This is a genomic window from Nitrosopumilus piranensis (genome assembly GCF_000875775.1).
Lineage (GTDB): Archaea > Thermoproteota > Nitrososphaeria > Nitrososphaerales > Nitrosopumilaceae > Nitrosopumilus > Nitrosopumilus piranensis.
The window spans coordinates 115,343-559,835 of record NZ_CP010868.1; the positions used below are offsets into that span (position 1 = coordinate 115,343).

Here is a 444,493-nt window from a genome sequence, read left to right on the forward strand (position 1 = left end):
GCTATTCGTCTAGACTGGAACCAACAGATCTGCTACCATTTATTATTAAAATCAAATTTACAAGATCATGGAAGGAATTATTTCATTTGGCAATAAAAGAAGTTATGAGGAGTTTAAGAAACAAATTCCAACTCAGGTCTTGCCGCTTTTTGATTCAATTAGAGTATTTTGTTTATCCTTAGGAGAAAATGCGATAGAAGATGTCAGAATGCATAGAGTTGTTTTTTGTAAGTCAATGACATTTCGATGGTTTGCAGATGTTGAACCACAAAAAGAAGGAGTCGTTATAAAAATTCAAAAAAATAGAAAAGAGCCTACAATAATCATCAATATCCATAAAGACCAAAAAATTTCAGAATTTGAAGATTTGATTAAAGAAGCATATAAAGAAATTCACTAATACAAAACATCAAACTTTGAAAATTCACCAGTATATTTTTCGTTTCTAATTTCCACATCTTCAACGATTGCATTTGCAGGACCACCATGAGCCCATTCAATCAAACGACTAACATTTTCTTCATCACCTTCTAAAACAGCCTCAACACGTCCATCTTTGAGATTTTTTACCCATCCAAAAACATCATTTTGAATTGCTCTTGTTTTCAATGTCTGACGAAAAAAAACACCTTGAACTCTACCAGTTACAAAAATCCTAATTCGTTGATTTGACATTTAACAGAGAGTTCTCGGAGCTATTAATCAATTTTAGGTTAAAGAGAAAACTACTTTCTTTCTTTTATTCTAGCTCTACCAGTCTTTCTTGCAGCAATGCTTCCGACTTTAGCTCCTGGAGGAGCATCTCTTGAGACAGTAGAACTTTGTCCAACGTGTTGATGACGACCACCACCATGAGGGTGAACATAAGCTGCTTGAGCAACACCTCGAACTATTGGGTATTTCTTTCCTTTAGCTTTGAAGTTTCTCCATTTTCCACCTGCACTCATAAATGGTCTTTCACTAGAACCGCCTCCAGCTAGAGTTCCAATCATAGCTCTATTTTTTGGGTTTAGAGTAGTGAATTTTCCAGAAGGAAGTTTAACAGTAACACCCTCATCACCATGAGAGAAAACAGTTGCATCAGTTCCTGCAGATTTAACAATTGCACCACCATCACCAAAGTGCTTTTCAATATTACATACAATAGTTCCATCAGGAATATTTTGAATGCTAATTACATTTCCTTTCTCAATTTTTGATTTTAATCCAAATTGTAAAGTAGTGCCTACTTTTGCCCCAAGAACTGCTGGAACAAACGATACAGACCCATCTTCAAATCTAACTTTAGCTAAAGGTGCTTCTCTACCACGCTCGTGAACAAGGTCAATAATCTCACCTGCATGTTGTTCAGATAGCGGAAAACGAGGATAGTTTGCTTTGGTTCCTACTTTGCCAGTAGAAGTAGATCTAAATTGATTTCCTCCACGGCCACGTCTTCTTACTAATGGTCTCTTACCCAAGCTGATCGTTTCCTACCTAAAGAGGATTTTAAGCTTGTGATTTTTACCTGTCATTTGAGAAAATTACCACAAAGGTATAAAAATTAGACAGAGGGCATTTGAGTATGAGCCAAAATGCCCTATCTCTAAAAGTTTTGGAAGCATACACTAGAGATGTTGGAAGAGGAGTAGCAAGAATTGATTATGATTCTATGGATACGTTAAATGCCTCAACAGGCGATGTTATAGAAATTAAAGGTAAGAGAAGAACAGTTGCAAAATGTCTTCCACTGTATCCATCTGATGAAGGAAAAGGGATTATCAGAATTGATGGACTTGGAAGAAATAATTCGGGTATTGCAATTGGAGACACAATTTCAGTTAGAAAAATCAAAGCAGTAGCTGCAGAAAAGGTAGTAGTTGCCCCATTAGAGGCAATTCCACCAATTGATGAAAGATACCTTGCAGATGCTTTAGAGAGTGTTCCTTTAATTAAAGGAGACAATGTAATGGTTCCATATTTTGGTGGACGTTTAACTTTTCAAGTAATCGGGGTCACACCAGCTGCTGATGCAGTTTTGATTACACAAAAGACAGTTTTCCATATTGCAGAAAAAGGAGAAACATTACGTGGAGTTCCACAAGTAACCTATGAAGACATTGGTGGTTTGACTGATGAGATAAAGAAAGTAAGAGAGATGATTGAACTTCCATTAAGACATCCAGAAATCTTTGAAAAATTAGGAATTGAAGCACCAAAAGGCGTATTATTGTATGGACCTCCAGGAACTGGTAAAACATTACTTGCTAAAGCTGTTGCAAATGAAAGTAATGCACATTTTATCAGCATTTCAGGTCCAGAAATCATGAGCAAGTTTTATGGTGAAAGTGAAGCAAGATTAAGAGAAATTTTCAAAGAGGCAAGAGAAAAAGCTCCATCAATTATTTTTGTTGATGAAATAGATTCAATTGCACCAAAAAGAGAAGAAGTTACTGGAGAAGTTGAAAGAAGAGTTGTTTCACAAATGTTATCCTTAATGGATGGGTTGGAGGCAAGAGGTAAAGTAATTGTAATTTCTGCCACAAACAGACCAAATGCAATTGATCCTGCACTTAGAAGACCAGGTAGATTTGACAGAGAAATTGAGATCAAAGTTCCAGATAAAAAAGGAAGAAAAGACATTCTTGCAATTCACAGTAGAAACATGCCATTATCTGATGATGTAAATATTGACAAGATCTCATCAGTTAGCCATGGATATGTTGGAGCAGATTTGGAATATCTATGTAAAGAGGCTGCGATGAAATGCTTGAGAAGATTATTGCCTATTCTAAATCTTGAGGAAGAAAAAATTCCACCTGAAACATTAGACAAACTAATTGTGAATCATGAAGACTTCCAAAAGGCATTGATTGAGGTAACACCATCTGGAATGAGAGAAGTATTCATTGAAAATCCAGATGTAAAGTGGGATGAAGTAGGTGGTTTAGAAGATGTAAAACGAGAATTACAGGAAGCAGTTGAATGGCCAATGAAGTATCCAGGTCTTTATGATAAATTAGGACATACCATGCCAAGAGGCATATTACTTCATGGTCCAAGTGGCACAGGTAAAACATTACTTGCTAAAGCTGTTGCAACACAAAGTGAAGCAAACTTTGTTTCTGTTAGAGGTCCAGAATTATTATCTAAATGGGTTGGGGAATCAGAAAGAGGAATTAGAGAGATTTTCAAAAGAGCAAGACAGTCTGCCCCATGTGTAATTTTCTTTGATGAAATAGATTCTATTGCGCCAATTAGAGGAGCAGGTGGTGAAACTGCAGTTACTGAAAGAGTTGTCAGTCAATTACTTACAGAGTTAGACGGAATGGAAAACATGCATGGAGTTGTTGTCTTGGCTGCAACAAATAGAGCAGATATGATCGATCCAGCTTTACTAAGACCAGGCAGATTTGACAAAATCATTCAAGTACCAAATCCAGATAAAGATAGCAGAAAACGTATCTTAGAAATTAATGCTGAAAAGATACCTATGGGAGATGATGTAGACATAGATAAGATTGCTGAAATTACAGATGGAATGAGTGGAGCTGACACTTCATCTATTGCAAATACTGCAGTTTCATTAGTTATTCATGAATACCTAGACAAACACCCAGACGTCAAAGACGTTGAAAAAAATAGTATTGATGCCAAGGTAACTATGAAACATTTTGAAGAGGCAGTAAAGAAAGTAAGAGAACAAAAAGACCTCAAGATGGGAGAAAAATTAGTTGCTTCCTATTACAGGTAGTTTTAATTAAATAACAAATCTAATTCTCATAAATGTCAGAATACAGAGGGTATGAAGCAAACTCGTTAGAATTTCTTAAAAAAAGTCAAGTCAAAGTAGGAGATTCAGTAAAAATTCTCACAGATATAACGTATTCAGGCATAATTATGCCAAGATACGAACATAGTGATGACAAGCATATTGTTTTGAAACTAAAGAGCGGATATAATGTGGGGTTAGAGATTGCAAAAATTAAGAAAGTTGAGAAAATTCAATCCTCAGAAAAAATTATTGATAAACCTGAAAAAATAAGCAAAATAGAAGGATTACCAAAAGTTTTGTTACTCTCAACAGGTGGAACAATTGCAAGTAAAGTAGACTATAGAACAGGAGCAGTTACTCCAATATTGACTGCTGAAGAATTAAACTCATCAGTTCCCGAACTTTCAAAAATTGCAAATATCGATACAGAAGTTTTGTTATCAGAATACTCTGAAAATATAATGCCAGAAAACTGGTTAGAAATTGCAAAAAAAATTAGTACTTATTCAAATTCAGATTATTCAGGAATTATTATTGCTCATGGAACTGATACAATGCATTACACGTCATCATTTCTTTCATTTGCACTAGCAGGATTTCCAATACCAATTGTTTTAGTTGGCTCACAAAGATCTTCAGATAGAGCATCATCTGATGCAGCATTAAATTTGATAGGCGCAGTAAAATTCATCACAGAATGTAAAACAAAAGGTGTTTACATCATCATGCATAATGATGAAAATGACAATACTGTTGCATGCCATATTGGAACACGAGTTAGGAAAAATCATACTAGTAAACGAGGCGCATTTCAAACAATAGGAGATAATCCTGCATTCATAATTGCAGAAGAAAAAATTCAAAAAAATATGTCTAAAGAGTTCTATAAGACTCAGGAATTTCAACCAAAAATTAATCTAGATACAAAGATTGCGTTGGTAAAATATTATCCAGGATATGATCCAAAATTAATTGAACACATAATAGATAACGGATACAAAGGAATAATCTTTGAAGGAACAGGATTAGGACATGTTGGAAGAGTGATGTATGATTCTGTGAAAAAAGCCAACGAAAAGGGAATGTTTCTAGGCATGACATCACAGTGTATTGATGGAAGAATAAGAATGACAGTATATGAGAGTGGAAGAGATCTTCTAAATTTAGGCATAATTCCTTTAGAAAATATGCTTCCAGAGGTAGCACTAGTAAAAGCAATGTGGGCCCTTGGAAACACTCAGAATATTGAAGATGTAAAAGAAATTATGCTTGATAACATTGCATCTGAAATATCAATTTAGGAGAAAAAATGGCAGAATTTTCAATAGATGGATTGGGAGTTAAAGTAGGACTAGAGATTCATCAACAACTTGACACAAATAAAAAATTATTTTGTAATTGTACACCTATTGATACAGAGGAATATTCTATCAAATTTCAAAGGAAATTACGTGCTGCCAAAAGTGAATTAGGCGAATATGATCCTGCAGCACTATTTGAAAAATCAAAATCAAAAACTATAATGTATTTTGCAAATACAGAAAGTAGTTGTTTAGTTGAACAAGATGAAGAACCACCACATGAATTAGATGATGATGCAAAGAGAACTGCATTAATTATTGCATCATCTCTAAGTTCACAAGTATTTAGTGAAATATATCCAATGAGAAAAACTGTAGTAGATGGTTCAAACACTACAGGATTTCAACGTACAATGTTAATTTCACAAGGAGGTTCTTTCAATGTAGATGGAAAAAAAATTGGAATTCAATCTATTTGTCTTGAAGAAGATGCTGCAAAAATTTTAGGAGAAGAGGGTTCAATCAAGAAATATGGCTTAGAGCGTTTAGGAATTCCTCTAGTCGAGATTGCCACTGAACCATTTGAAGTAAAACCACATGAAATTAAAAAAATTGCATTGGCACTAGGAAGAATTCTGAGAAGCACTAAAAAAGTGATAAGAGGTTTGGGTTCAATTCGACAAGATGTAAATGTTTCAATTAAGGATGGGGGTGTTGTAATAGAAGTAAAGGGAGTTCAACAGCTTGATCAATTAGAAAAAGTGGTGGAATATGAGGCTAAAAGGCAACACGGATTATTAAAAATCTCAAAAAAATTACAAGAAATTGATTGTATTCACAACAATAATGATAGAAAAGACATTACAGAATTATTCAAAAAATGTAGTTCAAAAATTATTCAAAATGCCATAAAGAAAAATCAGAAAATATTTGGTATTGCATTTAGAGACATGGCAGGTATGTTTGGATATTCACCATACGAAGGAATTAGATTAGGAAAAGAAGTAGCAGAACTAGTACGATTTTTTGGAATAGGTGGAGTTTTTCATTCTGATGAGTTACCAAATTACGGTGTTGAAAATGAAGACATTGATGATTTGAAAAGAATTTTAGAAATCAATGATAATGATGGGTTTCTGATTTTGGCAGCTCCAGAAGAGAAAATGGAGATAGTCACAGATCAGATAATTTTGAGAATCGAATACATTAGAAATGAAGGAATTCCAATCGATACAAGATTAGCAACTCAAAGTGGAGAAACTAAATTTCTGAGACCAAGACCAGGTGCAGCAAGAATGTATCCTGAAACAGATATTCCTCCAATAATAATTTCAAAAGCAGAATTAGATAATGCAATAGAGAATATTCCCAAATCATGGGATGATTCAATCAAAGATCTACAAACAAAATATCAACTAAATCTTCAATTATCAGAACAACTTTTTGATTCAAACTATTTTGAATTATTTGAAAGTATAATTGGGAAAACCAAAGTAAGCCCAACATTTGTAGCATCAATATTATGTTCAACTATAACAAATTTAGAAAGAAGTGGATTAGATTCAAAATTATTAAAAAACAAAGAAATAGAAAAAACATTTCAATTTTTGGAAGAAGGAATAATTACTAAAGAATCAGTTGAAATTATTTTTGAAAACATTATGAACGGAAAGTCTCAGACAATAGAAGAGGCAATGAAAAATGCTTCAATTGAAACTGTGGATGAGTCAGAATTAGAGGTATTTTGTCATCAAATTGTTGAAAATAATCAGGAAATTATAAAAAATCAAAAAGAAAGGGCAATTGGACCTCTAATGGGAATTGCAATGAAGGAATTAAGAGGTAAAGCATCTGGAGAAACAATCAACAAACTTCTTTTAAAAAATATCAAAAACAAATTAGAAAATAACTAATTATGCGGGAGATGGGATTTGAACCCACGAACTCCTAAAAGATAAGGATCTGAACCTTACGCCGTTGGCCAAGCTGGGCGACTCCCGCATTGTGAATTTTTGAAATCTAGAATAAGTTTCTTTATTATACTGAAAGTATAACATCTATCAATCCAAAATGGGAATAGAATTCAAAGAAGTTTATTGTATAAATTGTAAAAAAATACTAGGACGTTATAACGTTAAATTTTATGACGATGATAAAATTTCAGAGTTGTTAAAGACAACTCATTCTACTCATGTCAGAAAAGGGCATCAGATAAATATCAAAAAATTTGTAAAAGATTAATTTAATTTTTTAATTGCTTCAGAAAGATTTGAAATTCTGTGAACAGTATTTTCAGCAATATGTTGATTCCATGGTTGAGAATAAAGAATTACATTTTTGTTATTTTCTAGAAATTTTAATGCATTTAATGGCGAATCATCAATAAAAACATCATAATCTAAATTAGCTTTCATGGGACCATCAACTACTGAAATATAGTTATCATAAGAGATGTTGTGATGTTCTAACCAATTCTTCACAAAAGAATCAGTCGAACGTTCTCTTGCAGTTACAATATCTACTTGACCAATATCAGAGAGATTTTTTGTAACTGTTGCCAAATTTTCTTCAGTAGGTGGGATTGAAGTCCAATTTTCCCAACAGGAGTTTAATTCAGAATAAAAGTCATAACGATCAATTTCAAATTTTTTCCAAAAATCCCAATCAGTAATCTGGTGCTTTAAAATCTCTTGTCTGACTGAATTGTTGTGATTTAACCATGACTGGATAACATCAGCAAGTACACCATCTACATCTAATGCGATTTTCATATTATTTAGTCAATAGTTTGTTTAAATTCATCAAGGAGATTTTTTTGATGTTTACTAAGTTTTTTAGGAATGTTTACAATAATTCTAACATACTGATCTCCTCTACCTCTAGAATTGATATGAGGCACGCCTTTTCCTTTTAGTTTGATAATTGTGTTTGGTTGACTTCCAGAATCAACCTTAATTTTTTCTGTTCCTTCTAAGGTTGGAACAACTACTTCGCATCCTAACGCTGCATCAACCATTGAAATATCTTGATCATAGAAGATATCTTTTCCATCTCTATTGAATTTTGGATGAGGTTGTACTCTCACTCTAACAATTAGATCACCATTAGAACCTCCAGGCACTTCATTTCCTTCATTAGGTACAGTATAATCACCTGAATCAATTCCAGGTGGAATATCAAATGTAACTTTTTTTGAACCTTTTTTCTTTCCTTGACCTTTACAATCACCACATGGTGTTTCAATAAGTGAGCCTTGGCCTCTACAGGTAGAACAGGGTGCCGCAGTAACAAATGAAGCAAATCCCATATTACGAGTTTGTCTTACTTGACCTTGTCCATTACATGAGGAACATGTCTTTTTATCGGTACCAGGTTTACAACCCGAGCCACTACAGGTGTCACATTGAATTTGTTTTTGTAATTCAATTTCCATTTGTTTGCCATGTAAAACATCTTCTAGTGTGACGGATGTTTGATATAGAATATCAGAACCTCGTTCTTGACCAAATCCAAATCCACCACCTCCACGACCAAAGATTGATTCAAAAATAGAATCGAATCCGCCACCTCCACGACCAAAGATATCGCTAAAGTCTCCACGTGCACCTTGAAATATATCTTCACTAGAATATCTTCCATCTACACCTGCATGTCCGTGTTGATCGTATAGTTGTTTTTTTTCAGGATCAGAAAGGACTGCATATGCTTCAGATATTTCCTTAAAATGTTCTGCAGCTTCAGAAGATTGATTTCTATCAGGATGGAATTTTAATGCTAATTTTCTATATTGTTTTTTAATTTCATCATTTGAAGATGATTTAGATACTCCTAAAACTTCATAATAATCTCTTTTTGCAGACATGAATCATTCCTTTATTCTAATTGATGTATAAATGGTTGAGTTATGAAAATTAGTTAGTTTTTGTTTCATCATTTGAAGATGAGTTAGTTGTTTGTCCATCAGCACCTTGTTGTCCATCAGCACCTTGTTGTCCATCAGCACCTTGTTGTCCATCAGCACCTTGTTGTCCATCAGCACCAGGTGGTGGGGCTGCATTTTTGTATAGTTCTGTAGTCACTTCATTTACTAGAGATTGTAAGGCTTCAAGTTTTGGTTTTAATTCTTCAGGTTCTTTATCTAAAACTTCTTTTACTTCTTTGACAGCATCAGTAATTTTAATTCCTTGTTCTTGAGAAATTTTGTCTTTTAGATCATGATTAACTAATTTTTCAGTAGTGTAAATGTAACTTTCTGCTTCATTTTTAAGATCAATCTTTTCTTTCTTCTTTTTATCTTCCTCAGAGAATTTTTCAGCATCTTCCTTTAATTTTTCAATTTCTTCTTCAGAAAGCTTTGTTTTTGTTTCAATAGTAATTTTTGCTTCTTTTTGGGTTCCAAGATCTTTTGCAGTAACATTTATGATTCCATTTGCATCAATATCAAATTTTACTTCAATTTGAGGTACTCCTCTTGGAGCAGGAGGCAAATCTGTAAGATTAAAGCTGCCTAATGATACATTATCTGTGGCCATAGGTCTTTCACCTTGTACGACATGAATAGTTACGGCTGTCTGATTATCAGCTGCAGTTGTAAACACTTTACTTTTTGATGTAGGAATGGTAGTGTTTCTTTCAATTAATGGTTCTCGAACACCACCTAGAGTTTCAATTCCCAAAGTTAATGGGGTTACATCTAGTAGAACTATATCACTAGTAACATCTCCAGCAATAATTCCTGCTTGGATAGCAGCACCCATTGCAACTGCTTCCATAGGATCAACACCAGATTCAACTTCTTTTCCTATAACGTCACTAACAAATTTTTTAACTAGTGGAATTCTTGTAGGTCCGCCAATCATGACTATTTTATCAATATCAGAAGTTGAGAGCTTTGCATCTTCAAGTGATTTTTGTATTGAAGGTTTACATCGATCAACTATAGGTCTGATTAATTCATCTAATTTAGATCTGGTTAATCTTAATTCAAGATTCTTTGCACCAGATGATGGATCATGTGCGATAAATGGTAAATTAATATCAGTTTCCATAACAGTAGATAATTCAATTTTTGCTTTTTCTGCAGCTTCTCTTATTCTTGTCATTGCAGTTGTGTCTTGAGAAAGATCAACTCCTTCTTTTTTCTTGAATTCATCAACAACATAATCAATCAAAACTTTATCCATATCAGTTCCACCTAGTTGAGTATCTCCAGAGGTACTCATTACTTCAAAAACACCACCTCCCATTTCCATGATGGTAACATCTAATGTTCCACCACCAAAATCAAATACAAGAATCTTCATGTCTTCTTTTGCTTTATCTAGTCCAAATGCTAAGGATGCTGCAGTTGGTTCATTAATTATTCTAACAACATCAAGCCCAGCAATTGTTCCTGCATCTTTGGTTGCTTGACGTTGATTATCATCAAAATATGCTGGAACTGTGATAACTGCTTTTTCTACAGATTCACCAACAAATGCTTCAGCATCTTTTTTTATTTTTTGTAGAATGAATGAAGAGATTTGTTGAGGTTTGTATTCTTTATCTTGAATTTTAAATGTGTAATCAGAACCCATTTTTCGTTTTGCTGCAACAATAGTATTATCAGGATTCGTAACAGCTTGCCTACGAGCAGGCTCACCTACTAAAAGATCACCTTCTTTTGAAAAAGCTACTACTGATGGAAATGCTTTTCCAGCTGCAGTTTGACCTTCAGCAGCAGGAATTATTGTTGGTTTTCCACCCATCATTACTGCAGCAGCAGAGTTACTCGTTCCTAAATCGATACCTATTACTTTAGTCATTTTTAATCATCATCCTTTTTTTGAAATTTCTACTAATGTTGGTCTTATAACCCTCTTTTGAGAAATATATCCCTTCCTGATCTCTTTGATAATGGTATTATCATCTAAATCAGGATCAGTAATAATTGAAATTGCTTCATGAAGATTTGGATCAAAAATTTCCCCTAATGCATCAATTGGAGCTACTTCATATTTTTTCAATAAAGAGTCCATATTTTTTAAAATTGAATCAAGTCCTTCAGTATTAATTTTATTTTCAGAAAAGACATCTCTTGCACGAATAAAATCATCATAGATTTTTAGAAAATCCAATAGAAATTCATCGACTCTAGCATTAACACCATTTTCAATATCAGATTGTGTTTTTCTAGAAAGGTTTTGAAAATCTGCTAAAATATGTTTTAATTTTTCTTCACATTCAGAAGTTTTTTGTTTTTCTGCATCTAACAACTCTGATAAATTTTCTTTCACAGGTTCTGAAAATTCTGATTCCTCAACAGGTTCATCAGTTTCATTCTCAGAAACAACATTTACAGTGATTTCATCAGATTCATCATCATTAGACAATTCAAACAAAATACTAGTTTAGCTAATTTATACTATTATTGAATTGTTTCGCATAAAGGATTTGCTTTGACAATAATCAAATCAGTATCTTGTTTAGTTTTTTCAATCCTTGTAAAATCAGATTTTGAACAAGCCACAACAATTGTTGTCTTATCACTGTGAAATAGATCAAAGTTTGGATCTTCATATGCCTCAACATCACCAATATAATCACGTAGTCTTGAAGTCAAATTTTGAAGCATTTCAATTTTATCTCCACGCATTGAATGTTGATCAAGTGTCCAAGATAATGCAATCTTAGTTCTACTAGCTTTAAGATCATTTTTCTTTAATGTTGCACGTATTTCATCAATCAATCGTTTAATGTAACCATCAATTCCCTTTACACTTCCATTAATTAGATACATGAGTGTGTTGGCACCCTCAAAAGATGAACCTAAGGATTTAAGATCTAATAAACCACCAACCATATCATCAAGGAATATTTCTTGAAAATCGTCTGAAGACAGATCATTTTTAGTGATTTCATCTTGTGCATATTTACAAACTTCTAATACACTACACAAACTTGAAAATCTTGAGAGGATATTTATTGCATGAAAATGCTCAGAAGATGAAATTGCAACAAAGTTTTTTTCTTTTTTTCCAATAGTTAACAAATCAGATAGTACTGAGTCTTTTTTACCATTGAAAGAACCAACGATTTTTGGTTGTTGATCAGTACTTTCTAAAGGATAATAAAAATATGAAATATCTTTTCCGACTTGAAGCCCTGTAACATGCTCAAGTAAAGAAATATTTTCATTATTTCCACCAAATCCTGTTGGCAAAGTAAAAACAACAGAACTTTTTTTCTTTAAAGACGCAGTAGCATCCTTGAATTTTGAATGAATTTCAGTTTTGATATCTTGACCAGTTTTTCTGATTCGGGGAGTAAAAAAACAGATATTGAGCTTTTGATATTGCTACATCAATTGGCTCCATAGCTAGTAATGGTTCATCTTCTTTTAGAGACGAAACATTAGGATAAGTTTTAGCAATTTCTGCTTTTAGCGAAATTGCAGATGGTGTTGATTCATCAATAATGTAAACATCAGCTCCTTTAATGGCCATTTGGGATGCAATAGCATACCCTTCTGTACTAAGCCCATAAACAACAACTTTTGTTCCCCCCATTACACTAAAGCTTAGGATTAGACTAAGAAAAACTTATTGAACTAACTTCAGCTATGGAAATTACTTGAAAATATGGATAGATATTCTAACTCCAAAGCAATTATTGTTTTCAGAAGCAATTATTGAAAAATTAGGGAAAAAACACCAAATTCTTTGTACTTCTAGAGAATATGAAGAAGTTACAAAATTGGCCAAAATACGTGATTTTAGGCTTGTTTTAGTTGGGAAACATGGTGGAGGAGAAAAGGAAACTAAACTTAAAGCAAGTATTGAAAGAATAGAAAAATTATCTAGTAAAATAAAGTCATTTTCACCAGATCTTGTAATTAGTTTTTGTTCGCCTGAGGCAGCAAGGATTTCATTTGGATTAGGGATTAAACATATTGCATTTTGTGATTCCCCACATGCCAATGCAGTAATGAGATTAACATTACCACTGATTCAAAAATTGTTAATTCCAAAAATCATTCCAAAAAATGAATTTTCTAAATACGGAATTGATCAAAAAAATATCATTCAATATAACGCAATAGATGCATATGTTACAATAAAAAGAAAAATAGCAGAAGAATCGGCATCACCATTTACAAAAAAGAATAGAAAAAATATTTTGATAAGAATAGAAGAAGAAGAAGCATCATATGTAACAAAATCAAATAAAGTCATTCCCATAATAAAAAAAATTCTAAAAGAATTTGAGAATGAAAATGTTGTAGTTTTAGGCAGATATCCAAAACAAATTAAAAATATTCAAAAAAATATAGGTAACAAAATAAAAATTGTAAAAATGACATTTGATGGAAAGCAATTATTGAGAAATACAGATGTATTCATAGGTTCTGGAGGTACCATGACTGCAGAATCTGCTTTGATGGGAATTCCAACAATAGCATATAATGCAGTTCCAAATTTAATAGAGAATTTTTTAGTAAGAAAAAATTTGATAAAAAGAGAAACAGATCCAAATAAAATTTCTAATAATATAAAAAAAATTTTCAAATCAACAAATACAATTCATCAAAAAAGGGCAAAAAGGATTTCAGAAAAAATGGAAGACCCTATTGAAAAATTAATAGAAAGTATTAGAAATTAACCTGTCATATTCAATTAAAAAGTTCATTAAGGGAGTGAGCGTGTTCGATTTAGCAGCCCGATAGTGTAGAGGTCAAGCATATGGGCCTTTGGAGCCCGTGACGGCAGTTCGAATCTGCCTCGGGCTATTTTATTTAAAAAAATGATGAAATTATAACAAGAATATAACATGGAATGTTTTTCTCAAAATAAGAACAATGCCAGATATAGTATTAGGAATGGGAGAAGTTGGTGAAACCCTATTTGGATTACTTGACGAAAGAGGTTTTGATTGTGTTGGGATTGATATAGAATCTTCAAAATGCAAAAACTATTCAGAAAACGACATAATTAAAAATCCAGAATATCTTCATGTTTGCCTACCAGGAGAGTTAACTGAATTTATAGAAATTACTTTAGGTTGGATTCCAAAGTTAAAAGATCTAAAAGCAATAGTTGTTCATTCTACTGTTAGGCCGGGCACTACAAAAAAAATTCAAGAAAAATCTAGTATTCCAATTTTATTTTCGCCAGTTCGTGGTGTTCATAGAAGATTCTTAGATGACATTAAAAAATATACAAAATTTATCGCTTCTGACAATAATCAGATCAATCCTGAAATTAAATCAGATTTAGAAAAAAGATTTCAAAAGGTTGATTGGATGTCGACTACAAAAACAGGCGAGCTTGCAAAAATCTTAGTCGATACATCATATTATGGATGGTTGATTAATTATGCACAGATAACAAAAATGATTTGTGAAAAAGAAGGCATAGACTTTGATGAAATGTGGAAATTTGCGGATGAGATACATGAAAACTTAGGAAACAGGCCAAAGATGTATCCAGGGATTATTGGAGGACATTGTGTGATACCAAATTTGAGTTTAATTGAATATGAAGATCTAGACATAATTAAAAAAATTAATGAAATGTATGAGAAATTTAAAAAATGATTTTATTTTCTAAAAATCCAATTTGGTTAGAAGTTTTGATGCAATAACAAAAAGTACTGAAGCAATTCCAACAAGTACAAACATTTCAATAATTACAAAATCAGTAATGTTTCCAAAAATTCCTGCTCGAATTACATCTACTAGATAAGTTAAGGGATTTAGATAAAAGGCAGTACGTAATGGTTCTGGAACATTTTCTGCAGGATAAAATGCTGAACTAACAAATGCAAAAAACAGAAAAACGGTATTAATTATTACATTAAACCCTTCACTAGAGCGCAATCTAGTTGAGATTATAGATGCTAATGATCCAAATAAAACAGAGCCAGTAATAGCACCAAAAACAATCACAGGAATGGTAATTATTGAAAATTCTATAGATTCAAAAAATACAGGATAGCCTACTAAAGCGATCAAAGAAGCACTAACTAAACCAATTATGCCTATAGTGCAGATATTACTGAGAATGTAATGACTTCTTGTAAATGGACCGGACATGATTTGTTCAAACATTCCATGTCTCCTATCATTCCAGATTATGATTCCTGAGACAAGCGTACTGTTCATTATGTTAAATCCAATCATACCAGATGCAAGAAATGCTGGATAGTCAAGGTCCTTTCCACCAAATGGTACATGTTGAATTAACGGAGCATATGCAAAACCTGCTACAAAAATATAGATCAAGGGAAAAATTACCTGCCAAATTAAAAATCCAGGATTTAGAGAAATTGTAATGTTTCTGTTTACAAGTCTAATTATTGGATGCATTTTCTCTCACCATTTTTAAGAATATTTCTTCAAGATTTGTAGGAACTGCAGATAAATCTTCTATCTCAATTTCATTATCATTTAATATTTTCAAAACTTTTAACAAAACTAATTCAGATTGTTCAGAATGGATAACAATATTTGTTCCAGATTCAAAATTTATTTTACAATCAGAAATTCCATTTAATAAATTAGAAATTTTAGGATTTTTTTCTAATAAATGAATTTTAATAGTTTTTTCTTTTCCAAATTTGTTTTTTAGTGCTTCGGGAGAATCAACAGTAATAATTTTTCCTTTATCAAGAATTGCGATCTCATCACAAAGATATTCAGCCTCTGTTAAAATATGAGTTGTATAAAATATTGTCAAACCAGTTTTGACTTTATTTTTTAAATAATCTAACAACTTTCGTCTAGCACTAGGATCCAATCCTACTGTAGGTTCATCTAAAAATAACAAATCCATGTCATGCATGAATTCTCGTGCAACCTGTACTCTTCTTCGTTGACCAATAGAAAGATCTTCATTTCTTTTCTTTCTAATTTCAACTAGATCAAAATCTTGTAAAAGTTGTTCCATTCTTTTTTTACGTTCAGTTTTTGTAACATTCCACATCATCCCATATTTGTCGAGTGATTTTTCAACTGACAGAGTGGGTTCGTAACTTGGTTGTTGTAAGACTACTCCAATTTTGTGGCGTATTTCTAATGGGTTTTTTATTGCATCAATCCCCAATATTGTGAGGGAGCCATTTGATGGAGGAATTAAAGTAGTGAGTAATTTGATGGTAGTTGATTTTCCTGCTCCATTTGGGCCTAAAAATCCAAAAACCTGTCCAGGTTTTACTGATAAAACTATATCATCTACAGCTTTGATTGAACCATATAATTTGGACAAATGGCTAACATCAATACAGGACATATTGAAACTGCGATCATCCTACTAATTTAGTTAATCAGTTGTTTCATCATAGATTTTGTTGTAGTTTGACAAATTAAGAGACAATATATTCAAAACAAAAAAAATTTAGAATTATTGATGTGTAATTGACAATAAAGCGATCTAATTTGGTAAAGATTCAATACAATAAGATAATGAAATTTTTATTAATAGAATAAAGATAGAAATTATAAATTGTCTGAATTTGATAGTCTTATTGAAAAATTAATTGAGCAAAAACCAGAACTAACTAGAGAAATTATTGAAGAGCAAATAAAACTAAAAAAAGAGAAAATCGGTGCAGGGTATCTAACTGATCAAGGAGCTTTATTCTTAATTGCATCAGATTATGGTGTAACATTATCTGGACCACTAAAAGTTGAAATGAGTTTGAAGGATCTCTATGCTGGAGCAAAAGAAATATCATTAGAAACTAGAGTTTTGAATTTATCACCTGCAAAACAATTTTCAAGAAAAGATGGTTCTCCATTTTACCTTAGAACTATGACAGTATACGATGATGCAAACTCTACAGCAAGTGTGAAATTATGGGATGAAAAAGCCAACCTTCCTGGAATTGAAAATCTAAAACCAGGGGACTTGATTAAGATCATCAAGGCTTATGTCAAGTCAGATCTTGATGGCTCACCAACAATCAACATTGGTTCAGGTTCAAATGTAGAAACTACTGATTCTGCAAGTGATATTCCAACAATTGATACAATCACAAAAGATGTAAGTGAGTTGGAAGAAGGTCAAAAAGATCTGGTTGTTTTAGGAGAAATTGATGGGATCATTAGCGGTATGGAATTTACAAATTCAAGAGGCATACCTGGAAAAGCGTTAAGAATGAGACTAAAAGGTAAAGATGGAAGTGGAATGAGAGTGGTTCTTTGGGGAAAAGATGAATCATCAATTCCAAATATGATTTCACAATCAGCTAAAGTAAGATTACTTGGTGTCAAGGTTAAATCTGGAAACCAAGGATTAGAAATTCATGGAAACGATGCAACAATAATTGAGATCGAGGGAGGAAAAGAGGCAGAACCAGTAATTGCAAGAATTCTTTCAATGTCATCAACAGAAAATGGGAGAACCATGATTTTAGCTGTAGATAATAAAAGGAATCTATACAACATTAGTGATTCATCAAATTCAACTAGCATTTGCGTAGAAGGAGATGTTATCGAATGCATGCCATCTAAAGCATATGGAAATTCAATTACACTTGATGAAAATTCCTTTGTAAGAAAACTAGAGAATGATGAAAATATTCCATCATTATCTCAAATTAGAACAAAAATTAATGATGTTAAAGTTGATGGTAATTATTGCATAGAAGCTATAATTTTGAAAGTTCCAGAAAGACGTGAAGTTCAAACAAAAACTGGAGAATCAATTGCACTTTCAGAAATGTTTGTAGAAGATGATACTGGACAAATTTGGGTAAAAGGATGGAGAAATCAAGCTAGACTAATTGATAAATGTGAATTAGGAGAAATTGTTTCAATAACAGGCCTTAATGCAAAAGCTGGACTAGAGGGAAGAATAGAAATGTTCTTAACAGCATTTTCTAAAATTACTAAAAAGAATTAAGAATCCCAAAAGCCTCTAGTAACTACATACTGTCTTTCTGCTTCATAGATCTGCTTTAGTAAATGTTCTTCATCAACCATATTTCGAAGAATTCGAGCAGCAGTATCTGCACCTACACCATAACCAGACATGACAATAATTGCAATCTTACCAAAATTTTCAACCAGAGACGACACTTTCCAGGCACGGTCTACCTTGTGTTTTTCTTCACGGGTCAATTTTTTGCCCTCATGTTTTTTTCTGATAATTTTAGGAAGATCATAATCAGAGTAAAACGTTGCAGTAATTTGGCGTCCTTTACAATAAGGACAAATCAGTATGTTTTTTACTTCGTTTGTTTCTACAACACGTTCCCATTTTCCACACCTAGCACAAATTAAACGGTGTTTTGTTTTATCTAATCTAGCTTTCACAAGATCTAAAATTCCTTTATCAAGATTAGTAGGAGAAGAATAGTACTTGGAGGTATGATCTAAGATAGGTTCTGCTAATTTTGAGAATTGATCAACTTCTAGCCATTTTACATGAATTTGATCTTCACGAATTTCTTTTAAGATTTTATCAGTATTTTTGAGATCGTATTTGTCATGGAATAATTCACGTAATGCCTCTTGAACAAGTGCAGTTTTTGAATATCTTTCATACAAAAATCGTGCAGATTTTCTTTCATAAATTGCACCACGTCCTACAATTCCAAACTTTTTTGCAACACACCAGGTTCTCCAATTAACATTATGAGTACCAGTAAGAGATGCAGTAACCATAGAAAATAAATCATAATCATCTTTTAAAACTTCAAGAAACAATTTTTCTGATATTCTTGATCTAGAGGATAATACTATCCTATAACCATCTGAACGAGAATCCACAATAGATCCCAACATAGATGACAACATGGAAGAAAGTAATGTAGAAAGTGTAGAGTTAATTTTTGTACCAAAACAAGAGTGAAGTACAATTGAACCTTGAGATCTACTAGACTCAATTACTATGTTATTCTCATCAGAAATTTCATTAAAATTTAATTTTTCAATTGTTTTGTTTGTTAGCTGAAGTGAACCTGAACGCACTTTACTCCTAAAATTACCCACTTTTCTGGCGGTTTTGTAATCAATAGGAATGTTTTCACCCTCCCAATATGGAACTGTTATTCCCCCACCTCGAAATGGCTCAACATTTACTGTAAAGGATTTTTCATCAATATTTAGAATTCTCCATTGTGAACCTTTTAGAACAAAAATATTTCCAGAGTCACCAAAATCACCTACAAATCGCTGATCCAAACTTCCAATGATTTTTTTTCCTACACTGTCAAACACTTTGAATTTGAGAATATCAGGAATTGTAGAAAGATTTTCAAAATAATATTTGAAAGAACGGCCTTTCTTCCAAAAAGTCATCTTTGTTTTATCAAAAAAGATCAAATAATTTGAATCAAGTAAATCTAGAACATCTATAAGTTCTTTTAATTTTAAATTTCTAAATGGATAAGCTCTAGTTACCAAATCAAATGCTTTGTCAATTGAAATTTCTCCAATTTGCATTGTTAATCCAACAAGATGATGAGCTAGAACATCAAGTGAGCCATCATGAATTTTTTGCTCTTCAATAGAACCCTCTTTAATTCTTTGAAGTATGGCCTGTGCTTCGTATTCATCGTCAGAATTATTTGTAATAATTAATCCTTTAGCAGATGCATTACGATTATGTCTGCTTCTTCCTATTCTTTGAACTAATTTAGACACTTGTCTAGGTGAACCGTAATGAATTACTAATTCAACAGAACCAATATCCAATCCCAATTCAAGAGAAGATGTACAAACAACAATTCCTCGTTTTCCTTCACGTAAATTTTGTTCAGTCTCTTCTCTGACTTCCTTTGAGAGAGAACCATGATGCAATTCAATTGGAATAGTAGATTTTTCTTTGAGTATTGAGGCTAAAAATTCAGATTCACCTCTGGTATTTGTAAACAAGAGGATAGGAGAATCCAAATCCAATTCAGACACATGTTCAACAATTTTTTCTGCTACATCAGAAATTGTTCCATTTACATATTTTATCTCCACATCATATTTTCTTACAGAGATATCTCTAATTATCTCACATTTTCTTTTGGTACCTACAATAAATTTTCCAGCTTCTTCAAAATTACCAACTGTAGCAGACAAACCTATTTTTGTAAGTGGAAATTTAGAATTAAGTTCCAATCGCTCAATACTTAGAGAGAGTTGAGTACCTCTTTCACTAGATAATAATTCATGTACCTCATCAACTACAATCCATTCTAAATCAGATAACGCATCAAGGTATTTGACTTGAGTTAAAAGAATAACTAAAGTTTCAGGAGTTGTGATCAGAACATCGGGAGGATTTTCAGTGATTTTTTTTCTATCTTTTTGTGTTGTATCACCATGCCTGATTTCAATACTTAATTCACTTTGATGAGCATATTTTGTAATTCTTCGAAAAACATCTCGGTTTAATGCACGTAAAGGAGTAATGTAAAGAGCTTTAATTTTTCCTGTTTTCTTAGAATTTTTCAATAAAGAAAAAATTGGGATTACAGAGCATTCTGTTTTTCCAGAACCAGTAGGAGCAATAACTAAACAATCTTTTTTTTGTAGAATTATTGGTGAAGCCTTTTTTTGAATTTCAGTTAAATTGGAAAAACCAAAATTCTCAAATAATGATTCATGAATCGGAGTCATCTGGTGTTTTAGATCTTGATCTTTCATAAACAATTACACCAACTAACCCAAGTGTAAATAACACTACAGTAATAATCGGGATAGAGTCAAAAATTCCTGCCATTAGTAAAATTTCTCATTGACCGTTAAATATCTTCAGAAGAAGATAATCCTGATTGGTTAATCGTATAAGAAAATGAATTTTCTATAAATGCTGAGTAAATTTTTCCATTAAATTTTGAAGAATTTTTTGTTAGATGTATTTTGATATGAGTGAATGGGTCAATTGCATTTTTCATATTTTCAATTTCTTTTCCTTCCAAATTCCTTATCATATTAGTAATAACAACAGGAACTTTGTTAGATATTGCAAAATTAGCCAAATCATGCATGTATTTCATAAACAAAGAATTTTTCACAAAAATAGATTCATCATTTTTATATTCATAAGAAAACAAATCAGTTACATTATCAATCAAAATTAATGAAAAATTTTTGTCGATATTTTTGATTGAATTAATTTGTTCAGAAGTGTTAGTTAATCTTGAAACAGTAACTTGGTTAAGAAAACCTAATTGGGATTCAGAGATTTTTTGAATATCTAATATTCTTTCAGGTCTAAATCCTCCTGTTGTATCAAAATACAGGACATGACCTCCGTTCCTTATAGAATTTATTGCCAATTGTAATAGTAATTGAGTTTTTCCTGTTCCATTTTTTCCAAAAATATCTACAATTACACCATCTGGAATTCCCCCAGATAGAGATTTGTCTAATTTTTGTAAACCAGTTAAGATCATCGTGTTATTATTAGAAAAGTAAGAAAAAATTTAAGGAATTTCAATTTTCACAAAGGAGGTAAGGCTTTTATTCTAGAGAACAAAGTTGCAAATCAAGTGAACAATTAGTGTCTCAATCAAATAGCGCAAAAAGACCTCTAACAACTCTTCAGAAAAGTACAAAGAAGAAAGTTACTGTAAGACTGAAAAATGAAGTCGAATACAAAGGTAAAATGGATAATGTTGATTCATACATGAATTTGATAATGACAGATGCTGAAGAACTGCATGAAGGTAAAACTATCGCAAACTACGGTAGAGTTATTGTAAGAGGTAACAACGTATTATTCATTAAACTAGAAAATGAACTCTAGTAGGTAGTTAGTTTTATGACAAATAATTTTCTATTTACATCTGAATCAGTAACGGAAGGACATCCAGACAAAGTTTGTGATAATATTTCAGATGCATTTTTAGATGAATTCCTTAGACAAGATCCTGATTCAAGAGTTGCAGTTGAAACAATGGTAACAACTGATTTTGTTGCTGTTTCAGGAGAAGTAACATCAAAAGCTAATTTGGATAAAAAAGCACAAGAGGAATTAGTTAGAAAAACAATCAGAGAAATAGGATATGATAACAAAGATTTGATGTTTGATGCAGATACTTGCCAAGTAATTTTAAGATTACATTCTCAAAGTCCTGACATAAGTCAAGGGGTAACAGCGACTGAAGAAAAAGAGCAAGGTGCTGGTGATCAAGGGTTAATGTTTGGATATGCAACAAATGAAACTGAGGAATTAATGCCTATGCCTATTTTGTTAGCACACAAACTTATTGAGAAATTATCTCAAGTAAGAAGAGACAAAACATTACCATGGGTAAGACCGGATGGAAAATCTCAGGTCTCTGTAAGATACCAAGATAACAAACCAACTAAAATTGAAACAGTGGTTGTATCTACTCAACATGCACCAGAAATATCTCAAGAAGAGATTGAAAAAGAAATCATTGACAAGGTTATCAAACCAGTATTAGGAGATCTATGGAATGATGACATTAAAATTCACATTAACCCAACTGGAAAATTTGTAATTGGTGGTCCACATGGAGATGCAGGCCTTACTGGAAGAAAAATCATTGTAGACACATATGGTGGTTTTGGAAGACATGGTGGAGGAGCATTCTCTGGTAAAGATCCATCAAAAGTAGACAGATCAGCTTGTTACATGTGTAGATATATTGCAAAGAATTTGGTTGCAGCAGGTCTTGCAGATAGATGCGAAGTCCAACTTGCATATGCAATTGGAGTTGCAGAACCAGTATCACTATACGTTAACACATTTGGAACAAACAAGATTCCTGAAAATAAAATCGAAGATTTAGTTAGAAAGAATTTTGATATGAAACCATCTGGAATCATTTCTCAATTAGATTTGAAAAGACCAATTTACAAAAAGACAGCATCATATGGTCATTTTGGAAGAAACGAGTCAGAGTTTGGTTGGGAAAAAACAAACAAAGTTGATGCTCTAAAACAAGGCGCCGGTCTTTAGTAATTCTTTAACTGATTGAAAATCCATTTTTGATAAATTTCTGAGTTTTTTGTAATCTCCAACAAAATTTCCTACTAGAATATTAAGATCATCTACGCTATAATCAAAGTTTGAATCATTTATTGCGAAATGATATGCTTTTTCAATATCCATGTAACATAGTTTGGTTTTTCTCTTTTGAAGAAATAGTTGAATGTATTTTTCAAATGAAATTATTTCAGGACCAACAAGATCCAAGATTTTGTTGTTAAATTTTTTATCAACAATAGACTGTAAAATTAATTTCGTAACATCATTTATCGAAATTGGTTGTATAGAGTATTTTCCAGAGCCTGGAATAATGATTTTATTTTTTTTAATAGATATTTTTAGATATTTAGTGAAAAGATCGTCTTTTCCTACAATATATGAAGGTCGAAAAATTGTATAGTTGATTTTTGAATCAATAATAGATTTTTCAGCCTTGAATTTTGATAAAAAATATCCTATTGAAGTATCAGAAGATACACCAAGTCCACTTACGTAGACAAATTTTTTGATGTTTGCTTTTTTAGATAAATTAATAATTTTTTGTGTTAATTGAAAATTTATTGATTCGTAATCAATTTTTGTAGATTGTTTTCCAATTCCTATAAGATGAATTAAAGCATCAGAGTTTTTTATATTAGAAAGAAGTGATTTTGGGTCATAGTTTTTTGAGATGATTTTGGTTTCATTTTTGAATGATTTAAAATTTTTTCGGGAGATAGAAATTAGATGGATATTTTTTTCAGATAAATATTTTCTAAGATTTTTTGCTACAAATCCACTGGCACCTGTAATCACAATTTGAAGCGGTTTATCCATAAGATTTCAAGTAATTTTTATTTTAAATCTATTTGGAAAATAAAAAATCCTAAACAAGAGTTAATACAGTAAAATGGATACACCCGATTGTGGCAGAAGAAAAAAAGCTAAGAACTGGGTATACAACAGGAAGTTCTGCTACTGCAGCATCAAAAGCAGCATTACTATCAATTATCAAACAACAAAAGATTGAAGAAATTGAAATTACCTTACCGAAAAAAACAACCATTAAGATTCCTGTAAATTTATGTCAATTTGAAAAAAATAAGGCAAAATGTTCTGTAATAAAGGATGGTGGAGATGATCCAGATGTCACACATGGTGCTGAAATTATTGTAGAGTTAAAATTCAATGATAACAAAAATCAGATTGAAATTGATGGTGGAGAAGGAGTAGGCATAGTAACCAAACCCGGTTTGGGTTTGGAAATCAATAAACCCGCAATTAATCCAGTTCCAAAAAAAATGATTAGAGAAAATCTTCAAGAGATAGGAAAAGATATTCTAAAAGAAAAAGGAATTAGAGTTGTAATATCAGTTCCAAAAGGAAAAGAATTAGGACCAAAAACAGACAATCCCAGAATAGGTATCAAAAATGGAATTTCAATTTTGGGTACAAGTGGCATAGTGATTCCATTTTCAACTGCGTCATATGCTGCATCAATTAGACAGAATTTGGATGTTTCAATTGCTATGGGAAATGACACAGTAGTGTTAACAACTGGAGGAAGAAGTGAAGATTTTGCAAAAAAGATCGTAGATCTTCCAGAGCATTGTTTTGTACAAATGGGAGATTTTTCTGGATATACTATTCAACAATGTGGTAAGAAAAATATCAAAAAAGCATATGTTGTTGGATTTATTGGAAAACTTGCAAAGATGGCAGCAGGAGTAAAACAAACTCATGTTAAAGGTTCTAAAGTAGATATGAATTTTCTAGCAGAATTAGCAAAAAAAGTAAATGCTGATGAAAAAATTATTGAGAGTATCAAAAAAGCAAACACAGCAAGACATGTATCAGAAATCATCCAAGAAAATAATGTAAATGGATTTTTTGAATTAATTTGTAGTGAAGTGTATAGACATATGCGAAAACACAGTGAAGAAAAAGTTCCAATTGATGTCATATTATTTGATTTTGAGGGAAATATTTTGGCAAGAGAACCAAAAGGGTAAGGTATTTTATTAAATCAACAAAGTTTTGAATATGGAGAAAATTTCAGTTCTTGCCATTACCAAAAATGGCATCAATATTGGTCAAAATCTTAAAGAGTTTTTTCCAAAATGGAGTGTTTTTGCACCATCCAAATTATCTAACCAAAATGACTCAATTACATGGTATTCAGGACCTACATCTGAGAAAATTGTTGAGCTTTTCAAAAATAATGATGCATTAATCTGTCTATTTTCTCTAGGTGCAGTAATTCGATTAATTGCACCTCATCTAAAAGACAAAAAAACAGATCCTGCAGTTATTGTAATTGATGACAAAACAAATTTTGTAATTAGTGTATTATCTGGACATATAGGTGGAGCAAATGAACTTACTGAAATAATTGCAAAAAAATTACAAGCACAACCAGTAGTCACTACAGCTGCTGATGTAAACAAAACTATTGCTGTGGATTTAGTTGGAAGAGATTTTGGTTGGAAAATAGAGGATGACTCAAATGTTACTAGAATTAGTGCACATATGGTAAATGAAGAGCAAATTGGTGTTTTTCAAGATGTTGGAAAAAGAAATTGGTATAAACAATTGCCAAAAAATGTTTCATTATATAACACCATAGAAGAATTGAAAAATTCAAAATCTAAAGCAAATTTAATAATTTCTGATAAAGTAATTGAAGATGATTTAGCATCTGAATCAGTTATTTACAGACCCCCAAGTTTAGTAATTGGAATAGGTTTACACTGGGATACATCAAAAGAAACTATCAAGGATGGTATCAATGATTGTCTAGATAAATTCAAACTTAGTTCAAAATCAATAGCAAAACTAGTTTCTATCAAAAAACCTGAAGATGTACAAGGACTAATAGATGTTGGAAAAGAGATGAAAATTCCAGTAGAATATGTTGAAAGAGAAGATTTGGCTAAGGTTACAGCCCCCAATCCTTCAGATACTGTAAAAGCTTTTGAGGGAACACCTAGTGTTTCAGAGGCAGCAGCAATCCTAGTGTCAAATGGCAAATTAATTGTAGAAAAACAGAAATTCCCACCAAATTTGACTATAGCCATAGCGAGGATTGAGAATTGAAACGAGGATTATTAATTATTGATAGAGGAAGTAGAGAAAGAGAAGCATCTGAAGAATTAGAGACTATTTGTGCAGGAATTAAGGCTAAAGGAAACTATGTTTTTACTGATTATTGCTTTTTGGAGGTAGAACCACCATTTATTGAAGATGGTATTTCAAAATGTCTCAATGAAGATATTGATTCACTAACTATAGTACCATATTTTCTGTATCCAGGAAAAAAGGTAAAACTCGCAGTAACTGATACAATGAAATTACAAAAAGACACACAAGTAAAATTTCTAATAACTAAACCGATGAGCATGCACAAAACTTTGGTAGATATTGTTGAAAATAGAATTGAAACTACTCTAAAAGAAAATAATGTTACATTATCTAACAAAGATGTTGATGTAATGATAATTGGTCATGGTAGTAAGGATCCTAATGCACAAATGTCCTTAAACTATATTGTAGATGAACTAAAAGGTTCTTACAGAAATGTTAGTCGTTGTTGGTTAGAAATTGAACAACCAGATATTTTTGAAGGAGTTAAAAAATGTGAGAAAGATCAACCAAAAATATTAGTAATTGTATTTTATTTCTTACACGAAGGTGCACATGTTAAAACTGACATTAATAATGATTTGATTCCAGCTCTAAAAGATTCAAATCTCGAAAATACTTTTATCACAAAACATATTGGAACTGATGAGAAAATTATTGATTTGATTATTGAAAGAGCAAAAGAGGTAGAAGATGCAAACTAAAAAAGGTCAATCAATTGAAGATGCAAGTATGCAGATGATTGAAAATGAGATTGGTTTTCATTCTTACAATGAAAAAGAATGGCCTATTGTAAGAAGAATCATTCACTCTACAGCAGATTTTGATTTTGCAGATAAGAATAGGATAATTTTTCACAAAGATGCAATTGAAAGTGGAATGAAAGCATTGAAGAGTGGTTGTAGTATTGTAGTTGATGTTAACGGAGTAATTGGAGGTCTCAATAAGCAAAATCCTAAAGATTTTGGAAATGATATTGTTTGTAATATCTCAAAACCTGAAATTATGGAATTGGCAAAAAAAGAAGGAAAAACACGATCTCAGGTATCAATGAGGATTGCAAAATCAGATATTGATGGAGGAATTGTAGCCATAGGAAATGCACCTACAGCCTTACAAGAGGTGATAAAAATGGTAAAAGAAGGAATTGTCAAACCTGCCCTAATCATAGGTATCCCAGTTGGTTTCATTTGTGCTGCAGAATCAAAAGAGGAATTATCAAAGTTAGAAGAGACGCCATTTATCACAAATTTGGGTAGAAAAGGAGGCAGTTCTTCAGCATCTGCTATAATTAATGCAATTTTCAAGTTAATTCAAGCAGAGTCAGCTTCTTGAGTATTTTATGCAGTTTTTAACAAAATTTTCGGCATAATTAGAACTATCAAAATATAGATGCCCATACGATGCAAGAGAATTGTAATGAATCATGCCATCTTTGTGATTCTTGATACCATCACCAATATCTAATTCATAAACAAACTTTGAATCTGAAGATATTGAATCTAGTTTTGAATAGTGAAATTCATGACCTTGAATATTATGCGGTCTTTCAGAAATTATTGAACTCTTAATTTTTCCTTTAGTATAATTAAGTTTCATTTTTTTTGTCATAAGAGTTTCTGCATCAAAAAGACCAACCATTTTAAATTTTTTATTTTCTGATGAAATAGATTTTGTTAGATACATCAAACCACCACATTCTGCATATATTGGAAGATCATCTTCAGCAAGATTTTTGATTAGTTTTTTCATAATTTGATTTTTTGCTAGTTTAGATCCTAAAATTTCAGGGAATCCTCCACCAATGTATAATCCATCACATTTTGGAATTTTTTTATCATTAATAGGACTAAAAAATTTTAATAATGCACCTTCTCTCCTAAGGGCTTCTAAATTATCTTGATAATAGAAATTAAATGATGTATCTAATGCTACTGCAATTGTTGTTTTTGATTTTTTATGAACAGGTTTAGAGATTTTTGATAAGTCAGAAGTATTTTTTAGAATTTTTATAATTTGATCGATATCTAAATTTTTTGAAATTATTTTTGATATTTTTTGGATCTTTTTATATAATGTTTTATTATCTAAAGTAGAAAATAACCCGAGATGTCTTGATTCCAAATTAAGGAGTGGATCTTTTGGGATTATACCAATTATTGGAAGTTGAGTTTTTAGCAAAGCTTGTCTACAAAGATTTTCATGTTTTTTACTGCCTATTTTATTAAGAATAATACCTGATATTCTAGAATTTCTATGAAATTTTTGAAATCCTAATGCTGTAGCTGCAATAGATCGAGCAGTTTTACTTGCATCAAGAATTAAAATTACTGGAGATTTTGTTATTGTAGCAACATGATGAGTACTAGCATAATTAGTGTCACCACTAAACCCATCATAAAATCCCATTACACCTTCAATGACAGATATATTTGATTTTGAATTTGAGATAAAGCTAGATAGTAAATTATTTTTTCCCATCAACCAAACATCCAAGTTGAATGATTGATTATTTGAAATACTAGAAAGATAACTTGGATCAATATAATCAGGACCGACTTTGAAGGGTTGAATAGAATATCCTCGTTTTTTAAGTGCATAAATTATTGAACAAGTAATGGATGTTTTTCCAACTCCACTACTAGCACCTGCTAATACAATTCTAGGAATTTTCAATTGCATGAATAATATTATTTTTTTATTTAAATCGATGTATTTGTGAAATACTCAATGTTTTTAGTTAGATATTGAAATTAGACATTATGAGTAATGGTTTAACTATTGTATATACGGGAAAAGGTAAAGGAAAAACTACTGCCGCATTAGGGTTAGCATTAAGAGCTACAGGTTATGAAAAGAAGATTTGCATGATTCAATTTATCAAAGGTTCATGGCATTATGGTGAGATGGATTCTTCAAAAAAACTAGAACCCAAATTTGAAATGGTTGCAGTTGGCAAAGGTTTTGTTGGAATAATTGATGATAAGAGTCCAAAAGAAGTCCACGAAAAAGTTGCAAAAGATGCAATAAAGATTAGTAATGAAAAAATTCAATCAGGAAAATATGATATTGTCATTTTAGATGAGATTAATTACGCAGTAAATTTGAATTTAATTTCGGTAGATGAAGTACTAGAGATGATAAAATCAAAACCTAATGATGTAGATTTAGTTTTAACAGGAAATTATGCTAGAGAAGAAGTGATAGAGATTGCTGATTTAGTCACAGAAATGAAAGAAATTAAACATCCATTTCAAAAAGGAATTAAAGCTAAAAAAGGGATTGATTTCTAGCCAGCAACATTAATTTACACAGTTAGGAGTTTTAGAAGAAATGTCTACAGAAGTTCAAGAGATGCCAGAACAGGGAGAGATTGTTCTTGCTACGGTTACTAAGGTTATGGATCATGGTGCATATGTCACATTAGATGAATATGATAATCTACAGGGGTTTTTACATATTTCAGAGATTGCTCCAGGATGGATAAGATCAGTAAATAGATTTGTCAAAGATGGAGAGAAAAAAGTCCTTCTTGTAAAAAAAGTAAATCCCCAAAGAGGCGATATTGATCTTTCATTAAAACAAGTATCAAAAGATCAGAAAAAACAAAAACTAAAAGAAGTTAAGAAATTTGAAAAAGGAAAAACATTACTACAAAATGTTCAAGAAAAAGCAAAATTATCAGATAAGGATATTGAAAGGTTAGAAGATAGCATTTATTCAAAATATGATTCAATATATGATGCATTTATTCAAATTGGAAGAAATGGAATTGATTCAGTAAAAGAATTAAAAATTCCAAAAAAAACTGCAAGTGTTATTGAAGAAATTTGTTCAAAGATTAAACTTCCATCAGTTGAAATTAGAGGAATAATGGAAATTACTAATTCAAAATCAGATGGAATTGAAATTATTAGAAAAACTCTCTTAGATGAATTAAAAAAGGATTCTACAATAGACATTACGTATTTAGGAGCACCAAAATACAGACTATCGATAACATCAGAAGATTTCAAATCTGCTGAAAAGTCTTTAAAACCAATAATTGCAGATATTCAATCCAACATAGAAAAAAAGAAAGGAACTTTCAAATTTACCAGAGAAGAATCAAAGAAAACAAGAGAAAATTAAAATGAGATTTCAATTAAGAAAATGCACAAAATGTTTTCAATATACACTAAAAGAAAAATGCTCTAATTGTAATGACCAGACAATTTCTGCACATCCAGCAAAATTTTCACCAGATGATAAATACATGAGATATAGATTAGCTGAAAGATATAATTAAAAATTAATTTAGTGGGATGTACTCTTTGTTGATTTCATAAACTAGTACTCCTGTAACAGGTCCACTATTTTCTATGTCAAGACTTGGTGAAGAGTAGATTAATCTGAAAGGACCGTTTTCATCTTTTGGAAATTTGATATTTTTTACATAAATTCCTGTATAACCTTGTTGATATTCTAGAGATTGTTGGTTAGTATGAAAATCAACATATGAAACTAAACTAAATGGCAACATATTACCTAACATAGTATCATTCCAAAAATGATTTGTTCCGCTTATACCATCTGAATGAAGGTAATCATACAATGGTTTATCTGCAATTCTCATAAACCATTGTTTTTTTGATTCATCACCACCACCACCTAAGAAAAAGAAGGGCTCATCATTATTCCCATTAACAGACAATCTTTCTGCAGCAACGAAAATTACGAAATAATCAGCACCTAACTCTTGAAGAGATTTCCAGCTTTCAACAGGGTTATCTAAAAGAATTTTAGCAATATTTTGTATTTTTGCTGAATCGATTGTTGAATTATCAGCTAAAGTTGCTCTTTCAGCTTTAGTTTGTATCCAATATCCGTAATCCCACCAAGAAGCAATAACAGAATCTTTAGGTGTGTTATTTTTTATCCATTCCAAAGAATCATTCCAATCATTATTAACTATTTGAAATTGTGTACCACCATTTAGTATTGTAGGCGGAGCATCAGTTAATGCAAAAATGGTTGAATTTGCAGGAAATATCAAAGGAATCATCAATAATATAACTAGTCCAATTCCAAAAGATAATTTTATGGAAAAAGTTTTTAGTTTATTATTTTCAGTTTTTCTTGAAAACAATTCTTTTATCAAAATAGAAATTCCTAAAGAAGATAGAATAATTATTGCAATAGATGCAAAAACTTCTAATCTAATAAATGCTGAACTGATGTAAACACCAGAAATACCAAAAATTAAAGAAAAAGAAATCATATCATTTTTTATTGGATAAGATTTTTTAATATTTTTTAAAAGTAACCAAATTCCAATTCCAGCAAAAATCATTAGAACCGAATGGAAAAGAAATGATTGCTGAATTGAAGTTGTTGCATGTTCAGCGACAGAATCAACAAGTGGATCTGTTGTTGTTAAAAATGGATTTATTGCATTTAGATATCTATAAGAAGGAAGTGGAATTACATTTGAATCGCTACCTAATATAAGAAATATTGAACCAATTATTAGAACAGCAATTAAAAAAAACAATCCATTTCGAGTTTTAGATTTTTCACTGCTTTTGGTTTGAATTATTATGCAACAAACAAGAAAAATTGTAGGGATGATTAAAGATATGCCTCCTAACCCCATAACAAAATTGATTCCCAATCTTTCAAATCCAAGAGAAACAACTAGAGTAGTAATTGTAAAAATGGGGATGGTCCAAATTAAAAATTTATGATCTGCCCTCAAAAAAGGCAATGTAAAAAAGAAGATTCCTAAGGGTATAATGAAGAATTGATCTCCTCCCCAAGCAGACATTCCAAATACTATAAAAATACCAGCACCAACAAGTTTGGATATTACAATTTTTTTATTTTTTGAGTAAAGTCCACTCAAAAACAAATAGACACCTAAAATCCCAAAAAATATCCCTAATGGTTCTGATTTGAACCAACCTATTTGCCCACGAATAATTATTGGAAAAGAAATTGAAAAAAATAATGCAGATAACAGTCCTGCTGTGGTGCCACCAATTACTCTAACTAATGCAAAAATAACTATGCAAGTTAAGGAACCAAAGATAACTGGAAACAAAATTGTAAAATCATAAAGATCTCCACCTCCACCAAAAATCCAATAAGTTATAGCTGCTGTTAGGTGTAACATAACTTGAGAAGTATCAGAGACATTTCTTCCAGTAGGATACCAACTTAAGTCATCATTCCATTGAAAATATTCATCAATTCCGTTTTCAATAATATATTGTGTTGCTCTATAATTAAAAAAAGGATCAAATTCGTGTAATTCCCAACCAAAATCTGCGGGTTGAGATCGTATTAGAAAAGAAACTGAAAATGACAATACAAGAATTCCAATTATTAGAAGATGAATGAGTTTTAAGTCAAATTTTCCAATAGAACATAAAGATTGATTAGAATTCAATGTTTTTTTACAATAGTCTGTACTTATTACACTTTATGTAAAATTTAATTTTTAAAAATTTGTATTTATTGTGGAGCATATTTGCCAATCAATTTTGCTTCATCAATAATATGATCTTTCATAGAATTTTCAAGATCTTTTTTAGTTGAGCCTTTACCTAGAGCAAGTGTAGTATCAAGTGCATACAACTTGAAGATATAAGTATGCTCTTTGTCAGGTGGGGCAGGTCCACCATAACCAATTTCTCCAAAGTCAGTTTCTCCTTCAATTGAATTTTCAGGTATAGAATTTTCATCAATTTTTCCTACATCCTTGGAGATATTCCATAAAACCCAATGAACCCAAACTTTGCCAACAGCTCCCATTGCATCAGGATCATCCATAATTAAAGCCAGAGATTTTGTTGATTTTGGAACATCGCTAATAATTAATGAAGGACTTTCATTTCCATTTTTGTAACCAAATTTTTTTGGTATTGTATCACCATTTTTAAAAGATGAACTTTCTAACTTCATATATTTAGTAAATTAAAGCTAAAGTTAAATTTTTCTAAGATTCTAAAATTATTTTATCATTAGAAAAAGACAATATAGAACCACCAACATTTTTTATTTGTTTTTTTAATTCTTTATCCATTGTACCAATAATAGATTTATTGGATTTTGCATATTCTAATAATTCTTTATCTGCAAAAGAACCCGACAATTGGATTGTTTTCAAATTTTTGATAAAATCTAATGTTTTTTCAATATCATATTTTTTTTCGGATATCGTATTTAATTTCAGCAATTCTGTTTTTACAACTTCTGGAACAACAAAAGAAATTGTACCTATTTCTACAGCAAGATTATCAATATTTTTTATTCTTTTAGTAGCAAGATTGATCAAAAAACTGGTATCACATATTACTTCAACCAACTATTCCTGCACCAATTAGTCTCCATCTTTCATCAATTCTTCTACTTAGTGCTACGTTTCCACCTTCAAAAATACAGGCAGGCCTCCTTAATTCAATCTCAACATTTCTGGATTTTACTTTAGATACTTTTCCTAATAATGGTGCAGTTCCAATATTTACTCTGAGTAACTCGCCTGTTTGTATTGGTTGAACTTTAATATCTTCAGTAGTTCCAACTGCTGAATCAAATAATGTCACATCTAGTATTAATTTTGTAGAATTTTCAGGGAGCGTTCCTGGTTTTCCAATAACTGAACCAATAAATGAATCACTACGAGTCATTGAAGGATCTAGCTTAGTACCAATAGCAACCAATCCACCAGGTTTTACTGATTCAACAATTCCTGCAGCAGTTCCTAAAGAAGTTATTTCTGTCACTAATGGTTCATAGATTTTTTTCTTTTCATTCAATATTCCAGGCTTAATTTCAATTTCATCACCAATATTAAAAATGCCTTGAGTTAAGCTTCCACCAATCACACCACCCTTGATATTTTTTAGTTTAGTACCAGGCTTGTTTACATCAAATGAACGTAAAACATGCATAACTGTATCTTGTTTCTCATCTCTGTCAGGAGTTTTGATACTAGATTCTATTGATCCAATTAGTGCATCAACGTTTAGACCAGACTGAGCTGAAATTGGAATAATAGGTGCTTTTGCGGCATGTGTTCCTTTGACAAATTTTGTAATATCTTGATAATTTGCAAGGGCTTCCTTGTAAGATAATAAATCAACTTTATTTTGAACAACGACAATCTGTTGAATTCCAAGGGTTTGAAGTGCTAAAAGATGCTCTTTTGTTTGGGGTTTTGGAACTTTCTCATTTGCTGCTACTAATAATAATGCTCCATCCATTAATGCAGACCCAGATAACATATTTGCCATCAAACTTTCATGGCCTGGACTATCAACAAAACTAACAACTCTAGATAATTCACTTTCTCCACCACAGTTATTACATTTTGGTGTTGTAGAATATCCTAAAGGTTCTTCACAATTTTTACATTTGTAAAATGCTGCATCAGAGTAACCAACACGAATTGTAATTCCACGTTTTAGTTCTTGACTATGAACACTTGTCCATGAACCAGTTAATGCTTGAATAAGAGTAGTTTTTCCATGATCTACATGACCTGCAGTTCCAATGTTGACACATGGTTGGTATCCATACTTTTTGACATACCAATCAGGAAGTGTATCTCTCCAATGCATGAGTCAAAATGTAGAACTGGTATATGTTAAGTTATTCTTTTTTGTCTTCAGGTTTTTCTTCTGTAGACTCTGCATTATCTTCTGTAGGAGATTCAACAGGTAATTCACCATCAAATTTACAATTAATTTGATAGATTTCTTCAGAAACAGTATTTCCACGCATTAATTTTCTTACTCTTTGTCCTTTCTCTGCATCTTGTAAACCTACACCTTTAGAAAGTAGAACATATTTTCTTGCAGCTCCATGAATATCATTTCTCATTGGAACACCAGATTTATCACTGCCTCCAGTAAGTTTTAGTTTTCCAGTTAAACCAACAACAGAAGCATCAGTTTCATGTCCTAATTCAAGACCTAATAGAGGATTAGCATCACTATCTTTGAGTTCTTTAGACATGGATTTTCCTTTAATATCTGAAATGGTGATCTTGAAGTTTGCCAAGTATTCGAAAAAAATCTAAAACGACTAATTAACCTTTGGACATTATTTTTAAATTAATAACGGCATAGAAGAATATGGCTGAAGACATACGATGTCCTAAATGTGATAACAAGATGGTGGACATGCAAGCCTGCCATATGTTTTGTCCAAATTGTGGATCACATCTAGATTGTTCAGATAAAGGAAATTATTGGTAGATTACAGTCCAGGCCTATCAGGAATATATTCAGAGGACATGTTAATTGCATGATCTTTCATGATTTCTAGATACGTGTCATAATCTGCTTCAAAATTACAATGAGGGCATCTTACATTTGTTACATTATCATCCAAAACTGCAACTTTTTCGCATTCAGGACATCTTGCATCCATATTCTAATTTGTTGATTAAGATATTTAATCATAGTTAATGAATATGGCTTAAGCGGAGTTAGTTTAGTCTGGTATGACGTCAGCTTCCCAAGCTGAAGGCCGCGGGTTCAAATCCCGCACTCCGCATCATATTTCACGAATTGCTTGTTCTATAATTCCTCTATCAGGAGCTTTTGGAAAATATTTCAAATAACTTTTGAGATCATCTTTTGCATCATTGTTTTTATTTTGTTTTTCTCTAATATATGCACGATTTTTATAGATTTTAGCAGAACGCTTTGGATTAATTTCAATTGCTTTTGTGTAACAATTTTCTGCTTTTTCAAAATTATTTGTTTTAAGATAAAAATTTCCAAGGCCATTATAGGTCAAATAAGATCTGTTATTGATTTCCAAGCATTTTTCATAAAATTTAATGCATTCAGAAGATTTTTGTTCGTTCATTATAGTACCCAAAAGATGAAGTGCAGTAGAATTATTTGGATTCAATTCAATTGCTTGATTTAGTGAGTTTAATGCTTCAGAATAATTTTTTAGTATATTCTGTCGTTCAGATTCAAAACATAATCGATTTGATTTATCAAAAGAATCATTTTCAAGTTTTATAGAAGATAAAATATCTTGAGGTGCAATTATTATCAATAATTTACCTTCTTCAGACCATTCTTGTTGGAAAATATCTTCAGGAATAGCACCCTCTTGCATTTCTCCTTCTTGATTTCCGGTTTGAATATAATGCAAAATTGTTTTTTCTTCATCATTGTAACCAGTAATAATTGATGCGTGTTGAGTAACCTCAGGTATTCCTGGAAGAATAACTATTGGAGGAATTCCAGAATCAATAATTTTTTTTAGTTCATTTAAAGAAGAATGAACAATTTTACACATTAATCCATGTCTTTCTGCAGATTCAATTCCTTCAATTAGTATACTTCCATTAAATCCTGCATATTTTTTTGCAGTTTCAATAGCTTCAGCCATGGGTAGTTCAACATTCCAATATTTTGAGACAACATTAACAGGTAATGGAAGACAAATATTTTCTTCCTCAACTAAAGGTAAAAGTAACTCATGATCTTCTTGTTCCATAAATCAATTAAATTTTAGAGTAATTAAAATCATTCAGAGCATACAAAATTTTTCAATTAAATTATTTCCATCGTTACTCATTTCAGGATGGAATTGAGTTCCAAAAATAGGCTTGTTTACATGTTTAATAATTTCATACTTACAATTAATTGATTCTCCAATAGAAACTAAATCTTGAGGTAATTTTGAGATCTCAAAATTATGGCTTTCAAAAACTAATAATGAATCATCTTTGATTAGATCATTTTCAAAGATCTTTATAGTTTCATTCCCTTTTTGAAAAGAATTACTTTTTTTAATTGTACCACCCAAGGTCAGGGCCAAAATTTCTGCACCATAGCAAATACCAAGTAATTTAGAATTATTTTTGATAGAATAATTTACAATTTTAGAGTTTATTTCATTAATCTTTTTTTCATTTTTTCTTCTTCCAGATAAAATAAAAGAATCATAATTAGATAATGAATCTAGATCAAAAGCATTTGGGGTTTGTATTTCAAATGAAATATTTTTCTGAAAAAGAAAGTTTGTTAGATTTTTTGTGTAAATAGAACCATTATTAACAACTAGAAGCAATTAATTGCCTACCTCAATTGAGACATAATGGATTTCAGATATTCCATCTTTAACAAATATTGTTCCAATGTTAAGATTATTTTCTTCTTGCCACATGAATACTCTATCACTCATTGGTTTTACAAAGTCATCAATGAATTGTGACAAGAACTCTATAGTTTCCTCACGATCGTTTTCAGTAAAGAAGAATATCTCTCCTTCATTAAATGATAATGGAATTTGTATAGATGTTGGTTCGGCAACAGTAATTTTATTTTCTCTAAATACGGATTTGATGATTTCAATTCTATCATCTCTATCTAATTCAATATAATCAACATCAGCAACGGTCACAGTTCCTGCAACACCTGAAACCTTCTTCAAATATGCTTCAAATGCCTTTTCTTGAGTATCACCAAGTCCAACAAAATATTCACCATTAAATGCAGCACCAACAGCTGCAATTGTTCCTAATTGTGCAACTACACCACCAGCACCAGCAGTATAAACAGGAATAAAGTAAACATCATGGGCACCTACACGATACAAAATATTATCACCAATTCTTGGATTTCTCAATAATGTCTTTAATTGAGCAAATTCAGGATCTCTGTCAAGCGCTTCTCTAACCGCAGTAGGACCAATTAATTTAGTTGTAGAATTTAATGGAACCTCATAGAACTGCAAATTTCCTAAATTAGTAAGATCATTCTCAACTACCATATATCCAGCAAGATTTCTACCCTGTGAGCCACGTAGTTCTAGAGACAGTAATCCTAGGAATTCTGTTTTATCAAATCCAGGGGGCTTTGCTTGAACATAATAAGTATCTAGACCACGAGGAATTTCATAAAATTCGTTTGCTTGAATAAAAGTTTCAACATTGGTTACATGATAGATGTTATACATTTCAGTTTTCCAATTAAACAATTCAACAGGATATCTAATTTGTTCTTCTAACCATGCTGGCATTGGTTGGAATTGTTCAGCATATTGACTTGCAAACATTTCTGTAAAGAAATCATCTCCTGTTTTTAGTAATTGGATATCACCATTGTAAGAATCAACTAAAGCATAGCCTACCAAACGCAAGTATGGATTTCCAACAGACCATGGAACATCTCTAGTATCAAATCCAATAATTAATGGGATTAACCAATACGAATTTTCTCCATCAGTTACAGGAAGTGAATCTAATTCTTTACCAAACAAATCATAGAGGAAATAAGGATACAATATTTCCATTCGGTCATGAACATCTTTGTATCTCATAATATGAACAGATTCAGCTGGAAATGAAAGCAAAAAGTTTGGCTCAAATATCCAACTTAATGGAGGTGAAACATCCAATCCGCCTAGTCCCGAATAGGATACTCCACCAAGTTCTGCACTAGTAGAACCTCTAGAATTTGGATAACCAGACCACGTTTGCTCAAATAATCCACCTTCGCCATAATAAATTTCTCTTTGTTTGAAAAATTTTCCACTGTCAACAATTTGGCCATCAGTAGCTTCCAAAGTAAGGAATCCTTCTGGAACATGTGTGTATACAAGATGCTCATTATACCATCTATTTTCAAGGCTAACAGATGTTGGAAGGATAGGTTTCATTGAAGCTGTCCAATACAACGTATTGTTAAATCTAAGAATATCATTATCTTCAAAGTCTACATATGGAATAAGACCAATTTCAGGCTTTAATTTGGCAAAAGCTGCCTCCCAGTCCCAAACTCGAATTACATCAAGAATATCACTGTTTTGTGAAACATAATTTTTAATATTATTTGGAGAAACAGAAGTTAACTTAACATCATGAATGTTTTCTTGAACATTGTTTAGTTCTCCAAGATATCGATTAACTCCAATTTGTTGAGCAGTGTAAGGTCCAAGAAATTCAATTTTCTTTGCATCTGCAATACTATTATTTACAGAAACAACTCCCGCAACAATAATTGCAATTGCAATAATTGTAAGTATTCTAATGTATACATCTCGCTTAAACATATGAGTTAGAACACGTGCCCTAATTCTATCAACTATTGAAAATGCAATTAATGCAAAACCAATTACAAGCGTTCCACCAATAACATATCTCGTATTGTAATCAATTTGATCAGTGAAAAATAGATTAAAGCCTGCCCAAATAATTCCAATACCGATTATTCCTTCAATAGTTGAAACATAATTTAGATATCTTGGTTTTCCTTCATTAGAGTCTTGAAGAAATGAAGTAATTACATTAATTATTCTATGGAGTCCAACATACAAAACTAAACGCAATCCAATGGCTGCAAGTATAGGAGGAATCAAAATTACTAGTGCAGGTATCATAGGAACAACATTTTCTGCAGCATAGTTTGGATCAGTGTCAGGAGTAACAAACGGTAATGAAAATAATTTTGGTAGATTTTCTATTCCAAGATAATTTCCATCAATAAAGGACATTGCAGCAAATCCAAACATTATATTTGCAAAGAATGCACCAAAAAGGAAGATTTTGGTAATTTGCCATATTACAAATTGTGATGAGTTTAATTTGTAATCTCTAAAACTTGGGACTACATTAGATATTGGTTGTTGTCCACTTTTGCCTAAAAATCCAATGGCAGTATTAATGGCATACCAAAAAATCGAAGATCTGCCTGAAATATTTATACGAACTAATGCTATTGCAGATAAAATTATGGTAGATACCAATGTGTAATAGAGAGGTTTTGTAAATTGATCGCCAAATTCGGTGAAATTCATCGATAAAATAACTGCTTGATTACCTACTATGGCAAAAATTACTATACCAATTATTGCAATGATGCCTAATCGGATATACTTTCCAGCATCTGGTGGAGGTGTCTGCTTATCAGTAGAGGCGCTATACAAAATCAAATTTTGTTGTGACTCGGTAAATTAATGTCTTACCAGTAAAATCAAGCAATTGTAGCTAGTTTTTTGCAAATCATATAGACGGCAGTAAACGTTGGTACACTTACTTTTTCATTATTGTATGGTCCAAATCTTTTATTTTTTAATTTAAACTCAATTGGACAATTTGCTAGCACTTCTACAATATCTTCACTAAGAAAGGATGAATCAGCATATGCATCAAATTTTTTCAAGTCTTTGCAATATATTTTTGTAAGACCACTTTTACTATTAATGGAACCAGGTAAACGAAAGATTCTGTGTATATCCATTGTAACATTAGGATCAATTTTTGTACCAATATTTTTAGAAACATCATCTAAAGTTTTTTGAAATGATGAATATCCATTTGAAATTAATTCTGAAATAATTTTTGATCTCTTTGATTTTGAACCAAATACATATTTGGAAAATCTGCCTCTCCATCCAGATCCACCAAAATCTGGAAAAGAGTTTCTATTAGGCTTAAATTTTTTCATTCCAAACTTTTCAGGGATTGCACCGTTAAACATGACATAATCTACAAGCTCAGATCTTTCTCTAGAGCCAATTTGTTGAAGTTGTGAATTATATACATAGATATGAAATCCTTCATTACCAGAGAAATATACATGAATGTCATCCTTATTTATTGAAAAATCATTTATTAAAATTTCAGTTAGTTTCAAAACTTCGGTTTTTGAAGAATCTATACAATTCTTGCAGGGTAAAGATTTTTTTTCTAATTTTGTAGAATTACATTTTAAACATTTTTCAGAATTGTTTGAAATTTCATTACATACATTACAAATTGAAATTGTATGGTTTACTCTACAGGATAAATTTAGATCCTTTGCATCAATATCAAAAATAAGATCAGCCTCTTTCCAATCTTTTTCATTCATGGGTAAGTTTGGAAATGTATAATATGCATTTGAACAGTATACATCAGATGGGATGTTTTGCATTAGTAACAAATGTAGTTCTTTGTCATCTTTAACTGAAATATGACGTGTCATTCCAGAATTAAATTTTTGATAACCAAATTCTCTTTCTGATGTTCGTTCAGGTACTCGAATTAGATCAAAATGTTCAAAATAATATTTTTTGAACACGTTTTCTAAAAATTTTATGTCAATTTCATTCATTATTTTCTCTTCTTTCCAAATTGTAATGGAGAAATTATGTTATCACACTCCGATGTTGCAAAACAAAGACTTTGCGTTTTTAATTTTTCACATGAAGGACAAGAATATTGGGTTCCACTACCTGAAGTTCCAGATAGATGATTAAGTTGGTAGAGAGTAACACGCTCATTATAGTCAGGTGCATTTTTGAACAATGGTGCAATTTGTTGAATCGATTGCCCTTTTGAAAGAAGGAAAGTTGCTAACATGAATCTGCCAGAATGAGGAAGATTTTCACCTTTTTCAAGCACATCAATTGCATGTTTGATGCAAGGTGGATATTCTCCAGTGGTTACTGTAAAAGTTGAGAATTTTTTTGATAGCATAACAAGTTTGTTTACAGAATCTTCAAAACCAGGTATCATTGTAGGTGCTTTTGCATTTACTATTTTTGAATTAATGTATGTACCTAACTCTTTTCTGATTAATCTAACTGTTTCATGAGGAGTAAGAAATACTTGTCCATTTTCTATATGTCTATTGATTAATTTCCATTCTCTTTCATGAAAATTTATTGAATGTTTTAGATAGTCTGATACTGGAATTATAAAATAATCATCTAATTTTTCTATTTGAACAGAAAATAAATCATCGATTATTTTAATTGCCAATTGCTTTTTTGATTCATCAGAAATATTTGCCAAATCTTTCTCAAGATATTTTTCAGCCCTTCTTGCTTCGGCAAGTGAAAATCTCTTGATTAGAGTATGCATGCCACTGAGTTTTAACAAAACTATGGCTAAGAGGAACGAGAAAACCTCTCTTGGAAGTGCAGCCTCTTTTGAAACTTGATCCTCAATAAGATCAGATTTGTAGATTTTTCCATCTGCTGCAACTCGAATTCTCTCATATGCCTTGTCTATCAGTTCTTTTAGATCTGGATCAGTCCCAAACTGTTCCAGAGTAAATCCCTTATCCTTAAGATATTGGCCAGCATCAGCTAAAAAGGGATATTTCGCAATTTCATCTTGTCCTAATGCAAGCATAATAGTAATTTGTTTAGTTTACTTAAAAATCTGGTTTCAGTATTTTTATGCTGGTTTAAATTATGTTTGAAAAAAATGGAAAAGTATGCAAATTGGCTGTCATGTATCAATTTCAGGTTCAATTGACAAAGCAATAGATAATGCAATTGAGAGAGAGTGTTCTGCCTTTCAAATCTTTACTAGAAATCCACGCGGATGGAATGCAAAAGATCTTACTAAAGAGGATGTTACTAAATTCAAATCAAAATTAAAAGAAAGTAAAATTGATAGATTTGCAACTTGTGCACATATGCCATATTTACCAAATTTAGCTACTCCAAAAGATGATGGGTTTAAAAAATCAGTAAAAATTCTGATAGATGAGGTTAACAGATGTGCACAATTAGGAATTCCATACTTGGTGACACATCTTGGTAGTCATTTGGGAACAGGTGAAGAAGCTGGAATAAAGAGATTGGTTGAGGGATTAACAATGGCAGGAAAAACAAACAATGATGTAATGATTTTGTTAGAAAATACAGCTGGACAAAAGAATTCTGTTGGTTCAGATTTCAAACAACTCGGCGAGATATTCAAAAAGTTGAAACCTAAAAAAAAATTTGGGGTATGTTTAGATTCATGCCATGCATTTGTTTCAGGATATGATTTGAGAACTGAACAAGCAGTCAAAAAGACTTTTGTAGAATTTGATAAATATGTAGGAATAGATAATTTAAAAATTCTTCATTTAAACGATGCAAAAGGAGACATTGGATGTAACCTCGATAGACATTATCACTTAGGATTAGGAGGAATTGGTGAGAAAGGAATTTCAGCTATTGTAAAGTTTGCAAATAAGAAAAAAATTCCAATTGTTTTAGAAACTCCCATAGATGATGATAGAGATGATTTTGAGAATATTAGAAAGGCAAAAGAATTTGCGTAGAAATTTATTCAATGGGTTTAGTGACTAGATATGGACTATGAAACAGTGATGAAATTAGCACTTGAACGTGGATTTTATTTTCCTAGTTGTGAGGTTTATGCCGATGCACAAGCTGGGTTTTGGGAATACGGGCCAACAGGTGTTGGTTTGAAAAATAAATTTTTAGAGTTGTGGAGACGAGAATTGATCAGAAGAGATGGAATGCTTGAGATTGATGGTTCTCAGATAATGTCAAAATCAGTTTTTGAAGCTTCAGGGCATTTAGGAAATTTTGCCGATCCAATAATAAAATGTACAAAATGCAATTCCACATTTAGAGCTGATAGAACTATTGCAGAAATTACTCAAATTGAAATACCTGAAAGTGCAAATTTGGAAGAATTCGATAATGCAATTAATCAAAATAATATAAAATGTCCAAAATGTAAAGGAAATTTTGAAAAGACAAAAAATTTCAATATGATGTTTAAAGTAGGAATTGGGCCTGAAGAGGAAGAAGCATATCTCAGGCCAGAGACGTGTCAATCAATCTTTGTTGATTTTCCTAGATTATACAAAACTATGAGAGGAAAACTTCCACTAGGAATTGCACAAGTTGGTAAAAGTTTTAGGAATGAAATTGCTCCAAGACAAAGTCTTTTACGATTAAGAGAATTTTATCAGGCAGAAATTGAAGTATTTTGTAATCCTTCTAAACTAGAAGAGGTCAAAAAATTTACAGAAATTCAAGATACGATAATCAGAATCCAAACAGATTCAAAACCAGTTGCTATGACATGTAAAGATGCAATTGATTCGGGAATCATCCCCAACAAATTTGTGGCATATTATTTAGGAATACTGACTGAATTTTATGAAAAAACTGGAATTGATATATCAAAAAGTAGATTCAGAAAATTAGGAGATAAAGAAAAAGCATTCTATGCTGAAGTTGCTTTTGACTTTGAGGTCGAAACAACAATAGGATGGTTAGAATTAGTTGCATGTAATTATAGATCAGATTATGATTTATCCAGTCACGCAAATAAAAGTAAGGAAAAATTTGAAGTTATGGATAATGATGATAAAGTCTTACCACATGTATTCGAAATTTCAATGGGTATTGATAGAAGTCTTTACACAATATTAGAACATTCGTTAAAAGATGATAAAGAACATGAAAGAGTGGTTTTATCACTAAAGCCATATCTTTCACCAATACATGTAGGAATTTTATCATTAGTGAAAAAAGATGGATTAAAAGAGAAAACAGATGAGATTTACCTATCCGTAAAAAGAAAATTTGATGCATTTCTAGATCACTCAGGAGCAATCGGTAGAAGATATCGAAGGCTAGATGAGATCGGAGCTCCATTTGCAGTCACAGTTGATCATCAAACGTTAGATGACGATACAGTCACAATTAGAAAAAGAGATTCTATGGAACAAACTAGAATAAAAATTTCTGAATTAGATTCAATTCTTATAGAATCTGTTGCATATCCATAAAAATTTTAACTAATCTTTGAGCCTATCTTTTGTAAAAATTATAAAACTAATTCCAAATGCTATGAGCATTCCAATTCCAGGAATGTACGCATAATTGAATCCAACTCCAGGATGATTTTCTTGATGATAATTATTAATCAAAAATGTCAGAGCCAACAAGACAACTCCAATTATTGTGAGCTTTCTGTGAGTTTCCAATATTGATAATGTTGATGATCACTATATGAATTTAGAAAAATTACAATAACGGAGTCGTAATAAATCCTACAATACTACCAACTAGAAATAAAAATATTCCCTTTGTCATACCGATTCCCAATTTAATATAATATAATTATGATATAAGTTTTGAACTGATTTTCAGATTATGGACTAGGTTTCATTTCAGCTAATTTTTGAATAACTTGTTCAAGTTCTGCTTTGTTGTCATTAATTACTCGCTTTACAACTTCAATTTCTTTATTAATTTGCCCTATCTGCTCATTATCAGAATTTTTTATTTGATTCTCCAGATCTTCTAATACTTGTAAATTGTATTGATTAATTTTTTCTAATTCATTTTTGTATTTTTCTAATTTGTCATATTGATTAGATATTTCAGGAATCTCCATGATCTCTTGATTTGTCACAAAACCTGAAATTGCAACAATACCACCTATTGCCAAAGCTGCAATGATAGCAACAATACTTGATCTCATTTTGAATTGACCTTAATTCTCCAGATAATTATTAAAAATTTAATCGCTGGCCTCGTTTGCTGATTTCTTACGCCTGCGCATTATGTAGATTCCCACACCAATTGCAATTGCTATAGGAATAATAATCATTGTAGAGTCTGGACCTGATTCGCCATTATTTGTAGGCTCATTTACAAAGATTGTTGTATCTTTAGTAACAAAGAGTTCATCTCTAATGCCATCCTTGTATCTAACGGTAATTGTAATGTCATGTTCCCCGTATTTTGGCTCGCCATCAAATTCAATTGGAATGTTAAATGGTACGGGTGCATCAACTTCAATCTCGTCTATGAATTGAGTGTTTGATTTGATGTTAGAATCACCACGAGGCTCAACAGATACAAAACCAAACAAGCCATCTTCATTGCCTTCATTAATAATTTCTCCAATAATCATTTGTGTTCCAGACAATTCAATTACATCAACATTGAAAATAGTAAGATCAATCAATCCTTTAATGTAAAAATCAACAATTTTTGAAATTACATGTTGATCACCATGAGCATTATAATATGAAATAGACAGAGGGATTCTCAATGTATCACCTTTTAGTCCTTCTGGCACGTACACTGTTGCAGTAAGATGTCTAGCAGATTTTGGATCAATGTTTCCGACATCCCAATTTGATTCCAAGATCACAACATTTTCCACATTAGTAGTAGAGGCTGTAGTCGATGCACGTTCTGTTTGTGTATTTGATGCAACAATATCAACACTAGATAACGGAGCAGTTCCATCATTTGAAATTTCAATTATTACGTTGTTTGTTCGCAAAGATGTAAGGAATGGATCTAATGCTTTCACATTGATCACACTATCACCAGTTACCTTAAACGAAAAATCTTCAAATGCCGTTCTAACACCTGATTCTCTTAATCTTGAATAATCAACTTTTACTGTTCCAGGATATTGTTGAATATTCACATTCTTATCGATATTTACAAAGAATGTAAGATGAAAGTTTTCACCTGCCAATGAATTTGAATCGCTGTCAGCTCTAATTATTGAACCTGGCCCATCAGATGCAGAAAATCCAAAAGGCAATGACAATTGTCCTTTAATTCCTGTAATATCTTGAGTTCCAACATTTGCAAATACAACAGTAAATGGAACATTACTATCTCCAGCCTCAACTTCTATTTTCTGATTTAGTGTACCAAAGTATGCATCTAGGAATTTGACATCACCAAAATCTCGCTCAAAAGGTGAATCTCCAAAGCCACCAGATTGGATTTGGGCAAAAGAATTTCCTACAAAAAGTGGTACCATCAAAATTGCAAATAACAAGAAGAATGGTTTATGATTCATTATACTAAAACCTCCATTTCAGATGGCATATCGCCTTCAAAGGCCTTACCATCTTTTATTGTAATGACTTTGTCTACATCACCAAAGTGTTGACGATCGTGTGTTACAATCACAAATGTTTGATTAAGTTTTTTTGCCATAGATTTCATCAATTGTACTATTGTGTCAGATGTAACAGAGTCCAAGTTTCCTGTTGGCTCATCTGCCAAAACAATTGAGGGTTTATTGATTAATCCTCGTGCAATAGCTGCTCTTTGAGCTTGACCGCCTGAAATTTTGTTTGCTCGTTTATAGATCTGATCCTCAAGGCCAACTGCTTTTAGTAGATCTTTTGCATCTTTTTCAGCAGTAACATTTGTTCCTCCAATTTGTCTTGGAAGCAATACATTTTCCAAAACGGTTAGATCAGAAAGCAAATTTGAGAATTGAAAGATAAATCCTAATTTTTTATTTCTAAATGAAGAAATCTTATCATCATTAAGAGTAGTAGTATCGACTCCATCAATTAGGATCTTTCCAGTTGTAGGACGATCAAGTAAACCAATCATGTTAAGCAATGTAGATTTTCCCGAACCAGAACTTCCAACAATTAAAACAATTTCACCTTGTTGAACTGAAAGAGTTGCATTATCAAGTGCCTTGACTTTATTTTCACCTTCTCCGTAGATTTTTGTCAAATTACTAATCTCTAATACCTTAGACAGTTCTCATCGCCTCCACAGGTAATAGCTTAGTTGCCCTATACGACGGATAGAGTGACGCAATAATTGCCAAAATAAACGAAGTCAAGGCTGTTTGAATAATCTTTTCCCAGTTGTAGCTAACTTCAAGTGGCAAACTATTGTTAAATGACATCTTTGTAACATCAGCATAAAATGTATAGCCCAATCCTGCAGCAGTTCCTACACAAGCACCAATTGCTCCAATAATCATTCCTTGGAAAATAAAGATGACTAGAATATCTTTTCTTTTAGCTCCAATAGATCTCATTACACCAATCTCACGAGTTTTTCCATTTACTAGCATCATCTGAATTGTTACAATCGCAAAAGCCGAAGACATCATCCCAAAATAACCAATCATGTTGATCATTGCAATACCAGATCTGAATCCAGCAAGTTGTTCTTCAGCTGATTCCTCTATTGTTTCAGCTCTAAAATCATCATTAGGAAATGAACGCAGGAAAAATTCTTTTACTTCAAATGCTTTTGTAGGATCATTTAGTTTTACCATAAAAGAACCTGTATCACCTTGTCGATTCATCATATCACGTAAAGTATCAATATGAACAACTGCAGTATAATCAAAGCCCTGACCACCAGGTGACTTTGCAATTCCTGAAACGGTAAATCTTCGAATTTGATCTTCACCCCATCTATCAACTACCAGAACTTTAACACTGTCACCAACTTGAGCTCCACCAAGATCTCTTGCAACATTAGAACCTAACACAATAGAGTTTCTTGAAAAAACATAGTTTCCTTCTGAAATAGTTTCATGTACAGTTGACGCTCTAACATCTCTAAATGGATCAATTCCAACTATGGGGATTCGTGTTTCTTCAATTAATTTTCCATTTTTTGTCATATTCATTTCGGCAGTTGATGAAAGCCGCGGTGTCGCTGCTTCAACATATGGAATTCTTTCAAACCAATTTACAATAGACAAATCTGATTTATCGATATAGTCTGCTTCATCAGTTACAAGTACATCACCATTTCTGTAATCGCTAATGTCTCTAACAATTGCATCAAACAATCCCTGAAAAATTACAAAATTTACATGAATTACTAAAATTCCAATTGTAACAGCTAAAACAGCACCAATCAAACTCCCCTTTTTGTTAAACAACATTCTTTTTGCTAGTCTTAATCGATATTCCACGGTTCCAATAAAATAGTCTAATATTTAATGTATATGATATCTAGTGCTAACAGTATAGACAATTTTATATGATATTGGTTATTAATGAATTGCAGAATAACATTGGAGATAACATAATGGACAATTTAGATATGAAAATTTTGAGCAAATTACTTAACAATTGCAGAGAATCGGACAGGCAGATAGGAAAGGAATTAGGAATTTCTGGAGGTGCAGTACGTGTCAGAATAAAAAAGATGGAAGAAAAAGGAGTTATTGAAAAATTCTTTATCAAAGTAGAGCCTCCAATTTTAGGCAATGGTATACTGTATTTTGTAGTATCAGGGGAAAATATTCAAGAAATTTTAGAGCAGGTCAGTCTAGTTGGCGAACCATTTTTGGTAGTTCCATGTGTTGGTGGAATTACAGTATGTAGTATTGTGATTAAAGAAGATTTGGAGCAAAAAATTGAGCTTGCAAAAAAATTAATGAAAGATATTAGAGTTTTATCAATTTTTGAGGCAGAAAATCCAGGATTTAATTCCAATCTAACAAAAACAGATTTAGAAATTTTAGGAGAATTGATAAAAGATCCAAGACAAAAAAGTGAACAACTTGCAAAGAAAACAGATCTGTCAACTAAAACAATAACAAGATGTCTAGAAAAATTACATGACAATGATGGAATTCAATTCACTTTAATTTATGATCCTACAAAGATTGAGGAATTTATTCCCCATGCAGTACTTACTTGGATTAATGGAGATTTGAAAGAAACTTTGGAAAATCTAAATAATAATTTTTCAGAATCATATTTACAAATTCCTTTTATTGCAAAAAATCAAATTGTCTTATTTATGTACAGCAATAGTATTTTTAAAATGGACGAATTAACACAAAAAGTCAGAACCATAAAAAATGTAAAATCTACAGACTTGTTTATTCCAAAAAAGATTTTGTTTTACACAAATTGGATTCAAAGAGCAATTAAAGAGTCTAAAAAATCCCCCAAACTACACCTCACATATCAAACAAATTAAATAATAACACTTTGATGAAAATATATGAAGAAGAAAAAGATCTATGAAGGAAAAATTTTAGGTCTTAGTGTTTATGATGGAAAAATAGAAGGAAGAAAAGTTAAACGAGAAATGATAGAGCATAGAGGAGCTGCAGCTATGCTTGCTTTTGATGAAGACAAGAAAGTTATTCTTGTAAAGCAACATAGATTCCCACATGGATATGTTCTAGAGATTCCTGCAGGAACATTGGAAAAAAGAGAAAAACCCATCAAATGTGCATTCAGAGAATTAGAAGAAGAGACAGGATATAGAGCAAAGAAGATGACGCCTCTAATCACATACTATCCATCAATTGGGTACAATTCAGAGGTAATTCACTGCTTTGTAGCCTCAGGATTGAAGAAAATTGCTGATTTGAGACTTGATGATGATGAGATTCTATCAGTAGTAAAAATAGATATGAAAAAATTACTCAATATGATAAAAACTGGAAAGATTCAGGACTCAAAAACAATATGTGCAGTTTTGACATATGCTGCAAAAAAGAAACTATACTAATTATTCATTATAGATTGGTTGAACGAGATCTGCCACATCAGCCCAAGATTGAGTTATTCTTTCAAACATAAAGACCATATCAAGAAAATCTATTGGAATCTCTTTTTTATTTCCTAATGTAGTTCTGAGTTTACCAAGTTTTTCTTCAAATTTTTTATGTAATGATATTGCTTCTATTGCTAAAAGCCTATCTGGCTTTGTAAATGCATCAATTGATTTTTCTGCTAATTTACTAAAGTCTTTTACAACATCATAGATCTTTTTGGATTGTTCTTTTGATAATGAGGAGTTATAAATAAAATCAGAGAGCTCTACAATTGAGTCACCAGCATTCTCAAGTAGATTTGCTGCAACCCGATAATCAAGAACATCAATGTTTTCTAGATTAAATGCATTAGCTAATCTCTTGTCAACAAGAGTACTGCGAATTAATCTAACTAGTAAGAAATATTGTCTATTTACTTCTGCATCACGTTTTGATAATGTTTGCAAGTTTGATTTATCATCAGAAATTAATCCCTTTGATGCATCATCATACATTCCAAGAGCAATTGAACTCATACGTTTGAGAATTTTTTCAGGATTAAGTGTTGTAGCATCTAAAAGAAATTGCATGTTTATGTGTGATGCATCTTCTTCAATTATTTCCATTCCAACAAGTCGTCTCATAGAATTACGGATCTTTTCTCTATCTTCACCTGGAATAGTAGAATCAGAAGTGATTTCAATAATGTCATACCCTAACAGATAAGCACCTGTAATGTCAGCTACAATATTTTCTTCTTTTGGAAGTGGATAAGAGATTACAAGTTCTTTTGTAGGACGCGTCTCTCTATTTGCAGAAATTGAAATGCTATCTTGACCAGTATCAAGTTCGACTTGACTACTTTTGTCTAGTTTGTTTGCATCTACCCATTCTTTTGGAAGTGATACCAGAATGCTACTTCCTATTCTTTGCAGGCGTCGAATGAATTTAGTCAATTTATACTAATTTAATTAATTTAAGCCATATTCTTATATTTTATGCAAAATTTAAACTCAGATCATGGAGGGAGTAGCATTTTGTCCTGCACACATTACAGGTTTCTTCAAGGCTCATTTAGATAATAAGCAAAAAGATTTAGAAAATCTAGGCTCAATGGGAGCAGGTTTCTCAATAAAACAAGGAGTTACAACTAGAGTAAAGATTGATGAGAAAAATAATCATAATTCAAACTTTAGAATTACAACAAAAGGTTATCAATCTGATAAGACAGACGTTTCAGAATTTGTACTAAATGAATTTCTAAAAACTGGAAATTTTGAAGACAAGTTTTTTAATATTGAACATGAGATTTCAATTCCAGTAGGATACGGTCTAGGTTCTAGCAGTGCTGTTGCATTATCATTATCATTTGCATTAGATCAAGCTCTTGATACAAAGTTAGATAAAAACACAATTGGAAAAATTGCGCATAATGCAGAAGTTAATTGTAAAACTGGATTAGGTGATGTCTTAGCATCATTTCATGGAGGATTTGAAATTCGTGTAAAGCCAGGTGCACCAGGAATTGGAACAGTTAAAAAAATTTCTACAGAAAAAATTTCAATCATTATGATTTGCTTTTCACCAATATCAACAAACAAATTCATCAAAGAGAGATTATCTCAAATTAATGGTCTAGGCGGAAAAATGGTTAACAGATTACTAGAATCAAAAGATTATGAACATTTTCAAGATATGTCTTTAGAATTTGCAGAATATGTAGATGTAATGACACCTAGAATGCAAAAAATAGTTGATGAATTAACTCAAAACAATATCAAATGTGGAATTGCACTTTTTGGTGAGACAGTTTTTTCAATGATTCCACAAAAAGATGAAAATAAAGTTTTAGAAATTTTACAAGAATATTCTGATGGAGTAATAATAAAATCAGAATTAGATGATATTGGAGCAAGAGTTCTTAATAATTAATTGAGTTTTCATGACTTTAATTCCAAAATCGCATCCAAGAGCAAAGTCACTTTTAATTCGTGAAAAGTTAGTTAGCGGTTTTGACAAGGGCCTAGTTGCAAAAGAAGGTCTTTTGGCACAAGGTAGAGGAGAAGCGTTTGATTATTTGCTTGGTGAGAAAACAACCAAGGCCGCAAAACATGCCATAAAGGCAGCAGCAGCACAACTTCTCCAGGCTCAAAGACCAGTAATCTCAATTAATGGAAATATTGCAGCCCTGTGCCCAAAGGAGGTCATCAAATTATCAAAACAAATCAAGGCAAAACTTGAGGTAAATCTATTTTATTCAAATGAGAAGAGAAAGCAAGCCATCATCAAAACACTAAAGAAAAATGGAGCAAAGGAGATTCTTGGTACAAATTCTGCAAATTCAACAAGACTACCAGGAATTGATTCTGCTAGAAGGGTAGTAGATAAAAATGGAATTTTTGTAGCTGATGTTGTAGTTGTTCCTTTAGAGGACGGAGATAGAACTATGGCACTTAGAAATGCAGGAAAAACAGTAATTACATTTGATCTAAATCCACTTTCAAGAACTTCACAAACTGCCAACATTACAATTGTAGACAATGTAACACGAGCAATAGAATTGCTAATTGCAGAATCTAAAAGATTGGCAAAAAAGAAAGAAAAAAGTCTTGAAAAAATAATTACAAATTTTGATAATAAAAAAAATCTAACAGAGAATGTAATTCAAATTAAAAATAATCTTACAAGGAGAGCACGAATTGCATAAATCAGTACAAGATATCATAAATATGAAAAAAGAGAAAAAGAAAGTATCAGTAATTACAGGTTATGATTACACTTTAGCATCATTATGTGACAAAGCTGGAATTGATGTATTGTTAGTTGGGGATAGTGCAGGGATGGTAATGCTTGGTTATGAAAACACAATCCCTGTAACAATGGATCAAATGTGTATGTTTACTGAAGCAGTTAGTAGAGCAAGAAATAACGCATTACTTGTAGCTGATTTGCCATTTATGTCATATCAAGCAAGTATCGAAGATGCAATTAACAATTCAGGCAAACTAGTCAAAGCAGGAGCTGATGCAGTCAAACTTGAAGGTGGTTCAATAATGGCTGAAACAATTAGTGCTATTGTTGATGTTGGAATTCCTGTAATGGGACATATTGGATTACAACCCCAAACTACAATGCTTTCAGAAGGTTACAAAGTGCAAGGAAGAACAAAAGATACAGCAATAAAATTAATTCAAGATGCAAAGGAGATAGAAGAGGCAGGAGTGTTTAGCATAGCATTAGAGATGGTTAGCCATGAAGTTGCACAAATTATTTCTGAAACTGTAAGCATTCCTACGATTGGAATTGGATCTGGAGCAAATTGTGATGGGCAGGTACTAGTTGTTCAAGATTTGCTTGGAATGTATGACAAGATAAAACCAAAATTTGCAAAAAGATACATGAATCTATCCGAGGATATTGTAAAATCACTTGAAGATTACAAGAGTGATGTAGAATCAGGTACATTTCCTGCAGAAGAAAATTGGTTTTCAATGAATCCTGATGAATTGAAAAAATTGCGTGAACAAATTGGTAGTTAAAAAGAAAGTAAATGACCACCCGTCATTAGATATTGTATCATCTCACGGTGTAGAGTTGACAGGTAAGAAAATTGTATTATGTGTTGCAGGTAGTGTTGCAGCATACAAAGCAATAGAGCTAGCAAGGTTGCTCATGAGACACGGCGCAAATGTAACATGTGTAGCTAGTGGTGCAGCAACAAAGCTGATTCAACCAGATTATTTCAAATGGGCTACAGGAAACAATGTAATTACAAAACTTACTGGTAAATTAGAGCACATAAAATTAGCTGATTATAATCAATCAGATTTAGTAATTGTCTATCCTGCAACTGCAAATACCTTGGGTAAACTTGCAAATGGTATTGATGATACGCCGATTTCAACAGTTCTAACAGTTGGATTTGGCTCAAAGATTCCAATTTTGATGTGTTTAGCAATGCACGAATCAATGTATAACAATTTAGCAGTAAAAAAGAATATTGAGTTTCTAAAAAATAAGATCCAATTTCTTAAGCCTAAAATGATTGAAGGAAAAGCAAAGGCACCAGAACCTGAAGATATTTTAGAATTTGTACTAAAGAAATTTGGTTTCTCATCTACATTACAAAATAAAAAAGTGCTAATGACTGCAGGACCAACAATAGAATACATTGATCCAGTTAGAGTGATAACAAATCTTAGTTCTGGGAAAACAGGAGTGTCATTAGCTTCAGAATTAATTTCAGCTGGAGCCAAAATCACTTTAATTTATGGTCCAGGAAATGAAAACCCACCAAGAGGTGCCAAAGTAATCAATGTTGCAACAAACAAAGAGATGCTTGATGCTACAAAAAAAGAACTGAAGAAAAAATACGATATTGTGATAATGGCAGCAGCTGTATCAGATTATACTCCTGAAAATACATCAAAATCAAAGATAAAGAGCAACAAAAAATCACTTACAATCAGGCTCAAAAAAGCACCAAAAATAATTGATCAAGTAAAAAAAATCCAAAAAAATACCATGCTAGTTGGATTCAAGGCAGAAATTAATCTATCAAAAAGTGCTCTAATCAAATCAGCTAAAACAAAATTAAAAGAATCTGATGCCGATCTAATTATTGCAAATGATATTGGAACAAAGTATCAAAAGAATCCAAACAACAATCAAATCATAATTGTAGATAATCAAAAAACAATAACATCAGGATGGAAGAAAAAAGAGAAGATTGTAAAATTAATTAGAAAAGAAATTGAAAAGAAAATAAAATGAAAAATTCTGAATTAAAAAAACTGATTTCACAATACAAAGAAATTTCAAACAAACAAAAAAAGAAACATACAGATAATTTCGAACTAACTAAAAAGCTAAAAGAGATAGAGCATAAATATTTTCATGAGACAGGAAGAACATTAAAATCAGATCTAGAAGAGTTTAAAGAAAATTGAAAGTAAAACATTTTGATTATAAAAAACAAAATATGTCAGTTTGGAATGAAGTTGCACCAAGGTATCACAAAAGATGGGCAACATCTAAAAAAGGACCATTTCAAAGTACAAAAAAATTAGTTGAATTAATTGATGTGAAGAAAGGAGATCGTATTCTTGATGTTGCAAGTGGAACAGGTGTTGTTACAAAATTATTAAATCAAAAAGTAGGAAAATTAGGATTTGTGGTTGGTGCAGATACATCAACTACTGCAATTAAAGTTGCAAAAAAATGGAATAAAAAGTCTTCAAATATTTTATTTGTAAATACTGATGCTGAAAATTTTTCATTTAAAGAGAAATTTGATATTATTACATGTCAATATGCATTGTTTTTTTTCCCAAATGCCCAAAAGGCTCTAAAAAATATGAAAAATAGCCTCAAGGAATCAGGCAAATTAGGAATATCTGTACATGGGCATCCTAATAGAGTTCCATATTTTGATAGTATTTTTGAGGCTGTAACACAATTTATCCCAAATTATGTTCCACCTGGAACTCCTGATTTTGATAGGTTTGGTACAAAAAAATCACTCAGAGATGAGATAAAGAAAGCAGGTTTTAGAAAAATAACAGTAAAAGATTACAACTTTCCACATAGCCCAGGTACCTTTGAACAATACTGGGGTAATTATCTCAGATATGTGGCAAAGCCAATAAAAGAAAAACTAAATTCATTGGATAGATCTCAAAAAAAAGAGCTCAAAGAGATGGTAAAAGAAAACACAAAGCCCTACACAAAAAAGAATGGAATAATTCAATTTCCTTGGGAAGTTTTAATTTTAACAGCAAAACACTAGAAAATTAGGAAAAGAAAATGGCCAAAGACAAAAAAAAGAAAGAAGAAGAGAAACCAAAGAAATCAGGCTTACAAGCATTTCTCAAAAAAAGAGCACCATTTTATCTTGCAGCCGTTGCATTAATTGTAATTTCAGCTCAGAGTGTATTATCAGAGAAGAATTTTGAAAACAGTCTACCAGAATTATCAGGAGAAGAGCAAATGGTTCTAGATACTTTGCTAAATTATAATGCTGGAGTAGAATCTAAGCTCTCAGTAAAAGAAGTGATAAAAAATCAAATAGATGAAGAGTATCCAGATGAAAATATCTATAGACACAAGAAGACTGTTCTTGATTTGTCTGCAATAAATGTAAATTTAGATGAATATAATGTAATTTTGAATTTTAAATCATACAAGGGAGAAATGAATTTTGATTGGAATGTTAATGTTGAAACTAATACAATTACACCAAACAATCCTGAATCAAAACATGTAATTGATGTCGTTACATTTTCTTAGGCTCAAATTGTGACTAAATCTTTAGTAAATTTGTGCATAACAATAGGATTTTTCTTAACAATCAAAGAATCTTCGATTCTAATTCCAAATTTATTTTCAATATAGATTCCAGGTTCTACTGTAATTGCCATGTTTTCTTTAAGTTTTGTTTCACTTTTGTATGAAACAGTTGGAAGCTCATGCACTTCTAATCCAATTCCATGTCCAGTTGAATGAATAAAGTATTGACCATAGTTTTTGTCATCAATGTATTTTCTGCATGCAAAATCAACGTCTTTACAATTTACATTTGGTTTAACAGCTTTGAGTCCAAGTTTTTGAGATTCTTTAACGATTTCATATGCTTCATTTGCTTGAGGTGAAATTTTTCCTATTGCAAATGTTCTAGTCGCATCAGAAACATATCCCTTATATCTTAATGTAAGATCAGTTACAACAAGATCACCTTTTTTGAATTTTCTTTGTGTTACTTGAGCATGAGGTAAAGCTCCATTTGGTCCTCCTGCAATAATCAAGGGATTAAGAGTAGATTTGTATCCAGTATCAAACATTTGTTGTTCCATGGCATAAGTCATCAAAATTGTTTGCAATTCTGACTCTTTTTGACCTACTTTGATCTTTTTTAAGCATATTTCGAACATTTCATCTATGATTTTAGATGCTTTTTTGAGAACCTTGATTTCATTGTCATCTTTGATGATACGAGAATTGTAAAATGGCTCTGTGGAGGATTTTATTTTTGGGATAGATTTTTTCAATGAGGTCATAACGGAATAATTTTGGCAATCAGTACAAACACGGTTTTTCTTTATTTTATTTACAAGTGAAGATACAAGACCAGTTCCTCGTTCTGCTGTAATAACATCACAGTCTTCAGATTCATCTTTGGCTCTTCCCACCTCAAGTTCTGGGGCAATTATGGTTGTTTTTCCATTTTTTTCCAGTAAGCCTATTGCCTCACCCCAAAATCCAGTCATGTAAAAGAGGTTTTCAGGCTCAAAAGTGACCAAAGTATCACAACCGATCTTTTGAGCATGCTTTAGTAGATTCTTTCTACGTTGTTTCACACACAAAAAACACTCGTTTCTCAATTTATGTATGATGCAAAGTTTGTATATGGAAATTCAGTCTAGAACGCTGTGACTGAAGAAAAAGAGAAGAAAAAAGTGGTTGCATTATTGTCAGGAGGACTAGACAGTCAACTTGCTGTTAGAATGATGCAAGAACAAGGATTTGATGTTTCTGCAGTTGCAATAAAGACTCCATTTTGTGACTTTGATTGTGGAAGAGGATGCGGTTTTGAGATTAGAGAAAGAGCAGACGATCTTAATGTGAATTTAAAGACAGTGTATCTAGGTGATGAATATATCGAGATGCTAAAGAATCCAAAGCATGGAATTGGTGCAGGATTCAATCCATGTATTGATTGTAGAGCCATGATGTTTGATGCTGCAAAAAAACACATGGAAGAGATTGGTGCAGAGTTTATCGTGTCAGGAGAAGTGTTAGGCCAACGTCCAATGAGTCAACATGGACCAGCATTACGAACTATAGAAAAGGAATCAGATCTTGTAGGAAAAATTGTAAGACCGTTATCTGCTGCACTATTACCTGAAACAATTCCTGAAAAAGAAGGTTTGATCAAAAGAGAAAACTTAGGGATGATTAGAGGTAGAACTAGAAGAAATCAATTAGACATGGCAAAAAAATATGGAATTGAGAATCCACCGAATGCAGGTGGGGGGTGTTTATTAACTGAACCACAGTTTGGAATTAAAGCTAAAGATCTTTTTTCACATGTAGAGACTCCAACAATTAATGATATTGATTTGTTAAAAATTGGAAGACATTTTAGATTAGATGAGGAAACAAAATTAGTTGTTGGGAGAAATAAAGATGAAAATGAAATGATCAAAGCAATTGCATTACGAGATGATATTTTGCTTGAAGCAAAAGAACATGTTGGGCCAACATCGATTCTACGGGGTAAAACTGCAAAAGAACATACAAAATTTGCATCATCTGTTACATTAAGATATTCAGACGCTCCAAAAAATCAATTAGAGATTGTTTCAATAAAAAGCGGAGATACCACTGAAGAAATTAAGGCTGAAAGTATAGAAGAAGAAGATTACATTAAATTTAGAATTTAGGCGTGAATTTTTTAAAAAATTAGTCAAAACTAAGGAAGAGTTTTTGAGGGAGTAGATTGCATTTTTAGTTAGAATGCAAAAACAAGAAAATACGACATTTCTAAAGGCTATCACAATTAGAGATATCAGTGATGTTCATTCGATTCAAGAAGATATCAAAAAAGATATGATTTTGATTCTAAGAGTAACACCACTAGCTCAAAAAGATGTGGATCAGCTTAGAAAGGTTGTTGAAGAATTGTATTCTATTGCAAAAAGTGCTGGTGCAGATATTGCAAGGTTGGGAGAAGAAAGAATTATTGTCGCTCCATCTAACATAAAGATCTGGAAACCAGAATACGATCTAAAATAATTTTATTGCTTCTTGAATTTGAGGATAATGGGCAGGAACTCTGTGCATTCTTCTAATATTCATAGCAAGATTTTCTGATTTCTTTCTTTCACCATGATTAACCAAAACTCTTCGTAGTTTTGGCCTTAGTCTTTGTACAAACGACATTAGTTGGTTGTAGTCGCTGTGTCCACTAAATCCATCTAATTTTTCTACACCGCAATTGATCGTTACAACTTCAACTTTGCCTTCTTTTCCCAACATTGTTGCCTGTTTTGATCCATCAAGGACTCTTCTTCCCAAAGTTCCATTTACTTGATAAGACACAAACAATACCTTACTCTTTTTATCAGGCGCAATATTTTTGAAGTATTCTAAGACAGGTCCACCTTCCAACATTCCTGATGTTGCTAAAATTATGCAGGGTGAATTTTCTCTCATAGGTTCTTCTCTAGCATCTGCATGCTCAATATTTGTGAAATATTCAGAATCAAACGGATTATCATCAGTTTCTAGAATTTTTTGCTTGAGTTCACGCGCAAGGTATTCAGGATATGATTCATGAATTGCTGATGCCTCTGAAATCATTCCTTCAGTAAATACTGGAGCCTCAATCATCTCTCCAGATTTCATGTAATGATCGATTACCATCATGATTTCTTGTGCACGGCCAACTGCTGGAATTGGAATTAGAACTTTACCGCCATCTGCAAGAGTATTATTTACTGCGTTAATGAATGCAGATTCTACTTCTTGTCTGCTTGGTTGAATGTCTTCTTTAAGACCATAGGTACTTTCTATGAGTAGAGTTTCAACTCTTGGGAAATTCCAACTAGCAGCTTCAAACAATATACTTTTTCCAAATTTAATATCACCAGAATAAACAAAGTTGTGATCACCATTTCCAATATGGAAATGACATAACGCAGAACCAAGAATATGACCTGCATTTGCAAGAACTAATTTAATGTCAGGAGAAATATCAGTTACAGTTCCATATGGTAAAGTAATTGTCTGTCTCATGATCTGTTTTACATCACGTTCAGAATAGATTGGGGTTCTTCCTTGGGCGGCAGCAACTTTGATTGCATCTAATTGAATTAGATTCATCATAGGTAATGTTGGTTCAGTACAGTAGATTGGTCCCTTGTATCCATATTTACACAGTGTAGGTAAAAATCCAGTATGATCCAAATGTGCATGACCAATAACTACTGCATCAAGTTCATCTAGTGTTATATTCAAAGAGTCTAGTCTAGGAAATGCATCCATTGGGGAACGGGCTCCAGGATTTATTCCACAATCAATGAGTATCTTACTTTCAGGAGTAGATAATAATAATGAAGAACGGCCAACTTGACCAAATCCACCAAGAGTATAAAGTGAAACTTCTGTTCTTTGAGTTAGTCTCGGTCTGAAAATTTCATCTCCAACTTGCTTTAGTTGCTTACTTCTTTCAGCAGAAGCTTGTTTGAGAGTTGCATTAATTGTTTGAATAGTACGAGATGGTATAGTAGTAGCCTTTCTTATACGTATTTTCCAGCCTGTCTTCTCAGTTACTTCAGCATGATTGAATTCCTTTGCATTTCTCTGCAACAGCCATGGTCGTTTTGCCTCAATTGAGACTTCTCCAGTCGCAGTATCAAATAGTGTGGCTTGTAATTTTGCATCATCAGGTACCAGTCCTCCAATAATTTTCCTAGCTTCGTCTTCAGGTTTCCTAATTGATTCATCAGTTCTAACTACAATTCGTTTTTTGATAACACTTACAAGATTTGAAATTGTTTGATTATTTTCCATCAGATAACGAGGAGAGTTTGTATAAAGTGCAATTCTAGGTCCTTCGTATTCAATTTTTGTAACATTTGCTTCTTTGGGTATACTTTGCAGTATGGTGGCCATTATATTCTGGCTGCTAGGAGGTAATTCTTTTTGTTGTTGTTTTCTTTGCATTAAATCACTAAAGCTCAATGACTGCTTTCTTTTGTTCTTCAGTCAAAAGACGGAATCCATCTTTATCCATTATTGCGATGTTAATTCCATCGCCTGTACCAATGTTTCTAACTATTGCGGCTTTTACAGCTCTTAAAGCAATTTTTTTTGCTTCGTCAACTGTAAGATCTTCTTTGTATTCTTCCTCAAGTAAACCATAAGCTACTGGTGAACCGCTACCAGTTGTGACATATGATTTTTTTTCAACTGAACCAAACATATCGATGTTAAACAATGCAGGGCCTTCTGCATCAAAACCACCAACCAAAATATCGGCCATAAATGGATAACCCCTATTTTGATGGAAGATCAATGAGCAAAGTCTTGCAAGTGAATGAATTGAAATTGGTCCATGTTTTTCAACTCTATGAAGATTAGAATGATAACGTAAAATATCAACAATGTTTTGTGCGTCTGCAACACCACCTGCAAGTGTCAATCCTGCATGCTCATCAATTTTTTGAATTTTCATGGTGTTATTGTTTGCAATAAAATATCCTGCACTAGCCCTCATATCTGCACACAAAACTACACCATCCTTTGCTTGTATACCTACAGTGGTAGTCCCGTGCAGAATTTTTTCTTCGACATTATTTGACAAAAAATACACCTATTAAGATAAAGTAAATGGCATTTCACCCTTTTAAATAACTTTTTGATCTCTGGAAATCATAAATAATGACAAAAAATCAAGATCGCATGAAATCGCATACAATGGAATTACCTAGACAGATTGTGGTAGGCGAAAAAAATATCAATGAATTTGGAGAATTTTTACATAATTTAACAAAACCAAAAAAAATTTCTCTGATTTCAGGAATTCATGTTAAAAAAATTCTTAGACAAAGAATTGAAAAATCGCTGAAAATAAAAAAAATCAAGTTTGTATGGCATACATCAAAAGATAATCAAATTAGCACTCTAAATAAAATCCAAAAAGATGTAAAAAGAGATCATAGCGATATGATTGCAGGAATTGGCGGTGGACGTTCTGTTGATACTGCAAAATTAATCTCTTTTAATTTAGGAATACCATTTGTTAGTGTACCAACTGCTGCATCACATGACGGAGTATCAAGTCCTTTTGTTTCAGTCAAAAGTGACAAACCACATTCTATTGTTGCAACTGCACCACTAGGAGTTTTTGTAGATATAGATATTATTAAAAAGGCACCATCAAGATTGCTTGCCAGTGGTTGTGGGGATTTAGTAGCAAATATTATTGCAGTCAAGGATTGGCAATTGGGTCATCAAAAAACTGGAGAATATTATGGAACTTATTCAGCAGAATTAGCTATGATGAGTGCTATGATGGTAATAGATAATTCAAGCAAATATGCAAAAAACGGATTAGATGCAAGGGTAATTGTTGAAGCATTGATTAGTGCAGGGGTTGCTTCATGTATTGCAGGAAGCAGTAGACCGTGTTCAGGAGCTGAACATCTTTTCTCGCATGCTTTAGATAAAATTGCACCAGGAAAGGGATTACATGGAGAAAAATGTGGAATTGGTTCTATAATGATTGCAAAACTACAGGGGCAAGATTGGAAAAAAATTATAAAAACATTGAAAAATGTAGGAGCACCAACTACAGCAAAACAAATTGGACTAACTGAGGATCAAATTATAGATGCGTTAGTTATTGCACAAGATTTGAGACCTGAGAGATACACAATTTTAAAAGAAATAGAGATGACAGAAAGAAAAGCAAAAAGTCTTGCAAAGAGTACTAAAGTAATTTAATTTAAGCAGTCTTTTGCTCAGGTGCTTTTTCTTTTGATTCAGGTTTTTTTTCCTGAGTTTGTTTGTTGACATGTGTCTCAACAAAGTTTACTTTCTCCAAAGTAGGAACAAATTTGAAGATATCTAATTGAATAAAGTGTTTCATAATTTGTAAGCCATCAGCACGAAGAATTTCTTCTGGGACAGTAATGTTTACTTCTTTATCTTTTAGATCAAATGAAATTTTTGAATCCTCTACTGGAAGTCTGTTTTTTAGAATGCCATCAATTTTGTCATTTGGGGAATCAAGTGATTTGAGAACATTAACATCAAATAGAATTGTTTTTCCTGCATATCTGTGATTATAATCAATCTGAACTCTTCCTGAGCCAATAAAACGAATAATTCCTCGTTTATTATCAATTTCAATTGTATCACCAACTGAAACTTTTTCTGCGTCTTCACCCAATTTTCTAATTGGAATCATTCTGACTTTGCCAGAATCTCTTTCACCAAATCCTTTGTCAGGTGTAACCTCAACTGTAAGCTTATCACCAACAGCTGTTTTTGCAAGTGCCTCATCAAGTCCTTTAAGAACTGGATACGAAACTTCGCCTATTGAAACTAGTTTTGGTTGATACTTGACATTTTGTTCATGAATAGAATATTTTTTTGCATCCTCTTCAATTGTTGTATCAAACACTTCTTCACTATCTTTGACCTTTGCCGTATAATCAACTAAAATTAGTGAACCTTTATTGAAAGTCAATGTGATCGGTCTCGAATTTCCTTATATTAAGTTAACAGGGTTTTAGAGAGACTTGAGTTTCTCTTCAGCAGTTTTTAGTCCTGCTTGAGCATCTACTTCATATCCCATCATTGCTAATGTTGATGAAATTGCAGAGATTGTTCTCATAACATGATATGGATTAACTTCGCCCATACATCCAACTCTGAAGACTTTGCCTTTAAGATTTCCAAATCCTCCTGCAACAAGAACTTTGAATTTGTTTGCAAGAGTATTTCTAAATGTTTTATCTTCAAGACCATCAAGATAGTTTAATGCAACAATAGAGATTGAACGATCTTCTTCTTTTGCAAATGGAGACAATCCCATAGCACTTAGTCCAGAATATAATGCATCTGAACAAACTTTGTGTCTATTGAAGACGTTTTGGAGTCCTTCTTCAAGTAAAATTGCTAATGCTTCTCTATATGCATAAAGTAAAGGTAATGCGGGTGTGAAAGGAGTATGTTTTTCCTCATCATAATATTTGAAGTATCTTGCTAGATTAAAGTACATTGTAGCAGGTGGGTTTTCTTGCATGTATTTTTTAGCTCTAGGACTAACAGATATTGGAGAGATTCCTGGTGGTGCCGCAATTGCTTTTTGTGCTCCTGTCATACATACATCAATATTCCATTTGTCAACTGGAAGTGGTGCACCTCCTAATAGAGACACAGAGTCTACTACGTAGAATGCATCATTTCTAGAGGTTAAATCAGATACTTTATCGAGATAATTTACCATTGTTCCTGTTGAGGTTTCATTATGTACAACATAGAATGCCTTTACATCTTTGTTATTGTCAAATGCCTCTTTGACTTGATCAAATGTTGCATTTTGTCCAGGAGGAGTTTCAAGTTTAACTACATTGGCTCCTTGGCCTTCAATTAATTGAGATAGTCTATTACTAAATTCACCATTAACTGGAATGATTACTTTATCACCTTTCTTTACTAGATTAACAACTCCTGCTTCAACAGCACCAGTTCCAGATGCAGATAATGCAACAATATCGTTTTTAGTTTCAAAGACTTGTTGAGTTTTGTCAACTACATCAGTGTATAATTCAACAAAATCATCGCTTCTATGGTTAATGATTGGTGCCAACATTGCTCTCATAACACGATTAGGTACATTTGTTGGTCCTGGAAGCATTGAAAGATATTCCATATGTTATCTACCACTCAGTACCATACGGGGTTTATTTATAATTAGAGATTTTTTAGACGTTCCTTGGCATTATTATTTATCAAAAAATTTTCTGTGCCTTTGGGAACCAAATCATTCCAATTTTGATCGCTGATAATCAGATCTCGAATATTTGTTCCAGATAATTCATGTCTTTTTAAAAAAGGAATTGGAATTACTTTGACATCTCGTTTTGAATAAAGATGATTTGTTAAATCATCATTTGAGAAAACTATATCGAATTTTGGAACTATGGTATCAATTTTGTCAATCCACTTTACGTGATTATCTAAATCTGGAATAAAGTAGATTGAGATTTTTTCTTTCATAGAATCATCAATTGATGATAGAATCATTTCTTTGCGTTCCTCTGCTGAAAAAGGATTATTTTTCTCAGGAGATCTGTTTGAGCTTCCTAAACCTACCCACAATTTATCAACTTTTGATAAAGCAAATCGTAATGCTTCAAGATGTCCCAAATGAAAGGGTTGGAATCTGCCTATTAACAAACCATTCATACTGAAAGATAGAAAATTTCTTTTTAAAAAACTATCATAAAGAGTGATAGAAAGAAAAAGTTGTGGATTTTTTAAAAATTAATGGAGAGTTTGGTGAAGGAGGAGGTCAAATAATTCGTTCTGCCATCAGTCTTGCATGCATTACAAAACAACCAATCCATATTGAGAATATTAGAAAGAATAGAAAAGTACCTGGATTAAAACCACAACATCTTACTGCAATTAAAATTTTAAAAAAAATTTCAAATAGTGAGGTTATTGGTGATAAAATTGGTTCTGCTGAATTAAAATTTATTCCAGGACAAGTTGAAAATTCAAAATTGTTTGAAGATGTAGGAACTGCAGGAAGTATTTCATTAATTTTACAAGTTTTAATTCCCGTAGTAGCAATTTCACAAAAGAAACTGGAACTTACTATCAAAGGTGGCACAGATGTAAAATGGAGTCCTACAATAGATTATACTAAACACATTCTAAAAGAAGCATATTCAAGAATGGGAATAAAATTTTCACTTGAATTAAAAAAAAGAGGTTATTATCCAAAGGGAGGTGGTGAGATAAATTTAGAAGTTTATCCATCAAAAATAAAATCTATTTCATTATTAAAGAGAAAAACAAATCAAGCAAAAGTTATCTGCACATATTCAAAAATTCCATCAAAAAAAATTGAAAATGAAATTAACAAGATTAAAGATAAATTATCTAAGGCAAATTTTGTTGTTGAAACAGAAATTAAAGAACAAAATGCTATAGATTCAGGAGCATCTTTACTAATTTACAACATAGATGAGAATTCAATAATAGGAATCGATTCATTGTTTGATAAAAAAATACAAAGTTTTGATATAGATTGTAATGGATTTTTAGAAAATCAATTAGCAGTAGACAAAAATTTAGCAGACATGCTTGTAGTTCCAGCAAGTCTGGCTAGCGGTAAAACTAGATTTCAAGTAAAAGAAATTACAAAACATTTGGAGACAAACTTGTTTGTAACATCAAAAATTACAGGTTGTAAGTATGGAGTAGGAAAACTACCTAGTGGATTTGAGGTAATTATTGAAGGAATATCATACTCCAGCATCAAGTAAGGCTGCAAAAAATAGTATTGCAACTGATAAAACTACGGTAATTTCTCCAAGAATGATAATTTTTTTTCTTAGTGTTTGAATTTGTGGCTCGGGTATTTGATTTGACATTATTTTTTCCTCAACATCTTTTCTAATTACTCGGACATGCACAGCATATGTAATAATTAATGCAATGACAAGAAGTATTTTGATTATTAGAAATGTTCCATAACTTGTTGCAGTAAGAAGATCTGGTTTACTTAACAATGCATGTGAGCTATACAATCCAGTTGCCATCAATATAATTAGTGAAGGAACAGCTACTTTGTTAAATCGTCTTCCAACACGAATCATGATTTGCATTCTTTCTTCAATTGAATTTGTCATAGTTTTAAGAAGTGGAGAAAAAACTATTCCAATGAATAATGAACCACCTACCCATATTGCAGCTGCAACAAGATGAATCCAAGTTATGATTGCTTGTTCTAATGCTGTCATGGTTAATCATATTTTCAATGAAATATTATGTATTTGGATCTTGACAACCTTTTTTAGTTGTACGTAATTTGATACATTGAAATGGCATTACAGAGTAAAATGACAGTCTATGTTGCAATAGCAGGTGTTCTTGCTTTGATGGGAGGAATTGTTTTCTATGCTAGTTTAGATAATGCTCAATTAGAACAAGCAGAAATTGAATTATTTAGTGTTGAATTAAGAGGTGTAGATAATCTAAAGAATGAAGCAAAGTTTGATGTTACATTTCTTATAAAAAATCCAAGTGAAAAAGCATTCACAGTTGGAATTATTGATTATCAACTTTTTACTAATGGAATTGAATTGGGTTCAGGGCAATATTCTGCAATGGATGTTGCATTACCAGGAAGAGCAGTATTTTCTTCAGGTGATCAAATACCTTTGAAGAGTACATTTGTTTTAATAAAATCTGAAATAAACCCTGAAATTTACGAGGACATGATAAATGGAAAAATCAACAATTTTACTGCTGAAGGAGTTCTTACCACTCAGACTTCGTGGAGTACTATTGATAAAGAGTTCAGTACTGGTTTTTAATTAAAAAGTGGGCCGAGAGAGATTCGAACTCACGATCACCGCCGTGTCGAGGCGGTATCCTAACCAGCTAGACTACCGGCCCATTGAAATACAAAACTAAATGGTGGCATTATTAACGTTTAACAAAAGAAACGATGAATAAAAAGAGGAAAGGCGTGAATTAGTTGAAAGATAATTTTACTGAAGATGAGAAAAGAGGATTCTACAAGGCAATTTATTCAAGAAGGGATGTTAGATCTCATTTTACATCAAAACCTATAGAAGATGAAGTTCTTTCAAAAATTCTTCATGCTGCACACCACGCACCATCTGTAGGATTCTCACAGCCATGGAATTTCATTTTGATAAAAGATATTGGAACAAAAAAGAAAATCAAAAAATCCTTTGAAGATGAGAAAAAGCGATCATCACAATTAGTAGAAGAACCAAAGAGATCAAAATATCTTTCATTCAAACTGGAAGGAATTTTAGAGTCGCCGGTGAATTTGTGTGTGACATATGATCCTTCAAAATTTGGCCCATTTGTAATTGGTAGATCTAGTATTCCTGAGGCAGGATTGTATAGTGTGTGTTGTGCAATTCAAAATTTGTGGTTATCAGCAAGAACAGAAGGGATTGGTCTAGGATGGGTAAGTATTCTATCAAATGAAACACTAAAAGAAAATTTAGAGCTACCAGAACATGTTGTTCCTGTAGCGTATTTGTGTTTAGGATATGTAGATGATTTTGCAGAAAAACCAGATCTTGAAACTGCAGGTTGGCTCCCAAGACTTGAACTAAAAGATGTGGTGTATTTTGAAAAATGGAATGAACATGAAAATGAAAATTGGAAGAGCGTTCAAAATATGATCAAAGAAAATCTTAATTACGCTTAAATAATTAAGAATGTTTTTTTTGCTGGGCTTGTGGCGCAGAGTCAATTTGACGCGAAACATGGATAGCGTGGTAGCCTCCTAAGTTACAGGTCGAGGGATCGAAGCCCTCCAAGCCCGTTTAGTTTTTTGTTATGGAAATTTAAATAGAAAGACAAATGGCTGAAGATATGAGAGTTGTAGTTATTTCTGGTAGTCCAAGAAAAAATGCAAACACACAGATTTTAATGAAATATGTTTATGAATATACTAAATTAAAAAATCAAGATACAAAATTCATTAATCTATCTGAAGGCCAGATTGAGTGTTACAAAGGACCAGAAGAAGATTATAACGATACAACAAAAAATGCGGCAAAAGACATCACAAATGCGGATGTTTGGCTAATTGGATCACCAATTTACAATTCATTCTTTAGTTCAGCACTAAAAAATTTGTTTGAATACATCAATTACAAAGAGACTGGTGGAAAAGTTGCAGGTATGGCAATTTTGGCTGCAGGAAATATTGGTTTTATTGATGTTCAGACACTAATTACCCAGTTATTATCATATTTTAGAGTAATTACAAATCCAAAGGCTGTTTTTTTAACTACAGAATCTATTGATAAAAATAATATTTTGAATGAAGATGCCAAAAATAGACTAGAGGGAATGGTGGATGAAACTTTGGAAATGGCAACAAAATTACAAAAATAATCCAAACCTATTTTGTATAACACACTTATCATTTAATGGCAGATAGTTTGAATTGTTTTCAAAAAGTTTTCTAAATCATCACATAGAATTGAAAAAATATCATTTGAATAATTTTGAAATTATTTCTTTAGTTGAAAATTTTCTTTAAATCTAATAACTAAAGTTTTTTTCAAATTAGTTAGAAAGATAGAAAATCGCATATTAGAAATTTTTGAGATATTTTATTCATGTTAAACATGTAAAAGTCAAATACTAACAAGACATACAAAAGAGGTAATTGAATGACAAAAAAGATCCAACAGAATTGTGTTCATGTAAATGTCATTTTGGAGGAGCAGTTAGCTGCCCTGATTGCAAGAGTAATCATGGCGTAGTTAGTTGTCACTGTGAGGATTAGTTTAGTTTATTTTTTCTTAGATGCTAACATTTTCAGGTTTGCTAATTCAGTTTTTAGTGATTCAATTTGTACAAGTGTTTGAAGATTAGAAATTTCTTGATTTAGTCTTTCAATTTCACTGTCTTTTATTTTTACAGTTTCTTTTAGACTGTTTAATTCAGAAGACAATTCATTTTGAACTTGTTTAATTTCTGACAGACTAACTTGGGTACCAGTAGTTGTAGTTTGAATTGTTTGTGTGTTACTCAAGCTTTTTTTTTCGCTATGATGTGCATGTTTATGCATGTAATCTGCACTTTTTTGCGATATCCAACAAGTAAATGCTAAGAACCAGGTAATTGGGACTGCCATAATGAATATGAAATTCAATAAAGGTGCAAAGTCTACAAAGTATGGCCAAAGTCCAGTTAACACGGCTGCAAAAACAGCAGTTACAACTGTAGCTAAATGGTTTCCCAAGTATCCCATAATTGATTTGAAAAATTCATTGTTTATAATAGTAATGGTAAAATTCACAAAATAATAATAATTAAAAAGAAAAAAGAGCCGATTTTATTCGTCTTCTTCGGAAGCAGTTGTTGCCTTAGGCATGTCAGATTGCAGAATTTGTATTTTTTGTAATAATTCGGTTCTCAGATCTCGTGCAACTCTTCTGACAGTTGGTCTTGGAACACCAAGCTCATCAACTACTTTTGTATAGATGTCTTGCTTGTCAGTTACCCCTTTGTCAAGATAAGAATTAATTGCTTCTTTAATGATCGTACTCTGGTTTGTGCGATTCAACGAATTCTAAATTTTAATTGTTCTATATAAGACTATAACTTTTGAAATTTCCAAAATCTAATTTATAACAAATTCATATTTTCTATTACAAAAAATCAAAGTATTCAAGAGGTTTAAACATCAACGAAAAACGTACTGATAGTTATAGATTTTTCAAGATAGTTATTCAAACCATAAGAATTATCATAAGTGTTTTCGCAAAAGACTCTTATGATAATAGTACAGAGTGTTTTTTATGATTACAGCAAATATTGAAACAAATTTTGGCAAGATTTCATTTAAACTTCTACCTGACTTGGCTCCTGAAACAGTTAGAAACTTTGAAAAATTAGCTAAAGATGGGTTTTATGATGGGACACTTTTTCATAGAGTAATTCCAGGATTCATGATTCAAGGAGGAGATCCTAATACAAAAACAGATAACAAAAGTTCATGGGGGATGGGCGGTCCAGGATATAATGTTAAAGCAGAATTTAGTTCTAGATCTCATTTGAGAGGGATTGTTTCAATGGCAAGAGCACAAGATCCAGATAGTGCAGGCTCACAATTCTTCATAGTAACAACTGATAGTACATTCCTAGATAGACAATATACCGTATTTGGTGAAGTTACTGAGGGTATGGAAGTAGCAGACAAAATCGTAAATCTTCAAAGAGATGGCAACGATTGCCCTTTAGAAAAAGCACAAATGACTCGTGTAACTGTGGAATAAATGAAAACACAAATTATTTCAATTTTTGTTGTAATGTCATTAATTTTTGTGATACCATTAGCTAATGCACAAATTTCTCTTGGAGAAAAAGCTGAACAAGAATCTGTAGAAGTGTTCATAAGTTCAAATGGCAATGTTGAGGTAAAACACGTAGTAAAACCATCAAATTTACCTGTAGATCTTGAATTAATTAATGGTACAATATCAAATCTTTCAGTAACAAATGAGCATGGTGAGAATTTAGAGTTTTCAACTAATGATAAAAACGTAGTATTAATTCAACCAGCAATAGAAAATTCAATTGTTAAATACAATATTTCTGATGTACTTTATCTAAAGGAAAGAGTTTGGACATGGGATTTCAGATATCTTGAAACAACTTCATTCATTTTTCCTGAGAAAGTAGATTTTGTATTCAGTAATGAACGACCTGTTTTTCTTGGAGATAAGAAAGGAATAGCATGTCATGGGTGTCAAATGCTTTTGGAGTATTCAACAGATGAATTCAAAAGTTTTGAAAAAATAAAATGGGAGGATAAGGAATTCATAGTTGCAATAATAAGTAATTCGAAGGTGAATGAATTTGTTTTTGACCAACCAACAAAAAGCATTACTTATGATGTATCTGAAAAAAATAGATTTGTAAATACAATTATTCCATTAGAATTATTGTGGGGACCGTATTCAGTTTTCCTAGATGATGAAAAAACATTTTTTCATGAATATATCAATAATGGGACTCATGTTTGGGTTAGCGTAATTCCTGAAACATCAGGAGAAGTTACAATCATAGGGACTACTGTGATTCCTGAATTTCCAATAATTGCACCTCTAGCGATAGGATTTTTGATGATTCTTGTATTGCCATTTATGAAAAAATTTAATCTCCGCTAGACCCACATGAACAAAACCCATATTCATCAATCCTAACATCACAAACGGGGCATTTTTCACCATAATCTACTTCCCAGGGTTCTTTTCCAAACAATTTGAAGTGATCATCAATTTCAATTGGGATTTCCCGTTTCTTTTCCAATAATTTGTATAGATGCTTTTAGTATACATACATTGTCGGAGAAAAATAATGAAAATTGAATGTGGGTGTCATTGTATCAAATGTAAAAGCACAAATCTTGAATCCAACAAGATTGGAGAAGTAGAAAAAGATGGGTATTTTGACATACATCATACATGTAATGAATGCAATACACATTTTGATCATCTAGATGGAGAAACTTTTTCTAATTGTCAAAAATGTAGTTTTTCTAGTTAGGTACTAAGGTTTCAACAAAATAATGAGCTCTATTCTCATGAGAGTTTTTCAAAATTTCTTTGTTTGATGCCATTTTTGCTAATGCTTTTGATACATCTAATGGACTTGCAGCCCAACCATACTCACGTAGTTGTTCAACAGTTTCTGTCACTGTACGAGGAGAATCAAAAAATCTACTAGTTTCCAAAATACGTAGTTTTGATTTTACTTCATTTGGTGCAATATGTGTTGGTTCATTAAATTCAGGTTCAAATGTTTCTGCATCTTCTAAAGATTCCAATCCAAACTGGGTAGGATTTTCAACAGGTTTTGGTGCAGATTCAGGCTCATAAACAATTTTTGCATGATTTTCAGGTAAATGATTTGATATTTTTTCAATAATTTCCCCTAATGTTTGATTATCAACATAAAAATCTCTAGAGTCAACCTCAATTTCGTTCTCTCCTAACTTGAGTTTAATTCTAGCCATCAGCAAATAATCATATAATTTTGATTTATTTTGTTAGCTCTAAGGAGCTTAAAGAGTAGATCAAATCTTTTACACAATTTATTGGGATTTTTTCCCTTTTGCGTTAAAATATAATTTTCTCAAAATTAGTCATGAATTCATCGAAAAAGGGTGGTTTGGTTGTTCTTTTCATTCTAGGAATGATTATTTTTGGATATTCGCAGTATGCTTCAGCATCTCAAATAGAAGTAAACATTACTCAGAGTGAATTATTAAATGAAGATGAAAAAGGATCAAACTACAATATAGAATTACAATTTGTAAATCCATCGTTACTGATACTGACTTCAGGTACAACTGAATTCTTTGTTATTGCAGATGATCAAATGATAGGCAAAGGTCAGTTAGAACCATTCACATTACAACCATTAGATAGTAGTTATGTAAAAGGAACTTTTCATACAGATTCAGATAATGAAGAGTCTCAATCTGTAAAAATTACAGGACTGACAAAATATGACATGTTCTTTACATCTATTGAAATTCCATTTGTTTACTATCCAACAGAAGAGCAAGCAAGAGAATTTATACATCAAGGATAATTTCTTCACAAATGCTTACTGTTTTTGGTTCAACAGCACTAGATACAATTAGGACACCAAAAAAAACACTAAAGAATGTTTTAGGAGGGGCAGCAACTTTTGCTGCAATTTCTGCAAGCAATTTTGTAGATACAGGACTAATTGCAGTTGTTGGAAAAGATTTTCCAAAACAACATCACAAAACTCTATCAAAATATCTTGATTTAGAGGGATTATCCATCAAAGATGGAAAAACATTTCGTTATGACGGAAAATATGACAACACACTAAGTACTAGATCAACATTAAAGACAGAACTAAATGTTCTTGCAGATTTTAAACCAACAGTTCCTGAGGCATATAGAAAATCTCAATTTGTATATCTTGCAAACAATGATCCCGAACAAAATACTTCTTTAATTAAAAAGTTTGATAAAGTAAAATTTTCAATGTGTGATACTATTGATTTTTGGATTTCTACAAAAAGGGATGCTGTAATAAAGATGATAAGATCTGTAGATGCAGTTGTAATTAATGATGAAGAGGCTAAACTCCTTACAAAAGAATTCAATTTGATAAAATGTGCAAAAAAGATGATGCAGTGGGGGGCAAAATATGTAATTATTAAAAAAGGAGAGCATGGTTCACTCATGTTTTATGATGATGTAATTTTTCCAACAGCTGGTTTTTCATTAGAGGATGTAGTAGATCCTACAGGTGCAGGGGATTCTTTTGCAGGTGCCATGATAGGATATTTGGCAAGTAAAAAATCAACTAGTCTGTCTGAGATTAAAAAAGCAGTAGTCTATGGAAATGTTTTGGGTTCATTTGCAGTTGAAAGATATGGATTAGATGGTTTGCTAAAGATCAAAAATGGCGACATTAAAAAAAGAGTCAAGATATATGAAAAAATGATCAGATTCTAAAAAAGACTTAAGTTCAATAATTTTTCAAATTAATTTATCGTTGTCACAAGAAGTAACTGAAGACAGATTAGATACCATTTTCAAACTTCAAAAAGGATTATCAGAGATGATGAAACTTGATAGATATCCAAAAGATTCGGAGGGAAGAGTATCAGCATTATGTACTGCTATAATGCATGAAGCAGTAGAATTGCAAAGAACAACTAATTGGAAATGGTGGAAAACTCCAAGTAAATTTAATGAGGAAGAAGCAAGAGAAGAATTAATAGATATTTGGCACTTTGTAGTTCAAGCATCACTTGAATTAAATCTCACACCAGATGATATTGTAGCTGAATACAAAAAGAAAAATGAGATCAATAGAGAAAGACAGAGAAACGGATATTAAGAAATTTAGATATTTTTAGAAATTTTTTCAAGATTGGTTTCATTTATCAAATCAATTATTGTGATATTTTTTTGAAAGTACTCTATTGCATCTTTAGAAACTGTAAGATATGGCTCAGGGCTAGTAGAATTAATTATTCTAAAATTTTCATCAACTCCATTTTTGTGTAATTGTAATAAAGAATGACCTGATTTGTGTCCCCAAACCTCTTTTCCACAAAGAATAATTTTTTTAATATTCTTATTTTGATAGATATATTGTATTATACTATCAATTCCTTTATTTTCTGAAAATAATCTGCCAATAATTGCTACATTAGATAATGCCCCATGATCCTTAAGATCATCAATCAAAGATACGCTCGATAGTGTACATATAGCAATTTGTGAATTGACATTTCCAATGTAAAATTCTTCTTTGATAGGTAGAACAACCTTACATATCTCTCCAATTAGATTTCCAAGGCTATTCATGTACTAAATCACGCACAGTTTTTGCAATATATTCAATGTTTTTGGTAGATACATTTGGATGAATAGGTAATGACAAAACGTGTTTTGATGCCCAATCAGTATTTGTTAATTTTGATTTTGTGTTATAAATAGGGATTTTATGTACAGGCACTGGATAATAAACTGCAGCTCCAATTCCTTTTGAATTTAATTTTTTTAGAACAGAATTTCTATTTTTTGTGGTAATAGTGTACAATGCCCAATTGAATTTTTCATTTTTTCTTTCTAAAGGAGTTTTAATTTTTGTTTTAGATAACAAGTCTGACAATAGTTTTGCATTACGTCTTCTTTGTTGAATAAATTTTGGTAGTTTCTTAATTTGAATTTTAGCTATAGCAGCACTAATTTCAGGAAGTCTTAGATTTAATCCAAATATTTTAGAATCATATCCTTTAATCATTCCATGATTTCTAATCATCAATAATTTTTCGTAAAGTTTTTTGTTATTAGTAACTGCAACTCCCCCCTCTCCAGAAGTTATTACTTTTCCAGGATAGAAACTATAACATCCGAGTTCAAAAAATGTGCCAGTTTGTTTTCCTTTAAAAGTCGAGCCAAGAGATTGTGCTGCATCTTCTATTACTGATAGATTATGCTTTTTTGTTATCTCTTTGATTCTATCAAGTGATGAAATATGGCCATACAAATGTACAGGCATTATTGCTTTAGTTTTCCTAGTAATTTTTTTTACAATTGATTCTGGATCAATTGTAAAATTTTCTTTTAATATATCTGCAAAAACAGGTTTTGCTCCTGTAGATGCTATGGCATTTGCACTAGCAACAAATGTAAAAGAAGGTACGATTACTTCATCACCTTGTTTAATATCAAGTGCATAAAGTGCTGCTTGCAGTGCAGCAGTACCAGAATTAACTGAAACAGCGTATTTTATTTTTACAAAATCTTTAACGAGTTTTTCAAATTCTTGTACATTCTTTCCACCATTTTTAGAGGCAGAGGTAAGTCCTCCTGATTTTACTACAGAAGTTACTGCTGAAAGTTCTTCTTTACCTAAAATAGGCGTGTTAATTGGAATTTTCACAAATTTTGTCCTTACTACTAATGTATAAAGACCATCAGTACGCATGAATTTTTATATTTCAAAATTTGGCAATGGCATAATGAAACCACGTCATCTAGAAAGAACAGACAAAGGGTACAAAGTTTTTCTGTATATTTTCTATGTTTGTGGATTTATCATGGCATCATCTTTAGTGTATGGAGTATATGTCACAACTATTGAGTGGATGGAAAGTGGCACGTATGTAATGGGTGAGGCCATACACAATACAACTATTCCATTTGAAAATTTTGCAAGAGTATCAACATGGATATTTTTTTCTACAATAATTGGATGGTATTGTGTTTCTAGAATTGGATGGAAAAGAACAGCAGGAAATAAAATTGTTGGAACAAAAATGGCATTGCTTCAACTGATGTTATTGGGATTTGCAATTATTACATTATTTGAGGTGCTCTATAACTTTTCAATATTAACAGCACAAATTTCTGCAGGTATTACAGATGGGGTTCTTCCAGATATTGATAGACTGTCAATTGCATATCCAGATCCAGAACGTCCGTGGAATACAATTTTTGCAATCAAAATGTTTCTTGCATCATTTATCATCAGTACACATGCATTCTATCTAAGTACAAAACCTAGAAAACCATTAGATGAATCAGAGACTTAGCATACTTAGTAAATTTTTTGTAAAAACTATTTCTTCTAGTATAACCAAAAAATATCATGGGATTATTTGGTGGAAATAAAAATGAGTTAAAATGTAAAAAATGCGGAACAATTCTTTCAGATTCAGAGAGATTAAAAAGACATCAAGAAGTAGCACATAACAAGAAAAAAGAAAAATGTAGAGTTTGTGGAACAGAGTTTAACACGCAAGAAGATTTGCGAAAACATAAAAAAAATTGCAAGTAGTTTTTAGATTATTCAGAAAGACCTGATTCATATTTTGGAGGTCGTTTTAGGGCTTTTTCTATAGATACCAAGTTTTTTATTTCATTTTTTGAATTCATAGTCAAAGTTTTGACCATTTCCGTACCTAATTGTACTGATTGTTCAGGTAGTGTCTCTAAAAATTTTTCAAGACCTTTTTTGTAATTTTCAATTAATTCCAATCCTTCTTCAAGAGTCATAATTATGATCAAATGATCTTCTATTCAAAGGTTCTAAATTTTTCAAAAACTCTTTGAATAACTTTATACGTTTACTAGTCAAAAGTTGATTTGATTTGGATATAACTAAAAAAGTTGATTTAATTGAAAAGCCTCCAACTGAGGAAGTTGTAACACGTGATGAATTAATTGAATTATTCAAAATAAATTCATCTCCAAAACATTACATTGGTTTAGAAATTTCTGGTTTTTTACATCTTGGTAGTCTAATCAGTACAGGATTCAAGATTAATGATTTTGCAAAGGCCGGTGTAAAGTGTACAGTATTTCTTGCAGATTGGCACACATTAATCAACGATAAACTAGGGGGAGACTGGGAAACAATCTCTAAAGTTTCAAGATATTATCAAGATGCATTCAAATTAGTTTGTCCTGATGCAGAAATTATTTTAGGATCAAAACTTTATGAAGAAAAAACAGAATACTGGTCAGAACTTGTGAAATTTACAAAACATATGTCATTAGCCAGGACGATGAGAACTTTGACAATAATGGGTCGTTCTGAAAATGAAGAAAAAATAGATGTTGCAAAGTTACTTTATCCAGCAATGCAAGCAGTTGATATCCATTCTATGAATGTAGATATTGCACATGCTGGAATGGATCAGAGAAAAATCCACATGTTAGTCAGAGAAATATTTCCTAAAATGAAATGGAAAGTACCAGTAGCTGTTCACCATAAATTATTGCCAGGACTTTCCAAGCCTGCAGATACTAGTGATTCACAAATTTTAGGAAAAATGAGCAAATCTGATCCAAATTCTGGAGTTTTTATTCACAATACAGATGATGAAATCAAGAAAAAGATGAACAAAGCCTGGTGTGAAGAGACAAATGTAGAGAATAATCCGCTATTAGAAATTACAAAGACAGTGATTTTTCATGAATTCGATGAGATGAATGTAGAAAGACCTGAAAAATTTGGTGGAAATGTATCATATCAAAATTATAATCAACTTGAAACAGATTTTGCTGGAAAAAAATTACATCCAGGAGATTTGAAACAAACAGTTGGAAATTATTTGGTAAAAATAATATCTCCAATTAGAGACAAGCTAAATCTAACTGAAGAATTACATGAGGCCATTAAGAAAAGTTACTGAACCTTAAGATCAGGATTAGTTTGTTCTTCTAGATTGTATTTTGATTTGTATCCTCTTGGATTTATCATTAAATCCTTGTAAGAGTATGTAGATGAATTTCCAATAATTACAGTACTGATCATTCCTAGTTTGTCTGAATGATTTGGCAGATTTTCTAAATCAGTCATAACTATTGTTTCAGATTCTCTAAATGCGCCCTTGATAATTGCAACAGGTGTTGTAGGTTTTCTGTATTGCAAGAGAATCTTTCTAGTGTCTTGTAACTGATGGATTCTCTTCTTGCTAGCAGGATTGTAAATTACAATAACAAAATCACCTTTAGCTGCAGACTCTACTCTCTTTTCAATAATTTCCCATGGGACCAGTAGATCACTCATACTAACAACTGCAAAATCTGTCATAAGTGGTGAACCAACAATAGATGCACAAGAATTAAGTGCAGATACGCCTGGAACTATTTCTACCTCAAGTCCATCTTTAGGATCCCAACCGCTTTCAGCAAGAGTTTCATAAATTAATCCGGCCATTCCGTAAATTCCTGGATCGCCACTTGAGACAAGGGATACAATTTTTCCTGATTTTGCAAGATCAATGCATTGATGAGCCCTTTCAACTTCTTGTGTCATTGCATAACGATGAACTGTTTTTTCTTCAATAAGATCTGAAACTAGATTCACATATGTTTCATAACCAACAATGGTATCACTCTCACCAATCACTTCCTTTGCTCTAAAGGTCATATGATCATGGTGTCCAGGACCAACACCTACAATGTACAGTTTTCCAGTCAATTTTAAAACAAATCGTCTTCCAAGTAATTTATCCTTTTAGTGAATTATTGGAAGGGATCAATGAATGGACAATTAACTATATGATCACTGTTTGTTGGTCGGGCTATACTAACAGTAATCAAATCATCTCCTCGAAACGAATCAATATCAGATTTTGTTTCAAGAATTTTTGCATCCCCAGAATCATTCCATTCAATTAGATAAATTCTCCACATTGGGCTATAATTTTCATCACCTAATGCAGCGCTGGCAATCCCAGCTTGAAATCCCAGCGGTCCTGACCCTTTAATTCCATTTTTGAATTGAAAAAGATCAACTGCTCCAGAATGTGCAATTAGATTTGCAGAAGTTGGTGATGAAACAACTCCCATCATCTTAGCAGGACCAGAAGGAGTCGCATCAGTTACAATGTAATAGATTGTTCTTCCATCAGGACCCCATCCTCTATGTGCAACAAATGTTACAGTCATCTCATCTTCATTAATTTCAGTAATTTGTCCTCCCCCATATTCCATATCATCAGTGATTTCCTTGTCAGAGCGAACTTGCATCTGCCCATCAGGCCAAATAATTTGCGGAGTATTAAGAACAATTCCTGTTTCCTTGAATTCAATTCTTCCACCTTCCTTAGCTGCAATTACAGCATCTGCAGACTTAAAGACAATTTCTTTTTGACCTGTTTTCCAAGTTACTTCAATCACAGATGATAATGCACTATACTCTGATTCCTGTTGAGGAGTACTAGAGAATACTTCGTCTTGGAATCCATAAAATCCATCTCCTTTAACTCCATTTTTAAAAATGAATATTTTTTGAAGAGTATCTTCTGGAACATCAGCTAATGCAGGTGCAAGTTCTACATTCCATTTTTGTTTCTCTGATAGATTTTTTGCATATTCTTCATCACTACCATCTGTAATGATATACAAGACCTTCTCTCCACCATAGATTCCTTTATGCATTGGAATTGTGGCTGGCACATTTGCTCTTGAGAGTAATGATTTAGGATCTTCTTTTTCTAGTTGAATTTTTTGCATAATAACTTCAGTTGGCTGGCCTCTAATCCACCCATCAACACTTACAGTTGATGTAAATGGTTTTGAGTTTGATGAGTGTAATCCAAGTGCTGCACCTGTAAATTCAAAAGAGCCAGATTTTTCTTGCAAGTCTATTAAAGATAATCCATAAACAGTATCTCCATCAATGCTCCATGTAGGTTGACCTTTTGCATCATTTGGATTAATTTCATGTAAAACAACAATTTGTACAGGCTCACTAGAGGTAAATGTCATAGAGCCATCATAGATTGTTCCCTCATTAGGTGACAAAATTAAGGATAATTGGTGATTTTCATGCCCCTGACCAGGATCTTGAGTTGAAGAGAAGGTTTGTGTAAAATGAATTTTTTTTCTAGAGCCTGCATCAACAAACTGATCAGATATTGAAGAAATAGAAACAATACTTGTTGCAAAAATTACAATAATCAATATAGCAATTAGTTTTCTCAATAAAATCCATTGAGATTATTCCCTTAAATGATTTTGTCTTAATTGACTTTGTTTAATGCAAATGCATTATGTAATGCACGAACAGCTGCATTTGTATCAGAATTTTTAACAACAAATGCAAGATTTAGTTCAGATGAACCTTGAGTAATCATTGATACGTTTACTTTGTTTTTCTCAATTGCACCAAAAACTTTAGAGGCGACTCCTACAGTTCCACGCATTCCTGAACCAATTAATGCAATTATTGCTACATTTGTTGTCACTTCTAATTTTTTAATAATTTTTCCCAAAAGTTCCATTTCTAGTGAGCTCACAGCTTTATCAAGATCTGCATTCTTTACCACAATGGTTATACTAGACTCAGAAGGATTTTGAGATATCATCATAACATTAATTCCAGCTTTTGCTAATGTCGCAAAAATTTTTGCAGCAGTGCCAGGTGTTCCAACCATACTTCCACCTCGAATATCGATTAACCCATTGTTTCTAACATTACTAACACACTTTACAGTGTTTTTTACAGATGATGAGGGGGAAGCTGTTACTAGAGTTCCTTCATTTTTTAAATTAAATGAGCTTCTGATCTTCATTGGAATTTTCTTTGATAATAGAGGCTCAAATGTGCGTGGATGTATCTGCTTTGCACCAAATAATGCCATCTCGATTGCTTCAATATAGGAAACCTCTTTGAGTAATTTTGCATTCTTGACTATTTTTGGATCTGCAGTCATTAGACCATCTACATCACTCATTAACCAAATTTCATCTGCCTTTATGCAAGTGCCAATAATGGTTGCAGAATAATCAGAACCGCCCCTTCCAAAAGTAGTAATGTGTCCATGTTGATCTGCTCCAACAAAACCTCCAACTACAGGTACTATTTTTTTGGCAAATAGATTATCAACTGTTTTTGAGACTCTTAATCTAGTTGTATCAATTAGGGGTTTAGACTCACCAAAGTTAGAATCAGTAACAATTCCCACTTCTTTTCCAGTCAGAGGTACTGATTTCTTACCTGAATCACTAATTGTCATTGAAACTAATTTTATGGACAATCTTTCTCCAAATGAGAAAAGATAATCCATTGTTCTAGGTGTTACTTCTCCTAGTAACACCATACCATCAATTAATGCCATTAGTTCTGTAAAATCCTCATCAAAATTTTTTAATAATTTCTTTCGTAAATCAGATTTTTTAATTGTCTGTTTTGCTAGTTGTTTGTGACGATTAGTTATTTTTGATGCAAGTTGTTCAGCTTTTGATTTATTTTCTTTTTTTATTGATTCTGATATGTCTATTAGATCATCTGTTGTTCCACTTGTTGCAGAACACACAACTACAATCTCATTTTTCTTTGATAAAGTGTTTATATGATTAGCTACTGCCCTGATATCTTTTGCAGATGAAATGGATGTTCCACCATATTTTATTACAAGTCTCAATTCAAAATACCTGAATTAGTTAATCTTTAAATGCTTTAACTTTCCACACGTGGAGCTAAGTAAAAGTGAATTCTACCGATATTGGCTACTTTGAATTCAATTCTAAGGGGTTTTGCGCTTGAAAACTCACATGTAATAACGCCTGCAGTATTTCCTACTGCTTTGACTACAGGATTTAGATATTCTAGACTGTATGTTCCAACACTATCTTCTTTAGAAGAAATCTCTTCAATATCTTCATCGTCTTTATCCAAATCAATAACAACTTCGCCAGAGTCTCCTTTTCCTGAAAAATCTCCTTTAGAGTCAGATGTGTGTATTGTCAAATAATCAGATACAACTTGAACATCACCTAAAATCTTATCAAACTTTGATGAAGATAACATGATTTTAGAATCATAAGGAATTTTTGGAAGTGGTGTATCTGTTGCAGAGCTTTCAATTAGTCGCATTTTGTATTTTTTATTTTTTCCAACAGTAACAAGTAACATGTTTTGCTCAGAAATACTAATTTCTATACTATCTTTTTTGTCTGCTCTTTTGATAAGTTTTGAGAATTCATCTATTCTTACTCCAAATTTTATGTCACTATCACACTCATATTTTTCAAATGCAGAATTTGGCCATGAAATATCTATTAAAGCAACATGAGATGGATCCATTCCTCTAAAAGAAATTCCTTCAGCTGTTGCAACAAATGTTGCTTCTTCAACAAGTGTTGAAATTGCAGAAATGATTGCCTTGAGATCATCAGAACCATTTGTTTTTGCTCCAAAAGTCAAATCAATTTTGTTGACTTTATGTTCCAGTTAAACGTTATGCGTAATTACGCCAAGTATTCTTACATTTTATACAACGATAGAATTGTGTTGTTGGTTCATCTGCACTTCTTGTCTGAAGCATCCACCAAACTGCTTCATCATGTCCACATTTTTCGCATTCAATTTTAATTGTTGGATGAGATTCTTCTCCTTCATTTCCTTCAAAAGCTAAAATAGCTTCTTCATGTTCCTGGTTTTCAATAATTTTTTTGGTCTGTTTTTCTTCTTGTCCTTCTGTGTAACCACATTTTGAGCATTGAAGGCCGGAAGTACCTTTTTTTAATTTGACCTCACATTTGGGGCAAAACTTCAATTCTAATTTACCTTAAGTTTTGAATTAAATAATTGCTTGAACTCATCTGCCATTTTTATTGCTGAATCTGTAGCTTTCTTTATTTCACCTAGTGGTTTTGAACTAGAATTAATTCTCATCCAACATTCGTTAGTAAGTGGATGTTTTACAATGACACCTGCAAAATCAATATTTGATTCTTTTAGAAGCTCATGTTGAATTAGATATAAAATTCCTATATCGGTTTCAGTGATTGAAAGGTTGATTTCTTTGGCTTCTGAACTGATCACTTGTGCGTTCATGTATTCAGAAAAAGCACTTATTGCGGATATAAATCATTATGAGAGTAGAAATGGGCGAAAGTAGGATTTCAGACATAGAATTGGTAAAAACCAAGGATGAATACTCTTCAGATGAAAATATTGAGATAAATGTTCAATTTTCAGTTGAAGGTGGCTTAAGAGACGCATTTAATGAGACAAATTGGACCAAAGCATACAACAACAATGATGTTTCATTCAAAATGAAATATGGTGTTAAATTGACTACAGGTGGGTTTAGGAAAAAAGAACTGGGTAGAACAATTGATACCTATAGAAAGGCATCCATATTTTGGACAAGAAATCCTAAACTTGTCAATCCTATGAAAGATAGAAGAATTTGGGTTCAAGTAGCCAAAAATTTTGAGCCATTCATTAGACTCTCAGAAGAAGAAGTAAGACAGGAATTATTTGACTTTGATGAAAAATTTGTTTTCAAGGCTGAAGATTTGGGAAAAGGCACACACAAAATTAGTGCTGAGGCATTTGCATCATGGCAAAAACATGATTATACAGAACCAGGAAGTGTCAAGAATAATTCCAGAGATATTGAAATCAAAATCAATTAGGGATATAAGGAACTTTTTGATGGAATTAACATGGCAAAATATGATGGTCTGTTAGGACAACCAATTCTTGAAGTTGAAGATCCTGATAAGGAAGGAGGAATTACCTTTATCTTTAAAGACAACAGATTCCTGTTCATCAAAGCAAATGACGGGAAAATCGAGACCGTATCAATTCCAGAATAGGTGAATATGAATGGGAAAATATGATGCAATCAAAATGTTAGAACTTGTAAAGGTAGAAGATCCTGATTCAGATGGTGGACTTACCATGATTTTTCAAGAAAATAAAACTTTGAAAATCAAAATTGTCGATGGAAAATTAGTTGCAGACTTTGTTTAAACTAATTTTTTACATGTTTTTCATAAAAACCAATAGCTAATTCTTGTACTTCAGATTGAATAGAACCGGGTCTTTCTGTACGAATTTTTTGAATAGCTTCTTTGGCTGAGAATTTTTTGTATTTGACAAAATAACATGCAAGTATAGTTCCTGCTCTTCCCATTCCAGCTGCACAATGAACCATAACTGATTGATCATTTGTAATTTGTTCATGAATAAAATCAACTACAGAATCTATTTTTTCCATATCAGGAGCTGTAAAATCAGGAGTTGGCACATGAAGATAATCTATGTTTTGTATCCAGTTTTGTGGGAGAGCATTTTCAGTCATTGTTACAATTGATTTTACACCTTGATTTACAATCCAATCAAATTCATCAAAACTTGTAGGCATGCCTGAACCTGCTAATTTTTCTTCAATCAACCATGAAAAGTTTGTAGGTTTTTTTGTAATTTTTCCATGAACTTTCCTCCAAAGATTACCAGGTTTACTCATGATAGATATCACTACCTACCATATTTTTAGCATTACGAAATGACATAATTTAAAATGCTATTGCCCTTACAGGTGAGCCTGTTGCATCTTTTAGTTTCAGCGGAAGAATTGTAAAGTTAAATTCATTTGATGAAATTTTATTCAAGTTTGCCAAGTTTTCTACTATCAATATATTATTTTTAGATAAGATATGATGAACACTAAATGATTCATCTTGTCCAAGATCTATACTAGGCGAATCAATTCCAACAAGGTTTATTTTTTTTTGTGCAAGATATTTAGCAGCTGACGATTCTAATCCAGGATTTTCTGTAAAGTAGTTATTTTTTTTGAGATTTTTCTGCCAACCAGTAAAAAAGAAAACAGATGATTTGTCAGGGATCTTTCCATTTTTTTTCTCAGATTGGAGAATTTCAGATTTTGTGATAGGAGAATTTTTTGGTTTTTTTAGTCTGATCAGTATAGCTTTGCTCATTAATCTATAAAGGGGAATTTGGTCGATTTTGATGCCATTTTTAACAAAATGAAATGGTGCATCAAGATGGGTTCCAGTATGGGAGCTAAGGAATAAAAGCTCAAGATTATACCCATCTTCTTTTAGACTAGACCAAAAAATGAACTGTGGTTTTGGGGAACCAGGAAAACTTGGAATAGATTTTGATATTGTAAGTGTGAGATCTATAGGTTTCACATTAATAATATCAAGTGCTGATTAATCAATTTTTGAATTATGAAAAGTTAAATACTGTTTGATTAAAAATTTCGTGTGACCACTGCGTACGTTCTACTAAATTCTGATTTAGGATCAGATGAATCAATCATCAATGAAGTAAAGCAAATTCTTACAGAAGAAGATGTGACTTATGAAGTTCAGGGGGTATACGGGGTATACGACATCGTCTTAAAATTATCCTCAGATGATGCTGAAAAACTGCGTTCAATTATTACCAATAGGGTTAGAAAAATTACAAAAGTTCAATCTACATTAACTATGATGGTTATAGAAGAACAAGAGAATCTATAGATTCTTTATCGCATCAATTACTGATAGAATTTCCGATTCAGTGTTAAAGAAATGGGGTGATGCTCGTACAATCTTTTGTTCCATGATTTCTCTTACAGCCAAGATTATGTTTTGTTTTTCAAGTCTATCAACTAGTTCTTCTGAATCAATTCCATTGATGTTAAAAGATACAATACTGGTTCTAGAATCAGGATCTTCAGGACCATATAAAATAATTTTTGGTAGTTTAGATAGTTCTTCTCTAAGAAGATTTGACAGGTATTGATTTTTTTTACGAATATTTTCTAGTCCAAAGTTTAGCAAGTAATTTACAGATGATTCTAATCCAACAATTCCAACATAATTTCTAAATCCAGTTTGGAATTTATCAGGAAGTTCTTTGAATGCAAGATTTGTATCATCATAGATAATTGCAGATTCTCCACCTATAGTTTTTGGTTCTAGTAGATCACTTGATTTTCTATTACAATAAAACAAGCCAGTACCCATAGGACCACATAACCATTTTGAACCATTGAAAGACATGAAATTGCAATTCATTTTAGAAACATCAACATCAATGCACCCTACAGTTTGTGCGCTATCAACAAAAAGAGGTACTTTATCATCTAGAATTTTTATTATTTTGTCCATTGGTAAAATTGAACCAGTATTGTATAATGCATGACTTAGCGCAACCAATTTTGTATGATCATCAACAAATGATTCCAAATCTTCAAGTTTGAAAAGACCATCTTTGTCAATAGGGAGATTTTTTATAGAAATTTTTTCTTTTAATTTTAGCCATGGATAGAAATTTGAATGGTGTTCATGTGTCATTCCTCGAATAATTATATTTGATTTTTCATCAAATGAAAGGCCATTTGCAACAATGTTGATTCCATCAGTTGTGCTCTGAGTTAAAACAACTTCATCAGGTTGGCATGAAATAATTTTTGCTATTATTTTTCTCATATTCCTTAGTTTTTCAGTAACAAATGGTTCTGATTCCTTTGAATCAGGACCTATGGAATTGTATGAAATTAGAAATTCTCTCATTGCTTCAATACTTTGAGCAGGCATTAAAGAAACAGATGCATTGTTTAGGTAGATTTTACCTGAATTTGGAAAATCATCTGAAATATCTTTTGAGACTAAATTCATTATTATATCTGTAAAATGCTAAATGATTGTTGGATAAAAATCCTGACCAGATTCTAGATAGCAAATTAATTCACATTCAAAATGAATTTCGAGAAAAAATTCCTAGCATAGTACTTTGTTCAGAACCTTTTCACAAAGCAGAATTTCTCAAAAAGTTAATTGATTCTATTGAAAGTCCAATAATTTTTGTAGATATGGATTTACTTTATACTGGATATGTCGAGTCAGGAATTATTCAGAAAAGAAATAATGTAACAATTTTTCATCCAACAAAAGAAAATTGGAAGAAAAATTAGCAGAAATAATTTCAAAAATATCAAAAGAAAAATTTTTTGTAATTATTGATTCATTTAACGGAGTCTACAATATGTTTGATGATTTAGAATCTGCAATATTCATTAATTCATGTGTAATGTTGCTCTCCTCATTAGGAAAAAGAGTAGAGTCATCTGTTCTAATTACTGGCATGGCAAGGAAAAAAGAAAATGAAGGTTGGATTCTTACGCCAGGAGGCAAACAAATCCTAAGATCTGCAAAAACAGGAGTTTATTTTCTAAAGAAGATTAAAAATAACTTGGTTATTCATTCTATAAACAAAGAAAATGAAGATTCAAAAATTTTCAAATTCTAGAACAAATACTAGATTTTGTATAAAGTGCGATCAAAAATTCAAACGGTGTTATAAAATTTCAAACGCCGTTATAACATGATATTTTTAGGCAAATTATATTAATGCCAAATCAAGATTCTATTTTGTTATGCCAGTAGGAATTATTCCAGACATAAGCGAACAAATGTGTATCGGATGCGCACTATGTGTAGAAATCTGTACAACACTTGGTCCAGATGTCCTTAGAGTAAAACCAGTTGAAGGCTGGAAGAGAGGTAAAGCATTTGTCTTCTACCCAGAAAGATGTATTTCTGATGGTGCATGCATCGGTGTATGCCCAACAAAAGCAATCTTTTGGATGAGACCAATGGACTTTACTGTTGGACAACCAGTTCCACTCCACAAAGATTCAGTCTTCGTCAAAGGTTGGACCGAATTAATCGATTAGATTAGTTCAACTTTTAATTTCTTTTTCTTATTTTAGACTTTAACAGCACCAGACTTGGTTTTTGACACATCTGGTTTCTTCTTTAACCAAAATAGTGCAACAATAAACATTACAGCTGGAACAAGTATAATGAAAATCATCAATTCATAATATGTGGTCAATCTTTGTGCAGGTTTGATATGATATGTTTCATGAGATGTTTTTTCAGGATTAGCATAAACTGCAGCAGTAAAATCTACTGATCTTTGTTCTTTACTTTGTACATCACCAAATACAGTTACGCTTTCTTCAGCTAAAAGTGAAGGGGTTTGAATACCTTCAATTCTAACAATAATTGAACCAGGATCGGTAAAAACAAAATTTCTGTAATCTCCACCTATCTGACTTAGCCCTTCATCTCGAAAAATTTCGTGTCCATTTTGGAAAATCACAAAATTATACTTCATCTCTGCAAGATTAGAGTTTGTTTGAGGATCATAGAATTGGTATACAAATTGAATTTTTTCATGTGTTTTAATTACTGGAGGATCCCATGCCAGATTAACTTCAATAGCTCCATCTGGAGTATATTGTAAGAGAGGAAATTTGATTTCTTTTCCTGTTGCATCATGAGGGTAATCAGGAATTTTTTCTTCAACAATTATCATTCCATCCATCCACGGATGAATTGTACAAAAATATGAAAAGTTTCCTGATTCTTCAAATTGATATGACCAAGATTCTCCTGGAAGAAATCTACCACTATCAAATATCCCATCAGGTTTTCCAAGATCTCTATTATCCATCCAACCAAATCTTCCTGGTCCATCACCACTAGTTACAGTATGGGCTTCTCTATCATCATTATACCAGGTTATAGTATCTCCAACTATCACATTGATTAATGGTGGATCATACCAAACTTCTGCCGGTGTATTTAGTTCAGGATTGTATGCTCCAAAGGGAATATCAATAATGTATTCCTCAGCATAAGCAGAAGATGTTGAGCCTAAAATAGCAAGAATTGAAAGCAGTATTAGAAATTTCATATTTAAAAAAAGTGTAAAATTCATAATTAAATGCTGAAGGTTATTTTCATTCATAGTAGTAATTATCAACTTGAAGAATTACTTGTAAACGTAATATACTTAGAAATACTAGAAGCCTTGATATTTACATAAAATTAACATAGAACGAAATTGTCAATCTCATTTAATCTAGATAAAAAACTCATTTTGTTGGTAATGATTGTGTCCGTAATTGGATTAACAATTACAGGATTTTTTAGTTTTAATTATGCTGATCAAATTCTAAAACAGAGAACAGGAGATCAATTATTTGGTGAATCCACAGTACGTGGGGAAACTCTGAGATTGCTTTTTGAATCAAGAATTGAACAAAATCAAATTCTAGCAAATGATCCTATGATTCAATTTTTGATTACTGAGATGAATAACGTTCCAGAAATACAACTTAAAGCTGTTAAAGAGGAAAAACGTAGGGATTTTCTAATTCAGGTGCAGGCATTTCAGAAACTTATCGGATTTTCAATTGGATTTGAAGACGTCAAGATAATTGGCAAAAATGGGAGTATCTTTTTCTCACTTTCAGGAATATCTAATCAAGATTATTCTCAAGATGAGTATTTTCAAAGAGGACTAAAGGAATCTTTTGTTGATTTTGAACCCTCAGAATCTGGTAAAAAAATGATTGTTGTATCTCCTGTTTATGTATCAGATAGTAAGATTGGAGATGAACCAATAGGAGTCATTATCTCTAGAATGAGAACTGCTGCAATTGATAATATTTTGCTTAATAGAAGTGGATTAGGCGAAACAGGTGAAGTATACATTGTCAATGATGACTTTGTAATGCTATCTGAATCCCGATTTTTTGAAAATGCTGTATTTCAGCAAAGAGTGGATACTTTAGCTGTGCAAAAATGCTTCAATCAAGGAGAAGAAAATCTAGGATTTTATCCTGATTATAGAGGAATTCCCATTTACGGTTCATCTTATTGTGCTAAAGATTTAGGAATTGTTTTGCTTGCAGAAATTGATGAAGGTGAAGTAGAAAAACCAATAGAAATTCTTCAAGATAGAATAATGCTAACAGGTATAGCCATAACTGCTGTAATGGGAATTGTAGCTTTTGTTATGTCAAAATCATTATCAAGACCACTAATCAAATTGAAAAGTGCTGCAAATAAAATTGCTGATGGTAATTTTGATGTCAGAACCAATATCAGAACAAGAGATGAGATAGGAGAACTGTCTAATGCATTTGATTCAATGGCACAAAAACTACAGGAATCATTAATTGAAATTAAAGAAAAAGAGGAAGTCATCAAACAGCTTGAGGGAGACACGTTGTTAAAATTTTCACAGCATGTAGAAAATGATTGTGTAGGAGTAATTGACATGGCAGATTCTACTAGAATATCATCAAAACTATCAGATGAGGATATTACAAAACTATATGAGATATTTTTAAATTTTATGGCAAAAATTGTTCTTAAACACAAAGGTGAAGTCATTAAAAATATTGGAGATGCATTGATGTTTAGATTTGCAAATGTTGATACTAATGATTCTACATCAGTACAAAATATTTTAGAATGTTGTTTATCTATGGTTGAATCTTATGGAAGATTACAAGAACAATTACAAAAAGAGGATTTACCTAGATTAGATTACAAGATTAGTTTAACGTATGGTCCTGTGAAGGTAGCTGAAAGTATTACCTCTAAAATTAGCGATATTTTTGGTCCCACAGTAAATCGATGTTTTAAAATTAATTCATTATGCCCCAAAAACAGCTTGGTAGTTGATCAAAACATCTATAATATTTTTAAAGATTTTTCAGAATACGAGTTTACAGAATTATGTATAATTGAATTAAAACAGAAATATGGTTACAATATTTTTGAGGTTAGAAGAAAAAAATTAGATGATTTTGGGACAGAATCTAGCTAAATTTTGTAATATTGCAGGTAATCTGATTAGTTTTTAAATCCAAATCTTGATGCCCAACCTGATTTCTGTTTTTTTGTTGGTTTTTTTGAGAGATTATCTAGCATTTCATATGTGATGGTAAATCCATGACCAACCATGGTTGCATCACTTGCATAATTTTCTTTGTTAGATACAAATTCGTCAGCTAAATCTTTGATTTTTTTAGTTTTAAGATCAAATAATCTGATTTTCTTACCATTTTCTAATTCAATTTTTGCATCACCGCTTAATCCTTGAATGGAAAAATTTTCAAAAAATCGAATTGAACCACCTTCTTTTAGTTTTATAATTGAATCATAGGTAAATTTGTCTCCATAAAATAGAATTTCACGTGCAGAGATTATTACATCATCTTCTATATTTAGAACAATTACTGTGTCAGCATTTAGCGATACAGTATTAACTACATTTTCAGCAACAATTTTACCATTTGGAGCAGAAACTTCAGTTCTGTGTTCTAGAATTTTATATACACCAACTTTTCCCTCAGGATCCTCAACTCTAAATTTTCTACCAAAAATATTTCCTACTACAACATTTCCATTATCAACAGTAATTTTTGCTCCGTTTTCAATTTTGTATTTGTTTTCTATGGGATCAACAAATTTGAAATCTCCTTTTCTAAGATGAATATTTGTTTGATATTCCTTAGTCCAGGATGGACTGGTAATACTTCCCTGCATAGTAATTGGGCCATCATATGTTAAACTACCAGCCATGAAATTTCCTTTAATTGACAAGGCACCATTAGCTTTTCTTTCCAATTCAATTTCACCAAGAGTTTTTGATCCAAACAGTCTTGAAGCAGTTGAATTTGCTCTGTTATGTGCTGCTGCCCATTCTTCAGCGGCTTTCATTTCTTTAGACAATTGTTGTCCTAGAATCTGATTTTTCCTTCTTACATCAGCCTCAGATTCATCAGAATATACTCTTGAGTTTTTTATTTTTTCAATGTCTGTTTCAGGATATTTTTTACCAATTTTTAGATCTTCATATGCTTGTTTAATTTTTATAAATTGCTCGTTTTCTCCACCACGATCAGAATGATATTGTAAAGCTAATCTTCTAAATGCATCACGAATTTCTTTTTCACTAGTTCCTTCAACAATTCCTAAAATATCATAATTACTTTCAACCATATCTTACATTATCCAAATAATTTTTCATGATTCCTATACTTTTAGGTTATTACATTTACAGGATATCAAGTATGTGAAAATAAAAAATGGTAAAAAATACTATTTCACAACTAAGACAGGAATCTTGGTTTTGTGCATAACATAATTTGATGTGCTACCAAGAAATGCTTCTTTTGCACCACCCATGCCCCTTGCACCAATTACAATCATGTCAAATTTTCCTTTTTGAGCATATTTGACAATCTCAGTTCCAGTATGGCCACCGCCAGTATGATACTTGAATTTGGCACCAGCATTTTGGGTTTTTTTCATTGCAGGACCAATGGCTTTTACAGCCTTTTTTTGAGCCTCGTCTTTCATTTTTTGTGTGTATTTGATTCCTGCAGCAAGAGGCAAGTGAAATACATAGAAGCCAGTAATTTCGGCACCACTTCCTTTTGCAATCTCAATTGCTCTGTCTAAGCCACGAGTAGCGTTTGCAGAACCATCAAGTGGAACAAGAATTTTTGCAAACTTTGCCATGTCTGAATGTTTCATCCATAGAATATAAAAATAGGCAATATTTCCAAAGTTGAGATTAGAAATTATAATCAGAATTGGAAATTATCTCCGTAGTTTTTATACAAAAAATCTTGTAAGTTAAAAATTGACAATTGCTTCAATTTCAAATAAACCGATCTCAATTATTAAAAATTCTACAATTTCTGATGCAATCAAAATGTTGCTAGACACAAAAATTAGCAGATTAATTGTTAATGATGGTGGAAAACATATTGGCATAATTACTGAAAAAGACATAGGGCTGTTTTTGTTTTCAGAAACAACAAGGAGAGGATTAGAAGAAATTCCAGTTACAGAGATTATGAATCCAATTGAATTTGTTGAACAAGATATTATTCCTGAAAATGCTGCAAAGATAATGATTGAAAAAGGTATTAGCTCATTAGCGATAGGAGAAAAACAAGAAGTAAAAGCAATTGTAACAAAAAGTGATCTTGTAAGATATTTTGTTGAAAAATTATCTGGAAAAAACAAAGTTGTTGATTTTATGACTCATGATTATGAATATACCCATACTGCCGCACCATTGTATAAGGTTGTAAGGAAGATGTTAGAAAAAAAGATCTCAAGGATTATTGTAAAAAATCAACAAGAAGAACCAGTAGGGGTAATTTCATTTAGAGATTTATTTAGAATATCAATTGAGCTTGGTAGTGAAGATGATTTTTCAGGCACAAATTTTGATAATGTTAGACGTGGATTTCTATCCGAAGAAGGATTTGGGGATATTTCATTAGCTAGAGATGTGATGAGTAAGGGACTAATCACTATCAAATTTAATGAAGATTTAGGAAAAGCTTGTAATGTATTATTAGAGAATAACGTTAGTGGTTTAGTTGTTCTTGATGGAAACAACAGTATTGCAGGAATAATTAGTAAAAGTGATGTAACTAAAGCAATAATAACATAACATGAAGTGGCATTTTGATGATTTTGTTTATGGCTCTATTGATGGGGCAGTTACGACTTTTGCAATAGTTGCAAGTGTTGTAGGAGCTGGATTATCTCCCGGAATTATTTTGATTTTAGGATTTGCAAATTTGTTTGCAGATGGATTTTCAATGGCAGCAGCAAATTATCAGGCATCAAAAGCCAGAAATGAGTTTATTCAAATGAAAAGAAAACAAGAGGAATGGGAAATTGACAATTTAGAAGAGCAGGAAAGAGATGAGATCAGAGACATTTACAGAGAAAAAGGATTCAAAGATGAATTGTTAGAAGAAGTTGTAAGAATTATCACATCTAGAAGAAAAGTTTGGTTGGATACCATGATGAAGGAGGAGTTAGGGTTAATTGAAGACAAAAAGAATCCTTTAGATAGTTCTTTTAGTACATTTTTTGGGTTTAATGTAATTGGATTAATTCCATTAATACCATTTATGATCTTCATTATTGTCGGAGTTGAAGCAAATTCGGAGGCATTTGTATATTCCATCATTTCAGTAAGTATCGCATTTTTTATGGTAGGGATGATAAAAGGAAAAATTGTAAAAAGATCAAAAGTTCGTTCAGGAACCTATACGTTAATCATAGGTGGAACAGCAGCATTTGTTGCTTATTTGGTAGGATACGGATTAAATTCTCTGATAAATTAGGAAAGCGATGTCTGAACTAAAGCGACACATGGGACTTTTTCACCTTACCATGTATGGTGTAGGATTAATTCTAGGTGCAGGAATCTATGTCTTAATTGGAGAAGCTGCAGGATTTGCAGGTAATTCAATGTGGGTTTCTTTTTTGTTAGGTGCAGTTGTTGCAATTTTTGCAGGATTAAGTTATGCAGAGTTATCAGCTTTATACCCAAAAGCTGCTGCAGAATATACATTTGTAAAAAATGCATTCAAGAATAATTTTTTTGGTTTTATTATAGGATGGTTAACAGCAATTACATCAATTATAGTTGCTGCTACTGTTTCACTAGGATTTGGCGGATATCTAACTCAGTTTATTGATTTACCAATTACAATTGGAGCGATTTTTCTAATCATAATTTTATCGGTTGTAAATTTTATAGGAATAAAAGAATCTGCATGGGCAAATACTATTTTTGCATTGGTTACTGCAGCAGGACTTGTTCTTATTATTTTTCTTGGTTTTTCAATAGAACCAGTTGAAACAATTAATTATTTTGAAACACCAAGTGGCATGACAGGTATAATTCTAGCATTTGTTTTGATTTTCTTTGCATTTATTGGGTTTGAAGATATGGCAAATGTTGCAGAAGAGGTTCGGAGACCCCAAAAGACAATTCCGAGGGCTATAGTTTTATCAGTTGTAATTACTGGAATAATCTACGTACTAGTTTCCTTATCAGCAGTACGAATTCTAAATTGGGAAGAGTTAGCATTATCATCTGCACCATTAGCTGATGTAGCTCATGCTGCTTTGGGCCCAAATGGTAGTTTTACTTTATCTCTAATTGCTCTTTTTGCAACTGCAAGTACTGTTCTAATTACACTAGTTGCAGGTGCCAGAATCCTGTATGGAATGGCAAAAAGTAACTCATTGCCACGATTTTTTGCCAGAATTCATCCCAAAACAAATACACCATGGATTGCAGTAATAGGAATTTTAGTCACATCAATTGGTTTTGCCTTTGTTGGAGATATTGTAATTATAGCAAATATTGTAGTTTTTGCAGTAGTCATTACATTTGCAGCAATTAATTTGGCAGTAATTGTTCTACGATATACAGAACCAGTACTAAAAAGACCATTCAAAGTTCCAGTCAATATTGGTAAATTTCCAATTTTACCATTATTTGGATTTGTAACTACTGTTTACATGGCATTACAATTTGAAATTGAGGTTGTTCTTGTAGGATTAGCCATTATAGGAATTGGAGCAATTTTGTATTTTGTTTTAAAAAGAAGAAATAGTTTTGTAGAGTCAGATTAGTTGTTTTTAGATTTTGTAAGCGCAATAATTGCAATTACTATTGCTATTATACCAACACCAATTCCTGCATAACCTACATCCATTTGTTGTCTTGTTTCTTCTAGATTACTGACAGAGTCCTTTAGATTTCCAATATTTTCAATGAGCGCAGTATGTCCATCAATCATTTGTTGTACAGTAATATCAGAAGGTTCAGGAAATTCAATGTATGCTCGTTCTGCAACTTTTGGTGGATGCATTGATAAACTAATTGGAGTGTCTTCAATGGCGCCCAACACATTTGCTTGATAAAATCCTGATACAGTTGGGTTAACAAATGCATAATATTTTCCAGGAATGTCATGATCAGGTGAAAGTGGTAGTGTAATCATTTCATCTTTGTAAATTAATTGCATCTTTAGAGTTTTTTTTAATCCTTCAATTCCATTTTGAAATTGTTGCGATTCTGCACATTTTCTTGGTTCTGAAATTTCAGGACATGGTATTAGAGGACTAGCATAGAATTCAATGGCATTAGTATCACCAGAAACAACTGGTTCATTCATCCAGCCAATCTCTACCCGATATTCCCCCACAGCATCAATAGTGTGCCCATATGCGACACTAATCATACCTGGAATAACTAGCAATAGAAGTAAAATGCTTAGTTTCATACTAAAAAAATCTAATTTGATATTAAAAATGTTATATCATATTTCTTAAAATGAATTTTAATCATAAATTCGATATTTGTACCAATCAGGCATCAGCATACATTGAAACTTCCCATGCAGTAGGAGTTTGGGCAAATGCAACATATTCTTTGTATTTTAATTCAGAATAGACATCAAGAAAATCTTTTGTGAAAACATCTTCAAGGAATTTTGAATCAGATGACAAAGAATCAAGAGCTCCCTTTAATGAGACAGGTAATGAACCAATTTTGTATTCTCTTTTCTTTTCTGGAGAGAGTTTGTAGACATTTTCTTCAATTGGATCACCAGGATCAATTTTATTTTTAATTCCATCCAAGCCTGCAAGCAATAATGCAGCTTCTAGAAGATAGATGTTTGCAGTAGGATCAGGAACTCTGTATTCAAGCCTCTTACTTTTTTCTTGGTTTCGATTATACATTGGAACCCTTATTGCAGCTGATCTATTACCCAATCCCCAACAAACATTGACTGGTGCCTCAAATCCAGGAACTAGACGTTTGTATGAATTTGTTGTAGGATTTGAAATTGCACATAATGCTGATGCATGACTCAAAATTCCTCCAATGTAATATCTTCCAGTCTGACTCATTTGTGCTTGTTCATCATCTTTATCATACATTACATTTGATTTGCCATTCCACAAGCTTTGGTGAGTATGCATAGCTGATGCATTATCACCAAAAATTGGTTTTGGCATAAATGTTGCAACCTTATTTTTTCGTTTAGCTTTTACTTTAACTAAATTTTTCACTCCAATCACATGATCAGCCATCTGAATCATTTCATCATATTCAAGATTAATTTCACATTGACCAGAAGTTGCAACTTCATGATGTTCAGCCTCTATCCTAATTCCAAAATAGTTATACAAATCATCACATACATCTTTTCTAAATCCCTCAAGAGTATCCTTAGGTTGAGATGGATAGTATCCTTCTTTGATATCTATAGCAGTACTTACATTTCCTTTAGCCCATGGAGATTCTTTAGATTCAATAGAATAACCAGAGCCTCCATACGAATGTGTTGCAGCATATGGAGATGGGTAAACATTGATAGTATCGAATACAAAAAATTCTATTTCTGGACCCCAATTTGTATGGGTAAATCCAAACTCTTTGAGTTTCTTTGATGCCTTGTATGCAATACCTCTTGAATCCCTATTGTATCTTGAGCTTTCATCTGTACTTCCATCATACAAATCACAAAATATTCTAGCATTTTTTCTATTTCCAGGATCATAATCAGATGGAAGAATTTTAAATGAAGTGGGATCAGGCATTAAAATCATATCAGAATTATTTACAGATTTGAATCCAACAATTGAGCTTGCATCTAATTTTTCAAGACCGTTTACAAAGCTATTTTTATCAATTGCATAGCTCGGCATTCCAACATTATGCAGTTCACCAAAAATATCAACAAACCAAAAATCAATAAATGAAATTTTTTCATCTTTGATAGTTTGTAATACTTGATCTGCGTTCAACGATATTTTTAGAAAATCAATTTACTAATGTTATCAAGTAAGATAGATTTGTCAAGATGGTCAGGTAAATTATAAAATTAACTGCTTTTTGATGCTTTGATGGCATTTAATTCATCTTCAAAGAAGAATTTTTCACCAAATGCAGGTTTTAGATCATCTAACCAAATTGCATTTTCATCATATTTTGCAAAAAATGACTCTTTAACCCAATCTGGGTTTCGTCCTTGTAAAAATCTCAAAACCAGTAATTTTTGACCATTAAATTCCGTAGTTCCAACAACTTGAACTTTTCCAGGAGTTGCTGACATGCTAGGTCCACGAACAGTTCTTCCTAGTCCACTAACAGAAGAATATGCTTGACTGAAAATTTCATATGCTCTAACAAGTGGAATTCCAAAGTAATGTTGAGCTCCTGTATCTCTTACTACAAACATGTAGTATGGTATACAGCCTAACTGAACTTGTTTAGTCCACATTTTTGCCCACATTTTTGCATCATCATTGATATGAGCTAAAAGTGGAGATTGTGTTCTGATCTGAGCGCCTGTGTCTCTTACCGCTTTAATTGCAGATTTTACAGCATCAGTTGATAGTTCGTTTAGATGATTAAAGTGTGCCATAAATGCAAGATGTAATCCACTATCAGTAATCTTTCTAAAAACATCTAACATTTCTTCAGAATCAGAATCAGTCAAGAATTTGTAAGGCCAATAAGAAAGAGCTTTTGTTCCAATTCTAATTGTTTTAAGATTTGGTAGTTTTGATTCGATTAAAGCATCCACATATTTTGAAAACATCTTTGCTTTCATAATCATTGGATCACCACCAGTAAAGAGAACATCTGAAATCTCTGGATGCTCTGAAACATATTGAACAAGTTGCTCTCCTTCTTGCATAGCAAATTTCATTTCATCCATACCAACAAATTGTGGCCATCTAAAACAAAAACTACAGTACGCATGACAAGTTTGACTTTGACTTGGGAAGAACAAACAAGTTTCTTTGTATTTATGTTGCATACCATACAACTTTGTTCCATCTTTTAGAGTTGGAACATTTAGTTCCATTTGTCCTGCAGGATGAGGATTAAGTTGTAAACGAATTTCGTTAGCGATATTTGCAATTTCTTTTTTATCAGAATTATTTTTTAATGCATTTTCCATTTTTGAATAATGTTCAGGTTTTAGCATACCTTTTTGAGGAAATGTTAGTACATACATTGGATCAGTAGGAACATTATCCCAATCAATTAATTGCTCAACAACATAGTTGTTTGCCTTAAATGGTAAAACATTTCCTACTACTTCCATTTCAAATCGAGTTTCTTCAGAAAGTTTTTCAATTTGTGGGAGAGTACGAAAATTAGATAGTGTGTATGATTTTAGCGAGGGCGATTCATCCCAAACAGATTCTTGATAGGTCACTTAGTAAGTAATACACATTCCATTGTTAAAGGTTACACGTCAATTACGCACAAAATTTTCAAATTTGGTGAAAAATCAATCAAATTTTTATCAAAAATGATAATATGGGTTAAACTTTCTATTCTACGAATAGGAGATTAAGAGATACATGGCTGAAGAGATTATTGATGCAGTTGCAGGGCAAACTAATGAATTTCAGAGTGTAACTGAATTAATTGCGTCTTCTGAGGCTCTTCAAGCAGCATTTTTTGTGTTAATTGTTGGAATTATAGCAATTGTTTCAGTTTATCGCGTTTTTTCAAAATGGGTAAGATCTCAAAAATTTTACTATGTCAGACCACATCTTTCTAGATTTATTCAAGTAGGAGTATTACCATTTTTTGCTATAATTCTAATTACAACTATGAATTTCTATATACAGTCTTTTGATATTTTTGAAGAAGCAAAGATAGAGTTAGAAGAGGTTATCCAAGATGCAGAAGAATCAATAGAAAGTATTGATAGATTAAGTCCTGCAGAGACATTTGCGAAAATACTTAACAGCATTAACATTTTGGTAATAGGCTATTCAATAGCTCATCTGATTCCAATAGCACTTAACAAACGACAAAAATCAACTGAAGAAAAAGAAGATTTTGAAGCATGGAAAGAGATGAGAGGATTCAAAGATGATGATGGAGATTTATTTCATAAACTTTTCAGATGGGTTCCACCTGTAAATACTCCTGAAGATATTTCTGAAGAAGATTTTAAAAAACACTTAGAAACTGATGAGGGGAGAAAATTTCTTGAAGAGTTTAGGACAACTAAAGGATTGCCTATTGGGAGTTATGAAGAACTTGTAAAAAATCCATTTGAAGAATGGAAAGAAGCTGAAAGAAAAAAATATCAAGATTACTTTAAGAAATGCGTTTCAGGACATAATCAATCAGGGAAAAAACTAAAAACTGGACAAGAAGATGAAGAAATTTATCCTATAGACACATGGAGAGAAGAAAAAAGACTAAACGGATATGATCCAATTATTCCAGGTGGAAGACCTCCTGGATATGCAACAAGAAAGAGAAAAAATCTTCCAAAATCAATTTCACAGATTTTACCTCTAGGGATTTTTGTTGCCGTAATTGTTGGCATTATTAGTTGGTGGGGAGTAGATCTTATTGTACTTGCTACTGCCACAGGAGGACTAGCAATTGGAATTGGTTTAGCATTGCAAGAAACAATGCAGAACTATTTTGCATATATTTTGATTCGCAAAGATAAGATATTTTCTGAAGGAGAGAGAATATTGTTAGATACAGGATATAATGGGTATGTCCACAAAATTACGCCTAGAGTAACCTATATCAGAAATGCACTAAACGAATCTTTTGCAGTAATTCCCACAAGACAATTAGTAAATTCTCAGATTATCAACTATTCAAAAGAGATCAAGATGGTACCTGCAATAGTAGAAGTAGGTGTTTCATATCTTAATGATCCTAAACAAGTTGCAGCAATTCTTGTTAAAGTTGGAAAGCGCGGGATGAAAGAGATAGTAGATGATAAACAAAGACACCTCGTTGTACAATTAAGATGTCCATATCTCGATGAAAACAAACCAAGTTGTGGATGTGATAAGGATATTCATGTAGATATAGCTCAGCCAGTTGTAAGATTTAATCAATTCAATGATTCATCATTAGATTTTTCATTATGGCTTTATGTAAGAGATTATGGGGCTCAATTCAAGGCTAAAACTGAAATGAGAATGATCATGTATGAAGAATTCAAAAAATATGATATTAGAATTCCATGGCCAATTAGAACTGTATATCAAGGAGATGAAAAACGTGAACAAGAGGAAATTGATAGGCTTACAGAACAAAGAAAGGGAGTTATTGATGAATATGGTGTTGGTGATATTGGTCGCGGCAGTGGAGAAGACTAATCTTCTCAAAACTTAAGAATCCCTACAGATCACAATTTCTTGTTGACAAAATTATCAGTAATATGTGGAAAAGCATCAGAAGATTTGGGGGGAAAATTAGCAAAAAAAGTAAATGCAAATCTAGTGAAATCAGACGTAAGAGTTTTTCCTGATGGAGAGAGCAAGATCACATTGAAAGGAAACATATCAAAAATAAAATCAGTTGTAGTACAATCATTTTATCCACCCGTTGATACCAATCTAATTCAAGCATTATCAATGATTTCAAAAGTTAAAGAAACATCATCTGAAGTGATTGCTGTGATTCCATATATGGGATATGCAAGACAAGATAGAGAATTTTTGCCAGGTGAAGTAATCACAATGAAGGTTTTAGCAAAATTATTCAAAGGTGCAGGAGCATCAAAAATTATTGCAGTAGACATTCACAGTCTAATTGGGCTTAAACATTTTACGATAAAAACAAAAAATATCTCAGCAATTCCAGATTTAGCCATATATTTTAAGAAATTGAGCCTAAAAAATCCATTAATTGTTTCGCCTGATCAAGGTGGAAAAGAGAGAGCAAAAGAATTTGCAAAACAGATGGAAATAGACTACATTGCTCTAGATAAAAAGAGAGATAGAAAAACAGGAAAAGTAGAGATTAAAACTAAAAAGGTAGATGTAGTTGGAAGAGATCTAATTTTAGTTGATGACATGATAAGTACAGGTGGCAGTATAATTAATGCAACAAAATTTCTGAAAAAAGAAAAGTGTGGCAGAGTATTTGTTGCATGTACTCATGCTCTTTTAATGAATGATGCTGGAAAAAAAATAAAAAAATCAGGAGTCACTAAGATTGTAAGTACAAATACAATTCCTGGAAAAACATCAATAGTTGATGTATCAAATACAATTGCAAAGGCAATAGTATAATGCCAGAAAGTTTTTTTGTATTATCTAAAGATCAATTAGAAATTGCAATAGATGAAATTATTGCAATAGCTAAAACTTTTGATAGATTTTCTAAAGTTAAAGTTATTTCTAATTTAGTAGTAATTCAATCAAAAACTAACTGGTATGAAATTTCAAAACGAGCATCATTTGTTAAAGTATCAGGGCAAATATTACGAAAAATGTCAGGACTATTCTTAGATGAAGAAAATTTTGAAATATTAAAAAATGCCAAAACTTTTGTTTGTAGAATTATTAACCTGTCTTCAAATCAGTTCAATATTCCAGAATTAGAGAATTCTATGGGAGATATGATATCAAAATTCTCTAACGCTAAAGTCAAACTTGAAAATCCAGATATTACAGTATACCTAATTTTTACTAAAAAAGAGAACTTTTTTGGATTCTCAAAAAGATTCAAAGAAAAAAAGAGGCCAAGAAAAGCAATAACTCAACCACATGAATTAGACTGGAAATTGACAAGGGCAATGATTAATCTAATTGGGTTAAAAGAAGGAGAAACTGTATGTGATCCGTTTTGTGGAACAGGTACAACGCTTTTAGAAGCAGAATCGATGGGAATTCATGCAATTGGATTAGATTTTGATAAGAAGATGGTAGAAATTACTAAAAAAAATCTTAAAGAAAATGGATACAAATCACAAGTAATTCATTCAGATTTTCAAGAAATCAAGAACATATCTGAAAAATTTGATGGTGTTGTTACTGATTTTCCATACGGAAAAACATCAAAAACATCAGAAAAACCTGAAGAAATTATAAAGAAATTTGTGGCTATAATGCCAAAAAGAAAGAAGATGGCTATTATGTACAAAAAAGAATTTGGAGACAATCTGAAACTAAGAGGATTAAAAAAATATCAGATCTATAGGCATAAAAGCTTGACAAGGACAATTTTGATTAAATGAAACTTGTATTTCTGGGAACATCAGCTGCTCAACCCACGGAAAATAGAGGTTTGTCATGTATTTGTCTTGAAAGAGAAGGAGAGATTCTTATGTTTGATGCCGGTGAAGCTGCACAAATTTCCTATATGAAATCAGGATTAGGATGGAATAAAAAAATGAAAATTTTTGTAACACATCTTCATGGAGATCATTGTGTAGGAATTCTAGGGTTATTACAAACAATGTCTATGCAAAATAGAACTGAAACATTAGAAATTTTTGGACCAAGTGGAATCGAAGAATTCATTGCTGCAAATATCAAAGTATTAAATTTTGGATTATCATTTCCAGTTTTAATAAATACAATAAAAGATGAAAAAATTTTTGAAAATGAGAAATTTTCAATACGAGCATGTAAAGCAAATCATTCAATTGTTGCATACTCATATTTATTTGAAGAAAAAGACAAACCAGGAAGGTTTAATGTTAAAAAAGCTAAGGAATTAGGCATACCTGAAGGAGATTTATGGAATAAATTACAAAATGGAAAGGAGATCATAATTAATGAAAAGACAATAAAGCCAGAACAAGTTTTAGGTGAAAAACGTCGTGGTAAAAAAATAGGCATTTCAGGAGATACAATGCCTACACAAGAATTAGAAAAATTTTTTGAAGAGTGTGATTATCTTGTTTTTGATTCTACATTTCTTGATACAGAAAAACAGAAAGCTCAGGACACATGTCATTCAACTGCAAAACAGGCAGCAACATTAGGAAAGAATGCAAACGTGAGGAATCTTATTCTCACACATTTTTCTGCCAGATACAAAGATGAGGTTGAACATTTGAATGAAGCAAAAGAAATTCATAATTCTGTTATAACTGCTAGAGATCTTCTAGAAATTGAAATTAAATGATGTTTGATTCAATAAAAGACCAAATTAGAGATGTAAAGAAAATTGTTTTTGTTACCGGTGCAGGAATTTCACAAGAAAGTGGAATTCCAACATTTAGGGGTAAGGATGGGTTATGGAGAAATTATGATGCTATGAAATTAGCCACGATTAATGCATTTTATGATAATCCAAAACTAGTTTGGGAGTGGTATAATGAAAGAAGAAAGAATATTTTTTCAGCACATCCAAATGAAGGTCATAAAGCAATAGCAGACCTAGAAAAATATGTTGATGTTGTAATTTTAACACAAAATATTGATGGACTGCATCAAAAGGCTGGAAGTACTCAAGTACTAGAGTTACATGGCAGTATTGTAAAAATAAAGTGTACTGTTTGTGATTTCAAGGATGAGATAATGACTGATTTTTCTGATAGTCCTCCATTATGCAAGTGTGGAAATATTCTCAGGCCAGATGTTGTTTGGTTTGGAGAATCCCTGCCACAAGATGTTTGGCAAGAAGCAATAATTCATGCAAATCAATGTGACTTGATGGTAATTGCCGGCACATCACTTGTAGTGTCTCCTGCAAATACACTGCCAATATATGCAAAACAAAATAATGCATTGTTAATAGAAGTTAATCCAGAAGATACTGAAATGTCATTGGAGATGGATCTTGCTATAAGAAATACTAGTGCAAATACATTACCAAAACTAATCTCATTGTTTAGAGAAAATTAGGTTAGGATTGTGAAAATATTCCATTAATTTGTAAATCAGAAGAATCACCAGGATTAAACACGGATGATGTAACAGTACCATACTCTTCATGTTCTACTATCATATCTACATAATATGGAATACTCGAAATATCATGTACAATTGTTTCAAAATAGGAAGTGAAAAATGTTCCAGAAAAAATCTCTTTTTCGTTAGTTCTAATAACTACATCAACATTTTGTGTTTTTCCACTTGAATCAGAATATTGAAGAAGAATTTGATCATTTGATTGCTGTGTTGTGGATAACGATAATGTTTCATAAATTAATGGAAATTGATTTTGTGTGATTTTATTTTCTGATTGATAAGATGACTCTAATATAGATTTTGTTGCAGTATTGTCTGAAAAAATATTTTTAATAGATTCAAGAGGATTTAGATTAGAAATTTTTTCACTAAGGATTTTTTGGGAAGATTCTCTAGTTTCGGAAATTTCATCACTGATTTTTTCTCCAGCTTCACTAATTTCTTCAGATACGACATTGTTTGTGTTATCAACAATTTTATCAACTGATTCATCAATTCTCTTTTCTACGGAATCAGAAGCTTTGGCACCAAAATTTGATACATCATCCTTTAGAGAATTAACTACTGTAGCAGATGTAGATGGGAATAATGTATCAATTTCATTTGAGAAGATCATCCCTCCAAGAACAACTATCCCTATGATTATGCCTAATTTTATGAACATTTTCTAATAATTCAAAAAAACAGATTTTAGATTCATACTAAAAAAAATAGTCAAAAATGATTGAATTTTCTTAGCTAATTTATTCTCCATACACAAACCAATCAATAATTTCATCAATTTTTGGAGAAGAAAGAATTACTTTAATTGGCCCTAATGGAGATTCTTCGGCTTCATCACAAATAACAATTTTTTCAACAAAAGCGGCTTGCTTGTTTAGATAAAACCAAGTTGAATCATTGTATAGATTTTTTTGAAGATTTCTTCGATAGGTTTTTTGAGATTGCTTTGAATGAACTGCTTCGTGGATTTTTTCTAAAGAATTGAGATCTTTGGATTCTGCTGAAATTGAAAAATTTTCAATTTTAATTGTAGAATATGGAAATATGTTTGATATTGATTTTTTTGTTTTTTCTGGATCTTCTGAAGGATTTATTGAACAAAACATCTCAATTTTACAATTGATTTTTGGAATTTTCATTCCGTCCAACTTTGGATAATTTGATATGCTGACTCTATTAATTCATCTTTTGTTAAACCAATGTTTGATATTGCATAATCAGATAATGCAATTGAATTACTAATTCCAACACCTAATTCACGGTTATCCCTTTCTTCAAAATGTTTCTTGGTTTGAGGATCATCTGATCTTCCTCTTTTTTGTAAAAAGTCAAATCTAGTATCAGTTGATGCATGAATAGCTAATAATTTTACATTCCCAAATTTTTTAAGAACTTCAATTTCATCATTTGAACGAACACCATCAATTAGAATTACGTTAGAAGTTGATGATTCAATTTGGGGTTTTACTAGTTCAGCTACTGCACCAGGTCCATTTTTATCTCTAAGCTCAAGCATTAACTTTCCAAGATTGGATCTTGAAGGTTCCAAATTTCTTTTCTTGGCCTCCTCACGTACAGCATTTCCCATATTGATAATATCATATCCTCTTGGTTTGAGTCCCTCAGCAATTGTGGATTTGCCAGCACCAGGCATGCCAGTCAAGCATACAATTAATTTTGTCATGTATATCAAAAAGTAAACTCGTCTATGAAGCTACCGGAAATTATTATAAAGATACATCAAAGAATGTTGTAATGCGAACTTTTGTAGCAGTTGAGATTTCAAATAGTGATGTAATAAATTCTGTAAAAAAATTTCAAAACAATCTAAAAATTAATGCAAAACCAATTGTCCCAGAACAATTACATTTTACATTACAATTTTTAGGCGATATATCTGAAGATGTAAAAGAAAAGGTTAGTGAAGCTATTCAAGCAATAAAATTTTCTGAATTTAGTATAAACTTGAGGGGTATAGGGGCATTTCCCAGGCCTAATTTTCCACGAGTGATTTGGATTGGAACTGATGAACAAGGTGGGAAAAATCTAGTAGAATTAGCAAAAAAGGTGGAAAATGCATTAAAACCACTAGGACTGATTTCTGACAAGCCATTCAAACCACATATTACAATATTTAGGATTAAAAAGAAGATTGGAGACATAACAAAAGAATTGAATGAACAAAAAAATATGGATTTTGGAATACAGAAAATTTCCAGCATTAAATTGAAAAAAAGTGAACTTACAACTAGTGGGCCAATTTATTCTGATATTATGGAGGTAATTGCTGAAAAATGAAGAAAGTTATTTCCAGTGTGATGAAAAGTGTTATTCCAACAAAGGCAACAGAAAAATCAAAAAAACAAATTGCAGAATTAGCATTACAACTAGTCAAAAAAGAGACTGAAAAGTTTTCTGAAATTATTGATTTGGAGTTTGGAGGATCATTTGCAAAAGGTACATGGCTATCAAAAGATGCAGACGTAGATATTTTTGTGAGATTCAAAAAATCAACATCAGAAGAGAAATTTGAAAAAATTTCTAAAAAAATTGGTTTTGACTCATTAAAAAAATATTCTCCATATGTAAGGTACTCTGAACACCCATATGTTGAGGCTAAAATAAAAGATACCAAGATAAATGTAGTTCCATTTTATGATGTAAAAATTGGAGAATGGAAAAGTGCCGCAGACAGATCAACATTTCATACAAAATTCATGTCAAAATCATTAACACCAAAAATGCAAAATGAAGTTAGAATTTTGAAAGCATTTCTAAAATCAAATGGAATTTATGGTGCAGAAATTGCAAAACAAGGATTCAGTGGATATGTTTCAGAAGTTTTAGTTTTACACTTTGGAAGTTTTGAAAATATTATAAAATCAATTTCTAAAATTGAAGAAAATCAGGTTATTGGAAAAACTACAAAGAAATTTGATACATCTTTAACAATAATAGATCCAGTAGATAGTAATAGGAATTTAGCTGCAGCAATTTCTAATGAAAATATTGGAAAATTCATTCTTGTTTGCAGGGCCTTTAAAGAAAATCCAAATTTGAGATTTTTTAAGGAAGAAAGTCCAAAGATTTCAAAGAAGTATTGGGAAAATTTGTTATCAATAAAATTTAGTTTTAAAGTTAGGAGTCCAGATATAATTTGGGGACAGATCAAGAGAGCTACTTCATCATTGAGTACACAATTAGAAATAGCTGGTTTTACAGTATTAAGAAGTAGAGCCTATACAGATCAACAAAAAGATGCTTACCTCTTTTTCTTTTTAGGAACAACAAAGATTCCTGATGTTTATGCAAAAACTGGGCCGGAGGTTTTTAGAGAAGGTAGTTCCAAGAGTTTTATTTCTAAAAATCTCTCAACTGCGGAATTAATCTGGGTTGGAAATAATAAAAAAATTATTTCTTTAGAGAAGAGAAAACATGTTGATGCCGTTAAATTCATGACTGAATTCTTGAGAAATAACCTTCAAACAGGCATACCAAAAGGTCTGCAAACAGACTTTAAACGAGGTTTTAAAATTTCAGTTGGAGAAAAGGGATTAAGCAAATCAATTAAAGAGGTCGCAAGTGAGTTGATCTCAACAGATGGCACACTCCTTCATTTCAATTAAGAAATTTACTGATGAGCCATACTCAAAAATTCTCGGATATCCCAAAGCAACACGACGCCAGATAAAATCTCGAATAAATGAATTAGAAAAATTAAGGATTAAATCAATTTCATTAACTGGTCCCATGACACTTGGAAAATTAAATATTCTTGGAAAAGGATATGTGGGCGTAGTTGTTCTTGCAAAAAAAGGTAGTAAAGAAGTTGCATTAAAAATTAGAAGAACCGATTCGCAAAGAAAAGAAATGAGAAGTGAAGCTGATTTGCTAAAGATAGTAAATTCAGTAAAAGTAGGTCCAAAGATGCTTGATGTGAGCAAAAATTTTTTGATAATGGAGTACATTGACGGGATAAAAATTATCGATTGGATAAATTCATTAAAAGGAATAGGCAGTGCAAAAAAATTAAAAACTGTAATAAGAAAAATTCTTGAAGATTGTTACAACTTGGATCAAATAGGTTTTGATCATGGTGAATTAAGTAATATCTCAAAACATATTATTGTTGGAAAAACTAAATCTACCCTAATAGATTTTGAAAGTTCTAGTGTTAAGAGAAGGCCATCAAACGTTACATCAATTACTCAGGCAATTTTTATTGGTTCAGGAATTGCAAAAAAAGTACAAAAAATTTACAAAAATCCACCTAAAGAAAAAATTATTGGGGCTCTAAAGCAATACAAGCAACAAAAATCTCTTGAAAATTTTGAAAATCTCTCGAAAATTTTGAAATTGTAATGGGACCGGCAGGATTTGAACCTGCGACCACTAGTCCCCCAGACTAGTATCATACCAAGCTAGACGACGATCCCTTGTTTCAGAGGCACAAAATGAAATTATTAAATCGTCGTATTAACAAACAAAAGTTATGAAGATTTGTAATATTTGCCACAAAATTTCTGCAACTGGACAAGATCATACAGATTGCATTCAGAAAAGAAGTATAGAGTTAGAAGCTGAAGATTTCAAAAACAGTATTCCTGAAAAACTAAATCTTTCTAAAAACGATCAAGATTTGGGTGTGGAAGTTAGGGCTGTTTTAGAGCACCTAACAAGAGAAAAAGATAATTCTGATTGATTAAAACCACTTTGATAATCTTTCTTTTTCAAATTCATGTTTGTTTGAAAGATTTTCAGAAGTTTGTTCAGAAATACTAGTAGAGGGTTCTGGATGTGAAAACATGTCAACTTCAATGATTGAAGCTGTATCTCGACCTGATTCAATAAAACAGCCTCCTTTTCCATCAAATAATTCACATTCTTCTTTTGATTGAAGTTTTGACAAAATGTTTTTTGCAACAACAATACCTTCGCCTTCAGCAAAAATGCCTGCTTTTGGTACTGCCTTATTTTCTGTAACTACTAAACTGGTAACATCACCAATTGCAAACACATTTTCAAAAGGAGTTTTGCAGTCTCTATCTATCGGAATAAATCCGGGTTCTTTAGCTAGTCCCGAATCATAAATTATTTTTGGAGCAATGTGTGGTGGAATAGCTAAAAGTAAATCAAAATCAGCTTCAGCATTTTCAAAAATTAATTTGTTTGGCTCAACAGATTTTATTTTAGATGAATTATGAAAAACAATTTTTTCAGAGTTTACTAATTCGAGAATTTCTTTACTAACTTCTGGACCAGCTGCAGGTAAAGTAATTGGGGCAGGACTGTAAAAGTCAATTTGAATGGAATCACGCACACCACGTTTTCTAAGCATAGAATCTATCAACAAACTAGCCTCAAATGGTGCTGGAGGGCATTTGTATGGCATTCCCATTATAGAGATCGCAATTTTTCCAGATTCAATATTTTCAAGTTTGTTATGAATATCTGAAAGCTGGTTGTGATCATACAAATTAAATCCATTTTCAACTAATCCAGGAATTTTTTGTGGAGCTAAAACTGCACCTAATGAAATTACAAGAAAATCATATGAGACATCTTTTTGTTTGGTTTTAACATTTTTGTTTTGAAGATCAATTGACAAGATTTCATCTTGTATGAAATTGATTTCCTTTTTTTCTAATTCATGTAAATTGCCAATAGAGTTTTCAAATGTTCTTGTGCCATTAATTATCCACAATTTTGCAAATCCTACCATAAACCAATCTTTTTTGTCAATAATGGTGATTTTCATCTGGGAGGAGGGTAAGGAATTTCTTAGTTCATTGGCAGTTGAAAGTCCACCAAAGCCTCCACCTAAAATGACAATGTGCGGAATGTCTGTCAAATCAACGTTCTTGAGTTGTAGGCCTTATCAAAATTTCATTAACATTAACGTAAGATGGAGAATCTACTGCAAACAAAATTGCATTTGCTATATCTACAGCTTGTAATGCTTCCATCTTTTTTGTATTTTCAACAAATCCCTTCAATGATTCATCAGTAATTGTGTTGTTAAGTTCTGTATCTACAACTCCTGGTTCAATACTTGTTACTCTAATGTTTGAGCGAACACTGAATTCTTGTCTTAATCCTTCGCTAAATGCAGCAACTGCATGTTTTGTTGCACAGTAAACACTACCAGCTGGAAATACAATTCTTCCTGCTACAGATGAGAGATTAACAATATGGCCTGATTTTTTTTCTTTCATGTGAGTAATTACAGCTGCAGTAGAATACAATACACCTTTAATATTCACATCAACCATTTGATCCCATTCGTCTACCTTTAGGTTTTTGAAGAAACTCAATGGCATTAGTCCTGCGTTATTTACTAGAATATCAATAGAGTTCCATTTCTCTAATACTGCTTTTGCAAAATTATCACATTCTGATTTTTTTGTAACATCTAATTTTTGGTAAAATACTTCTCCTCCATTTTCAGTTATTGTTTTTGCAAGTTCTTCTAGTTTGTCTACTCTTCTGGCACCAATTGCCACTTTAGCACCTGCTTTTGATAATGCTAAAGCAGTTGCAAATCCAATACCACTACTAGCTCCAGTAATTATTGCTACCTTATCTTTAATCAATTAATTGTATTGATTTTTGACATCGTAAAAATGTTTAGACATGTAAAATGGTTCCTGTAAAATACTGGCAACATTATTAAAAGAAAAATCGTGAATTAAATTATGAAGTCAGAAAAATGTGCATATTGTGGAGATTTAACAGATTTGCCATTTCAATGCAATTATTGTAAGGATCCGTTTTGTTCTGAACACAGACTTCCTGAAGAACACAGATGTGTTAAACTAAGTCAAATTAGAGCAAAACGATTTGGTGAAAAAAAAGTTATCAGAGATGGTGGAAGAAATAAGCCAAATATTTTTAGAAGAATTTTTGGTCGTTTTTAATTAGTATGGGCTTTTTTCAGGAGATATCTTTGCACGTCTTCCTTGATAAATCAGTGCAATAGCAAGTGCAAACATCACCAATGCAGTTAATGGGAAATTTTGAGGCGCTGGTAAAATAAACCAGTAATAGACTCCAAAACCAATTGACACAGCAGCTTGAGTCCATAATTTTATCCATTTAGGAGCTTTTACTACTCTACTAATTCCTTCAACAATGAAAATTCCAATTACTGGATAAATTGTATAAAATAGAAAATCAATTACATCAACACCTGTATGAGACATATAATTAGAAAATGGATTAGGTATAATTTCTATCTAATCTTCTAACCTAACTTTTGTTGCAGCATTTTTAGCAATTAGTGCCTGTGCATTCTCGTATGGAATAGTGGCAATATCCTCAGTCTTGAATGGACCATACTTTTCAAGGTCAGCCCCTACAATTTCATCAACTTCTTGCAAAAATCTTACAGCAATTCTCTTTGTTTTATGGTTTTGTGATAAAGACTCTAAAAATTTGGATTTTCCATTAATTGTTGCTGATAGAATCATTTCTTTTCTATCATTTTCTTCTTCTTGTGAATCAAGAATGAATTTTTCTTCATCAAGAAGAAAACCAATTTCCAAGTCTTTCAATTTTGAAATTTTTTCTAATCTAATATTTATCAGCAAAGATGCTAGCTCGGTGGCCATTTCTACCATGGTATCTTTTATTTCATTTTCAACACCATCAAATTCTTGTTTTTTTAAATTTCCTATAAAGTCAGATAGATTTCTGTAAAAATTTGGATCAATTTCTTGTAAAGAATCATCTTCAGTTTCTCGTAATACTGTATGATGAAGGGAGTTGATATCAATTTGATTTGTTTCGGACATTTCTTACCTAATCCTTAAATGCTGGATGTATTTGTGTTTGATTGAAGTATAAAATTGCCCTATAAAGTCAGTCACGGAAAAGCAATCCAAGTAACGTATTCGCCTGACGAAGTTTTCTCAAGAATTCAACATGAAGGAATTCAATTTATCGATCTACAGTTTACTGGTCTTACTGGTCATTTTCATCATACCACAATTTCAGCAGACACATTTACTCCTGAACAAATGAGAGATGGGCTACCAAAATTGGATGGCTCATCTATTATCGGTTTTACTAGTATTGATGACTCTGACTTACTTCTAAAACCTGATCCAAATACATTTGCAATAATTCCATGGATGACAGAAAACAAAACAGCTAGACTACTTTGTGATGTCTATTGGGGAGAAAACCGAGGTAGACTATCAAGAGATCCTAGAGGAATTGCTCAGAAAGCTGAAGAGTATATCAAAACACAAGGATTTGATTTTAGTACGTGGGGTCCAGAGGTAGAGTTTTTTGTTTTTGATAAAGTACATTGGGATGTTCTAACACCATACAAAGGACAATCATATTCAATTGAATCTAAAGAGGCACCATGGAGTCAAGAAGGTAATGGCTATCCAATGGGATTACAAGAGGGGTATTACCCAAGTACACCATCAGATACTCTTACACCATATAGAAATGAATGTGTAAACATTCTCAAGAACAATTTTGGGATTTTGTGTGATAACCACCATCATGAAGTTGCAACTGCTGGTCAGTGTGAAATAGATATCAAATATGATCACATGACAAATGCAGCTGATGCAGCACAGTCTTACAAATATGTAATTAGAAATGTTGCACAGAAATATGGAAAAGTTGCAACAATGATGCCAAAACCAATTGCAATGGATTCAGGTTCAGGAATGCATGTAAATGTAAGTTTGTGGAAAGGAAAAGAAAATACCTTCTTTGATCCAGATGATGAAGATGAATTAAGTCAAACTGCAAGATACTTTTGTGGTGGGATAATTAATCATGCAAAAGCGTTATCAGCAATTTGTAATCCAACTACTAACTCATATCATAGATTAGTACCTGGTTATGAGGCTCCTGCATATATTGCATGGAGTTCTGGAAACCGTTCAGCTATTGTTAGAGTCCCAAAACATCTCAGAGGGAAACAATATTCAAATCTAAAGAGATTAGAGTTTAGAGCACCCGATCCCTCTTCTAATCCATATCTCGTATTTGCTGCAGTTACTGCAGCTGGAATGGATGGACTCAAAAAGAAGATGGATCCGGGTGATCAGGTTCGTGATGATATTTTTAAAATGACAAAATCAGACAGGGCAAAGAGAGGTATTGGCGTGCTTCCAAAGAGCCTAGGAGAAGCACTAGACGAGTTAGAAAGTGATAGAAAATTCCTTAATCCAATTTATACAAATGATGTAATTGATAAAATCATAGAATTAGAAAGAAGGGATCAGCGTGAGATTTCCATCAGACCACATCCTCATGAATTTTATCTCTACTTTGATGTTTAGAATCTTCCAGTAAGCTGGAAAATATAGTACAATGAAATTGCCATTAGTGCAAATCCTCCTCCAAGAAATATTTCTCTTCTTTTCTCGGATGTTGCAGATTTGTACAATAACACACCACCTGCTAAACCTACAAACAACACCAAAACTCCTACAACAACACTATCAAAACTAGTGTTAGTAATTAGAGGATGGAAAAATCCCGCCAATAATGCAAAAAACACAACCAAGTAAACATACTTGAAGCCAGTAAGAAATCTTGATGATGTTTTACTCAATGTTGTTCGTAAAATTGGTTATGAAATAAACTTTTGAAATTTTCTAAAAGAATTTACATCATTCCGCCCATGTCAGGCATTCCACCCATTCCAGGTGGCATTCCACCCATTCCAGGTGGCATTCCACCCATTCCAGGTGGCATTCCGCCTTCACCACCACCAGGTGGTCCACCAGCAGATTTTTGGGTAGCAATTACATCATCAATTCTTAGAATCATACAAGCAGCTTCAGCAGATGCAGAAACAATTTGAAGCTTTACTGCAAGAGGTTCAATAATATCACTAGATTTCATATTAGCAATTTTTCCTTTCATTACATCAATACCAGTCCATTTTTCACCCTTTTGTTGTTTTGAACGCAATAGTGTAAGAGTGTCAATTGGATCCATTCCAGCATTTTCTGCAAGTGTTAATGGAATAGATTCTAAAGCATCTGCGAATTTTTCTGCAGCTAATTGTTCTCTACCTTCTAATGATTTAGCCCAGTTTCGCAGTTTTGTAGCAGCATATGTTTCAGGAGCTCCACCACCTGCTACAATCTCTGGTTTCTCAATTACGTCTTTTACTACCATTAATGCATCATGAACAGAGCGTTCTACTTCATCAACAACTCTTTGTGAACCGCCACGAAGAAGTAAGGTCACAGATTTTGGATGTTTGCATCCTTCAACAAATACCCATTTGTCCTCCTCAATCTTTCTCTCCTCAACAAGATCAGCAATACCAAGATCTTTTTCAAAAAGATCATCTAGATTTGTAACTATTCTTGCACCTGTTGCTTTTGCAAGTTTTGTCAAGTCACTTTCTTTAATTCTTCTAACTGCAATAATTCCTGCCTTTGCAAGATAATGTTGTGCCATATCATCAATTCCTTTTTGACACAAAACTACATTTGCACCAGAACCAATGACTTTGTCAACCATTGTCTTTAGCATTCTATTTTCTTCATCTAGAAATGATTTCAATTGTTGTGGGTTTGAAATGTTAATTTTAGCATCAGTTTCAGTTTTGCTGATTTCTAATGCAGTATTAATTAAAGCGATTTTAGCCTCATTGATTTTTCTTGGCATGCCTCCATGAACAATTTCTTTATCCAGAACAATGCCTTGAACAATCATAGAGTCTTTGATAGAACCTCCAGCCTTCTTTTCAACTTTAATATCATCAATGTCAACATTATATTTTTCAGAGTCCTTTTCTGCAACAGCAAGAACTGATTTTACAATAATATCAGCAAGTTGATCAGAATCTTTTCTGACGAGTTTAGTTTGCATAGAAGTTTTTGCAATTTTATTAAGAATATTTTTATCATTTGCAGAAATTGTGTCTGAAATGCTTTCAAGGAATTGTTTGGCTTTTCTTGCAGCCTTTCTATATCCATCTACAATAATTGTTGGATGAACGTCTTGATCAATTAATGATTCTGCATTTTCAAGTAAAGCTCCTGCCAAAACTACAGCAGAAGTTGTTCCATCTCCAACTTCATTATCAGTTGTTTTAGAAATCTCAACAAGCATTTTTGCAGCTGGGTGTTGAACATCAATTTCTTTGAGAATTGTTGCTCCATCATTTGTGATAGTAACATCACCTAATGAATCAACTAACATCTTATCCATGCCTCTAGGGCCTAAACTAGTATGAACAATTTCAGCGACTATCTTTGATGCAGCAATATTGTTTTTTTGTGCATCTCTGCCTTTAGTTTCTGAACCGCCTTCTTTGAGCAATACGACTGGCATGTTTCCTTTTGAAGTAGCTTGCATACCCATTGATGCAAAAACTCCAGATTCCCCTTTTATACCTTCCAGATCAAGAATAGTAGATTTGGAGTAGCCATCGGTGTTTTTAAATTGGGAAAATCAAGTTGCAAAATATGGCTAAATCACAAAATAAAGAATCTTACAATAAAATTTTTACAAAATTAAAGGAGCATCATAAATGGTTTGAAAATTCAATTCCATTAATTGCCAGTGAGAATATTCCAAGTCCTGCAGTCAGGGAAGCCATAATTTCAGATTTTGGTAACAGATATGCCGAAGGTTGGCCTGGAGAAAGGGTCTATGCTGGGTGCATCTACATTGATGAGGTAGAGTTTGAATGTATGAAATTAGCTAAAAAACTCTACAAGGCAAAATTTGCAGATGTTAGACCAATTTCAGGAGTTGTTGCAAATCTTGCTGTATATTCTGCTTATTCAAATCCAGGGGATGTTATGTTAGCCCCATCTATTCCAGCTGGAGGCCATATCTCGCATGGTAAAAAAGAACATTCTGGAACTGCAGGATTGGTTCATGGTTTAGAAATTGAATTCTATCCATTTGATGCACAAGAGATGACTATTGATGTGGATAAGACAAAACAGAAAGTAAAAGAGCTTGAGAAGAATAAACGACTCCCAAAAATAGCAATGTTTGGAGGATCGTTATTCTTGTTCCCACACCCTGTCAAAGAACTTTCAGACTTTCTAAAGAGTTATGATATGCACATCAATTACGATGCAGCTCATGTTGCAGGATTGATTGCAGGTGGAAAGTTCCAAGATCCACTTCGTGAAGGAGCAGATACAATAACAATGAGTACTCATAAGACTTTGTTTGGACCTCAAGGAGGATTAGTTCTAGGTTCTGAAAAACATGAAGAACCAATCAAAAAAGCTACATTCCCAGGTCTTACAAGCAGTCACCACATCAACAATATGGCAGGAAAAGCGGTAGCATTTGCAGAAGCTTTAGAGTTTGGAAAAGACTATGCTTTACAAGTTATAAAAAATGCAAAATCACTTGCAGATGCATTAAGTGATGCTGGATTCAAAGTATTAGGTGAAAGCAGAGGGTTTACACAATCACATCAGATTGCTGTCAATGTTTTAGATTATTCTGATGGTGGAAAAGTTGAAGCCGACTTGGAAAAAGCCAACATAATTGTAAACCGCCAATTGATTCCAGGAGACATTAAGGCTGGAAGGAATTACTTCCATCCAGGTGGTATTAGATTAGGGGTTTCAGAGATTACCAGACTTGGAATGAAAAAGAGTGAGATGCAAGAGATTGCATCTTTCATCAAACAAGTAGTAATAGAGAAGAAAGATCCAAAGAAATTGCTTTCCAAAGTAAAATCATTTAGAAAGAATTACCAAAAGGTAAAATTCTGTTTTGATAACAAGTTGGGCGCATATGAATACGTCAAATTACGATAACTCAAGCATAGTCAGTTAGAAGTGATTGATCACCAGGGCTCTTTCCAAATACTAATTCAATTTCATCAGAAAGTGCATGAATTCTTCCTCTCTGATATTCACTAACATCATATTTGTCAACAAGTCTTTTTGCAAGTTTCAGATATTTTTCTACAGAACCACGAGTTATTGTAGGAATTAGTTTGTGCCCACACACGCAGGTTTGGATTAAGGGCATTCGGCGGTAAGATTTGCCACAACCAGTACACCTAAAATTTTGTCTAGCATATGCTCTTAGATTGCCCATAATATCTGGAACAAGGTGAGTTGAAATGACATCTGAAACAATTTCTGAGGTATTTACAGCATCAATCAATTCAGCATTTTTAACTTGCATATCAAATTTATCCAACATTGAACCAAGAGTAGAATATGCACTGCGAGATTTTGAAGTGGTAAGAGATGATGTTGAATGTGTAAAATAATAATCATAAAATTGTCTTTCTGTCTCAAGTCGAGATTTGATAATTTCAACAGAAGAGATGTCAGGTGCTTTGACTTGTTGAATCGTTGATTCAAAAAATTCTAGAGGAAGTGATTTTGTAACCTCAAGATTGTGTGCTTGAGGTTGAGACTCGTGTGGTAAAACAAGAGGTTGAATAAGCAGTGGAGCATCCATCAATCCGCCTATAGCATCTGAAAGGAATTGCCTTGAAAAATTCAAAAGACTATCCATCAACAACATAATCGAGTCAGCATCTCCATCTGCGTCTCTTCTTTTTGCAGAATGCCAGTTAGGGGTTGCAAAACAGACATGGGTTTCAGAATATCCAATAATTCTACCAACAATTCCAACAGACGTATGAGGAGCCAAACCGATTATTAGATGCCCAATCAATTCCTCAGAATTTTTTACATTGTAAAATGGAGTCTTGCCGTAGAATTTTTCTAAAAGTGTGTCAATGTATTTACAAATAGAGACAAGATACCTGCCACTTTCATAGGGAATTACTACATCCTGCATACGGAGTTCAACTATCTGTTCAGGATTTTCAAGTGGGTCACCATTAATATCATGTGAATATCCTAATTCTTTGAGCTTCTCAATTGAGGTTCCGATCCAAGATGGTTTGAATTGAGTTAGAGGCGAGTTAGTTGCATCAAATCGAACAGTTCCATCCTTGAATACTGTAAGACCAAAATTTTGTCTTACAAGTCCCTTTTCCAAAGGCTCGGCAATCTTATCTTGACTGATTAGTTCCTTTACTCCTTTGAATGGTTCTTGTGCACGTAAACGAATCTTTTCTTGTGCTTCAAGGAGTTTTGATTTTAATGGGAATTCCTTATGTGAGTAAGCTAAAGCATTTCGTTTACATTTGTTACAAAAAGATTCTTCAAGCGTATCTCTGCAATGAGGACATCTATAGGTAACAGTTGTTTTTATACCACATTTTGAGCATTTTATTCCAATTGATGGTTGGTTACATTGAGTACAATGCCTGTTGTAGATACTTGTGAAAAAGTGCTCATTTTTAGATGCTTTTAGAAGATCTCTTGTTGGTCCCCCTTTATCACTAATAGGAAATAATACATGTGTTGGTGGCTTCATCTGTCTTGGGGCAGCTTTTTCTGGTCTTCCAATTCTTACCCCAACTGAGGTAGAAAATTTGTTTTTAATTTTGATTCCAGAGGATTTTGAAATTATCTGAGGGATTGACGATTCGTCAATTTCTGGTTTTTCTCTAAATAACAAATTAAAGAAAATTTTTGCCTCAAGATTTTCAAGTATGATGTTGTCATTTTCAACTACATGTGGAACTCCTAATTTTTCAAGAATTTTTTTTATTTGTATATGGTATTCGATTGATGTTTCATTGATTTTTTTAGGTTCTAAAAGTAGATTGAGTTCTTCAGAGGAAATTTTATCCCAAAAATACAGATAGCGTGGATGAAGAGCCATATCAAAATCAAGGGAGATTTTTAATGCCTCATCTATGGTGGGAACTTTGTTGAGAAATTGAGTTAGATACTGATCTTCAGGCTCGTATTTCTGAATTTTTTGTTTTAATTCTTCTATCCAAAATTCTTCCACATATGCTGATGGTACAAGTTGAGCATTGTTTTCTAGAAAATCTCCAAAGGATATCAGAATATCTCCAAGATGAAGTATTTTTTCAATATCATTCTTAATTTCAATTCCATGTTTCACATCCCGAATCTTTACAACATTTCCATTTTTCAGGCGGACAGTGGGAGTTTCAATTGAATCAACAAACGCAACAGTAGAGCCTTTTCCTGGAATATCAATTTTGATTTGAGTTCCAACTGCAATGGTATGATCAAGAATTTCTGCTATTACGGGATGAATCCCAACTGCTGCAAAGCCGGTGTTGCATGCTCTTCCGTATCTTAATCGAAATCCACCCAGTTTGTTAGGCATGGATAAGACTGATCTTCCTGTAATTACTTCATGCATTCTTTTAGTAGCTGCGTCTTCTTGTTTTTCACCTGTTTGAACAGCTCCTTTAAGGTCATTGAGCCATTCCCAACCATCAAGATTGTACATTTCAATTCTTTTTAGTAGTTTTTTGGATCTTCCAATTAGACCATCATTTAGGACACGTAAGGCACCTCCACGTACCCGATCAGTCTTAATTCGTACCATAGATTTGTGATTTACAACCTCATAAGGATCTGTATCTACGCCGTCTAACTCTACTGGTAGATTTGAAATCACATGTTCAATATCTTCATCTAATATATGGAATTGAAAGCTACTAGCCTCCCTTTCATAGATTCTTAATTCCTCTACAAATCGACCTGTTTCATCATCAAATGAGTTGGCTTGAAATTTTGACAGTCCTGCAGTCTTTCTAACATGATCAGCTATCAACATTGTAACTGCAGATTCTGTCCCTCCAGCTGAACGCATTGGGCCTGCAATAGAAACTGAGAGATAATCAGAACCATCCTTGTTTTTCTTTATTTTTACTTCACTTATTCCTTGTAAAGGAGCTATGGTGACACCCTCTGTTACAATTGCCAATCCAACCCGAACTGCCAGATCAAGTTTTTCTTCCAAAGTAGAATCAGGTAAAGAATATTTTCCCTGTGCAATCTCTTTTGAGAGAATCAGTGCTGAAAGTTCTTTTCCATTAATTTTTAGAAGTTCACGTAAGGGTTCGGCAATGTCAATTTCATGCATTTTAGCCACACGATCTGCTAGATCAAATGCGATTTTCGGCTCAATTATACCTGATGAGTCCACTAGACTTGATTTAGCAGATGCTGCAGCTTCAAAAATTGAGTACGTTTCTGCAGATAAATTCGAGTAATAATCAAGATAATAATCAGGCATTTTTATGCCACTTATACGAGAAATTGCGTCGTTTTCAGACATAATAGAGTTCTATTACTTGCTTCTTTGAATTGCTTTTGCTATTTCCTGTAGTTTTTTGAGACTTCCACCTTTTTCAAGAAATGTGCCTATTACCAAAGCATCAGCACCTGCTTTGACCAAGTTTTGAGCAGTTTTGACATCCTTAATCCCCCCACCTACAATCAAAAATCCATTAAATGTGTGTCTTACAGTTTTGACCATCTCTGGAGTAACGCTAGATTTTGCACCAGAGCCTGCTTCAAGATACACAAATCTCATTCCAAGAAATTGAGCTGCCAATGCATATGCTGCAGCAATTTTGGGTTTCTCAAATGGAATTCCTCTTGCAGAACCAACAAACCATGCAGAGGTTCCATCTCCAATCACCAAATATGCCGTAGGAAGAGGTTCTAAACCAAATTTCAGGACACTTGGAGCACCCAAGGCTTGTGCTTGTGATATGAAATATGGGTTCTCGGAATTCATTAATGAACTAAAGAGTATTGCATCAGCCTCAGGCACTACTCCTGTGACATTACCAGGAAACAAGATTATTGGGATTTTGATGCCTTTTTTGATTCCTTTAACAACTTTTGCCATTTCTATTTGGTCTGTTGCAGAAGAACCTCCAACCAATATTGCAGATGCACCTATTTTTTCAACATCCTTAGCAAGTTTGCTTGACGCCTCTAGTTTTGATACTTCTGAATCTATTAAAACAAACAATAATGCATTTTTCTTTTTTAATTCTGATTTTAGAAATGTCTCAACTTTATCTCCAGCCATAGAAGTGATTCGTGTGTGGCTCTTTAAAGTTTAATTGGAATGCCATTATACATATTTGTATAGCTTTGACAAAGTTTGAAGAATCTAATTTTAACAATATTATTAGGAAAATCATCAAAAAATCTTTGTTTACAGAGAGACAAATTGAAATTATTCTAAATCAGAAGAATCTTCTAGAATCAGAATTTTCTATCTCTAAAGGTGCGTATTACAGACAAGTTGGGCAATCAAGAGAGAAATTAGTTGCATTATTTTATTCAATCATACTTTTGCGTGGTTTAGGCATAATTCTGCCTGATGATATAGATGTGATATCCAAACTTTCTGAGCAGATTAGTGTGATAAATGAGAGTGACATATTCCCAGAAAGAGAAGATGAAGTGATTAGTGTGATAGATAGGCTCGTTAGACAGACATGTAGTATGTGATGTTTGTGATGATTATGGTTCTGTATGAGTTAAGTTGGTTGTGATTATGTATGTGAGTTTGTTAATCTAAAGTGTGAAATAATGTTGTTCTATCACGATAAATCACGATATAGGCATAAAATGTGTGATGTTAATTGAAATTCCTGATCCAGAAGTGATTTTAGGTGTGATTTTAGCCTTCATTGTAGGTTTAGGAGGTTTGTATGGATACTATAAGATTCGTCCATTCATCAAATCAAAGAGTGAAATGGTAGATGCATCACAATCAGAGCGTTTAGAATACTATGAAAGACAGTTAATTGATATGAAAATACGCCTAGATGCACTAGAAATCCAAGGAATTGAGCAAAAAACAGAGGATCCAAATTTGGAATTGAAGCAATTTTTAGAGAAATTAGCAAATAATCAAGTACAAGAGAAGAAAGTTAAGACATCACAAGTATCACAAAAAACTCCTGAAAAGCCAGCTTCCACGCCTAAAATTCCTAATATTGAGCACACAAACCCTACCAATTATGTGTTGCATCTTATCACAAACAAATCCATGACATCACGTGACATACAAATCACATTAAAGAAGAGTAGAGAACACACTTCAAGATTGATGAAAAAATTATTTGAAGAAGGTCTTGTACAAAGAAACACTGAAACAAAACCATACACCTATTCAATTACTGAAAAGGGAATGGCAAAGATTGGGGAAGTTGAGGCAAGCCCAGCAGTTGTTTAAGAATTTTTTCGAGTATTTTGGTAGTTATTTTGTGTTGTTTTTAGGCAAAATAACAGGTTTTTATTATTAATTAATAATTATATAATCTATTAAATTATATATATTATTATTTTATAATGATAATGTGTCAGTTCAAGAGAATGAAGTTTTGGTAAAGATTACTTCTGCTGGAACAATTTCCATCCCAAAACAGTTTAGAAAGTATATGGATATTCAAAAAGGCGAATATGTAAAATTAATTCTTGGAAAAGATCGTCTTATTGTTAGAAAAATCAATATTACTTGAATAATTTATTGTTGTTTTTGGGTAATTTTTATGGTCTGATAGATCCATTCTCTACCATTTCTGGTCCTATCCACCCTGCCTTTTGATGAAAATCTCGAGAGATAGGTAGAGATTATACTAAGTTTAATAGGTTCGTTGAACTCATCTTCATATTTTTCCAAAATATTAGTTGATGTGAATTTTCCCATGGGGAAGAATTTATCTATAATATACCAAATTTTTGAACCTACAGAATCTATGTTTGTTGTTTCTTGTTCTTCTTCAATATTCATCAAATCCATCATTTCAAATATTTTCAAGACTTTTTCCCTGGTCACATTACCTTCTAATTTAATATCATAGCGTGCACCATCAGTATCTTCCATATCAATACGAATACGTTTTTTGGCCATGTTAGGATCTAATCGATCTAATGTTAACAGTTCAAAGGATCCACGAAATTTTGTTAACTAAGTTGTTTGTTAACGTTGACTGCCTGAGTCACGCCTGTCCATCATTTTATTATTAACAAATCATAATGATTAAACCCCTTAAAATTAGTGTTTTTCATGCCTGGAGTGGAAATAAAGGGGTAGATTTTAGATATTCACAATGTTAACGTCAATCTTAACGCCTGGAGTGGAAATAAAGGGGTTAAAATGAGGTTTTTTAGTGATTTTTTAACACCAAATTAACAATTTGTTAACCTATAAGAACCCACACACCAATATTTCCACTCTTCTTTTTTCTAATTTTTTTTTTTTTTGAAAAAACAAAAACTAACTAAAAATAATTAATTACAAACTAAACTACAATTACTATTCTATTCTATACTCTCTTAATTTAGATATGGTTATGAGATTATTGATAGGAAATAGAGGTGTGTGAGTATATGTCGGATCCAATTGATAGGTTGTTAGATGCAGCTGAGACTGGAAAATCAATAATTAAAAATAGAGAGATTCTCCATTTTACCTATATTCCAAAAACTATCCAACATAGGAACAATGAACAAGAACAAGTAACACAATCATTACTTCCTATTCTAAAACAATCAAGACCATCGAACCTTTTAGTTTATGGAAAACCTGGAACTGGAAAAACTCTAGTTGTTAAAAAAGTAATCTCAAAAATACAAGAAAGGGTTGAAAAGTCAAATTTCCCAATAAAATTAATCTACTCAAACTCAAAAAAAGAGACTACCCTTTACGGATTATTGGTTAGTTTTGGGCGTCAATTAGGTTTAATTGATAAGGATCTACCCTCAACTGGTTTGGCCATTAGTGAGGTGTTCAAACGAATTCTAAACAATATTGAACAAAAAGAAATCAATGTTGTTTTTGTAATTGATGAGATAGATTATCTTGCTGAGTTAGTCTCAAAGACTGGAAAAGATATACTTTACCAACTAACAAGGGCCAATGAAAGCCTCAATAATGGCTCATTAACTTTGATTGGAATTTCAAATGACTTGACCTTCAAAGAGAAACTAGATCCTAGGGTTATCAGTAGTCTTGGAGAAGAAGAGATTGTCTTTACAAACTATAATGTTGAACAAATAAAAAAAATCTTAGAGGAGAGAATATCTGAAGCATTTGAGGCTAATTCTGTAGATGAATCTGCCCTGAATCTATGTGCTGCTCTAGCAGGTGGTGAACACGGTGATGCCAGAAGAGCAATCGATCTAATTCGAGTTGCAGGTGAGTTGGCTGAAAGACAACAATCTGATAAAGTCACTGAAAACCATGTTCGTGACGCATCCCTAAAAATTGAAGAAAATAAAGAGGAAACATCTCTGAAATCATATCCACTTCATGAAAAACTAGTCATACTTGCTATAATGAAGGCTAACGGCTCATCTACTGGTGAAATTTACTCTTCATACAAAAATCTCTGTAAGGTGGTTGGACGAGATGAATTAACACAAAGAAGAATTACACAAATGTTAAGTGAGATTGAACTTTCTGGAATTATCTCTGGGAGACTGGTACATCAAGGAATTCATGGCAGAACCAAAAAATACAAACTTACAGTATCATCTGAAATGATAAAAAAGACCTTCAAAGATGATCTAACTTTGCAAGATATTGTCTAAATTAGAATTGTAATTTTGATGGAAAACCTGGAAAGTCTTCAAATTAACCAGCAACGCAATGCCTGGATTTGGGGTCATTCCCACACTGGCTTGAAAAGGTGTCTGTTTTTGCCAAGATCCTGAATTTACCAATAACATTCCTTTGTACATATCTAACTGAGCCTTGTGGACATGCCCTACATGAAAGATATCTGGAACATCCTCAATAACCATAAGATCTTGCATTTCTGGTGCAATTGGGGTCTGACTGCCATAAATTGGACTTAGGTGTCTTGCTCTTAACAAATGCTTCATTACATTTGTTGGCTTGTCATAACTTAGACCCGGTGTAGTCTTTACAATATCATCAATACTTTGTCCATGAAACATCATCACCTTAACACCATTTAGCGATACAACAGCCGGATTTCCAACCATAATGACATTTTCCCTATCCCACAATCCTGAGTTGTATTTTTTTGGAATTGCTGGTTGGGGGAGAGCCCTTCTTCCAGGATCGTGATTTCCAGGCATTATGATTATCTTAATGTTTTTTGGGATCTTTTCAATCAACTCTTCAACCTTTTTGAGCTGCGCTTCAATGGTCTGGCATACCAATTCCTTGTTTTGGTTTGGATAGATCCCAACCCCATCAACCACATCTCCTCCAATCAAAATAAATCGAATTTTTCTTGCAGTAGGATCAGAACTGGATATCCATGAAAAAAAATCTGTTAATTCCTCCTCCATGAAGTATTTACTCCCAATATGCAAATCAGATAAAAACACTGCATATGCCTCAGACTCGGACTTGTTGGTAGCCTGATCAGGAATATCTGGCAAAATCAAATCCTTTATGATGAATCCAGAGTTTTTTCCTACACTAACTCTAGCCATAACAAATTGGTCTAACAAAAGGGTGTCTGCAGTCTTTTGTAACTCATTATCAAAAATAATCCCATCAAATGAGCCTGATGGGTCCTCTAAAACCAATTTTGTTACATTTCTCTCACTATTTCTTGCAGTTACCAATCCACAAACATACATGTCATCTTTGGATCTTTCATTTTTTACAAAAGTCAGAGACTTTAACATCCTAGCTTCTGGCCTATCTGAAATTATTCGTTTTAATTTGTTAAATCTGCTAGAAAATAACGCATTGTAACCCTTTACCCCCTCCCCAGTGGTTATTTTGTCTGTGGGGTCTAACAATACCTGCACTTCACTTTCTAATGATGGGTCATCTTTGATTCCAAGATACGTCTCTAAATCATCTTGGCTTATCTGAAACAATTTCTGTTTTGTTTTCTCTCTAACAATTTCTTTGATTACTCTCTCTAGTTTTTTTACATCAACATTTTCTAATATTTTAAAAGCGTCAGGATGAATCTGGAATCCCTTATTTAGTGCATAGTTTAAGGCAAAGGACAATTCCTTTTTCATATTAAAAAATATGATTTGGTTTAATTAAATCTGCGCTTACGCCGAACCCTCAAATATCATTCTAATTGTATTGTATTGTGAATAAATTTCGAATTTTATTATTTTTCATATTTATGGGATTTTTTACAGGTGCGTATCAAACTGGTTCAATGTCTACAGTAAGCCAAGAAGAGGCAAACACCTTCATGTCTGAATTTGAAGAGCTGATCCTAGATATTGATGCATTTGGAATATTTACTCATAACACGACAATTGCACTTCCAATGTTTATTCCAGGATTTGGTATTGGTTGGGGACTCTTTTCAGCTTGGTCTACCGGATTTGCATTTGCAGCTATTACCACAACAGCTCCGATTTTAGAAAATGTCCCTCCATTGGCCATCTTATTTTTATCCCCCTTTGGATTGATGGAGTTGACAGCATATTCTTTGGGAATCTCTAGAAGTTTTATCCTAATTAGAGCAGTTTTCAAAAAACATGATCTCAAACAATTCATCAAGCCCACTATAATCGAGATTGGAATTGTAATTGGATTGCTTTTGGCAGGAGGATATCTAGAATTTTACATGATTGAACTTGCTCAAGAAGAAGGTCTTCAAATGCCTGGATTTGACCTCTAATTCCTTCAGTAATTGCCTATTAAGTCTAAAATAATCTATATTTAGTATATAATATATATAATTTATATAACTTTAAATACATCTATTCTTTCTTAGATTCTTCATTCTTATCTGACTCAAACACTTTCTCAACTTTTTCAAATAATTTGACTGCCCATTCCCATTTGTATCCCGCATATGCAGCAATAGGTATCATAGCAAACACATTCTCCGTAGTGTTCTGGCTGGAAATACTGACTAATCCTCCATAAATCAAAATGTAGACAACAGCTCCCAAAATTCCTCCTAAAAATGGGGCACTGATATAATGTAGTCTCCAACCTTTTCTATAATGACTTCTAGCAACATTGAATCTTAATCCCCATAAACACCGTAAGATACTTCCAATTATTCCCCATACTACTACGTCTATTGCCAGTTTGTGTTCCTCTGATAGAATTTCTGATTTGATATAGTCATCCAAAGATAAATAATAAAAAACGAATATTGAAATCAAAACTCCTACTAAAAATATCCAAAGATGACCTGCGTATAGTCCTGAAAATCTCCAAACAGAGCCTGCCTTGTTTACTGCTTCAAAATACATATCCAAAGCTCTCTCTTGAAGATTTTCTGCCTCATCCAAATTAACAGATAATTCATTTCTTGCTTGCTTGATTAATTCTTGAATTTTTCCCCATGTTATATTGTTAGATTCGATTCCTTTTTGTTCAAACAATCCATTTTCAATCCCTGCCTGTAATCTTACTGAAACATTATCAATTAATTTTCTAATCTCTTTTTGTCGTTCAGGATCTATTGGATCATCTGACGAGTTGTCTGGAGGTTTGTTTGGTGGATTGTTTGAATTTGGTAGATTATTTCGTGGTATCGCCCCCTGTCTTTTTCTATATTTTGTATCTGTTTTTTCAAAACTTTCATCTCTACCTTCACTCATAGCTCCCATATACACTCGACCTTCTTTTTTCATAATTATGCTAACTTATAAGAAAGTATGAACATACTTAATTATGTTGGATAGAGACCCTAGTCAAAACGATGAACCTATGGCCGAAGGCGGAGACGGTTCTTAGTTTTATTTGAAAACAAAATTAATTTTAAAAAGACATGATGGTTACATAATTTCATAAACATTGGCAGATGAAAATTCATTCCTAATTGAAATCATTATTTCTATAGCAGTGTCAATTGGTGGAGGCACATTTCTTGGGTATGTCCTATCAGAAAGAAGTAGAGCCAAACAAGAAAAAGAAGACATAAAAAAAATTCGGAATCTAATCAAAACTGACTTTACAAGAATATACAAAGACACTGTAACTTGTACTGCTGGCTGTAACAAATTAGATGCCTATGCAGACGTAGCAATAGAAAATCTACTATCACGAAAGTATACGACCACCGATCTTTTTCTTCCAGCACACATAGAACTCAAATTTGCTTTTTGGGATACTATATTTACAAGTGGCTCTCTTATTCACTTTCCAGAGAAAGAACTTGAAGAACTTCAAACCACTGTAAACTTTCTTAAAAACATAGATTCGAGACTACAGACTGAAGAAAAAATCCATATGAAAGAAGCATACAAACTTCTAAAACAATATGAAAATTTGAAAAATGATGAAAATTTGAAAAAAAACCAAAATTTAGAAAAAAAAGAATTTGAAAAATTTATCCAATCTTATGCAGTTGGACGTAGTAATACTTGTGATAGTCTAAGAAAATGGTTTAAACTAATGAAACACAAAACTATTCAACCCAAATTTCCTGAAATTGAAGATTATTGGTCATACAGACAAAAAAATACTGAAACAAAATCAGCATAATCTCTATTAGACAGAAATTAAATAAATTGGCTTAATTTTCTAGAGATACTATTTTTTGATTAACAGAACGTAATTCTGGAATTAATCTTCCCACATTCTGAATCCATAAATCTAACCATTCTCTCTCAAAACTATATTGTACATCATCAAACTGCTTATGATTTAATAATAATCGATTAGTCTGAATAATTCCTAGAATCTCCTGATAAAGATCTGGATTTTTTATTTGTAAAAAGAAAATGTCTTTTTCAGTCCTATCTGAATATTCTAGAAAGCCACTAGTTCGTATTTTTAACAAGACATGCACCTTTTCAACCATTTTCTTGATTTCAGTCTGACTTTCTATCATTTCTACACATTCAAGATATCCTTTTATCATATCATCCAAATATTCATGACTCTTTGTCAGAATTGGAAAAATTATTGCTCTATTTTCGTCATTTTGTTTTTTTAAGCTTGAAACCCTTTCAAAAAAAGGAGATGATCCCAATATTGTTGCAATACCAATTGCAATATATCCAAACCCATCAGAACGTAATTTCTGTTCTTCTAATGAAAATTTTAATTCTGAAATTTGTTTATTTTCCGGTTCTGTTGCTAGAGAATTATAATCAATTTTTTCTTCATTTATGTACATTACAAACATTCCAATTGTAAGAAAACAAATTCCAATTACTAACAGAAACATGGCAACCCCAAATCTCCAATCTCTTGCCCAACTATCCCTTTCTTGAATACTCAAACTATTATCTTCATAAGAGATGAGAATTTAAAATGATTCTATGTTAAAATATTTTAGAACTATTGATTTCTTATGAAACTAATTGGATTAACCATTTAAAATTCAAAAGAACTTTTGAATGAATATCTTCATCTAATAAAGCAATTTATCCAAAAATTTGAATCTTAAATCAACAATTTAGCCTCAAAAATGGTGTTTAGATATACTATATGATACATCTAAAATAATTTAGTAGCAAATTATAAACCAAATTAGAAGACAAATCTATTGTGAAGTTAGCTGTATCGTTACTAACACTACTCATAGCTTTCTCAGGATATCTTTTCAATGAATCATTTGCAGAAATTTCTGAAAATCAACCCTTTCTTTTAGAGGGTTCTGGCTTTGCTGTAACTGAAGAACAAATTAAACTTACAGAAATTGATCTAGGATTGTCCACTCAAATGCAACGTGGAAGCTCAATCAACTTTGTAATCGATGATGGATTTGTTACACTTAATGATGAGGAATTTATAATCACAGAATTAGAAGGAAAATTTTTGCGCGAAGGCCGTTATATTAGAATTAATGGAAACATAGAAAGCTCTACTGGATTTGATACTACAATAAGCTTCTTTGGAAGATTGGTTGCAGAAAGTAAAGACGCAGCAGTTTATGGTTTTACTGGTAGAATTACAACACCTGATGAAACTCACAAGATAATTTATACTACAAAACTTTCTTCATTATCTAAAATTGATGTAGTAAAAACACCTGAGGAATCAAAAGAAATTACAATTCGTATTATCAAAGGAGCCTCTTTACAAGGTGGTTCTGATAGTTATATTGGATTATCTACTACCGGTTCAAATGCACAACGATTAGGGTATTTTTCATCTGAAAGAATATCAATTGGACCTGATACAACAATTAAAATTGTAAATGATGATGTAGTACCTCATAGTTTAGTTAGTGGTATTATAGTAGGCTCAGAAAGAAATCTTAATAACGGAAATATTTGTCGAGATGTTGATACATCTCTCGCTAAAGGATTTAGTACTTTTGGCGAACGTTCAGAAGTTTACAATTGTGATTTTGTTGTTGATGAACGAGTAGATACTGGTATGATCGCACCAGGAAAATCAGTCAACATAACATTTAGTGAAACAGGATTCTATAGATTAATTGATCCAGATTATGGTTGGATGAGAATTATAGCATATGTATTTCCCGATTCAGATAATTTACTTCTTAGACAAGGTCAGAATCTAGGAAATTAGTTTTCCCATTGCCATCTATAATTAATGTATGAATCTAGACTTGTTTGATTAAATACCATTACTGACAAATCCGAAAATTCTTTTCCTTCTAAATCTTTTACAGTCCCCTCAAAATTAGTTTCGTTTTCGGTGGTTATGGCTTCAAAAACATGGACCTTTATTTTTGCAGTATCAAAGCCATTTTCACGAAGGTAGACTGCAATTTCTGAAGGCATGAAATGTTTGTCTGGTTGTTTTGGCCAAGGCCTTGGAACTAAAACAACACTAAATCCATCAATCAATGCCTTTTGCAGCTCTAGTTTTTTATCTTCAATTGGGGTTGTTACATGCATTGTAATTACTTTGGATTTATCAAGTGGTACTTGTGCCCTTGATGCTGCTACTTGGATTGAACTGATTCCTGGAACAATCTCCACCTTACCAAAAATTTCAATCAATCTATCAACAACTTCAGATTCTGAAAAATTTACGTCACCAGTAAATGGTATTACCAAAGTTTTACCTCCTAATTTTGGAAGAATATTTTGATATGATTTTTCCTGATCACTCATAGTAATTTCATGAACCTCTTTGCCTTGAAGAAGATGCTCAATTGTTTTTAGGGTATATTTGTAACCAATTACAATGTCACATTTTTGAATAATCTCTTTGACAATTTCAGTTACATATTTCGGTGAGCCTGGGCCTACACCTAAAGCGAAAACTTTTCCCAATTTTACTTTGTAAACTTCTGCCTGTCTTTAATATATTGCACAAATGGTGCCCAGTCTACCTTCATGTATTTTGTAGGCTCTTTTGCAGGATATTTTACCCAATCTTGTGCAATTGAATACTGAAATTTTTCTTTTTTCCCATTTTTTTCATATTCTAACTGTAAAACACTACCCCAAGTTTTTTCCTCAAAACTAATACTGGAAATATCATCGAACACTAACTCTACATTTCTTTCGTCCTCTACATCATTCATCAACTCTTCTTCATCATATCCATCATGACGAATCATTGTATTTTTTGATTTGATAAAATTGATTACTTGTCTTTGAGTAATTGCCTTCCACCATTTCATCTTAGCTTCAGTTTTATGAATAAACATTAGATGTCTATCCGTTAGAACTAACATCCCTTCTTTGCCCCCAACCGAGAAAAATTTCCTTGATTCTCTCCACACTGAGACAATATGTGCCTGAATCTTTTCATCAGGTTGCATATCGTCTAATCTATCTGACTTTGTTAAAAACTAATACAATTGGCTTTTAAGTAAGGCACCTAGACAAAAAATATTGAATAAGATATTTCTTACAATAACTATTTCATTATTTTTTATTGGATTTGGAACTCAAGGTTGGGCTCAAATCGAACTTAATCATATACAAATAATGGATCCAGTAGTAGTTATTGAAACTGAACTTGGAAAAATTGTAATAGGATTTTTCCCAAACGATGCTCCGAATCATGTACAAAATTTCATTAAATTAGCTCAAGGAGGATTTTATGACAATACACTTTTTCATAGAATAATTCCAGGATTTATGATTCAAGGTGGTGATCCAAATACTATTGATGGTGATCCAAGTACATGGGGAACTGGCGGTCCAGAAGAAAGATTGGATGCTGAATTTAACACAATAAAACATAATCGTGGAATTGTTTCTATGGCAAGATCTGCTGATCCAAATAGTGGAGGCTCACAGTTTTTTATAGTTCATCAAGATTCTAATTTTCTTGATGAACAATATAGTGTATTTGGAAGAATTGTAACTGAGGAAAGCTTTGAAACACTTGATAAAATTGCATCTGTTCCTACTGGGGATAAAGACATTCCTCTAAATCCAGAACAAGTTAGAATTACCAAAGTTTCAGTTGTGCCACGTTCTGAAATTCCTGATATACTTGAATTAACAGAGCCTGAGCGAATACAAACTAGTGTTTTACCACCTACTGGAAACCAACAATTTGAAAGTGAAGAGTATGATATTACGTTTAATATGCCTGAAGGCTGGCTCTTACAACAACCAGAAAAAACACAAGAAAACTCACCTGATTTTGTTGCAGTAGGGCCTAAAATTGGAGAAATGAACCCTGTCTTTTCTCTTACAATTATCCCTACTAATCAAAAAAGTATGGATGATCTAATTTCTGAAAAAATTGAACAATTAACCCAAGTTATTGAAACGGGACAATTGAATCTAATCTCAAAGGAACAAACTACAATTAATGGAAATGATGCATATGTAATTAATGCAGAAGGGATCTTTTCTGCTAACAATCAAACTTACAATGTAAAATTTAAGGAAGTGATGATTTATGATTCAGATGATTATTACACTTTTTCATATAGTAATGGAATAGATGATTTTGATTCTCAACTTGAAAGATTTGATGAAACAATAAATTCTTTTAAAAAATTATCTGAGGAATCCCCAACTAATGGATCTGATGAAAATGGTGGGTGTCTAATTGCAACTGCTACATTTGGTTCTGAAATGGCGCCACAGGTTCAAAAACTAAGAGAACTTAGAGATAACACTATTCTTGCAACAGAGTCAGGAACTACATTTATGAGTGGATTTAACCAACTGTACTATTCATTTTCTCCTATGATATCTGATTTAGAGCGTGAATCCCCACTATTCAAAGAAATTGTAAAATTATCAATCACTCCGATGTTGTCTACTCTTTCACTACTAAATTATGTTGAAATTAATTCTGAACAAGAAATGATCTCTTATGGTGTAAGCATTATTCTAATGAATATTGGAATGTATTTTGCTGCACCTGCAATAATCATCTATAAAATTAGAAAATTAAACTAACTACCAAACATCATCGACTTCATCAAGTACTTTGTATTCTTTTTCTGGCTCACGTCTCATGAATTTTAGTCTAGAAATATCTCTATCAAAAATTGCATCAGCTGTCCAGTCTAAAAATACTCTAAATCGTTTATCCCATGTTGGAATTTTGGAGAGGTAAATGTTTCTCCAAAGGAACCATGCAAAGATACCGTGAATATTCATCCCTAAAAATGATGCAATACCTGTTCTCTTTCCAATAATTGCCATCTGGCCTTTTGATTTATACAAGAATTCTGTTTTTTCCTTATTTCTTATCAGGGCATAAAGATTTTTTGCTGCAATCTTTGCCTGAGCTTCTGCAATTTGTGCAGTTGGTGCAAATGGTCTTTGAGTGTTAGGGTCCATAAATAATGCACAATCCCCAATTGCAAAAACACCTGGAAAATCATTTACTTCCAAATTCTTATCAATGATAATTTTTCCTTTGTCTGTTTTGAATAATGATCTTTTGATAGTATTAACCGGTGTAACACCTGCAGTCCATATTACAGTCTTTGATTGAATTGAACTTACGATCGAATCATCTACTGCATCTTTATCAACATCTAACCTCTTTATCATGACTTCATCACCATTAAAACTAGTAACAGCTGTTTGCAACTTTATTTCAATTCCATGTTCTGTTAGTTTTTCTTGTGCAAATTTTGCAAGGCTTTCAGAAAAACCAGGTAAAATGTTTGGTAATGCCTCTAACACAACAACTCGAATATCTTCTTTTTTGATATTTGGGTAATATTTTCTAACATCTAACAAAAGATCCATTATTTCTCCTGCTGTCTCTATCCCTGCAAACCCCCCTCCAACAACAACAAATGTTAGAAGACTATGTTTTAGAATTGGATTAGTTTCATTTTCTGCCTGCTCCAACATGTCTATCATTCTATTTCTAACCATGACTGCATCATTGAGCGTCTTCATCTGGTAGGCATTTTTCTCAAGATCACTCATTCCAAAAAAGTTGGTTTCACTTCCTAATGCTACAACAAGAAAATCATAATGAAGTGAAATGCCTCTCTTATTTCCACTTCCCCACAAATTTACAATCTTCCCATAGGGATCAATATTTTTGACTCTGCCTTCATAGAAAATTGCTTTTTTTGTAATTGTTCTAATTGGCATTACAATATGTCTAGTTTCAATCATTCCAGATGCTACTTGGGGCAGCATTGGAGTAAACAAAAGAAAATTATCTTCACTTACTAAAACAATCTCAATTTCTGACTCATTTTTGAAATATTCCTCTAATTGCCTAGTACATTGCAAGCCTGCAAAACCCCCTCCTAGAATAACAATTTTCTTCTTATTTCGGGCCATTTGCTTTACCCATAAAAATACTGAATATATCCTATGAGTTTATTTCTCATAAAATATGAGTGCGTACCTGTTATTAGGCCCTCATAATATCTGAATGTAAAATCTCATATGCCCTTGATGCGTCTTTTTCATTCAGAATAATTATGATGTTATCCTGGCTGAAAAAAGCATTAACTAGTTCGATGCCATTTGCATGTAAAACTTCTGCGACATAAGAAACCACATCTGACTGATTCTGTGAATTTGGTATTGTGATCTTAATTTTTGCAAGACCTGTACTGAACACATTTTCTCTATCTGAAACATTATCAAAAATTTGCCTAATGTCTTCCATATCTTCTGTGAGAAACCTAAAGGAGTCAGACATTCTAAAAAATTCATAATTATTAGTAATCTTTGAGAATTTATCCAAAATCACCATTGGATCCATTTGATTAGAATCTTTAATTGAAAATTTAATATCCATTATTCCATCAGTTAATGCCAATCTAGCATTCTTCAAAACCGACTCTTCCTTTACCTCTTCTTTAACTTCAAATGAATCTGCATATCTCTTAATTGCTACAACAATTGTATTGAGGTTAACACGATTTCCAAGAATTCTTTCTATCTCTGGTTGGATCTTTACTGCTAATGCTGTGTAATTTATCAAATCCATCTTCATACAATCATAAATTGAACGATTTCTAGTGATTATCTCTCTGACTACTTCAGGCACAGACATACTGGCAACTCTCATTAAGATTATTATATAATGTCAGTTATAATAGCATTATGTAAGAAATCAAAGAAATATCAATAATCTTTATATAATGTCATATACATTACATATTATAGGTGAATATGACAATGTTCTTTGATAGCGAAATTGATAGAATCTTCAAAAAAATGTCAAGATCTTTTTTTGATACGGATGACATTTTTGAGGAATTCAATAGAAATGGTTCTGAATCGGGTCCATTTTACTATGGTTACACCATGACCGTAGGTCCAGATGGGAAACCAATTGTAAAGGAATATGGAAATGTCAAACCAGGCCAACTTCCAACTTCTGATGCACGAGAACCAATCGTTGACACAATTGTTGATGAAAAAGACAAAGTCGTAAAACTCATAGCTGAGATGCCAGGAGTTGAAAAGACTGATGTCAAAATTGTTGTTGACAACAAGGTTGTAGATCTTTCTGCAGAACATGGTGATAAGAAATATCATGCAAAAGTTCCACTACAACACAAAGTTGATGAGAATTCTGCAAAGGCTTCCTACAAAAACGGAATTCTACAACTAGTCTTCAAATTAGTTGAAGAAAAACCTACGGGTAAAAAGGTGGAGGTTGAATAAACCCCCCAAAAATTTTTGAGGTGAGAAAATGAGTGAAATTATTTTAAAAGTTGATGAAATTCCACAACAACATGTTGGTAGAGGAAGAGCCATAGTTGATCCGAAAATTATTGAAGATCAAAATTGGAATACTGGACAAATCTTAGAATTAACATATAATAAAAAAACACATGTAAAACTTTGGCCAGGAAATCCTGAAGATTATGGAACTGGAATTATCAAAATTGATGGAATGACAAGGCAAAATATTGGTGCAGGTATTGGTGATAAAATCTCATTAAAATCAGTTTCAGCTGCAAATGCAGAACAAATTGTTTTATCTCCTACTGAAAAAATTTCAGCCGAAGGACTACAAGAGTATATGACTTATAATTATCTTAATCACGTTTTTACAACTGGAGATACACTATCTCTTAATACGCAGATGGGTGGACGAGTTCAATTTATTGTAACTAGCACAAAGCCATCAAAACCAGTAATTGTTACTGAAAGCACTGCATTCAAGCTTGGAACAATGACAAAGGCAGTTGATGCATCTGTTCCAAGAATAACCTATGATGAATTAGGTGGTCTCAAAAATGAAGTACAAAAAATTCGTGAGATGATTGAACTACCTATGAGACATCCTGAACTATTTGATAAAATAGGTGTAGAAGCGCCAAAAGGAGTCCTACTATATGGTCCACCTGGTACTGGAAAAACCCTTCTTGCAAAAGCAGTAGCAGGAGAAACTAATGCCCACTTTATCTCTCTAAGTGGTCCTGAAATCATGGGCAAATATTATGGAGAAAGTGAAGAAAAAATTAGAGAAATTTTCAAGCAAGCTGAAGAAAATTCTCCAAGTATTGTATTCATTGATGAAATAGACTCTATTGCCCCAAAACGAGATGAAGTCTCTGGAGAAGTTGAAAAGAGAATTGTTTCTCAATTATTGACACTGATGGATGGAATGAAATCTAGAGGTAAAGTGGTGGTGATTGCAGCTACAAACAGACCAGACTCTATTGATCCAGCTCTTAGAAGGCCAGGTAGATTTGATAGAGAAATTGAAATTGGAATTCCTGATGATGAAGGAAGATTTGAAATTCTATCCATACATACACGTGGAATGCCAATTGATGAAAAAGTTGATCTAAAACAAATTTCAAAGACGACACATGGATTTGTTGGAGCTGATTTAGAAGTATTATCCAAAGAAGCTGCCATGAGATCACTTCGCAGAATTCTTCCTGAAATTGATCTTGATGAAGAAAAAATCTCATCAGAACTTCTTCAAAAGATTCAGATTACAAGTGAGGACTTTAGGGACGCACTAAAAGAGGTAAGACCTAGTGCACTACGCGAAGTCCAAGTGCAAATTCCTGATGTTGGTTGGGATGATGTTGGTGGTCTTGATGAACTAAAAGAAGAATTGCGTGAAGCAATTGAATGGCCAATTAAACACAAAGAAGCATTTGACTATGTTGATGTTGAAACACCAAAAGGAATCTTACTCCATGGTCCACCTGGAACTGGTAAGACATTGATTGCAAAAGCACTTGCAAAAATGACCGAGTCTAACTTTATCAGCATAAAGGGACCTGAATTGCTTTCAAAATGGGTAGGTGAATCCGAAAAAGGAGTCAGAGAGATTTTCAGAAAAGCACGACAAGCTGCACCATGTATAATTTTCTTAGATGAAGTTGATGCACTTGTACCACGAAGAGGTAGCGGCGGTTCTGAATCACATGTAACAGAAAGTGTGGTGTCTCAAATTCTAACTGAGATTGATGGTCTTGAAGAACTACATAACGTATTGATAATTGGTGCAACAAATCGGTTAGATATTGTAGATGAAGCCCTACTTAGACCTGGAAGATTTGACAGAATCATTGAAGTTCCAAATCCTGATTCTAAAGGAAGACGACATATCTTTGAAATTCATACCAAAAAGAAGCCTCTTGCAAGTGATGTAAACATTGCAAAACTTGTAGAGTTGACAGATGGATTCAGTGGTGCAGAGATTGCAGCAGTTGCAAATAGAGCAGCAATTACAGCACTTAAGAAATATGTTAGCGGAAACACACAAAATGTAAAAGATATCAAGATATCTCAGCAAGAACTAATTGACGCAATCGATAAAGTAAAGCCTCAAAAGAAAGAGGCTCACCCACTACTTCCATAAAATAGTCTAAATACTAAAGAAAATGAGAAAAAACATGAAACTGTATCTTGATTTTGACCCATGCCAAGAATGTAATACCATGATGGCAGAGCTAAGCAGTCCCGAGATGTTATTTGCTGATGAAAAAACTAGGGCAGATGAATCTGCAAAATTTCTTAGACACTTAACATACAATCACAACGAAGTGGTTCAAGCCGTAATGGATGATCTCCCAAAACAAAAAAGAGATCAAGAGCCTGATTTCTACAAGTAACCTTCTTTTTCATTATTAACAATGAATAATCATATTCATATACAAAATTACTTTAATCTTTTTGGGATAAAAAATGAAAATTAGTTTTGTGTTTGGATTATCTGTTATAGTAATGTCATTTGGCATGCAACCACTGTTTGCAGCTGAAACTGAGCAAGAACCAGAACCTCCAGAAATTCCTGGACCTTCACCAGAACCCAAACCAATACCGCTACCAGAACCAGAACCTGCCCCTAATCCATTTCCTGAAGAAACTGAATCAGAAAAAATTCAAAGGCTAACTGAAGAAAATGAAAAACTCAAACAACAAAACAAGAATCTTCAAGGCCAGATCTCTACTCTAAAGAATGAAAAATCGGGTTTGCAAGCCCAAATATCTGAATTACAAGAAAAGATAAAGAGTCTAAAAGAAATTACAATGGAACAACTTCGTGTAATCATGGATTTAGTAAATCAACTAAAAGAAGTATTTTATGAAAAAATAATTTCTCCTACAATTAACATGTAGGATATTTTGGACTTTTTACTCATCAAGCTTTAATGTTTTCTTAATCAACATAGCTCTGTTTCGTATTGTAACATCACTTACTCCTGCCTCTAATGAGAATTTTTTCTGACTGATTTTCTCACCATTAATTATACATGAGATGTATAATGATGCAGCAGCCTGTGCAACTGGATGCTTTCCAGCAGTGATCTTTTTTTCCTCACAGCGCTTTAGTATTTCAAACGCTCCTCGTTTGGTCTTTTCTTTCAAATTCATGTTGTTTGAAATTTTTGAGATAAATGAGGATGTGTCATACTGATTAAGATTCAATCCAAGCCTTTTGATTATGGTTCTCAAATCTCGGGAAAGTATTCTTCTTTCTACATTACCAGCATCTGCAATGTCGTCTAATGTTCGTGGAATATTGTTTTCTCTACATGCTGCATACAAAGAGGCTGAAATCAATGATGTCATTGTTCTACCTCGTGTTAATTTTGCACTAACTGTTTTTCTGTAAATATAGGCAGCACTCTCCACAACATTGTCTGGTATTCCCAACTTTGTCTTCATTGAATGAAGCAAAGTAAATGCCTTGCTCAAAGTAGCAGTTTTTCTTGATTTGCTCCTTTGATCCCATGTTCGGAGTCTATTGAATTCATATTTTGTTTTACTTGATAATGCATTTCCTGAAGAATCTTTGTTGTTTCCAATTATAGTTGATAGTCCTTTATCAAACATCGTTAGTGATGTTGCAGGACCTGTTCTCGTTTGCTTCATAAAGTCTTCCTGAGTGTAACCGTTGTTTTCATATGATGCGTCAGCTAAGTTTTGCACTAGGATAAGACCGCAACCCCCACAAACAATTTCTCCTCTTTCAGAATCTGTTATTGCAGGGTAGGTTTTGCAAGCGTCTAGTTTACACTTGACATCATAATCATTTGAATAATTTTCTACCACTGTTGCCTATTATTGGTCAACATAAAATAAAAACAAAGTGTTATAGGAAAATTTGTAATCAAAACTAAACTTTGCAAACCAAAAATTCCTAATCTTTTTAGAAAAATAACTTCCTGAAAGTTATACATCATACATTGTATTAAATGTTAAAAATGAAAAAGAAATTATTTTAAAAATTATTTTCTAATTGATTCTAAAGAATGGCCACGATTTTGAATCATTTGTGTAACTGCTTCTACAGTATAATCGATTCCGTGTTCTTCTTCAAAATGATTTCTTAGTTTCTCAATTGTGCTGACAGATTTTTCTTCATCAATTTCATATTGACATTCAAAACCATAGTCTTCGCATCTTAGTTTGAGGGTCATTCAGTCTGGGACAAATATTGAACCTATAAAAACTATAGACATGTATTCCACACCAAAACGAAATTAGGCGTTTTGAACCTAAAATGTCTCAAATAGCACTAATAATGTCTGGTATTTTGATTCAGATATGAAGGATTAGAGTTTATCTTCCTTGCAGCAGGTTCTGTTCTTGGCGCATTTCTAAGATACAAAATTACAGAATCTCCTTTGATTTTCAATACATTACCACTAAACGTTTTGATAGTAAATGTGATTGGCGCATTTATTCTTGGTGCGTTTATTGTTGTTTCACAACAATGGAATCTTGATGGAAGATATTCTCTTTTTGCGGCAATAGGATTTTGTGGTTCTCTTACAACAATGTCCTCATTTGCGCTTGATTCTACTAATTTATTAGAAAATAATCAGTATGGAACACTTGCAGCCAATATTGTTGCCAATATTGGATTATCTATTGGAGCACTAATTGGAGGAAAATCATTAATGAGTGCAATAATCTCTAATTGATTAGTAATGGTTTACTCATATCAAGTCGTAAAATTTCAAACAATTTCATTTGTTCAAGGTACTCATTGGTCACAATCACTAGGCGATAAAGGTATACTGTACAAATCACTCAAAGATCCATTTTCAAAATTAATTGTCCAATCCAATGGTTCAAAAAAACTATTTCATGTCCCAAAAGATCGAACTGTAATTGTTACAAATGATACTGTTCATTTTCTAGGCGAATTGTCATAGTTATGCAAAAAAATGATCAATTTGATCTCTATACTTTAATGCAATCTTTCCAAAATCTGAAAAATCTTCTACAGTTGGATTTTTCATTCTCATTGCATATTGATTGACAAATACAGACAAAGCACTTCCAATGATTAAATTGTATACTCCATCTGCAATATTATTTGAGTATGGAAATGCAACTTTGATAAATGGCAAATATGACTCTGTCTGAGATATCATTAACTTGATGTGCTTTTCAACAAATTCTTCTATATCTGAAGGTATTGCCATAATTTTACTAGTATTGATTTCTTATAAGTAGATCTTAGTGATGGGGTTTTAGATATAACACTACCAAAATCTAAATCCACAAAAAAAGAAAACAATCTCAATTCAGTAGTTGTTTTTTTAAAACAATTTGAGATAGATACTTTTCTTTTCCTTTTCTACTTCTAGGTAAACACCTTAATTGTCTATTGCAACATGGACACGCCAATCCATCATATTCTACAAACACTTCACAATAATTACATCTTTTTTGCCCTGCAGCATATCTTCCAATTTGAGATGGTTTTAGGGCTTTGTACTCTTTGCATTTACCAATACAATATGTCATCAATGAAATCTAAAATTATTCAAAAATAAAAGGTTTGATTGCACTGCAACACAGTTTTTGAATTTCTTTCAAATTAAATTTATAATACTAGTAATCCATTTTTGGCTGTTGCATTATTTAGATGAAAAAGTATTTGGAAGTATCACAACAAAAGAAATCATTGGTGCTGAACCACCTGCAATCCCTGATACACAAAAAAATTTAGAAAATGAACTTGCAACCTTACAATCTAAACTAGAATCACAATCAAAAGAAAATCTTGAAAAACTACTAGAGCAACAAAAAGCTGCAGAGGCCCATGTAAATAGCAGACCTGGCGCTATGGCTTTATCACAACTTAAAATTCAATTATTTACAAAATATAGTCAAAAATATATTCAATTAATAAAAGAAAAACTAGAGTCTTAGACTTTTTTCTTTCTTGAACGTTTTTTTGGTGATGTCCTTCTTCTTACTAATAGTGATAGGATAGTGCCTGCCGGAATTCCTATAATTGTTCCAAGACTAACATAGGGCGCAATAAAAAAATCTCCAATCCATATACCACCATCAGTTGTCAATTCCATAAATGTTCTAGGCCGTAGAACTATTGAAACAGTTTGTGAATCTTCTTTTTGTTCTCCAACATCATCTGTATATTGCACAATAATTTCAAACGGAATCTTGTATTCCGTGTTTACTTCTTCAGTTGGTGTGATAATTCGTGATGTTATTCCTATAGGTGTATTTTTTTGTATTTTAGAAAAGGAATGTAATGTTTCTCCTCTAAACTCGATATCTTTGGGTGGAATAATTTTGATTTTTACATTTGTAATATCAATATCTTCAGATATTACTTCGACATCAATAGGAAATTCTGCATTTGCAAAAATTGATTCAGGAGTCTTTGTATGAATTTTTACATTTGGATCTTCTTTTATTATAATTGGAATTGCAATGTCATGAAAGAATGGTTTTTGTGGTGTTTCATTATTTGAAACAAGAACTTGAGAATATTTTATATTAAGAAAATGAATTCCTGGACTAGCATCATTTGTTATTTTTAGATTGACATTTTCTCCATATGATCCACCCTCAGCTAATTTATCAATTCTAACATTTTTTGGATCTACTCCCAATCCTGGAATCTCTGATACCAAGAACTGAAATGAAATATCTTGTTTTTCTTCCCATCCGTTATTTTTTACTAAAATAGAGATAATCCCTTCTCGTCCTAACACAATTTCATCAGGATGTGTAATCTCAATATCCATCCCACCTTCGAGATTTTGAACTAGAGTTTCTGCATGAACATTTGGAATTAGCACAAAGACTCCAATTAGTAGAGGGATAGCCCAAATTGTCTTCATTTCCTACCTAAAATAACTCCATAATCCCTATTCTGTGTTATTATTAGGCTCAAAATTTTTGCAAAAAACTTGTTGATTCATAAATACCAACCAACGGAGGATTCTAGAAATAATCATGGTAAGTAAAACAAAAGAACTCTGTCCACGATGTGCACAGGGAAAACTAGTTACTGATAATGAATCCGGAGAGATGTTTTGCTCTAAATGTGGATTTGTAATCACTGAGAAATTACAAGAAGCAGGTCCTGAATGGAGATCCTTTACACAAGATGAACATGGTGATAGAGCAAGAGCAGGAGCTCCTACCTCATTGACTATGCATGACATGGGTCTTGCTACAATAATTAATCCAGTAAACAAAGATGCTTCTGGAAGACCACTTACAGCATCTATGAAAAGTACCATTGAGCGATTAAGAACTTGGGATAGTAGAAGTCAGGTTCATGAACCCGTTGATAGAAACTTTAGACAGGCATTTAGCGAATTAAACAGGCTAAAAGACAAATTAGCAATTTCAGATGCTGTAATTGAAAAGGCAGCTTATATTTACAGAAAAGCACTAGACAAAGGACTAGTTAGGGGACGTTCGATTTCAGCTTTGATGGCATCAGCACTATATGCTGCATGTCGTGATACAGAAACACCAAGAAATCTAAAAGATGTTGAACAAGCAGCAAACATCAAAAGAAAAGATATTGCAAGATGCTATAGATTGCTTGTTAAAGAACTTGACTTGAAAATGCCAGTAACTGATTCAATTCAATGTGTTGCAAGAATTGCAAGTAGAATTGGAATTGCAGAAAAAACAAAAAGATATGCAGTCAAAGTACTCAAAAAAGCTCAAGAAAACGAAGTTTCAGCAGGAAAAGATCCAATGGGATTAGCAGCTGCCGCATTATACTTGTCTTGTGTCAAAAATGGCGAGGATAAAACTCAAAGAGATATTGCAGAGGCTGCAAACGTGACTGAAGTTACTATCAGAAACAGGTACAAGGGTCTCAAAGAATCATTAGAACTATAATTTCTAAAACTGATAGTTCTGCATAGTTATTCTTGAGAATTAGATTTTTTTACAAATCCGCCTTCATTTGATTCATCCCCCAAATCTTCAATCTTTGCTGATTCATCTAAAGATACACCCTCATCAGAATCTTCAGGTGGCTTTACAAATCCCCCTTCTTTAGATTCTGGAGGGGGGATGTTTTTTGCTCTTCCCATTCCAATTGTTGTAATAATTACAGATGATAAAATGATAAAGAAAATAATCTGTGGGTATGCTTCTGCATTTGAGAGACCCATAGTTATTGGGTATGTGGCAAGTACTGCTGCAGCCAATCCTCTTGGAATCATAGAATTTGTAACAGCTCTATCCAATCTGGAGAATCTTTTTGTTAATGTCACTTTTGCAACAATTGCTCTTCCAAAGAAAACTACAATTGTAATTAATATTCCAAACACAACATATTCTATTTGTCCAAAACTAGCCATTAATCCAACAAATACAAAGAAAAATGCTCTTACCAAAAACGTGAGTTGGTTGTGAGTTGGATCATCCATCTCAATTCTTGGTAGCTTAAACTTCAGTATTCGTGAAAGGTGATTCTTATTTCCAAGCATTAATCCAAATACTAGTGCAGTCAAAGCACCTGATTCACCAAATGAGTTTGCCAAAAAGAACAAGACAAACAAAATTCCCAATGTGAGCATGTATGCGTGTTGAGCATTTCCAAGCTTTGTTGATACATACATCCAAGGAATTCCAACACCAAATCCTAGAATTAGACCTACAACAACTGCTCTTCCAATAGTCTCTTGTAATGTTTGAAGATCAAAGGTTCCTGCAAGTACTGCTTCAAATAAAATGAATGCAATAATTGTAGCCAAAATATCAGTCAGAGCCGACTCAAAACTTAGCATTGATTTTGCTTCTTCAGATATCTTGACATTTCTAACTAATCCAAAAACAATTGCAGAACTACTTCCACCTACAATTGAACCCAACAAAATACTTTCCAACCATAACCACCCTAATGCATAATGAGCTGCAATTGCTATTACTGCAACAGATAAAATAAATCCGAGAATAGCTAGAGTAGATGAAAAATGAGCAGTCTTTATGACATGTTTGATATCTAAATTCAAACCACCATCAAACATGATAATTATCAATGCAAGTGCTGCAAAGTATGGCACCACTTGAATTACGGCCTCAGGTTGAATCAAACCTAAAACTGGTCCTATTATTACTCCTAGAATCATTAAGAATGCAACATCGGGAATTCCGGTTTTCTTAAAAAATGCCTCACCTGCAACTCCAAGAAATATGACAACACCTGCGGCAAGCAAAATTACATGAGCTGGAGCAATAATTCCATCATCTTGAATAGATATTATTTCAACCGAACTTTGTAATTCTGTAAATTTTTCTAAAATAAAACTTGAATCCAAATTAGCCAATGGATTTTCTCCAAATTGTCCTCTAATCAAATTTAAGATAGATAATACTATGGGATTCAATTCTGATTGCATCTCGATATCTTGGGATAAAAATTAAACTAGATTGGGTTTATCATTTTAGGCTTTGTAGTGATTTTAGATACACATTAAATCAACCTAAACAATCTTTTCTTGAATGAGTGCTACAAATGAACTTAGAGCAGATCATGTACAGGTACGACGTCTTGAAAAAATTGTTTTCAAATGTGCTGAAGAATTAAAAGATGGAGCTGATATTCCGCTTTCTGATCTTACAAAGATTACTATCATCATATCTGAATTTGTAGATACAATTCACCACTCTAGAGAAGAGGACTCCTATTTTCCATGTGTTGCAAGCTATGATTCTCTAAAAGATGAAATTCATAAATTTCTAGTTGAACATGAGTTTGGAAGAAATGTTGCAAGAAAAATTCATCATCATCTAAAACGATGGAAAGCAGGACAAGATGCAAGAGAACCTGTTTCTAGATATCTTAAAACATATGCAATATTTCTAAACGATCATCTAAATAAAGAAAATAAATTTTTTGATGATGCAGAAGCTAATGTATTATCAAAAGAAGAAGAAACAGACATGTATGAGCAATACAGATCAATATTTGCAGTTGTCAAGAAGGTTGAGGATATGATTAAAGAAATTGATTTTTTGGAGAATCAACCTTGGTTCAAAAACTAACGTAAGCTCTTTATGGGCTACTTGAAGTTTTTCTCTCATGAAGCCTTTTGTACTTTGGATGACTGGTCTTCCATGTTCTGGAAAGACTACCATCGTAAAAGACTTGCAAAAAGATATTCCAAATTTGGCAATGCTTGACGGAGATGAATTAAGAGAATGGTTTTCTCCAAAAGATTTTTCAAAAGCAGGGCGTGATGAGCACAACAAAAAAGTTGCTCACTTGGCAAAACTATTGTTAAAACATGGTGTTCCAAGTGCAGTATCTTTAGTTTCACCATATCTTGAAAACAGAGAAAATGCCAGAAAGATTATTGATGCAGGTGATCAGTTTGCAGAATGCTATGTCAAATGTTCATTAGAAAAGTGTGAAGAAAGAGACGTCAAAGGCATGTATGCTAAAGCACGAAAAGGAGAAATCAAAGGATTTACAGGAATTGACGATCCTTATGAAGCTCCTGAAAAAGCTGATCTCATAGTTGATACAGAAAATGAATCACTTGCTGATAGCGCAAACAAAGTAAAGGAATTTCTTAAATCAAGAAATCTACTCTAATTTTTTAAATTCATCAACTATTGTTTGATGAATAATTCCATTTGTAACTAGAATTCCATTTTGATGATGTACTTCTTTGTTGTTGTATGTGATGTCGTTTCCTAACATGTCTGTCATTTTTCCACCTGCCTCTGAAATTATACAATATGATGCTGCTGAATCCCATTCTTTCATTTTATCTGTAGTTGTGATGTATGCTTCAGCCTCACCTGATGCAATTTTTCCAACTTTTAATGAGCTACCTATGCTAGTAAAATCATCAATTCCTAATTTTTTGATAAATGCCTTTTCTTTGTCTGATAAATGATGTCTTGAACCTATAGTTCTGCATTTTGGGATTTCCTCTATCGAAGTTACTGAGATTTTTTTCCATTCTCCATTTGAATATCGAAATGCACCATTTCCTTGTTGTGCCACAAATAATGTTTTTTCAGTGGGCCAACCTATTACACCAAGAATTGGTTTTTTATTTTTTACAAGTGCAATCATTACAGTAAATTCACCTGTTTTATCAATAAAATCTGAAGTACCATCCAATGGATCCACTATCCAAATTATTTCTTCAGATAATCTACTCTGATCATCATTGTCCTCTTCAGATAAAATTTTATGCTTTGTTTGAGAAAGAATTTTTTTGATGATCTCATTGCTCTTTAGGTCTGCCTCTGTAATTGGAGAATCATCTTTTTTGATGAATTCTTCAAATTCACCTTTGTAAATCTCCAAAATTGCATCTCCTGCCTCTTGAGCTGCCTTGATTGCAATATCTAATTCAGGAATCTTTTCTGAGATTGGAATATCGTTCAAAATCTATACCTAGGTTGTAAGTTCTGGTTTTAGTGTCCATACTACTCCAAGTGCAATAAATGGAATAGAAACAATACCGATAATTCCAAGAATTGTGAAAAACTGAGATTCTGAAACTAGTGGATTATTTACAATCCATGGAAGTGGTAAGGAAACAATTACCCAAATAACTCCTAACAATATAATCAGTTTTGCTTTTGCTTTTCTACTCTTCATCATAATTCATCTTCTTTGGGTGATATTAAATTCATGTGAATTTATTTTGTAGATTCCCCTCCATCTACTGCAAGAATTGCTCCTGTAGTCCAAGATGCATCATCTGAGGCAAAATAGAGTACAGCTTTTGCCACTTCTTCAGGTTTTCCCATTCTGCCTAGTGGATGCTCTGCATCCATGAAATCTCTATCTTTTTGGGTTTTTACAAACGGTTTTGTCATATCAGTATCTACCACTCCTGGACAGATACAGTTTACTCTAATCTTATCTTTTGAATATTCAAGGGCCCAACATTTTGTAAGTACAATTAATGCAGCCTTTGTTGCAGAATATGCATCAGCATTAAATCCTTGATATGCCTTTAAGCCTGCATCTGATGAGATATTGATTATTGAACCTGATGTTTTTTGTAAATGAGGAATTGCCTCTTTTGTGACTCTGAACTGTCCTGTAAGATTTACATCTAAAACTTCATCCCATTCATCTTCTTCAATCTCATGTAGTTGTTTTATTCTTGGAAAAATTCCTGCATTATTTACAAGAATATCTAGTCTACCAAATTTTTCAATAGTTTTTTCTATTGCATTTTTTACCTGATCTGAATTCCTTATATCCGCAACAATTGCAAATGAATTAGAAATCTTAGTAGCTGACTCTTCTAATCGGTCTGGATCTTTTCCTGTAATTGCTACACTAGCTCCATTATCTGATAAAATTTTAGCAGTAGCAAATCCAATTCCTCTACTACCACCTGTTACTAGGGCAACCTTTCCTGATAAGCTCAATAGTTTTAGAATAAAAATTCGTAATTTATAGATCGATTTTTAATAAATAGGAATAAAATTTTTCAAAAAATAAAGAATTATTTATAATTTATAAGATTAAGTATTAAATACTTGAAGTTCCTATAATAAATAATGCCGAAGGATATAATTCCTATCGACTAAAATCGCGTAACCCCGCAGAACTACATAGGCAATCAAACGCAATAGCCGTTTGACATAGAGAGGGAATCTCTCATTGTTCTGCAATGAAGGGGATTACGCCTCTTCTAATTTTGTAAAATATCAACTGATACTGAACCCATCACATTTCCATTTGGATTAATAGTGATTATAATCTGCTGATTCTCTGAAATAGAAATTTCTTTTTGCCCAATATACTCCCATGTAAAATACTGTGAAATCCCTGTCTCATGTAACGTGCTCTGTAATTTGAAATCTTCTGAAAAATCTATCTTTTCACCATTTAGTGAAATGGATAAAATTTCTGGGCTACTGCCATTTGGAACAAATCTAAATGAATATTCCCCACTAGCAATCTCAAATGTATCTGAATAAACTCCATCAATATACAAATTAGGATCTGCCAATGTTACATGAAAAACAACATTATTTTTCTCATCAGATTCTTCTGATAAAAAATTCATTATAAAAATTCCAATAATTATAACTATGGGAATGATTACTATTTTTTTATTCACTAAAATAAAGCCTACATTCCATTATAAAAATAAATTTCTAATTTTCTCTTATCTTTTTTGTTAGCATTTCTAATTTTTCAAGATGTTCTAAAATCCATGGATCATTTATCAAATCCATAATTTCTTGCATCTTGAATAATCTTGGAGTAGTTGTTCCTTCTTCAAAATCATATAGCTTGATAATTCTGTTTTTTACATTTTCAGGTTCTACATTTTTGTTATGTGCAAAATTATGTGCAAAATCATTTCTAATCTCTCTAATTTCATTTAGCTTTTGTTGAATCTTTACTCTTGTTTTCTCATCAATCTCTTTTTTGAAATCTTCGTGGTTTTTCATGATTCTTGAAATCCAAACTATCTTTGTTCCAAATGATGCTGTTCTATCTTCATCAAAAACAGTTTTTGCCCATAAGGCAAAATCATTTTTGTCTCTTAGAAACAGATCTGAAATAATCACTGTAAGAGTTGAATCCAATACTGAAACATAGCTAAGAAAATTACCTCTTATTCGATTTACTAGATTCACATATTCCTTGTCTGTAAGTTCCTTGGAATTATTGGGCAAATCAAAACCAAAAGACGCACTCATGATTTATGCCACGAAAAACAGTAAATAGATTTTTGGGCTAGTTTTTTTACCTTTGTTAGTGAAGTTACACATGCTGTGAATCATTCTTAACACTTGAAATTAAGTACGTTTTTCTAAAGCAAAACCATGGCTAATTTGAGTAAAAAGTGGACCAAACCTCCAACTCCTAGCATTGGTGAAAAAATCAATGATGTTGTAAAGCCAAAAGGTGCACTAAAACCAAGAGTTCAAGAAGGAGTCAAAAAATTACGATTACAAATTCAAAAATTAGATACTATGCTTTCTAGCTTACAAGAGCGCGATGGAAAACTATTTGCAAGAATTGTAGAGGCAACACAAAAACATGATACTCAGACAAGCAAAGTTTTAGGAAATGAGCTTGCAGAAATTAGAAAAGTTATCAAAATTATGAGCGGTGCAAGAATTGCATTAGAGCAAATTGAATTAAGATTAACAACATTTAGTGATCTTGGAGATACTGTAGTTGCTATCATGCCAACTATGGGTCTAATGAAGAATCTCAAATCCTCACTTGGAAAAGTAATGCCAGGTGCAGAGGCTGAAATTGGTCAGATGGCTGAAATGCTAGGCGGATTTATGACTGAGAGTTTCTCAGGTGATGCTGCCTTTGGAATGGATGAGACCACAAACGCTGAATCTGAAAATATTCTCAAAGAAGCTGCAGCAGTAGCAGAAAGTTCTGCAGGACAAATGTTCCCATCAGTTCCATCTGATGCAAGTACATCCACTGCTACAACCTCTAAATTTTACTAGAAATTAATTTTTGAAAAAAACTGTTTGATATGTTATAATACTTACTACTGATCACATTCTTTTTCTTATATTCAATTTTACTATCTCTATCTCTAGAGAGGCATGGGAATAAAAAAACTCTATTTCGTTTGACAAGAAAATAATTTTTATATTTGCATTTACAGTATTTGTTATCGGAGTATCTTCAAATTCTTTTGCATATGCAGAAGAGATTGGATTAGATTGAAGAGGAGAAAGCTCAAAGAGAAGCTGAAAAAGCTCAGAAGGAATCTGATAAATTATCTAAATTAGAATCAAAGTGTTGTGGGTCAAAATCCAAATGATCTGAATTAGAAAATTTTTTAAAATTTTAATAAAACTATTCTGCTGACTCTCGAGATTCTTTTATCTTTCTTACTCGGCTACCTTCATCATCAATAACTCTGTCAACACCTGATAACTTCTCTCGTAAATTGTTGATTATGGAGCCTACTTCATCTGCTTCAGATTCTACTTGCTTTCTTTTTTCAGCAAGTTGTGAAATTCCTCTGTTTTCTTCTTCAATATATTCACTGACCTTTTGTAATTTCTCTTTGAGATTCTTGATATCTACTGATTCTTCCTCAATATCTTTCTCAAGCATAGTTCGTTTATCTTTGAGATTTTTAATCATTAAACCGACATAATCAATTGCTTCTTCAAGCTGGGCACGTTTTCCCATCAATTCTCCAATTCCAATCTGACTTGAAGTCTCAGTAACAGTAGATTCTGGAGCCTCTTCTGTAGTATTTTCTTCAGGTCTTTCTTCTACCATCTCTCCACCCTCTTCTTTCTTGAATTTATCAAACATTTTATGATTTACTTTTCAAAATGAGAATAAAAAGTTACTATGGATCTCAAAGCTGACAAGGTGAATGATTTTTACTCAAAAAAAGGAAAATTTGGTGAATTATCTCACCGAAATTGTGTTTTTGAACTCTTGGTTAAAATCAACTGATTTTCCAAAATTGGTAGCACCAATCTGAAGAAATCTGATATTTTGACCCATCTCAGGATTTGCTGCAGAATTAAAGAAAACTTCAAAGATATTCTCGTTTTCTGAAACTTTTCCAGAAAATACGACTTTGTAGTTGAGATCCTCATCTGAGGTAGTTCCATGCATGACTGCATGAGAACCATTGGATTTTCCACTTAATTCTAGGTCAAACTCTTTTTCTTCAAGACTTAGGATTCCATTAGTTGAAATCTCCCACAAGTCTTGCCCGACCTTAATTGCCTTTCCATCAAAGAGAGTAATTCCTGCATTATACGTCTTGTAATTGACATATGCCCATTCTGATGATTCAGTAGATAGCATTCTCTGCATATCGTCTTTTGAAGTATCATCTGGCAAGACATAGCGCTGAACAAGGAGTTTTCCATCAACCACTTTTTCAGTTAGAATTACTTCTAGTCCGTCTTTTTTGGAACTTGCTTTTGGCTCATAAACTCCAGTACTATCTGCAAACGAATAGGTTACAGTTATTGGGGATGCCCCAAGCATCAAAAGAACAGCAATAACACCAATAGTTCTATTTTGGGGTTTTACCATAAGAAGTACACATCAAATTGATAGATTAGGAACGAACAGGAAACATTCTGTTCTTTATATACCAAATTCCTTGAAAATCTTGTAAATTAAGACATTTTTCTCCAATTTTTCAAAAAACCAAACTTTTACAAGAAAATGACAATTTTTCAAACAAAAAAATACACACAAAATTTCTAGGAATTTTCTTTCCCGCAACGATTTTGTCAAAAATTAGCCATTTTTCCAAGTCAAATCGGCGTTCCGCTTTGCGTTCCGCTATGGTGTTTCAAAATGTTCCTCAATAACTAATTAATTGTATACTATACCATGTCAAAACAACAATACAGGTCCGAAATGGGCATCATGGGTGATATCCTAAACGTTACTGCTGATGGCGGTCGTGATGGAATCATTGTATCTGCAATATCTCGCAAAGCCAACCTATCTCACTATGCAGTACTAGATAAGTGTGAGAAACTGGTAGAAGCAGGCTTAGTCGAGTCTGTCAAAAACGACAGAAATAGAGTCTTTCAAATCACTGAAAAAGGACTTCAGTTTTTCCAGGAGTTCAAGAGATTTCAGGGACTTGTGGAGAGCATGAACCTAAGGTATTAGCCAATGAACCCACAAATCGTACCAATTCATAGGACAGAGTTTCGAGAAGATGGAATGCTTTTTGTAAGGACTGATAGTATCATCGATACAATGGTTAATGCACCCCTGATCGTTGCAGGACTTCTAGTTGTAGCACTAACGATACCTTTGCAGACCTCATTTGCCACTACTCGAACTCTTGACCTAATCATCAATACTGATGGTTCTACTCATATCTCATCTCAAATTGATGTGAATTCTTCAAACTATGAACTTAGTCTTTTTGGTCCCTCAATTGATAATTTCTTTGCAATTGCAGAAGATGGAACTACATTATCTGGAAATGTAATTGAAGACAAGGCGGTGATTCAAACAAGTGATTATTCCTCTATTACCGTTAACTATGATATTCATGACTTAATTTCTAAAGAAGGTAGAGTATGGACATTTTCATTTGATTCTCCTACAAACTACTCTTTACTAATGCCAGAAAATTCCGTTATTGTGGGAATGAATATCTTGCCTGAAAACATGGAGCAACTAGATTCCCAAATTAAATTAGAAATTCCTACCGGCCCTGCACAAATTGACTATATTTTTAGTACACCAGCAGATGTTCCTGCAACTCCATCTGAATTCTCATTTGATTCTGTTACTATTGGTTTGATAGTTGGTTCAATTGCAGCAGCTGCAATTGCTTCCGTGATTGTAGCAAAAAAGAGACAATCAAAACCTCAATTACAAACAAATACAATCCAAACTACAAAACCAACAAAACTAGATTCACTAAATCCTGAAACAATTTTCAAACTTAGACCAGACATGAGAGAAGACGACAAAGAGATTGTCAAATTTATCTCTGAAAATGATGGCCAAGTCTTTGAAAGTGATCTAAGAAAAAAGTTCCTTCAACCAAGAACCACAATGTGGAGAGCAGTGAAAAGACTAGAAAGACTAGGCGTAGTTGAAATTTACAAAAAAGATCTTCTAAATATGGTCAAATTACGAAACGATTTGGAGGAAGAGAATTGAAGAGTTTAGCATTACTAGCACTATTGGTATTAGTAATAGGTGTCATTTCTACAAACGAAGCATTTGCCGAACCCCTAGATACTGTTAGAACATCTGTTTCAAACTACAATGGCGATTCAGCAACTGTAGAGATAACTTGGAATCATGATAGTTCAGCTAAAAACTACAAAATAGGTTGTGTTAGTTGCACACCAAATGTTGTCAAATTTACAACCGATGATAGTATAACCATCAATAACGTTACACCATTTCCAAATGGTTCATATGCATTACTCTATGTAATTAGCTATGATTCTCAAAACAACATCATTACTGCAAAACAACTCGTAGTTAATATCCGTCAATAATTTTCAAATCCACAAAAATCATCATAAACTTATTATACATTTTCCAAACAGGATTGAGCATGGTATCTAAAGCAATTACAGTTGGAGTGGGAATTCCAATGATTGTAGTTGGTGCCTTGATGGCCTTGTTATGGGCTCCAATGGAAGGAGATTTCCAAAATCAAATAGAACTTGTTGGAAGTACTATTGGAATTCTAGGAATAGTATTTTTCATCTCTGGATTATTCTACTCAAAAGAACCAGTAATGCATTAGAAACTCATTGAATAAATAATGAAAAAAATTACTATTATTACTTGAAAGTAAGACTATTTGAGATATTTACGTCAGTTGAAGGTGAAGGAATTCTTTACGGTACCAAGACACTTTTCATAAGACTTGCAGGATGCCCCTTTACTTGTTTTTATTGTGATACCAAGGAATCTCTTCCACTTGACTCTGGAACAGAATATTCCATTGAAGAAGCAAATCAACTAATTGACTCTAATTTGAAAAATCAAACATACAAAGTAAATTTCACAGGTGGTGATCCACTCATTCAACATCAAGCAGTAGCATTTCTTGCAAAGCATATTCAAGACAAAAAAATACCTACCTATCTTGAATCCTCATGCTTTGATATTGATAGATTCAATCACGTTTTGCCATTTATTGACATTATAAAGATTGAATTCAAAACAAAAGACTCAGACTTTGTCGACTCGCAACATTATGAAAAATTAATTGGACATACTATGAAATGTCTAAAATCCTCTGTAGATGCAAAAAAAACAACTTACATCAAAATAGTTGTAAGCTCCAAAACTAAACCTGATGATTTTCAAGAACTAGTAAATCAAATCTTTGATATAATATCAAAAGACGACATTGATGGATTTATTATTCAACCAACATATGGTGTTGCAGAGCCAACCCTTGATCTCTTACTGAGTTTGTATGATATTGTTTATCCACATTACATTGATGTCAAGGTTGTTCCTCAATTGCATAAATTTATTGGGGCACCATAGTTATCACCTGCCTGAAAATCAGATTAGGTTCAAATACTAGGAAAAGCGTCTGAAATCATCAAAATGGATAAAGAACGCGTAAAGAAACTTGTCAGAGAATTAATCATTGAAGTTGGAGAAGACCCAACCCGTGAAGGTTTACGTGAAACCCCTGAAAGAATTGCAAACATGTACAAAGAAATTTTTTTGGGATATGACTCTGATTCAGAACTAACCGTACAATTCTCAGAAGACTCTGATGTAGTTGTTGCACGCGATATCCAATTTTATTCAATGTGTGAGCATCATATGCTTCCATTCTTTGGAAAAATTCACATTGCATATTCCCCAAATGGAAGGGTTTTTGGAATTTCAAAATTAGTAAGATTAGTAGAAAAATATGCAAAAAGACTCCAAATCCAAGAACGATTAACAAAAAATATTGCAGATGAACTCTATTCTCAGGGAGTAAAAGGAGTAGTGGTTTTAGCTGATGCAGAGCACCTCTGTATGAAAATGCGCGGTGTTAGAAATGATGCAACACTTTCCTCATCAGCATTTAGAGGAATTTATGAAAATAAAGAGGAAAAAGAAGGTATTATGACTATGATTAGAAAACGTGCCTCTGATTCTTCCTTCTGATATCTGAAAAATTAAATAGCGATTCTATTTCAAAAAAATTATGGATGATGGAAGAAAGATTGCTCACATTCCAAAAGAATCTTGGCCAAGCTTTACTTGGTATGCAATTGAATTTGCAATAGTTCTTGCAATCTGTATGCTTGTAGCAAGAGAAGTTGTTGGAACTCTCACAGAACTTTCACCTGAAATTCAAAACTATATCTGGTGGGGAATTACTGGACTGATCTTCTTAGCCTGGTATATTGGAATAAGAGGATTCATTCTAAAAAAGAAGATTCTTAGAAATAGATACTGAAAATTATTTTAGATATTTTGTTTTGTCTATAATGCCTGCTTTTTCAAATGCAGCTTTTCTGTTATTACATGATTCGCAAACTCCACAATGAAGTTTCTTATTTGAATAACAACTCCAAGTTTTAAAGATAGAATTACCCAACAATTTTTCTCCTTCCTTTAACAAATCACTTTTTGATAATCCTTGTTTGTATGGGGACCAAATCTCTATCTTTTTTCTTAATTTTGAATTAATTCCATCTATCTCACCTTGATTAAATGCAGATTCCAATTTCTTTGCAAAAGTTGGCCTACAATCAGGATAATGTTTGTCTCCAGTATGGGCACCATATACTACTAGGGATGCATTAAGAGTATATGCCCAGGCTGATGCAACTGAGAGAAACACTGCATTTCTAATTGGAACTACAATGGAGTAATCAAACTTGCTTGGAATCTTTCTCTTGGAGCTAGTTAAAACGTTAGAATCACCGTAAAGTTCTTTCATAAAACCAATATCAATAATTTTGTGCTGTTTTAGTCCCAATTTTTTTGCAAAAGATTTTGCAGCAGAAATTTCCATATTTGCCTTTTGTCCATATGAAAAGGTAATTCCATACAACTCATACTTTGACTTTAGAAATGATACTGCACAAACAGAGTCAACCCCGCCACTAAAAACAACAACTGATTTTTTCATAATTCCACCAAATTATTTTCTTTTGTCTGCTGCACCTTTACTTGGCTTGCAGATTACTGTCTGACATTTTGTGTTTGCTGCTGCAAATCCCCTTGACATTGCTGAGCTGATCTTTTTCAAATCTGCAGAACTCTTTGAAAAGGCAATTACAGATGGTCCTGCACCGCTAATTGTAACGCCTAATGCACCTGCTTTTAGGGCATTTTGCTTAACTTTGGAGAATCCTGGAATCATATGTTTTCTCGCAGGTTCCACTATCACATCTTTAATTGAATTGCCAATCAAATCTGAATCTTTTTTCATAAATCCTACAACAATTGCTGATGCATTTGATAAATTCAAAACACTGTCAGTTAGTTTAATTTTCTTTGGAATAACTCCTCTTGAAACCTTGGTTTTCTTTTTTGGGACATCAAGTTTTGGAACAGCTACACACATTCTAAGATTTGTTGGAGGATCTATTCTAATTACTTGTAATGGATCTGTTTTGACAATTACAAATCCGCCTAAAACAGAAGCTGCTACATTATCATAATGCACAGAACCTGCACTAGCCTTCTCACCTGATCCTGCAAACTTCACTAGTGAATTTCCATCCAGTTTTAATCCAAACAATTTGTCAAATGCTACTGCAGTAGCTGCAGCTGAAGCTGCACTACTTCCCATTCCAAATCCTGCCGGAACACCTTTTTTGATTTTTATCTCAACTCCACTTTTTATCTTGAATTTTTTCTTCATATTTTTTACAACTAGTCCTGCAGTGTTATTTTGTGGATTTGTTGGAATGTTGTCATCTGTAACTATCCTAATCCCACTTTTGGTTTTAGTTAGAGTTACTATGTCGTAAAACGCATCTACTGCCAAACCAAACACATCAAATCCTGGACCTAAATTTGCAGTAGATGAAGGTGCCTTTACTGTAATTTTTGATACCACTAGTCTTCTACCTCCTCGCCCAAGTTAAGAATTCTGCTAAGGGCTCCTTCAAGATTAACAAACCCATCTCCTGTAACATTTGAAATTGGAATCAATCCTTGTGCAAACCCACTAAGATTCAAGCCTCTCAAAATATTTGTAGTCAAAGCATAGGTATCACCATCTGCATCTTTTGCAATGGCATTTTCTAATGTACTTAAACTAGTTGACCATTGCAAAATATTTTTGAGATTTGCTCCAATAAGATCAGTCTTTGTTAATACATTGACTGTAGGTAAATTCAGACGTAATCTAATTGACGTAGCAAGAAGTGCAATTGAAACAAAATTTACTGGCGTTGTAATTAAAGCACCATCAAAAAGAAAGATATTTGTTTTTTCTTCTGATGTTATGTTGTCTATAAGGAAACGTCCACTAGAACGATATGCAAATAACTCAATTTGACCTGGTGTGTCAACTATTAGATAATCAGGATTTACTCTGTTTACTTCGTTTTGAATCTCATCTATTTTTGATGCGATCAAATCAGCTGCCATGACTAATGCTCCATTAGGACCTAGATCGTATTGTTGCATGATAGATACAATATCTACAAAATCTCTTACATCTATATCGCAACTATATGGTAAATTTTCTACTCCGGGATCTAAATTCAAAATGGATGTGAATGCTCCATTCTTTGTGTAGTAATCATATAATTTTGATGACAGTAATGATTTTCCAGAACCTGCAGTTCCAGAAACAAAAATAGTTTTCAATTCAGTCTGGTTCTAAATTTGCTCATATTTCAAACTAGCTTGATTATGATTATGAAAATATCAAATTAGCACTAAAAATCACAATTAAATTCCGTCTGATCTTTAACTAACAAAATTCTTCATTATTTGTGAAGCAAAACGTACTTGAAAAGGAAATGCATCTAAAAGAACTGGTTGTAAAATTATTAAAAGAAAACAATCTCTCAGACTATGAATTACTAGATTCATCATTTAATGAAATTAAAGAAGAACTTCAAAACCACCATAGAAATTCAATTTAGAACAAAACCTGTGCCTAATTCTAGGCGTAAAAAATTCTCTGCAACTGGCTTTCTCAACTTTCATATTTGATTCTTCAAAAAAATTATTAGATGAACTGGAGACTTGCAGCTATTCCTGCCACACTTATTCCAATTTTCATTATAGCTATTCAATTTGATATTAAATTAGAGGATGTGTTAGCAATTGGTTTTTTCCCATTTGTTGGAGCAGTTGTAGCAATGCTAATCAAATTAGGTCTTCAGGGAGTCAAGTTTGCATATATTACCAGAAAGTATCTTGGCAATTTTGACTCTTTTTTGAAATTAACTGGAGTTCGTGTAGGTAGTGAATTTATCAAATTTACTACTCCAATGTTTATTGGCGCAGAGTTTATTGTAATCTATTATTTACACAAAAAGGGAGTAAAACCCTCAAAATCAACATGGATTGCTATCATGGATATAGTCACTGAGGTATTTGCAGGCGGTTTGTTATCTATAATGGCAGGAATAATTGCACTACTCCATGGTGCATATGTAGTTGCAGCAGTAGTTTTGGGGACTAGCATTACTGTGACTGCCTTGTGGATGATTCTTTTCTTCTTGTCTTCCAAGCACACATTCCAAGTTCCCAAAGTCTTTGGAAATCTTGCTAAAAAGTTTGGAAAAGAAAAGGGTGTCAAGTATATTGAGCAGACAAATTCCTGGATGGAAGAAGTATGTACTATGAGCAGAAAGAATCTAAGAACTTCTGAATCAAAAAAGGTCTTTACAGTATCATTTTTGTTTTCACTTGCATCTTGGTCATTTTATGGAATTTCGTTTATGATAATTGCAATGGGAACTGGATATGTGATTAGTGCATTTGATTCTATTATGGCAGTAATGGGGGCAAATGCAATTGGAAATCTTCCAATTACTATAGGTGGTTCTGGTCTTGCTGAATTTGGAATTGTTGCATATCTGAACAATCTAAATCCATTTGATTTTGATATCTCTGAGGGTGGCCTAGCTTGGGATGCAGTGATTGGTTGGAGAATTGCAACATACTACGTCCCAATTGTAGTTACTTGGTTGCTTTTAGTAAAGCTGGCTTTGAGTAGGATCTCAAAACCACAAGCAACATAGAAATAATATTTCCCGATTTTGGGAAATTTGATCTTCATATATTAATGAAATATTATGTAAATATACTATTGAAAAGTCAAATTTTGTTTGCATTTGTTGCATTCACAATTACATGATTGATAACCCTTGGATTCTACCTTGACGTTTTTGCTTCCCCTGAAGATAATAATGATGCTGATTATGCATGTCCAACTTTGAAACCAATCAATATCTTAAATGGGTAACCAGATCATGATGGAGATTTTGGTATTGATTCCGTAGAAATTGCTAATGGCACAGATCCCTGTGTAATCTAATATTTTTTTATAGAAACCACTTTATCTCTAAATGATCTTTTCAAATTGTGGATTTTAAAAACACTAATGTTCTAATAACTGGTGCATCGTCTGGAATTGGACAACAAACAGCAATTGAATTTGCAAAATTGGGTGCCAATATAATTTTAGTTGCAAGAAGAAAAGAAAAACTAGATAAAGTTGCAAATGAATTAGAAAAATTCAAAGTGTCAACACTTGTTTGTCCGTGTGATGTATCAAATAAAGTTCAAGTAAAAGAAATGTCAAATACTGTTTTAGAAAAATTCCCTTCAGTTGATATACTAGTGAATAATGCAGGTTTTGCAATATATGGTTCTGTCAAAGATATATCAATTGATGAGATTGAATCTCAAATGGAAACAAATTATTTTGGAATGGTGTATTGCATAAAAAATTTCCTTCCATCAATGCTAAATAAAAAGTCTGGTCATATTATCAATGTTGCTTCAGTTGCTGCAAGTTTTGGTCTTCCAGGAATTGCATCTTATTGTGCATCAAAATTTGCAATCTTAGGATTCTCTGAAGGCTTAAAACATGAACTAATAGATACTGGGGTAGGAATTACTGTTGTAAGTCCAATTATGGTTAGAACAGACTTCTTTGATCATCCCTCATTTGAAAAGATGCCAAAATATTCTCCAACATCACTTAGTTCTAAAACTGTTGCAAAAGCAATTCTAAAAGCAGCAAATTCTTCCAGACTAGAAATTATTGTTCCTTCTGTAGTAAGAAGTGCTGTTTGGCTAAAGCATACATTTCCTTATTTCATAAACCCTATTCTTGGAAAGTCGTTCAAAAAGCAATTAGATTCTGTAGAGTGATTCCAAGTTCATTCTTCAGCATCATCTTCGGCTTCACTAGAGCCTACATCTAACAATTCAAGTGACTTTAAATCAAATTGATAAATTGCATTCATTTCTATCTCTTTTTCTTTTATCAAGTATTCTGAGACTTTTTTGCTAAGTGGTGCTTTGTGTTGGTCAAAAACAAATTCGTAAACTTCTCCTTTTAACAAATTATCCATTTTGATACTTTTTGGAACATCCATAGTTACTATATGTCGTCCATCCTCTACAGCATCATACAATTGAACATCAATTTTGTTATCTTCATAATAAAACTCTAAAATATATCCAGATTTTTTTAATTCTTCAGGTTTTTTGAATTTTGCATTCTGAATTTCATCTGTAACCCATTCAGGAATTTCATCTTCTTTCTTCTTTTTTACCATAGTAAAATCACTCTAGTTTTCAGCTTTTTCTTTCTTGCTTTTTGACCACCATTCTAAATAGTCATCATGTTTGTCATCACGGGTTCTTTCTTTTTGATTTAATCTGAATCTAATATCTGATATCTCTTCTCTTGTAGCATAAAGGCCACATCGCTTGCAGATGAAATGTCTTCGATTCTTTTCATCCATTTTCATTGGAATATCAATTTCATCAAATAATTTGAACAATGCATCTCTGCTCCTGTCTTCTTCTGGAAAATCTTCGATATACTTGGCTTCAATCTTCTTTTTCTCTCTTGATGTACATTCTGGACAGTTAGGCACTGATGATTTGGCTTAATTTTTTCCATAAAAGCGTTCCCACATTGTTAATTGATCGATATACATCTGACACGCGGATTTTTTCATCATCCCTTTCGGTCCGTTCGCCCATCGAAATCCCGCGTGCCAGATGAAGCCAAATTCTAAAAATAATGTATTATCTCTTTTCTTCTAAGGTTTGAGCCGCAATCTTTGCTGAATTTTCTGCTCCGTTAGGAACAAAATTCTTTGAAAATTCCTTCAAATTCCCTTCAAATTCCTCATAATCTTCTTTAATTTTGAAAATCCCTTCAATAACCTGCTTTGTTTTTGTAGCTAGTATTCCTAGGTTCTTTTCTTGAGCCCATCTTATATTATTTGTATGCTCATCATAAATTGGGATTCCAATAATTGGTTTTGATCTTCCACCCATAATTTCACCCATTACAGTGTGGGAGCCATTAACTACTGCATATTTACAAAAATCTAATACTGTATACTTTTCTTGCTCTGAAAGAAATCCAACATCAATTTGAATCCAATCTATTTTTTTATCTAATGCATCTGATATGGAATATTCATTTCTATCCTCTCCAATCACTCTATCAATTTTAGGATCATTTCTTGCATGCGAAATTATTCTTTTTTCTTTTTTCATCTCGTCTTGATCAAATACTTCCTCATATCTCTGACCAGTTCCATCATTTGTTGATTTATTTCCTGTTCTCATCCAATAACCATATTCATTATTTTCAATTAATTTTTCAAGATCAGATTTTTTAACTTTGTTAATTTTTTTGGTATTTGTAAAGTGCCCTACATAGGTTACCTTATCTTCAGCTTCTTTTATGAAATTTAAATTGTATTCACACATTGTATAAGGGGGTGGTGAATCCGCTACAAGAATTTTTGACGCTTTTAAAATTTGTTTTGCAACAAAAATTAGGGAAGGATACAGATATGATCTAGAACTGTATAGTCTGGGTCTAAATTGATTTGTTATGAATAAACTCGGTATGTTTCTATTTTTTGCTAATATGTTAGAGCCCATATCACCATCATTTATCACTAAATCAAATTTTTCTTTGTTGTAGAGCTTTCTTTCTTCTTTAAGATAATTTGCAATTTGTCTAACAAGTGGTGGATTTTTTGAAATTGGTAATAGTAAATTCATCAACGACATTGAAACACTTGGTCCAAACTTTCCATCAATTGGAGTCGGCATTAAAATTTCATGAATTTTTTCTCTTTCATTTGGAAATTTTTTTAGTAATTTTTCATAAACATGATCTTTACTTGAAAAATGAACTTCAAAATCTTCTTTAATGTGATCACCGAGTACCTCATTTAGCCTCATCATTCTAGAATAATGACCACTTCCCCATGGGTAGATGAATTCTCCTATTTTGAGCACAATATTGGAATCAAATATGCCGTTTAAATTCTCAGTGATTTTCTTCTAATGAATCTAAAATGTCATGAACATTGTTTGGTCCTGCCTGAATCGAAATCAATTTTTTTGTTTTTAGGGCATTTTCTACCTCTTTTTTTGCAAAAGATGGAATTTCATTAGAACCAATTGTAACAATTTTTTCTAATTTCTTGATGCTTCTCTCTAATCCAATTTCTTTTGCTTCATCAAACAAACTTGTATCTACTCCAGACAATGGAATTAATGGAATTTTTTTCTTTGAAAATACTAGTCTTATTGAATTATCTAGAAAATCTGATGAAAATACTAGTGGTGATAAAGCCAATGATATTCGTTTATTTGGAAATTGTAACATTATTTCTAAAATTGAATTTATGTATGTCAAATAATTTTTGACACCATTAGGATTTATTTTCAGATGAAAAAATTCTAATTCAATTTTTTCTTGTACTAATCGTGGAATGATTTGGTTAAGGACTTTGATTAGATTCATCAATTCTGATTTTTGTCGATAACATACAATTATTTTTGTATCATAACCTTGCTTTATTGTTTCATAACAAGAGACTGCAGACAATTCATCATATATTGCACAAATTGTTTTATGACTTTGTGATTGATATGGAATTCCATCCTTTCCTTTATCTGAAAAGATACAGATGTATGCATGATTTTTTGTAAGATATGTATACAATAACTTGTCATAATTTTGATCAGTTCCTGGGTGGGCTCCTAGTTTTGATTTTTTTTCTATAATGTTTGATGTTGCAGCAATCTCTACATCTTTTGCAAGAAATCCTCTTGATGATCCCTCCACTCTAACTAAAAATTTCTCTCCTCTTAATAGTAAATTGCCTCCTATAGAAGTAATTTCTGAAACAATATCTTGATAATTATTTTTTATTTTTCTTGCTATTGCAATCTCTTTTATTCCAAAAAGCATATTGATTGCGGATGATGCAAAAACAGGATCATTGGCATCAACTAGAATAATTTCTCCATCACGTTTTACAGACTTGAATTGTTGATTTTTTATCTTGAGGATTTTTTTAATATTTGAAATTAATTGCGGAATTTTATTTTTTGAAAATATGGTTGGGAAAACTACTACATAAGATGTTTCATCCATCTTTTCTATTTGAAAATCTACTTGTTTATAATTTAGGATTAAACTTCGGGTAATCAATATAAAACAAATGCTTCAAATGAATATGTGACTAGATTTACGCAAGAACAAGTAGATGAACTCAATTCAAAGATAAAGACTGCTCAAGAGGCTCTTCAATGGACATCAGATAATCTTCATCCTAAAGTCGCAAAAGCTTCCAGCTTTGGTGCTGAAGATGCAGTTGTAATGGATATGATGTTAAAGATTAATCCAGAATTTAGATTCTTTACATTAGATACAGGACGATTGCCTCAAGAGACATATGATATTATGGATGTTTTGAGAAAAAAATACAATATTACAATAGAAGTACTATTTCCTGATACTAAAGAAGTTGAAGACATGGTAAAAGAAAAAGGACTAAATTTATTCTATGAAAGTGTTGAAAACAGAAAGCTTTGTTGTGAAATACGTAAAGTACACCCAATGAACAAAATGTTGAATACTCTTGATGGTTGGATTACTGGATTAAGGCAAGAACAAACTAAGATTAGAAAAGATGTAACAATGTTTCAACTAGATCATGGACATGATGGCATCCTCAAGATTAACCCAATAATTGATTGGACATGGGATCAGATTCAAGAACATATAAAAAAATATGATCTACCATACAACAGCCTTCTTGACAAAGGCTATCCTAGTATCGGGTGTGAACCATGTACCAGACCAATCAAGTCTGGAGAAGATATTAGAGCAGGAAGATGGTGGTGGGAACAAGGAGAACACAAAGAGTGTGGCCTTCATATAGAGCGTAAAAGAGCGGATTAGTATGTCAGAAAGTAATTCAATCAAACCACACGGCGGAGTACTAATTAATAGAATTTCAGATGTTGATCCCACTGGATTATTCTCAATTACAATTTCAGAAGATTTAGCAAATGATGTTGAAAATATTGCAGATGGAATTTTTAGCCCCTTGGAAGGATTTTTGGGTCAGCAAGACTTTGAGAGTGTTGTATCACGAGGAAGATTGGCAAATGATCTAGCATGGACTATTCCTATCGTACTAGATGTTGATGAACAAACAGGCTCTAAAATGAAAGATTCAGGCAAGGTTCTACTACAAAACCCTCAAGGAGTAGGAGTTGCAGTGCTAAATGTAGACGAAGTCTATACTTTTGATAAAGAAAAAACATCTCAAGGAATCTACGGAACAATTGATTCTTCTCATCCAGGCGTTGCAAAAACAATGTCAATGAAAGATTATCTTGTTTCAGGAAAGATTGATTATATTCAGAGACCTGAAGACTCTGAGATTAGAAAATACAGACTAACACCAAAACAAACAAGAGAAGCATTTGCACAAGCTGGATGGAAAACTATCTGTGCATTTCAAACAAGAAATCCTCCACACGTTGCACATGAGATGTTACAAAAAACATCAATTACAACAAGAGATGGAGTTTTTGTAAATCCTATTATTGGAAAGAAAAAGTCTGGTGACTTTGTTGATGAAGTTATTGTAAAATGTTATGAAACCATGATAAAACTATACTATCCAGAAAATAGATGTCGTCTTGGAACCCTACATACTGAGATGAAATATGCTGGACCAAAAGAAGCAATTCATCATGCAATCATGAGACAAAACTATGGATGCACTCACATTATTATTGGTAGAGATCATGCTGGCGTTGGAAAATTCTATGAACCATTTGCAGCTCAAGAGATCTTTTCAGATTATCCTGAACTAGATATTGCTCCAGTATTCTTCCCACCATTCTTCTACTGTAGAAAATGTCTTACATACACAACACCAAAGGCATGTCCACATGACAATGATGACAAAGAGCAAATCAGTGGAACTGCATTAAGAGAGATGATTCAAAACGGGCAAGCGCCTTCTGAATTCATTTTAAGACCAGAAGTTGCTCAATTAATCCTAAATCATCCAAAACCTTTTGTTGATTAACTATTTATTCAATCAGACTTGGACTAGCTCAATGAGATATCTATTTGTAATAATTTTACTTTCTGTAATTTTTGCTACTCCTGCATTTGCACAGGAAGTTAATCCTTCATTAATTATTGATACGATAGAGATCCCTGCCCAAGAATTTAACCGCATTTTACGTGATGCGCCTATTGTTCAACTAGATGATGTTCATGCAGTAAGCTGGCAAGTAACAATTGATAACAATCTAATTTATGCAAATCCTAATGGAAATGCAGTTTTTAGACTCTATGATGCTAACTCTGAAGATGAATTCATCGAAGTAGGAATGGGTTCAATTCCTGATAACAAGTTCTGGGTTGCAGTACAGACTCCAAAAGAAGGATACATTGTTGTTCATAGTGACTTGGAAAGAGGTTGGTATCCACAAGCAAAATCAATCATATCATTTACTGATAGAGCTGGACTTACTGTAAATAATGGAGCAAGAATCGTAGTTACTAATCTAGACATTGGAGAATTTGCAATTGGTTCTTACTCTGTACATGGAATGGAAGGTTCTACTGATCCTCCTGCAGTTAATTCAGGAAGTCTAGTTTTAGAGTTTTTATCTGGTGATCCATCAAAGAATGCATTTGCAATGTTTCCATTTTATGTTGCAGCAGGCATTGGAGTAATAGTTGGTGTGTTGTTTCTAACTAAGAAACGTTCTTAGATTTGTAAAATTTACAACTTTTTTTAATCTTACATACATCACACATTGGTGAAATTGGCTTACAGATATTTTGGCCATACATTACAAAAGTATCGTTAATATCAATCCAAAATTTTTTATCTACTTTTTTCATTAACTCTTGTTCTGTTTCTTCAGGATTCTTTGTTTCAACTAGTCCAAGTCTATTTGAAATTCTATGAACATGAATATCAACTGGAATTGCTGGTTTTTCAAATGCATAAACTAGGACACAGTTTGCAGTCTTTCTTCCTACTCCTGGTAATTGTACCAAAATATCTAATTCCTCAGGCACTTTACCATTGTATTTTGAATCAATTATCTTTGCAACTTCAATAATTCTTTTAGATTTTACATGATAGAAACCAATTGGTTTTATTATTTTCTCAATGTCTTTTAGTTTAGCATTTGCAAGTTGCTTTGGATTTTTGTATTTTGAGAATAATACTTTGACTACTTTGGTTGTACTCTCATCTTTTGTTCTTGCTGAAAGAATCGTTCCTATCAATATACTAAATGGACCCGTTTCAGCATCATGAAGATCCCTAAGTGCAGTTATTCTTGGTGTTTTTATAGAATTCATTGTATCCATCATTTTGCTTAGAATTTTTTCCATTTTCATATGAAAAACTACGTACAAGTATTATAACTGTAAATCCAAATCATTCTCATTGGAATTAACTAGAGAAGAAGAATCTGCACTAAAAGGTGAACAAGGTGAGATTATGGAAATGGCATATAGAATTCTTGTTGCAACCGGAGAGGCAACAGATGCTGAAAAACTAATCCCAATCGAATGGACTCATCTTTCAGGAGTAAATTATAACACAATTGGTGATGCAGGAGAGGAATTTCTTTCTAGTATTAGCAAAGATGCTAGAGTCAAAGTAAAAACCACTCTGAATCCAATGGGATTTGATATTGATAATGTGTCTAATTATGGATTAGATGAGAATTTTATCTCAAAACAACTTTCTATTAGAAATTCATATGAGACAATGGGCGTGATCCCATCTTTTTCATGTATTCCTTACGAAATCTTTGATATTCCAAAAGTTGGAACTCAAGTTGCTTTTGCAGAAAGTAATGCTGCAATACACGCAAATTCTTATGATAACTTGAAAACAAACAAAGAAAGTGCATTTAGTGCTTTAGCTAGTGCACTAACTGGAAAAAGTCCATACTCTTCATTACGAAAAGAAGACTCACCAAATGTATCAATTAGAATGAATGTAGACAATCCAAATGAGCTTACATATGGGATGCTAGGATATTTTGCAGGCAAAGTTGGGGATATCTCTGTAAATATTTCTGGTCTAGGTGAGATGGATAACCGTCAATGCAAGGCAATGTGTGGTGGAATGGGAACATCTGGAACATGTGCCAAATTTATTTTTGGAGAGGATGATTCTGATTCTGAAAAAATAGATTTTGATGAAAAAGCCATGCAAAATGTTCATGATGAACTAAATACATCAGAAAAAGGCGATATCATTACACTTGGAAGTCCACAATTAGGATTAGAAGAAATTTCAGAACTTGCTGGAAAATTAAAGGGACGCTCTTTTGAGAAGCGATGTATGATATTTACTCCCAGAACCATAAAAGAAAAAGCACAAAAAATTGGTTACACAAATGAATTAGAACGGGCTGGTTGTGAAATTCTATCTGACTGCTGTACTTGTCTTACTCCTTTGATTAACAAAAATGATGTTGATGCTGTTACAACAAATAGCATCAAGGGCGCATTTTATCTAAAAAATTCTAATGGTGTTGATGTAAATTTAAAATCACTATCTCGAATCATAGAAGATGAGACAAGATGAAGGTTCTAGTTTCAGGAAAAGTTGAAGGAGTTGTTCTAAAATCAAAAAATGCTATTAATTTTCTAGGTACTGTTGATAAGAAAACTGGAATTATCAGTGACAAAAATCATGATCTATATCAAAAATCAATTAAAGATACAATCCTAGCTTTTCCTTCAGGTGTTGGAAGTAGTGTTGGTGCATATACAATTTACTCTATAAAATCAAATAATACAGCACCTCTTGCAATGATTTGTATGAAAGCAGATCTTACAGTAGCTACTGGATGTGCACTGGCAAATATTCCACTAGTAATTTTATCTGATGAAGAATTTTCATCAATTAATGATGGAATGAAATTATCACTTGATACTGATTCTGTTAATCCAATTCAGTATCAATGAAATTTTGAATATCTGCTTCCCCTCTGCCGACATCTTTTACTTGACTCTTTCCGGCAGGCATAACACGTACAAATTCATCAATACTAATCTTCTTTGTAATCTCTTCGTGAATCTTTGTGAATTCTATTCTAATTTTCTTTGCAGCATCTACCATTTCAATTCCTTGAGGCTCAATAATTGCATAACAGATTGAATTTTTCTTAATTGTTTCAGGAGGGCCACATGTTAACGCATAACCCTCTTCTTGTGGGATTATTCCTACAGCTAGTTTGAGATTTCCACTTTTAATGAAATTTCTTTGTCCTTCAATTGTAAATGATCCTTTTGGAAGGAATTCTCCACTAGGGGCAGATTTTTTTACTTGATCAGGATTAACCCAATATGCACTAACACCATACATTCCTTCTCTCCAAGCCCGACTAAAACAAACTGTGGCATGTGCAACTTCGTTCATACTAGTATCAGGTGCATTTTGTGCATCTTTAATAATAAAAAACGGTGACCCAAAAATATCACCATGAAAAATTTTGTCATTTTTTTCCAAATGTTTTCTTACAACAGCCGAGTTTGATGCAGCATCTCTGCCACCAATTACCAAGAAACCATCAGTTGTATGGAACCATCTATATCTTTCATACCAATTTTTCTTTCTTATTTCTGAAACTAGAATTGAATCTTTCTCAGACTCTGTTTTATTTTGTAATTTTTCTAATTTTTTCAAAGTTTTAGACTTGATTTCTTCAATTGAATTAATTGCACCTGATTGTTTTTTTGCTTCATTAAATAACGTAGATGCAATTGATTGAAGAGATGCTTTAGTGTTTATCTTTATTTTTTCATCTTGAATAACAACTAATGAAATTCCTTTTTCGCTGATCAATTTTGAGTTATTCTTTGCCAAAATTTCTTGTGCAACTGCATTTTCAATTGATGTAATTCCTTTTGAAATCATTTCAAATAGAGAATTTGCAACATTGGTAATGCTCTTTGATCTCTCTTTTACCGTCTGAATTGCCTTTTCCTGTTCAGAAATTTGAGTTTGAAGTTCTTTTATCTTCTTATCAGAACCACTTGATTGAATTGATTTTCCTTTTTCTACAATGTTTTGTGTAAAAACAGTATCAAGCCCCTCAATGAAGCTATTTACTTTAGTAATTTCTGCTTTAACTTTTCCAAGCTGAATTGGAAGAACTTCTGTTTTTTCATTTCTAACAATTACTGGATTATGATTTTCTGAAACTATGTCTGAAACAACTTTTCTTGTAGTTCCAAATATTTTTTTAATTTCTTCATTTGTTAAAAGATTTCCTATTTTTTTTGGATCAATATTTGTCATTTCAAAAATCCCCTCAACGTATTTTTTTGGTAAACCTAGCGTACGTCCAAACCATTTTGCTGCAACTAGATCTGTTGTTTTAATTTCTTCAAAATCATTTTCTGATAAATTGAAAATATCTAATCCACTTTGAGGGGGTTGAACATATTCTAATCCTACACTTAACTTTCTATGTCTTACATCAATTGAATGTTGTAGTGCAAGAATCTTCATTTCATTATTACAAAGTAAAATATTCCCATCTCCAAAAAATTCACCAACCAAAACAAATTCTTTTCCAAATCCTTCAAAAGTAAAATATGCTATTCTCTCAGCACCAATTTGTTCTATTTTCTTTAATTTTAATCGAAGAAGATCACTACGCAATCTTTTGAGTAGCTTGTTTGGTTCTACCTGATCTATTTTTACTTTAGTTAACCAAATCCCATAAGTTGAGATCATCATGAAGAGATCACTCTTTTCGGTATGGTGTAGTTTGAAGAGTATACTGTCTTTTGTTATTCCATAGATATTACTAACATAGTAATCTTCAACTTGTTTTGAAATTTTATCTACCAAATATCGTAGTTCAATTCCAGATAATGTCATGTCTATCATATTTTACATCTAAAATTATACCCTTGCTATGACGTGCTCAATTTTTGACCAAAGATATTAAACATGGTTTGCTTGAGACACGCTAGAAATTTAATTGGCCAAATTCAAAAAGAAAAAATCAAAACCCACACCTGAGCCTGAAGACTCTAAAAAAGAGTCTAAAGAAGAACCAGTTGATATTCCTGAAACAGAAAAATCTGAATCTACCTCAGAACCATCAAAAGAGCCTTCAATAAATGAAGCTGAGAAAAGTGAGAAAGATAGAAAATTAAATAAATTGTTTTGGATGCGTATTGCTCTTGCAATTATTGCAGGTACTGCAGCAACCTTCATCTTTGAAGACATCGAAGGTGAAGAAAGAAGATGGGCATCTATTGCATTTATGATTATAGTATTCTTTGGAACAATAATTGTAGCTAAAGGAATGAAGATGCAATTACCATCATCAGACAGGAAAAAAGTTGTTACACAAGCAATTGGCAGTTATGTTTTCTTGTACTTGTTTACATGGATTGTGACTTATACACTAGTTCATTCTGGAAGTGTTTCTACTGGAATTAATATATAATAGAATACTGCAAACGGTGACAATCTAAATGTGGAACTATAAAACCCCTGGAATTCCTGATGAAGAATTTGAAAGGACAGAAAAAGTTCCCATTACAAAAGAAGAAGTAAGATCTGTTCAAATTTGCAAAGCAAGACTACAACCAGGTCAAATTGTTTATGATGTTGGTTGTGGAAGTGGTTCTATTTCTGTAGAAGCAGCACTACAAGTTGAATCCTCTGGAAAAATTTTAGCAATAGATTATGATCAAAATGCAGTAGACCTAACAAAAAAAAACTTACAAAAATTCAATTTATCAAATGTTTCTGTAATATTTGGAAACGCTAAAGAAAAAATTTTAGAACTTGAAGAAGCTGATGCAATATTTGTTGGAGGCACTGGTGGTGATACTAAAGAAATTGTTGAATTGGCAGAAAATAAACTAAAGAAAGACGGAAGAATTGTAATTGGAATAATCCTTATTGAAACATTATATTCTGTATTGCAGGTTATGGGCAAATTACGGTTTAAGGATGTAGATATAACTCAAGTTACCATATCTAAGAGTAGAAAAACTACTACGGGAACTATGATGCTGGCAAGAAATCCTGTAACTATAATTTCTGCAACTAGAGTCTAATCTAGCTTTTAATTGGGATAAGAATCAGTCATTTCATGCCTGGATTAATAGGAATTGGAGTGGGTCCTGGAGATCCTGAACTTCTTACAGTAAAGGCTGTAAAGGCAATTCAAAATGCTGATATCATCATGTGTCCTGCCTCAAAGGAAGACAGACCTAGTATTGCATTCTCTGTAGTTGATTCTATTATTGATAAATCAAAGAATCAGGAAATTGTTAAGCTAATCTTTCCTATGACTAAAGACAAAGATGTTCTTGAAGAAACTTGGAAAAAAAATGCAAAGATTATGGCACAAACAGTACAATCAGGCAAAAATGTTGTTTATCTAACAGTAGGTGATCCATTTCTATACAGTACTTGGATATACATGCACAAGGATTTAACAGAAAAATATCCTGAAATGAAGATTGAAGTTATTCCCGGAATAGTTTCAATGTTTACATTTGCATCAAAGGTCGGTGTAAGTATTGCAGAAGGTGCCGAGAAAGTTGCAATCATCCCATCTTGTTATGATCTAAGTAGTGTTAAAGAAATAGCAAAAAATTCTGAATCCATGATATTTTTAAAAGATGGCAGATATTTTGATCAAGTAATTGATGTTTTAAAAGAATCAGGATTTCCTGATAATTCCATTTTTGCAATAGGACAAGATTTGGGAACAGAAAATGAAATAATTAGAAAGATGACTCTAGGTGAAGTAAATGATGACACATTGACTACAAAATATTTCTCTATTCTGGTGGTAAAACGTGTCTGATGTATTCTTTGTTGGTTGTGGACCAGGTGATCCAGAACTAATAACAATCAAAGCAAAAAAATTAATTCAAAAAGCAGACGTTGTTGTCTATTCTGGATCTCTGATTCCTGAGCCCATTTTGAAATTATGTAAAAAAGGAAAACTCTATGATGCAGCTGGAATGATCAGAGAAGAAATTTTTGATGTATTGTACAAAAACGCAAAAAAGGATAAACTTGTTGTAAGGTTACATGATGGTGATCCATCAATCTATGGTGCTATCAAAGAACAGATTGATAATCTTACCAAAAAAGGAATAAACTCTATAGTAGTACCCGGAATTACTGCATTCTTAGCCTCAGCAGCTGCTCTTGGAACACAACTAACTCTTCCAGGAGTAACTCAAACAATTATTGTTACAAGAGCAGAATCTAGAACTAAAGTTCCAAAAAGAGAAAAAATTTCAGAACTTGCAAAACATAAAGCAACTTTAATTTTCTATCTTAGTGTTCATTTAATTTCAAATTTGGTTAAAGAAGCAATTGCAGGTGGATACAAAAAGAAAACACCTGTTGCTATAGTGTATAGGGCAAGCTGGAAAGATCAAAAAATCATTAAAGGAACACTTGGCAATATTGCAAAAAAACTCAAAGAAGAAAAAATTACTAGAACTGCCATTGTAATAATTAGTGATGTGATTGATCCTGAAACATATGAATATTCTAAATTATATGATAAAAAATTTAGTCATGGTTATCGAAAAGCTAAAAAGACAAAAAATTAACTTTATTTTTAATCCCAATTTTTAATAATTTTGATTGAAAGTTTTTTGTATTTCCAGAAGTAAAAATTTTCAAAGAATTATTTTTTGATTGCATATTTTTTGTTTTTGAAAATATTTTTTGTACTACAATGCTTCCTGAATCTATAAACTGTACATTTGGAAATTCTTTTTCTAGATATTTTTTTAAAAATGGTAAATGCGTGCTTGATAAAGTAACAACATCAATTAAATTCTGATCAAGTATTTGTAATTCTTTTTTGATAATTTTTTTACAATAATTTTTTTCTGTTAGAAATTTTCCTGATTCAACTAAATCTACAAGTTTTGAACCATTTATCTTAAAAATTTTAAAAGATTTTGGAATATTTTGTCTAATGTACTGTGATAACCCTTTACTCTTTATGGCAGACTCTGTTGCAAGTATTCCAATTTGCTTTGATTTTGTAATTTTTCTTGCTTCTTTTAATGGTGGCCTTACATCAAAAATTCTTGGTGTTGATAAATTTAACATGAGACTTGGTGTATTTGATGCAACAACTATGAAATTTGGTGAAAACTCTTCTAACAATTTGATTGATTGCTGGATAATCTTTTCTAGTTGAGCCCGAGATTTTTTACCATATGGATAACTTTGCTGGTCAGCAAAATAGATGATTTCTGATTTGAATGCTCTTTGTATTTGACAAATAATGGATAATGAGCCTAATCCTGAATCAAAAACTGCAATTTTGGCCACAACATTATCACAAGAATCTCAGAATAATAGTTTGTTAGCTAATTTTACCCAAAAACTGATCTAAATTTACACCTTGCATTAAGACTAAATTTCTAAATCCAAATTATGCCAAACTTCGATAAGACTTGGGCTCGACAAGAGACCCAAAGCGTAACTGGCAAACTCCGAGAAGCAGTAAAGCCTCAAGGTGCATTAAAACCACGAATTCAAACTGCAGTAAACAAACTACAGATCCAAATCTCAAAAATGGACTCTATGTTAGGCAAACTGCACGAAAGAGATGCGCAACTCTTTCAGAGAGTCGTGACTGCAATGCAGCAACATGATACTAGCACAAGTAGAGTTTTGTCTAACGAATTAGCTGAAATTCGTAAAGTTACAAAGATGCTCGGCAATGCAAGAATGTCATTAGAACAAGTCCAACTAAGACTCACAACTATTCATGATCTTGGTGATGCTATGGTGGCAATTGGACCAGCAATGTCTACAATGAAGGGATTGAAGTCATCGCTGGGAAGATTTATGCCAGAAGCAGACTCAGAATTGAATTCCATGACACAGACACTCAATGGACTTATGATGGATTCACTTGCAGGAGACTCATTTAACATGGAGTCTGATGTTTCTAGTGAAGAAACAGACAAGATCCTACAAGAAGCATCTGCAGTAGCTGAGCAACAGATTGGTGATAAATTCCCATCTGTCCCATCTTCAACTGGACTTTCGTCAGGAACCTCTACTTCTACCTTTGAGTAGTTGGGAAAAGACGTAAGTTATTCTTTTTATTTTAATTTCTTTAAAAATCAGTTTAGTAGTTTTTCTTTAAATGTAAATTTTTTGTTTAATACAAAATTTCCAAATGCTGCAGTAATCACTGCTAAAATTAATGCCAATGGGTATGAAATTTCTGCATTGTCTACTAGAGTAAATACCATCCCTAGTTGAACTAAAGCGCCCAATGAACTAAACATTGCAAACTTTCCATATTGAGAAACTGTCTTCTTAATTCTAAAGTTTCTATCTCCAAATGTCCATGCTTTGTTTAAAATAAAATTAGTTGTAATTGATGCAATTATTCCAATCACATTTGCATGCAGATACCACATATCAGAAATTCCACCTGCAAACAGTAATGAAATCATGTAATTTACTATGAATCCTGAGGCACCAACTGTGTAAAATCTAGCTGCTTTTGATAGAAATTTTACTGAGGAACGTTTTTCTTGTTTCTCTACTGGTTTCCCATATCTATATAATTTCCAAACCGACTTGTAATAATCCAATATAGTTTTCATTCCTAATTTACTGGAACCAAATTCTCTATCTTGAAATGTATATGGAACCTCTTTGATGTTTACTCCTTTTGTTTTTACTAATATTTCTAAAAGAAACTTGTAACCTATGGCATCAAAATTTAATCCTTTAATGATATTTCTTTTAAATGCAAAGAATCCAGACATTGGATCTTTGGTATCTATTCCTAATCCTTTTTTTGCAATCAATGTTGCAAATTTACTAATAATTTTTCTCTTAAACGACCAACCTTGAATCTTTCCACCATTAATGTACCTTGAAGCAACTGCAATATCATATTGATATTTCTTTATTGACTCGATTAATTTTGGAATAATTTGTGGAGGGTGAGAAAAATCACTATCCATTATTACAATGGTATCTCCTTTTGCTTGTTGAATTCCATTAAGAATTGCTGAACCTAATCCTTTCTTTGCTTTTCTATGGATAACTTCTATTGTATAATCCGCCATTTTTTTGACATTTTTTAAGTAATCTTCAACAATTTTTCCGGTTCCGTCAGGTGAATTGTCATCTACTATTATGGTTTGAGTAACAAAATTTTTTGGTAAATTATCTTTAATTGATTTTAAAATTTGTACAATATTTTGAGATTCATTATAAGTTGGAATTATTATTGAAATCTGAGCATTATTTTCTTGTATATTCTCACTTGATTGCATTTACTCGCCTCAAAATTAAATTGCTATTAAATTTTTAACTTGTTTTTTTGTGCCTAAACTCTGTTTTTTCTTCACTAATGACACTATCTTGATTTTTGCCATTTGATATTCTTCATAATGACATCTTTTCTCTCTCCAATTCTATCTTTGTAATGTAAAAGATCCTCTATTCTGATCTTGATTTCATCATCAATTTCTCTTGTTCTCTTAAATCCTAATTTTTTTAATTTGTCATGATCAGCATTACAGTAATGTTTTTCAGACTCTGGTCTTGGGTTTTCTTTACTTTTTATCTCAACATTTAGTTCTTTTTCATTAGCATTTCTTTGAACCTTTTTTGCAATATCCATTACAGGCTATCAAAGATTTGACTGTCAAAGTAAAACAAAAGATTCACTCTGAAATAATTACAGTTTATTCTAAATAGGCTTGACATTATACCGTAAGATTATAAGCAATTACTAGATCTTGCGATCATGCCAAGGGATGAGATTGAAGTCCCAAAGGAATTACGTGAATTCATGCTAGATGGAGCTGAAGAAACTATCCTTGGACAAAAAAATGGTGCACTAAAACAATATCGTTATGGAAATTTACACATTAGAGAATATGATGATAAATTTCTAGTACATACTGATAAAATTGATCCAAGAAAAGATCCTGTGGGTCATCTTGTATATGATGCACCAGAAATTTTGATTGGTTTAGCTTGTGCAATATTTAGTGGAAGTAAAATCACAAAATCTGTATTTAATAATTCAAAAAAACTTTCTATAACATCGGGATTGATATCATCAATTCTTTCAGGATACATTGGATACGTTGCATCAAAAAAGGTCAAAACTTATTTGGAGTAAGTTATGTCTGCTGGAAGAACAATTCATGTATTAATCAAACTCCTACCCTCTATTCTTGCTCTACGTAAAGACAGAAAAAAATGGGTACAACAAGAAAAAAATACAATAGATTCTGAGCAATTTAGAAAAAATGCAAGAAAGGCTCTTGATACTTTTATTTCCTTGGGACCTGTATACATCAAGCTAGGTCAATGGTTGTCATCACGAGCAGATATCTTGCCTCAACCATATCTTGAAGAATTATCAAAATTACAAGATAGTGTTCCCTCTGCACCATTTGAACAAGTAAAACCAATTATTGAAAAAGATTTGGGACCAATTGATGATACATTTGATGATATTGATACCAACTCCATATCTGGTGCATCTTTAGGTCAAGTTTATCGAGGCACTATTTCTGGACAGCAGATTGTCATCAAGGTAAAAAGACCAGGTATTGAGAAAATTGTACGAGAAGATCTCAGGGTCTTAAAGAAAATTTTACCGTTGGCTTTGAGATTTGTTGATCCCAATCTAAGATATTCAGCAAAAGCGATGCTTGCCCAATTCATCGAAACTATTCGTGAGGAGATGGATTACACAAATGAATCTGAGAATCTCAAAAAAATCAAACAAGACATGGAAAATAACGACAAAGTAATTGTTCCTTCAGTTTATGATGATTATTCTTCAAAAAATGTTCTGACTATGGAGTACCTGCCTGGAATCAAAGTTACAAACGTGCAGGCACTTGATGAGAAAGGAGTTGACAGAGAGCAACTCGTAATTGATGTTCATAAGGTCTTTTTTACAATGCTTCTCAAACACTCTCTTTTTCATGCAGACCCCCACCCAGGAAACATTTCAGTTACTGATGATGGGAAATTGATCCTATATGATTATGGAATGGTAGGGCGAATAAATAATGAAACCCGATACAAACTCATCAGGCTATATCTTGCTCTAGTTGAAAAAAATCCACCTAGAGTAGTTAACGCAATGGCAGAACTGGGAATGCTTACACCTGGATATAATAGACAAGTTATCGAAAAAGGAATTGAACTATCAATTCGTGCAATGTATGGAAACAAACCTGATGAGATGGAAGTTCAAAGTCTGATGGAGCTTGCAAATCAAACCATGAGTAAATTTCCTTTTGTTTTACCAAAGAATCTTGCCCTTTACATGAGGATGGCATCAATTATCGAAGGAATTTACAAAACACATGATGTTGATTTCAAGTTTGTCAAAGTTCTAAGAAATATTCTGCAAGAAGAAAATATGATCCCAAAGGCTTACGTTGAGGAATTAAAGATCTCATTTGAAAAATTCTCAAAATCAATTGAATCTGCATTACGATTAGGACCTGAAATGGAAAAATTTATGGCCGAATCTGAAATCTTTATGCAGAAAAGAAAACCTATAGTATTTCTTAGTGCAAGTATTTTTGCATCTGCAGTTTTTATTGGCTCAGTAGTTATGTATCAAACAAATGAAACTCTTGGGATTACTGGAATGATTACATCTGGTTTGATAATGATAGGCTCTTCAATCTTTAGGAAATACTAGTACCTATTCTATTGAGATATCTTTTCCTTTCTTAGTTACTGGAATCACCAGTGTCAAAACACCGTCTTCATATTTTGCTGAACTAATTTTTTCTTCACCTTGTCTGATATCGATTGGAAGTCGTATTTTTTTATCAATAATGTTTGGTCTCTGTTTTGAAATTAGTGATTTAGACTCTTTCTTATCTATTTCCTTGCATGCTTGAATTGAAAGTATATCTCCACACAATGTCAGCTTGATGTCTTTTTTTGCAAATCCCGGGATGTCGATGATGACTTTGAGATTATCAGAACTAAGATACATGTCAATTGGTGGTAAAACAAACTCGTAGAACTCTCGTGATTTATTTCCAATCTCTTTGATCACTTCTTTTACTAATCCCATTTCGTGTTATGTGGTAAATTTTTAGTTATAAATCTTAATAGAAATATTGGTAAAAAACAAAAAAGTTTAGGATGATTTTGAGCCTTCTAAAACTCCTGAATCGCCATGAATTCTGTCAATATGCTTTGAAAGATCATCTTTACTCTCAAAAACTGATTCACAATAAGGACATGAGATTTCTTCAGCCATAGACTTAATTCCTTTTAGCAGATATTAAACAATTCGTAAATTCTCACAAAAACTGCTTTGATAGATTTTTAATCAATTACTTTCTCTGTTTTGATAACTTATGATAATTGTAATTGAGGGTGGAGATCAAGCAGGAAAGCTAACACAGTCAACTATGCTAGAAAAGGCACTTAAAAAAAGGAAAATTAAAACTAAATTGTTTCATTTTCCAGACTACAAAACACCTGTTGGAAAAGAGATTAGAAAATATCTTGATGGAAAAAGAAAGTTTCCTCCCCAAGTCATTCACTGTCTTTTAGCTGCAAACAGATGGGAAAAGCTAGATCAAATCTTAGATGCACAAGAAAAAAACTCTGTTCTAATAATGAATCGATACTATCAGTCAAATCTTGTATATGGATTGGCAAATGGAATGAAGCAAAAATGGCTAGAAACTTTGGATGAAGGACTACCAAAGGCAGATCTTGTAATTTTGCTTGATGTGACTCAGAAAGAATCCTTTAGCAGACAAAAAACTAACAGAGACAAATTTGAAAAAAATGAAGAATTTCTTAGAAAAATTTCTAAAATCTATAAAACAACCGCAAAGAAAAAACGCTGGAAAGTAATTGACGCATCAAAATCTAAAGAAGAAGTACACAAAGAAATCATGAAAACATTTTCAAAGAAAATAGGATTATGAAAAAAAATTATCTAGACATAATAGATCCCATTCATGATTTTATCAGAGTATATGACCATGAACTATCAATAATTGACAATTCGATTTTTCAGAGACTAAGAAGGATAAGACAGCTATCTGGAGCTCATCTGACATATCCGGCAGCTCAGCATACAAGATTTGAGCACTCCCTTGGAGTTATGCACATTGCAAGTCAGGCAGGTCATGCATTAAATGAAAAAGGATTTCTCAAATCCGATGACATTGAAATTCTTAGATTAGCCGGTCTCTTACATGATATTGGTCATGGTCCTTTCTCGCATCTATTTGAAGAGATAATTCAAGAAAAGAAAATCTCTCATGAGGACTTTGGAAAAGAGATTATTTTAAAATCTGAGATTGGTGATATCTTGACAAAAAATGGGTTTGATAAAAAACTCATAACAAAAATTGCGTTTGGTGATTCAAAATTTCAATACCTCAATGAGATTGTATCCGGTGCTCTCAGTGCAGATATGATGGATTACTTACTTCGAGATGGTTATTTCACAGGAGCAGAGCACGCAAAAATTGATCATAAGAGAATTACACAATCCCTTGATGTTCATCAAAAGAAACTTGCTTTGGAGCGCTCTGCATTATACTCCTTTGAATCAATGATGCATTCAAGATATCAAATGTTCAAGGCAGTCTATTTTCACAAGACTGTAAGGGCAGCAGAAGTTATGTTACTTGAAGCATTAAGATCTTCAGATGATGAATTTGGTTTTTCCACTTTTAATCTAGATGAATTCATTCAACTAACAGATGAATACATTCTTTCAAGTCTAGTTTCATCAAAATCTTCTAAATTAAAACGGGCAAGAAAGTTTGCACAAGACTATCAAAACAGGAAATTACTCAAATGTGTGTTTGAGAGTATTCTGACAAGCAGAAAAAATCTAAAGAAAATAAAAACTACTGATCTTAGAGATGCCATTTCTAAAAAATCCAAAGTAGCAGAAAACGAGATCTTCGTTGATAGCTCAGTCACCCCCTCAATTCCACTTGCACCCTCAAAAAATGAGTCAAAATCTATTATTTTGATTACAAGTGATAATGGAAAATCATCCGCAAAAGAGATGCCTATATCAGAGATACCTGTGGTTTCAGCGATTTCGGGATTTATGAATATTCTTAGAATATACACCTATCAGAAGAACAGAAAAAAAGTTGAAATTGCCGCAAAATCCATCATTGGTGAACTAGAATGAAAAAGAGAATCGTAATCAAATTATCTGGCCGAGTTTTTGCCATGGATAATGTCAAACTCTTAAAAGATTGGGCACAATTTCTAGTAAAAATTAGCAAGGTCTGCCAGCCAATAATCATTACTGGTGGTGGAAACATAGCTAGACACTACATTAATCATGCAAGATCTTCAGGAGCTGATGAATCAACTCTTGATGAATTGGGAATTGAGATTTCCAGACTAAATGCAAAACTGTTGATTTATGCTCTCAAAAACAAGGCATATTCTCATCCTCCAACTACCTTACAAGAAGTTAGACATGCAGTAGATGATGGATTAATTGTTGTAACAGGAGGATTGCATCCTGGTCAAAGTACCAATGGAACCGCAGCATTGATTGCTGAAAAAGTAAAAGCTGAACAATTTCTTAATGCCACTGATGTTGATGGAGTCTATGACATGGATCCAAACAAATTCAAAAAAGCAAAAAAATTCAAACGAATCGAACTAAAAAATCTCAAAAATATGTTAATTCATGAAGACTCAGTTGCAGGAGGATATGATCTGATGGATATAGTTGCTCTAAAAATTATTGAGCGCTCAAAAATCAAAACAAGAATTCTCAAAGCCAACCCAAAAATTATTGAAAAAGCCATTAAAGGCGGTAATATGGGAACTGAGATAATTATTCCCTCAAAATAATTTTAGGATTCATTTTGAATTGTAGGTCTAGTCTGAGACCAAATCTGAATCTCTTTTCCTTTGTACTCATCCATTCCTGATTCTCTGAGTTTTTTGTAAATTGATAGGGCTTCTTCCTTGTCTACTGCCTTTGATTGAGCCTTGGTATATCCATCCTTGTCTACAATTATGGCAACATACCCTTCTTCTGAATTGATTACAGCAGTAAAATCTTCATCTCCAACAGGTTGAAAATTACCATCAACTTTCTTTGTAGTCAAAGTTAGCATCCCAAATCCTGCTGCTTCAAACATCTTCATTTGAGATTTTCCTGCTCTTTGTTTTCCTTGTTGTACTGCTTGAAAGTACTGCATAATTTTTTCTCCCTCCAATGGTATAATAACTATCTCAACATTTAAGATATCTAGAGAGTTTATAAAATTATGAACCCAAAGATTTTTGTTGGAATTGCAATTGCAGCACTTGCTGCTATTTTGGGTGGAATACTACTTGTGGGGCCTTCAATAGATCTAGAATCCCCAGAACAAATTTCTAATACTAACATTCCACAAGTTCAACCAATTCAAATCGAATTAGAGGAAATTAATGTCTCAAAAATCTCAGAGCGTTCTGCTACAATTGATATTGCATTTAAAATTTCAAATCCTAATACTCGTTCTATGATTGTCACAACCATGGACTATCAATTATTTGAAACAGGGTATTCTGAATCTGAACAAATTGGTGGAGGTCAAATTGGACACAGAGCTGAAGGGATGGTGGAGTTTGGTTCAAATTACTATACTCTACTTGGTGAAAATTCAATAGTTCTGCGAGATGAAATTGTGTTGAAAAATTCTGGTAATACTCCTGAACTGTGGTCTGCTTTGGAATCTAATACCAATACATGGAGAGTTTCAGGTAATGTGTTTTACAATTTGAGTTCTATGACAAGCGGACAAGAAAACGAACTTCGCTTTGAATTTACTCAGTAAATTCCAATAGTATCATAAAATTATAAAATTATGATAATTTGTTTTTAGTGACAAAATATTGGCAAAGTTATAAAAGCTATATCATTGGGATTTTATCAAATGGCAGAAGCAGGAATGGCCGCATATGGCGCAGCAGCAGGAGTCGCAATTGCACTAGCAGTAGTGTGTTTCGCTCTTCGTGGTAAAGGACACCCTGAACCACTAGAATAATTAAAGGAATTTTTCCTTTACAATATTTTTCATTTATCTAAACTAATCTTTCTTACTCAAACCTAGCATTTCTGAGAGAGACGTCTGCTTGGTGTTCTTCTTTTTTGTAAAACATCTCTCATAATATTGGCATTCATTGCACTCAGTGGATGGCTCTAAGATTGGTGTCTTTTGCTCTTTGAGTAAGTTGTTGAGAACTCTAACTCTACGTATAGTATCTTCAAACATCTTTTTGTTACGTGTTAATGAAAATGTTGTCTCTTTTCTATCTCCTGTGATGTATATAACAATCCCGTCTTCTTTGTCATATATCCACATGCATGCATTAAGATACAAAACATCACTTGCATGAGGATTTTCTAATTCCTCAGTAGCAGATCTGAATAAGAGGATTGCATCATCCACAATCATATCTGCCTGCCCTCGAAGTTTGATATCGTTAATATCAAAATCCTTTGGGTCACTTCCATATTGTAATTTTCTTAATAATCCTGAAAGAAGTTCATTGAATCCCCTTCTTTCGATTTCCTGAGGTTCTATTCTGTCATAGTATGAGCGCCTCATACACCTAACCACTTCTGGAAGGTGGATAGTTTGAATGTCTTTAGAATCTATATCGATCTCTAACTCATTTCCAATTGATTTTAAGGCGTTTTGAATAGTAGTTCTATAGTCTCTGTCTCCCATCATAATGCATTACCTTCTCTCATCATCTCTTAAGGTTTAGCTCATAATCTTAGTGATTGCCTTTGAAATCCTACCTGAAAAAGCAAGCGTAACAAAGTGTACTCCAAAGCCAATAACTGCTCCAATTACTAGTTCTCCTGTCATAAAGTAGATCCCTAAGAATAATCCCAATGGAGGCAATGTGAAAATCATTGCCAAAAATGAACTTACCCAGATTGTATTTACTAAAACTTCAGCAGAAACATCGGTTTTTTTCTTTGAAGGATTAAACATCTCAGAATTCCTATTCTTCTTCTAGGATTAATTTTGACATTGTTGTCTCAGTTGGAATCTTTTGCTCAACTGCAAAAGCAATTGCTGCCAGGTTCCTTACCTCAAATGCTGTTAATTTGGTAATCCCTACAATTGTTGCAAAGCTAAACATCTTTGTAAATGATCTAAGTGATGCTTTGTAAATTTGCATCTCAAATGCTCTTTCAAATTCTGCAATTGCATCTAACTCGTTTTCAACTTGTGGGACAAGTTCTTTGTATTTTGTACTAGATAGTTCATTGAATGCATCTCTTACCGTTCCAGCTGCCATCATTCTTCCAAGCAATTCTCTTGCAGGTGGACTAGTAGAAATTATCAAGTCTTGAATCTGGTCTTCTTGTAACCCCCAGAACTTTCCTCTAATGACACTAAGAATATTGTAAAAGTCGATATCCATTGCAACTAATTTTGTTGCCTCTTTATCAGAATAATTTTTCATCGCGCCAGCCAAATATTGATATAAAATTTTATCAAAATATGTGTCAATAATCTGGACATTCTTTTTCTCATTGTATAGTGCTGCAGCCTTTGCAATCTCTTCTCCAAATTGAGCAGAGTTCAAACTTGCAACTGCCTCCTCAAAATCTTTGGCAACTAAAGCCTTGACAACAATATCTCTTTGTTTGATTAATTCTTCTGCGTGAAGATTAACATGAGTCTCAATCTCTTCTTGTGATTTTCCAAGTACCTTGCCTTTGAGAATTAGTTTCAGATTTGAAACAATAAATTTCATGTAATATGCATCAAGAACTCCAGAGTTTCCTGAAGTTTTTGCAATAGAATAATGGATATCTGCTAGTTTGCTTCTTAGGGCATTTTCAATGCTTTGAGAAGTAAATGGTTTTTGAACATCGGCTACTGCCTCTCCATAAACGGTATTTTTGATTCTAGTCATCAACTCTTCCAAGTCCCTAGATTCTGCTAATGTTTGAAAATCTGCTTTTGTCAGTAATTTGCCTCTTTTGCTGTAGGCCTTAACAGAAGCATAGACATTCTTAGAACCGCCCATTTCGATCAATCTCAATAGGCAACTGATTTTAATGTTTGGCGATCTAGTCTAGGAACAAATTCTAAGTAATTTTATCAAGGAATTTGATGGCATCCTCTTTTTCCTGTTTTGATAGTTTGACAAAGGCAGATAGAATCTCCTTTTGAATAATCAATGATTCATCTGAAATATCTCTTAGTTCTGAGAGATCAAATGGAAGAAGTTCCTTTATCTTGTTATCGCAAAATGCCTTGACATACTTCTTGAAAATTGAATATGTGAAATTTGGACTGGTCGCCAAAAGACTAGATAGGATTTTTTCAAACTCTTTTTCTTTAGGTTCAGACTTTGCAAAAAATTCTGCTAGCAAATTCTCCCGATTTTTAATGTCATTTATTGAAAGAGCAATCAAAATGCCTTTTTTTGTTAGGTGATAATATGGAATACCTTTTTCCTGAAGGGCTTTAGGTCCTCTTTGAAGAGGCAATCTCCCATCTTCTTCGGCAATTCCCATTGGAAGAAGAATCTCATCTAGATCGCGAAAAATACCTGAATAGATATTCTTCCACGCAATTCCTTGTTTCTCTGCCATTTTTTGAGATAGCCCTGTTCTGGTTCTTTCAGCAGGATTAGCATTGCTTGCAAGAATTCCGATGATCGCTCTTTGTCTTTGTGCTTCCCCTGTCAAGTCCTCTCCTTTGGTCTTGAAAGTATCAAAAATTGCTAGTTTAGTATTTGATTTTCCCATATTCGTATTCCCTTAGCATAATTTTCATATTTTATGTTACTATCAGAATATACTAAAATATAATAATTTACTTTATTGAATATTTTGGAGTTTCCAACCCTTAAATAAAATCCAATTTCGATAAATTCAATGAATTCTAGGAACTACAAGTATGCTCTATTACTTGTAGCCGCAGTATCCATCACAGCAGCAGGTGCTATGTCACAGGCATATGCACAAAGTGTTGAAGATGGTATGGACGGATATGTCAAAGGAACCAGTGGAATTTACACTGGCAATCCTAACGAGTGTTGGTTTGATGATGGCGAAGGTGGCATGCTACCTTGTATGATTGATACAGGTGATACAGCATGGATGCTTACAGCAACATCAATGGTACTCTTCATGTCTCCAGGTGTCGGTTTCTTTTATGGCGGTTTAGCCAGATCAAAGAATATCGTCAACGTACTTGGTATGACTCTCATTGTTATGGGTCTCATGTCAGTACAATGGGTTCTATGGGGATACTCACTAGCATTTGGTAGTATTGACAATGACGCAAACCTATTCATGGGTAACTTAGATTATGTTGGATTCAACATGGTATCTGCTTGGGCACCGTTAGGTGAAGTAGGTCCTTGTCACGATACATGGTCTGCAGCTTATCAGATGAATGAGTTTAAGGAAGGCGATTACTGTAGTCAAGGTTGGCCAGGTACTGTACCTCACCAACTATTTGCAATGTTCCAAGCAACATTTGCAATTATCACACCAGTTCTAATTATTGGTGGATTGATTGACAGAATCAAATTCAGCGCATTGATAATATTCGTACTCTTATGGGGAACCTTCGTTTATGATCCAATAGCACATTGGGTCTGGGGAGGAGGATACATAGGAGGAGGTTCGTTAGACCTTGATCCAAATCTATCACCATCGTATGCATTAGACTTTGCAGGTGGTACTGTAGTACACATTTCTTCCGGATTCGCTGCATTGGCAGGAGCCTTAGTCCTTGGCAGAAGACTTGGATATGGCAAAGTGCCAATGGAACCACACAACATCCCAATGGTTGTCCTCGGAGCAGGTATACTGTGGTTTGGATGGTTTGGTTTCAATGCAGGAAGTGAAGTAATGGTAGACGGCATTACCGTCAGCGCATGGACTGTTACAAATACAGCAACTGGTATGGCAGCAATTACATGGGTCCTTATGTCATGGGCACATACAGGAAAACCAAGTATTGTTGGTGCTGCATCAGGTGTAGTAGCAGGATTGGTAGCAATCACTCCAGCCTCTGGTTGGGTAGGTCCAATGGCCGCAATTATAATTGGTATTGCAGCTGGTGCAATTTGTTATGCAAGTGTATCACTTAAGAACGCACGCAAGTGGGATGACGCATTAGATGTATGGGGAGTACATGGAATGGGTGGTCTTACAGGTGCAATTTTGACTGGTACATTAGCAAGTCCACATGTATGGGATACTGGAGACGGTATTGGTGCATGGACTGGCACTGCAGAAGGAATGGAACAGCAAGCAATCAGCATTATTGCAGCAGCAATGTCAATTGCTTATGCATTTGGTGTAACCATTGTAATTCTCAAGGTAATGGATGCCGTATGGCCTGGCGGAATCAGAGTCACTCCTAAAGAAGAGGAGATTGGTCTCGATTTGGCTCAGCACGGAGAAAGAGCATACGTAAACGAATAGAAAAAACCCTTTTCTTTTCTTCTTTTTATTATTCACTCTCTAATCAATGATTTAATGCATTTTGTCATAAATCAAAGAAATTAATTTGATTGTTCAAAGTCTATTGTATGTTAATTTCTACATCTGAACTAAATTCAATTCTAAATAATACTAATGTCATAATAGCTGACACTCGCTCTTTCAAGGAATACTTTGAAGGCCATATTCCAGGAGCAGTTCATTTAGACTTGTTTGCATTTCATTGGATTGATACTACAAAACAAGGAATTGAAAATTTCAACAACCAGTCAAAATCTTTGTTGTCTTTTCTTGGAGTAACTCCTGAAAAAAAAGTTATCTTTTATGATTCAGTTTCTGGAATGCTTTCAGCTAGAGGTGTTTGGATGTTGATGTATTTTTCTCATCCAAGCGTTATGATGCTTGATGGCGGAATAACAAAATGGCAAAAAGAAAATCTTCCACTTGAAACAAAACCAAATGGTTTCAAGCCATCTGAATTTTCAGGAAAAACTAATCCTGAGATAATTTCAGGATTTGAACATATTCGGGATAATCTTGAAAATGCGAAAATACTAGATGCTCGTTCTGCTGGAGAATATGATGGTAGTACTGTCCGTGCTGCCCAATCTGGACACATCCCAAATGCAATCAACATTGATTGGAATCAGAATCTCAAAGAAGATGGGACTTTCAAAAGCGATGAGGAATTATCCAAAATATATGATTTTCCAAGAGACACTGAAATCATAACTTATTGTCAGGGGGCATACAGAGCTGCCAATACATTTTTGGTCTTGAAAAAACTTGGATTTGAAAATGTCAAAGTCTATTTGGGTTCGTGGGGAGAATGGGGAAATAAAATGGAACTTCCTGTAGAAAAATAAAATCATGTTTAAAATTTTTAGATCCTTTATCTAAAATCACCTCAAGTATTCTTTATGGGATTTTTAAAGAAACTCAAAGATACTACTGAAAAAGGCATTGAGAAAGGAACTGATCTTGGCAAGAAAGGCGAACTTGGAACCAAGGGATTTGAGGAAACCAAAGATGCTGCCTAAAAAAGATTCTATAAAGCTAAAGGAGACTATTTTTCTAGATTTTATTTTCTTTTCCAAATGAATTGATTGTAAATCAACTCTGGTCTAATTTGTCTAAATGGTTGTGAGCCACCTACATACCACTTTGTGAAGAATTCATACAAGTGCAACCTGAGAGACTGAATGTATACGATTAATCCTTCAATCATCATAATTCCTAAATTACCTCCAATTATCATTGCCATTGCAGCACCTGATGATGCTCCACCAAGTGAGGTGAATGCATTGTTTACTGTCAGCAGCAGCGCTGCATGTACCAATAACATAATTCCAAGTCTAGCATAACTAATTGTATGAGCTAAACTTTCTACTGTCTTTCCAAGTAAGACTTCCATGATGACACTTGCTGGATCTGCTCCATCTTCTGGATGCTTTTTTGCGTGCATCACACCACCGACCATCATGATTACCATTGATGCAATTACTGTGATTACTGCAATTCTAGTTACAATCCAAACTTGTGCCCATTCGCCTAAGAACATTGTAACCCATGGAACTGGTTCTGTGTGAACTTTGGAATACATGTTCATTACATCATATTGAGAACCAATTGCACACATCATGATAACTACAATTCCACCATAAAGTGTAATGTTTGGAATTGCTTCAGTAAACATTACCATCTTGTGTCCTTCTTTAGCTAATCTGATAATTCTCAAAACCATTGCCCAAACAAGATGTACAATTCCTAAGAATAATGAAACTTTGAGGATATCAATTACTTGCTCAAATGTTAACTCTGCAACACTTAGGATTCCTACTAACCAGCTAACAGAATGTAATGCTCCACCTTCTTCTAACAATCCTTCAAATGGACCCATATGATCAATGTGATAACCAAACGCTTCTCCTGCACCAACACCAGCTATTGCTGCTGCTGCACCAGAGATTGCAATGAGCATTCCCCATCTTGAAAGTTCACCTTGTCCCTTTACTTTGAATAAAAGTCCCATTCCCATGAGTAACAATCCGTGACCCATATCTGCAAACATCAATCCGTAGAAGATTGGCCACATAAGTGCAATCATTGGTGTTGGGTCTGGCTCACCATGCTTTGGGATTCCCTGACTTTTTGTAATTACTTCAAATGTTCTAACGAATCTCTTATTGTCAAATAATGTTGGGATTTGCTCCTTTAGTCTTGGGTCAGTAATGTCTTCTACAACTGATGTCCATTGTTTGGTTGAGTCTTTGAATTTTGATTCCATCTTTGCTGGAATGAATCCCTGAATTACTGCAAAATTTTTGGTCCCACCTGGTTTTCTCAGAGTCTCAAGAACATCTTTTGCAACCATTGCTTTTTCATGAATAGATAAAATATCGCGTCTACTTTTCTTTGTTAATTTTGCTAACTGTTTTTTGATTTTTGCTTGTTTTTCAGTTAGTTCCTTTATTTTTGATTCAGCAAGTGCATATGCCTCACTAGGAACTTGTGGAAATCCCTCTGGAATTTTAAATGAATTGGAATTGAAACTTCTTAGGACTTTGAGAACTTTTTCAGAATCTTTGGTATCAGAAATTACCAAAATTGCAGATTTTTCCTTGCTATCCAAATCATATTTGTAAATTGTAATGTCTTCAAGAGAGCGACTAATCTCTTCATAGTCTGCAGTATCAATCACAAAGAGATTTGTGAAAAAGTACTTCATTAAACCAAATCCAGAAATATCCATGTTTAACTTCTTGATGATTTCTAAAGTCTCTTTGAGTGAAGTGTATTCCTCAATTGATGTTCTTGTGTTTGCAGCATCTTCAAGTAATTTTCTTGGTTCCTCAATAATGGATGGTGCCTCTTTTTCCAAGTCTGCAACCATCTCTTCAATTTCATTAATCTCATAGTCTTTTTTCTTGATTACAGTTCCTTTGAACATAATCTCCATAATTCCTACTGTTGGTGGAATTCCCATTCCTTTGACTACATCGTCAATTGACTGAAATGTTTGTTGTGCTTTTAACAGAAGATCGTCAATTTCAGGTGTTACCAAATCATTTGCAGAATCAACTTTATGATACCACTCAAATTCAGTTAATCTCGAAATTGCTTTTGGAGATTCACTTCTTGGCAAAATTACGCTTCCAAGTTTCAGATCGGCTGTTCCCAAGACAAATTTTGGGTATTTTCATTGAGTTTAATATCTTTCTGATGGCATCTTTCCCAAACATTAAAATCTATTATGGATGAACGGCACCCATTGGCATCTAATTCTTTAGAAGTTACAATTGATAAAATTCTAAAAAATACCGAAAATGATGTCCTTTCAAATATCAAGTCTGCTCTTGATGAGTCACAACAAAATCTTGATGATTCTATTCCTAAATTAGAAAGTGAGTATGATAAAATCCTCTCAGATGGCAAAAAGGAAGCCGAAAAAATTGAAAAGCAGATTATCGGAAGTGCCGATATTGAGGCTAGAAACAAGCAATTAATGGCATTAGAGGAGGCAGTTGACAAGGTATTTTCTAAAGCACTCGATCAAATTGCAAATGCTGATCGCAGTGGTGATTATTCTAATCTGATTAAAACTATGATTGAAGAAGCAACTCAAATTTTGGGAACTTCAGAAATTACAGTTTCTACAAATGCAAAAGACAAAGACGTAGTTCAATCAACTTTATCACAATTCTCAGGAGCTGAAATGTCTTCTGAAACAATTGATTGTCTTGGTGGAATTGTTGTAAAATCAAAAGATGGTGCAATGACATTTGATAATACCATTGATGCAAGAATTGAACGTCTGAAGCCTTTAATAAGGAAAGAGATTGCATCCAAATTCGGGGTAGGAGAATAGAATGGTAGCTCAAGGTAGAATTGTTTGGGTAAGTGGTCCTGCAGTTAGGGCCGATGGTATGTCTGAAGCAAAGATGTACGAAACTGTAACTGTTGGAAATTCAAAATTAGTTGGCGAAGTAATTAGATTAACTGGAGATGTAGCATTTATCCAAGTTTATGAATCAACAAGTGGATTAAAGCCAGGTGAACCTGTAGTTGGTACTGGAAACCCACTAAGTGTTTTGTTAGGTCCTGGAATTATTGGACAACTTTATGACGGAATTCAAAGACCACTAAGAGAATTATCAAAAGCATCTGGTTCCTTTATCGGAAGAGGTATTACAACTACTCCAGTTGACATGACCAAAAAGTATCACTTTGTCCCATCCGTTAGTAATGGTGATGAAGTTGCAGCAGGAAATGTAATTGGAATTGTACAAGAGACTGATCTTATTGAGCACTCTATTATGGTTCCACCAGACCACAAAGGTGGAAAAATTTCAAACTTGGTATCAGAAGGAGATTATGATTTAGAAACTGTATTGGCAACAACTGAGAAAGACGGTCAAACTGTTGAACTCAAAATGTATCACAGATGGCCTGTAAGAAAACCACGTCCATACAAGAACAGATATGATCCTACAGTTCCATTACTTACTGGTCAACGTGTAATTGATACATTCTTCCCAATTGCAAAGGGTGGAACCGGCTCAATTCCAGGAGCATTTGGAACAGGTAAGACTGTAACACTACACCAAATTGCAAAATGGGCAGATTCCCAAGTTGTAGTTTACATCGGTTGCGGTGAAAGAGGAAACGAAATGACAGAAGTACTTGTAGAATTCCCACACCTCAAAGATCCACGTAGTGGAAAACCACTCATGGATCGAACTGTACTTGTTGCAAATACTAGTAACATGCCAGTAGCAGCAAGAGAGGCAAGTATCTACACTGGTGTAACAATTGCAGAATATTATAGAGATATGGGTAAAGACGTTGTACTTGTAGCAGATTCAACAAGTAGATGGGCAGAAGCACTCAGAGAGATGAGTGGTAGATTAGAAGAGATGCCAGCAGAAGAAGGTTATCCATCATATCTTGCATCACGATTAGCAGAATTTTATGAAAGAGCAGGACGTGTTAGAGCATCTGGAAGTCCAGACCGTGATGGTTCTGTAACTTTGATTGGTGCTGTGTCACCATCTGGTGGTGACTTTACAGAACCAGTTACAACTCACACCATGAGATTTATCAAAACATTCTGGGCCTTGGATGCAAAATTAGCATATTCTAGACACTACCCATCAATTAATTGGATGAACAGTTATTCTGGTTATCTTGCAGACATTGCAAAGTGGTGGGGTGAGAACATCAACGAAGATTGGTTGAATCTCAGAAGTGAAGTCTATGGTGTCTTGCAAAGAGAAGATACACTAAAAGAAATTGTTAGACTATTAGGACCTGAAGCACTTCCAGATGAAGAAAAATTAATTCTAGAAGTTGCAAGAATGGTCAAGATTGGTCTCTTACAGCAAAACTCATTTGATGATGTTGACACTTATTGTAGTCCAGAAAAACAATACAAACTAATGAAATTACTAGTTGACTTTTACAAGAAAGGTCAGCAAGCAATCAAAGAAGGAACTCCTCTTGCTGATATTCGTGCAATGAAAAGTATTACTTCAATTCTTAAAGCAAGAATGGATATCAAAGATGATGAGATGCCAAAACTTGATAAATTAGATGCAGATATGCAAGCAGAATTTAAATCAATTACAGGAGTGAAAGTAACAAATTGACAGTAGAAGGCGGAGTTCAATACAGTAAGATTGCAGAAATCAAAGGTCCTCTAGTTATTGTAGATGACGTTGAGAATGCAGCATTTGATGAGTTAGTTGAAATTGAAACTAAAGATGGTGAAAGAAGATTAGGCAAAGTTCTCGAAGTTGGAAATGGTAAAGCCATTGTCCAAGTTTTTGAGGGAACAACTGGATTATCTATCTCTGGAACCAATGCAAAATTTGTTGGCAAAGTTATGGAAATGCCAGTATCAAGAGAAGTACTTGGTAGAGTCTTTGATGGTTTAGGCAGACCAAAAGATGGACTTCCAGATCCAATTGCTGATTCATTTATTGATATTAACGGCGAACCAATGAACCCAGAACAACGTGAATATCCAAAAGATTTCATTCAAACTGGTGTATCTGTAATTGACGGAATGATTACTCTAGTTAGAGGACAAAAACTTCCAATCTTCTCAGGTTCTGGTATGTCTCACAACCTTTTAGCAGCACAAATTGCAAGACAAGCAAGTGTAATTGGTACACAAGATGACTTTGCAGTAGTCTTTGCAGCAATTGGTGTGCAGTACAGTGAAGCAGAATATTTCAGAAGAAGCCTTGAAGAATCTGGTGCTCTTAAGAGAAGTGTTCTATTTCTAAACACAGCAGACGATCCTGCAATTGAGAGAATTATTACTCCTCGTGTAGCATTAACTGTTGCTGAATATTTGGCATTTGAACTAGGAATGCATGTTCTGGTAATTCTTACAGATATGACAAACTATGCAGAGGCACTAAGAGAGATTAGTGCAGCAAGAGAAGAAGTACCTGGAAGAAAAGGTTATCCTGGTTATCTTTACACTGACCTTTCAACAATTTATGAAAGAGCAGGAAAATTAAATGGAAAGAAAGGAAGTGTCACACAAGTTCCAATCTTGTCAATGCCTTCAGATGATATTACTCACCCTATCCCTGACCTTACTGGTTACATTACTGAAGGACAAATTGTACTTGGTAGAGATTTGTTCAGACAAGGAGTATATCCACCAGTAAACATCTTGATGAGCCTTTCAAGATTGATGAAAGACGGTATTGGTGAAGGAAGTACCAGAGCAGACCATGGTGAAATTTCTAATCAAGTTTATGACGCATATTCTAGAGCACAGGAAGTTAGAGCACTTGCAGGTATTGTAGGTAAAGCAGGACTTACTGAAATTGATTTGAAATACATGGATGTTGGTGATGTCTTTGAAAATGAATTCCTCTCACAGGCAACTGATGAGAATAGAACCATTGAAGAGACACTTGGTGTATTATGGAAGATTGTATCTAAACTACCAAAGAACGAAATTACAAAAATCAAAGATAAATACGTAGATCAATATTACAAGGAAGAGTAGCAAAATGTCGTTTGGACAAAATGTTGCTGCCACAAAAATTGAACTTTTCAAATACAAAAAATCTAGCCAAGTAGCCGTAATGGTTCAGAAAATTTTAGATGATAAACGTAAAGTTCTTCTAAAAAACATTGAGGAGATGATTGAGGAAGCCTCAAAAGCAAGAGGTGGAATCTGGGAACCACTCCAAGACATCTATAGTTCTGTTAACGAGGCATATCTTGCATTAGGAACTTCAACTGTAGACTCTGTTTCTGAATCTACCCCTGCTGTCATGGAAGTAGATGTTAATGTTCGAAGAGTAGTTGATGTAAAAATTCCTGCACTAACTGTAACTGAAAAAGATACAAAATCAATGCCATATGGATTTGCCGATACAAACTCCTCTATTGATAGAGCAGCAAAACAGATCAAAGAACTATTGCCAAAAATATGCAAAGCTGCAGAATATGAAAACTCTATCTTCAGTCTTGCAAAAGCATTAGAAAAGACTCAGAAATTACTTAACGCCCTTGAAAATGTAATTATTCCTCAATATCAACAAAAGGTGAGATTCATTATTGCTACCCTTGAGGAAAGAGAAAGAGAGGAATTCGCAAAGTTAAAAAAAGTCAAGGCTAAGATGGAGAGCAGGTAAAATGGCAAAAGAAGAAATTAAAAAACTAGTTGAAAATTCAAAGAAGACATTAGATGCAGATTATGATAATTTTGTAAAATCTGTTAATGATGATTTGACTTCTTTCAAAAAGAAAACTTTAGATCGAATTTGAGAAAATTATCCCAACATGATTTAAATATGGACCCAGTGGAGCCACATCGTAAATGAAAACTATCGTCATGTTACTTTTGGCAGCATCAGCAATTTCAATTCTAGGTTCAACTGGAGTTGCATTTGCAGCAGAAGATGGTGCATCTAGTGGCGACTCGATGAAACTCCTTGGTGCTGGTTTGGCCTTTGGTATTGCAGCAGGTGGAGCAGGCATTGGTCTTGGTCAAGTAGGTGCAGCAGGTCTTGCAGTCATTAGTGAAAACCCAGCTTTACAATCTAAGGTATTCATCTTCGTAGGTATGGTCGAATCAATCGCAATCTACGGTATAGTTATGATGTTTATCATCTTAGGACAATAGTCCTACTACACACATTTTTCAATTTTTAAAATTTTTTAATTATATTTTAGTTGGTTTACATCCAGTACTCTTGCACAATATCTGCACTTGAGAACAGTTCCTTCTTTGTCAATTACATCCATGATTGACTCTATGTGCTCAGTACTGTTTGTAATACAGTCTGGATTTGAGCATCGAAATATCTTATCAATCTCATTTGGTAGTGATACTCTTCTCTTCTCAACTAACTTGTAGTCCTTGATCATGTTGATGGTTGCCTTTGGTGCAATTACTGCAATCTTGTTGGTATCATCATCTTTTAGAAACTTGTTTTCTACTTTGATGATATCTTTTTTCTTAAACTTGCCACTTGGGACATTCAAGGCAATGGTGATTAAACTACCATCTTTACCGTCTATTCTCAATGCATTGAGCACTTGAAGACCCTTACCCTCATCTATATGGTCAATTACAGTGCCTTCTTTGATTCGTCGAACCATAAGTTCGGACTGTTCCATCAGAATACTTTGTATACCCACCTGTATATATCATTGAGAGCATGAACGAGTTCTACCAAAAAGACATAATCTCAATTAAGGACTTTGGCAAGGATCAACTCGAAAAAATCTTTGCATCTACTGATAAAATAATGCAGCTGAGTCCCTCTGATAGAAGAGAGATTTGCAAGGGAAAGACATTGGCATATTTATTCTATGAACCAAGTACTAGAACTCGTCTAAGTTTTGACTCTGCAATGGCATCAGTTGGTGGAAATTCTTTAGGAATATCTGATACAAATTCTTCATCAACCCAGAAAGGTGAAAGCCTAGCTGATACCGTTAGAATAATGTCGATTTACTCTGATGTACTGGTCTTACGACATACCCTTGATGGCTCTAGTAGATTTGCAGCTGAAGTTTCAGACAAACCTGTAATCAATGCTGGTAGTGGTACAGAAGAGCACCCAACTCAGGCAATTCAAGACTTGTTTACAATTAAAAAAGAAAAGAAAAAGATTGATGGACTAAAGATTGGAATTGTAGGTGACCTAAAGTATGGAAGAACAGTTTACTCTTTGCTATATGGACTTGGAAACTATGATGTTGATGTACACCTGATTTCTCCAGAATCATTAAGAATAAGATCTGATTCTACTTATGAAATCAAACAGAGATTAGACTATAAAGAATCTACAAACATTGAAGAGCACATAGATGAATTAGATGTTCTTTATGTTACAAGAATTCAAAAGGAGAGGTTCCCTGATGAAGAAGAATATCTCAAGGTAAAGGGAAGTTATGTTGTGGGATTAGATTTGCTAAAACAAATGAAAGAAGACAGTATAATTTTACATCCACTTCCAAGAATTGATGAAATCTCACCAGACATTGATAAGACAAAAAATGCAAAATACTTTGAGCAGGCCGAATATGGAAAACATACTCGTGCTGCTTTGTTAGGCTTGACATTAAATGAGAACGGTTTTTAATTTTTAGAACATCCGTATTCCATATATCTAGAGACGTTTCAATATGATTATTGACAGAAACTAAAACTATTCCGATATTTCCTCTTGATTTAGTCTTGTTTCCTAGACAAGAGTTGCCACTGCGAATATTTGAGCCTAGATACAAACAGTTAGTTGATGATTGCATGCTAGGCGATGGTCAGTTTGGTGTATGTCTAATTGATGAACAAAATTCTGTAAATGGCTGGAATGCTCCAAAGCAGATAGGAACAATTGCAAAAATCACAAAATGTGAAGATGTGGAAATTGATGGCTTACAACTGCACATTGAAACATTAGGACGAAATTCATTTAAAATTAAAAAAATTATTCCTCCAACAATTCCTCAACCTGAAAACTATGATCCACTCTCTGTTGAGGGTCATCAACAAATTTCTGAAATGCATGAAAAAATTGGAACTGAGGAAAAAATGTACATTCAAGCAGAAGTTGAAATGATTCCAGAAATCGATGAGAATATTTCTCTTGAACAGTGGGAGAAGCTTGTAGAGTTGTGGAAAAAGAAGATTGTAAAACAGGCATTGCCGCAGGTAGTTGAACCGCACTCACTTGATCATGTTTTAGAACAGTACTATCTTACAACTGATACACCTACTATTGATTACATTTACTCGCTTTCTGCACTTGGAGCAAAGGATCCCAATGAATTACAGCCAATTTTGGAGTCAACAACAATGGATGAATTGATTCAAAAGGTTGAAGAATTGCTGACAATAAAATAACCCTTAGGTAGAATTTGATATGATGTCACTTACAAAATTCGCAATCTTAGCATTAGCAGCATGTTTGCTATTTCCAGCCAACAGTGTTTACGGACATGGGTTGGGAATTGATACCATATCTTCAGTAAATGTTGCTGGCAAAAACATCTCAATATCAGTAGAGATGCCAATGTATTTTGAAAATGAACAAGAACAAATCACAATTACTGCAACAGAAACTAAAACAGGTGACCCTGCAAAAAATGTCACATTTCTCATTGGATTATTCCATAGTAATGAAATGATTTTTAGAAATTACTTTTTTACAGAAAATGGTGTTTTACCAATTAAGATTGCATCACAACCAGAACTTGATGATTTTGTAATTAATGGAGAACAAGATTCACTTCTTGGAGCATATCATGGAACAGAATCATCTCCAATTGAAATCGTTGGTCCAATTTTTGATTCAGGTGGATTATACACTTTTGAAATTGAAGTTAGAACTATTGATGAGCCCACTAACATCATAGAAAACTCTGGTGTGCATCGCGCTGATTTGAGTATTATTGAGACTAGTTCTCATCCTCAAAAAGATGCTGAAGGAAATGATGTGGAGTTTCGTCTAAAATCATATTTTGATCAAATCTCAAATTTTGAGTATGATCCTGTGGCCAAACAAGTAACATTTGAGATGCCTTTTGACTGGAGTGAAAGTCACATGTCTCATGTTTCAGTTGTACATGAAGAGGTACATTTTCCAAAAGATTTTGTTGAATTTTTGGCTCCAAGCTATTCAGGATATGCAAATGGAATAGAGTTATTCAAATCTTCAGTATCTGTTGATGACTATACTGAAGATCATGAAAGAATAGTTCATTTTGTTTTGTTACAGGATCATCTGAGATTTTTAAAAAATGAAATGAGAAAATCTGATGAACCACTACCTGACAACATTGTATTTACTCTAGCTACTAGTGACAAACCCGCTTTTCCATTAGAGGCATACACAAAAAGTGAAGATTTCAAAGTTAATCTATCGTGGGATCCTGCAAATTTAGAACCAGGTGTTGATACTAATTTTGTTTTTACTATTAGAGATGGTAGAACAAATGATCCTCTTAGAAATTCTGATTACACATTTGTAATAATTCAAAGTGGAGAAGAGATTCATCGCGTATCAGGAACAGCACAAGTTGGTGGCGAATTTGAAAAATATACATTTGCAGAAGACCAAACAGGTCCTACAATAATTAAATTTGAAAACATAAGAAACACAGGTCAGGAAACTGAATTTGGTATGGTAGTTGCACCAGAATTTGGTACCATTGCAATTATGATTCTTGTAGTTGCGTTAATTGGAATAATTGGTGTCAGTCGAAAGTATGCGACATTTTCTTTCACAAGGGTCTAATTTCTCTTAAAACCGTTTCAATCTAGGCACAAAAATCTATCTAGTAATTATATATGAGTTTCTAGTGGAACTTTTGTGGACAAAAAAGAACTAGCAAAAATTGTAGGCGATGTACGTGCACAAAATTCCATATTCTCAGACAAGTCATTTCTTGACAATTTAGCTGTTCCAAACTCCATTATTGGAAGGGAATCTGAATCAAAGAAACTCGTTAAATTTTTACTATCTTACGAAAAGGGTCTAGTTGTTCCCCTTGTCTCCATTTATGGAAGAAGCGGTTCAGGAAAATCAACTATAGTACAATTTGTCTGCAAAAACTTGGATGTGGACTTTTGTTATGTTAATCTAAGAAAGGCAAAGACAGTTTTTGGATGCATAAATCTGATATTATCTGAACTGGGACATGAAAATCTCAAAAATGCTCAGGGAGTCAGTAATGCTTTTGTTATTCTTGAGAAATTAATTTTACAGACATTAGAAAAATCAAACAACTCTCTTTTTGTGTTGTGTCTTGATGAATTTGATACACTATTTTATGATAAACGAGGCAAGCCCTCAGACTTTGTTTACAAGCTTGTTGTACTTGTTGAAAAACTTCGCGCACTAAAAAAACACATGTGCATTGTAACAATATCAAACAAAGTGTTATCTGAATTTAATTTGGATGATCGAGTCATATCTAGAGTTGGAACTTCGGAGATTTACTTTGATTCTTATTCTCAAAGTGATGTGCTAAAGATAATTCGTAATAGGGCAAAAAAATCATTTTTAAAAAAAATAGATGATGATGTTTTGCAGCATTGTGCTTATATTAGCTCTGAAGAGCACGGTGATGCAAGACGTGCAATTGATCTTCTTAGGACTAGTGGCGAAATAGCTGGAATTGAAAACAAGAACATCTCAAAGAAGCATGTTGATGAAGCAGTTTCCCAACTACAAAAAAATCAGATAACTACCATAATCTCTGGTGGCTCGTATCATTTCAGGCTTGCATGTGCTGCACTATCCTGGCTCACATATGTCAACGATGAGGGATGGCATAGCACATCTGAACTATTCAAACAGTATCAAAAAATTATCTCATCTGATACTAGGCAGATATCTTACAGACGATTCTCCGAAATGCTAGTTGAATTGGTAAACTCTGGCATTGCAGTATCTAAAACGGAATCCAAGGGACGACATGGATATGGCAGCCAATTCAAGCTTTCAGTTGATCCTGACTTGATTGGAAACTCTTGTTTTCCTGACTGGTGGCCTAGTGTTGTAGAATCAAAAAAGAGAAAAGATGATGCACTTCGAAGTATGAAAGCACTCAAGTCACTTTCTTTTGGAAGACGCCGTTCCCGATTTGGTAATCTATATCGTAATCTTGGATTGTGAAATGTACAATCCTAAATTAGGAAAAAGATGTAAATGTTAAAGTATGAACTAAAAAAAATTTCTTTTTAGAAAATACATCTCAAATATGGACTTTAGTATATTTTAAATAAAACCATTCTTAACTATTTTTTAGTAAAACATGGCTATGACATTAGCCAAGGATTAAACCTGAACTGCTTCGTGCTAATAATGTCTACAGAACATTGGAAGTATGTAGACATGATAAAGATAATTGAACTAATATTTTTGGCAATTGGAGGAGCAGCAGGCGCAATATTACGTTTTAAGTTGATTGAATCTGAATTGATGTTTGGTTTTTTACCAATCAGTATCTTAGTTGCAAATATTGTGGGTTCATTTGTTTTAGGGGCATTTATGATAATTTCTAATCAATGGCATTTGGATAGTCGATATACATTTTTAGTTGCATTTGGTTTTTGTGGCTCCTTAACAACAATGTCTGCATTTGCTCTAGATTCTACTACTATGCTACAACAATCCCACATAGGATTTGCAATGATCAATATTTTGCTTAATGTAAGTCTGTCTCTAGGCTCAATCTTTGCTGGAAAAACCATCTTTTCCATGATTATTGAATCATAAATCAATTCAATGCATAACAAATTTCTAATATTTTTTTAATTTACATAAATTTAGATCATCATTGTGAATAATTGGTGGAACTTTGTGATGCTAACAAAGAGTAAGTTTTTTGAGTAAAATAACTGGTTGGTTTCTATGGATTTAGATCTTTTCTTCTTTATTGTTAAATATGAAATAATTTACTTTCAATTAAGTTGCAAATTTTGCTTTCACTCTAATTCTGAAACAAACTCTTTTACTTTTTGTTCAATTTGGTCACGAATCTCACGTACTTTCTCAATTGGTTTGTCTTTTGGATCCTCAATATTCCATTCTATCATTTTTGGAACCATTGATGTTGGACACATTCCTTTGTCCATACATCCCATGTTTACTGCTTTTTTGCTGGTTCTGATCATCTCTTCAGTTATTGCCTTTGCCTCATGCTTTGACATGTCAATTCCAACTTCGTTCATTGCCTGAATTGCAAGCGGATTGACATATCCTTTGGGCTCTGTACCTCCACTGACTGCCTCGTATTCTTTTGGGGCATATTTTCTAAAAAAGGCTTCAGCCATCTGGCTTCTGCCCGAATTTTCAACACATGCAAACATTATCCTTGTTTTAGGTTTTGATTTTCCAAATAAACCCATTTCTATCACTTTGTTGCCTTGATTACAAGACTAGTAATCTTTCTACCATTGATTTTTTCTCCTTCCATGTATGCTCTTTCTTCTAAGACTTGAATTTTTTCAAATCCTGCTTGTCTCATACATGAAAGATAGTTTTCTTTTGTCAGTGCACCATCAATGCATTCACACCATTGATCTGAATTAACTTCCCCTGAAGGTAACTCCACATCTGTGATTAAATCTGAAATCACCATTCTTCCATTGCTTCTTAAAATTCTAAAGACTTCTTTGAATGCATTTGTTTTGTTTGTTGTAAGATTGATTACGCAATTGCTAATTACTGCGTCAACTGAGTTGTGATCCAACGGAATTGACTCTTCAATGTCTCCTTTTTTAAATTCAACATTAGAGTAATTTCCCTTTAGTGCATTTTCTCTGGCTTTCTCAAGCATTTGGTCTGTCATGTCAATTCCTATTGCTTTTCCAGAGTCCAATACTTTTTTTGCAGCTAAAAATATATCAATTCCAGCTCCTGAACCCAAATCAACTACAATCTCACCTTCTTTTAGTTCTGCGTGATTAATTGGAGCACCACATCCAACACCTAAAATTGCTTCTTGTGGTATTGACTCGAGATCCTTTTGATCATAACCAATCAATTTTGTTGCGTCAACAAGAGAATCTCCAGTGGTACATTCTCCCGGCATACAACAACAGTCATCATTTCCAGACATTACTATCTTGGAATATCTTTTTTTGATATCTTCTTTAATTGAATTTTCCATGCTATGGTTTACTAGGTAAACTATTAAAGTTGTCAAGTTCAATCCAATACCGTTAGTGTAATTATGGAAACTAAAGGAAAAAAACTGCCAATAATCCAAAACAAATGTGAGTTTACAGGCTATGACGCAACAAAACTATTGAAAGAGACAGCAACCATCAGGGATCTTATTACAAAAAGGGCAACACTTGAGATTCTTTTTCCACTCTGTTGTACAACAGAACCAGTACGACACAAACAGTTCAAAGAATCACTCAAGGGAATTAGTAGCAAGACACTATCCACAAGGTTATCTGAACTTGTGTCTGAAGGAATATTGGAAAGAGAAACGTTTGCAGAAGTTCCACCACGTGTAGAATACAAACTAACCAAAAAAGGTCAAGAACTGATTGAATCAATTACTGATTTACTTGAATGGATGAAAAAATGGTCAAAGAAATGACTTATTTTGGAAAACAATAATTGATTTTAAATTATTTCTTGTAATTTACACAGGAATAGATTCCATCTGCAATATCAGACAATATGTCGTCTCCTTGCTTGAGAAGCTTGACAACTCGCTTGTCTCCTATACTGTAAAACCTATTTTTGCCGTCTTTTCTAATCTTCACAAGCCCACATTCTAGTAAACATGATAGATGATTTGACACGTTTGATTGGCTTTGCTTTACTTTTTGAGAAATATCTGTGACTGTTTTTTCTTCATCTATGATGGATTCTAGTATGGATAGTCTTGTCATATCTCCAAAACCTCGAAACAGTTTTGCTTTTAATTCAAGTTTGTCTGTCTCTTGTTTTAACATATTATTAATTAATGATATGTTATTATTTAACTCTAATTGAATTTGAGAGGTAAAGTTAATGCCAGACGATGATGATTTACCAAAAGATCTAGCACATATCACACCTGCATACAAACGCGCATTATGGGTTGTCGTTTTAATCAATGTATGTTACGGGATTGTTGAAATGATTGGAGGATTCTTGCAGATTCTCAAGCACTCAAAGCTGACGCACTTGATTTTCTTGGTGATGGCTCAATCACATTCTTAGGACTACTTGCAATAGGATGGGGTTTGAAATTACGTGCTCGCTCAGCTCTTCTACAGGGAATCTTTCTCGGTGCAATGGGAATAGCAGTACTTGGCTATACAATATATCGCACACAAGTTTTGCATGTTCCAGAAGCTGGAATGATGGGAGTCTTTGGCTTTGGTGCACTTTTGATAAACGTACTTGCAGTAATCATATTACTCCCACATAGAAAAGGTGACGCCAACGTACGTGCAGTATGGCTCTTTAGTCGCAACGACGCACTAGGTAACATTTTGGTAATAGTTGGTGCAGGTTTTGTATTTTTGACAGGAACATCATACCCAGACCTTATAGTAGCTGGAATAATTGCGAGTCTCTTTTTGCAATCCTCGTTCTCAATCATTAAGGACGCTAGAAATGATCTAAAACAATCTGAATCAACGTAATCTGAATACTGTCTAAATTTTATTCCATTATATGAGAATCATCTATGAAAAACGATGTGTACTTTAAATTTAATAAAAACACTCAAAAAAATATGAAAAGTGCATTATTCTCTGTAATCTTAATTTTTGCTGTTGCTACAATTACCTTATCCTTACTTTCTGAACAAGTCATGGCTCAAACCATGATGACTCCTAGACAACAGATGATGATGGGAACAAATCCAAACCAAATCGTATGTGTTGATGGTAAGGTTCTCATGATAAAAAACATGGGAATGCCTGCATGTGTTAATCCTAATAGCTATCTGAGATTGGCAGATAGAGGCTGGGGTAATTGGGATATGAACATGATGACAAACGACCCACAACAAATGCAACGTGTAATGAATAGCATGCTAAGTAATCAACAAACTGGAAAACTTTGGTATGATACTATGGCAAATGATCCTCAACATTTGCAGACAATGACTGATCAAATGAAAACAACTATGATGAACAATCCTCAGATGATGAGTCCTATGATGAACACAATGATGGATAATCCAGAACTTCGTCAACAAATGATGGATATGATGGCACAACATCAACCAATGATGCAGACAATGCGAGGAAACAGTACAATGATGGATATGATGATGGGCGGTTCTATGAATCATGGAATGATGGGAATGATGAATGATCCAGAACTAAGACAACAGATGATAGATATGATGATGAACAATCCTCAGATGATGCAAGACATGATGAACAATGGAATGATGATGAATATGATGAATGGTAAAATGATGAACAGTAATTGGACTATGAATAATCCACAAATGATGAACAATAACATGATGGGAAACAACATGATGAACAATAACATGATGGGAAACAACATGATGAACAATAACATGATGGGAAACAACATGATGAACAATAACATGATGGGAAACAACATGATGAACAATAACATGATGGGCGGTTCTATGATGGGCAACATGATGGGAATGAATCATGGAATGATGTCAAATATGAATAACATGAGTGCTATGGGAACTGCAATGAATGATCCTGAACTAAGACAACAGATGATGTATGACATAATGAATCATCCACAAATGATGTATGATATGATGAACAATAATCAAATGATGAACATGATGAATATGGAAACTATGATGAACAGTAATTGGACTATGAATAATCCACAAATGATGAACAATATGATGAATCAAATGATGAATGATCCTCAAATAATGCAGAATATGCATGATATGATGTTAAACAATCCTTGGCACATGCAAGGAATGATGGGCAACATGATGAGTCCAATGATGAATGCCATGATGGATGATCCTAAATTACGTCAACAGATGATGGACAACATGATGATGCACCCTCAGATGATGCAGAACATGATGAACAATCAACAATTTATGCAGACTCTAAATACGCCTTAGAAATAATTCATCTAGGAAAATAAAACATTACAGCAACTCCAATCAAAACTATTACTGAACCTACTATCTCTGGTTTGTCTGGTTTTTTCTTGTCAATCCAAAATCCCCAAATTATTGAGGATACCACAAAGATTCCTCCATACGTTGCATACACTTTACCAAAATCTGCTGGTTGTAGAGTCATAACAATTCCATAAGAAAACAGAATCAACCCTCCAATCAAACCCAAAATTTTTCCCTTATGATCATGCAACCACTTCCATACAAGATACCCCCCACCAATCTCTAGCAGTGCAGCAAAAAAGAAAATGCCGATAGTTGATGTTACTTCGACCAAACCTTCTCTCCTTTTCTTGGATAGTAGAAAATTATCAAGACTCCAATTATTGCAATTATTGTTCCAATAATGTCATAGTTATCAGGAACCACTCCATCAATTAACCATCCCCAAAATACTGACATTACAATAAAGACTCCCCCATAAGCTGCATAGACTCTATGAAAGTGAGTTTTCTGAAATGTTGGAACTATTCCATACAAAAATAACACAAATCCTCCGACTGCCCCTAACACAAAACCAAAGTCTTCACGTAGCCAAAGCCAAACTAGGTACCCACCACCAATCTCACAAAGCCCAGCTAGAAAGAATAACAAAATTGAAGTGAAAAAATTCTTTGGTTGTTCATTCATTTAGTATCAAAATGGAATAAAGATTCTATATTATAACTAATTAAGATAAGTTAGTTGGAATCAAAGAAAAAGCAGTTTTGTGGTTATTGTCCTGAAGACAAGTGTTTGTTAGATTGTAAAATATGTAATCCAAAGTTTGGTAAAGGATACAAGTGTGATTGTTAAATTCAAGACCTTATGGATTCAGATTAATAGTTATTTTTTTCAGGACTGATTTTTGTACGTTTTGCTTGATAAAATATTGCTATTCCTAATGCGATCAACACTATTGCAGTGAGTGGAAATTTTGTATCTCCTGGAAAAGTCAAGTATGTTACTGCAAATCCTATGGATGTAAATCCTTGAACCATTAATTTGATCCATTTTGGAATTTTGAATAATCTGCTAATCACCTCTATTGTAAATAATGCAATTACTGGATAGATTGTAAATAACAGAAAATCAATGACATCTACTCCTGTATGTGACAATTCAATCACTCATTCTAGATCATGTTGTTGGGTTCATCAGTGCTCGTCTTTCTTTGATTTTTGCATCATAAGTTCCGATAATAAATTCTCCTGGTTCTGCATCACATGGTCCAATATTTACAGAAAAACCATCAGATGATTCAGCAATGCAACCATCGGGAGTATTTGCAATCATTTTGACTCTTTCAGTCACTTCATCAGGTGCAACATACCAATTAAGATAAGCAAAAAGACCTCCTGCAATTACTATGATTGTAATTGTTATCTGAATAGTTGTTTTGTTATTTTTTGTAAGATTTGACAATGATTATTTTCCCCAAATCATCCATAATACCTATGTGATTGTTTGATAGTTATACCAATATTTTTTATTATTATGAATACAAATCAGATTATGCAGCAAATACATCTTGACAATAAAGGAAAATTCAAGATTCTTACAATAATTACAGGCATTTTAGTTGTAATAAGTGTCCCATTATTTTTACCTCATATTGAACATGGTCATGGCATTCACACTTTGATTCATGTGTCTGGAATAATTCTTGGAACGTTTCTTTCTGTTGTTGGGGCAATAACATATCTAGAATACAAAACTCCTAGATTATTACTAGTGTTCTTAGCTTTTTTGGCAATAACAATAGGTGAGATATTGTCTGCTACAAACATGTTGTTTGTTTTCTGGCCTTCGTATTCTAGTATAGATTCTATGATTACCCATGGACTAATTCTAATGATGTTGACCTTCTTTTCATTTGGAATCTTTAGGAGAGATTAACATGTTACGTGGAGTAAAAAAGAAACAAGCTATTCTAAGAGTGATTGAATCGAATCCAGGTACGGGATTTGTAGATATTCATAAACTAACTGGATTTGGTCACGGTGTTGTTAGTCATCACTTGAGTGTATTAGAAAAAGAAGGCTCTATTAGAATAAATCGTGAAAAACGAAATATCTGGGTATTTCAGTCATCATTAGATCCTAACAATGATAGAATCATAATTGCATTAAGAAAAGAAACATGCAAAAACATTCTTGCATTCCTCTTAGATGTACATTCTGCAAATTTTGTACAAATACATAACACAATTAAAAAAAGCCCTGGAACCACTTCTGTCACTCTAAAAAAATTAGTTGAACTTGATGTAATCAAAATTATTCATGGATTCCCAAAAAAATATACTCTAAAAGATGAAATAAAAACCCGAAAATTATTTGATGCACTGATTGTGTCTTACACTGATGAACTCAAGGATAGATTTGCAGATACCTTCTCTTATCTCTAGTTTTGAATTGGTATAATCATCAAACAAAAATTAGTATAACTATCAAACAATAATACCCATTCATTAGTATCGAATTTCATTTTATTTATCAGATGAAATCTGAGAATCATTTTGATTATTGTAATGAAATATTATTGAATATACAAAAATTCCCAAAATCTGCCAAAGAAATATCTGCTGAAACCAAAATCCCAATAACTACTGTTTACAAAATGATACGTCTTCTTGAAAGCCATGAATTGATTATGGCTTCGGGTATACTTCATAGATACGGAAAACGTCGTCTTTTTCAGTGTAATGGGGATTTCAAGTCTGCACATATCAAACTTCATAGAATTTTTCAAATTGAATTTGCTTGAATCTTTCAATAATTAGCCAAGCAAAGTTTGGGTATGTTTCAGCAGTATTGGCTGCTTTGTTGTTTGGTTCAGTATCTGCTGTTGCAAAACCATCACTAGTTACAATCCATCCAATACTTCTTGCATCACTTGTCTATTTGTTAGCATCCCTAGTTGCAACTCCTCTAATTTCAAAAAAGTCTTCATCAATTTCTTTTAAAGACAAATGGTTGTTGTTATCTATTGCACTTTCAGGTGCAGTAATTGGGCCAATATTATTTTTCATGGGGTTAGAAGAATCAAGTGCTTCTGATTCTGCATTGCTGCTTAATGGAGAAATAATTTTTTCAGTATTTCTTGCAATCTTGCTGTTTAGAGAAAAGATTTCAACAATTGGCTATCTTGCAGTTGCAATAGTGATTACAGGAGTAATCATAGTAACTACAGATTTGGAACTTTCTTATTCTGTATTTGACATTCAAAATCAAGGAAATCTTTTCATTCTTGGATCAACATTGTTTTGGGCTTTAGATAATAATCTGAGTAAAATTCTAAGTACAAGATTAGATGTTGCAAGAATTGTTCAATTAAAATCATTGATTGGAGGCTCTATTCTTTTGTTTTTTGTTTTTTTGTTACCAATTCCAATTAATGTAGAGTTAGAACATGTTCCAAACATTCTGCTCTTAGGGATTGCAGGTTTTGGTGCATCCATCTTTCTTTTCTTACACAGCTTAAAGAGAATTGGAACGGTAAAAACAATAATGATTTTTTCTACTTCTTCAGGTTTTGGTTTAATCTTTGCAGCAATATTTTTGCAAGAAGAGATTAGTTATTATCAAATAGTTGCAATGGGAATAATCTTATCAGGAATTTACCTTTTATACAAAAAACAATAATTTCAGCCTATTTGCTACCATTTGGGGTTTAAAATGTTAGCAAAGAACAAAAATAAAACTGGTTTGATAGTGAGCATTAATTATATTATTTTACAAATGTAAAATTCTGTAGTTATTTACCACTCAATTAATATTTAATATGTGCTAGCAAAAAATTTTGTAAAAAATAACTTCCTCCTTATTATCACATCAATAATGCTGATTGTATTTTTTCTAGAATATTTGGTTGGTGTAGAAGTTGGACAAGATAATATTAGAAAACAAGAGCTAGAAACTTTAGAACAAAGTCTAGATGATCTAAAAACTCCTGAAATTAGTCTCTTCTTTCAGATCTTAAAAGATGATGATCCTGTGTTAGGTGATCTTGATGCTTCTATATCCATTATTGAATTCTCAAACTTTCAATGCAAGTTTTGTCTTAGATTTTATTCTGATACCCTGCCATTACTAAAAACACAGTATATTGACACAGGAAAGGTAAATCTAGTCTATCGTGACTTTCCACTACCGCAAATTTATGCAAATTCAATGCCTGCAGCACTAGCTTCGGAATGTGCTAATGAACAGGGTAAATTTTGGGAATATCATGATATGTTATTTGAAGATCAAAACTCCTGGAGACAAAATGATCCTGGTTTAGCTATTTCTACCTTCAAGCAGTTTGCAACAACACTTAATCTTGATCAAGAAAAATTTGACTCCTGCTTGGATTTAGGTAAATATTCTGATGAGATAAATTCTGATGTTGATGATGGTCTTGACTATGTTGTCTCAGGAACCCCTACATTTTTTATTGGTAATGAAAAAATAGGATATTCCTCACTATTTGGAACCCAATCATTTTCAGATTTTCAAACTATAATTGATGAAAAATTATCCGATGACATGTAAGATAATTCCTTAGACATGTTCTATTTGCAATTAAATTTGATTGATTTATTCTATGTAAATGGAGTATCAATGACGCCTCTTGCAACTAGAATCATTAGTATTACAGGTATTCCCACTCCCACCAAAATTCCTGCAAAAACAAGATGATCTTTATCCATATTGTATAGAAATATCTTTTATCAGTTATTACTTTACATATTTACAATTGTAAAATTTTGAAATAAATTTAACAAAATTTTTACTTTTTAAATTTCGCTAAGTACATTAAACTAATTTTAACATTATAATTATGAAACTAATTTGGATAATCTTTCCATTAATTTTACTTCTAACAATTCCAACTGAAAAATCATTTGCAGAAGATTCCTCCAATCATGAAAAATGCATCAATACAAATAACACAAAAAATATAATATGTGATGAAACATTTAGGATCCAATCTGTAAATCTTTTTAGTGTTGTTGACAGCTCTGTTGGGATTTTTGAGGATCCTATTACCAAATTAACAATTGTGGATTTGGGAACATTTTATGGATTGGGGGGAAATGGAACAATTCCTGATGAAATCAAAGTGTATAGAGATAATGTTCTATGGAAGACAACTACTAAAGAAACAGGTATTGCCCCTTCTACTTCTCACAGTGAATGGCAACTTCCACAGACGTTCTTTTTTAATGAACTTCCAGGTAAGTACAAAATTGTTTTACTTACAAACAATATTGAAACACTAGTCTTTGAATTTTTAGTAATGCAAATTACTAGTGAATCACAAAAAAACAACGACTTGTTTAACTTGCCTCCTCTAAAACAAGTAAAAGATTATGCTATTGATCCTGGTCTTGTAAAATGTAACTTTGGATTGGATTTAATTTTCAAAAAAATTAATGGCTTACCTGCTTGTGTTTTTCCTAAAACTGTTGAAAAATTAATTGAACGCGGATGGGCAACTGTCATCTAAAAGAAATTTCCCTAACTCTAAAATTTCTTTACATTTGTAAAGACCTGATATTATATTTCTTGAGAAATTATCTGTTGTGTGGAAGATTTTGAATTCATTGAGGATAAAAAACTAGATAAACAAATTTCTGTAAACAAATCAACATTTAATCGACTCATTATTACAATTATCACAGTAGCTATTGTTTCTGCATTTTTAGGAGGTTATGTGATTGGTGGGGAAACTGCAGAACCAAAAGAAGTCATTGTAAGAGAAACTATTCAGAATCAAGCAATACAAACATCTCCACAACAAATTGGACCACAAATTATTAGAAATATCTCGCTTGATGATGACCCTATGAAAGGAAATCCTGATGCACCAATTACTATAATTGAATTCTCTGATTTTCAATGTCCGTTTTGTGCAAAATTTCATGAGACAACACTTCCTCAGCTAGAACAAAACTATATCCAAACAGGCAAGGTAAATTTTGTTTACAGGGATTTCCCAATTCAAGGAATTCATCCTAATGCTGCTCCTGCAGCACTAGCCTCTGAATGTGCAGATGATCAAGGAAGATTTTGGGAGATGCATGATATGATATTTGAAGGCCAACAAGTTTGGAAGGATCTACCAATTTCTCAGTCAGTTGCACTATACAAGCAATATGCTTTAGAACTTGGCCTTGACTCTAGTGAATTTGACTCATGTCTGGAATCGGGCAAACACATTGAAGAAATTCAAAATGATCTCAACGACGGTCGTATGTATGGTGTTTCTGGAACCCCTGGATTTTTTGTGGGAAACACAGATATTGGTTTCACTCCAATTACTGGAGCTCAACCATACTCTACATTTCAGAGAGTAATTGACAGTCAGTTAAACAGGTAATAAAATGAAATTTCTAAATTCTCTTGGAGGAAAAATTATTCTTGGCATAGCTTTTTTGTTTGTTTTATCTTTTTCAATAAACTATGCTTTTCCAACGCAAGACATTCAAACTCAAACATTGGTAACTAATGTAAAAAATATTCAAACTACGGGAGATATAATCGATCCAATAAACTATGGCAATTTGTTTAATTATAATCCTGCAGTAACTCAAAATGAACACTCCTCGTTTACTGACGTGGTAACTATGTCTCAGGGTGATCGAGGAATAATTGAATTTGAGTACGACAATCCTGGAAAATACCTATTTCATGCCCATAAAACAGAATTATCAGAAAAGGGTGGGTAGGCTCATTCGTGGTCAATGATTATTGTTTCTTATGATTTTACAATTGTAAAGTTGGGTTCATAAATATGCAAAGTCTGTATCATATTTCATGCCTCATGAATTAGATGATGTTGATATTGGAATAGTGCAATCTCTTCAAGAAGATGGACGCAAGTCATTTAGACAAATAGCCAGAGAGCTTGATATCAGTACCCCCACAGTTCAAGCAAGATATCAAAGACTGGTAAATATTGGACTGATAAAATCAATTTCACCAATTATTGATTCATCAAATCTTGATCGTGAACATAAAGATAAAATTGAAACATGCGGTTGTCATTCTAATGGCTCTCATGATGTCTCTTTAGAATCTGGAATGTCTGTAAAACTAAAATGTGATTTATGTGAAGGTCCAGTTGGAGATAAACCACATGTTTACAAATTTGCAAACTTTGAGAGATTTTTTTGTTGCAATACATGTAAAACTCAATACAAAGAAAAAAACAAAGGACGAATTCAATCTATTATAGAAAAAACAAGAGAAGAAAATTAATTTTACAATTGTAAGATACTATTGTTATTTATCTCATAATTTATCTTCTACTTGTATTAGGTGTATTTTTTGCTCAGAAATAATTCAAAAGTTTTGCTTGGAGGAGTAGTTTTTAGTGTTGTTTTGTTGTTAGGAGTGTCTGTTGCGTTTCTGTCCCCTGTTTTGGCACAAAACAATTCCTACTCCTCTGAGAACCTTCAGAATGATTTTGAATCCGCAAAAAACTTTTCACTTGTTGAAATTTTTGAACGTTCAGAATTTGGTGTAGTTAGCATTGCCGTTGCAAAAACATCCCCTCATGGTGATTCTAATGGTGTTGGTTCTGGATTTGTTTTTGACAAGGAAGGCCATATCATTACAAACAATCATGTAGTAAGAGATGCTAAAAAAATTGATATAACTTTTACTGATGGAACTTCATATAGAGCAAAAGTTGTAGGTACTGATCCATATGCTGATATTGCAGTACTCAAAATTAATGTGAATTCTGAAAAACTTTATCCTTTACCAATAGGGAATTCCTCAAAACTCAAAGTTGGAGAACCGATAACAGCCATTGGTAATCCGTTTGGATTATCAGGCTCTATGACCTCAGGTATTGTTAGTCAATTAGGAAGATTGCTTCCATCAGGGGTTGGATTTTCGATTCCTGACGTAATTCAAACAGATACTGCAATCAATCCTGGAAACTCTGGAGGACCATTGCTTAACATGATGGGAGAAGTAGTTGGAGTGAACACTGCAATTTACTCAAGTGATGGCAGTTTTTCAGGGGTTGGATTTTCGATTCCCTCAAATGTGATTTTAAAAATTGTTCCTGTTTTGATCAAAGATGGTGAGTTCCATCATCCTTGGGTTGGAATTTCTAGTGCGAACATCACACCTGATCTTGCAGAATTGTTGAATCTTAAAGATGCAAAAGGTGTTCAAATAATGACTGTTGTAAAAGATAGCCCTGCTAACAAAGCAGGTCTTAAAGGCTCATCTGAAACTGCAGTGTATGATGAGGTTGAGTATACTGTAGGTGGAGATATCATTTTGTCAGTTGATGGTAAGGAAGTAAGAAAAATTGATGATATTTTGACTCATCTACAACGTGAAAAAAATGTTGGTGATACATTGAATCTGGGAATTCTTAGGGATGGTAAAGCAATTAATGTTATCTTAACTCTTGAGCCAAGACCTGAATCATAATTATAAGATTTTTTCAAGCAGTTCGTGCTTTTTTGGAATTCCTGTGAATTCTAATTTGTCATCAATAACTATTCCAGGTGCGGTAAATATTGGGTATTTTTCCAAGTATTCTGGTTTTTCTGTTACGTCTATTATTTGATAAGAGACATTCATGTCGTCTAACATTGCTTCTACCACTTTGCAATTTCCACAAGATGGTGTTGTTAGAATTTCTATCTTATGATTCATTTTCAAATTGCTCTGGATTACTTTCAAATGCCCATTTACAGCTGGCACAACAGAAACGATAATCTTTTCCATTATAAGACAACACTTCACCTTTTTCTCCAACTTCCATTCCGCATACAGGATCTTTCATGCATTCATCCCCCTGATTTTTCTAATTGAACGTATAAACAATGGACTCAATATCAGCACTGCTAACAAAGCAGTGTAAAATGTTTTGAAATCTGTTCCTTCATCATGTCTATGATCGTGCATATGTTCATCCATCTCAAATTCTGATGGGATTGGAGTCATCTCTATGAATTGGTTCCACCCTTGATGGATAAATGTCTCTTCATACCATTCATGTCCTTCTGGCAACCCATTGATTATCAAAAATGCTCCAATTATTATTAACAACCATCCAGATGCCCGTTCAATTGATTCTCTTTTTAGAGTAAGACTCTTTGTTGCATTGATTCCAATTACTGCAAGAACTGACATCAAAATTAATGGAATTGCTCTTCCTACTCCGTGAACTACTCCTAATGAGGCTCCCACTTCAATACTTCCTGTTCCTGCAATATAGATGAGGAGCCAATAAAATAGCGGATTGGGACATCCAACTCCTGCATTTCCTAGTAACAACCCCATGAAAAATGATTTTGTATACTCTCCTCTGTTTTGGATGAACTTTGGTGTTCCTGAATATGATGGAAGTTTTAATGAAATAATTTTTAATTGTGATAATCCAAAAATAAATGCAGCAATTCCAGCAATTAAAAACATTATGGTTGATGCTTGATCTAGAGACGCACTTTGTCCTACTGCTGCAATTGCAATTCCATAAGATGCTATTGTAATAGTTAACCCTAAACCAAAAAGCAATGCCATTGACAATCCTTTCTTGTATCCCTGTCCCATGCTTAATGGAACTATGATGAATACTAGTGGTAATGTACATGGCAAAACAATCATAGACAGTCCAGCAACATATGCAATTATAATCCATGAGAGATATGTTGTGTGCTCTTTTCCGTCAATCGTAAAATTTGTTCCAAGTGAAAAAATTATCCCAAGAAAAATTAATGAAAATAATCCAAATGAAATTATGACCATTGATTTTTTTGCAATTACTACCGAAGACATGCGATTCTACACTTAATTTTGATACTTAACAAGTAGGCTTTACAAATGTAAGATAGTTTTTTCTTACCGTCATTAGAATTCTTTCTGTTATATCATTGACTCAATTATTTTCTCAAACACTGGATATGGTTGTGGCCCAACTATTTTTTCCTGTTCTCCATTTGGTCCTATGATGAAAAATGTAGGTGTGCCTGTAACCCCGTTTCTTTGTGCCTCGTTTGTGTTGAATTGGACTCTTTTTGAGTATTTTTCAGAATCAAGACAACTCACAAACATCTCCATATTTAGTCCAAGATTGTTTGCATATCCTTTCAAACTATCTGAATTGGCCCATCCATTATCAATTGATAGTTGATTTGAATACAAAAATCCATGATAGTCCCAATATCTGCCTTGATCTTCGGCACAATAAGTTGCAATTGATGCAGGACCTGAATCTTTTCCCAAGAATGCTATGTCTACAAATACTAAGTTGACTTTGCCTGTATCTATGTAGTTAGTCACAATGTCTGGTTTTGTATTTAGAAACCATTTCTTACAGTTTGAACACTGGTAATCTCCAAATTCTATTATCGTAATGGGCGCATCAGATGTTCCCAACATTGGAGAACCTAATGATGTGTCAACAGTACCAATCTTTCTATTTATGTCTAGATTAATTGATTCTGAATCAATTGATATTTGAGAAAAAATTATTCCTAATGATATTACTCCTGCAGTCATCACTATCAAAGAAAAATATTTTGTTTTCAATTGACTACTCCTGATTTTGAAATTCTATAAAACAATATTTTTTACAAATAACTGACATACTTAATCCCTATACTTTACAAATGACAGTTTTTAGAATCGACTCTTCTCTACAGAAATTTTTCCTGTCATCCAAGGATGTGGTTGACAATGATAAGGGACTTCTTGCTCTTCTGTAAATAAGAACTCATATGTGTCACCAGGTTTTAGAACTCCCACAGATCCAAATTCACCACTATATCCATCAGTCTGTCTATGATCAGGAGTCACAGTATGTGCAGTGTCATCATTATTTTTCCAAATTACTTTGTTGTTTATTGTAAGTAATGCTGTTGCCTTATTTGGAACATAGTTTTCATTTCCTTCTATTACTGCTCCAGGAACAATTTCAATAACTAATTCTTTTTCAGGGTTCAGTATGTGTTCAGAAACAGATGGTTTTGCTAATGATTCAGGAAGATAAAATGAAGTGTAAAAAACTACTGTGGCTGACATGCCGACAATTAATGCAATTAATCCAATTCCATAAGCATGACTAGATGTTGGAGTGCTCAATGTTTGAATTGTTGAAAATAGATATTTAATGAATATACTTTACAAATGTAAGATTATGAAATACATTTTTTGCCTTACAAGTGTAAGCTATATTTGTTAAGTATCTACTTTGTTTATAGAATTCGTGCTTGTAGTTTGTTTCCGATCCAACACTATAGAGCAATATTTTGAAGGGGATAGGCCTCTCTAAATCTCCTTCAAAATAATTTTTTTCACTTATTGTAGTTTTAGTACTTTACAATTGTAAAGTGCTCTTTTTTAATACACAACATCCTGATTAAATGTAGGATGGCTAGCCAAACTTTGTGGATAGGAATTACTGTTGGAGTATTTTTTGTAGGATTACTTATAGGATTTACTGCATTTACAGGTTCGATGACTTTTGATAATATGTCAATGCAGAATCAAATGATGAATGATAATCAAGCCATGAATCAATGGATAAACTCTATGACAAATGATCCACAAATGCAGCAACAGATAATGAATATGATGATGCAAAATCCACAACAGATGCAACAAATGATTATGGATACAATGGATGATTCTGATCAAATGACAATGATGGAAGATATGATGGATGATATGATGCAAAGAATGAAAACTGATCCTGAATTAGAAAAAGCAATGATGAAACATATGGCAAACATGAAAGCATCTAGAGATGCTATGATGGGAACGAATATGATGATGAATCAAGAAATGATGATACAATTGATGGACGATTCTGAAACTAGGGAAACAATGATTCAGATGATGTCAAAACATGTATCTGACATACAAGAATTATTGTCTTCTGATTTGACTGATGATGAATTTAATATGAAAATGACTGAACTAATGCACAAACATGTATCGGAAATGCAAGATTTTATGTCACATCAAACAACGATGCAATCTATGAACTAGCGTTATGAAAAAAATAAAAAAATCTGTATTATTATAATGTCAATTGTAATTATAGTTTTAATAGCCGCCTCCTTCTCTTTACAGAATTTTGACTCTGTCACCACTTTAGAAAATACACCTGACATTATTCTAACAAATGTTGATTATTTTGAAAGAATTCCTTCAGATTTACCAATAGTTGGAATCTCTGATGCTCCTGTAACAATTTTTGCATTTAATGATTATCAATGCCTATCTTGTAAATTTTGGTATGAAAAAGAATATCCCAAAATCTCAGAAAATCTCATCAAAACAAACAAAGCTAATATGGTATTTTTAGATGCACCTACATTTGGAAATGACTCAATTTTAATCTCCCAAGCTACATTTTGTGCAGATGAACAAGGGAAATACTCCGAATATCAAAAAACATTATTTTCAAAACAACAAGAGATTGATAGCTGGGCAAAATTACAACAACTAAAGGATTTTGCAATGGATTTGAATTTGAATATGGAAAAGTTTGCAAACTGTCTGGATTCAGGAAAATATGAAAAAGATGTACAAGCTAATATTGATTACACGACTAGTATGGGTGTTGAAAAAATTCCCTTGTTTAAAATCATCAATTTTGAAGGCAAAGAATTTGTACTAAAGGGTAGCATTCCAAGTACTTTGTTTGAAGAAACTGTCAATAGATTTCAAAATTAATACCAAACACAATTTCTCTTTATTTGGATCTCTTTTCTAGCCTTGTTTCCTCTTGGTGTGACTCTTAGTTTAACACTGCAACAAGGACATCTTGTACCTGCATATGACAAGAATTCTGAACAGACTGGACATCTCTTTTGTCCCTTTACATACCTGTGCTTCCCTTCGTAACCTTTAGCTTTGAATCTTACACATATGCCTTTACATATTGTTGCCATCTTGATGTTGTGTGATTTTGTTGATACTTAACTTGTTGATATTACAATTGTAAAGTGACTTAAATTAATACAACTTGTTCTAGCTGTAATCATGAAACTCAATAAAAAAACACAAATGTATATTTTACTTGCAGTAATCTGGTTTGTCATTTCATTACCATTGCCTTGGATAATTAACAATCCTCTGGTTTCAGAGTCGTCATTTTTTACTATCTTGGGAATTATTGGAATAATGTCTATTCCATTTGTAATGTTAGGTGTGGCATGGAGCATAAAGCCTGAGCTTACTAGTTGATTAATTTACAATTGTAAACTAATATTATTAAGTATGTATTTGCATTTTTTCTAGTATGAGAATTTCAAACATTGTTTGAAATGTATGTTGAGTTGATTCAAAATGAATAAATTAAAAATTAAAAATAATATTGTAACTAGACATTTACTTGTATTTTCAATTGCACTATCGTTAACTTTTGTTTTTTGGTTGGCTCATTTTGAATGGGAAGATGAAATGCGATTATGGAGGGCATTTGGTGATTCTGGATATACTTTGCTGTTTGTAACTTTGATTATTGGACCATTAAGTAAACTGTGGGGGCGTTCAACCTTTTTGCTTACATGGAGACGAGAGTTTGGAATTTGGTTTGCTGTAATGGCAGTCACTCATGGAATTCTGATTGCAAATGGATGGGCAAATTGGGATGTTGCCAAATTTTTTGGGTACGAATTTATTCCTCAATTGGGAAGAATGGTTAGGTTGGAGCCTGGATTTGGGCTTGCAAATACTCTGGGATTTGTAGCATTCTTATGGATTACAATTTTGGCCATAACTTCTTCTGATAGAGCAATGAAGTGGTTGGGGGCATCTCCTTGGAAGTGGATTCACACTGGCTCTCACATTGTTTTCTATCTTGTAGCCATTCATACTTCATATTTTCTTTTTATTCATTATACAGAATCCTTTCACAAAACAGTACCTCCAGAAAGTACTTTCATAGTTCCATTTATTATGATGAGTGTGATGGTTCTCACCTTGCAAATATTGTCTTACATCAAAGTAGTAAGATCAAAAAACAAACGCATTGCTCAAAAGTAAAACATTCTTAAATTCTTTGGATTCTAAGATGCTTTTCTTTTAGTTTTGAATATCTAGATGAAACTCTAATTCTCATGTTGCAGCAGGGGCAAAACAATCCATCCCAATTCATAAACACCCCACAAATATTGCATCTCTTTTGTCCTGCTTCGTATCTACTTGTGCTTTTAGGTTTTTTTGCTTTGTATCTTTGGCATACTCCATTACAACTCATGAAAGTAATCTCATTTTCAATAATTGAAATACCTTTTGAAAATTATTGTCAATATTTTACAATTGTAAAACTATACAATTATCTATCATAAATTTTTAACATGAAGTTCGTTTGAAATTACAATCTAACAGTAAATTTTCTTTATTGATAATAATTGGTGGAATAATATCTTATTTTTTACTTGTAAATATTATAAAATAATCTCTTTATATTTAATACAAGTTTACAAATCTAAATAGGATTAATACGGTTAATGAAATTAATTTTTTGTATTAATTTAATATTCTTCATAATGAAAAATTTTGAAACTTAGTGTTGCAAGTTTTCTTCCCTATATTCTTTATTTACTGATATGTGGTGATCTGCAAATACTGTTACAGATTCCATTTTGTTGTCATTTGGAGGTGTAAGAATTATTCTATTCCTAACATCAAGTGTACCAAGTTCCATTTTTTTGCCTTCCCCAAAATCTATTTTGATATCTGTCAGTGGTTTTGAACCTGTATTTTGTATTAGCACCTGTCCTATGGTACTATTTTTTTGATTATCAATTATTGCTTCAACATGAAGATCATACTCTTGTAGACCCACAAACATTTTTGCCATGGGAAATCCCATTATCCCACCAATTACAACTACGATTAATATGCCAAAAACAATCATGATGTTGTATATTTTCAAAATCATCAAAAGTTGTTATGACAATGATATTAACTATTAACATTAGAATCTTAATTACAAAATTTTACATCTAAAAATTAGTTTATCATAATTAAACTAGTATCTTTACAAGTGTAAATATTTGTATTTTGTATAATTGGAAAACATTTGATTATTATATTAAAAACAATTAAAAAAAATACATTTGAAACTTTATGCACTTTTAATTTTGTTTATTATTTTTTCCGGTAGTATTTTTCTGAATGGTATTGAAACCGCAGATGCAATAAAAGCTAAAGGTACTAAATCTCCAAAAAGTTTTGGAAAAGCAACTAGTGATATTGTCTGTGGAGATAAACTGTGCAGTGAAATATCTAAAAGTATTATTTCAGAGTATGGAGCAAAATTAATTTCAACTGTACCTTCTGTATCTCTTTCAGATGGCGAATCGTTTAATCTTACAGCAAGTCAAATCACAAAAAATGTTGACGGCAAAACACTTCAAATGTTTGGCTATAATGGCCAGACTCCTGGTCCTTTATTACTTGTTTCACAAGGTAACGAAATAATTGTAAATTTTACTAACAATCTTGATTTTCCTACTACTGTTCATTGGCATGGATTAAGGCTTGATTATACTAGTGATGGCGTACCTGAAATTTCACAAGATCCAGTTCTTCCTGGAGAAACCTTTCAATATTTTTTAAAATTTCCTGATACTGGAATTTTCATTTATCACCCTCATGTGAGAACTGAAATGCAAATGGAACTTGGATTATATGGAAATATTCTAGTTGAACCAAAAAATTCTGATATTATTCCGGTAGATTACCAAATTCCATTAATCATAGATGATATCTCTCTTACAGAAGATGGATTACAAGAGTTTGATCCTGAAATTGTAACTTATACTCTGATGGGGAGGTTTGGAAATACTATGTTGATTAATGGAGAAACTGATTTCTCACTTGAACTAAATCAAGGTGATATTGTAAGATTTTATCTTACCAATACTGCAAATACAAGAACATTTGATTTTGGAATTGAACAACAAAAAATCAAATTAATTGCAGATGATGCAAGTAATTATGAAAGACAAGAATTAGTAGATTCTGTGATTTTGGCGTCTTCTGAGCGAAGAACTGTTGATGTATTATTTGAGCAATCAGGGCAGTATGATATCACACATTCAACGCCTGATGAAACATATGTTTTGGGAACAATATCTGTAACTCCTTCACCCAAACAACTTGATCCTGATTTTTATTCTCTAATGCAAAATGATGGTGTAATTCAAGAGATTGAATCTTTTAAAAAATTCTTTTCTGATACTCCTGATCTAGAAATTGAATTTGATGTTAAAATAATATCTATGGAAAGCAACAATTCAATGAATATGGAAATACACGAAAAAGTAATTGAAGAAATTGAATGGGAAGATGAAATGCCAAAAATGAATGCCATGTCTAATGAAGAAAATACAAAATGGATTCTACGTGATATGAATTCTGGAAAAGAAGGATTTGATATCAATTATCAAGTAAATGTTGGTGATGTTAAAAAAATTAGATTGTATAACAATCCTGAATCTGCCCATTCTATGCAACATCCAATACATATTCATGGCCAACGATTCTTGGTATTGTCTGAAGATGGCATCCCAAATGAAAATCTATCTTGGAAAGATTCTGTTTTAATTCCTACTGGAAAAACAGTAGACATACTAGTTGAATTCTCAAATCCTGGTAACTGGGCAATGCATTGTCATATTCTAGAACATGCTGAAGCAGGAATGATTACTGAATTTGTGGTCAATTAATATACAGAGATTCTAAAACAATGAAATTCTCTCATTATCTTGATATGGAGTTTTGGCTAATGGGTTGCAAGTCACAATGAGTACTGTATCTTATTCAAAATTGTCTCAAACTATGTTGTGGAAACTAAAAATTCTCACATTTACTTCTGGTGCTATTGTCATGGCTTTGGAAATTGCTACAAGTAGAATTCTAACTCCTGTTTTTGGTAGCACAATTTACACTTGGGGAAGTTTGATTGGTGTAATCTTAAGCGGTTTGAGTTTAGGTTATTTTTTGGGTGGACGTATAGCAGATAGTCATCCAAAATTTGACAAGATTTGTGGAATTGTTTTCTCAGTAGGATTATTCATTGTAGGAATTCCATTTTTTGCATCTTCTGTTATTGACTTTTCTCTTGCAATTATGCCAATTTCTCAATATACACCATTGCTTGCAACTTTTTTGTTGTTGATGCTTCCATCTGTGTTGCTTGGATTTGTATCTCCATATGCAATCAAACTTGGTGCCCATTCATTGCAAAAAGTTGGAAACATCTCAGGAAATCTTTATTCTATTGCCACTGTAGGTAGTATTTTTGGAACCTTTCTCACTGTTTTTGTTTTAATTCCAAATGTTACAGTACATCAGATAATTTTTGGTTTGGGAATTGCACTAATTGGAAGTTCACTAGTAGGTCTCAAAGCTTCCCCCCAACTTATTGCTATTGCAATTGTCATAATTTTGGTTGTTCCGTGGTCTACTTTTTCTGTAAATACCATATCTCATAATGGACAATTAATTTTTGAAAAAGAAACCATGTTTAGCCACTTAGACATTATAGAATTTGGGGATAATCGAAGTCTGTATCTTGATGGTCTGAGGCATAGTTCTATGAACATGCGCGATCCCCTGGATTTGGTGATAGATTATACAGAATACTTTCATTTGGGGATGATGTTTAATCCTGCAGCTAAAGATATTTTGTTTGTTGGAGGGGGCGGTTTTTCAGGACCAAAAAACTTTCTAGCCTTATATCCTGATGTCAAAATTGATGTGATAGAAATTGATTCTGATGTAATTGACGCTGCTAAGAATTATTTTAATCTAGAATCAAATCCTAGATTACAGATATTCAATGATGATGCAAGAAAACATCTCTCAATGTTTGATAAGAAATATGATTTGATAATATTGGATGCATATGCCACAAATTATGTTCCTTATCATTTGATGACTCATGAGTTTTTTCAAACACTTGAAAAAAGACTTGAACCAAATGGAGTTGTTGTATCTAATCTACTAGGCTCAATTGAAGGAAATAATTCCCCTTTAGTAAGATCTATCTATAAAACAATGAAAGAGACATTTCCTGTTTCATACATTTTTCCAACTGAGAGCGAACCTATATTTCTTCAAAATATCATGATTGTTTCATCAAACCAACCTTATGAGTTTGATAGATTGCAACTATTGGAAATTTCAAAAAACAGTCCTGCTGACTATTTGGTAGATGAATTAAGTAAACACGAGCATCTTTACACTGGAATAGTTGAAACATCTGATGTGCCATTTTTGACTGATCAATACAACCCTTCTGAAGTCTTGATAAACCCTATTACAAAAAAACCATACATGCAGGATCTTCAAGAAAAACAAATTGAAGAAAAACAACATCTTGAATATTCTATGAATCTGATATTGGGATTTGCTTTGGTTGCAGTATCTGCAATTTGGATATTCTATTTTAAAAAGAGAATTTGGAATTTTAATTAAATTTTGTCCTAGTGAAAACTATGTTGAATTTTAGATCTTGTTATCAAAATTAATGTGATCATTGAAATCCCTAAAATCATAATTGCTAAAATTCCAAATTCTGGAATGATTGTATTGTGATATTTTTCAGTAATTGCACTAAAACTAAAACCTGGAGCCACTCCTCCGCCAATGAGATATATGCTGTTCCCTACAGTTGATGATGCCAAACCATGCCTTGGAATTGGCATTGGTTGTTGTATTAACCACCCTTCGCCTGGAATGTATGCTTCATTCTCTTCAAATGTTTTCAACGAATTTTCACCACCAAAAACAAAAATTGCTCCATTAAGAGTTGATGCAGTTAATCCACTTCTTGCTGTTGGAAGTGGCTCTAACACTTCCCACGTATCTGTGGCATGATCATACATTTCGTTTGCATCTGAATTTATCTGTCCTGCTCTCCCTCCAACAACATACAATTTTCCATCTAATACTGCTGATGTAAGATGTTCTCTGGCTGTAGGCATTGGAGATTTTGGCTCCCATGAATTTGTTATAGGATCATAAACTTCATTTTCAGTACGAGAATTCTCATTAAATCCACCAATTGCGTATAGTTTACCCTCTACAAATTCTGTAGTCAATGCACCACGAGCAGTTGGCATATCTGAACCTTGACTCCAAATGTCTCTGTAAGAATCATAAATTAGTAATGCACTTGATGGATTCCATCCTTTCGTGTATCCTCCAACAACATACAGTTTTCCATCATTAGATGCAGTTCCTGTATGATGTAATTCTAAAGGCATAGGTGTTCCCATACTCCATGATTCCTCTTTAGTGTCAAAAATAAAAACAGAATCTGAAATACGATTTGTATTGGTTATGCCTCCAACAACATAGATTTTCTCATCAATTATATCTGACTCCATCTCTGATCTTGCTTCTGGCATATCTATCAGTCTCTCCCATCTTTCTGAATCTCCTTCTGCAAAAATATTTTGAAAAGGAAACAACAATAAAATTAATAAAAATAATATTTTCTTCATCTAATCTCTATTCTTTTAATTTCATTAAAGAATTACTTTTGACACAAATCTTACTTTACAATTGTAAATACATTTCATAATCTATATGGAATTTAAAAGTTAAAATGTAATTGAGAAAGAAAAAACTCATGAATTATTTGACAATCTTTGGATTTTTGTTTCTTATGGCATTTGTTATAGGATTTATTTCTCCAGCTGAAGCTCACCCACATGCAACCCTCGAACTAATGGAGTCCCATTCACATATTTTTGCAGAAGAGAAATTTCATGATAATTTTATAATTCATACATTTGATCAGGTTATTTTTTCAATAACTGATTTTCTCAACAATCTTTTGTCTTGATAAATTTGTACCTAAATAGATCTAAATTAGAATCTAAAATGGATGTTCAGTTGGTTTTTGCAATGTTTAATTTTGAATTAATTCGATTTTAAATTGTTTGGAATAATGGTAAAACAATACCATCATTAATTAATATAATATGACATTTTTTCATTGATGATAATTCTTGAGAATGTCCCTAGAATTTATTCAAGAATAATCATCATTGGAATATTTGCTTTAGTTGTGCTTTTTAATATTGATCAATCTTATGCTGAAGAATATACAATTAGTATACCTTATGGAGCATTTAATCCAGAACTAAACACTCCTGCTGAAGTTTGGTATGATCCTCCTGAATTAATTGTTCAAGTTGGTGATACTGTGACATGGACTAATGATGACAGAGAAGGACATACTGTTACTAGTGGAGATGGTGCAGGAAGATTTGATTGGATGGGTTCTAAAAATTTGGGGGAGTCTGATGGGATTTTTGATAGCAAAAGATTCATGCCTGAGGAGTCTTGGTCATATACTTTTGAGGAAGCAGGATCATTCAATTACTTTTGTGTAATTCATCCTTGGATGGAAGGAATTGTCTTTGTTGAACCATCAATTCCTGATTATCCTCATGATGCTACAGGAAAACCAGTAGAATTCCCAATACTATTGATAACTCCCGATAACTCTGTTGAGATAAATTTCTCTTGGGAACCTAAAATAATTAAAACACATGAAAAAGTGAATTTCATCTATAGATTTTATGATGCTACAACTGATCAACCCTTAAGAAAATTACAATATGATATTGCAATTATTCAAAACGGCATTGAATTGTATCGAGACAAAAATGCTGTATCACAAGCAGGTGGTGATTATAGACAATGGATTTTTGAAGAACCAGGTTCAGTACTTATAAAATTTAGAGATATAAGGTCATTTGGAAAAGTTGCAGAAACTAATATTGATCTTTCTGGAAGCTCTGTAGCTAGACTCGGCGATTTTAGTGCAGTAGTTTATGAAAATACTGAGAAAATTAAAACTGTAGATGAAATTGTGCAGCCAAGGCAAACTGTTCAATTCTATTATGAAATTGCAGTTGCAATAATTGTGGTTCCAGCAATCATGTTACTCATAGTTGTAATATTTATGAAAAATAAAGGACCTCAAACACCAATCAATCAAGGAGGAAGGAAGTCAAGTCCTATCTAAACATGGAACTAAAAAAAGAACAACAAGTATTCGATTGGCAAGGGTTAATTCATATGAAATAGTAACCTATGACTCTGATGGCGCAATAATTCCATTAGATGGTCTGAGAATTAGCTTCAGAAACAATGATTTTGGATGGTGTTTCATGAAAGAATACAAGAGTTTGTATCCGTTTTATGATTTTGGTTTGGTATCAATTGGAAATGCACAAGTAAACCTATAATGATAAAATACTTGTAAGTTTTCTAATAAAACGTGTCAAAAACCACATCTGAAAAAAATACAAAACGATTGGAATCAATCAAGAAGGCACACAGCCAAAAAAATTCATTTACGACTAGAATGGAGGATTATCTTGAGGTAATCTCTGAGCTCGTAGAACTCAAAGGATATGCTTCCCCAACTGACATTTCAAATTACATGCATGTTAGTCCTCCTAGTGTAACTAAGATGCTTCGAAAACTTGATTCTGATGAATATCTGGAATATACAAAATATCGTGGGTTAAAGTTGACCTCAAGAGGCAAAACCATTGCAAATGACATTCGTCAAAAACACAGTGTTTTGTTAGAGTTTTTTCAACTAATTGGCATTGAATCTGATGTGGCAAATAAAGACGTAGAAGGTATTGAACATCATTTAAACCCAAAAACTATGAAACAATTGAGAAAATTCACAACTTTTCTAAAATCTAGTCCTGACCATCTCCAATCATTTAATCCTAAGAATAACTGACTGCATTATTCCTAATTATTTTATTTAGAAAAGTTGCATTACACTAACAAAGTTAGCCTAGGCTAACTTTATATTGCCCAAACTTTTGTGTATGGTATTCATTATGAAATCACGTTCTGGAATTATGTTGATATTTTTGGTTGCAATTGCAACAGTTTCTGTTTTCTACACAGCACTTCCTGAAGGAATTAATGCACAACAGGAAGAAAAAACATTTGTCACTCATACTGGTGCTGTGGTAACAACAACTGGTGAAGTATTAGATCCACTATACACTAGTGCAACAGTGGAATTTGATCCAATGGAATACTTGCGTGATTTCAATTATGGTCGTGTTTCACAATTGTCTGATGGAACAACTGTACGTGAATTTACAATTATTGCTAATGATGATGAAATAATGGAGGTATCTCCTGGAATATTTTTCAATGTATGGACATTTAATGGAACAGTTCCAGGACCAACAATTAGGGCAACCGAAGGAGATATTGTACGAGTCAAGTTCATCAACAATGGTGAAAAAGAACACACAATGCACTTTCATGGGATTCATCCTGCAGGAATGGATGGAGTCTTTGAACCTGTAGGTGGTAACGGCGGACAATTTGTTTATGAATTTGAAGCTGGTCCTGTAGGTGTTCATCCATACCACTGTCATGTTATGCCACTTGAAGAACATATTGTACGTGGTCTGTATGGTGTTTTCATAGTTGATCCAAAAGAAGAACGTCCACCAGCTGATGAAATGGTTATGGTGTTAAACGGCTTGGATATGGACTTTGATGGAGAAAATAATTTCTATGCTGCAAACACGATTCCATTTTATTATCAACACCATCCAATTCAAATTAACACCGACGAATTGATTCGAGTTTATGTTGTAAATATGGTGGAATTTGATCCAATAAACAACCTTCACTTACATGGCAATTTGTACAATTACTATCCAACTGGAACTGATATTGTTCCTTCAGCTTATACTGATATGATTACCCTTTCTCAAACCGAGCGAGGCATAATGGAGTTTGAATATGAGTATCCTGGAAAATATCTTTTCCATGCACACAAGGTAGAGTTTTCTGAAAAAGGCTGGGTAGGAATATTCCTAGTAAATGAAAATGAAAATGCTGTAGAGTCAAAAGAATATGGAACTTAGTAACAAATCATCAAAAGGAAAAATGATTGCAAGTGGTATCATTCCATTTGTATTTTTAGTAATTATGATGGCATACATTTTTGGTCCTGGTGCAGATCTTCTTGATTTAGGAATTCCATTACCTGAAATTACGATGGAAAAAGTAGACTTTGTAGATTCTGAAATCCAAGTCATTGTAAGGAACACTGGACCTATACCAGTTGAAGTTGCAATGGCAGACATTAACGATAGAATTCAACCTGCTGCAGTAGAACCTGATAGATATTTGAACCGGTATGAAACAGCTTTAGTAAGAATTCCATTTGAATGGAATGAAGCAGAACCATACATAATTGGAATCACAATTGAAGATGGAACACGTTTTGAAAAAGAAATAGAAGCTGCAGCTCCTGCATTAGAACCTACACTTGAACTTGCAGCATTCTTTGCTATTATCGGCACTTATGTGGGAATCATACCTGTGATGATTGGCTTGCTTTGGTTACCCTTTATCAAAAAAATTAGTAAACAAAAATACCATTTCTTTTTGGCATTAACTGCAGGATTGTTATTATTTTTGGGAATTGATTCTATTGAAGAAGCAATAGAAGTTTCTGAAGAAAATCTTGCTGGAAGTTTTAATGGAGTATTGCTTGTTGCCACTGTTATCACATTTTCATTTCTTGGATTGTATTACACTGGCGAAAAATTAGTTAGCAAAGCAGGGTCTTCTAGATTTACAAAACCCGTGGCCATAGCTTTGATGATTGCAATTGGTATCGGATTGCATAATTTTGGAGAAGGATTGGCTATTGGTGCTGCGGTAGGTCTTGGTTCTATTGCATTTAGCACATTTTTAATCGTAGGATTTGCTCTGCATAATACTACAGAAGGAATAGCTATAGCTGCACCGATGTCTAGAGGAAAAACAATGATTGGAAAACTTGCTGCTTTGGGATTGATTGCAGGTGCGCCTGCTATTTTTGGTGGTTGGGTCGGTGGTTTTGTGTATTCTCCATTTACTTCTGTAATCTTTCTATCCATTGGGGCAGGTGCAATATTTCAAGTAATCATCACTATCCTAAAATGGATTCGAGAGGAAGGTGACAAAAATCTCTCAAGTGCTGCAGTAGCCTCTGGGTTCGCTATTGGTATGCTAGTCATGTATCTTACCAGCATTTTTGTATAACAACAAATTTCCTAACCTTTTAATTTTTTTATATTTTTCTACTTGATCAATATTTGGATGTCTTTTCTGCTATACCGTATTTCTCCATGTAGTAATCAAAATCATTGTCATATTGTGGTAATGATATACATGATTCACAAAAACTTGAATGTATAATCGACTGACAAAGATAGTTCTATTTTTGTAATCTCATCTTTTGCTCAAATAGTTCTTTAAACAACTAATTTTCTAATACTTATTACCTCTCAAAATATTGTAAATCTATGATACACTCTGATGATGATGTACAAATGCATATGGTCAAAGAATATGTGAATAATGCCAAGAAATTCTATGATCATCTAGAAACTTGTGAAAATTGTAGAAAAAAATGGCAGACATCATGAAACACGTTTACATTTCGTAATTCATGTATTAATTTTGTACCTAAATGGGGCTAAAATAAAGATACAAATGATTGATTGTTAGTAAACTCGTTAAGTTTAGATTGCAACAAGTCTAACGGTATCCATGTTCTTGTTTGTCTGAAAATCTTTTGTCATGGTAGAAACTTTTTCAGCATCTCCATCAATTACAAAAAGCTCCATACATTTTTCTTTGTCAATTTTACTGTGAAGATGTGTTGTAATCAAGTCCTCAAAGTTATGAGTAATTCCTGATACAACATGATCAAACTCATCATTGTGTACTACCAAAAGAATTGCATGAATATTACCTGACAAATCTGACTTTTGTTTTTCTTCAGAAACAAATGCTCTAATTCCTGCCCTGATGGCCTCAGACCTACCTGAAAATCCCATGCTTGATTGTAATTTGTCTAATTCAGATAGTATTTCATCATTTAGTGAGATTGAAACTATTGGCATACGCCTAATGTTATTAATTATCTTATAAGTTTAGCAATTAATCTTATTAAGATTTTATAGATTTATTAATAAAATTTAGTGAACCGTTGCATGAATACTCAAACTAAGACGGCAATAATTGCAATTGTAATAGTAATTCCTTTTACATCATACTATGTTTGGCAAGATGATTCTACAAATGATTTTCAAACTTTAGCAACTAGTGAAAAACTTGCTGTCGTGACATCATTTTATCCAATGTATGAATTTACAAAAGAAATTGGAGGAGACAAAGTATCTCTCTCTCTTTTGATTCCTCCTGGAATGGAACCTCATGATTGGGAACCTACAGTAAAAGACATCCAACAAATACAACAATCAGACATGATTGTTATCAATGGATTAGGGTTTGAGCGATGGGTTGATGATATAGACAATATTAATTCTGAGATACAAATAGTTGATACTAGTTTTGGTATAACTCCAATTAGAAATAATGATGAACATAAAGAATATGTCATGGGGGACATAGACTATGATCCTCACATATGGCTTAATCCAAATACAATAAAAATTCAAGTTCAAAATATTGCTGGAAATTTAAAGGAGCATGACCCTGAAAATGCAGAATACTATACAAGAAATACACAAGAATATTTACAAAAAATAGAATTACTTGATAAAAAAATAAGAAATGATATATCTGAATGCTCGAAAAGAGATTTCATTGCTTTTCATGATGCATTTAGTTATTTTGCAAAAGAGTATGAATTAAATCAGCATACTGTATTAAAGACATCAGCAGTGTATGAAGAGGCAACTGCACAATCACTTGAAAATATCATCAATCTAGCACGAGAATTAGATATTAAAATTATTTTTACAGAAGAATTTTCCAATTCAAAACTAACTCAAGTGATTGCAAATGAATTAGGTGGTAAAGTTCTAGTATTAGATCCATTAGAAATAGAAAAAAAAGGATACACATTTCTTGACAGGTTAGAGACTAATGTAGAAAATCTAAAGGAGGCATTATGTTGAAGGCCGTTGAAATTAGTAACCTAACAGTTCATTATCCTGATGTAAAGGCTCTTGATGATGTGAGTTTTGTGGTAAATGAGGGTGATTTTTTAGGTATAATTGGTCCAAATGGTGCTGGAAAATCTACTCTTTTTGATTGCATGCTTGGACTCAATACAAAATACAAAGGAACAATCAATTTTTTTGGTAAAGACATTAGGCAATCAAAAAATTTCCTTAAAGAAATTGGATATGTCCCTCAAAAACCAATTTTTGAAAAAAATTTTCCGGCAACTGTTAGTGATGTTGTCAGAATGGGACTGCGAAATGAGTCTGATGAAAATAAAATCAATGAAATCTTACAACAATTATGGATTCATGAACTTCAAAATAGAAGAATAGGTGAATTATCCGGCGGACAATTACAACGAGTCTTTATTGCAAAAGCTTTGGTAAATAACCCTAAAGTTTTGATTTTAGATGAGCCAGTCACTGGAATTGATCAGCAAAGCATAGAATTGTTCTATAGTATTTTGCGTGAATTAAACTCTAAACAAAAAATCACAATTATTTGGTCATCTCATGATCTAGATGCAGTAAATCAATTGGCAAATCATGTTGCTTGTCTGAATAGAACTTTATTTTTCCATGGGGAATCTGAAAAATTCTTTTCTGATGATGAACTTGTTAAACAATACTCTGAGGCATCGATGCAGGAGCATATGCATCACCATTAGCCATGTCTTTTGAAATTCTAACTTACAGTTTTATGCATAGAGCACTAATCTCTGGAATTGCCATTGCAATTCTTTGCTCTGTTGTAGGATTGTTTTTGGTTCTTAGACGATACTCTTTGTTTGGCGATGCAATAGCACATTCATCTTTTGGTGGTATTGCTATAGGTCTTTTGGCAGGAGTCTATCCATTATGGACTGCTTATGGTGTATCAATAGTTAGTGCATTAATCATTACAAGAATAAAAGATAGATTCAATATTTCTGGAGATGCCTCAATTGCAGTACTTTTATCCTCAGGCATAGCAGTTGGACTCGTAATTATTGGATTATCCGGCGGATTTACCATTGATATCTTTAGTTTTCTCTTTGGAAGTATTCTTCTAGTCAGCGTTGATGATACAGTTTTGATACTTAGCCTTACTGGCACAATTCTAATTGTGATACTGGTATTGTATAGGCAGATTCTCTATTCTACATTTAATGAGGAGCAAGCTAAAGTTAGTGGCATTCCTGTAGAAAAAATAAACTATCTAATAGTGTTTATGGCTGGAATTACAGTTGTCACCTCAATACAACTTGTTGGTGTCTTGTTAATTTCTGCCTTATTTGTAATTCCTAATGTGTCTGCAATAATGTATGGTAAGGGATTCAAACACACCGCAATTATTTCTATGAGCTTTTCAATTTTTTCAGTTGTAACTGGAATCTTAATTTCTTACGTCTTTGATATTACTCCTGCAGGAACAATTGTTTTAATTTCAATTGGGTTACTTGCAGGAACAATGGGAATAAAATCTGCGGGTATGCTTTCTAAGAACTGATTAAATCATTTAGTCTTCTTTTATCATGAATACTCTTTACATAAAATAGAGATGTTGCAATAATTCCTAATGCAATTAATGGTGATGCAAGTTCTGTATACTTTAACTCAAATTCATTTGATGATTGATCTTGTGGGGCAATAACAGGAATTTCAGTTATCTTTACTGTTCCAATTTTGTTTGCTTGCTGTTCAACAAACCAAACATTATCATCTCCATCTGATGTCATGAATTGTATAAAAGATGTCTCAGAAGGAACAGGAACTTCAATCAAATTATTGTTGTCAGGATCATATGCTCCAATATTATCTATGGTATGCTGTGCAAACCAAATATTTCCATATCTATCAAACGTCATTCCAAATGGTAATGCCTCATCATTAGGCACAGAAATTCTCTCAAATGTCTCAAAGATTAAATTAAATTTTGTAATTGCCAGGCCTGTATGCTCTGCAATCCAGAGATCTCCCTCATCATCAAACAGTAATGCTTCAGGTCCTTGTAGTGGTGGTTCACTTGAAAATTGAGTTATGTGATTGTCTTTTGGATCAATAAACCCAATATTGCCTGCACCTGTTGTAGTAAACCAGATTTTTCCCTCTTCATCAATTTCTAATGCAAATGGTAAATTCTCTTTTCCTGGCAAAATAATTTCTTCAAATTTATTATCTTCAGGTATGTATTTTACAATTCTATCTTTATTGATAATTGTAATCCAAATATTTCCTTCAAAATCTGCTTTTATGAAAAGAGGTGTATTGTCTGAAATAACAGGATCAAATTTTGGAATTGTTTTTGTTGTAATCTCTTTTGTTTGAGGGTCTATGAATCCAATTTGATTTCTGGGCGTATCTGTAAACCAAATATTTCCATCTCTATCTTGAGTTAGAAATGTTGTAGTTTGTCCATCAAATGAATATGGTGTGAACTCTTGTGTTTGAAGCGAAAACTCCCACAAACGCGGAGCAGACGCATCACTTATCCAAAGTGAATTTCGTCCATCATATAATGGGAATAATGGCTTTGCATCTTCTGGTAATTCATATTCTATAACTTCTGTTTGAATATCTTTTAGTTTTGGTTTTACTAGTAAATTCAAAAGCTTGGATTCATTTGCATTCTCAGTTCTTTGTGCTTCAACTTCAACTAACCACTCCCCTGAAAATCCAAATGTTAATTCACCTTGAAACTCTATTGGTTTATTTTCTTCTTGTTTGATTATCTCCATTGGGATTTCAATTGGTGAAATGCTCTTTGATGGATTTGATATTTTGACTTTGAGCTGGTTTGAATCATAAAGTGGATTTCCCTCAAAGTCACTAACCTTGACTAGAATTGTGTTTGAACCACTAGCAAATGGTGAAATATCAATATCAAATTTTGTGTTCTCTGTAAATTCTATAGTTTTAAAACCATAAACAATTTCTTGTGCATCAATTTTTTGTATTTCACCTGCAGGCAGTGTTCCGTTAATCAAGAGTGAAACAACTCCTAAAAGCATTATTCCTAACACTGCATCAACTTTGAGTGATTTTTTTAATTTTTTATGTATTGAAATTTTTCCTGATTGAAGCTCTTTTTCTGCATTCTTTTGTAATTTTAATTGGAAAAATCCTCCAAATCCAATTATTACTGATGCAATGGCAATCTTTAGAATAATTAGTTGACCGTAAATTGATTCAGTAATTAATCCAATGTCGCTTTCTAGGAACCACATCAATGTTGGGCCTGTAATTATAACAACTCCTACAGAAATTATGAATGCAATTGAGAATCGTGGGATCATCACCAAACTCATCTTTTCTCGCTGTGATTCTTTTAATTGTGAGAATGTTGGCAATAAAGTGAAAACAAAATAAATAATTCCACCAATCCAAACTCCTGAAACTAAGTTGTGAATATAATCAAGTATTAATGCTGGCGTATGACCACTAGCTGCTCCGTGACCAATCAAACTTGATGTTGCAATTAATGCAAGCATTGCTCCTAACATTGGAATTTGATTCTTTTTTGATAGAGACCTGCTTCTATCAAGCCAAAACCAAATACCTAGTAAGATTATCGTAATACTCATTCTCATTACCCATGTTATTCCAAAATCCGTTTGAATTGCATCAAGTGGAGAAACCCCGAGTCGTACACTTTGTACTGCAATCATCAAAATGTTTGAGATGAAAATTAATACTAGTCCAATCCCTGTAATTGACATAAACTTTCCATGATGGAACTTTTCTATTTTATCTAGTTCTTCTCTAATCAATTGTTTGTTTTGTGTTCCCCAAATTATCAATGATGCAATTACTGCTCCTAAGACAATTGTTTGACCAACTAGTCCTGGAAATCTTGCACCAGCTTCAGGTAAAAATACTAACTCTGAGGGTTGTTTTACATCTAACAAAGATGGATCAATTACAACATCTCCTACTGCAAACAAGAATGCATCTGGAACAAGATGTCCATCAACTTTAGAGAGAACTTTTGTTGATGCTGTATAAACTCCATCTTCTAATGGAGGTGTTGTAACAATAAGAGATAATTCCCCTTCATAGTAACTAGTATCTTTATTGTCTATTTGATTTCCATTGGTATCAAATACTCTGAGTTCACTAAAGTTAATGTCAATAGGTTCTGAAAAGTATACAATTACTTCTGTGGTACCTGCAGGTGCATTAGATGTTAAACTTGGAATAGTTTCTTCAGTAAATGGATGTGCTGCTGCAAATGGAACTGAAAAAAATGATATTATCAATATGGCAATGAGAAACTTTTGCATTTACTCTTAAGATCATTATTGATAATTTAAACAGTTTTTATGAATTCGATCTTTGTACCAATTCACGTAAAGATAATAACATGTAATTGTGAAATGATCACAATGAAAATCGTAGTTTTTGGTATTATTGGCTTATTATTTTCGATTGGAATGATTGCACCTTCATTTGCACATACAACTGTTCATGTTGAGCAATATGAAATTGAAGCAGGTTGGGGAATTGAACCTCCAGTTGTAGGAATTAGAAATGAATTCATGCTAAAAATTATTGAACGTGGAGAAAAAGAGGGTACTTTTTCAGGAGTTACAAGTGCTTTCAAAAATGTTGATGTAACTGCTATGTTTGGTGGTGCAACAAAGAAAATTGATATTAATTCTGATCCTAGACCAGGATACTACTTTTCACCAGTTATTCCTACTAAAACTGGAACATACATGATAGAACTAAAAGGAGAAATCCGTGGAGTTCCAGTTGATATTAAAATCCCAATTGAGGATGTAGAACCTACTGCAGTCTTAGATTTTCCTCCTTCAAAAGGTGAGGGAGCTGCAGATGTGGCCTCTTTAAAAACCGCAGTTTCATCATTACAACAAGATGTTTCTAAACTAAAGTCTGGTGAAACTGAAGTTGCATCTGATGGTGGAGCAGCTTATGACTTTGCAATATTTGGATTATCAATTGCTGCAGCCGCAATAATCTTGTCAATAATTGCCTTAGTAAAAAGAAAATAAAGAAAGAGGATTCCTAAAATCTTGGAATAACTCTAGATTTTGCAGTAACTGCTACAATGCTTATGATTGCAACAGCTAATACCATCATTGCAATTGTACCAAATTCTGGAACAACTTTAGCAGTTGCAACTACACCTGTTGGTCCAGTCCAATCTGCTTCAGCACCTGGTGCTCCAACTCCTAGAGAAACTATTTCAACATCTATTGGATTGTCATCAGAACCAACTGCATCGATTTGATGAGTTGCTGTAGATTCCATTGCATGTTGTCCTGTTTCTTGTAGGACTATTTCGCCACCTTGTGTTGCAGTAATGTCATAGTTGACGTGTAATTCGCTGAATGTAAGTTCAATTTGAGTTCCACCCATTACTTGTGAATCTGCAATTGATACCATTAATTCACCACTATCACCGCCAGCTCCTTCAGCTTCTGCTATTATCGTACCTTGCATCCAAGGATGTACCATACAGAAGTAAGGATATTCACCTGCTTCAGTTGGACTCCATTCAAATGAACTTCCAGCCATTAATAGACTAGTGTCAAAGACACCATCAGGTCCATCATCTGGAGTTCCAGAAGTGTATGTGTGTGCTGCAGTGTCAGTGTTTGACATTATTACAGTACCTCCAACGGCAACTGTTGCAGTACTTGGAATGTAACATCCGTCTACAGTTTCTTCACAACCTGGTGCACCAGAACCTGCTGCTGGCACGATTGTGACTTCTGGATGATCTGCAAAAGCAGCTGGTGTTGTTGCAACTAATCCAGCTACCATGGCAAATAGTACGAAGAAAGAGCAAATTGCTATAGTCTTCATTAAACAATTTACCTGTCCAGATACATAAAAACCTCACTAGAATTTCCAGAAGTTGAATCTCTAGTTTTTTCTAAACTGGTACAATTTTAGAATTCCAAACAAAGGAATTCCAATATACATTCCAACATTTAGTAGTACTATGGAGATACCATACCCTAACATCTCTTGCTCTGAATCAATATCTGCATAATCTAGCAGTGATAATGATGATAGCATTGGAGTGAGTGTTACCTTCATAATTTCTTTGAATAATGGCTGCTCTCTTTCAAAGTCTGCAACAACTGGTGAAAATGAATAATAGAATTGATTAAAAGTTGTCATAAATGCCATTCCTGAATTTGTTTTTAGAATTGTATTGTCTCTAAGCTCTCTTAGTTGTTGAACTTGTGGTGCAAGTTCTGAACCAAATGTTGCAGTTGCAATAAGACATCCACCATTTTCTCCGTCTGGTTTTTCATCATCAGGTGTTGGAATTGGTTGTGCATTTGCCTCGCCTACTAGAATGTCAAAAGAGACTGTTTCTTTTGGAATTGGTTGAAATAATATTCCTTCAACTTCAAAGTCCATAGAGTATATTCCTTCACCAAGATTGAACTCTATTGGAATTTTTACAGAGCCAACAGATGTATGTGTGAGTGGAATTGGGCCAAATACTGTTTCACCATCTTTTGATACAGCTACAGTATAGTCAATGTGTTCTTGAACTTTTTGAGTTTGAGGATTGATAAAATCTATGTTAATTTTAGTTTGCACACCTGGTTCAATTGTATCGTATGTTAATTTAACATCCAAAGTGTTCTTATCAGTTGGTAATGTCTGAGTTTCAGCAAAAGCTGGAAACATCATTAATGGTACAAGTAATAATACAAAAAGAACTTTCATACTTTATTTCTAAAAATGATAAATAAAAATCGTACTACAAATTCTCAAAAAATATCACGCATAGAAATGCTATGCCAGCTTTAAATATGGAATTAACATAATTTCATCATTGCACAACAAGTTTGCATTATTCATTACGATAATTGGAATTTTCACAATACCTGCATTAATCCCTGATGTCTTTGGACATGGTTTGGGTGGAGATCAAGCAGAACCATTATCATTTGGTGGTATGGAAGTAACTGTTAGAACAGAACTAACCCCGTCAGACATCACAGTAGGTGAAGTAGATTCTGCTAATATGCAAATACGATTCTTTGATACATTAACTGACACTAATCTGGATAAAGTCACATACAGAGTTGAAGTTTGGCAAAGTGGTGAACTTTTAGCTAGGAATATGTTTTATGATTTAGATGGAAGATTGGATGTTGAAATCAAACCAAAACCTGGATGTGAAAAAGATAATCTTTGGCAATGTACCGTTTATGGTGGCTCTGAGCACGTTAGTGCACCTGAAGCATTATTTGTTCATGGAGAAGCCTGTAATGATAATAATTTAGATACTTGTGCCAGACCCACAATTACTGGTCCAATCTTTACAAAAGGTGGATTGTATAATGTTAAAGTAGACATTGAAGGTGCCACAAGTCCTAGAACTGTGGTTGCAGATCGTTTAACTTATGATACTTTCATCAGCGTTGCACAGGAGCAAAACTTTTTCATTCAAACTGCAAATGCTGAAGAAATTCCAGTTATTGTGAAAACGTACTATGATGATGTAGATAATTTCAAGTTTGATAAATCAGACAATTCTATCTCATTTGATATGCCATTTGATTGGAGTCCAGACTATGTTGATTTAGTTCAAGTGGTCCATGAAGAGGTTCGAGTTCCAAAAACATTTTCTCCTTATTCAGAGGGTAAGCAATTCAAAGGATATGTTAATGGTGTAGAAATTGATCAAAGAGCATTACTCAACGATCCTTATTCATACGATGACACCAACATTGTTCACTTTTTAATTACAAATGCTGAATTAAAGAAAATCAATGAAGCATTAGGTCCAAGTAATTATGATAATAAAAAAATGGATTTGAAATTAGTGCCACTAGATGAAATCACAAAGAGTTCCACTGAATTCTATCTTGTCGATACTACAAACTATGAACCAGTTCCAACAACTGTAAACATTTCATGGGATGGAAATTATGGTGCAGGAGATTATGTGCCTTTTGAGATTGCCTTCTTTGATGAAAACAGGGAACTTATCCGTGATATGAGGTATGTTGTATCTTTTATTGATTCAAATGATAAAGTCATAGAGACATTTTTGGGTGATGATCCACAAATGCCTGGAATCATATCTACTGAAGGAATTGACGTTCAAAAAATCTACATACCATCTCAAGGAACTTACAGGATTGATGTTAGAGCATTAGGTACTGGATTAACCTATGATGAAACTTATGCAGGAATTGGTTCAGGAATTATTGAATTAGGTCCAAGTCTGATAAAATCTACATCAGAGGCAAAACAACCTACGGCAATTCCAGCTTGGATTAAGAACAACGCAGAGTGGTGGGCAGCAGGACAAATCGATGATGGATCATTTGTTCAAGGAATTCAATATCTGGTTAAAGAAAATATTCTAAAGATTCCACCAACATCACAGGGACAAGGTACAGGTTCTAATGAAATTCCAGCATGGATTAAGAACAATGCTGGTTGGTGGGCAGAAGGTGCAATTGATGATGACTCTTTCATTCAAGGAATTCAATTCCTAATTAAAGAAGGAATCATAAGAGTTCAATCATAGGTTTTTAAATAAATTCAGTAAAGTGACTAGTGTAATGAAAGACATCAATGATATCATGCCAAAAATTCCCAACATGAAATGGGGTGCGTTGATGAACAAACCACCTACTAATGATAAAGTTGAAGAGATGAACAAAATTTTTCCAAGTAATGGTAAATGGCATACTATCTTTGAAGAAAAAGATTCAGTTACAATTGATGGAAAAGAAATACGAAAAAAAGATCCAACCAAGTGGACGTAACTTGAAAAATCTATTCCTATTACTTTTACTCCCACTGTTGTTTGTGTTTAGTTTTGATAGTGCTTTTGGTCATGGAGTTGGTAGTGAAACATTCCCACCTGTAGATCTTAATGAAAGACAAGTTACACTGGAAGTCTCTTCATCACAAAGTGATCCTACAAAAAGTGATGATCAACAAATATCAATTTCCCTTATTGACTTTGAGTCTAAAATTACATTACGTGATGTCACTTTTCAAATAAAATCTGAAAAAGGAGATCAATTTCTTTTTGAACAAGAATTCAAAGCTGATAATGGATTTTTAGTATTTAATTTTGTTTCAGATGATACAGATTCAATAATTTTGGAAGAAGAAACTGGAAATAATCTTTTTGGCTCATTACTAGGCTTGGATAGCAGACTAATTCATGTAAAGGGGCCTAAACTTAGTGAAGGAGGATTATACAAATTTGATATTAGTATACCTGCTGCTGAAGGATATTCAAATACACTTGATGAACCGCTAGTATTCAATGCAGGAATATCAATTGCTCAGACATCTAAACATGATTTTGTTGATCCAAATTTTGGTAAACAAAATATTCATGTAGTTACTTACTATGACGAAATTTCTGATTTTGAATATGATCCTGATTTAAAAGAAATTAAATTTTCTATGCCTTTTGAATGGAGTTATTCAAACATAAATCAAACATCTGTAGTGCATGAAGAATTAATTATTCCAAAAACATTTGGTGACTTGCTTGTATCTGGTTTTACCATGTATGTTAATGGTGTAAAACTTTCTGAAGATGTGGCAACAATAGATGACTTTTTTTCTGATGGACGTATAGTTCATTTTATTATTTATCAAAAGGAGTTACTCAAGGTTCTTGAAAATGGTTCAAATGATAATGGAATGAATTTTGTGATTAAACCAGACAGAAATTATACACATCTGAGTTCAGTTACTGAAAATGGACAATTTAGAATTCTTGTATCTTGGGAACCAGAAAATCTGAAATCTAATTCCAACGCAAAAATAATCTTTGATGTAACTGATGTATTCTTAAAAAATAAACCTGTGTCAACGAATTATGAATTTTCTGTCACACAAAATAACAGAATAATTTTTGAACAAAATGGAATTAGTACAGATTCAAGAGAAGAACACAATATAGCAGAATTTATGATTCCACAAGATGTAACAGGAATTATAAATCTAAATTTTAAAAATTTAGATAATAATGATCTTGCTAGAACAACTATTCCGATTATTATTGATAGGGTAACCAATCAAAAAGAAATCACAATTCCTGATTGGATTAGAAACAATGCATTATGGTGGTCAGAAGAGCAAATTGATGATAACACGTTTGTTCAAGGAATTGAATATCTGATCAAAAATCAAATCCTTGTTATACCTTCAACTCAAGAAACTTCCAAATCTCAAGAGATTCCATCATGGATAAGAAACAATGCTGCGTGGTGGGCAACAGGACAAATTGATGATAATACGTTTGTACAGGGGTTAGAATTCTTAATTCAAAGAGGAATCATTAGTGTTTGATCGATACTAATTCGAGGGATGAACCAGTCGCTTTAAATGAATAATTAAGAAAATTACATTTACCTTGTTTAGACCTGAACGAATAGTTGAAAGAAAGTCTACACTATTTTCTATTGTAGTTACTGGTATTGTTGCAATTCTTGCTTTGCCAATTATAGTTCCTCATCTCTTTCATGGTTACCATTTAGCACACATCTTTTTGCATGTTGGAGGAATTTCTTTGGCTGTATTCATTACAGTTCTTGCAGTATTTGCTTATCATAAATTAAAAACAAAACGACTTTTACTTAGTGCAATAGCATTTGCAAATTTTATTGGGGCAGAAATTATTCTACTAGTTGATGCAACATGGCCTACTGTTTATGATTTTGATATAATGTCTATTGCAGAGATAGGACATTTATTGACCTTTGTCACATTAGGACTGTTAGCTTTAGGAGTGTTTAGAAATGACTGAAAGAGATTCACAAATTCAAAAAATCATTGAAAAGAATCCTGGAATTCAATTTCGTGAAATAATGCGTTTTTCTGGATTAAAAAATGGTGTATTAAGTCACTATTTAGATAAATTAGAAAGAAATGGAATTATCAAAGCTAATCGTGGACCACGTCAAGTTAGATTTTACTCTCCACAAATCACAGAAGATGAATCAATTGTTATCAAAGCACTAAGAAAACAAACCCCGCGTGATCTTTTACTTGCACTAATCAAAGAAGATGGATTAGAATTCTCTCAATTAGTTAAAGAAGTTAAAAAATCATCCTCAACTGTCTCATTATATCTATCTCAACTAGTTGATGATGGACTGGTAGAAATAAAATTTGTTCAACTCAAAAAAAGATATCATATTAAAGTCAGAGATCTTGTAAATAAATTAATTGAAGATTATAGACCAAGCTTACTTGAAAAACCAACATCTGGATTCGAAGACATCATCAACTCTTTCTAGAGTGTTTCAGGCACGAATTCTCATATTCGGATTATTACTTGTTACAATATTTGGTTCACAACTAGCATTTGCGGATGTATTTGTCCCGCTTCATGAATATCTGGGATATTTTGATTCAAATGGAGTATATACTGTTGTAGGAAATGTCAAAAATGAAAATAATTTTGCAGTAATTCCCACCATTACTGTATCAGTAATTGATGACTCAAAAACAATTTCAAAAACAATTGAACATGTCCCAATAGCTTCTGTAAAAGAAATTCCATTTAAGATAAAATTTCCTGAAATAAAATCAAATATCCCTGTTCTAATTAATCCTGAATTAACATTTGAAAAAACAATTACTAATGAAGTTCCAATTCAAATAATTTATGATAAAACCCTAGTCAAGCATGATGACGGTCATATTTCAGGAAGAATTCAAAATACTGGAAATGAAACAGTATACTTTCCAAAAATTTTTGCAGTTGTTCATGGTTATGAAAATGTTCTAGATATTACTCAAAATGTAGAATATATTGAAAAAATTGAACCCGGAGAAATTCTAGATTTTACAATGTATCCTGATCCTTCAATAACTGAAGACGTGTTTTACTATAGTTGTTTTGCACCAGTTGATACTACTGTAATTCCTGTAACTGCAAAGAAAAATGGTGGTGATTTTGATTTTAGATATGATTCAGGCGCATGGTATTCAGCTGCAAAGTTTGATGAATCTGGTACAACAATGACTATGAGAGGTTACAACAGTTATCCATTAGAGACATATGCAAACTTTGAGTTTGCTCCAATCTCTGGAAATGAAAAATTTTCTGTTACCATTAATGATAAACCTATAGAGTTTATCCAAAGCATTGATGAGATGGGATTTTGGCACGTTGCATTTACAGTTGGACCTCAATCTCAAGGTATTTTGAAAATTTCAGGCTTTGAGAAAGGATTACCACCTGAATTACCCACAATTCCTGTATGGATAAAACAAAATGCAGACTGGTGGTCAACTAAACAAATTACAGATTCAGAATTTCTTGAAGGGATTGATTTTCTTTTTGAAAAACAAATTTTGTCTGTTCCAACACGTGATGTAATTTCTGAATCACAATGGAGAATTCCTTCATGGGTACAAACTCCTGCAAGTTGGTGGTATGAGGAAAAAATTTCAGATGAACAATTCTTGAATATAATTGAGAATTTAGTTAAACGAGAAATCATTTTGGTATAACTGGTATATTCGATAAATGAGCCAGATTTGTTTAATAGAAAAATACAATATTTTTTTTATGAAACAAAGTAACACTGTCTTTGGACTATCTATTGGAGCAATTTTTGCAATTAGTGTAATTACAATATCTGTAATGCCAACAGCTATGGCAAAATCAGATGCAACTGGTCAACCAGATTTGATTGCAATTTTAACTGCCATTGATGGTTCTAGTAGTGATCCAAAAGGAAAAGCAATGTTTTGGTTTGATGATGATTCAAATCCTACATCTATTAGATATCAAATTGTTCTAAACAAAATTGATGTCAGTGGTAATGATGGTAAGGGACTAACTGAATCATTAGAAAAAGTCCATGTTCATTATGCTCCAGAAGGAGTACATAATGCAATGCATCTTTACAACGTTTTAGGTCCTGCAGATGACATTAATGATGGAAAAACTGCTGGGAATACTCTCTCAGGAGTATGGGATGAGGCTGATGTTTGGCCAAACTGGGATGAGCATGGAATGCCGATGCACCATTCATCAAAACCATTAACTGCAGTAAATCCTAATGGAAACACAATTCTTAAAAATTTGTGTACTGGAAACACTGATGTAAATGTCCATCTTCATGGTGATGTTCCATACATTAGAGGAATTATTGAAACAAACTCTGATGCATGCACAAATCTTGGATAATAAATCCATTTTTTCTTTTATTTCTGAGAATTCAATAATGACTGTTCAAAATTGAAAAATCTTATTATAGAAATTTTATTCAAGCTAAACGACTAATGCTACCATTAAGAGATGAAAATCCACATCCGCCAGGATTCAAACCAAAAATTACAATTGGATTGATTATTCTTAATGTTGCAGTATTCATATATGAAATAGCTTTTACTGGCCAATTTTGGGAGTTTTCTAACTCTAGAGCTGCTTTGATGTTCTTTGAGTGGGGTGCAGTTCCTAGCTGTGTTACTGGTTTTTCATCAATGATTCAACCAGGAATTTCATGTCCTGATACTCCATACTTTTCATTATTTAGTTCAATGTTCATGCATGGTGGTCTGATGCACTTGGGTGGTAACATGTTATTCTTGTGGATATTTGGTGACAACATTGAACTAAAGTTTGGCAAAGCAAAATTCCTCTTAATCTATCTTGCATGGGGAGTTGGTGCAGGTCTAGCTCACATTGTAATTGATCCTACAAGTTCTATTCCTGCAGTTGGTGCATCAGGAGCCATATCTGGTATACTTGGTGCATACTTGGCAATGTTCCCTAGAGTTAGAATTACTACTTTTCTTATGTTGGGATTTTTCTGGAGAATGATGCACATTCAAGCAAAATGGTTCTTGCCATTTTGGTTAGTCTTTCAGAATCTCTTACCATTTTTCATAGGTGGTTTTGGTGTTGCAGGTGGTGGTGTTGCATATATGGCACACATTGGAGGATTTGCAATTGGATTTGCAACTGGATATCTCTACAAAAAAACACACAGCTCTGAGTATACTTATGGTACAAGATACGGATACAGACCAGATTATTGAAAGCATAAATTCCAGAATCTAGTTTAAGTCTTCATGCCGTTGATTACAGTATCAATGTATCCTGGACGTTCTCAGGAACAAAAAGATGAGTACGCAAAAGCAATCACAAAATCAGCTGTAGAGATTCTAAAAACAAAAGAGAATCATGTTATTGTTGTTTTTGAAGACAATCCCAAAGAAAATTGGTTTTTGGCAGGAAAGCAATTGTAACTGGTACATTTCTAAAATGAACCAGTACATTTGTCAGATGAACCAATTCCTTTTTCACATTTTTTGAATTTTTGAAATATAATGACAAGAAGAAACATCTTAATGGTTCTGCCCATCATGTTTGGCATTTTGTTAATTCCAAGTATTGGAATGTCTTTTGCATCTCATGGTGATGATGAATCAAGCAGTGGTGGTGGTTGTGACGGTGATTGTACTCATCCAACATTAGGGAAAGATAGTTCTGGTATAGTTTTTGTTGAAGGTGGTTTTACAATCAATGGAAAAACATATGATGTAGAAAACTTTGAACAAACTATTCCTACACAGATAATAAAAACTGGTGAACCTGTAGAAATATCTCTTAAAATATTTGATAACAGTGGACCACAATATCTTAAACATGTAGAATTAGTACTTGGGAATGAACACGTTTTTGATTCATATGTATGGAGACAAATGCCTATTGCTGACATTGCATGGTCCCAAACATTTGATGGAATTGAGTCAGTTGAAATAACAAATACTGAAAATCTAATTACTGATGTCAGTGTTGAGGCTAAAATAGATGGAGCGTTTAACGTTCTAAAATTCCAATTTACTCCTACAACAACATTTGATACAAGTCATATCATGGTAAAAATGTGGGATCAAAATAGAAGTTATTGGTTAAATAATTTCTATGATGCCTTGGAAATTAGTACAAATCCATTTGTTGGAGATTATGCTAAAGAAGAAATTCTTTCAACAGAGTCTGAAATTCATCAAATAACATCTGAAGAATTAGATGAAGAATCAGTTCATGAAGATGAACATAAATCTCATGACGACCACACAGAAGATCTACATTGTAGTGATGGCTATACAGCTATTTTAGATAATAGATTTGGAAGTGCTTATTGTACTCTTGATAACTTTGCAATTGCATTGATTGAATCTGGACTAGCAACTACCATCTAATTTTTTCTTTTTTTTAAATTAAAAAAGACTGGAATGACTCCTGTCCAGTCACAGGTATGACATACACACTATGGTCGGTTTAATTTCTATTAAAACAACTTTGGATAATAACAAAATGGTACATTTTGCGATTGTACCAACCGTTTATCCTTTTATTGTCATATTACTAATGATTCTCAATGAAAGTTGCAGTTGTACAATTCAAAGCATCAACTAACAAAGAAACCAATCTAAAAAAAATTATCTCCTACATCAAAAAGGCAGCTTCAAAAAATGCAACTCTTTGTGCGTTTCCAGAATTTATGATGTTTTACACAAATTCTACTCAAACACCAAAGCAACTTGCTAGTTTAGCTGAAACCATTAATGGAAACTTTGTAAAAACTATTGCAAAGGCTGCAAAAGAAAACCAAATCCAAGTTGTTGGTTCGTTTTATGAAAAGAGCAGAAAAAAAGACAAAGTCTACGACACTTCGTTTGTAATTGATAAATCTTGCAAGGTGATCTCTATTTATCGAAAGATTCACCTCTATGATGCATTAGGTTTTAGAGAATCAGACAAGATGGCATCAGGCTCAAAGATTGCAAAGCCTGTAAAGACTACATTGGGAAAAGTTGGAATGATGATATGCTATGACTTACGTTTTCCAGAAATGTCACGTTCACTTGCAGCAGCTGGCTCTGAGATATTGATTGCCCCATCAGCTTGGGTCAAAGGTAATATGAAAGAAGAACATTGGATTACAATTAACAAAACACGTGCAATTGAAAATGGATGCTATGTTATTGCACCTGATCAAGTTGGCAATATCTATTGTGGAAGAAGTCTGGTTGTAGATCCATATGGAAAAGTTTTGCTTGACATGAAAAAGAAACAAGGAATAGGTTATGTCAATATAGATCTCAAAAAGGTAAAACAAACACGCAAAGTACTACCGTTATTAAAAAACAGAAGAACAGATGTTTATCCTACTTTGAAGGCCTGACTCTACTTTTACAATTAAAATTTGAACATTGTTTTGTCCACTTTTGTTTTCTAGAGTAACGAAAAATTATCATTGGCCATTTGCATACATCACAAGGACTCTTTATTGCTCTAAGCTTTGCCTTTTGTAGTAAGGGTGATGATGCTTTACATCCTCCATAAAAGTTAGAACAACCCATGAAGCGCTTTCTTGTTGTTCTAGAACGAATTACCATTAATTCCCCAAGTTTGCATTGAGGACATGGAACTAGTCCGTTTTTTGGAGAATTTGTTCCAAGAATCATGTATTTCTTGTCTTTTGAGGACCAAGAAAGATACCCGTTACTATCTAGATATTGAATTATTTCTTTTTTGAAGATGCTAGTTTTTGACTTTGTAGTTTTGACTGAATGTCTAATAACAGTCTTTTTGATCTGAATTGTCTGAAGTTTCTTTGGTGGCATGTTTTATGATTAATTTACTAAAACGATTTTTATAGGGACTTGGGTCAGTGACATTTGTGGAAAAGGTTTGTGTTCTTGGCGCAGGCAGCACTAAATATGGAAAATTAGCCGATAGTATTGCAGATATCACTACTCAGGCATCAGTTTCAGCCATAGAGAGTGCAGGAATTTCACCTAAAGATATCAAAGCATCCTATATCTCAAATGTATTTGGCGTTGCAGACAAGCAGGTACACATTGGCCCTGTCTTGATGAGTAGATTAGGAATACCAGATAAGCCATCATTAACAATAGAGTCTGCCTGTGGCAGTGGCTCTGTATCATTTAGAGAAGCCTATGCAAATGTTGCAGCAGGATTCTATGATTGTCTTTTAGTTACTGGTGTTGAAAAAGTAACACATACAGGAACTGAATGGACTACAACTTACTTTGCATATTGTTCAGACTTTTTCTATGAAGGCCAAGCTGGTGCATCATTTCCAGGATTGTTTGCATCAATGGCAAGAGCTTACATGACAGAGTTCAATACAACTGAAGAAGACTTTGCAAGAGTTGCAGTAAAGAATCATGATAATGGTGTGTTAAATCCAAAAGCTCACATGCAGAAAAAAATTACCATTGAAGATGTAATGAACTCTGCAGTAGTTGCAAGTCCCCTAAAACTTTATGATTGCTGTCCATTCTCTGATGGCGCAAGTTCTGTAATTTTATGTTCTGAAAAGTTTGCAAAAGAACACGGCGGTGATTATATTGAAGTAATTGGTTCAGGCCGTGGTGGTTCACCAGCTGCATTACAAGGACGTGAACACATGACAACAATTCCTAGTACAAAACTTGCAGCAGCTGATGCATACAAGATGGCAGGCATTACTGCAAAAGATGTAGACTTTGCAGAAGTACATGATTGCTTTACAATTGCAGAAGTTGTTGATACTGAAGACTTGGGTTTCTTTGAAAAAGGACAAGGTGTTCAAGCAGTTCGTGAAGGTAGAACCTCACTAAATTCTGATATTTCTATTAATCCATCAGGTGGTCTTAAATCAAAAGGACATCCAATTGGTGCTACTGGTGTTGGACAAGTAGTTGAAGTATATGATCAATTAACTGGAAGAGCTGGTGCAAGAACCGTTAAAGATGCAAAGATTGGATTAACTCATAACTTTGGTGCAACTGGTGCAAGTTGTGCTGTTCATGTATTCCAGAGTGTGTAAAATGTCAGTTGAAGAACAAGTAATTGAAAATGCAAAAAATGGCAAACTTTTAACTCACAAATGTACTGATTGTGGATTCCTTCATCTATCTACTGCATATTTTTGTCTAAAATGTGGAAGTAAGGGCTTTGAGGATGTGCTCTTGGAGGGTACAGGCCAGGTTGCAACTTATACCATAATTACCGTGGCTCCTGCAGGCTTTGAGAAATATACCCCATATGCCTTTGTTGTGCTTAAATTAGACAATTCAGATTTGAGGATTTCAGGATTTATGGCAGGAATTGCCAACCCTGCTGATCTGCCCGTTGGAACCAGAGCAAGAATCACTGGTTTTGATGAAAGAGGAATTATCATCGAAAAGCAGTAAAAATATTTGTTTGAATTATTAAAAAAAATCAAAATCGATTCTTAATTATTTTGCATCACTGATCGTTATCATGTCAGTAGAAGTTACATGTGGAAAATGTGGTGAAAAGATCACAAACATGAAGATGTTAAAATCTCTAAAAGATGTAATGAATCCTTATAGTGGAAAATGTCCGTCATGTGGACAAAAACTCTCTACATCCGAGTTTTCATTAGATGTTCAAGAAAAATGATCTAATCATATTTGATCTTTTTTTACAATTTTTAAAAATTAGATCTCAAATCTTTGTATACATTTAGAAAAATGATCAAAAATGATCCAAAGTCATACTGTCATAAGTCTTAATTAGTGCGTTTTTTTAGAAAAGTACATGAAAATGAGTGATGAGGAATTAGAATTAGATCTTGAGGGTGATCTAGATGTTGAAGATAATGATCTAGATGTCGACTTAGATGACGATTCAGATTCATCAAAACGAGGAGGCATTTTACAATCTACCTCAAAACGTGTCAGAATGATCTTCTCTGTAATGGCAAGCCCTAACAGAATCGACATTCTCAGAATCTTAAACTCAAAAGGACCTTTAACTTATTCAGAATTAAAATCACTAGCTGGTTTCAAATCCAAAAAAGAAAGTGGCAAATTTGCATATCACTTGAGAAAATTACTTAGACAATCACTTGTTGCATTAAACAAATCTGAAAGACGTTACACAATCACAAATCTTGGAAAATTGGTCTTAAGCTTAGCAAGACAGATTGAAGAAAGATCAATTATTGAAAGTGGAAAGATGTATGTCAGAACATCACATGAGTCCATTGAAGAATTTAATTCTCATAAAATTATTCAATCACTTGTTCGTGAGGGTAGCCTCCCACTGGAACTTGCCCAAAAAATTACTGAAGAAGTTGAAAATAGAATTTACAAGTATCAAACTACCTATCTTACAGGCTCGCTTATCAGAGAAATGGTAAATTCTGTGCTCTTAGAGCATGGCCATGAAGAATATCGTAACAAACTAGCACGTCTAGGCTTGCCAGTTTATGATGTTCAAGAGATGATTACTAATTTAGACAATGTAGATAATGGTGCTGAAGGTCTTTTGTTTAGAACAGGACAAAGAGTTTTTGCTGAACATCTTCTTACAAACATTTTACCAAAAGATGTAGCTGACTCTCATCTTTCTGGTGATCTACATATTGCAAATCCTGGAATTTGGTCAATGATTCCTGATACAATATTTGTTAATGTTAAAGAATTAATTGAAGATGGAATTGATCTTGGTGGAAAATATCTTGATGTTTCAAGAATTCCTGCATCAAAACAATTAGATGAAATTACAAGTGCATTGTCTGTTGTAATCTCTCTTCTTTCAAAAGAAGCTTCACAAGAAATTGTACTTGATGGATTTGTTCAATTGTTCTCAAAACATTCCAAGTCACTTTCAGAGCTAGAACAAAAATTAACTGCAGCATTTGCAACTGCATCTACAACTTCTAAATACAACAAATCAAGTACCAATGTTTCAATTAGACTACAGTTAGGTTCTGATACAAAAATAATTAATTCAATAATTTCTGCATACAAAAACTATACAAAGATTACACCAATTCCAAAAATTGGTCTAATAATTGACAATGACAAAGGAAAGATCACTGATGTATCTGCAGATGTTGCAGAAATAATTTCTATTGGTGGCAAAGTAATGTTTGCTAAAGGACAAACATCAAGTTCTGGAGTTACAAATGGATCAACTAAAAATTCTGGTCCACTATCAATTATGCTCCAATCAGTATCAATTAATCTACCAAGGTTAGCATTTGAATCAAACAAAGATGAAACTTACTTTAGAGCAAGATTAGCATTGTTGATGAAGCCAGCTTTATCATCTATGGCTCTAAGAAAGAAAGACATCTCTGATTTGACTAGACGTGGATTGAATCCAATCTTAGCCAAGAATACTCAATACATGCAGCGAAGTACTGTTTCACTAGTTGTTAATTTAGTGGGCCTCAAAGAGGCAGTCTTTAACATCCTTGGATTCCAGGATAATAAGGAAGGGCGTGAAATCCTTCATAAGGTAATTGAGACTGCAGTTGATGTAGGTGCCAAAAAAGGTAAGGAATTAGGCGATCCTGTGGCTATTTGCATGACTGAAACTGAGAGTTCCACCCGCTTTGCAACCCTAGATGGTGAGAAATATGGTAAAAATTCATCTCTAAACTCCATGGAAGGGGATTCCTACTCTGAAGGAATCAAAATTGACGCATCTGTAATATCTGATTATACCAATAAGAGTGAGTCAATCTCTGAATGCAACAAACTCTCAAAGTTACTCAACGGAGGTCTGTTTGTTACGCTGAACATTGATAAAAACGCAAAGCCTGCAGAAATCAAAAAAGCAATTGAGAAGACAGCAGACCTTACAACTTCTTTCAAGCCTGTTCAAGATATTGCAATATGTGGTGAGTGTGGATTTAAGGACGAGCCATTTGAAGACAAGTGTCCAAAGTGTAAGTCTCCATATGTTGTCTGAAATTCATAAATGAAAAACTAGTTACGATCATTTTTGAAAACTTTTTGATCTGTTTCAGACAGCGATTTTCGTTAACTAATTGTAGTAATTATGCCAGTATGAAGTTCATAGTAGTGGTGTCAATATTTTTGAACTGAACTTGAAGAAAAAATTGCAGAATCATTTATACCCATATTGATCATAACCCTTGCGGGGAGATTATAATGGATAATTCACAAATAGAAAATACGATCAATGAGATCCGTAAGCGCAGTGGTGCAGTAACGGCTTTCAATAAAGATAAAATTTCAAATGCCATATTCAGGGCATTGGCTGCCACCTCTAAAGCCGACCGTGGTCTAGCCGATCAGTTAGCAGATAATGTTGTTAACAAATTAGTAGAACAAGGATTTACTAGCTCTAGAACTCCGACAGTTGAGGATATTCAAGATATTGTAGAATCTACTTTAATTGATAGTGGTAATAGCGATATTGCAAAAGCCTACATTGTTTACAGACATGAGAGAAGAAAACTAAGAGACGAAAAAATGAAGGTCTTGAATATAAAGGCCTTGGATCCAGTTTCCAAAAAGTTTGACTTGAATTGTCTAAGAGTCTTGGCATCAAGATATCTCTTTAGAAATGGAAAAAATGAGATTATTGAATCTCCAACTCAAATGTTTGAGCGAGTTGCAATTCTAGTTGGAATTGGTGATATGTTATATGATGCACAAGTCTTTGACAAATCTGGAAACACTACTCAGGATGTAGAGGAAGCAAAATCTTATCTTGAAAAATTGGATGCCTTTGATTATAAATTCAAAGTTGGAGATTACTTTTTCAACAAATGGCATTTCAGATCCCTGATCAATCACTATGTAACTCTTGCAAGCAAAGGTCAGATGAAGGTAAGCTTCAAAGAACTTTTGACACTACTTGCAGCAAAAAAACTAGATAGTTATGCAGACAAAATTACAGAATACTTTGATCTGATGGTTGCACAAGACTTTTTGCCAAATTCACCAACAATGATGAATGCAGGTGGAAGACTAGGCCAGCTTTCTGCATGCTTTGTCCTTGGAATGAATGATGGTATGGAAGAAATCATGAAATCAACTTCTGATGCTGCATTAATCTTCAAATCAGGTGGCGGAGTTGGAATCAACTACTCTGATCTTCGTGAAGAAGGTGATATTGTAGCCTCAACATCAGGCGTTGCATCAGGTCCAGTGTCTTTTATGAACATCATTAACACTGTAACTGAAGTTGTAAAACAAGGTGGAAAGAGACGTGGTGCTAATATGGGAATTATTGAAGCATGGCATCCAGATGTTGAAAAATTTATCACAAACAAAACAGAACCTGGAGTTTTAGAAAACTTTAACGTCAGTGTAGGTATTTGGGAAGACTTTTGGCATGCACTTGTAAACACAAGTGACGGAAACTATGTCTTACGTAGTCCACGTGACAAAAAACCAGTTAAAGAAATCAATGCACATCAATTAATTGATTTGATTGCACTATCTGCATGGAAGAGTGCAGAACCTGGGTTGATCTTCTTTGATCAAATTAACAAATACAATGTATTTGCAAAAGCAAGACAAGCACCATTACGTGCAACAAATCCATGTGGTGAACAAAGTCTTTACCCATACGAATCATGCAATCTAGGTTCAATCAATTTGGTAAATCTTGTAAAGAGACAAGCAGATGGAACCTATGAATTTGATTGGCAAAGATATGAGGAAACAATCAGAAAAACTACTAGATTCCTTGATAACATCATAGATGTTAATCACTATCCAGTTCCAGAGATTAATGTAGCATCAAAAGAATCTCGAAGAATTGGTTTAGGTGTAATGGGAGTAGCTGATCTCTTGTACAAACTAAGAATTCCATACAACTCTAAAGAGGGATATGAACTACAATCCAAACTATCTGAAGCTTTGACATATTATTCCATGGAAGAAAGTGTTGCACTTGCAAAATCTCGCGGTGAATTCCCACTATGCTCCAAGACTGAATATCCTGAAGGAAAGATTCCTGTTGCAGGATACTATGAAAAACCAAAAGAATCTCACTCCTATGAATGGGGTGCCCTAATTGAGAAGATAAAGCAATACGGAATTAGAAACGTCTTGACAACAACAGTAGCCCCAACAGGTACTCTGTCAATGATTGCAGACTGTTCAAATGGAATGGAACCTGCATTTGCATTGGTATTTGAAAAACGAGTTACTGTAGGAAGATTCTTCTACACAAACAAAATTGTTGAACAAGTCCTAAAAGAAAATAATCTGTACACAGACGAAATTCTTGCAAAGATTGCAGACAACTATGGTTCACTAAAAGGAATTGAAGAGATTCCTCAATGGATGCAAGATGTCTTTGTAACTGCAATGGATATTCACTGGGCTGATCACTTGATGGCCCAAGGTGTATGGCAAGACTGGATTGGAAACGCAATTGCAAAAACAATCAACATGCCATATGATGTTACCGCTGAAGATGTAAAGTCTGCATATCTATTGGCACACGAAATTGGACTCAAGGGCATTACAGTTTACCGTGATGGCTCTAGACATAAACAAGTTCTTCACATGACAAGTGATAATGCAGAAAAAATATTTGATGTTACTCCAAGTGAGCATGTAACAGAATATGTTACAAAAAACATCACAAATCCATACATCAAATCACAAGTTAATGCAGCACTTGCATTAAAAGTACATGATGAAGAAATAAAAGCTGAACCAATCCAACAAGAGGAAGTTTCAGAAGATCGTCTATGTCCAACATGTAAGAACAACCTTGTATTTGTGGAAGGTTGTAGTATCTGTATTGAATGTGGATTTAGTGGTTGTACTTCTGGATAGATAACAGAATCACAACTTTTTTACTTTCTTTTCTTTTTGGGTTAGTATGAATAAGAAGATTCTAGGCGTAGGTATAGGCATAGCTGTAATTATAGCAATATCAGCTGGAGTCTTGAGTATTCCTAGTTCTGAAGTCACTCCTCAAAAGACTAATGAAAAAATTGGATTAGTAATTAATTCCCCTAATCAGGCTACAACATTACAAGAGTTAGATGAGATTTATTCTACTGCATCTGAATCTGGAATTGGAAGAAGTAATGTCTATCTTTTTTGGAATCTGATTGAACCAGAACGTGGAGAATTCAATTGGCAGTACTCAGATGCACTAATGAGCTTTAACAAAAAAAATAATCTTAAAGTTACACTTTACTTTTCAATAATTAATGGGGAGACTTTAGGTCCTTTCCCAAACTGGATTGGAAAACCCCCAATCCAATCTCTTGGAGAAGATAGAGTGGTAAGTGTACTTGATGCAATTTTATCACGATACAACATTATTGATACTGTAATTCTTGCAGGACAAACAGAATCCCAATTTCGATATCATGAGCAAAATATCCCTGCTTACAAAGAATTATTCACAGGAGTATATGATGAAATTAAAGAAAAACATCCTGATGTAAAAATTGGAAATTCATTTGCCTTGCATCAGGTTTTAAATAAAAATTTGAAATATATCGTAACTGATTTGGCCATAGGTGATTTTGTGGCATTTTCTTATTTTCCTGTTGATACTTTATATGAAATGGTAAAGACTCCCCAACAAGCAAAAGACGAACTAACAGAAATTTTTGATTTGGCAGGAGATAAGAAAGCTGGAATTTTTGAGATCAGTTGGAGCACGTCTGACTTTGTTGGTGGAAATCAAGACTCTCAGCTTGAATTTTTAGAAAAATCTTTTGAATTTTATACAGAAAATGAATCAGAATTAGAGTTTTTCACCTGGTACAGGCAAAATGACAAGCCTGAAGGAACCTGCACATTTGAAGTACAAGATATTGGAGAAAGTAAACTTGAGGTTGAGGGTTCTGGTTTTGGAAGTAGTGAACATGTAATTGAGAGATTAAATCATTATGTTTGTAGTGCTGGCTTGTTTGATGAGAATGGTAATCCTAAACCAAGTTGGAGTGAATTTAAAAATCAAATTCAAATGATAAACTAAAATGATTTCTTTAATTTTAGCTGAATCGGCATTAGAGCTTATCCCCTCTGAATTAAAACACCATCCATCAGTAATTTCACATGCACAAAAATTAGGAAAACTCTCATCTGAAATTCTATTAGATAATTCATGGCACTTTGCAGCTATGAAAGGAATTGATAATGAGTTAAAAAGAGGACGCCCAGATCTTGTACATTTTTCAATACTTGAAGCTACAACCATTCCACTTTATACCAAAAACAAACTCAAATTTTATGTTCATACAGTTGATGATAAGGTAATTTCCTTTGGTCCAAATGTACATGTGGCAAAGTCTTATCATAGATTTGCAGGATTGATTGAAAAATTATACAAAGAAAAACAGATAACTGCAAATAACGAAGTTCTTCTTGAAATCAAAGACAAGACATTTTCAGAACTAGTTGATGAAATTAATCCATCCAAAGTACTTGGATTTTCAACTAAAGGTAACCTGAATTCATATGAAAAAATTGCCACAGAGATTTCAAATGATTCTTGTCTAGTATTTGGAGGATTTCAAAAGGGACACTTTTCAGACATGATTGAAAAAAAATTCACTACAATGTATTCTGTTGGTGATGAATCCTTTGAAGGTCATACTGTGGTTGCCAGAATGCTCTATGAGTATGAAAAAACCATTTTTATGTAGGCACAAAAATTTGCACTCTGTTGCAGTCATAGTATAGCCTGGTTAGTATTCGGGGTTTCCAACCCTGTGACGCGGGTTCGAATCCCGCTGACTGCATTTCTTTGATTCTAATAAGAAGTAATTTTTAGGTGTAACTTTGGAAATTATTGTGAAACCTGCAGTAAGAAAACTTGCAATGGAGAGAATGCACATTCTAATTAAAAATGCAATCAGTAATGCAAAAACAGATCCCAAATTATCTCAGCACCAAGCACTACTTGCTCGTAGGATTAGTACTAGACATAAAATTCGAATGCCTTATGAACTTAGAATGGTTTTTTGCAAAAAATGTAAATCGTTTATTGCTCCTGGAGTAAATTCTAGAATCCGTTTGGGCAGATCATCTGTCAAGGCAGTTAGAATATCTTGCTACTTGTGTGGACATACTTATCGCAAAATAATATCTAACTAGTCCTTTAATCTCTTTGAATTGTATCTTGTCTTAACTATTTGAGATAAAGTTTTCAGATAATGCCGTCTTACTATGGATTTTGTATAATTATATTTAGAGGTGCACCTGTTTTGCCTGCAAATACATTCAAACTTGCTGAAGCATCTGCATCAATTGAAGTGATTTTACCTTGTGGTATTTGGGTATACAATCATTCTATCACCTGGGTTGAGTGCAACTGGTGCTGAAGCTTGCATAAGACATAATGTTTCTTTTGTTCCTACATCACCAAAATCAATCTCTAATGTTGTGTTATCTGGAGTTGTACATGATATTGTTACAGAATCACCTGTATCCAGAGTATCTTTCATTAATGTACCTGCTCCACTTGTTCCAGTATGTTCATACAAACCCTGGAAGTTAATTACAGATACTCTAGTTTGATCCTTATCAAAATACCAATTTGATAACGGTACTGTAACACCTCTAACTTGAATGGTCTCTATTGAAACAATTTTTTTACCATTGTTTCTGACTCCAGCTGTTCCCCATGCATCACCCAATGAATCAGTAGCATTTACCCACAAATTCATTCCTAAGACTACTATGCTGTCTTGTTGTACTGAAGTCTGAAACAGACTAGTTCCATACAAACCCGAGCTAGCACCTAGTACGACAGATGCAACCAAAATAATTACAGTTGTAAGTACTGTACTAATTGCCCTTCGTCTATTCAGAACGCAGTTTCTCATACTAACAAAAGTTCTAAAAATTACATCTCATCTAGTATGTAATTTTTTAAAATTACTCTAAACCACACATGAATTCATGAATGCAAAAAACTCCAATTTTCATTATTTGACAAAATCAGCGATCTGAGAAATTTACGCTGAAGTTTGTTTAGAAACCAGACACAATATCTCAATGATTTATAAGACGATTCTCAATTTTTTGTCTTCATGGCAAAGGTGTACGACGTACCAGCAGATGTATTGATAGGAAAATTAGCTGATGTTCTAAAAAATGAGGATATTCCAGCACCTTCTTGGATTCCATTTGTAAAAACTGGAGCTCATGCAGACAAGCCCCCACAAAACCGTGATTGGTGGCATACTAGATGTGCTTCAATTATGAGAAAGATTTACCTTCATGGACCAATCGGAATTAATGAATTAAGAAAAGATTATGGTGGTGGTAAACCATCTGGCTATGGAGCAGCTCATCACAAAGACGCTGGTGGCGCAATTATTAGGAATGCCATACATGGATTAGAAAAATTAGGCTATCTTGAAAAAGTTGAGAAGAAAGGTCGTGTAATTTCTAAACAAGGAATGCAAAAACTTGATAGACTGTCAACAGAAATTCTAAAAGAGATGATTGTTGAGAATCCTCAATTGAAAGTATACACTTAGATTCAAAATGAGCTTCCCTGAATCAAACGATCAACCTCAAGACAATACAAATCATGAACTAGCTGCACAAAAAGAACAAATTCTTAAACAGATTCTTGTACCTGAAGCAAGAATGAGATTAAACAATATTAAAATGGTAAAGCCAGAGTTGGCCGATCTTGTGGAACAATATTTGATAGGAATGGCAACGCAGGGAAAGATACCTGGTCAAATTTCTGACGATCAATTAAAGCAAATTTTGCTTTCTACCCAACAACCAAAACGAGATTTTAAGTTCAATCGCGTCTGATCTCAGATAAAATATAATTATGGGCAAGTAGCGGGTTATTTCATGAAAGCCGTTGTATACAATGAATATGCACCAGATGATAATTACGCTAAGATCCTTAAAGTCCAGGATATAGACGAACCAAAACCAAAACCAGATGAGGTTATTTTTACAAATAAAGCATCTGCCCTAAATTATAATGATATTTGGGGAATGAGAGGAGTGCCAGTTGCAGTTCCTCTTCCACATGTTTCTGGTTCTGATGTAGCTGGAGATGTTATCGCCGTAGGCGAAGATGTACAAAATTTCAAAGTAGGTGATAGAGTTGTCTCTCATTCTAATTTAGCATGCAGAGTTTGTAAAGCATGTACTGATGGAAGAGAATTTGATTGTACCAAAAGACAAGTTTGGGGTTTCCAGACTGGACCTCTTTGGGGTGCATACTCTGAACAAATTCATTTACCAGAAGTTAATGTTTCAAAAATCCCTGACAGTGTTTCATATGAAGATGCAGCAGCAGCTTCAATGACCCTTCTAACTTCATGGCACATGTTAGTTGGTAGAGCAAACATTACTCCAGGACAAACAGTACTTGTAATGGGTGGTGGTTCTGGTGTTGGAAGCTTTGCAATCCAAATTGCAAAATTATACAACTGTGATGTAATTGCAACTGCTAGTCCAGACAAATTAGATAAATGTCTAGAACTTGGTGCAGATCATGCAGTAGATCATAGAAAAGACGACTGGCAAAAAGAAGTCTTTAAGATATCAAAAGAACTAGCAAAAACCAAAGGTGAAGCACCCGGAATTGATATTGCATTTGATCATATTGGTCAAACTCACTTCAACAAACAACTAACCTTACTCAAGTATGGTGCAACTCTTGTCTCTTGTGGTGCAACAACAGGTTATGATGCACAAATAGATCTTAGACACATATTCTTCAAAGGAATTAACGTCCTAGGTTCAACACAAGGAACAAAAGCTGAACTTGATCAAGGATTGTATTGGATGGGTCAAGGAAAACTAAAGTCTATTGTTGACTCTGTTTACACATTTGAGCAAGCCGCAGAGGCTCACACAAAAATGTTACAGGGTAAATTCTTTGGCAAAATCTTAATGAAGCCTGAAGGCGCTTAGTCATTTAATGACTCAGCTCTTCAGAAGTCTTATTTTTGTTCCTGGCAACAACCCTAGGTTTCTTGAAAAAGCAAAAAAACTACAGGCTGATATTGTTTGCTTTGATTTAGAGGACTCTGTACCAGATAATGAAAAAGTAAATGCAAGAAAATTAATCAAATCTGCACTTAAATCTAGAAAATCATACGAGTCTTCAATTTTTGTTCGTACAAATTCTCCTTTGTCTAGCAAAATTCCGTCTGATCTTAAAGAGATTGTTCAAAAAGGAATCGATGGAATTGTTATTCCTAAAGTCAATAATAAACAAGAATTGAAAAAAATTGAAAATATAATTTCAGGATTGGAGAAAACGCGAAAACTAAAACCAATACAACTAATTCCTTCAATAGAATCTGCTGAAGGTGTTGTTAATACATATCAAATTGCTTCTAGTAGTAAAAGAATCGTTGCAGTAGTTTTTGGTGTATTTGATCTTCTTAATGATCTTGGTGTGGAGTACACTAAAGATTCTGAAGGAGCAAAATACTCTAGACGAAAAATCCCTGTAGATGCACATGCTGCAGGTGTTGTAGCAATAGATGCCATTTGGCAAGATCTCAAAGACTCGAAGGGATTAGAAAAAGATTGTAAAGTTGGAAAAAGTTTAGGTTATTCAGGAAAAAGTATCATTCATCCAGATCATATTTCTGTAACTCATAAATTATTTCATCCAAACAAAAGTGAAATTTTGTGGGCAGAAAAAGTTTGTAAAACCTATCTTGCATCAACAAAAAAAGGAAAAGGTGCTACTACCGTTGATGGAAAAATGATTGATGAAGTTCATTTTAAACAAGCAAAGGCACTCCTTGATCTTGTTAAATAGGCTATTCTAGATTTTTAATAATTGATTTCATTACAGTGCTATTTTCAAATATTTTTTTACTTACAATTGCACTTACTGTAAATTTCTCCTTTTTGACATCAATTAAAATTTCTTGGAAAACGCATTGAATTTTTGATATTTTCTTACTTTCACTTTTTAAAAGACTAGGAATAATTTTCCTAATTTCGTCATTTCCAAATACATCAAAAATAAAGTGAACTAGTTTTGAATCAATAATAGTAATTTGATAATTTTCTTTTATTTTTTTTTACTTGGAATATTTCTTCTAAACATTCTTTTTCTAGTTTATTGATATCTAATTTAGAATTTTCTTTGATAACTTTTAACGATATTTGAAAATGTTCTGTTGAAAGCTTGCCTATCGGTTCTAGAGTTTATGCAATTAAGTAAATTCGAGAGAATGAACCTAAAGTACGAATCATTGCAGTTACAGCTGATACAAGTAGTCAAACTGAAGAAAAATTAAACGTACCTGTAATTCAAAAACCATTTAATATTGAACACGTTATTTCACGCATAAATGATTAATTCCCATTTTTGGGATATTTCATATAGTTATATATTATAATTATCATAAATTAGTATAAGATGGCTAAACGAGTAACCATAATGATTGATGACGACATAGACAAGAAACTACGACTTCGTCAAGCAAAATTGATTCAACAAGAACAAGCATCTTACAGTTATTCCAAAGTCTTAAACGATACCATTCGTAAGGTCTTAAAATAACTAAAAATATTTTCCTCTTTTAGAATAGGTTAAAGATAATGAATTTTTATTCTAATTATTAGAAATGGTAAATCTGTTAGATCCCAGTAATGTAATTACTAGAATGTTTAATGCAGGAAAATACGAGGAGATGTGTAACTATTGTAAAGGTCTACTTGAAAAAATCCCTAATGATATGGTTGCACTACAAAATCTCTGTCTGGCTTTGATTCATTTAAAAAAGTATCAGGAGGCCATAACATATTGTGACAAAGTTCTTGAAATCAAAGAATTTGATACATATGCATTAAAAAATAAAATTTATGCTCTAGAAAGCCTGAATCAATATGAACAAGTTTTAAAATTATGTGATCAAATTCTATCCTCCAACCCACATGATACTTGGGCACTTAACAGTAAGGGATTGTCCTTGAATGAATTAAATCGACATGAGCATGCCCTTGAATATTATGATAAAGTACTAGCGATAGATCCAAACGATGTCACAGCCTTGATGAATAAGGCTATATCTCATAGCCATTTGGGAAATTATGAAACTGCCATAGACTTTTACGATCAAGCACAACTAGTTGATTCTGGACTAAAAGAGATACCACCTGCTAAATCTAAATTATTTGAAAAATTGGGTCAGAGTGATAATGCATTTTTGGCAGCACAAGGAATTCTTAACAAAGATATGGAAAAAATTAAGATGGATGCAAAAGAAAACAAATGTTCTCTTTTCCATCAAGTTTGTGAAAATGAATTTAAGAAATTAGATAAAAAATAAACTTAAATTAAAATTATCTAAATCATTTTATACATGAATTTGTAGATAGTTTTATTGTTTACAGGTATTATTGAAGGAATAGGCAAGATCGAAAAAATTTCTAAAAATACAAAAAATAGAAGTGCAATTCAAATGACTGTGAATTTAGGAAAGCATGCCAAGGGGTTAAAAATTGGTCAAAGTGTTGCATTAAACGGTGTTTGCCTAACGGCAACAAAATTATCAAAATCTAATTGTATGTTTGAAATGATTGAAGAGACAACAAAAAAAACTGATCTTGGAAATCTTAAAGTTGGTGGGATTGTAAACATTGAACGCAGCTTAAAATCTGGAGATAGATTAGAAGGTCATTTTGTTTTAGGTCATGTTGATGGAGTAGGAGTAGTCAAAAAAATTTCAAAAAAACCTAAAGAAGTTCAAGTTTGGTTTGAAATACCTAAGAAATTAGCAAAATATGTTGTCAAAAAAGGCTCTATTGCAGTTGATGGAATTAGTTTGACTGTAGTTGATATTAAAAATAATCTTGCATCTGTTTCATTAATCCCTCATACAATTGAAGTTACAAATTTTCAAACCAAGAAAGTAGGCGACAAAGTTAATATTGAAACTGACATTCTTGGGAAATACATTCTAAAATAAACATAATAATCTACCATTTTAGTAGTAATTACCAATTTTTTAGTAAACTTTATAATCAGTTTGAAGATTTTTTTGTTTATGTCTCTTGAATCTGCATTACAATCTCTAAAAAGAGGTGAGTTTGTACTTTTGTTTGATTCTGCTGGAAGGGAAAATGAGATTGATATGGTAGTAGCTGCAGAATTTGTAACCTCAGAACATGTTGCTAGAATGCGTCAGCATGCTGGTGGATTGCTTTGTATTGCAATAGATAATAATTTTGCAAAATCACTTGAATTAAAATACATGCATGAAATTCTATCTGATTCCTCAATACCAAACAAGGAAATGATTATGGGATTAGCTCCTTATGGTGATCACCCCACCTTTTCATTATCTGTAAATCACTATCAGACGTATACTGGAATTACTGATAATGACAGATCTTTAACAATACGTGAAATGGCAAATATCTACAATGTTGAAAATAAACAGAAAAAATTTGCATCGTCTTTTAAAACTCCAGGACATGTTCCCTTGCTGATCGCATCAAAAGGCTTGTTGGCTGCACGTCAAGGGCATACAGAAATGTCTGTATATCTTGCACAAATTGCTGGTTTGACTCCAGTAACTGCAATATGTGAAATGATGGATGCTGAAACATATACTGCATTATCAGTTGATAAAGCAGAAAAATTTGGAAAACAAAATGGAATTCCATTAATTGATGGAAAAGAACTATTAGAATACGCTAAGGTGCATTAATTTTGAATATTGCGATAGTGATCTCGGAATTCAATGACAAAGTGACATCTAGAATGCTTTTGGTGGCACAAGAAAAAGCAGATTCTTTAAAATTAAAAATAATTCATACCTGTTCTGTACCTGGTGCCTATGACATGCCTATTATTGTTGATGCCCTTTTGCAGAAAAATGATGTTGATGCTGTAGTCACTTTGGGTGCAATTATCAAGGGACAAACAAAACATGATGAGGTTATCTCTCATGCAGCTGCTCAAGCACTTACTGATTTATCTATAAAATACAAAAAACCTGTATCTTTAGGAATTTCTGGTCCTGGAATGCAAGAAAGACATGCACATGCCAGGATAAGACCAGTAGCTGAACGTGCAGTAGAAGCAGTATTGAAAATCTCCTCAGAACTAAAAAGGATTCAAAAATGATTCAACTAAGTATTTTGAAAATAACTGGTTATGGTCCATGGACATTAACTCTGGGTAGTGACAGAGAACATGAACTACAAATGCTTCAGGCTTCTCTATACAAACAAGTACAAAAATTATTTTCTGAAAAAAATTGCCTTGTTTTTCTTAATAGGTCTGATGAATTTTTTGCTGTTTCAAATGGCCTTGGATTAGAAGATCATATCCAAATTCAAAAAATACTAGAAAAATCCTTTGATATACGCCTTACCATTTCAATTGGATTTGCTGAGTCTCCCTTTGATGCAAATTTGAAGGCATATGAGGGAAAGAAAAATGAAATTGTTTTAGATAAACAATACAACATTTTTGGTTTTGTAAATGAGACAACTGATTCTACTGTTACTATAATGCATTTGGATGTAGATGATCTTACTTCTAAAAGAACAACAAATTCACCATATGAAATTTCATCAATAATTTTTCAACTTTACTCCAAAATGTCAACATATTTTCTACAAAAAAATTCACTTACATTTTTCATGGGTGGTGATAATTTTATGGTGGTTGCAAGTAATGATGCAAAAAACTCTGTGCAAGATTTTATTAATATGATAAAAAATGACGATAAAATTTCTTTGAATTGTGGAATTGGTAATGCAAAAACATGTAGAGATGCTGTAAAATTAGCCACAAAATCATTAGATACAATTCGTGAAATTCGAGATTCAGGGAAAGAAAAACCTGAAGTTTATGAATTATCATGTTAATCAAAAACATCAGTACTCTTTTAGGAAAAGAATTAGACTATATTTCTGAAACAAATATTCAAATCCAAAATGGAAAATTTAAACAAATTCAACCCAACATTAAACCTAATGTTAAAGAAGAGTTTATTGATTGTCAAGGGCTTTTACTAATTCCTGGATTCATTAATGCACATACTCATATTGGTGATTCTATTGGAAAAGATGTTACACTAGATAGTTCAGTAGACAAAAAAATACATCCAGTTTTTGGGGCTAAATCAAAAATTCTAAAAAATACTCCTCCTGAGAATCTTACTGATTTTATGAAAAATACTTGTCACTCCATGATTAGAAAAGGAATCACCACTTTTGTTGATTTTAGGGAAGGTGGCTTAGATGGTGTTCTTTTATTAAAAAAAACATTATCTGAAATTCCTATACGTTCAATTATTTTGGGGCGAGTAGATTTTTATCAAAACCCAACTGAAATCAAAAAAAATCTACCTATTTCTAAAGAAAAATCTAAGGAATTACCACTAATCCTTCAGAAATGTGATGGAATTGGAATCAGTGGCGCAAATGAGAATAGTAACTCAGTTCTAAATCACTATTCAAAAACATCAAAGATTAGAGCAATTCATTCTTCTGAAACCAAACAAAGTGTTTCTAGATCCAAAAAAATGACTGGAAAATCTGAAACAATTAGGGCATTATCCCTCAAGCCTCATTTTCTTGTTCACATGACTCATGCATCAAAAAATGACCTTCATGTTGCAGCAAAAAAAATTAGAGGAATTGTCATTTGTCCAAGGGCTAATTCTTCGTTGGCTGAAGGAATTCCTGACATTACTTTAATGCAAAATGCTGGTTGTACTCTAGCATTAGGCACAGATAATGTCATGATAAACTCACCTGATATGTTTAGAGAAATGGATTATATTTGGAAAGTAACAATGGGCATTCATAAAAAAAGAATCAACCCTAAAGATATTCTAAAAATGTCTACCGTAAATGGTGGAAAAATATTGAAAAAAGATATCGGAATTATTGAAACAGGAAAAATTGCAGATTGTATATTTCTTAACAAACATGCATTAGACTTGGAACCAATGCATGATCCATACGCATCAATTGTTCATAGAGCATCTGAATCTACAATAAAAGCAGTAATGATTGGAGGGAAAATTGTACATGGAAAACTCTAGACCTCGCATAATTCTTAGTACAGCAATATCCATTGATGGAAAGATTGCAACTAAAACAAATGATTCAAAACTTTCATCAAAAGAAGATATTAAAAGACTACATAAATTACGTTCTAAAGTAGACGCAATTCTTGTTGGAAAAAATACTGTCTCTCGTGATGATCCAATTTTAACTGTTCGATATGCTAAAGGAAAAAATCCAATTAGAATTATTTTAGATTCTCAAGGAACTATTTCAAAAAAATCAAAAATTTTACAATCATGTGATAAAATTCCAACTATAATTGCAGTATCAAAAAAAATTCCACAAAAAAATCTTGAAAAGTTACAGAAATTTCCTATTGAGATAATTATTACTGGAAAAGATTATGTTAATCTAAAATTATTATTAAAAAAACTATCAAAAAAGAAAATCAAAACAATACTAGTTGAAGGTGGGGGAACTGTAAATTGGGAATTTGTTAAACACAAACTTTTTGATGAAATGATAGTGACTCTATCTCCATTCTTAGTTGGCGGTGAAGATGCTATTTCCTATGTAGGTGGTTCAGGATTTAGTAAAATTTCCAATTCCCCAAATCTTAGACTTAAATCTGTAAAGAGGCTCAAAAATCATCTAGTTTTACATTACGAAAAGCTCTAAGTTCTTATACTTTATTTGAAATACAACTACAAGAAATTGGCGGTAAAAAAGAAAACAACCAAAAGAAAAACTACCACAAAAAAGAAGGCAGCACCAAAAAAGAAATCTACTAAATCAAAAGCAAAGAAACCAGCATTTGGCGGATATGCTATTAGTTTTGCAGGTCGCAAAGAAACTGCTGAACAAATATTTGGTAAAAAACCAATTGCCCCTAGTGAAATGACCAAAAAGATTTGGGCATTTGTAAAATCAAAAAGCCTTTCTAATCGTTAAACCCATTTGTTAACGAATTATCGTTAACTAATTTCTATATTTTAATTATTTTTAAAAAAATAAGATATAGATACTGGAATTAATTTGAATTTATTATGTCAACTACATCATTAAGACGTGATCATGATTTAATTGAAAAAGTTATCAAAGCAATGGACGCAACCATTCAATTATTAAATGAAAATAAAAAAATTCCTGAATCTATTCTATTACCTGTTATTGATTTTTCAAAAAACTTTACAGATGTATGTCATCATAGTAAAGAAGAAAATTCTTTATTTCCTGCCCTAGAACAAGCTGGAATGCCAAAAAACATGGGTCCAATTGCAATGATGTTGATGGATCATGAACGTTCTAGAGAAATTGGAGCAAACATGGAAGCATCTGCAAAAGAATATCTTTCTTCAGGCGATTCTTCAAAATTAGTTAGTGATATGCAGCAGTATGTTGAACATATTACAGAACATCTCTGGAAAGAAAATAATCGCTTGTTCATGATGGCAGAAGCTCGCTTGCAATATGTTGCACAAAAAGTCGATGGTCAATTAAACGAGATTGAAGCAGAAAAACTCAAAGACTTGGGAAAATCCCGCAAACACTATGAAGAACTTGCTGAAAATCTCACCCGAGATGTTGCTGCTCAAGGAAACTAGGCTTGACTCATAGTATATTTGGTCAAGTAATTGCTGTAAGAAAATTTGCCAATGGAGATATTGAGGTAGATTTCTATCATGATGATCAGGTTACAGAGTATAGATATTCATCTGATACTGGCCGCTTGGGAAATTTTCCAAAAGAATTGGTCGAATCTTTAGCATCTACATTGGCCACTGATATTTGTATTGAAATCTTCTTTGCTGATGATGGAACCCCAACTCATGTAGAATTAGAAGAATGTGAAGATGATGAAGAGTATGACGAGGACCTTGTCCCAGAGGAATCATGAACCCTGGATGTATTTCAAAGCTCAAGGCGTTCCCAAAGATCTCTTTGATCTTCACTCAACAATACACGTCATCGAGTGTCCTCGTCAGTATATAGTGCGCTAAAATTATACTTAAAGGGTACTCATAATTTCAATTATAGAAAATTATTCTACGTAATGATGATGTGTTAAGTTGTCATAGAATCTAACTGATTTTAGATTTACAAATTCCAGCATTCCATATCTGGATAGCTCTCTTCCAAAACCACTATGTTTTATTCCGCCGAATGGAATTCTTGGATCTGAAATAACTACATTATTTACACTAACAATTCCAGATTCAATTCTTCTTGACATTTTATCTGCTTTTGCAAGATCTTTTGTCCAAATACTTGCACCCAATCCAAATTCACTATCATTTGCTAATTTGATTGCCTCGCTTTCGTTTTCAACAATTGTTATTGGTGCAACTGGTCCAAATGTTTCCTCTTTTGCAATTCTCATATCGGGTTTAATGTTTGTAAGAATTGTTGGTTGGTAGAAATATCCATTACCTTCAATCTTGTCTCCTCCTAGTAACACTTTAGCACCCTTTGCCTTTGCATCTTCAACAATTCCAGAAATTGTCTCTAACCCGCCTTTACTGGATATTGGACCGACATCTGTATCCATTGACATTGGATCTCCTACTTTGAGTTGAGATGCTTTTTTGATAAATAATTCAATAAAGTCTTTAGCTATATTCTTGCCTACAAAAAATCTTTTAGATGCTACGCAACTTTGCCCACAATTGATAAACCTGCCTTTGACTGCCCCTTCAGCAGCTTTTTCGATAATTGCATCATCTAAAACTATGAATGGATCACTTCCCCCTAATTCTAAAACACATTTCTTTAGATTCATGGCGGCCCTTTCCCCCACTTTTGCTCCTGCATTAGTACTACCAGTAAATGTTACAGCATTAACATCTGAATCAATAAGATGATTTGCAGAATCTACACTTCCTACTACGGTTGAAAACACTCCTTCTGGTATCCCTGCTTCTGTGAATGCTTTTTCAATTTCGATTCCTGATTGCATAGTAATTCTTGATGGTTTCATCACAATTACATTTCCTGCCATCAAACATGGAGCTGCAAATCTCAGAGCTTGCCAATATGGAAAATTCCATGGCATAATAGAACCAATTACCCCTAATGGCTCAAAAGTCAGAAAACTCTTTCTTGCATCTGTGTTTAATACTTCATCAGAAAGGAAGCTATCTCCATGATCTGCATAAAATTCCAATGCCCAAGCACATTTTTCAACTTCACCAATTGATTCTTTGAGCGCTTTTCCCATTTCACTAGTTGCAATTTTTGCTAACTCTGTTTTGTTTTTCTTTAGATATTCAACTAAATTGTAAATGTAACTTCTACGCTTTTCATAATCTTTTTTCCACTCAGGAAATGCTCTTTTTGCTTTTCTAACTAATTCAAAAACCTGATCTCTACCCATTGGTGAAAATGTATTGATATTCTCACCTGTTGCAGGATTGACTGTAGTGATCTGACTCAAGGTTTTTTGAGAATGATTTCTCCTATTTAATTTGTAACTTAATCTTCAAAGTTAGTACTAAAATTTGAAAGTGATTTTGAGTATGAATCCATCATAATATGCACAAATTGATCATATGATTTCATGCCTGAAATTCTCATTTGAGAGTACCATTTCAGATAATTATCATAATTATCAATCTGCTTTATCCAAAAATCTGTTAGACTATCAGAAAATGACTTTATATTTTTCATAGAGTTTTTGTCAGTATTCATTTTTTCAAAAAATTCTTTTTCAGAAATTATACATGTTCCAAATATGTCATCTAATAGATGTAGATATTCTTTATACATGTCTGAATATATTTGAAAATGAGACGGAATTTGCATTTCTAATTTATTGATTATTTTAGATGAATTATCTTTGAAAATATTACAAACTGATGATTCTGAATCTTGAGACATAAAAAAACTACCCTAACTTTCTATTTAACTTATTTCCAAAAATGCTTAGAAAATCTGCTGCATATCTTTTTTGATTTCATCAATTTTCTTTTGATATGCCTTTTTAGACTTATCGTTCTTTTTTAGATTTAGAACATTTCCGCATGATGGACATTTGAACATACCTTCAAGTGCATCTTCAAAGGTTACTCTTGGACAATCTTCATTTCCACAATGATAAAAATCAGATGCATTTTCATAATCTAATCTTTGTTGTAATCTCTCTTCAATTTTCTTTTTCTGATTTTCAATAAAATGTTCAACTTCTTCTCTTCTTGTTCTCCATCTGTAAACAAACCACCCCTTTCTCTCATCTTTTACTCTAATCCCTGTGATTAGGGATTTTCCAAAAAGATCATACAATACTTTTCTTACCATATTGATTCTAAGCCCTGTTGAACTTGCAATTTCTTCATCAGTTGCATCTTCTGCTTTTAGTAATGAACGAGCTACTTTGAGATATTCATCTCCTCCAATCATTGAGGCTATTCTAACAAAAGGATCTTCGTATTTGTCTACCAACTCTAATCTTTTCCCAATTTTCTATTATTAATCCCTTGTTTCCTTTACTTGTACATTTTTACCTACTTTTGTGGGTATAATCTTCCGTTTTGCATCTGGAAATTCTTTCTCAAATTGTTGACCTTCTTGAATTCGATCTAAAAGTATGGCAAGAGCACTTATTTCAGAATGAGGCTGACTCCCAATTCCTATGTTATAATCTGCCATCTCATAAATTTCTCTGGGTACTTTTTCTGCCCCTACCACCACTAACAATTTTTTTTCTTTTCGAATTTTTTCTTGAGCATCATTAATTTTTTCACCATACATTGAAAGATGAATTATCTTGAAATTTTCCTCTTTTTTCTTTTTAATAATTGGTTTCCATTTTTCAATAAATTCAACTGAGAAATTCCCTCCCCATGTTTCATTGATTTTTCTCAAAGTATCTTTTATCTCTGGATTAATTTCTGTCATGAAGATTTTTTTGGCTCCAAATGCTCTTGATACTAATGCCACATGTGTTGTAACTCTATCATCTCTTACTAGTCTTTGACCAATTCGGACTACTTCAATTTCCATATGTTTTTTCAGCCCCTAACCTATTTTCAAATACGTGTGAATCATAACTTTCCAAAATATCTTTAATCAATTCTTTTAGTTGTTTTACATTTTTACCAGTTTTTGCAGAAACTGGAATCCATTTTTTATTATCTACTAAATTTAATGTCTCTATTTTTTCTTCAATTTCATTTTCTTTTAGTAAATCTGATTTATTTAATGCGTAAATCATTCTGTCTTTTTCAACCCCTAGTTCACTTAATGTTCTCATACAACTAGAAAATTTCTTTTTTAATTCAAATAATGGATCACTGATATCAATTATTACAATGATGATATCTGTATGACCTAATTCCTCTAATGTAGATTTGAATGCATCAATCATGTAAGCTGGTAATTTACTGATAAAACCAACTGTATCTGAAATTAAAAATGGTACTTGGTTAATCGTAACTCGTCTTGTAGTAGTTGAAAGTGTTGTAAACAATTCACTACTTTGATCTCTTGTTTCTCCTGTCATCTTGTTAAACAAGGTTGTTTTTCCTGCTGAAGTATAACCTGCAAGTGAAATTGTTTTGAATCCCATTCTTTTTCGTCCTTGTCTGTGTAACTCTCTTTGCTTTCCAGCTTTTTCTAGCTTAGATCTAATTGTCTGCATTCTATGTTTAATGTCATTATAGTAAACATCAACTTCAAATTTTCCTATTCCCATAAACCCTGGTTGCTCTCCCATACTTGAAAGTCGAACTTTTTCTTTTGCTCTGGCCATCTCATACCTTAATTGAGCTAACTTTACTTGCAATTTTGATTCTGCACTTGATGCCCTACTTTCAAAAATTTCAAGAATCAGTGCTTCTCTATCTAAAATTTCTCTGTGTAAAACTGATGCTAAGTTATAATTTTGACTTGGTTTTAAAACCTCATCAAACACAATCACATCTGGTCTAATTTTTTCTGAAATCTCTTCCAGATTCTCTAAAATTCCACCGCTTATGCCATACTTTGGCTTTTTCAAAAATTTCTGCTTAATTGTATGGACTACCTGTAATCCTGCTGCATCACAAAGCCCTTTTGCTTCATTAATTATGTCATCTTTATCATATGTGATTAAAATAGCCGATTTCATTTTGATTCTATGGTTCTACTATAATTTGGGTTAAAGATTCTACCTGTTTTGAAAATCTATACTGCTTTCTTGATTGTTTTTTCGATATTCATATTCAGGACTATTTCTGCAATATCGCTGGCATATTCTGAAACTCTTCTTATATTTTCAGTCATTCTTCTAACTCTATAAATCTCCTCGTCGTCTTTGAGTGATTTTGAGGCATCTCTGACTTTTTTCTCATATTTTGCAATATTGTTTGTTTTTTCAATGGTTTTTTCAGCCTGTAAATAATCTTCTTTAAACAATGCAAGGCAAGCATCATCTAGTACTGATAAACAAAATTCATTCATGTCTTGTAATTTATCTAAAATCTCCTTTTTCACTGATTTCTTGAATTCCAGAAGATCTTTTGCAATAAATGCTGCATGATCTCCTGCTCTTTCAATATTTTTTACAACTAATCTATATCCCAAACAATTTCTCGGATTTCTAAAACCCATTTCTTTTAACATGTGTTCATTTTGAATTGCGATTTTTAATTGACGAATAATATAAAAGCCAAATCTGTCTACCTCGTCATCTGTGTTGATTACCTCTTGTGCCAAATCTAGATTGTTTTCTTTTACAGCTAAGATTGCATCACTAGACATTGATTTTGCCAAATGGATCATTCTTTTGAATGCCCCGTCTACTGATAACTCTAATAAATTAACTAGAACTTGTACTGTAATGCCTACACTGGAATCAGAAATAATTTCTGATCCCATCAACATTCGTTTAACGGCCTCTTTTACTGTATTTCTCTGAACAGGACTTAACCTTCCATCTTTTGGTTTTACATTAATTGTCTTAAACCCTAAAAAATAAAGTGAAACTAATTTTCTAACAATTGAGGATGCCTTTTCTTCTGGATTAATTTCAATTATCGCTTCTTCTTTTTTCGGATTTCGTGATTCAAATTTTGGAGGATATAGTTCTAGTGTTGATGAACCTTTTCTTACCATTCTAATTTGATCCCCTTGTTTTAAGCCTAAATCCATAATCCATTGTTTTGGTAATGAAACTATGTATGATGATTTACCTGTAAACTGGATTTTCCTTGTTTCCTCCCTTTCTTCCATAAACTAAAGAGAAAAAGCCATTCTATATAGTTTTAATATTTTGATATGTATAATCATTGAACTAATATTTAGAATCAATTGAAGGCAAAATATGGACCATGTTTTAAAACTCCGTAATTCTATTGATGCCTTGTTTGGAAGTGGTGTTTCTAAATTCCTGCCTAAAGATATTGAAATGACTTTTTCAAGGAAAACTGGCAGAATTAGAACTGTTCTACATGAAGGAAAACTATTATGCACATTAAGAATTGATGGTGGTTTGGCAATTAGTCCTTATCTTGCACAAATACTCTTGAAGAGTAAAACGTTTAGAGAGAATTGTGTAGAGATAAACAAAGATGCAGCGTCTTTTGTACAAGAAGGAAGATCTGTATTTTGTAAACATGTTGTAAAATGTGGAAAAAATGTTAGAATCTCAGGTGACACCCCTGTTTTATTCAAAAATAAAGTAATTGCAGTAGGTAGGGCTGTTTTATCATATGAAATGATTTCTGATTTTGATCGAGGTGTGGCTGTAAAGGTTAGAGATAGTTTAAAAAGTCGTAAAGAGGAAAAAGAATTATGATGCGCGGAGGCAATCGCGAAATGCGAAGGATGATGGATAAGATGGGTCTTGATATGAATGAACTTTCTAATGTCCAGGAAGTTATCATAAAGACTGATAAAAAAGAGATTATTATTTCGAAACCTTCTGTTACTGAAATGAAAGCTAAAGATAATTCAATTTTTACTGTAACTGCTGATAGTTATGAGGAGAGAGAATTAGAGGTTCCTATCTTCTCTGAAGAAGATATTCAACTTGTCAGTCAGCAAGCAGGTGTTGATGAAGAAAAGGCTAAAAATGCATTAGAAGAAGCAAAAGGCGATCTTGCTAGGGCAATTTTGCTATTGACTACTGGATGACCTTTTATTTTGTGCCTAAAATTGACCTAAAAATGAATGATTTAATTAATGGAATTGCTGAAATTCGAGTGTAATGAGTATGGCAGAATCCAAAGTCACTGGAATTATCAAATCTCTAAATGTCTTAGAAGATAAAATTGATTCCTTAAACAGTAAAGTTGGAGATATGAAAAAACAACTTTCAGTAAAGGCTCAAAACGAAATAGATTTTCTCATGGAAAAAACCAGAGAGATGGCAACCAAAGAAGCCGAAGTTTTGATAAATGCTTCAAAAGAAAAAGCAACTGCTGAATCTGCAAAAATTGCTCAAGAAGGTGAGGCTAAATTATCTGAAATCCAATCAAAAATTGATGCAAATTTTGATGAAGCAGTGAAACATGTCGTGTCAACTGTTTTGAAGGCATAACCCTAAATCCTATATTTCATTTTGTCAAATATCGATCCCTTACTTAATTCTCGTATTGGAATTGCCACTTCTTACGGTAAACCGTACTATAGATTTTCAACATATCTGAAGGCACTTAAACTATCATTTGATTCAATTTTACCTGAAGAAATACAAAACTATTCAGGTCATCTTGTTCTAACAACTCGTAAGGAATCCCCAAAAACTTGTGAAACCCCACTTCTTCACGAGGATATTTTTGAGCATCATCCTACTGTCATTAGGGGACTAATGATGCAAAAACTAAATCTTGATTTTGAGGAAGATGATCTGATTCTAGGAATTGATCCTGGAGAAAGAACTGGTTTATCTATATTTTACTATGGGAAAGAAATTGAGAGCTCATTTCATCCATCTGCAGAGAAATTAGTTATTCATATTATTCGGGTTCTAGGTGGTCTTAGGGCTAAAAGAAAAATCGTTAAGATTGGAAATGGTAATATGGGAATTGCAAAACAAATTGTAGCTATGCTAAATATACAATTTTGTTCATCTTTTGAATTAGAATTTGTTGATGAAAGGAAGACCAGTATGAAAATCAAGAATTTTAATCAAAGAGGAAAACGAGATATGTTATCTGCAAAATACATCTCTCAACGAGATGGTTACCGCCATTCCATTTTGCCTTTGTCTATTACTGGTTAGTTATCTACCCTTGGTTTCGAATTTTTAGTAATACTATATGAATTTCTTCTATTTTTTAAGAAAAACTGAAATTTTTTATCAAACAACTATATTGATACATATCATTTTTTCAAAAAAACCGAAATTCAAACAAGCTATACATATTTATTGATGATTTCTTGTTTTTCCTTGAAACTAATTCTACTGATCGTAAAATTATGTAAAATTATTACAACTTTCTGATACTTTTTTTCTAAATTTTATCGATCCATCCTTATATACTTATGAATTCTATATTAAATTACCAAGATGACTTGTAAAGGAATTTGTGTAAGATATAAGGCTCAAAAGCCTGTTGGAACTGGAAGATATGCTTCTGGACAACGTCGATGTCAAATTTGTGAAATATTCATCAAATGGGAAGGACTATGGTGTCCATGCTGTGGCTATAGATTAAGAACTAAACCACGTAATTTGAAATACAAAGCCAAACTACGTGCAAGAGTTGAGGCTGATTCTATTGAAGCAAAATCAGTTACAGAAGTTCAACCAGAAGTTGAAGAAATTGCAGTAAAAGCAAAATCCAAAGCAAAAACTGCAAAAACTAAAACAACAAAGTCTAAGGAAAAAACTCCATGCAAATACTGTGAAAAATTATTTGTCTATCCAGACAAACATGAAAAGAACTGCAAGAAAAATCCTACTTTGCTTGATGCTTCCCAAGAAAGTGAATCAATAGCAATAAAAGCATAAGACTTGTTCATAGCTTATTGAACTCTCCAAATGGATTTTTCCAAAAATTGGTAAATTTGGAGGGCCGAAATTTTTCTTTAAACATTCAAAAATTTGAAAATGGATATTTTATTTCTATATCTGAGGGTTCTAATAAAATAGGCTCTATGGTGGCTTCAATGGCCACTGGTCCTACTCCTGTTACAACTACCATAATTCCTTCTAGAACCGAATCTCTTTTTCTGAAACTTGTTGCTGAACGAATTAGTACTAGAATGCGAGGAATTGCATTAGTTTCTGCATTTATACAAAAAGAATTAGAACCTAATACTGCAAAAGACTTAATGTCTGAAATTATGGAGATGATTGAGAATGAGTGACTTAAGAAATTATATTTCTAAAATTAAGAAAAATAAGGAACTTAAAATTGTAAAAACCAAAGTTTCAACAAAATATGAAATTGCTGGAATCATTGCTAAAGTAGACGGTTCGCATGCAGTGTTATTTGAAAATATCAAAGAAAGTAATTTCCATTTAATTGCTAATCTAGTTGGAACTAGAAAGAGATTTGCTCTTGCAGTTGGTGGAACAGAAAATAACATTCATGAGAAAGTAATTTCAGCTATAAACAAAGCAAGACCCCCTAAAATTATTTCATCAGGGAAATTCCAAGAAAACAAATCAAAAAATCTCTTTTCTATGCCTATTGTTACTCATTTTGAGAAGGAATCAGGCCCATTTATCACATCTTCAATTGCATATGTCAAGAATCCCGAAACTGGAAAACAAAATTCATCGTTTCATAGAATGATGCCAATTGACAAAAACCATTTTTCAATAAGAATGGTTGAAGGTCGTCATTTACATCGATGTTTTGTTGATGCTAAAGAACATGGGGAAGATCTAAAAATTGCGATTACTGTTGGTGTTCACCCTGCAATTTCTATTGCTGGTGCATATCAAGCACAATGGGGCAAAGATGAGATTGCTATTGCCAATTCATTATTGGGTGGAAAATTAACTTTGACAAAACTTCCGTATACTGGACTAAATGTGCCATCTGGTTCAGAAATTGTTATGGAAGGAAAAATTCTTCAGGATAAAACTCATCCTGAATGGATGGTTGAAATGCTCCAAACCTATGATCATAAAAGATCTCAACCTATTTTTGAACTTGAAAATTTGTATTTTAGAAATAACCCAATTTTTCATGATGTATTATCTGGTTATTCAGAACATCGATTGTTAATGGGAATGCCAATTGAATCAAAATTAAATGGGGATTTGAAAAAAGCATTCAAACAAACACAACAAGTTTCCATGACCAATGGTGGGTGTAATTGGTTGCATGCAGTTGTTCAAATAAAAAAGAAAAATGAATCTGATGCAAAAAAAATAATTAAAAAAACATTTGAATCGCATCGTTCATTAAAACAAGTTACAGTAGTTGATGATGATATTGATCCTAATGATGCAGAATCTGTGGAATATGCAATGGCTACAAGATTCCAAGCAGATAAAGATCTTGTAATTCTCAAAAATGTACGTGGTTCTAGCCTTGATCCATCAAGTAATCAAAAGAAATTACAAACTGCAAAAATGGGTATTGATGCAACCAGATCTCTATCAAAACGTCCTGAAGGATTTGAATTGGCAAAAATTCCAAAAATCAATAAAATTAAACTTGAAAAATATTTGAAATAATCAAAATCAACTGATTAAATTAAATTTGGATAAATTAGAATTATTCTAGGTAAAATGTCGTCTGAATCTAATCTTAGAGAAAAGAACCCATCTGAATCCCATGCTGAAGTAATTGTTAGAATGTTTCCTTCTGATGCAAATCCAGCTGGAAATGTATTTGGTGGTGAAATTTTAAAACATATTGACATGGTTGCTGGAATTGTTGCTCAAAGACATTCACAGTCAAATGCTGTTACTGTATCTATGGATAGTGTAAATTTTCTAAAACCTGTTTTTGTTGGAAATGTTCTTTCATTAAATGCTAGAATAAACTATGTTCATAATTCTTCTATGGAAATAGAAGTTAGAGCGGAGGCTGAAGATATTGTTACTGGAATTAGAACTGTAACTGGAACTGCTTTTGTAACCTTTGTAGCCTTGGATAAAAATGGAAAGCCTATGCATGTTCCAAAGCTTTCTTTAAAAACAGATGAAGATCGAGTCAAATTTGAAGAAGGAAAAATCCGAATGGAAAAAAGATTAAAAAATCGACAAAAATAATTTTTTTAATTCTTAGGGAACCATTTAAGAATAATGAATACCATCTTCAGTTAATGTCTGAACAAGAAAAAAATAATGAGTGGGATTCATTATGGCAAGAATATACAAAATCTCTTGAAAATTGGAAATCTCTTTTTGAGCAAATTCAAACTGCCAGTAATGAAATGCAATCTAAATTTAATGAAGTTTGGGAAAAAGCTAGTATTGAATCTAGTAATGAAACCATGAAATTATTTGTAGAGAACTGGCAAAAAGCAATGACCGATGCTGGAATGAATTCTTTCAAAGAATTTAGTGAGAATTGGCAAAAAGCTCTCAATGACAGTAACATGTCAACTTTCAAACAATTTGTTGAAAATTGGCAAAAGAGTCTAAGTTCATCTGGATTGGAACAGATGAATGCATATGGTGAAATGATGAAAAAATTCACTGAAACATGGGGCTCAATGTGGCCAAAATCCACATAAATCTTGAAAGAATAAAAATATCAACTATTCTTAATTTTTTATGACCATTTCTCAAAATGAATGCTTTGTTGAATTAGCTAGTTTTGATGATTTGGCACGATATGCTTGTGCTTTTAGAGAATATCCACAACGAGTTTATTCACAGGAATTTGGTGGGGAAAGAGTTGTTTCATGTAGTGTGATTCTTGCTAATACTCTGTTGATTTTTTATACTCCTCTAAAAAAATCTGGACGATACATATCTTATCAGATAACAGGCAGAAAAGAAATTTGTGAAATTGTAGAGTCGACAAAAAATATTTCTCATTATGCTCCTATTGTGCATATGGAATCAGAAATTTCTCCCTTGCCTGAAAAAGAAGAAAAAATCATAGATCAGTTTCATCCCATTCATGTAAAAGATCTAGGTAGTCTAGCTAGGCTAACATATGATCCTGAATTTCCAGATGAACAAAATTTGACATTATTTGCATTACCTAGAAAAAAATCTTGGGTACTTGGTTACATTACTTCTTTAGACATGGATGAAGTTTATTATAATTTCAATTATGTTGAATTAGACTCAGAACCCACAAAAAATTTCTTAAAGTATCAAGGTAATCAAGGAAAAAATCCTGAATTCTCAGATACTATTGATCATGGTTTTTCATATTTTCCAATAATTAAAATAAAAAATGAACATCCCATTTTTGGTTTTTTAGATTAATTTAATCCCAATTTGTTAATTCTTTAATTTTTTTCCTTGACTCTTCAACTATTCGTTCTAATACTGGAATGTAAATTTCTGCTGCATATGCAATTTCAAAAACATCTTCAACACCAATAAATGCTGAAGTGATTACTTGATTTTCACCTACGCTAGGCTCACTTTTTTCTTTTCTTTTGTGATTAATTACCTCTAAAAATAATGGTAATTGTCTTTTCATCTCAATTTTCAATTCCTCTTTTGAACGTAATTTCTCATGACTTAATCCAACCATGATTTGTTGATTAATATCATCCTCATATCGATCTTGAGCTCTCATCATAATTTTTATTTCAGGCAATGTGTTATGATATTTTTTTAAGTCACAAATTTTTTTTATCATTTTTGGAAGTTTACTACTATGTTCTTGATTAAATTTATCTTTATACCATTCTGAAAATCTAACTGCTTTAACATCGTTCTTTGTTTTTGCTTTTTGATGAAATCCTTCATACGATATTTTTTCTGTTATGAATAGCCCAAAATCTCTGTTTGCTTCTTCAAAAATACCTTCTAAAATTATATTTACAGAATCTATGAATTTATTGAAAAAATGCTTAACGTAAAATGGATCAGGATCATATTGTTTTATCTGATTTAGATAAATTTTACAATCATCAAGTGCCTTTTCAATATTCATTGATTATTGCCAGATTCAAGATTTTTAAATTTTGATTGTGATTTTAAACTAATTGCCAATTCTTTGAAAATTTTGTTTACACTTACATCCACTAAATTTATTGTAGCATTTTCTTTGACTATTTGTTTTTCAAATTTTTCTTTTATTGCAAATGATACTGATGACCAATGTAGTATTCCTTTTAGTTGCTCTTCAACTGTAGCATTTGTTGTTGGAAAATTTGCAGGTGAGAAGACGATTCCATTTGTCCATTGCATTGTAGGAATTGCACCCCCCGATGATCTACTGCTAAATGCTATTTGCTTTACCCAATCATCAAATTTGTATTCAATTACTTCATGAATTATTAGTTTTTTCCATGGTTCTACAGAAATCTCCATTTGAATATTGTTTTGTAAAACCAATTATAATCTTATTTTTTAGGTCCAAACACTGATTATTTTGATTTAGACTCGCTTATTTACTAGAAAATAATCACTATTTTTTATAATGGATAAATGGGCTGACTATCTAATTTCTGAGGTCAGTTATGATACACAACACTTGATTTCGATTGCTATTAGACATAGAGATACAGATCAAGGCATAACTAAAGGAAAACCTATTGATCGACTTGCTATTTCATCTGATATAAAAAATGGTATTTCTTATGTAACAATTTACAGTACAAAAAACTCTTGGAAAAAAGGACACAAAATTCAAACCTTTTCAATAGATGGTGAACCATTTTTACGAATTGATGGAAACAAAGTCAAATTAGATTATTTAGGCGATCTACCTAATGTGTCTAATCTGGGATTGCTTGAACCAGAATTAGCACCAGAACCTGTTGTTGAACAAGAAAAAATTCCAGAACCACCTCCACCAAGTCCTAGAGGTTCATTACCAAAAGAATCTGTAGAAGAGCTTCCTCAGGAACTTGATTTAGCACCAGAACCTGTTGTTGAACAAGAAAAAATTCCAGAACCACCTCCACCAAGTCCTAGAGGTTCATTACCAAAAGAATCTGTAGAAGAGCTTCCTCAGGAACTTGATTTAGCACCAGAACCTGTTGTTGAACAAGAAAAAATTCCAGAGATAAAAGAGGAAGAAGCTACTCCTGAACAACTAGCTAGATTCGAACAATTAGAAAAACAAATTCAAGAATTAGAATCACGACCCAAACCTGAACCTGAAGAAGAAGCTACTCCTGAACAACTAGCTAGATTCGAACAATTAGAAAAACAAATTCAAGAATTAGAATCACGACCCAAACCTGAACCTGAAGAAGAAGCTACTCCTGAACAACTAGCTAGATTCGAACAATTAGAAAAACAAATTCAAGAATTAGAATCACAGCCACCTCCACCAAATCCTAGAGGTTCATTACCAAAAGAATCTGCAAAAGAAGTTTTTGAAGAAATAGAACATGCTACAGAAGCAATTTATGAACCTGAAGAAGCTACTCCTAAACAATTTGCACAATTAGATGAACTTCAGAAACAAATTGATGAATTAGAAACAAAACTATCTAACAAGCCAATCCCTAAAATCAAATCTGAACCCAAAGAGGAACCTGAATCTGAACAAATTTCTGAAATTGATGATCTACAAGATCAAATTGATGAATTGGAAAATGAATTATTTTCAAAATTGCATCCTCCATCTGATGAACCTACACAAGAACAGATTTCAAAAGTACATGAATTAGAAAAAGAAATTGAAAAATTGGAATCTGCAGATATTGAACATGAAATCATTCAAACATTACAAAAACAAAATAAAAAATTAGATGACATTGAGAAAAGGCTTGATAGTCATTCCAACAAAGTTTCTCTAAACTCCAATTCTCTTGAGGCTTATTGTGTTAAATGTAGAGCAAAGAGAAAAATCAAAAACCCTGAAGAAACAACTATGAAAAATGGAAGACCTGCCATGAAAGGATTTTGTTCTATTTGTAATTGCAAAGTATTTCGTATTGTAAAAATGAAAAAGTCATAATTTTTAAAACTACATTTGACCTGATTGCCATGCTTGGTTGAATTTCTTTATGGCTTCTTGATATGCCGTGATTGAATCATCTCCTGAGGTTTTAAGGAATTTTTCCCACTGATCATTAAATTTTTTGATTGATTCAATGTTGGTTTCTTTGAATATGTTTTCAATCATTTTTGTTTGCTGTTTGATATATTCAGGACCAATTTCTTCCCAAGTACTTTCCCAACTTGAACTAACTTTTTTCAAAAGTTCTGCATCTGACTCAACTGCTTTTTGACATGCATCATGATATGTCATTAAAGTCTCATTGGTGGCTTTTTGCCATTGTGCTAGAGATTCTTTCCATCCATTTAATGCAGAATTATATTCTTTCCAGGCTTTTTCAAACTCTGGTTTTTTTGAAGAAGATTTTGTTGTAGTTTTAGATTTTGTAGTTTTTGGTTTGGAAATTGTTTTTTTGACTGGCTTCTTTTTTGTTTTGGTTTTTTTCTTAATAGCCATATGTTAGTTTAAAAATAGTAGATGTTAAATCTTTCAATAATTTTAAAATTTGAAAATATTCAGATTGAATTCATTTGAGTTCTGAGGCCTTAGTAAAAAATGTCATGTGTTCTTTATCCTTATTTTGAAACAATTTCAAGTGTTCTTTGCAAAGATTTCTAGTTTCTCTAAAACTAATCTTTACTGTCTGAATTGCTTTTGATTTACATTCTGAAATACTACACTGCATGATAATCAAATAATTGATAATTTCTTAATAAAACTTTGAAATTATATAATTACCTACTACAGATTTTTATCATTGAATTATGTGACAAAAATCATGAATGACGATGAGAAAGGAAAACGATTCTTAGAATTAATTGATGAGCAAAATAATGTTCAATGGAACATTGTTGCAAAACTGTCTGCGTTAATTTCATCAAAATGGAATTCAACTGAATTACAAAATGAACTTGAGGAATTAGTTAACAAACACACTACAATCACAAAAGAGCTTAATAGTTTAGATGAAAATAGTAGTATCTTATAATGCAGAATCAACCATTAATGCAATAAACAATACTGCCAAATATGGACTAGAAAATTTAAACAAAGTCCATGATGCCTTTTCCATAGGTTTTACAATTACCCATATTGATAATGCAATCATCAAAGCACCTGATGCAATTGCAGTCCATAGATAAACTCCTCCTACCATCTCCTCTCCACTTTGAGTGGTTATGAAAAATGGTGCAATTGAAAATAATACCATAACTACTGTTGATCCAGCTATTGCTCTTGCAGATGTTTTTTCTGATTGTACTGCTGTCAGCATTGGAACATTTACTTTATTGTAATCATCTTTGAAATGTAATGTTAGTGCCCAAATATGCATTGGAATCCAAATGAAAACTAATCCTGCCATTGCAAGTCCCATAGTCCACAAGTCTGACATTGTTACTGCAACCCATCCAATCATTGGTGGTGAACCACCACATAATCCTCCTAAAATTATGTTAGTCCTTGAATTTCGTTTTAATGCATAAGAGTAAACAAGAACATTGTTTAGTAATCCAAATGCTATGAATGCAGTTGCCCATGTTCCTTGTTCTAATGTGGTTGTAAATGAAATTCCAAATGCTAATACCAGTGAAATTCCAGCTAATGCTAATCCAAAATTTCGTGCTTTGACTGCAGGATAAATCCTTTTTGATGGAAGTGGTCTACCTTTTGTTCTTTCCATAATTGCATCGATATCTCTATCGTGATAATTTGTCAAAGTATTAGCTGCAGCAGAACCTGCAGCAACTGAAAATAACATTAGTGCCCATGTTGATGGGGCAATTTCAATCCCGTAAATATTAGATGCTGTTAAAGCAGCTCCAAATGCAGTAAATACCAACAAGTACCAAATTTTGGGCTTTGTTAACTCATAGTATACTGCAACCCTGGATTCTGACTTTTGTTTCTGCAACATTAATCACTATCCTTTGATGGCATATATGGCATTGCTTTGGCACGTGATTTCATCTCAATAAACGACTCTGAAGACTGAATGCCTTCAATCCTTCCAATTCTCTCTGAGACCATTTTATGCATCTGATCCAATGATTTTGAATACATTGTAACAAGAATATCAAATCTTCCAGTAACTTCTGCCACTTCTCTTACTCCGTCAATCTTGAATAATTCTGAAATTATATGATCACGTTTTTTTGTGTCCATATTGATTCCAGTTAATGCTTTAACATTGTATCCCAACTCAGCATCATTTACAACAATTGTAAATCGTTCAATTAATTTTCTTTTTACTAATCTTTTGATTCTTGAATATACTACTGATGAGTTTACATTGATTTTTTTTGATAAACGTGGAACTGAAATAGATGCATCGTTAGATAATTCTGATAAAATCTGAAGATCTAGATCGTCTACTTTTGCCGTCTAAAACACCTGAGTCGTTCTAGATTTCTGGTTCTTATAAAGTTATTATTGAAAAAATTGCAAAAAAAATCTAAATCTTGCCCTTTTTGTATAACATTTCAGCTAATAACACTGCGCCTTTTGCTGAACCCATTTTTTTGTTATGTGAAAACAGCATGTATTTTAGTCCCTTGTCAAACAATTCTTCTTTTTCAACTCTACCAATCGTTGTGGTCATTCCATCACCAACTTCTCTTTCCATTCTTGGTTGAGGTCTTGTTGGATCTTCATGGAATGCATAGTATTCTTTTGGAGCTGAAGGTAACCCTTCTACTGATATTTCTTTATTGTAATTATTGTAAAGCTCTTTTGCTTTTGCTGGGTCAATATATTCAGTAGTTTCAACAAAGACTGATTCTGTATGTCCATCAATTACTGGAACTCTAGTACATGTGCAGCTAACTCTAATGTCTGCATCTTCAATTTTACCGTCTTTGAGTTTTCCAAGAATTTTTCTTGTTTCTAACCTTACTTTGCCTTCCTCTTTTGGAATGTAAGGCAAGATATTATCTGTAATTCCCATTGCAGAAACCCCTGACTTTCCACCACCTGAAATTGCTTGCATTGAAGTCATCATGACTTTTTTTGCACCATATTTTTCAAGTAATGGTTTTAGTGTAATTGCTAAACCTGTAGTTGTACAGTTTGGTAGTGGTGCTACAAATCCTTTCCAGTTACGGTTTTTCTTTTGAGTCTCAAGCAGTTCAGCCTGCTCATCGTTTACACCTGGAATAAGAATTGGAACATCTTCTTCGTATCTGTATGCAGAACTAGTTGAAACTACCGGTAATTCTGCTGCCATTTTGGTTTCAATGTCTCTTGCAGCTTGAGATTCAACTGCTGAAAATATTAGATCTAACTGTGATGTATCAAGCTCGTCAATTCTTTTAACAGTCATTTCTTTGATATAATCTGGGATCTCGCCGCCAACATCCCACATGATAATTCCACCTTCGTTTCTGATAGCATCAAGATACTTTTTGCCTGCAGAACGCTCAGAAGCTGCAATTTGGGTTACCTCAAACCATGGGTGGTTATTCAAAGACTGTACGAATTCTTGTCCTACAGAACCTGTGACTCCTATTATTGCAACTCTTTTCTTCTCCATGAATTAACTACTGATCGGTTTCAATTAATAATCGTTATTCAAATTACCAAAAGATACTATATCGCCTGTTCCTATTTTGTAATGTGAAAATTCGGACAAAAACAAGCATTACTGAACATCACCCAATATCTCATGGAGGTAGATTTTCTGGAGGAAATCGCCATATTGATGTCTTAGATTTTAGCTCAAATACTAGTCCTGCCGGTATGCCCTCTTCTGTAAAATCTGCTATGAAAAAAAGACTGGATGAAATGGGACATTACCCTGATACAGATTCCATCAATTTACTCTCTAGCCTCAAAAAATACACTAGATTATCAGACTCTCACATAGTTGTTGGCAATGGCGCAATTGAGATACTCTATAATTTTTGCAATACCTTTTTGTCTAAAAAACGTGTTTTAATTCCAACTCCGACTTTTAGTGAATACGAATCTGCATCAAAACTTGCTGATTGTAAATTTACTTTTTTTAAAACAATGGATCTTTCTAAAAACCTAGATTCATTTATTTTACAAATCCCTACTAATGGATGTGTCTTTGTATGCAATCCAAATAATCCTACTGGAACTATACTACCAAAAAAACAATTAATAAAAATAATTTCATCTGCAAAAAATAAATCTTGTCTTGTGTTTGTTGATGAATGCTTTATTGAATTAGTTCCTGAATCAAATCAATCTATAATAAATTTAGTAAAAAAATATGATAATCTCTTTGTTCTAAGATCACTAACAAAATCATATGGATTGGCAGGAATTAGAATTGGATATGGTATAGGTTCGAAAACAATTATTGAAATTCTAAAAAAATAAAAATTCCTTGGAGTGTAAATGCATTAGCTCAAGAAGCAGGAATTATGGCAATTAAAAATAAATCTCATCTAATAAAATCAAAATCAATTATTAAGAAAGAATCAAATTTTCTAAAAAAGAAAATCGCTGAAATTCCTGGTTTTGAATGCTATAATTCAGCAACAAATTTTGTTTTAATAAAAACAAAACAAGATTCAACAAAAATTCAAAAAAAATTACTAAAACATAAAATATTGATTCGTGATTGTAAAAATTTCCGTGGATTAAACAATCACTATATTAGAATTGCAATAAAGTCTCATAAAGATAATCTAAAACTTGTAAATGCAATAGAGGCAATTGCATGAAGTCTTTAATGATTCAGGGTACATCATCAGGTGCTGGAAAAACAACATTGGTTGCAGCACTGTGTAGGATCTTTGAACAAAAAGGATACCTTGTGGCTCCGTTCAAATCTCAAAACATGTCGAATTTTGGTTATGCCACGCCTGATTTTGAGATTTCTCGTGCCCAAGCAATCCAAGCCATTGCTGCAAGATGCCCAATCGAGCCTGATTTGAACCCAATTATGCTTAAACCACTGGGAAATTACTATAGTGCAGTCTACCTTAATGGAAAATATTACATGAAAATGCATGCAAAAGATTACTATGCAAAATTTGTAAAATCAAAAGGCATCAAAGCAGCTACTACTTCATTATCAAAACTGCAAAAAAATTATGAGCTAGTAATTTTAGAAGGTGCAGGTTCTCCCGCTGAAATCAACTTACAAAAATATGACATTGCAAATATGCAAATTGCTCAAAAAGCAAATGCATCTGTGTTATTGGTTTCAGATATTGATAAAGGTGGATCATTTGCAAGTTTGATAGGGACCATGGACTTAATTGAAAAAAAATATCAAAAATTGGTAAAGGGATTCATATTAAATAAATTCAGAGGAGACATTGATGTTCTAAAGCCAGGTTTTAGAAAAATAAAACAGCTTACCAAAATTCCTGTAATTGGAACCATTCCTATGATGAAAATGAATCTACCTGAAGAAGATTCACTTAATGCTAAAGCAAAACAAATTGCATGGACCAAAAACAATATTTCAAAAATTGATAAAGAATTAGATAAACTTGCAAAAGTTGTAAAAAATAACTTAGATATCAAAGTAATTGAGAGGATGATAAAATGATTTTAGAATCTTTGATAGTTGTAGGATTTGCATTGATACTTGATCTCGTATTTGGTGATCCCAAGAATAAATATCATCCAACTGCTTGGATAGGTGAACTTGTTGCCAAATTAACCCCACTTGGACAAAATCCAAATCAAAAAATTGAAAGACTAGGTGGAATATTTGTAGTTAGTATTCCTATAGGAATTACTGTTACATTACTATTGATATTAGATTTTGGTATTTCATTTCTTACAACTGATTGGATAACGTTGATAGTTTCAGTTTTGATTGGTATCTTGCTACTAAAGACTACTATTGCAATAAAAGGGATGGAACACTATGCAATGGCCGTAGTTGAATCTCTTGAGATGGATAATCTAGATTCTGCCAGAACAAATCTCTCTATGATTGTTAAACGAAAAACTTCCAATTTAGATAAAAATCACATAATTTCAGGCGTACTTGAAAGCGTAAGTGAAAATACAGTAGATGGGATTACTGGTCCTCTGTTTTATTATGCAATTTTTGGACTTCCTGGAGCATTTGTGTATAGAATAATTAATACTGCTGACTCTATGATAGGATATAAAACAGATATTTTCAAAAATTTGGGCTGGTTTGCAGCTACATGTGATACTGTATTAAATTACATTCCATCAAGACTTACTGGATTTGTAATGATCATTTCGGCTGCTGTTTTACAACATAATTGGAAAGCGTCTTACAAGATAATGATTCGTGATGGGAAAAAAACCGAGAGCCCTAATGCAGGATATCCTATGGCTGCATTAGCAGGAGCACTTGGTACAAAATTTGAAAAAATAAATCATTACAAATTAGGTAATGGGGAAATTACTCTCACAAAAGAACATGTTATCTCTGCAATATCTATGATGAAATTAACTTCAATTCTTTTCTTTGGAATTGTAATTATTCCAATCATTTCTGTTTTAACATTAATTGGATGGTGGATTCATGCTTAAGGAAATAGGTTCTGTTTTTTCTTTCTTGACAATATTTCCATCATCAAATGCAACTTTGGAAAATATTGCAAAATACATGTATATTTTTCCTATAGTTGGAATTGCAATTGGACTTTTAGTTGGCTCTTTTGGATTTGGATTATCTTTCTTTTTTGATCCACTGCTTGTTAGTCTCTTAGTTGTTGCATCTATTGCAATTGTTACTGGCATACATCATGCCGATGGATTGGCAGATTTTGCAGACGGACTTATGGTAAAGGGGACAAAAGAAAAAAAACTCAAAGCAATGAAAGATCTTTCTACTGGTTCAGCAGGAATTGTTGGACTTGTTTTGTATCTTGTTGGTTTGATAATTACGATCTCACTTACTAGTGGGTTTGATTTGTTTAAAGCAATTTTGATTAGTGAAATTCTAGCTAAATTCTCAATGGTGCTTTTGGCAAGCTTGGGAAAATCTGCTACACTAGGCTCAAATTCACCTTTCGTGCATGTCATGAAAGACAAGAAAAAATTAGCAGCAGCTTTTATCATCATGCTCATCCCTGTAACTTTGATAGGCGAGACTACTGGATTGATAATGCTAGGAGTTACTATCGCTTTGACACTATTCCTATTGGGAGTATCTACTCGTAGTTTTGGTGGAATAACTGGTGATGTAATTGGTGCTACCAATGAACTTACAAGATTAGCCTCTTTGATGGTGTTTGTATCAATATGATTGGTATTGTTATGGCTGGTGGCAAAGGTTCTCGTATGAATTTAGATGATGAAAAATTACTATTACAATACAAAAAGCCGATTATTCTACACGTAATTGATTCATTAAAAAATTCAAATTATTTTTCTAAAATTATTGCAATAACTAGTCCAAACTCCCCTAAAACAAAAACACTATTAGAAGAAAATAATATTGAAATTTTTGATACTTCTGGAATAGGATATGTAGAAGATCTAAATTCTGTATTACAGAAATTCAATGATTCAATTTTAGTTGCATCTGGTGATATGCCTTTATTGGATAATGAAATTATTCAAACAATTGTAAACCACTATGACTCTCAAAAAACCTGGACAAGTATTCTTGTCACCGATAGACTGCTAACGTCTATTGGAATTAAGTCTGATTATTCTATTATTCATAATCAACAAAAATGTCATTTTACAGGAATTTCATTAATTAATTCCCAAAAAATTAACTCACTTGAAAATGTAGAAGAAAATTATGTTGTAATTGATGATAAGAGAATTGCACTTAATCTAAATACTAAACAAGATTATGATTTACTCAGCACTACCTGAGATTTTCCCATTAATTTTTGCTTTAGAGCCTGTTGCCTCTGCAATTGTGTTTCCACATGAATTGCATGCAATTTGTGTTGATGCATGTGAATAAACAATTTGTAGTTCACCACATTCATTGCAATTAACTTTTTGAAATTTACTTGATGGTTTTGGAATCTCAACGTGATCTTTTTTCATGCTGCCACCAACTCAAATTTCTTAATTCTAACCCCTAGTTTATTGTATTTCTTTTTACACACGGTACATGTCATAATTGGAGTAACTTTTTTTGTTACTTTGGCTGGTTTTGCTAATTTTGGGAATTTTTGTCCACCATAACCATGTTTACGTTCAGCATGTCTTCGTTCACCCCTTGCAGAACCACGCCTTTTTCCAGCCTTGTAAATGGAGACCTTTTGTTCAGTATGTGTCTTACATTTTGCACAATACTTGCGGATCACCTTTGGTATGTTCATATCAACAAAACCTTCTCAACCGTAATTTAAGCATTGAATCTATAATAGGCGCAAAATCTAATTTAAAATCGTGACTTCGAGCCTAGCAAATTCGATCTCTTCCTTGAATTCAGTAGCTATGGGTGAAAAAAAAGCAGATCTAATTTTGAAAAATTGTAATTTACTTTCTGTTTATACTCGTGAAATCATTCCAAAAACTCAGATTGCAATAATTGGTGATAGAATTGCATATGTTGGTCCAGATGCAACACATGCACAAGGTCCTAAAACCAAAATTGTTGATGTAAAAAACAATTATGTTGGTCCTGGTTTTGCAGATCCTCATTTACATATTGATCAATTTGTTCTTCCTTCAGAATTTGCAAAACAAGCACTTCTTTGCGGCGTAACTTCTCTTTTCTCTGATCCTATTGATGTTGTTAGTGTAGGTGGGTACAAGGGATTTCAAGAATTTTTAAAATTAGGAGAAGATCTTCCAGTAAGAATTTTTCAAGTTGTACCTGGTGGACTACCTGTTGATGCAAAATTTAGTAACAGTAAAACTCTTACTTTGTATCAAGAAAAATCTGCAGTAAAACATCCTCATGTTCTTGGATTGGGTGAGGTTTTCTCTTGGACAAAGGTTACTCTTCGTGAACCAAAAACAATGAAATCTCTTTCAACAATGCTAGAATGTGATTGCATTATCAATGGACACACTGCTGGCGCAAGTGAAAAAAAATTGAATGCCTATGTTTCTTCTGGAATTCTTTCTTGTCATGAACCAATCAATTTTGATCAAGTATTGGAGAGATTACGTCTTGGAATGTGGATTATGATTAGAGAAGGCTCTATAAGACGTGATTTGAAAGAAATTATTCCAAGAGTTTTGTCTCATGGCACATATCTCAACCGATTAATGTTTTGCTCAGATGGTCTTGATCCAAAGGATATCTCAAAATTTGGTCATATTGATCATTGTATTCGTGAATCAATCAAACTTGGCTTAGAGCCAATTGATGCAGTAACTATGGCATCAAAAAATAATTTTGATTACTATAACATGGGAAAAGATCTTGGTGGAATTGCACCTGGTAAATTAGCTGATATTCTAATTTTTAATGATTTGAAATCATTTAAACCTAAAACTGTGTTTGTAGGAGGAAAACTTGCAGTATCTAATGGAAAAATTGTTTTTCCAATAAAGAAAAAAACAATATCTCCTTGGATCAAAAATACTGTCAAACTACAAAAATTCTCAAAAGATGATTTTCAAGTAAAGTCTAAAAAGAAAGATGTTGTGGCAAATACTATTTTTATGCAAACAGAAATAATTACAAAGATAGGTTCAGCTCAACTTCAGTCAAAAAATGATCTTGTTTCTGCATCTTTGGATTCAGATGTATGGAAAGTTGCTGCTTTTGATAGAACCCATGGAACGAATAGGCATGCTATAGGATTTCTTGAAAATTTTGGTGCAGATATTGGGGCATTTGCTTCTACGTGGAGTTTTCATGAAAACGATATGATAGTTATTGGTTCAAATGACTCTGATATGGCGTTTGCATCAAATCACTTAATCAAAAATCAGGGTGGACTTGTTGTAGTAAAATCTGGCGAAGTTCTTGCTTCTTTACCTCTACAGTTTGCAGGGATCGTTTCAACAGATTCATTTGACAAAGTATCATCTAATTTTGAAAAAATCAATAACTCAATTGTTGATTCTGGATGTAAATTTTCCAGACCTCATCTAATTCCTTTGTTTTTGCCTTTTTTGGCTTTACCTTCTGTTAGAATCCTTTCAGGTGGTATTGTTGATGTAAAAAAACGGAGTTACATCTCACCGATCAACTAAGTAATGTTAAAAAGGGGGATTCAAGGGATTGAAGCTGAATCTAAATGGCATCAATTCAACAAGGACCAAATGGACCTGTTTTAGTACTCAAAGAGAGTGCGTTACAACAAAAAGGTAAAGACGCTCAACAAAATAACATTGCAGCAGCAAAATTAGTTGCAGAATTAGTAAAAACCAGTCTCGGACCAAGAGGTCTTGATAAAATGTTAGTTGATTCTTTAGGTGACGTTACTATTACGAACGATGGAGCAACAATTCTCAAAGAAATTGATGTCCAACATCCAGCAGCCAAAATGATGGTTGAGATTTCTAAAACTGTAGATAATGAAGTTGGGGATGGTACAACTTCTTCTGTAGTTTTTGGAGGTACACTATTAGCAAAAGCAGAAGAGCTTCTCAAAAAGGATGTTCATTCTTCTACAATTGTTGATGGCTATCAAATTGCAGCAGAAAAAACTCTTGAAATTTACTCTGAATTATCAAAGAAAATCAAACCTGATGATAAAGAATCACTCATAAAAATCGCTACAACAAGTATGCAATCAAAATTAATCTCAGAAGATAGTGGCATATTGTCAAAAGTTGTGGTTGATGCTATTCTTAGTATTGTTACTAAGAAGGGCGAAGACTATTTTGTTGACCTTGAAAATATCAAGGTTGAAAAGAAAGCTGGTGCATCAATCCAAGATACTCAAATTGTTAAAGGAATTGTTTTAGATAAAGAAATTGTTCATAGTGGAATGCCTACAAAAATAGATGGAGCCCATATTGCTTTGCTTAATTCAGCACTTGAAATTGAAAAAACTGAAATGAGTTCTGAAATAAGAATTTCAGATCCAACTCAAATGCAGATGTTCTTAGAAGAAGAAAATAGAATGCTAAAGACAATGGTTGATAAATTACATGATATTGGAGTCAATGTCCTAATCTGCCAAAAAGGAATTGATGATATTGCACAACACTATCTTGCAAAAAATGGAATCATGGCAGTACGTCGTGTAAAAGAAAGTGATATGATTAAACTAGCAAAGGCTACTGGAGGTCGCGTAATTACTAACCTAGATGATCTATCTGAAAAAGATCTTGGTTCTGCTAATTTAGTTCACCAAAAGAAAGTTGAATCTGATAAATGGGTATTCATTGAAGGATGTAAAAATCCACAATCCGTTACAATGTTAATTCGTGGTGGCTCTCAGAGAGTAATTGATGAAGTTGACCGTTCCATTCATGACTCCCTTATGGTAGTAAAAGATGTAATTGAAAAGCCTGAAATTGTTGCAGGTGGAGGTGCGCCAGAAGCTTATGCAGCCTCACAACTCAAAGATTGGGCTGATAATTTTGATGGACGAGAACAACTTGCAATTAAGAAATATGCTGAAGCATTAGAGGTAATTCCATTAACAATTGCAGAAAATGCAGGAATGGATCCAATTGATACCATGGCAAATCTACGAGCAAAACAAAATCAAGGTCGTAAATGGACTGGTATTGATGCTAGAAATACAAAGATTGCAGACATGCTTTCAATTGATGTTGTAGAACCTGTTGCTGTTAAAGAACAAATTATTAAATCTGCGACAGAAGCTGCATGTATGATTCTTAGAATTGATGATGTAATTGCTGTCTCTGGTGGTCCAGGTGGTACCGGCGGTGGCATGCCTCCAATGGGATAATTAATTAAAACTTAAGCATTCTACTTTTCATACGTTATTGTTGTACAAGCTAGGTATTGATTTAGGTGGAACAAAAACTGAAGCAATTCTATTGGATGATTCGTTAAACGTTTTAGAAAGAAAGAGAGTTGCCACTCCAAAAGAAAATTATTCTAAAATAGTTGATACAATTTCAAACCTAGTCTCAGAAATTTCACGAGATGTTTCGGATTTTTCTGTGGGAGTTTGTACACCTGGTACAATTTCAAAACAAACTGGTCTGATAAAAAATAGCAATACTCAATGTCTTATTGGAAAACCATTAAAAGAAGATCTAGAAGAAAAATTACATAAAAAAATCTCTATAGAAAATGATGCAAATTGTTTTGTAATGGCTGAATCAAAACTGGGCGCTACAAAAGAATTTGATTTTGTTTTTGGTGTAATTATGGGAACTGGCGTTGGTGGAGGGATTGTTATCAATGGAAAACTACATTCAGGAAGAACTAACATTGCAGGAGAATGGGGACATCATATGTTATATCGTAATGGAAATCTATGTTATTGTGGAAAAACTGGTTGTGTTGAGACCTATATTAGCGGTCCTGCATTAGAGAAAAAATGGACATTGCTTACGGGACAAACAAAATCCATGCCTGAGATTCTCTCTGAAATTAATAGTGATGCTGGGAAAAAATGGAAAAACGAATTTTTAGAGAATTTTGGATTTGGTTTGGCAAATGTAATTGATATCTTAGATCCTGATGCAATTGTTCTTGGCGGTGGCCTGTCAAATATTAATTTCTTGTATTCAGAAGGAAAAAAATCAGTTTATGATAAAGTGTTTTCAGATTTAGTTGGTACGCCTATCTTAAAAAACGAATTAGGTGATTCTGCTGGTGTTTATGGTGCTGCTTTACTAAATTAATTACTCAGGGCATCCTTCCATCTTTGAAATGAAATAACCATTAGTCATTATCTCAATTTCCATATCTTCTGGAACTGATTGAGTATGACAGAATTTACATTCTTCAGTTGTTACTTTGGAATCTCCTTCTCCAATTGTATTGAGCCACTCCTTTGCATAGGAAATTGCTTTTTGTACATCACTGTTATCAGTGACTACATCAAAATGCATTGTATGGCCATCTTTTGCTTTAACATATGTGTCAAAAACATGAAAATCCATATTCATCACAAATAATTACGAGTATTTATTTTTGATTTTCAAAACTTTTTCTACTATTTCATTAACATCTGCATCTAGTTCTGTACTGATCAAAATTAATCCAGCACCACCGATTGGAATGGTCACTCTATAGATTTTTTCATATTTTGCTAGTGCAAAAATTGGCTTTCCAATTTTATTTGATGTCTTTTTGCGTGTAGACCAACGATAAACTGCTTGAGATAATGATAATTCTGTTTCTTCCCTTGATAGATAATTTTCTGCGTCAGCACGCATTTTATCATATAATTCTCCGTAATCATATACTCCAACATATCTAATTTTTTTATCGCTTTCTAAAACTTCATTACAAATTTTTTCATATTCCAAATTTCTCACCTATTGGGGCTCAATTGTTGCTGGAGGCTTGCTTGAAATTGTATATGTGACCCAAGTGACATCTTCAATTTCATTTGTTATTCTATTGCTCATCTTTTCTAAAATCCCATGTGGTAATCTTGTCCAGTCAGCAGTCATTGCATCAATTGAATCTACAACTCTAATCATCACTATATTTCCGTATCTGCGTTCATCCCCTACAACTCCAACTGCTCTATCATCTCCCACTGCTGCATAAGCCTGCCATACTTTTCCATATAGTCCAGCTTCTACTAATTCATCTTCCACAATTTTACTTGCAACTTTTGCAATCTGTAGCTTTGTTGGTGTAACTTCGCCGATAATTCTAACAGCTAATCCCGGACCTGGAAATGGATGTCTCATGAAAAGTTTTTCTGGAACTTTGAGAATTTTTGCAATCATTCTAACTTCATCTTTGTATAATTCTCTTAATGGCTCTAAAATTTCTAAATTAAGCCAGTCAGGTAATCCTCCTACATTATGATGTGATTTTATAACATCTGCAGGTCCTTTTGAAACACCGCTCTCAATTACATCTGGATAAAGAGTTCCTTGTGCCAACCATTTGAATGGACCATTTTTTTCAGCAAATTCTGTAAATACATTGATGAATTCCTCACCTACAATCATTCGTTTTTTCTCAGGATCTTCTACTCCCTTGAGTTTTCCAAGAAACTTGTCTACTGCATTAATTGATGTAAAATTTACATTGAAATTTTCTTTGAACATAGTCTCAATTTCTGTTTCTTCATTTAATCTCAATAGTCCATTATTTACAAAAACACATTTGAGTCGGTCTCCAATAGCTTTGTGAATCAATAATGCGGCAACAGTAGAATCTATGCCTCCACTGACACCACAAAGCACATTTCCATCAATTTTTGAGATTTTTTCAACTGCTGAATCAATAAAACCCTCCATAGTCCAATCTTGCTTTGCTCCACAAACCTTCAAAACAAAATTCTTGAGTATTTCTGTACCTTGTTCAGTATGAACTACTTCTGGATGAAATTGAATTCCATATACTGACTTTTCATGTGAAGCTATTGCTGCTGCTTTTGCACTCTCAGTATGTCCTATGATTTGAAAACCAGGAGGAATTTCTTCTGCTTCATCTCCATGACTCATCCATGCTCTTACTGATTCACCTACACCACTTAACAAATCTTTATCATTGTCAATTGTTAGTAGTGATGAACCATATTCTTTATTTGCCCTTTTTACCTTACCTCCATACTTGTTAACAATTAACTGATGGCCATAACAAATTCCAAGCAATGGTAAATTCATCTCAAAAATTTTATTTTCTGGAACTGGCGCATCTGAATTATACACACTAGATGGACCTCCTGAAAAAATAATCCCTTTAGGATTATGTTTTTGTAATTCTTCATAACTAATATCAAATGGAACCAATTCTGCATATACTGAAAATTCTCTGATTCTTCTACAAATCAAATGGCTGTACTGCGACCCAAAATCTAAAACTACAATTTTATCCATGTTATCACTTGTTGATATTTTCTAGCATTCTTGATAATGACCATCCTGCTGTATTGATTAGCTCATTAACTCTTTCTTTTTGCCTATAGTTTTTGATGATAATTTCTCTAATATCGGAACCGTTTTTATTAATTATATAATCAATTATTGATTCTCTTTGTATTTTTCCATTTTCTACGTCTGCTGAATCTTTCTTTTTCATTTCTCCAATAATTCTATCTAGAAAAAATGATTTGAAAGGTGGTGTATCGGCATTAATCTCAACATTGTCGTCTAATACTATTGAGACTTGTTCAGGCGTAACAAATGCCTTGGCAATGATCTTTCCATCTTTTCCTTGTTTAATTGGAATTGAATTTTTTACTTCTTTGATTGTCTCTGTAGCTTCTTGAGGTTCAATTTTTTTTGATGGTGTTAATTGTGATGCCTTGGTAAAACTAGATTCTTTTAAGAACAGATCCAAAATTGTAATATCTTTTTCTAAATTCTCTATTGATTCATGATGCTTATCTATTTGCTCGATTAAACTTTCTCTCAAAGTAACAATCCCCTTCATCTGTTCCTCTGAAAATTTCATAATTTGATAAATGAGGAATGGGTATTAAATGCATTCTAGGTAATTATAATATCCAGGTCTTTGTATGCTATTTTTTTAAATCCCTTGATTTGCATTGAAGTTGTAAATAATTCAGATTTTGTTTTAGTGGCTAACCATTCTAAGAGTGATTTTCCTTTTTTTAATTTCATCAACTTTATTTTTCTTTCTGACTTTTTTGTATTTGAGAACTTGCCTATTCTATTTCCAAAATCCATTCCAAATAGAATGATTTTCTTTGCACCATAATGACTTGCTAGAAACACACCTCTATCACCATCAGTAAACCCTCCAAAGTTTTGTATTTTGTTAAATGGTTTTGTTTGTGTAGTTCCAATACAATTTTTAAATTCTTTTATCATATTCAATTTTTCAATGTTGTCTCCATGTGCATGAACAACAAAGATAGCTTTTTTTGAAATTTTTTTAAATGAATCTTTGTCCCCATCTAAATCAGTTACAACAATTTCTGGAACAATTCCATTTTCTAATAATGGTTTAAGTGAACTGTCTGCTGCAATTTTGATTCCTTTTAGTTTCTTTATTTTTGGGATTGCAAATGACAGTGAGGGTCCAGAACCTATTACAAATACTGTTTTATCATGAACTAAACTATGAATTTTTTTATCAACACTGGATTTTTTTAGAATCGAGTTTAACAATATGGCTGATTTTTTGTCTTTATTCTCATTATAGTTGAATTCTTTTAAAATATCCGAATACTTGATTTTCCAACCTGAAATCATCATATGACTCAAATTGTATTAGTTTTTGATAAACCATGTGACTAAAATTGCAAATGTTGGTGTAGGTGGGAAAAATCCTGTTCGAATCATGGGTATTTTGAATACTAGTCCTGAATCCTTTTACAAAAAATCTATTCGCACTACCAAAACTCAGATAAAGAACTCTATAAAAGAAATGGAAAATGATGGCGCTGATTTTATTGATGTAGGTGGCATGTCTACTGCACCCTACTTATCTACTGTCATATCTGAAAAAACTGAATCAAAAAGAATTCTTGAAGCAGTAAAAATTATTCAAAGCGTATCTAATATTCCAATATCTGTTGATACTTGTAGAGCAAAACCTGCTAAAGATGCTTTAGAGCACGGTGTTGAAATCATTAATGACATTTCTGGATTAAAATATGATAAAAAAATGAAAGATGTTGTTGCAGAGTTTTTACCATCTCTAATTTTATGTGCTTTTGACTCAAAAACTGTGATTGGTAACACAGTAACGGTAACAAAAAAATTACTTCAAGACAGTTTGAAAATTGCAAAAAAATCACATGTCTTGCCCAACAAAATTGTATTAGATCCCTCTATTGGATTTTTTAGAAAAGATGGAAAAGGACCATTTTTTACAAAAATCAAATCTGATTGGATAAAAAGAGATCTGACAATTATCCAAAATTTGAATTCTATAAAGGGAAATTATCCTGTTTTGATCTCAGTTTCAAACAAGTCTTTTCTTGGGAATCTTTTACAACAAAAAGATCCGTCTGATCGACTATATGGTTCAATTGCAACTGAGGCAATTTGTGTGATTAATGGTGTTGATATTATACGCACTCATAATGTAAAGGCTACAAAAGATGTAGTGACTATTGCATCAAATCTGAAAAAATAACACAAAGGCTTATAATCAATATTCAACTTTCTTAACAAGGTTTCATTGGAATTCAAAGAAGGATTAACTTTTGATGACGTTCTTCTTGTACCCAAATATTCAGATATTACAAGTAGAAGTCAGACCGATCTTAGCACAAAATTATCTCGAAATATCACAATTAACATCCCTTTTGTTAGTGCGAATATGGATACTGTAACTGAGTCATCTATGGCAGTAGCAATGGCTCGTGCTGGAGGTATAGGAATTATTCACAGATTCTTGACCATTCAAGAGCAGGCAAATGAGGTGCTAAAGGTGAAACGTTCAGGTAGTGTTATGATAGAGAACCCGTATTCTATTCCATCAGATAAATCCATTCAAGATGCTTTGGATTATGCTGAAGATAAAGAAATTTCTGGCTTGTTAGTTGTTGATTCAAACTCTAAATTGGTAGGAATTGTTACTGAAAGAGATTTACTTTTTGCTAATCCGAATGGAAAAATTTCTGATGTAATGACAAAAGATGTTGTTACTGCAAAACCTGGAGTTACTTTGGATGAAGCAAAAGAAATTTTGCATAAACATAGAATTGAAAAACTCCCAATTGTTGATGACTCTGGAATTATCAAAGGATTGATTACAAGTAAAGACATTACAAATAATACTGATTATCCAAATGCATCAAAAGATAAAAAAGGCAGACCTTTGGTTGGTGCTGCAGTTGGCGTCAAAGGTGACTTTTTAGAGAGAAGTGAATCTCTATTGGATGCAGGAACTGATGTTCTTGTTGTTGATATTGCACATGGTCATAGTGAAAATGCAATCAGTACTGTTCGTAATATTAAAAAAGCATTTCCTGATTGTGAATTAATTGCAGGTAACATTGCAACTGCTCAAGGTGCTGAAGATTTGATTAAAGCTGGTGTTGATGCAGTTAAAGTTGGTGTAGGTTCTGGCTCGATTTGTATCACTAGAGTGATTACAGGTTCTGGTGTTCCACAGCTGACTGCAGTGATGGATTGTGCAAAAATTGGCAATGATCATGGAGTTCCAATTATTTCTGATGGTGGAACAAGAACCTCTGGTGATGCAACAAAAGCATTAGCTGCTGGTGCTTCATCTGTAATGGTAGGAAGTATGCTTGGTGGAACTGATGAATCCCCTGGAACAGTTTTGACAAAAAATGGTAAACGATTCAAAGTTTATCGTGGTATGGCTTCTCTTGCTGCTTCTATTGGAAGAAAATCAAAAGAAACGGGTTCAATTTCGCTTGATGATGATTTGAATGATTATGTTGCAGAAGGAGTTGAGGCTATGGTTCCTTACAAGGGGACAGTTGTTGACATTCTAAAACAACTTTCAGGTGGCGTACGCTCAGGTTTGAGTTATTGTGGGGCCCACACAATTACACAAATGCAAGAAAATGCAGAATTTATCAAAATGTCAAGAGCTGGGTTTGCAGAAAGTCAGCCTCATGACGTTTCTCTAATGTAGATAATTTTTTAAGCAGTATCAGAATTGATTGAATCATGTTATCAAAGCGAACTATAATTGGACTAGTCGTTGGTAGCATAATTATTGGAATAGGTGGATATTCATTAATCACTCATATTGGAACAATAACAATAAACGAAAATTATATTGTTGATGTTGGAGATTCTACCGTGTATACAATTCCTGCACCTGATGGAACTCCACAAATGATGAAAATTATTGGTGATTCTTTTGATTTAGAAATGACCAGTCCTGCAGATGGATTACAAATTCCTAAAACATCATACAAAAAGGAATTAGCCATAGATTGGATTCATTTAGCAGATGGTGAAACAAGAATCAAAATTCAAAATACTGGAAATACTGAATTAGAAATTACAGGTACCTTGATTAGGAGTTCTGATCCGATTTGGTTTACTTTTGATCTCATGGTAATTATCTCTGGTATGGTAATTATTGGATTTAGTATGGGTTTTACATTAAGAAAACCTAAAGGCTTTTAGCTTAGTTTTGCTGAAGGATACGATCCCAAAACTTTCAAAAATAATGTATCTTGCTTAATTTTTTCTAACATTTCTGAAATTTTAGAATCTTTTTGATGTCCTTCAAAATCTACATAGAAATTATACTCCCAAGTGTTTGTTCTAGTAGGTCTAGATTCAATCTTTGTTAGATTTACCTCGTTTTTATGAAAATTCTCTATTATTCTGTACAATGATCCAGGTTCATGTTTTATTGAAAAAATTATTGAAGTCTTATCATTTCCTGTACTTGGTGATTCATTCTTTGATAATATCAAAAATCTTGTGTAATTATTCAAGTTATTTGCAATGTTTTCTTCAATTATAGGCACTTGGTAAATTGTTGAGGCTGTTTTGCTTGCAATGCAGGCACAATTTTTCTTGTTCAATTCCTTGATTATTTTTACACTACCTGCAGTATCATATGCAGGAATTGTTTTCATTTTATGTTGTTCAATAAATTTTCTACATTGACCCAGAGCCTGTGGATGTGAATAAATTGTATCTACTTCATCAATTTTACCAATTCCAATTAGGCAATGCTCTATCCTGTGATATATTTCACCTGTTGCATTTAGAGATGTTGAATACAATAAATCATAACTTTCCCCAACACTTCCTTCTAATGAATTCTCTACAGGCAAAACTGAGTATTCTGTTTTATCTTTAGATGTATTTTCTAAAACTTCGGCAAATGTTGCAAATGGTACTGTTTCAATGTTTTCATCAAAAAACGATCTTGCTGCTGCCTCACTATATGCGCCTCGTTCACCTTGGAACGATACATTAATCATTTTTATTCTCTCAGTTTAACAAAATCACTTTTGCCAAAGTCTGTAGATAGTTTTCTCTCATCGATCCATGAACATTCTGTACATTTTATAGCATCTCGCATTGGAACCACTTTTTCACCACACTTTCGGCATTTTGTAAAGAGTATTCCTAAATTTGGCTCATTAATTGTTGCATGAATAGTACCATTGAGATGATTTAAAATTTTTAATTTCGCTATATCATTTACAAGTGCAATATTTCTTTTTCTGATATTCCTTGTTGAACACACACATTCCACTTTTGATGTGGTAGGGTTACCATTTATGTAATCAATTGAGACTGCAATCATAGATGACATTACTGCTGCAACAGTTCCAATCACAATATCTCCTACTTTTGGTATGGATAGATCTTTTGGATGCTTGATGTTGGCAGTTCTAGTAGTTTTATCAATGTCTTTTTTGCCAATAGTTGCTGCTCTGACCATGTCTCCATCATCAAAAGCATTGTATCCAGCTTCATATTCTTCAATAGCTGCTATTTTTTCACCTGGAAATGTAGCATTCTCAGACATGCTAAAATTTTTGTTTTTATGATTATAATTGTTTGTGGTAAAAACGATCTTGATAAATCATATATCTCCTCAAATATGAAAAAAATCATGAAAGCCTTGGTTTATGATGAATATACTACAGATGATGATTTTTCAAAAATTTTAAAAATCAAAGATATTCCAATCCCTGAGCCTAAATCAAATGAAGTAGTTTTCAAAGTAAAGGCTGCATCTCTAAATTATGATGATATTTGGGGAATGAGGGGCAAACCTTTGGCTATTCCTCTGCCTCATATTTCTGGAACTGATGCGGCAGGTGAAGTAACTGCAATTGGAAGTGATGTAAAAAATATCAAAGTAGGTGATAGAGTAGTTTCTCATGGAAACATGTCTTGTAGAGTTTGTAAAGTATGTACTGATGGCAGAGAATATGATTGTAAAAAACGAACCATTTGGGGATTTGAAACAGGTCCTCTTTGGGGTGGATATTGTGAATACACGCATCTTCCAGAAGTAAACGTTGTAAAAATTCCTGACAGTGTTTCATACAATGAGGCAGCAGCTGCATCAATGACTATGTTAACGTCATGGCATATGTTGGTTGGTAGAGCAAAAATTCAACCAGGACAATTAGTTTTGATAATGGGTGGGAGCTCAGGTGTTGGGAACTATGGAATTCAAATTGCAAAACTTTTTGGTTGCACAGTAATTGCAACTGCTAGTCCTGAAAAATTAGACCAATTATTGGAACTTGGTGCTGATTATGCAATTGATCACAGAAAAGATGATTGGCATAAAGAAGTAAGATCAATTGCAAAAAAAATACCAAAACAACATGGAGACATTCCTGGAGTTGATGTTATTTTTGAACACATTGGAGGTTCACATTGGAACAAAGAACTAACTCTTCTAAATTATGGTGGAACTATTGTTACTACCGGTGCTACAACAGGATATGATGCCAAAACTGATCTGCGACACATTTTCTTTAAAGGAGTCAACATTTTAGGCTCAACTCAAGGAACAAGAGCCGAACTTGAACAAGGATTCTATTGGATGTCTCAAGGAAAAATAAAATCTATAATAGATTCAGTTTTTCCACTTGAGAGAGCAGCAGAAGCACATACTAAAATGCTAAAAGGTAAAGGACTTTTTGGAAAAATCATAATGAAGCCAAGTTGACTAAAACAGATGATCCTAAAATAAATTCTATTTTAGATGAAGGAAATAGATTATTCTTAAAAGGAAAATTCAAAGAAGCGATTTTATATTATGATCAAATTCTTGATGAAAATCCAACACATCTTAGTTCCCTTAATAATAAAGGATATGCTTTAAGTAAACTAAAGGATTTTGCTAATGCCTTAAAATGCTATGATGCTGCCCTTGAAAATCATCCTGAAGATCTTTCTGTATTAATAAACAAAATTTCTTCTTTTCGAAAACTTGGTAAATTTGATGAGGGATTATCATTATGTAATAAAATTTTAGAGCAAAATCCAAAATATAACATTGCATTATATCATAAAGAAAGAATATTATTTTCTATGAGTCAATATGTTGATTCTATACTATGTTGTGATGAAATTTTAAAAGATTATCCTAACAATGGTGATGTTTTATTTGATAAATCCTGTAACCTTGCAATGCTTTCGAAAATTAATGACTCCTTACTTGTACTTGCAAAGGCAATTTCTCAGGGAGCTCAATACAAAATTAAAGCAAAAACATCTAAATCTTTTGAAAATTTTTCTAATGATCCTCTATTCCAAAAATTGATATCATAGCCAATGTGGAATTTCTAAATATCCTTCAATACTTTCATTTCGAAGAATTTTTAGTAATGCATTTGCCTGAGGTGAAGACAGAACAGGCTTGTCAAATTGATTATCTGTAGAAATTCGTGGGCATGCTACTTGAATAAAGGCATCAATTCCTTTTAGATTCCTTAATCTGTCATTTGTAATGTCAGTAAGTGCAAATAATTGAACTTCTTTTCCTTCTGCTTCTAATTCTTCTTTAATTTTTAATGCAAACACCTTTGATAGCTGACCTTCCTTTAATCCAACTATTACTCCAAAGCTTTTTGCTTCAGCTGCTTTGTAGATTGCAAGAGTTGCCTTCTTTTTTAATTTCTGCGCAAAGTCTGTTACCTCCCTTACCTCATTAAAGTAAGGATCCAAAACATATGTTGGTAAATTAGTAGATAATGCAATTCCAGAAGCATGGAAGTTACTTTGTCCTAGGAAGACATATGCATCAACTTCCCTCTTGAGATCTGTTGCAGGATAAAATTCACAGCCAAATACTTGTCCGTCATTTAATTGTCCCTTACCTTTCCCGATCTTTACTGTAATTCCATTTTCTGTTAGAATCTTTTCAACTTTGTCTACTTGATGTAAATGCTGACTGTCTGTAACCAACGAAATTATTTTTCCTTTTAGTATGTTGATACATTTTTTTGCAACACTGTCAAATTCTACATCATCATATGCATCAATGAGAATCAAATTCTTTTCATATGTCTCAGTATTTATTGTATGACCAATATTGAATTGAATTTCTGCTCCAAGTACTTTGGAACCATTTGAGTTCAAATCACATGTTCCCCAAGTGGTATCAGCTAAAACATATGCGGGAATCCCGAATTTTTTAGTTATATTTTTTGCAGCTTCTTGCACTTGTGGCAAAATACCATCTGGACCATTTAATGAAACTGATGCAGGATTTTTTGCTTTAATTTCCTGAAAAATTCTTTCCTCATCTATAACTATCAATTTAGCTTGAAATATTATTTTATTAATTTAAACCAACTGCATTTACAACAACTAAAAATGTCTGAATTAATTAAAGAAATTATGACACAAAAAACTGTTCTTAATATCGGTTTTGATGATACTGATTCTCCAAAAGGGATGTGTACTACTTTTTTAGCATACAAAGTAGTTAATTTGCTTAAAAAACAAAAAATAGAATTTCTTGATTTTCCAAAATTAATACGATTTAATCCAAATATCCCATGGAAAACTCGGGGAAATGGTGCTGTCTCTATTAGAATTAAGACTAGTAATCCATCAAAAATAAAACACCAAATCAAAAATCTTGTCTCAAAATACTCTGATACTAAAAATGGTGCAAATCCTGGATTGGTTTTTTTTGAAAGTGAGTCTATTCCTTTTGAATTTACAAAATTTAGCAATTTAGCTTTATGGCAATTGATTAATCGAGATAGTGCAAAAAAATTTGCTCAAAAAAATAATCTTGAGTATTTTTACAAAGGAAATGGACAAGGACTTGTTGGCGCAATTGGTGCAATAGGATATTCTTTTCATGATCATACACTAGAATTATTGAGTTATCGTAAGAAACAAAAATTTGGAAAAGAAAGAAAGATTTCAATTAACAGTGTCAAGGAGATGCAAGAAAAAACATATCCTGATACATTCAACAGTTTTGATACAAAAAAAGGACGAGTTTTGATTACTCCTCATGGTCCTGATCCTGTTTTTTTTGGTATCCGTGGAGAGAATGTAGATTCACTAGTTTATGCTTCTAAGCTTTTGAAAAGTAAAGAAAAATTAGATGGTTATATGATCTTCAAGTCAAATCAAGGTACGGGTGATCATTTGAAAAATGAACTCACTGCTGAAACTATGAAGCCATATGCATCTGGAAAACTAACTGGCATTGTATCAAATTCTCCTAAAATTGTTAAGGGAGGTCATGTTTTTTTCAAAATACTTTCAAACAATAATGAATTTTGGTGTGCAGTTTACAAACCAACAGGCATGTCTGTTGTTGCATCTAATTTGATCCGAGGCGATAAAATCTCTGTGGGAGGAGGAGTGAGAAGGGCTACAAAAAATTTTCCTAGAGTCATAAATCTTGAATTTATTGAAATCATTTCTCTTAAAAATCAAATTAAAACATCAAATCCAATATGTAAAAAATGTAATAAAAAAATGAAATCTAAAGGTAAAGGACAGAGATTTCAATGTATACGTTGTGGAAAAAAATCCTTGAAAAAAATTACTGAGAAAATCTCTAGACCCCTTCACCGGCAATTTTATCTGCCAAAAGTTTCTGCTCATAGACACCTCACACGCCCTCAACAAAGATTTGGTATTACAAATAAATCAAATAATTTTAAAAATTCACGACCTTGGTTTTGTGTTTATGATAACTAGTAAATTCTTTTAATCTCATTTTGCTTATTTTTTTGCACATTGATGTGCCATTAGTTTTTAAAAAGCTATTTTTGAGATTATCTATGACTGAAAATTTGATCGATTCATCACTTAGAACTGTTGAATGGAAAAATAACAAAGTTGTAATGATTGATCAAACAAAACTTCCAAATGAACTTGTATTTGTAGAATATGATGATTTTAATCAAATTGCAAATGCCATCAAAACCCTGATTGTTAGAGGAGCTCCTGCAATAGGAGTTTCTGGAGCTTTTGGTTTGGCATTGGCTGTTTTACAAAGTAAAGCCACTACAAAGGATGAACTTATTTCTGATCTTGAAGAAGCAAGAAAAATTCTTTTTGCTACTAGACCTACTGCCGTAAATCTTGGTTGGGGATTAGAAAAAATAATGACTATTGCAAAAACAGGAGATTCAATTGAACAAATTAAGGAATTGGTAATTTCTACTGCCAAAAAAATGGCAGATGAAGATATCGAAATAAACAAAGCTATGGGAAAAAATGGTTCTGCTCTTTTTGATGATAATGATACTATAATGACTCATTGTAATGCTGGTGCCTTAGCAACTGTTGCATATGGAACAGCACTTGGTGTAATTAGAGCAACAAGAGAGAGTGGAAAAAATGTCAAAGTTATAGCGACTGAAACTAGACCTATTCAACAAGGTTCAAGACTAACTGCATTTGAATTAAAACATGATGGATTTGATGTCAGTTTAGTTCCTGATACTGCTGTAGGTTACTCCATGGCAAATGGTCTAGTCAACAAAGTTGTAGTTGGTGCAGATCGAATTGTAAAAACAGGTCATGTTTTCAACAAAATTGGTACTTATCAAGTAGCTACGATGGCAAAACAACATGGAATCCCATTTTATGTTGCAGCACCATTATCTACAATTGACTTGGAAACAAAAGCTGAAGATGTAATAATTGAGATGCGTAAAGGTAGTGAAGTTACTGGAATAGGTGATAAAAAAACTGCTCCTGATGATATAGGAGTAATCAATCCTGCATTTGATATGACTCCTCCAGAACTAATTTCTGGAATAATTACTGAAAAAGGCGTGGCTACTGCACCATATGAGGAATCTATTCCAAAATTATTTGAAGCTAATTAATAGAAAGTTTTTATTGTTTTTCAAATTGCTTTTAACAATATGAGTACAATTTCTCCACAGGCAATTGAAGATTCTTTGAAACAATGTATGGATCCTGAAGTTCCTCTAAATATTGTAGAAATGGGTTTAATCTATGGAATTGATGTGGCTGAAAATAATGATGTAAATATTAAAATGACAATGACTACACAAGGTTGCCCACTACATGAAACTCTAGTTTCTGATGCAACAAGATTTGTCAAAAAAGTTCCTGGAGTAAATAATGTAAATATCGATATTGTATGGGACCCCCCTTGGTCTATGGATAAAATGTCTGAGGAGGCAAAAATCAAAATCAAAAATATGGGGGCTGGTATGAATACCCCTGCACCAATCAATTATGAAACAGCATTACCTCAAGGAGTTGGAAAACTAGTTCAACAAGAAGATGGTTCAATGGTGTTGGCAAATGAACATGATCAAGGATTTATGGTAAATCAAGCAATTGTTGATTTTTGGAAATCATGTAATGGACAACGTAAAGTTACAGACTTGGTAGAAATTTTTGCACAACAAACAGGGCTACAACGAAATCAAGTAGAAAAAGAAGTAATGCAATTGTTACAACAACTGCGTGATGGTGGCCTAATTGCAATTGCAGGTCAACCTGATACCCCAAATGTTGAATTTAAAAAATAGTTTTAGAAAATATAATTCGAATTTGCACCATCAAAGTTTATTGTGACACCTGACAAATACTTTATCTTATTTTGAATAATTGACTTTACAAAATTCCCTATCTCTTCTGGTTCTCCTAGTCTTTTCATAGGTAGTGATTTTTTGAATTCTTCAACATTTTCTATTAGTTCTTGAGTTCTATCAGTGTTTATTGGTCCTGGTGCAATATTGATACAACTAATTTGATTTTCAGCAAATTCTTTACTTAATACTTTGAATACTTCTGCAAACGCTGCACGATATGCTGATGAAATTATCAATTTTGAATTTGGCTCTTTGATTACATTTGAACTGATAAGAAAGATGTACCCGTTGTCATTTATTTTGATATTTTGTAATATTGTGCAAAATCCTAAGAATAATTGATTGTGATATAATTTCCAATCTTCTTCTGTAATTGTTTTAAATGGTTTTGGGGCAGGTCCTCCTGTATTTAGCACCAAAATATCTACTTGATTATGATCTTTTACAAATTCTCTTACACTAGACAAATCTGATGTATCTACATCATTTTTTGATGCTGCAAAAACATCAATTTCTAATGTTTTTAGTGATTCTGAGATTGCCTTTCCTATTCCTCTTGAACCGCCTAGAACAATTGCACTAGTCATATCATTTTAAAATAAGATTGATAATTAAATTTCTTTAGCTACCCTTTTTGTTCTTATTAAATTAAAAATAATACTCTATACAACTTGAAAACTCTCCAAAAGAACCTCAGAAAGACTCTCACAAGGGATGAATTCATTGAAAAGTTCTACAACAAATCCAAGTCTTCAGGTTCTAGAACAGTTTTACTTGCTGTGCTGAAGAAATTTGACAGTTTTTGTACTGAAGTATATGGTCAGGATTCAGAGTCACTAATTGTGGAGCTTAGAGGCGATCTGAGTGATGCATTGTACAACTTTCTACAGGATTTTGTAAATTATATGGAAAACAAGGAGCTAAATCCCAAGACAATCGCATCATACTTCAGCACATTACGTACATTTCTTCGAAGTCAGGGAATCAAGATTAGCTCAGATGACATAAAGGACTTGATTCGATTACCTGAAATAATTCAGGAACTTCGAGAACCACTAACCAAAGATCAACTGAAGTTATTGTTGGATTACTCAAAACCAGACAGAAAAGCTCTGTATCTGACATTACTAAGCTCAGGCATGAGAATTGGTGAAGCGTTATCACTACGAAAAAAGGACTTTGATTTAGCCTCAAAAACCATTCAAATCACCATTCCTGGTAGATTCACAAAGACAAAGCAGACCCGCCAAACCTACATTTCTAGTGAGGCAAAAGAAGCAGTACTGAGAATTTTAGAAGAAAAACAAGATGATGATCTGGTATTTGGAAAATCTGAAAATTTGATAATGGCAAAACTATCTGAAGAAAGAACATTTGACAATCTTCGAAAGAGATGTGGTTTGACTGAAAAATATTCAGACAGCAACAGACACAAAGTTAACATCCACTCTATGAGAGCATTCTTTCACACCCAAGCTTCAATTGTTCATGATGAGCAGTATGCAAACGCTATGGATGGACATCAAGGGTATCTGATGCAGTATTATCGTCTTTCCCCAGACAAAAGATTAGAATTGTATCTGGAATTGGAACCAAGCTTGCTGATTTATCAACATACAGATTATCATAAATCACAAAAAGCATTACAGACTAAGGTCCAGGAACTTGAAGAAAGAAACAAGGAATTGATGAATCTAAAGGATGATCTTGATAAGATTAAACAAAAGTTGTCTATTTCTGAAAAATATCAAAAGGATTAATCCGCTTAAATAGTTATTTTGTAATAATATGTTGTATGAATAATTTAGAAAATGGAACTATTCTAAAAGTTCAAAAATTGAACTTTACAGAGACGGAACTATTTTCAAAGTTATCAGTGATAAGTTTTCAAAAGAGGAACTATTCTGAAAGCTCTATGATAGAGCTTTTACAAAGAAGAACTATGTTGAAAAGTACGGTCACCGCACTTTTCAACATCTAAAAAAATTCTAAATTTTCCAAATAGTTCCTTTAAACAACTTAATCTGTTTAATCTTCATGAATTCAAAATCATACCATATCGTTGTATCAGAATTCAACTATGAGAAACTCAAAAAATTAGGCTCTAAAGGTGATTCATTTGATGATATAGTAACTAGGCTCTTGGAGGCTCAAAAATAATGGATTTTATGCCTGTTTTTCACTGTAAATGTAAAAAGTCCAAGACAAATCGTCTAATTCTAGATGGTGGCTCTGAAGGGAATTACATCCTTGAACTATGTCCAAAATGCTACAAAAATCAAGATTGTAAGTTTGTAATAAAAAAAGAAATCATTACTGAATCTATTGATCCGGGAAGGTCACATTCAAACTCAGTAACGGGGTTGATTACAACTGGTTAATGTTGAGATACCAATAAAAGATTCCAAAATTTCTTTCTTACTTTGTAATATATGTAAAGAAAACAAGGGTCGTTCAAGAAAGTTTCATTCTAAACATGCATTGAAATGGCATTTGACTCATGAACATGGAGATGAAGTTGTACGATGAGCTTGGTAATGTCATTTCGTTGTGTAATCTGTATGTTGTTTTACAATGACAAGACAATTCATGCAAGTAGAAATCAAGCTGCATCTCACATCTATTATGATCATGATTATCATGACAAGCTTAGAACTGGAAGAATTGTTGGAATCATAAAAGAACATGAAAAAAGAAGTGCTTGGTGGCTATCTGAAAATCTAGCTGAACTATCTTTCAAACAGGAGTAATGGAAATTGAATCACACAAATCTCCTTTCCTTAAATAAATTATCTCTCTCACCCACACAGCTAGGAGAATATTATGTCTAAGCTTACTTCAAAGAAAAAGGCAGTTTATCTCCAGATAATTATTAGTCGTGATGGTTTCAAATGTTTTTACTGCAAGCAATCATTTGTAAAAAATAACTGGATTTACGAACACTTAGACAATAATCCTAATCATTCTGAAGTAGAAAACATAGTACTTGCTCATCAATCCTGCAACTTAAAGAAAAGAAATGACTGTGATATGCAAATTATGGCTATGGAAAAACTCAAGCTAAATCACCAAGTGAACTTATCGTGTGAGAGAGAAAGTGTAGAACTCGAAGGGCCCACTTTGAGTCCAGAAATGGATACAAACATGCAAAATTTTGAGATAACTGAGCAATATATCACCGAAATAATCCAAACTGATACCTCAATTGAGGCTAAAAATGCCATAAATGCTGCAGCCATGCTTTGTCATAAAAAAACAGGCAGTGGAAGTACTGTGGCCATAAGACGATATATTGACATGCTAACTTCAAGTGAAGGCCCATTTATGTTTGCCAAAAATGATGAAGGGAAAAAGATTATTATAAAAAGGAGTGGAAAATAAAATTTGAAACTACCAAAACTTTCTTTGGGAAAGAAGAAATGATTTCATTCATGCATAAACTATGCGGAGTACAGTCATGAACAATGCATTACAAATTGAGTGTTTTTCATTACATCTAAGAGATTATTCTCAAGCTGAAATAGCAAAGAAACTCAACATAGATCAATCTACTGTGTCTAGAGCTCTTAACAAAGTAAAAAAATCAAGTGAATATGAACTTGGAACTGTATCCATTACAACATTTTTGGATACTTTTAAAAAAGCAGAACAGTATTGGAAAGAATCAAACAAAGAATATCGGGAACTAATTGAACAATTACAACAATTGCCAGATGAATCAGATCTTGATGGAAATGGAGAACGTCTACATAAATCAAAATATGATAAAACTGTAGGTAAGGTTGATCTCATCTCCAAACTAAAACAACAACAAGACAAGAACATGGAGAGAATTCTCACTCTAGCTCAGCAGGGAGAAGTAGTTCTTGCACTAAAGACAGCTAGAAACATTATTTCAAAACATGTTCCTCAAGAACCAATTATCTTAGAATAAATTTTATTTTTATTTGAATTGATTTTTAGTTGACAATTACTTTGTGTGTTTCCAATAATGATCTTTATTCATTCAATTTTCTAATCTAATTTGCGTAAACATGTCAAAGGAGACGTAAACTCTCTTTGTACTAAACTTTCTTTGGGTGGTATCTACAATACTTGTATGATGCGTGGCAGAGGCTCAACAAGAAAAATTGTAGAAGTTAGTAATCAAACTCAATCTGCTCATTCTTCAGCTCAAAATAAACACAGACTTTCTAGTGGCGGACAATATGAAAATGAAGACGGATTATCTGATGGATTAGGCTCAAAATCAACACAATATCCTCAGAAATATCCAGCTCTCCCTTTGGGAGATTTGGATGGCTCTCATGACATTGACATTGATTTAACAAGAGCAAGAGCTCACGTTACAAAATTCAGACTCACTGGAAATTTAACAATCACAATATCTAATCCTCCTCCAATTATCGAAGGCATGTTAATTTTTGTTGAAATTACTCAAGATGAAATTGGTTTTCATACAATAATTTGGCCTTCCTCTGTCAAGGGAAATCCACAACCTGATTCTACACCCAATTCAAAATCTTTGATTGCATTATTTACTACTGATCAAGGTCAGGTGTTCCATACCCAAATTATGGGATCTTCTGGAGGAGGTCAAAATAGTGGGGATGATTTAGGAAATCATATTCAAATTCAACATCTAAACGCAGCAGAATTTGATCACAATAACCTGAATAAAATACATTTCAAATCTGTTATTGATTCTTTACAGATTGCAAGAGGTGGGGGAAATGGGTTTGATAAATTAGATTATGAATCTGTTGAAGGACATCAATTCTATGTTAAAAAAACTGTAAATCCAAATCCTAGATTTATTATTTTGGAAAATTCTGTAGAATCTAACATTCCACTTGTACTGAATGATGAAGAGATTGATAAAGTTCTTCGAATAAAATTTGGAGCTAATGGAAATGAAGGTACGATTGATTCTGATTCTACTGGTATTGCAATTAATGCAAATGTAAATGATTCAATCAAACTAAAATCTGGTGGTAAAACAAAAATGAAGATAGATGATGCTACTGGTGATCTTGTTATTACTGGATTGGATACTACTATTGAAGGAGGAAGAATTTTCACAGTAAGAGATAGTACTAATAGTAAAAGCCTTCAAGTTTTTCATTTGTTTGGAGAACAGGTAATCAACGTTAGTGACTCATTACATCTACAAAGAGGTGGAACTGACTTGATGGAACTTGATACTAGGATTAGAGGTAAAGTGGATTATGACGCAGGAGATAATGATTTTTTGAATATTAAAACACTTCAAGTCAAAGAACTCTTCCATGCTGGATTTGCCCCTTCCGGAATCACTGATAATGCTGTATTGTTTTGTAGACCTGATAGTTCTGGAAAAACAGAATTACGTGTAAAATTTGTTAGTGGAAATTCTGTTTTGTTAGCAAAAGAACCCTGATCGCTTCATTAATTATCAGAAGCTTTTATGTGAATCTCATACTCTTGATTGTTATTGGATAAGTTTCTCTTTGTTTTCTTTTCATTATTTGCATTAACCCTAGTCACTCCTGTTTATGCAGATTTTTCTATATCTATTGAAACAGATAAAATTCAATATGATTTTGGAGATACAGTTGTAGTTTCTGGTAATATTGATGGTTCAACTGAGAATGAATTCATTGAATTTATGATCATTGGACCTTCTGGAAGTTTAGTTGAGATTGGTAGAGCAAACATTTTTGATAATGGTAATTTTGACTATTCTTTTGTTACAGGTGGACCTTCAATAAACTCTGAAGGAAAATATGTTATCAAAGCTGGATTTTCTGAAGACAATCTGTTTGAAACAAAATTCTTCATTGGGGAAATTATGGATGATGTTCCTGTTGAAACAGAAGTTGATGAATCTAATTTGTATCAATGTGAATCCGAAATGTGCGTAGAAGAATGTGAACAAGATCCTAATTGTACTGTGTTTGAAGAACTTGAATCTCAAGTCATATTCCCATTATCTTTTGTGGATCCTATTATAGATCCTCAATTCTATGTAGATAGATACAACAATGAATTAGAATACAAAGAATGGTTCGATAGAAACTATCCTGATTTTACAATCTATCAAGCTGTTGGATTGTCTGAACCTATTCCTGAATGGGTACGTGGTGTTTTTGCATTCTGGGCTGACGGACAAATATCTGATGAAGATTTGAAAAATGCAATCAAGTTTTTGGTTGATTCAGGCATAATTATATTGGATTGAATATTATGGATTTGGACTCAAACTCTGAATTTATGATATATCCACTAGGTCCTCCAACACTTCAAAGATGTTGTTCTAATTGTGATAATCCTGACTATCAGAAATTGATATTGCTTAGAACATTCAAGGTTGCTGACTCTCAATCTATTTGGAAAGTTTGTTCTGATCACAAGGATGATCCTGATTTTAGTGGAACATCTAATGTAGTAAAATCTTCTTTAATACGGGAATCGATTTGTACTGATGAACGCCAATGAATACTTTGTTGTAATTTGAAACCTTTGAGAATTTTTCTGGATTCAAGAGATTGGATTATTCTTGCTAGAGTCCATCTTGGGAAAGAAAAGTCAAGTCTAATGATATGGTTGATATTAATCATCTATCTGGTGCTATACCTTATTGCGATATTGTGGTAGTTGAAAAAATGTTTGCAAATTTAAGTAAGAAACAGAAATTAGATAAAAAATACAATTGTATTATTTGCAATTCTCTTCAGGAACTTGATCAGGTTATGTCTTAAACAATTATCTTTTCTTATGAGAATTATAAAATAATAGATTATCTTCTGAATTATGAATGATTGGAAAAAATATTCTTGATATTTCCTTTGATGATATTGAATTTCTTTTAAAAAATAGGATTGATGAAAGTGATGTTCTAGACTATAAGGAAAAATTGGTAAAAGAACAAGATTTAGTCAAACATGTATGTGCATTTGCAAATACTCGTGGAGGTCATATTGTTTTTGGAATTAAAGAATCTGGCCAAGGCGGATATCCAGTAGAAATAACTGGATTGCTCACATCTGATCTGAATAAAGAAAAACTTGAACAAATTGTTTTATCAAATATTGTTCCTAGATTAGATGTAAAAATAAAATCTATAATCATTCCAGATTCTGATAAGTCTATTTTAGTTGTACAAATACCTGATAGTTCTCAAAAACCTCATCAAAGTAATCATTCTAAAAAATTCTACAAACGTTTTCAATTTGAATCTGCTGAAATGACCGAAAATGAGGTTTCAGATTGTTATAGAAGACGTTTCTTCAACTACAAGCAAGTTAATCAATACATCAATGAAACATTAGTTGATGTTAAAGAAGACACGGTAACTTTGAATGTCCTTGTTGTTCCATCTAACATGCAATATAGAATGATAGACACATCAAATTATGAAGAAATTGAAAAAATTCAATCTATAAAGTATCCTCTTTATTTTCCACAGAACAGTCTCCCAAATTATCCTTTACACCCATTTGCTCATGGATTGACTTCCAAATACCCTTTCAATAATAGGCCTGAAGAATTACAAATTCATCGTAATGGCTCTGTTCTTTATGTTGGGTATTATGATCATAAAAACGAAAATTCTGAAATAAACATTCCATATGAGAAAGTAGCTACAAAAATAATGCAAACTCTTATTTTTTCACATACTCTCTTATCCAATCATAACTATTTTGGCGATGTAATGATTGTTGTAACTACAAAATGTTTGTCCCAAAGTGTATTGCCAAATAAAAATGGCTATCTTTCTGATTATCCTCACTTGGATACTCTAAACGCAATAATTGAAAGAGAACATTCAATGCCTTATGTAGAAACAAAATATGAAGAAATTACATCATCTATGATGAATGAAATTTTTAATCATTATGGAGAATTCAGATGTCCATTATTTGATGAGCAAGGAAATTATAATGGATATGGTGGACGTAAAAGAAGACAGCAGCAATCAAAATAATTCTGTTTTAGAATAAATTTTAATTCATGTGTCACCAATGTTAAAAGACATGATTATGCCTTGTTTACATGTCAAAACATCTGGGTGGTCTCGCAGGATCTGCCTTTCTTGAAGGATTATTCCTGGCGATCCAAACAAAAACTGGTCAAGATGTATCGCCAACTGGATTGATTTTACTCATTTTTGATTCCTTAGATTCCATTATTGTACCGGAAATACGTCCTCAAGTTGAGATTTTCAAGATTGTAATCATCATAATTCCCTTTGTTTACACTTTCTTTGGAATAATTATTGTAGGATGGAAGCTTGGACTTGCAATCTTTGTTCCCATTTTGATCGGAAGCTATATTCTTTTTATTTCCATATGATAACAAACAATATTGTCTGAAGATATTGCCAACAAGTCTGACAAACATCATTGTCGTTGTTTTAGAATAAATCCTTCTGACATTGAAATTTGCAAAACTCGTCTTGAGGAATGGGGATTTGAACTTCAGCCTGGAGGTGAAGAAGATCACGGACAAGTGTTCGGATTAAGGCGTAAGTTGATGGAATTGTTGCAAATACATTTCAAAGTCATGCCTAATGGAATAATAGAATCTGAATTAGAACCTCCTCCAGAATATCCTGGTGCACATCTAAATCAAAAACACAGTTACCCTCCACATGATGGAATTCCAATCTTACTGGATAAAATTGGGATAGGTTATTCCATAATTCCGCCAATACCTGATACATGCAATCTTCCTAAAATTATCAAGCCTGATGGACCTTTGAAATGGTGGGAGATGCTATTGATTGGTGTAGCTGCAGTAGGGATAGGATACTTAATACTTCAGATATTCAAAAAATAAAAAATTTTATTTTTTCATATTTTTTTGATTTTTAAGCCTATTTTGAATATGTTAAATTAAATTCTAAGTGACAAATTATTTTATTCAAAACATATTTTATTCAATTAATTTAATATCTATAAAATAATTTTACTAGTATTGAAAATTACTGAAAAAAATAGACTATATGTTTGGCTTAGTATTCTTTTTGGAACTAGTTTCATAGCTGGAATAATTTTGCATTTTGGAATTTTCCCTAATTTTGATATTAAAATAGAGAATGATTTTCCTAATTGGTCTACATTACTAGTCGAAATAATTGTTGGTATTGGAATAGCACTAATTATTTATGATCATACTAAAAAAATTGAATCTCGTGAAGCTGAAGATCTTAAACTTGCAATACGTGGAACTTACTATTCAATATGGAATCTTTACCATGCTATTCTTCCTTATTCTAAATCTGAAGAAATTCGTTCAGATAGATTAACAGGTCTCCAAATTCTTACTATCTTGCAAACCATTAGAACTACTCTTTCAAAGTGTGCACAAAGCATAGATGGAACACAAATTGAAACAATTCAAGTTGATCTTTTGGAAATACAAGAAATTGTGCGTTCATCCACTGATCCTCGTGCAGATATAGAAAAATTATGGACTAGTAATAGTTCTAGATTTATTACTGCTATGGTTGAAATTAAGGATATTACAAAAAATAATTTTGAACCATTAATACCTAAAACTAGCAGAGCAAAATGGTTATGATATTAAAATATCATATTCATAATTAAAAGTAGAGTTAAAAACTAGACTTGGATGTAATTATTTGTGTCTGAAATTACTGAGTGTCCATTTTGCGGTCATGATGATGTTTCATCATTTACTTCTTATCACGACTTGTTGGAAAATGGTAAAAACAAATTTCCAGAAATTGACACACCTGATGGACCAATTGTCATTTCATCAAACCCTAGACCAAAAAACTTCCATAAATGCTGTAATTGCATAATGGAATTTTCATTTATTGAAATTGATATTGAAGAATTGATCAAAAATACTCGTGGAGAAATTGAAATTGCTGTATTATTAAAACACCATTATCCAAGAGGACCACCTATGGCAACATTGATTAGAAATCACCGTACTGCTGTATTGAAAAAACCTAGGCATGCATCATCATACTTATCAGACGATGAGGTAAATCGTATGATAATAATACCCTTTATTTATCAAGGAATTCGAACCTATGGTACCTTTATGCAAGAAAAAGCATCAAATACCTACAAAATAAATGGATTAGTGAGGTTAAAGATCAATGAGTGAAAAAACATTTTCTCTAGAAGAATTAGATAATCTTAGAGAGTCTCAGGATGCTGATTTCAAATATACTTTATCCGATGTAATTTTGTTTTTACTCTATGCAGAAAAAGATTATCCAATCAAAGGAAAAATCAAACAAATGAAAGAAGTATTTCTAACGTTGCAACAAGTTTTTAAAAATGAGAATGTTCAACCTGTGTTTTTTAGGAAATATCGATTTGGACCGTATAGTGAAGAAGTTGAAAATACAATTGATCAACTTGCATTTCTTAATCTAATTAGTCTTCGTGGTAAAAAGACTTCAAATAATTTTGCCATTGAAATTAACGATAAAGGACAAAAACTAATTCATGAAGAATTTGTTAAGTTACCAGAAAATATTAGAAACCTGTTACAAGCTAAACGTCTTAGTTGGGACACACATATTCCACAAGGAATGCTTAAACTAGTTTATCGTGATTATGAACATTTCTTGGAAAACTCTGTCTTTAAACAAAGATATCAAACATTAGACTGGAATGATGAAACGCAGAGGCCATTAGAATATGATTCTTGAAGATGTAAGATTACGTGATACTGTTCAAGATAATGATAACAGTCCTTATTTTTATCGTAGTAGAATTGTAGATATTACAACTGATAAAGGAACATTTTCCACCCCGAATCGTGTGTTGGCTCGTTCAGAATATTTAGCACGTTCTGGAGCAGTTCTTGCAAAACCATTACAAACTGAACTTACTATTGATTTCAGAAATCTAAGTGATTCACAAGTATCAGGATTACTGAATAAAAATAAAGTTGGAGAAAAGATGGTTGGAGTAACTAAACAATATAATGATATTACACAACGTGCATTATTCAAAATATCTGTTTTTCAGCCTCCACTTTCAACTCTCCGCGATATGCCTCTTACTCAGAAAAAAGAATTTGCTGATGCACAAGCAGATTATTTACAACGCCGATTGGGCACAAATTTAATTACTTATCCATACTTAGAATTAAACTCAACTGATTATATTGATTTTATTGATTCACACTATAGGCGAGATGAAAATAATTCTGTAATCTTCACTTTGTCTTTGGGAATGGATAGAAATTCCTTACAAGAGATACTTGATCACTTAATTGCAAAACAAGATCCTATGATAATCAATTTAATTTATCAAGAATGGGAAAAATCAATTCCTCAACACAATCTGATTAATTCTTATTTCGATAATGAACGAACAGCATTTTTTGCTACACAAGTACCTAGAGAAGATGTTGAAAGTCATGTAAGTAATCTTCATGGTGTGGCATTTGGTGGTGGATTTGATCTTGTATCTTTGATACAACCTCGTGGATTTGGAAAAAATGATAACCTTGACATGACTAAAATCAAATTCTTCAATCCTCAAACGCTAGAAATTGATAATATTGAAAACACATTAGCTGATAATTCACGTAACATGCTTGAAGAATTTGATTTTACAAGTTATGATTATAATGACGCTGAATACGTAACTCGAATTTTAAATCATTATGAGGGTGCCAAAATACATCCAAAAAAATACCAAATACTGTATTATTTAGCAAAAGTTCATGAAGCTTACACTAGTCCATTAAAATTTGATCACGAACGAGAATTAATACAATCCAGAGAATTAGATGAGCATATAGAAGAAACTAATTTGAAGAATATGCCATTAATTGCTCGTAGGAAAAGAATCTGAATCTTAATTTAATCATAATAACTTCTAAAATTTGACTTTAATTAGAATAATTTTACTTAGATTTCTTTAGCATACAAATGATTTGACCTATGAATTAAGTTCAAGTTAATAGCATACTTTATGAATGTCCTATTAAGAAATCAAATCTACAAGTATTACCATGACTAATAATAATGACAATTCAATCGAATTTAGGGTAGTGCATAAAAGAAGAAATAGACTTGAGAATAATGTTGATCCTTACCAATGCAAAACAATTGTAAAGATTGAACCACAATACATGCAGAAATTCGGAATCAGAGAAGGGGATATAGTCAGGATAAGCGGCAACACCAAAAGTACTGCTGCAATATGCTTGCTCATGTCTGATTCTGATTTGCAGGAAATAGATACACGTGAAATAGAAGTGGAATATCTAAACAATCCTGAAAAAAAAGCACCGCAGTATCCTAAAATCATTCTTTATGGTCCTGTATCGTGCAATGTGGATATTTTAGGAGAGTGGCAGCAAACAGTCAAGCTCAGCAAGTTTCCAGAATCACAAATAAAATCTGAGAATATTCCAGAAGCAGAACTTGTCACTCTAGCTACTGTTAACATAGCTGAGAAAACGATGCCTGGATACCACTCACATCTAGATTATTCTGAAATCCTAGGTTTTATTGTGACAGAAAATGACAGAATTGACATTCCTTTCCAGAATGAATGGCACGAAAAAAAACAACAGGAGATGCAAGAAAAAGAAAATCAAGAGACATACTCTGACATGGATAATGCCCGAGGAAACAGGCATCGTTCACGCACCCCTCCGTTTCCAAAGTCGTTCCAATCTGCAATTGTTGATGTGAAACCTGAAGGAAAATCATTCTGGAAAATTACTGAAAACACAAGATTTGAGTTTAAAGATGCAGATCTTGCAAAAATTTTTGACCCGCATGGATTTACACCAAAAAAACTTGTCAATGTAGTCTCAATATCAAAACAGATTCTTGTAGATGATACGGAATTTACAATACCTTCGCTAGAAGTCTACTCTGACATGATGAAGCTTATCTGGTATTCACATCAACGCATAAAAATTTCAGAGTCTGATTTTGCAGATATTCGCAAAATGAATCACATGAATAGGATGATGTATAATGAACATCCAAGATTAATTATCACCTTGGAAGATGATCTGGGGAATCAGTATGTTAGTACAAACAGAAGCGGAGGCGGTGGAGGCTCCAGCGGACCAGATCCTACAACAATGGAAATAATATCAGATTACTCATGGCATCATATCTTTTCACCAACTCTTGACACTCATGCCAAAGAAATCATTCTGACCATCAAAGAGATACAGTGGGTAAGGCAAAACAAAACGAGTATGAATGCACCCCCGCCGCCACCAAGGCCGCCTCCACATATGACTCCAATAGAGAACATGCCACTTCCAAAGATAGTGATTGTAGAAGGACCTTGGACATTTAGAATTCCAATTAATCAACAAAACACGTCCATGACAAATGAGGCGTGAGATAGGTCTTGTTTGTCTTAATTATTTATGCCATTATTGGATATTTGTTCTTCAAATATCTGTGGCCAATGTTGAACAGCAACGATCCAGAGAAAAAACCAAAAGAACTATACGCATTCTATGACAAGCATCCGAAACTTTTTGTGGTTACAATAATTTTTGCCTTGCTTGGAATCAATGAGGTCATTAGCATGATTGGCGGAATTTTTGAGTTTATTTTTGTCCCATGCTATCCTGATTCAGGAACGATCAGTATCTCTTGTTGGATAAAAGACGGTCTAGGATTTGTCTAACTTATGAACAAAAAAGAAATCGTGAAAATGTGGGAAGATAAAAGAAAATGAAGATTAAATTTTTGATAATTACTTCATCTCTAGTCGTACTATTTTCTTTGATTTCACTAATCCAAAATTCTGTGGGAAATCAGATTATGGTGGGCGGAATCACAGTAAGTAGCAGCATCGTTTTGTTGCTTTCAATTATTTTCTCTATGTTTTCTTGGTTCTTGTTTGCATGGGCATCCAAGACTTTCAAAGTATTTGGGATTTCTTTAAGCATAATTTCTGGAGCGGCTCTTGTGGCTCCGTTTCATGACATTTTGGGACCCATGGCTGCAATTGTAATTGGGATAGTTGCAGGATCCGTGGCACATATGGTTCAAAAATATTTGAAAAACAGTGACAACAAATCCCTGATAATTGCCATGGGCATTGCTACAGCTACCTATCTTGTTTTATTTGTGGTGATATTCTTAATCTACCCTACACCCCATATCTGGGATACGGTATACGGTGGTGGGACCATGGATATGGATCCTGATTTGGCCCCAAGTTATGCCTTGGATTTTATGGGTGGTTTGTTTTATCATACAATTTTACCTCTAACTGCTTTGTCTGTGGGAATCTCTGCACTGTTTTTAGTACCTTATTTTATCCTAAAAAGAAAAAAGATTCCAAGCAGACCCTACATTTCTTTGATCTTGGCAGGACTGTTGTTGTATTTCGGAATGCCTTATCTTATTTCGTCTTTAGATCCTCTCGTAATGATATTCTTATCTCAACCTGAACAAATCATAAGATGGGTTTTTGATTTTAGGTTCATTGGATTGATGATCCCAATCATCATATTCTCTGTTGCAGGAATCTTATTGTATAGATCTTCAGTCATTAGGAAATTAATTAGAAAATGAAAACTAGACTATTGATAACTATTGGTATTGTTGTAATGATATGTGTTTTCTTATCTGCATTTTTAATTTCCAGTGATCAATTTACAAACAAAAATACTTCGGGGCGTTTTAATTACCAAAACTCTGAACAAGTAATTTCTGATACATATCTTGGCAAAAATGTAAACCAATGGCAAAATGAAAGTAATGAAAGCTTGATGGATTATTATGAGAAAGAAGGCAGAGATGAATTTTTCACCAAATTAGGTGCTCTTGTTATAAAAAACGCAATGATGATTGAACTAGATAAACAAAACATTGAGGTCGCTAATCCTGATTTTAATGTGTATTCTGGAATGGTTCTCACATCATTGCCTCCACATGTATCCTTTGAGGCATTTGTGAATGGCACGGATGGGAATACTTATCGACTATCTGGAATGACCATGAGGGCTCAAGCAAGTTATCCTGTAGGAATTTCCGAGGTGGATTTTTTTGACACTAGCATAAAATTGCCACCTGAATCATCTCTTAGTACCAATAACACAATTATCATAAGAGAGGAAACAGATAATCAACCTAGAGTCTATCCGCACAATTTCCTAGTTCAAGGAGATGAGGAAATCAAAGTTAAATTTCAAAATAAACATCTAGTACCAATTAGAATTCAAGGTGATGGGAATTGGCAGAATCCAGATTGGTATGGCCCCACAATTTTTCCACTATCTGATGCAACAATGACTTTTGATTCGCCTGGAATATACGAATGGCACTCAAGAACATTACCTGCTCCTGGAAGTATTGCGTCAGATCATATGGGTGGTGGTACCATCTTTATCATACCAAATAATGTTGATGATATGACTGTTGAAGACAAACATGAAACTGGTGCAGCAATTTTGCAAAATTCTGAAATCCCTTGGAATGAAATGTGGACTAATGACAAGGGAATTATGATTGGTTTTAACAGAGCAATATACGATACAATTCCCAATGCAGATGAATACTATGTACAAAGAGCACAACAACTGATTCCCTTTGATGTTTCAATAATTATAGAAAAGTGGAATTAAAAATGAAAACTAGACTCTTGACAATTGAAACTTAAGACCAACAACGGTTAGTTGCTTGGTGAGAGTTTCAATTACATCATGTTCTTCAAAATAGTATTTAGGAAACGCTGAGAATTTGCATGAACGATTCATTCGTGTTGCTTTTATCATAATATGAAGAACTCAAATCACAATAGATAGGTTGGAGGCTAATTCCCAGACCGTTTACCTCACACCATCTATTTACAAAAGATTAGAACACTTTATGAGTCTCATAATTTGAACCTGAATCATTGAAAGTATTTTTCACTAGACATTATGATGATCCTACCTGTGAAAAGTTTACAGAATATAGAGTTGATACTTACAGGACTTGGTGGTGTTGCAAGCAGCTCAAGGACCATGACAAGTACTTTCAACTGTGGAATGTAAAGTGGGCAAAATTCCACTTTAAAGATATGAGCATTGATGGCAATATTGCATTTTTTGCAATGAACTATTGCCCTTATTGTGGTGAGAAAATAGAGTATGAGGAGTTTGGAACGTGAAAACTAGATACATTACAATAATTGCTGTAATCTTTCTTGTGTTAGGTGTTGCAATTACTATTCTAAGCTTTGAGACGATTACGTCAGAGCCTCCAAAAAATCTGCCTGAGGGAATGACTCCGATTACTCCTGAAGTTGGTAAGACGTCAACTCCTGTAGGAAATTATATGATTATTGGAAGCATTGTGGTCTTGATTGGAACTGGAATTTACTCTTTGATCGGTTTTCTAAAAGTAAGAATTGGTAAGAAGGATATGAGAAAATGAAAACTAGAAACAAAGTAATCTTAATTGGAATAATCTTGTTTTCAGGATTAATTGTAATTCCTGCAACTATAAGCATTGGCAGCACATTTTATTGCAATTCTATTCTCTCTGATGACTGTGTAGTTTATTCAATTTCTTTGCTTCCTAATTTTAGACCTGTAATAGATGAAGTTTTAGGCAAAGACGAAAGCCAAAGACAATATGACACTAGTCCTGCTACATGCAACGACATTATGGGAAAACCTGATGGCAAATGCTTTGTAAAATCTTTTCAAGAATGCAAACATGCAAGCATAAAAAACAAGTTGTACACTGTTGAGGGAGATCCAATATTTTACTATGTATATATTGATGTTGATGACTGTCTATTGCGATACCATGTTGATTTAAGACAAGATGGAACTACAGACAATGATACACAAGACTTTCGTGGTTTTGTTTGCAGTGATATTCAACTAAATGATAACGAACTATTTTTCCAATGTGAAGATGAACAACTAGTATTACCTCTGAGATGATTGTAACGTGAAACCAGAACTAAAAATTACTATATTTTCTGGATTTTAGCCCAAAATTTGACTTTAATTAGAATAATTTTACTACTTAGATTTCTTTAATTTCAGTAATTGTTCCCTGAACCGAATCCATTTGTATTATTGCCTTTTTTTCATCCCAACCCAATGCTACATACCAATCTCCAGCATCATCGTGATACTTTGTCTCCAAAGTCTTAATCGAATCTGGTACAACATTGTATTTTTTTGCAATGCCTGATACTGCAAGGGCTATGGCATCTTTTTCCTTTTCTAGTCTTCTTTTCATTAATCCAATTCCAGGACTCATAAAATTACTAAATCATATCATCTAATATAGTTAATTCTAAAAATTAGCCACAGAGTTAATTTTTTCAAATTGATATTCTTACAACATTTCAAATATCCCTTTTGATACAGTCTGAATAAAATGAGATTAATTCAACGAATTTCAAATTACACACTTACAAAGTCTGATAATCTTGTACGTATCATATGTATTCTATCTGTTATTGGTCCAGTCATCACAGTTTCTGCAGGATTTTGGGATGCAATATCCCACCTTCAAAAAGAACCTGAATTCTTTTGGAGTCCATCTCACATGATTGTTTATACTGGAGTCTCAATGATCACTGCTGCTGCAATATTGGGAGGGATACTGATAATTAGAAAATCAATAGACTCTTCTCTAAAAACTGGAATAAAACTAGTAATGGTCGGCTCTGTTATTCAAATAATTTCAGGATTTGGTGATTCACTATCTCATGAAATATTTGGAATTGATGGTCTAGTATCTTGGTCTCATCAACCACTTGAATTGGGACTTGTATTAGGTTCACTTGGTGGATTGTTAATTTTAAAAAATAAAGAACACACAAAACTCAAAATATTACTGCCATTCTCAATTGTAACATTTTTGTTCTTTACAATATGGTTGGGATTTAACCTAGTTCTAATTTTTGGACATATAATACAATGTATTCCTGTTTATGAAATATTCTCATCAGGTTGCGCCATTTTGTAATTTTTAATTTTTAGATATGACATTACTATCATAGCAATTGAGCCAACCAAAATCATTATTCCTGCAGGGATCATCTCTTTTGAATTTGTATTACCAAACTCTATCTCCAAACTAACTTGATTTTTTGCCAAGTTTGTTACTTTTACAGTATATGCCCCACTTTCATTAAAATCAAAATATCCTACTGACATTCTTGTCTGAACAGTTTGCTCTTGAATTACATTATCATTAACATCTAGAATCTGAACAAATATCTCCTGACCTGCAAATTCTGGCATGTGAACTTTGTAAAATCCAATATCTGTACCTGAAAACTCTAATTTTATTTCAAAAGAACTTGATTGTTTTAAATTTGTTACATCCTGAATCTTTTCAGTCTCTGCAAAAACTATTGAAATCCAAACTGCTCCAACAATTATCAAAGCCAGTCCAATTTTTAATAGTGATACTTTCACTTCGTTCTTGTGGAAAATTATTTGCTTAATAAGATAATCTAAAGGGCTCGGAGGGCTTCGATCCCTCGACCTGGCGGTTCGAAGCCGCCCGCACTATCCAGGCTGTGCAACGAGTCCAAACAAGTAAGAATTTAACAGGCCTAAATATCTGTCTAGATACTTTGAAGGTATCAAAAAAAGTAGCAGGTGTAGAGTATGCAATTAGAGATATTGTTCTAGCTGCAAGAAAAGTGCAACAAAAAGGAATCAAAGTCGATTACCTTAACATTGGTGATCCTGTGCAATTTGGTTTTCAGCCACCTGATAATGTTAAACAAGCTTTGATTGATGCAATCAACAAAGGCGAAAACTACTATTCTACTTCTGAAGGTCTTTTGGAATTAAGACAAGAGATTGCAAAAAAAGAAAATGCCAAAGGATTATCCATATCTGCTGATGAAATTCTAGTAACAAATGGAGTCTCAGAAGGACTAGACATGGTAATTTCATCAATTGTTGAAGAAGGAGATGAAGTATTACTTCCAGGACCATATTATCCACCTTATGCATCCTATGTCAGATTACATGGTGGTGTACCCGTAGAATTTGCAGTTGACTTGGAAAATTCTACTCCTGATATTGATGATATAAAATCCAAAATTACTTCAAAAACTGTTGCCATCTGTTTGATTAGTCCAAACAACCCAACAGGAGTTGTATTTAATGAAAAATCCCTCAAAGAGTTAGTAGAGATTGCAAATCAGCATAATCTCTACATTATTTGTGATGAAATCTATGATCAAATTATCTTTGATGAAAAATTTGTAGGAATTGGCAAAGTTGCAGGAGACTCTCCAGTAATTGTTCTAAATGGTTTTTCCAAAGTCCATTTGATGTCTGGATGGAGAATTGGCTATATTGCATTTAACAATTCACCAAAACTTGATGCAATACGCGAGAATCTTCCAAAACTAGCTCGAGTACGAATTGCAACTAGTTTGCCTGTTCAACATGCTGCATTAGAGTCATTAAAAGGGCCTCAAAATTATATCTCTAACTTTGTTTCTGAAATTAAAAAGCGTAGAGACTTGGTTGTAAAACGATTAAATGAGATGCCTGGACTTTCTTGCCCAAATCCTAAAGGTGCATTTTATGCATTTCCGAAAATTGAAGACAATAGATTTAGGACAGACAAAGAATTTGTTACAAAATTACTAGAATCAAAAGGAGTTTTAACTGTACATGGGTCTGGCTTTGGAGAGAAATATGGTAGTGGTCATTTCCGATTGGTATATCTTCCTAGTCTTGAAATTTTAGATTCAGCAATGAACAAGATTGAAGAATTTGTTACTCAATAACTCCACACAGAAATCTTTTCAGGAACAATCTCAATAATACAGTCAGTATCATCAAGTAATTCTTTTGCTGATTTATTTTCTAGTGTCTTAAAGTATCGCAGTAGAATATTTTTTGCAATTGATTTTACTTTAGATTCTTTTAATATCAGATTTGCTTTTCCTTGTCCCATGACACCATAGATGTTAGGTGCATTAATTCCTGTATCTATACAAAAAGAGACTTTGTTGTTTTTCTTTGCGTTTTTTGCCTTTTGTGTTCTAGTGTTTGTGCCTATGTAGATTTTTTTTGCGCTATATCTATACCAAACAGGAACAATATGTGGTGTCTTGTTTTTTCCAACAGTAGCTAAACGCAGTATCTTTTGTGTTTTTAGAAATTCATCTTTTTTGCTCATGTCTTCTAAATCCTAATGCTATCATAAAAATACCAAATGCAAGCATTGCCATTGATACTTTTTCATTAGTAATATCTCCATTCAATAAAAATTCCTCAACAAATTCTGGTCCCCATATCAATAGCTGTCTGACTAGCACTATTCCTGCCATTACAGAAAATAAAACTCCAATAGCCGTATACCAATTTCTGCCTCGCCTATAGTATTCGTGACTCATGATAAAAGAACTGACTTAGATAATTTTGATTCCAGGATTTTTTATCTTGTTTTGAATCATTGCATTAAGTAGCAATGGTGTTGACATTTCTGCAAGATATGACAATTCAATTGGTCCCAAGTAAATTGATCTTAATCCCTTAATTTCATCAATTAAGGTATTGACTACACCTACTGCCTCTTTGTCATCTCCACAAACAAAAATGTCATAATCTAGTTCCAAAGTCGGATTTACAAGTTTCTTTTCTGAAATTACATGAAATGCAGAAACCAATTTTGATTTGTTTTTCATGTGGTTTGATACTAATTTGTATGAGAATGGTTTGTTATCTTTAATTGAAACACACTCAAACCCCACATCTGTTTTAGTCATTGGAACAATTGGTGATACTATAACACAATCATCTTTGACTTCTGGCAATATTCCAGAACACACTGAATCAATGTTTTCGTAGGGAATTGATAAAATCAATACGTCACTTTCTTTTGCAACTGAAACATTATCACTTCCTGAAATACTTCCTTTAATTTCTCCAAATGCTTCTTTTGCTAAATTTGTATATTCTGAAGCTGATTCTGCTGCTCTTGCAGCATCTCTAGAGCCAACTATTACATCATGATTTTGTGACCATCTTAGAGCAAAACCTTTGCCCATTCCGCCGGTTCCACCAATAATTCCTACTTTCATGATTAACTACAGACAATGTTATTATTATCTCTATTTGAATTTCGATTGAATTGGGACAGATAATTTTTCTAAGACACGGTCAGGCAAAAAATAACACTGAACGAATCCTGGCAGGTAGAACCGAAGGTGTTCCGTTAACTGATGTTGGGGAACAACAAGCACAGCATACTGCAGAACTACTTGAGCATATGAATATCTCTGCAATTTATTCAAGTCCTATTCAAAGAGCAAAACACACTGCAGAAATTGTTGGAAAACATAACTCACTTGATGTCAAAATTGATGAAAGATTAATCGAACTTGATATGGGAAAATTTACTGGTATGGCTTATGATGAAATATTCAATGATCATGGAAATGTCTTTATGAAATTTTATGAAGGTGATCTTGAAATTGCACACAACGGCGTAGAAACTTTTGATCAGGTTAGAAAGAGAGTATTAGGAATAGTAGATCATGTGGTTGAAAAACATCCTGATGAAAATATTGTACTAGTAACTCACATGGACCCAATCAAAGCAATGCTTTCAACAGTAGTTGACTTGTCTCCTACAAACCTCTTTGAGTTAATTATAGCAAATGCATCATTGAATCTCTTTAGGGAAAATAAACGCAAGTTTTCAATTTCAGGACTTAATGTAATGCATCCAACTCGTTTCGATCAAGGTTGGTAGCTAATAATCTTGAAAACCCTTAAATAGAAATCATAGGTCACGACAGTCATTCACTATGAAGGGTATAGTCGGGTTATTCTTAGTATTGGCAGTTTTAGTAATGGTTCCTGCTATAGAGTATGCATTTGCTGCAGGTGATGAACCAGGTGAATATCTTGATCGCAGAGTGATTATTTGGAATTTATTCTTTAGAATGATGACTATTGCATTTGTAGTTGGTGCCGTTGTTTCAGGTACTATTATTTGGCAAGTTTGGAGATTCAGAGAATCCCATCCAAAAGCAAAACCAACTCCATATGAGGGGACTGACTGGTAGAAATGGGTGGACATTCTAACTGGCCTGAATGGATTTACGTTGGAGTAGTTATAGCTCTAATGTGTTGGGTAGGTGCAGAAGCTTGGGAAGCTGAAAGACTTGTAGAGCATGTACCAGAAGGTGCTGAAATTATCAAAGTCACAGGACAACAATGGTTCTGGACTTTTGAACATGAAGATGGAACAAAAGAAATTGGTGAACTACATGTAGAAAAAGGCAAAGCCTACAAATTTGAAATTCATTCCAAAGATGTTAATCACTCATTTAACATTCACGATTATGTTGTTTTGATGGATGCAATTCCTGGTAGAGTAAATACCGTATGGTTTGCACCTACTGATGTTGGTGAACATGATATTCAATGCAGAGAATATTGTGGATTGATTCACTATAACATGCGTGGAACATTAATTGTGGAGGAGCCAAAATCTTGATAACGCTTTTATCCATATCACTGGAGGGAATTAACACATGGTTCTAGAATTACAAAAACCACGCCCAATTTGGCAAATTATGTTCTCAACACACCACACTGATGTTGGTTTACTTTATCTTATCATGTCATTAGGGTTCTTATTTTTGGGTGGTGCATTAGCACTTGCAATCAGAGCTGAATTGTTCTTGCCTGGTGCACAAATTATTGGCGATGCAATGACCTTTAACAGAATTTTCACAGTTCACGGAACCACATTGATCTTCTTGTTTATCATTCCATTTGCATCAGCTGTTGGTAACTACTTTGTTCCAATTATGGTTAGATACAAAGACATGGCATATCCAAAACTCAACGCAATAGCATTTTGGATGATTCCTCCTTCTGGAGCCCTTATTTGGTTGGGATTTGCAGACTTTACTTGGTATGCTACACCTCCTTACTCTATTATCAGTGCCCCAGGACCAGCTGCTGACATGTGGATATTTGGACTAAAGATTTTAGGCATATCTTCTGTTCTTGGTTCAATTAATTTTGTTGTTACAATTCTCAAATGTAAACATCCAGACATGTCAATTGGTCAAGTCCCACTATTGGCATGGTCATTCTTGTCATCTTCATTGATTATTCTTGTTGCAATCCCAACATTTGCAGCAGCATTGTTGATGCTTTTGACTGACAGACTTGGTGTTACTGGATTCTTTAATCCTGCAATGGGTGGGGATCCAATTGCATACGCACACTTGTTCTGGTTTACATTCCATCCTGAAGTGTATGTTCTTGTCATTCCAGCTATTGGTATGATGTATGAGATTATTCCAAGATTCTCAAGAAAACCAATCTATAGTTTTAACTCTGGTATCTTTGCATTCGTGTTATTATCCATTGTAGGATTCTCATCATGGGCACACCACATGTATGCAACCGGAATGTCATTTACTGAAAAGACTGTATTTATGGTTGGAACACTTGCAGCAGTTCCAGCATCTGCAATGCACGTCTATAATTTCATTGCAACAATGTGGAATGGCAGAATCAAGTTTTCAACTCCTATGATGTGGGCAGTTGGTGGAATTGCATTATTCTTCTCTGCAGGTGCAGGTGGTGTTGCAAATGCTGCTATGCCATTAGACTTTACAACTCATGATACTTACTGGGTAGTTGGACACTTCCATCTCTTTGTGATGGGAACCATTGCATTTGGTTCAATTGGTTATCTTTACTACATGTATCCATATGTCACAGGAAGAATGTATAATGAAACAATGGGTAAGATTCACTTTATCATGTCCTTCATAGGAACTGTTTTGGTATTCTTTACTCAACACGTACTTGGGTTATACGGAATGCCAAGAAGAATCTTTGACTACCCCCCAATCCCAGAATGGATTGCAATGAACCAAATTGCATCAGTTGGTGCAATGATTATTGGGGTCAGTATGGTGATATTTTTGATAAACATGATTTACAGCGCCGGAAAGGGAGAGCCTGCAAACACAGAGGATCCATTTGGTGTTGGAGGTAAATACTACTATCCATTTGAGGCAAAGAACCCATCCCATTAGGAGATAAATGAAATGAGTCACGATACACAAACAGTTTACAGAACAACTCCAGCAAGAACTGGAAAAATGATGGCAATAATGCTAGGAATCTGTATTGTTGGTGGTGCCATCTTCTTTTCACTTTGGGATTATTGGATTTCAGAACCTGCACCAGTTGTTGCAATGATGGCAGGTGAAGCAGATCATGCTGCACCAGTAGCTGCAACAGGCAAGACAATTACATCTGATCTTTCGTTTGTTGAATCATCTGACTTTAGGACTTTGGCATTTAATGCATTACCCGGGGAACCTGATAACAATCCAACAATCAACATGAATGTTGGTGATAAAGTAATCTTTAACGTAGTTAATGATGGAGTTTCCTTCCACGCATTTGGTGTTACAAAAGACACTGAAGGATTTGGTGGAATTATCCCAGGCTCTGAAATTGCATCACCATCAAATCCACTAAAGGCAGGTGAAAGTGGAACTTCAGAATTTGTTGCAGGTGAAGAAGGTACATACTATTACATCTGTACTGTTCCTGGTCATAGGGAACAAGGAATGGTTGGTGAAATCATAGTTGGACCTGCTCAAGGTGGTAGTAGTTCTGGTGTTGCAGCAGCTCCAACAGGAGTTTCTCATGACTTTACTTTGGACTTTGTAGAATCTGATGATTTTAGAACATTAGCATTTAATGCATTACCAGGAGAAGATGGTAACAATCCTGAAATTCGTGTAAACTCTGGTGATGAGGTTACCATTACATCTGCAAATAATGGAAAATCATTTCATGCATTTGGAGTAGTTGCAAACCCTGAAGACTTTAACAATATACTTTGGAATTCTGAAATTGCAGCAGCATCCAACCCTCTAAAACCTGGTGAAAGTGGAAGTACTACTTTTACTGCTGGTGCACCTGGTACATACTATTACATCTGTACAGTTCCTGGACATGCATTACAAGGCATGGTAGGTAACTTCATAGTAGAATAATTTTGGCAATTCAATATCTTGCATTAGCAACAATGATAGTTTTGTATTCACTAATGTTTCTAGGTGGATATATCTCAGCTGCCGGACTAGGTCTTACATGTCCTGAATGGCCATTATGTCCAAATGGTATAATGCCATCTGAAGAATATCTTATTGAGTGGATTCATAGATTAGCAGCAGCTACTACTGGTACTTTGGTTATTGCAACTATGGTTGCAAGCTTTATCAACAAAAAGGCTGATAGAAAAATCAAAATTACAAGTTCCCTTGCAACAGTATTTGTTATTACACAAATTACTCTAGGTGCCTTGGTAATTGATTTAAAACTACATGCAGTTCTAGTCGCAATTCATTTAGGAATTGGCATATTGCTCTTCTCAATGGTATTGCTAACTACATTATTTGCATTTAGAATCTCACGAATTCCATTAGAATCTAGGGTTTAGATTTTCCAAAAATTTTTGGCACATAGATATACAAGACTACACCTGTAAGTGACAAAGCTCCTACAGTAATTGCTGCAAAGAAAATATACCCAAATGGGCTTTGAGTCCCCATGTTGAACTTGTAGGTAATAACCTCTGGATTATTTGGCATATCATACAAGTATAATTCCACAATATGATTTCCTGAATTTCTCCAAACATAATCAAAATCCCAATGTGATCCCTCTATTGACTTGGGAGGTATGGCATCCACTTGTTTTTCATTATAAAATATCTTAATTCCCATAGTAAATCTGTCGACTTCTTCGTAATCAAATCCCTCAGTTACTCTGATCATAAATTGAGATGGCTCATTAATTTGTGGAAATTCAGGAGCTGTTGCTACTTGAACTCTATACCCTGAATCAAACTTTTCAGCAGAGTTAAACATTGAATGAGCATAAACATCATTTGCTCCAATTATTGAAAACAATACCAAAACTGAGAAAATGACAGATCGCTTTTTTTCCATTTAGAGTATACTAGAATTAGATGAATATATTGTAACTAGATTATTTCAGAAAATCTTCAAAACCTTTAAATCCTTATTGGCAAGACATTGAATCGTTGACCCTCGTAACAAAATCAATCGATATTAAGACACCTGTTGAGAATGTCTTTACTTACTTTGCAAGACCAGAACATGTTTCTGATCAAATCAAGACTGATGCTGTAGGAATGACTGTTGTTCCTATGGATATTAAGGAAGGCATGGGTGTAGGTACAACCTTTAGAATTATCGGTGACTTTAGCGGTAAACGTTTAGAGTGGGATTGTGAGACAACTGAATTTGTTAGAAATGAGAAAATAACTGCAAAACAAATTGAAGGTCCATTTAAGAAATGGCAAATTACTAATGAATTCAAATCATTAGGAAATAACCTCACAAGAGTTACAATGTCAGTAGATTATGAAATGCCATTTGGTCCTCTAGGAGCAATTATGGACAAAGCAAAATTTGCAAAATCTGCTGAGAGAGGAATGGAAACTGCTCTTTACAACGTTAGAGGTTTGTTAGAAGGAAATGGTTCAATTCCAGTTTACATCACACTAGAAGCATACCAAAAACTTCTTACCGAAAAGAAAAAGATGAATGATGTTCCAGTTTCAACTGCACTAACTGCAATCATTGAAAAATACAATGAAATTGAAGCCAAAGCATAAAACATAATTTTCCTTTATTTTACAATCTTAAGATTAATAACAACTCTGGGCTTAGTATATTTGGTGGGTCTATGGCGCAGCCAGGTAGCGCACAGGACTCTTAATCCTGCTGTCGTGGGTTCGAATCCCTCTAGACCCGCTTATAATGTTCCGCGTTTTATGGATTGGTGATATTGTGATTTGAGAATCATCATTTACTTTCAAAACTGAATTTCTTGATCAATTAAAAAAACATCAAAATGAATTATAATTGTGTAAGAATGGGGATGGAAATTTTGCACTTAAGAATGGAACATTAAATCATGAGGGTTTGTCTTTTGATGCAATAACTGGATTAGAATACATTATGGAAAATGAATCTGTTGCATTCAAAACTTTTTGAAAAATTTTGGAAATTATATGGGACGAGTTAGAACAAGGAATATCTAGTCCAGACAACATGGAGATATTTTACTCCAGATTGTATGAACCAATTAAAAATGTGATCTCAAATTCGGGACTAATTGGAATATGAAAGTCCGTAAACCTCATTCAAAGCAGAAAAATTACCATTTTCTGGTGTAAAATACATGATATACAACAAAGACACTGGAACTGGAATTATTGGTGTTTTGTTTATCTGATGGCTGGTTGGCTTATAGGACGTCAACAAGGATCTGAATGGTTAGAGTTAATTGGATTAGGTTCTCTTCTTGTAGGATTAATAATTGAAATAAAACTCTAGATCGTTTTCAATATAGTTTAGCTATAATTTAATCAAGATTAGGTATACGTTCATCATAACCAAAAAGACAAGTTGTCAAATTAAAAATTAAATGAGATTAGAACCAATTTTTCTAGAGCATAATCTATTCATAATTTAGGAAAATAATAAAAACTACCTGACATCAGACTATCTGTGGCACTAAAGTATATCAAAAAGCAAAAATCCTACGTATATCAACAGTCTGCTGGAAACGCAAAGCACAGGATGCTGATTTACGGTGATGCAGTTGATGTCACAGACACCAAGAAAAATGGCAGAACCAAGGTAAAGTATGGAGTTATTCCAGCCAAGAAAGGTTGGGTTCGAACTCCTGATCTGGTATCAAAAGGATTCTTGGAGATTTATTTTCTTGATGTAATAATTGCAGGAGGAATTGGATTTGTAACATATCGTTCACAGGATTTCAAGAAACTCTACAAAGGAGACAAGTCAAAAGATTGACTATTTCTTTAGATGTTATACTGTATATTTTGCTTGCAGCAGGATTAGGTTTTGGAATTGGATTCTTTTCAGTAAAGTTCAATCACTTGCTTGTGATCCTTACAGGAAAGCTTGTATCATCAGGTCATGCCCAAAGAAGATACATTGTAATTGGTATTGTCTCTACAGTTATTGTCTTCTTTTCTTACGTGTATCTTGTACCAACATTTGATCTTGCACATGGAATTGTTATAGCAGTAGTCTATGTAATATTGTTTACAATAGGAGTGCTAGCTGCAGAAGCAAGATTCTCACAAGCATGTGATATCTTGCATATGATAATCAGTGCAATGTACACCAATACAAAAGGCGGAAACACTGCAACTGATGATGCATTTGAGATATCAAAAAAGATGTTGAATCACATACAGCCAGCAAACAAAGAAGCACTGTTACTGCTTACTTTCTTTTTTGACAGCAGGTTTGCGGTATTTTTTATCAGTACGTTTATAACAAAAAAATTTGTTGCAAAAAGATTCGTTGACATTACGCCAGAACAACAAGATGAATACATTACGTCTTGGCATAATACGTTTGGTTTGACTCTGGGAATAAAGGCACTAAAATCAATTGTCAGTTTTGCCTATTTTACAAGCCATCACTCTTGGGATGATATTGGTTACAACGGAGGCGTACTAAAGAGGAGTTATCTGAATTGACTGAACTTGACATTAAAACAAAATATCACGAACCTGTATTAAGAGAAAATATTGATGTGTGCATCATAGGAAGTGGTGCTGGGGGCTCTGCAGTAGCTCACACACTAACTAACAAAGGGAAATCTGTGGTGATACTGGAGGCAGGAAATTACTATCCTGAAGAATATGTCACAGCCCAAAGCAGAGAAGACGTTCTTTTGAATTTGTGGAAGAATCATGGGGTTTTTCTTGCAAATGACTTTTCGCTAAATGTATCCCAAGGTCAATGTGTTGGTGGCTCTACCATGATTAATTATGGAATATGCTTTAGGATTCCTCCACGCGTATTGCAAAAATGGCGAGACGACTATGGAATTACGCTTTCTGATGAAGAGATCAACCAAGCATATGAAAAAGTAGAAGACGTTTATGGAGTAACTGGAATTCAGCAAGAGGGACGATCACATACTGTACTGCAAGATGGATGCAATGACTTGCAATACTCTCATGGATGGATGCAAAAGGCATTGCGTGGAGACAAGAAACAAAATGCACTGATAACTTTTCTTGAGCATTCCAAAAAGGATAAACTGGAAATCTTTGCAAACTGCAAAGCAGAATCTGTAACTAAAGACGGTGATAAGATAATTTCAGTCAAGGGAGTTGCAACTGATCCGGATACTAAAATAAAACACAACGTTGAAGTCTTTGCTGAGAAGATTGTACTTGCAGCAGGACCCATTGCATCATCAGAATTCCTGTTAAAAAATAATCTATCAAATGGTAACAAAAAAGTAGGTGAGCGATGCAGTCTGCATCCGTCATCGTCTGTTGTTGCAGAGTTCCCCTTTCAAATCAATGGTCAGGATTCTAGTGTAATGGCATACTATTGTGATGAATTCAGCATAATGCAAAAACCAAACTTTGGGTTCATAATAGAGTCAATCTTTGTTGCACCATCACAATTCTCACTAATCATGCCATCATTTGGAATGGAGAATCTAAGACATGTTAAGAACTATCATAAAGTTGCAATGGCAGGCGTTCTAGTCCATGATGATTCTGTTGGAAAAATCAAACTAAACAAAAACAAGGATGCAACATTAGACTATACTTTGAACAAGGATGATCAAGAAAAGATGGTCAAAGGGTTGCGGGAGGCTGTCAGAATCTATCTTCGCGCAGGCGCAAACAAAGTCATTACAGGACATATTAATGAGACCATAATAGAATGCGAAGACGAAATAGAGTCAAAAATTCCTGATGATTCAGCAGGTCAGGCAAAACTGTTAGTGCTTTCTGCCCATCCGCAGGGTGGAAACATTATGGGCGAGAATGAAAAAGAGTCAGTCGTAAATTCTTACTGCAAATCACACGAGATTGATAATCTGTATGTATGTGATGCAAGTGTCTTTCCGACATCTGTTGGAGTTAACCCACAACTTACAGTATTGATGCTTGCAACTGTTGCATCTGAGAATATGTATTGAAGATGACCGAGTCTGGCTTTGATTCTGGGATATGGTTCTCATACAAACAAAAAGAGTATGTTGCCAAAAAGGTTCCAAAGATATTCAAGTGGACTGAAAAAATAATCTCGCCCAAGGTACTGTTTGACTGGTCAGAGACATCAAAACAATGGGACTGGAAGAACTGCCATTTCTCAATAATTGGAAACGACGAGGATAGTACAAGAGTCGCAGTCCGGAGGCAAAAGGTTCTGCAAAGAACAGACGCTCTTTCTGGAAACAAAATATCGCTGATGATGGGAATTGATGTTACTGGAGCCAAAAAGCCAGAGTTTGAAAAATACCACGAACCGAAAAAAAACCCACAAAAAGATCTTACGCAAAAAATCAACAGATGGGCAATTCGCCTGACAAACAAGAACGATGGCGACCCTGATACATTCATTACCGATGCATGCATCTGGATGGAGGCTGATGATCATGACACAGCTCCTGATGCTCTATCTGAAATTTTTGAAAAGATTCAAAAAACAATCGGAACCGGTTCAGAATCCAATGTCTTTGATGTGCAGACTACACACGATGAACATGTGTTTCCTGTAATATATCAGCCAAGAGTTGATACGCTTGACAACTACATTCGTGCAATATTCTGGGATATGCAAGAAGACAAGATTGAGATTTCAATCGTGTTCAATGACGAGCAACTAAGCAGGGCTTGGTTCTTGGATGTTGCATATAGGTTGTTTAGAAAAAGAAAGTATGGGAGAATTCGTGATCTGGAATCATTTCAAATCATGTTGTCTAGCAGTGTGCCTACACAACTAAAGTTTCCAGACATTTACAGTAACAATGACACCCTCAAGGACGATTCCACGCACGGAGATTCCACAAAATGGTGCAAAAAGGCACCTCCTCATGACATCAAGTACTTTTATGACGATGAGCACCATCCTGTCGTCTTTGTAAATACCTCAAATCATGCAATGGCAGAACATGACACAAACCCGCAGTTCTGGAAGTGGGAGTATGTGGGATGGGAGAAAGATACACCTCTTGTCATTGGCGGTGGAACGAGGGATGCAGTAGATGACATGCTAAAGGAACAGGCAATAAAAGAAAAGTACTGTTAACCAAATGAGGATTTTGAACATATAATATAACATATTTGTTATAGAAATACCAAAATTAATGTCTCAAGAAGCTAAACTTCAAACTTCTTAATCTAGATCTTTCTTAACAAGACAAATCGCTTTTTTTCAGGTTCAATATCCTCATGCATATCAACATCACTTACGATTCGTACCTTGTAATTCATCCAACGCTTTACCATATTACGAGATTTTTGATTTTCATCGATCTCTTTTTCAACATCACTAAATGTCTCACAATTCATAATGTATTTTCCAGTAACTCTGTACATCTCTGCAATTCCTTTCTCTAGTGTATCATCATCTAGATAATTCAATAATCCATGGGTAAATACAAAATCTATAGATGAATCTTCAAATGGTAAATCTGTAATGATTCCTTTTTTAAAATTGGCCACTGGTAATTTTTCTTTTGCAATATCTAATGCATATTCATTAGGATCCGCCCCGTAAATTTGAAAAGTCTCTGGAAACAATCTTAAATCTATTCCAGTTCCGCACCCTACCTCTAAAACACTTGTACAACGTAATGATATTGCAAGATCTTTTGTGAATTTAGCAAATTCTTCATTATACCTTACCTCATTTTCATCTGCATATTTTTTCCAAAAATTTTCGTCGTAATTCATAAGATTTTTTGAGATATAGCTGTATTTGATACTAATTGTTAGTGAGTGCATTTGCATGGAATTAGTTTTGTATCAAATGTACAGTCATGAGGACCATCTGACTTTCCTTGCATTGGGATATTTTTCATACAATCTTCATGACGACCTTTTCTGCAAAACCAACAAATTTCTTGCGTACCTCCTGTAGCACATGAATCCATAATATCTATGCTTTTTTGTGGGTAAAAAACCTCGTGGAAATTAGATATACGTCAACCAAGGCAAGAATCTTTCATCTTTACCCATAACTACATCGGTAAATGATTTTTGCAATGCTCTTGTAATGTGTCCCATTTTACCATTGCCAATTTTTACTTTATCAATTTGTGTTACAGACTTTACTTCCGCAGCAGTGCCTGTCATAAATATTTCATCAGCAGTATAGAGATCATCTCTTTCTAGATCTCGCTCAATTACGAATCCCCCATTTTCTTCAATAATTTGTATTACACTGTCTCTTGTAATTCCCTCTAACCCTCCAGCAGATAGTGGTGGAGTTTGGATAATGTCATCTTTTACAACAAAGATATTTTCTGCACTGCCCTCCGCAATTTTTCCGTGGTTATTTAGCATAATTGCCTCATCATATCCATTTTCTAATGCTTCCATTCTTGCTAATGCAGCATTTGCATAATTTGATGCTGCTTTTGCTTGCATTGGTTGGGATCTAGAATCAATTTTTATCCAACTTGATACCTTGCATTTTGCTCCTGAGAATTTTCCAGCTTTTGATTCACCCATCTTCCATTCCCAACATGCAATAGAAGCATCTACTTTATTTTGTGTTGGAGTTAAACCCATAGTTCCATAGCCATAATATGCTAGTGGTCTGATGTAACACTCTTTGAGTTTACTTGCTTTTACTGTTTTAATTATCCCATCAGAAATCTCTTTCTTTGAAAACTGCATTTTCATTGAATACAATTTTGCTGATTTGAAGAATCTATCTACATGTTCTGGTAGTCTAAAAATGGCAGAACCATTTGGTGTGTTATAACATCTGATCCCCTCAAAAATTGATGTAGAATAGTGTAATGCATGAGTTAGAACATGAACTTTGGCATCCTTAAATGGTACTAATTTTCCATTCATCCATATTTTTCCAACTTCCTTCATAGGAGAGGAAAAAAACTATGCTAATTTAAAGAATTATTTTTTGATACTATTTTTCGCATTAGAAACTACATATCTGACTAACTTGAAATTGTGGTATGGAATGGACTTTGGGATACATAGCAATTACTCTGCTTATCATAGGATTAATTGGTCAGGCATTTGAAATGAGAAAAATCCGTCAAACCACATACCGAGATGAACAATTAGGCTCACCAACAATTTTCACAAATAAGAAAAACTTCAAGTGGTATGGAATTCTTGGAATTGGAATAATTCTATGGTATTTTGCTGAGCGTATGTAATTTAATCTATATAGATCAGCTCTAAATACTAGAAAATACAACATATAGTATCGCGTGTTTAGGGTAACGCCGGACTGAATCTAGATAATGGTCCAAGAACAAACCCTCGATGGCGCTACTGGTGTAAAAACCGTACGCCAAACTTACACTAAATAAAATTAATTTCTGAAATCTCTTGATGTATTGCGCTTATTGCTTTTCTAATATTGTCTTTAGCATCTTCTACAACAATAATTATTCGTGAAGTTTCTTCTTGTGCATCCATGTTCAAAATATTTAATCCTGTTTCACCAATCTTTGCACTTGTTCTAGATGCTACTTGTTGAACACGCCACATCTCATCCCCAATTAGTGTGATAACTCCTCTATTGTATGTTATTGTTGCAAGAGAATCAAATCCAAGTAAATATTTTTCATTTCTCTTTACATAATCTCCATCTAAAAATAATATTCTTGAAAATTCTATTCCATCTTTTGTAAATGGAGACAAAATAACGAATTCACTGTAGCGCTTATCCTTATCTAGTGATGTCAACAATTTTTGTATCGATGCAGTCTCAATTCTAAAAATTGCACAGTTTTCTTTTCCTGTAACAATTTTGATAGGATGCCCTTTTTGCTCATCTAGTATTCTCTTTATTGTAGTGACTTTGTTTGGATGATTCATGTTAGTAACCGTTATTGGCATATCTACACCATTTTCAACAATTTCTTTGATTGCTATTGGATCTAAAATCTTCATTCCAAACATTCCTGCAAGTCTTGCTTCATTGTATGATAATTGATGAACTTCTCTTAGGCCCGACTCTATAATTTTTGGATCAGCTGATACTACAGCACTATCTTTTTCAAAATCTATGCTTGTATCATATTTTTTATGAAATAAAATTCCTATATCTGCAGCAGTACGATCAGAACCTCCACGCTCATAAGTGGTGGTGACACCATCTACCGTTTTCCCAATAAATCCTCCTATGGTTACTACTTCATTTTGTTCAACTAGTTCACCAGTTTTTTCCATTTTTGTACGTGATTCTGAAGTAAGAAAATTTGTTGATTCAATATTATTATCTGTGATGATAGGCCAATCTTCAAAATCTACAGTTTCAGCATTGATCCCATTACTTCTTAGGATGTAATTCATTACATGAGACATCAAAATCTCACCTGAGAAAGCCAAAGCACATGAACGCACCTCATCAACGAATTCTTTGCTCTCAAGTGCCTCATCTAATGCTTTTTGGGCTTTTTTTAAATTCAAATTAATTACATCTTTACATTTTTCTTTGTTTTCTGAATTTACTAATTCTAAAATTTTTTGATATGTTGTTCTGATAATTTCTAATGACGGTGTAGTGCCATTTGCGGCATTTCGTCCTTGCTCTAATATTACATCTGTAAGAGAACGTTTTTTCCCATTGTCCATTGTTAGTGGGGCTGAAAAAACTGCAATTACTTTGGAATCTTTTTTCAAATCAACAATCCTTTGAATTATTTTTGGAATATACTCTCCATCTGGGCCTATTGCACTTCCCCCGAACTTTGATACTACTAATTTTGTCATAGCACTTTATCAAAAATCAATAGTTATCTATTAAGCTTTGAATGATTTTTGCAGCCTTTCTTGCACCCTCAGTATTGATCTGTTTTCTTTTTTCCTCTAATTTCTCCAAAATTAGTTTGTCCAGTCTTTTAATATCCTCAAAAGTAAAACCTTGCTCTCTGGCATTATCTTCTTGCTCAAAATGACCTTTGATTGGAATGAATATTGCTGGCGTGCCATAGGCATTAGCCTCATCAATTGTTGATTTTCCTGCAAGTGAAATTAAAACATCAGCTGCGTAAATTATCTCATGTAAATTATCTACGAATCCTAAATTTCTTATGTTTTCATAATTTTTGTTAACAGATGGACCAGAGACTAGCACAACTTCTATATCGAAATTGATTTTTGTAATGGCTTCTAATGTCTTTTCAATTAAAAATAATCCTGCGTCAGTTCCTCCAATAGAAATTACAATGGTTTTTTTATCAAAAGAAAATTTTTCTCTTAATTGTTCTCTAGTGTGATTTGTTTTCCTTACTATTGGTCCCACTCTTTGTATGTTATCTTTAGAATCCCCAATTTCAGGAAGAATCACAATTTCACATTTTTTTATAATTTCTTGCATTGATTTGTTCATCTTTTTTTCAATCAATGACGCCAAACCTTTTGTAAAATGTGTCTCTAAAATGTCTGTTATTAGAATAGTTGGAATTTTCATTTCTTGAGCTATTGACAATGATGCAAAATCCTCATCGCTGATTACCAATTTTGGATTATCTTTTTGTAAAATTTTTTCTGAGATACTTTTACAATCTTTATAATATTTGTAGTAGTTCCAAAGCCATTTTGCAGGATTTTTTAATGTTCCATTTTCAACAATAAACGAAGGTGGTTTGTAGACATCTTCTACTTGAATATCTAATTTTTTTAGAATTTTGGCTGCTCCGCTACCTGTAACAAAATTTGTTGTAATGTTTTGGAAATTATTTTCAATTGCAATATCTCTTGTAACATGACCCAATCCTATTGGACTAGAAAAAAAATCTACAAGAACCATGGAATTACTATTTTTTTATCAAATTTCTAGATTCTGACCTTTCTCAAAGTTTAAATGGTTTTTAACTACGTTGGTTTCTGGGCTCATAGTCCAGGTCGGTTATGACGTCGCCCTTACACGGCGAAGATCCGGGGTTCAAATCCCCGTGGGCCCATTGAACTTCTTATGATATAATTTTTGATGGATTTTATCACTTTACCAAATTCACTATCTTGCAATGCATTACAAGATTATTGTTGTATGTTTGTAGTGTATACTCTGACTCTCAAAGAATGATTTCTACGTAATTCTTTAAGTACATCAATTATTTCAAAATTCAAGAACATGAAAAATAAAACAATGAACAAAAACACACCCATTTTTCTTCTGGTGGCATTATCTTTGATGTTTAGTTTCCCTGTTGCATTTGCAGATAGCGATGAACGTGAAGTGGAAATCGAGATTGAAGATGGTGTATCAGAAATTAAGATAGAATGGGATGATGACGAATATGAGTTTAAGCTTGCAACATCTGATATTGATGAAATACTTGACATAACTAGTCTTAGAACAGGAATTCCTGTAGATTCTCTAAGAGATATAATGAAACTTGAGGTAAAAGACAATGACGATCATGACGATGAACGTGATGAGAGAGACGAAGAAGACGATGATAGAGATGAACATGACGATTCAAATGATAGTGATGTTGGCACTTTGGAGAAAGAACTACGTGTATCTACACTAGGAGATTCATCTGAAGTAAAAATGGAGGTTGAATTTGTCACTGACACTGTTGATTCAGATGTAATAATTGATGAAATTTTAGAAAATTTCTTAGTTACTCAAGAAGAAGCCGAAGATCTCCTAAAGATTCAGACTGAAGACGATGAATTAGAAGAAAAATTCAAAGTTGAAATTGATTCTAGAGGTGGTATTTCTGAAGTTGAAGTGGAATTACGTTATGTTTTAGATTCTACTGACAGAAACGAAATTATTACATCAATTATTACACAAAGCCAACTTGATAGAGATCTTATCTTAGATGCTATTGATTCTCAAAATGATTCAGATGATTCTGATTCTTTTGAAGATAATTCTGATGTAATAACTGATCAAACCTTTGATGATTCTGAACTTGTAGATCTTAGAGCAGAAAATCGTGCATTACAAGAAGAAAATCAAATACTTCGTGAGGAAGTCAATGATCTAAGAGAAGAACTTGCAAACCTTAACCAAGTCTTGATGGAACAGATTCGTGTAATTATGGACACACTTGCAGCCCTTAGACCATAATCTTTCTTTTTTATTTTTCATGCATATCTGCGTCTATTTTCATCCCCAAAATGGTAGGTGAATCCTCGTGGATTCATTGACAAATGATAAACAATTTTTATTCAATTTCTATATCCCTTGGTTTTTCTTTTTGCACGTAGGTGTGTTCTACAACATGGGCACTAAACTCCCTCAAATTCTAGATATGCATCACAATTTGTGCATCTCTTAACGCCTTGACTGTACCTTCTACTCTCAGAACGATACCTTTCACAAATTCCTCTGCACGCCATTATGGAATCAATAATCCTTTACATTTTGGACATTTGTCTTTGTTTTTTGTAAAATAGTGTATTGTGAAAACCCCTCTACACACACTACAAATTTTCAGAGATGATTGCCTATTCATTTTTCAAATTTGGGTTTTTTGTAAATGATATTGACGGCTCAAACTCTTTGATGGTGATTGTGATATCTTTTATCATGCTTTGATAAAACGTGACTATGTGTCCATTTTCTGCAAAATCTGGTTTTTCTAAAATCAATGAGCAGTCTTTGAGGCTTTGGATTCTTTTGTAGGCTGAACTTAGGGGAATCTTCAACTCTTTTGCTATCTCTTGTATTCTTTTTGGTTTTTTAATAATTGAAAATAATATGTGTCTTGATTCCAAGTTTATCAATTCATTGAAAATTTTATGTGAAATATCATATTTTTTTACTAATAATGGTCTTAGCTTTTTTACCACAGGAGATTTTGAATTTTTAGATGATATAAAAAAACTAGACACTCTCAAAATCTATAATATGATTATAAAATGAAACTTGATTCTAACAAAGAAAACATTAACACGGTTTATTCGAAGTTATGCCAATAGCAATTTCCATGTGGATGAACTTGTATTGTGTTAATGCTTTCTTTGGTTCAAACCTTGCTTGCAAAAAAGTATCAGGGTAAGAAAACATGGTTTGCACATATCTTGATACAAAGTAATTGTAATAAAATATATGTGATTATTTTCTTATTTTATTCTAGAGTTTTAACATACCAAATTGTATTATGCCATTACAACCATCTCTATCTTTAATTTCTAATTTACAGAAAACATATCATGTCTGATCAACTAAAACCATGGGTTATAGTTAGCTCAATTAGTAATGATGCTTCAGAACAAGATATTGACAGGATTCGACCCCAAATCATATCCATAGTTGATAACTTGCAATCCTCCAATGGAACAATGTGGTCTGGTTCTTTTAATAATCAGCCAAGTAGTTTCTTATTTTTTAGTGATAAAAATGAAAGATGAATTATGTAGAATTTGTGGTTGTAAAACAGATGATCATACAAAATGCAAAAAATGTAGTTTGGTAATATCTACTATCTGTAGATGTTGCGAAAAAATAAACTCCACACAAACACATCTTCATTAGAAAAAAATTCAATAATTTTCAAACAAAATTAAACTTGTTTTCAAAACTTGGAATATGATTATGAAATATTTTCTTTTTTCATACTTTCATAAATTTTATGCCTGAGCTTTATTAATTGGATAAATCATCCAATGATTTAAGTATCTCAATCTTTCTTTATCTCCTATTGTCCCAATCAAAAGAAATTACAATATCAAAATCTAATATTCCAGTTTTTGCAATTGCATTGTTATCTGTTGTTTTTGTAGTTGGTTTGTTTGTTGTAGGTTATGATCAAGGACATATTTTCAGTATTATACTAGGTGATCAAGCTTATGAAGATCTTTACATTCATGAATTAACACATGACATGCGACATGCAGCAGGATTCCCATGCCATTAGGTGATTATGATATGAAAACTCTGATCTTTTTTGCAATTGTCTTGGTTTCTGGTGCACTAGCTGGAACAATTCATGGTGCTGCAAATCTTGCAATAGTCGAACCATATCTTGATGAAGCAATTGGAATTGAAAATCAAAATCTCTTTGCATCAGGTGAAGAAGAAGATACTCCACAGTTTTGGGTAGAATACAACAGTTATCGTGATTGGCAAAAAGGTGGTCAGGTATTAGCTGGTACTATATTGGGTACATCAATTGGTGCCTTGTTTGGAATTGTGTATACTCTATCTAGAAATTCATTACCAGGAAAAAATGATCTAAGAAAGACATTTGTTTTAGCTGGCATTATGTGGTTAACCATTTACTTTATTCCCTTTTTGAAATACCCTGCAAATCCTCCAACAGTAGGAGATGGTGAGACTGTTGTATTACGAGCAATCTTGTATCTATCATTTATTGCAATATCTGGATTTGGTGTAGTTGGATTCTATCAACTCTACAAGAAACTAAAATCAAACACCAAAGTTTTGGCATTTGCAGGTTATGCCATATTCATTGGAATTGTATTTGCATTAATGCCTCCAAATCCTGATGAGATCACTGCTCCAATGGATTTGGTAAATGGATTTAGAGCAATGTCTGTAGTTGCAGTTAGTGTATTTTGGGTGTCCGTAGCCGTGATTTTAGGCATGTTTTGGCACAAATTTAGGCCTGATGTCCAAAAACCTGTAATTCAGAATTAAATTTGTCCCGAATAATAAAAAAAGTTTGGTGTTGTAAAACTTTGTACATAGATTTAGATCGAGCTAATAAAGTTGCCTTCAGCTAACTTTATTATGGGCTATGGATTATCTCTAAATGAATTCAAATTGAATACGGCTATAATTCCCATTATTGCGATCATTGCTGTAATTACGGGAATAGGAATAGGTATGGCTCTTACTAGCACATCTGAATCACAAATACAAGAAATACCTGAACAGTCTCTTGAAAAATTAGTTGTTGCCGTTGTACCTCAAGGAGATATCAAAAAGTTTGAAGCTCAAGAAAAGATGTTAGAGGATTATTTTGTAGACAAGATTGGAATGCAAGTTGAAATATTTTACCCAATTGATGATACAACAACTTTGGCCTCCATAAAATCTGGAACTACACATGTTGCATTTATGAGCAGTAGACCTGCACTTTTAGCAAATGAACAAAACGGTGGAAATGTCTTGGCATTTATGGCAGACCTTAAACCATTCAAAACAGAATCTGGTAATGAGATACTTGGAACATCTTACATGAGTCAATACTGGACCTTAAAGGAACGAAACGACATCAACACTTTACAAGACATGCGTGGCAAGTCAGCAGCGTTTTCAGGTCCATTATCTACTGGAGGATATTTGTTTCCCGTTGCAGAATTAGTTCACCAAAATTTGTTGCCATCAGGCGATGATCCAAAAGGTTTCTTTAGCAACATATTGTTTAGTGGGGGATATCATCAATCATTGATTGCGTTACTTAATGGTGAAGTAGATGTTGCAGCAGGAGATGATTGGGCTGTATTTACATTTCTTACCCCTGAAGAACAATCAAGAATCAAAGTAATCAAAGACTTTGGTCCTGTTCCAACACATAGTGCAGTGTATAATGCAGACTTGGTAGATCCTGAAACAATTGCCAAGTTTGAAAAAGCAATGATTGATCTAAAAAACGAAAAACCAGAATTGATGGACAAGACATTGTTTGGCTCAACACAGTATGTGCCTGTAAATCACTATGAACACTTACAGACATTAATTGATGCACTAGACCTGACAAAGATTCCTCATATCTAGTGAGTCAAATGCAAAAATACCAATCAAGTAAAATTTTTAATCAAACAGATGGAATCAGCATGGCACTTTACAGCGTCTCCATAAATACCTCTCAAAAAACTATTCTTGATCACATTAATCTTGAGATAAAAGAAGGTGAAATGATAGCAGTACTTGGCAAAAGCGGAGCAGGAAAATCTACATTATTACGAGTAATTGCAGGACTGGTAAAAACACACAGAAACATGATGTTTTTCAACGGTTCTGATTTTCATTCTCTTAAAAAAAATGATAAAAATCAACTAAGAAAGAATATCGGATTTATTCCCCAACAATTTAAGCTAATCAAAGAACTAAGTGTCTTTGAAAATGTCATGATTGGCAGACTAGGAAAGATGGGTAGGTTTTCAAGCATGTTTAGGATCTATCCTCAAAATGACAAAAAAATAGCACTTGAATGCATTGCAAAGGTGGGGTTATCTGGTAAAGAATCCCTTGTTGCACGAAAACTTAGTGGGGGAGAACAGCAACGTGTTGCAATTGCAAGGTGTCTTGCCCAAGAACCACAAATAATTTTGGCCGATGAGCCAGTTGCAAGCCTTGATGTATCATTAATTGAAACAATACTTGAAATCCTTGATAATGAAAACAAGAAAGGCAAAACAGTGGTTTTTGTCATGCATGATGTTGAGCTTGCAAAAAGATTTGCAAAACGAATGATTTTGATGAAAGAAGGAAAAATAATTTCTGATAAACTCACAGAGGAGACAAAAGATGATTCAATCAAGTCCCTATTCAATTAGATCAACTAAGACATTTGCAATAGTACTTGTTACAATTGCAGTATTTTTTTGGGCATTTTCTGCAATAGAATTTACTCCACAAAAAGTAATTGAAGGAATACCGCCGCTATTTGATTTTCTTTACCATCTTTATCCTCCAGATGTAACTGTTGCACCAACACTGTTAGAGTCTGCAGTCGAAACAATTCAAATGGTTTTGGTTGGAACATTGCTTGGAACAATACTTGCATTACCTATTGCTGCAATGGCATCCAGCAACATTGCACCAAAACCTCTTGTTGCAGTAGCTAGGACATATTTGATGGTAATTAGAACAGTCCCAAGCTTGGTATGGGCATTAATCTTTGTAATTGTGGTGGGGCTGGGGCCGTTTGCAGGCGTCTTAGCATTAACATTTTACACATTAGGCTATCTTGGCAAATTATACTATGAGGCAATAGAGTCAATTGATATGGATAGTGTTGAAGGAGTAGTGGCAGTTGGAGCTAATGGAACTCAAATATTTAGCCATGCTATATTGCCCCAAGTATTGCCTCATCTTGTAAACAATTTCTTTTTCATGATAGAATACAACATACGCCATGCTGCAATCTTGGGATTTGTTGGAGCTGGAGGAATAGGTTTTTACATATTTCTGTACTTACAGTCATTTAGCTTTGATAAGGTAGCAATGGCATTGCTTGTGTTACTTGGATTGGTAATTGGTTTTGACAGATTGAGTCTAGAAGTAAGAAAGAAGTTAATACAATAAACATAATCATTCCTAAAATGATGTCTAAATGGACTAGAATTTTTTAAAGATGATTAAAAAAAGTAAAAGACCTGTAAAATGAAAACTAAACTTCGAGAGGTTTAGCAGATATTGCTGGTCTTTTACTATAGTTGTTACAACATCATTGAATTTATTGTTGACGATCTAAAAAATTACTGAAACTAAAATTAAACACAAATCTCAGTCTTTTGCTTGAGATGAAATATCAGTAAAAAAACCCACAAACCCAAGATTTCGTACATTTCTCCAACTGTATTTTTTGGGGAGCCTGGGTTAATTCATATGAAATAGTAACCTATGAACTCTGATCATATAGTCAACTGTCCATTCATAGATCCTTTCCAATAGGAATTCTTTTTTCTTTTTTTGAATCTGGAAAAAAATTTGGTACAACTCTTTTATTAAATTACTCAAATTTTCCCCTGAGGTTATTGTAAAATTGTTCCAAATTCAAGTAGAAGATCATATTGACAAAGTAGTCATGCCTGATAATCTAAAAGTTGGATTGATGGTTGCAGAACAACGTGAAAAATGTGCTTCTGGTGGATGTACTGGAGAATTCTATGGTCTTGGGTTTGGTCAATCACCTTTCCATGTTCCACCTGTCTTGGAGAATGCACTTTCAGAAAATTCTGACAAAGGTCATTATTCAGCTGCAGAAGGAATATTGAAATTGCGACAAGCAATTGCAGGATTTAATAAAAGACATTTTGATTTGGACGTTGATCCTGCAAGAATTGTTATTGGACCTGGAACTAAAGATATCATAAATACTCTGTTTGGAATAATAAAAGGAGGAGTTATCTTGCCTTCTCCATCATGGATTGGATACAGACCACAAATTCATCTTTTAAACAAACATTTTCACACTTTTTATCTAAAACCAGAACATGATTACAAAATCAATTCTAAAGAATTTGAAGAGTTTGTATCTAAACTTTCTGGCAAACAACATACACTTGTACTGAATAATCCTCACAACCCTACTGGTGCATTATACACAAAAGATGAGCTTGAGGAACTGGCTAATGTTTGTAGACGAAAAAATATTTTGGTATTGGCAGATGAAATCTATGCACTTGATTCCTATGATGTATCAAAATTTACTAGCATGGCCAAAGTCTATCCTGAAGGAACTTTTGTTACAAATGGCCTCTCAAAGGATCGCTCAGCAGGAGGATATAGGCTTGGATCCTGCATTTTACCTATGACTTCTTGTAAAAAACTAGCTTCAGACTACAAAAAAGTGGCAGCAACAGTATACACCAATGTTTCAACACCAATTCAGTATGCAGCGATAAAGGCATATGAGCAAAATGATGAGATTGAGGACTATATCTCAACTACAAGACAAATTCATCAAATTATGGGTGAATATTTGTATCAACAATGGGATGCACTAGATGGAATCTCTACAACAAAACCTGAAGGTGCTTTTTATTTTTTTGCTGACTTTAACTCTCTTTCAGAAAATTTGAGGAAAAAAGGTGTTAATACGTCAAACCAACTTGCCGAATCATTACTGTCTTGCCCATTTCACATAGCAGTTGTTACTGGTGATGCATGTATGTTAAAGCCTGACAATTTTGGAGCAAGAGTTGCATTTGTTGATTATGATGGAAAAAAAACATTTGATGATTACAAAGATAAACCCCCACAAAATGATTCAGAGAAATTAGAGTTTGTAAAAAGAAATGCACCTCTGATGGTACGTTCAGTTGATTCGCTCAAACAATGGATCTCTTATATCAAAAGTGATTAAATGAAATCAAAATCTTCTCCCACAGTTAATTTCTCACTTCGAAAAGAAGTCTTTTTTGTTTCAATTGGCTCTATTATTGGTGCATTTACAATGCATCTTCCAAGAATCTTTCTTGATTTTATTGGAGATTCATCTTATGTTGTAACTTTAATTGTTTTAGCTCAAACAGTAGACTCTGCAGATCCCTTAGTAGGTTTTTTGTTACATATTTTTGTTGCAACAACTATTGGAATTATTACAGGAATTTTTTTGTACAAATTAATGAAGTTTAATATATCTAATGTTATACGAGGAATTATTTTTGGGTTAATTGCAGGTATTGTGGTGTTTGTAGTATTTGCAATTCCTGTATCTCAATTATTGCTTGGTCCAAACACTGTTGAAGTTTTATCTGAGATAAACCCCCAGATGTCTCTAGTTGATGCCATAAGAGAAGTTGAACAAAACTTTGTCTTTCAAATGATACATTCTCTTGTAATGCATCTTATTTGGGGCGTAACTTTGGGATTGATTTCTTCACTTTTTACGCGTAAAATGGGAGCAAATTATCTCTGCAGGATTTGCAATATTGAATTTTCAAAAATCAAGACATGGGAACATCATCAAGAACACGTTCATGACAATCCTTCAAAATCTACGAAGAAAATTCTCATTGTTGGTGGGGGGTATGCCGGAGTTGGTGTACTTAATAGAATCCAAAAACAATTCCAAGATAATGTTGATGTGAGTATTAGTCTTGTTAGTGAATCCAATTTTTTCTTACATACTCCTATGTTGCCTGAGATGGCAACAGGAACCATAGAACCGCGGCATATTGCTACTCCAATTAGAAAATTCTGTAAAAGAGCTCAATTCTATCATGCAAAAGTTGTTTCAGTTGATATTAACTCGAGAAAAGTAGTCATTCAAAGACAAGGTGATTCAAAACAAACAGAACTATCTTATGATTATTTGGTTTTAGCATCAGGCTCTAAGACAAACTTTTTTGGAAATCATAACGTTGAAAAAAACTCTTTGACAATTAAGAGTCTTGATGATGCCATAAAAATTAGAAATCATGTGATTAGTGTTTTAGAAACTGCAGATCAAGAATCTGATGAAACCATTAGACAGAAACTTGTAACATTTGTAGTTGTTGGTGGTGGATTTTCTGGTGTTGAAACTGTAGGGGAACTAAATGAGTTTGTAAGAGAGTCTGTTGAAAAATACTATCGAAATATTTCAATTAGTTCAGTCAAAGTATTTTTGGTTTCATCAGGTAAAACCATTCTGCCTGAAATAGGGGATTTAGGGCAATATGCAAAGGATGCACTAGAAAAAGCTGAAGTCAAAATATACACCAATACACGATTAGATGATTTTGCAGATGAACTTGTAACTTTGAACAATGGAGAAAAAATTTCGTGCAGTACTATGGTTTGGGCTGGAGGAAATAAAGTCGATGATGTAATTACAAATCTTGATACCGAACATCATAAATCAGGAAAACTTACTGTGACTCATCAATTAAAATTGAAAAATCATCCTAATGTCTTTGCCCTTGGAGATTGTGCTTATGTCTTAGATCCTAGAAGTCAGAAACCATATCCTCCAACTGCACAGCATGCAATAAGACAAGCAAAGACTGTGGCAGAAAACCTTTCAAACAAAGTTAATGGAATTGGATTTCAATCTGATTTTGTTTATGATTCAAAGGGCTCTATGGCAAAAATTGGAAAAAAAGATGGGGTAGCATTGTTATTGGGACATGAACTTCGTGGTATGTTAGCTTGGTTTGTATGGAAACAGTACTATCTTTCCACCCTTCCTACTACTGAGAAAAAAATTAGAGTTGGATTGGACTGGTTCATAGACTTGTTCTTTCCAAGGGACATTACTAGACTTTCAAATATCTTTGAAGAGAAACCAATCGTTTCATCATCTAACTAAATTACATTCTAGTTGAATCTAATAATAACTTGATTTTATTACACTAATGTAGTATGGCAGGAGCTGCAGTTACTGACTTTTTACCATTTCTACCATTTGTTATTTCGGGAATTGGTCTTGCAATAGCAATATTACTAATTGCAGATTCTGTTTTTGTTTTCCAAAAAATATCTCATGGTCATATTATGGATAGCTTGCTCAAAGATGATGAATCTTTTGAATCTGATCAGAAATAAAAAAGAATTAGTTTACTAAATTACTAAAACTGTCTCATCTTGCTAATATTCATAATTTGGAGAATCATTAATATGCAAAATATAAAAATTTGTTATATTGACTGATGCAATTCCACAAGGATTTTCTTCTGTAACGCCTCATTTGGTGATTAAAGATTGTGAAAATGCACTAGAGTTTTACAAAAAAGCATTTAGTGCTCTAGAGATTTATCGAAGTAAGATGCCTGATGGTAGAATAATGCATGCAATGATTCAGATTGGAAATTCTTTTGTCATGATGGCAGACGAATTTCCTGACATGGGTGCAGTTGGTCCTAACACCTTGGGTGGAACTTCTACTGCATTGCATATTTACACTGAAGATGCAGACAAGCTATTCAAACAAGCAATTGATGCAGGAGCGATTCAAATTATGCCACTTGCAGACATGTTTTGGGGCGATAGGTATGGTCAGATACAGGATCCATATGGACATCGTTGGGCTATTGCCACACACACTAGAGATGTTTCTCCTGAAGAGATGGAAAAGACTGCAAAAGAAATATTTTCAAAAAGTGATTTCTGCTAATTCTAATTTTATATAATCACGTTCCAAAATTCAAAAACGATGATTGTACAATTAAGCTAAATTTTGTCTGCAAATAAAAGAAAATATGATTGTTTTACAACATACATATTATCAATATCAGATGTTATGGTTCTTAGTTTGTACAACATATCACTTAGCGTTATGTTGTTATTTTGATATTCAGAAATCAGATGTTCAATTGTCTTTTGCTCAGATTTTGGTATTTTTTTATTAAAATGACCATACATCCTTCGCAATACATTTGCATGTCTAGAGCGAGTTGGTGTTTTGGATAAAATATTCTTTAGATGTTTCTCATAACTGTCAAGCACGTCTTTAGTTTGTAATTTCTCTTGGTTTGCTACAATTTTTCCTAATTTGTTTAATTCTATCTGGCTGCAAGCCATGAAAAGAAATTTGTTAAAAGTATGAAATTTCACTAGTTTGTTCATAGAAGGATTAGTTTTGACATCTTCAAATCTTTCTAGTACGTAGTTTCTAATATCTGCAAATTTTAATGAATCTTGACTCAACATTAAAAAAATTTCTTAGCAGTATTTGAAGAATTTTGATATTTTTTTCTAGTGCTAATTGAACTTTGAACCAATATTTTTACCCAAAAATGATTCAAGACTTTACCAAAATCTGCAGGTTGTAGAGTCATTACAATTCCATAAGAAAACAAAACCAATCCTCCAATCAAACCCAAAACTTTTCCTTTATGATCACGAAGCCATTTCCATACTAGATATCCTCCACCAATCTCACAAAGTCCAGCTAGAAAGAATAACATAACTGAAGTGAAAAAATTCTTTGGTTGTTCATTCATTGATACCCAAATGGAAAGTATCTTTGTGTAAAAAGGGTTTTAATTATGAAAAGTTTGTCAGAACATATGAATCGGATTTTTCTTTTTCTTTTTTTAGTATTGTGTACTGATTTAATCTCTTCTACGGCACTAGGAGATATAGACTCTCCAAGAAAACAAATGGCAAATGGAGTGTCTGCAGAAGATGTAAAATGTAAAAATGAACTACAGTTAATGATCAGAAGCAATGGAGATGCAATATGTGCAAAATTATCCTCTGTAGAAAAATGGATTAACTCACAAAGGGCAGAAATTGTAGATTCTGTTCTTAGAGATTCAGAAAATGACACTGGTGATTCATTAGATGAAGTCCAAATAGACACAGACATTTCTCCTGAAAAAATCTTAGTGCAATCTGCACGTGATACATATGTTTTAGGTGCTACAATGGCTTTTACAGGTGAATCTAAGCCAAACACAAGTCTTGAAGTGGAACTAGAAGATTCTGATGGGAATAAAGTTTACACAGACATTTTAGAGATTGATGATTCTGGTCTAGTGCATTTTGAAATAAAAACCGATAATTCTTTTACTCAAGGAACATACTTTTTGATTTTAAAACAAGGAAATGACTCTGAAATAGTACCTGTCCAAATTGGAGAATCAACAGGAGAAATTGCAGCTGTTATTGAAAAATTCCACTTTGATTATGACTCTAAAGCCTCAATTGAAATTTTTGGACCCATTTCCGAAAATATCTCATTGACAGTTTTTGACTCACGTGATGATGTACGTTCTGAGGATACCGTACTGCTCGACAAAACAGGACATGCTGAATATTTACTAGATCTTTCAGGTTACAAAAAAGGAAATTACTATTTGGTACTGAATCATGCTTCTGAAGAAACAATTGAGGAATTTACCGTAGGATTGAGTATAGGAACTGCTCCTATTGAAATTCAAGTGGATGACAATTATTACAAAATTGGAGAGACAGTTATTCTTATTGGAGAGTCTTCAGATAATACCCAGATTTTAATAGAATTGGTTGATCCTACTGGAGAAGTCATTGATAAAATTGAATATTATACTGATAATGATGGGAAATTCATATATCCATTAGAGCTTTCTCTTGGAAAACAGAGTGGATTCTGGACAGTTAAGGTTAGCAATGGTGAAAGAATTTCTGAAATAACCTTTGAGGTAAAAGGAGAAGAAAAAATCCTAACAGTACAACTAGATAAAGAAGAGCCATATCTGCAAGGAGAGTTTGTAACCATTTCAGGAACAGGTATAGATTTAGAATCTCAAGCTATAATTCAGATAATGTCTGCTGAGAAATCTTTTGAATTATTTCCTGAGGTAACAAAGGATGGTGCTTTTTCTGAAGTATGGCAGATTCCAGAAAACTTGGCACCTGGAATCTATACTGTATTAGTTAATGATGGTATAGATGATGTCACAACCACATTTCAAGTCATATACAAAACTGAATCATAAAATTTGAATTCAGATAATACTTGAAAATATTCAAAATGAAATAGACTTTACACTATAATTAATTAAAAAATAGTGAGGTTAATCCTCTCTAGGAAGTTTTCCATTCTCATCAAACAGATTTTGGACATCTGATGTAGAGTTACCGTATTTTACACTTAGATTCTTGTTTACGTCCATGATCTCTTTCTGTGTTACAGCAGCTTCCTGCTGAAAGATTTTCATGGCCTCAAATGAGGATTTTCCGTCTCTAAGTGCCTCTTCTTTGGCCTCATGTGCCTGCTGAGAAATCTTTTCTGTAAACAAGAATTGTTGCCAGAATATTCCTCTAAATGAACTGTCTACTTCCTGTATGAATCTGTAGAAAACATTTCTAGGGCTATTGACTTCATTTCGCTTTTCATCTTCTTTCAAGTCATTTCGCAGATTTTCTTGAGCAAGTCTTCTTTTCTCATCAATTTTGTGATTATCTTTGATGATTGTTTCTCTCTTTACTTCGTCATTCTTTTGTTTTTCAAGCTCTTGTATCATTTTTGAAAACGGATCCAATTCTATTTTTTTATCAGTTGTTTTTGGAGTTTTTATCACTGGTTCCTGAATTTTCTTTGCTTTGCTTTCTATTACTTGGTATGTCATTTCTGCGTTTGTGAATTTATTGTCTTTTTTTGCATAAACTGTTATGTCGTGTTCCCCAATCTCCAGAGGTGCAGGAGATGTTGCTGAAAACTGTCCTGTGGAATTGGTTAAAGTTTTTACAATCCCTGAGGGAAAGTACACATGAATTACAACCTCAGAAACAGGTTTTTCATACAGTGTTATTGTTTCTCCTTCAATTACTGAATATTCTCCTTCTTCATACTCTGATGAACTACTGACAGTAAGCATGTAATCTTCTACTGCCCATGCTGGATTTACCAGAAAAAATCCCATCATACATGATAATATTACTATCGAAGTTATTTTGTACATGAAATTGATTTAAGAAAAATAAAGTTAATTCACATTATTCAAAAAAATGATCATTTGATTTGAAATTTCTAGAGTCGGATCGAAGGTTGTACTAAAAAATAAAAAATAGGTAATTTTTTTGTAAAGTTAATTTGAAATAAAATCAATTAGGCATAATTAAGTTCAATCTTGTATCATAAAATTCTAAATACATATTTTTGTTGATACATTATTGAGAATCAAAACTGATACTTTTGAATTAATTTTCATAATTAATTCATAACCTGAATTTTGTTTGAGAAAAATGGCTTTTATGTGTAATAACAAATGTGGGAATTTTAAACTCGATGGGGATTCAAACAAACTAAGCTATGAAAATGGCTTCAAATGGTGTTCTTGTTGCTGTATTTTTTTAAGAGTCAAAGGATTTCGATGCCCTTGTTGCAATATTGCACTTAGACTGAGTCCAAAAATTAAGACAAAGCAACATGGTTTCTAAGCTTGGTTTTTCTTTTTTCTCATAATTCCAAAAAAGAAACTAATCAGAATAAACATCATGATGATTGACAAAAACAAGTCAAAAGAGTCATCATCAAATGTGAATAATTCTTGTAACGCTTCTGTTCCCAAATAAATTGTAAATAATGAAAAAGCTAGTGCAATATACTTTAATTGAGAAACTCCTGTTTTCCTATATGCCGAAACTGCCATGATTGTTAGAAATATGGATAATCCTGCAATAGCTATAGTCACAGAACCTGCAATGATGTCATCTTGTGTAACAATATCTTCTGGATCATCAAATGGATTAAGGTAGTCAAGCTGTAGAAAAATATCTGATATTACTAGTAGATATGATTCTAACATTCCAGATCTATGTTATTTCTGTTCAAATGCTGAAAAGACATCTACCATGTTGTTAATTATAGAGTTCCATGTAGTTGATTTGCATTTTCTAAGATTCTCTAATACATTTTCTCTGTTGACAAGACGGTATAACGTGTATTTGCCAGAATATTCTGACTCTACAATATTTAATTCCAATAATCTTTTCATGTGCCAACTAACAGTTGAAGATGATAATTCGATTCTTTTTGCTATATCTTGATGTGTGGATGGTTCATGTTGGAGCAAATACAAGATAATACTTCGTGGAGATTCTAAATTAAACACAGAAAGCACTTTATCATCAGATTCACTAATATGGTAATAATTTTTGTAAAACTTTGTTTTGACTGATTTTATTTTTCCTTCTTTCTCAAGAATGTTGAGATGGTATTGAATTGTACCCATTGAGAATCCCAAATTATTCTTAATCTTTCTTAGGTGGGAACTAGGATTGTTAATTATAAACTCTAAGATTTTTTCTTGTGGTGATTCTAGCATTTCTGGCATGTTGTCACTTGCTAAATCAAGAATTTAACCTATTCTACAAATAATTACAGTTTTTTAATAAATTTTGTTTTCTCAGATCTAGACTTGTATCATAGAATGTTTTAGGCAGTAACTAGAAACATAATTGGCAGGTGATTTTTTCTTTACTGTTCGGCTGCTAGGTTCATCTAATTCCTGCCTATTTTTTAGATTGTTATGAAAAACTACCCTAATTTTTTTCAAGTTCAATCTTGTATCATAAACCAAGTATATTCAAATCTCAAAAAAAAATAATTGATTATTAGTAAATTCTTCATCATTCCTATTGTCATAGCAATTGGCTTGTCAGTTACATTCCTCTTGCTAAATTTTGATGATGTGTCTAATGCAAAACCAGCTGGATTTGATGGAGACAGAGATGGAGTAGTTGATTCTCTTGATAACTGTCCAAGAAATACTAATTCTGATCAGACAGATTTTGATTCAGACAAACTAGGAGATGAATGTGATATTGATGATGATAATGACGGAATTTTTGATTCTCTTGACCAGTTTGACACTGATCCTACAGACTGGGCAGACTTTGATTTTGATGGAATAGGTTCATTCAAAGACACAGACGATGATAATGACGGAATTTTAGATGTAGATGACTCTGATCCTCTACCTATTTCAGAAAAACTGGCAACAAAATATCTCCAAGACCTACGTGTATGTGCAGATATGGATGATGGAACATTGCGTCTTGTATGTTACTCTGAATTTTTTGGCAAGATTGCAGAGAATCAAGAAAACAATTCTGATGCATTGGAATTGTCAATAGCATTATCTAAAATTGGATTAATTGATGATTGTCATTTTGTTTCTCATGAAGTAGGACACGTAGCTTTTAATGAAAATCCAGATGTTATTGAAAATCTAATTGGAATGGATGGAACAATGTGTAGGGGAGGATATTTTCATGGGGTAATAGCGGCATATTTTCATGATGTTCAAGAAGATGGAGCACAATTTCCTTCTGATTATGATTCTATGTGCAATGATTTGATAGGTTCTTCAAACTATCAAGATTGTGTACATGGATTAGGACATGGCATGGTACATTATTTTGATGATGACCTGGATTCTTCTTTGAAATTGTGTCATGATATGTCATTTTATCAAAATAGATTGTGTGTGAGAGGAGTAATGATGCAATATACGGATAATGTTCTAACAAGACAAGGAATTACTTCCGATGTAATCAACAATCTCTGTAGTAAATCCAAATTGAATACTATTGATTATGCTGAATGTAGTATGTCTATTGGAGGAACTCTGGCATTTTTCACTAATCATGATTTTAAACAAGGCACAAAGTTATGTGAATTAATTGAGAATAAACAAGATCAAAATTACTGTATTGATGGGTTAAAAGGAGAAATTCAAGATTCAGAAAAATATGAAACAGACTCTTTGACATTAGATAAAAGAGAAAAATTCCAACCCCAATTTGTCAAAGGAACATCTAAAGTAATTGATATACAAAGTCCTGCAATAATATCGAATTTTCAATTTGTCCATGAGATAGGATTGATTTCATTTGAAATTGACAGACCGCAATATGTTGTAATGTATGTTCCAAATGAATTTGTCACTTCAAAAATGGTAGTGACAGTTGATGGTCAGATTCCTGATGAATTAGATGCAAAAGGAAATGTTTTGGGAGAAGACATTTCCATGATAAGATTTGTTCCTGATAATTCAGGACTAGTCATGATGACTCCTTTACCCGAGTAGTGAAGTAAAAAAGTCAACAATTGTTTCAATAATATTTTTCATAATTCTGTTTGCAAAATTTGTATTTAATCTAACCTCAAGTTCAATCTTGTATCATAATTTTAGATATATGGAAATGATTAGTACTTGGTAAACTGCATAACATGTTAAGCCTAATTGCGTCTTATTTTGTCCCCAAAACAGTGGCTGAATCCCCGTGGATACTAAATTGAATCTTTTTTATCTATGAACAAATAGATGGGCCTCTACGGAGTCAGTACTTTCAAAAATGATTTTCAAACATAAATTTTCATTTAACAATAAGCAGTTTAACTAGTATTCAAACTTCTTTTGGAACGTAGTTTTTACATGAACATTTAGTACACAATATTTTTGATTGCAATTTTCCACTTGGCATTGATGTACCTGGTAAAAAATCCCCTGTACCAATGCGACCTAATGCCAGCTTATGATCCTCTTTTGAGTGTGGACAATTTTTACAGTCATCATTCATTTTGATCTTTCTCATTTAACAAAATCATTTCAAAAATATTGGGACTTGTTTTGCATTTAAAGTAATATTGTGCTAACATTTGTTAGGTCGATTAAAAATGGCATAGAACAATTTATGAATCTCCTCACAAAAACGTTTGATTATGAGGCTGGTTTGGGTAGTGATTCCATTGCTATTGTTTGGACTTTTTGGAATACAAGAATCATTTTCACAAGAATGTAGTATGGGGAATATTGTAATTCTCAAATTATCAAATAACAAGCCTAATTGTGTGAGTCCCACAACTTCAGAAAAATTAGTAGAGAGAGGATGGGGCATGATGCCGATTGAACCTTTTACTAATCACACAGATTCTTGTAATGTAGAACCTGATCCTGGATTGTGTAAAGCTGCATTTGAAAAATATTATTTTAATTCTGAAACTTTATCATGTGATAATTTCATTTGGGGTGGATGTGGGGGAACAGTTCCATTTAATTTGTTATCTGAGTGTCAAATACAATGTGAATCAATACACGATTTATCATCAATTAGTGTAATTGATGATTCTAATCAAAACATAATCAATGATTTTGATAGTGATTATGCTTTTCATTGGATACAAGATGATACAATTTCAGGCTATGAGTATAGTTCTCATATCAACAAACCATTGAGAATTAAATTTTTAGATGATGTTGTTATCATTCCTGATATTTCCACTGCACAAAAATTACAACATGATTATGGAGTTTTACTCAGTGATGAAAATCTAAAATGGAAAGATGATCACTCTTATGCAATACTTGAGACCATGAAGAAAATACCTCAAGAAAGCAGAAATTATTATCAAAATCAAAACTTGAATCTCTCCAAATGGATTTTAACTGATCAACATATTGATGATGATATTAGAATTACAAATAATGATTCTGTTCAAATTATAACAATATCTTTGGATGCATTTGAAAATGCAAACCCAAAAATTGTTCAAATAGAAGATAAACGTGGAAAATATTTTTCCCAAAGACTTCATCATGCTCTTGTTAATTTTGTAACTGAAGGTGGAAACAACAAAGATGCAATAGAGAAAATCCTCAATGAAAGATATGGTGTTTCTACAGTAATTCCTGATTATGAGAAATTAACTCAAAACACAACTGTTGAATCTGAAAACAGCTTTCAACAATTTCATTCATGGGAAATAATAGAAATAATCAACATGTTTGAAGAGATGCCTGATGGCTTTCATTCAATAGATGAATTACAATATTTAGTCAGGCGAGCAGATGGCGTACCTCATCCATTATATCCTGAAGCACCAGCTGTAGCGTGGTCATTTTTAAATCCAGGTTATATTGAATTTATGGAATCTGCATTTCGTGTAGATGATTCTTATCTACATCGATTAATTATTCATGAAAAATCCCATTTTATGTGGGAACATCTATTTTCTGATCAACTAAAAAATAATTGGATATTACTTGGAAATTGGTATGAAGACAATAGTGATTCAGGGTGGTCTACTAGTAAAACAACTGAATTTGTAAGCTCATACGCACATGCAATAAATCCTGATGAGGATATGGCCGAAAGCATTGCATATTTTGTTACAAATCCTGATAAACTAAAGTCTCGTTCATTGGAAAAATATGAATTTATTCGAGATAAAATTATGCAAGGAAGTATCTACATATCACAAATTCGTGAAGATCTAACATTTGATGTGTATAATTTATCACCTGATTACATCTATCCTGGGAAGATAACTAATGTGGATATTCAAGTGGATGGTAAAGAAAATGAAAACAAAAATGTAACAATTACTATTGGTCTTAAAGCAACTAATTCATTTGAAGGTGCAAAACATGCATATCTTCGTTTGTTCAGTGAGATTGGTACATTTGAGGATGTTTATCTGTATCCTGTTGATGGAACTCTGGGTTCTGTTCTAAGTGGACAGTTAGTAATTGATGTGAATGCAAAAAATGGATTCTGGTATACTGATCAGATAGTCCTTACTGATCAAAATGGCAATCAAAGATTTGAAGGACAAAATGATTTTGGTTGGAAGTTGTTTGTAAATAATTCCGATGAGGATGTAATTCCTCCAAATTATGTATTTAGCACTTTGAAATTAGATAAAACAAAAGACAATTCTAAATATTCTAAGCCCATTGAAATTCTAAGTGTTTCTTGGCAAGTAGATGAAAACCGTCAAATGAAAAATTGTTTTGTTCGTATTGCACATGAAGACCTTGAGAGTTACAGTATGGATTCATGGGGGACATTTGATAATCTAAAACAAACTTGTAATGTAGAGTTTGAATTAACAGAATATAACCAATCAGGTCTGTATAGTGTAATGTATTTTCAAATGGAAGACATGGCTGGAAATCAACAAAGTGTAGATTTTACAGAATTCTCTGAAGAAAATCACTCTATTATGATAACTACTGACAATCCTGATGTCATTGTCCCATATCTTGATGTAAATGATATTACCATAACTGCAATTCCAACAAATCCTCAGACACCAAATGGTGAGACTCATGTCAATATTGTGTATTTTGCAAGTGATGATAAATCTGGATTGGGGTTGGTAAGCTACACTTTACGTGATCCGCAAGGCATTGATCATTTTAATTATCATTATCATGAAAATTTCTATACCTTATTTTTTGATGGAATTCCTAATAATCTAAAAAAATATGAAATTGATTTGATCTTGCCAGAAGGTTCTCCTCCAGGAAAATGGGGGTTAACTCAAATGAATCTTGTAGATAAAGCAAATAATCAAAAATCTTACCAGTTTACAGAAATAATTCATTTTGATGTTGCGAATTAATTTTTGATTGATCTTTGCCTATCTGCGTCCATTTTTAACCCCAAAATGGTATATGGGTGAATCCACGTGGATTCAATCTAAAAATAAGAAAAAGAAGAAAAAATTAACTTGTTGGGTTCATCAATGCTGCTCTTTCTTTGGCTTTTTGGTCAACTGCTGCAGTAACCCATTCTCCTGGAGATGCATCACATGCTCCTATGTTGACTGCATAGCCATCATAGGTCTCTCCAATACATCCTGATTCTGTAACTGCTACTATTTTGACACTTTCCAAATTCTCCTCTGGTGCTACATACCACATTAGATATGCAAACAAAACCACTGAAGCTATTGCAATGACTCCTCCAATAACTAGTAGTGATTTCTTATCTGATGAACTTTTTACTTGATTTGGTTGTCTCTTTATTGCAGACATGAATATACTAGTGCAAATTTGATTAAAAATCAAGAATACATTTTTCAGTAGTGGATTTCAAGTATGGAAATCATACCAAAATACTAGACAACTCTAGCCTCAATTAACCAAAGCAACATGATTGTATCTTCTAGTCATAGCAACAATTGCCAAAACCACTCCTGCTACAGCCATAGATAAGCTAAAAATCACCAAATCATAATTTCCATCAATGCTGGAACCTTCATCTGAATTCACTTTGATAGAAGATACTTCTCTTTGTAAGGACGAAATTGCATTTTTTAGGGCAGATACTTCAGAATCTGATGTCTGGGAGTTTCTTTGTGGAAAGTCTAGAATTGCAGTTGATTCTACATCCTCAATTGGAATTTGAACATCTACATTAATTCCATTGATATTTCCTTTAAGATCAATTACAATAGACCCTGTTTTAGTTGGGATTACAGGTGAAAAATAGTATCCTGGTCTTGGGTCAGAATTAATGTTAATTTTTTTAATAGCTCCACCATACATTGCAGTTGCTTCTAAATTTTTGAATGCACTAGTAATTCCTGTGTAGGTGTTTTCTTTTTCACCATGTTCAATAATTTTAAAGACAAAATCATTTCTGATTCCTACAACAGGAGGTTCTATACTCCACCCTACATCAATTTGCATATTATCTATATCAACAGAAGTATGTGCTGATGCAGGTATCGTTCCAATACTGAAAAGTAGGACGAACAATACAGTTGTGGTAATACTAAAACCACTTAGTTTCTTGGAACAATTATCGGGGTAGGATTTTTGAACCTGCACATCAACACACATGTAATATACGGCATTAGCTGATTTAACAACCAAGGCCATTTCCATATGTGGTTGTCACATACAGAAATTGTTTCTTGATATTATAACTAATTTTTTCCTAATTAGTATGAGGAAAATGTTAGAACAAAAACAAAAGAAACCGCCACGACTTGCAATTATTGCATTGATGGCAGCAGGACTAGCAGTAGTTCTTGTTTTCACACTCACTCCATGGAACTTTATTCCAACACAGGTCACTGAAGATGTAACTGTGCTTGCAATTATTGAGCATGGTTGTGTTGGAGAATCTCAGTATGGTGTAAGTGTTGTTGTGCCTCAATGCAGTGCACAAGTTGGCGATATAGTATCTGCTACATTTTATGTTCCTGCAATGGAATTAAATGGATACTATGACAGACTACAAGATAGAGTTGATGTGGTAATTCCATAACTCTATTTTTTTTAAAAATTATTTTGCTTTTTCAATTACTTTTATGAGGTTGTCTTCTATTTCTTCACCTGAAAATTTGAGATTATTTTCTGATACCATAGAAAGTAAAGATGTAGGTCTTGCCAAACTGATGTAATTTTCATTATCTTTTTGATATACTGCAATTGTACATGGCAATAATAATCCCAAGTCTGGGTTTGCCTCTAGAACTTGTTTTGCCAAGTTGGGATTACATACCTCCATGAGTCTGTAATTATCTGCAAATTTCAGTCCTTTATCTGCTAAAATCTTTTTAAAATCTAGAGTCTCAAGCACTCCAAATCCTATTTCTTTTAGATCTTCTGTCAGAGTAGTTATTACCTCATCAATGCTCTTTTGTGTTTTTACCGTATGTGTAAAACTCATTGGATATAGTTTTCATTTTAATCATATATTGCAAAAATACGATTTCCACACTTGAAAACTATTGATGAAAAATGTGTTTTAATATAATAATGATTCATGTTTTTCTCTGTTTATGCAAACAAAAAATATTGGAATTATTGCATCTGTAATTGTTGGAATTGCAATAACTGGTGCAATAGTTTTGGGGACAAATACTGTAGAGGACACTGTTGATAAATTTGCAGTAAATGCAGATACAGTTGATGTGTTACTGCAAAACAGCGAACGTGTTTTTGTTATAGATATTAGAACTGCAGAACAGTATCAGTCAGGTCATATTGATGGCGCATCTCATGATGTTTTAGATTCTACAACTCTAGAAAAAAGAGTAAAAACAATCCAAAATAGATTGCCTGAAGTTGCATCAACATACAATTTTGTTTTAGTTGATGATGATGGAACTCAAGCAAAACAAGCAGCTCAAGCCATGACTGAGATGGGAATTCAGACGTTCTATCTTGATGGAGGTATTAGTTTGGATGGGGATCTTATGACTCGTTCTCAAACAGTGATTGATTCAAAAGAATTGATGCAAAAACTTGATGCAAATGAGGACATATTCTTACTTGATGTAAGAGAGCCTAATGAGTTATTAGAATCAAAAATTGATGGTGCAGTAAATATCCCACTTGCCCAAATATTTCAACCAGGTGGAATGGATGAAATTCCTACTGATAAACCAGTGGTAATCATCTGTGGTTCTGGAAACAGAGCAACAATTGCTACCTATGCCCTTGCACAAGAAGGTGTTGACTTTCAGGTATTGGAAGGTGGAATGAAGGCATGGAATCCAATGATTCAAGCACAATCAGGAATGTAAATTCCTCAATTCTTTCTTTTTATTAAATCAAGATTATATGTTATGACAAATTGAATTTCTGTAATTGGCAGATTTTAAAATTCTAGCAAGGGACTCTAATCTTAGAAAAGCAATTCTAAAAGCATTATCTGATGATTATTCTAGAACAATCATGAACTATACCATAGAAAAACCAAAATCTGTTGTAGAGATTGTCAAGGAATGTGATATTCCAATGACTACTGCATATAGACGTGTAAAAGAACTTGAGGAAAGCAAAATTCTCAAAGTTACAGGTTCTATTGTTACTGATGATGGAAAGAAATACTTTCTTTATCAAAATAGACTAAAGGCAATCTATGTTATATTTGGTTTAGAATCATTAGATGTACAAATCGTAGACAATGATGGTATGGGAACTAGTGCTTATTGGTAATTTCTGTTTGTTCTTTTGAGTTTTGAGCGACTGCTTCTTGATTTTGTTCGTAATCTGATGCGACAACAAGGGCACCTATTTCCTTTACAATCTATAAACACCTCACAAAGAGTACATCGTTTCTGCCCTTCTTGATATTTCAATTTCATTGCAATTCCAGTACTTTTCAGTGTGTCACAAATCCCTTTACATACTGCTGTCATTTTATTTTAGTTCCCACAAAAATCCACAACTCTTACAGAATATTCCATATTGATTTACACATGTATTTCCGCTACCGCATTGAAGACAAATTCTTATTTTTCTTTGGTGAACTTTACGTTGATTTGAGAAATTTAGATTTGCTAGTTGGCTTTTCATAATGTAATTACGGTAACATTCTATATTACAAAAATAGATAATTTTCAATCTAGATTTCCAACAATGAAAGCCATTGATGGAAAAGGTATTCTGCATTTTAATCTCAAATTTACCATACTATACATATGAAACAAAAATCAATCACTGCACTCTTTTTAGGTGCTGTACTTGTCTTAACTATCTCAAGTGCACAAGTTGCATTTGCTGATTATGATGAATACGATGATGACGAATATGAACGAGATTATGATGATGACGATAGATATCATGATTCTGAAGAAAGAGAACACGAATCAGAACATGAACAAGAACACGAATCAGAAAGAGATGACGATGACAAGTATGAAAAAGAAAGAAAAAGTTAGTCAATTGGTTTAAAGACCATTTTTTATTTTTTAAAAAACAAAAGTTATTTTTATTTAATTTAATATTTTGTGGTACAAACATTAATCTCAAAAATGATTTCCACATCTGAAAGCCATCAATGGAAAATGTATGTTTGATTTTTAATTAATTTTTTATTATTAGTTTGCAATGAAATCAATTCTGAAATATTCCATTTCTGGAACTGTATTGGCTACTCTTTTGGTTGTTGCAGCAATATCATTCCATGGTGGAAATTATGAGGCAGATGCCCTAATTGGTGCTCAAAGTTCTTCTGAATTAGGACTAGAAGGTGAACGGGCACGAATGGGATTAGGCACTGGATATGATGATAGACTCTATGTTGTTCATATCACTAGTGGAGATCCTAACAGTCAACACCAAGTACATTCATCTATGATGGGCATTCAACATGCCAAGGCATTTCAAAGTGCTGGAAAAGATGTAATAGTTTTCTTGGATGTTGATGGTGTTCGCATTGCAGATGAAGACAGACCTACAGCCCTTACAGTTCAGCATGAAGCCCTAAAGGAATTTTTGAACAATGGTGGTAGGGTTATTGCATGTGAACATTGCATAGGAAGCTTTGATGTAGATAATCTTCTACGTGGTGTAGAAGTTGATCCTCATCCATACATGCCTAAAATTCAAAAAATACTATCCGAAGTTGATGTAGTGTTAGATTACTAACATCACTTTTTTTATTTTTTAAATTCTCATACAACTGTTTTATTCAAAATCTAGTGAGGAACCACAATTGTCACATGATATTCCCAATTCATTTGAAAAAATCTTTGCACTATCACAAACAAGACATTTTCTTGTAATCTTGGCATAGAATCCAATATTCTCTGAAAAATTTGTATTCTTTAATCGTAGTTTCATGAATAGGTTATCTCATGATGATATATTACAAAAATACATAATTTCCAAAAACGATTTCCACACTTGAAATTCATCATTGAAAAATGTATCTTCTATTTTAATTCAAAATTCACATATCATTTTTCATGGTAAGTCAACCATTATGGATTGCAATTGTAGTTGGAGTATTTTTTGTCGGATTGGCCTCCAGCTATGCCATATTTTCAGCAACCTATGATCCTGTTTCTATGAAGTTTACCACACAGGAAAAATTTGACCAAATGATGGGAAATAATCCTATGATGGTACAACATTGGAGCAGTATGTCATCTCAACACCAAAAGCAGATGGGAACCATGATGCAAAATGGAACCATGATGCAAGATCAACAAATGGGAACCATGATGCAAAGTGGTACGCATGATTCTATGAAAAAACATGAATCAATGCATGATGTGATAATGCGTGCTGTTGGTGATTCTGAAATGAAACAACCAGTTCTAGATGAAATGCAAAGACATCATGAAATTATGTTTAATTTGATTGAACAAGCAGTTGATGATCCTGAATTAAAACAACAACTGCAAGACAAAATCCAAAAATACATGGATAAATCTACTGTAACAAACACAGACTTTGCAATCTCAGCTGATGATTTGTATGCAAAAATGCAACAAGAAGAACTCTTGTTTGTAATTGACATTCGAGATGTAGAAGATTACAACCAAGGTCACATTGAAGGATCTGCAAAGGGATCCTGTGATGATCATGCAAAAGAAAAGATTTTGCCTAAAATGCCAACATCAGTTAGTGTCGTACTAGTTGGTTATGATGGTGTCAAAGCAGCAGAAACTGCTTCAATGATGGCCAAGATGGGATTAGATGTATCATATCTTGAAGGAGGTATTGAAAGCTGGGACAAAGGATTAGTAGAAAGTAACTATGATCAGAAAGTTTCAGCAGATGCTCTTTGGAACAAACTAGACTCAAACCAAGATATCTTCTTGCTTGATGTAAGAGAGCCTGAAGAAGTTGCAGAGACTGCAATTTCATCTAGTGTAAACATTCCATTGGGCGAACTCTATGATTCAGATAGAATTTCAGAGATTCCAAATGACAAAGAGATTGTGATTATCTGTGCTTCAGGAAATAGAGCAGTGATAGCATCATTTGCTTTGGCAAACGAAGGATATGATTATCAAATACTAGATGGTGGCATGAAAGGATGGAATTCCTACTTGGAAGAAAATAATCTTCCTAACTTCTAATTTTTTTATTATTTTTAGTCTATTTGCGTCCATTTTTATCCCAAAAATGGGTAGGTGAATCCCCGTAGGTCCATATGCTATAATTATTAGTCAAAATTATGACTTTATCTCATAGTTACGTACATTTCAAAATCTTATTAATGATAATTAGTATCTATATGTGGTTCATTTTGGTAAAAAGAAAAATTCGAACTGGTAGAGGTACAAGAATAATTGAAGTCGATGACAAAGACTCAGCTTGGGCTGGAAATGATTTCAAAAAACTCCAAGAAGAAAGAAAAAAGGCATCTTCAAACAAGTACATCACAGTAGGTCGTGGAACTGGCAAGATTAAGTTTGGTGATATAGAAAGCACACCAGTAAAATCTACTAAAGGAATGTGGGTCAGTTCAGGACGAGGCACTGGAAAACGAAAACTCTGATAGTCGATTAAAACAATTAATGTATGTATATTCCCTAGATGGTTTTATCTATTATTTTAAAATAAAAAATTATTTAAAAAAATTTTAGTTGTTAGTTACTTGAAAGAACGAACTTTTCTAACAACTTTGTTATGATCTAGAGAAGCAGTTGTGGTAATATACAGAATATGGTTTTTTCCTGCAGGAATTACTAATCTCTTGACTTTGTCATATTCTGCAACAACATATTTGCATGCTCCTAGACTTCTCATCAGTTTTTTGCGTTGTTTCCAATCTTTTGCTGCAGCCTTTAATGATGCCATGCTTTGTTTCTTTGACACCAAAAGATTTACCTTCTTAGAACGTGCTGAGAACAACAAATTGCCTTTGAGATCACAGACACTCACTACTCTTACAGAAGGACTGATTTTCAAAATTTTTTCAACAGCATCCTGAATTTCCATAATTCTAAGAAATCTTTCTAGATGATAAGATTTTCTAAAACCATTTTAAATATTATTTTTAGTCATATTTTTAGTAAATAACGCCTGAATTGATTTTTTTACTTTAATAATTCATAATTCATCGAATAGTATTGGATTATGAAAAATTTTGTTCGCAAATTTTAGATGCTGATCCCAAAATTAGATTTGCAACAGTATATGATGAATGGGCAGTTCGGATTGGTGGTGGTATGAGGGAAGGAGTAGAAAACTTGCTTTCAGATCATGCAGAAAAAGAACTAGTAAATCTTTCAATATTGGACTGGAAAACACGTAAAGACATGTCAAAATGGCTAGGAAAAACTATCTACACCCTTGGTGAATATGACAAAATTAAACGATTCTCATTTTATCTTGGTGACGATCACTTACTTCTTGTAAGTTCTGAAAAAGATGGTGATACCAATACTATAGTTGATGAGGTTATACGACTTTACTACGAAAATCAAAACAAAAATTGATTCATCCTATTTTACAACAACTTTTACTTTGTAGGCCTCTAGATATCCAATAAATAGAGAAAATTAATACTCCTACTGAAACAAATTTCAATTCTAATCCTTGCATTGGAAATAATGATAATCCTCCAATTGCGCCTAAAATTACTGCAAGTGGAGCAGTGCATGCAGGGCATCCTGGAGTAAATGCAGCAAATGCTCCTCCTAAAACTGCTGATGAATTTGATTTAACCGAATTCATCATTTTCATTCTTTTCATTTTAAAGGCCATCATTGCAAAATTGATTCCAGCTAATGCTGATATTGTAATTGTTAATCCTATTGATGTTACAATATATGATGGAGCTAATTCTATTGCTATATCAAAATGAGTAGGTAGCAATGACATTGTTAAAAAATAATAGATTATTCCTAACCCTACACCGCTAACTATTGCAATTGTAGCATATCTTTTCATACCTAGAACATTTTGTATTAGTTGTAATTTACTTACCAAACATGATGATTTACAACTCATCATATTTTAACTGTATTTTAATAATCAAAGATTTTTAGCCTAAAACAATCTAGAACAATTATGACTGAATTTTCATCTGAAGAAAAAACAATCTTGGTTCAATATGGGATTAAAAAATATGAAGATGAAGCAACTGTGCTTGAAAAATTGAAAACCATACTTTCAGAAAAAGATATTCAACGAAATATTGATACTTTGATTGGAACTCAAAAAGTTCGACGTATAGGCCCTGAAATTCTTCAAAATAATGAGAGCCACACTGAATTACCAGAATTGCCAGATAATCTTAAACCTATAATTGATAATTTGTAAAGTAAAAATCTTAAATTAAGCTCTGATGAGATTTTCATATGAATTACACTCTTTTATTCTCAGGTATTTTTGCAGTTGTCCTCATATCCCTATCTGTAGATTCTATTTTTGCACATCCACATTATGGTCAAATAATGATTAATGGTCATACACATGAACCTCAAACAGAAATTATTCCATTAAGTGGAACTCTGGGACTTGAAAAGTCAACAATTCTTTTTCATGCATCTGAAGATAATGTTTTGCCATGGGCATTTGTAGAAGGAAAAATTGCAAATCATGTTGAAGGCTATCCTGTCATAATTCAGATTTTTCAAAATAATGATGCAGTACATTTTGCTCAGACTGATGTGACAGAAAATGGACAATATGAATACAAATTCAGAGTGTTGCATTCTGAAAATGGAGAAATAAAGAAGATTTTTGATGGAGACTATTCAGTAAATATATTCAAAGTAGTATATCTAAATCAAGAAAATTTTATTTAGAATCCTCTTAGTCCTTGAGGACGCATAATTTCTGGATGTTGCTTCATCCACTCTATCTTATCTAGCATTGATTGCTTGTCTTGAGGGAAAGTCCCCTTGATAGTATATGCATTTGAGCCATGGTTTGCTCTAAACACAATCTCATCTTTAGTATTAATTTGGTTGATTAAATCATGTAATTCTTCTAATGATTCATCATCATCAATTCTAACAAACTCCCCTCCAAACTTGTCAAGAAATTCTTGTTTAATTCCATTTTCTAAATAAAGAGTTAATGCTCCTACGTAATGTGGAGAGCAAGCACTAATCACTTCTGCAGTTCCTTTGATGTGCTCTTTTGAATATTTTCTACCACCCAATCCCAAAATCACCATACATGACATTACGTATCCAGCTTCTTTTGCCTTGTTGACTGACTTTATGATAGTTTTTGCAATTGCGCCCTTTGTTACTTTTTTTAGGACAATATCTGAACCACTCTCGATTCCTAAATAAAACATGTCAAGACCCGCCTCATTCATTTTCTTTAGCTCCTCTGATGTTTTCTTTAGAATGTTCATGGGCATTGCATAGCAAGAAATTCGTTCAATGTTTGAAAATTTTTCTCTAATGTACTTTACAATCTTTATCATATATTCTGAATCAAGATTTAATGCATCTCCATCTGCTAGAAAAACTCTTCTAGTTTCTGGTAAATATTTTGCCATCATGTCAATTTCTGATTTTACTTCTTCCCATGGTCTTTCTGAATATTCTTTTGATCTGTACATATCACAAAAAGAACATTCGTTAAATGAGCAACCCAATGTTACTTGAAAAATTAATGATCTTGCTTCAGAAGGTGGTCTATACAGAGGTGCATCGTAATTTAACATCATTTTTTATTTCAGTATTTTTTGGCTGATATGTTTTTTATACTTTCATTATTTATGCACAAAATACCTTTTAGTGGTAGGCAAGAAGATTTTGCATTAATAATGGTAAATGATCCTGATGCAAAAAGACTACTCTGGTTCATTTTTGCTGGCTCACGAGGTGGGTTAAACAGATTAAAAATTATTTCAAAATTAAAAGAAAATCCATTAAACACTAACCAATTAGCAAATGAGTTAGGTCTTGATTATAAGGCAATTCAACATCACATTAAGGTACTTGAAAAAAATAATTTGATAACAAAGGCAGGCGAAAAATACGGTGTTATGTTTTTCATCTCAACTTTTCTAGAAGTAAATATGGAGACATTTGAAGAAATTGAAGGAAAATTGGATAAAAGTAAATAAAAGCTCAAGAGGTGTCTCTCTCTAAATGGAGCCTACATCTCTGATTTTGTCAATTGTTTCAATTATCAATATGGGAATCTTGGGAATTTTGATTGTCATATTTGGAAAAATGTATGGAAAAACAAGAGCACAACTTCCACTTGGAATGATTGTTGTTGCAGCTATGCTATTCTTACATAATGTAATTGGAGCTATGGCTTATTTTTCTATGGAACAAATTTTCTCACACGATATATTCCCATATATGTTGGGAGTTGGTGTTGCAGAGCTTGTAGGATTAATAATATTCTTAAAAATTACTTTGGACTAATCTTAGTTTAATTGTAACAAGGCCAGCCAAAATATATGTTGCAAGAATATCTAAAACTAAATAAAAATATTCTAATTGCATTTGCAGCATCAATTATAATTTCTGCAATCATTGCTCAAATTTTATCTGATCAAGTTGATTATCTAAACACAACATATACTACAATTGCTGATTATGCCATTTACTTTTCTGTATTTAGTGGGTTGTTTTATCTTAACAATCGTAAGAAATATCGTCTAAAATCAGGTAAGACTGATACAGTAAAACTAAAACATGATCTTAAAAAATTAGTTACCTCTCTTGGAATTGCAGAAATTGTTTATACTATAGTTAGATGGGTCCTACAGTATTATTTTCTAGTAATAAATTATGATCCATATTTAGCATCAATTGCATCGCAAGGAATATCTACAATCATTTACATGATAGTAGTTAATCTAAGTGTAAAGATAACGAGGTTGTATAAAGATGGGAATTAGTGTTTATGTTGATGGTTCAGGAGGCCCTAATGGTGGATATGGTTTCTTTGTAAAAGAAACTGGAGAATCATTTTATGAAAAAAAATCTGAAATTACTAACAATCAGGCTGAATATTTAGCAATAATTTCTGCATTAAACAAGTTTGTTGATTCTGAAGAAGAAATCACAATTTTTAGTGATTCTAAAAATACTGTTAATCAGTTAAATCATGAATTTGCAATAAACAATGAACAACTACGTGATTTGGCAAGAGAAGCTTGGAGCATAATTGGGAAAATTTCAAATTTGTCAATTGTTTGGGTTCCTAGAAAAGAGAATTTGGCAGGAAAGATGCTGGGTAGCTAATTACTGAGATTAAGATAATTATTCCAAAAACAATTACACCATAATGTTTGTAGAAGAAGACGGCAAAGTGTTTCTGAAAAAGAGCACAGACATGTCTTAAGTTTCTGACATCGTATTTTTACTGACTATTTTCTAGTTCAAACTGATTTGATTCATGCTTATCTTATGATATTATGCAAACAACAAAATTACCATTATTTTGAGAATCCGTAATGATAGGAAAAACAACAGTACTGGCAATGATTTTTTTGACTGTAAGTATGACGATAGCCACCAATACTGCAATGGTTTATGCAGGTGTTATTTGTCCAGATGATCACACAGCTAATGGCGATGGCACATGTACTTTTGGATATGTGAATGGAGTTCATGAAGGTGTAGCATCAGATTCTGGCACAGGATCAACTTGTACTACTACACGTACAGATTATAATGCAAATTCAAATTTATTCAATAGAGCAACTACAAACACAAACTATCCTGACTGTTCAGTTCATTCATATAAATTCGATATTAGTACAATTCCAAATTCTGCAACAATAACAGATGTATCTTTCAAGACAACTATAGGTGCTCCTAGCACTGGAGATAATTGTAACATCAAAGCGATACAATTTGATCCTATAACTGCATCCCCAAGTGATCTTTGGGATGACATTCTTAATGGGACTGCATATCTCACATCAGACAATATTTGCAATGGTGCTGGAACAAAAACAAGAGATTTGGGAACTTCAGCTGATTCAGATTTACAGGATGCATTAACACAAGATTGGTTTGCAATAGGTATGGCAACAGATGATGTGCCAAATAGAACATCTGCTGATATTTGGGTTCAATCATCATCTCCTCAACTCCAGGTAACATACATTCCTCCAAATCTGTTTGAGGAAATAGAGAACTTAACTCAAGAAAATCAACAACTACAAAACCAGATAGCATCAGTAAACGCAACAGTTCAGGACAACACCTCCCAAATTGATTACATCTACACGGAATGGACTAAAATCAAGAATGCTATAGTGGATTGGCTTACTGACAGGCCATAACCTTTCTTTTTTCATAATCCTTGGATGGATTATGTAACGTATTGGTGAATTTTGTAATTTTTAAAACAAAGGTTTTACAAATATTGTGATTATTCAATGAAATTATGAATATCATATTTAACATAGTATTTTTTTCAAACCTCAATGATTAGTAAAACGATAGTACTGGCAATGACTCTTTTTGCAGGAATGCTTGGAATTGTTTCAACAACCACTGCAGATGCGGACATATCTCACAAACTGCTAATCTATCCTAACGAGTCAGATTTGGCAGGGACTGAAAATTTAGTAGGAGTGTGGAATTTTGACAACACATTACAAGATTCATCACAAAATGGAAATGATGGAGTGATAAGTGTGGGCAGTGAATTGTATGTTGATTCTACTTATGGTGGAGGATTTACATTTGATAATAATGATGCAGACATTAATTTAAGCAATGAAAATAACTTTGATTTTGATTATGATGATCCATTTTCATTAGTTGTTAAAATTGATGGTTGGAATGATCTAGGAACTGAAACACAGTTTTTCATAAAATCTGCATTATCTCCAGTTACGACGGATTCCATGATAGTAGGTTTGTTAGGAGGTGAACAGCTTGCATTTAGACAATATGATACAAGTGGTGTTGTTCATTTTTGTGAATCTGCAACAAGGTTTGCAGATGGAGATTACATTTTTGCAGTAACATATGATGGTACAGATACAACAGATTGTTCAGGTGTAAGAATGTGGGCAAATGGGGTTGAAGAAACAGTGAATGATTTCAGTTCAGGAACAATGACTACAATACTAAATGATGAGGCCCCAAAGATAGGAGGGTGGTCTGGAACCCCTAATGGTAGCATCGATTTTATTAGAATTTATGATGATGTCCTAACTGAATCAGAGATTTGGGCAATAGGAAACATGACCGGATTTGTAGATGTAGGTCAGCGGATCATAGATCTTGAATCAGAAAACACATCACTTCAAAATCAGATTACGTCAGTTAATGGAACAGTACAAGACAATGTCGCAGAGATTGATGACTTGTATGATTTCTGGGATGATCTCCGGGCAAGCATCATAACCTGGCTAGCAGGAAGACCATAATCCCCTTTTTTGTTTATGTGGTAAAAAACCACTATAGAAACCACTTTCTCATTCCAGCGATCAGTTATACATAGTATATTCTTGTGAATAACTTTATTATACAAAATCTTTTGATCAACGTTACATGACAGAATCTGTCGTTTTATCTCCAAAATCTATTGCAGTAATTGGTGCATCTGACAAAAGAGGAAGTGTTGGAGCTACTATCACATCAAACATTATGAATGGTTTTAAAGGAACAGTTTATCCAATTAGCCCCTCAAGAGATACGGTATTTTACAAAAAAGCATACAAGAGTGTTTTAGATGTTCCAAAACCAATTGATCTAGCAGTTATTGTAATCAAAAATACATTGGTTGCACCAGTTCTAGAAGAATGTGGTAAGAAAAAAATCAAAGGAGTAATTATCATCACAGCTGGCTTCAAAGAAGTTGATGAAGAAGGGGCAAAACGTGAACAAGAAATAAAAGATATTGCTAAAAAATACAAAATCCAAGTAATTGGACCTAATTGTCTTGGTGTCATGAATCTTGATCCAAAAACAATGATGAATTCAACTTTTCTTAAGATTACACCAAAATCTGGAAAAATTGCACTTGTATCTCAAAGTGGAGCAATTTGTGCTGCACTAGTTGAAGATGCTAGTGCACAAGGAATTGGTTTTTCTGCTGTTGTAAGTCTTGGAAACAAAGCTGTAATGAGCGAAGTTGATGTTCTAAAAATTCTTGCAAATCATAAACAAACTAAGGTCATTGTAATGTATCTTGAAGATATGGGTAATGGACAAGAATTCCTTAAAGTTTGTAAGAATATTACTAAAAAACTCAAAAAACCAGTACTTGTTCTCAAATCTGGACGTAGTCCTGAAGGTGCAAAAGCTGCAATGTCTCATACTGGGGCATTGATGGGCTCTGATGAAATTTATGATGCTCTTCTAAAACAATCTGGTGCCATTAGAGTTGATACAATGGAAGAGTTGTTTGATTATGCAACAGCCTTCTCAAAACAACCATTGCCATCAAGTGGTGATCTAGTTATTGTTTCAAACGCTGGTGGCCCTGCAATTATCTCTACAGATGCCTGTTCAAAAGCTAAAATCAAGATGGCAGATATCACCAGTATTAGAAAAAAAATTGATGAGGTAATTCCGCCTTGGGGAAGTTCTAGAAATCCAGTTGATATTGTTGGTGATGCTGATTTTAATAGATTTCATAATGTACTAGATCGTGTTCTTAAACATCCAAAAGTAGGTTCTGTTATCTCTATGTGTACTCCTTCTGGAACCTTAGACTATGATAAACTTGCAGAAGTTATTGTTGATATGTCAAAAAAATACAAAAAGACAATGCTGGCAAGTTTGATGGGATTAGATGAAGGAATTACAAATAGAGAAATTTTAGCTGATGGGAATGTTCCATATTATACATATGCAGAGGGTGCAATCAGAACGCTTGCTGCAATGATTAGATTCTCTAACTGGGTAAAATCTTCTCCTGGTAAGATAACAAAATTCAAAGTTGACAAGGCTAAAGCCAAAAAAATATTTGATAAAGTCAAAAAAGAGAAAAGACCAAATCTCCTAGAAGAAGAAGGTCAAGAAGTTCTCAAAGCGTATGGTTTACCACTTCCTAAAAGTGCACTTGCTAAAAATGAAACTGAAGCAGTAAAGATTGCAAAAAAGATTGGTTATCCTATTGTAATGAAGATTGCATCTCCACAAATTATTCACAAATCAGATGCAGGTGGTGTTAAAGTTAATATCACAAATGATACTGAAGTAAAAGATGCATTCAAAACCATTGTGAAGAATGCAAAAAGATACAACAAGAAAGCAGAGATCAAAGGTGTTTTGATTGTTGAGATGGTTAAAGGTGGTAAAGAACTCATCATTGGTTCTAAACTGGAACCTGGATTTGGTCCGGTCATTATGCTTGGAATGGGTGGAATCTATGTTGAAGTTCTCAAAGATGTTACATTCAAACTTGCTCCTGTTACTGACAAAGAAGCAGATGATATGATTGCATCAATTAAAACTCAAAAACTCCTTCAAGGTGTTAGGGGCGAGAAACCATCAGATATCACAAAACTTTCTGAATGTATTCAGAGATTATCACAATTAGTTTCTGACTTTAAAGAGATTAAAGAATTAGACATGAATCCTGTTCTGGTTATGGAAAAAGGAAAGGGATGTAGAATTCTAGATGTCAGAATAGGCCTCTGATCGCAATTTATTCCTAAATTTACGCTTAAATTAATTTAGAATATTTATACCACATGAAAATGATATTGTTACATGGCTAATGTCTTAAAGACGATTAGAACTGGTGAAGATTATATTGAAAGCCTTAGGGGCAGAGATCTTAAGGTTTACCTTTTTGGAGAATTAGTAAAAGAACCTGTAGATCATCCAATTATTAGACCATCAATTAATGCTGTTGCAGAAACATATGATCTTGCAGTACGTGAGGAAGCATTAGCTTCTGCTGATTCATCAATTACAGGACTAAAAGTAAATCGATTTTTACATATTGCAGAGAGTGCTGAAGATTTAGTTTTACAAAATAAAATGCAACGTAAACTAGGTCAAAACACTGGTACATGTTTCCAAAGATGTGTTGGAATGGATGCACTGAACTCTTTACATTCAACAACTTTTGAAATCGATGAAAAACATGGTACAGATTACCACAAAAGATTTTTAGAATTTGTAAAGATGGTTCAAAAAGAAAATCTTGTAATTGGTGGTGCTATGACTGATCCAAAAGGAGATAGAAGTAAAGGACCTTCTGAACAAGAAGACCCTGATTTATTTACAAGAATTGTTGATACTGATGAAAACGGAGTTTATGTTTCTGGTGCTAAAGCACATCAAACTGGTTGCATAAACTCTCACTGGATAATTTTAATGCCAACTATTAGATTAACAGAAGATGATAAAGACTGGGCAATTGTAGGTGCAATTCCTGCAGATGCAAAAGGTGTTACTTACATTTACGGTAGACAATCTTGTGATACACGAAGTATGGAAGAAGGTGATATTGATGATGGTAATGCAAAATTCGGCGGACAAGAAGCACTAATCATCTTAGATAGAGTGTTTATTCCATGGGACAAAGTCTTCATGCATGGTGAATATGAATTTGCATCAATGCTTATAGAACGTTTCACATGCTATCATAGACGTAGTTATGTTTGTAAAACTGGACTCGGTGATGTTCTAATCGGAGCTGCAGCAACAATTGCAGACTATAATGGCGTTCCTAAAGTTTCTCACATTAAAGATAAGATTATTGAGATGACTCATCTTAATGAAACAATATTTGCAGCAGGTATTGCATCTTCTCATCAAGGTCAGAAGATGAAATCGGGTGTATATCTTAATGATGATATGCTTGCACAAGTTTGTAAACACAATGTCACAAGATTCCCCTATGAAATTAGCAGACTTGCACAAGACATTGCAGGTGGATTGGTAGTTACACTTCCCTCTGAAAAAGACTTTAGACATCCAGAAGCAGGCCCATTACTAAAAAAATATCTCGCTGGAAGAAAAGGTACAGATGTTGAAAATAGAATGAGAATTCTTAGATTAATTGAAAACATGACTTTAGGTAGAAATGCAGTTGGGTATCTTACAGAATCAATGCATGGTGCAGGTTCTCCACAGGCTCAAAGAATTCAAATACAAAGGCAAATGCAAATTGGATACAAAAAGAATCTGGCAAAGAATTTAGCTGGAATTAAAAATGATATTGTAGAACCATCTGAGCCATCAGAATATTTCAAACGAGTCTTTAAAACAAAAGACTCTGTACTTTAGTATCTACAAAAGATTTTTTGTTTTAACTTTTGTTATAACACAATTAATTTTTGAATTTTTAGTTGTCATAGTATATTAATTACTAATTTATTACAACAAAAAATGACATAAACATAGAAAATTTTTCGTAAAACAACTATTTTTCCAGTTCTATTAGCACTAGGATTCATGTTTACCACACCAATGCTTTTGGATGTAGCAGCTCCTAGTGGAAATGGAATGTTGGCGTCCCTGACGTTGACTCATACCCGATATAATCACATCAATTCCAAAGCATCTTCAAGTTCAAAACATTCAGCAAACTGAGACTTTGAGATTTACTAATGCTTGGGGAAATATTGGTGTTGGAAACTTGGAATTTTTTCCAATAATACCTGGAGTTGATGTTCCAGAAACTGAAACACAAGATTCTCTACAAAGACTATGTGATGAAAATGAAAATCTTGTTTGGACAGAAGTTGTAAGCGAATTTGAATATCATGCAGCACATAACCCTTGGTATATTGCCGATATAGGTGAATTTGCAGTTAGAGAATCAACACCAAATGTTTCAGGAGATATAGTCACTTTACCTGATGGAGTTACTGCATCATCAATCAAAGTTGGATTTTGTATAATTGATGTATACAAAATTAACGGTGATAACTCTCCAACTTCTCAAAGAGTTTATTGGGATTGTGAAGTAACTGAACAAGGAATTCAATCTAGATGGATCAACTATCAATCAACTGAAGGAAATGAAGTACCTATCACAAATCTTACACCAGGCGAATATTATCTAACAAATGAATGGAATCCAACTGGTATCTTCATTGATGATGTAACAAATAACCAATCATGGATGAAATTTGAACTTACACGAGATAGCAATGGTAATGCAAAGGTTATAGAAATAGAGGGATTCTCTCCTGGATGAATCCTGATGGCTCAACCCCTAGATTATGCGGTGACTTACTAGAAACAACTACTCTTTTTTTCTTTTTTAAAATTGAAAATAGATACTTAAACAATTCTACTCTTATTCAAACTTATGATTTATCAGGATCCTTTTTTAATAATTTTCACATAGTTCTATCACCAAGCAAACAGGACGATCTAATGCCTTTTTTGGCATCATGTGAACCTGTTTGCCTGAAATTTAGTGATTTAGTCTTTTTTTTCTTCAGATTCATTTGATGTATCTGATTTAATTTCAGTAGATTCCTCTTTTTCTTCAATCTCTTTTGATTTTTCTACTGGCTCAGAATATTCAGAATCTTCTTCAATCTTATCAATATCTGATAATTCTTCTATGGTATTGGAATCATCAGTGTCTGTTGTGTCTGTAAACGTGGTTTCCTTTTCCTTTTTCCTCTTTGTCATCTGCTTAACCACCATAATTCCAATAACAATTGCAATTATGACATAATTAATTGGCGGTTTTAGTAACTGTGTAATATATCCTACTTGTGGAAGTGTATATGCTACTTTTCCAATGTATTCTTTTTCAGTAATCGGAAAATCAGTACCTGGAATTGATGCTGGGTTTGCATCTCCTTTTGTCCTAATTGTTCTGGGATCATCATCTAAGATAGATGCAACTCTATGTACAATCACTCTATTATGATCAGAAGGTCGATTAAATACAATAATATCTCCTACTTCAATTTCTTCAAACGGTTCATGCCCTTGAACAATCAAAACATCATACACTTCTAAAACAGGTATCATGCTGCCACTTGCAACTACATAAAATGGATTTTGTGTCCCAAATGCAATTTGCAGACCAATCCAAATTACCAAAACTCCAACTGCAACGATAACAATATCTTTGATGATTCCTTTTGAAATAGACTTTTTTGTCAATTACATAATCGCCTATAGTGTCATTGATTAAATTTACTAGCTATTGAAGTGGCGTCCCACACTCTTCACAGAATTTTGAACCTTCTTTATTTGAAAATCCACAGTTTGAACATTTTCCAGGAGTAACGCTTTCTTCTGGATTACCTAATAATATGACTTCTCCTACTTTTCTGATATTTTTCCATGGGATGCTGCCTTCAGTTCCGTCGTTTTGAGTAATTACCAAAACCATTGACTGTGTTGAATCAATTCCTACCTGTTTTGCAATTCCAATTTTATTGGCATTTTCATCATATACTACTCTACCCTCAATTGAACTAACTGATGTAGTTGGACTATGTTGAGTAGTTTCTTCTTGTGGTTGTTGTGGCTCAGGTTGTTCAATTTGTTGTGGAGTGTTTTCAGTTACTTGTTGTGGGGGTTCAGCTTGTGTGGAAACTTCGGTTTGTGGCTCTAATGGTTTTGCATTACCTACGTCTCCTGTTTCATCTTGTTTCTTAAATTCTCTATATTCTGCAATTGATGATCCACATGTATTGCAGATATACTGTCCTCTTTCTGCAAGAATTAAATTTTCTGCAACCTCTTCATTTGGATTCTCAAATTCAATCTTTGGTGAACCTTCAAATTCTTTTTCACAAGTATTGCAAAAATGTTTAGAAATTTTATCTGCATCTAATCTGCCAATTGGTGCCAAGAACAGATCTGGACCTCCCAGATTTCCTTTCATCTGCTGTTCATCTGTGACACGAGCCATTACATAGCCCCCAGAACCTCTTAATTTTTTTATTCTAAGCTCTGAACTCATATCTGAGTTTTGTCAAAACGTCATTTAAGTATATATCAGAATTTATTTTCCACCCAAAAAATATGGTGCTGATTCTGGTGAACATTTTTAGGTACGAAAAACAAAACAACAGTATAATGGGAATAACACAAATTTCTGATGCAAAGTCTTGGGAAGTTGATGTGATAAACTCTGACATCCCTGTATTTGTAGACTTTTGGGCCGAATGGTGTGGTCCATGTAGAATGGTAGGTCCAGTAGTTGAAGAACTAGCAAGTGACTATGATGGCAAAGTAAAATTTGTCAAGGTTAATGTTGATGAGGCTAATGAATTGGCATCAAAATACAATGTCTTTAGTATTCCAACCTTAATTCTCCTTAACAAGGGTGAGATAGTTGGCCAGCAAGTAGGCGCTGCTTCTAAAGAATCATACAAAAATATGATTGATAGAGCACTAGCATAAATCTCAAAAACTCGTTTTTATTATTTTTTTAATACTAAATCCTCTAATTTTCTAAAAAATTCACAATTTCTATAATTCTCTCATTTGAGTGAAATTTGATAAATGAATAAAAACACAACCCTGAGAGTAGTTTAGGGGCCGGTGGTTTAGGGGTATAATGCCTCGTTCGCAACGAGGATGTCGAGGGTTCGATTCCCTCCCGGTCCACTTTCCAGAAACTAATATACATAAACACCGAATATTATCTGCATGCAAGTATTTGATGGCAAAAAAGCAGCACAAGAATACATGTCAAAACACACTTTGGCATTTTCAACTCCAGAATTAACCCTAATGAGGTTTGCATTTTGGTTAGGTGATTCTGTTCCAGATCCTAACAATGAAGGCAAAGGTATCCCAAGAATGATGACCTTTCTAACAGAACAAGATTTTGAACCTGTTTTGATTGATGATGAAAAATATGAACCATCTGGAGCTGTTAAAAGTTCTGGATTAATGGGAAATGCTTACACTGAACAAAAAACTGATGGAAAATTTTGCTCAGAGTGTGGTACTAGCCTTTCAGCAACAGCAAAGTTTTGTCCTGAATGTGGAACAACACAAGAATAAACTAAATTTTAATTTCTAATCTATGCTTTAGTTCCACATTTTGTGCAGAATTTCGCATTTGGTCTTAGTTCTGCACCACATGAAGAACACCCATTTCCATTATTTTGAGGTGCAGCTTGTCTTGGCATTAATGATGGATCTGGTGATGGCAATGTACCAACATCATTGAATGCTTTTTGTGCTGAAACAATTCCTGGTGGACCTCCACCAACTGGGTTTTCTGCAGTGCCAGCTCTTGGTGGCATATTTCCTGCCATCATTCCTGGTTGCCCCATTCCTGGCATCAAACCAGGTGATTGTGTATTTCCTGAACCTGAACCCATGGATTTTTTTAATTCAAAAATCACTTTGATTGCTAAAAACTCTAATGCAGAATACGCTACTGTATAATCTCCTAATTTTTGGAAGAATTCTTTATCACTAATTTGACCTTTTTTGTACATGTTATTGGTATCTAGAAAGGATTCATAGTATCCTTGGGATTCATCAAACAAACTTTGGAGTTTGTCAAAAAGCATGTTTAGTGTATCAACTTCACCAAATGACATATTTTGCATCTAATTTTGGAATATTAATTACTTTAGGATCCAAACTTGGCTCGATACTGATTTTCCCAGAGAAAAAAGCAGTCTCCTTTGCTGTGGAGACTCTGTAATGTATTAACTAGTTTATGTGAGCTTTTAGGCCCCCAGCTAACACCGCGAGATGTCTCTGACTCAATGAATATCATACAATCACGTCTTTGTTAAAAAATCAGAGTCAAAAAGAATTACTTTTTACTAAATATTTTTTTGTTAATTCTAGATTCAATATTTTGAGAGTTATTATGAAAAACTAACACTTGTACTTGTCAAACTAGATTCCTTGAATCTAAAAAAATAGATGCAATCATAATATCTCTATAGTCCTATCTTTTGTAGTCATATTCTCTCTTTTGGCAATAAATGAATTTGAGATATTCAATTGCATTACAATCTCCAATATGGTGCCAAAGAACACAATTATTGAATTATTTCAAAATAAATTCTCTACTCACTAGTTTTGAAGAATGTGTTGCAGCAGGAAACTCGATAATGGAATATCATGCACAAAATGTAGGACTCCTGATAAAACACATTTTGTTGAAAATAATGGATTCTTAGAAAAATTATGTCATAACTGTGACTTCACGTTCTGACATTCCACCATACCCAGGATCAATTTTTTGTTTTGGATTTAGTGATGTGTCATGGTGGCATGGTTTGTTGCAAACAGGACAAAATTTTCTATCCATTACTATGCATTGACAGATATGATTTTTCACATAAGCTTGTGCAGCTTGATTCCATTCTCCTGTACCATTACAATATACACATACATTCGAACCACTGGAACCTGCCCCTTTGCAAAAGTCACATACGTCGTCTGTCATATCTATTATTGTGGTAGGTTGGTTTTTGAATCAATATATTTGAAAAGATTGACTAACTCAACGCATAATAGACTGCAGGCAATAAAATTTTCAGATGACATATGATACTGTAATTGTTGATTCCCATGTCATGTTTCCGCAAGGAATGGAGAATAAAAACATCGTAATTGATGAAGGAAAAATTGTGGGCTTAACTAATGATTTGCCATCTTGTGATAATAAAATCAATGGGAATGGACTGATTTCAGTTCCTGGTCCTATTGATACTCATGTACATTATGGTGTGTATTCTCCAATCAACGAGGCTGCAAAGACTGAATCACATGCTGCTGCCATTGGTGGGGTTACAACTATGATGAGAATGCTCAGATTAGGAGATCCTTTTTCTAGTTCATTACAATCTCAGCTTGATGCTGCATCTCAAAACCATTACGTTGATTATGCAATACACGCATCTATTTTTACTTCTCAACAAATCAATGAAATGGATTATTGTGTAAACAAAGGAATCACTTCGTTCAAAATTTACATGAATCTTGGTGGTGAAATTGGCCATGTTTACATGGATATGCCACCTAATTCTTCTGAACTTGTTGCAGCTAATGTGGATGTAACTAATGAAATTGTTGAACAGACAGTAAAAACTGCGGCTTCTCTTGGTTGTCCAGTTTTGGTTCATGCAGAAGACTATGAATCATGTGGATGTGGAATTAAAACTGCTAGAGAGAAAAAACAAGATGGATTATCTGCATGGTCTGAAAGTCGTTCTCCTGAATTTGAAGCAAAAGCAATCAAGACTGTATCAAAATTTGGACGTGACTACGATTGTGTCATCTATTTTGTTCATATTGGTTCAGAAAAAGCTCTAAAACAAATTCAAGAAGAAAGAAAACTGGGGACAAAAATTTTTGTGGAAACTTGTCCTCACTATTTGACATTGTCTTATGAAAAACAAGATGGGTATCTTGCTAAAGTTATGCCTCCAATAAGAACCGAAAATGATCGAAAGGCAATATGGAATGCACTTTCTGCTAACCAAATTGACACCATAGGAACAGACCATGTTGCAAACCAGCTTAAACTCAAATTGGGTGGAGATGATGTCTGGTCCGCATTAGCCGGTTTTCCAGGAATTGGCACTGTACTTCCCATATTGCTTAATGATGGTGTGAATAAAAACAAAATTTCCTTAGAACAATTTATTCGATTTACAAGTCAAAATGCAGCAAAAATCTTTGGAATGTTTCCCCAAAAAGGAACGCTAGAAAAAAATTCTGATGCTGATGTGACCATGATTGATTTGAAAAAAGAGAAAAAAGTTTCTTCTGAATTGTTTGGAGGTTTTTCAGATTATATTGTCTATGAAGGACGAATTCTCAAGGGGTGGCCTGTTAAAACAATTGTACGAGGAGAATTAATTGCTGAAGATTTTGAAGTGATAGGAAAACTTGGACATGGGCAACTTGTAAAAAGAAATATTGGTAAAAATTCTTAGAATGCTATTTATTTAAAAAAATTTAATTTAATTTGTGCAAATCATATCATTATTTTTTATATTTTCAGCTATTCTTGGAATTTTATTTGTTCCCTTGCATGATTCGTTTGCAGAATCTGTAATTCCTCCACGACAGCAGTGGAAACAATTCAATGATATTGATCAGCTTACATGTAAAGAAGGTCTTGTACTTTTGCAAAAAAGTAGTGGTGCACCTGCATGTGTATCATCTACAACATATTTGAAATTAGTAGATAGAGGATATGGTTTGTTTGACTCTAAAATAATGAAAAATCGCCCCATGATGATGAATAATCTGATGGAAACTTTGACATCAAACACCTCAATACTAAATCACTGGAGTAAAATGATGCAAGACAATCCTACCCTGATGAAAAATATTATGCAAGATTGGGTTTCAAAAATGAAAGTCAATCCTGAATTTTTGAAAAACATGATGGGACCCATGACTTCTGATGTTAAATTGAGACAAGAAATGATTGAGCACATGAAAGAACATTCTGTAATGGAGCAATCTCTAAAAGATCATACACGATGGATGGAATCAGTCCATAAATCTATGATGGGTTCTGGAATGAATCAAGGAATGCATGCTGAAACGTGTCCATGGTGTCCTGAATATGAGCAACACATGCAATCTGAAACCCATGGAGGTTTCACAAATTCTGATAGGATGATGGATATGATACATCATATGTGGATTGACGATGAACTTTCTCAAGAAATGCATGAATTCATGCTTCAAAATCCAGGACATATGGCACAAATGTCAAATCAACTTATGGGGCCTATGTTGGGATTTATGATGGATGATACAGAACTTCGAGAACAAATGATAGATTTAATGCTAGAAAATCAAGACTTTATGAATTCAATTCGTCATAACAACTCTGAATAATTTTTTAACTAGACAAACTTGATTGCACCGTACCCTACTACTGATGATGTATCTCCCATGACATCTCCGCTTGTTGAGTAGCTTAACAATTCTCCTTTTCTTGCTCCAAGCTTTTTACATGCAATCATTACTGATGCCATGGCACCGTATCCACATGCAGTGATTCTTTTCTCCATTAAAACACTGTAAAATTTTTCAACATCCATTTCTAGAATTGGTTCTATCAAAGCTTTGTCTTGAGAATGTGCAAAAGAGTTTTCCTCATAATGTGTAAAGTCAGAAGATGCGACAATCATTGCATTTCTTGATTTAGCAATTTGTGCTATTGCATCACCCACATCTTTGGCCATTTCTAAGCTTTGATCTAGTAAAATTATGGGAAGAATCTTGAATTTATTTGAAAGCAATGATTGTAGCATTGGGATTTGAACTTCTATACTGTGGTCTCTAGAATGAGATAACTCATCAATCTCAATGTATTTTGAAATGTTTGCTATTTCCTCTGCAGATTCTGAATCAACCTCAACTGACCCAAGAGGGGTTTCCCATTTGGCATCAATCATTGTTGCGACATCTCTTCCAACTCCAAAATGATTAGGCCCAAGAATAATTACTAGTTCGGGACTTTTAGATGAAATAGCCTTGTAAGAATGGCATGCGGTAGGACCTGAGTAAACATAGCCTGCATGGGGACAAACTATTCCAAAAACTTTCTCATCTTTTTGTGTTTGAATGCCTGGGCCATACTTGTGTTGTATACAATAATCTATCATCTCTTCAAGTTCATCTTTTGTTCCAGGATAAAATTGACCTGCAACAACTGGTTTTCTAATCATAACAAATCATGCACATTATTTTATAAAAGAACATCAGATGATTCTCTGACAATTTTTCCATTGGGTTTTTCTTCTTTGAAAATCACTCCTTGAAATTTTGAAATTTTTGTTGATTTTTCTTTCCATGCATCTTTGCCCAATCCTGCTTTTTGGCATGTGTATTCTAAGAATTCTTCTTCACTCCATCCATATTCGACTGGAACTTGAGGCAGCAACAATCCTGAAGTAAATTCATTTTCTACAATTAATCCATCTCTACCTACTCTGATTTGTGATAAATATTCAGAGTACTCTCCAACTGTGATTTCTTCAGGGGGTGTTAGGATGGTTACTTCAAATGTTATTTTTTCTAATTCATCAGCTGTTACTGCTGTGAATCTTGGATCTCTTGTTGCAGCTGAAATTGCAGCATCTACTAACCCATCACATAATTTTTTTACAGGAATTGGATAACCAATACACCCTCTAAGTTCATCTTGTTTGTTTAATGTTACAAATATTCCGGAACTAAAATTAAATTTTGAGTTAAATTCTGAATCGTAAACTCTCTCATTATTTTTGATATACTGCGTAACAGCATTTCTTGCCATCTTTACTAGTTGTATTCCGTCTGAATCTGAAATTTGAGATTTAGTCATACGTGTTAAATACGTAAAATTACCATAAAAAGCGTGACTGCAATTCTCGGAAAAGAAGCTGAACTTTATGAACGACTTCCTGATGATAAAGTAAAGTGTACTGCGTGTGCACGTTATTGTCAAATTGGAAAAGATCAGATTGGTCTATGTGGGATCCGAGGAAATGAAAATGGAAAATTACAACTTTATGCCTATGGAAAAGTCATTTCTGGGCATGTTGATCCTATTGAGAAAAAGCCTTTGATCCATTACTATCCTGGAAGTAGGATCTATTCTATTGCAACTACTGGATGTAACTGGCTTTGTAAATACTGCCAAAATTCTGATATCAGTCAAAGACGTGAAGTTCAAGGAATCGACATGACTCCTGATGAAGTTGTTAATACTGCAATCAAATATGGTTCACATGGAATTGCATACACCTACAATGAACCATCAATCTTTATAGAATTTGCCAAAGACTGTGGAACTGCTGCAAGAAAAAAAGGATTGTTTAATGTCTTTGTATCAAATGGATATGATACTCCAGAATCAGTTTCAATGATGAATCAATTCCTTGATGGAATTACTGTTGATTTTAAGGGCAATGCAGAAAAAGAATTTACACGAAAATTTATTGGAATTCCTGATACTCAACCAATTTTTGATACTCTGTTAGAAATTCGGGATAAAACAAAAATTCATGTAGAAATCACTGATTTGATTGTTCCTCAAGTTGGAGATGATTTGGAGCATGCAAAAAAACTATCTAAATTTATTTATGATGAATTTGGTCCAGAAATGCCAATACACTTTCTACGATTTCATCCTGATTACAAAATGATGGAATATCCAAGCACCCCTGTTGAAACTTTAGAAAAACACTATCATGTTGCCAAAGAACAAGGATTACAGTATGTCTACTTGGGAAATGTCCCTGGTCACAAGTGGGAGCATACCTATTGTTCTGAATGTAAGAAAATAGTAGTGAATCGTTATGGCTTCAGTATACGGGAATGGCATCTTGATAAAAATAACTGTTGTAATTTCTGCGGAAATAAAATCCCTATAGAGGGAAAATTACAAAAAGACTACAAAGAAGATCGTTTCCAGTTTGTTTCTTAGATTACTTCATGGTTCTTAGTTGTCTCTCTGTATCTCTGATAAAATCCTCATATTTCATAATCTGAGTTGTAATGCGAAAAGCACTCATCTGGTCCTCATTATTTTTTGAGCCTAAGAACGGCTTTCTCAACTCCATTAGCCTTTGTTGCTCTTCTGTAGCCTTTAGAATGTCATTTCTGAGATCCTCACTTGTTGCCACACATAATATACGTGATTTTTAGATTTAAGAATTTCATCTATAAAATATCGAATTTTCCACCAGTTTTTGCTCTATAGATTACGTCTGGCTTTCTAAGGAAAATACCTGATTCTAAAACTCCTACAGTAGCTTTGATTTTTTGTGTTAATGATTTTGGATTTTTTATGGTGCCAAAATCACAATCTAAGATGATATTTCCATTCTCTGTAAAAACCGGATAGCCTCTATCTAGCGAACGCAATTGTACTTTTCCACCTAATTTTTTGATAGAATTTGATACTGAGTTTCTGGCAAGTGGGTGCACCTCTACTGGAACAGTTCTAGTAAAGTTTTTTACAAATTTTGTTTTGTCTGCAATTACTACAACCTTTTTTGCAATGCTAAACAAAATATTTTCTCTAAGCAGAGCTCCTCCGCCGCCTTTGATTACAAATTTTTGAGAATCAATTTGATCTGCACCATCAAATACAATATCAATATGTTCTACTTGATCAGCTTCTACTAATGGAATTCCAACTTTTTCTGCAGTAAGTTTGATTTGTAATGATGTTGGAACCCCTTTAATGTTGTAATTTTTTAGTTTGATTAATTTTCCAAGTGATTTTACAAGTGTAGTAGCCGCTCTACCGCTACCTAAGCCAATCACATAATCATCTTTTACAAATTTTAATGCATTATTTGATAATGCCATGATGGCATCATCGTAAGACAATCACTCTACCTCTGCTTGATCAAGCTTTGATAGAACTTTCATTATGTCGCCTTTGATTTTATCTAAATCATCTGTATCATCATCAACCTCATCTGATGATGTTGATTCTGGTTTTTGTATTTCTGGCTCAGGAAGTGCTTTATGTTCTGAAATTTTGGCAACTTCCTTATTGATATCCGGTTTTGTTTCTAATTTGGGCTCAGGATTTGATGTAACTTCCTGAATAATCTCGATTTTGTCTTCAATCTTTGGTTTTGGTTGAACGATTTCTTTTACAATCTCTTCTTTTGGATTAACTAATTCAGTTTGAATTGTTTTTGGTTGTGGCATTGGTTTTGAAATTTGTTTCTCTTCTTTTTCAAATAATGGGAATTTTGGTTCTTTTCTTGAAATATTTGTTAAAGTAGTTAGTTCAAATGACTGTCGTGATTTTGTAGCAGGAATTGTTATAGATTCTGTGGTAGTTTCTTTTGGTTTGTCAAAATTAAATGTGCTCTTAAATGAATTTGATTCTTGTTTTATTTCCTTTTTACTCTCTGGTTCTTTTATTTTTGGTGTTTGAACTTTTGTACTGCTAATTTTTGATGATAGTTCATATAATCTATCATCTAGTTTTGATAATTTTTGATCCATCAATGTAATCAAACCATCCCCAACAGGACCCAAGTCTGGATGTTTACTGGCTTGTTCAAGTTTTTCTAATTTTGCTAAAACAATACCTAGTTGATGTTGATATTTTAACAATAATTTGTCTTTTTGAATTTTAGAGAACTCAGAATCGGCTTGATATAGTCTTGAAATTGTTTTTGTTAGAATGTCTTTCTCAATTTTCAATGAATTGATTTGGCTTTTGATATGAGAACTGGCGCCAAGACTTAGTAATTGATTTTTATCTCTTGGCATTTTCCGTACAGCAGCAGCTGTAGCAACACCGGCTAATGAACTAAGAATAAGGGCAATTTCTTGCATCTATGTATACCATTTAATCCAGGAATATTTTCTTCTCTTGGCCTCTGGGAATCCACAACTTGCACATTGGTGATGACGTTTGTGAAGTGAGTTCTTTCCACATCTTCTGCATCTTATGTGTACTTTCTTCTTTGTAAAACCACCCATAGAAGTTGTACCTTTTACCATTCCATATCACCTAATTTTGTGCTGGTGGAGGAGAAATCATAACTACATTGTCTCCTCTAACTACAATGGTTCCAAGGCCTTTTGAATCGCCTTCAGCAGGAATCTCCTCTGAAGAGTCGAGTAGCAGATTCATGTGTTGGTCAAAACCAAGAAGATTACCTCTAATGGTTTTGTTTCCTTTGAGCTTTATCAATACAACTTGATTGATACTCTCATCCAATACTTTTACTGCCATATCAACGGACATCTATTTCACTTATTGGCTTTGATATTGAGGGATTATATTAAAATTTCATTGGTGAAACTATGAGCTATGCCCAGTAAGGCAAGTTTGACACTTTTTTCCTAGATTTTTCACAATTTCAGCTAAAATCAACTGTCCCTCTTTTTTTGAAGCATTTGTAGGATCTCCCCAAACTCCGTTTTTTGTGGCTTTTGGAAATGATTTGTTTGCTATTTTTCCAATTTTTTTAATTTCTTGTTTTGTCATTTTATCTGTAATGAGACCTTTTTCAGCTAATTTCATTTTGACATTTTTTGAAATTGCTAACATCAATGATGTCTCTACAAATCCTGCATGATCAAATTCTTTATCCATAAAATGCCAATATGAAAATGGAAATACTTTGAGCTTATTTTTTGAGATTTTTTTCAGTTTTTTATCTATATCTCTAATTGAATTTTGATTTCCATGATGCCCATTTATTATGAAAATTGTTTTGATGTTGTTTTCTAAAAGTGATGAGCATATGTCAACTAAAACACTACGTAACGTAGCTTCTCTAATACTCAAATTAAAAAATGGAGCATGCTCAAATGATACTCCATAAGATAAAGTTGGAAGCAATAGATACTTATTTTTTTCACAAATTCTTTTTGCTACTTCTGTTACAATATCTGTGTCTGTTGAAATGGGGAGGTGTGGACCATGTTGCTCAATTGAGCCTATTGGAATAACTGCAACTTGCTTTTTTCTTTTTATATCTTTTCTTAGAAACGGATCAAACTGTGTTTTTATTTCTGACATTTGATTCACTTTGATCTTACGTGAACCTTTCTCCACTGTACATCCAATTTATTTTCTAGATGCATTTTTATTGCTTTGAATAATGTGTCTGCCTCTAATTTTTGCCCCTTTGTCTTAATTTTTTCTAGCGTATCATTTGGATCCACTTTGAAAGAATCTTGGAAAATAATCGGACCTTGATCTAAGTTTTCTGTTACATAATGAGATGTTACCCCTACAATTTTTGTTCCCCTTTCATATGCTTGTGCATATGCTAGTGCACCTGGGAATGCAGGCAACAATGATGGGTGTATGTTAATAATTCTATTTGGATATCTCCAAACAAAGTTAGGGCTAAGAATTCTCATGTATCTTGCAAGTGCTATTAAATCGATATTGTATTTTTTACAAATCTGAATAATTTTTTCTTCAGCTTTTTGCTGATTTTTTTCTGTAACTACAACAAATGGAATCTTTGCTTTTTTTGCTAATGGTTCAAGTGTTTTTTCAGTACCAATTATCACTGAAATTTTCCCTTTGAGTGATTTTGATTTAGCCAGAATTGTTTGTAGACATAATGGTTCTTTTGTTACAAAAACTGCAATATTTTTTTGAGAATTTGTTTCATGATGAGTACTAACATCCATCTTTTCTTTTTTAGCCAAAGTCTGAATTTCTGAATCAAATTTTTTTACATCTACTGCTTTTGAAAAAGAAACTTCTAGATACATTCCGAAAAGACCTTTGATTACATTTTGATTTACTTTCTCTATGTTACCGCCTTTTGAGAATGCAAAATTTGTGAATGAGGCTACAATCCCTTCTCTGTCTTTACCAACAACTGTTATACCAACCACAGTTTTTTTCATGACTTTGTTTGTTGAAGATTTTCTTATTATTAATCATTCACAGAAATCAAAATGGTGCGGGAGGTGGGATTTGAACCCACGAACTCCTAAGAGATAGGGTCCTAAGCCCTACGCCTTTGACCAGGCTGGGCGACTCCCGCAACGGACTTGCCATTAAACACAAATTTATCTATTATTGAACTACATCATGGCAAAATTTTTTGGCACAAATGGAATTCGTGGTATCTTTGATGAAGATTTTACATTAGAATTTATTCATGATATGACTCTGGCAATTGGAACTTTTTTTGAAAAGGGACCAATATTAGTTGGATATGATGGAAGAGATTCCAGTCCTATTATTTGTAAAGTTGTAACTTCTGCTCTTAATTCAATAGGAATTGATTGTAGTGTTGCAGGAATTGTTCCAACACCTTGTCTTGAATTTGCAGTAAAGAAATTAGGTTATGTAGGTGGTATAATGATTACTGCATCTCATAATCCTCCTCAATATAATGGAATTAAACCTGCTGCATATGATGGGGTAGAAATTTCCCGAGAAAATGAATTAATCATTGAAAATATTTATCTTCAAAAAAATTGGATTAAAAATTCTAAAAATTGGGGAACAACAAAAAATGAAGAACGTGCAATTAGCACTTATCTAAATGGAATAATTTCCCAAGTTAATTCTAAATTAATAGAATCAAAACATTTCAAGGTTGTTTTAGATCTTGGAAATGGCGCACAGGCAGTATCTGCTCCAGACTTTTGTAAAATGATTAATTGTGAAACTTTTCTTGTAAATGCGAATATTGATGGTACATTTCCAGGACGTGGCTCAGAACCAACCCCTCAGAATCTTTCAGAATTATCAAGGACTGTAGTTGAAAACAATGCTGATGTGGGAATAGCATTTGACGGTGATGGTGATCGAAGTATTTTTTGTGATAATAAAGGAAATATTTTGACTGGTGACAAATCGGCACTTTTGTTAACTAAACATATCTTATCTAATAATCCAAATTCATTAGTTGTTACTTGTTTGAATTCTGGCTCTAATATTGAATTTCTAGCAGAACAATTTGATTCTAAAGTTATCCGAACAAAAGTTGGAAGTGTTGAAGTATCAAGAAAAATGGTACCAACTGATGCATTGATAGGATTTGAAGAAAACGGTGGATTCATGTTTGGAAAGCATAATCAAGTTAGAGATGGTTGTATGACTTTGGCGTTAATGCTTGATCTTTTAGCTGCATCTTCTAATTCATTGTATGATGAAATCTCTGATCTCCCCCCATCTTTTACTACAAAAGATAAAGTTGCGTGTTCCACTGAAAACGTTCCTAAATTGATTTCTTCCCTTAAAGACGAATTTCCAAATTCTGATACTACTGATGGCATCAAAATCAACATGGATTCAAAAAATTGGGTTATGATACGACCTAGTGGGACAGAACCAATTGTAAGAGTATATGCCGAAGCTCAAAGTCAAGAAAAATTAGACGATTTGATGTCTGAATATCTCCAAAAAGTTAAGACAATCATTTCCAGATAACACTTTTAAAACCAAACGTAACGATGATGAGAATGGAGAATGAACCCTAAGGGTGACGAAGTATGGGAAAAGCATATTATGTTAAATTTGAGACGCCAGAGGACCTCGTAAATCCAATCTTAGAGGCAGTTAGAGTTGCATCTACCAGTGGTAAAGTTAAGAAAGGAACTAACGAAGCAACCAAGGCAATCGAACGTGGTACTAGCAAATTAATTGTCATTGCTGAAGATGTAGAACCTCCTGAGGTAGTTGCACATCTTCCAATTCTTTGTGAAGAACAAGGAGCAGCATTTGCATTTGTTCCAAGCAAACAAGAATTAGGCAAATCATTAGGTATTGACATTACTTCTGCCGCTGCAGCAATTTTGGATGCTGGTGACGCACAACACATTGTAGACCAAGTTGTCTCATCAATTGCTAAAATTAAAGGTGGAAAGACTGATCAATGAGCGCTACAACTGATGAAGTAGTTCACTCTGAAATTATTCAAATTGTTGGACGAACAGGCATTGCTGGTGAAGTAATTCAAGTTAGAGTTAAAGTTCTTACTGGAAAAGATAAAGGTAGAATTCTTACCAGAAATGTCAAAGGTTCTGTTAGGTTGGGAGAAATTCTAATGCTAAGAGAAACAGAGAGAGAAGCAAAGAAGATCAAGTAGGTGTATTGAATGAGTCTTTTAGTTAAACCATGTAATTTCTGTAACAGACCTGTAGCAAAAGGATCTGGTACAATGCTTGCAAAAAATGATGGAACTGTCTTATGGTTTTGTTCTGCAAAATGTAAAAAAAATGCACTAGATCTTAAACGTGATCCAAGAAAATTCAAATGGACAAAAAAGTACGTTAAAGGCGGAATTAGAAAGAAGTAAAATTGACCGAAAAATCGTTATTCATTGTAAAGCCAGACGCAGTAGCTAGAAATCTAGTTGGTGAAGTTATTTCTAGATTTGAAAGAAAAGGATTCAAAATTTTAAAACTAAAGATGTTTACATTTACTAAAGAGCAGGCAGAAAATTTCTATGGTGTTCATAAAGACAAACCATTCTTTGGTGAATTAACATCATTTATCACCTCAGGACCTGTAGTTGCAGCAATTATTGAAGGCAACAATGCAATTGCAACTACTAGAATAATGATTGGGGCAACAAAATCTTTTGAAGCAGCTCCTGGTTCTATTAGAGGTGACTTTGGATTAGGATTTAGTGAAAATATTATTCATGCATCAGATTCACAAGAAAGTTTTGATCACGAATCGAGGGTAGCATTTGAGTGATCTGATTTGCAAATTCGTCAGCCCATAGTGGCAGTTCTTGGTCACGTAGACTCTGGTAAAACATCACTATTAGATAGAATTCGTGGAACTGGTGTTCAGGGAAGAGAAGCTGGTGGGATAACACAGCATATTGGTGCAAGTTTTCTTCCTACTGAGACAATCAAAGAAACTTGTGGTCCATTATACAAGAAACTCGAACAATCAGAAAACAAAGTTCCTGGAATTTTAGTAATTGATACTCCTGGACACGAAGTTTTTACAAATCTACGTTCTCGTGGAGGTTCTGCTGCAGATATTGCCATTTTAGTGGTTGATGTTAATCGTGGATTTCAGCCACAAACAAATGAAAGTTTGAAAATTTTACAGAGTAGAAAAGTTCCTTTTGTTGTAGCATTGAACAAATGTGATCAAATATCTGGATGGCGAAAATCTGATACTACTTTTATTTCACAAGCAATTAAAGAACAAGACGCATCTATTCAGGCCGATCTTGATCAAAAAATCTATGATGTTGTAGGAACCCTTTCTGTCTTAGGATATCAGTCTGAAGCATTTTATCGTGTTAAGGACTTTAAATCTGAAATTGCGATTGTTCCAATATCTGCTCGTTCTGGTGTTGGTATTCCTGAATTACTTAGTGTGTTGGTAGGCCTGACTCAACAATATCTACAAAAAAGACTCAATCAAGAAGAAAAAGATCCACGTGGAATTGTCTTAGAGGTAAAAGATGAAGTTGGATTAGGTCAAACTGCAAATATTATTCTAATTGACGGATCAATCAAAAAAGAAGACAGTATAGTTGTTGCAAAACGTGATGGTGTAATTGTTACAAAACCAAAAGCTCTGTTGCTGCCAAAAGCACTTGATGAGATGCGTGATCCTCGTGATAAATTCAAGCCAACTCCACAAGTAGATGCTGCAGCTGGCCTAAAGATTGCATCCCCCGAACTTGAAGGTGTTCTTCCCGGTAGTACGCTATATGTTGCAACAAATGATGATGAGATTGCAAAATACACCAATCTCATTGAATCTGAAATGAAATCTATGTTTGTTGATACTGAAACCAATGGAATTATTCTAAAATGTGATACAATTGGTTCTCTTGAAGCCATAGTTGAAATGCTTAGGCGCTCTCAGGTACCTGTGGCAAAAGCCGATATTGGCCCAGTAAACAGACGTGATGTTATTGAAGCAAAGGCAATAAAAGAAAAAGACAGACATTTGGGAATTGTTTTGGCATTTAATGTCAAGGTACTTCCTGATGCAAAAGAAGAATCAGAAATTAGTCATATCAAAGTCTTTGAAGACAAAGTAATCTATAGTTTAATTGACAATTATAATGCTTGGGTTGAAGAAGACACTGCACATGAAGAAGATGCAATATTTTCTGAATTAACACCTGTTTCAAAATTTATTTTTCTTAAAGGAATGGTCTTTAGAAATAATAATCCTGCAGTTTTTGGAATTAGAGTAGATGTTGGAACTTTAAAGCATAAAATTCCATTTATGAATGCTGATGGACGAAAAATTGGAAATATCCATCAATTACAACATGATAAAAAAACTGTTAGTTCTGCAAAAGCCGGTGATGAAGTAGCATGTTCGGTGCAAGATGTAACTATTGGAAGACAAATTTTTGAAGAAGAAGTGTTTTACACATTTCCGCCATCACATGAAGCAAAACAATTACTAAACAAATTCATGCATAAACTAAGTACTGAAGAACAAGAAGTATTGAATGAAATCGTAGAAATTCAAAGAAAGAAAGAAGCAGCTTATGCTTACTGATTTTATTTTGAGTGCTTTTGACAAATCATATTGATTCCAGGAGCCCCAACTGCCCCCATCATTTTATCCACAATTTGTCCTGATTTGAACATAATAAATGTAGGAATCGATTGAACTGCAAATTTCATTGCAATATTTTGATTTTTGTCAACATTTACTCTTGCAAATTTCACTTTAGGATATTTTTTTGATAAACTCTCAAATACTGGATGCATCATTTTGCATGGTCCACACCATTCAGCCCAAAAATCAATCAATGTTGGATTTTCGGCTAAAATGACTTGGTCAAAATTAGAATCGTCTAAATCAATAATCCCAGGCTCAATTTTAGGCTGATTTTGTTGTTTTAACATCTCTTCTAATTTCCTTTGTTTGATCTTTTCAATTTCTGGGTCTTCAGACAATATGATACAAAAATCTATTCTACTAAAAAATCTATATTGAAAAATTATTCATCAGCTGATTTTACTGGTATTGCTTCAAATCTTCTTGATTTACAAATGGGACATTGATCGATATATTTTGTAAAACTAACTGATGTGTATGCTATTCCACAATCTCCACAAATTCGAAGATTTCTGCTTAGTTTCCCCATATGATGGGTAGACAAAGTATTATGATTAAAACCTAACTCGTCTTACTTTTTTTATTCCATAAAACAACATTGCTGGCGCTGCAAAATATATTCCAATGTTCATCATTATCACTCCAATTCCATATCCGAGAACTTGTGATTCTGATTCTGCATACTCCATAACGGATAATGATGAGAGTAGTGGTGTGATTCCAATCTTTACTGCTTCTTTGAACATTGGATTTTCTCTTTGCATATCGGCAATATGTGGGGAAAATGAATAATACAATTGATTAAATCCTGTCATAAATGATGTACCTGAATTGGTATTCAGCAATTGATTATCACGAATCTCTCTGAGTAATTGAACTTGGGGAGCCATCTCAGAGCCATATGCTGCAGTTGCAATTAAACAACCACCACCTTTACTTTCTGACGCAATAACTGTACATTTTCCATCAATTAATTTTGTCCCTTCTCCACATTCTCCAAATTCTGGTTCTATAACTTCTGGTTCTTCTAATCCTACCGCTTCATAAATCGTCATTTCAGGATATGTTTTATCAAACCATTTTTTGTAACTTGCCTCATTATTGTATCTGTCAACATAACTTTGAGGATCTTTTGATTCATCAACAAATGGCGCTGGAATCTCTAGATGCTCCTCTAATCCCACAGCCTCATAAATTGATGAATATTCCGGATAGTTGTCATCAAACCATTTTTTGTAACTTGCCTCATTATTGTATCTGTCAACATAACTTTGAGGATCTTTTGATTCATCAACAAATGGCGCTGGAATCTCTAGATGCTCCTCTAATCCCACAGCCTCATAAATTGATGAATATTCCGGATAGTTGTCATCAAACCATTTTTTGTAACTTGCCTCATTATTGTATCTGTCAACATAACTTTGAGGATCTTTTGATTCATCAACAAATGGCGCTGGAATCTCTAATTCTTCAGGTTCTTGTGTTGTTTGTTTTGGTTCTGTTTCTTTTTCAGATTCTTTCTCTTTTGGTTCAGGTGGAACAGCTGTTGGTTCATTGACTGTTATAGTTATTGATTCTCTATCTATCTGACTGCCACTGGTTGCAACAATATCAAAAGTATATTCGGCTCCTGGATTATTTCCGTGTGATCCTGTTGGAGTCCAAACAAACTTACCCGTATCAGAATTTATTGTAGCTCCACTAGGAACATTTCCCTCCAAACTATAAACTACATTTTCAATAGAACTATCAGTTACACTAACGGTAAATGAAACTGTCTTTAACTCATCTATTTCAACATCTGGAATAGGCTTTAACTCCAAAACAGAATCTGGAATTTCAAAAATCTTCTTTCCGTCAAACTCTATTTTTATAACAATTCCCTCTTCTTCTTTTTGATCATCAATAAATGCAGTTGCATTATAGATTCCTTCATTATTAAAGAAATTTGAAACTGGTCTTGGTATTACACTAAATTCTCCTTGGGATGGTCCCGGATCAGATAACATTCCCTTAAAATTCCCATTTGAATCCCGAATTATGACAAAAACAATATCCTTTCCATCTTGTTCTCCAATAAAACTAAAATTCTCATCTATGGTGAAAAAACTTTTTTCTAATGAAATTGATGTTACATCGGCATATGCTGGTGTCATGATCAGCAAAGATAATGAAAATAATCCAAATATTCCAAATTTTGTGCTCAACAAAGTTCTTTTGTTTTTGAGGCTTTTAAAAAACACGTATAATTTATCCTAAAGATTTGCAAAGAAATATTCACAACTTTACAAGTCAAGTAAAAATCTCATAAAAACTCCTCCATTTTGCTTAATTTCCATGTCATAAAATGTCGGAGCCTTTATCTCGACTTTGAAATTATGTTTTTTGAAATCAAGTGGTTCACCATATGCTGTGGCATTAATTTTGTAGTCCTTATTTTGAATAATTTCTAATTCAATTCTTTTAATCGCAAATCCTTCAGTAATTAGTAAAAAAGGAATTTCTTCTAGCCAACTAAATAAGAGATACCGTAAGTCTTTTCCTTGGGCTGAAAATCTCTTTTTGTCTTTTTCTTTTACTTTGTCTTGATCAAGTGTCAAGTTAATTACAGCGTCTGCTGTTACTAAAAATGCTTCTTTGAGATCTTTTGCAGTAACCTCAATTATTGCATCTGTTGCATGATCTAAAAATCTGTAACTCAATTGTATTTTTTGATTTCTTTCTAATTATTTATCTAGTTGGTTTTATTCTGCTTTTGCATCCATCTCTATAATTCCAAAAATATTCATTTCTGTATCGGCACATTGTGCAAACCATCCAACTTTAGGTATTGCCATCTTTGGAACAATTAATTGCCCTCCTTTCTCAACAATTTTTTTTGAAAATTCATCAATTGATGTAACTGTAATCGTATTTGTTATGCCAATTTGTCCTGGGATTCTTTTTGATAATCCCCCATTAATTCCTGGTTCCTTATCAGATCCTGTTGTAACCATCCAATAATCCATAGGCCCATCCCATTTCTCAAACTTCCAATCAAAAACTTCACTGTAGAATTTTTGTGCTCTTTCTGGATTGTCTGATGGAATGTCAAAATGTGAAATTCTAGGCAAATCTTTCTCCACTATTTATTGAAAACCTAGTCATAAAATAATTTCTAATTACAGATTTTACTCGTAAAGTAATTTAATGCGATTTTATTTTCAGAATCAAATGGAACCTTTTGATTCATTTCTTGTATTTATTACAGACTTTTTAGGAGATCATCTCTATGAAGGTATATTCTTAGCGGCTTTAATTGAAACTATAGTTCCTCCAATTCCAACTCTAGCTATTTTTCCAACAGCTGGATTTTTGGCATCTCAACAAGGAATCTCACTTATTGGAATAATTCCTATGATAATTCTGGGTGCAATTGGTGCGACTATAGGAACGTCATCTATCTATCTAATTGCTCTTAAACTTGGAAGAGTCGTTTTACTACGTTATCTAAAATATTTCAAAATTTCTGAAAAAAAATTAGAACGTGTTGAAGATTGGTTTGAAAAATATGGAGATAAGGCAGTTTTTCTTGGAAGAATGGTACCTGTCATGCGTGAAATGATTTCAGTTCCTGCTGGTTTGCTAAAAATGAAAATTCCAAAATTTATTTTATACACCTTTGCAGGTTCTTGTGTTTGGTCTGCAGGTACTATTCTATCTGGATACTACTTTGGAGAAGCAATGGGGCTTGCAACTGCTCTTACATCATAAAAATTGATTCTTACTCACTACTTATTTTTTTAATGTGACTAAGATCCTCTTTCACTGATTCTGCGTTCTAATGAAATAATGTGTGCGTCTTGACAATTAATATGGCAAAATTTTTCATTACTATCTTCAAATTTTTTACCACAATGGGTACTAACTAATCTCATTTGATCTTAATTAGTGATTAAAGAATTCTAAGGTAATTCAAAATTCCCATATTTAGGAATTAACTTGTTCTGTATCTCTATCTAAATTAACACCAATTAATTCAGCCCACTTGACTAATTTTTCTAAAAATCCATTGTCTTTTTGTACAAACATGAATTATTATAGAATAATACAATAAAAGAAATTACTAATCAATTATTCATTTTTGTTTGTTCTAAAAAATTGAAAAACTGCTTAGTCTTGCATAGTTGTACTAAACTAGATTTCTTTGATTAGTGATTTTATACTAGAAATGCTCTCTGCATTAAGTTCGATCTCTTTATGTTCTGCTAAAACATGTTCTGTAACTTTTTTCATCAATTCTTCTTCAGAATCTGACGATGCTGACCATTTACAATCCTTACCTGCGTCTGAACAACTAATGGTTTTTGTCATGGAGTTAATAATTTTTAGAGATATTTATCTGATTTTCCAATAAAGAAATATCTAAATCATAACTCATTATGGGATAATCAATGGAACTCCCACGAGGAATGAAAGATTTTGAGGCTAATGAAAACTCAAACATTGAACACATTCGAAATCATTTCAAAAAGTTATCTAATTTGTATGGATTTTCATTTATGGAGCCCTCTGTTTTAGAATCATTATCAACATTAGAGACAAAATCTGGTCCTGCAATTAGGGATGAAATTTATTATTTTAAAGATAAGGGAGATCGTGAAGTAGCATTACGTTTTGACTTTACAATGGGTTTGACAAGATATGCAACTGCACAAAAATCAATGAAACTTCCTGCAAAGATTTCTGCATTTGGTGGTGTGTTTAGATATGATGAACCTCAAAAAGGGCGATATCGATATTTTCATCAATGGGACATTGAAATTTATGGCAAAAAAACCCTTGAATCTGAGGCTGAAATAATTGAATTAACATCACGACTTTTTGATTCGTTATTGCTCAAAGATATTGTAATTGACATTAATCATCGTAATCTAGTTGAATCATATATTAACAAAATATTTGAAACAACGGATTCTGATAAAGTGGCAGATATTCTAAGAGCAATTGACAAGATTGCAAAAAAATCAAAAGATGAAATTTTAACTGAATTTACCAAAAAGGGATATGATACTTCTAAACTTGAAAAAATTCTAGAATTCTCCCAAGTAAAAGGTACTATTACTCAAATAGAACAAAATTTTGATACAACACAACTTGAATCGTGGAATGAACTAAAACAACTATTTGACTCTCTAGAAAATAGAGGAGTTTCAAATGTAAGAATCAATTTTGGTATAGTTCGTGGATTAGATTATTATTCTGGAGTAGTATTTGAGGTATTTGATAAAAATTCAAAACTTGGTGCTTTAGCTGGTGGAGGAAGATATGATACGCTAACAAAAGCATTTGGGAGAGATGATATTGGCGCAACAGGTGTTGCAGGTGGGGTGGAGCGAATAATTCTCACAATGCAAGAGCAAAAAATTATTCCCGAAGTTTCACAAAATAGAGTTGCAGTAGTTTACATTAATGATGATATGCAAAAAGTTGCCCATTCCATTACGTCACTATTAAGATTGAATAATATTCCTGCTGATATTGATTTGGCAGGACGTAGTCTAAAAAAACAAATGGATAATGCAGGAAATGCTAGATATTCTATTATTGTGGGACCTCAAGAACTTGAAAATGGAAATGTATTGTTGCATGACATGAGAGATGGAAAGGAGGGAACAATTTCTCTAGAAAAACTAACTGAAGACCCTAACTCTGTTCTTAGTTTAGAAAAGCCCTAGTTAACATCATTATCTCTGGACCTGTTGTTAATGATCCTACCACGATGCAATTATTATTGGCCAAAATTCCTGATGACACGTATGGAATTCCATTATTGATAGAACTCTGCTCCACTTTTACGCCTAATAAATTAGAAAATGTCTTCATATCTTCCTCATCTGCCTCCGGATGTATGGCCGCCCCGGAATTATTTGCCACCATCACAACCCCTGTCTGATTAAACCCTGAAATTTTTTTCTGAATTGTTTCCACCCCTAAAACATCTGAAATAGTTTGACAATCTTCTTTTGATAACCATGGTGACACAACAGCTCCTTTATCATTTGTACAAATTACATTTCCTAATGCTGTAAATTTTGAATCTAACACTCCAATTTCTAAATCTGTTTCTTTTTTGAGTAAATCGTATTCATTTTGATATGCTGTTTTGGGTAACAAGATCCCTTTGTTATTCATAACACATAATGCACCAATTAATCTGGTATTTGCAATTGAAGTGTAAAGATAGTTTACTCCTAGATGCTTTGAAAGTTTTTCTGCTTTAGTTTTTGCAAATCCCATTGGAAGTAAAATTACACTATCATTAACACTAATGTAAACTCCTATGTTAGGACCGCGATACACATCAAACTTGATAATATCCATATCTGCAAAATTGATCGTACAGCGTTATGAACGTAAGGGATCTCTCCTGACTAGAATCTAGAATTACATTAGTCTAGCTTTAAATAATAACTGAGACAAAACCTCATCATGCCAATAGCAGAAAATTTCCCTGAAGGACTAAAACCCTTAGGAAAGATTTCAGATGGAGAAGGACACTTTCACATTATGTGGGGTCCAGGTAGATCAGATGCAGAAGCATTTTCCGATGCTGATGTTAAAGCAGCATATGAAGCAAGAGGCGAAGAACAAGTTCCTCTTGGTGTAAGTGGTACTATGGTTGCCGTTGATTGGGACTCTTGTGTTGCAGATGGTGCATGTATTGAAGCATGTCCTGTACAAGTCTTTCAGTGGTATAGAACTGAAAAAGATATTCCTGCAAAAGATGTAGTTGGTCAAACTTTTCAAGGAACTGGAAGTTCTGTTAAAGATGAACGAAAGGACATGACTGATAAGGCCGATCCAATTAGGGAACACGATTGCATTTGGTGCATGGCTTGTGTTTCTGTTTGTCCTCCGCAAGCAATCAAAGTAGATCAATCAAATGTTGAAAAGCATGAAAATGCTGCAAAAACTCTGTAGATTCGAAAATCCTTCTTAGAAATTTTTATTTTTTATTGAATTTTATCGATCTATTTTTGTTTAGTCGCGACTAATTTTATCTAGCTTTAAATAATATTTTGAAATAAATTACTTTATGCCAATAGATGAAAAATTTGTTGAAAATCTAGAAGTCGTTGGAAAGACATTGCACTCAGATGGTGAAAATAAACACTTTATCTGGGGTAAAGGCAGAACTGACGGTGAAGCATTTTCAGATGAAAATGTCAAAGCAGCATATGAAGCAAGAGGCGAAGAACAAGTTCCTCTTGGAATTCATGGTACAACTGTAGCAGTTGACTGGGATTCTTGTGTTGCAGCAGGTTCTTGTATGAGTGTCTGTCCTGTTCAAACCTTCCAGTGGTATAGAACTGAAAAAGATATTCCTGCAAAAGATGTTCTTAATGCAACTTTTGATGGAACTGGTTTGACTGAACAAGATGAACGTCTAGATTACACAGATAAATCAATGCCAATCAGAGAACATGATTGTACACAATGTATGGCTTGCCAAGAAGCATGTCCTACACATGCAATCTTGATTGAACCATCTTACCAAGAGTATCACGAAAAAGCTGATGGCTCTTATGTAAAAATGGAATCAACCTCTGTAAATCCACACGCACACGATTAAAGAATTTTTTTCTTTTTTCTTATTTTTACAAATTTAATTTCATCCTCAACAAATTTTAATGTCTATAATCCACAATCTCTTGCAGAGGTCGCCTAGCTCGGTAGGGCGCGGGCCTTGAGAGCCTGTGTGCGCAAGCATACGGGGGTTCAAATCCCTCTCTCTGCGTTTTTAATTTTCTATTTTTGCAAGTTCTGCAAGCATTGCAGACAATTGAATTTCAGAATTAGAACCAACTAAAATTCTGTAATCATATTTTGCAATTACTTCTAAAATATCTGACAGTTTGTCATGCTTTGATTTGAATACTGCAGAGTTTAGATATTTCAAAAAGTCTGATTCTGACATTCCATAAACTTTGATTAACTCAATCATTTTTTCTCTTGCCTCTGGAACTTTTCCAGATAATGCAATTTTTAGAACTTCATCAACATCTGTTGTTTTTGTTAGTCCTGCAGATGCCTTTACATTTTCTTCAGAAATAGCACCCAAACTTGCAGTTGCTTGCATCAGATTAATTGCATGCCTTAGATCTCCTTCAGAATAATCATAAATTGCTTTTAATCCTTTTTTATCTGCCTTTACTTTTTCTTTTTTTGCAATTTCTTCGAGTCTTTTTACGACGTCTTCTTCAGGAACTGATGTAAACTTGAATGTTGCACATCTACTTTGAATAGGATCAATAATCTTTGAGATATTATTTGCAATTAATATAAATCTGCAAATTTTTGCAGTATCTTCTATAATTCTTCTTAATGCAGTTTGGGCATCAGATGTCATTTCATCTGCTTCATCCAAAATAATAATTTTGAATGGAACATCTGCCATTCCTGCATATCTTGAAAACTTTTTTACTTTTTCCCTAACCATTCCAATTCCTCTTTCATCAGATGCATTAAGCTCTAGGGTATAGTCTTTGGAATAGTCTCCTAAAATCTGTCTTGAAATACATAGTGCAGTAGTCGTTTTTCCCACACCTGCTGATCCTGAAAATAACAAGTGAGGCATATCTGTAGGATCTTTGATTAAAGCTTCCAAACTTCCAATAATTTCTGTTTGATTAACTACTTCAGACAACTTCATTGGGCGATATTTTTCTACCCACATTCCTGTTGTAGCCATATGAGTACTTGGAAGCAATTCCCACTAATAAATCCGAATTGGTTATTGTAACATACAGCAAATTAAAATCCATTTAAGCACAATATAATGAGCGATCAGGCTGAGATTAATTAGGATCAATTGATCTCACAAAATTGTTAACAGAATTGATCGATCCGATACTTGAGGATCTAAAAGACAAAAAGTGATCTCACATGGAAATTGATAAAATAGAAAAAGTACATTCGATTGGATACCGCCTAAAGGATGCTAAAGTCACCGTAAATCAAGACTACAAATTCAATGTTGCAGGTTTAAAGACTGAGGGAAAACAGGGCGAAGTAAATAACATACCTCAATGGGTAGGTAAAATTCTAGCAGACAATAATTTGGGAATCCTTGATGCCCCTGACATGATCACTGAACTTAAACAAGCATTATCCAAAGAAAAGATGGTTGGAGAATATCAAATTTCTACATTAGAGCCCCATTTTTACATAAAACTAAAAGAATCTATGAAAGAATTGAATCGAGATGATTTTGATAAAGTAGAAAGTATGATGCTAGAATTATTTCGAATGAGAAGAGGAAAACTAGTAAAACTAGCTGACTCTATAAAACTAAATTCTGATTTGTATAACAAGCTAACTGTTGAAGAAGTAATTTTCTATAAGACAATTTATGATAATAGCAAAGAATTTGAAAATCAAATACAAGGTGAGAAAGATGAGTAGTGCTCAAACTAGTACTTTTACTGATTCAGCATTATCTGATAAAGTAAAAGAATTCTTGACTAGATTCAAAGATAGTAGTGGTGAATACAAGTATGTTCAAGCAATCGATGAGATGATGCCTAAAAATTCTAAATTCATTATTGTTGATTACAATGATTTGATAATTGAGCCAGAAATTATTTCGATATTTTCAGAAAACCCTGATAGAATATTTGATGCATTCTCAAGAGCAATAAAAGAAGCACTACAAACAAGATTCCCTGATTATGCTGAAAAAATCAAAGACGAAGTTCGTGTTAGACTAATTAACTATCCTTCTGAACGAAGTCTCAGACAAATTAATGCTGAAACCATTGGAACCATTACCAGTGTTTCAGGAATGGTAGTAAGAGCTTCTGAAGTAAAACCACTTGCAAAAGAATTGATCTTTATTTGTCCTGATGAGCATCAAACTAAGGTAATCCAAATTAAAGGAATGGATGTTAAAGTTCCAGTTGTATGTGATAACCCGAATTGTAAACAACGTGATTTTGACTTAAAACCAGAAGCAAGTAAATTCATTGATTTTCAGATTCTAAGATTGCAAGAACTTCCTGAAGATTTACCGCCAGGACAACTCCCTCATTATATTGATGTAACAATTAGGCAGGATTTAGTAGATAATGCTAGGCCTGGGGATAGAATTGTCCTTACCGGAGTAGTCCGAGTAGAGCAAGAATCTGTAACTGGAGTAACTCGTGGACACAGTGGATTGTATAGATTGAGAATTGAAGGAAACAATATCGAATTTTTGGGTGGACGTGGTTCTAAAACTGCAAGAAAAATTGAAAGAGAAGAAATTTCTCCTGAAGAAGAAAAAATGATTAAAGCCCTAGCTCATAGTCCTGATGTTTATCAAAGATTAATTGATTCGTTTGCTCCTCATATTCAGGGGCAATCCTTAATCAAAGAAGCAATCTTGTTACTGATTGTAGGTTCTAATCAAAGATCATTAGGTGATGGCAGTAAAATTAGAGGTGACATTAACGTATTTCTTGTAGGTGATCCTGGTACTGCAAAAAGTGAGATGCTAAAATTCTGTTCTAGGATTGCACCGCGTGGTCTGTACACTTCTGGTAGAGGTTCAACTGCTGCAGGACTTACTGCCGCTGTTGTAAGAGACAAAACAGGAATTATGATGCTAGAAGCTGGTGCAGTTGTACTTGGTGATCAAGGTCTTGTAAGTATTGACGAATTTGATAAGATGAAACCAGAAGATAGAAGTGCATTACACGAAGTTATGGAACAACAATCTGCAAGTATTGCAAAGGGAGGTATTGTTGCAACACTAAATGCACGAACATCAATTTTAGCAGCAGCCAACCCTATGTATGGTAAATATGATCCATTCAAAAACATCACAGAAAATGTCAATTTACCAATTCCTCTTTTAACAAGATTTGACTTGATCTTTGTTGTAAGAGATATTCCAACTAAAGAGAAAGATGAAAAGATTGCAAGACACATTATTGAATTACATACCCCTCAAGGAACTGACAAAAAATCTGTAGTAGATGTTGATTTACTTACAAAATACCTCTCATATGCAAAACGTGGTTCTCCTGATTTAACCAAGGAAGCAGAACAAAAAATCCTTGATTATTATCTACAAATGAGAAATGTAGAATCTGAAGAAATGATAACAGTCACTCCTAGACAACTTGAGGGTATCATCAGGCTCTCTACTGCTAGAGCGAGATTACTCATGAAAGATAAGGTTGAAGAGGAAGATGCAGAGCGTGCGATTTTCCTAATTCAAAGTATGCTTCAGGATGCAGGTGTTGATGTTAATACTGGAAAAGTTGATCTTGGCGTATTACAAGGAAAGCCTCGCAGTGAAGTATCAAAAATGCAATTATTCATGGATGTACTAAAAGGTCTGGAAGGTGATAATAAGATCCCTGTTGAAGAAAAAGCCTTTGTTAGGGAACTTGAAAAGAGTGAAAAATTCACTGAAGAAGAGGCAAGAAATTACATTAGAAGAATGCTTAGAGAAGCATCTATTTATGAATCAAAACCCGGTCATTATAACCGAGTATGAAAATAGAAAAATTACAACTCCCTGATTCTGCAATTAAATTCTTAAAATCACAAGGCTTTGAAAAATTATATCCACCACAAGCTGATAGTGTAAAGTCTGGATTACTTGATGGCAAAAGCATTCTAGTTTCTGCTCCTACTGCAAGTGGCAAAACATTGATTGCAATGATTGGAATGATGAGTTATCTTTCAAAAAACAAGGGTAAGATAATTTATCTTAGTCCTTTGAGAGCATTAGCTGCTGAAAAATTTTCAGAGTTTAAAAAATTAGAAAAAATTGCATTAGGTAAGAAAATTAAAGTAGGAATTTCTACTGGTGATTTTGAAAATATTGAAAAAAATCTAGAAAAAAACAATATTTTGATTTTAACAAATGAAAAAATGGATTCTATAATTAGACATGGTGCAGAATGGATTGATGAAATAGGGTTAGTGATTGCAGATGAGGTTCATCTAATCGGTGATGAGAATAGAGGACCAACATTAGAGATGATCTTAACTCAACTAAAACTATTAGAAACAAAACCTCAGATTGTAGGTCTTAGTGCAACTATTACAAATTCTGATGAGATTGCAGACTGGCTTGGATGTAAACTAGTCAAAAATGATTGGAGGCCTGTTCCTTTAACTGAAGGTGTCTGTGATGGTGGTGAAGTTACAATGAATGGTGGAAAAACATTTGAAGTTGAGCGTAGCATTCGTGGAACTCCTGTCGATTTAGGTGTACAGTCTGTCAAAGATGGTGGACAATCCTTGGTTTTTGCAGAAACTAGAACACGCTCAAAATCATTAGCAACAAAAGCAGCTGATGCAATATCACAAATTCTACAAAAAAAGGATATAGCTCAACTGGAGAAAACCTCCAAAAAAATCCTGTCTGAGAATGAACATACAGAATTAGTAAAAACATTAGCAACTTTAGTTAAAAAAGGAGTTGCATTCCATCATGCAGGATTAAATCAAAATTGTAGAGAAATAATTGAAAAAGAATTCCGTAATGGTGCCATCAAATTACTGTCGTCTACACCAACCTTAGCTGCAGGAGTTAATCTTCCTGCAAGAAGAGTTGTGATTTCAAATGTTAATAGATATAACGCAAAGGTAGGGGCAAACAGACCTATTAGTATTTTAGAATACAAACAGCTTTGTGGACGAGCTGGAAGACCACAATATGATGATTATGGAGAATCAATTATTGTTGGAAACGGTAACGCTGAAGATTTAATTGATTATTACATAAATGGTGAGCCTGAACCAATTGAATCCAAAATAACTGATGATAAATCTCTTCGAACACATATACTAAGCATTGTAGTTACTCATCCAGGAATTAAAAAAGAAGAAATCTTGGAGTTTTTTTTAGAGACATTAGGCGGATTACAATCAAGAAAACCCACAATAAAATTTGCAATTGATATTTCTCTAAGATTTCTTTCTAGTGAATACTTGCTTGTCAAAAAAGGTGATAGGTATGCCGCAACAGAATTTGGAAAAAAGACTTCTATGCTTTACATTGATCCTCTAACTGCAACATACTTTAGAGATGCTGTTGAAAATGTATCTCAAGACAGGAAACATACTTTTGGGTTTTTACATTTAATTTCAAATTGTGAAGAATTTTTTCCAAAATTCTCTCTCCGCCAGAAGGACTATGAGGCAGCTAGTTTAATGATAGAAAACAATTCTTCAGAATTATTAGAACCCATATCTGAATATGATTGTTCAAGAAGTCTCTTGGCTTTACAGGCTTGGATTACTGAATCTTCAGAATTGTCACTTTCAGACAGTCTAGGAATAGAGTCTGGTGATGTGCATAGAATGACTGAGACTGCAAACTGGCTGGCTTATTGCCTAAGGGAGATATCTAAACATGTTGAAAGGGTTGATTTATTGGAAGAATTGGATGATCTTAGGCAAAGAATTACCTATGGAATTCGTGAAGAATTACTTGATTTAGTGCAAATCAAAGGAATTGGAAGAGTAAGGGCACGAATTCTCTTCAAACACGGAATTAGGAATCTAGATGATTTAGCAAAGATTCCTGTGAATAAATTAGCAGATATTGATAAAATTGGTTCAACCATTGCGGATAACATCAAGTCCGAATTACGAAAGATTAGATATTGATTGAATTTCTTTTTCCTGCAATAATCTCTTGTGTGGCTGCATTTTTTGTAGTTTTTATATTAACTCCTCCTCTGATAAAATTTTTAGAACTCAGAGATTTTGTTGTTAAAGATGTAAATAAAAAAGGTAATGTTATGATTGCAAGACCTGGTGGAATATCAATAATATTGGGAATTATTGCATCTGAAATTATTCTTTACTTGTTTTTACAATTAAATGAAATACTTGCAATTATTTTTACAACCTCTGCAGCCTTTGTAATTGGATATATTGATGATAGAAAAGTTATGGGTGGTTGGTTTAAACCTGTTACACTTGCAATTATATCCATACCTATTATCCTTCTTGGTGTATATGATTCAGATTTATCATTTCCGTTGTTTGGAACCGCACAAATTCCCATACTTTATCTTGCATTAATTATTTTTATAATCCCTATTACTGGAAATACAATCAACTCTATTGATGTTCTTAATGGTGTTGCAAGCGGATTTATGATCATTGCAAGTTTTTCTTTATCGATCTGTTTGTTTATTGTACAAAACTATGAAATTGCAATTGTAAGTTTACCTTTAGGATTTGTTTCTTTAGCATTTTACAAGTTTCATAAAATTCCAAGTAAAATTTTTCCAGGAGATTCTGGAGCTCTAACATTGGGTGTCATGTATGGAACTATTGCAATTGTTGGTAGTGTAGAAATTATTGCAGCAGTTGCATTGTTGCCTGCAGTAATTAATTCATTTTTATTCCTTTCAAGTGTAAAGAAAATAGTTGAACATAGACAAATCAAGGGAACACCTGTAGATCATACAGAAGATTTCAAGTTAAAGGCAACTGATGATAATGCTGCACCTGTAACTTTGGTTAGATTAATTCTTGCTACAGGACCATTAACTGAAAGACAAGTTGGAATTACAATCTTTAAACTTGCCTTGTTTTCAGGAATACTTGCAATTATTACAGCTTCTTTAATGAGTGTGAGAATTTGAGAAAAAATATCTATGGATTTCTGTTTGGAATGTGGCTTTTGATGCTTCTTGGAGGTGGAATTGTTGTTACAATTCTTGGTCCTATAGAAATTTCAGGATTTGGAGATGCAAATTGGTTAATTGCATCTATAATTAAAGCAGTAATTGCAATAATTCTTGTTATTATTTGGATTCTTGTTCTATCTAAACTGAAAAATTGGATTTTCCAAAAGGAGATCCAATCTTAACTTTCTAGCCATTTTTTTTGCTTGATATCATATTCTTCTCTAGTTTTTCTGATTGTTGCAGGCATTCCCATAACAACAACATTTTCAGGTACATCTCTTGTTACTACTGCACCCATTGCAACAACACTGTTTTTTCCAATGGTTACTCCTGCTTTAATTACTGCACGAGCACCAATTATTGCACCTTCTTCAATTGTAACTCCTCTCATCTTATCACACATTGGATAAGGATCATTTGTCAAAACTGCAGCTGGTCCAATGAACACATTTTTTCCAATCTTTGAAAGTGGCGGAATGTAAGCTGAACCTTCTATTTTTGTATTTTCTCCAATCTTAACATTGTAATCAATATGCACTAAAGAACCAATCTTGACGTTATTTCCAATCTCAACATTGTCTCCAATATACGTAAAATGCCAAATTGAAACATTTTGACCAATTTTTGCTTTTTCAGAAATAAAATTTGTTATCATATCTTACAAATGCCATGGGTTAGCCTTTGTAATAATTTTTTCAGGTAATTTATCCCTAAAATTTTTCAAAAATTCTATTTCTTGCTTTTTGTCTCGTAGCTCATCTGGAAGCATTATTGGAATTTCTTCGATTATTGGGTAGAATCTAGAACATTTTGAACAAAAAAGAACTCCTTCTGAAACTATGTTATTATTTTCTTCAATTTCAAATAATTCCAAAGGAAAACTCTTGTCAATTGGACATGCTAAGATATCTATCATTGTTTTATTCATTTTAGATTCAGATAGATTGGTATCCCCTTTTGGCTAGATAAAAGTGCAGCTTCAGCAATTTTTGTTACATTTACTGCCTCTTGGATTTTTACAATTTGTTCTTTTTCTCCATTTATTGAATCTAGAAAATTTTGAATTTCTAATAATAGTGGTTCCTGTTTCTCATTTCGAGGAATTTCTGTCTCATCTTTTTTTTCTATTTTTACTTCTTGTGAAATAAAATCTGATGAAATAATTGCATCTGAACAAACAGCACTAAATGTTCTAACTTTTTTTGGCGTAATCCAGTTTGAAGAAATAATTGCCACTTTGTTTTCTTTATATCCTAACATTATACTCGCAAAATCTTCATATTTGTGATTTATTTTTCCTGCTTTAGCAAAAACTACTATGGGCATCTCATCAAACAACCAATTTGCAGTATCAATATCGTGTACTGAAGTATCATAAATTATTCCAATATCTTTTATGTTAAGTGGCATTCTATTTTCACGATGAAATTCAAGCATAATTAAATCGCCATACTTTTTTTCTTTAACAAGATTTTTTACAACACCTACTGCAGGATTAAATCTCTCAATATATCCACAAGTTAGAATTACTTTATTTTTTCCTGCAATCTTAACAAGTTCTTCACCCTCTTCTGTTTTGTATGTAAGAGGTTTTTCAACAAAAACATGTTTTTTAGACTCAAGTAATTTTTTTGTGATTGTGGTATGGGTAAATGTTGGTGTTACAACCATTGCTCCATCGAATTCTTCAGAGATCATCATCTTATCAAGTGATGTATAATGATTAACAGAATATTTTTCTCCGTATTCTTTACTTCGTTGAGCATCTACATCACAAATTGCACTGAGAACTCCTAATTCTGATAAAACCCTTGCATGATTTTTACCCCATCCTCCTGTACCAATTTGTACAATTTTCATCTAATACACCGCAGTTAACCAATGAATGTAGTCATTATTTTTGTTCATTACTATGTCTGTATACTCTTCCATCATCTTCTTTGTAATGTCTCCTGGCTTTCCACCACTAATCTTCTTTCCATCAAGTGCAATTATAGGTGTAATCTCAGCCGCAGTCCCTGTCAAAAATATCTCATCAGACATTGCAAGCTCACTTCTTGTAATTTCTCTTTCAACTACCTCAATATCTAAATCTCTTGCAATTTTGATTACTGCATCACGCGTAATTCCTTCTAATGCTGCTGATGCTAATGATGGAGTTGCAAGTTGACCTTCCCTTACAATAAAGATGTTTTCTCCAGGTGCTTCACTAACATTGCCATCATGATCAAGCAAGATTGCTTCATCTACTCCATTTCTTTTTGCCTCTTGTGTGGCAATAATTGAATTTAGATAGTTTCCTCCCATCTTTGCTTGTGGTGGAGTTGACCTATCTGAAAACTTTCTCCAAGAAACAATTGCCGCTGAAATACCTCTCTTGTTGAATAAATCCCCAAAAGGAAATGTGAAAACAGCAACACTTGTAGGAGCCTTCTCAGTTACATGAAGATTAATTCCGTAATCTCCAACAAAATAAAATGGTCTGATATAGCATGATTTTTTGAGTTTATTTTTCTTGCAAATTCCTGTTATGGCATTAATAATTTCTTTATCTGAAAAATTCAGTGAAATATTGTAAAATTGCCCTGATCTTCTAAATCGTTTTACATGTTCATCTAATCTAAACACATGAAGATTTTTTCCATTCCAATATGCCCTTATCCCTTCAAAAATTGATGTTCCATAATGTATTGCATGTGTAGTGATTGGTACTTGAGCTTTTTCTGTTAAAACATATTTTCCATCAAACCAAACATATTTTGAAATTGGAAGTTTCATAGAAATTTTTTATATACAGTGTATTAATCTTTATTTATTTTGACCAGCCTTCTTTTGGAAATTTCATTCCAGCAACTCGTGTAGTCATGTCTTCTGAATCTGCAAATTTTTCAACAGTTTTCCAATCATTCTCAATTACCTTGATTATGTTTTCAGGTACATCTTCTTTCCATGATGATTTTTTTCCAACAGCTGCATCATATAATTTTTCTTTAACTGATGCTGCGGAAAGTGATTTTCTCTCACCCACCTTTGGCTTTAACCTGTATATCTTCAACATGTATCCTTCTGTTTTGTCTCCAGTATATGAGAAAAAATTTCCTTCTACTCCGCGTAGAATTTGTTTTCTTAATTGCCATGATTTTGGTGATAATAATGGTGGCATGTACTTCTTAAATGGTGCAAAAAATGCATAATCATCTGTAATTTGAATAGAATCTCCAAATACTGATTCTAACATTTTTTTCCTAACTTCAAAATTAAATGGGAAACTTTTACTATTGATTTCTTTATCTCCATCTCTGAAAACAACAGGCATTACTTTGACAACATCTGCATCTTTTTTTAATTCCTCAATGATTTCTACATGAGCTTTTGTTACTGGATTTAAATGTGCAAGATAAAGTGCAGTAATCAATTAGATCACCTAAATGATTCTCATATTTCAATGATTGATTTTTTAAAAATTCTATCCGTATGATTCGTACTTGACTTCAAAACTTCCGTCTTCACGTTTATCATGTTCAGTAACAAAGCCTTTTGGCTTTAAGAAATCCATAACACCGTCAATGGTACCTTGCCAACCACAAACATAGAAAATTGTATTTTCTTTCGTAACCTTATCTCCAATCAATTCTTCTAATGGTGACATTCCATTATCTCTTGGTCTTAGAAATGTTTCAACTCTTCCAACTTGACCTGCCCATGATCTGTTAAACCATTCTTGAGGCCTACTGATTGCTGCTCTGTATTTGAAGTTCCATTCGTCTTTACCTCTTCTAATACTCTCATTTTCTAGTTCAGTTAACAGATCTTTGTAACTCAATTCATCCACATAACTGGCACCATGTAAAACAACAATTTCTCGTTTATCTCCTGAATCATGTAGATGTTGTGCAAAACTCACAAAAGGTGCAAGACCTGTTCCTCCTCCTATGCAGACAATTCTCCTATTGTCTTTTTCTCCGTTTGGAAGTTCTTCATTAATCAATAATGCTCTACCCGTTGGTTTTAGCCAAAGAATTTCATCTCCCTCTTTTGCATTAAACAATTGTGTGGTTAATCTTCCTGGAAGTGGTTTCCTAACCCATCTAATTACAAGCTCAATGTATTCCCTATTTTCTGGATGAGATGCAATCGAATATGCTCTTCTTACAATCTTTCCACCCTCTACCGGATTTGGTAATCCTAATGTAATGAATTGACCAGCTTTGTATTCTGGGACTGACCCCTCTTTTGGAACTAATCTAATAATTACTAGATCTTCTTTTAATAATTGAACATATGTGATAGTTGCTTTGTTATCTACTACCATAACGATTCAATCATAATATTGACGGTTAAATATATTGTGTTAATTTCATACATGTATTTTCTATCTGACCGCTAAACGTTAATAACCAATTTAAAAAATGTTAATGATTCGTAATCTGAATATGGGCCGGTCGTCTAGTCTGGTAGGATAGGTGCATGGCATGCATCGGATCAAGGGTTCAAATCCCTTCCGGTCCACTATTTCTTTTTTAATTCCAAAAGCATTTTTAATATTTCAGAATCTCCATCTTTGGAGATCTCATTAATTTTTTCTTCTGAAATTGATATTTTTAGATTAATTATTGCTTGTAATGCACTTTTTCTAACTTCAAGATTGTCATCTAGAACTGAATTTAGAAAAATTTCTTGGGCATCTTTGTATTTTAGATATCCTAGTGCGCCAATTGCACAAGATCTAACCATGGAACGTTCATCCTTTACAAGTTTTTTTATATTTGGAATTGCTGATGTTTCATTTCTATTTGCTAAAACTAAAGATACAAATCCTCGAATATTTTTACTGGATGAATTTAGACTTTTAATTAAAAAACCTGCTATCTTGTTTTTATTTAATACAAGCGAACTAAATGCTTCTCCTCTCACTTGAATATCGTCATCATCTAATTTTGAAATAATTTTCTCTAAAATTTTAGGATTGTCTGTTTCATTCAAAGTTTCTAAAATTTTGATTTTTTCTTTACTGCTCCCAGATTCTAAAACTTTTGAAATATTTTCCAAATTCGAAATAAAATCCTAGTTTCTAGTTAATAATAGTTCAAAATTTTCAAAAAAATTATCTTATACTGGAAAAAACACTTTTAGCTTTAAATTATCCTTAAATACCAAATTTTTCATGTCAACCGAAGCCAGAGACACCATATTCATTGGTAAGAAACCATTGATGGCATATGTTACATCAACGCTAATTCAATTGGCAAACTTACCATCCGTCAACATCAAAGCTAGAGGACTCAGCATAGGACGTGCTGTAGATGTAGCTCAAATCATTGCACGAAAAACTGAAAATGCAGGATACTCTATCGGAGAAATCAAAATAGGCTCAGAATCATTAGAGTCACAAGACGGCAGAACCCGAAACGTTTCAACCATAGAAATTGAAGTAAAGAGAAATCAGGCATAACTGACTTTACTTGTACTTTTTTATTTTATTCTCTTTTTGAAAATCCATACTTCTTTTCCATCTTTCTAAATTTAGAAAGTTCTACAAGTTCATTGAACTGATCAAAATTCACTACTTTGTTTTTATATTTTGAAGTCGTACCTGTCTTTTTTAATTCTTGAAGTATATTCATTGTAGCAAAAGTATTTGCAAACAATACTGATAATGGATACAAAATTATCTTAAATCCTATTTTGTGTAATTCTTGAGCAGAACTAATTGGGGTTGCTCCTCCTTCAATCATATTTGCAACTAATGGTGCATTTATTGATTTTCCAATCTTCTTCATCTCTTCAATAGATCTTGGTGCCTCCACAAATACAGCATCAGCTCCTGTTTTTTTATTTTGTAATCCTCTTTCTATTGCTGCATCAAGACCTTCTGTTGCTCTTGCATCTGTTCTTGCAACAATAATGAAATCTTTGTTTTCTCTTGCATCAATTGCAGCACTCAGTTTTTCTGTATATTCTTCTTGGGAGACAACTTCTTTTCCTTGCATATGTCCACATCTTTTTGGCCATCTTTGATCCTCTAGAAAAATCCCCGAGGCACCTGCAGATTCTAATTCTTTTACAAGCTTCCAAACACTAAGTGCATTTCCGTAACCTGTATCAGAATCTACTATTACTGGAACTTTGACTGCCCTGCAAATTCTTCTTGCGTTGTCAACTGTTTCTGTTGCTCCAATGAATCCGTAATCTGGCATTCCAAAAAGAGTTGCAGATGTCCCATATCCTGTTTGAAACATAACATCAAATCCTACTTTTTCAGCAATTTTTGCACCAATTGCATCATAGACTCCAGGAATGACTAAAGGCTTGTTATCTTTTAACATACTACGTAATTTTTTCATAAAGTTACTTTTTTTCTGAATTATTTATGATTTTAAGCAATTATCTCGTTAAACATTTTTTACTCTTTTTTTGTTGTTATGCACTATTCTTATAAAATAATTCCTTTGGCATAACACAGTTGACATATTTTCTAAATTTCATTTATTTCTTTTATTTACATGAGTTTTTCTACAACTTGTAGTTTTTTCATTTTTGTATTTTATTATAATATATGCTGCTTTTGTGCCCATAATTGCTGATTTTTTAAAATAATTTATCGTTGTTAGATTTAGTCTATTTTGATTTTTTTACCTTTTTTTTCAACGTCTTTTGCATCAATTTTCTTTAACTCCTCTTGAAGAAATTTTCTATATTTCTCAGTCTCTTCATTAGTCATATTTGCAACATTTGAACTCAAAATGGCACCCATTGAAGATATTTTTTCAAGTAAATCCATTGCTACAAACCTTCCAACGTTTCCTAATCTAAAAAGAACATCTAATTGCTTTTTTACAATATCATTGACTTTATCTACATCTTGTGCAGTTTCAGCACCTCTCTTTGTTAATTGATATTTTCCATCTTTTGTCTCTTGAATTAGTCCTTCATCTAATAGTCTGCCTAACAATGGATAAATCAATCCAGGTGATGGCTTCCAAATTCCATTACTTTGTTCTACTGCATAATCTATGATTTCTTTTCCTGTATGTTCTTTTTTCTTAAGTAACTCTAGTATGAAATACCTTGAAAATCCTCTAGGAACTGAACTTCCTACTCTCTGAAACCATTCAGAAATCATCACTAGTGATATCACTAGTGATATATATGAATATTTTGATTCATGCCTGACAATTACTACATATTTATCCAGCCCTAAGCAAGTTTGTCTTAAAATGGTCGATTCAATTGAGTTTGATTTGATAATTTGTGGTTCTGGCTTAGCTGGTCTTAGAGCAGCAATTGCAGCTGCAAAAAAAGGACCGAATCTGAAAATCGGTATTGTATCAAAATTACAAGTAATGCGTTCTCATTCTGTTTCAGCAGAAGGTGGAACTGCTGCAGTAATTCAAGAAGATGCAGGGGATACAATTGAATCTCATGTTTATGATACTGTAAAGGGCAGTGACTTTCTTGCAGACCAAGATGTTGCAGAAAGACTTTGTGTTGAGATGCCCCAAGAAATTCATCAGTTGGACCATTGGGGTATGCCATGGTCTAGAAAAGAAGATGGAAGAATTGATCAAAGAAACTTTGGTGGTTATAGTTTTCCTAGAGCAACTTATGCATCAGACAAAGTTGGTTTCTTTGAAATGCAAACCTTGTATGACACTTGTCAGAAATTTGAAAATATTGAATATCTTAACGAATGGTTTGCAACATCAATTATTCATAATGGAAAAAAATTCATGGGTCTTACTGCAATTGAATTAGGTTCGGGAACATTTTACACAATTAAAGGAAAAGCTCTCATTATTGCAACTGGTGGTGCTGGAAGACTGTATAGTTTTTCAACCTATGCATTATCTTCAACTCCTGATGGCTTGGATATGGGATTACGTGCTGGCATGGCACTAAAAGATATGGAGTTTGTACAATTCCATCCTACTGGTATTTTACCATCTGGAATTTTAATTACTGAAGGTGCAAGAGGAGAAGGCGGTTATCTTCTTAACAACAAAGGTGAACGATTCATGAAAAATTATGCAGCTGAGAAGATGGAATTAGCTCCACGTGATATTGTTTCAAGATCAATAATGACGGAAATCAAAGAGGGCCGTGGATTCAAGCATGAAACTGGTGTTGATTGTATGAAACTTGATTTGCGACATATTGGTGATGAAAAGATCAAAGAGAAATTAGGTGGAATTAGAGAAATCTCCATCAAGTTTTCAGGACTTGATCCTGCTCAAGAATTACTTGACATTAGACCTGTATGTCATTACATGATGGGTGGACTCCATACTGATATTGATGGTGCAACAGAAATCCAAGGTGTTTGGGCGGCAGGTGAGGCTGCATGTAATAGTGTTCATGGATCAAATAGACTAGGTGCAAACTCTACCTCAGAATGTATAGTTTGGGGTAAAATCACAGGTGAATTGGCAGCTGAATATGCAATGAAAAATACTACTGCAGATCAATGGCCTCATCACTTGGTTGCAGCAGAAGAGAAGCGAATCTATGATGGAATCTTTAGGGGAAATGGAGATGCAAATCCATATGAAATTAGACAAGAATTAACTGATACAATGAATGAGAAAGCATACGTTTACAGAAACGAAACTGATCTTGTTGCAGGTCTTAAGAGAATACGTGAGCTTAAAGCACAGACTTGGAAACATGTTGATGATAAAGCAAAAGAGTACAACACAAACTTTTCAAATGTGATGGAACTTGATTCTATGTTCAGAGTAGCTGAGATTGTATTAATTGGTGCAATTAATAGAAAAGAATCTCGTGGTGCACATGCAAGAACTGACTATACTAAAAGAGACGATGCAAACTTTTTGCACCACACACTTGCCTATTATGATCCAAATGAACCCATCATGAAAACACATCCAGTAACAATCACTAAGTATCAGCCTGTGGAGAGAAAATACTAGATGACTCAAGACGAACACAAAGAAGGCATCAAAGGAATGGCCAATCCAAGTCGTTATGGAATTGAAAGAGTAGCCTATTGGCTAATGAGATTAAGCGGATTAGGATTGTTAGCATATTTTATCGGTCACATTTATGAAACTAGTAATATTCTACGGGGACGAGTAGGGTGGAATGAATTTCTAGAATTAACTCAAACTACTGAAGGACACATCTTATTGGCAATTGTGATTGCAATGTGTGTATTTCATACTGTTAATGGAATTAGAGTGATGTTAGGACATGGTGGGGTTGGTGTTGGAAAACCCGCAAGACCTGATTATCCATATGATCCAGCATCACAAAACTATAGACATAAGATAGGAATCTATTCTGCAATAATTCTTGCTGCTATTGCTATGATGTACGGATTGGCCGTAATGTTTGGTGAGTAAAATGAGAGAAAGTACAATAATGAAAATTCACTATGGAACTGCTTTGGCAGCAGTCGCCTTAGTGGCAGTCCACATATTGATGCGTATGACTATGGGCTTTGCTGACTCTTTAGAGTATGAAACAGTTCTTGCAAACTACAAATTCATTCCTTATGCAATAATGTTAGAATTAATACTAATCTTACTTTCTGTTCATGGATTTAATGGATTAAGAGTGATCTTATTGGAACTTAAACAAGGACCTGCGTATGAAAAAGCAGTTTCTTATGGCTGTCTTGCTGCAATGTTTGCCTTAATAGCATATGGTTCACGAACAATTATTATGACTAACATGGGGATGGTGTAGAGATGGCACAAGTTTCTAGTATTGCAGATGAACAATCATCAAAATCAATCACTCTTAGAATTGCAAGATTTAATCCTGAAAAAGACACTAAAAAACAATTCATGGAATTTACTGTTCCCTATGAAAAATGGACTACCGTACTTGAAGCAATTCTTGATGTAAAGAAACACTTTGACCATTCAGTTGCAGTTCGCTATTCATGTAGACAGGCAACATGTGGTTCGTGTGGAATGATAATTAATGGAAAACCAAGACTTGCTTGTTTTACAAAAATCAGTGAACTTGATTCAAATGTAATAACAGTTGAACCCATGAACAACTTTCCAATTATTCGTGATTTAGCTGTCAAATTTGAAAGACTGTTTGACACTCATCATAAAATCAAACCTTACTTGGATAGAGATGATACTGAATTAGAATCTGATGCAAAAGAATTCATGCAATCTCCTGAAGAATTAGAACAATACATCCAGTTTGCAAACTGTATCAAATGTGGTTTGTGTAATTCAGCATGTCCTACTATGGCTACTGACTCTTCATTTGTTGGTCCACAAGCACTTGCTCAGGCATATCGATATGTGGCAGATAGTAGAGATAAAGGAAAAGACTCTAGACTAAAAATTATTGATGACTCTCATGGAATTTGGAGATGTCATTTTGCTGGCTCTTGTAGTCAGGTATGTCCAAAAGGTGTTGACCCCGCAATGGGAATTCAGCTTCTTAGAGGATACATGCTTGGCTTTAGAAGTTAATCCTGTTTTTTTGGATTTGGGCTATTATTTACTTGATTGTTAATCTGTTCGGCCATAAAGTGATTTGAGACATTTACTTTAACATCCTCAACGCCATCTACTTTCAAAAGATTGTCATGTATGTCTTGACAAATTTTAAAACCAAATACTGCTGGACAGAATGGACTTGTTAAATGCAAATCAACTTTTACATTACTATCATTGATATCAACCTCATCAATTAATTCCAGCTCAACAATTGATGTGTTGATTTCTGGATCTACAATCTTTGATAACTCATCGAATAGTTTTACCCTAAGCTGTTTGATGTCTTGACTCATGTGGGCAAAAGCGTCGATGCTATATATAACCATTCTAGAACCTTAGGTAATGTATCGTTCACGTCTTGGTAATGATTTGAGTGATATTACTTTAGATTATGTATCCTCAATTGATGATGACTCTGCAATTGCTTTCTATGATATTCTTGGAAGTCAAGCTCATACATTGATGCTATACCAACAAAAGATTATCACAAAAAATGATGCAAAAAAAATACTATCTTCTCTAGAGAGTTTAAAGGATGAAACATTTGATTCCTCATCAGGCGCAGAAGACATTCATGAGTTAATCGAAGCATTGGTAATCAAAAGAGCTGGAATGACAAGCGGAGGTAAAATGCATACTGCAAGATCCAGAAATGATCAAGTTGTTTTGGATATTAGAATGAAGATCAGAGATGATATCAATATTATCTGTAATTGTCTCTTGGATACAATCGAGGCTCTTGTTTCTGTGGCTAAAAATCATCAAAAAACTATCATGCCACTTTATACTCATCTTCAACAAGCTCAAGCAGGTCTATTTTCTCATTATCTTCTTGCACATGCAGATGTTTTATCAAGAGATTTTCAGAGACTATACGGAACTTTTGAAAGAATAAATCAAAGCCCTCTTGGTGCTGGTCCTGTTGGCGGAACTAGTATTCCAATTGATAGACACAGTACTGCCAAGATGTTGGGATTTGATGATATAGTTGAAAATTCAATTGATGCGACCAGCACACGTGATTTTGTAGCAGAATACGTTTCAATGATTTCGATTTTGATGACTAATCTAAGCAAAATTGCTGAAGACTTTGTAATATGGTCAACAACTGAATTTTCTTTTATTGAACTATCTGATGAATTTACATCTCCTTCAAGTGTAATGCCTCAAAAGAAAAACCCTGATATTTTAGAATTAACTCGTGGAAAAACAGCTGAAGTGATTGGAAATCTTACAGCAATTTTATCTACAATCAAGGGATTAGCTTCTGGTTATGGACGTGACTTGCAACAAATAAAATCTTCCATATGGTCAACATCAAAAATTTCAATTAATGCTCTGCTAATTTTAAAATCAATGCTTCTAACTTTGAAAGTTAATGAAAAACAAATGAAGAAAGTAACAGAATCAAGTAATCTTATTGCTCTAGACATTGCAGAAAAATTAGTTCAAGAAGGTATTCCATTCCGTGTAACTCATAAAATCGCTGGTTCATTGGTCCAATTGGCACATGCCTCAAAAAAATCACTTTCAAAATTAACTCCATCTGACATAAAAAAATCTGTGGCTGATACAAAAGTTGATCCCAAACTAGTTTCAAAAATAATCTCTTCTACAACTGTTGTTTCATCACTAAGGGATAGAAAATCTTATGGTTCTTCAGGCTATGATGAACAAAAAAGAATGATTTCTGATAGAATTAAAAAAATTAATGATTTTAGAACTGATATTACTTTTAGAGAAAATAAAATTAACTCTTCTCTTGAAGACTTGAAAAAACAAATAGATGAAATTATTCGATAATAAAAAAGAAAAGTAGCGGGTCTAAAGGGATTCGGACCCTTGACAACCGGATTAAAAGTCCGGTGCGCTACCTGGCTGCGCCATAGACCCTCACGAAAAATGCTTTACGTGTATAATTTAGTCTTTTACAAAATTTATTGTTGTGACAGAAACTTTTAATCTGGCAATTTGATTCAAAGAACTTGTGCCCTTGTAGTATAGCCCGGTCTAGAATTCGGCCCTGTCACGGCTGAGACGCGTGTTCAAATCCCGCCGAGGGCGCCATTATTTCATTTATTCATTTGAAAATCATTTTACAACCGATCAAATTTGTATTTTGACACTTTGTTGTTCTAAAAGTAATAATTTGCAGTCATTATCACAAGAATATTAAAATTCAGGCAAATTTGTGATTATTTTGTTGTCTGAAGAGAAAAAAGAATCTGAAGTAGAATCAAAAACTACGGAAGATTCTGCATCTAAGCCATCTGCTGAAGACACTGCAAAAACAAAAGCGGCAAAAGAAGCTGAAGAAGCAAAACAAGCAGCTGATGCAATTGCAAAGGCTGAAGCTGCTGCAAAAGCAGCTGAAGAAGCTGAGATTGCAGCCAAAGAAGCTCTGGCAAGAGCAGAAGCCGCAAAAGCTGAAGCTGAAGCTGCAGCAGAAGAAGAATACAAAGCAATTGCTGCTGAAATAAAAGCAGACGCAGCAAAAGCACCTGATTATACGTTTAAGCGACAAGGGGAAGAAATCTTTCGCCGTGAAATGGGCGAACCCGAATTTTGGTTACAAAAAGAGGAACGTTTTCCACGACCTATTCTTACTGCGGAACAACAAGAATCTCTTACATTACAAGCAGAAACTCCTCACGATCAAACACCTAGATATGTTCCTGAACATGTTCTGAGTCCCGAATTTGAAGGAGTCTCAAATTATGAAAGAGGTGTGGATGAAATTTTAGAAGTTGCAAAACTAAAACTTGAGACACTAAAGAATAATCCTGATGCAACTAAAAAAGAAATTAAAGATGCAGAAGATGAAATTACTTACTTAGAATCCTTACATGAAAATTACTTTATTGGCATGAATGTATTTAGAACAGCTAGGGGCGGTAGAGACAAACTCAAAAAATGAGGATGATGTGGTTTGGGTAATGTAAGCTTTGATGTAGTGAATACAAGAGTAACTTTCAAAAATGTTCCAATTCATTCTTTATCTAAATTTGCATTCAAAGATGTAGGTGCAGCATGTGAGGAATTCAAAAAGATTCCAGGTGTTGATGAATGTATTATAATTCAGACTGCAAGTAGAGTTGAAATTTTTACTGTAAGTAATGTTGAAGATGAAGATTCACCTGATGCAAGAAGAGATGAAGCAAAAGGTCTTGTCTTAAATAAAATTAAAGACACTTGGGTTTCATTATCTGCATTAGAACAGATAGACATTGATCATTTTGATCAAACAATTGAAGTGTACAAGGGAAATGATGTTTATCTTCATCTGTTACGTTTAGCTGCAGGACTTGACTCATTTGTTGTAGGAAAAAGAGAAGTTTTTGATGAAATTATTCAGTCCTTAGATAAAGCAAAAGAAGCAGGAACTTCAGGTAAAATACTCAACAAATTATTTGAAAGTGTTATTAGATTAGCCACAAAAATGAGAGATGCTACTGGAATCGAAAAAGATGTGGTCTCACTTGGTGATATAGCAGTAAAATTAGTTGATGAAAAAGCTGGTTTAGATTCAAAAAAGAAAGTATTGCTCTTGGGAACTGGCGAGTCTGCAGCTCAAGTTGCAAAAACTCTCAACAAGAAAAAAGTTGCATATGATGTTGCAAGTAGAACTATTGATAGGGCTACTGGCTTCTCAACAATTGTAGGTGGAACTCCTGTAAACTTTGAAGATGCATTATCTGGTTTGGATAAATATGATATAGTATTTGTTGCAACCACAGCTGACTATTTCATTATCACTCATGAAAGAATCCGATTAGTCATGGAAGAGAAGAAGAAAGGTACTCTGATCATGGATATTTCTGAACCAAGAGCTGTCAATGAGGATATTACAACTCTTCCAGGAATCAAATTGTTATTCAAAGACCAAATTGCAGAAATCTTTGATGAAAGTGTCAAAGCTAGGAAAGGTATTGTTCCGGCCGTTGAAAAAATTATAGATAAAGAATTACCTGTATTGTCAATGAGAATGCAAAAATTAGAAAATTAATTTTTTTTAAAGTCCTTGTTTTCTTAGTAGAAATTGCATAATTGCTTCTTTAGAATAATCAATCCCATGTTCCTCATCCGTGTGATTTCTAAAATTCTCAATCACTTCTTCCATATCGCCACTAGCTACAAAATCACATTCAAAACCGTAATCCCTACATTTTAGTTCTGCCATGCTTTTGGAAAATACTATCAATATAAAAATCCACAGGTAGTAATAACTGGAAAATTACAGATGCCAAAAATAAAAATTAACTCCTTTTTATTTATCCGTATGATTCAAATTTGATTCCAAAACTACCATCAGGCTTCTTTTCATGTTCTGTAACAAAGCCTTGTGGACCTAGGGAATCAATTACACCGTCAATAGTTCCTTGATAACCACAAATATAGATAATTGTATTTTCTGGCGTAATCTTTTCTCCTACCATCTCCTCTACGGGTGATAATCCTGTCTTTTTGTTAGGTGCAAAAAATGATTCGACTCTACCTGTATGACCATTCCAAGATCTATTGAAGAATTCTTTTGGTCTGCTGATTGCTGCTCTGTATCTGAAATTCCATTGATCTCTTCCTCCTCTTTCACTTTCCAATTCTAAATCTGTAAAGAGACGTTTGTAGCTTAATTCATCAACATAACTAGCACCATGTAAAACAACAATTTCTCTTTTATCGTTTGTATCATGGAAATGCTTTGCAAATGCAACAAAGGGTGCAATACCTGTTCCACCGCCCACACAAATTATTCTTCTTTTGTCTTCTTGTCCATTTGGAAGTATGTCGCTAATTTGTAATGCGGTTCCAGTAGGATCACCTAACCAAACTTCATCACCTACACTTGCATAGAACAATTCTGTAGTTACTCTACCTGGTAGTGGTTTTCTTACCCATCTAATTACAAATTCAAAATATTCCCTATTTTCTGGATGAGATGCAATCGAATATGCTCTTCTTACTATCTTTTTTTCTGATGGAATTGGAACACCTATTGTCAAAAATTGACCTGTTTTGTATTCAGGCATTCCTCCTTCTGGAAGTAATCTAATAATTACAAGATCTTCTTTTAATAATTCTCTGTAAACAACTTTTGCCTTTGTTTCACTAACCATACAACAAGTTTTTTCGTGACTTTGGATAAATATATTTCTGTTATATCTGTGGAAAATTAATTTCCTAACGTAAATCTGAAAATCTATTTGTTGATCTGAGACATTATTTCATCAAGAATTTTCTGATTTGCAGCTGCAATAAAAGAAACTCTTGTATCATAGCTTAGATCTGCATCAAGAGGATTCAAATTTTCATCTAAAAGTAGTCCTCCTGCTTCTTTAACAATTAGATAACCTGCTGCAATATCTTGAATTCTAATTTTATCTCGTAAATCAATAAAAATATCCATCAACCCTCTTGCAAACAATGCCATTTCTAGGGCGTTTGCACCAAAATGTCTAGTGTGATTATGGTTCTCAAATATGGGATATAGTTTCTTCATTAGTTCTGTAGTTGCACCTGATGTATTGATCCCAACAATTTTGTAAATTGGATCTTTATTGTGCACTTTGATTTGTTCCTCATTAAAAAATGAACCCTTGTTTTTTGATGCCCAATACATTTCACCATTATTCAGATTTGTGATTACTCCATCTGTAATGGAACTAAGTTTGTTCTCTGTTGCAAAAGCTAATGAACTACAAAAGAAAGGAACCCCTCTAACTGCATTTGCAGAACCATCAATTGCATCCATTATTACAAAACCTTTTGGGTTTTCTGATAACTCCACTCTACCACATTCTTCCCCTAAAACCACACATGGAAAATTGACTTCCTTAAGATAATCAAGAACTGTTTTTTCTGCAATGATGTCTATGTTTCTAGAAATATCTCCACCTGCACCTCTTCCAAAATCACCTGCAGCATGTTCAGTTCCTGCAAGATCTTTTACGTTTTCATAAATTCTTTTTGAAACTTCACGAAGAATATCAATTACTTCCATAATGAAATATACTTGGTTCGTAATTTAAGTGAAGAAAATATTTCTCTTGAAAGCATAAATAACAATACGGGAGCTAAAGTTTGTGAGTGGGAAAGATCAATCTGTTGTTAGCAAAGAAGCTTTGATGAGTACGAAACCTGGAAAACAAATTATGAAACAAGGTTTATTCAAATCAAAAGGTTACAAATTATTTAATAAATACAAAGAAGAAACAGAAAACGAATTTCCAAATTTTGCTGAAAGATTTGCTAAATGTCTTTTAAATGAAATTAAATCTGACAATGATCCTAACTCTACACAACAAGCCTTTGCAGATGAAGTAGGTTCAACTGAAATTATTCTAAATGCTTCTGAAATTGAGCCTATAAAATCAAAACTTGAAAGTCCTGATGTGTTAAAAGATAGGGTACTTCGAATTTTGAATTCTAATTTTGTCAAAATGACATTTCCTGTTTTTAATGCCCTCTTTGATGGTGCTGCAGAATATACTGGTAGAAATGATCCACAACTACGACAAGATATAGTTGAAGGTCACATATTGGCAATTGATCTTAGTGAACCAATGGATCGAATTGTAGATAAAGATGAAGACTTGGAGTATCTTGATGATTACAAATTAATGAATCCATACATCTTGAAATTAGCTCGTGAAAAAATTTCAAAAGGCGGTGATGAGGTTTTAAAAGAATTTGAAGAAGGTTTCAAGGATGCAAGAGTCGGACAATATCTTGATGAAAAACTAAAATCAAAACCAACAAAAATTACTGAAGAAGAAATGACACTTTCTTACAAAAAATATCGTGCAGTAATGGGAACTGCGGGAAGAAATATGGCATTAGCTGAAAGACCTCTTGGAGAAGTTTTCTATTTGGGAATGGCAAGAGCTGCTGAAGGTGTTGGATGTGGAAATGAAATTGAGGATTCTATTAAAAATGGATTTGTAAAAATTCCCTCATGGCCACTTTACTATTCATTATTAGCAAATGATGTCAAAAAAGGATTTGAAATTACTTTGGAGAAGAGTAATTTGTATTTACAAGATGCAAGACTTGCAATAGAATTACTTCCAGAAGCGTTTTCTCACAAAGAATTTTTAGAATTTCTGTTCTTAACTGTAGATCATTATAATCAATATTGGTATAACCAACTACAAAAGGCCAATAAATGGTCTGAATTTGAATCAAAACTCCCCAAGTGATAGCATTGATGTGGTCTGAAAAACACCGACCTCAGAACATTTCTGATATGGTTGGAAATGAAGAATCTCGTGCTTTAATCATGGAATGGTTTGCAAAATGGAAGAAAGGTACAAAGCCTTTGCTCTTGGTTGGCCCACCTGGAATAGGAAAGACAACTATGGCTTTTCTTGTTGCAAAACAATTTGGATATGATATGATTGGCCTTAATGCAAGTGATGTGCGAAACAAATCTCGAATAAATGACATTCTTACTCCTGTTTTAGGGAATGTAAGCGTACTTGGGACTCCAATGATTTTTGTAGATGAAGTAGATGGAATTCATGGTCGTGGTGACTATGGTGGGGTTGCAGCACTTGTTGATATTTTAAAAGAACCAACGGTTCCAATTATTCTAGCTGCAAATAATGACTCTGCTGATAAAATGAAAAACATCAAAAAAGTTGTAAAGACAATATATTTCAAAAGAATTCCTCCACGATTACTTAGGGTATACCTGGAAAATATTTTGAAAAAAGAAAGTGCAAAACTTAGCCCTGGTTCTTTGATTAAAGTGATTGATAAATCACGTGGTGACATTCGTTCTATGATAAATCTAACTCAATCTTTGGTAACTGGTTTTAATCCACAAACAGAAACAACATTTGAAAAAATTGATGTTGAAGAAGGTGTTAATGCATTTTTTAAATCAAAATCTGTTGATGAAGCTAGAAGTGTATTGTATTCAATGCAAATTGATCCTAGAGAAAAAATTAATGCATTTTATTCTAGTATTGTTACTAGTAATCTTGATAATGACACATTTGCAAAATATCTAAACATTATTTCAGAAGCTGATGTACTCTATGGAAAAATTATTAGAACACAAAATTGGAGATTACTAAGATATCTAAATGATATCTTGATAAAACTATATCACAATGATGATAGAATAAGATTTTCACAATACAATCTTTCATGGCCTTTGCTTAATCGTATTCGTTGGGATGGTGCAAAAATTAAATCACTTTCATCTATTATGGCAAAAAAATTACACTTATCTTCTAGCGCATTTGTAACATTTGGTTTGCCTTTTGTTTTATTTTGTATTAAAAATAAAACATTAGAGTTAGAATTAGAAGAAACATTTGGAGATATTATTGATAAGGAGATTGAGTTAATGCAATGAGTTGGAGAAAGATTCCCATGAAATTTCCAGGAACTTGTATTGTATGCAATGAAAAAATAGAGATCAACGAAATTGGTCTATGGGCAAAAGGACTTGGAGTAAAACATGAAAAATGTGCCGAAGTCAATGAATTACAATGCATTGTATGTGGCTCCCCTGCTGGTTGTCCCCAATGTGAGTTTCAGGAAAATTGTGACATTCCTAATGTTTCTCAATTTTGTGTGTGTAGAAAATGTGGTGAGCAAAATGATGTCTTTGGGTTATATCAGAAGGCCACAAACAAAAAATTTCCAATTATTAACTCCTGATTTTCTAAAATCCTCAATGATCTCCAAATTATTTTAAAAAATAAGTAATACTTTTCTTTCAAACTAAATTAATATAGGAAAACACATTGCTGTAGATTACGTCATGCATTCTGAAAAAATTGAAGACTATGTAAAAAAGAGAAATACTGCTCTTCAGGGCGGCGGTCAAGACAGAATTAAGGCACAACATGAAAAGGGTAAGTTAACTGCTCGTGAGAGAATTGATCTTTTACTTGATGAGGGTTCCTTTACTGAAATGGATCCAATGACAACTCATCATTACCATGAATATGATATGCAAAAAAAGAAATTCTTTACAGATGGTGTTGTTGGCGGTTATGGAACAGTAAATGGTAGACAAATCTTTGTCTTTGCATATGATTTCACTGTACTTGGTGGTACATTGAGTCAGATGGGTGCCAGAAAAATTACTAAATTAATGGATCATGCAGTTAGAACTGGATGCCCCATTATTGGAATAATGGATTCAGGTGGAGCAAGAATTCAGGAAGGAATTATGAGTCTTGATGGGTTTGCAGATATCTTTTATCACAATCAACTAGCTTCAGGAGTAATTCCACAAATTACTGCAAGTATTGGACCCTCTGCTGGAGGTTCGGTGTATTCTCCAGCTATGACTGATTTTGTTATTATGGTCGACAAAGCTGGTACCATGTTCGTTACAGGTCCTGATGTTGTCAAGACTGTACTAGGAGAAGAAATTTCATTTGATGATCTTGGTGGTGCAATGACACATGGTTCAAAAAGTGGTGTTGCACACTTTGTTGCACAAAATGAATACGAATGTATGGATTATATTAAAAAATTAATTTCATTTCTTCCTCAAAATAATTCTGAAGATCCCCCAAAACTTACAACTGATGATGATCCAAATAGATTAGACCATAATCTCATTAACATTATTCCAGAAAATCCACTACAACCATATGACATGAAAGAAATTATAAATTCAATTGTAGATGACCATAAATTCTTTGAAGTTCATGAATTGTTTGCACCAAATGTTGTAGTAGGTTATGGAAGAATGGATGGGCAAGTAGTGGGAATTATTGCAAACAATCCAATGCATCTTGCAGGTGCACTAGATATTGATTCATCAAACAAGGCAGCACGTTTCATTAGATTTTGTGATGCATTTAACATCCCCTTAATTACTTTAGTAGATACTCCTGGTTACATGCCAGGTTCAAATCAGGAACACAATGGTATCATCAGACATGGTAGCAAACTACTTTATGCATATTGTGAGGCAACTGTTCCAAGAATCACTTTGGTAATTGGAAAAGCTTATGGTGGTGCATACATTGCAATGGGAAGCAAAAACCTTAGAACTGACGTTAATTACGCATGGCCAACTGCACGTTGTGCCGTATTGGGTGGAGAGGCCGCTGTCAAAATCATGTACAGAAAAGAACTTCAAAATACAGATGATGCTGAAGCACTAAAGAAAAAACTAATTGATGAATTTGCAGAAAAGTTTGAGAACCCATACGTTGCAGCCTCACATGGAACTGTAGATAACGTAATTGATCCTGCTGAAACTAGACCTATGTTGATTAAAGCACTTAAAATGCTTGCAAACAAAAGAGAAAAACAACTTCCAAGAAAACATGGAAATATTAACCTGTGATTAAAGATGATTGAAAAAGTACTAATTGCAAACAGAGGAGAAATTGCTCTAAGAGTAATTAGAACATGTAATGCATTAGGAATAAAAACTGTTGCAGTATATTCTGATGAGGACTACAATTCATTACATGTAAAGAAAGCTGATGAATCTTATCACATTGGCGAGGCCGCTCCTGCAAAATCATATCTTAATCAAGAAAAAATCCTCGATGTAATGTTATCTTCTGGAACAGATGCCGTACATCCAGGTTATGGTTTCCTTTCTGAAAATGATGACTTTGCAAGACTTTGTGAAAAAAATAAAATCAATTTCATTGGCCCATCTGCAGATTCAATGAATCTTTGTGGTGATAAAATGGAATGCAAAGCTGCAATGTTAAAAGCTAAAGTTCCAACAGTACCTGGAAGTCCAGGGCTAGTAAAAGATGCTGATGAAGCAGAAAAAATTGCAAATGACATTGGTTATCCTGTTCTATTGAAATCTGTTTATGGTGGTGGAGGCCGTGGAATTAGATTAGTTACTAATGACAAAGAATTACGAGAAGGATTTGAAACTGTTACATCTGAATCTATATCTGCTGTTGGAAAATCTGCAATCATCGTTGAAAAGTTTCTAGAAAAAACAAGACACATTGAATACCAAATGTGTAGGGATCATCATGGTAATGCAGTTCATCTCTTTGAAAGAGAATGCTCAATTCAAAGACGAAATCAAAAACTAATCGAACAAACCCCTTCCCCTGTTGTAGATGCATCAAAAAGAGAGGAAATTGGTGAACTAGTTGTTAGGGCCGCAGAAGCTGTTGATTATACAAATCTTGGTACTGCAGAATTCTTAAGAGCAGACAATGGAGAATTTTACTTTATTGAGATTAACGCACGACTCCAAGTAGAACATCCTATTAGTGAAATGGTTTCGGGATTAGACTTTGTTAAATTACAAATTGATATTGCCAATGGAGAACCACTTCCATTCAAACAAAAAGATCTAAAAATGAATGGTTATGCTATTGAATGTAGAATTAATGCAGAAGATACCTTCTTGGACTTTGCACCTTCAACTGGACCTGTTCCAGATGTAACAATACCTGCAGGGCCAAATGTTAGATGTGACACATATCTATATTCTGGATGTACAGTGTCTCCATTTTATGATTCATTAATGGCAAAACTCTGTACATGGGGACCTACATTTGAAGAATCTAGAACAAGAATGCTTACTGCATTAAATGACATGTACGTTCAAGGTGTAGAGACATCAATTCCACTTTACAAAACAATTCTAAATTCGGAAGAATACAAAAAAGGAGAATTGTCAACTGACTTTTTGAAACGTTATGATATGATTAATAGATTAACCGAGGACCTTAAAAAAGAGAAAGAAGAGAAGAGTGAAGCTGCTTTGGCTGCTGCCATAATTCATTCTGAATATTTCAAGAGTAGAGTTCAAAACAGTGATGCTAACAGTACAAGTTGGAAACACAAATTGGATTGATGATTAATGAACTATAAGATATCTGACATTGAAAAATCATTTGAAGGAAAAATTGTTGAAAATTTAGGTAACAATGATTATGTAATTAAGATTAATGACAAGGATCACCAATTAAGAATTCTTAACATGGATGCAAAAGGAATAGAATTTATCTTAGATCAACAATATCATAAAGCAAAATATCTTGAGACTTCAACTAATGAAATAAATCTTGTAATTGATCATGTTCCAGTAACACTAAACATGAACACTCATTTTGATGAAGTTGTTTTCAAAAATTCTGGTGGCGGTGGTTCAGGTGGTGCGCAATTAGCACTCAAAAGCCAAATCCCGGGAAAAGTTGTATCTATTGCAGTTGCTGAAGGTGATTCCGTTAAGAAAGGTGATGTTATCTGTACTCTAGAATCAATGAAGATGCAAGTTGCAGTCAAAGCACACAAAGATGGTGTGCTTAAAAATTTAAAAATTAAAGAAGGTGCAACTGTCGCAAAAGGCGACGTCATTGCCGATTTAGAATAAAAAAAGAAATTTTTTCCTACTTGAGGAAATTTTTAATTTCTTCATAGTTTGGTTCTTTTAATGGATCTTCTGAAACCCATTTGTAACCAATCTTACCATCTTCCATAATTACAAAAACAGAACGTTTTGCAGCATTGTAGTCTTTGATGTGAAGCAGATCTTTCATCAATATGTCGTAATCTCTAATTGTTTTACTGTTGTAATCTCCCAATAATGGAAAATTAAAGTTGTGTTTTTCTGCAAATGCTTTGTTTGCAAAAGGCCCATCATTACTTATTGCTACTACTTGTGCACCCATATCTGCAATCTCTTGCCAAGAGTCTCTGAATGTACATAGCTCAGTTTCACATACAGGAGAACTAGCTGCAACTATGAATGAAAGAACGATTTTTTTTCCTTTGAATTCATCCAAAGTCCGCATTTTTAGTTCTGTATCTGGAAGCTCAAAATTTGGAGCAATATCTCCAATATTCACTGACATGATCGCAATTAATCAATGTTCTATAAAGTACTTTAGAAAAAATTCTTTTTTCCGAAAAATGATCCAAAAAAGGAAACATACCTTTTTATACAAAAATCAGGGTGAAAAGCTAAATTGGTCGGGGAATTAGCGGGCAATTACAGTACTGTGGTATTGATGTTTGCCTTTGGTATAGCAGCAATGGCACCTGCATTGATTATTTCACGAATGGTCTCTCCCCGAAAACGAAGTAACCCTGTAAAATTTTTACCAATGGAATGTGGTCAGGTTCCATCTGGAGAAGGACGAACGCATTTCATGATGCAGTATTATCCGTATATTCTCATGTTTGTAGTATTTGATGTAATGGCAATTTTCTTGTATGCATGGGGAAGTGCTCTTTTGGAACTTCCCAAGAGTGCAACTTTACCAATGATGGGATTTTTAGCAATAATGTTCGGTGCAATGGCTTTTGCATTGTACCAATCAGGGAGAAGAAGAATATGGTAGTTTTTTATACAAATCAAATTAACGAGGTTAGGGGATAAGATTGCTTAAAGACTTGGTAACACCAGAAAATGCAAATGTCTTTGTAGGAAAACTAGGGGATATTTTAGAACGAGCAATCGATAAACCATTGGGCTACGCCATCAATTGGGGTAGAATTTGGTCACTCTGGCCTGTTCACATTGAAACAGCTTGTTGCAGTGTAGAATTTGGTGCAGCATCAAGTCCACGATATGATGTTGAAAGATTTGGTATCATTGAAGCATTTGGATCACTTAGACAATGTGATCTAGTTGTTGTTCAAGGAACTATTACAAGAAAGATGGCACCACGTCTCAGATTAGTTTATGATCAAATGCCAGAACCAAAGTATGTAATTGCTATGGGAGCTTGTGCAATTACTGGAGGATTGTATTTTGATTCATACAATGTACTTCCAGGAATTGATGGAGTGATTCCAGTTGATGTCTATGTTCCAGGTTGCCCACCTAGACCTGAAACTCTCATACAAGGATGTATTTTACTGCAAGAAAAAATCAAGAGAATGAAGGCTAGGAAGTTTGTATAATGAGTAGTGAATCTGAAAAACCAGCAGCAGAGGCAAAACCTGAAGAGAAACCGACCCCTCCTAAACCTGCACCAAAACCAGCCGCAAAAGCTGAAGAAAAACCAGTTGAACTTCCAGCATTTGAGAAAGGAATTTCAGATAAATTAGTAGAAAAGTTTGGAGATAAAGTCGAAGTAAATTTTGTAAAAGAAGATAGAATTGGAATTAAAACAAGTAGGGAAAATGTTCATGATGTAGCCCAGTTTATTCGTGATGATTTACATTATGATCATGCAGAATCAGTCTCAGGTGTTGATTTTCCAGCAGATAATGAGATTGAAGTAGTTTATCATCTTGGATCTTATACTGAATCATCTCTTGCAAAGCAAATTCTTACATTATCAACTAGAGCTCCTAGAGAAACAAATCCAATTCCTGGACAGGACTCTACAAAACTTCCTAGTCTTAGAGATGTATTTTACAGCGTAGAGTTTGGTGAAAGAGAAGTTTTTGAGATGCTAGGTGTTTTCTTTGATGGTCATCCAGATAATAGACGATTACTTTTGCCCGAAGATTGGGCAGACTTGCCACCACTTCGAAAGGACTTTGCAATAAAAGGAAGATAATCATGACTGATATAATGCCACCAGGATTAGCACTCAAAAAAGTAGATGAGAGAATAATGACTCTCAATGTTGGACCACAACATCCAGGTTCAGGCCATATGAGAATTGTTGTTCAAATTGATGGTGACTATATTGTTGCATGTGATCCAGATCCAGGATATGTGCATCGTGGAGAAGAAAAGATGGCAGAATATAGAAACTATATCACAAATGTTCCTCACTTAGAGAGACCCGTAATTCATGATTCATGTAATGTTCTCTATCCTTATGTTTTAGGAGCTGAAGAAATTCTTGGAATCGAAGTTCCAGAACGTGCAAAGTATGTTAGAGTAATTTGTTCAGAACTAAATCGTTGTATCTATACCATGTATTGGCTTGCAATTTATGGAATTTTCTTAGGGCATTCTACAATGTTTATGTGGCCTGCAGGTGACAGAGAACTCCTAATTGATCTTATGGAGAAAGTATCTGGAGCTAGAGTAACTCATGCTCATTTTATTCCAGGTGGAGTACGAAATGATTTACCAGCAAACTTTGAAGATGTTTGTTTACGTCAAGTAAACTATTTTGAAAAACGTATCAAAGAATATGCAGCAGTATTTTATGATAACCCTATTTTGATTTCAAGAACTAGGGATACTGGGGTATTATCACGTGAAAATGCAATTAGATACGGAGTAACTGGCTCCGTACTTAGAGCAAGTGGTGTTGATTATGATCTAAGAGTAAAGGCACCATATGATGTCTATGACGAATTAGATATTCATACCAATGTAATGAAAGAAGGTGATTCTTATGCAAGATCTAGAATTCCATGGCTTGATATGATTGAGAGTTGTAATATTATTAGACAAGCATTACAAAAAATGCCAAAATCTGGTTCTGTTCGTGCTAAACTAAAACCAAATCCAAAGACAAAAGGTCCTGCAACCGTTTACAAACGTGTAGAATCTGGTAGAGGTTCTCTTGGTTGTTATATTGTATCTGATGGTAAACCTGAACCTTATAGAGTAAAAATGAGCGTTCCCTCATTTAGAAACTTACTTGCATTACCTAATCTTTTGATTGGCGAAAAACTTGGTAATATGCCATCTGTTTATTGGAGTCTGAATTATTGGCCAGTGGAGGCAGATAGATAAATGTCAGCTATAGCGCCAAAATTCAAACTAAGTGAATTTATCAAGTCTCTTCTTGATAATCTGTTTTGGATAGTACTACTCTTATCATTAATTGGTATCCCTGCAATTCAAGTAGTTTTGTTCTTTATCGAAATGCCTGTAATCAATGGCGAATTACTTACACCATTTCTTGCATTGACGTGGTTGGCAGATCCGTCACGTAGTCTCCCAATTCTAAAAGCATTCATGGCAACTGATATGTTCAGAGTTATGGCATTTCCTGGCTTTGGATTTGCTGCTCTAATTGCTGCTGGAACAATTTTTGTTGAACGAAAGATGCTTGCAAAATTACAGCTAAGAGTTGGTCCTTTCTATTGTGGAAAAATTGAAGGCATTTTACAATTAATGGGTGATGGTCTAAAACTAATTTCTAAGGAAATTATTATTCCTGCAAAAGCTGACAAACCGATATTTTGGGCGGCTCCTGTGATATTTGTTGCAACTGCAGCTGCATTTGTAGCATTAATTCCTGTAGCCCCTGGTTGGGTGGTAGCAGATGTAGACTTGGGATTATTAGGAGTTTTTGCAGTAATTGGATTCTTCCCAATCATAACAATTCTTTCAGCATGGTCTGCAAACAGTAAATTCCCATTCATTGGTGGAATTAGAGCTCTATTCCAAATGGTCTCATTTGAAATTCCATTAATATTGTCTTTGTTGGGAGTTGTTATTCTTACTGGAACTCTCAACTTATCTGAAATTGCAGCAAGTCAATCTAACTTCCCATGGATTATATTTTTGCCAGTTGGTGCAATTGTTTTCTTTATTACGATGCTTGCAGAGTTGGAAAGAATTCCATTTGATCTCCCAGAGGCAGAAAGTGAGATTGTTGCTGGTTGGTTAACAGAATTCTCTGGAATGATGTATGGTCTAGTTCAATTAGGTACATATCTGAAACTTTATGCATTCGCAGGATTGTTTGTTGTTTTATTCTTAGGTGGTTGGAATGGCCCTATGGTTGTACCTCCATTCCCAGAAGAAATACTTACTGATGGTATTGTAATGGGGCCAATCACTGCAAAGATTCCAGGATTACCTCTGTTTGATCAAGAAATGCTGAATGGAACACTTTGGTTTGTTCTAAAAACAGTTGGTGTGATTTTCTTTATTCTCCTACCAAGAGGTGTCTTCCCAAGAATCAGAATTGATATGCTGTTGAGTCTTGGTTGGACCAAATTAATTGGATTAGCATTCGTTAACATCTTTATTGCACTAGGATTGCTTTACGCTGGAGTCTTGGGACCAGGAGGATTACAATAATGGGAACTGCAACTGGAATTATTCGTGCATTAAATTCAGGAATCAAACATCTTGCAATTAAACGATTTACACTTCGTTATCCTGAAGAAAAACTCAAGTTTGTAGGTGATGGTTATCAGTTTGATCCTTCTACTGGTGTTGGTATAGCTGGATTAAAAGGCAGACACATGCTATTTCATGATCATTGTACTGGATGTCAATTATGTTCAATTGCCTGTGAAGGGGTTGCAGAAGCAATTGCAATGGTAAAGGTTCCTGAAGAACAAAAACAAAATAAAAAATCTATCATGCCTCAAATTGATTATGGAAAATGTGTTTTCTGTGGTCTTTGTGTTGATGCATGTCCATTCTATGCGCTATACATGACAAATGATTATGAATTATCTTCTTTTACCAAAGAGGGTCTTATCTATACCCCTGCCCAACTTGCAGTAAAACCATATCTTACTCAAGACAGTGAAATCCAAATTACTGATAGAGGTGCAACACATGGCTGATGCTGCATTTTTAGCCCTTACTGTAATCACAATTGGTTCTGCA

The 444,493-nt window shown here is 33.2% G+C and carries 548 protein-coding genes, 16 tRNA genes, 1 other RNA gene, 1 pseudogene and 1 riboswitch (2 of these 567 cut by a window edge); of the genes and pseudogenes, 340 read left to right on the forward strand and 226 right to left on the reverse strand.

Annotated elements, in window-relative coordinates; genetic code table 11:
- Positions 1 to 35: signal recognition particle sRNA (gene ffs / locus NPIRD3C_RS00570), an RNA gene on the forward strand (it extends 277 nt beyond the left edge of the window).
- A 32-nt stretch (positions 36 to 67) separates the two neighbouring features.
- Positions 68 to 400, forward strand: coding sequence for a hypothetical protein (locus NPIRD3C_RS00575; protein WP_148702361.1), 333 nt, complete (start codon positions 68 to 70; stop codon positions 398 to 400).
- On the opposite strand, the gene NPIRD3C_RS00580 is transcribed toward NPIRD3C_RS00575, so the two are convergent.
- Positions 397 to 675, reverse strand: coding sequence for an acylphosphatase (locus NPIRD3C_RS00580; protein ID WP_148702362.1), 279 nt, complete (start codon positions 673 to 675; stop codon positions 397 to 399). The two genes, NPIRD3C_RS00575 and NPIRD3C_RS00580, sit on opposite strands and share 4 nt — an antisense overlap.
- A 50-nt stretch (positions 676 to 725) precedes the next feature.
- On the reverse strand, positions 726 to 1,460 hold the full coding sequence (locus NPIRD3C_RS00585) for a 50S ribosomal protein L2 (protein ID WP_148702363.1): 735 nt from the start codon (positions 1,458 to 1,460) through the stop codon (positions 726 to 728).
- Between the two features lie 104 nt (positions 1,461 to 1,564).
- Between NPIRD3C_RS00585 and NPIRD3C_RS00590 the strand changes: the two genes are divergently transcribed.
- Genes NPIRD3C_RS00590 through gatE form a run of 3 tightly spaced genes read left to right on the forward strand, consistent with a single transcriptional unit; the run spans position 1,565 to position 6,968 of the window.
- Complete coding sequence (locus NPIRD3C_RS00590; protein WP_148702364.1) at positions 1,565 to 3,733, forward strand: CDC48 family AAA ATPase; 2,169 nt, start codon at positions 1,565 to 1,567, stop codon at positions 3,731 to 3,733.
- Between the two features lie 32 nt (positions 3,734 to 3,765).
- A complete protein-coding gene (gatD, locus tag NPIRD3C_RS00595; protein ID WP_148702365.1) occupies positions 3,766 to 5,055 on the forward strand; it encodes a Glu-tRNA(Gln) amidotransferase subunit GatD in 1,290 nt (429 codons plus the stop codon).
- Positions 5,056 to 5,063: 8 nt separating this feature from the next.
- Positions 5,064 to 6,968: a Glu-tRNA(Gln) amidotransferase subunit GatE gene (gene gatE, locus NPIRD3C_RS00600; RefSeq protein WP_148702366.1), complete on the forward strand. Its 1,905-nt coding sequence runs from the start codon at positions 5,064 to 5,066 to the stop codon at positions 6,966 to 6,968.
- Positions 6,969 to 6,971: 3 nt separating this feature from the next.
- On the opposite strand, the gene NPIRD3C_RS00605 is transcribed toward gatE, so the two are convergent.
- The 7 genes from NPIRD3C_RS00605 to NPIRD3C_RS10815 all read right to left on the reverse strand — a co-directional run bounded on the left by NPIRD3C_RS00605 (position 6,972) and on the right by NPIRD3C_RS10815 (position 12,602).
- Positions 6,972 to 7,056: transfer RNA gene (locus tag NPIRD3C_RS00605), tRNA-Leu, on the reverse strand.
- Positions 7,057 to 7,292: 236 nt separating this feature from the next.
- Positions 7,293 to 7,826, reverse strand: a complete 534-nt coding sequence (locus tag NPIRD3C_RS00610; protein WP_148702367.1) for a 5' nucleotidase, NT5C type — start codon at positions 7,824 to 7,826, stop codon at positions 7,293 to 7,295.
- Positions 7,827 to 7,831: 5 nt separating this feature from the next.
- Positions 7,832 to 8,917 carry a molecular chaperone DnaJ gene (gene dnaJ, locus NPIRD3C_RS00615; protein WP_148702368.1) on the reverse strand — a complete coding sequence of 362 codons (1,086 nt, stop codon included), beginning with the start codon at positions 8,915 to 8,917 and terminating at the stop codon, positions 7,832 to 7,834.
- A gap of 49 nt (positions 8,918 to 8,966) precedes the next feature.
- Positions 8,967 to 10,859: a molecular chaperone DnaK gene (gene dnaK / locus NPIRD3C_RS00620; protein WP_148702369.1), complete on the reverse strand. Its 1,893-nt coding sequence runs from the start codon at positions 10,857 to 10,859 to the stop codon at positions 8,967 to 8,969.
- 9 nt (positions 10,860 to 10,868) lie between these two features.
- A complete protein-coding gene (locus tag NPIRD3C_RS00625) occupies positions 10,869 to 11,426 on the reverse strand; it encodes a nucleotide exchange factor GrpE (protein ID WP_148702370.1) in 558 nt (185 codons plus the stop codon).
- Positions 11,427 to 11,461: 35 nt separating this feature from the next.
- Positions 11,462 to 12,256, reverse strand: a complete 795-nt coding sequence (locus tag NPIRD3C_RS00630) for a hypothetical protein (RefSeq protein ID WP_237087681.1) — start codon at positions 12,254 to 12,256, stop codon at positions 11,462 to 11,464.
- A 64-nt stretch (positions 12,257 to 12,320) separates the two neighbouring features.
- A complete protein-coding gene (locus tag NPIRD3C_RS10815; protein ID WP_237087682.1) occupies positions 12,321 to 12,602 on the reverse strand; it encodes a hypothetical protein in 282 nt (93 codons plus the stop codon).
- Between the two features lie 64 nt (positions 12,603 to 12,666).
- On the opposite strand from NPIRD3C_RS10815, the gene NPIRD3C_RS00635 reads away from it, so the two are divergent.
- From NPIRD3C_RS00635 to NPIRD3C_RS00645, 3 genes are all read left to right on the forward strand, one after another.
- Entirely contained in the window at positions 12,667 to 13,695 is a 1,029-nt protein-coding gene (locus NPIRD3C_RS00635; protein ID WP_148702371.1) for a DUF354 domain-containing protein, read from the forward strand.
- A gap of 54 nt (positions 13,696 to 13,749) precedes the next feature.
- Positions 13,750 to 13,822, forward strand: a tRNA-Gln gene (locus NPIRD3C_RS00640).
- Between the two features lie 69 nt (positions 13,823 to 13,891).
- Entirely contained in the window at positions 13,892 to 14,629 is a 738-nt protein-coding gene (locus tag NPIRD3C_RS00645) for a Rossmann-fold NAD(P)-binding domain-containing protein (RefSeq protein WP_148702372.1), read from the forward strand.
- Positions 14,630 to 14,638: 9 nt separating this feature from the next.
- Here NPIRD3C_RS00645 and NPIRD3C_RS00650 read toward each other — a convergent pair whose 3' ends face one another.
- A complete protein-coding gene (locus tag NPIRD3C_RS00650; RefSeq protein ID WP_148702373.1) occupies positions 14,639 to 15,400 on the reverse strand; it encodes an ABC transporter permease in 762 nt (253 codons plus the stop codon).
- On the reverse strand, positions 15,384 to 16,322 hold the full coding sequence (locus NPIRD3C_RS00655; protein ID WP_148702374.1) for an ABC transporter ATP-binding protein: 939 nt from the start codon (positions 16,320 to 16,322) through the stop codon (positions 15,384 to 15,386). Before NPIRD3C_RS00655 ends, NPIRD3C_RS00650 begins: the two co-directional genes overlap by 17 nt.
- 213 nt (positions 16,323 to 16,535) lie before the next feature.
- On the opposite strand from NPIRD3C_RS00655, the gene NPIRD3C_RS00660 reads away from it, so the two are divergent.
- Positions 16,536 to 17,936: a single-stranded DNA-binding protein gene (locus tag NPIRD3C_RS00660; protein WP_148702375.1), complete on the forward strand. Its 1,401-nt coding sequence runs from the start codon at positions 16,536 to 16,538 to the stop codon at positions 17,934 to 17,936.
- On the opposite strand, the gene NPIRD3C_RS00665 is transcribed toward NPIRD3C_RS00660, so the two are convergent.
- Positions 17,933 to 20,674, reverse strand: coding sequence for a DEAD/DEAH box helicase (locus NPIRD3C_RS00665; RefSeq protein WP_148702376.1), 2,742 nt, complete (start codon positions 20,672 to 20,674; stop codon positions 17,933 to 17,935). The genes NPIRD3C_RS00660 and NPIRD3C_RS00665 overlap by 4 nt on opposite strands.
- A 98-nt stretch (positions 20,675 to 20,772) precedes the next feature.
- Positions 20,773 to 21,426, reverse strand: coding sequence for an ATPase domain-containing protein (locus tag NPIRD3C_RS00670; protein ID WP_148702377.1), 654 nt, complete (start codon positions 21,424 to 21,426; stop codon positions 20,773 to 20,775).
- Positions 21,427 to 21,533: 107 nt separating this feature from the next.
- Here NPIRD3C_RS00670 and NPIRD3C_RS00675 point away from each other — a divergent pair, with 107 nt between their 5' ends.
- Both NPIRD3C_RS00675 and metK read left to right on the forward strand, forming a co-directional pair.
- Positions 21,534 to 21,779, forward strand: a complete 246-nt coding sequence (locus NPIRD3C_RS00675; protein WP_012214473.1) for a U6 snRNA-associated Sm-like protein LSm6 — start codon at positions 21,534 to 21,536, stop codon at positions 21,777 to 21,779.
- Positions 21,780 to 21,794: 15 nt separating this feature from the next.
- Complete coding sequence (gene metK, locus NPIRD3C_RS00680) at positions 21,795 to 22,961, forward strand: methionine adenosyltransferase (protein ID WP_148702378.1); 1,167 nt, start codon at positions 21,795 to 21,797, stop codon at positions 22,959 to 22,961.
- Here metK and NPIRD3C_RS00685 read toward each other — a convergent pair.
- Entirely contained in the window at positions 22,938 to 23,807 is an 870-nt protein-coding gene (locus NPIRD3C_RS00685) for an NAD(P)H-binding protein (protein ID WP_148702379.1), read from the reverse strand. The two genes, metK and NPIRD3C_RS00685, sit on opposite strands and share 24 nt — an antisense overlap.
- Positions 23,808 to 23,896: 89 nt before the next feature.
- Here NPIRD3C_RS00685 and NPIRD3C_RS00690 point away from each other — a divergent pair, with 89 nt between their 5' ends.
- The 4 genes from NPIRD3C_RS00690 to NPIRD3C_RS00705 are packed head-to-tail and all read left to right on the forward strand — an operon-like array spanning position 23,897 to position 27,446.
- The gene (locus NPIRD3C_RS00690) at positions 23,897 to 24,982 is read left to right on the forward strand and encodes a cobalt-precorrin-5B (C(1))-methyltransferase (protein WP_148702380.1); all 1,086 of its coding nucleotides are present in this window, start codon (positions 23,897 to 23,899) and stop codon (positions 24,980 to 24,982) included.
- A 31-nt stretch (positions 24,983 to 25,013) separates the two neighbouring features.
- Entirely contained in the window at positions 25,014 to 26,066 is a 1,053-nt protein-coding gene (locus NPIRD3C_RS00695) for a cobalt-precorrin 5A hydrolase (RefSeq protein WP_148702381.1), read from the forward strand.
- Complete coding sequence (locus tag NPIRD3C_RS00700; protein ID WP_148702382.1) at positions 26,063 to 26,815, forward strand: sirohydrochlorin chelatase; 753 nt, start codon at positions 26,063 to 26,065, stop codon at positions 26,813 to 26,815. Before NPIRD3C_RS00695 ends, NPIRD3C_RS00700 begins: the two co-directional genes overlap by 4 nt.
- Complete coding sequence (locus NPIRD3C_RS00705; protein ID WP_148702383.1) at positions 26,805 to 27,446, forward strand: precorrin-8X methylmutase; 642 nt, start codon at positions 26,805 to 26,807, stop codon at positions 27,444 to 27,446. The genes NPIRD3C_RS00700 and NPIRD3C_RS00705 overlap by 11 nt, the downstream gene beginning before the upstream one ends.
- On the opposite strand, the gene NPIRD3C_RS00710 is transcribed toward NPIRD3C_RS00705, so the two are convergent.
- The gene (locus NPIRD3C_RS00710; protein ID WP_148702384.1) at positions 27,435 to 28,787 is read right to left on the reverse strand and encodes a cobyrinic acid a,c-diamide synthase CobB; all 1,353 of its coding nucleotides are present in this window, start codon (positions 28,785 to 28,787) and stop codon (positions 27,435 to 27,437) included. The genes NPIRD3C_RS00705 and NPIRD3C_RS00710 overlap by 12 nt on opposite strands.
- An 86-nt stretch (positions 28,788 to 28,873) precedes the next feature.
- Between NPIRD3C_RS00710 and cobO the strand changes: the two genes are divergently transcribed.
- The 3 genes from cobO to NPIRD3C_RS00725 are packed head-to-tail and all read left to right on the forward strand — an operon-like array spanning position 28,874 to position 30,399.
- A complete protein-coding gene (cobO, locus tag NPIRD3C_RS00715) occupies positions 28,874 to 29,404 on the forward strand; it encodes a cob(I)yrinic acid a,c-diamide adenosyltransferase (RefSeq protein WP_148702385.1) in 531 nt (176 codons plus the stop codon).
- 40 nt (positions 29,405 to 29,444) lie between these two features.
- Complete coding sequence (locus NPIRD3C_RS00720) at positions 29,445 to 30,242, forward strand: translation initiation factor IF-2 subunit alpha (RefSeq protein ID WP_148702386.1); 798 nt, start codon at positions 29,445 to 29,447, stop codon at positions 30,240 to 30,242.
- 1 nt (position 30,243) lies between these two features.
- Complete coding sequence (locus tag NPIRD3C_RS00725) at positions 30,244 to 30,399, forward strand: RNA-protein complex protein Nop10 (protein ID WP_148702387.1); 156 nt, start codon at positions 30,244 to 30,246, stop codon at positions 30,397 to 30,399.
- 3 nt (positions 30,400 to 30,402) lie between these two features.
- Here NPIRD3C_RS00725 and NPIRD3C_RS00730 read toward each other — a convergent pair whose 3' ends face one another.
- The 6 genes from NPIRD3C_RS00730 to NPIRD3C_RS00755 all read right to left on the reverse strand — a co-directional run bounded on the left by NPIRD3C_RS00730 (position 30,403) and on the right by NPIRD3C_RS00755 (position 35,528).
- Positions 30,403 to 32,541: an STT3 domain-containing protein gene (locus tag NPIRD3C_RS00730; RefSeq protein WP_148702388.1), complete on the reverse strand. Its 2,139-nt coding sequence runs from the start codon at positions 32,539 to 32,541 to the stop codon at positions 30,403 to 30,405.
- A 65-nt stretch (positions 32,542 to 32,606) separates the two neighbouring features.
- Entirely contained in the window at positions 32,607 to 33,056 is a 450-nt protein-coding gene (locus tag NPIRD3C_RS00735; RefSeq protein WP_148702389.1) for a YbhB/YbcL family Raf kinase inhibitor-like protein, read from the reverse strand.
- A gap of 34 nt (positions 33,057 to 33,090) precedes the next feature.
- Positions 33,091 to 33,459 (reverse strand): type II toxin-antitoxin system VapC family toxin, encoded by a 369-nt coding sequence (locus tag NPIRD3C_RS00740; protein ID WP_148702390.1) that lies wholly within the window; start codon positions 33,457 to 33,459, stop codon positions 33,091 to 33,093.
- Complete coding sequence (locus tag NPIRD3C_RS00745; protein ID WP_148702391.1) at positions 33,452 to 34,714, reverse strand: translation initiation factor IF-2 subunit gamma; 1,263 nt, start codon at positions 34,712 to 34,714, stop codon at positions 33,452 to 33,454. The genes NPIRD3C_RS00740 and NPIRD3C_RS00745 overlap by 8 nt, the downstream gene beginning before the upstream one ends.
- Before the next feature lie 31 nt (positions 34,715 to 34,745).
- Entirely contained in the window at positions 34,746 to 35,156 is a 411-nt protein-coding gene (locus tag NPIRD3C_RS00750) for a S6e family ribosomal protein (protein WP_148702392.1), read from the reverse strand.
- Between the two features lie 198 nt (positions 35,157 to 35,354).
- The gene (locus NPIRD3C_RS00755) at positions 35,355 to 35,528 is read right to left on the reverse strand and encodes a zinc-domain-containing protein (protein ID WP_148702393.1); all 174 of its coding nucleotides are present in this window, start codon (positions 35,526 to 35,528) and stop codon (positions 35,355 to 35,357) included.
- A 52-nt stretch (positions 35,529 to 35,580) separates the two neighbouring features.
- Between NPIRD3C_RS00755 and NPIRD3C_RS00760 the strand changes: the two genes are divergently transcribed.
- Positions 35,581 to 35,654, forward strand: a tRNA-Gly gene (locus NPIRD3C_RS00760).
- Here NPIRD3C_RS00760 and NPIRD3C_RS00765 read toward each other — a convergent pair.
- From NPIRD3C_RS00765 to NPIRD3C_RS00785, 5 genes are read right to left on the reverse strand one after another with little or no spacing between them, the layout of a single operon-like run.
- On the reverse strand, positions 35,655 to 36,617 hold the full coding sequence (locus NPIRD3C_RS00765; protein ID WP_148702394.1) for a tetratricopeptide repeat protein: 963 nt from the start codon (positions 36,615 to 36,617) through the stop codon (positions 35,655 to 35,657). It lies immediately after the preceding tRNA gene.
- 33 nt (positions 36,618 to 36,650) lie between these two features.
- On the reverse strand, positions 36,651 to 37,193 hold the full coding sequence (locus NPIRD3C_RS00770) for a glutamine amidotransferase-related protein (RefSeq protein WP_148702395.1): 543 nt from the start codon (positions 37,191 to 37,193) through the stop codon (positions 36,651 to 36,653).
- On the reverse strand, positions 37,194 to 40,049 hold the full coding sequence (locus tag NPIRD3C_RS00775) for a UPF0182 family protein (protein ID WP_148702396.1): 2,856 nt from the start codon (positions 40,047 to 40,049) through the stop codon (positions 37,194 to 37,196).
- A 47-nt stretch (positions 40,050 to 40,096) separates the two neighbouring features.
- On the reverse strand, positions 40,097 to 41,218 hold the full coding sequence (locus NPIRD3C_RS00780) for a DNA primase small subunit domain-containing protein (RefSeq protein WP_148702397.1): 1,122 nt from the start codon (positions 41,216 to 41,218) through the stop codon (positions 40,097 to 40,099).
- Positions 41,218 to 42,243, reverse strand: a complete 1,026-nt coding sequence (locus NPIRD3C_RS00785; RefSeq protein WP_148702398.1) for a DNA primase — start codon at positions 42,241 to 42,243, stop codon at positions 41,218 to 41,220. Before NPIRD3C_RS00785 ends, NPIRD3C_RS00780 begins: the two co-directional genes overlap by 1 nt.
- A gap of 85 nt (positions 42,244 to 42,328) precedes the next feature.
- Here NPIRD3C_RS00785 and NPIRD3C_RS00790 point away from each other — a divergent pair, with 85 nt between their 5' ends.
- Both NPIRD3C_RS00790 and glyS read left to right on the forward strand, forming a co-directional pair.
- Positions 42,329 to 43,168 (forward strand): deoxyribonuclease IV, encoded by an 840-nt coding sequence (locus NPIRD3C_RS00790; RefSeq protein ID WP_148702399.1) that lies wholly within the window; start codon positions 42,329 to 42,331, stop codon positions 43,166 to 43,168.
- A 30-nt stretch (positions 43,169 to 43,198) separates the two neighbouring features.
- The gene (gene glyS, locus NPIRD3C_RS00795; protein ID WP_148702400.1) at positions 43,199 to 44,656 is read left to right on the forward strand and encodes a glycine--tRNA ligase; all 1,458 of its coding nucleotides are present in this window, start codon (positions 43,199 to 43,201) and stop codon (positions 44,654 to 44,656) included.
- A 9-nt stretch (positions 44,657 to 44,665) separates the two neighbouring features.
- Here glyS and NPIRD3C_RS00800 read toward each other — a convergent pair whose 3' ends face one another.
- The 5 genes from NPIRD3C_RS00800 to NPIRD3C_RS00820 all read right to left on the reverse strand — a co-directional run bounded on the left by NPIRD3C_RS00800 (position 44,666) and on the right by NPIRD3C_RS00820 (position 48,555).
- Entirely contained in the window at positions 44,666 to 44,854 is a 189-nt protein-coding gene (locus NPIRD3C_RS00800) for a hypothetical protein (protein ID WP_148702401.1), read from the reverse strand.
- Positions 44,855 to 45,021: 167 nt separating this feature from the next.
- Positions 45,022 to 45,354: a hypothetical protein gene (locus NPIRD3C_RS00805; RefSeq protein WP_148702402.1), complete on the reverse strand. Its 333-nt coding sequence runs from the start codon at positions 45,352 to 45,354 to the stop codon at positions 45,022 to 45,024.
- 39 nt (positions 45,355 to 45,393) lie between these two features.
- Positions 45,394 to 46,701: a COG1361 S-layer family protein gene (locus tag NPIRD3C_RS00810; RefSeq protein ID WP_148702403.1), complete on the reverse strand. Its 1,308-nt coding sequence runs from the start codon at positions 46,699 to 46,701 to the stop codon at positions 45,394 to 45,396.
- Positions 46,701 to 47,378, reverse strand: a complete 678-nt coding sequence (locus NPIRD3C_RS00815; RefSeq protein WP_148702404.1) for an ABC transporter ATP-binding protein — start codon at positions 47,376 to 47,378, stop codon at positions 46,701 to 46,703. Before NPIRD3C_RS00815 ends, NPIRD3C_RS00810 begins: the two co-directional genes overlap by 1 nt.
- Positions 47,379 to 47,397: 19 nt before the next feature.
- A complete protein-coding gene (locus NPIRD3C_RS00820; RefSeq protein ID WP_148704072.1) occupies positions 47,398 to 48,555 on the reverse strand; it encodes an ABC transporter permease in 1,158 nt (385 codons plus the stop codon).
- A gap of 146 nt (positions 48,556 to 48,701) precedes the next feature.
- On the opposite strand from NPIRD3C_RS00820, the gene NPIRD3C_RS00825 reads away from it, so the two are divergent.
- Both NPIRD3C_RS00825 and NPIRD3C_RS00830 read left to right on the forward strand, forming a co-directional pair.
- Positions 48,702 to 49,604 carry a winged helix-turn-helix transcriptional regulator gene (locus NPIRD3C_RS00825; RefSeq protein ID WP_148702405.1) on the forward strand — a complete coding sequence of 301 codons (903 nt, stop codon included), beginning with the start codon at positions 48,702 to 48,704 and terminating at the stop codon, positions 49,602 to 49,604.
- Positions 49,605 to 49,628: 24 nt separating this feature from the next.
- Positions 49,629 to 50,144 (forward strand): NUDIX hydrolase, encoded by a 516-nt coding sequence (locus NPIRD3C_RS00830; RefSeq protein WP_148702406.1) that lies wholly within the window; start codon positions 49,629 to 49,631, stop codon positions 50,142 to 50,144.
- On the opposite strand, the gene NPIRD3C_RS00835 is transcribed toward NPIRD3C_RS00830, so the two are convergent.
- Complete coding sequence (locus tag NPIRD3C_RS00835; protein ID WP_148702407.1) at positions 50,145 to 51,125, reverse strand: PhoU domain-containing protein; 981 nt, start codon at positions 51,123 to 51,125, stop codon at positions 50,145 to 50,147.
- Positions 51,126 to 51,189: 64 nt separating this feature from the next.
- Between NPIRD3C_RS00835 and NPIRD3C_RS00840 the strand changes: the two genes are divergently transcribed.
- The 7 genes from NPIRD3C_RS00840 to NPIRD3C_RS00870 are packed head-to-tail and all read left to right on the forward strand — an operon-like array spanning position 51,190 to position 56,457.
- Positions 51,190 to 52,101 carry a pantoate kinase gene (locus NPIRD3C_RS00840; RefSeq protein ID WP_148702408.1) on the forward strand — a complete coding sequence of 304 codons (912 nt, stop codon included), beginning with the start codon at positions 51,190 to 51,192 and terminating at the stop codon, positions 52,099 to 52,101.
- Positions 52,102 to 52,111: 10 nt separating this feature from the next.
- Complete coding sequence (locus NPIRD3C_RS00845) at positions 52,112 to 52,876, forward strand: 4-phosphopantoate--beta-alanine ligase (RefSeq protein WP_148702409.1); 765 nt, start codon at positions 52,112 to 52,114, stop codon at positions 52,874 to 52,876.
- Entirely contained in the window at positions 52,869 to 53,708 is an 840-nt protein-coding gene (gene panB / locus NPIRD3C_RS00850) for a 3-methyl-2-oxobutanoate hydroxymethyltransferase (protein ID WP_148702410.1), read from the forward strand. Before NPIRD3C_RS00845 ends, panB begins: the two co-directional genes overlap by 8 nt.
- Entirely contained in the window at positions 53,698 to 54,942 is a 1,245-nt protein-coding gene (gene coaBC, locus NPIRD3C_RS00855; RefSeq protein WP_182126208.1) for a bifunctional phosphopantothenoylcysteine decarboxylase/phosphopantothenate--cysteine ligase CoaBC, read from the forward strand. Before panB ends, coaBC begins: the two co-directional genes overlap by 11 nt.
- A complete protein-coding gene (locus NPIRD3C_RS00860; protein WP_148702412.1) occupies positions 54,939 to 55,118 on the forward strand; it encodes an RICH domain-containing protein in 180 nt (59 codons plus the stop codon). Before coaBC ends, NPIRD3C_RS00860 begins: the two co-directional genes overlap by 4 nt.
- The gene (locus NPIRD3C_RS00865) at positions 55,115 to 55,957 is read left to right on the forward strand and encodes a methyltransferase domain-containing protein (RefSeq protein WP_148702413.1); all 843 of its coding nucleotides are present in this window, start codon (positions 55,115 to 55,117) and stop codon (positions 55,955 to 55,957) included. Before NPIRD3C_RS00860 ends, NPIRD3C_RS00865 begins: the two co-directional genes overlap by 4 nt.
- A 17-nt stretch (positions 55,958 to 55,974) precedes the next feature.
- Complete coding sequence (locus NPIRD3C_RS00870; RefSeq protein ID WP_148702414.1) at positions 55,975 to 56,457, forward strand: hypothetical protein; 483 nt, start codon at positions 55,975 to 55,977, stop codon at positions 56,455 to 56,457.
- A 2-nt stretch (positions 56,458 to 56,459) separates the two neighbouring features.
- Here NPIRD3C_RS00870 and NPIRD3C_RS00875 read toward each other — a convergent pair whose 3' ends face one another.
- Positions 56,460 to 57,524, reverse strand: coding sequence for a M24 family metallopeptidase (locus NPIRD3C_RS00875; protein ID WP_148702415.1), 1,065 nt, complete (start codon positions 57,522 to 57,524; stop codon positions 56,460 to 56,462).
- Positions 57,525 to 57,596: 72 nt separating this feature from the next.
- On the opposite strand from NPIRD3C_RS00875, the gene NPIRD3C_RS00880 reads away from it, so the two are divergent.
- Both NPIRD3C_RS00880 and sepF read left to right on the forward strand, forming a co-directional pair.
- Complete coding sequence (locus NPIRD3C_RS00880) at positions 57,597 to 58,610, forward strand: DUF814 domain-containing protein (RefSeq protein ID WP_148702416.1); 1,014 nt, start codon at positions 57,597 to 57,599, stop codon at positions 58,608 to 58,610.
- Positions 58,611 to 58,683: 73 nt separating this feature from the next.
- Positions 58,684 to 58,962 (forward strand): cell division protein SepF, encoded by a 279-nt coding sequence (gene sepF / locus NPIRD3C_RS00885; RefSeq protein WP_014964061.1) that lies wholly within the window; start codon positions 58,684 to 58,686, stop codon positions 58,960 to 58,962.
- On the opposite strand, the gene NPIRD3C_RS00890 is transcribed toward sepF, so the two are convergent.
- The gene (locus NPIRD3C_RS00890) at positions 58,954 to 60,894 is read right to left on the reverse strand and encodes a beta-CASP ribonuclease aCPSF1 (RefSeq protein WP_148702417.1); all 1,941 of its coding nucleotides are present in this window, start codon (positions 60,892 to 60,894) and stop codon (positions 58,954 to 58,956) included. The genes sepF and NPIRD3C_RS00890 overlap by 9 nt on opposite strands.
- A 7-nt stretch (positions 60,895 to 60,901) precedes the next feature.
- Positions 60,902 to 61,534, reverse strand: a complete 633-nt coding sequence (psmB, locus tag NPIRD3C_RS00895) for an archaeal proteasome endopeptidase complex subunit beta (RefSeq protein ID WP_148702418.1) — start codon at positions 61,532 to 61,534, stop codon at positions 60,902 to 60,904.
- A 77-nt stretch (positions 61,535 to 61,611) separates the two neighbouring features.
- Between psmB and NPIRD3C_RS00900 the strand changes: the two genes are divergently transcribed.
- Entirely contained in the window at positions 61,612 to 62,676 is a 1,065-nt protein-coding gene (locus NPIRD3C_RS00900; RefSeq protein ID WP_148702419.1) for a sn-glycerol-1-phosphate dehydrogenase, read from the forward strand.
- 1 nt (position 62,677) lies between these two features.
- On the opposite strand, the gene NPIRD3C_RS00905 is transcribed toward NPIRD3C_RS00900, so the two are convergent.
- The 3 genes from NPIRD3C_RS00905 to NPIRD3C_RS00915 are packed head-to-tail and all read right to left on the reverse strand — an operon-like array spanning position 62,678 to position 65,148.
- A complete protein-coding gene (locus NPIRD3C_RS00905; RefSeq protein WP_148702420.1) occupies positions 62,678 to 63,424 on the reverse strand; it encodes a peptidylprolyl isomerase in 747 nt (248 codons plus the stop codon).
- A gap of 42 nt (positions 63,425 to 63,466) precedes the next feature.
- Positions 63,467 to 64,612: a pyridoxal-phosphate-dependent aminotransferase family protein gene (locus NPIRD3C_RS00910; RefSeq protein WP_148702421.1), complete on the reverse strand. Its 1,146-nt coding sequence runs from the start codon at positions 64,610 to 64,612 to the stop codon at positions 63,467 to 63,469.
- Positions 64,613 to 64,653: 41 nt separating this feature from the next.
- Positions 64,654 to 65,148, reverse strand: a complete 495-nt coding sequence (locus NPIRD3C_RS00915) for a nicotinamide-nucleotide adenylyltransferase (protein WP_148702422.1) — start codon at positions 65,146 to 65,148, stop codon at positions 64,654 to 64,656.
- 62 nt (positions 65,149 to 65,210) lie between these two features.
- Here NPIRD3C_RS00915 and rtcA point away from each other — a divergent pair, with 62 nt between their 5' ends.
- Positions 65,211 to 66,236, forward strand: coding sequence for an RNA 3'-terminal phosphate cyclase (gene rtcA, locus NPIRD3C_RS00920; protein ID WP_148702423.1), 1,026 nt, complete (start codon positions 65,211 to 65,213; stop codon positions 66,234 to 66,236).
- Here the strand turns inward: rtcA and NPIRD3C_RS00925 are convergent.
- On the reverse strand, positions 66,216 to 66,713 hold the full coding sequence (locus NPIRD3C_RS00925; protein ID WP_148702424.1) for a CopD family protein: 498 nt from the start codon (positions 66,711 to 66,713) through the stop codon (positions 66,216 to 66,218). The two genes, rtcA and NPIRD3C_RS00925, sit on opposite strands and share 21 nt — an antisense overlap.
- A gap of 99 nt (positions 66,714 to 66,812) precedes the next feature.
- On the opposite strand from NPIRD3C_RS00925, the gene NPIRD3C_RS00930 reads away from it, so the two are divergent.
- Positions 66,813 to 67,289, forward strand: a complete 477-nt coding sequence (locus NPIRD3C_RS00930; RefSeq protein WP_148704073.1) for a hypothetical protein — start codon at positions 66,813 to 66,815, stop codon at positions 67,287 to 67,289.
- An 8-nt stretch (positions 67,290 to 67,297) separates the two neighbouring features.
- Here the strand turns inward: NPIRD3C_RS00930 and NPIRD3C_RS00935 are convergent.
- A tRNA-Val gene (locus tag NPIRD3C_RS00935) sits at positions 67,298 to 67,371 on the reverse strand.
- Between the two features lie 82 nt (positions 67,372 to 67,453).
- Between NPIRD3C_RS00935 and bluB the strand changes: the two genes are divergently transcribed.
- The 3 genes from bluB to NPIRD3C_RS00950 all read left to right on the forward strand — a co-directional run bounded on the left by bluB (position 67,454) and on the right by NPIRD3C_RS00950 (position 68,859).
- Entirely contained in the window at positions 67,454 to 68,164 is a 711-nt protein-coding gene (gene bluB, locus NPIRD3C_RS00940) for a 5,6-dimethylbenzimidazole synthase (protein WP_148702425.1), read from the forward strand.
- A gap of 24 nt (positions 68,165 to 68,188) precedes the next feature.
- Positions 68,189 to 68,281 (forward strand) — tRNA-Arg (locus NPIRD3C_RS00945).
- A gap of 38 nt (positions 68,282 to 68,319) precedes the next feature.
- The gene (locus NPIRD3C_RS00950; RefSeq protein WP_237087686.1) at positions 68,320 to 68,859 is read left to right on the forward strand and encodes an NADPH-dependent FMN reductase; all 540 of its coding nucleotides are present in this window, start codon (positions 68,320 to 68,322) and stop codon (positions 68,857 to 68,859) included.
- Between the two features lie 403 nt (positions 68,860 to 69,262).
- On the opposite strand, the gene NPIRD3C_RS00955 is transcribed toward NPIRD3C_RS00950, so the two are convergent.
- A complete protein-coding gene (locus NPIRD3C_RS00955; protein ID WP_148702426.1) occupies positions 69,263 to 69,724 on the reverse strand; it encodes a hypothetical protein in 462 nt (153 codons plus the stop codon).
- Between the two features lie 84 nt (positions 69,725 to 69,808).
- Positions 69,809 to 70,039 carry a hypothetical protein gene (locus NPIRD3C_RS00960; RefSeq protein WP_012216121.1) on the reverse strand — a complete coding sequence of 77 codons (231 nt, stop codon included), beginning with the start codon at positions 70,037 to 70,039 and terminating at the stop codon, positions 69,809 to 69,811.
- 235 nt (positions 70,040 to 70,274) lie between these two features.
- On the opposite strand from NPIRD3C_RS00960, the gene NPIRD3C_RS00965 reads away from it, so the two are divergent.
- Both NPIRD3C_RS00965 and NPIRD3C_RS00970 read left to right on the forward strand, forming a co-directional pair.
- Positions 70,275 to 70,751: a peptidylprolyl isomerase gene (locus tag NPIRD3C_RS00965; protein ID WP_148702427.1), complete on the forward strand. Its 477-nt coding sequence runs from the start codon at positions 70,275 to 70,277 to the stop codon at positions 70,749 to 70,751.
- A complete protein-coding gene (locus NPIRD3C_RS00970) occupies positions 70,752 to 71,645 on the forward strand; it encodes a hypothetical protein (RefSeq protein ID WP_148702428.1) in 894 nt (297 codons plus the stop codon).
- On the opposite strand, the gene NPIRD3C_RS10545 is transcribed toward NPIRD3C_RS00970, so the two are convergent.
- Positions 71,632 to 71,787, reverse strand: a complete 156-nt coding sequence (locus NPIRD3C_RS10545) for a hypothetical protein (RefSeq protein ID WP_182126214.1) — start codon at positions 71,785 to 71,787, stop codon at positions 71,632 to 71,634. The two genes, NPIRD3C_RS00970 and NPIRD3C_RS10545, sit on opposite strands and share 14 nt — an antisense overlap.
- A 48-nt stretch (positions 71,788 to 71,835) precedes the next feature.
- On the opposite strand from NPIRD3C_RS10545, the gene NPIRD3C_RS00975 reads away from it, so the two are divergent.
- Positions 71,836 to 72,024, forward strand: a complete 189-nt coding sequence (locus NPIRD3C_RS00975) for a hypothetical protein (RefSeq protein WP_148702429.1) — start codon at positions 71,836 to 71,838, stop codon at positions 72,022 to 72,024.
- Here NPIRD3C_RS00975 and NPIRD3C_RS00980 read toward each other — a convergent pair.
- Positions 72,017 to 72,493: a hypothetical protein gene (locus NPIRD3C_RS00980; protein WP_148702430.1), complete on the reverse strand. Its 477-nt coding sequence runs from the start codon at positions 72,491 to 72,493 to the stop codon at positions 72,017 to 72,019. The two genes, NPIRD3C_RS00975 and NPIRD3C_RS00980, sit on opposite strands and share 8 nt — an antisense overlap.
- A 131-nt stretch (positions 72,494 to 72,624) precedes the next feature.
- Between NPIRD3C_RS00980 and NPIRD3C_RS00985 the strand changes: the two genes are divergently transcribed.
- Genes NPIRD3C_RS00985 through NPIRD3C_RS00995 form a run of 3 tightly spaced genes read left to right on the forward strand, consistent with a single transcriptional unit; the run spans position 72,625 to position 74,367 of the window.
- Complete coding sequence (locus NPIRD3C_RS00985) at positions 72,625 to 73,074, forward strand: hypothetical protein (RefSeq protein WP_182126215.1); 450 nt, start codon at positions 72,625 to 72,627, stop codon at positions 73,072 to 73,074.
- 11 nt (positions 73,075 to 73,085) lie between these two features.
- Positions 73,086 to 73,979 carry a PfkB family carbohydrate kinase gene (locus NPIRD3C_RS00990; protein WP_148702431.1) on the forward strand — a complete coding sequence of 298 codons (894 nt, stop codon included), beginning with the start codon at positions 73,086 to 73,088 and terminating at the stop codon, positions 73,977 to 73,979.
- Between the two features lie 40 nt (positions 73,980 to 74,019).
- The gene (locus tag NPIRD3C_RS00995; RefSeq protein ID WP_148702432.1) at positions 74,020 to 74,367 is read left to right on the forward strand and encodes a dUTPase; all 348 of its coding nucleotides are present in this window, start codon (positions 74,020 to 74,022) and stop codon (positions 74,365 to 74,367) included.
- 5 nt (positions 74,368 to 74,372) lie between these two features.
- On the opposite strand, the gene NPIRD3C_RS01000 is transcribed toward NPIRD3C_RS00995, so the two are convergent.
- Together NPIRD3C_RS01000 and NPIRD3C_RS01005 are read right to left on the reverse strand one after the other, a co-directional pair.
- A complete protein-coding gene (locus tag NPIRD3C_RS01000; RefSeq protein WP_148702433.1) occupies positions 74,373 to 74,840 on the reverse strand; it encodes a tetrahydromethanopterin S-methyltransferase subunit A in 468 nt (155 codons plus the stop codon).
- Complete coding sequence (locus NPIRD3C_RS01005) at positions 74,833 to 75,966, reverse strand: DegT/DnrJ/EryC1/StrS family aminotransferase (RefSeq protein ID WP_148702434.1); 1,134 nt, start codon at positions 75,964 to 75,966, stop codon at positions 74,833 to 74,835. The genes NPIRD3C_RS01000 and NPIRD3C_RS01005 overlap by 8 nt, the downstream gene beginning before the upstream one ends.
- Positions 75,967 to 76,000: 34 nt before the next feature.
- On the opposite strand from NPIRD3C_RS01005, the gene NPIRD3C_RS01010 reads away from it, so the two are divergent.
- Entirely contained in the window at positions 76,001 to 76,573 is a 573-nt protein-coding gene (locus NPIRD3C_RS01010; protein ID WP_148702435.1) for a hypothetical protein, read from the forward strand.
- A gap of 56 nt (positions 76,574 to 76,629) precedes the next feature.
- The gene (locus tag NPIRD3C_RS01015) at positions 76,630 to 76,818 is read left to right on the forward strand and encodes a C2H2-type zinc finger protein (RefSeq protein ID WP_148702436.1); all 189 of its coding nucleotides are present in this window, start codon (positions 76,630 to 76,632) and stop codon (positions 76,816 to 76,818) included.
- Between the two features lie 8 nt (positions 76,819 to 76,826).
- On the opposite strand, the gene NPIRD3C_RS01020 is transcribed toward NPIRD3C_RS01015, so the two are convergent.
- Complete coding sequence (locus NPIRD3C_RS01020) at positions 76,827 to 77,036, reverse strand: hypothetical protein (RefSeq protein WP_148702437.1); 210 nt, start codon at positions 77,034 to 77,036, stop codon at positions 76,827 to 76,829.
- A gap of 95 nt (positions 77,037 to 77,131) precedes the next feature.
- On the opposite strand from NPIRD3C_RS01020, the gene NPIRD3C_RS01025 reads away from it, so the two are divergent.
- The gene (locus NPIRD3C_RS01025; RefSeq protein ID WP_148702438.1) at positions 77,132 to 78,178 is read left to right on the forward strand and encodes a tyrosine--tRNA ligase; all 1,047 of its coding nucleotides are present in this window, start codon (positions 77,132 to 77,134) and stop codon (positions 78,176 to 78,178) included.
- Here NPIRD3C_RS01025 and cobJ read toward each other — a convergent pair.
- Genes cobJ through NPIRD3C_RS01055 form a run of 6 tightly spaced genes read right to left on the reverse strand, consistent with a single transcriptional unit; the run spans position 78,172 to position 83,334 of the window.
- A complete protein-coding gene (cobJ, locus tag NPIRD3C_RS01030; protein WP_148702439.1) occupies positions 78,172 to 78,969 on the reverse strand; it encodes a precorrin-3B C(17)-methyltransferase in 798 nt (265 codons plus the stop codon). The two genes, NPIRD3C_RS01025 and cobJ, sit on opposite strands and share 7 nt — an antisense overlap.
- A 44-nt stretch (positions 78,970 to 79,013) precedes the next feature.
- Positions 79,014 to 80,477, reverse strand: coding sequence for a DUF7482 domain-containing protein (locus NPIRD3C_RS01035; RefSeq protein WP_148702440.1), 1,464 nt, complete (start codon positions 80,475 to 80,477; stop codon positions 79,014 to 79,016).
- Positions 80,478 to 80,515: 38 nt separating this feature from the next.
- Positions 80,516 to 81,919 (reverse strand): aspartate kinase, encoded by a 1,404-nt coding sequence (locus NPIRD3C_RS01040; protein ID WP_148702441.1) that lies wholly within the window; start codon positions 81,917 to 81,919, stop codon positions 80,516 to 80,518.
- 35 nt (positions 81,920 to 81,954) lie between these two features.
- Entirely contained in the window at positions 81,955 to 82,701 is a 747-nt protein-coding gene (pcn, locus tag NPIRD3C_RS01045) for a proliferating cell nuclear antigen (pcna) (RefSeq protein WP_148702442.1), read from the reverse strand.
- Positions 82,702 to 82,735: 34 nt separating this feature from the next.
- Positions 82,736 to 83,053: a transcription factor S gene (locus NPIRD3C_RS01050; RefSeq protein WP_148702443.1), complete on the reverse strand. Its 318-nt coding sequence runs from the start codon at positions 83,051 to 83,053 to the stop codon at positions 82,736 to 82,738.
- Positions 83,054 to 83,055: 2 nt separating this feature from the next.
- Positions 83,056 to 83,334, reverse strand: a complete 279-nt coding sequence (locus NPIRD3C_RS01055) for an RpoL/Rpb11 RNA polymerase subunit family protein (protein ID WP_012216139.1) — start codon at positions 83,332 to 83,334, stop codon at positions 83,056 to 83,058.
- A 50-nt stretch (positions 83,335 to 83,384) separates the two neighbouring features.
- Here NPIRD3C_RS01055 and NPIRD3C_RS01060 point away from each other — a divergent pair, with 50 nt between their 5' ends.
- From NPIRD3C_RS01060 to NPIRD3C_RS10555, 3 genes are read left to right on the forward strand one after another with little or no spacing between them, the layout of a single operon-like run.
- Positions 83,385 to 83,921 (forward strand): hypothetical protein, encoded by a 537-nt coding sequence (locus tag NPIRD3C_RS01060; RefSeq protein WP_148702444.1) that lies wholly within the window; start codon positions 83,385 to 83,387, stop codon positions 83,919 to 83,921.
- Between the two features lie 30 nt (positions 83,922 to 83,951).
- On the forward strand, positions 83,952 to 84,104 hold the full coding sequence (locus NPIRD3C_RS10550; RefSeq protein WP_014964094.1) for a hypothetical protein: 153 nt from the start codon (positions 83,952 to 83,954) through the stop codon (positions 84,102 to 84,104).
- 10 nt (positions 84,105 to 84,114) lie between these two features.
- Complete coding sequence (locus NPIRD3C_RS10555) at positions 84,115 to 84,261, forward strand: hypothetical protein (protein ID WP_182126222.1); 147 nt, start codon at positions 84,115 to 84,117, stop codon at positions 84,259 to 84,261.
- A 1-nt stretch (position 84,262) separates the two neighbouring features.
- On the opposite strand, the gene NPIRD3C_RS01065 is transcribed toward NPIRD3C_RS10555, so the two are convergent.
- Both NPIRD3C_RS01065 and NPIRD3C_RS01070 read right to left on the reverse strand, forming a co-directional pair.
- Positions 84,263 to 84,757 carry a dual specificity protein phosphatase 23 gene (locus NPIRD3C_RS01065; protein ID WP_148702445.1) on the reverse strand — a complete coding sequence of 165 codons (495 nt, stop codon included), beginning with the start codon at positions 84,755 to 84,757 and terminating at the stop codon, positions 84,263 to 84,265.
- 49 nt (positions 84,758 to 84,806) lie between these two features.
- Positions 84,807 to 85,448: a cyclase family protein gene (locus NPIRD3C_RS01070; RefSeq protein WP_148702446.1), complete on the reverse strand. Its 642-nt coding sequence runs from the start codon at positions 85,446 to 85,448 to the stop codon at positions 84,807 to 84,809.
- Between the two features lie 75 nt (positions 85,449 to 85,523).
- Between NPIRD3C_RS01070 and NPIRD3C_RS01075 the strand changes: the two genes are divergently transcribed.
- Complete coding sequence (locus NPIRD3C_RS01075; RefSeq protein ID WP_148702447.1) at positions 85,524 to 85,781, forward strand: Lrp/AsnC ligand binding domain-containing protein; 258 nt, start codon at positions 85,524 to 85,526, stop codon at positions 85,779 to 85,781.
- Here the strand turns inward: NPIRD3C_RS01075 and NPIRD3C_RS01080 are convergent.
- Positions 85,776 to 86,924 carry an aminotransferase class V-fold PLP-dependent enzyme gene (locus NPIRD3C_RS01080; RefSeq protein WP_148702448.1) on the reverse strand — a complete coding sequence of 383 codons (1,149 nt, stop codon included), beginning with the start codon at positions 86,922 to 86,924 and terminating at the stop codon, positions 85,776 to 85,778. The two genes, NPIRD3C_RS01075 and NPIRD3C_RS01080, sit on opposite strands and share 6 nt — an antisense overlap.
- Before the next feature lie 29 nt (positions 86,925 to 86,953).
- Here NPIRD3C_RS01080 and NPIRD3C_RS11055 point away from each other — a divergent pair, with 29 nt between their 5' ends.
- The 3 genes from NPIRD3C_RS11055 (at position 86,954) to NPIRD3C_RS01090 (ending at position 87,982) form a co-directional block, all read left to right on the forward strand.
- Positions 86,954 to 87,220, forward strand: a complete 267-nt coding sequence (locus tag NPIRD3C_RS11055; protein WP_342399201.1) for a hypothetical protein — start codon at positions 86,954 to 86,956, stop codon at positions 87,218 to 87,220.
- On the forward strand, positions 87,205 to 87,555 hold the full coding sequence (locus NPIRD3C_RS11060; RefSeq protein WP_342399202.1) for a hypothetical protein: 351 nt from the start codon (positions 87,205 to 87,207) through the stop codon (positions 87,553 to 87,555). Before NPIRD3C_RS11055 ends, NPIRD3C_RS11060 begins: the two co-directional genes overlap by 16 nt.
- 127 nt (positions 87,556 to 87,682) lie before the next feature.
- Complete coding sequence (locus NPIRD3C_RS01090) at positions 87,683 to 87,982, forward strand: ATP-binding protein (protein ID WP_012216147.1); 300 nt, start codon at positions 87,683 to 87,685, stop codon at positions 87,980 to 87,982.
- 32 nt (positions 87,983 to 88,014) lie between these two features.
- Here the strand turns inward: NPIRD3C_RS01090 and NPIRD3C_RS01095 are convergent, their stop codons facing one another.
- Positions 88,015 to 89,010: a cupredoxin domain-containing protein gene (locus NPIRD3C_RS01095; protein WP_148702449.1), complete on the reverse strand. Its 996-nt coding sequence runs from the start codon at positions 89,008 to 89,010 to the stop codon at positions 88,015 to 88,017.
- Positions 89,011 to 89,205: 195 nt separating this feature from the next.
- Here NPIRD3C_RS01095 and NPIRD3C_RS01100 point away from each other — a divergent pair, with 195 nt between their 5' ends.
- Positions 89,206 to 90,936, forward strand: a complete 1,731-nt coding sequence (locus NPIRD3C_RS01100; protein WP_237087742.1) for a HAMP domain-containing protein — start codon at positions 89,206 to 89,208, stop codon at positions 90,934 to 90,936.
- Between the two features lie 26 nt (positions 90,937 to 90,962).
- On the opposite strand, the gene NPIRD3C_RS01105 is transcribed toward NPIRD3C_RS01100, so the two are convergent.
- Positions 90,963 to 92,114, reverse strand: coding sequence for a J domain-containing protein (locus NPIRD3C_RS01105; protein WP_148702451.1), 1,152 nt, complete (start codon positions 92,112 to 92,114; stop codon positions 90,963 to 90,965).
- A gap of 99 nt (positions 92,115 to 92,213) precedes the next feature.
- Positions 92,214 to 92,636: a universal stress protein gene (locus NPIRD3C_RS01110; protein ID WP_148702452.1), complete on the reverse strand. Its 423-nt coding sequence runs from the start codon at positions 92,634 to 92,636 to the stop codon at positions 92,214 to 92,216.
- 124 nt (positions 92,637 to 92,760) lie between these two features.
- On the opposite strand from NPIRD3C_RS01110, the gene NPIRD3C_RS01115 reads away from it, so the two are divergent.
- From NPIRD3C_RS01115 to NPIRD3C_RS01125, 3 genes are read left to right on the forward strand one after another with little or no spacing between them, the layout of a single operon-like run.
- Entirely contained in the window at positions 92,761 to 93,585 is an 825-nt protein-coding gene (locus NPIRD3C_RS01115; protein WP_148702453.1) for a CBS domain-containing protein, read from the forward strand.
- Position 93,586: 1 nt separating this feature from the next.
- Entirely contained in the window at positions 93,587 to 94,270 is a 684-nt protein-coding gene (locus tag NPIRD3C_RS01120) for a VIT1/CCC1 transporter family protein (RefSeq protein WP_148702454.1), read from the forward strand.
- Between the two features lie 7 nt (positions 94,271 to 94,277).
- Positions 94,278 to 95,573, forward strand: coding sequence for an APC family permease (locus tag NPIRD3C_RS01125; RefSeq protein ID WP_148702455.1), 1,296 nt, complete (start codon positions 94,278 to 94,280; stop codon positions 95,571 to 95,573).
- On the opposite strand, the gene NPIRD3C_RS01130 is transcribed toward NPIRD3C_RS01125, so the two are convergent.
- The 3 genes from NPIRD3C_RS01130 to NPIRD3C_RS01140 all read right to left on the reverse strand — a co-directional run bounded on the left by NPIRD3C_RS01130 (position 95,570) and on the right by NPIRD3C_RS01140 (position 99,181).
- Complete coding sequence (locus tag NPIRD3C_RS01130) at positions 95,570 to 96,226, reverse strand: hypothetical protein (RefSeq protein ID WP_148702456.1); 657 nt, start codon at positions 96,224 to 96,226, stop codon at positions 95,570 to 95,572. The two genes, NPIRD3C_RS01125 and NPIRD3C_RS01130, sit on opposite strands and share 4 nt — an antisense overlap.
- An 85-nt stretch (positions 96,227 to 96,311) precedes the next feature.
- Positions 96,312 to 97,757 (reverse strand): type I glutamate--ammonia ligase, encoded by a 1,446-nt coding sequence (gene glnA / locus NPIRD3C_RS01135; RefSeq protein WP_148702457.1) that lies wholly within the window; start codon positions 97,755 to 97,757, stop codon positions 96,312 to 96,314.
- Positions 97,758 to 97,834: 77 nt separating this feature from the next.
- A complete protein-coding gene (locus NPIRD3C_RS01140) occupies positions 97,835 to 99,181 on the reverse strand; it encodes a KamA family radical SAM protein (protein ID WP_148702458.1) in 1,347 nt (448 codons plus the stop codon).
- Between the two features lie 148 nt (positions 99,182 to 99,329).
- Here NPIRD3C_RS01140 and NPIRD3C_RS01145 point away from each other — a divergent pair, with 148 nt between their 5' ends.
- The 5 genes from NPIRD3C_RS01145 to NPIRD3C_RS01165 are packed head-to-tail and all read left to right on the forward strand — an operon-like array spanning position 99,330 to position 104,594.
- Positions 99,330 to 101,111, forward strand: a complete 1,782-nt coding sequence (locus tag NPIRD3C_RS01145) for a mechanosensitive ion channel family protein (protein ID WP_148702459.1) — start codon at positions 99,330 to 99,332, stop codon at positions 101,109 to 101,111.
- A 42-nt stretch (positions 101,112 to 101,153) separates the two neighbouring features.
- Positions 101,154 to 102,029, forward strand: coding sequence for a ribose-phosphate diphosphokinase (locus tag NPIRD3C_RS01150; RefSeq protein ID WP_148702460.1), 876 nt, complete (start codon positions 101,154 to 101,156; stop codon positions 102,027 to 102,029).
- Positions 102,029 to 102,976: a TRM11 family SAM-dependent methyltransferase gene (locus NPIRD3C_RS01155; protein WP_148702461.1), complete on the forward strand. Its 948-nt coding sequence runs from the start codon at positions 102,029 to 102,031 to the stop codon at positions 102,974 to 102,976. Before NPIRD3C_RS01150 ends, NPIRD3C_RS01155 begins: the two co-directional genes overlap by 1 nt.
- A complete protein-coding gene (rnz, locus tag NPIRD3C_RS01160) occupies positions 102,973 to 103,872 on the forward strand; it encodes a ribonuclease Z (RefSeq protein ID WP_148702462.1) in 900 nt (299 codons plus the stop codon). Before NPIRD3C_RS01155 ends, rnz begins: the two co-directional genes overlap by 4 nt.
- Positions 103,872 to 104,594: an SIR2 family NAD-dependent protein deacylase gene (locus NPIRD3C_RS01165; RefSeq protein ID WP_148704076.1), complete on the forward strand. Its 723-nt coding sequence runs from the start codon at positions 103,872 to 103,874 to the stop codon at positions 104,592 to 104,594. Before rnz ends, NPIRD3C_RS01165 begins: the two co-directional genes overlap by 1 nt.
- 1 nt (position 104,595) lies before the next feature.
- Here NPIRD3C_RS01165 and NPIRD3C_RS01170 read toward each other — a convergent pair whose 3' ends face one another.
- The 3 genes from NPIRD3C_RS01170 to NPIRD3C_RS01180 all read right to left on the reverse strand — a co-directional run bounded on the left by NPIRD3C_RS01170 (position 104,596) and on the right by NPIRD3C_RS01180 (position 106,347).
- The gene (locus NPIRD3C_RS01170) at positions 104,596 to 105,324 is read right to left on the reverse strand and encodes a hypothetical protein (RefSeq protein ID WP_148702463.1); all 729 of its coding nucleotides are present in this window, start codon (positions 105,322 to 105,324) and stop codon (positions 104,596 to 104,598) included.
- Between the two features lie 79 nt (positions 105,325 to 105,403).
- Complete coding sequence (locus NPIRD3C_RS01175; RefSeq protein WP_148702464.1) at positions 105,404 to 105,802, reverse strand: RNA-binding domain-containing protein; 399 nt, start codon at positions 105,800 to 105,802, stop codon at positions 105,404 to 105,406.
- Positions 105,799 to 106,347 (reverse strand): AAA family ATPase, encoded by a 549-nt coding sequence (locus tag NPIRD3C_RS01180; RefSeq protein ID WP_148702465.1) that lies wholly within the window; start codon positions 106,345 to 106,347, stop codon positions 105,799 to 105,801. The genes NPIRD3C_RS01175 and NPIRD3C_RS01180 overlap by 4 nt, the downstream gene beginning before the upstream one ends.
- Positions 106,348 to 106,418: 71 nt before the next feature.
- On the opposite strand from NPIRD3C_RS01180, the gene thpR reads away from it, so the two are divergent.
- From thpR to NPIRD3C_RS01195, 3 genes are read left to right on the forward strand one after another with little or no spacing between them, the layout of a single operon-like run.
- On the forward strand, positions 106,419 to 106,961 hold the full coding sequence (gene thpR, locus NPIRD3C_RS01185) for an RNA 2',3'-cyclic phosphodiesterase (RefSeq protein ID WP_148702466.1): 543 nt from the start codon (positions 106,419 to 106,421) through the stop codon (positions 106,959 to 106,961).
- Positions 106,958 to 108,289, forward strand: coding sequence for a CCA tRNA nucleotidyltransferase (gene cca, locus NPIRD3C_RS01190; protein ID WP_148702467.1), 1,332 nt, complete (start codon positions 106,958 to 106,960; stop codon positions 108,287 to 108,289). Before thpR ends, cca begins: the two co-directional genes overlap by 4 nt.
- On the forward strand, positions 108,264 to 109,025 hold the full coding sequence (locus tag NPIRD3C_RS01195; protein WP_148702468.1) for an RIO1 family regulatory kinase/ATPase domain-containing protein: 762 nt from the start codon (positions 108,264 to 108,266) through the stop codon (positions 109,023 to 109,025). Before cca ends, NPIRD3C_RS01195 begins: the two co-directional genes overlap by 26 nt.
- Here NPIRD3C_RS01195 and NPIRD3C_RS01200 read toward each other — a convergent pair.
- Positions 109,026 to 109,099: transfer RNA gene (locus tag NPIRD3C_RS01200), tRNA-Pro, on the reverse strand. It lies immediately after the preceding gene.
- Between the two features lie 56 nt (positions 109,100 to 109,155).
- On the opposite strand from NPIRD3C_RS01200, the gene NPIRD3C_RS01205 reads away from it, so the two are divergent.
- Positions 109,156 to 109,365 carry a hypothetical protein gene (locus NPIRD3C_RS01205; RefSeq protein WP_148702469.1) on the forward strand — a complete coding sequence of 70 codons (210 nt, stop codon included), beginning with the start codon at positions 109,156 to 109,158 and terminating at the stop codon, positions 109,363 to 109,365.
- On the opposite strand, the gene NPIRD3C_RS01210 is transcribed toward NPIRD3C_RS01205, so the two are convergent.
- Both NPIRD3C_RS01210 and NPIRD3C_RS01215 read right to left on the reverse strand, forming a co-directional pair.
- Positions 109,366 to 110,514, reverse strand: coding sequence for an NAD(P)/FAD-dependent oxidoreductase (locus tag NPIRD3C_RS01210; RefSeq protein ID WP_148702470.1), 1,149 nt, complete (start codon positions 110,512 to 110,514; stop codon positions 109,366 to 109,368).
- Between the two features lies 1 nt (position 110,515).
- Complete coding sequence (locus NPIRD3C_RS01215; RefSeq protein ID WP_148702471.1) at positions 110,516 to 111,256, reverse strand: SDR family oxidoreductase; 741 nt, start codon at positions 111,254 to 111,256, stop codon at positions 110,516 to 110,518.
- A gap of 102 nt (positions 111,257 to 111,358) precedes the next feature.
- Here NPIRD3C_RS01215 and NPIRD3C_RS01220 point away from each other — a divergent pair, with 102 nt between their 5' ends.
- The gene (locus tag NPIRD3C_RS01220) at positions 111,359 to 111,580 is read left to right on the forward strand and encodes an AN1-type zinc finger domain-containing protein (protein ID WP_148702472.1); all 222 of its coding nucleotides are present in this window, start codon (positions 111,359 to 111,361) and stop codon (positions 111,578 to 111,580) included.
- Here the strand turns inward: NPIRD3C_RS01220 and NPIRD3C_RS01225 are convergent, their stop codons facing one another.
- Positions 111,581 to 111,865: a hypothetical protein gene (locus NPIRD3C_RS01225; RefSeq protein ID WP_148702473.1), complete on the reverse strand. Its 285-nt coding sequence runs from the start codon at positions 111,863 to 111,865 to the stop codon at positions 111,581 to 111,583.
- A 33-nt stretch (positions 111,866 to 111,898) separates the two neighbouring features.
- Positions 111,899 to 112,456, reverse strand: coding sequence for a DNA replication complex subunit Gins51 (locus NPIRD3C_RS01230; protein WP_148702474.1), 558 nt, complete (start codon positions 112,454 to 112,456; stop codon positions 111,899 to 111,901).
- A gap of 54 nt (positions 112,457 to 112,510) precedes the next feature.
- On the opposite strand from NPIRD3C_RS01230, the gene glnA (NPIRD3C_RS01235) reads away from it, so the two are divergent.
- A complete protein-coding gene (gene glnA / locus NPIRD3C_RS01235; RefSeq protein WP_148702475.1) occupies positions 112,511 to 113,971 on the forward strand; it encodes a type I glutamate--ammonia ligase in 1,461 nt (486 codons plus the stop codon).
- Here glnA (NPIRD3C_RS01235) and NPIRD3C_RS01240 read toward each other — a convergent pair.
- Together NPIRD3C_RS01240 and thsB (NPIRD3C_RS01245) are read right to left on the reverse strand one after the other, a co-directional pair.
- The gene (locus tag NPIRD3C_RS01240; RefSeq protein ID WP_148702476.1) at positions 113,968 to 114,246 is read right to left on the reverse strand and encodes a hypothetical protein; all 279 of its coding nucleotides are present in this window, start codon (positions 114,244 to 114,246) and stop codon (positions 113,968 to 113,970) included. The two genes, glnA (NPIRD3C_RS01235) and NPIRD3C_RS01240, sit on opposite strands and share 4 nt — an antisense overlap.
- A 53-nt stretch (positions 114,247 to 114,299) precedes the next feature.
- Positions 114,300 to 116,015 (reverse strand): thermosome subunit beta, encoded by a 1,716-nt coding sequence (gene thsB, locus NPIRD3C_RS01245; RefSeq protein ID WP_148702477.1) that lies wholly within the window; start codon positions 116,013 to 116,015, stop codon positions 114,300 to 114,302.
- 104 nt (positions 116,016 to 116,119) lie between these two features.
- On the opposite strand from thsB (NPIRD3C_RS01245), the gene NPIRD3C_RS01250 reads away from it, so the two are divergent.
- Positions 116,120 to 117,442: a serine hydroxymethyltransferase gene (locus NPIRD3C_RS01250; protein ID WP_148702478.1), complete on the forward strand. Its 1,323-nt coding sequence runs from the start codon at positions 116,120 to 116,122 to the stop codon at positions 117,440 to 117,442.
- Between the two features lies 1 nt (position 117,443).
- On the opposite strand, the gene NPIRD3C_RS01255 is transcribed toward NPIRD3C_RS01250, so the two are convergent.
- Positions 117,444 to 120,821 (reverse strand): DNA polymerase II large subunit, encoded by a 3,378-nt coding sequence (locus NPIRD3C_RS01255; protein ID WP_148702479.1) that lies wholly within the window; start codon positions 120,819 to 120,821, stop codon positions 117,444 to 117,446.
- Positions 120,822 to 120,833: 12 nt separating this feature from the next.
- The gene (locus NPIRD3C_RS01260) at positions 120,834 to 121,586 is read right to left on the reverse strand and encodes a phosphoglycerol geranylgeranyltransferase (protein ID WP_148702480.1); all 753 of its coding nucleotides are present in this window, start codon (positions 121,584 to 121,586) and stop codon (positions 120,834 to 120,836) included.
- A 65-nt stretch (positions 121,587 to 121,651) separates the two neighbouring features.
- Here NPIRD3C_RS01260 and NPIRD3C_RS01265 point away from each other — a divergent pair, with 65 nt between their 5' ends.
- The 3 genes from NPIRD3C_RS01265 (at position 121,652) to NPIRD3C_RS01275 (ending at position 123,030) form a co-directional block, all read left to right on the forward strand.
- Complete coding sequence (locus NPIRD3C_RS01265; RefSeq protein ID WP_148702481.1) at positions 121,652 to 122,014, forward strand: hypothetical protein; 363 nt, start codon at positions 121,652 to 121,654, stop codon at positions 122,012 to 122,014.
- Positions 122,015 to 122,141: 127 nt separating this feature from the next.
- Positions 122,142 to 122,744 carry a winged helix DNA-binding protein gene (locus NPIRD3C_RS01270; RefSeq protein WP_148704077.1) on the forward strand — a complete coding sequence of 201 codons (603 nt, stop codon included), beginning with the start codon at positions 122,142 to 122,144 and terminating at the stop codon, positions 122,742 to 122,744.
- A 124-nt stretch (positions 122,745 to 122,868) separates the two neighbouring features.
- Positions 122,869 to 123,030, forward strand: coding sequence for an AbrB/MazE/SpoVT family DNA-binding domain-containing protein (locus NPIRD3C_RS01275; protein WP_148702482.1), 162 nt, complete (start codon positions 122,869 to 122,871; stop codon positions 123,028 to 123,030).
- Positions 123,031 to 123,035: 5 nt separating this feature from the next.
- Here the strand turns inward: NPIRD3C_RS01275 and NPIRD3C_RS01280 are convergent, their stop codons facing one another.
- Positions 123,036 to 123,422, reverse strand: coding sequence for a hypothetical protein (locus NPIRD3C_RS01280; RefSeq protein ID WP_148702483.1), 387 nt, complete (start codon positions 123,420 to 123,422; stop codon positions 123,036 to 123,038).
- A gap of 479 nt (positions 123,423 to 123,901) precedes the next feature.
- On the opposite strand from NPIRD3C_RS01280, the gene NPIRD3C_RS01285 reads away from it, so the two are divergent.
- On the forward strand, positions 123,902 to 125,104 hold the full coding sequence (locus NPIRD3C_RS01285) for a Cdc6/Cdc18 family protein (protein WP_148702484.1): 1,203 nt from the start codon (positions 123,902 to 123,904) through the stop codon (positions 125,102 to 125,104).
- On the opposite strand, the gene NPIRD3C_RS01290 is transcribed toward NPIRD3C_RS01285, so the two are convergent.
- Entirely contained in the window at positions 125,081 to 126,526 is a 1,446-nt protein-coding gene (locus tag NPIRD3C_RS01290) for a DNA-directed DNA polymerase II small subunit (RefSeq protein WP_148702485.1), read from the reverse strand. The two genes, NPIRD3C_RS01285 and NPIRD3C_RS01290, sit on opposite strands and share 24 nt — an antisense overlap.
- A 113-nt stretch (positions 126,527 to 126,639) precedes the next feature.
- Between NPIRD3C_RS01290 and NPIRD3C_RS01295 the strand changes: the two genes are divergently transcribed.
- Complete coding sequence (locus tag NPIRD3C_RS01295; protein ID WP_237087743.1) at positions 126,640 to 127,146, forward strand: stage II sporulation protein M; 507 nt, start codon at positions 126,640 to 126,642, stop codon at positions 127,144 to 127,146.
- Positions 127,147 to 127,228: 82 nt separating this feature from the next.
- Here NPIRD3C_RS01295 and NPIRD3C_RS01300 read toward each other — a convergent pair whose 3' ends face one another.
- Positions 127,229 to 128,116: a hypothetical protein gene (locus NPIRD3C_RS01300; protein WP_148702486.1), complete on the reverse strand. Its 888-nt coding sequence runs from the start codon at positions 128,114 to 128,116 to the stop codon at positions 127,229 to 127,231.
- Positions 128,117 to 128,279: 163 nt separating this feature from the next.
- Between NPIRD3C_RS01300 and NPIRD3C_RS01305 the strand changes: the two genes are divergently transcribed.
- Complete coding sequence (locus NPIRD3C_RS01305) at positions 128,280 to 128,969, forward strand: hypothetical protein (RefSeq protein ID WP_148702487.1); 690 nt, start codon at positions 128,280 to 128,282, stop codon at positions 128,967 to 128,969.
- Positions 128,970 to 129,000: 31 nt separating this feature from the next.
- Here the strand turns inward: NPIRD3C_RS01305 and NPIRD3C_RS01310 are convergent, their stop codons facing one another.
- Positions 129,001 to 129,711 (reverse strand): hypothetical protein, encoded by a 711-nt coding sequence (locus NPIRD3C_RS01310; RefSeq protein WP_148702488.1) that lies wholly within the window; start codon positions 129,709 to 129,711, stop codon positions 129,001 to 129,003.
- A gap of 269 nt (positions 129,712 to 129,980) precedes the next feature.
- Here NPIRD3C_RS01310 and NPIRD3C_RS01315 point away from each other — a divergent pair, with 269 nt between their 5' ends.
- The gene (locus tag NPIRD3C_RS01315; protein ID WP_192827855.1) at positions 129,981 to 130,970 is read left to right on the forward strand and encodes a cupredoxin domain-containing protein; all 990 of its coding nucleotides are present in this window, start codon (positions 129,981 to 129,983) and stop codon (positions 130,968 to 130,970) included.
- Here NPIRD3C_RS01315 and cbiE read toward each other — a convergent pair.
- Positions 130,967 to 131,683: a precorrin-6y C5,15-methyltransferase (decarboxylating) subunit CbiE gene (gene cbiE / locus NPIRD3C_RS01320; RefSeq protein ID WP_148702489.1), complete on the reverse strand. Its 717-nt coding sequence runs from the start codon at positions 131,681 to 131,683 to the stop codon at positions 130,967 to 130,969. The two genes, NPIRD3C_RS01315 and cbiE, sit on opposite strands and share 4 nt — an antisense overlap.
- Positions 131,684 to 131,685: 2 nt before the next feature.
- The gene (locus NPIRD3C_RS01325; RefSeq protein WP_148702490.1) at positions 131,686 to 132,177 is read right to left on the reverse strand and encodes a hypothetical protein; all 492 of its coding nucleotides are present in this window, start codon (positions 132,175 to 132,177) and stop codon (positions 131,686 to 131,688) included.
- Positions 132,178 to 132,250: 73 nt separating this feature from the next.
- On the opposite strand from NPIRD3C_RS01325, the gene NPIRD3C_RS01330 reads away from it, so the two are divergent.
- Complete coding sequence (locus NPIRD3C_RS01330; protein WP_182126246.1) at positions 132,251 to 133,783, forward strand: peptidylprolyl isomerase; 1,533 nt, start codon at positions 132,251 to 132,253, stop codon at positions 133,781 to 133,783.
- Here NPIRD3C_RS01330 and NPIRD3C_RS01335 read toward each other — a convergent pair whose 3' ends face one another.
- Both NPIRD3C_RS01335 and NPIRD3C_RS01340 read right to left on the reverse strand, forming a co-directional pair.
- Entirely contained in the window at positions 133,784 to 135,139 is a 1,356-nt protein-coding gene (locus NPIRD3C_RS01335; protein ID WP_148702491.1) for an NAD(P)/FAD-dependent oxidoreductase, read from the reverse strand. It lies immediately after the preceding gene.
- Positions 135,140 to 135,212: 73 nt separating this feature from the next.
- Positions 135,213 to 135,878 (reverse strand): ACT domain-containing protein, encoded by a 666-nt coding sequence (locus NPIRD3C_RS01340; RefSeq protein WP_148702492.1) that lies wholly within the window; start codon positions 135,876 to 135,878, stop codon positions 135,213 to 135,215.
- Positions 135,879 to 135,982: 104 nt separating this feature from the next.
- On the opposite strand from NPIRD3C_RS01340, the gene hsp20 reads away from it, so the two are divergent.
- The 4 genes from hsp20 to NPIRD3C_RS01360 all read left to right on the forward strand — a co-directional run bounded on the left by hsp20 (position 135,983) and on the right by NPIRD3C_RS01360 (position 139,405).
- Entirely contained in the window at positions 135,983 to 136,480 is a 498-nt protein-coding gene (hsp20, locus tag NPIRD3C_RS01345; protein WP_148702493.1) for an archaeal heat shock protein Hsp20, read from the forward strand.
- A 28-nt stretch (positions 136,481 to 136,508) separates the two neighbouring features.
- The gene (locus tag NPIRD3C_RS01350; protein WP_148702494.1) at positions 136,509 to 138,644 is read left to right on the forward strand and encodes a CDC48 family AAA ATPase; all 2,136 of its coding nucleotides are present in this window, start codon (positions 136,509 to 136,511) and stop codon (positions 138,642 to 138,644) included.
- 34 nt (positions 138,645 to 138,678) lie between these two features.
- The gene (locus NPIRD3C_RS01355) at positions 138,679 to 138,897 is read left to right on the forward strand and encodes a hypothetical protein (RefSeq protein ID WP_048083098.1); all 219 of its coding nucleotides are present in this window, start codon (positions 138,679 to 138,681) and stop codon (positions 138,895 to 138,897) included.
- A 73-nt stretch (positions 138,898 to 138,970) separates the two neighbouring features.
- Positions 138,971 to 139,405: a coiled-coil domain-containing protein gene (locus tag NPIRD3C_RS01360; RefSeq protein ID WP_148702495.1), complete on the forward strand. Its 435-nt coding sequence runs from the start codon at positions 138,971 to 138,973 to the stop codon at positions 139,403 to 139,405.
- Between the two features lie 15 nt (positions 139,406 to 139,420).
- Here the strand turns inward: NPIRD3C_RS01360 and NPIRD3C_RS01365 are convergent, their stop codons facing one another.
- On the reverse strand, positions 139,421 to 140,341 hold the full coding sequence (locus NPIRD3C_RS01365) for a transcription initiation factor IIB (protein WP_148702496.1): 921 nt from the start codon (positions 140,339 to 140,341) through the stop codon (positions 139,421 to 139,423).
- Between the two features lie 176 nt (positions 140,342 to 140,517).
- Positions 140,518 to 140,709 (reverse strand): DUF1059 domain-containing protein, encoded by a 192-nt coding sequence (locus NPIRD3C_RS01370; protein WP_148702497.1) that lies wholly within the window; start codon positions 140,707 to 140,709, stop codon positions 140,518 to 140,520.
- A gap of 207 nt (positions 140,710 to 140,916) precedes the next feature.
- Here NPIRD3C_RS01370 and NPIRD3C_RS01375 point away from each other — a divergent pair, with 207 nt between their 5' ends.
- Positions 140,917 to 141,216, forward strand: coding sequence for a fluoride efflux transporter FluC (locus tag NPIRD3C_RS01375; protein WP_237087687.1), 300 nt, complete (start codon positions 140,917 to 140,919; stop codon positions 141,214 to 141,216).
- A gap of 6 nt (positions 141,217 to 141,222) precedes the next feature.
- A complete protein-coding gene (locus NPIRD3C_RS01380) occupies positions 141,223 to 141,450 on the forward strand; it encodes a hypothetical protein (protein WP_148702499.1) in 228 nt (75 codons plus the stop codon).
- Here NPIRD3C_RS01380 and NPIRD3C_RS01385 read toward each other — a convergent pair whose 3' ends face one another.
- The gene (locus NPIRD3C_RS01385; protein WP_148702500.1) at positions 141,451 to 141,723 is read right to left on the reverse strand and encodes a hypothetical protein; all 273 of its coding nucleotides are present in this window, start codon (positions 141,721 to 141,723) and stop codon (positions 141,451 to 141,453) included.
- 97 nt (positions 141,724 to 141,820) lie between these two features.
- On the reverse strand, positions 141,821 to 142,048 hold the full coding sequence (locus tag NPIRD3C_RS01390; RefSeq protein ID WP_148702501.1) for a hypothetical protein: 228 nt from the start codon (positions 142,046 to 142,048) through the stop codon (positions 141,821 to 141,823).
- A 108-nt stretch (positions 142,049 to 142,156) separates the two neighbouring features.
- On the opposite strand from NPIRD3C_RS01390, the gene NPIRD3C_RS01395 reads away from it, so the two are divergent.
- Complete coding sequence (locus NPIRD3C_RS01395) at positions 142,157 to 142,456, forward strand: hypothetical protein (RefSeq protein WP_148702502.1); 300 nt, start codon at positions 142,157 to 142,159, stop codon at positions 142,454 to 142,456.
- On the opposite strand, the gene NPIRD3C_RS01400 is transcribed toward NPIRD3C_RS01395, so the two are convergent.
- Positions 142,453 to 143,397, reverse strand: coding sequence for a COG1361 family protein (locus NPIRD3C_RS01400; RefSeq protein WP_148702503.1), 945 nt, complete (start codon positions 143,395 to 143,397; stop codon positions 142,453 to 142,455). The genes NPIRD3C_RS01395 and NPIRD3C_RS01400 overlap by 4 nt on opposite strands.
- 115 nt (positions 143,398 to 143,512) lie before the next feature.
- Here NPIRD3C_RS01400 and NPIRD3C_RS01405 point away from each other — a divergent pair, with 115 nt between their 5' ends.
- Complete coding sequence (locus tag NPIRD3C_RS01405) at positions 143,513 to 144,418, forward strand: transcription initiation factor IIB (RefSeq protein ID WP_012214407.1); 906 nt, start codon at positions 143,513 to 143,515, stop codon at positions 144,416 to 144,418.
- Between the two features lie 26 nt (positions 144,419 to 144,444).
- Here NPIRD3C_RS01405 and NPIRD3C_RS01410 read toward each other — a convergent pair whose 3' ends face one another.
- Complete coding sequence (locus NPIRD3C_RS01410; RefSeq protein ID WP_148704081.1) at positions 144,445 to 145,914, reverse strand: cation:proton antiporter; 1,470 nt, start codon at positions 145,912 to 145,914, stop codon at positions 144,445 to 144,447.
- A gap of 115 nt (positions 145,915 to 146,029) precedes the next feature.
- Between NPIRD3C_RS01410 and NPIRD3C_RS01415 the strand changes: the two genes are divergently transcribed.
- Together NPIRD3C_RS01415 and cysC are read left to right on the forward strand one after the other, a co-directional pair.
- Positions 146,030 to 146,572, forward strand: a complete 543-nt coding sequence (locus tag NPIRD3C_RS01415) for a hemerythrin domain-containing protein (protein WP_148702504.1) — start codon at positions 146,030 to 146,032, stop codon at positions 146,570 to 146,572.
- A gap of 37 nt (positions 146,573 to 146,609) precedes the next feature.
- Positions 146,610 to 147,125: an adenylyl-sulfate kinase gene (gene cysC / locus NPIRD3C_RS01420; protein ID WP_148702505.1), complete on the forward strand. Its 516-nt coding sequence runs from the start codon at positions 146,610 to 146,612 to the stop codon at positions 147,123 to 147,125.
- Here cysC and NPIRD3C_RS01425 read toward each other — a convergent pair.
- The 5 genes from NPIRD3C_RS01425 to NPIRD3C_RS01445 form a co-directional block, all read right to left on the reverse strand.
- The gene (locus NPIRD3C_RS01425) at positions 147,117 to 147,932 is read right to left on the reverse strand and encodes a 3'(2'),5'-bisphosphate nucleotidase CysQ family protein (protein WP_148702506.1); all 816 of its coding nucleotides are present in this window, start codon (positions 147,930 to 147,932) and stop codon (positions 147,117 to 147,119) included. The genes cysC and NPIRD3C_RS01425 overlap by 9 nt on opposite strands.
- A 9-nt stretch (positions 147,933 to 147,941) precedes the next feature.
- Complete coding sequence (locus tag NPIRD3C_RS01430; protein WP_148704082.1) at positions 147,942 to 148,148, reverse strand: hypothetical protein; 207 nt, start codon at positions 148,146 to 148,148, stop codon at positions 147,942 to 147,944.
- Between the two features lie 41 nt (positions 148,149 to 148,189).
- Positions 148,190 to 148,933 (reverse strand): SDR family NAD(P)-dependent oxidoreductase, encoded by a 744-nt coding sequence (locus NPIRD3C_RS01435; protein WP_148702507.1) that lies wholly within the window; start codon positions 148,931 to 148,933, stop codon positions 148,190 to 148,192.
- 266 nt (positions 148,934 to 149,199) lie between these two features.
- Positions 149,200 to 149,631 carry a hypothetical protein gene (locus NPIRD3C_RS01440; protein ID WP_148702508.1) on the reverse strand — a complete coding sequence of 144 codons (432 nt, stop codon included), beginning with the start codon at positions 149,629 to 149,631 and terminating at the stop codon, positions 149,200 to 149,202.
- Between the two features lie 37 nt (positions 149,632 to 149,668).
- On the reverse strand, positions 149,669 to 150,220 hold the full coding sequence (locus NPIRD3C_RS01445; protein ID WP_148702509.1) for a hypothetical protein: 552 nt from the start codon (positions 150,218 to 150,220) through the stop codon (positions 149,669 to 149,671).
- Between the two features lie 126 nt (positions 150,221 to 150,346).
- Here NPIRD3C_RS01445 and NPIRD3C_RS01450 point away from each other — a divergent pair, with 126 nt between their 5' ends.
- Positions 150,347 to 150,994, forward strand: coding sequence for a Snf7 family protein (locus tag NPIRD3C_RS01450; protein WP_148702510.1), 648 nt, complete (start codon positions 150,347 to 150,349; stop codon positions 150,992 to 150,994).
- Positions 150,995 to 151,352: 358 nt separating this feature from the next.
- On the opposite strand, the gene NPIRD3C_RS01455 is transcribed toward NPIRD3C_RS01450, so the two are convergent.
- Both NPIRD3C_RS01455 and NPIRD3C_RS01460 read right to left on the reverse strand, forming a co-directional pair.
- Entirely contained in the window at positions 151,353 to 151,823 is a 471-nt protein-coding gene (locus NPIRD3C_RS01455; RefSeq protein ID WP_148702511.1) for a transcriptional regulator, read from the reverse strand.
- Positions 151,824 to 151,922: 99 nt separating this feature from the next.
- Positions 151,923 to 152,564: a hypothetical protein gene (locus NPIRD3C_RS01460; protein WP_148702512.1), complete on the reverse strand. Its 642-nt coding sequence runs from the start codon at positions 152,562 to 152,564 to the stop codon at positions 151,923 to 151,925.
- A 306-nt stretch (positions 152,565 to 152,870) separates the two neighbouring features.
- On the opposite strand from NPIRD3C_RS01460, the gene NPIRD3C_RS01465 reads away from it, so the two are divergent.
- The 7 genes from NPIRD3C_RS01465 (at position 152,871) to NPIRD3C_RS01495 (ending at position 156,441) form a co-directional block, all read left to right on the forward strand.
- A complete protein-coding gene (locus NPIRD3C_RS01465; protein ID WP_182126253.1) occupies positions 152,871 to 153,158 on the forward strand; it encodes a winged helix-turn-helix domain-containing protein in 288 nt (95 codons plus the stop codon).
- Positions 153,159 to 153,161: 3 nt separating this feature from the next.
- On the forward strand, positions 153,162 to 154,169 hold the full coding sequence (locus NPIRD3C_RS01470; protein WP_148702513.1) for a helix-turn-helix transcriptional regulator: 1,008 nt from the start codon (positions 153,162 to 153,164) through the stop codon (positions 154,167 to 154,169).
- Positions 154,166 to 154,516 (forward strand): hypothetical protein, encoded by a 351-nt coding sequence (locus NPIRD3C_RS01475; RefSeq protein ID WP_148702514.1) that lies wholly within the window; start codon positions 154,166 to 154,168, stop codon positions 154,514 to 154,516. Before NPIRD3C_RS01470 ends, NPIRD3C_RS01475 begins: the two co-directional genes overlap by 4 nt.
- Before the next feature lie 59 nt (positions 154,517 to 154,575).
- Positions 154,576 to 154,770 carry a hypothetical protein gene (locus NPIRD3C_RS01480; protein WP_148702515.1) on the forward strand — a complete coding sequence of 65 codons (195 nt, stop codon included), beginning with the start codon at positions 154,576 to 154,578 and terminating at the stop codon, positions 154,768 to 154,770.
- 41 nt (positions 154,771 to 154,811) lie between these two features.
- A complete protein-coding gene (locus NPIRD3C_RS01485; RefSeq protein WP_148702516.1) occupies positions 154,812 to 155,525 on the forward strand; it encodes a 7-carboxy-7-deazaguanine synthase QueE in 714 nt (237 codons plus the stop codon).
- Positions 155,526 to 155,588: 63 nt separating this feature from the next.
- Positions 155,589 to 156,146: a GTP cyclohydrolase I FolE gene (gene folE / locus NPIRD3C_RS01490; RefSeq protein ID WP_148702517.1), complete on the forward strand. Its 558-nt coding sequence runs from the start codon at positions 155,589 to 155,591 to the stop codon at positions 156,144 to 156,146.
- A 40-nt stretch (positions 156,147 to 156,186) separates the two neighbouring features.
- Complete coding sequence (locus NPIRD3C_RS01495) at positions 156,187 to 156,441, forward strand: hypothetical protein (protein ID WP_148702518.1); 255 nt, start codon at positions 156,187 to 156,189, stop codon at positions 156,439 to 156,441.
- Between the two features lie 3 nt (positions 156,442 to 156,444).
- Here NPIRD3C_RS01495 and NPIRD3C_RS01500 read toward each other — a convergent pair whose 3' ends face one another.
- From NPIRD3C_RS01500 to NPIRD3C_RS01510, 3 genes are read right to left on the reverse strand one after another with little or no spacing between them, the layout of a single operon-like run.
- Entirely contained in the window at positions 156,445 to 157,119 is a 675-nt protein-coding gene (locus NPIRD3C_RS01500) for a 7-cyano-7-deazaguanine synthase (RefSeq protein ID WP_148702519.1), read from the reverse strand.
- A 12-nt stretch (positions 157,120 to 157,131) separates the two neighbouring features.
- Positions 157,132 to 158,055 (reverse strand): homoserine kinase, encoded by a 924-nt coding sequence (locus tag NPIRD3C_RS01505; RefSeq protein ID WP_148702520.1) that lies wholly within the window; start codon positions 158,053 to 158,055, stop codon positions 157,132 to 157,134.
- On the reverse strand, positions 158,055 to 158,813 hold the full coding sequence (locus tag NPIRD3C_RS01510; protein ID WP_148702521.1) for an ATP/GTP-binding protein: 759 nt from the start codon (positions 158,811 to 158,813) through the stop codon (positions 158,055 to 158,057). Before NPIRD3C_RS01510 ends, NPIRD3C_RS01505 begins: the two co-directional genes overlap by 1 nt.
- A gap of 128 nt (positions 158,814 to 158,941) precedes the next feature.
- Between NPIRD3C_RS01510 and NPIRD3C_RS10560 the strand changes: the two genes are divergently transcribed.
- The 3 genes from NPIRD3C_RS10560 (at position 158,942) to NPIRD3C_RS01520 (ending at position 161,339) form a co-directional block, all read left to right on the forward strand.
- Positions 158,942 to 159,094 carry a hypothetical protein gene (locus tag NPIRD3C_RS10560; RefSeq protein ID WP_192827856.1) on the forward strand — a complete coding sequence of 51 codons (153 nt, stop codon included), beginning with the start codon at positions 158,942 to 158,944 and terminating at the stop codon, positions 159,092 to 159,094.
- Positions 159,095 to 159,184: 90 nt separating this feature from the next.
- Complete coding sequence (locus NPIRD3C_RS01515) at positions 159,185 to 160,201, forward strand: lysylphosphatidylglycerol synthase transmembrane domain-containing protein (RefSeq protein WP_148702522.1); 1,017 nt, start codon at positions 159,185 to 159,187, stop codon at positions 160,199 to 160,201.
- 343 nt (positions 160,202 to 160,544) lie between these two features.
- On the forward strand, positions 160,545 to 161,339 hold the full coding sequence (locus NPIRD3C_RS01520) for an SDR family NAD(P)-dependent oxidoreductase (protein WP_148702523.1): 795 nt from the start codon (positions 160,545 to 160,547) through the stop codon (positions 161,337 to 161,339).
- An 8-nt stretch (positions 161,340 to 161,347) separates the two neighbouring features.
- On the opposite strand, the gene NPIRD3C_RS01525 is transcribed toward NPIRD3C_RS01520, so the two are convergent.
- From NPIRD3C_RS01525 to NPIRD3C_RS01540, 4 genes are all read right to left on the reverse strand, one after another.
- Positions 161,348 to 161,749, reverse strand: a complete 402-nt coding sequence (locus NPIRD3C_RS01525; protein WP_148702524.1) for a hypothetical protein — start codon at positions 161,747 to 161,749, stop codon at positions 161,348 to 161,350.
- A 12-nt stretch (positions 161,750 to 161,761) separates the two neighbouring features.
- On the reverse strand, positions 161,762 to 162,073 hold the full coding sequence (locus tag NPIRD3C_RS01530; protein WP_148702525.1) for a hypothetical protein: 312 nt from the start codon (positions 162,071 to 162,073) through the stop codon (positions 161,762 to 161,764).
- Positions 162,074 to 162,227: 154 nt separating this feature from the next.
- The gene (locus tag NPIRD3C_RS01535; RefSeq protein WP_148702526.1) at positions 162,228 to 163,463 is read right to left on the reverse strand and encodes a glycosyltransferase; all 1,236 of its coding nucleotides are present in this window, start codon (positions 163,461 to 163,463) and stop codon (positions 162,228 to 162,230) included.
- Positions 163,464 to 163,494: 31 nt separating this feature from the next.
- Entirely contained in the window at positions 163,495 to 164,610 is a 1,116-nt protein-coding gene (locus tag NPIRD3C_RS01540) for a THUMP domain-containing protein (protein ID WP_148702527.1), read from the reverse strand.
- 84 nt (positions 164,611 to 164,694) lie between these two features.
- Here NPIRD3C_RS01540 and NPIRD3C_RS01545 point away from each other — a divergent pair, with 84 nt between their 5' ends.
- From NPIRD3C_RS01545 to NPIRD3C_RS01555, 3 genes are read left to right on the forward strand one after another with little or no spacing between them, the layout of a single operon-like run.
- Entirely contained in the window at positions 164,695 to 165,420 is a 726-nt protein-coding gene (locus tag NPIRD3C_RS01545; RefSeq protein ID WP_148702528.1) for a phosphoadenylyl-sulfate reductase, read from the forward strand.
- A gap of 1 nt (position 165,421) precedes the next feature.
- Complete coding sequence (gene sat, locus NPIRD3C_RS01550) at positions 165,422 to 166,564, forward strand: sulfate adenylyltransferase (RefSeq protein ID WP_148702529.1); 1,143 nt, start codon at positions 165,422 to 165,424, stop codon at positions 166,562 to 166,564.
- 31 nt (positions 166,565 to 166,595) lie between these two features.
- Entirely contained in the window at positions 166,596 to 167,261 is a 666-nt protein-coding gene (locus NPIRD3C_RS01555; protein WP_148702530.1) for a hypothetical protein, read from the forward strand.
- On the opposite strand, the gene NPIRD3C_RS01560 is transcribed toward NPIRD3C_RS01555, so the two are convergent.
- The gene (locus NPIRD3C_RS01560; protein ID WP_148702531.1) at positions 167,245 to 167,895 is read right to left on the reverse strand and encodes an endonuclease III domain-containing protein; all 651 of its coding nucleotides are present in this window, start codon (positions 167,893 to 167,895) and stop codon (positions 167,245 to 167,247) included. The genes NPIRD3C_RS01555 and NPIRD3C_RS01560 overlap by 17 nt on opposite strands.
- A 55-nt stretch (positions 167,896 to 167,950) precedes the next feature.
- On the opposite strand from NPIRD3C_RS01560, the gene NPIRD3C_RS01565 reads away from it, so the two are divergent.
- Both NPIRD3C_RS01565 and NPIRD3C_RS01570 read left to right on the forward strand, forming a co-directional pair.
- Complete coding sequence (locus tag NPIRD3C_RS01565; protein ID WP_148702532.1) at positions 167,951 to 169,105, forward strand: aconitase X; 1,155 nt, start codon at positions 167,951 to 167,953, stop codon at positions 169,103 to 169,105.
- Positions 169,102 to 169,488, forward strand: a complete 387-nt coding sequence (locus NPIRD3C_RS01570; protein ID WP_148702533.1) for an aconitase X swivel domain-containing protein — start codon at positions 169,102 to 169,104, stop codon at positions 169,486 to 169,488. The genes NPIRD3C_RS01565 and NPIRD3C_RS01570 overlap by 4 nt, the downstream gene beginning before the upstream one ends.
- Here NPIRD3C_RS01570 and rqcH read toward each other — a convergent pair.
- Positions 169,466 to 171,412 carry a ribosome rescue protein RqcH gene (gene rqcH, locus NPIRD3C_RS01575; protein ID WP_192827857.1) on the reverse strand — a complete coding sequence of 649 codons (1,947 nt, stop codon included), beginning with the start codon at positions 171,410 to 171,412 and terminating at the stop codon, positions 169,466 to 169,468. The two genes, NPIRD3C_RS01570 and rqcH, sit on opposite strands and share 23 nt — an antisense overlap.
- A 103-nt stretch (positions 171,413 to 171,515) precedes the next feature.
- Here rqcH and NPIRD3C_RS01580 point away from each other — a divergent pair, with 103 nt between their 5' ends.
- The 4 genes from NPIRD3C_RS01580 to cobM are packed head-to-tail and all read left to right on the forward strand — an operon-like array spanning position 171,516 to position 174,129.
- Entirely contained in the window at positions 171,516 to 171,989 is a 474-nt protein-coding gene (locus NPIRD3C_RS01580; RefSeq protein WP_148702535.1) for a hypothetical protein, read from the forward strand.
- Positions 171,990 to 172,017: 28 nt separating this feature from the next.
- Positions 172,018 to 172,608 carry a precorrin-6Y C5,15-methyltransferase (decarboxylating) subunit CbiT gene (gene cbiT / locus NPIRD3C_RS01585; RefSeq protein WP_148702536.1) on the forward strand — a complete coding sequence of 197 codons (591 nt, stop codon included), beginning with the start codon at positions 172,018 to 172,020 and terminating at the stop codon, positions 172,606 to 172,608.
- A gap of 35 nt (positions 172,609 to 172,643) precedes the next feature.
- Positions 172,644 to 173,366 (forward strand): precorrin-2 C(20)-methyltransferase, encoded by a 723-nt coding sequence (gene cobI, locus NPIRD3C_RS01590; protein WP_148702537.1) that lies wholly within the window; start codon positions 172,644 to 172,646, stop codon positions 173,364 to 173,366.
- Positions 173,359 to 174,129 carry a precorrin-4 C(11)-methyltransferase gene (cobM, locus tag NPIRD3C_RS01595; RefSeq protein WP_148702538.1) on the forward strand — a complete coding sequence of 257 codons (771 nt, stop codon included), beginning with the start codon at positions 173,359 to 173,361 and terminating at the stop codon, positions 174,127 to 174,129. The genes cobI and cobM overlap by 8 nt, the downstream gene beginning before the upstream one ends.
- On the opposite strand, the gene NPIRD3C_RS01600 is transcribed toward cobM, so the two are convergent.
- On the reverse strand, positions 174,110 to 174,865 hold the full coding sequence (locus NPIRD3C_RS01600) for a glutamate racemase (protein WP_148702539.1): 756 nt from the start codon (positions 174,863 to 174,865) through the stop codon (positions 174,110 to 174,112). The two genes, cobM and NPIRD3C_RS01600, sit on opposite strands and share 20 nt — an antisense overlap.
- Before the next feature lie 105 nt (positions 174,866 to 174,970).
- On the opposite strand from NPIRD3C_RS01600, the gene NPIRD3C_RS01605 reads away from it, so the two are divergent.
- The gene (locus tag NPIRD3C_RS01605; protein WP_148702540.1) at positions 174,971 to 175,621 is read left to right on the forward strand and encodes a Snf7 family protein; all 651 of its coding nucleotides are present in this window, start codon (positions 174,971 to 174,973) and stop codon (positions 175,619 to 175,621) included.
- 47 nt (positions 175,622 to 175,668) lie between these two features.
- Here NPIRD3C_RS01605 and NPIRD3C_RS01610 read toward each other — a convergent pair whose 3' ends face one another.
- Together NPIRD3C_RS01610 and NPIRD3C_RS01615 are read right to left on the reverse strand one after the other, a co-directional pair.
- On the reverse strand, positions 175,669 to 176,841 hold the full coding sequence (locus tag NPIRD3C_RS01610) for a glycosyltransferase (RefSeq protein ID WP_148702541.1): 1,173 nt from the start codon (positions 176,839 to 176,841) through the stop codon (positions 175,669 to 175,671).
- 83 nt (positions 176,842 to 176,924) lie between these two features.
- Entirely contained in the window at positions 176,925 to 177,191 is a 267-nt protein-coding gene (locus NPIRD3C_RS01615) for a Rossmann-fold NAD(P)-binding domain-containing protein (protein ID WP_237087689.1), read from the reverse strand.
- A 126-nt stretch (positions 177,192 to 177,317) separates the two neighbouring features.
- On the opposite strand from NPIRD3C_RS01615, the gene NPIRD3C_RS01620 reads away from it, so the two are divergent.
- Both NPIRD3C_RS01620 and NPIRD3C_RS01625 read left to right on the forward strand, forming a co-directional pair.
- Positions 177,318 to 177,698, forward strand: a complete 381-nt coding sequence (locus tag NPIRD3C_RS01620) for a hypothetical protein (RefSeq protein WP_148702542.1) — start codon at positions 177,318 to 177,320, stop codon at positions 177,696 to 177,698.
- Between the two features lie 3 nt (positions 177,699 to 177,701).
- Positions 177,702 to 179,246: an ABC1 kinase family protein gene (locus NPIRD3C_RS01625; protein WP_148702543.1), complete on the forward strand. Its 1,545-nt coding sequence runs from the start codon at positions 177,702 to 177,704 to the stop codon at positions 179,244 to 179,246.
- 3 nt (positions 179,247 to 179,249) lie between these two features.
- Here the strand turns inward: NPIRD3C_RS01625 and hsp14 are convergent, their stop codons facing one another.
- Positions 179,250 to 179,630, reverse strand: a complete 381-nt coding sequence (gene hsp14, locus NPIRD3C_RS01630) for an archaeal heat shock protein Hsp14 (RefSeq protein WP_148702544.1) — start codon at positions 179,628 to 179,630, stop codon at positions 179,250 to 179,252.
- Between the two features lie 66 nt (positions 179,631 to 179,696).
- Positions 179,697 to 179,819: a hypothetical protein gene (locus NPIRD3C_RS10935; protein ID WP_255464618.1), complete on the reverse strand. Its 123-nt coding sequence runs from the start codon at positions 179,817 to 179,819 to the stop codon at positions 179,697 to 179,699.
- 100 nt (positions 179,820 to 179,919) lie between these two features.
- Here NPIRD3C_RS10935 and tmk point away from each other — a divergent pair, with 100 nt between their 5' ends.
- From tmk to pyrH, 3 genes are read left to right on the forward strand one after another with little or no spacing between them, the layout of a single operon-like run.
- Positions 179,920 to 180,501, forward strand: a complete 582-nt coding sequence (tmk, locus tag NPIRD3C_RS01635) for a dTMP kinase (RefSeq protein WP_148702545.1) — start codon at positions 179,920 to 179,922, stop codon at positions 180,499 to 180,501.
- Positions 180,498 to 181,733 (forward strand): HD domain-containing protein, encoded by a 1,236-nt coding sequence (locus tag NPIRD3C_RS01640; protein WP_148702546.1) that lies wholly within the window; start codon positions 180,498 to 180,500, stop codon positions 181,731 to 181,733. Before tmk ends, NPIRD3C_RS01640 begins: the two co-directional genes overlap by 4 nt.
- Positions 181,730 to 182,413, forward strand: coding sequence for a UMP kinase (pyrH, locus tag NPIRD3C_RS01645; protein ID WP_148702547.1), 684 nt, complete (start codon positions 181,730 to 181,732; stop codon positions 182,411 to 182,413). The genes NPIRD3C_RS01640 and pyrH overlap by 4 nt, the downstream gene beginning before the upstream one ends.
- A 2-nt stretch (positions 182,414 to 182,415) precedes the next feature.
- Here the strand turns inward: pyrH and NPIRD3C_RS01650 are convergent, their stop codons facing one another.
- Positions 182,416 to 182,766 (reverse strand): hypothetical protein, encoded by a 351-nt coding sequence (locus NPIRD3C_RS01650; RefSeq protein WP_148704084.1) that lies wholly within the window; start codon positions 182,764 to 182,766, stop codon positions 182,416 to 182,418.
- Positions 182,767 to 182,835: 69 nt separating this feature from the next.
- Between NPIRD3C_RS01650 and NPIRD3C_RS01655 the strand changes: the two genes are divergently transcribed.
- Positions 182,836 to 183,387 carry a hypothetical protein gene (locus NPIRD3C_RS01655; RefSeq protein WP_148702548.1) on the forward strand — a complete coding sequence of 184 codons (552 nt, stop codon included), beginning with the start codon at positions 182,836 to 182,838 and terminating at the stop codon, positions 183,385 to 183,387.
- A 252-nt stretch (positions 183,388 to 183,639) separates the two neighbouring features.
- Here NPIRD3C_RS01655 and NPIRD3C_RS01660 read toward each other — a convergent pair whose 3' ends face one another.
- From NPIRD3C_RS01660 to NPIRD3C_RS01675, 4 genes are all read right to left on the reverse strand, one after another.
- Positions 183,640 to 184,287 (reverse strand): Dna2/Cas4 domain-containing protein, encoded by a 648-nt coding sequence (locus NPIRD3C_RS01660; RefSeq protein ID WP_148702549.1) that lies wholly within the window; start codon positions 184,285 to 184,287, stop codon positions 183,640 to 183,642.
- Positions 184,288 to 184,320: 33 nt separating this feature from the next.
- Complete coding sequence (locus NPIRD3C_RS01665; protein ID WP_148702550.1) at positions 184,321 to 184,557, reverse strand: hypothetical protein; 237 nt, start codon at positions 184,555 to 184,557, stop codon at positions 184,321 to 184,323.
- A 10-nt stretch (positions 184,558 to 184,567) separates the two neighbouring features.
- On the reverse strand, positions 184,568 to 185,605 hold the full coding sequence (locus tag NPIRD3C_RS01670; protein ID WP_148704085.1) for a V0D/AC39 family V-type ATPase subunit: 1,038 nt from the start codon (positions 185,603 to 185,605) through the stop codon (positions 184,568 to 184,570).
- Positions 185,606 to 185,666: 61 nt separating this feature from the next.
- Positions 185,667 to 186,332, reverse strand: coding sequence for a hypothetical protein (locus tag NPIRD3C_RS01675; RefSeq protein WP_148702551.1), 666 nt, complete (start codon positions 186,330 to 186,332; stop codon positions 185,667 to 185,669).
- 129 nt (positions 186,333 to 186,461) lie between these two features.
- Between NPIRD3C_RS01675 and NPIRD3C_RS01680 the strand changes: the two genes are divergently transcribed.
- Positions 186,462 to 188,024 carry an ammonium transporter gene (locus tag NPIRD3C_RS01680; protein ID WP_148702552.1) on the forward strand — a complete coding sequence of 521 codons (1,563 nt, stop codon included), beginning with the start codon at positions 186,462 to 186,464 and terminating at the stop codon, positions 188,022 to 188,024.
- A 107-nt stretch (positions 188,025 to 188,131) separates the two neighbouring features.
- On the forward strand, positions 188,132 to 188,908 hold the full coding sequence (locus NPIRD3C_RS01685; protein ID WP_148702553.1) for a sulfurtransferase: 777 nt from the start codon (positions 188,132 to 188,134) through the stop codon (positions 188,906 to 188,908).
- A gap of 215 nt (positions 188,909 to 189,123) precedes the next feature.
- On the opposite strand, the gene NPIRD3C_RS01690 is transcribed toward NPIRD3C_RS01685, so the two are convergent.
- Entirely contained in the window at positions 189,124 to 191,223 is a 2,100-nt protein-coding gene (locus tag NPIRD3C_RS01690) for a V-type ATP synthase subunit I (protein ID WP_148702554.1), read from the reverse strand.
- 72 nt (positions 191,224 to 191,295) lie between these two features.
- Here NPIRD3C_RS01690 and NPIRD3C_RS01695 point away from each other — a divergent pair, with 72 nt between their 5' ends.
- The 6 genes from NPIRD3C_RS01695 (at position 191,296) to NPIRD3C_RS01715 (ending at position 196,197) form a co-directional block, all read left to right on the forward strand.
- Positions 191,296 to 191,910, forward strand: coding sequence for a V-type ATP synthase subunit E (locus tag NPIRD3C_RS01695; RefSeq protein ID WP_148702555.1), 615 nt, complete (start codon positions 191,296 to 191,298; stop codon positions 191,908 to 191,910).
- Between the two features lies 1 nt (position 191,911).
- A complete protein-coding gene (locus NPIRD3C_RS01700; protein WP_148702556.1) occupies positions 191,912 to 193,690 on the forward strand; it encodes a V-type ATP synthase subunit A in 1,779 nt (592 codons plus the stop codon).
- The gene (locus NPIRD3C_RS01705) at positions 193,687 to 195,072 is read left to right on the forward strand and encodes a V-type ATP synthase subunit B (protein ID WP_148702557.1); all 1,386 of its coding nucleotides are present in this window, start codon (positions 193,687 to 193,689) and stop codon (positions 195,070 to 195,072) included. Before NPIRD3C_RS01700 ends, NPIRD3C_RS01705 begins: the two co-directional genes overlap by 4 nt.
- Positions 195,073 to 195,076: 4 nt before the next feature.
- Complete coding sequence (locus NPIRD3C_RS01710) at positions 195,077 to 195,706, forward strand: V-type ATP synthase subunit D (RefSeq protein ID WP_148702558.1); 630 nt, start codon at positions 195,077 to 195,079, stop codon at positions 195,704 to 195,706.
- Position 195,707: 1 nt separating this feature from the next.
- On the forward strand, positions 195,708 to 195,839 hold the full coding sequence (locus NPIRD3C_RS10940; protein ID WP_255464619.1) for a hypothetical protein: 132 nt from the start codon (positions 195,708 to 195,710) through the stop codon (positions 195,837 to 195,839).
- A 67-nt stretch (positions 195,840 to 195,906) separates the two neighbouring features.
- Positions 195,907 to 196,197 carry an ATP synthase subunit C gene (locus tag NPIRD3C_RS01715; protein ID WP_014964025.1) on the forward strand — a complete coding sequence of 97 codons (291 nt, stop codon included), beginning with the start codon at positions 195,907 to 195,909 and terminating at the stop codon, positions 196,195 to 196,197.
- A gap of 35 nt (positions 196,198 to 196,232) precedes the next feature.
- Here the strand turns inward: NPIRD3C_RS01715 and pyrI are convergent, their stop codons facing one another.
- Complete coding sequence (gene pyrI, locus NPIRD3C_RS01720) at positions 196,233 to 196,694, reverse strand: aspartate carbamoyltransferase regulatory subunit (protein ID WP_148702559.1); 462 nt, start codon at positions 196,692 to 196,694, stop codon at positions 196,233 to 196,235.
- 41 nt (positions 196,695 to 196,735) lie between these two features.
- On the opposite strand from pyrI, the gene pyrB reads away from it, so the two are divergent.
- The 5 genes from pyrB to NPIRD3C_RS01745 all read left to right on the forward strand — a co-directional run bounded on the left by pyrB (position 196,736) and on the right by NPIRD3C_RS01745 (position 201,805).
- Complete coding sequence (pyrB, locus tag NPIRD3C_RS01725; protein WP_148702560.1) at positions 196,736 to 197,665, forward strand: aspartate carbamoyltransferase; 930 nt, start codon at positions 196,736 to 196,738, stop codon at positions 197,663 to 197,665.
- A 50-nt stretch (positions 197,666 to 197,715) separates the two neighbouring features.
- Complete coding sequence (locus NPIRD3C_RS01730; RefSeq protein ID WP_148702561.1) at positions 197,716 to 198,426, forward strand: LON peptidase substrate-binding domain-containing protein; 711 nt, start codon at positions 197,716 to 197,718, stop codon at positions 198,424 to 198,426.
- Positions 198,427 to 198,445: 19 nt separating this feature from the next.
- Positions 198,446 to 199,819: a PEFG-CTERM sorting domain-containing protein gene (locus NPIRD3C_RS01735; protein WP_192827858.1), complete on the forward strand. Its 1,374-nt coding sequence runs from the start codon at positions 198,446 to 198,448 to the stop codon at positions 199,817 to 199,819.
- A 75-nt stretch (positions 199,820 to 199,894) separates the two neighbouring features.
- Positions 199,895 to 201,202, forward strand: coding sequence for a Cdc6/Cdc18 family protein (locus NPIRD3C_RS01740; protein WP_148702562.1), 1,308 nt, complete (start codon positions 199,895 to 199,897; stop codon positions 201,200 to 201,202).
- A 132-nt stretch (positions 201,203 to 201,334) separates the two neighbouring features.
- Positions 201,335 to 201,405: riboswitch (Fluoride riboswitch) on the forward strand.
- A complete protein-coding gene (locus tag NPIRD3C_RS01745) occupies positions 201,392 to 201,805 on the forward strand; it encodes a fluoride efflux transporter FluC (RefSeq protein ID WP_237087692.1) in 414 nt (137 codons plus the stop codon). (Overlaps the previous riboswitch by 14 nt.)
- A gap of 209 nt (positions 201,806 to 202,014) precedes the next feature.
- On the opposite strand, the gene NPIRD3C_RS01750 is transcribed toward NPIRD3C_RS01745, so the two are convergent.
- Positions 202,015 to 202,437 (reverse strand): arsenate reductase ArsC, encoded by a 423-nt coding sequence (locus tag NPIRD3C_RS01750; protein ID WP_148702563.1) that lies wholly within the window; start codon positions 202,435 to 202,437, stop codon positions 202,015 to 202,017.
- 5 nt (positions 202,438 to 202,442) lie between these two features.
- Positions 202,443 to 203,201: an arsenite methyltransferase gene (gene arsM / locus NPIRD3C_RS01755; protein WP_148702564.1), complete on the reverse strand. Its 759-nt coding sequence runs from the start codon at positions 203,199 to 203,201 to the stop codon at positions 202,443 to 202,445.
- A gap of 63 nt (positions 203,202 to 203,264) precedes the next feature.
- Between arsM and NPIRD3C_RS01760 the strand changes: the two genes are divergently transcribed.
- Entirely contained in the window at positions 203,265 to 203,642 is a 378-nt protein-coding gene (locus NPIRD3C_RS01760; RefSeq protein ID WP_148702565.1) for a winged helix-turn-helix transcriptional regulator, read from the forward strand.
- Positions 203,643 to 203,673: 31 nt separating this feature from the next.
- On the opposite strand, the gene NPIRD3C_RS01765 is transcribed toward NPIRD3C_RS01760, so the two are convergent.
- A complete protein-coding gene (locus NPIRD3C_RS01765; RefSeq protein WP_012215755.1) occupies positions 203,674 to 204,003 on the reverse strand; it encodes an ArsR/SmtB family transcription factor in 330 nt (109 codons plus the stop codon).
- A gap of 58 nt (positions 204,004 to 204,061) precedes the next feature.
- On the opposite strand from NPIRD3C_RS01765, the gene NPIRD3C_RS10820 reads away from it, so the two are divergent.
- The 3 genes from NPIRD3C_RS10820 to NPIRD3C_RS01775 all read left to right on the forward strand — a co-directional run bounded on the left by NPIRD3C_RS10820 (position 204,062) and on the right by NPIRD3C_RS01775 (position 206,123).
- Entirely contained in the window at positions 204,062 to 204,253 is a 192-nt protein-coding gene (locus NPIRD3C_RS10820) for a hypothetical protein (protein ID WP_237087693.1), read from the forward strand.
- A 23-nt stretch (positions 204,254 to 204,276) separates the two neighbouring features.
- A complete protein-coding gene (locus NPIRD3C_RS01770; RefSeq protein ID WP_483414206.1) occupies positions 204,277 to 204,681 on the forward strand; it encodes a cation efflux transmembrane domain-containing protein in 405 nt (134 codons plus the stop codon).
- A 92-nt stretch (positions 204,682 to 204,773) separates the two neighbouring features.
- Positions 204,774 to 206,123 carry a hypothetical protein gene (locus NPIRD3C_RS01775; RefSeq protein WP_148702566.1) on the forward strand — a complete coding sequence of 450 codons (1,350 nt, stop codon included), beginning with the start codon at positions 204,774 to 204,776 and terminating at the stop codon, positions 206,121 to 206,123.
- A 7-nt stretch (positions 206,124 to 206,130) separates the two neighbouring features.
- On the opposite strand, the gene NPIRD3C_RS01780 is transcribed toward NPIRD3C_RS01775, so the two are convergent.
- From NPIRD3C_RS01780 to NPIRD3C_RS01795, 4 genes are all read right to left on the reverse strand, one after another.
- Complete coding sequence (locus tag NPIRD3C_RS01780) at positions 206,131 to 206,460, reverse strand: YnfA family protein (RefSeq protein ID WP_148702567.1); 330 nt, start codon at positions 206,458 to 206,460, stop codon at positions 206,131 to 206,133.
- Positions 206,448 to 206,813, reverse strand: a complete 366-nt coding sequence (locus NPIRD3C_RS01785; RefSeq protein WP_148702568.1) for a YnfA family protein — start codon at positions 206,811 to 206,813, stop codon at positions 206,448 to 206,450. The genes NPIRD3C_RS01780 and NPIRD3C_RS01785 overlap by 13 nt, the downstream gene beginning before the upstream one ends.
- A gap of 188 nt (positions 206,814 to 207,001) precedes the next feature.
- Entirely contained in the window at positions 207,002 to 207,283 is a 282-nt protein-coding gene (locus NPIRD3C_RS01790) for a hypothetical protein (protein WP_148702569.1), read from the reverse strand.
- Between the two features lie 19 nt (positions 207,284 to 207,302).
- A complete protein-coding gene (locus NPIRD3C_RS01795; protein ID WP_148702570.1) occupies positions 207,303 to 207,587 on the reverse strand; it encodes a hypothetical protein in 285 nt (94 codons plus the stop codon).
- A gap of 72 nt (positions 207,588 to 207,659) precedes the next feature.
- Between NPIRD3C_RS01795 and NPIRD3C_RS01800 the strand changes: the two genes are divergently transcribed.
- The 9 genes from NPIRD3C_RS01800 (at position 207,660) to NPIRD3C_RS01840 (ending at position 214,603) form a co-directional block, all read left to right on the forward strand.
- Positions 207,660 to 208,061 carry a hypothetical protein gene (locus tag NPIRD3C_RS01800; RefSeq protein ID WP_148702571.1) on the forward strand — a complete coding sequence of 134 codons (402 nt, stop codon included), beginning with the start codon at positions 207,660 to 207,662 and terminating at the stop codon, positions 208,059 to 208,061.
- Complete coding sequence (locus NPIRD3C_RS01805) at positions 208,039 to 208,569, forward strand: hypothetical protein (RefSeq protein WP_148702572.1); 531 nt, start codon at positions 208,039 to 208,041, stop codon at positions 208,567 to 208,569. Before NPIRD3C_RS01800 ends, NPIRD3C_RS01805 begins: the two co-directional genes overlap by 23 nt.
- 355 nt (positions 208,570 to 208,924) lie before the next feature.
- The gene (locus NPIRD3C_RS01810) at positions 208,925 to 209,806 is read left to right on the forward strand and encodes a DMT family transporter (protein WP_148702573.1); all 882 of its coding nucleotides are present in this window, start codon (positions 208,925 to 208,927) and stop codon (positions 209,804 to 209,806) included.
- Positions 209,807 to 210,001: 195 nt separating this feature from the next.
- A complete protein-coding gene (locus tag NPIRD3C_RS01815; RefSeq protein WP_237087694.1) occupies positions 210,002 to 210,697 on the forward strand; it encodes a DsbA family protein in 696 nt (231 codons plus the stop codon).
- A 289-nt stretch (positions 210,698 to 210,986) separates the two neighbouring features.
- Positions 210,987 to 211,655, forward strand: a complete 669-nt coding sequence (locus NPIRD3C_RS01820) for a hypothetical protein (RefSeq protein WP_148702575.1) — start codon at positions 210,987 to 210,989, stop codon at positions 211,653 to 211,655.
- A 78-nt stretch (positions 211,656 to 211,733) separates the two neighbouring features.
- Complete coding sequence (locus NPIRD3C_RS01825; protein WP_148702576.1) at positions 211,734 to 212,528, forward strand: DsbA family protein; 795 nt, start codon at positions 211,734 to 211,736, stop codon at positions 212,526 to 212,528.
- A 4-nt stretch (positions 212,529 to 212,532) separates the two neighbouring features.
- The gene (locus tag NPIRD3C_RS01830; RefSeq protein WP_148702577.1) at positions 212,533 to 212,877 is read left to right on the forward strand and encodes a multicopper oxidase domain-containing protein; all 345 of its coding nucleotides are present in this window, start codon (positions 212,533 to 212,535) and stop codon (positions 212,875 to 212,877) included.
- A gap of 88 nt (positions 212,878 to 212,965) precedes the next feature.
- Positions 212,966 to 213,409: an AsnC family transcriptional regulator gene (locus tag NPIRD3C_RS01835; protein WP_148702578.1), complete on the forward strand. Its 444-nt coding sequence runs from the start codon at positions 212,966 to 212,968 to the stop codon at positions 213,407 to 213,409.
- Between the two features lie 69 nt (positions 213,410 to 213,478).
- Positions 213,479 to 214,603, forward strand: coding sequence for a S1C family serine protease (locus NPIRD3C_RS01840; protein ID WP_148702579.1), 1,125 nt, complete (start codon positions 213,479 to 213,481; stop codon positions 214,601 to 214,603).
- Here NPIRD3C_RS01840 and NPIRD3C_RS01845 read toward each other — a convergent pair whose 3' ends face one another.
- From NPIRD3C_RS01845 to NPIRD3C_RS01865, 5 genes are all read right to left on the reverse strand, one after another.
- Positions 214,604 to 214,831 (reverse strand): glutaredoxin family protein, encoded by a 228-nt coding sequence (locus NPIRD3C_RS01845; protein ID WP_148702580.1) that lies wholly within the window; start codon positions 214,829 to 214,831, stop codon positions 214,604 to 214,606.
- Positions 214,821 to 214,961, reverse strand: coding sequence for a YHS domain-containing protein (locus NPIRD3C_RS01850; RefSeq protein WP_148702581.1), 141 nt, complete (start codon positions 214,959 to 214,961; stop codon positions 214,821 to 214,823). The genes NPIRD3C_RS01845 and NPIRD3C_RS01850 overlap by 11 nt, the downstream gene beginning before the upstream one ends.
- Positions 214,958 to 215,956, reverse strand: a complete 999-nt coding sequence (locus tag NPIRD3C_RS01855; RefSeq protein WP_148702582.1) for a cytochrome c biogenesis CcdA family protein — start codon at positions 215,954 to 215,956, stop codon at positions 214,958 to 214,960. Before NPIRD3C_RS01855 ends, NPIRD3C_RS01850 begins: the two co-directional genes overlap by 4 nt.
- Positions 215,957 to 216,043: 87 nt before the next feature.
- A complete protein-coding gene (locus NPIRD3C_RS01860) occupies positions 216,044 to 216,709 on the reverse strand; it encodes a DsbA family protein (RefSeq protein ID WP_237087695.1) in 666 nt (221 codons plus the stop codon).
- A 90-nt stretch (positions 216,710 to 216,799) separates the two neighbouring features.
- Positions 216,800 to 217,261, reverse strand: a complete 462-nt coding sequence (locus tag NPIRD3C_RS01865; protein ID WP_148702583.1) for a cupredoxin domain-containing protein — start codon at positions 217,259 to 217,261, stop codon at positions 216,800 to 216,802.
- A gap of 288 nt (positions 217,262 to 217,549) precedes the next feature.
- On the opposite strand from NPIRD3C_RS01865, the gene NPIRD3C_RS01870 reads away from it, so the two are divergent.
- Complete coding sequence (locus tag NPIRD3C_RS01870; RefSeq protein WP_148702584.1) at positions 217,550 to 218,170, forward strand: hypothetical protein; 621 nt, start codon at positions 217,550 to 217,552, stop codon at positions 218,168 to 218,170.
- A 36-nt stretch (positions 218,171 to 218,206) separates the two neighbouring features.
- Positions 218,207 to 218,860 carry a DsbA family protein gene (locus tag NPIRD3C_RS01875; RefSeq protein ID WP_148702585.1) on the forward strand — a complete coding sequence of 218 codons (654 nt, stop codon included), beginning with the start codon at positions 218,207 to 218,209 and terminating at the stop codon, positions 218,858 to 218,860.
- On the opposite strand, the gene NPIRD3C_RS01880 is transcribed toward NPIRD3C_RS01875, so the two are convergent.
- Complete coding sequence (locus tag NPIRD3C_RS01880; protein ID WP_148702586.1) at positions 218,857 to 219,078, reverse strand: hypothetical protein; 222 nt, start codon at positions 219,076 to 219,078, stop codon at positions 218,857 to 218,859. The two genes, NPIRD3C_RS01875 and NPIRD3C_RS01880, sit on opposite strands and share 4 nt — an antisense overlap.
- Positions 219,079 to 219,169: 91 nt before the next feature.
- Here NPIRD3C_RS01880 and NPIRD3C_RS01885 point away from each other — a divergent pair, with 91 nt between their 5' ends.
- Together NPIRD3C_RS01885 and NPIRD3C_RS01890 are read left to right on the forward strand one after the other, a co-directional pair.
- Positions 219,170 to 219,373, forward strand: a complete 204-nt coding sequence (locus NPIRD3C_RS01885; RefSeq protein ID WP_148702587.1) for a hypothetical protein — start codon at positions 219,170 to 219,172, stop codon at positions 219,371 to 219,373.
- Between the two features lie 102 nt (positions 219,374 to 219,475).
- Entirely contained in the window at positions 219,476 to 220,174 is a 699-nt protein-coding gene (locus NPIRD3C_RS01890) for a ferric reductase-like transmembrane domain-containing protein (RefSeq protein ID WP_148702588.1), read from the forward strand.
- 7 nt (positions 220,175 to 220,181) lie between these two features.
- Here the strand turns inward: NPIRD3C_RS01890 and NPIRD3C_RS01895 are convergent, their stop codons facing one another.
- Together NPIRD3C_RS01895 and NPIRD3C_RS01900 are read right to left on the reverse strand one after the other, a co-directional pair.
- Positions 220,182 to 220,388: a hypothetical protein gene (locus NPIRD3C_RS01895; protein WP_148702589.1), complete on the reverse strand. Its 207-nt coding sequence runs from the start codon at positions 220,386 to 220,388 to the stop codon at positions 220,182 to 220,184.
- Positions 220,389 to 220,697: 309 nt separating this feature from the next.
- Positions 220,698 to 221,006, reverse strand: coding sequence for a hypothetical protein (locus tag NPIRD3C_RS01900; protein WP_148702590.1), 309 nt, complete (start codon positions 221,004 to 221,006; stop codon positions 220,698 to 220,700).
- Positions 221,007 to 221,253: 247 nt separating this feature from the next.
- Here NPIRD3C_RS01900 and NPIRD3C_RS01905 point away from each other — a divergent pair, with 247 nt between their 5' ends.
- Both NPIRD3C_RS01905 and NPIRD3C_RS01910 read left to right on the forward strand, forming a co-directional pair.
- On the forward strand, positions 221,254 to 222,867 hold the full coding sequence (locus NPIRD3C_RS01905; RefSeq protein ID WP_148702591.1) for a multicopper oxidase family protein: 1,614 nt from the start codon (positions 221,254 to 221,256) through the stop codon (positions 222,865 to 222,867).
- 76 nt (positions 222,868 to 222,943) lie between these two features.
- Positions 222,944 to 224,620: a spermidine synthase gene (locus tag NPIRD3C_RS01910; protein WP_148702592.1), complete on the forward strand. Its 1,677-nt coding sequence runs from the start codon at positions 222,944 to 222,946 to the stop codon at positions 224,618 to 224,620.
- An 8-nt stretch (positions 224,621 to 224,628) separates the two neighbouring features.
- Here NPIRD3C_RS01910 and NPIRD3C_RS01915 read toward each other — a convergent pair whose 3' ends face one another.
- Entirely contained in the window at positions 224,629 to 225,651 is a 1,023-nt protein-coding gene (locus NPIRD3C_RS01915) for a Kelch repeat-containing protein (RefSeq protein ID WP_148702593.1), read from the reverse strand.
- Positions 225,652 to 225,779: 128 nt separating this feature from the next.
- Between NPIRD3C_RS01915 and NPIRD3C_RS01920 the strand changes: the two genes are divergently transcribed.
- The 6 genes from NPIRD3C_RS01920 (at position 225,780) to NPIRD3C_RS01945 (ending at position 230,245) form a co-directional block, all read left to right on the forward strand.
- Positions 225,780 to 225,995, forward strand: a complete 216-nt coding sequence (locus NPIRD3C_RS01920; protein WP_148702594.1) for a hypothetical protein — start codon at positions 225,780 to 225,782, stop codon at positions 225,993 to 225,995.
- A gap of 156 nt (positions 225,996 to 226,151) precedes the next feature.
- Positions 226,152 to 227,186 carry a cupredoxin domain-containing protein gene (locus tag NPIRD3C_RS01925; RefSeq protein ID WP_192827859.1) on the forward strand — a complete coding sequence of 345 codons (1,035 nt, stop codon included), beginning with the start codon at positions 226,152 to 226,154 and terminating at the stop codon, positions 227,184 to 227,186.
- Positions 227,187 to 227,220: 34 nt separating this feature from the next.
- Entirely contained in the window at positions 227,221 to 227,409 is a 189-nt protein-coding gene (locus NPIRD3C_RS01930; protein WP_148702595.1) for a hypothetical protein, read from the forward strand.
- A 32-nt stretch (positions 227,410 to 227,441) separates the two neighbouring features.
- Positions 227,442 to 227,921 (forward strand): transcriptional regulator MntR, encoded by a 480-nt coding sequence (gene mntR, locus NPIRD3C_RS01935; protein WP_148702596.1) that lies wholly within the window; start codon positions 227,442 to 227,444, stop codon positions 227,919 to 227,921.
- Positions 227,922 to 228,024: 103 nt separating this feature from the next.
- Entirely contained in the window at positions 228,025 to 229,077 is a 1,053-nt protein-coding gene (locus NPIRD3C_RS01940) for a multicopper oxidase domain-containing protein (protein WP_237087696.1), read from the forward strand.
- Positions 229,067 to 230,245 (forward strand): ZIP family metal transporter, encoded by a 1,179-nt coding sequence (locus NPIRD3C_RS01945; protein WP_148702598.1) that lies wholly within the window; start codon positions 229,067 to 229,069, stop codon positions 230,243 to 230,245. Before NPIRD3C_RS01940 ends, NPIRD3C_RS01945 begins: the two co-directional genes overlap by 11 nt.
- A gap of 482 nt (positions 230,246 to 230,727) precedes the next feature.
- Here NPIRD3C_RS01945 and NPIRD3C_RS01950 read toward each other — a convergent pair whose 3' ends face one another.
- Positions 230,728 to 231,111, reverse strand: coding sequence for a CopG family ribbon-helix-helix protein (locus NPIRD3C_RS01950; RefSeq protein WP_148702599.1), 384 nt, complete (start codon positions 231,109 to 231,111; stop codon positions 230,728 to 230,730).
- A gap of 90 nt (positions 231,112 to 231,201) precedes the next feature.
- Between NPIRD3C_RS01950 and NPIRD3C_RS01955 the strand changes: the two genes are divergently transcribed.
- The 3 genes from NPIRD3C_RS01955 to NPIRD3C_RS01965 are packed head-to-tail and all read left to right on the forward strand — an operon-like array spanning position 231,202 to position 233,668.
- Complete coding sequence (locus NPIRD3C_RS01955; protein ID WP_148702600.1) at positions 231,202 to 232,131, forward strand: metal ABC transporter substrate-binding protein; 930 nt, start codon at positions 231,202 to 231,204, stop codon at positions 232,129 to 232,131.
- Entirely contained in the window at positions 232,125 to 232,847 is a 723-nt protein-coding gene (locus NPIRD3C_RS01960; protein ID WP_148702601.1) for a metal ABC transporter ATP-binding protein, read from the forward strand. Before NPIRD3C_RS01955 ends, NPIRD3C_RS01960 begins: the two co-directional genes overlap by 7 nt.
- A gap of 32 nt (positions 232,848 to 232,879) precedes the next feature.
- Complete coding sequence (locus NPIRD3C_RS01965) at positions 232,880 to 233,668, forward strand: metal ABC transporter permease (protein WP_148704090.1); 789 nt, start codon at positions 232,880 to 232,882, stop codon at positions 233,666 to 233,668.
- Here NPIRD3C_RS01965 and NPIRD3C_RS01970 read toward each other — a convergent pair.
- Positions 233,658 to 236,441 carry a copper resistance CopC/CopD family protein gene (locus NPIRD3C_RS01970; RefSeq protein WP_148702602.1) on the reverse strand — a complete coding sequence of 928 codons (2,784 nt, stop codon included), beginning with the start codon at positions 236,439 to 236,441 and terminating at the stop codon, positions 233,658 to 233,660. The two genes, NPIRD3C_RS01965 and NPIRD3C_RS01970, sit on opposite strands and share 11 nt — an antisense overlap.
- Positions 236,442 to 236,543: 102 nt before the next feature.
- On the opposite strand from NPIRD3C_RS01970, the gene NPIRD3C_RS01975 reads away from it, so the two are divergent.
- A complete protein-coding gene (locus NPIRD3C_RS01975) occupies positions 236,544 to 237,173 on the forward strand; it encodes a hypothetical protein (RefSeq protein WP_148702603.1) in 630 nt (209 codons plus the stop codon).
- Positions 237,174 to 237,186: 13 nt separating this feature from the next.
- Here the strand turns inward: NPIRD3C_RS01975 and NPIRD3C_RS01980 are convergent, their stop codons facing one another.
- Both NPIRD3C_RS01980 and NPIRD3C_RS01985 read right to left on the reverse strand, forming a co-directional pair.
- Positions 237,187 to 237,990 (reverse strand): PEFG-CTERM sorting domain-containing protein, encoded by an 804-nt coding sequence (locus tag NPIRD3C_RS01980; protein ID WP_148702604.1) that lies wholly within the window; start codon positions 237,988 to 237,990, stop codon positions 237,187 to 237,189.
- Positions 237,991 to 238,050: 60 nt separating this feature from the next.
- Positions 238,051 to 238,872: a CFI-box-CTERM domain-containing protein gene (locus tag NPIRD3C_RS01985; RefSeq protein WP_148702605.1), complete on the reverse strand. Its 822-nt coding sequence runs from the start codon at positions 238,870 to 238,872 to the stop codon at positions 238,051 to 238,053.
- A gap of 109 nt (positions 238,873 to 238,981) precedes the next feature.
- Here NPIRD3C_RS01985 and NPIRD3C_RS01990 point away from each other — a divergent pair, with 109 nt between their 5' ends.
- The 11 genes from NPIRD3C_RS01990 to NPIRD3C_RS02040 all read left to right on the forward strand — a co-directional run bounded on the left by NPIRD3C_RS01990 (position 238,982) and on the right by NPIRD3C_RS02040 (position 248,342).
- A complete protein-coding gene (locus tag NPIRD3C_RS01990) occupies positions 238,982 to 240,691 on the forward strand; it encodes a peptidase (RefSeq protein WP_148702606.1) in 1,710 nt (569 codons plus the stop codon).
- A gap of 34 nt (positions 240,692 to 240,725) precedes the next feature.
- Positions 240,726 to 240,932: a hypothetical protein gene (locus NPIRD3C_RS01995; protein ID WP_148702607.1), complete on the forward strand. Its 207-nt coding sequence runs from the start codon at positions 240,726 to 240,728 to the stop codon at positions 240,930 to 240,932.
- The gene (locus NPIRD3C_RS02000) at positions 240,889 to 242,481 is read left to right on the forward strand and encodes a peptidase (protein ID WP_148702608.1); all 1,593 of its coding nucleotides are present in this window, start codon (positions 240,889 to 240,891) and stop codon (positions 242,479 to 242,481) included. Before NPIRD3C_RS01995 ends, NPIRD3C_RS02000 begins: the two co-directional genes overlap by 44 nt.
- Positions 242,482 to 242,545: 64 nt before the next feature.
- Positions 242,546 to 242,938 carry a hypothetical protein gene (locus NPIRD3C_RS02005; RefSeq protein ID WP_148702609.1) on the forward strand — a complete coding sequence of 131 codons (393 nt, stop codon included), beginning with the start codon at positions 242,546 to 242,548 and terminating at the stop codon, positions 242,936 to 242,938.
- Entirely contained in the window at positions 242,931 to 243,431 is a 501-nt protein-coding gene (locus NPIRD3C_RS02010) for a winged helix-turn-helix transcriptional regulator (protein WP_148702610.1), read from the forward strand. Before NPIRD3C_RS02005 ends, NPIRD3C_RS02010 begins: the two co-directional genes overlap by 8 nt.
- The gene (locus NPIRD3C_RS02015; protein WP_237087697.1) at positions 243,385 to 244,653 is read left to right on the forward strand and encodes a peptidase; all 1,269 of its coding nucleotides are present in this window, start codon (positions 243,385 to 243,387) and stop codon (positions 244,651 to 244,653) included. Before NPIRD3C_RS02010 ends, NPIRD3C_RS02015 begins: the two co-directional genes overlap by 47 nt.
- 58 nt (positions 244,654 to 244,711) lie before the next feature.
- Positions 244,712 to 245,335: a CHRD domain-containing protein gene (locus NPIRD3C_RS02020; RefSeq protein WP_148702611.1), complete on the forward strand. Its 624-nt coding sequence runs from the start codon at positions 244,712 to 244,714 to the stop codon at positions 245,333 to 245,335.
- A gap of 95 nt (positions 245,336 to 245,430) precedes the next feature.
- Positions 245,431 to 246,189 carry a rhomboid family intramembrane serine protease gene (locus tag NPIRD3C_RS02025; protein WP_148702612.1) on the forward strand — a complete coding sequence of 253 codons (759 nt, stop codon included), beginning with the start codon at positions 245,431 to 245,433 and terminating at the stop codon, positions 246,187 to 246,189.
- Positions 246,190 to 246,222: 33 nt separating this feature from the next.
- Positions 246,223 to 246,399, forward strand: coding sequence for a tautomerase family protein (locus NPIRD3C_RS02030; protein ID WP_148702613.1), 177 nt, complete (start codon positions 246,223 to 246,225; stop codon positions 246,397 to 246,399).
- A gap of 102 nt (positions 246,400 to 246,501) precedes the next feature.
- Entirely contained in the window at positions 246,502 to 247,356 is an 855-nt protein-coding gene (locus tag NPIRD3C_RS02035) for a hypothetical protein (protein ID WP_148702614.1), read from the forward strand.
- A gap of 179 nt (positions 247,357 to 247,535) precedes the next feature.
- Positions 247,536 to 248,342 carry a carbon-nitrogen hydrolase family protein gene (locus tag NPIRD3C_RS02040; RefSeq protein WP_148702615.1) on the forward strand — a complete coding sequence of 269 codons (807 nt, stop codon included), beginning with the start codon at positions 247,536 to 247,538 and terminating at the stop codon, positions 248,340 to 248,342.
- On the opposite strand, the gene NPIRD3C_RS02045 is transcribed toward NPIRD3C_RS02040, so the two are convergent.
- The gene (locus NPIRD3C_RS02045; RefSeq protein ID WP_148702616.1) at positions 248,326 to 248,784 is read right to left on the reverse strand and encodes a DNA topoisomerase; all 459 of its coding nucleotides are present in this window, start codon (positions 248,782 to 248,784) and stop codon (positions 248,326 to 248,328) included. The genes NPIRD3C_RS02040 and NPIRD3C_RS02045 overlap by 17 nt on opposite strands.
- Before the next feature lie 47 nt (positions 248,785 to 248,831).
- Here NPIRD3C_RS02045 and NPIRD3C_RS02050 point away from each other — a divergent pair, with 47 nt between their 5' ends.
- The 9 genes from NPIRD3C_RS02050 to NPIRD3C_RS02085 all read left to right on the forward strand — a co-directional run bounded on the left by NPIRD3C_RS02050 (position 248,832) and on the right by NPIRD3C_RS02085 (position 258,036).
- Positions 248,832 to 249,995 carry a thiolase domain-containing protein gene (locus NPIRD3C_RS02050; protein WP_148702617.1) on the forward strand — a complete coding sequence of 388 codons (1,164 nt, stop codon included), beginning with the start codon at positions 248,832 to 248,834 and terminating at the stop codon, positions 249,993 to 249,995.
- A gap of 1 nt (position 249,996) precedes the next feature.
- Positions 249,997 to 250,362 (forward strand): Zn-ribbon domain-containing OB-fold protein, encoded by a 366-nt coding sequence (locus tag NPIRD3C_RS02055; RefSeq protein ID WP_148702618.1) that lies wholly within the window; start codon positions 249,997 to 249,999, stop codon positions 250,360 to 250,362.
- A gap of 70 nt (positions 250,363 to 250,432) precedes the next feature.
- Positions 250,433 to 250,594, forward strand: a complete 162-nt coding sequence (locus tag NPIRD3C_RS10565) for a hypothetical protein (RefSeq protein WP_182126295.1) — start codon at positions 250,433 to 250,435, stop codon at positions 250,592 to 250,594.
- A gap of 138 nt (positions 250,595 to 250,732) precedes the next feature.
- Positions 250,733 to 252,898 carry an anaerobic ribonucleoside-triphosphate reductase gene (gene nrdD / locus NPIRD3C_RS02060; protein ID WP_148702619.1) on the forward strand — a complete coding sequence of 722 codons (2,166 nt, stop codon included), beginning with the start codon at positions 250,733 to 250,735 and terminating at the stop codon, positions 252,896 to 252,898.
- Between the two features lie 203 nt (positions 252,899 to 253,101).
- The gene (locus tag NPIRD3C_RS02065) at positions 253,102 to 255,753 is read left to right on the forward strand and encodes an adenosylcobalamin-dependent ribonucleoside-diphosphate reductase (protein WP_148702620.1); all 2,652 of its coding nucleotides are present in this window, start codon (positions 253,102 to 253,104) and stop codon (positions 255,751 to 255,753) included.
- Between the two features lie 46 nt (positions 255,754 to 255,799).
- On the forward strand, positions 255,800 to 256,915 hold the full coding sequence (locus NPIRD3C_RS02070) for a hypothetical protein (protein WP_148702621.1): 1,116 nt from the start codon (positions 255,800 to 255,802) through the stop codon (positions 256,913 to 256,915).
- 1 nt (position 256,916) lies between these two features.
- On the forward strand, positions 256,917 to 257,585 hold the full coding sequence (locus NPIRD3C_RS02075; protein ID WP_148702622.1) for a ribosome biogenesis protein: 669 nt from the start codon (positions 256,917 to 256,919) through the stop codon (positions 257,583 to 257,585).
- 22 nt (positions 257,586 to 257,607) lie between these two features.
- Positions 257,608 to 257,681 (forward strand) — tRNA-Gly (locus tag NPIRD3C_RS02080).
- Positions 257,682 to 257,769: 88 nt separating this feature from the next.
- Positions 257,770 to 258,036, forward strand: coding sequence for a ribonuclease P protein component 4 (locus tag NPIRD3C_RS02085; RefSeq protein WP_342399208.1), 267 nt, complete (start codon positions 257,770 to 257,772; stop codon positions 258,034 to 258,036).
- A gap of 164 nt (positions 258,037 to 258,200) precedes the next feature.
- Here NPIRD3C_RS02085 and NPIRD3C_RS02090 read toward each other — a convergent pair whose 3' ends face one another.
- A complete protein-coding gene (locus NPIRD3C_RS02090; RefSeq protein WP_237087699.1) occupies positions 258,201 to 258,767 on the reverse strand; it encodes a hypothetical protein in 567 nt (188 codons plus the stop codon).
- Between the two features lie 207 nt (positions 258,768 to 258,974).
- On the opposite strand from NPIRD3C_RS02090, the gene NPIRD3C_RS02095 reads away from it, so the two are divergent.
- The 15 genes from NPIRD3C_RS02095 (at position 258,975) to NPIRD3C_RS02165 (ending at position 268,816) form a co-directional block, all read left to right on the forward strand.
- Positions 258,975 to 259,427 carry a 30S ribosomal protein S19e gene (locus NPIRD3C_RS02095; RefSeq protein ID WP_148702623.1) on the forward strand — a complete coding sequence of 151 codons (453 nt, stop codon included), beginning with the start codon at positions 258,975 to 258,977 and terminating at the stop codon, positions 259,425 to 259,427.
- A 7-nt stretch (positions 259,428 to 259,434) separates the two neighbouring features.
- The gene (locus NPIRD3C_RS02100; RefSeq protein ID WP_148702624.1) at positions 259,435 to 259,716 is read left to right on the forward strand and encodes a DNA-binding protein; all 282 of its coding nucleotides are present in this window, start codon (positions 259,435 to 259,437) and stop codon (positions 259,714 to 259,716) included.
- A 42-nt stretch (positions 259,717 to 259,758) separates the two neighbouring features.
- The gene (locus NPIRD3C_RS02105; protein ID WP_148702625.1) at positions 259,759 to 260,835 is read left to right on the forward strand and encodes a zinc-binding dehydrogenase; all 1,077 of its coding nucleotides are present in this window, start codon (positions 259,759 to 259,761) and stop codon (positions 260,833 to 260,835) included.
- A 7-nt stretch (positions 260,836 to 260,842) separates the two neighbouring features.
- Positions 260,843 to 261,697, forward strand: coding sequence for an HpcH/HpaI aldolase/citrate lyase family protein (locus tag NPIRD3C_RS02110; RefSeq protein WP_148702626.1), 855 nt, complete (start codon positions 260,843 to 260,845; stop codon positions 261,695 to 261,697).
- A 609-nt stretch (positions 261,698 to 262,306) separates the two neighbouring features.
- Positions 262,307 to 262,450, forward strand: a complete 144-nt coding sequence (locus NPIRD3C_RS10570) for a hypothetical protein (protein WP_182126297.1) — start codon at positions 262,307 to 262,309, stop codon at positions 262,448 to 262,450.
- Between the two features lie 64 nt (positions 262,451 to 262,514).
- On the forward strand, positions 262,515 to 263,219 hold the full coding sequence (locus NPIRD3C_RS02120) for a tetratricopeptide repeat protein (RefSeq protein ID WP_148702627.1): 705 nt from the start codon (positions 262,515 to 262,517) through the stop codon (positions 263,217 to 263,219).
- Positions 263,220 to 263,273: 54 nt separating this feature from the next.
- A complete protein-coding gene (locus tag NPIRD3C_RS02125; RefSeq protein WP_148702628.1) occupies positions 263,274 to 263,858 on the forward strand; it encodes a riboflavin synthase in 585 nt (194 codons plus the stop codon).
- Between the two features lie 78 nt (positions 263,859 to 263,936).
- On the forward strand, positions 263,937 to 264,602 hold the full coding sequence (gene ribB / locus NPIRD3C_RS02130; protein WP_148702629.1) for a 3,4-dihydroxy-2-butanone-4-phosphate synthase: 666 nt from the start codon (positions 263,937 to 263,939) through the stop codon (positions 264,600 to 264,602).
- Positions 264,603 to 264,604: 2 nt separating this feature from the next.
- Complete coding sequence (gene ribH, locus NPIRD3C_RS02135; RefSeq protein WP_148702630.1) at positions 264,605 to 265,021, forward strand: 6,7-dimethyl-8-ribityllumazine synthase; 417 nt, start codon at positions 264,605 to 264,607, stop codon at positions 265,019 to 265,021.
- Positions 265,018 to 265,770 (forward strand): GTP cyclohydrolase IIa, encoded by a 753-nt coding sequence (locus tag NPIRD3C_RS02140; protein ID WP_148702631.1) that lies wholly within the window; start codon positions 265,018 to 265,020, stop codon positions 265,768 to 265,770. The genes ribH and NPIRD3C_RS02140 overlap by 4 nt, the downstream gene beginning before the upstream one ends.
- A complete protein-coding gene (locus NPIRD3C_RS02145; RefSeq protein WP_148702632.1) occupies positions 265,764 to 266,954 on the forward strand; it encodes an amidohydrolase family protein in 1,191 nt (396 codons plus the stop codon). The genes NPIRD3C_RS02140 and NPIRD3C_RS02145 overlap by 7 nt, the downstream gene beginning before the upstream one ends.
- Complete coding sequence (locus NPIRD3C_RS02150) at positions 266,941 to 267,597, forward strand: 2,5-diamino-6-(ribosylamino)-4(3H)-pyrimidinone 5'-phosphate reductase (protein ID WP_148702633.1); 657 nt, start codon at positions 266,941 to 266,943, stop codon at positions 267,595 to 267,597. Before NPIRD3C_RS02145 ends, NPIRD3C_RS02150 begins: the two co-directional genes overlap by 14 nt.
- A gap of 36 nt (positions 267,598 to 267,633) precedes the next feature.
- On the forward strand, positions 267,634 to 267,870 hold the full coding sequence (locus NPIRD3C_RS02155; protein ID WP_148702634.1) for an SWIB-MDM2 domain-containing protein: 237 nt from the start codon (positions 267,634 to 267,636) through the stop codon (positions 267,868 to 267,870).
- Positions 267,871 to 267,965: 95 nt separating this feature from the next.
- Complete coding sequence (locus NPIRD3C_RS02160) at positions 267,966 to 268,523, forward strand: hemerythrin domain-containing protein (RefSeq protein WP_148702635.1); 558 nt, start codon at positions 267,966 to 267,968, stop codon at positions 268,521 to 268,523.
- A 2-nt stretch (positions 268,524 to 268,525) separates the two neighbouring features.
- Entirely contained in the window at positions 268,526 to 268,816 is a 291-nt protein-coding gene (locus tag NPIRD3C_RS02165) for a hypothetical protein (RefSeq protein WP_148702636.1), read from the forward strand.
- 144 nt (positions 268,817 to 268,960) lie between these two features.
- Here the strand turns inward: NPIRD3C_RS02165 and NPIRD3C_RS02170 are convergent, their stop codons facing one another.
- The 6 genes from NPIRD3C_RS02170 to NPIRD3C_RS02195 form a co-directional block, all read right to left on the reverse strand.
- Positions 268,961 to 270,292 (reverse strand): NAD-dependent succinate-semialdehyde dehydrogenase, encoded by a 1,332-nt coding sequence (locus tag NPIRD3C_RS02170; protein WP_342399209.1) that lies wholly within the window; start codon positions 270,290 to 270,292, stop codon positions 268,961 to 268,963.
- Positions 270,293 to 270,390: 98 nt separating this feature from the next.
- Positions 270,391 to 270,795, reverse strand: coding sequence for a hypothetical protein (locus tag NPIRD3C_RS02175; RefSeq protein ID WP_148702638.1), 405 nt, complete (start codon positions 270,793 to 270,795; stop codon positions 270,391 to 270,393).
- 45 nt (positions 270,796 to 270,840) lie between these two features.
- On the reverse strand, positions 270,841 to 271,356 hold the full coding sequence (locus tag NPIRD3C_RS02180; protein WP_016939412.1) for a transcription factor: 516 nt from the start codon (positions 271,354 to 271,356) through the stop codon (positions 270,841 to 270,843).
- Between the two features lie 27 nt (positions 271,357 to 271,383).
- The gene (locus NPIRD3C_RS02185) at positions 271,384 to 271,917 is read right to left on the reverse strand and encodes a tRNA (cytidine(56)-2'-O)-methyltransferase (protein ID WP_148702639.1); all 534 of its coding nucleotides are present in this window, start codon (positions 271,915 to 271,917) and stop codon (positions 271,384 to 271,386) included.
- Entirely contained in the window at positions 271,907 to 273,022 is a 1,116-nt protein-coding gene (gene hflX / locus NPIRD3C_RS02190; protein ID WP_148702640.1) for a GTPase HflX, read from the reverse strand. The genes NPIRD3C_RS02185 and hflX overlap by 11 nt, the downstream gene beginning before the upstream one ends.
- Positions 273,023 to 273,078: 56 nt before the next feature.
- The gene (locus NPIRD3C_RS02195) at positions 273,079 to 274,125 is read right to left on the reverse strand and encodes a phosphate signaling complex PhoU family protein (protein WP_148702641.1); all 1,047 of its coding nucleotides are present in this window, start codon (positions 274,123 to 274,125) and stop codon (positions 273,079 to 273,081) included.
- 91 nt (positions 274,126 to 274,216) lie between these two features.
- On the opposite strand from NPIRD3C_RS02195, the gene NPIRD3C_RS02200 reads away from it, so the two are divergent.
- The 10 genes from NPIRD3C_RS02200 to NPIRD3C_RS02245 all read left to right on the forward strand — a co-directional run bounded on the left by NPIRD3C_RS02200 (position 274,217) and on the right by NPIRD3C_RS02245 (position 280,246).
- Positions 274,217 to 274,690 (forward strand): PUA domain-containing protein, encoded by a 474-nt coding sequence (locus NPIRD3C_RS02200; RefSeq protein WP_148702642.1) that lies wholly within the window; start codon positions 274,217 to 274,219, stop codon positions 274,688 to 274,690.
- Positions 274,687 to 275,028: a nascent polypeptide-associated complex protein gene (locus NPIRD3C_RS02205; RefSeq protein ID WP_148702643.1), complete on the forward strand. Its 342-nt coding sequence runs from the start codon at positions 274,687 to 274,689 to the stop codon at positions 275,026 to 275,028. Before NPIRD3C_RS02200 ends, NPIRD3C_RS02205 begins: the two co-directional genes overlap by 4 nt.
- A gap of 79 nt (positions 275,029 to 275,107) precedes the next feature.
- Positions 275,108 to 275,434 carry a hypothetical protein gene (locus NPIRD3C_RS02210; RefSeq protein WP_148702644.1) on the forward strand — a complete coding sequence of 109 codons (327 nt, stop codon included), beginning with the start codon at positions 275,108 to 275,110 and terminating at the stop codon, positions 275,432 to 275,434.
- 105 nt (positions 275,435 to 275,539) lie between these two features.
- Complete coding sequence (locus NPIRD3C_RS02215) at positions 275,540 to 276,118, forward strand: hypothetical protein (RefSeq protein WP_148704093.1); 579 nt, start codon at positions 275,540 to 275,542, stop codon at positions 276,116 to 276,118.
- A 288-nt stretch (positions 276,119 to 276,406) separates the two neighbouring features.
- Positions 276,407 to 276,850 (forward strand): hypothetical protein, encoded by a 444-nt coding sequence (locus NPIRD3C_RS02220; RefSeq protein WP_148702645.1) that lies wholly within the window; start codon positions 276,407 to 276,409, stop codon positions 276,848 to 276,850.
- A 17-nt stretch (positions 276,851 to 276,867) separates the two neighbouring features.
- A complete protein-coding gene (locus NPIRD3C_RS02225) occupies positions 276,868 to 277,209 on the forward strand; it encodes a proteasome assembly chaperone 4 (RefSeq protein ID WP_148702646.1) in 342 nt (113 codons plus the stop codon).
- Complete coding sequence (locus NPIRD3C_RS02230; RefSeq protein ID WP_148702647.1) at positions 277,202 to 278,533, forward strand: UbiD family decarboxylase; 1,332 nt, start codon at positions 277,202 to 277,204, stop codon at positions 278,531 to 278,533. Before NPIRD3C_RS02225 ends, NPIRD3C_RS02230 begins: the two co-directional genes overlap by 8 nt.
- Positions 278,534 to 278,587: 54 nt before the next feature.
- Positions 278,588 to 279,073, forward strand: a complete 486-nt coding sequence (locus NPIRD3C_RS02235; RefSeq protein ID WP_148702648.1) for an acyl-CoA thioesterase — start codon at positions 278,588 to 278,590, stop codon at positions 279,071 to 279,073.
- A 53-nt stretch (positions 279,074 to 279,126) separates the two neighbouring features.
- Entirely contained in the window at positions 279,127 to 279,540 is a 414-nt protein-coding gene (locus NPIRD3C_RS02240; protein WP_148702649.1) for a hypothetical protein, read from the forward strand.
- 40 nt (positions 279,541 to 279,580) lie between these two features.
- Positions 279,581 to 280,246 (forward strand): hypothetical protein, encoded by a 666-nt coding sequence (locus tag NPIRD3C_RS02245; RefSeq protein WP_148702650.1) that lies wholly within the window; start codon positions 279,581 to 279,583, stop codon positions 280,244 to 280,246.
- Position 280,247: 1 nt separating this feature from the next.
- Here the strand turns inward: NPIRD3C_RS02245 and NPIRD3C_RS02250 are convergent, their stop codons facing one another.
- The gene (locus NPIRD3C_RS02250; protein ID WP_148702651.1) at positions 280,248 to 280,925 is read right to left on the reverse strand and encodes a hypothetical protein; all 678 of its coding nucleotides are present in this window, start codon (positions 280,923 to 280,925) and stop codon (positions 280,248 to 280,250) included.
- A complete protein-coding gene (locus NPIRD3C_RS02255) occupies positions 280,922 to 281,305 on the reverse strand; it encodes a hypothetical protein (RefSeq protein WP_148702652.1) in 384 nt (127 codons plus the stop codon). The genes NPIRD3C_RS02250 and NPIRD3C_RS02255 overlap by 4 nt, the downstream gene beginning before the upstream one ends.
- Positions 281,306 to 281,414: 109 nt before the next feature.
- Here NPIRD3C_RS02255 and NPIRD3C_RS11090 point away from each other — a divergent pair, with 109 nt between their 5' ends.
- Positions 281,415 to 282,905, forward strand: coding sequence for a DUF5679 domain-containing protein (locus NPIRD3C_RS11090; RefSeq protein ID WP_202812474.1), 1,491 nt, complete (start codon positions 281,415 to 281,417; stop codon positions 282,903 to 282,905).
- A gap of 9 nt (positions 282,906 to 282,914) precedes the next feature.
- Here NPIRD3C_RS11090 and NPIRD3C_RS02270 read toward each other — a convergent pair whose 3' ends face one another.
- Together NPIRD3C_RS02270 and NPIRD3C_RS10575 are read right to left on the reverse strand one after the other, a co-directional pair.
- Positions 282,915 to 283,403, reverse strand: coding sequence for a hypothetical protein (locus NPIRD3C_RS02270; protein WP_148702653.1), 489 nt, complete (start codon positions 283,401 to 283,403; stop codon positions 282,915 to 282,917).
- A gap of 70 nt (positions 283,404 to 283,473) precedes the next feature.
- On the reverse strand, positions 283,474 to 283,632 hold the full coding sequence (locus tag NPIRD3C_RS10575) for a hypothetical protein (RefSeq protein ID WP_182126311.1): 159 nt from the start codon (positions 283,630 to 283,632) through the stop codon (positions 283,474 to 283,476).
- Positions 283,633 to 283,725: 93 nt separating this feature from the next.
- Between NPIRD3C_RS10575 and NPIRD3C_RS02275 the strand changes: the two genes are divergently transcribed.
- Positions 283,726 to 283,935 (forward strand): hypothetical protein, encoded by a 210-nt coding sequence (locus NPIRD3C_RS02275; RefSeq protein WP_148702654.1) that lies wholly within the window; start codon positions 283,726 to 283,728, stop codon positions 283,933 to 283,935.
- Here NPIRD3C_RS02275 and cyoE read toward each other — a convergent pair.
- The 4 genes and pseudogenes from cyoE to asd form a co-directional block, all read right to left on the reverse strand.
- Complete coding sequence (gene cyoE, locus NPIRD3C_RS02280; RefSeq protein ID WP_237087700.1) at positions 283,930 to 284,862, reverse strand: heme o synthase; 933 nt, start codon at positions 284,860 to 284,862, stop codon at positions 283,930 to 283,932. The genes NPIRD3C_RS02275 and cyoE overlap by 6 nt on opposite strands.
- Positions 284,862 to 285,146, reverse strand: coding sequence for an Lrp/AsnC family transcriptional regulator (locus NPIRD3C_RS02285; RefSeq protein ID WP_425338876.1), 285 nt, complete (start codon positions 285,144 to 285,146; stop codon positions 284,862 to 284,864). Before NPIRD3C_RS02285 ends, cyoE begins: the two co-directional genes overlap by 1 nt.
- Positions 285,147 to 285,236: 90 nt before the next feature.
- Positions 285,237 to 285,299: pseudogene (locus NPIRD3C_RS11095) on the reverse strand (Lrp/AsnC family transcriptional regulator); the annotation flags it as partial.
- Positions 285,300 to 285,399: 100 nt separating this feature from the next.
- Entirely contained in the window at positions 285,400 to 286,476 is a 1,077-nt protein-coding gene (gene asd, locus NPIRD3C_RS02290; protein WP_148702656.1) for an aspartate-semialdehyde dehydrogenase, read from the reverse strand.
- Positions 286,477 to 286,559: 83 nt separating this feature from the next.
- Between asd and NPIRD3C_RS02295 the strand changes: the two genes are divergently transcribed.
- The 6 genes from NPIRD3C_RS02295 to NPIRD3C_RS02315 are packed head-to-tail and all read left to right on the forward strand — an operon-like array spanning position 286,560 to position 290,741.
- Complete coding sequence (locus tag NPIRD3C_RS02295; protein ID WP_237087701.1) at positions 286,560 to 287,291, forward strand: pyridoxal phosphate-dependent aminotransferase; 732 nt, start codon at positions 286,560 to 286,562, stop codon at positions 287,289 to 287,291.
- Positions 287,292 to 287,335: 44 nt separating this feature from the next.
- Positions 287,336 to 287,638, forward strand: coding sequence for a hypothetical protein (locus NPIRD3C_RS10825; protein WP_237087702.1), 303 nt, complete (start codon positions 287,336 to 287,338; stop codon positions 287,636 to 287,638).
- Positions 287,635 to 288,474 (forward strand): cobyric acid synthase, encoded by an 840-nt coding sequence (locus NPIRD3C_RS02300; protein WP_148702657.1) that lies wholly within the window; start codon positions 287,635 to 287,637, stop codon positions 288,472 to 288,474. The genes NPIRD3C_RS10825 and NPIRD3C_RS02300 overlap by 4 nt, the downstream gene beginning before the upstream one ends.
- On the forward strand, positions 288,471 to 289,442 hold the full coding sequence (locus NPIRD3C_RS02305) for a cobalamin biosynthesis protein (RefSeq protein ID WP_148702658.1): 972 nt from the start codon (positions 288,471 to 288,473) through the stop codon (positions 289,440 to 289,442). The genes NPIRD3C_RS02300 and NPIRD3C_RS02305 overlap by 4 nt, the downstream gene beginning before the upstream one ends.
- Positions 289,435 to 290,160 carry an adenosylcobinamide-GDP ribazoletransferase gene (cobS, locus tag NPIRD3C_RS02310; RefSeq protein WP_148702659.1) on the forward strand — a complete coding sequence of 242 codons (726 nt, stop codon included), beginning with the start codon at positions 289,435 to 289,437 and terminating at the stop codon, positions 290,158 to 290,160. The genes NPIRD3C_RS02305 and cobS overlap by 8 nt, the downstream gene beginning before the upstream one ends.
- Positions 290,157 to 290,741 (forward strand): NTP transferase domain-containing protein, encoded by a 585-nt coding sequence (locus NPIRD3C_RS02315; protein ID WP_148702660.1) that lies wholly within the window; start codon positions 290,157 to 290,159, stop codon positions 290,739 to 290,741. The genes cobS and NPIRD3C_RS02315 overlap by 4 nt, the downstream gene beginning before the upstream one ends.
- On the opposite strand, the gene NPIRD3C_RS02320 is transcribed toward NPIRD3C_RS02315, so the two are convergent.
- Entirely contained in the window at positions 290,724 to 290,921 is a 198-nt protein-coding gene (locus NPIRD3C_RS02320) for a 30S ribosomal protein S27e (protein ID WP_148702661.1), read from the reverse strand. The two genes, NPIRD3C_RS02315 and NPIRD3C_RS02320, sit on opposite strands and share 18 nt — an antisense overlap.
- On the reverse strand, positions 290,918 to 291,199 hold the full coding sequence (locus tag NPIRD3C_RS02325) for a 50S ribosomal protein L44e (RefSeq protein ID WP_012215962.1): 282 nt from the start codon (positions 291,197 to 291,199) through the stop codon (positions 290,918 to 290,920). The genes NPIRD3C_RS02320 and NPIRD3C_RS02325 overlap by 4 nt, the downstream gene beginning before the upstream one ends.
- Before the next feature lie 118 nt (positions 291,200 to 291,317).
- On the opposite strand from NPIRD3C_RS02325, the gene NPIRD3C_RS02330 reads away from it, so the two are divergent.
- The 3 genes from NPIRD3C_RS02330 to NPIRD3C_RS02340 are packed head-to-tail and all read left to right on the forward strand — an operon-like array spanning position 291,318 to position 295,613.
- Entirely contained in the window at positions 291,318 to 293,033 is a 1,716-nt protein-coding gene (locus NPIRD3C_RS02330) for an adenine deaminase (RefSeq protein WP_148702662.1), read from the forward strand.
- 44 nt (positions 293,034 to 293,077) lie between these two features.
- Positions 293,078 to 294,706 (forward strand): thermosome subunit beta, encoded by a 1,629-nt coding sequence (gene thsB / locus NPIRD3C_RS02335; RefSeq protein ID WP_148702663.1) that lies wholly within the window; start codon positions 293,078 to 293,080, stop codon positions 294,704 to 294,706.
- A gap of 37 nt (positions 294,707 to 294,743) precedes the next feature.
- On the forward strand, positions 294,744 to 295,613 hold the full coding sequence (locus tag NPIRD3C_RS02340; RefSeq protein WP_148702664.1) for an ROK family protein: 870 nt from the start codon (positions 294,744 to 294,746) through the stop codon (positions 295,611 to 295,613).
- Here the strand turns inward: NPIRD3C_RS02340 and NPIRD3C_RS02345 are convergent, their stop codons facing one another.
- The 5 genes from NPIRD3C_RS02345 to NPIRD3C_RS02365 are packed head-to-tail and all read right to left on the reverse strand — an operon-like array spanning position 295,614 to position 299,120.
- Positions 295,614 to 295,874 carry a DUF2024 family protein gene (locus NPIRD3C_RS02345; protein WP_148702665.1) on the reverse strand — a complete coding sequence of 87 codons (261 nt, stop codon included), beginning with the start codon at positions 295,872 to 295,874 and terminating at the stop codon, positions 295,614 to 295,616.
- Positions 295,875 to 295,889: 15 nt separating this feature from the next.
- On the reverse strand, positions 295,890 to 296,252 hold the full coding sequence (locus NPIRD3C_RS02350; protein WP_148702666.1) for a hypothetical protein: 363 nt from the start codon (positions 296,250 to 296,252) through the stop codon (positions 295,890 to 295,892).
- Positions 296,253 to 297,776: a glutamine-hydrolyzing GMP synthase gene (gene guaA, locus NPIRD3C_RS02355; RefSeq protein WP_148702667.1), complete on the reverse strand. Its 1,524-nt coding sequence runs from the start codon at positions 297,774 to 297,776 to the stop codon at positions 296,253 to 296,255.
- 4 nt (positions 297,777 to 297,780) lie between these two features.
- Complete coding sequence (locus NPIRD3C_RS02360) at positions 297,781 to 298,353, reverse strand: hypothetical protein (protein WP_148702668.1); 573 nt, start codon at positions 298,351 to 298,353, stop codon at positions 297,781 to 297,783.
- A 35-nt stretch (positions 298,354 to 298,388) separates the two neighbouring features.
- Complete coding sequence (locus NPIRD3C_RS02365; RefSeq protein ID WP_148702669.1) at positions 298,389 to 299,120, reverse strand: 6-hydroxymethylpterin diphosphokinase MptE-like protein; 732 nt, start codon at positions 299,118 to 299,120, stop codon at positions 298,389 to 298,391.
- A gap of 34 nt (positions 299,121 to 299,154) precedes the next feature.
- On the opposite strand from NPIRD3C_RS02365, the gene folP reads away from it, so the two are divergent.
- From folP to NPIRD3C_RS02380, 3 genes are read left to right on the forward strand one after another with little or no spacing between them, the layout of a single operon-like run.
- Complete coding sequence (gene folP / locus NPIRD3C_RS02370) at positions 299,155 to 300,006, forward strand: dihydropteroate synthase (protein ID WP_148702670.1); 852 nt, start codon at positions 299,155 to 299,157, stop codon at positions 300,004 to 300,006.
- Between the two features lie 45 nt (positions 300,007 to 300,051).
- A complete protein-coding gene (guaB, locus tag NPIRD3C_RS02375) occupies positions 300,052 to 301,482 on the forward strand; it encodes an IMP dehydrogenase (RefSeq protein WP_148702671.1) in 1,431 nt (476 codons plus the stop codon).
- Positions 301,483 to 301,517: 35 nt separating this feature from the next.
- Complete coding sequence (locus NPIRD3C_RS02380) at positions 301,518 to 301,985, forward strand: hypothetical protein (RefSeq protein WP_148702672.1); 468 nt, start codon at positions 301,518 to 301,520, stop codon at positions 301,983 to 301,985.
- On the opposite strand, the gene pheA is transcribed toward NPIRD3C_RS02380, so the two are convergent.
- Both pheA and NPIRD3C_RS02390 read right to left on the reverse strand, forming a co-directional pair.
- Positions 301,982 to 302,797, reverse strand: coding sequence for a prephenate dehydratase (gene pheA, locus NPIRD3C_RS02385; protein ID WP_148702673.1), 816 nt, complete (start codon positions 302,795 to 302,797; stop codon positions 301,982 to 301,984). The genes NPIRD3C_RS02380 and pheA overlap by 4 nt on opposite strands.
- A gap of 2 nt (positions 302,798 to 302,799) precedes the next feature.
- Positions 302,800 to 303,351, reverse strand: coding sequence for an exosome complex RNA-binding protein Csl4 (locus tag NPIRD3C_RS02390; RefSeq protein ID WP_148702674.1), 552 nt, complete (start codon positions 303,349 to 303,351; stop codon positions 302,800 to 302,802).
- 87 nt (positions 303,352 to 303,438) lie between these two features.
- Here NPIRD3C_RS02390 and NPIRD3C_RS02395 point away from each other — a divergent pair, with 87 nt between their 5' ends.
- Both NPIRD3C_RS02395 and NPIRD3C_RS02400 read left to right on the forward strand, forming a co-directional pair.
- Entirely contained in the window at positions 303,439 to 304,512 is a 1,074-nt protein-coding gene (locus NPIRD3C_RS02395; RefSeq protein WP_148702675.1) for a zinc-binding dehydrogenase, read from the forward strand.
- A complete protein-coding gene (locus tag NPIRD3C_RS02400) occupies positions 304,509 to 305,117 on the forward strand; it encodes a tetratricopeptide repeat protein (protein WP_148702676.1) in 609 nt (202 codons plus the stop codon). Before NPIRD3C_RS02395 ends, NPIRD3C_RS02400 begins: the two co-directional genes overlap by 4 nt.
- On the opposite strand, the gene dph2 is transcribed toward NPIRD3C_RS02400, so the two are convergent.
- Positions 305,112 to 306,107, reverse strand: coding sequence for a diphthamide biosynthesis enzyme Dph2 (gene dph2, locus NPIRD3C_RS02405; protein ID WP_148702677.1), 996 nt, complete (start codon positions 306,105 to 306,107; stop codon positions 305,112 to 305,114). The genes NPIRD3C_RS02400 and dph2 overlap by 6 nt on opposite strands.
- A 57-nt stretch (positions 306,108 to 306,164) precedes the next feature.
- Here dph2 and NPIRD3C_RS02410 point away from each other — a divergent pair, with 57 nt between their 5' ends.
- From NPIRD3C_RS02410 to NPIRD3C_RS02420, 3 genes are all read left to right on the forward strand, one after another.
- Complete coding sequence (locus tag NPIRD3C_RS02410; RefSeq protein ID WP_148702678.1) at positions 306,165 to 307,517, forward strand: tRNA(Ile)(2)-agmatinylcytidine synthase; 1,353 nt, start codon at positions 306,165 to 306,167, stop codon at positions 307,515 to 307,517.
- Between the two features lie 83 nt (positions 307,518 to 307,600).
- Positions 307,601 to 308,656 carry an S-methyl-5-thioribose-1-phosphate isomerase gene (gene mtnA / locus NPIRD3C_RS02415; RefSeq protein WP_148702679.1) on the forward strand — a complete coding sequence of 352 codons (1,056 nt, stop codon included), beginning with the start codon at positions 307,601 to 307,603 and terminating at the stop codon, positions 308,654 to 308,656.
- A 39-nt stretch (positions 308,657 to 308,695) separates the two neighbouring features.
- Positions 308,696 to 309,334 (forward strand): PqqD family peptide modification chaperone, encoded by a 639-nt coding sequence (locus tag NPIRD3C_RS02420; RefSeq protein ID WP_148702680.1) that lies wholly within the window; start codon positions 308,696 to 308,698, stop codon positions 309,332 to 309,334.
- 2 nt (positions 309,335 to 309,336) lie between these two features.
- Here NPIRD3C_RS02420 and NPIRD3C_RS02425 read toward each other — a convergent pair whose 3' ends face one another.
- The gene (locus tag NPIRD3C_RS02425) at positions 309,337 to 309,984 is read right to left on the reverse strand and encodes an SDR family NAD(P)-dependent oxidoreductase (protein ID WP_148702681.1); all 648 of its coding nucleotides are present in this window, start codon (positions 309,982 to 309,984) and stop codon (positions 309,337 to 309,339) included.
- 84 nt (positions 309,985 to 310,068) lie between these two features.
- Here NPIRD3C_RS02425 and NPIRD3C_RS02430 point away from each other — a divergent pair, with 84 nt between their 5' ends.
- The 23 genes from NPIRD3C_RS02430 (at position 310,069) to NPIRD3C_RS02535 (ending at position 326,299) form a co-directional block, all read left to right on the forward strand.
- Positions 310,069 to 311,157 carry a tyrosine-type recombinase/integrase gene (locus tag NPIRD3C_RS02430; protein WP_148702682.1) on the forward strand — a complete coding sequence of 363 codons (1,089 nt, stop codon included), beginning with the start codon at positions 310,069 to 310,071 and terminating at the stop codon, positions 311,155 to 311,157.
- A gap of 277 nt (positions 311,158 to 311,434) precedes the next feature.
- Entirely contained in the window at positions 311,435 to 311,557 is a 123-nt protein-coding gene (locus NPIRD3C_RS10830; protein WP_237087704.1) for an antitoxin VapB family protein, read from the forward strand.
- A complete protein-coding gene (locus NPIRD3C_RS02435) occupies positions 311,557 to 311,778 on the forward strand; it encodes a hypothetical protein (RefSeq protein WP_148702683.1) in 222 nt (73 codons plus the stop codon). Before NPIRD3C_RS10830 ends, NPIRD3C_RS02435 begins: the two co-directional genes overlap by 1 nt.
- 156 nt (positions 311,779 to 311,934) lie before the next feature.
- Positions 311,935 to 312,147, forward strand: coding sequence for a hypothetical protein (locus NPIRD3C_RS02440; protein ID WP_148702684.1), 213 nt, complete (start codon positions 311,935 to 311,937; stop codon positions 312,145 to 312,147).
- Between the two features lie 73 nt (positions 312,148 to 312,220).
- Positions 312,221 to 312,778, forward strand: a complete 558-nt coding sequence (locus tag NPIRD3C_RS02445; protein WP_148702685.1) for an HNH endonuclease — start codon at positions 312,221 to 312,223, stop codon at positions 312,776 to 312,778.
- A 76-nt stretch (positions 312,779 to 312,854) separates the two neighbouring features.
- Positions 312,855 to 313,331: a hypothetical protein gene (locus NPIRD3C_RS02450; RefSeq protein WP_148702686.1), complete on the forward strand. Its 477-nt coding sequence runs from the start codon at positions 312,855 to 312,857 to the stop codon at positions 313,329 to 313,331.
- Between the two features lie 90 nt (positions 313,332 to 313,421).
- The gene (locus tag NPIRD3C_RS02455; protein ID WP_148702687.1) at positions 313,422 to 314,816 is read left to right on the forward strand and encodes a hypothetical protein; all 1,395 of its coding nucleotides are present in this window, start codon (positions 313,422 to 313,424) and stop codon (positions 314,814 to 314,816) included.
- 54 nt (positions 314,817 to 314,870) lie between these two features.
- The gene (locus tag NPIRD3C_RS02460; protein WP_148702688.1) at positions 314,871 to 315,617 is read left to right on the forward strand and encodes a hypothetical protein; all 747 of its coding nucleotides are present in this window, start codon (positions 314,871 to 314,873) and stop codon (positions 315,615 to 315,617) included.
- 5 nt (positions 315,618 to 315,622) lie between these two features.
- Positions 315,623 to 315,874 (forward strand): hypothetical protein, encoded by a 252-nt coding sequence (locus tag NPIRD3C_RS02465; protein WP_148702689.1) that lies wholly within the window; start codon positions 315,623 to 315,625, stop codon positions 315,872 to 315,874.
- Positions 315,875 to 316,193: 319 nt separating this feature from the next.
- On the forward strand, positions 316,194 to 317,363 hold the full coding sequence (locus tag NPIRD3C_RS02470) for an AlbA family DNA-binding domain-containing protein (protein ID WP_148702690.1): 1,170 nt from the start codon (positions 316,194 to 316,196) through the stop codon (positions 317,361 to 317,363).
- Between the two features lie 68 nt (positions 317,364 to 317,431).
- Positions 317,432 to 317,731, forward strand: coding sequence for a hypothetical protein (locus NPIRD3C_RS10580; protein ID WP_192827860.1), 300 nt, complete (start codon positions 317,432 to 317,434; stop codon positions 317,729 to 317,731).
- 12 nt (positions 317,732 to 317,743) lie between these two features.
- The gene (locus tag NPIRD3C_RS02480) at positions 317,744 to 318,217 is read left to right on the forward strand and encodes a hypothetical protein (protein ID WP_148702691.1); all 474 of its coding nucleotides are present in this window, start codon (positions 317,744 to 317,746) and stop codon (positions 318,215 to 318,217) included.
- A 138-nt stretch (positions 318,218 to 318,355) separates the two neighbouring features.
- Positions 318,356 to 318,961, forward strand: a complete 606-nt coding sequence (locus NPIRD3C_RS02485; protein WP_148702692.1) for a hypothetical protein — start codon at positions 318,356 to 318,358, stop codon at positions 318,959 to 318,961.
- A 63-nt stretch (positions 318,962 to 319,024) separates the two neighbouring features.
- A complete protein-coding gene (locus tag NPIRD3C_RS02490) occupies positions 319,025 to 319,519 on the forward strand; it encodes a hypothetical protein (RefSeq protein ID WP_148702693.1) in 495 nt (164 codons plus the stop codon).
- Positions 319,512 to 320,072: a hypothetical protein gene (locus NPIRD3C_RS02495; protein WP_148702694.1), complete on the forward strand. Its 561-nt coding sequence runs from the start codon at positions 319,512 to 319,514 to the stop codon at positions 320,070 to 320,072. Before NPIRD3C_RS02490 ends, NPIRD3C_RS02495 begins: the two co-directional genes overlap by 8 nt.
- Positions 320,062 to 321,228, forward strand: coding sequence for a hypothetical protein (locus NPIRD3C_RS02500; protein WP_148702695.1), 1,167 nt, complete (start codon positions 320,062 to 320,064; stop codon positions 321,226 to 321,228). Before NPIRD3C_RS02495 ends, NPIRD3C_RS02500 begins: the two co-directional genes overlap by 11 nt.
- A gap of 160 nt (positions 321,229 to 321,388) precedes the next feature.
- Positions 321,389 to 322,747 (forward strand): hypothetical protein, encoded by a 1,359-nt coding sequence (locus tag NPIRD3C_RS02505; RefSeq protein ID WP_148702696.1) that lies wholly within the window; start codon positions 321,389 to 321,391, stop codon positions 322,745 to 322,747.
- Between the two features lie 68 nt (positions 322,748 to 322,815).
- Positions 322,816 to 323,040, forward strand: coding sequence for a hypothetical protein (locus NPIRD3C_RS02510; RefSeq protein WP_148702697.1), 225 nt, complete (start codon positions 322,816 to 322,818; stop codon positions 323,038 to 323,040).
- Positions 323,041 to 323,087: 47 nt separating this feature from the next.
- Complete coding sequence (locus NPIRD3C_RS02515) at positions 323,088 to 323,936, forward strand: ammonium transporter (protein ID WP_148702698.1); 849 nt, start codon at positions 323,088 to 323,090, stop codon at positions 323,934 to 323,936.
- Entirely contained in the window at positions 323,933 to 324,988 is a 1,056-nt protein-coding gene (locus tag NPIRD3C_RS02520; protein WP_148702699.1) for a hypothetical protein, read from the forward strand. Before NPIRD3C_RS02515 ends, NPIRD3C_RS02520 begins: the two co-directional genes overlap by 4 nt.
- A 272-nt stretch (positions 324,989 to 325,260) precedes the next feature.
- Entirely contained in the window at positions 325,261 to 325,515 is a 255-nt protein-coding gene (locus NPIRD3C_RS02525) for a hypothetical protein (RefSeq protein ID WP_148702700.1), read from the forward strand.
- A complete protein-coding gene (locus NPIRD3C_RS02530) occupies positions 325,512 to 325,781 on the forward strand; it encodes a hypothetical protein (protein WP_148702701.1) in 270 nt (89 codons plus the stop codon). The genes NPIRD3C_RS02525 and NPIRD3C_RS02530 overlap by 4 nt, the downstream gene beginning before the upstream one ends.
- On the forward strand, positions 325,778 to 326,299 hold the full coding sequence (locus NPIRD3C_RS02535; RefSeq protein ID WP_148702702.1) for a DUF4362 domain-containing protein: 522 nt from the start codon (positions 325,778 to 325,780) through the stop codon (positions 326,297 to 326,299). The genes NPIRD3C_RS02530 and NPIRD3C_RS02535 overlap by 4 nt, the downstream gene beginning before the upstream one ends.
- Before the next feature lie 85 nt (positions 326,300 to 326,384).
- Here the strand turns inward: NPIRD3C_RS02535 and NPIRD3C_RS02540 are convergent, their stop codons facing one another.
- Positions 326,385 to 326,624 (reverse strand): hypothetical protein, encoded by a 240-nt coding sequence (locus NPIRD3C_RS02540; protein ID WP_148702703.1) that lies wholly within the window; start codon positions 326,622 to 326,624, stop codon positions 326,385 to 326,387.
- Between the two features lie 120 nt (positions 326,625 to 326,744).
- Here NPIRD3C_RS02540 and NPIRD3C_RS02545 point away from each other — a divergent pair, with 120 nt between their 5' ends.
- Positions 326,745 to 327,338: a hypothetical protein gene (locus NPIRD3C_RS02545; RefSeq protein WP_148702704.1), complete on the forward strand. Its 594-nt coding sequence runs from the start codon at positions 326,745 to 326,747 to the stop codon at positions 327,336 to 327,338.
- Here the strand turns inward: NPIRD3C_RS02545 and NPIRD3C_RS02550 are convergent.
- Both NPIRD3C_RS02550 and NPIRD3C_RS02555 read right to left on the reverse strand, forming a co-directional pair.
- On the reverse strand, positions 327,302 to 327,793 hold the full coding sequence (locus NPIRD3C_RS02550) for a hypothetical protein (RefSeq protein WP_148702705.1): 492 nt from the start codon (positions 327,791 to 327,793) through the stop codon (positions 327,302 to 327,304). The genes NPIRD3C_RS02545 and NPIRD3C_RS02550 overlap by 37 nt on opposite strands.
- A 42-nt stretch (positions 327,794 to 327,835) precedes the next feature.
- Positions 327,836 to 327,910 (reverse strand) — tRNA-Arg (locus NPIRD3C_RS02555).
- Positions 327,911 to 327,954: 44 nt separating this feature from the next.
- On the opposite strand from NPIRD3C_RS02555, the gene NPIRD3C_RS02560 reads away from it, so the two are divergent.
- Complete coding sequence (locus tag NPIRD3C_RS02560) at positions 327,955 to 329,130, forward strand: aminotransferase class I/II-fold pyridoxal phosphate-dependent enzyme (protein WP_148702706.1); 1,176 nt, start codon at positions 327,955 to 327,957, stop codon at positions 329,128 to 329,130.
- Here the strand turns inward: NPIRD3C_RS02560 and NPIRD3C_RS02565 are convergent.
- From NPIRD3C_RS02565 to npdG, 3 genes are read right to left on the reverse strand one after another with little or no spacing between them, the layout of a single operon-like run.
- Entirely contained in the window at positions 329,124 to 329,525 is a 402-nt protein-coding gene (locus NPIRD3C_RS02565) for a pyridoxamine 5'-phosphate oxidase family protein (RefSeq protein WP_148702707.1), read from the reverse strand. The two genes, NPIRD3C_RS02560 and NPIRD3C_RS02565, sit on opposite strands and share 7 nt — an antisense overlap.
- Entirely contained in the window at positions 329,509 to 329,742 is a 234-nt protein-coding gene (locus NPIRD3C_RS02570) for a hypothetical protein (RefSeq protein ID WP_148702708.1), read from the reverse strand. Before NPIRD3C_RS02570 ends, NPIRD3C_RS02565 begins: the two co-directional genes overlap by 17 nt.
- Positions 329,743 to 329,757: 15 nt before the next feature.
- Positions 329,758 to 330,429: an NADPH-dependent F420 reductase gene (npdG, locus tag NPIRD3C_RS02575; protein WP_148702709.1), complete on the reverse strand. Its 672-nt coding sequence runs from the start codon at positions 330,427 to 330,429 to the stop codon at positions 329,758 to 329,760.
- Positions 330,430 to 330,479: 50 nt separating this feature from the next.
- On the opposite strand from npdG, the gene NPIRD3C_RS02580 reads away from it, so the two are divergent.
- Genes NPIRD3C_RS02580 through NPIRD3C_RS02605 form a run of 6 tightly spaced genes read left to right on the forward strand, consistent with a single transcriptional unit; the run spans position 330,480 to position 334,838 of the window.
- Positions 330,480 to 331,103, forward strand: coding sequence for a histidine phosphatase family protein (locus tag NPIRD3C_RS02580; RefSeq protein ID WP_148702710.1), 624 nt, complete (start codon positions 330,480 to 330,482; stop codon positions 331,101 to 331,103).
- Between the two features lie 55 nt (positions 331,104 to 331,158).
- Entirely contained in the window at positions 331,159 to 331,419 is a 261-nt protein-coding gene (locus NPIRD3C_RS02585) for a cytochrome c oxidase subunit II (RefSeq protein WP_148702711.1), read from the forward strand.
- Between the two features lie 2 nt (positions 331,420 to 331,421).
- The gene (locus tag NPIRD3C_RS02590; RefSeq protein WP_148702712.1) at positions 331,422 to 331,853 is read left to right on the forward strand and encodes a cupredoxin domain-containing protein; all 432 of its coding nucleotides are present in this window, start codon (positions 331,422 to 331,424) and stop codon (positions 331,851 to 331,853) included.
- 37 nt (positions 331,854 to 331,890) lie between these two features.
- A complete protein-coding gene (locus NPIRD3C_RS02595) occupies positions 331,891 to 333,417 on the forward strand; it encodes a cytochrome c oxidase subunit I (protein WP_148702713.1) in 1,527 nt (508 codons plus the stop codon).
- A gap of 12 nt (positions 333,418 to 333,429) precedes the next feature.
- The gene (locus NPIRD3C_RS02600) at positions 333,430 to 334,392 is read left to right on the forward strand and encodes a plastocyanin/azurin family copper-binding protein (RefSeq protein ID WP_148702714.1); all 963 of its coding nucleotides are present in this window, start codon (positions 333,430 to 333,432) and stop codon (positions 334,390 to 334,392) included.
- 2 nt (positions 334,393 to 334,394) lie between these two features.
- On the forward strand, positions 334,395 to 334,838 hold the full coding sequence (locus NPIRD3C_RS02605; RefSeq protein ID WP_148702715.1) for a COX15/CtaA family protein: 444 nt from the start codon (positions 334,395 to 334,397) through the stop codon (positions 334,836 to 334,838).
- Here NPIRD3C_RS02605 and NPIRD3C_RS02610 read toward each other — a convergent pair.
- A complete protein-coding gene (locus tag NPIRD3C_RS02610; protein ID WP_148702716.1) occupies positions 334,828 to 335,349 on the reverse strand; it encodes a hypothetical protein in 522 nt (173 codons plus the stop codon). The two genes, NPIRD3C_RS02605 and NPIRD3C_RS02610, sit on opposite strands and share 11 nt — an antisense overlap.
- Positions 335,350 to 335,444: 95 nt before the next feature.
- Here NPIRD3C_RS02610 and NPIRD3C_RS02615 point away from each other — a divergent pair, with 95 nt between their 5' ends.
- The 8 genes from NPIRD3C_RS02615 to NPIRD3C_RS02640 all read left to right on the forward strand — a co-directional run bounded on the left by NPIRD3C_RS02615 (position 335,445) and on the right by NPIRD3C_RS02640 (position 340,527).
- Positions 335,445 to 336,041, forward strand: a complete 597-nt coding sequence (locus NPIRD3C_RS02615; protein WP_148702717.1) for an SRPBCC family protein — start codon at positions 335,445 to 335,447, stop codon at positions 336,039 to 336,041.
- Between the two features lie 65 nt (positions 336,042 to 336,106).
- Positions 336,107 to 336,180: transfer RNA gene (locus NPIRD3C_RS02620), tRNA-Lys, on the forward strand.
- A 111-nt stretch (positions 336,181 to 336,291) separates the two neighbouring features.
- Complete coding sequence (locus tag NPIRD3C_RS10945; protein WP_257720264.1) at positions 336,292 to 336,423, forward strand: hypothetical protein; 132 nt, start codon at positions 336,292 to 336,294, stop codon at positions 336,421 to 336,423.
- 6 nt (positions 336,424 to 336,429) lie between these two features.
- Positions 336,430 to 336,555: a hypothetical protein gene (locus NPIRD3C_RS10950; RefSeq protein ID WP_257720265.1), complete on the forward strand. Its 126-nt coding sequence runs from the start codon at positions 336,430 to 336,432 to the stop codon at positions 336,553 to 336,555.
- 384 nt (positions 336,556 to 336,939) lie between these two features.
- The gene (locus tag NPIRD3C_RS02625) at positions 336,940 to 337,248 is read left to right on the forward strand and encodes a hypothetical protein (protein WP_148702718.1); all 309 of its coding nucleotides are present in this window, start codon (positions 336,940 to 336,942) and stop codon (positions 337,246 to 337,248) included.
- The gene (locus tag NPIRD3C_RS02630) at positions 337,245 to 337,946 is read left to right on the forward strand and encodes a hypothetical protein (RefSeq protein ID WP_148702719.1); all 702 of its coding nucleotides are present in this window, start codon (positions 337,245 to 337,247) and stop codon (positions 337,944 to 337,946) included. The genes NPIRD3C_RS02625 and NPIRD3C_RS02630 overlap by 4 nt, the downstream gene beginning before the upstream one ends.
- Positions 337,943 to 339,415, forward strand: a complete 1,473-nt coding sequence (locus tag NPIRD3C_RS02635; RefSeq protein WP_148702720.1) for a GMC oxidoreductase — start codon at positions 337,943 to 337,945, stop codon at positions 339,413 to 339,415. Before NPIRD3C_RS02630 ends, NPIRD3C_RS02635 begins: the two co-directional genes overlap by 4 nt.
- Before the next feature lie 2 nt (positions 339,416 to 339,417).
- On the forward strand, positions 339,418 to 340,527 hold the full coding sequence (locus NPIRD3C_RS02640; RefSeq protein ID WP_148702721.1) for a hypothetical protein: 1,110 nt from the start codon (positions 339,418 to 339,420) through the stop codon (positions 340,525 to 340,527).
- 92 nt (positions 340,528 to 340,619) lie between these two features.
- On the opposite strand, the gene NPIRD3C_RS02645 is transcribed toward NPIRD3C_RS02640, so the two are convergent.
- From NPIRD3C_RS02645 to NPIRD3C_RS02650, 3 genes are read right to left on the reverse strand one after another with little or no spacing between them, the layout of a single operon-like run.
- Complete coding sequence (locus NPIRD3C_RS02645; protein WP_148702722.1) at positions 340,620 to 341,174, reverse strand: class I SAM-dependent methyltransferase; 555 nt, start codon at positions 341,172 to 341,174, stop codon at positions 340,620 to 340,622.
- A gap of 38 nt (positions 341,175 to 341,212) precedes the next feature.
- Positions 341,213 to 341,374, reverse strand: coding sequence for a hypothetical protein (locus NPIRD3C_RS10585; RefSeq protein ID WP_192827861.1), 162 nt, complete (start codon positions 341,372 to 341,374; stop codon positions 341,213 to 341,215).
- Between the two features lie 40 nt (positions 341,375 to 341,414).
- On the reverse strand, positions 341,415 to 342,329 hold the full coding sequence (locus NPIRD3C_RS02650; protein WP_148702723.1) for a branched-chain amino acid transaminase: 915 nt from the start codon (positions 342,327 to 342,329) through the stop codon (positions 341,415 to 341,417).
- Between the two features lie 95 nt (positions 342,330 to 342,424).
- Here NPIRD3C_RS02650 and NPIRD3C_RS02655 point away from each other — a divergent pair, with 95 nt between their 5' ends.
- Complete coding sequence (locus NPIRD3C_RS02655; RefSeq protein ID WP_148702724.1) at positions 342,425 to 342,631, forward strand: hypothetical protein; 207 nt, start codon at positions 342,425 to 342,427, stop codon at positions 342,629 to 342,631.
- A 148-nt stretch (positions 342,632 to 342,779) separates the two neighbouring features.
- On the opposite strand, the gene NPIRD3C_RS02660 is transcribed toward NPIRD3C_RS02655, so the two are convergent.
- Both NPIRD3C_RS02660 and NPIRD3C_RS02665 read right to left on the reverse strand, forming a co-directional pair.
- The gene (locus NPIRD3C_RS02660) at positions 342,780 to 344,195 is read right to left on the reverse strand and encodes an amino acid kinase family protein (protein ID WP_148702725.1); all 1,416 of its coding nucleotides are present in this window, start codon (positions 344,193 to 344,195) and stop codon (positions 342,780 to 342,782) included.
- A gap of 16 nt (positions 344,196 to 344,211) precedes the next feature.
- The gene (locus tag NPIRD3C_RS02665; protein WP_148702726.1) at positions 344,212 to 345,234 is read right to left on the reverse strand and encodes a glycosyltransferase; all 1,023 of its coding nucleotides are present in this window, start codon (positions 345,232 to 345,234) and stop codon (positions 344,212 to 344,214) included.
- Positions 345,235 to 345,313: 79 nt separating this feature from the next.
- Between NPIRD3C_RS02665 and NPIRD3C_RS02670 the strand changes: the two genes are divergently transcribed.
- Positions 345,314 to 345,388, forward strand: a tRNA-Val gene (locus NPIRD3C_RS02670).
- A gap of 227 nt (positions 345,389 to 345,615) precedes the next feature.
- On the forward strand, positions 345,616 to 346,509 hold the full coding sequence (locus NPIRD3C_RS02675) for a hypothetical protein (RefSeq protein ID WP_148702727.1): 894 nt from the start codon (positions 345,616 to 345,618) through the stop codon (positions 346,507 to 346,509).
- A 380-nt stretch (positions 346,510 to 346,889) separates the two neighbouring features.
- On the opposite strand, the gene NPIRD3C_RS02680 is transcribed toward NPIRD3C_RS02675, so the two are convergent.
- Positions 346,890 to 347,234 (reverse strand): winged helix-turn-helix domain-containing protein, encoded by a 345-nt coding sequence (locus tag NPIRD3C_RS02680; RefSeq protein WP_148702728.1) that lies wholly within the window; start codon positions 347,232 to 347,234, stop codon positions 346,890 to 346,892.
- A 363-nt stretch (positions 347,235 to 347,597) separates the two neighbouring features.
- On the opposite strand from NPIRD3C_RS02680, the gene NPIRD3C_RS02685 reads away from it, so the two are divergent.
- The 10 genes from NPIRD3C_RS02685 to NPIRD3C_RS02730 all read left to right on the forward strand — a co-directional run bounded on the left by NPIRD3C_RS02685 (position 347,598) and on the right by NPIRD3C_RS02730 (position 356,176).
- Entirely contained in the window at positions 347,598 to 347,795 is a 198-nt protein-coding gene (locus NPIRD3C_RS02685) for a hypothetical protein (RefSeq protein ID WP_148702729.1), read from the forward strand.
- A gap of 290 nt (positions 347,796 to 348,085) precedes the next feature.
- Positions 348,086 to 348,301 (forward strand): CbtB domain-containing protein, encoded by a 216-nt coding sequence (locus NPIRD3C_RS02690; protein ID WP_148702730.1) that lies wholly within the window; start codon positions 348,086 to 348,088, stop codon positions 348,299 to 348,301.
- Between the two features lie 11 nt (positions 348,302 to 348,312).
- Positions 348,313 to 349,044 (forward strand): CbtA family protein, encoded by a 732-nt coding sequence (locus NPIRD3C_RS02695; RefSeq protein ID WP_148702731.1) that lies wholly within the window; start codon positions 348,313 to 348,315, stop codon positions 349,042 to 349,044.
- 93 nt (positions 349,045 to 349,137) lie between these two features.
- A complete protein-coding gene (locus tag NPIRD3C_RS02700; protein WP_148702732.1) occupies positions 349,138 to 350,127 on the forward strand; it encodes a PhnD/SsuA/transferrin family substrate-binding protein in 990 nt (329 codons plus the stop codon).
- 8 nt (positions 350,128 to 350,135) lie between these two features.
- The gene (locus NPIRD3C_RS02705; protein WP_148702733.1) at positions 350,136 to 350,909 is read left to right on the forward strand and encodes a phosphonate ABC transporter ATP-binding protein; all 774 of its coding nucleotides are present in this window, start codon (positions 350,136 to 350,138) and stop codon (positions 350,907 to 350,909) included.
- Entirely contained in the window at positions 350,881 to 351,660 is a 780-nt protein-coding gene (phnE, locus tag NPIRD3C_RS02710) for a phosphonate ABC transporter, permease protein PhnE (RefSeq protein WP_148702734.1), read from the forward strand. The genes NPIRD3C_RS02705 and phnE overlap by 29 nt, the downstream gene beginning before the upstream one ends.
- Before the next feature lie 460 nt (positions 351,661 to 352,120).
- Entirely contained in the window at positions 352,121 to 353,443 is a 1,323-nt protein-coding gene (locus tag NPIRD3C_RS02715) for a pyridoxal phosphate-dependent aminotransferase (RefSeq protein WP_148702735.1), read from the forward strand.
- The gene (locus tag NPIRD3C_RS02720) at positions 353,444 to 355,372 is read left to right on the forward strand and encodes an NAD(P)/FAD-dependent oxidoreductase (protein ID WP_148702736.1); all 1,929 of its coding nucleotides are present in this window, start codon (positions 353,444 to 353,446) and stop codon (positions 355,370 to 355,372) included. It begins immediately after the preceding gene.
- 53 nt (positions 355,373 to 355,425) lie between these two features.
- Positions 355,426 to 355,608 (forward strand): hypothetical protein, encoded by a 183-nt coding sequence (locus NPIRD3C_RS02725; RefSeq protein ID WP_148702737.1) that lies wholly within the window; start codon positions 355,426 to 355,428, stop codon positions 355,606 to 355,608.
- Between the two features lie 97 nt (positions 355,609 to 355,705).
- On the forward strand, positions 355,706 to 356,176 hold the full coding sequence (locus tag NPIRD3C_RS02730; protein WP_202812472.1) for a VOC family protein: 471 nt from the start codon (positions 355,706 to 355,708) through the stop codon (positions 356,174 to 356,176).
- A gap of 56 nt (positions 356,177 to 356,232) precedes the next feature.
- Here the strand turns inward: NPIRD3C_RS02730 and NPIRD3C_RS02735 are convergent, their stop codons facing one another.
- Entirely contained in the window at positions 356,233 to 356,712 is a 480-nt protein-coding gene (locus NPIRD3C_RS02735; protein WP_148702739.1) for a DUF1722 domain-containing protein, read from the reverse strand.
- A complete protein-coding gene (locus NPIRD3C_RS02740) occupies positions 356,712 to 357,005 on the reverse strand; it encodes a YnfA family protein (RefSeq protein ID WP_148702740.1) in 294 nt (97 codons plus the stop codon). The genes NPIRD3C_RS02735 and NPIRD3C_RS02740 overlap by 1 nt, the downstream gene beginning before the upstream one ends.
- Before the next feature lie 66 nt (positions 357,006 to 357,071).
- On the opposite strand from NPIRD3C_RS02740, the gene NPIRD3C_RS02745 reads away from it, so the two are divergent.
- Positions 357,072 to 358,484: a hypothetical protein gene (locus NPIRD3C_RS02745; RefSeq protein ID WP_148702741.1), complete on the forward strand. Its 1,413-nt coding sequence runs from the start codon at positions 357,072 to 357,074 to the stop codon at positions 358,482 to 358,484.
- Between the two features lie 78 nt (positions 358,485 to 358,562).
- Here the strand turns inward: NPIRD3C_RS02745 and NPIRD3C_RS02750 are convergent, their stop codons facing one another.
- The 3 genes from NPIRD3C_RS02750 to NPIRD3C_RS02760 form a co-directional block, all read right to left on the reverse strand.
- Entirely contained in the window at positions 358,563 to 359,414 is an 852-nt protein-coding gene (locus NPIRD3C_RS02750) for a hypothetical protein (RefSeq protein ID WP_148702742.1), read from the reverse strand.
- Positions 359,415 to 359,924: 510 nt separating this feature from the next.
- On the reverse strand, positions 359,925 to 360,296 hold the full coding sequence (locus NPIRD3C_RS02755) for a hypothetical protein (protein WP_148702743.1): 372 nt from the start codon (positions 360,294 to 360,296) through the stop codon (positions 359,925 to 359,927).
- A 12-nt stretch (positions 360,297 to 360,308) separates the two neighbouring features.
- On the reverse strand, positions 360,309 to 360,824 hold the full coding sequence (locus tag NPIRD3C_RS02760) for a winged helix-turn-helix transcriptional regulator (protein WP_148702744.1): 516 nt from the start codon (positions 360,822 to 360,824) through the stop codon (positions 360,309 to 360,311).
- A 273-nt stretch (positions 360,825 to 361,097) separates the two neighbouring features.
- On the opposite strand from NPIRD3C_RS02760, the gene NPIRD3C_RS02765 reads away from it, so the two are divergent.
- On the forward strand, positions 361,098 to 362,582 hold the full coding sequence (locus NPIRD3C_RS02765; RefSeq protein ID WP_237087705.1) for a thrombospondin type 3 repeat-containing protein: 1,485 nt from the start codon (positions 361,098 to 361,100) through the stop codon (positions 362,580 to 362,582).
- A 319-nt stretch (positions 362,583 to 362,901) separates the two neighbouring features.
- Here the strand turns inward: NPIRD3C_RS02765 and NPIRD3C_RS10405 are convergent, their stop codons facing one another.
- Positions 362,902 to 363,075 (reverse strand): hypothetical protein, encoded by a 174-nt coding sequence (locus NPIRD3C_RS10405; protein WP_160272840.1) that lies wholly within the window; start codon positions 363,073 to 363,075, stop codon positions 362,902 to 362,904.
- A gap of 160 nt (positions 363,076 to 363,235) precedes the next feature.
- Between NPIRD3C_RS10405 and NPIRD3C_RS02770 the strand changes: the two genes are divergently transcribed.
- Positions 363,236 to 365,902 (forward strand): BPTI/Kunitz domain-containing protein, encoded by a 2,667-nt coding sequence (locus NPIRD3C_RS02770; protein ID WP_160272842.1) that lies wholly within the window; start codon positions 363,236 to 363,238, stop codon positions 365,900 to 365,902.
- Positions 365,903 to 366,005: 103 nt separating this feature from the next.
- On the opposite strand, the gene NPIRD3C_RS10835 is transcribed toward NPIRD3C_RS02770, so the two are convergent.
- Positions 366,006 to 366,317: a hypothetical protein gene (locus NPIRD3C_RS10835; RefSeq protein ID WP_237087706.1), complete on the reverse strand. Its 312-nt coding sequence runs from the start codon at positions 366,315 to 366,317 to the stop codon at positions 366,006 to 366,008.
- Positions 366,318 to 366,416: 99 nt separating this feature from the next.
- Positions 366,417 to 367,166 carry a hypothetical protein gene (locus tag NPIRD3C_RS02780; RefSeq protein ID WP_342399203.1) on the reverse strand — a complete coding sequence of 250 codons (750 nt, stop codon included), beginning with the start codon at positions 367,164 to 367,166 and terminating at the stop codon, positions 366,417 to 366,419.
- Between the two features lie 76 nt (positions 367,167 to 367,242).
- Between NPIRD3C_RS02780 and NPIRD3C_RS02785 the strand changes: the two genes are divergently transcribed.
- Positions 367,243 to 367,557, forward strand: coding sequence for a hypothetical protein (locus tag NPIRD3C_RS02785; RefSeq protein WP_148702746.1), 315 nt, complete (start codon positions 367,243 to 367,245; stop codon positions 367,555 to 367,557).
- Positions 367,558 to 367,575: 18 nt separating this feature from the next.
- Here NPIRD3C_RS02785 and NPIRD3C_RS02790 read toward each other — a convergent pair whose 3' ends face one another.
- Complete coding sequence (locus NPIRD3C_RS02790) at positions 367,576 to 367,962, reverse strand: DUF302 domain-containing protein (protein WP_148702747.1); 387 nt, start codon at positions 367,960 to 367,962, stop codon at positions 367,576 to 367,578.
- A gap of 112 nt (positions 367,963 to 368,074) precedes the next feature.
- Here NPIRD3C_RS02790 and NPIRD3C_RS02795 point away from each other — a divergent pair, with 112 nt between their 5' ends.
- The 4 genes from NPIRD3C_RS02795 to NPIRD3C_RS02815 all read left to right on the forward strand — a co-directional run bounded on the left by NPIRD3C_RS02795 (position 368,075) and on the right by NPIRD3C_RS02815 (position 370,670).
- Positions 368,075 to 368,821: a rhodanese-like domain-containing protein gene (locus tag NPIRD3C_RS02795; RefSeq protein ID WP_148702748.1), complete on the forward strand. Its 747-nt coding sequence runs from the start codon at positions 368,075 to 368,077 to the stop codon at positions 368,819 to 368,821.
- A 64-nt stretch (positions 368,822 to 368,885) separates the two neighbouring features.
- Positions 368,886 to 369,236 carry a winged helix-turn-helix domain-containing protein gene (locus tag NPIRD3C_RS02800; RefSeq protein ID WP_148702749.1) on the forward strand — a complete coding sequence of 117 codons (351 nt, stop codon included), beginning with the start codon at positions 368,886 to 368,888 and terminating at the stop codon, positions 369,234 to 369,236.
- Between the two features lie 485 nt (positions 369,237 to 369,721).
- A complete protein-coding gene (locus NPIRD3C_RS02810; RefSeq protein ID WP_148702751.1) occupies positions 369,722 to 369,961 on the forward strand; it encodes a hypothetical protein in 240 nt (79 codons plus the stop codon).
- A gap of 169 nt (positions 369,962 to 370,130) precedes the next feature.
- The gene (locus NPIRD3C_RS02815) at positions 370,131 to 370,670 is read left to right on the forward strand and encodes a DsrE family protein (RefSeq protein ID WP_148702752.1); all 540 of its coding nucleotides are present in this window, start codon (positions 370,131 to 370,133) and stop codon (positions 370,668 to 370,670) included.
- Between the two features lie 39 nt (positions 370,671 to 370,709).
- Here NPIRD3C_RS02815 and NPIRD3C_RS10590 read toward each other — a convergent pair whose 3' ends face one another.
- On the reverse strand, positions 370,710 to 370,865 hold the full coding sequence (locus tag NPIRD3C_RS10590; protein WP_182126365.1) for a hypothetical protein: 156 nt from the start codon (positions 370,863 to 370,865) through the stop codon (positions 370,710 to 370,712).
- 125 nt (positions 370,866 to 370,990) lie between these two features.
- On the opposite strand from NPIRD3C_RS10590, the gene NPIRD3C_RS02820 reads away from it, so the two are divergent.
- Together NPIRD3C_RS02820 and NPIRD3C_RS02825 are read left to right on the forward strand one after the other, a co-directional pair.
- Complete coding sequence (locus NPIRD3C_RS02820) at positions 370,991 to 372,112, forward strand: rhodanese-like domain-containing protein (RefSeq protein ID WP_148702753.1); 1,122 nt, start codon at positions 370,991 to 370,993, stop codon at positions 372,110 to 372,112.
- Between the two features lie 158 nt (positions 372,113 to 372,270).
- On the forward strand, positions 372,271 to 372,534 hold the full coding sequence (locus NPIRD3C_RS02825; RefSeq protein ID WP_148704099.1) for a hypothetical protein: 264 nt from the start codon (positions 372,271 to 372,273) through the stop codon (positions 372,532 to 372,534).
- A 95-nt stretch (positions 372,535 to 372,629) separates the two neighbouring features.
- Here the strand turns inward: NPIRD3C_RS02825 and NPIRD3C_RS02830 are convergent, their stop codons facing one another.
- Positions 372,630 to 372,977: a hypothetical protein gene (locus NPIRD3C_RS02830; RefSeq protein WP_148702754.1), complete on the reverse strand. Its 348-nt coding sequence runs from the start codon at positions 372,975 to 372,977 to the stop codon at positions 372,630 to 372,632.
- Between the two features lie 131 nt (positions 372,978 to 373,108).
- Here NPIRD3C_RS02830 and NPIRD3C_RS02835 point away from each other — a divergent pair, with 131 nt between their 5' ends.
- Entirely contained in the window at positions 373,109 to 373,477 is a 369-nt protein-coding gene (locus NPIRD3C_RS02835) for a hypothetical protein (protein ID WP_192827862.1), read from the forward strand.
- 1 nt (position 373,478) lies between these two features.
- Here the strand turns inward: NPIRD3C_RS02835 and NPIRD3C_RS02840 are convergent, their stop codons facing one another.
- A complete protein-coding gene (locus NPIRD3C_RS02840; protein WP_237087707.1) occupies positions 373,479 to 373,970 on the reverse strand; it encodes a hypothetical protein in 492 nt (163 codons plus the stop codon).
- Positions 373,971 to 374,051: 81 nt separating this feature from the next.
- Here NPIRD3C_RS02840 and NPIRD3C_RS02845 point away from each other — a divergent pair, with 81 nt between their 5' ends.
- The gene (locus tag NPIRD3C_RS02845; protein ID WP_148702755.1) at positions 374,052 to 374,303 is read left to right on the forward strand and encodes a hypothetical protein; all 252 of its coding nucleotides are present in this window, start codon (positions 374,052 to 374,054) and stop codon (positions 374,301 to 374,303) included.
- Between the two features lie 38 nt (positions 374,304 to 374,341).
- Positions 374,342 to 374,791, forward strand: a complete 450-nt coding sequence (locus NPIRD3C_RS02850; RefSeq protein WP_148702756.1) for a hypothetical protein — start codon at positions 374,342 to 374,344, stop codon at positions 374,789 to 374,791.
- Here NPIRD3C_RS02850 and NPIRD3C_RS02855 read toward each other — a convergent pair.
- Complete coding sequence (locus tag NPIRD3C_RS02855; protein ID WP_148702757.1) at positions 374,788 to 375,669, reverse strand: radical SAM protein; 882 nt, start codon at positions 375,667 to 375,669, stop codon at positions 374,788 to 374,790. The two genes, NPIRD3C_RS02850 and NPIRD3C_RS02855, sit on opposite strands and share 4 nt — an antisense overlap.
- A gap of 99 nt (positions 375,670 to 375,768) precedes the next feature.
- Here NPIRD3C_RS02855 and NPIRD3C_RS02860 point away from each other — a divergent pair, with 99 nt between their 5' ends.
- From NPIRD3C_RS02860 to NPIRD3C_RS02900, 9 genes are all read left to right on the forward strand, one after another.
- On the forward strand, positions 375,769 to 376,071 hold the full coding sequence (locus tag NPIRD3C_RS02860) for an ArsR/SmtB family transcription factor (protein WP_148704102.1): 303 nt from the start codon (positions 375,769 to 375,771) through the stop codon (positions 376,069 to 376,071).
- 25 nt (positions 376,072 to 376,096) lie between these two features.
- Positions 376,097 to 376,381 (forward strand): DUF8036 family membrane protein, encoded by a 285-nt coding sequence (locus tag NPIRD3C_RS02865; protein WP_148702758.1) that lies wholly within the window; start codon positions 376,097 to 376,099, stop codon positions 376,379 to 376,381.
- Positions 376,382 to 376,416: 35 nt separating this feature from the next.
- Positions 376,417 to 376,860 (forward strand): hypothetical protein, encoded by a 444-nt coding sequence (locus NPIRD3C_RS02870; protein ID WP_148702759.1) that lies wholly within the window; start codon positions 376,417 to 376,419, stop codon positions 376,858 to 376,860.
- Complete coding sequence (locus NPIRD3C_RS02875; RefSeq protein WP_148702760.1) at positions 376,850 to 377,206, forward strand: reverse transcriptase-like protein; 357 nt, start codon at positions 376,850 to 376,852, stop codon at positions 377,204 to 377,206. Before NPIRD3C_RS02870 ends, NPIRD3C_RS02875 begins: the two co-directional genes overlap by 11 nt.
- Before the next feature lie 212 nt (positions 377,207 to 377,418).
- Positions 377,419 to 378,255 (forward strand): hypothetical protein, encoded by an 837-nt coding sequence (locus NPIRD3C_RS02880; protein ID WP_148702761.1) that lies wholly within the window; start codon positions 377,419 to 377,421, stop codon positions 378,253 to 378,255.
- Positions 378,256 to 378,399: 144 nt separating this feature from the next.
- Positions 378,400 to 379,353, forward strand: coding sequence for a LamG domain-containing protein (locus tag NPIRD3C_RS02885; RefSeq protein WP_148702762.1), 954 nt, complete (start codon positions 378,400 to 378,402; stop codon positions 379,351 to 379,353).
- Positions 379,354 to 379,477: 124 nt separating this feature from the next.
- Complete coding sequence (locus tag NPIRD3C_RS02890; protein WP_148702763.1) at positions 379,478 to 381,574, forward strand: 4-hydroxybutyrate--CoA ligase; 2,097 nt, start codon at positions 379,478 to 379,480, stop codon at positions 381,572 to 381,574.
- A 72-nt stretch (positions 381,575 to 381,646) separates the two neighbouring features.
- Positions 381,647 to 383,173 (forward strand): 4-hydroxyphenylacetate 3-hydroxylase family protein, encoded by a 1,527-nt coding sequence (locus tag NPIRD3C_RS02895; protein WP_148702764.1) that lies wholly within the window; start codon positions 381,647 to 381,649, stop codon positions 383,171 to 383,173.
- Positions 383,174 to 383,483: 310 nt separating this feature from the next.
- On the forward strand, positions 383,484 to 384,089 hold the full coding sequence (locus NPIRD3C_RS02900; protein ID WP_192827863.1) for a hypothetical protein: 606 nt from the start codon (positions 383,484 to 383,486) through the stop codon (positions 384,087 to 384,089).
- Positions 384,090 to 384,319: 230 nt separating this feature from the next.
- Here the strand turns inward: NPIRD3C_RS02900 and NPIRD3C_RS02905 are convergent, their stop codons facing one another.
- Positions 384,320 to 385,018, reverse strand: a complete 699-nt coding sequence (locus NPIRD3C_RS02905) for a signal peptidase I (protein WP_148702765.1) — start codon at positions 385,016 to 385,018, stop codon at positions 384,320 to 384,322.
- 40 nt (positions 385,019 to 385,058) lie between these two features.
- On the reverse strand, positions 385,059 to 385,826 hold the full coding sequence (locus tag NPIRD3C_RS02910) for a zinc-ribbon domain-containing protein (RefSeq protein ID WP_148702766.1): 768 nt from the start codon (positions 385,824 to 385,826) through the stop codon (positions 385,059 to 385,061).
- Positions 385,827 to 385,942: 116 nt separating this feature from the next.
- On the opposite strand from NPIRD3C_RS02910, the gene trxA (NPIRD3C_RS02915) reads away from it, so the two are divergent.
- The 3 genes from trxA (NPIRD3C_RS02915) (at position 385,943) to NPIRD3C_RS02925 (ending at position 386,878) form a co-directional block, all read left to right on the forward strand.
- Entirely contained in the window at positions 385,943 to 386,269 is a 327-nt protein-coding gene (gene trxA / locus NPIRD3C_RS02915; RefSeq protein ID WP_148704103.1) for a thioredoxin, read from the forward strand.
- 135 nt (positions 386,270 to 386,404) lie between these two features.
- Positions 386,405 to 386,476 (forward strand) — tRNA-Ala (locus tag NPIRD3C_RS02920).
- 42 nt (positions 386,477 to 386,518) lie between these two features.
- Positions 386,519 to 386,878 carry a zinc ribbon domain-containing protein gene (locus tag NPIRD3C_RS02925; RefSeq protein ID WP_148702767.1) on the forward strand — a complete coding sequence of 120 codons (360 nt, stop codon included), beginning with the start codon at positions 386,519 to 386,521 and terminating at the stop codon, positions 386,876 to 386,878.
- Between the two features lie 20 nt (positions 386,879 to 386,898).
- Here the strand turns inward: NPIRD3C_RS02925 and NPIRD3C_RS02930 are convergent, their stop codons facing one another.
- Positions 386,899 to 387,426 carry a zinc ribbon domain-containing protein gene (locus tag NPIRD3C_RS02930; RefSeq protein ID WP_148702768.1) on the reverse strand — a complete coding sequence of 176 codons (528 nt, stop codon included), beginning with the start codon at positions 387,424 to 387,426 and terminating at the stop codon, positions 386,899 to 386,901.
- Positions 387,427 to 388,025: 599 nt separating this feature from the next.
- The gene (locus NPIRD3C_RS02940; protein ID WP_148702769.1) at positions 388,026 to 388,289 is read right to left on the reverse strand and encodes a hypothetical protein; all 264 of its coding nucleotides are present in this window, start codon (positions 388,287 to 388,289) and stop codon (positions 388,026 to 388,028) included.
- A 94-nt stretch (positions 388,290 to 388,383) separates the two neighbouring features.
- Here NPIRD3C_RS02940 and NPIRD3C_RS02945 point away from each other — a divergent pair, with 94 nt between their 5' ends.
- Both NPIRD3C_RS02945 and NPIRD3C_RS02950 read left to right on the forward strand, forming a co-directional pair.
- Positions 388,384 to 389,784 carry a dihydroorotase gene (locus NPIRD3C_RS02945; RefSeq protein ID WP_148702770.1) on the forward strand — a complete coding sequence of 467 codons (1,401 nt, stop codon included), beginning with the start codon at positions 388,384 to 388,386 and terminating at the stop codon, positions 389,782 to 389,784.
- A gap of 34 nt (positions 389,785 to 389,818) precedes the next feature.
- On the forward strand, positions 389,819 to 390,703 hold the full coding sequence (locus NPIRD3C_RS02950) for a hypothetical protein (RefSeq protein WP_148702771.1): 885 nt from the start codon (positions 389,819 to 389,821) through the stop codon (positions 390,701 to 390,703).
- An 8-nt stretch (positions 390,704 to 390,711) separates the two neighbouring features.
- Here NPIRD3C_RS02950 and amrB read toward each other — a convergent pair whose 3' ends face one another.
- The gene (gene amrB / locus NPIRD3C_RS02955; protein ID WP_148702772.1) at positions 390,712 to 391,539 is read right to left on the reverse strand and encodes an AmmeMemoRadiSam system protein B; all 828 of its coding nucleotides are present in this window, start codon (positions 391,537 to 391,539) and stop codon (positions 390,712 to 390,714) included.
- A 20-nt stretch (positions 391,540 to 391,559) separates the two neighbouring features.
- On the reverse strand, positions 391,560 to 392,177 hold the full coding sequence (locus tag NPIRD3C_RS02960; RefSeq protein ID WP_148702773.1) for a TIGR00296 family protein: 618 nt from the start codon (positions 392,175 to 392,177) through the stop codon (positions 391,560 to 391,562).
- A gap of 33 nt (positions 392,178 to 392,210) precedes the next feature.
- On the opposite strand from NPIRD3C_RS02960, the gene amrS reads away from it, so the two are divergent.
- A complete protein-coding gene (gene amrS, locus NPIRD3C_RS02965; RefSeq protein WP_148702774.1) occupies positions 392,211 to 393,281 on the forward strand; it encodes an AmmeMemoRadiSam system radical SAM enzyme in 1,071 nt (356 codons plus the stop codon).
- A gap of 1 nt (position 393,282) precedes the next feature.
- Here the strand turns inward: amrS and NPIRD3C_RS02970 are convergent, their stop codons facing one another.
- The 8 genes from NPIRD3C_RS02970 to NPIRD3C_RS03005 all read right to left on the reverse strand — a co-directional run bounded on the left by NPIRD3C_RS02970 (position 393,283) and on the right by NPIRD3C_RS03005 (position 397,344).
- Complete coding sequence (locus tag NPIRD3C_RS02970) at positions 393,283 to 393,480, reverse strand: hypothetical protein (RefSeq protein WP_148702775.1); 198 nt, start codon at positions 393,478 to 393,480, stop codon at positions 393,283 to 393,285.
- 37 nt (positions 393,481 to 393,517) lie between these two features.
- On the reverse strand, positions 393,518 to 394,192 hold the full coding sequence (gene rpiA, locus NPIRD3C_RS02975) for a ribose-5-phosphate isomerase RpiA (RefSeq protein WP_148702776.1): 675 nt from the start codon (positions 394,190 to 394,192) through the stop codon (positions 393,518 to 393,520).
- Positions 394,193 to 395,161: a hypothetical protein gene (locus NPIRD3C_RS02980; protein WP_148702777.1), complete on the reverse strand. Its 969-nt coding sequence runs from the start codon at positions 395,159 to 395,161 to the stop codon at positions 394,193 to 394,195.
- Positions 395,162 to 395,329 (reverse strand): 50S ribosomal protein L37e, encoded by a 168-nt coding sequence (locus tag NPIRD3C_RS02985; protein WP_012214603.1) that lies wholly within the window; start codon positions 395,327 to 395,329, stop codon positions 395,162 to 395,164.
- 10 nt (positions 395,330 to 395,339) lie between these two features.
- Entirely contained in the window at positions 395,340 to 395,576 is a 237-nt protein-coding gene (locus NPIRD3C_RS02990) for an LSm family protein (protein WP_014962496.1), read from the reverse strand.
- 57 nt (positions 395,577 to 395,633) lie between these two features.
- Complete coding sequence (locus NPIRD3C_RS02995; RefSeq protein WP_148702778.1) at positions 395,634 to 396,356, reverse strand: creatininase family protein; 723 nt, start codon at positions 396,354 to 396,356, stop codon at positions 395,634 to 395,636.
- Positions 396,357 to 396,361: 5 nt separating this feature from the next.
- Positions 396,362 to 397,204, reverse strand: coding sequence for a formyltetrahydrofolate deformylase (locus NPIRD3C_RS03000; RefSeq protein ID WP_148702779.1), 843 nt, complete (start codon positions 397,202 to 397,204; stop codon positions 396,362 to 396,364).
- Between the two features lie 52 nt (positions 397,205 to 397,256).
- Positions 397,257 to 397,344: transfer RNA gene (locus NPIRD3C_RS03005), tRNA-Leu, on the reverse strand.
- A gap of 47 nt (positions 397,345 to 397,391) precedes the next feature.
- Between NPIRD3C_RS03005 and glmM the strand changes: the two genes are divergently transcribed.
- From glmM to infB, 6 genes are all read left to right on the forward strand, one after another.
- Positions 397,392 to 398,741: a phosphoglucosamine mutase gene (gene glmM, locus NPIRD3C_RS03010; protein ID WP_148702780.1), complete on the forward strand. Its 1,350-nt coding sequence runs from the start codon at positions 397,392 to 397,394 to the stop codon at positions 398,739 to 398,741.
- Between the two features lie 62 nt (positions 398,742 to 398,803).
- Complete coding sequence (gene rpl7ae / locus NPIRD3C_RS03015) at positions 398,804 to 399,190, forward strand: 50S ribosomal protein L7Ae (RefSeq protein ID WP_012214608.1); 387 nt, start codon at positions 398,804 to 398,806, stop codon at positions 399,188 to 399,190.
- Positions 399,187 to 399,399 carry a 30S ribosomal protein S28e gene (locus tag NPIRD3C_RS03020; RefSeq protein WP_012214609.1) on the forward strand — a complete coding sequence of 71 codons (213 nt, stop codon included), beginning with the start codon at positions 399,187 to 399,189 and terminating at the stop codon, positions 399,397 to 399,399. The genes rpl7ae and NPIRD3C_RS03020 overlap by 4 nt, the downstream gene beginning before the upstream one ends.
- Positions 399,400 to 399,408: 9 nt before the next feature.
- The gene (locus tag NPIRD3C_RS03025; protein ID WP_141976663.1) at positions 399,409 to 399,609 is read left to right on the forward strand and encodes a 50S ribosomal protein L24e; all 201 of its coding nucleotides are present in this window, start codon (positions 399,409 to 399,411) and stop codon (positions 399,607 to 399,609) included.
- A gap of 2 nt (positions 399,610 to 399,611) precedes the next feature.
- The gene (gene ndk / locus NPIRD3C_RS03030; protein ID WP_148702781.1) at positions 399,612 to 400,013 is read left to right on the forward strand and encodes a nucleoside-diphosphate kinase; all 402 of its coding nucleotides are present in this window, start codon (positions 399,612 to 399,614) and stop codon (positions 400,011 to 400,013) included.
- 27 nt (positions 400,014 to 400,040) lie between these two features.
- Positions 400,041 to 401,801, forward strand: coding sequence for a translation initiation factor IF-2 (gene infB, locus NPIRD3C_RS03035; RefSeq protein ID WP_342399210.1), 1,761 nt, complete (start codon positions 400,041 to 400,043; stop codon positions 401,799 to 401,801).
- 2 nt (positions 401,802 to 401,803) lie between these two features.
- On the opposite strand, the gene trxA (NPIRD3C_RS03040) is transcribed toward infB, so the two are convergent.
- From trxA (NPIRD3C_RS03040) to NPIRD3C_RS03055, 5 genes are all read right to left on the reverse strand, one after another.
- Positions 401,804 to 402,205 carry a thioredoxin gene (gene trxA / locus NPIRD3C_RS03040; protein WP_148702783.1) on the reverse strand — a complete coding sequence of 134 codons (402 nt, stop codon included), beginning with the start codon at positions 402,203 to 402,205 and terminating at the stop codon, positions 401,804 to 401,806.
- Between the two features lie 44 nt (positions 402,206 to 402,249).
- On the reverse strand, positions 402,250 to 402,396 hold the full coding sequence (locus tag NPIRD3C_RS10595) for a hypothetical protein (RefSeq protein ID WP_182126384.1): 147 nt from the start codon (positions 402,394 to 402,396) through the stop codon (positions 402,250 to 402,252).
- 25 nt (positions 402,397 to 402,421) lie between these two features.
- Positions 402,422 to 404,023 carry an Ig domain-containing protein gene (locus tag NPIRD3C_RS03045; RefSeq protein ID WP_425338879.1) on the reverse strand — a complete coding sequence of 534 codons (1,602 nt, stop codon included), beginning with the start codon at positions 404,021 to 404,023 and terminating at the stop codon, positions 402,422 to 402,424.
- 129 nt (positions 404,024 to 404,152) lie between these two features.
- Positions 404,153 to 404,569 carry an archease gene (locus tag NPIRD3C_RS03050; RefSeq protein ID WP_148702784.1) on the reverse strand — a complete coding sequence of 139 codons (417 nt, stop codon included), beginning with the start codon at positions 404,567 to 404,569 and terminating at the stop codon, positions 404,153 to 404,155.
- 42 nt (positions 404,570 to 404,611) lie between these two features.
- Entirely contained in the window at positions 404,612 to 404,980 is a 369-nt protein-coding gene (locus tag NPIRD3C_RS03055; RefSeq protein ID WP_148702785.1) for a VOC family protein, read from the reverse strand.
- Between the two features lie 100 nt (positions 404,981 to 405,080).
- On the opposite strand from NPIRD3C_RS03055, the gene NPIRD3C_RS03060 reads away from it, so the two are divergent.
- The gene (locus NPIRD3C_RS03060) at positions 405,081 to 405,620 is read left to right on the forward strand and encodes a DedA family protein (protein ID WP_148702786.1); all 540 of its coding nucleotides are present in this window, start codon (positions 405,081 to 405,083) and stop codon (positions 405,618 to 405,620) included.
- A 423-nt stretch (positions 405,621 to 406,043) separates the two neighbouring features.
- On the opposite strand, the gene NPIRD3C_RS03065 is transcribed toward NPIRD3C_RS03060, so the two are convergent.
- Positions 406,044 to 406,220, reverse strand: coding sequence for a DUF1059 domain-containing protein (locus tag NPIRD3C_RS03065; protein ID WP_148702787.1), 177 nt, complete (start codon positions 406,218 to 406,220; stop codon positions 406,044 to 406,046).
- A gap of 80 nt (positions 406,221 to 406,300) precedes the next feature.
- On the opposite strand from NPIRD3C_RS03065, the gene hisS reads away from it, so the two are divergent.
- Complete coding sequence (gene hisS / locus NPIRD3C_RS03070; protein ID WP_148702788.1) at positions 406,301 to 407,584, forward strand: histidine--tRNA ligase; 1,284 nt, start codon at positions 406,301 to 406,303, stop codon at positions 407,582 to 407,584.
- Here the strand turns inward: hisS and NPIRD3C_RS03075 are convergent.
- Positions 407,565 to 408,230, reverse strand: a complete 666-nt coding sequence (locus tag NPIRD3C_RS03075) for a translation initiation factor IF-6 (protein WP_148702789.1) — start codon at positions 408,228 to 408,230, stop codon at positions 407,565 to 407,567. The two genes, hisS and NPIRD3C_RS03075, sit on opposite strands and share 20 nt — an antisense overlap.
- A gap of 108 nt (positions 408,231 to 408,338) precedes the next feature.
- Between NPIRD3C_RS03075 and NPIRD3C_RS03080 the strand changes: the two genes are divergently transcribed.
- The 3 genes from NPIRD3C_RS03080 (at position 408,339) to NPIRD3C_RS03090 (ending at position 409,647) form a co-directional block, all read left to right on the forward strand.
- Positions 408,339 to 408,830 (forward strand): 4Fe-4S dicluster domain-containing protein, encoded by a 492-nt coding sequence (locus NPIRD3C_RS03080; protein ID WP_148702790.1) that lies wholly within the window; start codon positions 408,339 to 408,341, stop codon positions 408,828 to 408,830.
- A gap of 115 nt (positions 408,831 to 408,945) precedes the next feature.
- Positions 408,946 to 409,482: a 4Fe-4S dicluster domain-containing protein gene (locus tag NPIRD3C_RS03085; RefSeq protein ID WP_148702791.1), complete on the forward strand. Its 537-nt coding sequence runs from the start codon at positions 408,946 to 408,948 to the stop codon at positions 409,480 to 409,482.
- Positions 409,483 to 409,563: 81 nt separating this feature from the next.
- Positions 409,564 to 409,647, forward strand: a tRNA-Ser gene (locus tag NPIRD3C_RS03090).
- 3 nt (positions 409,648 to 409,650) lie between these two features.
- Here the strand turns inward: NPIRD3C_RS03090 and NPIRD3C_RS03095 are convergent.
- Positions 409,651 to 410,601, reverse strand: a complete 951-nt coding sequence (locus NPIRD3C_RS03095; protein WP_148702792.1) for a replication factor C small subunit — start codon at positions 410,599 to 410,601, stop codon at positions 409,651 to 409,653.
- A 194-nt stretch (positions 410,602 to 410,795) separates the two neighbouring features.
- Here NPIRD3C_RS03095 and gins23 point away from each other — a divergent pair, with 194 nt between their 5' ends.
- From gins23 to NPIRD3C_RS03120, 5 genes are read left to right on the forward strand one after another with little or no spacing between them, the layout of a single operon-like run.
- Positions 410,796 to 411,314: a DNA replication protein Gins23 gene (gene gins23, locus NPIRD3C_RS03100; protein WP_148702793.1), complete on the forward strand. Its 519-nt coding sequence runs from the start codon at positions 410,796 to 410,798 to the stop codon at positions 411,312 to 411,314.
- Positions 411,307 to 413,394 (forward strand): minichromosome maintenance protein MCM, encoded by a 2,088-nt coding sequence (locus tag NPIRD3C_RS03105; protein WP_148702794.1) that lies wholly within the window; start codon positions 411,307 to 411,309, stop codon positions 413,392 to 413,394. The genes gins23 and NPIRD3C_RS03105 overlap by 8 nt, the downstream gene beginning before the upstream one ends.
- Positions 413,391 to 415,520 carry a DEAD/DEAH box helicase gene (locus NPIRD3C_RS03110; RefSeq protein ID WP_148702795.1) on the forward strand — a complete coding sequence of 710 codons (2,130 nt, stop codon included), beginning with the start codon at positions 413,391 to 413,393 and terminating at the stop codon, positions 415,518 to 415,520. The genes NPIRD3C_RS03105 and NPIRD3C_RS03110 overlap by 4 nt, the downstream gene beginning before the upstream one ends.
- Complete coding sequence (locus tag NPIRD3C_RS03115) at positions 415,517 to 416,509, forward strand: MraY family glycosyltransferase (RefSeq protein ID WP_148702796.1); 993 nt, start codon at positions 415,517 to 415,519, stop codon at positions 416,507 to 416,509. Before NPIRD3C_RS03110 ends, NPIRD3C_RS03115 begins: the two co-directional genes overlap by 4 nt.
- Positions 416,510 to 416,538: 29 nt before the next feature.
- Positions 416,539 to 416,736, forward strand: coding sequence for a hypothetical protein (locus NPIRD3C_RS03120; protein WP_425338880.1), 198 nt, complete (start codon positions 416,539 to 416,541; stop codon positions 416,734 to 416,736).
- Here NPIRD3C_RS03120 and NPIRD3C_RS03125 read toward each other — a convergent pair.
- From NPIRD3C_RS03125 to NPIRD3C_RS03150, 6 genes are read right to left on the reverse strand one after another with little or no spacing between them, the layout of a single operon-like run.
- Positions 416,733 to 417,209, reverse strand: coding sequence for an acyltransferase (locus NPIRD3C_RS03125; RefSeq protein WP_148702798.1), 477 nt, complete (start codon positions 417,207 to 417,209; stop codon positions 416,733 to 416,735). The two genes, NPIRD3C_RS03120 and NPIRD3C_RS03125, sit on opposite strands and share 4 nt — an antisense overlap.
- Before the next feature lie 3 nt (positions 417,210 to 417,212).
- Positions 417,213 to 417,482 carry a Trm112 family protein gene (locus NPIRD3C_RS03130; protein ID WP_148702799.1) on the reverse strand — a complete coding sequence of 90 codons (270 nt, stop codon included), beginning with the start codon at positions 417,480 to 417,482 and terminating at the stop codon, positions 417,213 to 417,215.
- Positions 417,479 to 418,414 (reverse strand): Gfo/Idh/MocA family protein, encoded by a 936-nt coding sequence (locus NPIRD3C_RS03135; protein WP_148702800.1) that lies wholly within the window; start codon positions 418,412 to 418,414, stop codon positions 417,479 to 417,481. Before NPIRD3C_RS03135 ends, NPIRD3C_RS03130 begins: the two co-directional genes overlap by 4 nt.
- Positions 418,415 to 419,332 (reverse strand): branched-chain amino acid transaminase, encoded by a 918-nt coding sequence (locus tag NPIRD3C_RS03140; RefSeq protein WP_148702801.1) that lies wholly within the window; start codon positions 419,330 to 419,332, stop codon positions 418,415 to 418,417.
- A gap of 34 nt (positions 419,333 to 419,366) precedes the next feature.
- Positions 419,367 to 419,969: a hypothetical protein gene (locus NPIRD3C_RS03145; RefSeq protein ID WP_148702802.1), complete on the reverse strand. Its 603-nt coding sequence runs from the start codon at positions 419,967 to 419,969 to the stop codon at positions 419,367 to 419,369.
- 51 nt (positions 419,970 to 420,020) lie between these two features.
- Positions 420,021 to 420,866 carry a ferredoxin--NADP reductase gene (locus NPIRD3C_RS03150; RefSeq protein ID WP_148702803.1) on the reverse strand — a complete coding sequence of 282 codons (846 nt, stop codon included), beginning with the start codon at positions 420,864 to 420,866 and terminating at the stop codon, positions 420,021 to 420,023.
- Positions 420,867 to 420,989: 123 nt separating this feature from the next.
- On the opposite strand from NPIRD3C_RS03150, the gene NPIRD3C_RS03155 reads away from it, so the two are divergent.
- Positions 420,990 to 421,063, forward strand: a tRNA-Ala gene (locus NPIRD3C_RS03155).
- Here NPIRD3C_RS03155 and NPIRD3C_RS03160 read toward each other — a convergent pair.
- On the reverse strand, positions 421,064 to 421,603 hold the full coding sequence (locus tag NPIRD3C_RS03160; RefSeq protein WP_148702804.1) for a HEAT repeat domain-containing protein: 540 nt from the start codon (positions 421,601 to 421,603) through the stop codon (positions 421,064 to 421,066). It abuts the tRNA gene before it with no gap.
- Positions 421,604 to 421,718: 115 nt separating this feature from the next.
- On the opposite strand from NPIRD3C_RS03160, the gene NPIRD3C_RS03165 reads away from it, so the two are divergent.
- Positions 421,719 to 422,006: an AlbA family DNA/RNA-binding protein gene (locus NPIRD3C_RS03165; RefSeq protein ID WP_016939700.1), complete on the forward strand. Its 288-nt coding sequence runs from the start codon at positions 421,719 to 421,721 to the stop codon at positions 422,004 to 422,006.
- A 25-nt stretch (positions 422,007 to 422,031) separates the two neighbouring features.
- Here the strand turns inward: NPIRD3C_RS03165 and NPIRD3C_RS03170 are convergent, their stop codons facing one another.
- Both NPIRD3C_RS03170 and NPIRD3C_RS03175 read right to left on the reverse strand, forming a co-directional pair.
- Complete coding sequence (locus NPIRD3C_RS03170) at positions 422,032 to 422,880, reverse strand: isocitrate lyase/PEP mutase family protein (RefSeq protein ID WP_148704105.1); 849 nt, start codon at positions 422,878 to 422,880, stop codon at positions 422,032 to 422,034.
- A gap of 287 nt (positions 422,881 to 423,167) precedes the next feature.
- Positions 423,168 to 423,677, reverse strand: a complete 510-nt coding sequence (locus tag NPIRD3C_RS03175; RefSeq protein ID WP_148704106.1) for a PadR family transcriptional regulator — start codon at positions 423,675 to 423,677, stop codon at positions 423,168 to 423,170.
- Positions 423,678 to 423,771: 94 nt separating this feature from the next.
- Here NPIRD3C_RS03175 and NPIRD3C_RS03180 point away from each other — a divergent pair, with 94 nt between their 5' ends.
- Genes NPIRD3C_RS03180 through NPIRD3C_RS03195 form a run of 4 tightly spaced genes read left to right on the forward strand, consistent with a single transcriptional unit; the run spans position 423,772 to position 427,014 of the window.
- The gene (locus tag NPIRD3C_RS03180) at positions 423,772 to 425,484 is read left to right on the forward strand and encodes a succinate dehydrogenase/fumarate reductase flavoprotein subunit (RefSeq protein WP_148702805.1); all 1,713 of its coding nucleotides are present in this window, start codon (positions 423,772 to 423,774) and stop codon (positions 425,482 to 425,484) included.
- Positions 425,485 to 425,916, forward strand: a complete 432-nt coding sequence (locus NPIRD3C_RS03185; RefSeq protein ID WP_148702806.1) for a succinate dehydrogenase/fumarate reductase transmembrane subunit — start codon at positions 425,485 to 425,487, stop codon at positions 425,914 to 425,916.
- Between the two features lies 1 nt (position 425,917).
- Entirely contained in the window at positions 425,918 to 426,262 is a 345-nt protein-coding gene (locus NPIRD3C_RS03190; RefSeq protein WP_148702807.1) for a succinate dehydrogenase/fumarate reductase transmembrane subunit, read from the forward strand.
- Positions 426,263 to 426,264: 2 nt separating this feature from the next.
- Positions 426,265 to 427,014 carry a succinate dehydrogenase/fumarate reductase iron-sulfur subunit gene (locus NPIRD3C_RS03195; protein ID WP_148702808.1) on the forward strand — a complete coding sequence of 250 codons (750 nt, stop codon included), beginning with the start codon at positions 426,265 to 426,267 and terminating at the stop codon, positions 427,012 to 427,014.
- Here the strand turns inward: NPIRD3C_RS03195 and NPIRD3C_RS03200 are convergent.
- On the reverse strand, positions 427,011 to 427,334 hold the full coding sequence (locus NPIRD3C_RS03200; RefSeq protein WP_148702809.1) for a metal-sulfur cluster assembly factor: 324 nt from the start codon (positions 427,332 to 427,334) through the stop codon (positions 427,011 to 427,013). The genes NPIRD3C_RS03195 and NPIRD3C_RS03200 overlap by 4 nt on opposite strands.
- Positions 427,335 to 427,383: 49 nt before the next feature.
- Here NPIRD3C_RS03200 and argH point away from each other — a divergent pair, with 49 nt between their 5' ends.
- The gene (gene argH, locus NPIRD3C_RS03205) at positions 427,384 to 428,844 is read left to right on the forward strand and encodes an argininosuccinate lyase (protein ID WP_148702810.1); all 1,461 of its coding nucleotides are present in this window, start codon (positions 427,384 to 427,386) and stop codon (positions 428,842 to 428,844) included.
- Between the two features lie 16 nt (positions 428,845 to 428,860).
- Here argH and NPIRD3C_RS03210 read toward each other — a convergent pair.
- Positions 428,861 to 428,934: transfer RNA gene (locus NPIRD3C_RS03210), tRNA-Lys, on the reverse strand.
- Positions 428,935 to 429,030: 96 nt separating this feature from the next.
- Between NPIRD3C_RS03210 and NPIRD3C_RS03215 the strand changes: the two genes are divergently transcribed.
- The 3 genes from NPIRD3C_RS03215 (at position 429,031) to NPIRD3C_RS03225 (ending at position 431,047) form a co-directional block, all read left to right on the forward strand.
- Positions 429,031 to 429,108: transfer RNA gene (locus NPIRD3C_RS03215), tRNA-Asp, on the forward strand.
- Between the two features lie 136 nt (positions 429,109 to 429,244).
- A complete protein-coding gene (locus NPIRD3C_RS03220) occupies positions 429,245 to 429,958 on the forward strand; it encodes a hypothetical protein (RefSeq protein ID WP_148702811.1) in 714 nt (237 codons plus the stop codon).
- A gap of 12 nt (positions 429,959 to 429,970) precedes the next feature.
- Positions 429,971 to 431,047, forward strand: a complete 1,077-nt coding sequence (locus NPIRD3C_RS03225) for a glutamyl-tRNA reductase (RefSeq protein WP_148702812.1) — start codon at positions 429,971 to 429,973, stop codon at positions 431,045 to 431,047.
- 6 nt (positions 431,048 to 431,053) lie between these two features.
- On the opposite strand, the gene NPIRD3C_RS03230 is transcribed toward NPIRD3C_RS03225, so the two are convergent.
- The 3 genes from NPIRD3C_RS03230 to NPIRD3C_RS03240 all read right to left on the reverse strand — a co-directional run bounded on the left by NPIRD3C_RS03230 (position 431,054) and on the right by NPIRD3C_RS03240 (position 433,039).
- A complete protein-coding gene (locus NPIRD3C_RS03230; protein WP_014962534.1) occupies positions 431,054 to 431,221 on the reverse strand; it encodes a DUF1059 domain-containing protein in 168 nt (55 codons plus the stop codon).
- Between the two features lie 91 nt (positions 431,222 to 431,312).
- On the reverse strand, positions 431,313 to 432,155 hold the full coding sequence (locus NPIRD3C_RS03235) for an FAD-binding oxidoreductase (protein ID WP_148702813.1): 843 nt from the start codon (positions 432,153 to 432,155) through the stop codon (positions 431,313 to 431,315).
- Positions 432,156 to 432,238: 83 nt separating this feature from the next.
- Positions 432,239 to 433,039, reverse strand: a complete 801-nt coding sequence (locus NPIRD3C_RS03240; RefSeq protein ID WP_148702814.1) for an inositol monophosphatase family protein — start codon at positions 433,037 to 433,039, stop codon at positions 432,239 to 432,241.
- Positions 433,040 to 433,121: 82 nt separating this feature from the next.
- Here NPIRD3C_RS03240 and NPIRD3C_RS10840 point away from each other — a divergent pair, with 82 nt between their 5' ends.
- The 6 genes from NPIRD3C_RS10840 (at position 433,122) to NPIRD3C_RS03275 (ending at position 439,375) form a co-directional block, all read left to right on the forward strand.
- On the forward strand, positions 433,122 to 434,237 hold the full coding sequence (locus tag NPIRD3C_RS10840) for a hypothetical protein (protein ID WP_237087711.1): 1,116 nt from the start codon (positions 433,122 to 433,124) through the stop codon (positions 434,235 to 434,237).
- An 8-nt stretch (positions 434,238 to 434,245) separates the two neighbouring features.
- Positions 434,246 to 435,403, forward strand: coding sequence for an AAA family ATPase (locus NPIRD3C_RS03255; protein WP_148704108.1), 1,158 nt, complete (start codon positions 434,246 to 434,248; stop codon positions 435,401 to 435,403).
- Positions 435,400 to 435,711, forward strand: coding sequence for a hypothetical protein (locus NPIRD3C_RS03260; RefSeq protein ID WP_237087712.1), 312 nt, complete (start codon positions 435,400 to 435,402; stop codon positions 435,709 to 435,711). Before NPIRD3C_RS03255 ends, NPIRD3C_RS03260 begins: the two co-directional genes overlap by 4 nt.
- Before the next feature lie 103 nt (positions 435,712 to 435,814).
- Positions 435,815 to 437,362 (forward strand): acyl-CoA carboxylase subunit beta, encoded by a 1,548-nt coding sequence (locus NPIRD3C_RS03265; protein ID WP_148702815.1) that lies wholly within the window; start codon positions 435,815 to 435,817, stop codon positions 437,360 to 437,362.
- A 6-nt stretch (positions 437,363 to 437,368) separates the two neighbouring features.
- Positions 437,369 to 438,856 carry an acetyl-CoA carboxylase biotin carboxylase subunit gene (locus NPIRD3C_RS03270; protein ID WP_148702816.1) on the forward strand — a complete coding sequence of 496 codons (1,488 nt, stop codon included), beginning with the start codon at positions 437,369 to 437,371 and terminating at the stop codon, positions 438,854 to 438,856.
- Between the two features lie 6 nt (positions 438,857 to 438,862).
- Positions 438,863 to 439,375 (forward strand): acyl-CoA carboxylase biotin carboxyl carrier protein subunit, encoded by a 513-nt coding sequence (locus NPIRD3C_RS03275; protein ID WP_148702817.1) that lies wholly within the window; start codon positions 438,863 to 438,865, stop codon positions 439,373 to 439,375.
- Positions 439,376 to 439,391: 16 nt separating this feature from the next.
- Here the strand turns inward: NPIRD3C_RS03275 and NPIRD3C_RS03280 are convergent, their stop codons facing one another.
- Positions 439,392 to 439,856: a redoxin domain-containing protein gene (locus tag NPIRD3C_RS03280; RefSeq protein ID WP_148702818.1), complete on the reverse strand. Its 465-nt coding sequence runs from the start codon at positions 439,854 to 439,856 to the stop codon at positions 439,392 to 439,394.
- A 156-nt stretch (positions 439,857 to 440,012) separates the two neighbouring features.
- Here NPIRD3C_RS03280 and NPIRD3C_RS03285 point away from each other — a divergent pair, with 156 nt between their 5' ends.
- The 7 genes in view from NPIRD3C_RS03285 to NPIRD3C_RS03315 are tightly spaced (at most 40 nt apart) and all read left to right on the forward strand, a layout consistent with a single transcriptional unit that may run on beyond the window.
- Complete coding sequence (locus tag NPIRD3C_RS03285) at positions 440,013 to 440,345, forward strand: NADH-quinone oxidoreductase subunit A (RefSeq protein ID WP_048069033.1); 333 nt, start codon at positions 440,013 to 440,015, stop codon at positions 440,343 to 440,345.
- 40 nt (positions 440,346 to 440,385) lie between these two features.
- Positions 440,386 to 440,910 (forward strand): NADH-quinone oxidoreductase subunit B, encoded by a 525-nt coding sequence (locus NPIRD3C_RS03290; protein ID WP_014962545.1) that lies wholly within the window; start codon positions 440,386 to 440,388, stop codon positions 440,908 to 440,910.
- Positions 440,910 to 441,515: an NADH-quinone oxidoreductase subunit C gene (locus NPIRD3C_RS03295; protein ID WP_148702819.1), complete on the forward strand. Its 606-nt coding sequence runs from the start codon at positions 440,910 to 440,912 to the stop codon at positions 441,513 to 441,515. The genes NPIRD3C_RS03290 and NPIRD3C_RS03295 overlap by 1 nt, the downstream gene beginning before the upstream one ends.
- 2 nt (positions 441,516 to 441,517) lie before the next feature.
- Positions 441,518 to 442,654 carry an NADH-quinone oxidoreductase subunit D gene (locus NPIRD3C_RS03300; RefSeq protein WP_148702820.1) on the forward strand — a complete coding sequence of 379 codons (1,137 nt, stop codon included), beginning with the start codon at positions 441,518 to 441,520 and terminating at the stop codon, positions 442,652 to 442,654.
- On the forward strand, positions 442,655 to 443,953 hold the full coding sequence (gene nuoH / locus NPIRD3C_RS03305; protein WP_148702821.1) for an NADH-quinone oxidoreductase subunit NuoH: 1,299 nt from the start codon (positions 442,655 to 442,657) through the stop codon (positions 443,951 to 443,953). It abuts the gene before it with no gap.
- Complete coding sequence (locus NPIRD3C_RS03310) at positions 443,953 to 444,450, forward strand: NADH-quinone oxidoreductase subunit I (RefSeq protein ID WP_048069014.1); 498 nt, start codon at positions 443,953 to 443,955, stop codon at positions 444,448 to 444,450. The genes nuoH and NPIRD3C_RS03310 overlap by 1 nt, the downstream gene beginning before the upstream one ends.
- A protein-coding gene (locus tag NPIRD3C_RS03315) for an NADH-quinone oxidoreductase subunit J family protein (RefSeq protein ID WP_148702822.1) crosses the window boundary here: on the forward strand, positions 444,443 to 444,493 show its beginning. 462 nt of this gene lie beyond the right edge of the window; the window shows 51 of its 513 coding nt (coding positions 1–51); it begins with the start codon at positions 444,443 to 444,445; its stop codon lies beyond the right edge, outside the window. The genes NPIRD3C_RS03310 and NPIRD3C_RS03315 overlap by 8 nt, the downstream gene beginning before the upstream one ends.

What these genes read in the sequence shown, in the direction of transcription:
- NPIRD3C_RS02685 (WP_148702729.1), top strand. Translation starts at nt 347,598, where the DNA reads ATGTCTGATCAACTAAAACCATGGGTTATAGTTAGCTCAATTAGTAAT.
- NPIRD3C_RS01555 (WP_148702530.1), top strand. Translation starts at nt 166,596, where the DNA reads ATGAGATATCTATTTGTAATAATTTTACTTTCTGTAATTTTTGCTACT.
- NPIRD3C_RS01405 (WP_012214407.1), top strand. Translation starts at nt 143,513, where the DNA reads ATGGTAAGTAAAACAAAAGAACTCTGTCCACGATGTGCACAGGGAAAA.
- NPIRD3C_RS01915 (WP_148702593.1), bottom strand. Translation starts at nt 225,651, where the DNA reads ATGAAGAAAATATTATTTTTATTAATTTTATTGTTGTTTCCTTTTCAA.
- NPIRD3C_RS01875 (WP_148702585.1), top strand. Translation starts at nt 218,207, where the DNA reads ATGTCAATTGTAATTATAGTTTTAATAGCCGCCTCCTTCTCTTTACAG.
- NPIRD3C_RS01230 (WP_148702474.1), bottom strand. Translation starts at nt 112,456, where the DNA reads ATGTCCGAAACAAATCAAATTGATATCAACTCCCTTCATCATACAGTA.
- NPIRD3C_RS03150 (WP_148702803.1), bottom strand. Translation starts at nt 420,866, where the DNA reads ATGGTAGTAGATAACAAAGCAACTATCACATATGTTCAATTATTAAAA.
- NPIRD3C_RS02505 (WP_148702696.1), top strand. Translation starts at nt 321,389, where the DNA reads ATGACTAATAATAATGACAATTCAATCGAATTTAGGGTAGTGCATAAA.
- NPIRD3C_RS00990 (WP_148702431.1), top strand. Translation starts at nt 73,086, where the DNA reads ATGCTTACTGTTTTTGGTTCAACAGCACTAGATACAATTAGGACACCA.
- NPIRD3C_RS02540 (WP_148702703.1), bottom strand. Translation starts at nt 326,624, where the DNA reads ATGAGTCCTGGAATTGGATTAATGAAAAGAAGACTAGAAAAGGAAAAA.
- NPIRD3C_RS01350 (WP_148702494.1), top strand. Translation starts at nt 136,509, where the DNA reads ATGAGTGAAATTATTTTAAAAGTTGATGAAATTCCACAACAACATGTT.
- NPIRD3C_RS02075 (WP_148702622.1), top strand. Translation starts at nt 256,917, where the DNA reads ATGATTTCTTTAATTTTAGCTGAATCGGCATTAGAGCTTATCCCCTCT.
- NPIRD3C_RS00810 (WP_148702403.1), bottom strand. Translation starts at nt 46,701, where the DNA reads ATGAATCATAAACCATTCTTCTTGTTATTTGCAATTTTGATGGTACCA.
- NPIRD3C_RS02720 (WP_148702736.1), top strand. Translation starts at nt 353,444, where the DNA reads ATGAAATCAAAATCTTCTCCCACAGTTAATTTCTCACTTCGAAAAGAA.
- NPIRD3C_RS02325 (WP_012215962.1), bottom strand. Translation starts at nt 291,199, where the DNA reads ATGAACATACCAAAGGTGATCCGCAAGTATTGTGCAAAATGTAAGACA.
- NPIRD3C_RS00840 (WP_148702408.1), top strand. Translation starts at nt 51,190, where the DNA reads ATGGAGGGAGTAGCATTTTGTCCTGCACACATTACAGGTTTCTTCAAG.
- NPIRD3C_RS10815 (WP_237087682.1), bottom strand. Translation starts at nt 12,602, where the DNA reads ATGGGGGGAACAAAAGTTGTTGTTTATGGGCTTAGTACAGAAGGGTAT.
- NPIRD3C_RS10940 (WP_255464619.1), top strand. Translation starts at nt 195,708, where the DNA reads ATGGCAAAAGAAGAAATTAAAAAACTAGTTGAAAATTCAAAGAAGACA.
- NPIRD3C_RS01940 (WP_237087696.1), top strand. Translation starts at nt 228,025, where the DNA reads ATGAAATCACGTTCTGGAATTATGTTGATATTTTTGGTTGCAATTGCA.
- NPIRD3C_RS02995 (WP_148702778.1), bottom strand. Translation starts at nt 396,356, where the DNA reads ATGTCAGAAATAAAAACACAGTTTGATCCGTTTCTAAGAAAAGATATA.
- NPIRD3C_RS01960 (WP_148702601.1), top strand. Translation starts at nt 232,125, where the DNA reads ATGTTGAAGGCCGTTGAAATTAGTAACCTAACAGTTCATTATCCTGAT.
- tmk (WP_148702545.1), top strand. Translation starts at nt 179,920, where the DNA reads ATGATAATTGTAATTGAGGGTGGAGATCAAGCAGGAAAGCTAACACAG.
- hisS (WP_148702788.1), top strand. Translation starts at nt 406,301, where the DNA reads ATGGAACTCCCACGAGGAATGAAAGATTTTGAGGCTAATGAAAACTCA.
- NPIRD3C_RS02785 (WP_148702746.1), top strand. Translation starts at nt 367,243, where the DNA reads ATGTTAGAACAAAAACAAAAGAAACCGCCACGACTTGCAATTATTGCA.
- NPIRD3C_RS03310 (WP_048069014.1), top strand. Translation starts at nt 443,953, where the DNA reads ATGGGAACTGCAACTGGAATTATTCGTGCATTAAATTCAGGAATCAAA.
- NPIRD3C_RS03165 (WP_016939700.1), top strand. Translation starts at nt 421,719, where the DNA reads ATGTCAACCGAAGCCAGAGACACCATATTCATTGGTAAGAAACCATTG.
- NPIRD3C_RS02210 (WP_148702644.1), top strand. Translation starts at nt 275,108, where the DNA reads ATGGCAGAATCCAAAGTCACTGGAATTATCAAATCTCTAAATGTCTTA.
- NPIRD3C_RS02520 (WP_148702699.1), top strand. Translation starts at nt 323,933, where the DNA reads ATGAAAACTAGACTATTGATAACTATTGGTATTGTTGTAATGATATGT.
- NPIRD3C_RS02330 (WP_148702662.1), top strand. Translation starts at nt 291,318, where the DNA reads ATGGGTGAAAAAAAAGCAGATCTAATTTTGAAAAATTGTAATTTACTT.
- NPIRD3C_RS02435 (WP_148702683.1), top strand. Translation starts at nt 311,557, where the DNA reads ATGGATTTTATGCCTGTTTTTCACTGTAAATGTAAAAAGTCCAAGACA.
- NPIRD3C_RS00720 (WP_148702386.1), top strand. Translation starts at nt 29,445, where the DNA reads ATGTCTACAGAAGTTCAAGAGATGCCAGAACAGGGAGAGATTGTTCTT.
- NPIRD3C_RS01010 (WP_148702435.1), top strand. Translation starts at nt 76,001, where the DNA reads ATGAAACCACGTCATCTAGAAAGAACAGACAAAGGGTACAAAGTTTTT.
- NPIRD3C_RS02145 (WP_148702632.1), top strand. Translation starts at nt 265,764, where the DNA reads ATGTTAATCAAAAACATCAGTACTCTTTTAGGAAAAGAATTAGACTAT.
- NPIRD3C_RS01745 (WP_237087692.1), top strand. Translation starts at nt 201,392, where the DNA reads ATGTCTACAGAACATTGGAAGTATGTAGACATGATAAAGATAATTGAA.
- NPIRD3C_RS01605 (WP_148702540.1), top strand. Translation starts at nt 174,971, where the DNA reads ATGCCAAACTTCGATAAGACTTGGGCTCGACAAGAGACCCAAAGCGTA.
- NPIRD3C_RS00985 (WP_182126215.1), top strand. Translation starts at nt 72,625, where the DNA reads ATGAATTCATCGAAAAAGGGTGGTTTGGTTGTTCTTTTCATTCTAGGA.
- NPIRD3C_RS02780 (WP_342399203.1), bottom strand. Translation starts at nt 367,166, where the DNA reads ATGGCCTTGGTTGTTAAATCAGCTAATGCCGTATATTACATGTGTGTT.
- asd (WP_148702656.1), bottom strand. Translation starts at nt 286,476, where the DNA reads ATGGAGAAGAAAAGAGTTGCAATAATAGGAGTCACAGGTTCTGTAGGA.
- NPIRD3C_RS02250 (WP_148702651.1), bottom strand. Translation starts at nt 280,925, where the DNA reads ATGAATATTGAAAAGGCACTTGATGATTGTAAAATTTATCTAAATCAG.
- NPIRD3C_RS01735 (WP_192827858.1), top strand. Translation starts at nt 198,446, where the DNA reads ATGATGTCACTTACAAAATTCGCAATCTTAGCATTAGCAGCATGTTTG.
- NPIRD3C_RS02585 (WP_148702711.1), top strand. Translation starts at nt 331,159, where the DNA reads ATGAAGGGTATAGTCGGGTTATTCTTAGTATTGGCAGTTTTAGTAATG.
- NPIRD3C_RS00580 (WP_148702362.1), bottom strand. Translation starts at nt 675, where the DNA reads ATGTCAAATCAACGAATTAGGATTTTTGTAACTGGTAGAGTTCAAGGT.
- NPIRD3C_RS01445 (WP_148702509.1), bottom strand. Translation starts at nt 150,220, where the DNA reads ATGAGTGCGTCTTTTGGTTTTGATTTGCCCAATAATTCCAAGGAACTT.
- NPIRD3C_RS03080 (WP_148702790.1), top strand. Translation starts at nt 408,339, where the DNA reads ATGCCAATAGCAGAAAATTTCCCTGAAGGACTAAAACCCTTAGGAAAG.
- rpl7ae (WP_012214608.1), top strand. Translation starts at nt 398,804, where the DNA reads ATGGGAAAAGCATATTATGTTAAATTTGAGACGCCAGAGGACCTCGTA.
- NPIRD3C_RS01060 (WP_148702444.1), top strand. Translation starts at nt 83,385, where the DNA reads ATGGGCGAAAGTAGGATTTCAGACATAGAATTGGTAAAAACCAAGGAT.
- NPIRD3C_RS02665 (WP_148702726.1), bottom strand. Translation starts at nt 345,234, where the DNA reads ATGGTTCTTGTAGATTTTTTTTCTAGTCCAATAGGATTGGGTCATGTT.
- NPIRD3C_RS02045 (WP_148702616.1), bottom strand. Translation starts at nt 248,784, where the DNA reads ATGCCACCAAAGAAACTTCAGACAATTCAGATCAAAAAGACTGTTATT.
- NPIRD3C_RS02140 (WP_148702631.1), top strand. Translation starts at nt 265,018, where the DNA reads ATGATTCAACTAAGTATTTTGAAAATAACTGGTTATGGTCCATGGACA.
- NPIRD3C_RS02150 (WP_148702633.1), top strand. Translation starts at nt 266,941, where the DNA reads ATGGAAAACTCTAGACCTCGCATAATTCTTAGTACAGCAATATCCATT.
- NPIRD3C_RS02465 (WP_148702689.1), top strand. Translation starts at nt 315,623, where the DNA reads ATGGATTTGGACTCAAACTCTGAATTTATGATATATCCACTAGGTCCT.
- NPIRD3C_RS01270 (WP_148704077.1), top strand. Translation starts at nt 122,142, where the DNA reads ATGTTAATTGAAATTCCTGATCCAGAAGTGATTTTAGGTGTGATTTTA.
- NPIRD3C_RS02095 (WP_148702623.1), top strand. Translation starts at nt 258,975, where the DNA reads ATGGCAAAGGTGTACGACGTACCAGCAGATGTATTGATAGGAAAATTA.
- ribB (WP_148702629.1), top strand. Translation starts at nt 263,937, where the DNA reads ATGTCTCTTGAATCTGCATTACAATCTCTAAAAAGAGGTGAGTTTGTA.
- NPIRD3C_RS02845 (WP_148702755.1), top strand. Translation starts at nt 374,052, where the DNA reads ATGACTGAATTTTCATCTGAAGAAAAAACAATCTTGGTTCAATATGGG.
- NPIRD3C_RS03280 (WP_148702818.1), bottom strand. Translation starts at nt 439,856, where the DNA reads ATGTCAGTGAATATTGGAGATATTGCTCCAAATTTTGAGCTTCCAGAT.
- NPIRD3C_RS02380 (WP_148702672.1), top strand. Translation starts at nt 301,518, where the DNA reads ATGTTATCAAAGCGAACTATAATTGGACTAGTCGTTGGTAGCATAATT.
- NPIRD3C_RS01145 (WP_148702459.1), top strand. Translation starts at nt 99,330, where the DNA reads ATGGCTGAAGAGATTATTGATGCAGTTGCAGGGCAAACTAATGAATTT.
- NPIRD3C_RS01165 (WP_148704076.1), top strand. Translation starts at nt 103,872, where the DNA reads ATGTTTGATTCAATAAAAGACCAAATTAGAGATGTAAAGAAAATTGTT.
- sepF (WP_014964061.1), top strand. Translation starts at nt 58,684, where the DNA reads ATGCAAAAACAAGAAAATACGACATTTCTAAAGGCTATCACAATTAGA.
- NPIRD3C_RS02755 (WP_148702743.1), bottom strand. Translation starts at nt 360,296, where the DNA reads ATGTTAGAATCATATCTACTAGTAATATCAGATATTTTTCTACAGCTT.
- NPIRD3C_RS01110 (WP_148702452.1), bottom strand. Translation starts at nt 92,636, where the DNA reads ATGGCAAAGTTTGCAAAAATTCTTGTTCCACTTGATGGTTCTGCAAAC.
- NPIRD3C_RS02890 (WP_148702763.1), top strand. Translation starts at nt 379,478, where the DNA reads ATGACAGAATCTGTCGTTTTATCTCCAAAATCTATTGCAGTAATTGGT.
- thsB (WP_148702663.1), top strand. Translation starts at nt 293,078, where the DNA reads ATGGCATCAATTCAACAAGGACCAAATGGACCTGTTTTAGTACTCAAA.
- NPIRD3C_RS02810 (WP_148702751.1), top strand. Translation starts at nt 369,722, where the DNA reads ATGAAACAAAAATCAATCACTGCACTCTTTTTAGGTGCTGTACTTGTC.
- NPIRD3C_RS01340 (WP_148702492.1), bottom strand. Translation starts at nt 135,878, where the DNA reads ATGAGAGTTGCCAGTATGTCTGTGCCTGAAGTAGTCAGAGAGATAATC.
- NPIRD3C_RS10555 (WP_182126222.1), top strand. Translation starts at nt 84,115, where the DNA reads ATGGGAAAATATGATGCAATCAAAATGTTAGAACTTGTAAAGGTAGAA.
- NPIRD3C_RS03185 (WP_148702806.1), top strand. Translation starts at nt 425,485, where the DNA reads ATGACTCAAGACGAACACAAAGAAGGCATCAAAGGAATGGCCAATCCA.
- NPIRD3C_RS02875 (WP_148702760.1), top strand. Translation starts at nt 376,850, where the DNA reads ATGGGAATTAGTGTTTATGTTGATGGTTCAGGAGGCCCTAATGGTGGA.
- NPIRD3C_RS01785 (WP_148702568.1), bottom strand. Translation starts at nt 206,813, where the DNA reads ATGAATGAACAACCAAAGAATTTTTTCACTTCAATTTTGTTATTCTTT.
- NPIRD3C_RS01965 (WP_148704090.1), top strand. Translation starts at nt 232,880, where the DNA reads ATGCATAGAGCACTAATCTCTGGAATTGCCATTGCAATTCTTTGCTCT.
- NPIRD3C_RS01695 (WP_148702555.1), top strand. Translation starts at nt 191,296, where the DNA reads ATGGATGAACGGCACCCATTGGCATCTAATTCTTTAGAAGTTACAATT.
- NPIRD3C_RS01660 (WP_148702549.1), bottom strand. Translation starts at nt 184,287, where the DNA reads ATGATGGGAGACAGAGACTATAGAACTACTATTCAAAACGCCTTAAAA.
- NPIRD3C_RS02850 (WP_148702756.1), top strand. Translation starts at nt 374,342, where the DNA reads ATGAATTACACTCTTTTATTCTCAGGTATTTTTGCAGTTGTCCTCATA.
- nrdD (WP_148702619.1), top strand. Translation starts at nt 250,733, where the DNA reads ATGAAAATGAGTGATGAGGAATTAGAATTAGATCTTGAGGGTGATCTA.
- NPIRD3C_RS01615 (WP_237087689.1), bottom strand. Translation starts at nt 177,191, where the DNA reads ATGGATATTGCAAAAAAGGTTCAAAGAAATGCTAATGAAAAAGAACTA.
- cobI (WP_148702537.1), top strand. Translation starts at nt 172,644, where the DNA reads ATGCCTGGATTAATAGGAATTGGAGTGGGTCCTGGAGATCCTGAACTT.
- NPIRD3C_RS02470 (WP_148702690.1), top strand. Translation starts at nt 316,194, where the DNA reads ATGATTGGAAAAAATATTCTTGATATTTCCTTTGATGATATTGAATTT.
- NPIRD3C_RS01880 (WP_148702586.1), bottom strand. Translation starts at nt 219,078, where the DNA reads ATGGCAACAATATGTAAAGGCATATGTGTAAGATTCAAAGCTAAAGGT.
- pyrH (WP_148702547.1), top strand. Translation starts at nt 181,730, where the DNA reads ATGAAAAAGAGAATCGTAATCAAATTATCTGGCCGAGTTTTTGCCATG.
- NPIRD3C_RS02450 (WP_148702686.1), top strand. Translation starts at nt 312,855, where the DNA reads ATGAACAATGCATTACAAATTGAGTGTTTTTCATTACATCTAAGAGAT.
- NPIRD3C_RS01325 (WP_148702490.1), bottom strand. Translation starts at nt 132,177, where the DNA reads ATGCAACCTGATGAAAAGATTCAGGCACATATTGTCTCAGTGTGGAGA.
- NPIRD3C_RS01700 (WP_148702556.1), top strand. Translation starts at nt 191,912, where the DNA reads ATGGTAGCTCAAGGTAGAATTGTTTGGGTAAGTGGTCCTGCAGTTAGG.
- NPIRD3C_RS03125 (WP_148702798.1), bottom strand. Translation starts at nt 417,209, where the DNA reads ATGATAACAAATTTTATTTCTGAAAAAGCAAAAATTGGTCAAAATGTT.
- trxA (WP_148704103.1), top strand. Translation starts at nt 385,943, where the DNA reads ATGGGAATAACACAAATTTCTGATGCAAAGTCTTGGGAAGTTGATGTG.
- NPIRD3C_RS02315 (WP_148702660.1), top strand. Translation starts at nt 290,157, where the DNA reads ATGATTGGTATTGTTATGGCTGGTGGCAAAGGTTCTCGTATGAATTTA.
- metK (WP_148702378.1), top strand. Translation starts at nt 21,795, where the DNA reads ATGACAAATAATTTTCTATTTACATCTGAATCAGTAACGGAAGGACAT.
- NPIRD3C_RS03285 (WP_048069033.1), top strand. Translation starts at nt 440,013, where the DNA reads ATGTTTGCCTTTGGTATAGCAGCAATGGCACCTGCATTGATTATTTCA.
- NPIRD3C_RS01480 (WP_148702515.1), top strand. Translation starts at nt 154,576, where the DNA reads ATGGTATCTAAAGCAATTACAGTTGGAGTGGGAATTCCAATGATTGTA.
- NPIRD3C_RS02035 (WP_148702614.1), top strand. Translation starts at nt 246,502, where the DNA reads ATGGTTCTGCCCATCATGTTTGGCATTTTGTTAATTCCAAGTATTGGA.
- NPIRD3C_RS01460 (WP_148702512.1), bottom strand. Translation starts at nt 152,564, where the DNA reads ATGGTAAAACCCCAAAATAGAACTATTGGTGTTATTGCTGTTCTTTTG.
- NPIRD3C_RS03060 (WP_148702786.1), top strand. Translation starts at nt 405,081, where the DNA reads ATGGAACCTTTTGATTCATTTCTTGTATTTATTACAGACTTTTTAGGA.
- NPIRD3C_RS02065 (WP_148702620.1), top strand. Translation starts at nt 253,102, where the DNA reads ATGGATAATTCACAAATAGAAAATACGATCAATGAGATCCGTAAGCGC.
- NPIRD3C_RS01400 (WP_148702503.1), bottom strand. Translation starts at nt 143,397, where the DNA reads ATGAAGACAATTTGGGCTATCCCTCTACTAATTGGAGTCTTTGTGCTA.
- NPIRD3C_RS01820 (WP_148702575.1), top strand. Translation starts at nt 210,987, where the DNA reads ATGAAACTAATTTGGATAATCTTTCCATTAATTTTACTTCTAACAATT.
- hsp14 (WP_148702544.1), bottom strand. Translation starts at nt 179,630, where the DNA reads ATGGGATTAGTAAAAGAAGTGATCAAAGAGATTGGAAATAAATCACGA.
- NPIRD3C_RS01205 (WP_148702469.1), top strand. Translation starts at nt 109,156, where the DNA reads ATGAAGATTTGTAATATTTGCCACAAAATTTCTGCAACTGGACAAGAT.
- NPIRD3C_RS01715 (WP_014964025.1), top strand. Translation starts at nt 195,907, where the DNA reads ATGTTACTTTTGGCAGCATCAGCAATTTCAATTCTAGGTTCAACTGGA.
- NPIRD3C_RS02830 (WP_148702754.1), bottom strand. Translation starts at nt 372,977, where the DNA reads ATGGAAATTCAGGATGCTGTTGAAAAAATTTTGAAAATCAGTCCTTCT.
- NPIRD3C_RS01370 (WP_148702497.1), bottom strand. Translation starts at nt 140,709, where the DNA reads ATGACCCTCAAACTAAGATGCGAAGACTATGGTTTTGAATGTCAATAT.
- NPIRD3C_RS02865 (WP_148702758.1), top strand. Translation starts at nt 376,097, where the DNA reads ATGGAGCCTACATCTCTGATTTTGTCAATTGTTTCAATTATCAATATG.
- NPIRD3C_RS02200 (WP_148702642.1), top strand. Translation starts at nt 274,217, where the DNA reads ATGGACCATGTTTTAAAACTCCGTAATTCTATTGATGCCTTGTTTGGA.
- NPIRD3C_RS02090 (WP_237087699.1), bottom strand. Translation starts at nt 258,767, where the DNA reads ATGAGAAACTGCGTTCTGAATAGACGAAGGGCAATTAGTACAGTACTT.
- NPIRD3C_RS00645 (WP_148702372.1), top strand. Translation starts at nt 13,892, where the DNA reads ATGCCAGATATAGTATTAGGAATGGGAGAAGTTGGTGAAACCCTATTT.
- cobS (WP_148702659.1), top strand. Translation starts at nt 289,435, where the DNA reads ATGCTTAAGGAAATAGGTTCTGTTTTTTCTTTCTTGACAATATTTCCA.
- NPIRD3C_RS02235 (WP_148702648.1), top strand. Translation starts at nt 278,588, where the DNA reads ATGTCGTCTGAATCTAATCTTAGAGAAAAGAACCCATCTGAATCCCAT.
- NPIRD3C_RS03230 (WP_014962534.1), bottom strand. Translation starts at nt 431,221, where the DNA reads ATGGCAGAACTAAAATGTAGGGATTACGGTTTTGAATGTGATTTTGTA.
- NPIRD3C_RS01180 (WP_148702465.1), bottom strand. Translation starts at nt 106,347, where the DNA reads ATGACAAAATTAATTGTATGCTTGACTGGCATGCCTGGTGCTGGCAAA.
- NPIRD3C_RS02365 (WP_148702669.1), bottom strand. Translation starts at nt 299,120, where the DNA reads ATGATGATTTCAGGTTGGAAAATCAAGTATTCGGATATTTTAAAAGAA.
- NPIRD3C_RS01835 (WP_148702578.1), top strand. Translation starts at nt 212,966, where the DNA reads ATGCCTCATGAATTAGATGATGTTGATATTGGAATAGTGCAATCTCTT.
- NPIRD3C_RS00820 (WP_148704072.1), bottom strand. Translation starts at nt 48,555, where the DNA reads ATGTTGTTTAACAAAAAGGGGAGTTTGATTGGTGCTGTTTTAGCTGTT.
- NPIRD3C_RS01500 (WP_148702519.1), bottom strand. Translation starts at nt 157,119, where the DNA reads ATGAAAAAATCAGTTGTTGTTTTTAGTGGCGGGGTTGACTCTGTTTGT.
- thpR (WP_148702466.1), top strand. Translation starts at nt 106,419, where the DNA reads ATGCGAACTTTTGTAGCAGTTGAGATTTCAAATAGTGATGTAATAAAT.
- NPIRD3C_RS01470 (WP_148702513.1), top strand. Translation starts at nt 153,162, where the DNA reads ATGAACCCACAAATCGTACCAATTCATAGGACAGAGTTTCGAGAAGAT.
- NPIRD3C_RS02070 (WP_148702621.1), top strand. Translation starts at nt 255,800, where the DNA reads ATGAATAAGAAGATTCTAGGCGTAGGTATAGGCATAGCTGTAATTATA.
- NPIRD3C_RS02930 (WP_148702768.1), bottom strand. Translation starts at nt 387,426, where the DNA reads ATGTCATTTGGTGAAGTTGATACACTAAACATGCTTTTTGACAAACTC.
- NPIRD3C_RS02745 (WP_148702741.1), top strand. Translation starts at nt 357,072, where the DNA reads ATGAATCGGATTTTTCTTTTTCTTTTTTTAGTATTGTGTACTGATTTA.
- NPIRD3C_RS01300 (WP_148702486.1), bottom strand. Translation starts at nt 128,116, where the DNA reads ATGAAAAAAGAAGGTCGAGTGTATATGGGAGCTATGAGTGAAGGTAGA.
- NPIRD3C_RS03000 (WP_148702779.1), bottom strand. Translation starts at nt 397,204, where the DNA reads ATGAAAAAAACTGTGGTTGGTATAACAGTTGTTGGTAAAGACAGAGAA.
- NPIRD3C_RS01465 (WP_182126253.1), top strand. Translation starts at nt 152,871, where the DNA reads ATGTCAAAACAACAATACAGGTCCGAAATGGGCATCATGGGTGATATC.
- NPIRD3C_RS02120 (WP_148702627.1), top strand. Translation starts at nt 262,515, where the DNA reads ATGGTAAATCTGTTAGATCCCAGTAATGTAATTACTAGAATGTTTAAT.
- NPIRD3C_RS02650 (WP_148702723.1), bottom strand. Translation starts at nt 342,329, where the DNA reads ATGAAGGAAGTTGGAAAAATATGGATGAATGGAAAATTAGTACCATTT.
- NPIRD3C_RS02880 (WP_148702761.1), top strand. Translation starts at nt 377,419, where the DNA reads ATGATAGGAAAAACAACAGTACTGGCAATGATTTTTTTGACTGTAAGT.
- NPIRD3C_RS03095 (WP_148702792.1), bottom strand. Translation starts at nt 410,601, where the DNA reads ATGGCTACAACAGGAATGTGGGTAGAAAAATATCGCCCAATGAAGTTG.
- NPIRD3C_RS02020 (WP_148702611.1), top strand. Translation starts at nt 244,712, where the DNA reads ATGAAACAAAGTAACACTGTCTTTGGACTATCTATTGGAGCAATTTTT.
- NPIRD3C_RS01430 (WP_148704082.1), bottom strand. Translation starts at nt 148,148, where the DNA reads ATGAAGAGTAGAAAAGCAAAAGCAAAACTGATTATATTGTTAGGAGTT.
- glyS (WP_148702400.1), top strand. Translation starts at nt 43,199, where the DNA reads ATGGACTATGAAACAGTGATGAAATTAGCACTTGAACGTGGATTTTAT.
- NPIRD3C_RS03085 (WP_148702791.1), top strand. Translation starts at nt 408,946, where the DNA reads ATGCCAATAGATGAAAAATTTGTTGAAAATCTAGAAGTCGTTGGAAAG.
- NPIRD3C_RS01260 (WP_148702480.1), bottom strand. Translation starts at nt 121,586, where the DNA reads ATGGCTGGAGATAAAGTTGAGACATTTCTAAAATCAGAATTAAAAAAG.
- NPIRD3C_RS10585 (WP_192827861.1), bottom strand. Translation starts at nt 341,374, where the DNA reads ATGGATTCATGTGCTACAGGAGGTACGCAAGAAATTTGTTGGTTTTGC.
- NPIRD3C_RS02010 (WP_148702610.1), top strand. Translation starts at nt 242,931, where the DNA reads ATGACTGAAAGAGATTCACAAATTCAAAAAATCATTGAAAAGAATCCT.
- NPIRD3C_RS01100 (WP_237087742.1), top strand. Translation starts at nt 89,206, where the DNA reads ATGATTGTGTCCGTAATTGGATTAACAATTACAGGATTTTTTAGTTTT.
- npdG (WP_148702709.1), bottom strand. Translation starts at nt 330,429, where the DNA reads ATGAAAGTAGGAATTATTGGTGGAACCGGCGGAATGGGCAAAGGTTTT.
- NPIRD3C_RS00695 (WP_148702381.1), top strand. Translation starts at nt 25,014, where the DNA reads ATGGAGAAAATTTCAGTTCTTGCCATTACCAAAAATGGCATCAATATT.
- NPIRD3C_RS01665 (WP_148702550.1), bottom strand. Translation starts at nt 184,557, where the DNA reads ATGTTTAATCCTTCAAAGAAAAAAACCGATGTTTCTGCTGAAGTTTTA.
- NPIRD3C_RS00930 (WP_148704073.1), top strand. Translation starts at nt 66,813, where the DNA reads ATGACAGTCTATGTTGCAATAGCAGGTGTTCTTGCTTTGATGGGAGGA.
- NPIRD3C_RS01355 (WP_048083098.1), top strand. Translation starts at nt 138,679, where the DNA reads ATGAAACTGTATCTTGATTTTGACCCATGCCAAGAATGTAATACCATG.
- dnaK (WP_148702369.1), bottom strand. Translation starts at nt 10,859, where the DNA reads ATGACTAAAGTAATAGGTATCGATTTAGGAACGAGTAACTCTGCTGCT.
- NPIRD3C_RS02175 (WP_148702638.1), bottom strand. Translation starts at nt 270,795, where the DNA reads ATGTCTCAAGATTCAGAATCATCAGTTTGTAATATTTTCAAAGATAAT.
- NPIRD3C_RS02895 (WP_148702764.1), top strand. Translation starts at nt 381,647, where the DNA reads ATGGCTAATGTCTTAAAGACGATTAGAACTGGTGAAGATTATATTGAA.
- NPIRD3C_RS02205 (WP_148702643.1), top strand. Translation starts at nt 274,687, where the DNA reads ATGATGCGCGGAGGCAATCGCGAAATGCGAAGGATGATGGATAAGATG.
- NPIRD3C_RS01815 (WP_237087694.1), top strand. Translation starts at nt 210,002, where the DNA reads ATGCTGATTGTATTTTTTCTAGAATATTTGGTTGGTGTAGAAGTTGGA.
- NPIRD3C_RS00900 (WP_148702419.1), top strand. Translation starts at nt 61,612, where the DNA reads ATGACAAAAAATCAAGATCGCATGAAATCGCATACAATGGAATTACCT.
- pyrI (WP_148702559.1), bottom strand. Translation starts at nt 196,694, where the DNA reads ATGGAACAGTCCGAACTTATGGTTCGACGAATCAAAGAAGGCACTGTA.
- NPIRD3C_RS00575 (WP_148702361.1), top strand. Translation starts at nt 68, where the DNA reads ATGGAAGGAATTATTTCATTTGGCAATAAAAGAAGTTATGAGGAGTTT.
- NPIRD3C_RS00975 (WP_148702429.1), top strand. Translation starts at nt 71,836, where the DNA reads ATGAAAATTGAATGTGGGTGTCATTGTATCAAATGTAAAAGCACAAAT.
- NPIRD3C_RS01105 (WP_148702451.1), bottom strand. Translation starts at nt 92,114, where the DNA reads ATGGTTGAAAGTAATTATGATATTTTAGGAATTGTTGAAGGAACTAGT.
- NPIRD3C_RS01610 (WP_148702541.1), bottom strand. Translation starts at nt 176,841, where the DNA reads ATGCAATCAAGTGAGAATATACAAGAAAATAATGCTCAGATTTCAATA.
- NPIRD3C_RS01955 (WP_148702600.1), top strand. Translation starts at nt 231,202, where the DNA reads ATGAATACTCAAACTAAGACGGCAATAATTGCAATTGTAATAGTAATT.
- NPIRD3C_RS02545 (WP_148702704.1), top strand. Translation starts at nt 326,745, where the DNA reads ATGAGATTAATTCAACGAATTTCAAATTACACACTTACAAAGTCTGAT.
- NPIRD3C_RS01220 (WP_148702472.1), top strand. Translation starts at nt 111,359, where the DNA reads ATGAAGTCAGAAAAATGTGCATATTGTGGAGATTTAACAGATTTGCCA.
- NPIRD3C_RS03045 (WP_425338879.1), bottom strand. Translation starts at nt 404,023, where the DNA reads ATGACACCAGCATATGCCGATGTAACATCAATTTCATTAGAAAAAAGT.
- guaA (WP_148702667.1), bottom strand. Translation starts at nt 297,776, where the DNA reads ATGGATAAAATTGTAGTTTTAGATTTTGGGTCGCAGTACAGCCATTTG.
- NPIRD3C_RS03295 (WP_148702819.1), top strand. Translation starts at nt 440,910, where the DNA reads ATGAGTAGTGAATCTGAAAAACCAGCAGCAGAGGCAAAACCTGAAGAG.
- NPIRD3C_RS02990 (WP_014962496.1), bottom strand. Translation starts at nt 395,576, where the DNA reads ATGTCCGTTGATATGGCAGTAAAAGTATTGGATGAGAGTATCAATCAA.
- NPIRD3C_RS01290 (WP_148702485.1), bottom strand. Translation starts at nt 126,526, where the DNA reads ATGAAAAAGGAATTGTCCTTTGCCTTAAACTATGCACTAAATAAGGGA.
- hsp20 (WP_148702493.1), top strand. Translation starts at nt 135,983, where the DNA reads ATGACAATGTTCTTTGATAGCGAAATTGATAGAATCTTCAAAAAAATG.
- NPIRD3C_RS01175 (WP_148702464.1), bottom strand. Translation starts at nt 105,802, where the DNA reads ATGAAAATTCCAAAAATCAATTGTAAAATTGAGATGTTTTGTTCAATA.
- NPIRD3C_RS02110 (WP_148702626.1), top strand. Translation starts at nt 260,843, where the DNA reads ATGACTCAGCTCTTCAGAAGTCTTATTTTTGTTCCTGGCAACAACCCT.
- NPIRD3C_RS01155 (WP_148702461.1), top strand. Translation starts at nt 102,029, where the DNA reads ATGCCAGAAAGTTTTTTTGTATTATCTAAAGATCAATTAGAAATTGCA.
- NPIRD3C_RS02160 (WP_148702635.1), top strand. Translation starts at nt 267,966, where the DNA reads ATGTCAACTACATCATTAAGACGTGATCATGATTTAATTGAAAAAGTT.
- NPIRD3C_RS02170 (WP_342399209.1), bottom strand. Translation starts at nt 270,292, where the DNA reads ATGGGTAGAGATCAGGTTTTTGAATTAGTTAGAAAAGCAAAAAGAGCA.
- NPIRD3C_RS02105 (WP_148702625.1), top strand. Translation starts at nt 259,759, where the DNA reads ATGAAAGCCGTTGTATACAATGAATATGCACCAGATGATAATTACGCT.
- NPIRD3C_RS01970 (WP_148702602.1), bottom strand. Translation starts at nt 236,441, where the DNA reads ATGCAAAAGTTTCTCATTGCCATATTGATAATATCATTTTTTTCAGTT.
- NPIRD3C_RS00610 (WP_148702367.1), bottom strand. Translation starts at nt 7,826, where the DNA reads ATGAAAATCGCATTAGATGTAGATGGTGTACTTGCTGATGTTATCCAG.
- NPIRD3C_RS02945 (WP_148702770.1), top strand. Translation starts at nt 388,384, where the DNA reads ATGACATATGATACTGTAATTGTTGATTCCCATGTCATGTTTCCGCAA.
- NPIRD3C_RS10835 (WP_237087706.1), bottom strand. Translation starts at nt 366,317, where the DNA reads ATGTCTGCAATAAAGAGACAACCAAATCAAGTAAAAAGTTCATCAGAT.
- NPIRD3C_RS02000 (WP_148702608.1), top strand. Translation starts at nt 240,889, where the DNA reads ATGGAAAAGAAATACGAAAAAAAGATCCAACCAAGTGGACGTAACTTG.
- NPIRD3C_RS01830 (WP_148702577.1), top strand. Translation starts at nt 212,533, where the DNA reads ATGAAATTTCTAAATTCTCTTGGAGGAAAAATTATTCTTGGCATAGCT.
- NPIRD3C_RS02500 (WP_148702695.1), top strand. Translation starts at nt 320,062, where the DNA reads ATGATTCTTGAAGATGTAAGATTACGTGATACTGTTCAAGATAATGAT.
- NPIRD3C_RS02025 (WP_148702612.1), top strand. Translation starts at nt 245,431, where the DNA reads ATGCTACCATTAAGAGATGAAAATCCACATCCGCCAGGATTCAAACCA.
- NPIRD3C_RS02420 (WP_148702680.1), top strand. Translation starts at nt 308,696, where the DNA reads ATGAGTACAATTTCTCCACAGGCAATTGAAGATTCTTTGAAACAATGT.
- NPIRD3C_RS02870 (WP_148702759.1), top strand. Translation starts at nt 376,417, where the DNA reads ATGTTGCAAGAATATCTAAAACTAAATAAAAATATTCTAATTGCATTT.
- NPIRD3C_RS02305 (WP_148702658.1), top strand. Translation starts at nt 288,471, where the DNA reads ATGATTTTAGAATCTTTGATAGTTGTAGGATTTGCATTGATACTTGAT.
- NPIRD3C_RS02445 (WP_148702685.1), top strand. Translation starts at nt 312,221, where the DNA reads ATGTCTAAGCTTACTTCAAAGAAAAAGGCAGTTTATCTCCAGATAATT.
- NPIRD3C_RS02660 (WP_148702725.1), bottom strand. Translation starts at nt 344,195, where the DNA reads ATGACAAAATTAGTAGTATCAAAGTTCGGGGGAAGTGCAATAGGCCCA.
- NPIRD3C_RS01195 (WP_148702468.1), top strand. Translation starts at nt 108,264, where the DNA reads ATGGCACACTCCTTCATTTCAATTAAGAAATTTACTGATGAGCCATAC.
- hflX (WP_148702640.1), bottom strand. Translation starts at nt 273,022, where the DNA reads ATGAAATCGGCTATTTTAATCACATATGATAAAGATGACATAATTAAT.
- NPIRD3C_RS02640 (WP_148702721.1), top strand. Translation starts at nt 339,418, where the DNA reads ATGACCGAGTCTGGCTTTGATTCTGGGATATGGTTCTCATACAAACAA.
- NPIRD3C_RS02885 (WP_148702762.1), top strand. Translation starts at nt 378,400, where the DNA reads ATGATTAGTAAAACGATAGTACTGGCAATGACTCTTTTTGCAGGAATG.
- NPIRD3C_RS03235 (WP_148702813.1), bottom strand. Translation starts at nt 432,155, where the DNA reads ATGGTTAGTGAAACAAAGGCAAAAGTTGTTTACAGAGAATTATTAAAA.
- NPIRD3C_RS01390 (WP_148702501.1), bottom strand. Translation starts at nt 142,048, where the DNA reads ATGACATATTGTATTGGTAAATGCAAAGAGTACAAAGCCCTAAAACCA.
- NPIRD3C_RS00670 (WP_148702377.1), bottom strand. Translation starts at nt 21,426, where the DNA reads ATGATCTTAACTGGTTTACAAAAATTAGACAAATCTCTATCTGGGGGA.
- NPIRD3C_RS01360 (WP_148702495.1), top strand. Translation starts at nt 138,971, where the DNA reads ATGAAAATTAGTTTTGTGTTTGGATTATCTGTTATAGTAATGTCATTT.
- NPIRD3C_RS10825 (WP_237087702.1), top strand. Translation starts at nt 287,336, where the DNA reads ATGGCAATTAAAAATAAATCTCATCTAATAAAATCAAAATCAATTATT.
- NPIRD3C_RS00780 (WP_148702397.1), bottom strand. Translation starts at nt 41,218, where the DNA reads ATGAATGAAATTGACATAAAATTTTTAGAAAACGTGTTCAAAAAATAT.
- NPIRD3C_RS01750 (WP_148702563.1), bottom strand. Translation starts at nt 202,437, where the DNA reads ATGGGTTTATTTGGAAAATCAAAACCTAAAACAAGGATAATGTTTGCA.
- NPIRD3C_RS00735 (WP_148702389.1), bottom strand. Translation starts at nt 33,056, where the DNA reads ATGAAGTTAGAAAGTTCATCTTTTAAAAATGGTGATACAATACCAAAA.
- NPIRD3C_RS00755 (WP_148702393.1), bottom strand. Translation starts at nt 35,528, where the DNA reads ATGGATGCAAGATGTCCTGAATGCGAAAAAGTTGCAGTTTTGGATGAT.
- NPIRD3C_RS01090 (WP_012216147.1), top strand. Translation starts at nt 87,683, where the DNA reads ATGCCAGTAGGAATTATTCCAGACATAAGCGAACAAATGTGTATCGGA.
- NPIRD3C_RS02960 (WP_148702773.1), bottom strand. Translation starts at nt 392,177, where the DNA reads ATGACTAAATCTCAAATTTCAGATTCAGACGGAATACAACTAGTAAAG.
- NPIRD3C_RS02030 (WP_148702613.1), top strand. Translation starts at nt 246,223, where the DNA reads ATGCCGTTGATTACAGTATCAATGTATCCTGGACGTTCTCAGGAACAA.
- NPIRD3C_RS01120 (WP_148702454.1), top strand. Translation starts at nt 93,587, where the DNA reads ATGAAGTGGCATTTTGATGATTTTGTTTATGGCTCTATTGATGGGGCA.
- NPIRD3C_RS03265 (WP_148702815.1), top strand. Translation starts at nt 435,815, where the DNA reads ATGCATTCTGAAAAAATTGAAGACTATGTAAAAAAGAGAAATACTGCT.
- NPIRD3C_RS01540 (WP_148702527.1), bottom strand. Translation starts at nt 164,610, where the DNA reads ATGGATGAAACATCTTATGTAGTAGTTTTCCCAACCATATTTTCAAAA.
- NPIRD3C_RS02275 (WP_148702654.1), top strand. Translation starts at nt 283,726, where the DNA reads ATGAATGACGATGAGAAAGGAAAACGATTCTTAGAATTAATTGATGAG.
- NPIRD3C_RS01380 (WP_148702499.1), top strand. Translation starts at nt 141,223, where the DNA reads ATGGTTTACTCATATCAAGTCGTAAAATTTCAAACAATTTCATTTGTT.
- NPIRD3C_RS03260 (WP_237087712.1), top strand. Translation starts at nt 435,400, where the DNA reads ATGAGTTGGAGAAAGATTCCCATGAAATTTCCAGGAACTTGTATTGTA.
- NPIRD3C_RS02085 (WP_342399208.1), top strand. Translation starts at nt 257,770, where the DNA reads ATGCACATTCTAATTAAAAATGCAATCAGTAATGCAAAAACAGATCCC.
- NPIRD3C_RS01640 (WP_148702546.1), top strand. Translation starts at nt 180,498, where the DNA reads ATGAAAAAAAATTATCTAGACATAATAGATCCCATTCATGATTTTATC.
- NPIRD3C_RS02820 (WP_148702753.1), top strand. Translation starts at nt 370,991, where the DNA reads ATGGTAAGTCAACCATTATGGATTGCAATTGTAGTTGGAGTATTTTTT.
- NPIRD3C_RS02725 (WP_148702737.1), top strand. Translation starts at nt 355,426, where the DNA reads ATGGCAGGAGCTGCAGTTACTGACTTTTTACCATTTCTACCATTTGTT.
- glmM (WP_148702780.1), top strand. Translation starts at nt 397,392, where the DNA reads ATGGCAAAATTTTTTGGCACAAATGGAATTCGTGGTATCTTTGATGAA.
- NPIRD3C_RS01080 (WP_148702448.1), bottom strand. Translation starts at nt 86,924, where the DNA reads ATGAATTTAGTCTCAAAAGATATTTCAGATGATTTTCCAAATTCAGGT.
- NPIRD3C_RS01125 (WP_148702455.1), top strand. Translation starts at nt 94,278, where the DNA reads ATGTCTGAACTAAAGCGACACATGGGACTTTTTCACCTTACCATGTAT.
- NPIRD3C_RS00590 (WP_148702364.1), top strand. Translation starts at nt 1,565, where the DNA reads ATGAGCCAAAATGCCCTATCTCTAAAAGTTTTGGAAGCATACACTAGA.
- dnaJ (WP_148702368.1), bottom strand. Translation starts at nt 8,917, where the DNA reads ATGTCTGCAAAAAGAGATTATTATGAAGTTTTAGGAGTATCTAAATCA.
- NPIRD3C_RS01170 (WP_148702463.1), bottom strand. Translation starts at nt 105,324, where the DNA reads ATGTTCATAAAATTAGGCATAATCATAGGGATAGTTGTTCTTGGAGGG.
- NPIRD3C_RS00655 (WP_148702374.1), bottom strand. Translation starts at nt 16,322, where the DNA reads ATGTCCTGTATTGATGTTAGCCATTTGTCCAAATTATATGGTTCAATC.
- NPIRD3C_RS01985 (WP_148702605.1), bottom strand. Translation starts at nt 238,872, where the DNA reads ATGAAAGTTCTTTTTGTATTATTACTTGTACCATTAATGATGTTTCCA.
- NPIRD3C_RS03170 (WP_148704105.1), bottom strand. Translation starts at nt 422,880, where the DNA reads ATGTTAAAAGATAACAAGCCTTTAGTCATTCCTGGAGTCTATGATGCA.
- NPIRD3C_RS02320 (WP_148702661.1), bottom strand. Translation starts at nt 290,921, where the DNA reads ATGAAAAAAGATCACGTTGAGATTCCAAAACCATCAAGTAAATTTCAA.
- NPIRD3C_RS02240 (WP_148702649.1), top strand. Translation starts at nt 279,127, where the DNA reads ATGTCTGAACAAGAAAAAAATAATGAGTGGGATTCATTATGGCAAGAA.
- NPIRD3C_RS01650 (WP_148704084.1), bottom strand. Translation starts at nt 182,766, where the DNA reads ATGCAGTACTTTCAAGCAGTACAACAAGGAAAACAAAGAGCAGGAAAA.
- gatD (WP_148702365.1), top strand. Translation starts at nt 3,766, where the DNA reads ATGTCAGAATACAGAGGGTATGAAGCAAACTCGTTAGAATTTCTTAAA.
- NPIRD3C_RS02570 (WP_148702708.1), bottom strand. Translation starts at nt 329,742, where the DNA reads ATGAGTCACGAATACTATAGGCGAGGCAGAAATTGGTATACGGCTATT.
- NPIRD3C_RS02700 (WP_148702732.1), top strand. Translation starts at nt 349,138, where the DNA reads ATGGGCTATGGATTATCTCTAAATGAATTCAAATTGAATACGGCTATA.
- NPIRD3C_RS02910 (WP_148702766.1), bottom strand. Translation starts at nt 385,826, where the DNA reads ATGAGTTCAGAGCTTAGAATAAAAAAATTAAGAGGTTCTGGGGGCTAT.
- NPIRD3C_RS01250 (WP_148702478.1), top strand. Translation starts at nt 116,120, where the DNA reads ATGGCTAAATCACAAAATAAAGAATCTTACAATAAAATTTTTACAAAA.
- NPIRD3C_RS02055 (WP_148702618.1), top strand. Translation starts at nt 249,997, where the DNA reads ATGTCAGTTGAAGAACAAGTAATTGAAAATGCAAAAAATGGCAAACTT.
- NPIRD3C_RS03255 (WP_148704108.1), top strand. Translation starts at nt 434,246, where the DNA reads ATGTGGTCTGAAAAACACCGACCTCAGAACATTTCTGATATGGTTGGA.
- NPIRD3C_RS02735 (WP_148702739.1), bottom strand. Translation starts at nt 356,712, where the DNA reads ATGTTGAGTCAAGATTCATTAAAATTTGCAGATATTAGAAACTACGTA.
- NPIRD3C_RS00950 (WP_237087686.1), top strand. Translation starts at nt 68,320, where the DNA reads ATGGCTGAAGATATGAGAGTTGTAGTTATTTCTGGTAGTCCAAGAAAA.
- NPIRD3C_RS01845 (WP_148702580.1), bottom strand. Translation starts at nt 214,831, where the DNA reads ATGAATCATAAGATAGAAATTCTAACAACACCATCTTGTGGAAATTGC.
- NPIRD3C_RS03190 (WP_148702807.1), top strand. Translation starts at nt 425,918, where the DNA reads ATGAGAGAAAGTACAATAATGAAAATTCACTATGGAACTGCTTTGGCA.
- NPIRD3C_RS01455 (WP_148702511.1), bottom strand. Translation starts at nt 151,823, where the DNA reads ATGTTTGATAAATTCAAGAAAGAAGAGGGTGGAGAGATGGTAGAAGAA.
- NPIRD3C_RS03110 (WP_148702795.1), top strand. Translation starts at nt 413,391, where the DNA reads ATGAAAATAGAAAAATTACAACTCCCTGATTCTGCAATTAAATTCTTA.
- NPIRD3C_RS01000 (WP_148702433.1), bottom strand. Translation starts at nt 74,840, where the DNA reads ATGAATAGCCTTGGAAATCTAATTGGAGAGATATGTAAGGTTGTTCTA.
- NPIRD3C_RS01055 (WP_012216139.1), bottom strand. Translation starts at nt 83,334, where the DNA reads ATGAACGCACAAGTGATCAGTTCAGAAGCCAAAGAAATCAACCTTTCA.
- nuoH (WP_148702821.1), top strand. Translation starts at nt 442,655, where the DNA reads ATGTCAGCTATAGCGCCAAAATTCAAACTAAGTGAATTTATCAAGTCT.
- cbiT (WP_148702536.1), top strand. Translation starts at nt 172,018, where the DNA reads ATGTGGAACTATAAAACCCCTGGAATTCCTGATGAAGAATTTGAAAGG.
- NPIRD3C_RS02245 (WP_148702650.1), top strand. Translation starts at nt 279,581, where the DNA reads ATGACCATTTCTCAAAATGAATGCTTTGTTGAATTAGCTAGTTTTGAT.
- NPIRD3C_RS02815 (WP_148702752.1), top strand. Translation starts at nt 370,131, where the DNA reads ATGAAATCAATTCTGAAATATTCCATTTCTGGAACTGTATTGGCTACT.
- NPIRD3C_RS01900 (WP_148702590.1), bottom strand. Translation starts at nt 221,006, where the DNA reads ATGGGATTTCCCATGGCAAAAATGTTTGTGGGTCTACAAGAGTATGAT.
- NPIRD3C_RS02980 (WP_148702777.1), bottom strand. Translation starts at nt 395,161, where the DNA reads ATGCAAGAAATTGCCCTTATTCTTAGTTCATTAGCCGGTGTTGCTACA.
- cobO (WP_148702385.1), top strand. Translation starts at nt 28,874, where the DNA reads ATGAGTAATGGTTTAACTATTGTATATACGGGAAAAGGTAAAGGAAAA.
- NPIRD3C_RS01015 (WP_148702436.1), top strand. Translation starts at nt 76,630, where the DNA reads ATGGGATTATTTGGTGGAAATAAAAATGAGTTAAAATGTAAAAAATGC.
- NPIRD3C_RS00825 (WP_148702405.1), top strand. Translation starts at nt 48,702, where the DNA reads ATGGACAATTTAGATATGAAAATTTTGAGCAAATTACTTAACAATTGC.
- NPIRD3C_RS01975 (WP_148702603.1), top strand. Translation starts at nt 236,544, where the DNA reads ATGAAAATCGTAGTTTTTGGTATTATTGGCTTATTATTTTCGATTGGA.
- phnE (WP_148702734.1), top strand. Translation starts at nt 350,881, where the DNA reads ATGATTCAATCAAGTCCCTATTCAATTAGATCAACTAAGACATTTGCA.
- NPIRD3C_RS02795 (WP_148702748.1), top strand. Translation starts at nt 368,075, where the DNA reads ATGCAAACAAAAAATATTGGAATTATTGCATCTGTAATTGTTGGAATT.
- NPIRD3C_RS02195 (WP_148702641.1), bottom strand. Translation starts at nt 274,125, where the DNA reads ATGGAAGAAAGGGAGGAAACAAGGAAAATCCAGTTTACAGGTAAATCA.
- NPIRD3C_RS01885 (WP_148702587.1), top strand. Translation starts at nt 219,170, where the DNA reads ATGAAACTCAATAAAAAAACACAAATGTATATTTTACTTGCAGTAATC.
- NPIRD3C_RS00705 (WP_148702383.1), top strand. Translation starts at nt 26,805, where the DNA reads ATGCAAACTAAAAAAGGTCAATCAATTGAAGATGCAAGTATGCAGATG.
- NPIRD3C_RS02855 (WP_148702757.1), bottom strand. Translation starts at nt 375,669, where the DNA reads ATGATGTTAAATTACGATGCACCTCTGTATAGACCACCTTCTGAAGCA.
- NPIRD3C_RS02790 (WP_148702747.1), bottom strand. Translation starts at nt 367,962, where the DNA reads ATGAGTTTTACACATACGGTAAAAACACAAAAGAGCATTGATGAGGTA.
- NPIRD3C_RS01095 (WP_148702449.1), bottom strand. Translation starts at nt 89,010, where the DNA reads ATGAAATTTCTAATACTGCTTTCAATTCTTGCTATTTTAGGCTCAACA.
- rnz (WP_148702462.1), top strand. Translation starts at nt 102,973, where the DNA reads ATGAAACTTGTATTTCTGGGAACATCAGCTGCTCAACCCACGGAAAAT.
- NPIRD3C_RS00665 (WP_148702376.1), bottom strand. Translation starts at nt 20,674, where the DNA reads ATGAAAGATCAAGATCTAAAACACCAGATGACTCCGATTCATGAATCA.
- NPIRD3C_RS01005 (WP_148702434.1), bottom strand. Translation starts at nt 75,966, where the DNA reads ATGCGTACTGATGGTCTTTATACATTAGTAGTAAGGACAAAATTTGTG.
- NPIRD3C_RS02535 (WP_148702702.1), top strand. Translation starts at nt 325,778, where the DNA reads ATGAAAACTAGAAACAAAGTAATCTTAATTGGAATAATCTTGTTTTCA.
- NPIRD3C_RS01675 (WP_148702551.1), bottom strand. Translation starts at nt 186,332, where the DNA reads ATGGGAAAATCAAATACTAAACTAGCAATTTTTGATACTTTCAAGACC.
- NPIRD3C_RS02985 (WP_012214603.1), bottom strand. Translation starts at nt 395,329, where the DNA reads ATGGTAAAAGGTACAACTTCTATGGGTGGTTTTACAAAGAAGAAAGTA.
- NPIRD3C_RS03140 (WP_148702801.1), bottom strand. Translation starts at nt 419,332, where the DNA reads ATGAAACTTCCAATTTCAAAATATGTTTGGTTTGATGGAAAATATGTT.
- NPIRD3C_RS01385 (WP_148702500.1), bottom strand. Translation starts at nt 141,723, where the DNA reads ATGGCAATACCTTCAGATATAGAAGAATTTGTTGAAAAGCACATCAAG.
- NPIRD3C_RS01680 (WP_148702552.1), top strand. Translation starts at nt 186,462, where the DNA reads ATGAATTCTAGGAACTACAAGTATGCTCTATTACTTGTAGCCGCAGTA.
- NPIRD3C_RS01995 (WP_148702607.1), top strand. Translation starts at nt 240,726, where the DNA reads ATGAAAGACATCAATGATATCATGCCAAAAATTCCCAACATGAAATGG.
- gatE (WP_148702366.1), top strand. Translation starts at nt 5,064, where the DNA reads ATGGCAGAATTTTCAATAGATGGATTGGGAGTTAAAGTAGGACTAGAG.
- NPIRD3C_RS00790 (WP_148702399.1), top strand. Translation starts at nt 42,329, where the DNA reads ATGCAAATTGGCTGTCATGTATCAATTTCAGGTTCAATTGACAAAGCA.
- NPIRD3C_RS01620 (WP_148702542.1), top strand. Translation starts at nt 177,318, where the DNA reads ATGCCAAGGGATGAGATTGAAGTCCCAAAGGAATTACGTGAATTCATG.
- NPIRD3C_RS01870 (WP_148702584.1), top strand. Translation starts at nt 217,550, where the DNA reads ATGGCTAGCCAAACTTTGTGGATAGGAATTACTGTTGGAGTATTTTTT.
- NPIRD3C_RS03275 (WP_148702817.1), top strand. Translation starts at nt 438,863, where the DNA reads ATGAACTATAAGATATCTGACATTGAAAAATCATTTGAAGGAAAAATT.
- NPIRD3C_RS00845 (WP_148702409.1), top strand. Translation starts at nt 52,112, where the DNA reads ATGACTTTAATTCCAAAATCGCATCCAAGAGCAAAGTCACTTTTAATT.
- NPIRD3C_RS00805 (WP_148702402.1), bottom strand. Translation starts at nt 45,354, where the DNA reads ATGAGATCAAGTATTGTTGCTATCATTGCAGCTTTGGCAATAGGTGGT.
- NPIRD3C_RS01020 (WP_148702437.1), bottom strand. Translation starts at nt 77,036, where the DNA reads ATGACTCTTGAAGAAGGATTGGAATTAATTGAAAATTACAAAAAAGGT.
- NPIRD3C_RS00955 (WP_148702426.1), bottom strand. Translation starts at nt 69,724, where the DNA reads ATGGGATACTTGGGAAACCATTTAGCTACAGTTGTAACTGCTGTTTTT.
- NPIRD3C_RS01950 (WP_148702599.1), bottom strand. Translation starts at nt 231,111, where the DNA reads ATGCCAATAGTTTCAATCTCACTAAATGATGAAATACTATCTGAATTA.
- NPIRD3C_RS01525 (WP_148702524.1), bottom strand. Translation starts at nt 161,749, where the DNA reads ATGGTAAAAAAGAAGAAAGAAGATGAAATTCCTGAATGGGTTACAGAT.
- NPIRD3C_RS02230 (WP_148702647.1), top strand. Translation starts at nt 277,202, where the DNA reads ATGAGTGACTTAAGAAATTATATTTCTAAAATTAAGAAAAATAAGGAA.
- NPIRD3C_RS02695 (WP_148702731.1), top strand. Translation starts at nt 348,313, where the DNA reads ATGAAAACTCTGATCTTTTTTGCAATTGTCTTGGTTTCTGGTGCACTA.
- NPIRD3C_RS00915 (WP_148702422.1), bottom strand. Translation starts at nt 65,148, where the DNA reads ATGAATGGTTTGTTAATAGGCAGATTCCAACCCTTTCATTTGGGACAT.
- NPIRD3C_RS01495 (WP_148702518.1), top strand. Translation starts at nt 156,187, where the DNA reads ATGGATGATGGAAGAAAGATTGCTCACATTCCAAAAGAATCTTGGCCA.
- NPIRD3C_RS01570 (WP_148702533.1), top strand. Translation starts at nt 169,102, where the DNA reads ATGAAGGTTCTAGTTTCAGGAAAAGTTGAAGGAGTTGTTCTAAAATCA.
- NPIRD3C_RS00890 (WP_148702417.1), bottom strand. Translation starts at nt 60,894, where the DNA reads ATGCAAAGAAAACAACAACAAAAAGAATTACCTCCTAGCAGCCAGAAT.
- NPIRD3C_RS01895 (WP_148702589.1), bottom strand. Translation starts at nt 220,388, where the DNA reads ATGAGTTGTAATGGAGTATGCCAAAGATACAAAGCAAAAAAACCTAAA.
- NPIRD3C_RS10595 (WP_182126384.1), bottom strand. Translation starts at nt 402,396, where the DNA reads ATGGGGAAACTAAGCAGAAATCTTCGAATTTGTGGAGATTGTGGAATA.
- NPIRD3C_RS03065 (WP_148702787.1), bottom strand. Translation starts at nt 406,220, where the DNA reads ATGACAAAAACCATTAGTTGTTCAGACGCAGGTAAGGATTGTAAATGG.
- NPIRD3C_RS02595 (WP_148702713.1), top strand. Translation starts at nt 331,891, where the DNA reads ATGGTTCTAGAATTACAAAAACCACGCCCAATTTGGCAAATTATGTTC.
- NPIRD3C_RS02100 (WP_148702624.1), top strand. Translation starts at nt 259,435, where the DNA reads ATGAGCTTCCCTGAATCAAACGATCAACCTCAAGACAATACAAATCAT.
- NPIRD3C_RS00925 (WP_148702424.1), bottom strand. Translation starts at nt 66,713, where the DNA reads ATGACAGCATTAGAACAAGCAATCATAACTTGGATTCATCTTGTTGCA.
- NPIRD3C_RS01560 (WP_148702531.1), bottom strand. Translation starts at nt 167,895, where the DNA reads ATGGAAAAAATTCTAAGCAAAATGATGGATACAATGAATTCTATAAAA.
- NPIRD3C_RS01415 (WP_148702504.1), top strand. Translation starts at nt 146,030, where the DNA reads ATGAGTGCTACAAATGAACTTAGAGCAGATCATGTACAGGTACGACGT.
- NPIRD3C_RS01945 (WP_148702598.1), top strand. Translation starts at nt 229,067, where the DNA reads ATGGAACTTAGTAACAAATCATCAAAAGGAAAAATGATTGCAAGTGGT.
- folE (WP_148702517.1), top strand. Translation starts at nt 155,589, where the DNA reads ATGGATAAAGAACGCGTAAAGAAACTTGTCAGAGAATTAATCATTGAA.
- NPIRD3C_RS01295 (WP_237087743.1), top strand. Translation starts at nt 126,640, where the DNA reads ATGGGATTTTTTACAGGTGCGTATCAAACTGGTTCAATGTCTACAGTA.
- NPIRD3C_RS01285 (WP_148702484.1), top strand. Translation starts at nt 123,902, where the DNA reads ATGTCGGATCCAATTGATAGGTTGTTAGATGCAGCTGAGACTGGAAAA.
- thsB (WP_148702477.1), bottom strand. Translation starts at nt 116,015, where the DNA reads ATGGGTATGCAAGCTACTTCAAAAGGAAACATGCCAGTCGTATTGCTC.
- NPIRD3C_RS10590 (WP_182126365.1), bottom strand. Translation starts at nt 370,865, where the DNA reads ATGAAACTACGATTAAAGAATACAAATTTTTCAGAGAATATTGGATTC.
- NPIRD3C_RS01925 (WP_192827859.1), top strand. Translation starts at nt 226,152, where the DNA reads ATGATAATTCTTGAGAATGTCCCTAGAATTTATTCAAGAATAATCATC.
- NPIRD3C_RS03025 (WP_141976663.1), top strand. Translation starts at nt 399,409, where the DNA reads ATGAGTCTTTTAGTTAAACCATGTAATTTCTGTAACAGACCTGTAGCA.
- NPIRD3C_RS02590 (WP_148702712.1), top strand. Translation starts at nt 331,422, where the DNA reads ATGGGTGGACATTCTAACTGGCCTGAATGGATTTACGTTGGAGTAGTT.
- NPIRD3C_RS02440 (WP_148702684.1), top strand. Translation starts at nt 311,935, where the DNA reads ATGTCATTTCGTTGTGTAATCTGTATGTTGTTTTACAATGACAAGACA.
- NPIRD3C_RS02705 (WP_148702733.1), top strand. Translation starts at nt 350,136, where the DNA reads ATGCAAAAATACCAATCAAGTAAAATTTTTAATCAAACAGATGGAATC.
- NPIRD3C_RS10935 (WP_255464618.1), bottom strand. Translation starts at nt 179,819, where the DNA reads ATGGCTGAAGAAATCTCATGTCCTTATTGTGAATCAGTTTTTGAGAGT.
- argH (WP_148702810.1), top strand. Translation starts at nt 427,384, where the DNA reads ATGTATCGTTCACGTCTTGGTAATGATTTGAGTGATATTACTTTAGAT.
- NPIRD3C_RS03020 (WP_012214609.1), top strand. Translation starts at nt 399,187, where the DNA reads ATGAGCGCTACAACTGATGAAGTAGTTCACTCTGAAATTATTCAAATT.
- NPIRD3C_RS02565 (WP_148702707.1), bottom strand. Translation starts at nt 329,525, where the DNA reads ATGAGCAAAAAAGATGAATTTCTAAAAACACAAAAGATACTGCGTTTA.
- NPIRD3C_RS02740 (WP_148702740.1), bottom strand. Translation starts at nt 357,005, where the DNA reads ATGAATGAACAACCAAAGAATTTTTTCACTTCAGTTATGTTATTCTTT.
- sat (WP_148702529.1), top strand. Translation starts at nt 165,422, where the DNA reads ATGTCAGAAAGTAATTCAATCAAACCACACGGCGGAGTACTAATTAAT.
- NPIRD3C_RS03270 (WP_148702816.1), top strand. Translation starts at nt 437,369, where the DNA reads ATGATTGAAAAAGTACTAATTGCAAACAGAGGAGAAATTGCTCTAAGA.
- NPIRD3C_RS00765 (WP_148702394.1), bottom strand. Translation starts at nt 36,617, where the DNA reads ATGGAACAAGAAGATCATGAGTTACTTTTACCTTTAGTTGAGGAAGAA.
- NPIRD3C_RS01225 (WP_148702473.1), bottom strand. Translation starts at nt 111,865, where the DNA reads ATGTCTCATACAGGTGTTGATGTAATTGATTTTCTATTTTATACAATT.
- NPIRD3C_RS01760 (WP_148702565.1), top strand. Translation starts at nt 203,265, where the DNA reads ATGGAAACTAAAGGAAAAAAACTGCCAATAATCCAAAACAAATGTGAG.
- NPIRD3C_RS02220 (WP_148702645.1), top strand. Translation starts at nt 276,407, where the DNA reads ATGACTTGTAAAGGAATTTGTGTAAGATATAAGGCTCAAAAGCCTGTT.
- NPIRD3C_RS01450 (WP_148702510.1), top strand. Translation starts at nt 150,347, where the DNA reads ATGGCTAATTTGAGTAAAAAGTGGACCAAACCTCCAACTCCTAGCATT.
- rqcH (WP_192827857.1), bottom strand. Translation starts at nt 171,412, where the DNA reads ATGACATTATCTGGAATTGAACTACGATATTTGGTAGATAAAATTTCA.
- NPIRD3C_RS02255 (WP_148702652.1), bottom strand. Translation starts at nt 281,305, where the DNA reads ATGGAGATTTCTGTAGAACCATGGAAAAAACTAATAATTCATGAAGTA.
- NPIRD3C_RS01670 (WP_148704085.1), bottom strand. Translation starts at nt 185,605, where the DNA reads ATGGGCGGTTCTAAGAATGTCTATGCTTCTGTTAAGGCCTACAGCAAA.
- NPIRD3C_RS02040 (WP_148702615.1), top strand. Translation starts at nt 247,536, where the DNA reads ATGAAAGTTGCAGTTGTACAATTCAAAGCATCAACTAACAAAGAAACC.
- NPIRD3C_RS02300 (WP_148702657.1), top strand. Translation starts at nt 287,635, where the DNA reads ATGAAGTCTTTAATGATTCAGGGTACATCATCAGGTGCTGGAAAAACA.
- NPIRD3C_RS10580 (WP_192827860.1), top strand. Translation starts at nt 317,432, where the DNA reads ATGTCAAAACATCTGGGTGGTCTCGCAGGATCTGCCTTTCTTGAAGGA.
- NPIRD3C_RS10550 (WP_014964094.1), top strand. Translation starts at nt 83,952, where the DNA reads ATGGCAAAATATGATGGTCTGTTAGGACAACCAATTCTTGAAGTTGAA.
- NPIRD3C_RS00745 (WP_148702391.1), bottom strand. Translation starts at nt 34,714, where the DNA reads ATGCATTGGAGAGATACACTTCCTGATTGGTATGTCAAAAAGTATGGA.
- mtnA (WP_148702679.1), top strand. Translation starts at nt 307,601, where the DNA reads ATGACTGAAAATTTGATCGATTCATCACTTAGAACTGTTGAATGGAAA.
- NPIRD3C_RS01130 (WP_148702456.1), bottom strand. Translation starts at nt 96,226, where the DNA reads ATGAAACTAAGCATTTTACTTCTATTGCTAGTTATTCCAGGTATGATT.
- NPIRD3C_RS02495 (WP_148702694.1), top strand. Translation starts at nt 319,512, where the DNA reads ATGAGTGAAAAAACATTTTCTCTAGAAGAATTAGATAATCTTAGAGAG.
- NPIRD3C_RS01980 (WP_148702604.1), bottom strand. Translation starts at nt 237,990, where the DNA reads ATGAAGACTATAGCAATTTGCTCTTTCTTCGTACTATTTGCCATGGTA.
- NPIRD3C_RS03120 (WP_425338880.1), top strand. Translation starts at nt 416,539, where the DNA reads ATGTGGCTTTTGATGCTTCTTGGAGGTGGAATTGTTGTTACAATTCTT.
- NPIRD3C_RS01850 (WP_148702581.1), bottom strand. Translation starts at nt 214,961, where the DNA reads ATGAAAGATCCTGTATGCGGAATGGAAGTTGGAGAAAAAGGTGAAGTG.
- NPIRD3C_RS03130 (WP_148702799.1), bottom strand. Translation starts at nt 417,482, where the DNA reads ATGAATAAAACAATGATAGATATCTTAGCATGTCCAATTGACAAGAGT.
- NPIRD3C_RS00980 (WP_148702430.1), bottom strand. Translation starts at nt 72,493, where the DNA reads ATGGCTAGAATTAAACTCAAGTTAGGAGAGAACGAAATTGAGGTTGAC.
- NPIRD3C_RS01255 (WP_148702479.1), bottom strand. Translation starts at nt 120,821, where the DNA reads ATGTCTGAAAACGACGCAATTTCTCGTATAAGTGGCATAAAAATGCCT.
- cysC (WP_148702505.1), top strand. Translation starts at nt 146,610, where the DNA reads ATGAAGCCTTTTGTACTTTGGATGACTGGTCTTCCATGTTCTGGAAAG.
- NPIRD3C_RS02645 (WP_148702722.1), bottom strand. Translation starts at nt 341,174, where the DNA reads ATGAATTACGACGAAAATTTTTGGAAAAAATATGCAGATGAAAATGAG.
- NPIRD3C_RS02940 (WP_148702769.1), bottom strand. Translation starts at nt 388,289, where the DNA reads ATGACAGACGACGTATGTGACTTTTGCAAAGGGGCAGGTTCCAGTGGT.
- NPIRD3C_RS02425 (WP_148702681.1), bottom strand. Translation starts at nt 309,984, where the DNA reads ATGACTAGTGCAATTGTTCTAGGCGGTTCAAGAGGAATAGGAAAGGCA.
- NPIRD3C_RS02760 (WP_148702744.1), bottom strand. Translation starts at nt 360,824, where the DNA reads ATGCCAGAAATGCTAGAATCACCACAAGAAAAAATCTTAGAGTTTATA.
- NPIRD3C_RS03180 (WP_148702805.1), top strand. Translation starts at nt 423,772, where the DNA reads ATGGTCGATTCAATTGAGTTTGATTTGATAATTTGTGGTTCTGGCTTA.
- NPIRD3C_RS01515 (WP_148702522.1), top strand. Translation starts at nt 159,185, where the DNA reads ATGAACTGGAGACTTGCAGCTATTCCTGCCACACTTATTCCAATTTTC.
- NPIRD3C_RS01890 (WP_148702588.1), top strand. Translation starts at nt 219,476, where the DNA reads ATGAATAAATTAAAAATTAAAAATAATATTGTAACTAGACATTTACTT.
- NPIRD3C_RS01710 (WP_148702558.1), top strand. Translation starts at nt 195,077, where the DNA reads ATGTCGTTTGGACAAAATGTTGCTGCCACAAAAATTGAACTTTTCAAA.
- gins23 (WP_148702793.1), top strand. Translation starts at nt 410,796, where the DNA reads ATGGAAATTGATAAAATAGAAAAAGTACATTCGATTGGATACCGCCTA.
- NPIRD3C_RS03200 (WP_148702809.1), bottom strand. Translation starts at nt 427,334, where the DNA reads ATGAGTCAAGACATCAAACAGCTTAGGGTAAAACTATTCGATGAGTTA.
- NPIRD3C_RS03175 (WP_148704106.1), bottom strand. Translation starts at nt 423,677, where the DNA reads ATGATTTCTGAATGGTTTCAGAGAGTAGGAAGTTCAGTTCCTAGAGGA.
- NPIRD3C_RS01800 (WP_148702571.1), top strand. Translation starts at nt 207,660, where the DNA reads ATGAATACAAATCAGATTATGCAGCAAATACATCTTGACAATAAAGGA.
- NPIRD3C_RS01065 (WP_148702445.1), bottom strand. Translation starts at nt 84,757, where the DNA reads ATGAGTAAACCTGGTAATCTTTGGAGGAAAGTTCATGGAAAAATTACA.
- NPIRD3C_RS00785 (WP_148702398.1), bottom strand. Translation starts at nt 42,243, where the DNA reads ATGCTTGCATTAGGACAAGATGAAATTGCGAAATATCCCTTTTTAGCT.
- NPIRD3C_RS02610 (WP_148702716.1), bottom strand. Translation starts at nt 335,349, where the DNA reads ATGGAAAAAAAGCGATCTGTCATTTTCTCAGTTTTGGTATTGTTTTCA.
- NPIRD3C_RS00725 (WP_148702387.1), top strand. Translation starts at nt 30,244, where the DNA reads ATGAGATTTCAATTAAGAAAATGCACAAAATGTTTTCAATATACACTA.
- NPIRD3C_RS01920 (WP_148702594.1), top strand. Translation starts at nt 225,780, where the DNA reads ATGAATTATTTGACAATCTTTGGATTTTTGTTTCTTATGGCATTTGTT.
- NPIRD3C_RS01280 (WP_148702483.1), bottom strand. Translation starts at nt 123,422, where the DNA reads ATGGCCAAAAAACGTATTCGTATTGATATGGAAGATACTGATGGTGCA.
- pheA (WP_148702673.1), bottom strand. Translation starts at nt 302,797, where the DNA reads ATGATTAATGTATCGTTCCAAGGTGAACGAGGCGCATATAGTGAGGCA.
- NPIRD3C_RS00970 (WP_148702428.1), top strand. Translation starts at nt 70,752, where the DNA reads ATGAAAACACAAATTATTTCAATTTTTGTTGTAATGTCATTAATTTTT.
- pyrB (WP_148702560.1), top strand. Translation starts at nt 196,736, where the DNA reads ATGAACGAGTTCTACCAAAAAGACATAATCTCAATTAAGGACTTTGGC.
- NPIRD3C_RS10830 (WP_237087704.1), top strand. Translation starts at nt 311,435, where the DNA reads ATGAATTCAAAATCATACCATATCGTTGTATCAGAATTCAACTATGAG.
- NPIRD3C_RS03300 (WP_148702820.1), top strand. Translation starts at nt 441,518, where the DNA reads ATGACTGATATAATGCCACCAGGATTAGCACTCAAAAAAGTAGATGAG.
- NPIRD3C_RS03105 (WP_148702794.1), top strand. Translation starts at nt 411,307, where the DNA reads ATGAGTAGTGCTCAAACTAGTACTTTTACTGATTCAGCATTATCTGAT.
- NPIRD3C_RS01775 (WP_148702566.1), top strand. Translation starts at nt 204,774, where the DNA reads ATGAAAAGTGCATTATTCTCTGTAATCTTAATTTTTGCTGTTGCTACA.
- NPIRD3C_RS00870 (WP_148702414.1), top strand. Translation starts at nt 55,975, where the DNA reads ATGGCCAAAGACAAAAAAAAGAAAGAAGAAGAGAAACCAAAGAAATCA.
- NPIRD3C_RS02390 (WP_148702674.1), bottom strand. Translation starts at nt 303,351, where the DNA reads ATGTCTGAGAATGCTACATTTCCAGGTGAAAAAATAGCAGCTATTGAA.
- NPIRD3C_RS02860 (WP_148704102.1), top strand. Translation starts at nt 375,769, where the DNA reads ATGGTAAATGATCCTGATGCAAAAAGACTACTCTGGTTCATTTTTGCT.
- NPIRD3C_RS01335 (WP_148702491.1), bottom strand. Translation starts at nt 135,139, where the DNA reads ATGGCCCGAAATAAGAAGAAAATTGTTATTCTAGGAGGGGGTTTTGCA.
- NPIRD3C_RS02270 (WP_148702653.1), bottom strand. Translation starts at nt 283,403, where the DNA reads ATGGCTATTAAGAAAAAAACCAAAACAAAAAAGAAGCCAGTCAAAAAA.
- NPIRD3C_RS01655 (WP_148702548.1), top strand. Translation starts at nt 182,836, where the DNA reads ATGAACCCAAAGATTTTTGTTGGAATTGCAATTGCAGCACTTGCTGCT.
- NPIRD3C_RS02345 (WP_148702665.1), bottom strand. Translation starts at nt 295,874, where the DNA reads ATGGATTTTCATGTTTTTGACACATATGTTAAAGCAAAAGATGGCCAT.
- cyoE (WP_237087700.1), bottom strand. Translation starts at nt 284,862, where the DNA reads ATGTTGCAGAAACAAAAGTCAGAATCCAGGGTTGCAGTATACTATGAG.
- NPIRD3C_RS11090 (WP_202812474.1), top strand. Translation starts at nt 281,415, where the DNA reads ATGGATAAATGGGCTGACTATCTAATTTCTGAGGTCAGTTATGATACA.
- NPIRD3C_RS02750 (WP_148702742.1), bottom strand. Translation starts at nt 359,414, where the DNA reads ATGATGGGATTTTTTCTGGTAAATCCAGCATGGGCAGTAGAAGATTAC.
- NPIRD3C_RS02600 (WP_148702714.1), top strand. Translation starts at nt 333,430, where the DNA reads ATGAGTCACGATACACAAACAGTTTACAGAACAACTCCAGCAAGAACT.
- NPIRD3C_RS03240 (WP_148702814.1), bottom strand. Translation starts at nt 433,039, where the DNA reads ATGGAAGTAATTGATATTCTTCGTGAAGTTTCAAAAAGAATTTATGAA.
- NPIRD3C_RS10565 (WP_182126295.1), top strand. Translation starts at nt 250,433, where the DNA reads ATGTCAGTAGAAGTTACATGTGGAAAATGTGGTGAAAAGATCACAAAC.
- NPIRD3C_RS02410 (WP_148702678.1), top strand. Translation starts at nt 306,165, where the DNA reads ATGTCTGAATTAATTAAAGAAATTATGACACAAAAAACTGTTCTTAAT.
- NPIRD3C_RS00830 (WP_148702406.1), top strand. Translation starts at nt 49,629, where the DNA reads ATGAAGAAGAAAAAGATCTATGAAGGAAAAATTTTAGGTCTTAGTGTT.
- NPIRD3C_RS00650 (WP_148702373.1), bottom strand. Translation starts at nt 15,400, where the DNA reads ATGCATCCAATAATTAGACTTGTAAACAGAAACATTACAATTTCTCTA.
- NPIRD3C_RS01910 (WP_148702592.1), top strand. Translation starts at nt 222,944, where the DNA reads ATGAGTACTGTATCTTATTCAAAATTGTCTCAAACTATGTTGTGGAAA.
- NPIRD3C_RS02510 (WP_148702697.1), top strand. Translation starts at nt 322,816, where the DNA reads ATGTTGAACAGCAACGATCCAGAGAAAAAACCAAAAGAACTATACGCA.
- NPIRD3C_RS02925 (WP_148702767.1), top strand. Translation starts at nt 386,519, where the DNA reads ATGCAAGTATTTGATGGCAAAAAAGCAGCACAAGAATACATGTCAAAA.
- NPIRD3C_RS01855 (WP_148702582.1), bottom strand. Translation starts at nt 215,956, where the DNA reads ATGTCTTCGGTAGTAATTGCAAAAAAATCAATGGTCATAATTTCATTT.
- arsM (WP_148702564.1), bottom strand. Translation starts at nt 203,201, where the DNA reads ATGGAAAATTCAATTAAAGAAGATATCAAAAAAAGATATTCCAAGATA.
- NPIRD3C_RS02395 (WP_148702675.1), top strand. Translation starts at nt 303,439, where the DNA reads ATGAAAGCCTTGGTTTATGATGAATATACTACAGATGATGATTTTTCA.
- NPIRD3C_RS10570 (WP_182126297.1), top strand. Translation starts at nt 262,307, where the DNA reads ATGGCTAAACGAGTAACCATAATGATTGATGACGACATAGACAAGAAA.
- NPIRD3C_RS01765 (WP_012215755.1), bottom strand. Translation starts at nt 204,003, where the DNA reads ATGTTAAAACAAGAGACAGACAAACTTGAATTAAAAGCAAAACTGTTT.
- amrB (WP_148702772.1), bottom strand. Translation starts at nt 391,539, where the DNA reads ATGATTAGAAAACCAGTTGTTGCAGGTCAATTTTATCCTGGAACAAAA.
- NPIRD3C_RS10405 (WP_160272840.1), bottom strand. Translation starts at nt 363,075, where the DNA reads ATGAATGATGACTGTAAAAATTGTCCACACTCAAAAGAGGATCATAAG.
- NPIRD3C_RS02515 (WP_148702698.1), top strand. Translation starts at nt 323,088, where the DNA reads ATGAAGATTAAATTTTTGATAATTACTTCATCTCTAGTCGTACTATTT.
- NPIRD3C_RS00910 (WP_148702421.1), bottom strand. Translation starts at nt 64,612, where the DNA reads ATGGAATATCTTTCAATGCTTCCAGGACCAACAAATGTACCTAATCGT.
- NPIRD3C_RS03135 (WP_148702800.1), bottom strand. Translation starts at nt 418,414, where the DNA reads ATGAAAATTGTACAAATTGGTACAGGAGGATGGGGTAAAAATCATGCA.
- NPIRD3C_RS00685 (WP_148702379.1), bottom strand. Translation starts at nt 23,807, where the DNA reads ATGGATAAACCGCTTCAAATTGTGATTACAGGTGCCAGTGGATTTGTA.
- NPIRD3C_RS10575 (WP_182126311.1), bottom strand. Translation starts at nt 283,632, where the DNA reads ATGCAGTGTAGTATTTCAGAATGTAAATCAAAAGCAATTCAGACAGTA.
- NPIRD3C_RS02360 (WP_148702668.1), bottom strand. Translation starts at nt 298,353, where the DNA reads ATGAAATTTTCAGAGGAACAGATGAAGGGGATTGTTACTTTGAGAGAA.
- NPIRD3C_RS10820 (WP_237087693.1), top strand. Translation starts at nt 204,062, where the DNA reads ATGCCAGACGATGATGATTTACCAAAAGATCTAGCACATATCACACCT.
- NPIRD3C_RS02185 (WP_148702639.1), bottom strand. Translation starts at nt 271,917, where the DNA reads ATGGAAATTGAAGTAGTCCGAATTGGTCAAAGACTAGTAAGAGATGAT.
- NPIRD3C_RS02825 (WP_148704099.1), top strand. Translation starts at nt 372,271, where the DNA reads ATGTGGTTCATTTTGGTAAAAAGAAAAATTCGAACTGGTAGAGGTACA.
- NPIRD3C_RS02655 (WP_148702724.1), top strand. Translation starts at nt 342,425, where the DNA reads ATGGAATGGACTTTGGGATACATAGCAATTACTCTGCTTATCATAGGA.
- NPIRD3C_RS00965 (WP_148702427.1), top strand. Translation starts at nt 70,275, where the DNA reads ATGATTACAGCAAATATTGAAACAAATTTTGGCAAGATTTCATTTAAA.
- NPIRD3C_RS00860 (WP_148702412.1), top strand. Translation starts at nt 54,939, where the DNA reads ATGAAAAATTCTGAATTAAAAAAACTGATTTCACAATACAAAGAAATT.
- NPIRD3C_RS01625 (WP_148702543.1), top strand. Translation starts at nt 177,702, where the DNA reads ATGTCTGCTGGAAGAACAATTCATGTATTAATCAAACTCCTACCCTCT.
- cca (WP_148702467.1), top strand. Translation starts at nt 106,958, where the DNA reads ATGAAGAAAGTTATTTCCAGTGTGATGAAAAGTGTTATTCCAACAAAG.
- NPIRD3C_RS03075 (WP_148702789.1), bottom strand. Translation starts at nt 408,230, where the DNA reads ATGGATATTATCAAGTTTGATGTGTATCGCGGTCCTAACATAGGAGTT.
- NPIRD3C_RS03195 (WP_148702808.1), top strand. Translation starts at nt 426,265, where the DNA reads ATGGCACAAGTTTCTAGTATTGCAGATGAACAATCATCAAAATCAATC.
- NPIRD3C_RS01685 (WP_148702553.1), top strand. Translation starts at nt 188,132, where the DNA reads ATGTTAATTTCTACATCTGAACTAAATTCAATTCTAAATAATACTAAT.